Genomic DNA, 458,815 nt, shown 5'->3' with positions numbered 1-458,815 from the left:
GACCGATGCCTGGTCGGCGGGTATTGCTTATGGCGCGCTGCTACATGACATCGGCAAGATCGCCGTCGACCTGCTGGTCGAACGCCAGGATGGCCGTGTTTGGCATCCTTGGCAGGGCGCCCTCGATCAGCCCTACCGTTTTCGCTACCTCAAAGGCCGCGACTACCACCTGCACGGCGCCGCCACCGGTTTGCTCTACACCCAGATTCTCGACCGACCGATCTTGGATTGGCTCAGTGGATTTCCGTCGCTGTGGGGCGGCCTACTGTACGTCCTGGCGGGCCAGTACGAACGTGCCGGCGTGCTCGGTGAGTTGGTCATTCAGGCCGACCGTGCTTCCACTGCACAGAACATCGGTGGTAACCCGAGCAAGGCGCTGCAAGCGCCGATTCATTCGCTGCAACATCACTTGATCAGTGGACTGCGTCACCTGGTTCAGCACGAGCTGAAACTCAATCAGCCGGGTGGCGCGGGATGGCTGACCCAGAACGCCCTATGGCTGGTCAGCAAGACGGTCACCGACAAGCTGCGAGCCTATCTGCTGTCGCAATCAATTGAGGGCATTCCCTCCTCCAACATCGCCGTGTTTGACGAACTGCAATCGCATGGGCTGGTCAAGTCTACTCCGGAAGGAAAAGCTATCTGGACCGCGCTCGTTGCGCAGGGGAACTGGCAACAAAGCTTTACCTTTCTGCGTCTTCAACCGGCGTTGATCTGGGGGAACGAAGACCGGCCTGAGGCTTTTAGCGGAACGGTGAGCGTTGCAGCCGATGATCACTCGACTGACACTCCGGTATCACCAGCGGCGCCCAGAGCAGTCAGTACAGGATCGCGTCAAGGCAGATCGCAATCGCAGCCTGATCCATTAACGATTGAGGATGCTAACTACTTAGGAACGTTGCTGGATATGTTCGAAATGGCAGATCCCGAGGCACATGATGCGCCGTCAGAAAACACACTCGAAATCCCATACCCGCCTGCGGACAACCCGGGTCAGATATTCCTCAATTGGGTAAAGAATGGCATCCAAAGCCACAAGCTGATCATCAATGACAGCAAGGCCAAAGTCCACACGGTGAGTGGCTGCATATTTCTGGTCACGCCTGGTCTCTTCCAACGTTATGCCATGGAATTTCCGGGTATCGCAAAGGGGGCCGATCAAGACATCGAAGAATGGCATTGGGTGCAAAAGCAGTTCGAAAAGCTGAAGATTCACAAAAAGCGAGACAGCGGTTTGAACATCTGGACATGCCAAGTTAATGGCCCGCGGAGGACGGCCAAACTTAAAGGCTACTTACTTGAAGATTGCAAGCTAATCTTCGAATCACCGCCCCCGGAAAACCCTTACCTTATGCTCGAGGCCTAGAGTTTCGTTAACGTGGGTTTGCGATAGACTAGAGGTTTGAACAATAGCGTCATATTGTCCACACCAAGAAGCGTTTGGGTTAGAGGTTCCGTTGGCGCATGGGGATCCACTTACAAGAAGTGGGGATTACACTGAACCAGAATTTCGAGTTCACATGTAATCCCACTTATATATTGGCGACCTCCGCGCCCCAGAGAACTCTGCATTCTCTAGAGGCTGGTAGAACTGAATACTCACAATATTTTTTAACTTAATGTTAACGCCCACTTGTCGTCGGAGTCACTACCTCACCCGAATCGGATAGCCGATCAACCAGAGCCAGCAAGTCTTGGACCGCAGCCGAACCACCCTCCTCCTTCATCACCAAGATAGTGTCAGGCCTCATACTGATCTGCCGAGACAGCAATGCAGTGATCGTGCGTAGGTGATCCGGGTGGGAGGACAAAAAACCTATAGGAATCGTTATGGACTGGTGAGCTAGATGGAAATGAAATAATGCGCAGACCAGACATCCCGGTATGAGTAGCACTTCAAGATTACCCTCCATCAGCGAAAAATTCCCCGCATAGAGTCGCGAAAACTGATCTACATAGGTAGCAAGCCGCCCACGGGGTGCCCCCTGTTCTACTGGTAGGAGCACGCGCAATCCTCCCCGTTGTAGGGAGGCTCTATCGGAGTGAGGCATGAGCGATCTGTCTAGCTTTTGGGCTAGTTGACGGGCTCTACGCGAACGCGCCCAGAGTGTCGATTTAGGCGCGCACCACAAGGCATCCCAGTTTAGTTTCGGCTTTAGCTTTCCAACCCGATCTTCTGGATCCTCGCAGACATCCAAACCCTCTGATTCGGCCAGGTCGGCTCTCTTCAATTCGGACTGAATACGGTCCAGCAATAGCTCAGTGTTACTTTGCAAATGCAATGCACCCAGCAATGGCATCACCCGCTCATCGTCGTAACCACCCAGCTTCGTAAGATGAACTTGCTGCACATAACGCCGCAGGTCAAAAGTATCTTCTGAAACATACCGACCTAGAAGCTTGTCATCAAAGATACGAATGAACTCTCTTAAGCTCTCATTGCTTCCTCTCTCCTGATTGGCGAGCGCATCTGTGATCGACTCGGAGATTTCAAGCCGGCTGCCAAAACTCTTATCATCAATACTTCTTACGACGCTCACCTGCCCATCTAAGTCGAGGTGAAAGGTACAAGACAGAGGAATACTAAAGCGCTCGCCCGGATCAATCGCACTGATCTTGTAGATCTCAGCCTTCTCTTTAGTACATATCTGGCGAAAGTTTTGCTGGAAAGATTGCTCTGCGAATTGAAGTGTGCGTGACTGCTTGTCAAAATTACGCGTAGCAAGTTCGACCTGTGAACGCACACGTCTTATTCTTGAAGGGCGGACTGCTGGGCTGAAGCTGATTAGATCAAATACAACCTCTGCGCTCCAGTCCTGGATCTTGAAAAACCGCGGGAGGTTATCGGAGCTATCCTGGAAACGTGTCAAAGCATAGTTGGTCAGCTCTAGATTTTCTTCATTCCACTTGATTAGTCGCTCGCTCAATAACGCCTGAATGACTGCATCAACCTCTTTGTTTGAAAATCCGAAAAAATCCTGAATCTGAGCCGGACTAAGACTACCGCATACGTACGCAATACGGAGCGCAAACTCAGTGACCACGGGTAGCGCCTCCTCAGCGCTAATCGCGCAGGAAATTCCGAAACTCTGTGCTGGAATGGCAAATGTGATCTCGTCGACAGCAAGCTGCTCTTGGAGTTGACTTTCTTCTACCGTGATCATGACCGCCCTCCGGTGATGCCTGATGTCTCAACAACGGCAAACGCACTACCATCTCGATGCTGTTCGATGTAGGCGAGAACCCGCCCCAAGGGTGCCTCCTGATTCCGCTCGCGCCACATCCTTGCTGCACCGATGATAAACAACCGATCCATCGCGCGTGAAATAGCAACGTTTACGCGCTCAACACTGCTCAGGAAACCTTGGTCGTACAATCTATTGTTACGCGTGGTGGATACAATAATTATTCGATTCTCTTTGCCTTGATAACTGTCGACTGTGTCTATTTTGATCAGCCTGCGGTAACCGGTCGCCCAATCCTGTTCACTTAGGAGCCGCTGGAGCAACTTTTTCTGTTCGGCGTACATGCAAATCACACCGATAGGTTTCTCATCCTCAGAGCTGTCCTGCATCAATTCTTGAATAAAGTTCCCACTGGTGCATATCGAACGCAACAGATCAATTATCTCGCGTGCTTCATAAGAGTTGTCGAAGCCTGGATTCTTCGGACGGTCGTAAGATTCGCGCCCGGCCTCAGAAGTATCTATCCAGGTTACGACTGCGCGGAGGGGTTCAGGCAATTGATCAAACCAAGCTATGGGAGCACCACGACCTGGCGCCAACGGTATAGGGTAGAAGCAAGCCGAGACTAACTCACCAATAGGCGGTGCCATTCGGTATTGTGTGCGCAGGGTCGCACCGACTTGCCGTCCGTAACTGGACTCAAAAGCGCGCTCGAAGTCACTACGGGTCAGCATGGAGCGATCCCGCCATTGCAAGTCTGCTGCAATCCTCTGCACAACTTGCTTGGTATAGTGTGGTGGTAATTGTCGATGATCCCCCACCAGCAAAACTCGCCGTGCAGACTGAATTGCAATAGCCAATTCGCCTGGTGTGGCGCGTGCGGCCTCGTCCACAACGACCCAGTCATATTTGATGTTCGCCACGCCGAATTGTGAACGGCCCATCCCAACACAGGTACCACATACGAGCGTGCGTGTCTTAGCCAGAAACTCCTCGAAATTACCTCGAAGCGTTCCCAAACGATCTACCCACTCTTGAGAAATCGCGATCACCTGATCCAATCGGGAGACTGCGTCAAGCGACGTCACAGCGTGGGCAGCCATTGCAGTGCTCCGAAGGTAATCGATGACCTCAGGTGGCTCTGCAAAACTAGTATAAAAAAACTTCTCTTCTGCCAGAGTTCGAAAACGTTCTCTACGCTGAGATATACGCTGGGTCAGCGATTTGTAAGCATCACCATAGGGATCAGTTTGCGCCCTTTTTGATTCTAACCGGTCGATCTCCCGCATGAGACGTCCGAGATGAAACTCAATGTCAAACCATACAGTCACAAACGGGTTTGGTAGCCCCAGATTGCGGTTAAGCGCAGTGACGCGCTCGCGCATTTCAGCCCGAAATAGGTCTCGGTAGGCCTGCAGAATTGAAGCCGAATGGTGAGGTAGCAACTGTTCCGATACCATGCCCTCCGCCCCGAACCGAACGACATCTAGTGGCATTTCTGTGCGCTGGCATAGTTCGATAACCTTTTCCGCTGCGTTGTTGACCGCTTCGTGAGATTGGCTTGTCAGCAGTATGCTCTGGGCGCCATGTGACATGGCATAGTGAATGAATGACGCGATAAAAGAAGTTTTCCCTGTTCCTGGGGGACCTTGCAACAAGCTCAGAGGGCCTTGTGCCCAAAGCTTAGCGAAAGCCTCACGCTGTTGCAGGTTCAGAGAAAAAATTAATTGACCTTCATCGTCGTAACGGTTGTAGGCGTTAAGTTCTGCATCTGTCGGGGGAGGCTGCAGCTCCAGTGGAGCGGGACAGTTCGCCGGATCGAAATAGTCGATGAGATTCGGAAGAACTGCTTCGCGAGCCAAGATACGCGTGACGGCCTGGCGCCGGCGCCGAAAAGATGACAGGTCTTGCTGGCTGCGTAGCTTGATTCTATCTCCCTCATTCAACTGCATACGAATGCGGGTATTGTCGAGTACAAGTATGGCCTGAGTTGTCTCACGAATATCGACATGCCCCACGCGGACCAATTCACCATGAATCTCCTGCAGCGCTTCTACCTTGTTATCAGGTCCATAGTCTAAGGGCTCACCTTCTTTGGTGTAAGGAATACGAACCTTATCGCGGTGCCGTCCTATATCGCGATCTACCGCTCCTGCGACTTCAACCTCTGGCAGGGTTGCCTCTTCAGCTTCAAGGATGGATCGCCAGAGGTCTTCAGTGCGCAGGCCTTCACTCGTAAGCTCCTCCCCTTTTTCGTCATAAAGGTCGTCGGTAGCCGTTAGGTAATCCAACCCTAAAATCTGGGCGCGAACCAGTTCTATGGCCGCCTTGATATCTGGAATTGCTTGAAGCGCCTTTAAAAGCTCAATTACGTTGTCCGCAGACGCCGGCGCGAACAGGATGTCAGCCTTCAGGGTTGCCACGGCCTGGGAAGCAGTGTGGACAAACTGGCTGTGCGGCATCTCTTGGTTGCGTATATTCACGAAGTCGAGCGTTGTAGGCTTAAGCATAATCTGCAGACGTGCGCGCACACCGGCCACCGATATTACGACGCTCGGCTGACTCTTCGGATCGCGTACACTCTGAGCCAACACCCCAATGTGATATACCCCGTTATCACTTTGGAAAGGTTTGCTGGCGGTAAGTCGACGCAGTTGGACGGCCAATTGCGGTCCGGAATTGGGGCACGGTGGATTTAGCAATAAGTCTAATGCATCGTCGATGCGATCGAGGGCATACACCCGTAGTTCTCGGCTCAGACAGCGCTGAATCTCCAAGCGCACTGGCCCCACATCGTGGTCTTCCCATGCAGGCCAACGGTCAAGCAACTCACCACACATCTTGGCCACTGCGTAACAATCACGCTGATCGAGAGCGATAGACTCATAATCCGCCGGAACGTAAGCAGGGGTGTGGGTCTCAGTTAGGCTGCCCGACACCATGTCGATGGTATCGATAAAGTGCAACGCACTCCCCTCCAGCATAATGTTTCCGGGATGGATATCCCCATGCTGAAGACCCAAGCTGTGTAAATGCAGCGTGGCTTTCACTAGCTGATGGCATAGGTCAAGGACTTGCTGGCCCGACGAGAACGAATCAGTCGCTGTATCCAGTGCTTGTCCATCCACCCATTGCTGTACAAGGAAGGTTCCCGCATCCGAAATACCAAAATCGATCACTTCTGGAAGTGAAGAGCACGGCTGCGTTTTCAATAGTCGCGCTTTTTCCAAAAACGCCTGCAACTGCTGCGTATCTTCGGGGCGCTTTGGATCAGGCTGACGCCCATACCAAACCTTAACAGAGACAGATCGCCCTCCCACGGATGATTTGTAAAGGTGACTATGGCCTTGTTTTAAGTTCTCCAATAGAGGGTAAACAACCATCGGTATCAAATCACTTCGATAGGCTTCGAAGACTCGGAGATCAACACCTCTAGCTGATTGGCTCTCTAACGATAGAGAATTCAACGCGTCAAGCATGGCACGGGCATTCGCGAATCGCTCTGAAGGAATCATCTCCAGTGCCTGCTCGAACCAAGCGGATACATTGGAGTCACATTCGGAAACTTCTGTTGGCTCCCATAGAAAAATCCCATCATCTAGGCGCGGCAAACGAAGAAAAAGGAGATGGTATGCTGCGACTCCGAGCAGATAAACATCTCGTCGGAAAGGGTCGCTAACCTCACCTCGACCAATTTCAGAATCCTCCGGGAGCAATGCCTTACCTGCGCGCAGATTGTCTCGCAGTGGACCGACTGTGCCCGCCTCCGGGAAGTAGGCCGTCAGGAAGCCCGAAATAGAAACCTTTGAAGGTCGCTCAAACCACAGGCTATGGTCGCTGACATCACGGTGAGCAACGCCAGTGTCATGCAGATCAGCAAAGTGCGAGAGCAATACTTTGACAAGCGAAATACGTTCTACGAAGGAAAGATCATGCCCATGCCGATGAACGAACTCATTGAGTCGCAGTTGCCGTGACGGCAATCGATATAACTCGCAAAAGTCAGCATCGATATCGTCCCGCGTCGGATGGGACAGAGGCTGCAGCACCACACCATCGAGCTGCTCGTTTTGCTCATGTATAAAGCCTAGTACTTTATGCTCACGTAGCGCGATACGTGCACGCTCATCTACAGTGTCAGCCACACCCGTCAGCGCTGAAAAGTCCCAACGCCTCAATAATGCCTCATGTCGATGATCATCTTTTTTGACGGATTTGTACTCTTTATACAAGCCATCAGGATGTGGAAAGCTCGCCTCTCCTACGATTTGAAAATTATTGAATGAAAAACCTGAAGGTTTGAAATCTTTACCACGAAAAAATGATGTAAACGTCTGCACATACTGATTCGGAGTGCCGCTTCTCGAGTCCTTGAACTCTTGACGATAACCGCCCGACTTAGCGATGCGCAGAAACTGATCGAGCGTAAGAACAAACGCTTTCTCGTCCTCAGGTATGGCTGAAAAGTCCGCGCTACCGCACATAACCACCCGATAGTCGATATAGACGGATTTGGCGGGATTGGAAAGCCTTGCCTGGATCTTAGAAGAGAGGATCTTCCATTTGTCCGCCAATACTTTAACGGGGGAACGCCCCATGTCCTCACCGCTACGCAACCAGTGATCCTGCATGGGTTCTATCTTGCCGCGCCACTTCTTAAGTTCGACTATGAGAAGGCGGTCATGGGTTAGCAACACCAGATCAATTTCACGATCTCGGTAGGTGGTATCCATCATCATGAATCCGGCGTAGCCGTGCCATTTTTGGCTAAATTCTGATGCGTTGAATGCTTGGCGCATCCGCTCCAGCGCATCCTTTTCAGATGCATGAATACCGTCACTGCTGATGCAATCAATTTTCATCGTTCTGAACGTCCCTCTGCGAGGAGGTAAGCCAGATTGTCAGAAAATTGCAGCGAGCTTCGCGAACGAGTCATAGGTCCCTCTAAAATCAGATCCGAACCAAAAACATAGCATAAAGCCATCCCCGTAAGAGGTACCATCAGCAAGCGCTTGGCCATGAGCGCTCCCACTTTCACGCAAAAGACCCTCCGATCACGTTAGCCTTTGGATCGCGGTAGGAACGGCAGGTACCTGCCGCCCCCCGCACAGATCCGTACGTGCGGAACTACCGCATACGGCTCCTGCCTCGGGTATCTGACGCGAAACGATCCTCAGGGTATGGGTATGCATTCCTTGGGTGGGGTATGTAGTGGTTTGTGAGCAACCCGAAGCGAGACCATTGAAGTCGATTACGCTGGCTGCGACGTTTATGGGCCTGCCGCCAAAGACAGCAGACCGCCGAACGCCCCTTCCCCAAGACGTATCAGGTTTTCAGGCACCGCGTGGTAATTGAAGTAACCCCTTACCACCCGAGTGAGCCATTGTCCTTGAACCCGAACGTCTCTCGATCATCCCCTCAGGTCGATAGTGCTAGAGAGCGTTACGCGGTCCTAGAAGATAAGTCCTGCTACGGTAAAGTCCGTAACGCCACCAATTGAACCGCAGCAATGCTGGCCATGCCCTCTTCGTCTGGACATTCTAGCTACTCATCGCCGCACGGCTTATGATGATGGCAGCTTGGCATTGCCCCGCTTCCCTGTCGGAGCGTTTCGGAGCTACGCAGCTTTTCTAACCACGGATGGATCCTGGCTCCGAGATTCGCGAAATGGTCGTCAGGGCTTACATTCAAGAGAAAAGTACGCTTCCCCCACAATGTCAGTCACTCAATGCTAGGAGCAAAAATTGGCTGAAGAAGCATTATCATTCATCTCCCCAGAAGACGAAGCGGCTGTTCGAGAGGATAGAACTCAAGCTCCCGAGCTGTTCACCCTCGACTCCGGCCAGCTTCCTTTCGAACGAATGGGTGATGCTCATTTTGAGCTTTTGGTCGCTGATGTCTTTCGCGCTGAACTGAAAGCTGGCTCAGAGGACTGGTTCGACACTGTAAGTCGTCTAAATGACGGCGCAGACCAAGGGCGCGACGTAATTTTGTTCAACGATGGCAATCCCGTCGGCGTAATTCAGTGCAAGCGCTTGAAGACAACACTCGAGCTCGAAGCACTGATTTATGAGATCTGTAAATTCTTTTTATATGCTCACATCAGACCTCAAATCTGCTCAGCTCCGGGAACTCCCTTTAGGTATTACGTCGCAGTTGCCGATAGCGTCAGCACCAAGCTTTTTGAGTTTATGCAAGGGACGGGGCAGGCGCGCTTTGATGACTTGCGTGCGACCTTCCAGACAAAATGCGGTACAGTGCGCACCAGATCTGAAACCCTAAAAAAACACCCCCTGCTCAAAGACCTCTCAAAAGATGAGCTGTGCAATATTGTCTGGCAATGGATACCGCAATTACGGACTGCGGTTTTAAAGAAAGATAGTCTTTCAAGCCTCGTGACCAAGTACCAAACAGTAAAGCGTACCTATTTCCAACTAGAATCCGATAGCGCTGCGATTATCGAAAGCATTCGTGACTATCTAGTATCTCAAGGTGGAGCGCTTTCAGGTGCTGACGAGCCGTACCTAAAAAAGATCCGTACAGAGTACATTGATCGGGAGCTGCGTGAGGGCGATCAACTCAATATTGGACTCATCCAGGGTAAGGATTTAATTCCTTTTCTACAGACCATGCTTGCTCCGGAAGTAGGGATATTCGAGCAAAGCTTTGGTAACCGCCCCGTAGTGCTCGCGGGAGGTTCAGCAGGCGCTGTTCCTGGGCAATGGAGCGACATAAACGCCCTTGTAAAAGCCTACCCAAATCCTCTCGTATTCGTAGTCGGATGCGGAGAGGTCACCGGCGCTATGTTGATCGACTGGACTGCAACCGACGGAATGTCGTCCATAGACCCTTCTTGGAAGCCGGCATCCGCACAGAAATTCAGGGCTGGATGGTGCTGGGTAACCGACCCTGCTGAAGGGCTTATCAACTGCTATGTTCTGGTTGAAAACGAACCTAATAATACTGACTTTGATCGAGGTAACATTTCTCTGAGGCTGGCGTTCAAGGATCTTATCGTCTGGCCTACCTTAGGAAATGATTTCACTAATCCACTTCATAATAAAAACTCTCAATTGCGGAGAATTATCGCGAGCCAAGCTGACGATCGACAACGCCGGCAGAATCTGGTCCTCGCCTCTCAGCACATCTCCGACCTCAAGGGGATCGCTAAATCTCTGCCGGATTATTACGCAAGACGGCTGGCTTCTTCGGTTGTAGTTGCGGCTGCCAATAGTGAGCAGTTGCGAAATTGTGCGATGAAGATTCACAGCGCAACCGGGATATTTCCAGCTGCAGACGTAGCACACAGCACCCGTTCGAGCCTACCAGGGATACAGCCCCCAAGCCGTGTCATGCGCAGGAGCACCAGTGGTGGCATGACGCTCACCCTGACGTGGGATGCGAATGGCTCTCTGGAGCGTGTAAAGGGTCATAGACTGCAAAATGGCGTAGTCCAAGATGACTTGGAGCCTAGCGCTCTGGAGTTCCACGAACTCTTCGACCGCCATCCACCGGAAGCTCATTATCTTGACGTGGTAAAAGAAGAATTTCAGCGACTTAACGCTCTCGTGCAAGCAGGAAGCATCAAGGACTCACATGGCCTAGCATATCAAACCAGATATGGAGTGATGCCTGATAACGACTTTACCCTGGAGGATATGGCCTCTTCCGGAAAATATGTAATGAGAGCTGTGAAAGCGCTCAGCTATCTCAAGACGCACAAAGACTCTGTTTGGATTACAGAACCAGGTACGAAAGGCCATCTGCAATTCAGCAACGCTGAAGGTGAGTACAACGTGCTGGCGTGGGCAAATGACGATTTCGGTGTAAGAGATATGGCAAACGACCTCTATCGATGGGCCAGAGGCACTGCCAATCATCCACAACTAGTTGTATTCGCGAACGGAATTGGTCGTGTTGAGGATACCAAACCCGGCGAACCCACCGATGATGACGAAACCAGTCGAGAGCGCTTCGACATATCAACCCCGCCGCAAAGAAAAGACTCCATCACTGATGTTGCAATGGTGAATAAGGTTTACTTCTTCGCTCTCGACGGGATTGAGTTGATGTACGACAAGACTAAGTCCATTCCCGCTGAAGATTTTATGGGCGACATATCTACTCGCAGGAAAACACTAGATGCTCAGTGACCTGATTATGCTCTTGGATGAGCGAGCCATAAAAGCCGGTTTCATATCCCCAGAGAAGGGACTCTTAGAGTTTACAGACGATTCTCACTGGCTAGGCCCTCCGCCAACGACTCAAGTGAAGTATTGGTCGACCCACTTTGCATCGGTTTTACTTATACGCATCGACGGCCCTACGGCACAGGAAGCTTGGAAAGAAACAAAGCATGCTGAAGCGTTTCTTGACGCCGGACTTCTGCGACTGGAGAGGAAGGGAGCAGTGGTGGATGGTTACCTAGTGCTAGCGCTGACTCAATCGAATGAAGAGCTTAAGCAATTCATTATTGAAGTCGAGAAAGACACGAGGTTCGTCAGGAAGCACGTCGTGTACCAGGACGCAGATGGCTGGCAGCGGTGCCAACGCATCACACCGCTTGGTTTGGCAGAGCCTTCTGAACAAGCTGGCTACTCTCAATTCGTCCCTGACAATGACGAAATGACTAATCTTCTGGCATCTCTGGCGACGTCAAAAGGAAAGGAACTCGCACGCATTCATGGAAAGAAGTGGGATTTGAATGAATAACTTACCTATTAAATTTATTTCGGTAGAGATCCAGAATTTTCGAGGCGTGCCGGATATTCTACGAATCCCCCTGAACGCACCACTGACGATTATTCACGCAGCCAACGGCACTGGTAAAAGCACCATATGCTATGCATTAGAATGGCTGCTCACAAATAAAGTAGGCGACCTTCCAACAACCACGGATTTTTCTTGTCAGTGGGGATCAGGGAACACCTCCGTAAGCACCGAATGTGAGATAAATGGTGAGACTTATCAGCTAGAGCGGGTCAATGGTAAAGCCGCTATCAAGAAACATGACGATCGCAGAAAGCGACAGATTAGAGACGCGACCCTACTCGAAATGCTCACGCCAGCATCTGTTTCCGGCAGTAGTACTCAAGCAACGACCAAAGCACGTCGGGACTGGTTGCGCAATTGCAGGTGGTTATACGCAAACTCCTTGGCCCTTCTGGTAGACAACAGTGAATCGTCGCTCCGACAACAGATATTTGCGGATATATTAGGGCTGGGCCATCTTGCTAGCACACTCAGCAATTTGAAGGAATACCGGACTGAGCTCCCCAAGACTCAAGGGTTGGAGACAAAGCTACAGAAGCTTGCTACCGAAATCGAAGCTCTTGAAGAAAGGCTTTCTGAAAGCCGCATCGGGCGGGACCAGGTCGCTCACAAGCTGAACGAGGTGCTAGCTGGACTTCCAGGCACTCAGTTAACAGGAAACCTTCTGGATGATTTCAAAACTGTTCAATTCAAGGTGGCCAACCTACTGCAGACTGCGAAGCGCCAGAAGAACGTGTTAGGTTTGTTGCAAGAGGGATGGGCGGAATACGAGTCCGGTCTTCAGCTGCTAGGAATCAACCGAGATTTGCTCAGAGAAATTACCGAGGCCACAACGACCTTGAACAATGAGCACCGCCAGCTAACTGAGCAGCTCTCTGCCCTCAATGCACGAATGGGCCAAGCCAAGATTAATGTTGACTGGGCAAAAAAAAATACTGAGATTCTGGATCGTTGGGACGCCATTATTACGGATCCGGTCTTCATCCAGCAGTTCCCTCACCCAGATATTTCCTTCGAAAGTTTTCAGAAAAATTTCGTTGAATATGGCTGGGATAAAGACCGGCAACTGCGATGGCGGGATGCCATTGAATACTTGATCAGCAACAAGAACATTCTTTTAGATCTTCTCCAACGAAAAAAAGATCTGTTGCGCAGCCCTGTTGTTCCACCAGCTAATTTCGTCCAGACATCAAAATCTGCAGATGAGGCCAAACAAGCACGAGTTAAAGCTCAAGCCGAATTTGACGCGTTATCGAACGTAATAGATCGTCTAAAAGTTCTAGGACATGAAGCGGTGAGTTCCCTCACAAGTGGTCATTGCCCCCTATGCAGCCATGACTGGAAATCGGCTGAAGCATTGCGCGAGCACCTCACTTACGCTGCTACGACACCAGAGCTGCAGACGGCAAAAACTAAATTGGAAGCTGCTCAGTCGACCGAGCAGCTCTGGAGCTCATCATTACAAACCGCTAGCCTACAGCAGTCTTCAGCTGAAGATTATTCCACCCAACTTAAATCGGTAACCGATAAACTGAAGTCAATTGACGAGAAAACAAGCTATTTAACCACCATGAATAAAGCTGAGTTTTCAACCTCTGACGTCAACAGCTTTGAACACCTACTCAACCGTATCAAAATCGCGATTGATGCAAAAACAATCGCTGAGGCCTTGCCAAAGATTGATGAGTTCTTTCAGCTGCCGTACTCAGCCGACGCAAGAATTGGGGTACTCGCTGCACAACAGGCCCTGATCCATTACACCCAGCACTTCGAGCAACAACTTAAGTCGGGTGATGCGGAGCAACCGCCTCTCGCCCGCTCCATTGCCCAGAAGCTTCAAAATATTCAGGCCAAAACCCAAGAGTCTCACCAGGTCAACGCCAGCATTGAGGCGGTTTCTGAAATAGTGAATCGTTTCCAAAGCCAGTGGAACGAAGTCAACAGCGGTCTCCCAGTCTCCGTGGAGTTGCACTCCGCCACACAAGCTCGCGTGGAAGGAGAACTCGCGAGGGCCGAAGGATATGAAGTTAAGATTAGCGAATGTAAAATTCTTTTGAGTGTCGATGACGACTCTGAGCGATTGATAAACCTTAACAAAGAAAAACAGTTGGTAAAAGAGAAGCTCAATGCAGGCCAAAGCCATATAACGGCCGCAGACAACGCGATCGGTCGATACGGCGACCATGTCCGTGATGCGACCGTTTCGAGCCTATCTCCCCTTCTAGGGCCCGCGACTGAATTATTCTCTCGGATGCACGCCAACGAGGTCTATCATAAGCTAAGTGTCTCTGGGGACGATTTGAACTGGATGGTACTCGCTGAAGGCCACGACACACCGTTGGAGGCTCAAGAAAAACTTAGCCAAGGACAGCGGCAAGACTTGGCGCTCTCTCTCTATCTTGCCAGAGCGAAAAATACCGGCGGCAGTTTCCTGCTAGATGAGCCGATCGCTCACCTGGATGACTTGAACCGCGTGGCTATGCTAGATATTTTCAGGCTCGCGGCGACATCAATGCCGAATATGAATTTGATCCTTACTACCGCAAGCGACAGTCTAGCTCGACACTTGATGCAGAAGTTTTCCAGCGTCTCAGATCAGCAGCTATTGAACACTATCTACCTGGAAGGAAACCCTCGTACAGGCGTGAAAGCGACTGTGAATGGAATTCCGGCTGGTACCGCGGCGTAGGTCTTTCTCGGAAGTTGGAGAGGTCACTGGTCCGGGAGATTGGGCATTTCCGGACACAGAAACCGCATAAGATACCAACCGCTAAAAATGAAAACACATGGCTGGCCAGACAAGCCTAACTCCAGGGATCAAAATGAGCCGAGGCAAAGAGTTCTTTCGAGGAATGACGAAAACCCGGCTCAAGGCGGTGATTCGGGAGGAAATCGCAGCGGTTGATTTCGGACAGGAATTTGAGTCATCCCTCATTGCCGACCTCATACTCCAAAAGCATTACCATTGCGCGGCGCAACGCATCCGCCCTACTAGCTTTCGAAAACTATACAGGGCCGGAGCGGCTTACGATTTCCAAGGCTACTTTCCAGCCTATGGCTGGCACGGGGTATCATGGATGCAGTGTATCGACCCACGTAACGAAATGGCTTGGTTGGATCGCGTGCTCAGGGATGCCGCGCATCCTATAATTTCCAGCTATAGATCGACACACACAATATGCGAACGGTGCGGGAACGCCACCTCAACTGAAGTTGACCACGTGTCTCCCGAGTTTAACGCTATGATCACCCAGATCATTCAGACACTCAGCCCTCCCCAGATCGGGGAGATATTTTCCCGCTTTAACTGGCTGGACAAAGAGCCATTCTCTTTGCCGCTGGGACACGCTGCTTTGCAACTCCTCGATAAAGCTCATCAGACTGCAATCCTCCAAGCCGTATGCAGGCCGTGCCATGTGCTCAACGGGAACGAACGGCGGCGCTGAGCATCTCGGAGACTGGCGATAAAGCCAAACTGACTACCTCATGGATAATTCAGCACTTGGATTTGCTGGCACAGAAGCCCGCATATGACGGTGTCTACGAAACTCGTGGCGATTCAAACTTCAGGTGGGCGATCAGCAAGCGGGCTTGTACTTGCCCGTTCTCTGCGCTGCTCAAGGAACGACAATGCGATCTCCAAGCCGCTTTCGGACAGCTTCTCTCAACTGAACTTTGCCGAGATTATCGAGAATAGAGGCTGAAAGAGGTTCGGAAGCCCTCAACAATTGACGTCCGGGATGGTCCGGTTCAAGCATTTCGAGGATTCGATCGGCTATCGTGCGATCACGCTTTGCCATGGCGTTGGCGCCAACCAGCAGCAGAGCACGTCGCTTGTTCGAGTTGGCGACCCGCTCAAAGAGTTTAAGGGCATTTTCCGCGGAGGCATGGGCGCCGACGAGATGAGCCGCTGACGCGGCAAGGATTGGCGGTGCACTCAGCAAAAACGCGGATGTCAGACTCGCAATAATGCTAGGGTCGACGGATTCGGCGTCGGCTAGGCTATTAATCGCGTCGAGCCGTATCCAACGGGCTTCCGGAATATTGACGAGGTTCAATATTTCCTGCTGGATTCTGGCGCTGCAGCAACGCGCTGCGACGATCAGGGCATTTTGACTAAGCGCACGGTCGAGCGTTGTGGCGGCAAGATCGAGAAGAATATTGCCGATTTCATCGGACAAGGGACCATTCACTGCAAGGGCAAAGACCGCCTCTTGCGCAATATCAAAGCTCTCGGGCTCGTCGTAGTGCGGTTCGGCACTCGACCAAGTGTCATGTATCAGAAACAACAGCGTTTTGAGGTGATCCGGATGCGGCCGTGCTGCAAGCAGGGCGACTAAGGCACGGCGAACGCGACTTCCAGGATCGAATGCCATTGCGAGGATTGTCGGCGGCAAGGGGTCCGGGAATGTCGGCGCCAGATGAAACAGCGCCGTACGACGCGCGTCGGCGCGCTGGTGGCGAAGCGCAGCCTCAACAAGGACGGTATCGCCAATCGCAATCGCCGCCTCGGTCGCACTGACGGCATGCTCTGTACGGCTGGCAATGATCAGCCACTTGGTGATCGCTGGCGAGGCGTCGCCACTACTGGCGATGATGACAGGCACGACAAGGTCGAGCGCATCCGCATCGAGTTGCGAGGCACAAGCCGTCAGGAAAAAAAGCGTCTGACCGTTGATCTTTCGAGCTTTCCGCTTCCTGATCGGGAGCGCTTTGTAGATTTCCTTTAGTTCCCTTGGAAGGGCACGTGTAATCAGACTTATTGTGGCCGCGTGGCTGTCTTTCCCGAGTTGCCGGCCGGCGCGCTGCATGGCAGTTAGCAAGGTGACTTGTCGATCAGGCTGCCCACTATTCACCTGGAATGCGACGACCAGGGAATTTGGTGCGACTTTCAGCGCTGTCAACGCAAGCTCGTCAAGCAGATCCACCTCAGAGGGGACTGAGCTAATCCGCGCCGTAAGCGTAGGCACCAGCGCTTCGCACCAATGCTCTCGCGCTGCCACCCAGACATATGATTCTTCATCCATGCCATTTCCCGCTACGAGAATGGCTTGAAGCTCGCCCTCACCTACCGGTCCCGGCGAGGCTGAGAGCGCCTGCGCCCAGGCACGGACCAATTCCGCTACGCGCGGATGGTTGGCAAGGACCAGCCAGCGACCCTCTGCGCGAAGTTGACGGATGTAGGCATCAATGAAAACACCGGATGTGTAACCGTCGCCTTCATGGTTTGACTGCGCGGCCTCTTCAGCGGCATGGTCACGTTCGCCATCCTCAATTGCACGCCATTCCTCTCGGCCACTCTTGGCGTGTTGACGGTGGACGCTCGCGAGGTCGTCCAACGCAGCCTGCACTATCCTCTCGAATCCTGCTAGGTCACGCACGGCGCCAGCCGCGACGGCGTTAGCGTTAAGCTCGAAGCCGTGGCCGACCATCTCGTGCGCGGCGTCGAGATAGGCGGCGGTCAGGTTGGGTGCGAAGCGATCGAGCCGCTTAGCGAAGTCCGCTCCGTAGTCCCCTCGGTCGAAGCCAAGCTCCTCACGAATAAATCGGGCGGCGACTTTGGCCCCGATGGGGCTCGCGGACACAGTGTCGTACCAGGCATCGTTAAAGATCGGCGGCTGCCAGTTACGGGTGAAGAAAGAAGCCCCCCGCTGTGTACCTTTCAACAGCCATCGCGCCACGCGACTTGGTATCGAGGCATCGCTACCTACCTCGGACGCTAGCTCCAGCAATGGTGCGAACTTGGAGCCTGGGTCCATGAGGCTTTCATCCAGCCAGGCATCGATCGCTTCCTGGCTGTCGGAGTCAATTGCGAAGGTTTGGTCAACGTCCTGTCGGCCAGCGAACGTGCGAGCAGCTTCATAAACTCGTGCTGCCGTTTCCATGCCCCAGTTGCGATTCGTTGACGGCAGCTGAACGAGCGCGGCGATCAGGGTCCCGATCGCAAACTCGCTCTGCCCCCAGTTGCCCCTTGCGAAGGCCTCAAAGCCTTGGCGGACGCTCGGATGAGCGAAGGCGATCGTGCGGGCCGGCTGCCGCAGATGGCGGGCCGCGACCATACGGTCTACGAGGCGATCCAGGCCATCGCCTAGCGCTCGATCAAGTCCACGTAGGGCGCGTTGAAGAGCGTGAAGTTGGCCGCGGTCGAACTGGCCACGCGCCGCCAGCAGCGCCCAAACGATGGCTGAGGTTCCACAAGTGTCGATGGATGATAGTGCTCTGACGACGACACCTTCCACCGCATCGCGCTGCGCCAACTCGAGCAACCGGCGAAAGAAGATATGTTCTTCTTCCCCGGCATCGGGGCCGGTTTGCATATGGGCGAAATACAGCTCTATCTCGAGCGGCGTCCCAAGCTTGTCTAGCACTTGATTGCGAAACGCGTACGCCGTGGTTTGCAGCGCGGCTGGTAGCTGATCCATGCGATTGTCATGAATGTCGCGGAGTTGACCATCCCGATACTGGCCGGCATCCAACTCGACTGACCAGGCGTTGAGACTCACCCCGACCTTGGCGCTCTGCATCATGTCGCTGCGGGACGTGATGACGAACTGGTGATCCGGCGTGGCCTTGGCGAGCAGGCGCGGTAACTGCTCGGTCCATGCTTCGCTGCCCCCGCGAAGGCTAAATTGGCCCCACGGGTCATCGACATAGAAGAGTGTCGATCCATTGTTAACGACCTTACGCGCGCTGCTCGGCGAATCGTCCGCGCCGATGGTAACGACTTCCAACGCACCATCGCGCCGTCGCGCGATATCGCATAGCTTGAGCGCCGCTTGCGTCTTGCCCGTACCTGAAGGGCCCATAATCACGACTGCATTCTTGTCGTTTAGGATTCTGAGCATCTCATCGAAGTTCGCAGGCGCCACGAAATGCTCGAGGCTGGCAGAGCTGGCCAGGAACCCGCCGTGAGTCCTTACCGTCGCGAGAAGATCGTCGCTCGTCCATAGACCAGGCGTGCTGCCTCGGGTCCTCCGCTTGGCTTCGAGACGCAGCTTTGCAATCAAATTTGGCTGCTCGACCTTCGGGACATGCAGCAGGTCCGACATCAGTTCCCGGATATCGGATGCCAGCTGCTTTTCGGTGAGCTTGCCCCAGATCGCGACGCGACCTTCGGGCGAAGCTTTCAATGTGGCATGAAGGCTCGGTGGGAAGTTTACCTTGTCGGATACCTCTTCGAAGCCTTCAACCAGCAGGTTACGCGCGACACCCTTGGTGTCGGCATTGGTCACGAGCAGATAACGGGTGTTCGGATCGTCGAGATGATGCAGTGCTTTTCGGCGTCCACCTTTTTTGTCGGAACCGTGCCTGAGCAGATCCTCGAAATCTTCGACCGACCAGGGCTCGCCGTTGTCCATTTTGACTTGGATAACAAGCTTATATCCGCCAGAGACAGTCGCACTGGGTTGTACGCGTCCTGGCACGTTGGGCTCCAGATCCGCCTCCAGATCTTCCTCGTTTGCCGGTTCCAGCACCAGGCGCGTAGCCGCTTTGGAAATGAGCAGGAGTTGCAGGGCTGCGAGGATCGAGACGTCTAGCTGATAGTCGAAGCCGGCTTGAGCGGCGGCCGCGCCCCGCAGGGGACGCCTTGCTTCCGCGCTATAGGAGAAGGATGTGCCCGACGCGTCGGAGTGCGATTGCTTGATGTCTCGACTATTATTTATCGACATCGTCGAACACCGAGCGCTTTGTCACGACGGGGGTGGAAGGCGGAGCTTCCTCCTTCTTTTGCGTCACGATGTGCGTCCAATCCGCTTCGTCTTCGGAGCTTTCATCATGCTGGCGCTTGCGCTCTTCAAGCGCCTCGACTGAGCTTTTCACGTGATCGCGCGCGTCGTCGATCAAAGCCGTGGCGTCCGCGTCGACACCAATCGTCTCAATGCGATCAAGCACGCCGAGAAGCTTTTTAAAGTGGCTGTCAGGCTCTTCGTCCAAGTCAGCGTCGGCGGCGATCTCATCGATCCTCTCTTCGAGCGACGGCAGCACAGTTGTCCGCAGCGCCAAGCCCACACCGATAAGCCTTAGCGGCGGTATGACCGCTAGCATCTGTGGCTCGTCGAAGAAGGAGACGTCGAGACCGTTGAGCACGGCAGATTCCAGCCTGTCGGCTACGTCAGAGCGCAGATCGTTAGGCAAGACGCTGAGGTGATGAGCACGTGCATAGGTGGCGATCCGGGGATCGTTGCTAGTTAGATCAGATTGCCAGCAGGACCGTCGAAGTAGATTGGGAAATTGCTCGACGGTTTTGGCGAACACGGCCTCGCTCGAACGATAGGAGAGGAAGTGGAACAGCATCCAATTGCGGTGCAATTCGTCGGGCGTGCGGCCAAGTCGTGCGACCAGAGCGTCGTCGAGGGCTGTCTGGATGACAAGCGCATCTCGAATGAGCGGCGAGCCCTCGCACGTGAAGCTGCTAAGAATGGTGTCGATAGTCGCGCCTCGTATGAGCGCCGCCATCATATGGGGCTTCTGGCGCAGAATCTCCGTGAGGGCATCGGAGATCGTCGGATGGGCGAAGGTCCATTTTGATCCGGAAAGCTTCAGGAACGAGCCCTTCAGCTCAGCAAAACAATCCTGAATCTTAGTGAGAGTGTACCCAGTCAGCTCAGCGACCGCCTGTGCGGCCGAAGCGTCATGATCGCTAGGATTGAATCCGGCCTGATGGACATACACGAGGATGAGCGCGGCCTGCAGCTGATCATCTAAGGCGTTGACGGTATCAATCAGATGCTCTGTCGGCTCCTCCATAAAGCGTACGATTGAGCTTTCGCGGGGCGCTAGGCCCTTGGTGAAGTTTGGGTCGCCGAGACGTTCCGCGATCCCTGGGAGAAAATCGCGAACCGCAGCGACAGCGGCTAGATGCGGTTTGATGCTCGATCGCCAGCTCTGGCTCTGCTCACCGAAATTCACATGATTATAGAGAATCTGCGTCTTCTCTTCGAACGTCAACTCGCCGACATCCACCACGGCGCTGCCGTCTGCGAATTGGGCAAGGTTGCGCTGCCCGAGCCGGCGCCGCGCCGCTTCATAGATATGTTTTCTGGAAGTTATAAGAAATCGATTGCCATGTTTGATCGCGGCCCGCAGCTTGGAGAAGGCAGACGTCCAGTCCTGCACATAATCGTCGCGTAGCACATTGGAGCCGAAGGCATCGTCGATCCAGAAGAAGCGCCCCGGATCATTAGGATTCCAACCGGCCTCAAAGTCGCGCGGGCTGGTCAGAGCAAGTACTGTGTTGTTTGGATTTTCCGACGCTATGGTCGACACGATGGCGCCAATCGCCGATTTACCGCTAGAGGGATTACCGAGTAGCAACACTACGCCGTGCTCAGAGATCGCGTTGACCGCATCGCGATGAGCCTGGGTAGGCACATAGGTGCGGAGCTTTGGAATCCAGCTGTCAAGCAACGCCCGGCTCTGCTCGCTGAGCCGCTCATCTACGATCGATGTGAGGTCGCCTAGGCCGTAGACCTGCGGAACGAGGGCCCGGAGGCGCGCGCTGCTCCTGATAACACGGACGATATACTGGCGACCGAGAATGTGCGGCTTACGCACGCCAAGCGCGCGGAGTTTGGCACGCATTGCGGCTGCGACGGGTGCATCTACGCTCATGTTCGTCATGAAGGCGTAGGTCTCTGCTTGACCGGCTTTGACCAGTTCCTCGACATGAGCAATCTCGGCGGTGAGATCACTGAGCTTCAACGCCTTTGCGGCATCGGACGTATGCTTGCATTGCACGGTTCCGATCAACAAGGCGTCGTTTTCTGCAGAAATGAGGAAGACCGCGTCCTGACCGCCGTCTTGAGCTTCGCGGAAGATTTCCACGGGCCGGCCAAGCACGACCTCGCAAATCTGGGAGCATAGATCCTGAAATGCTCGCCAGCCGATGGTGTGAAGCGCTAGATCGCTCCAAGGGCCGTTTGCTCTACGTTCGGGCAGCACAGAAGACTTGATTAACACAGTCTCGCCCTTCATGCAGTAGCTACAACACGTGGAACGCCGACCGGCGCAGGAGGGATCTTCGCGTCTGTGAGGTCGCAATTTGCATCCAAATCAAGACGGTATTTATAGAAGCAGCGCTTTGCCACCTCTCTAGCTGACGGCAGACTATTAGGAGGATCCATGGAAAGACTAGCGCCGTACATCACTAGGAGGCTGGCGGCGCTCATAGAGGCTAGTAGTCGAGTGATTGTCTCAGGCGTCAAGCAAACCCCCGCGGAGAAATATCTCGCCTACCTGATTCAGCTGCGATTTCGTCGATCCAGTTGATCGAATTAGTAGCACTCACCGTTGTTCCTCACTTTGGCTTTCTCAAAGCCCTTCTTCCCTGATCAGTGATCGAAGGAGTCATGCCGCAGTGCGTCACTCCTTGGTCTCCTCAAATCTATCCTGTCCGACCTTGATCGCATAGCCTGACTTCGGACTACTAATCAGCAGGTACCCGCTGCGCGCTCAGAAAATCCGTTGAAGGTCGCCCGATTTGCGGCATGTAAGCTTCAGGCGCAGGGGGCGAAACGCCGACCTCTAGTGCATCTAATAAGTCCGCCCAGTATTGCATCATCCTACGTCTCGGCTCGACGTATTCTGCATGATTGTATGCAGCCCGAATTTGGTTGGCATCAGCGTGTGAAAGCTGCGCCTCAATCCACTCTTCTACAAAGCCAACCTCGTTGAGCGCCGTTGAGATGGTGGCCCTGATGCCATGACCGGTGAGCCTCCCTTTGTAACCCATCCGGCTAATCGCGGTGTTAAGGGTATTTTCACTGATCATTTCCTGCGGTTCGTATCGGTGAACCAGCAGATACCGCGCACCGCGCGTCCTTAACTGCATCAGCCGCTGCACAATTGCAATTGCTTGAGTAGACAGCGGAATCACATAAGGTGGAATCTCATTTCCCTGTGTTCGCACACGACTTCGGAGCTGCTTCACGCCCTCCGGTGGCACCAGCCAGATCCCCTTATCGAGGTCGAATTGGTCTGGCGTCGACGCCCGTAGCTCTCCTGTACGCACGCCCGTCAGAAGCAACAGACGAATACCAAGCCGTGTCTTTTCTGCACACTCATAGTGGGCGACGGTTCTGAGCAATCCTGGAAGTTCATTAACTTGGAGAAAGGGATTATGGCGGACCGGCCGCGGCGTCTCGGCAACGATATCAAGGTCTGCTGCTGGGTTCACATCAATAAGCCCTTCCGCCATAGCAAAACGAAAGATCTGGTTGAGCCAGGTGCGCACCTTTCGAGCAGAGACCAGTGCGCCTCTGCGCTCAATTCGCCTAATGAGCTCCAGCACGTCACCACGAGAAATATCCGCGATCGGAAGATCGCCCAAACACGGCAGCATGTCCTTCTTCAGGTATTTGCTGGCTTGCCCTGCACTGCCCTTCTTACTTTTCGTCAGTTTTTTACTGCGGAACTCATGCCAGCGATCAGAAACCGCTTCAAATGTGTTGCTGGCGGCGTGAGAGGCTTTCTGGCGCTCGGCGCGACGATGTGATCGTGGATCGATATTGTTGGCCACCAGCGCACGTGCAGCCTCTCTCCGCTGGCGAGCCTCCTTGAGACTCACGTCGGGATAGATGCCGAGGGAAATACGCAATTGCTTGTCATGCCAATAGAAACGGAAATGCCAACGCTTCGAACCCGTCGGGGGCACTTGCAGAGATAAGCCATCCCCATCAGCTAACGTATAAGGCTTGCTGGCGGGCTTGGCTTGCTTGATAGCTGTATCTGTCAGAGCCATCAGACACCTCCTTTTGTATCAAGGAGGCGAATACAACCCAGCGGTAGACGGACCAATACAAAAATTGATGCGCAAGGAATCGTAAAAGGCTGTGCCAGCGGTGTACTCAAATGTGTACTTAAAAACCGTGGCTGGGGATGGATTCCAGTGGAATTCAGAAAACGAAAAAAGCGGCTCAAGGCCGCTATTTCCGTGGCTTCCAGGCGTTCAGTGGGCCTTAGTGGAAGCAAATATGGCGCAGCGGACGGGACTCGAACCCGCGACCCCCGGCGTGACAGGCCGGTATTCTAACCGACTGAACTACCGCTGCGCTAAACACATGAAACGAATGGTGGGTGATGACGGGATCGAACCGCCGACATTCTGCTTGTAAGGCAGACGCTCTCCCAGCTGAGCTAATCACCCTTCGCTTCGGTGTGGCGCGCATTCTACGGAGCGACCCAACCTCTGGCAAGCACTTTTTTAAATAATTTTCTCAGGCCTTCCAAAGGCTTAGAGAAAGGTTGGCCTATGGCACGGCGAAGACAATAATGCCCCCCTTTGTATAAAGGAGAGACTCACCCCATGTGGTTCAAAAACCTGCTTATCTATCGCCTGACCCAAGATCTGCCTGTTGATGCCGAGGCGTTGGAAACTGCACTGGCCACCAAACTGGCGCGCCCATGTGCAAGCCAGGAGTTGACCACCTACGGTTTCGTCGCGCCATTCGGCAAAGGCGAAGATGCGCCACTGGTGCACGTCAGCGGTGACTTCCTGCTGGTGTCCGCGCGCAAGGAAGAACGTATTTTGCCAGGCAGCGTCGTGCGTGACGCGGTCAAGGAAAAGGTCGAAGAGATCGAAGCCGAGCAAATGCGCAAGGTCTACAAGAAGGAACGCGATCAGATCAAGGATGAAATCATCCAGGCCTTCCTGCCCCGCGCCTTTATCCGCCGCTCGTCGACCTTCGCCGCCATCGCGCCGAAACAGGGCCTGATCCTGGTCAACTCGGCCAGCCCGAAACGCGCCGAAGACTTGCTGTCGACCCTGCGTGAAGTGATCGGCACCCTGCCGGTGCGTCCGCTGACCGTGAAAATGTCTCCGACCGCGACCATGACCGAGTGGGTCACCACGCAGAAAGCCGCGGACGATTTCTTTGTGCTGGACGAGTGCGAACTGCGCGACACCCACGAAGACGGCGGCATTGTGCGTTGCAAGCGCCAGGACCTGACCAGCGAAGAAATCCAGCTGCACCTGAGCACCGGCAAAGTGGTCACTCAACTGTCCCTGGCCTGGCAGGACAAGCTGTCGTTTGTCCTCGACGACAAGATGGTGGTCAAGCGCCTGAAGTTCGAAGACCTGCTGCAAGACCAGGCGGAACAGGACGGCGGCGACGAAGCCCTGGGCCAACTGGACGCCAGCTTCACCCTGATGATGCTGACCTTCGGCGACTTCCTGCCGGCGCTGGTTGAAGCACTGGGCGGCGAAGAGACTCCGCAGGGGATCTAAAGGCTAGCGATCTCTTCTGTAGGAGCGAGCTTGCTCGCGATGGTGTGTCAGTCGCCCCTCTTTGTCTGACACACCATCGCGAGCAAGCTCGCTCCTACAGGGGTTTTGTAGCGTCACTTAAAACAAGGATCAGGCCATGCGCGCACTGGCTGCATTGAGTCGTTTTGTCGGCAACACCTTCGCCTACTGGGTACTGATTTTCGCTGTCGTGGCGTTCCTGCAACCGGCATGGTTCCTCGGCCTCAAAGGCGCCATCGTGCCACTGCTGGGGCTGGTGATGTTCGGCATGGGCCTGACCCTCAAGCTCGAAGACTTCGCCGAAGTCGCTCGCCATCCCTGGCGCGTGGCCCTGGGCGTGGTTGCCCATTTCGTGATCATGCCGGGCGTGGCGTGGTTGCTCTGCCAGGCGTTCCACTTGCCGCCGGAAATCGCCGTCGGTGTGATTCTGGTCGGCTGCTGCCCAAGCGGCACCTCGTCGAACGTGATGACCTGGCTGGCCCGTGGCGATCTGGCGCTGTCGGTGGCCATCGCAGCCGTCACCACCCTCCTCGCCCCCCTGCTGACGCCGGCGCTGATCTGGTTGCTGGCCTCGGCCTGGTTGCCGGTGTCGTTCATGGAGTTGTTCTGGTCGATCCTGCAAGTGGTGCTGTTGCCGATCGTGCTGGGCGTGGTTGCCCAACGGGTGCTCGGCGACAAGGTTCGCCACGCTGTGGACGTGTTGCCGCTGGTGTCGGTGGTCAGCATCGTGATCATTGTCACGGCAGTGGTGGCCGCCAGCCAGGCGAAGATTGCCGAGTCCGGCCTGCTGATCATGGCCGTGGTCATGCTGCACAACAGCTTTGGCTACCTGCTGGGTTACTTCACCGGGCGCCTGTTCAAGCTGCCTCTGGCCCAGCGCAAGTCCCTGGCCCTGGAAGTCGGCATGCAGAACTCCGGCTTGGGCGCCGCGTTGGCCAGTGCGCACTTCTCGCCGCTGGCGGCAGTGCCCAGTGCATTGTTCAGTGTCTGGCACAACATTTCCGGGGCATTGCTCTCGACGTACTTCCGCCGCATGAGTGAAAAGCAGGATCGGGAAATGACGGCGCAACAGGTCAGCGACTGACTGGAAAACTTGATCCCCGGGTTAATGCTGGGCACTATATTGCCCATCGCGAGGACGACCTCGCGGCTCGATCGAGTCATTAATCAGGGGACGACCCCGTCAGACGATGGAGGTCTTCATGTCCTGGATCATTCTGTTTTTCGCCGGCCTTTTCGAAGTGGGCTGGGCCGTCGGCCTCAAGTACACCGACGGTTTCACCCGCCCGCTCCCCACTGTATTGACCGTTGCGGCCATGGCTATCAGCCTTGGCCTGCTCGGCCTGGCAATGAAGGAATTGCCGCTGGGCACAGCCTATGCGATCTGGACCGGTGTCGGCGCCGTTGGCACAGTGATCGCCGGGATCATTCTGTTTGGCGAGTCGATGGCGCTGGTGCGGCTGGCGAGTGTGGCGTTGATCATTAGCGGGCTCGTTGGGCTCAAGGTCAGCGCTTAGGCCACTACCGCTTTCGCGAGCAAGCCCGCTCCCACATTCGATCGCATTCCAATGTGGGAGCGGGCTTGCTCGCGAAGAGGCCCGAACTGTCGCCGACTATTTAACTGCCCCGCGCAACGTCCCCACCAACTGCTGCAACCTGGCCGGCTCCGCCACCTCAACCGCCGGCCCGGCCACCAACGTCACCCGCGACCACAACCGGCGAAACAGCCCTTTATTCGGATCGCGACTGAAGAAACTCCCCCACAACCCCTGCAAGGCCAACGGAATCACCGGCACCGGTGTCTCCTCGAGAATCCGCGTCAAGCCGCCCTTGAACTCGTTGATCTCGCCATCGGCGGTCAATTTGCCCTCGGGGAAGATGCACACCAGTTCACCGTCCTTCAGATACCGGGCAATGCGCGTGAAAGCTTGTTCATATATCTGGATGTCCTCCTGGCGCCCGGCAATCGGAATCGTCCCCGCGGTACGGAAGATGAAGTTCAGTACCGGCAGGTTGTAGATCTTGTAATACATCACAAAGCGAATCGGCCGACGTACCGCGCCGCCAATCAGCAAGGCATCGACGAACGACACGTGATTGCACACCAGCAGCGCCGCGCCTTCGTCGGGGATCAGGTCCAGATTGCGGTGCTCCACGCGATACATGGAATGGCTGAGCAGCCAGATCATGAAACGCATGGTGAACTCCGGGACAATCCTGAAGATGTAGGCGTTGACACCGATGTTCAGCAACGACACGACCAGGAACAACTGCGGGATCGACAGCTTGGCCACGCTCAGCAGGACGATCGAGACAATCGCCGACACCACCATGAACAGCGCGTTGAGGATGTTGTTGGCAGCAATCACCCGCGCCCGCTCGTTCTCCGCTGTGCGCGACTGGATCAGCGCGTACAGCGGCACAATGTAGAAACCGCCGAAGACGCCCAGGCCGAGGATGTCGAGCAACACCAGCCAGGTGTGGCCGAAACCGAGGATGTCGATCCAGCCATGGCCGGCGGTGCTGTCCGGAATTCCACCGGAATGCCACCACAGCAGCAGACCGAAGACGGTCAGGCCGAACGATCCGAACGGCACCAGGCCAATCTCCACTTTGCGTCCGGAAAGCTTCTCGCACAGCATCGAACCCAATGCGATGCCGACCGAGAACACCGTCAGAATCAGCGTCACCACGGTTTCGTCGCCGTGCATCCATTCCTTGGCATAGGCCGGGATCTGCGTCAGATAGATCGCCCCGACAAACCAGAACCATGAGTTGCCGACAATCGAGCGTGACACCGCCGGTGTTTGCCCCAGGCCCAGTTTCAATGTGGCCCAGGACTGGCTGAAAATGTTCCAGTTCAGGCGCATTTGCGGCGTGGCGGCCGCCGCCCGGGGAATGCTGCGGCTGGCCAGGTAGCCGAGCACGGCAATGCCGATGATCGCCGTGGATACCACCGGTGCGTAATGCGCCGAAGACATCATGATTCCGGCGCCAATGGTGCCGGCGAGGATCGCCAGGAAGGTGCCCATCTCCACCAGGCCGTTGCCACCGACCAGTTCTTCCTCACGCAGGGCCTGCGGCAGGATCGAATACTTCACCGGCCCGAACAGCGCCGAATGGGTGCCCATGGCGAACAGCGCCAGCAGCATCAACGACAGGTGATCGAACAGAAAACCGACGGCGCCGACCGCCATGATGGCAATTTCCCCAAGCTTGATCAGGCGGATCAACGCGTCCTTGGCGAACTTTTCCCCGAATTGCCCGGCCAGGGCCGAGAACAGGAAAAACGGCAGGATAAACAGCAGCGCACACAGGTTGACCCAGACAGAGCGGTCACCCTCGATGGTCAGCTTGTACAAAATCGCCAGGATCAACGACTGCTTGAACACATTGTCGTTGAATGCCCCAAGGGACTGGGTAATGAAGAACGGCAGGAAGCGCCGGGTACGCAACAAGGTGAACTGTGAGGGGTGACTCATCTTCCATGTGTCCCTGATTATGTAGAGAGTGGCCTGGATACTGTAATTGGAGTATCGAAACTCGATCCAGGCCACACCTTACCTAATCTTTGCCGGTTATTTCTTCAAACCGGCAATGCATGGCGAGACAAACAGTTCACCACGCCAGGCGCCCAGCACCGTGCGCTTGCCGACGATCAGCCACATCACCGCCAGCAACGCCACCAGCACACAACCAGACACACTGAAAAACGTCAGGTTCAAGGTACTGGCCAGCTTCAACGTCGCCAGAGAATAGACGCCCAACGGGAAGGTGAAGCCCCACCAGCCCAGATTGAAGGGGATGCCGGCACGCAGGTAGCGCACAGTGATCAACAACGCCATCAGCATCCACCACAGGCCCAAGCCCCACAGGGTGATGCCGGCCACCAGGCCCAGTCCCGCCGCAATCTCACCGACTCCCGGCAAACCGTTGGCCGCGAAAATCAGCGGTGCATCGCCGCCCAGTACCAGCATGCCCAACGCGCCGGTGCCGATCGGGCCAAGGGCCAACCAGCTCGAGGCGGCCATGTTTTCATGGGGCAATTTATGCAGGGCCATGCGCAGCAACAGAATGGTCAGGATGCTGAAGGCCACCGGCAAGGAAAATGCCCAGAGCACGTAGCTGGTCACCAGCACCACCAGTTGTGAGTGAGCGTCGGCCAAATGCGGCGCCAACAGGCCACCGCTGGCGGCCGCCACTTCTGCCGCGACCACCGGCAACAACCAGACGGCGGTCATCTGGTCGATGCTGTGCTCCTGACGCGTGAACATCATGTAGGGAATCAGCACGCCGCAGGCCAGCGACATCGCCACATCCAGCCACCACAGCACTTCGGCGAGGTGAATCACACCGTCGCCCCAGCGCGGCAGTCCGAACACCAGGAAGCCGTTGATGATGGTTGCCAGGCCCATCGGGATGGTGCCGAAGAACATCGAGACCGTAGAGTGGCCGAAGATCCGTCGTGCCTCGTCGAAAAACAGCAGCCAACGCGCGGCGTACAACGCCGTAAACAGCAGGAACAACGCGATATTGAACAGCCACAGGGCTTCGGCAAAGGCGCGCAAGGCGGGCATGGCGACCGGCAATTGCGCCAGTGCCAGCGCCAGCACACCGGTGCCCATGGTGGCCGCGAACCAGTTGGGCGTGAACTGGCGGATCACTTCGCGTGGGTGCTGCAGGTGACTGAACGGTTTGATTCCGGGCTTGATGCTATTGGCGCATGTCATGGCGAACTCCTGTCCTCTCGTGAGGTGGAGTCGATGTTAGATCCGAATAGAATATCTATATAACGGGTAATATCTCTATATATTATCGATATTACTTATATATGGTCAGACACTCCCCTCCGATTCGACCACCAATATCCGAGCCGGCCCTACCGGATGCGCCACATGCTCAGTACCGACCGAGGCATGAAAAATGTCACCGACTTCCAGCAACGCTTCCCGCTCCACCCCGTCTTCGCGATAAAGCATCCGCACCTGGCCATCGAGCACCACGAACACTTCCTCGCCGTCGTTGACGTGCCATTTGTAGGGTTGATCGGTCCAATGCAGCCGCGTGGTGATGCCGTTCATGCTGGCGATGTCCAGCGCGGCCCAGGCACGCTCGCCAGTGAACGATTTGCTGCGGATGATCTTCATGGTCCGATCCTTCGAGTGAGCTGAGAAGAGGCCAAGGCTAACCCGGATACAAGCGCTGGTGGAATGTGGCAAGGCCAGTCCAGACACTGCAAATCCCCCTGCGACACCCCGCCACGCCACGACCTTGGTCGACACTGACTAACGCTGGCGGTCGTGCGAGACTGTCTGTCCGGGCGGGAGGTCCGGGTGTCTTTGTCTGGAGTCCCCATGTCGCTGTCCACCGGGCTGATTGCCGTCGTCGCCCTGGCCTATATGGCCATCATGTTCGCCATCGCCTTCTATGGCGACCGTCGCAGCGCGCCCTTGCCGCCGCGTGTGCGCGCCTGGGTGTACAGCCTGTCGCTGGCGGTCTATTGCACCAGCTGGACGTTCTTCGGCGCCGTGGGCCAGGCCGCCGAACAGCTCTGGTCGTTCCTGCCGATCTACCTCGGGCCGATCCTGTTGCTGGTCGGCGCACCGTGGGTCCTGCAGAAAATGGTGATGATCAGCAAACAGGAGAACATCACCTCGATCGCCGACTTCATCGCCGCGCGCTATGGCAAATCCCAGTCGCTGGCGGTGGTGGTGGCGCTGATTTGCCTGGTCGGCGTGCTGCCCTATATCGCGTTGCAGCTCAAAGGCATTGTGCTCGGCGTGAACCTGCTTATCGGTGCCGGCGCCGACGCCATGGGCACCCGGGCCCAGGACACGGCGCTGATCGTATCGCTGGTGCTGGCGCTGTTCACCATCGTCTTCGGTACCCGCAACCTCGACGCCACGGAGCACCACCGCGGCATGGTGCTGGCCATTGCCTTCGAGTCACTGGTCAAGCTGTTCGCGTTTCTCGCGGTCGGCGCGTTCGTGACCTACGGCCTGTACGACGGTTTCGACGACCTGTTCGACCAGGCCATGCTGGCGCCGCGTCTGGAACAGTACTGGAAGGAAACCATCAACTGGCCGTCGATGGTGGTGCAGACCGGTGTGGCAATGATGGCGATCATTTGCCTGCCGCGGCAGTTCCACGTGACCGTTGTCGAGAACATCGATCCCCAGGATCTGCGCCTGGCCAAGTGGGTATTCCCGGCCTACCTCGCCCTGGCTGCATTGTTTGTCGTGCCGATCGCCCTGGCCGGCCAGATGCTGCTGCCCAGTTCGGTGTTGCCGGACTCGTTCGTCATCAGCCTGCCCTTGGCGCAGGCGCATCCGGCGCTGGCCCTGCTGGCGTTTATCGGTGGCGCATCGGCGGCCACCGGCATGGTGATCGTGGCCAGCGTGGCGCTGTCGACCATGGTATCCAATGACATGCTGTTGCCCTGGCTGCTGCGTCGCAACAACGCCGAGCGCCCGTTCGAAGTGTTCCGCCAGTGGATGCTGTCGGTGCGCCGCGTCAGCATCGTGGTCATTCTGTTGCTGGCCTACGTCAGTTACCGCCTGCTGGGCTCGACCGCCAGCCTGGCGACCATCGGCCAGATCGCCTTCGCCGCCGTGACCCAACTGGCCCCCGCCATGCTCGGTGCACTGTACTGGAAACAGGCCAACCGCCGCGGCGTTTTCGCCGGCCTCGCCGCAGGTACCTTCCTGTGGTTCTACACCCTGATCCTGCCGATTGCCGCCCTCAGCCTCGGCCTTTCCTTGAGCTCATTCCCGGGGCTGGCCTGGTTGCACAGCAATCCACTGAACCTGCCGATCACCCCGCTGACCCAAGGCGTGGTGCTGTCGCTGGCTGGCAACTTCACGCTGTTCGCCTGGGTCTCGGTGCTGTCGCGCACCCGGGTTTCCGAGCACTGGCAGGCAGGCCGCTTCATCGGCCAGGAAATCAGTGCCCGCCCCAGCGCACGCTCGATGCTGGCGGTGCAGATCGACGACCTGCTGCAGCTGGCGGCGCGCTTCGTCGGCGAAGAACGCGCCCGTCAAAGCTTCATCCGCTTTGCCTATCGCCAGGGCAAAGGCTTCAACCCGAGCCAGAACGCTGACGGGGAATGGATCGCCCATACCGAACGCCTGCTGGCCGGTGTGCTGGGTGCCTCTTCGACCCGCGCGGTGGTAAAAGCCGCCATTGAGGGCCGGGAGATGCAATTGGAAGACGTCGTGCGCATCGCCGACGAAGCCTCGGAGGTGCTGCAATTCAACCGCGCCTTGCTGCAAGGCGCCATCGAGAACATCACCCAGGGCATCAGCGTGGTCGACCAGTCGCTGAAACTGGTGGCCTGGAACCGTCGCTACCTGGAGTTGTTCAACTACCCGGACGGCCTGATCAGTGTCGGTCGGCCGATCGCCGACATCATTCGCCACAATGCCGAGCGCGGCCTGTGCGGCCCCGGCGAAGCCGAAGTTCACGTCGCGCGTCGCCTTCACTGGATGCGCCAGGGCCGCGCGCATACCTCCGAGCGCCTGTTCCCCAACGGCCGGGTCATCGAGTTGATCGGCAACCCGATGCCGGGCGGCGGCTTCGTCATGAGTTTCACCGACATCACCGCGTTCCGCGAAGCCGAACAGGCGCTGACCGAAGCCAACGAAGGCCTGGAGCAACGGGTCACCGAACGGACCCACGAACTGTCGCAGCTCAACGTCGCCCTGACCGAAGCCAAGGGCACCGCCGAGGCGGCCAACCAGTCCAAGACCCGCTTTCTCGCGGCCGTCAGCCATGACTTGATGCAACCGTTGAATGCGGCACGCCTGTTCTCCGCCGCCCTCTCCCATCAGCACGATGGACTCTCCGGCGAAGCGCAGAAACTGGTCGGACACCTGGACAGCTCGCTGCGCTCGGCCGAGGACCTGATCAGCGACCTTTTGGACATTTCCCGCCTGGAGAACCGCAAGATCAACCCGAATCGCCAGCCGTTCGCGCTCAACGAACTGTTCGACACCCTCGGTGCAGAGTTCAAGGTGCTGGCGCAGGAACAAGACCTGGAGTTCCGCGTTCGTGGCAGCACGCTGCGAGTCGACAGCGACATCAAGCTGCTGCGGCGAATTTTGCAGAACTTCCTGACCAATGCGTTTCGCTACGGCAAAGGGCCGGTACTACTGGGCGTTCGCCGGCACAAGGAAGCATTGAGTCTGGAAGTCTGGGACCGTGGGCCGGGTATTCCGGAAGATAAACAACAGGTGATTTTCGAAGAGTTCAAGCGCCTCGACAGCCACCAGACACGGGCCGAAAAAGGCCTCGGCCTGGGGCTGGCCATTGCCGACGGGCTATGTCGCGTGCTCGGTCATACCTTGCGCGTGCGCTCCTGGCCGGGACGTGGCAGCGTGTTCAGCGTCAGCGTACCGCTGGCCCGGGCACAAACCGCAGCGCCGGTCAAAGTCGCCGAGCTCAATGGCAAATTGCTCAATGGCGCACAGGTGCTGTGCATCGATAACGAGGACAGCATCCTGATCGGCATGAACAGCTTGCTCAGCCGCTGGGGTTGCCAGGTCTGGACCGCACGCAATCGCGAGGAATGCGCAACACTGCTGGGCGAAGGCATGCGCCCGCAATTGGCGCTGGTGGATTACCACCTCGATCATGGCGAAACCGGAACCGATCTGATGGCCTGGTTGCGCACGCAAATGGGCGAGCCGGTTCCTGGTGTGGTGATCAGCGCCGATGGCCGGCCGGAGACGGTCGACAAGGTGCATGCAGCAGGGCTGGATTACCTGGCCAAACCGGTGAAACCGGCGGCTTTGCGGGCGTTGTTGAGTCGGTATTTGCCGTTGTAACGCAGATTGACTCAAAACCCTGTGGCGAGGGAGCTTGCTCCCGCTGGGCTGCGCAGCAGCCCCAATACCATTCAATGAGTCTCATCAGGTTAAGCGCGCTGCCTGATGGACGACTGCTGCGCAGCCGGACGGGAGCAAGCTCCCTCGCCACAGGGTCCACGCTCGACCGGGGGTTACTCCGGCAATTCGACCAACCCATCGACATCGGTCATCGCCCGCTCCAGCAAATCCGCCGGCAGGCTCTTGCTCGCCCGTGCCCCCAGCAGCTTGAGTTGTTCACTGCGACTGACCAGGTTGCCACGCCCCTCTGTCAGCTTGTTGCGTGCCGAACTGTAAGCCTTGTCCAGTTGCTGCAGGCGATTGCCGACCTCGTCCAGATCCTGAATGAACAGCACGAACTTGTCGTACAGCCACCCGGCCCGCTCGGCGATTTCCCGGGCGTTCTGGCTCTGGCGCTCCTGTTTCCACAGGCTGTCGATGACACGCAGGGTCGCCAACAACGTGGTGGGGCTGACGATCACGATGTTGCGGTCGAATGCCTCCTGAAACAGCGTCGGCTCAGCCTGCAACGCAGCAGAGAACGCCGCCTCGATCGGCACGAAGAGCAACACGAAATCCAGGCTGTGCAAGCCATCGAGGCGCTTGTAATCCTTGCCGGCCAGGCCTTTGACGTGACTGCGCAATGAAAGCACATGCTGCTTGATGGCGATCTGGCCGATGGCCTCGTCCTCAGCCGCCACGTATTGCTGATAGGCCGTCAGGCTGACCTTGGAGTCGACCACCACCTGCTTGTCGCCCGGCAAGTAAATGATCACGTCCGGCTGGAAGCGTTCACCGTCCGGTCCCTTGAGATTGACCTGAGTCTGGTACTCGCGGCCCTTCTCCAGCCCGGCATGCTCGAGCACGCGCTCAAGGATCAGTTCGCCCCAATTGCCTTGGGTCTTCTGCCCTTTCAAGGCGCGGGTCAGGTTGGTGGCTTCGTCGCTCAAGCGCAAATTCAGCTGTTGCAGGCGCTCCAGTTCCTTGGCCAGGGAGAAACGCTCACGAGCTTCGTTCTGATAGCTTTCCTCGACGCGCTTTTCGAAGGACTGGATGCGCTCCTTGAGCGGATCGAGCAACTGTCCCAGGCGCTGCTGGCTGGTTTCGGCAAAACGCTGCTCGCGCTCATCGAAAATCTTCCCCGCCAGCTCGGCAAACTGCGCGCGCAATTCGTCCCGCGAACCTTGCAGGTCGTCAAGGCGTTGCTGATGGCTGTCCTGTTGCTCGCGCAATTCGGCGTTGAGCGACGCGGCCTGAGCATCCAGACGGCGCAGTTCGGCTTCCTTGCCAGCGCGTTCGATATTCCACGCATGGGCGGCGTCCCGGGCGTCGTCGCGCTCGATCTGCAGCAGTTCGACTTCACGACGCAGCGCAGCCAGATCAGCCTGCTTGGCGGAGTTGGCCTGGGTCAGATCAGCGATTTCATCGCGGCTGGATTCGAGTTGTGCATTCAAGCCGTCCTGCGCCAGTTGCGCCATGGCCAGGCGCTCCTGCAGCAGTGCAACGTCTGCCTGCGTGGTGCTGGCCCGACGCTGAAGTTGCCAGGCCAATACCAGCAACGGCAACCCTGCCGCTGCCAGACCCAGCAATACGCTGGTCAAGTCCATTGCCATAGCCACTCCTGCCATTCGGATAAAGCCTGAAGGTTAACCAAGGCGTCCGGTCTTGGACAGCTCAGTCTTCGATCAGCCCCAGTTCCTGTTGAGCGCGGCGATCGCCTGCCCGAGCGGCCTGACGCAGCAGCTCCTGACCGATACGGCGGTCCCGGGCATTCCCGCATTCACGGCACATCAACTGGCCAAGGCGACTTTGCGCAGCCACCACGCCCTCACGGGCCGGTTGCTTGAGCAGACGTCCGGCGATGTGTTTGACGTTAGGGTTTTCGCCCAGGTGCGGACTGTCCAACAGCCACTCTGCCACGCGCATGGAAAAGCGCTTGGTAGGGGCAACAGAGGGTGGTGTGGAGGTAGAGGAAACAGGGGCTGAGCGAAACTTCATAAAGCACTGTGGGGCAGATCGGAAGGCGCGCAACTTTACTCTCTTTTTCTTACAGGTAAAGCTGAAAATGTCCCGGCACGCCCGTCCTAGAGCAAGCGCTCGGGACAATCCACAGAAGCTGTGGATAACTCAGTGGACAACCGTCTCTGAACCCGCTCAAAGCCCTGTGGAATGGGGTTCGCAGTCAAACTGACGATTTTTTCACCAGTAAAAAAAAGCGATGTTTTTCATTGACTTAAATTTTGGTTACAGGCAGCGATTGCGCTTGAACGTGAGATGACAGCGCAGTGACAGACGCTGCAACTAATGTGCACAAGTGCCTTTGCGACGGTTATATCAATGCACTTTTTCGGCGCGTTTTTTTGTCATGCCTGGGGATAAGCCCCGGCAAACCCGGTATTTAGGCAGCTGCGTTACTACCCACATCGATGACCGATGGTCGGATTTTGCTCTGCTACAGGGCGTATCAATTGGCGGCAGCGTCGCTTCATACGCTTATCTACAAGGCAAAACAGCCCGATCGAGCACCCGCTGGGAAATTCTTTTTGCTACCACACTTCCCTTGGCCGGTTCAATCCGTTAGTATCCGCGGCGTTAGTACCAAGCTGAAAGTCAATTCTGGTCGAACAAATCCCCCCGGTCAGCCTTCCCGAAGGAAGCCTCCACCGAACAAGCGGGATCGACCACCTCGATGGTTTCCAGGTAAATCTTGCGCCGACACAACCTTTGAATCGAAAGCGAAGGGTGTTGCTCCGCCTGCCTACTCTGCTCGAACCAACCTGCAAATTGATCAGGATCTTCACCCCGGGCCCAGAACCTTTGCCCTCGATGTGTTGCCTGCCCTCCTAAGTACCTACCTGCCAGCCCAAGCGCGCCAACTTATCAGCGCTTCAAACTGGCTGCTTTGTTCCAGTCGGGTTCTTCGTTCGATCAATGGTGATCGACGTTACTGGAACGTTTTAACGTTGCACGGTTCTTATCCGTGTCATTTGTAGGAACACCCAATAATGTCTACTCAAATCCACACTCAGGATGCCATTCGCACCCTAACCAACGCTTTTGCACCAATGAACTGCCTGATCATGGCCGCCCGCAAAGGCTGCTTCAGCTTCACCCTGGTCAACGAACACGGCATCGCTCGTCACAGCGAACGCCTGTACCCCGATCAATACTCCAGCGCCGAGCCGCTGCAGGCCGTGATCGAGCGTACCCGTCAGGCCCTGGTTGCCTGAAACGCCAGAAAGGCTGAAAAACCCGAAAGCCCTGCCCGAAAAGCAGGGCTTTTTATTGCCCGATGTTTCCCCGCACTCGAACCACGACTAAGCACGATCCGATATAAGGGTTATAACTGGTCGCTGGAAATATTTTAAAAACAGTCCTTTACAGCGCGAATATGACACTACACTTCAACTCAAGCGGCTTGACCCGCTTGCGGCGAGCCTGAACCGATTCACAGCTGCCAAGCCCCCTTCAGGTATCGCCGTCCAATTCATGCTTCGAGGGTTTTATGGGTATCGCTGCCAGCGAACTGTGCCGCTATGTGATTCGTCCGACATTGATCTACCTCGGACGCCATAGCGCTACTGCCGAATCCCTGCTGCTGGGCATTGCCGCCAGCCAGTCAGCCCTTGGTTCCGCCCTGCATGACCGCCGTGGGCACGGCCTGTACCGCATCGCCGAACCCCGCCACCAGGCACTTTGGGACCATTACCTGGCCCTTGATCCGGAGCGTGCAAGCCTGGTCCGCGGCCTGGCCAGCCAGCATGCATTTCTGAGCGGGCCGCACCTCGAGTTGACCGTCAACCTGCGTTACGCCACAGCCATCGCCTGGCTGCTGGTGGAAGAACAGAATACCCCCCTCCCCTCCCCTGATGATCTGTTGGGCATGGCCAGGATCTGGCGCCAGACATTTCACCCCCAGGGGCGTCTGCGTGATTTCACCAGTGCCTGGCAAACCTGTGTTTCACCCCTGAATCAGGTAGCCTGCTGATACTTCTGGATCCAAACATCGCGCAACATGTGGTGATTTTGGTCGGATTGTCCTACAAAACCGCTCTAAATCAAGGCATACAGCCTATGGCGCCGGGACGAAAATGTTGGTAATTTTCGCCCCGGTGATCACCAGGAGTTCTAATAATGAAAAAAGTAATGCTCAAAACCACCCTCAGTCTCGCCGTTGCCATGGCATCCACCCAGCTCTTTGCAAGTGGCTTTGCCCTGAACGAACAAAGCATCAGCGGGATGGGGACAGGTTTTGCCGGGCGATCTTCCTCTGCCGACGACGCATCCACCATTGCTGGCAACCCTGCCGGCATGTCCCGCATCAAGCGCGAACAAGTGACCGGCGGTGTTGCATTCATCGACGCGCACACTGACATCAGTGACGCCAGCTCCCGTCCGAACGGCGGTACCAACAAAGGTGACATGGTCCCTTTCATGGGCGTGCCGATGGGTTACTACGTCAAACCAATCGACGACCACTGGGCATTCGGTATCGGCGTGTACGCACCATTCGGCCTGGTCACCGACTACGAGAACAACTTTGCCGGCCGTTACTTCGGCAGCAAGAGTGAAGTTAGAATCGTCACCCTGCAACCGACTGTCAGCTACGCCTTCAACGACAAGGTCTCCATCGGTTTCGGCCCGACCATCAACCGCATCGACGGCACCCTGGAATCGAATCTGTCGATCACCCAGGCCGCGCCAGACGGCAAGGTCAAGATCGAAGGTGACGACACTGCGCTGGGCTACAACATCGGCGTTCTGGTTCAAGCCACCGACAGCACGCGTGTCGGCCTGACCTACCACTCGAAAGTGAAGTACAAGCTCGAAGGCAACACCAAGGTCAACTACGGCTTGCTGGGCCTGATCGGCCAGAACCCGAATCAGAAGTACGACGCTTCGCTGGACCTGACCACACCTGAATCGGTGGACTTCTCGGTCACTCACCAGCTCGACGACAAGTGGACTCTGTACGCAGGCAGCACCTGGACCCGCTGGAGCCGCCTGAAAGAAATCACCGTTGAAAACACAGGTGTTCCAGCCGTTCTGAATGGCCAGTTCGGTACCATCACCGAAGAACAGAACTGGCACGACACCTGGGCTCACGCCATCGGCGCGTCCTACCAGCTGAACAAGCAGTGGGTACTGCGTACCGGTCTGTCCGTTGACCAGGCACCGACCAACAACGTTGACCGTTCCCCTCGCATCCCGACGGGCGATCGCAAGATTTTCAGCGTGGGCGCCGGCTGGAGCCCGACCGACGACCTGACCATCGACCTGGCGTATTCGTACCTGCGCGAAGAATCGGTCAAGGTCAACAACAGCAACGACCGTGGCCAGAGCTACAACGCCAAGTATGAAAACTACGCGAACGGTTTCGGACTCGGTGCAACCTACCGCTTCTGATGACTCCCGGCGAGCCTGAACCACTCGCCATCGGAATCAAAAAAAGCCCCGCTCTCTTTATAGAGGCGGGGCTTTTCAGTGGGCATCGATCAGGGGGTCGAAGCGAGCGGTGGCGAGGCCAGGGCTTTTTCTACCGCGGCGATGAACTCGGGATCATCCGGCTTGGTCAGGCTGGAGAAACTGGCGATCACCTTGCCCTGGCGATCGACCACATACTTGTAGAAATTCCACTTCGGCGCACTGGTTTGACGGGCGAGGACTTTGAACAAGTGCGTTGCGTCTTCGCCGCGAACCTTCTGCGGCTCAGTCATGGTGAAGGTCACGCCGTAGTTGGCATAGCAGACTTTCGCAGTCTCGGCGCTGTCTTTGGACTCCTGCTTGAAGTCGTTTGACGGCACGCCGAGTATTTCCAGCCCTTGCCCTTTGTAGCGCTGATTGAGTGCCTCAAGGCCCTCGAACTGCGGTGCGAAGCCGCAGAAACTGGCGGTATTGACCACCACCAGCGGCTTGTCGGCGTAACGCTGGCACAGGTCGATGGACTCCTTGGCCCGCAACTTCGGCAGCGAGCCCTGCAGCACCTCCGGACAGTCAGCGGCCCAAGCCGGCCCGGACAACGCCATCAGCAACGCGGGAACAGCACACCAGCGCTTGAGCATCTCGAGCCTCCTTGATAATTCGTCAAAAGCGACGTTACTCGCCCTCGCCGCTCACTAGCAAGCCCCCATGCCCAACTGCATCAGCGCCAGCCCGCCCTGATGCCAGCCCCACCACGACAACGCCAGCACCAAGGCGCAGACGGCGGCTACAGCGATCCGGGGCCAAAGGCTGTTCATGTCGCACTCATCTGTGTTTGCAGGCGCGCCACCGGCCGTTCACGCACCGGCCAGTTGAGGGCAGCGGCCAACAGGCTCAAGAGAATTGCCACTTGCCAGATCAAGTCATAACTCCCGGTTCGGTCATACACCACCCCGCCCAGCCAGCCGCCCAGGAACGAACCGAGCTGGTGAAACAGGAAAACAATCCCGCCGAGCATGGACAGGTTTCGCACACCGAACAAGGTCGCCACCGTACCGTTGGTCAATGGCACCGTCGACAGCCACAGGAAGCCCATGGCCATGCCGAACAGGTAGGCCGTGGTGGTGGTCACCGGTGCCCACAGGAACAACGCAATGACCACCGCCCGCAGCAAATACAACCCCGTAAGCAAACGCGGCTTGGACATGCGCCCGCCGAGCCACCCGGCGGTATAGGTGCCGAAAATGTTGAACAGGCCGATCAGCGCCAGCACCGTGGTGCCAACCGTGGCCGGTAAATGCTGATCCACCAGATAGGCCGGCAAGTGCACACCGATGAACACCACCTGGAATCCGCAGACAAAAAAGCCGAACGCCAGCAGCCAGAATCCGGAATGCGAGCAGGCTTCGCGCAGTGCTTCGCCAAGGGTTTGTTCGTGGCCCAGGACGGGTAATGGCTTGTCCTTGAGCATGCTCACCAGCGGTACGATCAGCGCCACCAGCAAGCCCAGCGCGAGCAACGCTGCGGACCAGCCAAGCCATCCGATCAAACCAAGCGTACCGGGCAACATCGCGAACTGGCCGAACGAGCCGGCAGCACTGGCGATCCCCATGCCCATGCTGCGTTTTTCCGGTGGTACTGCGCGGCCGACCACCCCCAGAATCACCGAGAACGACGTCCCGGACAGCCCGATGCCGATCAGCAGGCCGGCGCTCAGGGACAGGGTCACTGCCGAGTCGGAGAGCCCCATGCAAATCAGCCCGGCCGCGTACAGGACGCCACCGATCAGCACCACTTTCGCCGCGCCGAAGCGATCGGCCAGCGCACCGGTGAATGGCTGGGCGAGGCCCCAGATCAGGTTCTGCAAGGCGATCGCGAAGGCAAAGACTTCACGACCCCAGCCGAACTCGGCACTCATCGGCGCCAGAAACAGCCCGAAGCCATGTCGAACCCCCAGAGACAACGCAAGGATCAGCGCACTCCCCAACAGAACCCAACCGCACGTACGCCACATCGATGTCATTGTTGTTCTCCGGTAGCGGGTATATACCCGCTTATGATCGGAAAAACCGGCGTCACGCCAGTTCGTCCAGCAGCTTCAATAAGGTTTCGCGCTTCTCGGCCCCCAGGCGATCGATCAAGCGCTGCTGTGCGGCCTCCCAGGCCGGCAAGGCAGCCTTGAGACGCTCTGCCCCGGCCTCGGTCAGCAGGACGATGCGGTTACGCATGTCTTCGCCCTCAACCAGTGTCACCAGGCCCTCCCCCTCCAGCACCCGCAAATTGCGTCCCAAGGTGCTGCGATCCAGGCCCATGGCCTCGGCCAGGGTTGAAATGCTCGGCTGATCCAGACGCTGCAGATTGCACAGCAAAGAATACTGCGCAACGTTGATCCCGAAGCCGTCGAGAGCGCCGTCGTAATGCCTGCTGACGCCACGGGCGGCGCGACGCAGGTTGATGCATAAACATTGGGAATCGAGCATGGTGCGTGTATATACCCGTGAGCGTGTTAAATCAAGTTACATGGTTTTTTCAGTGACTGAGCGGCGCCTGGTAGGCCGCCTTCGCGAGCAAGCCCGCTCCCACAGAGATTTTCGGTGTGCCCACTATTTTGCCAACAAAACAGAAACCCTGTGGGAGCGGGCTTGCCCGCGAAGGGGCCAGAACAGGTCACCATCACTGTGCTCAGACTAATGCCAATCCAACCAACACCCCTACCTCCAGCAACTCCAGCATTGCCCCTGCCGTATCGCCAGTCGTTCCACCGAGCCGCCGCAGCATCACCAGCCGCAACCAGACAAACCCGAGAACCGCCAACACCACCGCCAGCACACCACTCAAACCGGCAATCAGCACACAGGCCAGTGCACTGACCGCCAACACCTGCCTGCCCGCCGAGCGCGGAAGATGATCGGCCAATGCCTGCCCCAGGCCACCGGCACGCACATAGGGTGTGGTCAGAAACAAGCCGAGCAAGGCGCTGCGACCGATCAACGGCACGATGATCAATGCCAACGAATCCGGTTGCCCGATCAACGCCAGCAGCGCAGTGAACTTGAGCAACAACACCAGCACCAGCGTCACCACGGCGATCGGCCCGCTGCGCGGGTCTTTCATGATGGTCAGCGTACGCTCGCGGTCGCCAAAACCGCCGAGCCAGGCGTCGGCGCTGTCCGCCAGGCCATCGAGATGCAACCCGCCGCTGAGCAGTACCCAGACGCTCAGCAATAACGCCGCGTGCAACAACGCCGGCGTACCCTGCAACAGCCAGCTCACTGCCCACAGAATCACGCCAAAGAGCAATCCCACCAGCGGATAAAACAACAGCGACCGCCCCAGCTCCCCAGGCTCAGGCATGCCCGGCAGGCGAATCGGCAGGCTGCTGAGAAATTGCAGGGCGATCCAGAATGGCAACATGGTCAGCGCACTTCCTTCAACATACCAGCGGACTCCATCGTCAGCGAAAACAGCGCGCCATGCCCGACCTCAACGTTGAGCAGTTGCTCTCGCGGCAGCCCGCGAGCGTGTGCCAGCAACAGGCGCATCACCCCGCCGTGGCTGATCAGCAGAATGCGCTCACCGGCACAGGTCGCGTGCAAACGCTGCAGCGCTGCCAGCACCCGTGTCGAAAAGTCCGCAACCGGCTCGCCCTGAGGCGGCGTGAACGAGTAAGGATCGGCCCAGAACAAGCCCAGCGCCTGCGCGTCGGTCTCCATCAACGCCGCCGCGCTTTGCCCTTCCCAGGCGCCGAAATGCAACTCTTGCAGGTCTTTATCCCATTGCACTGGCACACCCAGTTGTGCACCGAGTTCCTCGGCAAACCGCGCACAACGCTGCAATGGCGAACTGACCAACCGGTCCCATGGCCCTTGCCCGACCACGGCGGCGCGCATCTGCGCCCAGCCCGTTTCGGTCAACGCATCATCGATGCTGCCGCGCAGGCCACCGCCGAATTCGGTTTCACCGTGACGCAACAGATCCACGCGCAGGGTCATGCCGGACGATCTGCCACGGCGGCTTCGGCGAAGGTCGCCATCTGCCCGTGCAGGTCGCAAGCCAGACGCAACAGCGGCACAGCCAATGCCGCGCCACTGCCTTCACCGAGCCGCAGACCAAGATCAAGCAAGGGTTGCGCATCCAGGGTTTCCAGCACATGACGGTGCCCCGGCTCGGCGCCGCGATGACCGAACAACAGCCACTGACGGCATTCAGGATTCAAGCGCACCGCGACCAGCGCAGCGACACTGCAGATGAAGCCGTCCACCAGCACCGCGACACCTTCTTGAGCACAGGCGAGATAGGCACCGACCAGTGCGGCAATCTCGAAGCCACCAAGGTTGAACAGGGTCTGCAAGGCATCGCCACGCTGCGGGCCATGCAACACCAGGGCACGCTCGATCACCTGGGCTTTGTGGCTGACACCTTCGGCGTTGAGCCCGGTGCCAGGACCGGTCAAGTGGCCCACCGGGCAATCGAGCAAGGCACAGGCCAGGGCGCTGGCAGCGGTGGTGTTGCCAATGCCCATTTCGCCACCGATGAACAACTGCGCACCGCTGGCCATCGCCCGCTGCACGCTGTCACGGCCGGCCTGCAAAGCGAGTTGTCCCTGGGCTTCGGTCATGGCCGGTCCCTGTACGAAATTCGCCGTGCCCGGGCCGACGTTCAGGTGACGCACACCCGGCAGGTTCAGCGACGGCGTCACCGTGCCAAGGTCAACCACCTCGAGGGAAGCGCCCAGTTGCCGCGCCAGTACGCTGATCGCGGCACCACCGCTGACGAAGTTGAGCAGCATCTGCCCGGTCACTTCCTGGGGAAACGCCGACACGCCCTCGGCGACCACGCCATGGTCGCCGGCAAATATCGCGATCCACACCTGCTCCAGACTTGGCTTGACCCGCCCCTGCAAGCCTGCCAGTTGCACCGCCACCGATTCCAGCTGACCAAGGGAGCCGGCCGGTTTGGTCAGTTGCTGTTGCCGCGCCCGGGCCTGTTCGAGCGCTTGGGTATCCACTGGCCTGCACGGGTTCAGCCACCAGGATTGAGTCATAACGCAGTTCCTTTCAGAGTCAGGGGCAGGCCGGCGACGGTCAGGACGACACGCTGACAACGCTCAGCCAGAGCTTGATGCAGCCAACCGGCTTCATCGACATAGCGGCGAGTCAATTCACCCAGCGGCACGACACCCATTCCGGTCTCGTTGCTGACAAAAATGATTTCACCCGGCAACGCTGCCAGGCAGTCCAGCAGGGCATCACGCTCGGCTTGCAAGCGCTCGGCATCGTCGAGCATCAGCAGGTTGGTCAACCACAGGGTCAGGCAATCCACCAGCAGACAGCGGTCGGCACGGGCGCTTTCACGCAGTACCCGGGCCAGTTCCAGGGGTTCTTCAATCAGTGCCCATTCGGCAGGACGACGGGCACGGTGATGAGCCACCCGCTCGCTCATTTCGCCATCCAGTGGCTGGCTGGTGGCGATGTAGGTGACGGTCAGGGCGCTGTCGATGGCGAGTTTTTCAGCCAGGCGACTCTTGCCGGAGCGGGCGCCGCCGAGGATCAGTTGGAGCATGGTTACATCCTTTCAAATGGGCGGTGTGGCCACTTCAGTCTTCGCGAGCAAGCCCGCTCCCACATTAGAACGCGATCAACTGTGGGAGCGGGCTTGCTCGCGAAGAGGCCAGAGCTTTCACCTCAGATTCCACAGAGCTGCCGCAACAGCCCGGTATCCAGATGCTTCTCCACCAGATCCGCCAGCCGCTCGATATCGCGCTCGCGCAAGCCGTGATAATCCACGTCCTGCACCTCCTGCAAACCGGCCCAGCGCAACAGCGCACTGCACGCCGCCGGCGACTCGAACAGCCCGTGCAGGTAGGTGCCGAAAATCTGCCCGTCAGCACTTTGCGCACCATCGCAGCGGCCGTCATCCAGATGCACGGCGGCATTTTCCAGAGCGGGTCCGGTGGTCACGCCGGCATGGATTTCATAGCCTGATACCGGCGCATCTTCCAGCGCCAGGCGACCGCACACATTGCGCAGCTGCTTCTCTTGTTCGAGCCGGGTCTGGAACGCCAGCAGTCCCAAACCGGCACTGGAACCCGGCGCGCCCTCGAGGCCCAGCGGGTCATGCACCTGCTCACCGAGCATCTGCAGGCCGCCACAGATCCCCAGCAGCTTTCCGCCGTAACGCAGATGCCGGGCAATCGCGGTTTCCCAACCATTGGCCCGCAGGTGCGCGAGGTCGCTGCGCACACTTTTCGAGCCAGGAAGAATGATCAGGTCGGCGGTCGGAATCGCCTGGCCGGGGCCAATGAATTGCAGGTCTACCTGCGGATGCAGGCGCAGCGGATCGAAATCGGTGTGATTGCTGATGCGCGGCAGCACCGGCACCACGACTTTCAGCACCCGCTCGGCTTTATCGGTCTGGCGCTGATCGATGCCGTCTTCAGCCTCCAGGTGCAGGTCCATCACGTACGGCAGCACACCCATCACCGGTTTGCCGGTGCGTTCTTCAAGCCAGTCGAGACCGGGTTGCAGCAACGCGATGTCACCGCGAAAACGATTGATGATGAAGCCTTTGACCCGCGCCTGTTCGCTCGGCGACAGCAGTTCGAGGGTACCCACCAGATGGGCGAAAACCCCGCCGCGATTGATATCGGCAATCAGCAGCACCGGACAATCCACCGCTTCGGCGAAGCCCATGTTGGCGATGTCGCCGGCGCGCAAATTGATTTCCGCCGGCGAGCCTGCGCCTTCGACCATCACCAGCGGATACGCCGCGCTCAAGCGCTCGTGGGAGGCCAGTACCGCTTGCATGGCGATGCTTTTGTAGTCGTGATAGGCGACGGCGTTCATGGTCGTGACGGCGCGGCCATGGATGATCACCTGGGCACCGGTGTCACTGTTGGGCTTGAGCAATACCGGATTCATGTCGGTGTGCGGTGCGAGGTGCGCGGCCTGGGCCTGAACCGCCTGGGCACGGCCAATCTCGCCGCCGTCGGCGGTCACCGCACTGTTGAGTGCCATGTTCTGCGGCTTGAACGGCACCACCCTGACGCCCTGACGCGTGGCCCAACGGCACAACGCAGTCACCAGCGTGCTTTTACCGGCATCCGACGTGGTGCCCTGCACCATCAGCGTGGTCATTGGTTTTCCTTGGCGAAATCTTCGAAGGCCTGAGCCAGTCGCACCCAGGCGGCTTCGTCACCGGGCAGGCCGAATCGCAGGCTGCTGTTGTGCGTGAACAACCGCAGGAGAATACCGCGCCGGGCCATGAATTCATGCAGTGCTTCGGCGCGCTCGGTGATCAGCCACTGGAACAACGCACAGCCGCCCTGGGGCTCAAAGCCGTGTTGCTGCAGCAACGACGCCAGGCGCTCGCTGGCCTCTTCGGTGCGCAGCCGTTGCCGCGTTTGCCCCTGCGTATCGCGCAGGCAGGCCTGCCCCACTACCCGGGTTGCTCCGCTCACGGCCCAGGGCCCCACTTGTTCTGCCAGCAACTTGAGCAACTTGCGCTCGGCCAGCACAAACCCCAGGCGCACACCGGCCAGGCCAAAAAACTTGCCGAAGGAGCGCAAGACGATCAGTCCGACCTGATGGGCAAACGGCGCCAGGCTCAGTTGCGGCGTGTTATCCATGAACGCTTCGTCCACCACCAGCCAGCCACCGCGCTGGGCCAGTCGCGTGTGCCAGTCGAGCAGGCGACTGGGGGTGAGGCTCAGACCCGTGGGATTATTCGGATTGACCACCACCAGCACGTCGAAACTGTCGATGAAGAAGTCGACTTCCTGCTCCAGCACTTCGCGCACGATGTAGCCATTGCGACGCCAGGCTTCGGCGTGCTCGGCGTAGCACGGCGACAACACACCCACCTTGCCTGCCCGCCGCAATCGCGGCAGCAGCTGGATCGCCATTTGCGAACCGGCCACCGGCAATGCCTGCAAGGTGCCGTAGTAATCACAGGCGGCCTGTTCCAGACCATCGTCCGCCTCCGGCAAACGGGCCCAGGCCCGCAGCGGAATATCCGGCACCGGGAACGGCCAGGGCGCAAGGCCCGTCGACAGGTCCAGCCAGTCGGCTTCATCTATGCCGTATTCGAGCGCCGCCTTGCGCAATCGTCCACCGTGCTCAAGCATAAAATTCGGCCCCCAGGCAGAGAATCAGCAGCCATAACCATACCCCGCGCTGGACCAGTTGCCAGCCCTGGTCAATGGAGTCGGCGTCCGCCGGCACGCCTTCGCCCAGTTGCGGACGCTGGTGCAGTTCGCCGTGATAAATCGCCGCGCCGCCCAATTCGACGCCAAGGGCCCCTGCCCCTGCCGCCATTACCGGGCCGGCGTTCGGGCTGTCCCAGGTCGGGCCCTGGGTGCGCCAGCATTTCAACGCCAGCCGGGTTTTGCCCAGCAGCGCGTAAGTCAGCGCCACCAGACGCGCAGGAATGTAATTGAGCACGTCGTCGATCTTCGCCGCCGCCCAGCCGAACCGTTCGAAGCGCTCATTGCGATAGCCCCACATCGCATCCAGCGTATTGCTCAGGCGATAGAGCACCACGCCCGGCGCACCGGCCACGGCAAACCAGAACAACGCGGCGAACACCGCGTCGCTACCGTTTTCCAGCACCGACTCGGTGGCGGCACGGGCGACTTCGGTTTTATCCAGGTCACTGGTTTTACGGCTGACCAGATAACTCACACGCTTGCGTGCTTCATCAAGATCATCGCCGCGCAAGGCCTTGGCCACCGGCGTGACGTGTTCACCGAGGCTGCGCATGCCGAGGGCGCAATAGAGCGCGAGAATCTCGACGATCCAGCCAACGTAAGGCGCCCAGGAGAATGCCGTGACCAGCAGCACCAGCGGCAGCACGGCGATCACCCACGCGGTGACGCCATGGCTGCGCCAGCCGCGACCGCCGCCGTTGAAACGTTGTTCGATGCGATCGGCAAAACGGCCGAACGCCACCAGCGGATGCCAGCGTTTGGGTTCACCCAGCAGCGCATCCAGCGCAACCGCGGCGACACTCAACAACGCCACACTCATTGACTCACTCCCCAATAGTTCTCATACAGCAATTCATGCAGCGGACGCGCCTGCGCCCAGCCTTCGAGCACCAGCATCGGCGCCGGGTAGAACGCCTTCACCGGTCCCAGGCACAGCACCGCCAGCGGTTTGGCTCCCGGCGGCAGCCTCAGCAGATCCGCCAGTGCCTGGGGGTCGAACAGCGACACCCAGCCCATACCCAACCCTTCGGCGCGAGACGCGAGCCACAGGTTCTGGATGGCACAGGACAGCGAGGCCATGTCCATTTCCGGCAAGGTGCGGCGACCGAAGATATGCTGCTCGCGGTCGTCCATCAGTGCGGCGACCAGTACCTCGGCGCAATCGTTGATGCCTTCCACCTTGAGTTTCATGAATTCGTCGCTGCGCTCGCCGAGGGCTTCGGCGGTGCGCACGCGCTCCTCTTCCACCAGGGCCTGGATTTGCCCGCGCAAGGCGCGATCACTGATGCGGATGAAGCGCCAGGGCTGCATCAGGCCGACGCTCGGCGCCTGATGTGCGGCTTCGAGCAGGCGCTGGAGCAACTCGGGCTCGACGGTGCCGCCGCTGAAGTGGCGCATGTCGCGGCGTTCGCCGATGGCGCGGTAGACCGCTGCGCGTTCGGCTTCGGTGAATGCGTTGTCGGTCATGGCCTCTTCGCGGGCAAGCCCGCTCCCACATTTAAAGGTGAGCGGCCTGAAGAAATGCATTCCCCTGTGGGAGCGGGCTTGCTCGCGAAGGCGGCTTCAAGGTCCGGCGCAAACAGCGCGGCAATCGCCGAGGGATTCGACGGAAAATAAAAGTGCACGTAGGAGGCCGTCATCCGCCCCTCGCGATAAACCGCCTCCGCGCCGCGCCCGCCGTTAGGGCTCACGCCCCGGGCAATCGGCGCCAGTTCAGTGCTGGTCAGCGAATGGTGATAGGTGTGCCCGCGCAGCGAACCTTCCGGCAACTCCACCGCTTGCAACGCCAGCGCCGCCAGACGCTTTTGCATGACCGCATCACCGGTCAGCAATCCCGCCAGTTCGGCACGAGTGCCCTCGACATCGGTCAGGGAGTCGAGCAGATACAGCATGCCGCCACACTCGGCGAGCAAGGGTTTGCCCGCCCGGTGGTGGGCGCGGATCGCCTCGAGCATCGCCGTGTTTTGCGCCAGCGCGACATGGTGCAGCTCCGGGTAACCGCCCGGCAGATACAGGCTGTCCGCCTCCGGCAATTGGCGGTCGCGGATCGGCGAGAAGAACGACAACTCGGCACCCATCGCCCGCAGCAAATCAAGGCTCGCACCGTAGGTGAACGCAAAGGCTTCATCACGGGCCACAGCAATGCGCACACCGGCCAGCAGCGGTTCGGCGACGATGACATCGGGGGCGGCGAACTCGACTGCCGGTGGCAGCGCGACCTCGCAACTGTTGGCCAGAGCATCGGCTGCCGCATCGAGGCGCAGGTCGAGATCGTTCAGTTCACTGGCTTGAACCAGCCCCAGGTGTCGGCTCGGCAGTTCAATCCCGGTTTCCCGGGACAGCGCGCCGTACCAGCGCAATCCTTCAGTCAGGCTGCCCTCGAGCAATTGCGCGTGGCGCAGCGTGCCGACGCGGTTGGCCAGCACGCCGGCGAACGGCAGGTCCGGCTGATAGCGCGCCAGCCCCAGGGCCAGTGCGCCGAAGGTCTGGGCCATGGCGGTGCCGTCGATCACACCCAGTACCGGCACACCGAAATGCCGCGCCAGATCGGCGCTCGACGGTGTACCGTCGAACAGCCCCATGACGCCTTCGATCAGGATCAGGTCGGCTTCAGCGGCGGCTTCCCACAGCAACCGGCGACTCTCCTGCTCGCCGACCATCCACATGTCCAGTTGATACACCGGCGCACCGCTGGCGCGTTCGAGGATCATCGGATCGAGAAAGTCGGGGCCGCACTTGAACACGCGAACCTTGCGCCCCTGATTGCGATGCAACCGGGCCAGCGCCGCGGTGACGGTGGTCTTGCCCTGGCCGGAGGCCGGCGCGGCAATCAGTACCGCCGGGCAATGACGAGGCTGGTTCACAGCTCGACGCCTTTCTGCGCTTTGATCCCGGCCTGAAAGGCGTGTTTGATCATGCCCATTTCGGTGACCGTGTCGGCCATCTCGATCATTTCCGGCTTGGCGGCACGCCCGGTGACCACCACGTGTTGCATCGGCGGCCGCGCCTGCAAGTCGCTGAGCACCTGATCGAGATCGAGGTAGCCGTGCTTGAGGGCGATGTTCAGCTCATCCAGCACCACCAGGCCGATGGACGGATCGCGCAGCAGTTCCCGGGACACCGCCCACGCCGCTTCGGCGGCAGCGATGTCGCGCTGACGGTCCTGGGTTTCCCAGGTAAACCCTTCGCCCATCACATGAAAACGCACCTGCTCGGGAAAGCGCCGGAAGAACAACTCTTCGCCGGTACTGTTGCGGCCCTTGATGAACTGCACCACGCCGCATTGCATGCCGTGCCCCATGGCGCGGGCGAGCATGCCGAAGGCCGAACTGCTCTTGCCCTTGCCGTTGCCGGTCAGCACCAGCAACAGACCACACTCGTTCGGGGAATTGGCGATGCGCTCGTCGATCACGGCTTTTTTGCGCTGCATGCGCGCCAGGTGGCGTTCGTCACGATCGGGGGTATCAGTCATGGGGGAGCTCTCCGTTGAGACAGGAATAACGGCGGGCAGGCACAGCAATAGAAGGCAACAAGCCTGGCATCGCCCACCGTGATGCCGCTGGATGAATCAGGCCGGTCTCCGGGCTCATGAGTGGCGCGTAGCCAGACTGCGCGCCTTCCCGCATCGAATCGACACAGTGGCATCAGACACAGTTTTCACTCATTTACCGTTGCGGGGGCAGCGCCGGAATGGCGGGTCTTCGACCAACAGAAGAACGCGTTCACCGGCTTCCCTGTTTCACTCTGTCGACCCAAGTCACAGAGCACCTGAAACAAGCCGCGAAGGTTAGAGGGTTGGGGGTGGAGCGTCAATTAAAGCCGGGAGGCCAGCTGCCGAATAACTGTCGTCGATCAAAAAACTGACGTCAATCTTGTGCCTCCTTCCCAGCAGTGATATCAAAGAGCCACAACCTCACAACACAAAAACAAGGGTGAGCCCATGCAAGGCATGATCATCAGCAATCCAAAGCTGGAATTCCTGCGCCCCGTGCTCGAGCGCTGGTTCGAATGCATCGACCGCTACAACGCCGTCCGCGGTGATGGCGACACACCCTACTGGCACGACGAAAAAGCCAATCTCGGAATACTGTCGGCCGCCGCCTGGATGGCCGAGATGGTCACACTGCAACAGACACCCACCCGCAAGCAGACCGAAGAAGGCGAACGCAACAGCCGCGCCGACCTGTTCCTCGCCTCGCCCGAAACCCGCGCCTACATCCAGACCAGCCAGCGCTGGCCACGGGTCAACAGCCTCAATCTGAGCCAGGCCCTGCTCGACATCGCCAGCGATGCGAAGCGCCTGAGCCACGCCAGCGACCTGAAACTCGGCTGCCTGTTCGTCGCCCCGCAAAAAGCCCAGCAAGGCGCGACACCGGAAGAACTCCAGGACATGGTCGACGACCTGCAAAAGGAACACACCTGCGCGGTCGCCTGGTATTTCCCGTATGCCTACCGCAAGTTGCGCAATGAAGCCGGCAACTATCACCCCGGCATTGCGGTGCTGTTCAAGGAAGCACGTGGCTAGGGGTTGAACCATTGGACGACAACGCGTCTCTATGATTAGAACAAGGCATTCATAGGGAACACCCGTATGCGCACGCCCCCGCTCGTTCTCGTTATCGCGATCTGCGGAGGGCTCGCCGGTTGCAGTGAGACCGCCGGCCTGCAAGTCTCCGACGGCACCGGCCCTTCACCCCAACTGCCGCCCCCCAACAAAACCCTGATCCCGACTGTGAACATCGCCCCGGCCATCGGCTGGCCACAGGGCGCCAAACCCGTCGCCGCCGCGGGCACTCAAGTGGCCGCTTTTGCCGAAGACCTGGATCATCCCCGCTGGCTTTATGTACTGCCCAACGGCGACGTACTGGTGGCGGAAACCAACGCGCCACCCAAACCCGAAGACGGCAAAGGCATTCGCGGCTGGGTCATGAAGCAAGTCATGGGACGCGCCGGGGCCAGGGTGCCCAGCGCGAACCGCATCACCTTGCTGCGCGACAAGGACCACGATGGCGTCGCGGAAACCCGCACGGTGTTTCTGCAAAACCTCAACTCGCCCTTCGGCATGACCCTGGTCGGCAAGGACTTGTATGTGGCCGACACTGATCGCCTGCTGCGCTTTCACTATGAAAGTGGCGATACGCAGATCAAGTCGCCACCGGTCAAAGTGGTCGACCTGCCGGGTGGCCCGCTGAACCACCACTGGACCAAAAACGTCATCGCCAGCAAGGACGGTCGCAAGCTCTACGTCACCGTGGGCTCCAACAGCAACGTCGCGGAAAACGGCATGGACAAGGAAGAAGGTCGCGCAGCGATCTGGGAAGTGGACCGTGCCACCGGCCAGCAGCGGATCTTCGCCTCCGGCCTGCGCAACCCCAACGGCATGGCCTGGGAGCCGCGCAGTGGCGCGCTGTGGACCGCGGTCAACGAACGGGATGAAATCGGCAGCGACCTGGTCCCGGACTACATCACCTCGGTCAAGGACGGCGCATTCTATGGCTGGCCTTACAGCTATTACGGCCAGCATGTCGATAGCCGCGTCGAGCCGCAAAACCCCGATCTGGTGGCCAAGGCCATCGCTCCGGACTATGCCGTCGGCCCGCACACGGCATCACTGGGCCTGACCTTCGCTGAAAACAGCAAACTGCCGCCGCCGTTCACCCAAGGGGCCTTCATCGGGCAGCACGGCTCCTGGAACCGTAACCCCCACAGTGGCTACAAAGTGATTTTCGTGCCGTTCAGCGCAGGTAAACCTGCGGGGACACCGATTGAAGTGCTCAGCGGCTTTCTCAACGAAAAGGAAGAAGCCATGGGTCGCCCGGTGGGCGTGGTGATCGACCGGCAGGGCGATCTGCTGGTGGCCGATGATGTGGGGAACAAGGTGTGGCGGGTGTCGGCAGTGAAATAAATACCAACTGCCAACATATTCCCCTGTGGGAGCGGCGGTGCGGCGATCCGACTTGCTCGCGAATGCAGGCTGTCAGTCGACTGATGTTTTGACGGATACACCGCCTTCGCGAGCAAGCCCGCTCCCACAGGGTTCAGGGTTCAGCGCTTGCGACAGAGTGTGAGTCCATCCCCCAACGGCAACAACGACAAGTCCACCCGCACATCGTCCTTCAACGCCAGGTTGAGCGCCTGGATCGCCCGGGTGTCCGCGCTCTCGGGGCTGCTCTCAAGCACGCGCCCGCTCCACAGGGTGTTGTCGAACAGCGCCAGCCCGCCGACCCGCAGCAAACGCAGGGCATGCTCCAGATAACTCGGGTAGTTGGCCTTGTCGGCATCGATGAACACCAGGTCGAACTGCTCGCCCTGACCTTGCCGCTCAAGCTCGCGGAGGGTTTCCAGTGCGGGTGCCAGGCGCAGGTCGATCCGCCCGATGAGTCCCGCTTCCTGCCAGTAGCGTCGTGCGATGGCGTTGTAGTCGCCGGGGATATCACAGCAAATCAGGGAACCGTCAGCCGGCAATGCCGCCGCCATGCACAGCGCGCTGTATCCGGTGAACGTACCGACTTCGAGCAAGCGCCTGGCGCCTGTCAGCTTTACCAGCAAGGCGAGAAACTGTCCCTGCTCCGGCGCCACCTGCCAGCGCGCCATCGGCAGCGCCTGGGTCTCATCGCGCAAGCGCTTGAGCAGTGGTGTTTCGCGCAGGGAAACATCGAGCAGGTATTGGTACAGGGCGTCGTCGAGATTCAGCGTGCGAGCAGTCATGAGCAGCAGCTCCGGACGTTACGGGTTGCGCGCCAGATGTTCAGGCTGCAGAACACGCTTGGCGCTCAGGTAAGCCTTTTGCCAATACGCCTTGGACAGGCTGTCGAGCTTCACGGTGCCGCCAGTGGCCGGCGCGTGGACGAAACGCCCTTCTCCCACGTAGATGCCGGCATGACTGACCTGGGAACCGCCATTGGTAGCGAAGAAAAGCAGGTCACCCGTCTGCAGGCCTTCCTTGCCGACATTCGCCGCTTGCATGGAGATCATCTCGCGAGTCGTGCGTGGCAAGGCAATGCCGGTGACATCGCGGTACACGTACGCGATCAGGCCGCTGCAATCAAATCCGGAATCCGGCGTGTTGCCACCCCAGCGATAAGGCGTACCCACCAGGCCGAGCGCGCGAAACAGCACGTCCTCCGCTTCGGGCGAAAACGCTTGTGGGGAACCAAATACGATGGGCGCGCGAACCACCGGCGCAGGAGGCGGTGTGCGGCTGGCGCAGGCACTGAGCAGTGCTGCGAAGAACATGATTGCGAGGCGGGCCGACGTCGTCATAAGCAGAACATCCTGATCTGGCTGCGGCTTTTTCTGCGGGGAGCGCAGAAAAGAAAACCGCCTGCGTTGGACGCAGGCGGTTTGCCATCATTTGTAGATCAAGATTCTAGCGGCTACACGACAAACTTCAAGTAAGACTTTAAGTTCGCCTTACATAATGTCCGCTTATTTACGTGCAGTGACAATTGGCGACGTGTTAGGTGCCATCGCCAGGGCGCGCTTGGCCTCGATGAAGGTCTTGCTCCAGTAGCTGTCGCCCAGGCTATCGATGCGCACACCACCGCTGCGGCGGCTGCTGGAGTGGATGAACTGGTTGTCGCCCAGGTAGATCCCGGCGTGACTGACGCGACCACGACGACCGTTGGTTGCGAAGAACAGCAGATCGCCCGGCTCAAGCTTGCTGCGCGAGACCAGCGGAGCGTCCACGTTGATCATTTCGCGGGTGGAGCGCGGCAGGTTCATGCCCGCTTCTTCGCGGAACAGGTAGCCGATGAAACCACTGCAATCGAAGCCGGCTTCAGAAGTGCCGCCGAAACGGTAACGGGTACCGATCAGGGACATGCCGCGTTCGAGGATGCTGTCGGCCAGGACCGGAAGCTGGTAGGACTTGCCGCCAGCGAAGTCTGCGAGTTCTTTTTCGGTGGCCTTCTCTTCCTGGTAGAGAGCTTCCTGATAAAGAGCGGAAGACTGGGCAGTGGCCGGGTTTTGAACCTGCTGCTGCTGGACCACTGGAGTGTGGGCAGCGCAACCGAACAACAGGGTGACGAGTGCGAGAGGCACGAGGGGTGCGAAGCGATTTAGCATGGGCACGACCGTGGCTGAAGTTGTAAAGAAGTCGAGACTATGCCCGCTATCGACCTCATTTGCAAATTCAATCAATCTTTTTGTGACTTATTGGTTTCTCGTTTACATCTAAGCGCTTAAGCCCATTTTAAACATGCACGCGGCCTGCAACCTTGTAGGAAAGCGGAATTTCTGGCGCCTGAAATATGCCGAAACGGCTATAAGCCCCGGTTCCAGCGGGTCTACCAGCCGAGGGTTTCTTTCAAAAACGGGATTGTCAGCTTGCGCTGAGCCTGGAGGGAAGCCTGATCGAGACGCTCAAGCAGCTCGAACAACGCGCTCATGCTGCGGGTGCCGCGAGTCAGGATGAAATGCCCGACCTCATCGGTCAGGTGCAGTCCGCGACGGGAGGCGCGCAATTGCAGGGCACGCAATTTGTCCTCGTCGGACAGTGGGCGCATCTGGAAGATCAAGGCCAGGGTCAGGCGCGACTTGAGGTCCGCCAGCTTCACCGGCAACTCGCGCGGGGATGTCGACGCGGCAATCAGCAGGCGCCGGCCGCTGTCGCGCAGGCGATTGAACAGATGGAACAGCGCCTCTTCCCAGTCCGCCTTGCCGGCAACCGCCTGCAGGTCATCGAGACAGACCAGTTCGTACTGCTCAAGGTTATCGAGAATTTCGATACCGCGATCGAGCAGCTCGGCCAGCGGCAGATACACCGCAGGCTCTCCCAATTGCTCGAAGCGCAGGCAGGCAGCCTGCAACAGGTGCGTACGCCCTACCCCGTCCTTGCCCCAAAGGTAGATCAGGCTTTCGGTCCAGCCGGCGTCGGCTTCGCATAGCCGCTCGACATAGCCGAGTGCAGCGGCATTGGCGCCTGGGTAGTAGTTGATAAAGGTGGCGTCATCACGCAGACGCACACCTAGGGGCAGCTGAATCGGTTTCATGCTGACTGAACAGTTCCAAAGGAACCGTTAGTGGCCTCTGTGTAAAGTTTGCGAAGTTTATACCCGTGAAGCGGGCCGCACAATGCGATAGACCACAAGCAAAATCAAAGGTTTGCGTTAACGCATCGGTTTTATGACAGTTTCTTTGGCGGTGCATGTAGCAGTCGCGCTGTGTAATCAGGCTGACCCGGCACGAACCCGGGCAGCCCGCCATCGCCCATCGACACCTTTTACCCCTGCGGTTCGTCGACGCCCCCGTAGATATCGGAATCCTTATACAAATCTTGCACATGGCGCACCAGCACCATGATCACCGCGGCGACCGGCAATGCCAGCAGCACACCGGTAAAGCCAAACAGCTCACCCCCGGCCAGAATCGAGAAAATCACCGCCACCGGGTGCAGACCAATCCGGTCACCGACCAGCAACGGTGTCAGCACCATACCCTCCAGCGCCTGGCCGACCATGAACACCGCGACAATGCCCAGCATCGGGTATAGATCGCCACCGAACTGGAACAGCCCTGCAATCAGCGCCGCACCGATGCCGATGATAAATCCCATGTACGGCACGATCGCTGCCAGACCGGCAATCACGCCAATCAGCAAGCCCAGCTCCAGCCCGACCAGCATCAGGCCTGCTGCATAGATCACCCCCAGGGCCACCATGACCAGCAACTGACCACGAACGAACGCTCCGAGTACTTCATGGCATTCACCCGCCAGCGACATCGCGCGCGCTTCACGATCTCGAGGCAGCAGGCTGCGGACCTTGGCCATCATCAGGTCCCAATCGCGCAACAGATAGAAGCTCACCACCGGGATCAACACCAGATTCGCCAACCAGCCAATCAACGCCAGACCCGAGGCAGTGGCATGACTCAGTACCACGCCGACCACATCGGAGGTCTGACTCATATGCTCGCCGATGGCGGCCTTGAGCCTGTCGAACTTCCAGAAGCCCTCCGACAGGCCGAACTTCGATTGCGCCCAGGGCAACGCCGTGTGCTGCAGCCAGTCGAGCATCTGCGGGGCCAGCTCATACAAACGAAACAGTTGCCGGGCGAGCAACGGCACCAGGACCAACAGCAGCGCGGTGAGGATCAATGTAAACAGGGCAAACACCGCCACTACACCCCAGGTTCGAGACAGCCCCGCCTTCTCCAGTCGATCCACCAGCGGGTCGAACAGATAGGCCAACAGCAGGGCCACCAGGAACGGCGTCAGGATCGGATGCAACAACCAGACAAAAACACAAAGCAGGAGCACCCCGCCGAGCCAGAACCAACGCCGCGTATCGGCCATGAACCACTCCATTGCTTCTATATAAAGAGAGAAAAACTACCAGCGAAACCGCAGTTGCGGAGTCGGGGCTGGCGCAGGCGCCGGGGCGGGCACCGCACCACCGGCGGCCGGCTGAACCGGCACTGCCGGAGTCGGCGCCTGAGCCGCCGGCGCTTCCTGCAACCGTGCCAGCGACAGTTGTGCACGCAACTGCTCGGCGCTGCCATTGACCCGGTAGACGATCCGGTCGCCGTCGACGCTTTGCACGCGCCCGCCAAATGGCTCCAGCAAGCGTCCCAGGGACGCGTAGTGCTCAAGATTCATGCCTTGCACTTCCAGCAATTGCGCGCTCGAAGCACCGGGCTTGGCGACAAACCGCGGCGCCAGCCGCTCATTGACCGCCAGCATCACCGCATCGGCCACGGCGGCCTGATCGGCACCCTGCACGCTGCCTGCCTCTTTTTTATCCCCCAGCCACAATTGCCACTTGGCTTGCCACTGCCCGCCCTCCTCTTTGGCGTGTACCGCGAGCAGGGCGTCGGCGTTGTAGCGTTCCGATGCCGCAAGCAAAGGGCCGGAATCTGCGCCTTCAAGATTCGGCGCGGTCGCGACGATCTGTTCGTTCAGGTCCGCCAATGGCAAGCGCAATGGCAAGCCCCGGTGCTGGGCAGCCCGACGCAACGGTGCCGCGCTGGCCTGGCCGTCGCCCACCAGGCTTGAACCCTCGGTGGAATCGTTGAGCCACCAGCCGAGGATCGACGGCCGATTGGCCCCCCACATGGCCAGGCCTGCGCGGCGCAAGGCCTGCTCGGTGGTACCCGGGTCGAAATCGACTTTCAGGACTTCCGGCGGACCGGCTTCAAAGCCGTATTGGCTGATGATCTGTTGCGGATCTTTACGAATAGCCGCCAGCCCCGGATTTTGAGCGGCCTTGGGGTCGCCGGTCAGGCGCAACACCAAAGTGTCCAATGCACGTTGAGTCGCCTGCTCACGCTCCTCGGGCGACTGGCCATTGACCGGCTCGCGCACCTGATAAAGGCCTTTGACGGTTTCGGCTTGACTGACCAGGCTGACCACTGACAAACAACTCACAAGCAAGAATTTACAAAAACGCATGGAAGATTCCTGACGACAAGAGCGGCTGGAACAGACCGCATGAAGACGATCGAGCAAGGCTGTGACCATTGCCCGATGCAAAACATTCACACGTTCCGGGTAAGTTTTCGCACTGTCATAACGATAGACGGTTAATCGCGACACCTTATACAGCCAGGCAGGATGCCACCGACACCGTGCATCAACGGTTTTTTTTAACGGATATGGCCCTGCTGTCGGCCTGAGGATGGCCGCTGCGGCTCAAGCCTGATAAAATCGCGCGCCTTCGCAGACCGGCAACAGCCGGGCACTTTCGAAATTCGCGTGAGGCAATCGCCTTCGTCGATTTCGGCGGCCCCGCTGGACTCGGTCGTTACCCCTGAATCCCCCCTAAAGGCCTGGATCATGAGCAAGCAACCCTCCCTGAGCTACAAGGACGCCGGTGTAGACATCGACGCCGGTGAAGCATTGGTCGAACGCATCAAGAGCGTCGCCAAGCGCACTGCGCGCCCGGAAGTCATGGGCGGCCTGGGCGGTTTCGGCGCCCTCTGCGAAATCCCGGCCGGCTACAAGCAGCCTGTGCTGGTTTCCGGTACTGACGGCGTCGGCACCAAGCTGCGCCTGGCATTGAACCTGAACAAGCACGACAGCATCGGCATCGACCTGGTTGCCATGTGCGTCAACGACCTGGTGGTGTGCGGCGCAGAACCACTGTTCTTCCTCGACTACTACGCCACCGGCAAACTGAACGTCGACACCGCTGCCCAGGTTGTTACCGGCATCGGCGCTGGCTGCGAACTGTCGGGCTGCTCGCTGGTTGGCGGTGAAACCGCTGAAATGCCGGGCATGTACGAAGGCGAAGACTACGACCTGGCCGGCTTCTGCGTCGGCGTCGTGGAAAAATCCGAAATCATCGACGGCTCCAAGGTTGCTGCCGGCGACGCCCTGCTCGCCCTGCCGTCTTCCGGCCCGCACTCCAACGGCTACTCGCTGATCCGCAAGATCATCGAAGTGTCCGGCGCCGACATCGAAAACACCCAGCTCGACGGCAAACCACTGACCGACCTGCTGATGGCACCGACCCGCATCTACGTGAAGCCGCTGCTCAAGCTGATCAAGGAAACCGGCGCGGTCAAAGCCATGGCCCACATCACCGGTGGCGGCCTGCTGGACAACATCCCGCGCGTCCTGCCAAAAGGCGCGCAGGCTGTGGTTGACGTGGCGAGCTGGACCCGTCCGGCCGTGTTCGACTGGCTGCAAGAGAAAGGCAACGTCGACGAGAACGAAATGCACCGCGTGCTGAACTGCGGCGTGGGCATGGTCATCTGCGTGGCTCAGGAGCACGTTGAAGCCGCCCTGAACGTTCTGCGCGAAGCGGGCGAGCAGCCTTGGGTCATCGGCCAGATCTCCACCGCTGCCGAAGGCGCGGCTCAGGTAGAACTGAAGAACCTCAAGGCTCACTGATGCCTAAGACCTGTGATGTCGTGGTGCTGTTGTCCGGCACCGGCAGTAACTTGCAGGCCCTGATCGACAGCACGCGGACCGGCGACAGCCCGGTCCGCATCGCTGCGGTGATTTCCAACCGCGCCGACGCCTACGGCCTGCAACGCGCCAGCGACGCGGGTATCGACACCCGCACCCTGGATCACAAGGCTTTCGAAGGTCGCGAGGCCTTCGATGCCGCGCTGATCGAACTGATCGACGCCTTCAATCCCAAACTCGTGGTACTGGCCGGATTCATGCGCATTCTCAGCGCGGGTTTCGTACGCCACTATCAGGGTCGCCTGCTCAATATCCATCCCTCGCTGCTACCCAAATACAAAGGGTTACACACTCATCAGCGCGCGCTGGAGGCTGGCGACGCCGAGCACGGCTGCTCCGTGCACTTCGTCACCGAGGAACTCGATGGCGGACCACTGGTCGTACAAGCTGTAATACCGGTAGAGTTACAGGATTCGCCGCAGAGTCTGGCGCAGCGGGTCCATGTTCAGGAACACCTGATCTACCCGATGGCCGTACGCTGGTTTGCCGAAGGTCGTCTGGCCCTCGGCGAGCAAGGTGCTTTACTGGATGGACAGCTACTCGCGGCCAGCGGCCACTTGATTCGAAACTAGGAGATTTTATGCGTCGCGCCCTGCTCTTCGCTTGCGCTCTGCTCGCTATGCCCTTCGCTCAGGCGGCAGAACTTCAACCCTTCTCCGCCAGCTACACCGCCGACTGGAAACAGTTGCCCATGAGCGGCACGGCTGAACGCAGCCTGACCAAGGAAGCAAACGGTGTCTGGAAGCTCAACTTCAAGGCATCGATGATGATTGCCAGCCTGTCCGAAGAAAGCACCCTGACCGTCGACAAGGACACCCTGCTGCCACAGTCCTACCATTTCGAACGGGGTGGCCTGGGCAAAGCCAAGAAGGCTGACCTGGACTTCGACTGGACTGCCAAGAAAGTCACCGGTACCGATCGAGGCGACGCAGTCAATATTGCGCTCAACCGCGGCATGCTCGACAAATCCACCTACCAGCTGGCGCTGCAGCATGACGTGGCCGCCGGCAAGAAAAGCATGAGCTATCAGGTGGTCGATGATGGCGAAGTCGATACCTATGACTTCCGCGTGCTGGGTTCGGAAAAAGTCGAAACCAAGGCTGGCCAGATCGATGCGATCAAGGTCGAACGCGTGCGCGACCCGACGCAAAGCAAGCGCATCACCGTGCTGTGGTTCGCCAAGGATTGGGATTACCTGCTGGTTCGCCTGCAACAGGTCGAGACCGACGGCAAGGAGTACAACATCATGCTCCTGGACGGCAAGGTCAACGGCAAGACTGTCAAAGGCAGCTAATCCGTATCGACACGAAAAGCCCCGCCATCGCGGGGCTTTTTTTTATCAAAAATTCAGACCGAGAAGCGTGCCACCAAGGTATTGAGGTCTACCGACAACCGCGACAACTCCTGACTCGCCGCACTGACCTGGTCCGCTCCGGGCGGGCTCTGTTGCGCCAGTTCTTCGACCTGAGCAACATTGGTGGTGACATCCTCAGCCAGCGACCCGATCGACAGCACTGTCTGGTGCACTTGTTCACGGCCGTGTTGGGCAATGCGGTCGGACTCGCCCGAAGCTTGCGACGTTGCTGCGTGCAAAATACCATCACGGCTACGGTAACGATTCAGCGAAAAGCCCCACCCGTACAAGAAAACCGGAACGCACATCCGGCACCATGCTCTATACCTTCAAGGTCTTTTTGATCGAACAAACATCTGTTGCTTGCGAGGTTTCCCATGACCGTTACCGTCAACACCGTTTCTGCCGAAGGCTTTCGCCACAGCGTACAAATCGATGACCATGAACTCTTCGCCGACGCGCCCGTCACGGCGGGCGGTGAAGGCACTGCGCCGGAACCGCACGATTATTTCGATGCCGCGCTCGGCGCCTGCAAAGCCCTGACCCTCAAGCTCTATGCAAAGAAGAAGGACATCCCGTTGACCGGCGTCGGCGTCGAGGTCAAGCGCGACAACAGCCTGGAACAGAAAGGCCAATACACGCTGCACGTCAAACTGACCCTCAAGGGTGTACTCACCGACGCCCAGCGCGACGAACTGCACCGCGTGGCCGATCGCTGCCCGATCCACAAGCTGATGACCACGTCTGAAGTCAGCATCGAAACGCACTTGTCCGAAGGCGCCTTCAGCCAATAGCGGCAAGGGCTGCGCAAGCGGGTTATGCTCGAACGCATCACCCGCTCAGCCTGGAACGCACCATGAACACTCCGCTCGTGATACGCCCCCGCACCGAAGACGTCGAAGGTCAGCCGATCCTGCGTCCACTGCCATCCGCCAAGTGCCGCAGCGTCGGGCCATTCGTGTTTTTCGATCACATGCTGGAAACCCGTTATCCGCCGGGCAAAGGCATGAATATCCGCCAGCACCCACACATCGGCCTGTCCACCCTGACCTATTTGTTCCAGGGGCAAATCCAGCACAAGGACAGCCTGGGTTCCGATCAGGTTGTTGATACCGGCGATGTCAGCTGGATGACGGCCGGCAGCGCCATTGCCCACGTCGAACGCACGCCCGAGGCACTCAAGGAGAGCGGCTTCACGATGCACGGTTTGCAGATCTGGCTGGCATCGCCCAAGGAAAAAGAACAGGGTCCGGGGCATTACAGCCACCATCCGGCGTCCACCTTGCCAGTCAGCGAAAACCTGGGGGTGAAGATCCGCATGATTGCCGGGTCGGGCTTTTGCCTGGAGTCACCGGTGCCGGTGCTTTCTCCTACGTTGTACGCAGAATTGCACCTGCAAACGGCGACGACATTGCTGATTCCCACCGAGCATGAAGAACGTGCGCTGTATGTGTTGAGCGGCGAGGTGCAACTGGATGGCGAGCTGATAGAACCGTATTCGCTGGTTGTGTTGCCGACCGGGGAAGAAATGACACTTTTCGCTGAAAGCGACAGTCACGCCGTGTTGTTTGGCGGCGCGCCGCTGGACGGGCCACGGCGGATCAACTGGAATTTTGTCGCGAGCGATCCGGCGGCGATTGATGAAGCGCGCCGGCGCTGGGCGGCCGGGGACTGGCCGACGGTGCCGGGGGAAAGTGAGAGGATCGAATTGCCTTAAAGTTTTCGGCGCCAGTTACACCGCCATCGCGGGCAAGCCCGCTCCCACAGTTGATCGTGTCGATCACAAAAATTGCAAACAACGCAAGTTCCTGTGGGAGCGGGCTTGCCCGCGAAGGGGCCGGCACTCACACCGACCCAATCATGGTCAGCCCCTGAACACTTCATCCAGCAAGTTATGCATCGACGTGAACGCGCGGGAAGCCACCTTGGCGTCATACATCATCATCCCCGGCACATTCGCATGCGGATCGGTGAACGAGTGAAACGCACCGCCGTAGCTCAGCAACTGCCAGTCCACACCGGCCGCGTTCATTTCATCTTCGAACGCCGGCAACTGCTCCTTCGGCACCAGTGGATCGGAGGCACCGTGCAGGACCAGGACCTTACCCTTGATGTTTTTCGCGTCGGCAGGATTCGGTGTATCCAGCGTGCCGTGGAAGGATACCGCGGCCTTCACCGGCGCACCGGTACGGGCAAACTCCAGGGCACAGCAACCGCCGAAACAGAAACCGTAGGTCGCCAGCTTCGACGTATCGACTGCCGCCTCGCCCTGGCTCTGCAACTGCTCGAACGCCACCTGCATGCGCTTGCGCAGTAACCCACGGTCATTCTTCAGCGGCATCATTGCCGCCCCGGCCTCGTCATTGTTCGACGGACGAACCGATTGCCCGTAAAGGTCGGCGATCAGCACCACGTAGCCCTTGGCCGCCACGGACCTGGCGATCTCCTCGGCACCGGCGCTGACGCCCATCCAGTTCGGCGCCATCAACAAGCCCGGACGCGGGCCTTTATGGTCGGCATCGAAGGCCAGACGGCTTTCGTAGGCCTGGCCATCAATCTGATAGGCAACGGAACGTACAGTGATTTGGCTCATTTCTGACTCCTGATTGTTGAACACCAGAATGAAAAAACCCGCCGAAGCGGGTTTTTCTACAACACAGTCAAGCCGATAGCTCGACCAACAGTTTGTTCAGACGGCGCACATAGGCCGCCGGATCTTTCAAGCTGTCGCCGGCCGCCAGGGCCGCCTGATCGAAGAGGATGTGCGACAGATCACCGAAGCGCTCGTCGCTCTGCTCGTTGTCGAGCTTCTCGATCAGCGGGTGAGCCGGGTTGAATTCGAAGATCGGCTTCGAATCCGGAACCTTCTGCCCGCTGGCCTCCAGAATCTGGCGCATCTGCAAGCCCAGGTCCTGCTCACCGATGGCCAGGATCGCTGGCGAGTCGGTCAGGCGATGGGACACCCGAACTTGCGCAACGGATTCGCCCAGCGCGGTTTTCAGACGCTCAACCAGACCTTCTTTGGACTTCGCGACTTCTTCCGCAGCCTTCTTGTCCTCTTCCGAGTCCAGGTTGCCGAGGTCCAGGTCACCGCGCGCCACGTCGACGAAGCTCTTGCCGTCGAAGTCGCTGAGGTAGCTCATCAGCCACTCGTCGATGCGGTCGGTCAACAGCAGCACTTCGATGCCTTTCTTGCGGAAGACTTCCAGGTGCGGGCTGTTCTTGACCTGTGCGTAGGTTTCGCCGGTCAGGTAGTAGATCTTGTCCTGACCTTCCTTGGCGCGCGCCAGGTACTCGGCCAGGCCGACAACCTGCTCGCCATCGTCACCATGGGTCGATGCGAAACGCAGCAGACCGGCGATTTTTTCCTTGTTGGCGAAATCTTCTGCCGGGCCTTCCTTCATGACCTGACCGAAGTTTTTCCAGAAGCCCTTGTATTGCTCAGGCTCGTTCTTCGCCAGTTTTTCCAGCATGTCCAGCACGCGCTTGGTCAGCGCCGACTTCATGGAGTCGATGATCGGGTCTTTCTGCAGGATTTCCCGCGACACGTTCAGCGACAGGTCGTTGGAGTCGACCACACCCTTGATGAAGCGCAGGTACAGCGGCAGGAAGGACTCGGCCTGATCCATGACGAACACGCGCTGCACGTACAGCTTCAGGCCTTTTGGCGCTTCACGCTGGTACAGGTCGAACGGAGCACGGGTCGGCACGTACAGCAGCGAGCTGTACTCCAGCTTGCCTTCGACCTTGTTGTGGCTCCAGCTCAGCGGATTTTCGAAATCGTGAGCGATGTGCTTGTAGAACTCCTGGTATTCCTCGTCCTTGATCTCGGTACGCGGACGGGTCCACAGAGCGCTGGCGCGGTTGACGGTTTCCCATTCAACGGCAGGCTTCTCTTCGCCTTCGGCGGCTGCCACTTCTTTGGGCAACTCGATCGGCAAGGCGATGTGGTCGGAGTATTTCTTGATGATGTTGCGCAGGCGCCAGCCATCGGCGAACTCGTCTTCACCGGATTTCAGGTGCAGGACGATGCGAGTGCCGCGCTCGGCCTTGTCGATGGTCGCGACTTCGAAGTCACCTTCGCCCTTGGACGACCAGTGCACGCCTTCGCTGGCAGCGCTGCCGGCACGACGGCTGTACACATCGACCTTGTCGGCGACGATGAAGGCGGAGTAGAAACCGACACCGAACTGGCCGATCAGGTGCGAGTCTTTCTTCTGGTCGCCGGTCAGGTGCTTCATGAAATCGGCGGTGCCGGACTTGGCGATGGTTCCCAGGTGGGTGATCGCATCTTCGCGGCTCATGCCGATACCGTTGTCTTCGAGGGTGACGGTTTTAGCGTCCTTGTCGAAGCTCACGCGGATTTTCAGTTCGGCGCCGCCTTCCAGCAGCTCTGGCTTGGCCAGGGCTTCGAAACGTAATTTGTCGACAGCGTCAGAGGCGTTCGAGATCAATTCGCGAAGGAAAATTTCCTTGTTGGAATACAGCGAATGGATCATGAGATGCAGCAGCTGCTTCACCTCGGTCTGGAAGCCCAGGGTTTCCTTTTGAGTTTCCACACTCATGGTCATCAAACTCCAATCAGATGGCATAAGCCGCGACCTTGAGGGTCAGCGGCGGGTTGTCATCAGAGTTTGGGGCTGAGTTCAGGATTTCAAGGGCTCTTCGAGTTTGAAATGTGCACGGGCCGTGGCGATGGGTTCGGCCTCAGTGCTTTGCCAGGCGGTAATCGCCACGTTGGCAACCCGACGACCCTGGCGGCAAACCTGGCATCGGGCCCAGGTGTCGCGAAACTGCCCGGCTCGCAGGTAATCCAGGGAGAAGTCGATGATCTTCGGCACCCCGGGTGATCCGGTAAACACCAGCAGGTGCAGCGCCGCTGCCAATTCCATGAACCCGGCGATCACACCGCCATGAATCGCCGGCAGCAAAGGGTTGCCGATGTTGTCCTTGTTCGCCGGCAGCTTGAACAGCAGCTCATCGCCCACCCGTGAACATTCGACGCCGATCAGCCGGGCATAGGGAATCAAACCCAGCAGCGAGGCGTAATCGCCCTGCTCATGGGCCTTTTGCAATTGATCCTTCAGCGAATCGCTCATTGCGCACCTCCGGCGACGGCGCTACCAAAGCCCTTGGTGCCTTTAATGTTCTTGCCCATGCGCATGAATGTGCCCATCACATGGGCAATGGGTTGCCCGGGATCATCCTGATAGGCGAAGCCACGGGCAAAAATCACGTCGGTGGTGACCCGGTAGCACTGGGCGAAGCCATAGACGTCCTTGTGCGGTTCGGCGGCGTGCATGTAGTCGATGCGCAGGTCGAGGGTCGGGCAGACTTCGAACTCCGGGAGCACACAGAGCGTCGCCATGCCACAGGCCGTGTCCATCAGCGAGGTCAGTGCCCCGCCATGAATCACACCGGTTTCGGGATTGCCAACGATCTGCGGGCTGTACGGCAGCACAATTGTCAGCCCTTCGCTGCTGGCGCTGTGAACGCTTAGTCCAAGTACCTGACAATGTCGCAGCGCCGACAGAAAGCGCTTTGCTTGCTCAAAAACGGGGTTTTCAGCCATTTGATAAACACTCTTGTTTACGTTCGTGCAATGCGGTGGCAGTCCGGGTAAAAGTTCCGCATTAGAACAAAACTTATATATCTGAAAGAATTAAGGAACTTAACCCTGATGTGTGAGCTCTTAATGCCAGTACATGCTTTTCATCAGGAGAAACACCCCATGCGTAAGACTTTAGCTATTGCCTTGATGTTGACCGCTTCCCTCGGTCTCGCTGCCTGCGATAAAAAATCCGAGGACAAAGCTCAAGATGCTAACCAACATGCTGAGCAAGCCCAGCAAAAAATGAACGAAGCTCAGGATAAAGTGAACGACGCGGCGAAGGAAAACGCCGAAGCCGCCAAAGCTCAGGCTGAATCGAACGCGGAAGCGGCAAAAGAAGCTGCTCCGGCTGCTCCGGCCACTCCAGCCGCTCCGGAAGCGCCTAAGAACTAATCCGGTTTTTAGCGTGACAAAAGAAAACCCGCCAAGTGCGGGTTTTCTTTTGCCTTCAAAAAAATGCTTAGAGCAAAATCGTTCGAAAAGTCGGACTAATCATCAGCAACAGCGAACAGATTAATCCCACCAGCCAGACCAGACTGCGTTGCCAGGCCAGGTCCTTCCAGTAACACACCAGATAAATAACCCGAGTGATCACAAAGATGATCGCGAGCAAATCGATGAGCCAGCCTGCCGTCTGCGTTGTATGCGCCATCAACACACCCACCGCAAACAATATGAAGGCTTCAAAACTATTCTGATGCGCCGCCAGCGCACGGGCACCGAAACCTGTGAGTTGGCCCTGCTGCTGGCGCGGCAGGTGATTGTTGTAACCGCCCTGCTCTTTCATGGCCTTGGTCACAGGCATACGCGCCACGTAAATCAGCACGGCACTGATAAACACACACCAGAACGGAATACTCATCAAGCAGCCTCTTTGTTCACCTCGGGCAATGGCGCCTCTGTAGGGGTATAGACCATCACGTCGAGAACGTCAGAGTGAAACTCGCGACGGTACAACACAAATACCACGCCGGCACTCATCAACATGAACAGCCAGGGACTGACAAACCAGGCCAGCATGGTCATGCCGAAGTAATAGGAACGCAGCCCGAAGTTGAACTGGTTGGCGGCCATGGAGATGACGCGGGCCGCACGTGAAGCGAACGCCTTGCGCTCCTGCTCCGACACAAGACGCTCGCCGACCATTGGCGCCGAACCCACCAGTACTGCCGCAAAGTTGTACTGGCGCATGCACCAGCTGAACGTGAAGAACGCATAGACAAACACCAGCGCCAGGCACAGCAACTTGATTTCCGACATGCCCTGGGACGCCTGTTGCACCATCGGGATATCCGCCAGCAACGATACCGCCCTTTCCGAAGCCCCCAGCACCGTGAGAATACCGGCCAGGATAATCAACGTACTGGAGGCGAAGAACGAAGCGTTGCGTTCCAGGTTGCCGATCACGCTGGCATCGGCGATGCGGTTGTCGCGCAGCAGCATGCGGCGCATCCAGTCTTCACGATAGAGGTGCAGCACACTGGCCAGGCACGCGGTGTCACGGCCTTTCCAGGTGGCATAGCGGGTGTACCCGCCCCAACAGATGACGAACCAGATGGCGGCAAGTATGTGGATCAGGTTGGCTTGGATGAACGACATGCAGGTCCTTGTGATGTGCAAGAGGAGTACCGAATCCCTGTGGGAGCGGGCTTGCTCGCGAAGGCGGCTTATCATTCAACATTGATGTTGACTGACCCACCGTCTTCGCGAGCAAGCCCGCTCCCACATCAGGATTTGCAATGCTTCGACGTTAGCTCAACGCAAAAGACACCGCATCACCCCATAAAAAAATGCCCCGTATCGATTGATACGGGGCATTTCTGTTTTTTTCACAGGCCCGCTTGTGACGGGCCGGTAAAGCTTAAGCCAGCGCTTCTTCGCGCTTGCCCAGCAGACGGTCGCAGACCACGGCAACCACCAGCGTCATCACCGAAGGCACCAGCCAGGCCAGGCCCTGCTCGCTCAGCGGCAGGTGGGCCATTTGCGTCGGCATCCAGTCCGCCAGGCCTGCACCCTTGAGGGCGTCGATCAGGCCGAAGAGGAACGACACCAGCATGACCGGGCCGAGGATACGACCCTGCTCATGCCAGAAGTCCTTGCAGAAGCTCAACGCCACCAGAACGATGCACGGTGGGTAGATCGCGGTGAGCACCGGGATCGAGAACGCAATCAGCTTGGTCAGGCCCAGGTTGGACACCAGCAGCGAGAACACCGCGAGGATGATCACCAGTGTCTTGTAGGACAGCGGCAGCACTCGGCTGAAGTACTCGGCGCAGGCACAGGTCAGGCCGACCGCGGTCACCAGGCACGCCAGGGAAATCAGCACGGCCAGGAAACCACTGCCCAGCGAACCGAAGGTGTGCTGCACGTAAGCGTGCAATACCGCCGCGCCATTGGTCGCGCCAGCGGCCACTTCATGGCTGCCCGAACCGAGACGGAACAGGCTGACGTAAACCAGCGCCAGGCCGACGCCGGCGATCAGGCCGGCGATGATCGCATAACGGGTGATCAGTGCTGGCGACTCGACGCCGCGGGAGCGAATGGCGTTGACGATGACGATGCCGAACACCAGGGCGCCCAAGGTATCCATGGTCAGGTAACCATTGATGAAGCCTTGGGAAAACGGTGCCGCCACGTATTCAGGCGTGGCCTGGCCAATGTCTCCGGCCGGCAGGGCGAATGCTGCAATGCCCAGCACGGCCAGGGCGATGATCTTCAGCGGAGCGAGGAAGCGCCCTACGGTATCCAGCAAACGGCCTGGGTACAGCGAGATGAAGAACACCAGCAGGAAGTAGACCGAGCTGTACAGGAACAACGCCAGCGGGCTCTCGCCGGTCAGCGGCGCCAGGCCCACTTCGAAGGATACCGTCGCGGTACGTGGCGTCGCGAACAGCGGGCCAACAGCGAGGTAGCAGGCCGCTGCCAACAGGCCACCGGCGATTTTACCGATCGGGCTGCTCAAGGCATCCATTGCGCCGCCGACCTTCGCCAGCGCCACAACGGTGATCACCGGCAGCCCAACGGCCGTGACCAGGAAACCCAGCGCCGCCATCCAGACATTAGGCCCGGACTGCAAACCGACGATAGGCGGGAAGATGATGTTGCCAGCCCCGACGAACAGGGCAAACGTCATAAAACCAAGTGCCAGGATGTCCTGGCCTTTCAACACTTTCATTAAGGAAATACCACACTACTGAATCGGAATTTAGAGAGGGATTTCCCTATGGGTGAGGGAAATGCTGTCAGTCCGTATAAGACCGACCCTTTTAGCGCGTTGGTGCCTTGTGGGCCGCGGACGCAAAAATGGCGCGTAGCCTAACGAATTTGGACCAGAAACGCACTGTTAGAGGGCGAACTATCCGATACACGACATTTTCGTGTCGCGTTTATGCATATAAATGGTTGGTGTCTGTAAGTCCGCCTTCGCGGGCAAGCCCGCTCCCACATTGGAACGCGTACAAAATGTGGGAGCGGGCTTGCCCGCGAAGGGGCCAGCAGAGCCAACACAAATGCCGGAAACGACAAAGGCCACCCGAAGGTGGCCTTTGTCTGGTAAAGCGTCAGCCAAGCGCGAGGCTTACTTGACAGCCCAACCAGTCAGCTCGGCCAGGGCCTTGCCGATGTCTGCCAGCGAACGCACGGTTTTAACGCCTGCGTCTTGCAGAGCAGCGAATTTCTCGTCTGCAGTGCCTTTGCCGCCAGAGATGATTGCGCCAGCATGGCCCATGCGCTTGCCCGGAGGAGCAGTCACACCAGCGATGTAGGAAACAACCGGCTTGGTCACGTGTGCCTTGATGTAGGCAGCCGCTTCTTCTTCAGCCGAACCGCCGATCTCACCGATCATCACGATCGCTTCGGTCTTCGGGTCTTCCTGGAACAGCTTCAGGATGTCGATGAAGTTCGAACCCGGGATCGGGTCACCACCGATGCCGACGCAAGTCGACTGACCGAAACCGGCGTCAGTAGTCTGCTTCACAGCTTCGTAGGTCAGGGTGCCGGAACGGGAAACGATACCGACCTTGCCTGGCAAGTGAATGTGACCTGGCATGATGCCGATCTTGCATTCGCCTGGAGTGATCACGCCTGGGCAGTTAGGGCCGATCAGGGTAACACCCAGCTCGTCGCACTTAACTTTAGCGTCCAGCATGTCCAGGGTAGGAATGCCTTCGGTGATGCAGACGATCAGCTTGATGCCGCCGAAAGCAGCTTCCAGGATCGAGTCCTTGCAGAAAGGAGCCGGAACGTAGATCACGCTGGCGGTGGCGCCAGTGGCAGCGACTGCGTCTTTAACGGTGTTGAACACTGGCAGACCCAGGTGCTCGGTGCCGCCTTTGCCTGGAGTTACACCACCAACCATCTTGGTGCCGTACTCGATGGCTTGCTGGGTGTGGAAACTACCTTGCGAACCGGTAATACCCTGGCAGATAACTTTGGTGTCTTTATTGATCAGGACGCTCATTATTTGCCCTCCGCAGCTTTGACAACTTGTTGAGCAGCGTCGGTCAGGCTGGTAGCAGCGATGATGTTCAAACCGCTTTCTGCCAGTACTTTAGCGCCCAGCTCAGCGTTGTTGCCTTCAAGGCGAACAACAACCGGGATTTTCACGCCGACTTCTTTCACCGCGCCGATGATGCCTTCGGCAATCATGTCGCAACGAACGATGCCGCCGAAGATGTTGACCAGTACTGCAGCGACGTTAGTGTCGGACAGGATGATCTTGAACGCTTCGGTAACGCGTTCCTTGGTAGCGCCGCCGCCCACGTCGAGGAAGTTGGCTGGCTTGCCGCCATGCAGGTTGACGATGTCCATGGTACCCATGGCCAGGCCAGCACCGTTGACCATGCAACCGATGTTGCCTTCCAGTGCTACGTAGTTCAGTTCGAACTTGGCAGCGTGCGCTTCGCGCGGATCGTCTTGCGACGGATCGTGGAAAGTCTTCAGCTTAGGCTGACGGTACATGGCGTTGGCGTCGATGTTGATCTTGGCGTCCAGGCAGTGCAGATCGCCGTCAGCCTTGATCACCAGCGGGTTCACTTCCAGCAGGGCCAGATCGTGATCCTGGAACAGTTTGGCCAGACCTACGAAGATCTTGGCGAACTGGGCAACTTGCTTGCCTTCCAGCCCCAGCTGGAAAGCCAGCTCGCGACCCTGGAATGGCTGAGCGCCAACCAGTGGATCGATAGTGGCCTTCAGAATTTTTTCTGGCGTGTCGTGAGCGATTTTCTCGATGTCCACGCCACCTTCGGTGGAAGCCATGAACACGATGCGACGGCTCGAACGGTCAACGACAGCGCCCAGGTACAGCTCTTTAGCGATATCAGTGCACGATTCAACCAGGATCTTGGTGACTGGCTGACCATTGGCGTCAGTCTGGTAAGTCACCAGACGCTTGCCCAGCCACTGCTGTGCGAAGGCTTTGGCGTCTTCTTTGTTGCGAACCAGCTTTACGCCGCCCGCTTTACCGCGACCACCGGCGTGGACCTGGGCTTTGACAACCCACTCGCTGCCGCCGATTTTGTCGCAAGCTTCTGCTGCTGCTTCCGGGGTGTCTACCGCGTAACCGGTGGATACTGGCAGGCCGTACTCAGCGAACAGCTGCTTACCCTGATACTCGTGAAGATTCATGCTTATTACCGTCTTCGTTAGGTACTGCGCATTCGGTGCTGCACTTATTCAAGTGCCGCACCACCTGTGACTGCTGCTTGCATAGCTGAGCTATGCAAGACTGCGTCCAGCGGATATTCCGCGGTGAGTCTTGCATGCAAGGCTCACGACGGGCCAAACCGCCGTGGTTTCTTATTATCTCTTAACGCTTCTTGCGGTTGGCGATGTGGATGGCGCCGCCATTCACTGCCAAAGCAGCTTCGTGCAAGGCTTCAGACAGGGTCGGATGGGAGAAAACCATCATGCCCAGGTCTTCAGCGCTGGTGCCGAATTCCATACCGATCGCGCCCTGCTGAACCAGTTCGGCAGCGCTTGGGCCAATCACGTGGACGCCCAGTACGCGGTCTGTCTTGGCATCTGCGATCACCTTGACGAAACCACCGGTGTCGTTGGCAGCCATGGCACGGCCGGAGGCTGCGAACGGGAAGGTGCCGACGTTAACTTCAACGCCTTCGGCTTTCAAGGCCTGCTCGGTTTTACCCACCCACGCGATTTCCGGGTGAGTATAAATAACCGAAGGGATCAAATCATAGTTCATCTGGGCTTTGTGGCCCTTGATGCGCTCGACAACCATGATGCCTTCTTCGGACGCCTTGTGCGCCAGCATCATGCCGCGAACCACGTCGCCGATGGCGTAAACGCCCGGTACGGTGGTGGCGCAGTGATCGTCAACGTGCACGAAACCACGCTCGTCCAGGGTCACGCCGCAGTCGGCAGCCAACAGATCAGTGGTCACCGGACGGCGACCAACGGCTACGATCAGCTTGTCGAAAGTGATGTTCTGTTCGCCGTTGGCATCGGTGTAGTTCACCACGACTTCGTCGCCGTTCACTTTGGAACCGGTGACGCGAGCGCCCAGCTTGATGTCCAGACCTTGCTTGGTCAGGGTTTTCAGCGCTTCCTTGGAAACAGCGGTGTCAGCTGCCATCAGGAAGGTGTCCAGGGCTTCCAGGACAGTCACTTGTGCACCCAGACGCGACCAGACCGAACCCAGTTCCAGACCGATCACGCCAGCGCCGATCACGCCCAGACGTTTTGGAACGGATTGGAATTCCAGGGCGCCGGTGGAGTCGACGATCACATTCTGGTCAACCGGAGCTGGCGGAATGTCGATCGGACGCGAACCTGGTGCCAGGATGACGTTTTCGGCTTCGATGATTTCTACCGAGCCATCCGGCTTGGTGACTTCGACTTTCTTGCCGGCCAGCAGCTTGCCGTGACCCTGGATGGAGGTCACACCGTTGGCTTTGAACAGGGTCGCAACGCCGGAGGTCAGGCCTTTGACGATGTTGGCTTTACGGCCGACCATCGCTGGCACGTCCATGGTCACGCCAGCGTGATTGATACCGTGGATCGCGAAACCGTCCTGGGCTTCGTGGAATTTCCACGAGCTGTCCAGCAGGGCCTTGGATGGAATGCAGCCGACGTTCAGGCAAGTACCGCCCAGAGCCAGTTTGCCTTCCTTGTCGGTGTACTTCTCGATGCAGGCAGTGGAGAGACCCAACTGCGCGGCCTTGATGGCAGCGACGTAACCGCCAGGGCCCGCACCGATCACTACTACGTCAAATTTCTGCGACATGTAAAAGAATCCTCTTTTAGCTTCAAGCTACAAGCAATAAGCCACAAGCTCGAAGCCCCCACTCGTTCGCCTTGAGCTTGGGGCTTGTCACTTGCAGCTTGTCGCTGTTTTTTAAATATCCAGCAACAGACGAGCCGGATCTTCCAGCAGGTTCTTGATGGTCACCAGGAAGGTCACAGCTTCTTTGCCATCGATCAGGCGGTGATCGTAGGACAGTGCCAGGTACATCATCGGACGGATAACGACCTGACCATTGATGGCCATAGGACGCTGGATGATGTTGTGCATGCCCAGGATAGCGGCTTGTGGCGGGTTGACGATCGGGGTCGACATCATCGAACCGAAAGTACCGCCGTTGGTGATGGTGAACGTACCACCGGTCATTTCGTCCATCGACAGTTTGCCGTCGCGGGCTTTCTTGCCGAAGGTGGCGATGCCGCCTTCGATTTCAGCCAGGCTCATCAGTTCGGCGTTACGCAGAACCGGTACAACCAGGCCGCGATCGCTGGAAACTGCAACGCCGACGTCAGCGTAGCCGTGGTAAACGATGTCACCGCCGTCGATCGAGGCGTTGACAGCCGGGAAGCGCTTCAGTGCTTCGGTAGCCGCTTTCACGAAGAAGGACATGAAGCCCAGGCGCACGCCGTTGTGGGACTTCTCGAACAGGTCCTTGTACTTCGAACGCAGCGCCATGACTTCGGTCATGTCGACTTCGTTGAAAGTGGTCAGCATCGCCATGTTCGACTGGGCTTCAACCAGACGCTTGGCCACGGTGGCACGAACGCGGGTCATCGGCACGCGCTTCTCGATGCGGTCGCCAGCAGCGAACACAGGAGCAGCGGCAGCCGGAGCAGCAGCCTTGGCAGGTGCGGCAGCCGGAGCGGCTTTCTTGGCTTCGACAGCGGCAACCACGTCTTCCTTGGTGACACGGCCATCTTTGCCGGTGCCTTTGACGGAAGCCAGGTTGATGCCGTTTTCTTCGGCCAGCTTGCGAGCGGCTGGAGCGGCGATAGCGTCTTCGTCAGCGCCGGCAGCCGGAGCGGCGGCAGCAGCGGCCGGAGCAGCAGCGGCAGCCGGAGCGGCAGCAGCAGCGCCGCCTTCAACGATGGAGCCCAGGACTTCGTCGGACAGAACGGTGTCGCCTTCGTTCTTGACGATAGCGCCCAGCACGCCGTCAGCGGTAGCCAGCACTTCCAGCACGACTTTGTCGGTTTCGATGTCGACGATCAGTTCGTCGCGCTTGACCGCATCGCCCGGTTGTTTGTGCCAGGTGGCAACGGTGCCATCGGCAACCGATTCCGGGAAAGTGGGGGCTTTGATCTCGATAGCCATTGTCTGTGGTTCCTTAAATTCGGTTTCAGGTGCGCGAAGGCGTTAAACAGTAAAGGCGTCTTGCAGCAGTTTTTCCTGCTGTTCGGCGTGCATCGATGCGTAACCGCATGCTGGTGCAGCAGAAGCCTCACGGCCCGCGTACTCGAGTACGAGAGACTTGTTGAGGTTGCTGATGCTGCGACGCATGTGGTGTTGGCTGCAGTACCACGCACCCTGGTTCATCGGCTCTTCCTGACACCAAACGGCATGCTTGGCGTTGGTATAAGGAGCCAGGACTTCTTTCAAGTCGTCCTCAGGGAATGGGTACAGCTGCTCGATACGCACGATGGCGATGTCGTCACGACCTTCGGCACGGCGTTTTTCCAGCAGGTCGTAGTAGACCTTGCCGCTACACAGAACAACGCGCTCGACCTTTTTCGGGTCTTGGGCATCGATTTCCGGGATGACGGTCTGGAACGAACCTTCGGCCAGATCTTCCAGCGTCGAGATGGCCAGCTTGTGGCGCAGCAGCGACTTCGGAGTCAGGACTACCAATGGTTTGCGCAGCGGGCGAATCACCTGACGGCGCAGCAAGTGGTAGATCTGAGCCGGCGTCGTCGGCATGCACACCTGAATGTTGTGCTCGGCGCACAGCTGCAGGTAACGCTCCAGACGAGCCGAGGAGTGCTCCGGACCCTGACCTTCATAACCGTGCGGCAGCAGCATGGTCAGACCGCACAGACGGCCCCACTTGTGCTCGCCACTGGTGATGAACTGGTCGATTACGACCTGGGCGCCGTTGGCGAAGTCGCCGAACTGGGCTTCCCAGATAACCAGGGCATTCGGCGTGGTGGTCGAGTAACCGTACTCGAACGCCAATACCGCTTCTTCGGACAGGAACGAGTCGTACAGGTCAAAACGCGGCTGACCGTCGTACAGGTTCTGCAGCGGGATGTAGGTGCCCGCGTCTTTCTGGTTGTGCAGGACAGCGTGACGGTGCGAGAACGTACCGCGGCCGATGTCCTGGCCAGTCATGCGAATCGGGTGACCTTCGAACGCCAGGGTCGCGTACGCCATGGTTTCGGCGTAGCCCCAGTTGATCGGCAGGCCACCGGCTTGCATCTTCTGGCGGTCTTCGTAGATCTTGGCAACCTGGCGCTGAACCACGAAGCCTTCCGGGATTTCCAGCAGCTTGGCGGACAGTTCCTGCAAGGTCTTCAGATCGAAGCGAGTGTCGTGACGCGCGGTCCAGGTGTGACCCAGGTACGGACGCCAGTCCACGAACAGTTCCTTGTTCGGTTCTTTGACCAGGCTCTTCACAACGTGCAGACCGTTGTCCAGCGCGTTGCGGTATTCGTCGACTTTCGCCTGAACACGCTCTGCATCCAGCACACCGGCCTGAGTCAGGCGATCGGCATACAGCTCACGGGTGGTGCGCTGCTTGGTGATCTGCTGATACATCAGAGGCTGGGTGCCGCTTGGCTCGTCGGCCTCGTTGTGGCCGCGACGACGGTAGCAGACCAGGTCGATCACCACGTCACGCTTGAACTGCATGCGGTAGTCGATGGCCAGCTGGGTCACGAACAATACGGCTTCCGGATCATCACCATTCACATGGAGGATCGGTGCCTGGATCATTTTCGCAACGTCGGTCGCGTACTCGGTGGAACGCGAGTCCAGCGGGTTGCTGATGGTGAAACCGACCTGGTTGTTGATCACGATGTGCACGGTACCGCCGGTCTTGAAACCGCGGGTCTGCGACATCTGGAAGGTTTCCATGACCACGCCCTGACCTGCGAAAGCAGCGTCACCGTGGATGGAGATCGGCAGAACCTTCTCGCCGGTCGGGTCGTTGCGACGATCCTGACGGGCGCGAACCGAACCTTCGACCACCGGGGAAACGATTTCCAGGTGGGACGGGTTGAACGCCATCGCCAGGTGAACTTCACCGCCGGTGGTCATCACGTTGGACGAGAAGCCCTGGTGGTATTTCACGTCACCGGAGCCGAGCTCGACCTTCTTCTTGCCTTCGAACTCGTCGAACAGCTCGCGCGGGTTCTTGCCGAAGGTATTGACCAGCACGTTCAGACGGCCACGGTGGGCCATGCCGATGACGATTTCCTTGGTGCCGTAGGAACCGGAACGCTGGATCAGCTCGTCGAGCATCGGAATCAGGCTTTCGCCGCCTTCCAGACCGAAACGCTTGGTACCCGGGTATTTGGTGCCCAGGTATTTTTCCAGGCCTTCACCGGCGGTCACGCGCTCGAGCAGGTGGCTCTTGATGTCAGCGGAGTACGTCGGACGGCCGCGCACGCTTTCCAGACGCTGCTGGAACCACTGGCGCTGCTCGGAATCGGTGATATGCGTGAACTCGGCGCCGATGGTGCGGCAATATGTCTGCTGCAACGCTTCGTGAATTTCGCGTAGGCTCGCTTCCTCTTTGCCGATGAACAGGTCGCCGGCACGGAAGGTCGTATCAAGATCGGCATTGGTCAAGCCGTAATGATTGATCGACAGGTCTGCAGGTGCAGGACGCTGCCACAGTCCCAGCGGGTCAAGCTGGGCTGCCTGGTGGCCACGCATACGGTAGGCCTGGATCAATCGCAGCACTTCAACTTGCTTCTTCTCGTGCTCACTGCTCACGCTGCCGGCGGAAACCGGTTGGGCGCGGCGCTGGTTCTTTGCCAGCAAGACGAAATGATCGCGAATTGTGGAGTGCGAAACATCGGTGGCAGAGTTGCCGTCAGCAGGCAACTTCTGGAAGTAGGTGCGCCACTCTTCTGGCACAGCGTTAGGGTCGTGCAGGTAGAGCTCATAAAGCTCTTCCACATAGGCAGCGTTACTACCGGATAGGTAGGCACTGTTCCACATGCGCTGCATCACGCTTTCTTGCATGCTTGGTCACCCTCGGTTAGGGGAACACCACCGGTGTCGACACCGAGCAAACTTGCAGAAGTCCGAATGCAGCGACCAAAACAAGCCACTAGGATCACACTGATAGTCCGGGTACCAGCCCGGATGCCCCTGCTTGTCTCATTTCTTCAAAATAAGAGCCGCAGCCTTTTAAGCTGCTGCTCAGGTTAAAACTACGGCGCCGGTTGAAGCCTGCGCCGCAGCATCTACGGGTACAGCGGGTACAGCAGCTGAATCACACGCCGCTCGAGAGCAACATGTTACGGATGTGACCGATGGCCTTAGTCGGGTTCAGGCCTTTCGGACATACGTTGACGCAGTTCATGATCCCGCGGCAGCGGAATACGCTGAACGGGTCATCCAGCGAAGCCAGACGCTCGGACGTCTTGGTGTCACGGCTGTCTGCCAGGAAGCGGTACGCTTGCAGCAGGGCAGCCGGGCCCAGGAACTTGTCCGGGTTCCACCAGAAGGACGGGCAGGAAGTCGAGCAGCAAGCGCACAGGATGCACTCGTACAGACCGTCCAGCTTTTCACGCTCTTCAGGGGACTGCAGACGCTCGATGGCCGGAGCCGGCGTGTCGTTCTGCAGGTATGGCTTAACCTTCTCGTATTGCTTGTAGAAGATGCTCATATCGACGACCAGGTCACGGATAACCGGCAAACCTGGCAGAGGACGAACGATCAACTTGTTACCTTTTACGACAGCAGACAGCGGCGTGATGCACGCCAGGCCGTTTTTGCCGTTGATGTTCATGCCGTCGGAACCGCAAACACCTTCACGGCAAGAGCGACGATAGGAGAAACCTTCGTCCTGCTCTTTGATCAGGGCCAGCACGTCCAGCACCATCAGGTCTTTACCACCGGTATCGACCTGGAATTCCTGCATGAACGGCGCAGCGTCCTGATCAGGGTTGTAACGATATACACTGACTTGCAACATGGCGGTCACCCTTAATAAGTCCGGACTTTAGGTTCGAAAGTCGGAACAGTCTTCGGCGAGAAGTTCACGGCACGCTTGGTGACGCGCTTGTCACCCGGGAAGTACAGGGTGTGGCACAGCCAGTTTTCGTCGTCACGGTCTTCGAAGTCTTCACGGGCGTGAGCGCCGCGGGACTCTTTGCGAACTTCAGCAGCGATAGCGGTAGCTTCGGCCACTTCCAGCAGGTTTTGCAGTTCCAGCGCTTCGATACGGGCAGTGTTGAACGCCTGCGACTTGTCGTTGATCTTCACGTTGGCGATGCGCTTGCGCAGATCAGCCAGCTGGGCAATACCTTTCTGCATGTATTCGCCGGTACGGAATACACCGAAGTAGTTCTGCATGCAGCTTTGCAGCTCGCGACGCAGGGTAGCCACGTCTTCGCCATCAGTACGGTTGTTCAGTGCGTTCAGGCGCGACAGGGCAGCTTCGATGTCGGCTTCGGTAGCGTCGTCGTATTCGATGCCGTCGGTCAGCGCCTTTTCCAGATGCAGGCCGGCAGCACGGCCGAATACCACCAGGTCGAGCAGCGAGTTGCCGCCCAGACGGTTGGCACCGTGAACCGATACGCAAGCCACTTCGCCTACGGCAAACAGACCAGGGATGATCTGGTCGACGCCTTCGGCGTTCTGGGTGATCGCCTGGCCATGAATGTTGGTGGCAACGCCGCCCATCATGTAGTGGCAGGTCGGAACAACCGGAACCGGAGCAACCACCGGGTCAACGTGTGCGAAAGTCTTCGACAGCTCGCAGATGCCTGGCAGACGGCTGTGCAGCACTTCCTCGCCCAGGTGGTCGAGCTTGAGCATCACGTGGTCGCCATTCGGACCGCAACCGTTGCCGGCGATGATCTCTTTAACCATCGAACGGGCAACAACGTCACGACCGGCAAGGTCTTTGGCGTTCGGAGCATAACGCTCCATGAAACGCTCGCCGTGCTTGTTGATCAGGTATCCACCTTCACCACGGCAGCCTTCTGTAACCAGTACACCGGCGCCGGCGATGCCGGTCGGGTGGAACTGCCACATTTCAATGTCTTGTACCGGTACGCCGGCACGCAGCGCCATGCCAACGCCGTCACCGGTGTTGATCAGGGCGTTGGTGGTCGACGCGTAGATACGGCCCGCACCGCCGGTCGCCAGCACGGTGGCTTTGGCGCGGATGTAGGTGGTTTCACCGGTTTCGATGCAGATCGCGATCACGCCGACGAACTCGCCTTCGCCGTTCTTCACCAGATCGACAGCGTAGTACTCGTTCAGGAACACGGTACCGGCTTTCAGGTTGCCCTGATAAAGGGTGTGCAGCAGCGCGTGACCAGTACGGTCGGAAGCGGCGCAAGTACGGGCAGCCTGCCCGCCTTTACCGTAATCCTTCGACTGGCCGCCGAATGGACGCTGGTAGATACGGCCTTGCTCGGTACGCGAGAACGGCATGCCCATGTGGTCCAGCTCGTAAACGGCAGCCGGGCCTTCCTGACACATGTATTCGATAGCGTCCTGGTCACCGATATAGTCGGAACCCTTGACGGTATCGTACATGTGCCAGCGCCAGTCATCGTTCGGGTCAGCGGACGCGATCGCGCAGGTGATGCCGCCTTGAGCGGATACAGTGTGCGAACGGGTCGGGAACACCTTGGTGATCACGGCAGTCTTGTGACCACCTTGTGCCAGTTGCAGCGCTGCGCGCATGCCGGCACCGCCACCACCAATAATGATGGCGTCGAAAGAAATCGTTGGAATGTTAGCCATGAATCAGATACCCCAGAGAATCTGCACACCCCAGACGAAGTAAGCGAACATCGCAACGCCGCATACCGCCTGGAAAAGGAAACGTACTGCAGTCGCGGACTTGCCCAGCGCCATTGGCGTCAGGTAGTCGGTCGCGATGGTCCACATGCCGACCCAGGCGTGAGCGCCCAGGGCAACGAGGGCCAGCAGACTGAAGATACGCATCCCGTTGTGGGCGAACAGGCCGTGCCATTGGTCGTAGCCAATGCCCGGGTTCGCTGCGAGGTATCCGATCAGGAAGATGAAATAAGCCGCGAGAACGACCGCAGACACACGTTGCGCCATCCAGTCATAAAGACCGGAACGCGAAAGGTTCGTAACGCTGGTTACCATATCCAAACTCCTGCCAGAACGATCAACACCACGGAAACGGCGATGATAATTTTCGAGCCCAGGCGGCCGCCTTCCAGCGTCTCACCGATGCCCATATCCATGATCAAGTGGCGCACACCGGCTACCAGGTGATACAGAAGAGCGGACAGGAGGCCCCATGCTACGAACTTGGCCAGCGGGCTGGTCAAGCATGCCTTCACCTCGGCAAAACCTTCCTCGGAACCCAGGGATTTGCCCAATGCATAAAGCATGAAGCCAAGGCCCAGGAAGAGGATGATGCCGGAAACACGGTGAAGAAACGACGTAACGCCGGTGATGGGGAGTTTGATGGTCCTTAGGTCTAGGTTTACAGGTCGTTGGCTTTTCACGGCTTTTTTTTCACACTGAAGAGCCCCTAACAATCAGGGCAAAGTTGTTGGGGAGTGCACTGGTCAGGTAACCACCACCCAGGGATGCGACCCCCAATAACGCAGGCCCAAAAGCCCCTGGCGGTCGGTGGCCGAGTATAGACAGTTAGGCTACTAATGACAACGCAAAGACCTAACCCAAACAGCTGATTGCGCAACTGACATAAAAGGCGTAAATGGCAGCCAATTTCGAGAAAAAAGTCCGGTTAAAGCCTTCTGGAGCAAGACTTTAGGCAAATTGACATTCGAATTTATCTCACTATAGTGGTGCGGGCCCTGCGTGGGGGGTCTGTCTGATGATTTCAAGCATAAATAGGAGGCCACATGGCTGACAAAAAAGCGCAGTTGATCATCGAGGGCGCAGCCCCCGTCGAGCTGCCCATTTTAACCGGCACCGTTGGTCCCGATGTTATCGATGTTCGGGGCCTGACGGCCACGGGCCGTTTCACCTTTGACCCAGGCTTCATGTCGACCGCCTCGTGCGAGTCGAAGATCACCTATATCGACGGCGACAACGGCATCCTGTTGCACCGCGGCTACCCGATCGAACAGCTGGCTGAAAAGTCGGACTACCTGGAAACCTGCTATCTGCTGCTCAACGGCGAACTGCCGACCGCAGAACAGAAGGCCCAGTTCGTCAGCACCGTGAAAAACCACACCATGGTTCACGAGCAGTTGAAGACCTTCTTCAACGGCTTCCGTCGCGACGCCCACCCGATGGCCGTCATGTGCGGCGTAGTCGGCGCCCTCTCGGCCTTCTACCACGACTCCCTGGACATCAATAACCCGCAGCATCGCGAAATCTCCGCGATCCGCCTGGTTGCCAAGATGCCGACCCTGGCAGCGATGGTTTACAAGTACTCCATGGGCCAACCCATGATGTACCCGCGCAACGACCTGTCGTACGCGGAAAACTTCCTGCACATGATGTTCAACACCCCGTGCGAGATCAAACCGATCAGCCCGGTACTCGCCAAGGCCATGGACCGGATCTTCATCCTCCATGCCGACCACGAGCAGAACGCCTCGACGTCCACCGTGCGCCTGGCGGGCTCCTCGGGCGCCAACCCGTTCGCCTGTATCGCTGCCGGCATCGCCGCACTGTGGGGCCCTGCCCACGGCGGTGCAAACGAAGCCGTACTGACCATGCTCGATGAAATCGGCGATGTTTCGAACATCGACAAGTTCATCGCCAAGGCCAAGGACAAGAACGATCCGTTCAAACTGATGGGCTTCGGTCACCGCGTTTACAAAAACCGCGACCCGCGCGCCACCGTCATGAAGCAGACCTGCGACGAAGTATTGAAGGAACTGGGCATCCAGAACGATCCGCAACTCGAACTGGCCATGCGCCTGGAAGAGATCGCCCTGACCGACCCGTACTTCATCGAGCGCTCGCTGTACCCGAACGTCGACTTCTACTCGGGGATCATCCTCAAGGCGATCGGCATTCCAACCAGCATGTTCACCGTGATCTTCGCCCTGGCGCGGACCGTCGGCTGGATCTCCCACTGGAAGGAAATGCTCTCCAGCCCGTACAAGATCGGCCGTCCGCGCCAGCTGTACACCGGCTACGAGTCGCGTGACATCACCAAGCTGGAAGACCGCAAGTAAGATCTGTCTTGTTGTAGCCTGTTGAGTTGTACCGGGAACGGCCTCTGCTTTTTATATAAAGAGCAGGAGGCCGTTTTTGTTTGTGCGGCTTTTTGATGGTGTACATATCCGTTTCTGCGGTTACGGCCGCTATTGGTTCCGCCCTTACGGCGGGTCACTTGGAAAAACGGAACGCCGCCCGGCCTGTAGGAGCGAGCTTGCTCGCGATGGAGGTCAACGATGATGCGGGAAGCCTGGCACCCCGCGGTGCTCTCAGGTTTTTCGTCGGAACGCCGCCCGGAGCAAGCTCGCTCCTACAGAGCCCGCCGCCATCGGCCATCCATGGCTGGGGGCGGCTAACCCGAGGCAGCCTACCGGCCGGCCTGTTTGCTGGCTTGGATCCGCGAGATTTCGGCCGGCTGACAGGCCGCCATCGCGAGCAAGCTCGCTCCCACAGAAGAGCAAAGGACGATCGGTACACCCCCACGCTCTTCACCACTCATCAGGCCGAGCATTAGCTCGCCTGCAGCTCTTGATCTTGATCCACCCGCCCCCTCGGAAGGCTGAGCGGAGGCGTTCATCAGGGGGCAGGCGCGCAGCGCCGTTCGACGAAGTCGAACACATCGAGAGGAGGTCGTCGCGAAGCAGACCGGAGGCGATGCGCCCTGATGAATACCGGAGCGAAGGAACCCCGAGCCTAGGCGAGGGGCCGTACGTTCGGGGCGAGCGTTTTTTGCTTACTTTTTTAGGCGCTTGTAAAAAAGTGAGTCGCCGTAAGGGCGAAACCATAAGCCGCCGTTACCGCAGCAATGGATATGTACACGATCAGCGAAAGACAGGTCGGCTGGCAGGCCGCCTTCGCGAGCAAGCCCGCTCCCACAGTAAATCGGCACATCCGCAAAATTCAGGTCGATTAACGCACAATAAAAAAGTGCCCCGATCTCTCGACCGGAGCACTTCATAAAACATCGCCAGCTATATCAAAGCATCAAGACTTAGTGCGATACCGCCCCACTCGCCCCAAGACCAGTCTGCGAACGAACAAACTGCGGAAAGAACAGCGCCCGCTCATTGTCAGCCGCAGTCGACTTGTCAGTAACCGAGAAGAACCAGATCCCGACAAAGGCAATCATCATCGAGAACAACGCCGGATACTCATACGGGAAGATAGCCTTCTCGTGATGCAGGATCTGCACCCAGATGGTCGGACCAAGGACCATCAGGCCCACTGCACTGATCAGGCCCATCCAGCCGCCGATCATCGCACCGCGAGTGGTCAGCTTTTTCCAGTACATGGAAAGCAGCAGTACCGGGAAGTTGCAACTCGCCGCGATGGAGAACGCCAGGCCCACCATGAACGCGATGTTCTGGCTTTCGAACAGAATGCCCAGAACGATGGCCAGCACAGCCAAGGCAACGGTGGTGATCTTCGAAATGCGAATCTCATCCTTCTCGTTGGCCTTGCCCTTCTTGATCACACTGGCATACAGGTCGTGGGACACCGCCGAAGCACCCGCCAGGGTCAGGCCGGCGACTACCGCCAGAATGGTCGCGAACGCCACGGCCGAGATGAAGCCCAGGAAGATGCTGCCACCAACGGCATTGGCCAGGTGCACCGCCGCCATGTTGTTACCGCCGAGCAATGCGCCGGCCGCGTCTTTGAAGGCCGGATTGGTGCTGACCAGCAGGATCGCGCCGAAACCGATGATGAAGGTCAGGATGTAGAAGTAGCCAATGAAGCCGGTTGCGTACAGCACACTCTTGCGAGCTTCCTTTGCATCACTCACGGTGAAGAAGCGCATCAGGATGTGCGGCAGACCCGCGGTACCGAACATCAGTGCCAGCCCGAGGGAGAACGCCGAGACCGGATCTTTCACCAGACCGCCCGGGCTCATGATCGCTTCACCTTTAGGGTGAACCTTGATCGCCTCGGAAAACAGCATGTTGAAGTCGAAGTTGACGTGCTTCATCACCATCAGCGCCATGAAGGAAGCGCCGGACAGCAGCAGAACCGCCTTGATGATTTGCACCCAGGTGGTCGCCAGCATGCCGCCGAACAACACATAAAGGCACATCAGCACGCCCACCAGAATCACCGCGACGTGGTAGTCGAGGCCGAACAACAGCTGGATCAGCTTGCCGGCACCGACCATCTGGGCGATCAGGTAGAATGCCACCACCACCAACGAACCGCAGGCGGACAGCGAACGGATCTGGGTTTGCCCGAGGCGGTAGGACGCCACGTCGGCAAAGGTGTACTTGCCCAGGTTACGCAGGCGCTCGGCGATCAGGAACAGAATGATCGGCCAGCCCACCAGGAAACCGATCGAATAGATCAGCCCGTCGTAGCCTGAAGCGAACACCAGTGCGGAAATACCCAGGAAGGAAGCGGCCGACATGTAGTCACCGGCAATCGCCAGTCCGTTCTGGAAACCGGTGATCTTGCCGCCAGCGGCATAGTAGTCGGCTGCCGAATTATTACGCTTGGAAGCCCAGTAGGTGATGCACAGGGTGGCACCGACGAAGGCGACAAACATCACGATTGCCGACACGTTAAGCGGTTGCTTCTGCACGGCACCGGTCAGGGCGTCAGCCGCCCAGGCGCCAGGCGCGAAAGCTGCGATGCTCAATAGAGCCATTAGACGGCGGATCATTGCTGAGCCTCCTTGAGAATCGCATTGTTCAGATCGTCAAATTCGCCATTGGCACGGCGTACGTAGATACCGGTCAGGACGAAGGCCGAGACAATCAGCCCGACACCAATCGGTATGCCCCAGGTAATCGAGGACTCAGGGTTGATTTTCGCCCCCAGCACCTGCGGCCCATAGGCAATCAGAAGAATGAATCCGGAGTAAAGCCCTAGCATGATCGCCGAAAGAATCCAGGCGAATCGTTCCCTCTTGCTAACCAGCTCCTTGAAGCGCGGGCTGTTTTGAATCGAGAGGTAAATGCTGTCGTTCATTGTTTTTATCCTCGCAGCACAGATTGAGTTGGAACGGTATCCACTCTATGCGGCTGCGGGGCAGGTTCCAGACGACCTTAGTCTTAGAACGACATGACGTTTTCGCCAATTATCAGCACACCACAAATCAATGTGGGAACGGGCTTGCTCGCGAAGAGGCCGTATCAGTCACTATCAAAGTTGACTGCCAGACCGCTTTCGCGAGCAAGCCCGCTCCCACAATTTAAAGCGAGGCGACTGTTATTTGGTCCAGTCAGCCACGCGCTCAGGGTGCTTGGCGACCCAATCCTTCGCCGCGGCTTCAGGTTTGGCACCGTCCTGAATCGCCAGCATCACCTGGCCGATTTCATCCTTCGATTCCCACTGGAAGTTCTTCAGGAACTTGGCCACTTCCGGTGCCTTGGCCTCAAGGCCTTTGCTGCCGATGCTGTTCACGGTTTCTGCCGCGCCATACACGCCTTTCGGGTCTTCGAGGAAGCGCAGTTTCCACTTGGCGAACATCCAGTGCGGTACCCAGCCGGTGACGGCGATGGATTCGTTTTTCTTCTCGGCACGGGTCAGCTCGGCAATCATGCCGGCGCCGGAACTGGCCTTGAGTTGATAACCGGTCAGGTCGTAGTCCTTGATTGCCTGGTCGGTCTTGAGCATCACGCCTGAACCGGCGTCGATGCCGACGATGCGATTCTTGAAGGTGTCGTCGGTTTTCAGGTCCTCGATCGACTTGGCCTTGACGTACTCCGGCACGATCAATCCGATTTTTGCGTCCTTGAAGTTCGGGCCGTAATCGACGACCTGATCCTTGTTCTTCGTCCAGTATTCGCCGTGGGTCACCGGCAGCCAGGCCGACAGCATGGCGTCGAGTTTGCCGGTCGCCACACCCTGCCACATGATCCCGGTGGCAACGGCTTGCAGCTTCACGTCATAACCGAGTTTCTGCCTGATCACTTCGGCGGCCACGTTGGTCGTGGCAACGCTGTCCGACCAGCCGTCGACGTAACCGAGCGTCACTTCCTTTCCGGCGGCACTGGCCACGGTAGAGCTGATCGCCAGCACCAAAGCGGCACCTGCGCCCAAGAGTCGTCGCATCTTCATCGTTACTTCCCCGAAAGTGCTGCGCTCGACGGATGCCGAGTCGCTTAAACGTATTGTTATGGTGCACAGCGCCCCCATCACGCCTCACAGCAAACCCGTCCCGACATCAGCGGAGTACTGACGCCTTCGATGATCAACCTGACGCTCATTGCGACCTGCTCTGCCAGCGACCTCAAGGCATCGAGAAACGACATCAGAAAGCCATTAATCCTGACCACGGAAAACGCACCTGCCAAACCGCCCGAACTTTGCATGTCAAAATCATGCAGGCCACCAAGCACGCGGTAAATGCAGGTAACATGCGCCGCTTTGCTCCCACACGGCCTGACCATGTCCGCGACATACCGCTTCCCTCTTGCTGCTTATCTATTCGCTTGCCTGCTCGGGCTGTTCGCCCTTGGCGGCTTCTGGTACGGCCTCGGCAAACCGGTGGTCCTGCCGGACGCGGCCAGCGCCACGCACAAGCTGCAATGCGCGTCCTATACGCCGTTCGACAAGGATCAGTCACCGTTCGACCAACCCTTCAAGCTGCGCCCCGAGCGCATGGACGCCGACCTCGCGTTGCTGGCGACCCGTTTCGAGTGCATCCGCACCTATTCCATGACCGGCCTTGAAGCCCTGCCGGACCTTGCACGCAAGCACGGTCTGAAGTTGATGATTGGCGCCTGGGTCAACAGCAACCCGGTGGACACGGAAAAAGAAGTCGACCTGCTGATCGCTTCGGCCAACGCCAACCCGGATGTGGTGAGCGCAGTGATCGTCGGCAACGAAACCCTGCTGCGCAAGGAAGTCACCGGTGCGCAATTGGCCAAGCTGATCAACAAGGTCAAGAGCCAGGTCAAACAGCCCGTCACCTATGCCGACGTCTGGGAGTTCTGGCTCAAGCACCCTGAAATTGCCCCTGCCGTGGACTTCCTGACCATCCATTTGCTGCCGTACTGGGAGGACGATCCATCGAACATCGACGCCGCCCTGCAACATGTGGCCGAAGTGCGTCAGGTATTCGGCAACAAATTCGCACCCAAGGACGTACTGATCGGCGAAACCGGCTGGCCAAGCGAAGGCCGCCAGCGCGAAACCGCCCTGCCGAGCCGGGTCAATGAAGCCAAATTCATTCGTGGTTTTGTCGCCATGGCCGAGCAGCAAGGCTGGCACTACAACCTGATCGAAGCCTTCGACCAGCCATGGAAGCGCGCCAGTGAAGGCGCGGTCGGCGGCTACTGGGGACTGTTCGATGCCGATCGCCAGGACAAGGGCGTGCTGGCCGGGCCAGTGACAAACGTCCCGTACTGGTCGCAATGGCTGGCGGTGGGCGGCCTGATCTTTATCGGCACCCTGCTAGTTGGCGGCCGGGTTCGCACGACGCGCGCGGCGCTGGTGTTGCCACTGCTCGGCGCATTGGCCGCTTGCTCGATTGGCGCCTGGGGCGACCTGGCACGCGTCACCACTCGCTTCACCAGTGAATGGCTGTGGGTCGGCTTGCTGACCGTGCTGAATCTGCTGGTGCTGACCCACGCTGCACTGGCGCTGAGTCCACGTGACGGGTGGCGCGGGCAGGCTTTCGATTTACTGGAGCGCCGTGCTGGCTGGCTGGTTGCAACGGCAGGTTTCGCGGCGGCGGTGATGATGCTGGAGCTGGCTTTCGATCCGCGTTATCGCAGCTTCCCGAGCGTGGCGTTCATCGTACCGGCGCTAGTCTACCTGTGCCGCCCGGTGAGCGCGCCGCGCCGCGAGATTGCATTATTGACCTTCATCATCGGTGCCAGTATTGCACCGCAGCTGTACCGCGAAGGATTGCAGAACCAGCAGGCCTGGGGCTGGGCTCTGGTGAGTGTGTTGATGGCGGCGGCGTTGTGGCGCTGCTTGCGGGTTCGCAAGGTTTAATTTTCATTAACCTTGCTGCCCTCTTCGCGAGCAAGCCCGCTCCCACAGGGTTCTTCAGCGAACATAAATTTTGTGTTCGCTGAAGAACCCTGTGGGAGCGGGCTTGCTCGCGAAGGCTGACCATCAGGCGCTACGGGAAGCCCTGACCAACCGCAACCCCGCAATCACCACTGCAAACACCGCCAACGTCGTGTTGTACAAGGCCAACGCCGGAAAACCGAGCACCAGCGCCAGCACTGCCAACCACCACCCCGCACGCCCGGACACCACAAAGCCGATCACGGCAACAGCCAAGGCGCCCCAGCCCAGAACCGCGAAGTGAATCATCAGCCCCAGGTTCGAACGCACCTGACATTCCCAACGGCTCGCCTCATCCACGCAAATGCCGACCCACTGCGCATCCTCCATGAAGCCATAACGCGTGCCATAACTGGCGGCCAGCCATACAGGCAGCAAAACAAGCAGCAGGATCACGGGCAGGTGGCGGGACATGAAACACTCCAATTGGCGAAAAACGGCGGCCAGCTTAATCGCCCTTAAGCGTTTCGCAAGCGATAACAACTGTTAACTGGGCATTCAATCGCTGCAAAGTGTATCGTCCAGCTACTATAACTTCGAAATCAGGCCTGTTTGGTGCCGAGGGTTGGCACTTTGGCGCATATCCGGTGGTCATAGCCTGCGAAATTCATTTGACACCTTCTTCTAAGGGATTTAGTCATGCTCCGTTCCTTGCGCTTCGCCGCCCTGTTTGGCGGCCTTATTTTGAGTGCGTCCGCACTGGCGGTCGACATTGACGCCGCCAGTTATGGCTACCCCCTGACCAACCCGTTCGAGGCGACCATCGCGACCACGCCGCCGGACCTGCGTCCGGAGCTTCCCCTGGACGATGACATCGATCAGGCAGTGCGCAGCGTCACCTTGCGTCCGGAACGGGCGTTCGAATTGCCGGACAATTTCTGGGCGGTCAAGAAACTCGACTACCGCATTGCCACGCAGGATCACGCCGCGCCGCTGATTTTCCTGATCGCCGGCACCGGTGCGCGCTATGACAGTACCCTGAACGAATACCTGAAGAAGCTCTATTACAAAGCCGGCTACCACGTGGTGCAGTTGTCATCGCCCACCAGCTATGACTTCATGAGCGCCGCCTCGCGCTTCGCCACGCCGGGCGTTTCCAAGGACGATGCCGAAGATCTGTACCGGGTGATGCAGGCCGTGCGGGCACAGAACCCGAAAGTACCGGTCACCGACTACTACCTGACCGGGTACAGCCTGGGGGCACTGGATGCCGCCTTCGTCGCGCACCTGGACGAAACCCGCCGCAGCTTCAACTTCAAGAAAGTCCTGCTGCTCAACCCGCCGGTCAACCTCTACACCTCGATCACCAACCTCGACAAGCTGGTCCAGACCGAGGTCAAGGGCATCAACAACAGCACCACGTTCTATGAACTGGTTCTGAACAAACTGACCCGCTACTTCCAGCAGAAGGGCTACATCGACCTCAACGATGCCCTGCTCTACGACTTCCAGCAGTCCAAACAGCACCTGACCAACGAACAGATGGCCATGCTGATCGGCACCTCGTTCCGCTTTTCGGCGGCGGACATCGCCTTCACTTCGGACCTGGTCAACCGTCGCGGCCTGATCACCCCGCCCAAGTTCCCGATCACCGAGGGCACCAGCCTCACGCCATTCCTCAAGCGTGCATTGCAATGCGACTTCGACTGCTACATCACCGAACAAGTCATCCCTATGTGGCGCGCCCGCACCGATGGCGGCAGCCTGCTGCAACTGATTGATCAGGTCAGCCTGTATGCGCTGAAGGACTATCTGCACGAAAGCCCGAAAATCGCCGTCATGCACAACGCCGACGACGTGATCCTGGGTCCTGGCGACCTGGGCTTCCTGCGCAAGACCTTCGGTGATCGCCTGACCGTTTACCCGTACGGGGGCCACTGCGGCAACATTAACTACCGCGTCAACAGCGACGCCATGCTGGAGTTCTTCCGTGGCTAAATTTCTCCTGCTTTTCGCAGCGTTACTCTGTGCAGGCGTCGCCCATGCAGACAACAGCAAAGCCAACGCCCCCGTAGTCGTCGACAGTGACGGCTTCAAGGAACCATTGAGCAAACTCAAATTCAACCCGGGCCTGGATCAGCGCGAGTTCGAGCGTTCGACGCTCGGTGCACTGGCCGTCTACGATCCGCTGGAAGAGTGGAACCGTCGCGTCTATCACTTCAACTACCGCTTTGACCAATGGGTGTTCCTGCCGGTGGTCAATGGTTACCGCTACGTCACCCCGAGCTTCCTGCGCACCGGCGTCAGCAACTTCTTCAACAACCTCGGCGACGTGCCGAACCTGTTGAACAGCCTGCTGCAACTCAAGGGCCAGCGCTCGCTGGAAACCACCGGGCGACTGCTGCTCAACACCACCATCGGCATCGCCGGCCTGTGGGACCCGGCCACCGCCATGGGCCTGCCGCGCCAGAGCGAGGACTTCGGCCAGACGCTGGGCTTCTACGGCGTGCCGGGCGGCGCTTACTTCGTGCTGCCGGTCCTCGGTCCGTCGAACCTGCGTGATACCGGCGGCCTGCTGGTGGATTACACGGCCGAGAATGCGATCAACTTCCTCAACGTGGCCGAGGTCAGCTCCAACCATCCGGAAGTCTTGATCCTGCGCGGCATCGACAAGCGCAACCAGACCAGCTTCCGCTATGGCCAGATGAACTCGCCGTTCGAGTACGAGAAAGTGCGTTACGTGTACACCGAAGCACGCAAGTTGCAGATCGCCGAGTAATTCCGGCAGCCGAAAAATACTGTGGGAGCGGGCTTGCTCGCGAATAGGGTGTGTCAGACAACCTTTTTGGTGACTGACACACCCTATTCGCGAGCAAGCCCGCTCCCACATTTGTTAGGTGTAGTCTTCAGCCTTTCAGGGCTTTCCAGATCTTGCTGACGGCCATCACGCCGACCAACACCAGCGCACCCGCCACAATCCCCGCCACACCATTGAGCAACACCGGCACGATAAATCCGCCGCCACCCGCCGCCGCACCGACACTTTCGATCCAGTGATGCACCACCGGCACACCGTGCGTGAGAATCCCGCCGCCCACCAGGAACATCGCCGCGGTGCCGATCACCGACAGGCTCTTCATCATGTAGGGTGCCGCACGCAGAATCCCGCCGCCGATGCTTTTCGCCATCTGCCCGGGTTTCTGGGTCAACCACAGGCCAAGGTCGTCGAGCTTGACGATACCCGCCACCAATCCGTAAACGCCGACCGTCATGACAATGGCAATGCCCGACAGCACGATGATCTGCTGGGTCAACGGAGCACCGGCCACGGTGCCGAGGGTGATGGCGATGATTTCCGCCGAAAGAATGAAGTCGGTGCGGATCGCGCCTTTGATCTTGTCCTTCTCGAACGCCACCAGGTCAGTGGCAGGATCGGCCACCGCCTCGACCAGTTGCGCATGCTCGGCGGCGTCTTCAGCCTTGCTGTGCAGGAACTTGTGGGCGAGTTTTTCAAAGCCTTCGAAGCACAGATAAGCGCCGCCGACCATCAACAACGGCGTGACCAGCCACGGAATGAACGCACTGATCGCCAATGCCGACGGCACCAGGATCAATTTATTGATGAACGAACCCTTGGCGACCGCCCAGACCACCGGGATTTCCCGCTCGGCCCGCACACCGCTGACTTGCTGGGCATTGAGTGCCAGGTCGTCACCGAGTACGCCGGCCGTTTTCTTGGCGGCCATTTGGGTCATGACCGACACGTCGTCCAGCACGGCCGCGATATCGTCGATCAGCAACAGCAAACTGCTTCCTGCCATGAATCGGGTTTCCTTCTGCAATGAATGCGCAGCAGCATAGCGCGACACAAGAGCCTACGGTGCATTCTTGAGCGCCGCGCGAGGCCGGTGATACCATGCGCAACCGCCAGAACAGGCAAGGAATCACCGGGTTTATGAGCACTATCCGCGAGCGCAACAAACAATTGATCCTGCGTGCCGCCAGTGAGGAGTTCGCCGACAAAGGCTTCGCTGCGACCAAAACCAGCGACATCGCGGCCAAGGCGGGATTGCCCAAGCCCAACGTCTACTACTACTTCAAATCCAAGGAAAACCTCTACCGCGAGGTCCTGGAAAGCATCATCGAGCCGATCCTGCAGGCTTCGACACCGTTCAATCCGGACGGCGAACCCGGCGAAGTGCTCAGCGGCTACATTCGCTCGAAAATCCGCATCTCCCGCGACCTGCCTTTCGCCTCAAAGGTGTTCGCCAGCGAAATCATGCACGGCGCGCCCCACCTGAGCAGCGATCTGGTCGAACAGCTCAATGGCCAGGCCAAACACAACATCGAGTGCATCCAGACCTGGATCGACCGCGGACAAATCGCCCCCATCGACCCCAACCACCTGATGTTCAGCATCTGGGCCGCCACCCAGACCTACGCCGACTTCGACTGGCAGATCACCGCCATCACCGGCAAGGCCAGGCTGGATGAAGAAGATTACGAAGCGGCGGCGCAGACGATTATCCGGTTGGTGCTCAAGGGCTGTGAGCCGGAGCGGTAGACCGAGTCGCGACCTTCGCGAGCAAGCCCGCTCCCACAGGGGATTTGCAACACCATAGATCCAATGTGGGAGTGGGCTTGCTCGCGAATGGCGGCAACCCGGTTTTAGATCAAACCCAGATCGCATCCCACAACGGATAATCACCCAGCTTCTGAACCAACCCAGCCCGCAATGGGTTAGCCACAACGTATCGAGCCAGCTTTACCAGATCCTCTTCTTTTCTCAGCGCATGGTCATGAAAACTCTGTTGCCAGAGACTGCCCGATCTGCCAGTTGCACTGTTGATTGCACGAGTACTCAATGACTTCGTCTGGCACATGAGTTGCGCCAGCGATCCTCTATGCAATTGTATTAACCAGTGGAAATGATCGGGCATGACCACCCAGGCCAACGACTCGGCAAATCCCTCACTCTGTGCTTGCCTGAACTGATGCACCACCAACCTGCCCAAGGGGTAATCCCTGAAAACGGGCTCTCGTTTTAGTGTGTTGGCAGTCAGTAGATAGATGCGATTTTGTTCGGTGTAGCGGCCGATGCGCAGGCGGTGTGAAGCTGACAGCTCAGGCATTCCTTTGCCCCTCTAATGGATGAACTCCAGAAAAGGCTAGATCAGCGAAGACAGAATGGCGGTACAGACCTTTAGCTGGATGTGTCTGGGAGATCGCTTTCGCGAGCAAGCCCGCTCCCACAGGGGATTTGCAACACCATAGATCCAATGTGGGAGCGGGCTTGCTCGCGAAAGCGGTAGTTCAGTCAGCGAAAATCAAGCCGCCACCCCCGCATCCGCCACCAACCCCAACGCCTCGATGGCATTGATCGCGCACTGCTCGTCAACATCCGACAGATCGCCGCTGATCCCCACCGCCCCCAGCACGTTCCCCTCCTGATCCCGCACCAGCACACCACCCGGTGCCGGCACGACACTGCCCTGCCCCAGGCTGTTCAACGCGGCGATAAACGCCGGGCGTTGCTGGGCGTCCAGCGCCAGCAGGCGTGAGCCCTTGCCCAGGGCGATGGCGCCCCAGGCTTTGCCGATGGCGACGTGCGGGCGCAGCAGGCTGGCGCCGTCTTCGCGTTGCAGGGTGATCAGATGCCCGCCGGCATCCAGTACCGCGATGGTCAAGGGTGCCGCGGCGATTGCACGCCCGGCGGTGATGGCCTCGTTGACCAGGTTGACTGCGACTTTCAAGGTTAAAGCGCTCATGGTGCCGTCCTCATTTTGTTATAGGGAAAGTCGTGGGGCTGCGCGTTTGTGCCGCAGCCCGATGCAACAAATAGAACACAATGAATTATTTTTTTGTATACAATAATTCTCGAAAGGCGCCACATGCGACGAAAAGCCACAGTGGAACGGGCTTCCGACGAATGAAACAAGCGCTTGAGAAAATGGATTGACCTGCGCCGTCCGCCGTGAATACACTCTGCGCAAAGCCACTTGTATACAATTACAAAACGTAAAGAGGCACAAAACCATGAGCAAAATGAGAGCAATCGAAGCCGCCGTTCTGGTGATGCGCCGTGAAGGGGTCGATACCGCTTTTGGCATCCCGGGTGCCGCCATCAACCCGCTGTACTCCGCCCTGCAAAAGGTCGGCGGCATCGATCACGTACTCGCTCGCCACGTTGAAGGCGCCTCGCACATGGCCGAGGGCTACACCCGCACCAAGGCCGGCAACATCGGCGTGTGCATCGGTACTTCCGGCCCTGCCGGCACCGACATGGTCACCGGGCTCTACAGCGCCTCGGCCGACTCGATTCCAATCCTCTGCATCACCGGCCAGGCACCCCGCGCCCGTATGCACAAGGAAGACTTCCAGGCTGTCGACATCACCAGCATCGTCAAGCCAGTCACCAAGTGGGCGACCACCGTTCTGGAACCAGGCCAGGTGCCTTACGCGTTCCAGAAAGCCTTCTATGAAATGCGCTCCGGCCGTCCAGGCCCGGTGCTGATCGACCTGCCGTTCGACGTTCAAATGGCGGAAATCGAATTCGACATCGACGCTTACCAGCCACTGCCGCTGGCCAAGCCGACCGCTAGCCGGGTTCAGGTCGAGAAGGCCTTGGCCTTGCTGGATCAGGCCGAGCGTCCATTGCTGGTGGCCGGTGGCGGCATCATCAACGCCGACGCCAGCGACCTGCTGGTGGAGTTCGCCGAGCTGACCGGTATTCCGGTGATCCCGACCCTGATGGGCTGGGGCACCATCCCGGACGATCACCCGCTGATGGTGGGCATGGTTGGCTTGCAGACCTCGCACCGCTACGGCAACGCGACCATGCTCAAGTCGGACGTGGTGCTGGGCATCGGTAACCGCTGGGCCAACCGTCACACCGGTTCGGTTGACGTCTACACCGAAGGCCGCAAGTTCATCCACGTCGACATCGAAGGCACGCAGATCGGCCGCGTGTTCACCCCGGACCTGGGCATCGTGTCCGACGCCGCTGCCGCGCTGACCGTGTTCATCGAAGTCGCTCGCGAATGGCAAGCTGCCGGCAAGCTGAAGAACCGCAGCGCCTGGCTGCAAGACTGCCAGCAGCGTAAAGCCAGCCTGCAGCGCAAGACTCACTTCGACAACGTGCCGGTCAAGCCGCAACGCGTTTACGAAGAAATGAACCAGGTGTTCGGCAAGGACACCTGCTACGTCAGCACCATCGGTCTGTCGCAGATTGCCGGCGCGCAATTCCTGCACGTCTACAAGCCGCGCCACTGGATCAACTGCGGTCAGGCAGGCCCTCTGGGCTGGACCATTCCGGCAGCACTGGGCGTGGTCAAGGCTGATCCGAACCGTAAAGTCGTGGCCCTGTCGGGGGACTATGACTTCCAGTTCATGATCGAGGAATTGGCGGTGGGCGCGCAGTTCAAGCTGCCCTACATTCATGTCGTGGTGAACAACTCGTACCTGGGCCTGATCCGCCAGGCGCAACGCGGTTTCGACATGGACTACTGCGTGCAGTTGTCCTTCGACAACCTGAACGCGCCGGAACTCAACGGCTACGGTGTCGACCACGTTGCAGTTGCCGAAGGCCTGGGTTGCAAGGCGCTGCGTGTGTTCGAACCGGCTCAGATCCAGCCTGCCCTGCGCAAGGCTCAGGAACTGATCGAAGAGTTCAAGGTTCCGGTGATCGTCGAGATCATCCTGGAGCGCGTGACCAACATTTCCATGGGCACCGAGATCAACGCCGTCAACGAATTCGAAGACCTGGCGCTGGTCGGCGACGACGCACCAACCGCGATTTCGCTGCTGGACTAACTGCTGACCGCTCTCCCTGTGGGAGCGGGCTTGCTCGCGAAGGCGGTCTGACATTCACCATTGATGTCGACTGACACTCCGCCTTCGCGAGCAAGCCCGCTCCCACAAGGGGCTTCATACATATACAGGAGACCACCATGCCGCGTTTCGCAGCCAACCTGTCCATGCTGTTCACCGAACAGGACTTTCTTGCCCGTTTCGAAGCGGCCGCCAAAGCCGGCTTCAGTGGTGTCGAGTACCTGTTCCCGTACGACTTCAGCTCCGCCGAAATCAAGGCCAAGCTCGACGCCAACGGTCTGACCCAAGTGCTGTTCAACCTACCGGCCGGCGACTGGGCCAAGGGCGAGCGCGGTATCGCGTGCCTGCCGGACCGGGTTGAGGAGTTCCGTGCCGGTGTCGATCTGGCCATCGCCTACGCGCAGGTGCTGGGCAACACCCAGGTCAACTGCCTGGCCGGTATCCGGCCGCAGGGCTTTGACGATGCCACCGTGGAGAAAACCTTCGTCGCCAACCTCAAGTACGCGGCCGACAAGCTGCAAGCGGCGGGCATCAAGCTGGTGATGGAAGCGATCAACACCCGTGACATTCCAGGTTTCTACCTGAACAACACGGCGCAAGCCCTGTCGATTCGCGAGCAGGTCGGCAGCGCCAACCTGTTCCTGCAATACGACATCTACCACATGCAAATCATGGAAGGCGACCTGGCCCGCACCCTGCAATCGCACCTGGGCGAGATCAACCACGTGCAGCTTGCGGACAACCCGGGGCGCAACGAACCAGGCACCGGTGAAATCAACTACCACTTCCTGTTCGAACACCTGGACCGCATCGGGTATCAGGGCTGGGTCGGTTGCGAATACAAGCCGCTGACCACCACCGAAGCGGGCCTGGGCTGGCTCAAAACCCACAACGCGATCTGACACATATCCCTTGTAGGAGCGAGCCTGCTCGCGATGGTCGTCAACGATTACGCGGGCTGTCTGGATGCCCGCGTTGCTTCGGGGTTCATCGCGAGCTGGCTCGCTCCTACAGAAAGCACAAAACAAGAGGATTTTCTCATGGCTAAAATCGGATTTATCGGCACCGGCATCATGGGCCACCCAATGGCGTTGAACCTGCAGAAAGCCGGTCACAGCCTGTTCCTGTCGGCGCACCACGACGCCGCCCCTGCCGACCTGGTCGCCGCTGGCGCCGTTGCTCTGGCGAACCCGAAAGAAGTCGCCCAGGAAGCCGAGTTCATCATCGTCATGGTGCCGGATACCCCGCAGGTCGACGACGTGCTGTTCCGTGCCGACGGTATCGCTGCCGGCGTGGGCAAAGGCAAAGTGGTGATCGACATGAGCTCGATCTCGCCGACCGCCACCAAGGCTTTCGCCGCGAAGATCAACGAAAAAGGCGCGCAATACCTCGACGCCCCGGTCTCCGGTGGTGAAGTCGGCGCCAAGGCGGCGACCCTGAGCATCATGGTCGGCGGCGATGCCGACGCCTTCGAACGCGCCCTGCCGCTGTTCCAGGCCATGGGCAAGAACATCACTCTGGTCGGTGGCAACGGCGACGGTCAAACCGCCAAGGTGGCCAACCAGATCATCGTGGCCCTGAACATCCAGGCCGTGGCCGAAGCCCTGCTGTTCGCTTCGAAAAACGGTGCCGATCCAGCCAAGGTGCGTGAAGCACTGATGGGCGGTTTCGCTTCCTCGAAGATCCTCGAAGTGCACGGCGAGCGCATGATCAAGGGCACCTTCGATCCTGGCTTCCGCATCAGCCTGCACCAGAAGGACCTGAACCTGGCCCTGCAAGGCGCCAAGGAGCTGAACATCAACCTGCCGAATACCGCCAACACCCAGCAAGTGTTCAGCACCTGCGCGGCCATCGGTGGCAGCAACTGGGATCACTCGGCGCTGATCAAGGGTCTGGAACACATGGCGAACTTCTCGATTCGCGACAAGAAGTAAGTCCTGCCCCATCCCCATGTGGGAGCGGGCTTGCTCGCGAAGGCGCCATGTCAGTCAACATCTCTGTTGAATGTGAAGCCGCCTTCGCGAGCAAGCCCGCTCCCACACTGGACCGAGTCGCCCTTCAAATAACAAGAATTCCGGGAGCCCGCCATGTCGGTCGATCCGCAACAATTGCTGCGCGAGCTGTTTGCCACAGCCATCGACGCGGCGCATCCGCAACAAGTCCTCGAAGCCCATCTGCCTGCCGACCGCAGCGGTCGCGTCATTGTCATCGGCGCCGGCAAAGCCGCAGCCGCCATGGCACAGGTGGTCGAGCGCTGCTGGCAGGGTGAAGTGTCAGGCCTGGTGGTGACCCGTTACGGTCACGGCGCACCTTGCGAAAAAATCGAAGTGGTCGAAGCCGCGCACCCGGTACCGGACGCCGCCGGCCTGGCCGTGGCCAAGCGTGTGCTGGAACTGGTCAGCGACCTCAACGAATCCGACCGCGTGATCTTCCTGCTCTCCGGTGGTGGCTCTGCCCTGCTGGCACTGCCGGCCGAAGGCATCACCCTGGCCGACAAGCAGTCGATCAACAAAGCCCTGCTCAAGTCCGGCGCGACCATCGGCGAGATGAACTGCGTGCGCAAGCACCTCTCGGCGATCAAGGGCGGCCGCCTGGGCAAAGCCTGCTGGCCGGCCACTGTCTACACCTATGCGATTTCCGATGTACCGGGCGATCTCGCCACGGTCATCGCTTCCGGCCCTACCGTGGCCGACCCGAGCACCTCGGCCGAAGCCCTGGCGATCCTCAAACGCTACGCCATCGAGGTTCCGGCCTCGGTGCGCACCTGGCTGCAAAGCCCCGAATCGGAAACCGTTAAACCCGGCGACCCGAGCCTGGCACGCAGTCACTTCCAATTGATCGCCCGTCCGCAGCAATCCCTTGAAGCGGCGGCAGTGAAATGCCGTCAGGCCGGGTTCAGCCCGCTGATCCTAGGCGACCTCGAAGGCGAATCCCGCGAGGTGGCGAAGGTCCACGCCGGCATCGCGCGACAGATCGTCCTGCACGGTCAGCCACTGGCGGCGCCCTGCGTGATTCTCTCGGGCGGTGAAACCACCGTCACCGTGCGCGGCAATGGCCGTGGCGGGCGCAACGCCGAGTTCCTGCTGAGCCTGACCGACAGCCTCAAAGGCCTGCCCGGCGTCTACGCACTGGCCGGTGACACCGACGGCATCGACGGCTCGGAAGACAACGCCGGCGCAATCATGACCCCGGACAGCTACGCCCGCGCCGCCGCAAAGGGCCTGAGCGCCAGCGACGAGTTGGACAACAACAACGGTTACGGCTACTTCGAGGCACTCGACGCCCTGATCGTCACCGAGCCGACCCGAACCAACGTCAACGACTTCCGCGCCATTCTGATCCTTGAGAGCACTAAACATGACGCCTGACAAAAAGGTCAAAATCCTCGCTACGCTCGGCCCGGCCATCGACGGCATCGACGCCATCCGTGAGCTGGTGCTGGCCGGGGTCAACATCTTCCGCCTGAACTTCAGCCATGGCGATCACGCGGACCACGCCCAGCGTTTCCAGTGGATTCGTGAAGTCGAGCGCCAACTGAATTATCCATTGGGCATTCTGATGGACCTTCAAGGCCCGAAACTGCGGGTTGGCAAATTCGCCGAAGGCAAGGTGCAACTGGTACGCGGCCAGGCCCTGCGCCTGGACCTCGATGCCACGCCGGGTGATGAGCGCCGGGTCAACCTGCCCCACCCGGAAATCATCGCCGCGCTGGAGCCGGGCATGGACCTGCTGCTGGACGACGGCAAGTTGCGCCTGCGGGTCGTGACCAAGTACGCCGACGCCATCGACACCACCGTGCTCAATGGCGGCGAACTGTCGGACCGCAAAGGCGTGAACGTGCCGCAAGCGGTGCTCGACCTGAGCCCGCTGACCGCCAAGGATCGCCGCGACTTGACCTTCGGTCTGGAGCTGGGCGTGGACTGGGTGGCACTGTCGTTCGTGCAACGTCCGGACGACATCCGCGAAGCCCGCAGCCTGATCGGCGACAAGGCCTTCCTGATGGCCAAGATCGAGAAGCCCTCGGCGGTCGAACAACTGCGCGAAATCGCCGAATTGAGTGATGCGATCATGGTCGCCCGCGGTGACCTGGGCGTGGAAGTGCCGGCCGAAAGCGTGCCGCAGATCCAGAAGAACATCATCAGCACCTGCCGCCAGCTCGGCAAACCGGTGGTGGTGGCCACGCAGATGCTGGAGTCGATGCGCTTCTCGCCGGCGCCCACCCGCGCCGAAGTCACTGACGTTGCCAACGCCGTGGCCGAAGGTGCGGACGCGGTGATGCTGTCGGCGGAAACCGCGTCCGGCGAATACCCACTCGAAGCCGTGCAGATGATGAGCAAGATCATCCGCCAGGTGGAAAACGGTCCGGACTACCAGACTCAACTCGACGTCAGCCGACCGAAAGCCGAAGCCACCGTTTCCGACGCGATCAGCTGCGCCATTCGCCGTATCAGCAACGTGCTGCCAGTGGCGGTGCTGGTCAATTACAGCGAATCCGGCGCGTCGAGCCTGCGTGCGGCGCGGGAGCGGCCGACCGTGCCGATCCTCAACCTGACGCCGAACCTGCAGACCGCCCGTCGCCTGAGCGTGGCGTGGGGTGTGCACTCGGTGGTCAACGATCGCCTGCGCCAGGTCGATGAAGTCTGCTCCACAGCGCTGGAGATCGCCCAGGCCCAAGGCATGGCGCAGCGTGGCGATACCTTATTGATCACCGCCGGTGTGCCCTTTGGACAGCCGGGATCGACTAACTCTCTGCGTATCGAGACATTGATCTAGCGCCTGAACTGGCCTCTTCGCGAGCAAGCCCGCTCCCACATTGAATCTTTGTTCAGTCTTTGATTCTGTGGTGCACACAGATCAACTGTGGGAGCGGGCTTGCTCGCGAAGCAGGCGACACGATTCACTGGAAACACCACAGACTCCATCATGCCTGCCAACCATTTCAACACCCACTGCCCCGACTGGGCCGAAGCCTTGCTCAACGGCTTCAGCCAGATCTTTCTCCAGCGTAATCCGCTGTGCGGCCTGCTGTGTCTGTTGGCCATTTTGTTCACTGCACCCGCCTTGCTGGGCGGCGCCTTGCTCGGCGGTGTTGCCGGGTTGTTCACCGCGCAACGTCGCAACTACGCCAAGGCTGACCGTCAGGCCGGATTGTTCAGCTACAACGGCGTTCTGCTCGGTCTGTTGCTGAGCCTGTACTTCCCCTGGTCGGCGATGATGCCGCCGCTGATTCTGGCCGCCGGCGGCCTGAGCGCGATGCTCACCCAGCAGTGGCTAAAGCGCGTCCGGTTCAGCCAATACCTCCCCGCCTACACCACGCCGTTCGTGGTGCTGAGCTGGGTGCTGCTGTGCTTCGCCACGCCCTCGACAGAGGCGCATTTGATCGAAGTCAGCACCCTGAACATGCTCGCCGCCCCTTTCAAAGGCATCGGTCAGGTGATGTTCCTCGGTCATCCGCTGGCCGGTGCGATGATTGCCGCCGGTTTGCTGATCGCTGATCGCCGCGCCTTCTGCTGGGCGTTGTTGGCGTCTGTCGCGGGCATGGGCTGGAGCCTGCTGCAGCACGACTTCTACACCGCACTGCTGGGTCTCGGCGGCTACAACGCCGTACTCGCCGCCCTCGCCTTCAGCTCGCAGCGTCGCCAACCGTGGCTGCCGCTGGTTGGCATCGGCCTGGCGCTGTTGCTGACGCCGGTGTTTGCCGCCATGGGTCTGCCCACGCTGACCGCGCCTTTCATTCTTGGCTGCTGGCTGATCCGCACGGTTGTTCAGATGCTCGGCAAAGCCCGGGTCGAAAGCGCGCCTTGCGCTACCGGGGAGAATCAACCTAGGCTGCGCTGATCATCGAGTCAGGCGTTATCCATGGACAGCAACAAACACTGGCGTGAAGACCTTTACGTCATGATTTTCCAGACCGACACCCAGGCGGGCCGGCGCTTCGACGGCATCCTGCTGTTGATCATCCTCGCCAGCCTGGTGATCGTGATGCTCGACAGCATCGACAGCATTCACCGCAACTACGCCGATGTACTCGCCTATATCGAGTGGGGCTTCACGGTGATCTTCCTCGGCGAATACATCCTGCGCCTGTACTGCTCGCCCAAACCCCTGCGCTACGCCTTCAGCTTTTACGGACTGGTGGACCTGCTGGCCATCGTGCCCGGCATCCTCGCGCTGTATTACGCCGATGCGCAGTATCTGCTGATTATCCGGATCATCCGCATGCTGCGGATCTTCCGCGTGCTCAAGCTCAGCCCTTATCTCAAGCAAGCCAACTACCTGATGTCGGCGCTGCGCGGCAGCAAGCAGAAAATCGTGGTGTTCCTGGTCAGCGTCTGCACGCTGGTGACGGTATTCGGCACGCTGATGTATGTGATCGAAGGCCCGGAACATGGCTTCACCAGCATTCCCAAAGGCATCTATTGGGCTATCGTGACACTGACCACCGTGGGCTTCGGCGACATCGTGCCGAAGACGCCGCTGGGCCAGGTTGTTTCGTCGCTGGTGATGATCACCGGTTACTCGATCATCGCCGTGCCAACCGGGATTTTCACCGCTGAACTGGCCAACGCCATGCGCGGCGATCAACTTCAACACGACTGCCCGGTGTGCAAGAAAAACAGCCACGAACACGGTGCTGCATTCTGCTCCCGTTGCGGCAATGCACTGTTCAAAAAAACGGAATAAGCAAAGAGCTTTTTAATCTTTAAAGGTCTATGCGAGCACGGTTATAGTCGCTGGCAAAATGCCCCATCTTTTATATAGAACAAGGATTGCGCAGTGAAAAAACTCTTTAGCGCCTCTCTTCTGGCCGCTGGCCTGGCACTGACCAGCGTGGCTCAAGCCGCACCGACGCTGCTCAACGTTTCCTACGACGTGATGCGCGATTTCTACAAGGACTACAACACTGCGTTCCAGAAACACTGGCAAGCCGAGCACAACGAAAACATCACCCTGCAGATGTCCTTTGGCGGCTCCAGTAAACAGGCGCGCTCAGTGATCGACGGCCTGCCGGCGGATGTCATCACCATGAACATGGCCACCGACATCAATGCCCTGGCGGACAACGGCAAACTGGTCCCGGACAACTGGGTCACGCGCCTGCCGAACAACAGCGCGCCGTTCACCTCGGCCACCGTGTTCATCGTGCGCAAGGGCAACCCGAAAGCCCTGAAAGACTGGCCGGACCTGCTCAAGGATGGCGTGCAAGTCATCGTGCCGAACCCGAAGACTTCGGGGAACGGTCGCTACACCTACCTCTCGGCCTGGGGCTACGTGCTGAAAAACGGCGGTGACGAGAACAAGGCCAAAGACTTCGTCGGCAAGCTGTTCAAGCAAGCGCCGGTACTCGATACCGGTGGCCGCGCCGCCACCACCACCTTCATGACCAACCAGATCGGCGACGTGCTGGTGACCTTCGAGAACGAAGCGGAAATGATCGCCCGCGAGTTCGGCCGTGATCAGTTCGAAGTCATCTACCCTAGCGTTTCCGCCGAAGCCGAGCCACCGGTGTCGGTGGTCGACAAAACCGTCGACAAGAAAGGCACCCGCGCTGCCGCCGAGGAATACCTGAAGTACCTGTGGTCGCCGCAAGGCCAGGAGATCGCTGCCGCCAATTACCTGCGCCCGCGTGACCCGGCCGTGCTGGCCAAGTACACCGACCGTTTCCCGAAAGTGGACTTCCTGTCCGTCGAGAAGACCTTCGGTGACTGGCGTACCGTGCAAAAGACCCACTTTAACGATGGCGGGGTTTTCGACCAGATTTATGCGCAATAAACACCTGTAAGAGCGAGCTTGCTCGCGATGGACGTCAACGATAATGCGTTTTTCTGAATAAACGCGTTGACCGTGACTCCATCGCGAGCAGACTCGCTCCTACAGGCAAGGCCATTCGGCGGACGACACACGCGTCCGTCAGTCATTCCGCAATGGAATGATAGCTATCACTCCAATCCCGCTTCCGCCGCTTCAGCCAGCCCGTTAGCCTGCGCGCATTCCTTTCCGTACAGCGAGCCCCGTTATGAACCCAGCGACCCAGGTGCCCCGCGGCACCGCGACAATGACCCGAGGCATGGTGCTGCTGTTCGCCTTCTGCTGCGGGGCCATTGTCGCCAACATCTACTACGCCCAGCCGATCATCGGCCTGATCGCCCCGGACATCGGCCTGAGCAACACCATGGCCAGCCTGATCGTTTCCCTGACCCAGATCGGTTATGCACTGGGGCTGTTTTTCCTGGTGCCGCTGGGGGATCTGCTGGAGAACCGCCGGTTGATGATCATCACCACCCTGGTGGCGATTGCCAGCCTGCTGGGTGCGGCGTTCACCGATCAGCCGAATGTGTTCCTGCTTATTTCGCTGTTGGTGGGGTTCAGCTCGGTATCGGTGCAGATTCTGATTCCACTGGCCGCACACCTGGCGCCGGAAGAAACCCGTGGCCGTGTAGTGGGCGGGATCATGGGCGGTTTGCTGCTCGGCATTCTGCTGGCCCGGCCGGTGTCCAGCGTGGTGGCCGACCACTTCGGCTGGCGCGCGATGTTTGTGATTGCCGCGGTGTTGATGGCGGCCATCAGCATCGTGCTGGCCGTCACCATTCCCAAGCGTGAACCTGATCACAGCGCCTCCTATGGCCAGTTGCTGGGCTCGCTGTGGACGCTGCTGCGCAAGCAACCGGTGCTGCGCCAGCGGGCGTTTTACCAGGGCTGCATGTTTGCCACTTTCAGCCTGTTCTGGACCGCCGTGCCACTGGAATTGGCGCGCAATCACGGCTTGTCGCAAAGCGAGATCGCGATTTTCGCCCTGGTCGGGGCCATCGGCGCCATCGCCGCCCCGATCGCCGGACGCCTGGCCGATGCCGGCCACACCCGCATCGCATCGTTGCTGGCCCTGCTGTTCGCCAGCCTGAGTTTTCTGCCGGCGTTCATCCATCCGGCCTACAGCGTCATCGGCCTGGCCGTGACCGGCGTGGTGTTGGACTTCTGCGTGCAGATGAACATGGTCCTCGGCCAGCGTGCGGTGTACGCCCTCGACGGCAAAAGCCGCAGCCGCCTGAATGCGCTGTACATGACCAGCATCTTCATCGGCGGCGCCTTCGGCTCTTCGGTGGCCAGCGCAGTGTACGAACAGGGCGGCTGGCTGTGGATCGTGATCGTCGGCAGTGCGTTTCCACTGCTGGCGTTATTGCGGTTCCTGAGTGTTTCGCCGAAGGCATCGTTGGCGATGGCTTGAAACCATTGACTTGCGACATCCTCAGGATTTGGCACAAGGACCACCCTCAATGGACCGCCTCGGCGCAATGGAAACCTTCGTCTACGTGGTGGAAACCGGCTCGTTTTCCGCCGCGGCACGACGCCTGAACATCGGCCAGCCGGCCGTGTCGAAAACCATCGCGCAACTCGAATCGCGTCTGGCGGTGCGATTGTTGCTGCGCTCGACTCGCGGCCTGACGCCCACCGAAGCCGGGCTGGCCTTTTTCGAGCGGGCCAAGCGTGCCATCGAAGAAGCCGACGAGGCCGACAACGCCGCACGGGGTTGCGCCAGCGGGCTGAGTGGCAACCTGCGTATCTGCGCGGCGGTCACCTTCGGCCGGCTGCACATCGTTCCGCACCTGGGCCCCTTCCTGGAGCAACACCCGGAGCTGAACATCGACCTGATGCTCGACGATCGCAATGTCAATCTGGTGGAAGAAGGCGTCGATATCGCCCTGCGCATGGGCGCGTTGAGCGACTCGGGCCTGACTGCGCGCAAGATCGCCGAATGCCGGCGCATGGTACTGGGTACACCGGCGTACTTCGAAAAACACGACGCCCCCACCTGCCCCGCCGACCTGTGCAAGCATCAGGCAATCGTCTACACCCTCGGTGACGGCGCCAATTGGCAATTCAGCAAGGCCGGCGAGAAGCAATCGGTGATCGTCAGCGGCCGGATCCGTGTCAACGCCGCCGAAGGCCTGCGTGAAACCGTGCTGGCCCATCAAGGACTGACCATGGCCTCGCAATGGATGTTTGCGCCAGAACTGGCCGACGGTTCGGTCCGGGAAGTGATGAAGGACTGGGCATTGCCGAACCAGGACCTGTGGGCTGTGTTCCCCACCGGGAGAATGGCCAGCGCCAAGGCTCGGGCGTTTGTGGAGTATGTGCAGGGGTTGTTGAAGAACGAGGTTTGAAAGCCAGGCGTTTCGTTTATTGCGATTTTCGATTAATTCGAATAGCCTGCTGAAATCGATTATTCTGAAATTGGAAGCCGTCATGTCGACCGTCATTCATCCGCCAATCAATTTGCCCGCGAAACACGAAATACAGGCCGCGATCGAGGGGCAACGCACCCTGGCTGCCTATCTCGCCACCCGGTTCGAAACTCAGCACATCCAGATATTCGATGAGCAGAACGAAGCGCATAACATCGAACTGCCCACCTCGGCGCTCCGTTTGCTAGTCGATATTCTGGCGGAACTCGCGGCCGGTAACGCAGTGAAAGTAGTCCCGGTTCACGCTGAACTGACTACGCAAGAAGCGGCAGACCTGCTCAATGTCTCACGTCCACACCTGATCAAACTGCTCGAATCCGGCGAACTGTCCTACCACAAAACCGGCAAGCACCGACGTGTGCGTTTTGCCGACTTGATGGACTATAAAAACCGGCGCGACACCGCCAGCGAGCAGGCAATGATGCTTCTCGCCGAGCAGGCACAGGCGTTAAGGACAGGATACGAGTGAGGCACTCTTCATTTACCGCTGTATATGACGCTTGCGTGCTTTACCCCGCGCCCTTGAGAGACTTTCTGATGTGGCTAGCGCTCTCCGGGCTTTTCAGGGCGAAATGGTCAGTGGCAATACACGATGAATGGAAACGCAATCTGCTGAAAAACCGCCCGGATCTCAACGCCACGCAATTGAATCGCACCTGCGAGCTAATGGATCTGGCGATTCCCGACGCCTGCGTGTCGGGGTACGAAGTTTTGATACAAGGACTGACGCTGCCCGACGCGGATGACCGACATGTCCTGGCGGCTGCCATTCGTTGCAACGCCAGCGTCATTGTCACCTTCAACCAGAAAGACTTCCCCCGCACCGCGTTGCAACCTTATGGCATCGAGGCCCAGCACCCCGACGAATTCGTCAATGACCTTTTCGACCTGGATCCGGCAGCAGTGGTCGCCGCGGCACAACGACAGCGCAAGCAACTGAAGGCCCCACCGATGAACACTGACACTTATCTCGATCTATTGTTACGTCAAGGCTTGGTTCAGTCGGTCAAGGCATTGAACAGTTTCCGGGCAATGCTTTGAAAATCACCACGCCTGATCGCTACAACGCACACCCACCAAACCCGACCCTGACATTCGCCGGCAAATCACCACGATGATTTATCAACCACGCATTCAAGGTGTGCCCGACACGGGTCAACACCAGCGGCTTCGGCTGCAACTCGACGATGCACTGCAACGTCAGGCACATGGGGATTGCTCGTCAATACAGGCCAGCAAGTGTTCGACCGTGGACTCCAGCGGCCCGGAGTTGTCGAGCAGGAGCACGGCCGGGTCGTCGGCCAGCAGCCGCTCGCTGAATCGCGCATTGCGCGCCAGACGCTGATCGATCTCGATCAACGATTCTCGCCCGCGCTCCAGCAAGCGATGCCGCAGTACCTCTTGATCCACAGTCAACAACAGCACCAATACGTCTGGATAGCGCTGGCGCGTGTTCTGCAAATGCCCCCGAGAGCCATTGACCAGCACGTCCTGGCCGGCGGCCAGCCAATCGTCGATTTCCCGCGGGATGCCATAGGACAACCCATTGGCGTGCCAGCTCAGGGCAAACGCGCCCTGAGCTTCCATATCGGCAAACTGCTGCGCACTGACACCCAGCGCCGCCTCGCCCACGGCTTCGGCCGAGCGGGTAATGACCCGCCTCACGATACGACAGCCGCGTTCGGCCAACCGCGTTCGCGCGGCATCCAGCAGGCTGTCCTTGCCCGAACCTGAAGGCCCGATGAGATAGATCAACCTGCCCGCCATCAAAACACCCTCTTCATTTGTCGCCACACTTGCTGGACCACCGGCAAACCATCCTGACGGCGCTTGCACCCGATCAGCCCGCTGGCCTGGCGAATGATCCATCACCTGCACCCGTTGCACCAGCAGGTTTTCCACCCGATCACGGTATAGGCCCAGGGTGTTCGACCAGTGCCAGTTAAAAACTGTTACCTATGTGGGTGAGTCATACCCTGCGATCTTTTGATTTTGATTTTTGACCAAGTGTCGAAGAGGCGGACGATCAAGATCAAAAGATCGCAGCCCACCGCAGCTCCTGCCAGTGGGCCAGCGTACAACCCCACCACTCAACAGGCCGAGCGTTAGCTCGCCTGCAGCTTGTGATCTTGATCCACCCGCCCCCTCGGCAGGCTGAGCGCAGGTGTTCATCCGGGGATGGGCGCGCAGCGCCGTTCGACGCAGTCGAACTCATTGCATGTAGGTCGAAGCGAAGCCGACCGGAGGGCAATGCCCCCGGATGAATACCGGAGCGAAGGAACCCCGAGCCTCAGCGAGGGGCCGTACGTTCGGGGCGAGCGTTTTTTGCTTCCTTTTTTAGGCGCTTGTAAAAAAGGGAGTCGCCGTAAGGGCGAAACCATAAGTGGCCGTTACCGCAGCAATGGATATGTACACGGTCAACAAAAGACAGGTCGGCTGTCAGGCCGCCTTCGCGAGCAAGCCCGCTCCCACAGAGTTCAGCAGCGACCTGGAAATCAGGCACAAAAAAGCGACCCGAAGGTCGCCTTAGTGCGTTACTGCCCGAATTGCCGCCCAAGCCCACCCGGAACACCGTGAATGTCAGTTTCCTCCCACGGCCCTTTCGGACTGATCGACCGGCTCCAGCCGTTATCCCAACGGTAATAGGTACGCTGGCGATAAAAGGTATTGGGCTGATCATCAAGCACATAAACCCCAAGCTTCGGATCCCAATGGCTATTGCCCCCCGGTGGTGGCGCAAAGCTGGCGGACGTGCGCGGCAGCGGCTTGGAGGGTTTAACCGGAACAGACGGCTTGCTCGGTACCGGCGACGTCGATGGCGTAGGGCTGGGCTGCGACCGCGGAATCGGCGGCGGAGCCGTTTGCTCCGGTGGTCGCTGGACCGCACAAGCGCTTAACCCCAAAACGACGCTGAGCAGGGCAATACGAGCGATAGCGGTCATGGTAGCGTTTTCCTGTTATTTGTCCGGACTGTCGATGGTCAGTGTTTGCGGCGCGGTGGTGCTGCTGGCCAAAGGCTGGCTGCGACCAATCCACTCGCCGGCGGTCGGTTTGCCGGCACGGGAAATACGCGCAACCAGTTGGACTTCAGGGAAGTTCGACAGTTTCAATTGCGGCATCATCGCGTCGGCATCGCTCAGCTCGACGGTCACCGGCAGGTCGGCCACGGTCATGCGCTTGACCGCCAGCGGGGCCGGCGGACCGGAGACCGCACGGGCGAAGATGAACACGCTGTCGCCAGGCTGGACCTTGGTTTTGAGCTCCGCAGCCAGATCGACGCTGACCTTGAGCAACGCCGCGGTCTTGGCCGCCGGTGCTTGCGCAACCTTGCCACCACTGGCCACCAGTTTCTCCGTGGCCCGGGTGATCCCGCCTTGCAGCGCCTCCCGGGACGGGTCGTTCGGCGGCAACTGCGCCAACAGGCGATTCCAGTAATCGATGGCGTCCTGATAACGCTCGCCTTCAAACGCGGCAATGCCGAGCAAGCCGAGGCTGGTGACTTCTTTCGGATCGGCCTTGAGCGCTTCGTCGGTCAGGGCCTGGACCTTGTCCGACCACTTCTTGCCATCGGCGAAGTACTGCGCCTGGGCCCATTGACCGAGCAGCTCGGGCTGACGACCGGCCAGGTTCACCGTGCGCTCGAACATCTTCGCCGCGTCCGCCGGGCGATCCTGCGCCATGTAGGTACGACCGAGGAAGTACATGCCTTCGGCGGAATCCGGTTGAGCGGCGACCACACGCTCCAGGCGTTGGGTCATCTCTTGCATCGACTTGGGTGCCTGGGAGAATTCGCGGGTCAGTTCGACCTTGTCGCTGGCGCCGTAATGCATGTACAGCCCCAGGCCCAGCACCGGCACCAGAACGGCCGCCAGCAACGGCAGGGGTTTACCCAGTCGCGACACCCGCGGCGCTTCGACGCCTTCGGTATCGGCCAGCAACTCACGGGCGGCTTCGGCACGACCGGCGTCCATTTGCGCCGCATCGAGCACGCCCTCTTCCTGCTGAGTCTGCAACTCAGCCACGCGCTCCTGATAAAGCGCGACGTTCAAGGCGGTACGATCCTCTTCACGCTGGGCACGACGGCTGCGCAAAACCGGGATCAACAGAAAACTCAGGGCAACCAGAAGCAGCAGACCTGCAGCGAGCCAGAAATCAATCATTCTTGGTTTTATCCAACAGTTGGTCGAGGCGCGAGCGCTCCTCGGCAGACAGCGAGCCCGGGGTGCCGGCGCGTTGCACGCGACGACGGCGGACGATCACCGCGATGATCACGACGCCCCCCAGCAACAGGCCGGCGGGGCCGAACCAGAGCAAGGCAGTCTTGGCGTTCAACGCAGGTTTGTAGCGGACGAAGTCACCGTAGCGGTCGACCATGAAGTCGATGATCTGCTGGTTGTCCTTGCCTTCGCCGATCATGCGGAAAATCTCTTTGCGCAGGTCGGCGGCAATCGGCGCGTTGGAATCGGCAATGTCCTGGTTCTGGCACTTGGGGCAACGCAGCTCCTTGGTCAGCTCGCGAAAACGCTCGCGGTCACCTTCCTTGGCAAACTCATAGGTGTCGATGGCCGCGTGAGCCACACCGGCCATACTCAAGCCCAGGACAGCGGCAGCAATCCAGCGCTTCATGGCTTGGCCTCGTCGACCAGCGCCTGGTACTTGCCCGCCAGTTTTTCGCGCCAGACCTGCTCGTCGATCACGCCGACGAACTTGTCACGGATGATGCCCTTGGCGTCGATGAAGAAGGTTTCCGGCGCGCCGTACACGCCGAGGTTCAGGCCCAGCGAGCCTTCGTCGTCACGGATGTCCAGCACATACGGGTTGTGGAAGTCCGTCAGCCACTTCAAGGCATCGGCGTTGACGTCCTTGTAGTTGATGCCGTAGATCACCACGCCCTGCTGGGCCAGCTTGTTCAGCACCGGGTGCTCGACCCGGCAGGAAATGCACCAGGTGCCCCAGACGTTGACCAGCGCCGGCTTGCCCAGAATGTCGGCGCGGGTCAGGGTCTTGTCGCCCTGCACCGACGGCAGGGAAAACTCCGGGAACGGCTTGTTGATCATGGCCGAAGGCAACTCGGCCGGATCCAGGTACAACCCACGGTAGAGAAACACGGCAACCACCAGAAAAATCGCCAGTGGCAACAACATCAACCAACGCTTCATGCAGTGGCTCCCGACATGCCCAGTGCTTCGCGCACGCGGCTTTTGACCTTGACCCGATAACGCCGATCCAGCGCCGCCAGCAAACCACCTGCACCTGTCAGCAAACCACCGAACCAGATCCAGCGCACGAAGGGTTTGACGTGTACGCGCACAGCCCAGGCGCCGTTACCCAGCGGTTCACCGAGGGCGACATAGAGATCGCGGGTGAAACCGGCGTCGATACCCGCTTCGGTCATCACCGAGTTCTGCACGGTGTACAGGCGTTTTTCCGGGTGCAGCACGCTGATTTCCTTGCCGTTGCGGATCACCCGGACGGTGCCCTTGTCGGACGTGAAGTTCGGGCCTTCGAAGTGCTTGGCGCCTTCGAAGATAAAGTGATAACCGGCCAGGTCCATGGACTCGCCCGGCGCCAGGCGCAGGTCACGCTCGGCACTGTTCTGGCTCGACAGCACGACACCCAGCGCACACACGGCAATGCCCAGGTGTGCGATCTGCATGCCCCAGTAGCTGCGGGTCAGGGTGGGCAGGCCTTTGATCAGGCCTTTGTGGCGGGTCTTGTCGACAATGTCACGCGCACCGGCCAACAGCACCCAGGCAGCAAGCATGAAGGTCGCGAGCACGGCCCAGTTGAAGTCGCCGTAAGCGACGCCAGCCACCACGGCCATGGCCGCACTGCCGAGCAATACCGGGGTCAGCATGCTCAGCAGCCATTTCACCGGGGTGTCTTTCCAGCGCACGATCACGCCGACCGCCATCACCACCATCAACAACGCCATCAATGGAATGAACAGCGCGTTGAAGTACGGCGGGCCGACCGACAGCTTGGCGCCGGTCATGGCATCGAGAATCAGTGGGTACAAGGTGCCCAGCAGGATCATCGAGGCGGCCACCACCAGCACCAGGTTGTTGCCCAGCAGCAGGGTTTCCCGGGACCACAGGTTGAAGCCGACCTGGCTCTTGACCACCGGCGCGCGCAGGGCGAACAGCGTCAATGAACCACCGACCACGAACAGCAGGAAAATCAGGATGAACACGCCGCGTTCCGGATCGGAGGCAAAGGCGTGCACCGAGGTCAACACGCCGGAACGCACGAGGAAGGTGCCCAGCAGGCTCAACGAGAACGCAGCGATGGCCAGCAACACGGTCCAGCTCTTGAACACGCCGCGCTTTTCCGTGACCGCCAGCGAGTGAATCAGCGCGGTACCCACCAGCCATGGCATGAAGGAGGCGTTTTCCACCGGGTCCCAGAACCACCAGCCGCCCCAGCCGAGTTCGTAGTACGCCCACCACGAACCGAGGGTGATGCCGATGCCGAGGAACGCCCAGGCCACAATGGTCCAAGGACGCGACCAGCGCGCCCACGCGGCATCCAGGCGACCGCCCATCAACGCGGCGATGGCGAAGGCGAAGGCCACCGAGAATCCGACGTAGCCCATGTACAGCATCGGCGGGTGCACGATCAGGCCGATGTCTTGCAGCAAGGGGTTGAGGTCGGCACCGTCGCTGGGCATTTGCGGCAGGATGCGTTTGAACGGATTGGAGGTCATGATCAGGAACAGCAGGAAACCGGTGCTGATCATGCCCATCACCGCCAGCACGCGGGCCAGCATGACCTGTGGCAACTGCCGGGAGAAAACCGACACCGCAAAGGTCCAGCCACCGAGAATCAAGGCCCACAACAGCAGGGACCCTTCGTGGGCACCCCACACCGCGCTGAACTTGTAGTACCACGGCAAGGCGCTGTTGGAGTTGTTGGCCACATAGGCCACGGAGAAGTCATCGACCATGAAGGCGTAGGTCAGGCAACCGAAGGCAAACAGCAGAAAGCTGAACTGCCCCCAGGCCGCCGGCTGGGCCAGGCTCATCCACAGCCGGTCACCGCGCCAGGCACCGAGCAGCGGGACCACGGCCTGGGCCAGGGCGAAGCACAGGGCCAGGATCATCGCCAGATGACCCAGCTCGGGAATAAAGATGCCGGATGTCATGGATCAACCCTCCTTCGCGGGCGTTGGGGCCGATTGACCGCTGTCTTTCAACGCCTTGGTCACTTCCGGCGGCATGTACTTCTCGTCGTGCTTGGCCAGCACTTCATCGGCCACCACCACGCCATCGGCATTGAGCTTGCCCAGGGCGACGATGCCCTGCCCTTCGCGGAACAGGTCCGGAAGGATGCCGCGATAGGTGATGGTCACGGATTTGTTGAAGTCGGTGACGACGAACTTCACGTCCAGCGAGTCGCCGGAACGTTGCAAGGAACCGGCCTCGACCATGCCACCGGCGCGGATGCGCGTGTCTTGTGGCGCTTCGCCGTTGGCGATCTGGGTGGGTGTGTAAAACAGGTTGATGTTCTGCTGCAGGGCGCTCAGGGCCAGGCCGACGGCAGCGCCGACCCCGACCAGGATCGCGAGAATGATGATAAGACGCTTTTTGCGCAGCGGATTCACTTGCCGTTCTCCCGGCGCAGACGACGCGCCTCTTGTTGCAGATACCGCTTGCGGGCCAGGATCGGCGCCGCCACGTTGAGGGCCAATACCACCAGGCAGATGCCATAGGCTGACCAGACATACAGGCCATGATGACCCATGGCGATGAAGTCGCCGAATGAAGCAAAACTCATCGAGCGACCTCCAGGCTGTTTTCCACTTCGGCCTTGACCCAACTGGCCCGGGCTTCGCGCTTGAGCACTTCAAGTCGCATGCGCAGCAACAGCACCGCACCGAAGAAACAGTAGAAACCCAGCGCCGTCAGCAGCAATGGCAGCCACATCTCGGCAGGCATTGCCGGTTTTTCGGTGAGGGTGAAAGTCGCCCCCTGGTGCAGGGTGTTCCACCACTCCACCGAGTACTTGATGATCGGGATGTTGATCACGCCGACAATCGCCAGCACCGCACAGGCCTTGGCCGCACTGTCACGATTGCTGATCGCGTTGCCCAGCGCAATGAGACCGAAGTACAGGAAAAGCAGGATAAGCATGGACGTCAGGCGTGCATCCCAGACCCACCACGAGCCCCAGGTCGGTTTGCCCCAGATCGCCCCGGTGACCAGCGCAACGGCGGTCATCCAGGCACCGATGGGTGCCGCGCATTGCAGGGCGACGTCGGCCAGTTTCATCTTCCACACGAGGCCGACGATGCCGCACACCGCCAGCATCACGTAGATGGACTGCGCCAGCATGGCGGCCGGAACGTGGATATAGATGATGCGGAAGCTGTTGCCCTGCTGATAGTCCGGCGGCGCAAAGGCCAGGCCCCAGACCACGCCAACGCTGATCAGCAGCAACGCCGCGACGCTCAGCCAGGGCAGCATTTTGCCGCTGATGCCGTAAAACCATTTGGGCGAGCCGAGCTTGTGAAACCACGTCCAGTTCATACTGTTTCCATCACGGTTGCTCTTTACTGTGAAGAGCGAGGGTCTTTACTGGTCGTTTTTTGACCAGACCTCATTATTCGCCGACGCTGATCTTCAGGCCAGCAGCTATTGCAAAAGGTGTCAGGGTTATCGCCAGGGCGGTCAGGCTACCAAGCCACAGGAGATAACCGGTCGCCGGCATTCCCTGCAAGGCAGCCTGCAAGGCGCCACTGCCAAGGATCAACACCGGGATGTACAACGGCAGTATCAGCAGGGCCAGCAACAGGCCACCGCGCTTCAAGCCGACCGTCAGCGCCGCGCCCACCGCACCGAGCAGGCTCAATACCGGTGTACCGAGCAGCAACGAAAGCAGCAACACCGGCAGACAGGCGGCAGGCAAACCGAGCATCAGTGCCAGCAAGGGGGCCAGCAAAACCAGTGCCAGGCCGGAAAAAGCCCAGTGTGCCAGCACTTTGGCCAAAACCAGAAGAGGCAGGGGGTGCGGCGAAAGGACCCACTGTTCAAGGGATCCGTCTTCGAAATCACTGCGGAAAAGCCCGTCCAGCGAGAGCAGGACCGATAAAAGTGCCGCCACCCAGACCAAGCCCGGAGACAAGGTTTGCAACAATTGAGACTCGGGTCCGACGGCCAGCGGGAACAGCGAAACGACGATGGCAAAGAACACCAGCGGATTGGCCAGCTCCGCCGGACGGCGGAACAGCAGACGCGCCTCGCGGGCGACCAACAGGCCGAACACACTCATACGGCCCAGCTCCCCAGATCGATGTCGCGATAACCGGCCGGCATCCGGCTCAGCGTGTGGTGAGTGGTCAACACCACCATGCCGCCGCGCTCGCAGTGGCCGGCCAGGTGTTCTTCGAGTTGCGCCACGCCCTGCTTGTCGAGGGCGGTAAAGGGTTCATCGAGGATCCACAGCGGCGGGCTATCCAGATACAGGCGCGCCAGCGCGACGCGGCGCTGTTGACCGGCAGACAGGGTGTGACAAGGCACATCCTCGAATCCGCGCAGCCCGACCGCCGCCAGCGCCTGCCAGATCGCCTCATGGGTCGCCGGATGATGCAAGGCACACAGCCAGCTCAGGTTCTCTTGTGGTGTCAGCAAATCCTTGATCCCGGCCGCGTGGCCGATCCACAGGAGGTTGCGCGCCAGTTCGCCGCGTTGCTCGTTCAGCGGCTGGCCGTTGAGCAACACCTGACCGGCGGTCGGGTGCATCAGCCCCGAGAGCAGGCGCAACAGGCTGGTCTTGCCACTGCCGTTGGGGCCACTGATTTGCATCATTTCGCCACTGGCCAGTCTCAAATCGAGATTTTCGAAGAGCAGCCGAAGGTCTCGCTCACAGGCAAGGGCAACGGTTTGCAGGACAGGACTGGTCAAGGGTTCACGGGCCTTATACGGTTCAAGTCGGCACTGGCGCGGCCGTTAAAGAGATGCAGCATAGATGCAATGACGTCTTGTTCTAGAGAGCTGCGTCAAACAATTGCAAAGTTTTCGCCATTTTTGGATACAACGGCGCGGCATTATACATGCCAGGCCCTACTCTAAAGAGTGCATTTTCCTCAGGTTGTGACCGCGTATGACAGGCGAAATGAACATCCTCCCGCTGCCGCAGGCCCTCCCGGCGACCTCACGCCCGCAGGTGCTCAGTGGTGAACTGCTCAAGTTGCTGACACCGGTGGAGGGGTTGATCAGCGTCGGTCAAACCGCCCAGGCCGAAGTGTTGTCGCTCAAGCAGGCGGACCAGACTTTCCAGATGCTGCTCAAGGTCACCCTCGACAGCGGCCGCCAGACCACGGTCCAGACCACCAGCAATCAACCGCTGGCCCAGGGCACCACGCTGGTCGTCACCCAGTCCTCGGCCGGCAACCTGGCCGTGACGGTGCAACAGGCCATCGCCTCCAGCGTCGCCACCCTCACCCGCCTCGACACCGCGCAACTGCCGGTCGGCACCCTACTGCAGGGCAAGGTGCTGACCTCGCAAGTGCTGCCGCAAGTGCCCGGCCAGCCCCTGGTGTTTCGCTCAATGGTGAGCCTGCTCAACACCGCACTGAGCGGCAGCACCCTGAACATCGACAGTCCGCAGCCCTTGCGCATCGGCACCTTGTTGAGCGCGCAGGTGCAAGACAGCCAGACATTGAAATTCGTACCCCTGAGCAGCCGCCAGGAACAACTGGCGGTCACCCGGCAACTGGTCGATCAGCAAAGCCGCCAAGGCTCGCTGGATGGCTTGCTCCAGCGCCTGCAGAACCTTGCGCCCTCGGACCAGACCTCCACCGAACTGCGCAGCGCCGCTGCCCGGTTGCTCGCCGGCCTGCCGGATGTCCAGCAACTGAGCACCCCCAAAGGCCTGGCCCTGGCGCTGGCCAGCAGTGGTGCATTCCTCGAAAGCAAACTGCTGAACGGGCAAAACCCGACACTCGCACCGGACATGAAAGGCGACCTGCTCAAACTGGTTGCGCAGTTGAGCCAGGGCTTGCCGGCCAACACCAGCCTCGGCGCGATCATCGCCGCCAACACCCTGGCCCAGGCCATGCCGAATTTTGTCCGCAATGCCTTGGGCATGCTCGGCCAGGTCAGCGCCAAACCGACGCCGGGCGGCTTCCCGCTGCCCGACCGCCTGCTGCAAAGCGCCGAGGGCGAAAACGACCTCGAACACCTGCTACGTCTGGCCGCCGCTGCGGTTTCGCGCCTGCAAAGCCATCAGCTGTCGAGCCTGGAACAAACCGGCGTCACCGCCGACGGACGGCTGATGAGCACCTGGCAGCTGGAAATCCCGATGCGCAACCTGCAGGACATCGTGCCCTTGCAGGTCAAGTTCCAGCGCGAGGACGCCGCCGAGAAAGAACAACCAAAAGAACGTCGCGAACAAGGCGAACCCAAGCAACAGCTGTGGCGAGTCGAACTGGCCTTCGCCATGGAGCCCTTGGGCCCCCTGCAAATCCAGGCGCAACTGATCAAGGGCAGCCTCTCCAGCCAGCTCTGGGCCGAACGGCCGTACACCGCCAGCCTGATCGAAAGCAATCTGGCCGGGCTGCGTGATCGCCTGCTGGCCGCCGGCCTGAACGTCGGCGACCTGGACTGCCACCTCGGCACACCGCCCCAAGGCCCACAAACCCGCCTCGAACAACGCTGGGTCGACGAAACCGCATGAAAAACCCCAACGCCCCACGCCAGGCCATCGCCCTCAAATACGACGGCACCCACGCCCCCACCCTCACCGCCAAGGGCGACGAAGAACTGGCGGAAGAAATCCTGCGGATCGCCCGCGACTGCGAAGTGCCGATCTACGAAAATGCCGAGTTGGTGAGGCTGCTGGCGCGCATGGAACTGGGGGACAGCATTCCACAGGAGCTGTATCTGACGATTGCCGAGATCATTGCGTTTGCGTGGAGCTTGAAGGGGAAGTTTCCAGCGGGACAGGACCCGGATGCGCCGATGGTGGAGAAGGATGTGACAGATCGTGGGGACGACTATTGATCAACACTGAGAAACACTCAACAACGGAGACCAGCACATACCCCCTCGTACCTATTGAATACCATTACTTACTGCTAACAGAAAACCTGCCTGCGTAAAACATCGACACTTCCTCTGAAAGAAAACCATCTAAAGCGGCTCTCGCAAGCACATCTCCCAAACCCGTCTCGAATTTAAAGCCATGCCCGGAGCATGCAGAAACATAAAAAACGCCGGGCAAACTTACTGATCCAAAGCGAAGTACTTCCAACAACGCCCAGGCCAATTACGACGATTTTGTATTTATTTTTCATCTTGCCCTCCACCACCACAAAAACACAGTTTTTTGAGAATTGGTTCGAACACAACTACTAACAGCCCAATGATTACGACTAAAAGAGCCATTACAGTTATTGGAGAAGCAGCTTGCTTGTAAATTATCGTCGCCACAAAAAACTGCGTAAGTGGCAATACAAACTGGGACAAGCCCATAGACATTACAGAAAGCCTTTTAGCTGAAAACGAAAACAGCGCTAACGGAACAATAGATACAACACCACAACTAAAAACAAGAAGCGTGCGCCACAAACCAAAATCATCAGGAATCGCCATGCCGAGATCTGAAAATATAAAAAACAAAGTACAAAAAAAAGAAAGCACAAGAGACTCTAACAACAAGCCACTAAAAACATTCAAAGATGTCATTTTTTTCAGGCACGAATAAAAGCCCCAAGCCAGACCGATACCTAGATAAACTCTTATATCAAGATCATTACTCAACACGAAAAGACTCACCACACTGATCAGCATCATCAACACGGCCACGGCTTTGAACACGGTGACTGGCTCTTTGTAAACAACGATACCCATCGCGATACTTAAAATTGGCGCCACCAGGTAACCGAGACTGCTTTCAAGTACCCGACCATGGACAGATGCCCATATGAACGTCCCCCAGTTGATCGCTATCAGTATGGCTGCAACGGCATGTAAAATTAGTAGCCTAATGTTAAGTTTAGCAAAAAGCGGTCTTAGCTCCCGACCAGCGTACACGACAAGAAACACCGTCAGCAAAGACAAGTAAACCCTATAGCTGAGCAACGCCAACGCACTCAACGACCCAATATACCTCCAAAAAACTGAAGACAACCCCAATAGCACGTTCGCCAATACCCCACTGAGCGCGCCGATAAAAAAATGTCGACCTCTATTTGAAGGCAGCATCCCTCTACCTTTCCCACAAAGTTATTTCAATTATTTCATACGACCATATTATTTTGCCATCCTCGTGCATACTGCAATAGGCTTCACCCTTCCTTGTCCAATTCATTACTTCATCCACCAAAAGGTTTTGTATCCGCGCCCATTCTTCTGCCGCCACCCATATAACCAGCGTCCAGAATATAAATTCTACTCATCCAACCCTTTTCTTTATCGATTACTTTTGAACACCCCTTGCCAACAAAATTTAAAGAATTGTGTTTCCACCTGTCAACGCACAAACGACAAGTCCATTGCCATCAAAACAAACAAGTCGTTAAAACACAGATTAAGATGTAGGAATATTCATACTTCATCCTGTAGGACTTAGTTGGCCGCGACGGTCTATTCAGGACTTCTTAAAGTAGGACTAGGATTCCCTGAAAAGGAAAACTTTTGAATCATTCTGCAACACTCAAAGTGACGTATTTTATCTATCAATCGATTAGTTATCTGGCAAACCGTCCCTACCTTCCCCGCCAAGGGCGACGAAGAACTGGCGGAGGAAATCCTACGGATCGCCTGCAACTGCGAAGTGCCGATCTACGAAAATGCCGAGTTTGTGCGACTGCTGGCGCGCATGGAGCTGGGGGACAGCATTGCGCAGGAGCTGTATCTGACGATTGCCGAGATCATTGCGTTTGCATGGAGCTTGAAGGGGAAATTTCCAGCGGGACAGGACCCGGATGCGCCGATGGTCGAGAAGGAGATCACCGAACGCGGGGATGATTATTGAAGTTTCGAGGACACCTTCGCGGGCAAGCCCGCTCCCACAGGGGGCAGAGGTGGCCCCGGTTTTTGTGAACGACTCCGAACCCTTGTAGGAGCGAGCCTGCTCGCGATGGACTCAAGTGCGACGCGTTTATTCAGAATGCGCGCGTTATCGTTGACGTCCATCGCGAGCAGGCTCGCTCCTACAGGTAACTAGTTCTTGTGCACTTTGCTCATCAACTCCGCCTCAGCCTGGGTCAAGCCGCAGGACTGGGTGAGTTCGTCGACGCTGGCGCCCATCCCGACCAGTCGCGCTGCCTGGGCAAACGACAGGCTGGTCGGGTCGCGCTGTTCCAGCTGCGCCAGTTTGTCCGGCAACGGCGCAACGATCGCCCGCAGTTCATGCAGGTCTTCGCCCATGCGCACGTTGCCGTTCTGGTAGTTGTCAACGCGTTTGCCCAGGTCCTTGATGCGCTGGTCGCGCTGCGCATCGCTCTGGGCCTGTTGCGCGGCGATCTGCTTCTGGGCGCGAATGTACCCCAGGAACATCGCCAGCGTGCCTGCCCAGAACAGGAACAGGACAATGACCGCAACCTCGAGAATCAATCAGATACTCTCCAGTTCCGACCATTCTTCTTCGCTCATCATCTTGTCCAGCTCGACCAGGATGAGCAATTCGTTGTTCTTGTTGCACACGCCTTGAATGAACTTGGCGGACTCTTCGTTACCCACGTTCGGCGCGGTTTCGATTTCCGACTGACGCAGGTAAACCACTTCGGCCACGCTGTCGACCATGATCCCGACCACCTGCTTGTCGGCTTCGATGATGACGATACGGGTGTTGTCGCTGATCTCGGCATTCATCAGGCCGAAGCGCTGACGGGTGTCGATCACGGTGACGACGTTACCGCGCAGGTTGATGATGCCCAGCACGTAGCTCGGGGCACCCGGGACCGGAGCGATTTCGGTGTAGCGCAGGACTTCCTGGACGCGCATCACGTTGATGCCGTAGGTCTCGTTGTCCAGCTTGAAGGTGACCCATTGCAGGATCGGATCTTCGGAACCTTTTGCCGCCGTTGCCTTGTCATTCATACCCTGACCCCTCAAGAAACCGCCCTGGCGGTGTGTGTTCCGTGCAACGCCATCGAGTGACGTCGCCTGTTGTTTATTTAATGTTTGTCGGTTTGTGGTTCGGCGTGCTGCCGGACATGTGCTTTGCCCCGCCACTGGCGATCAACTCCGCCAGGGAGGCCACGTCGAGCAAGGCGCACATGTGCTCAATCACCGTGCCGGCCAGCCATGGCCGCTGACCCCGGTGGCTTCTCCATTTGATTTCATTCGGGTCCAGTCGCAATGAGCGGCTGACCTGATGCACCGCCAGGCCCCATTCATAACCCTGGACCGAAATCACGTATTGCAGGCCCTGTTTGAAGTCGTCGCGGTAACGGTCGGGCATGACCCAACACGCGGTATCGAGCACCTTGAGGTTGCCGGCCTGGCTCGGCAGGATGCCCAGGAACCACTCCGGCTGGCCGAACAACGGCGTCAGCTCGTGACCGGCCAGGGAATAGATCGACCCCAGGCACACCAGCGGCACTGCCAGGGTCAAGCCGGCGACATCGAACAACAGGCATTCGAAAGGCTCGGCGGCCCAGGACGGACGACCCTCGGTGTCCACCGGTGGCGGCGTATTGCTTGGTGGCAGATGCACTTCGACGACGGGCGGTACCAGGGTTTGCGGCACTTCGACAGCGACTGGTTGCGCTTCAACAGGTGGCGGTACCAAGACTTGCAGCAGCGGAGCGATGGTCGAAACGGACGCCATGACCGGCGCCGGGGCTTCGATCACCGGCGCCTTGAACACTGGCGCTACGGATGCCGGCACCGGCGCGGCCGCCGCGGCATCACGGGCCTGCTCTTCGAGCACCGCTGCCTGGAATTCGTCCAGCACCGCTTCGGCGGCGATCTCCTCGACCACTTCCTCCGGGGGCAGCGCCAACTCTTCGGTCACTTCCTGCAGCAGGCTGTCCAGATACGACTGCAACGCCAGTTGCGGGCGCGATGTTGTCTTCAATGGCCGGTTCATCCGCACGCACCTGTAGGAGCGAGCTTGCTCGCGATGAACCTGAGAGCGCAACGGGGTGCCAGGTTTCCCGCGTCATCGTTGACGACCATCGCGAGCAGGCTCGCTCCTACAGGGATCGAGGTCATGTCACGCCACCTGCGCAACAAGTTGCGCTGCCAGCAGATGCTTGAGCAACGCACGGTAAGCGAGAACGCCACGGCTCTTGCCGTCGAACTGCGAAGGCGTCAGCCCGGCACGACTGGCATCGCGCAGGCGCGTGTCCACCGGGATATAGCCTTGCCAGATTTCGTCGGGGAATTTGTCGCGCAGCACGCGCAAGGTTCCGAGGGACGCCTGGGTGCGACGGTCAAACAGGGTCGGCACGATGGTGAAAGGCAGTGCCTGCTTGCGCGAGCGGTTGATCATCGCCAGGGTGTTGACCATGCGCTCCAGACCCTTGACCGCCAGGTGTTCGGTCTGCACCGGGATCACCAGTTGCTGGCTCGCCGCCAAGGCATTGACCATCAGCACGCCGAGCAAGGGCGGGCTGTCGATCACGGCGTAATCGAAGTCCTGCCACAGTTGCGCCAGGCTCTTGGCAATCACCAGGCCCAAACCACTCTGCCCCGGAGACTGGCGCTCGAGGGTGGCCAGCGCGGTGCTGGACGGCAACAGGGAAATGCGTTCGTCGCTGGTCGACAGCAACAGTTGACCCGGCAGGCCTTGTGGCACGTTGCCCTTGTGCAGGAACAGATCGTAGTTGCTGTGTTCCAGGCTGTCGGGGTCGTAGCCGAAGTAGCTGGTCATGGAGCCGTGGGGGTCGAGATCGACCACGACCACGCGCTTGCCCGCCTCGGCCAGCAACCCGGCTAAAGCGATGGAGGAAGTGGTTTTACCGACACCACCCTTTTGATTGGCGACTGCCCAGACTCTCATTCGGATTGTTCCTCCCGGTCGCACGGATCGACCGAGAAATAGCTCAACGTGTTAATGCGGGTGACGGAGAATTGACGGCGTTCTCTCGTACCGGCGACTTGACCGGGGTCGGTGCAGTTTGTGTGCCAGCACGCTTCAATGCGGCATCCGGTTGCGCATGGGCGGTTCCGGTGCCGGTCAGGCTGCGGCGAACATCGAGGTTGCGCGACACCACCAGCACCACGCGACGGTTGCGGGCGCGGCCTTCGGCGGTAGCGTTGTTGGCCACCGGCTGAAACTCGCCGTAGCCCACCGACGCCAGGCGACCGGGATTCACCCCTTGCATCGCCAGCATGCGCACGATGCTGGCCGAGCGCGCCGAGGACAGCTCCCAGTTAGTCGGGTACTGCGCGGTACGGATCGGTTGATCGTCGGTGAAGCCTTCGACATGAATCGGGTTGTCGAAGGGCTTCAGGATCGCTGCGACCTTGTCGATGATGTTGAACGCGATGTCGCTGGGCATGGCATCGCCGCTGCCGAACAACAGGCTGGAATTGAGCTCGATCTCGACCCACAGCTCGTTGCCGCGCACCGTCATCTGGTTGGAGCTGATCAGGTCACCGAACGCCGCGCTGATGTCGTCGGCGATGCTCTTGAGCGGATCGCTGGCGCCGGAGACACCGGCATCGACCTGGTCACTGTCCTTGACCAGCGGCTTGGCCGGGGTCACGGTCTTCGGCCGCTCGTCACCGATGGGGATCGGCTTGAGCGCACGATCGGAATCGGTGAAGACGCCGATCAGGGCTTCGGAAATGACCTTGTACTTGCCTTCGTTGATCGAAGAGATGGAGTACATCACCACGAAAAAGGCGAACAGCAAGGTGATGAAGTCGGCATAGGAAACAAGCCAGCGTTCATGGTTTACATGCTCTTCATGTTGGCGACGACGTGCCATGATCCATGTCTCCCATCAATCCATGAAGCCCTGAAGCTTCAACTCGATGGAACGAGGGTTTTCACCTTCGGCGATCGACAGCAGCCCTTCCAGCAACATTTCGCGATAACGCGATTGGCGCAGCGCGATGGCTTTGAGTTTGGCGGCAATCGGCAGCAGCACCAGGTTGGCACTGGCCACGCCGTAGATGGTGGCGACGAAGGCCACGGCGATGCCGTTACCCAGTTGCGACGGATCACCCAGGTTGCCCATGACGTGAATCAGGCCCATCACCGCACCGATGATGCCGATGGTCGGCGCGTAACCGCCCATGCTTTCGAAGACCTTGGCCGCTTCGATATCGCGGCTTTCCTGGGTGTAGAAATCCACTTCCAGAATGCTGCGGATCGCCTCCGGTTCGGCGCCGTCGACCAGCAGTTGCAGGCCTTTGCGGGCGTAATTGTCAGGCTCGGCGTCGGCGATACCTTCAAGACCCAGCAGGCCTTCCTTGCGGGCAGTCAGGCTCCAGTTCACCACGCGATCGATGCCACCGGCCAGGTCGACGCGAGGCGGGAACAGGATCCAGGCGAGGATCTGCATGGCGCGCTTGAAGGCGCTCATCGGTGATTGCAGCAGCGCCGCGCCAATGGTGCCACCGAGCACGATCAACGCTGCCGGACCGTTGGCCAGGGCGCCCAGATGACCGCCTTCAAGGTAATTGCCGCCGATGATGGCGACAAAGGCCATGATGATGCCGATCAGGCTTAGAACATCCATCAGATGCACGCCTCGACCAGGTGCTTGCCAATGTCGTCGAGGCTGTACACCGCGTCGGCCAGTTCAGCTTTTACAATGGCCATCGGCATGCCGTAGATCACGCAACTGGCTTCGTCCTGCGCCCAGATCGAACTGCCGCCCTGCTTGAGCAGGCGTGCGCCTTCACGGCCATCGGCGCCCATGCCGGTCAGGACCACCGCCAGAACTTTGTCACCGTAGGACTTGGCTGCCGAACCGAAGGTGATGTCCACGCACGGCTTGTAATTGAGGCGCTCGTCACCCGGGAGGATTTTCACCGCGCCGCGACCGTCGATCATCATCTGCTTGCCACCCGGCGCCAGCAGCGCCAGGCCCGGACGCAGGATGTCGCCATCCTCGGCTTCCTTGACGCTGATGCGGCAGAGCTTGTCCAGGCGCTCGGCGAAGGCCTTGGTGAAAGCGGCCGGCATGTGTTGAACCAGCACGATCGGGGCCGGGAAGTTGGCCGGCAATTGGGTCAACACCCGTTGCAGGGCCACCGGGCCGCCGGTGGACGTACCGATGGCCACCAGCTTGTAGTTTTTGCGTTTTGGCGCGGGCGACGCCGTAGCGGGTGCATGCGTACGCACCGGGATCGGTGCCGGCGCCGGACGCGCGGGCGCGCTGCTGGCAAAACTGCCCACGCTGGAAGGCACAGGCGTCGGCGCTGGCGCAGCGACAGGCGCCGGAGCACTGTAGTGACTGACACGACGATTACTGCGCGAGATGCTGAGAATCTTCTCGCACAGCAGTTGCTTGACCTTCTCGGGGTTGCGCGAAATGTCTTCGAAATTCTTCGGCAGGAAGTCCACTGCACCGGCATCCAGCGCATCGAGGGTGACCCGGGCGCCTTCATGGGTCAGTGAGGAGAACATCAGGACCGGGGTCGGGCAGCGCTGCATGATGTGCCGCACGGCCGTGATGCCGTCCATCATCGGCATCTCGTAGTCCATGGTGATCACGTCGGGCTTGAGGGCCAGCGCCTGATCGATCGCCTCTTTGCCGTTGGTCGCCGTGCCGACGACCTGGATATTGGAATCCGCTGAAAGAATTTCCGAGACGCGGCGGCGGAAAAACCCCGAATCGTCCACCACCAGGACTTTGACTGCCATAAACACTCCATTAGATGGAGCGAGGCCAGGCGCCCCGCTCCACCAGAATCAAATACGCCGGGTGGCGTAACGCTTGAGCATGCTCGGAACATCGAGAATCAGCGCGATGCGGCCGTCACCGGTGATGGTGGCGCCGGACATGCCCGGCGTTCCCTGGAGCATTTTGCCCAATGGCTTGATGACCACTTCTTCCTGGCCCACCAGTTGGTCGACGACAAAGCCGATCCGCTGTGTGCCCACCGAAAGGATCACCACATGGCCCTCGCGCTGCTCTTCGTGAGCGGCGGAGCTGACCAGCCAGCGTTTGAGGTAGAACAATGGCAACGCCTTGTCCCGCACGATCACCACTTCCTGGCCGTCCACGACGTTGGTGGTCGACAGGTCGAGGTGGAAGATCTCGTTGACGTTCACCAGCGGGAACGCAAACGCCTGATTGCCGAGCATGACCATCAGCGTCGGCATGATCGCCAGGGTCAGCGGCACCTTGATGACGATCTTCGACCCCTGGCCCTTGGCCGAGTAGATGTTGATCGAACCGTTGAGCTGGGAAATCTTGGTTTTCACCACGTCCATGCCCACGCCGCGACCCGACACGTCGGAGATCTCGGTCTTGGTCGAGAAACCCGGGGCGAAGATCAGGTTGTAGCACTCGGTGTCGCTCAGTCGATCGGCCGCGTCCTTGTCCATCACGCCGCGTTTCACCGCGATGGAACGCAGGACATTCGGGTCCATGCCTTTACCGTCATCGGAGATCGACAGCAGGATGTGATCGCCTTCCTGCTCGGCCGCCAGGATCACCTTGCCGCCACGGGCCTTGCCCGAGGCTTCGCGTTCTTGCGGCGACTCGATGCCGTGGTCGACGGCGTTGCGCACCAAGTGGACCAGCGGGTCGGCCAGGGCCTCGACGAGGTTCTTGTCGAGGTCGGTTTCTTCACCGACCAGCTCCAGGTTGATCTCTTTCTTGAGCTGGCGAGCCAGGTCACGAACCAGACGCGGGAAGCGCCCGAAGACTTTCTTGATCGGTTGCATCCGGGTCTTCATGACCGCGGTTTGCAGGTCGGCGGTGACCACGTCGAGGTTCGATACGGCCTTGGACATGGCTTCGTCGCCACTGTTGAGACCCAGACGGACCAGGCGGTTACGCACCAGCACCAGTTCGCCGACCATGTTCATGATCTCGTCCAGTCGCGCGGTATCGACCCGCACGGTGGTCTCGGCTTCGCTCGCCGGTTTTTCCGCCGGTGGCGCGGCCGGGGCGCGGGCAGCAGCCGGTGCAGCGGCGGCCGGGGCTTGGGCTTTTGGCTCGGGGGCCTTGGCCACAGGTTTGGGCGCCACAGCCTTGGCTGCCGGTGCCGCAACCGCAGCGTTCGAACCGTTGGCCGCCGTCGCGGTGCCGACTTCGCTGAACTTGCCCTTGCCATGCAATTCGTCGAGCAGCGCTTCGAACTCGTGATCGGAAATCAGATCGCTGCCAGCCGCCACCGCGCTTGGGGCAGCAGGTGCAGGCACCGAAGCAATGGCCGACTCCAGTGCCTCGACAGCAAAGTTGCCCTTGCCATGCAACTGGTCGAGCAGTGCTTCAAATTCGTCGTCCGTGATATCGGAACTGTCGCCCGACGCTTTCGGGGCTTCTGGCGCAGCCGGAGCCTGCGTAATCGCATCGACGGCAAACTGGCCTTTACCGTGCAACTGATCGAGCAACGACTCGAACTCGGCATCGGTGATTTCGTCGCTGGCAGCCGCATCGCTTGCAGGTGTCTCGCTTGCAGGTGCCTCTCTGACAGGTGCGTGGGAAACCGCCGGCGCCTCGGCCTGTGCCTTGACGGCATTGAGCGAGTCCAGCAATTGCTCGAATTCGTTATCGGTAATATCGCCTGAATCGGCTTCAGCCACCGGCGCTTCAACCACGGCGGCGACAGGTGCAGCAACCCCTTCGTCAGCCGATTGCGGCTCGGCCAGACGGGCCAGCGCCGCCAGCAGTTCAGGTGTCGCAGCCGTGATCGGGCTGCGCTCGCGGACTTCGCTGAACATGCCGTTCACCGCGTCCAGCGCTTCGAGAACCACGTCCATCAGTTCCGAGTCGACGCGACGCTCACCCTTGCGCAGGATGTCGAACACGTTCTCGGCGATGTGGCAGCACTCCACCAGTTCGTTGAGCTGGAGGAAGCCGGCGCCCCCTTTTACAGTGTGAAAACCGCGAAAAATTGCATTGAGCAAATCCGCATCATCCGGACGGCTTTCCAGCTCGACCAGTTGCTCGGACAGTTGCTCTAGAATCTCGCCGGCCTCAACCAGGAAATCCTGAAGGATCTCTTCATCGGCGCCGAAGCTCATCAGGGGGGTGCTCCTAACAGGTCTAAAAACCCAAAATACCTAAAATTCTAAAATCCCAGGCTGGATAGCAAATCGTCCACATCGTCCTGACCGGACACAACGTCTTCTCTTTTATCGGCATGAATCTGCGGACCTTCACCCTGAGAGAGATGTTTTTGTGGATCTTTTTCTGCAAGCATCGCTTCACGGTCATGCTCGATGCCCGCAAAGCGGTCCACCTGACTGGCCATCAGCACGAGCTTGAGCAGGTTGCTTTCAACTTCGGTGACCAGTTGGGTCACACGCTTGATCACTTGCCCCGTGAGGTCCTGGTAATCCTGGGCGAGCAGGATGTCGTTCAGGTTGCCCGATACCGCGCGATTGTCCGTGCCGCTGCGCGCCAGGAAGCCGTCGACCCGCCGGGCCAGTTCACGAAACTCTTCGGCACCGATTTCACGACGCATGAAGCGCCCCCAGTCCGTGCTCAAGGCCTGGGCTTCGTCCGCCAGGCTGTTGACCAGCGGCGTGGCATTTTCCACCAGATCCATGGTGCGGTTGGCCGCGGCCTCGGTCAGCTTGACCACATAGCCCAGGCGCTCGGTGGCGTCGGTGATCTGCGACACTTCTTCGGCTTGCGGCATGTGCGGGTCAATCTGGAAATTGACGATCGCGCTATGCAGTTCGCGAGTGAGCTTGCCCACTTCCTGATACAGGCCGCGGTCACGGGTCTGGTTGAGCTCATGGATCAATTGCACCGCGTCGCCGAACTTGCCTTTTTCAAGGCTCGCGACCAATTCGACGGCGTGTTTTTTCAGGGTCGATTCAAAGTCGCCCAATGAAGTTTCGTTATTGCCCATAGCTCCCCCGTGGCGCAGTCATCAACCGATGCGTTCGAAAATCTTCTCGATTTTTTCTTTCAACGCCTGGGCCGTGAAGGGCTTGACCACATAGCCGTTAACGCCGGCCTGGGCCGCTTCGATGATCTGCTCACGCTTGGCTTCAGCGGTCACCATCAGCACCGGCAGGTGCTTGAGCTTTTCATCGGCACGCACGTGACGCAGCAGATCGATGCCGGTCATGCCCGGCATGTTCCAGTCCGTTACCAGAAAGTCGATGCTTCCGCTGTTGAGCACCGGAATGGCGGTAGTGCCATCGTCGGCCTCGACGGTGTTGGTGAACCCAAGGTCACGCAGCAGGTTCTTGATGATCCGCCGCATCGTTGAGAAGTCATCAACGATGAGGATTTTCATGTTCTTGTCCAATTCGACCTCCAAGCAGTCTTAAACGCGCCCAGCACCTGGACGCGCCATTTCAATCAATCCGGCAAAGCACTCAATGACTGTCTGGAGCACAACAGATCGGGACCGGCGCAGTTCAACACCACACCCGCCTCTTTCGCAGTGTCCCCACACTGCCTTCAGCGCGCTCGCCACTCCCCCAAACGCCCCCGCAAACGGGCTGCGCACTGGCTGTGTAACTGGCTGACCCGCGATTCGCTGACCCCCAGGACCTCACCGATTTCCTTGAGGTTCAACTCTTCGTCGTAGTACAGCGCCAACACCAGTCGCTCACGCTCCGGCAAATTGGCAATCGCATCCGCCAGCGCAGCCTGGAAGCGTTCATCCTCCAGGTCGCGTGACGGCTCGGTATGAGCACTCGCGCCATCCTCGTGCAGCCCTTCGTGTTCGCCGTCCTGCAACAGATCGTCGAAACTGAATAACCGGCTGCCCAGGGTGTCGTTCAAAATTCCGTAGTAATCGTCGAGACTCAATTGGAGTTCGGCCGCAACTTCGTGATCTTTAGCGTCACGGCCGGTTTTCGCTTCAATCGAGCGAATGGCGTCGCTGACCATGCGCGTATTGCGGTGAACCGAACGTGGCGCCCAGTCCCCCTTGCGCACTTCATCGAGCATGGCGCCGCGGATTCGAATGCCCGCGTACGTCTCGAAACTGGCGCCTTTGCTGGCGTCATATTTGGTCGATACCTCAAGCAGGCCGATCATCCCGGCCTGGATCAGGTCTTCGACCTGGACACTGGCCGGCAAACGCGCCAGCAAGTGGTAGGCAATGCGTTTAACCAGCGGCGCGTAACGCTCGATCAGCTCGTACTGCGCATCCCGAGCCGATTTTTTGTAGAGGTTGTAACCGCTGGCTGTCATAGAACAGGTCCTGCTGTTTGCTGCACGAGACGCTCGACGAAAAACTCCAGGTGCCCGCGCGGGTTGGCAGGCAGCGGCCAGGTATCGACCTTCTGCGCGATGGCCTTGAACGCCAGCGAGCACTTGGAACGCGGGAAGGCCTCGTAGACGGCGCGCTGCTTCTGCACAGCCTTGCGCACGCTTTCGTCGTAGGGCACCGCGCCGACGTATTGTAGGGCGACGTCGAGGAAGCGATCCGTGACCTTGGTCAACTTGGCGAACAGGTTGCGCCCTTCCTGCGGGCTCTGGGCCATGTTGGCCAGGACGCGGAAGCGGTTCATGCCGTAGTCGCGATTGAGCAACTTGATCAAGGCGTAGGCATCGGTAATCGAGGTCGGCTCGTCGCACACCACCAGCAGCACTTCCTGGGCTGCGCGAACGAAGCTGACAACCGACTCACCAATGCCGGCAGCGGTGTCGATCACCAATACGTCGAGGTTGTCGCCGATATCACTGAAGGCCTGGATAAGGCCGGCGTGTTGCGCAGGACTCAGATGCACCATGCTCTGAGTGCCGGATGCGGCGGGAACGATACGGATGCCGCCTGGCCCCTGCAGCAGTACATCGCGCAGTTCGCAGCGGCCCTCGATCACGTCGGCCAGGGTACGTTTGGGTGTCAGTCCCAGCAGAACGTCGACGTTCGCCAGTCCCAGGTCGGCGTCCAGCAGCATGACGCGCCGGCCAAGCTCAGCCAAAGCCAGGGACAAGTTCACTGACACGTTAGTTTTCCCGACGCCACCTTTGCCGCCGGTCACCGCGATCACCTGTACAGGATGCATGCTGCCCATGTTATTTCTTTACCTTGTCTTGCATAGACGGAGGCCACATTACTGGCTGCGCGTTCACAAACGGAACAATGCATGGCAGACCATCGATGTAGGTACAAAAACTATTCATTAAATACCTCAGCCAACCTGCTTGGTCGGACTGTGGTAGATGTCAGCGAACATGTCAGCCATGGCTTCTTCGCTGGGTTCTTCCTGCATTTGCACACTGACGGCGCGACTGACCAACTGATGACGGCGCGGCAGATGGAGATCATCCGGAATCCGCGGGCCATCGGTCAGGTACGCCACTGGCAACTCATGACTGATGGCCAGGCTCAACACCTCGCCCAGGCTTGCCGTTTCATCCAGTTTAGTCAGGATGCAGCCGGCAAGCCCGCAACGCTTGTAACTGTGATAAGCGGCGGTTAGAACCTGTTTCTGGCTGGTGGTTGCCAGGACCAGATAATTTTTTGAGCGGATGCCACGACCGGCCAGGCTTTCGAGCTGCATGCGCAGGGCCGGGTCACTGGCCTGCAGGCCGGCGGTATCGATCAGCACCACGCGCTTGCGCAGCAATGGATCGAGCGCCTGCACCAGGGACTGGCCCGGATCGACGTGGGTCACCGGCACATTGAGAATGCGCCCCAGGGTCTTGAGTTGCTCCTGGGCACCGATGCGGAAGCTGTCCATGCTCACCAGCGCAATGTTCTGCGCGCCGTACTTGAGCACGTAACGGGCAGCCAGCTTCGCCAGGGTGGTGGTCTTGCCCATGCCGGCAGGGCCGACCATGGCGATGACTCCGCCCTCTTCCAGCGGTTCGACGTCCGGGGTAACGATCATGCGCGCCAGGTGCGCCAGCAACATGCGCCAGGCCTGACGAGGCTCCTGGATTTCGGTTATCAGTGCCAGCAGGTCGCGCGACAGCGGGCCGGACAGGCCAATGCGTTGCAGGCGACGCCAGAGGTTGGCCTGATCCGGACGGCTGCCTTGCAGCTGGTTCCAGGCCAGGGACCCGAGTTGTACTTCCATGAGTTCGCGCAGGCTGTTGAGCTCGAAGCGCATCGAGTCAAACGCACGCGGGTCCACGCCACCGGACGCTGGTACAGCAGCCGGTGCGGGGCGACGAGGTTGGTCATACGTAGGTTCGATCAGCGGCTCGGCTGCGGTGAGCGGCAAGCCGGCGAACAACTGGCGGTTGGTCGCATTGTCGCTCTCGCCATCGCCACGCAGGCTCAATTCGGCCTGGGCGGTGACGATCCGCGACTGAGTCTTGCGCAGCTCGTCTTCGAGCTCCATGTTCGGAACACGCGGCGCCAGCGCCGACAACTTGTAATCCAGCGCAGCCGTCAGCTCGACGCCCCCGGCAATCCGGCGGTTGCCGATAATGGCTGCATCAGCGCCCAGCTCATCGCGAACCAGCTTCATGGCCTGACGCATATCGGCGGCGAAAAAACGCTTAACTTGCATAAACCACTACCTCAGCCGTTGGGCCCTACTGTCGCAACGATGGTCACTTGCTTGTTGTCAGGGATTTCCTGGTAAGCCAACACGTGCAAACCCGGGACTGCGAGCCGGCCGAATCGCGAGAGCATCGCGCGAACCGGACCGGCCACCAGCAGAATCACCGGCTGACCTTGCATCTCCTGGCGCTGCGCCGCGTCGATCAGCGAGCGTTGCAGTTTCTCAGCCATGCTTGGCTCCAGCAGAACGCCCTCTTCCGAGCCTTGTCCTGCCTTTTGCAGACTATTGAGCAATATCTGTTCCAACCTTGGCTCCAGCGTGATAACTGGCAGCTGCGACTCAGTGCCTACAATGCTTTGGACGATTGCGCGGGAGACGCCAACCCGCACGGCAGCCACCAGCGCGGCGGTATCTTGACTCTTGGCGGCATTGTTGGCGATGGCCTCGGCAATGCTGCGGATATCGCGAACCGGCACTTGCTCGGCCAACAGCGCTTGCAGCACCTTGAGCAGTTGCGACAGCGAAACCACGCCCGGCACCAGCTCTTCCGCCAGTTTGGGCGAGCTTTTGGCCAGCAATTGCATGAGTTGCTGCACTTCTTCGTGACCGATCAGTTCACTGGAATGCTTGTAGAGTATCTGGTTCAAGTGGGTAGCCACTACTGTACTGGCATCGACCACCGTGTAACCGAGGGATTGCGCCTGGGCACGCTGGCTGATTTCAATCCAGACCGCCTCCAGGCCGAAAGCCGGATCTTTGGCGGTAATGCCGTTGAGCGTGCCGTAGACCTGCCCCGGGTTGATCGCCAGCTCGCGATCCGGGTAAATCTCCGCTTCCGCCAGGATCACCCCCATCAGGGTCAGGCGATAGGCACTTGGCGCCAGGTCGAGGTTGTCGCGGATATGCACGGTCGGCATCAGGAAGCCCAGATCCTGGGACAGCTTCTTGCGCACGCCCTTGATCCGCGCCAGCAGCTGGCCGCCCTGGTTGCGGTCCACCAGCGGAATCAGGCGATAGCCCACTTCCAGGCCGATCATGTCGATGGGCGTCACGTCATCCCAGCCAAGCTCCTTGGTTTCCTGGGCGCGGGCCGGCGACGGCAGCAGCTCCTGCTGGCGCTTGACCTCTTGCAGGGCCTGAACCTTGGCGACGTTCTGCTTTTTCCAGAACAGGTAGGCGCCACCGGCCGCCAGGGCCGCCATGCTCAGGAACGAGAAGTGCGGCATGCCAGGCACCAGGCCCATGACCGCCATCAAACCTGCCGCCACCGCCAGCGCCTTGGGCGAGGCGAACATCTGGCGATTGATCTGTTTGCCCATGTCCTCCGAACCGGACGCACGGGTCACCATGATCGCCGCTGCTGTCGATAACAACAGTGATGGCAATTGCGCCACCAAACCGTCACCGATGGTCAACAGCGCATACACCTTGCCGGCATCGCCGAAGGTCATGCCGTGCTGGAAGATACCGACCGCCATGCCGCCGATCAGGTTGATGAACAGGATCAACAGGCCGGCAATGGCGTCACCACGGACGAATTTGCTGGCACCGTCCATGGAACCGTAGAACTCGGCTTCCTGGGCGACTTCCGAGCGGCGGGCCTTGGCCTGGGCCTGATCGATCAGGCCGGCGTTGAGGTCGGCGTCGATCGCCATTTGCTTGCCGGGCATCGCATCGAGGGTGAACCGCGCGCTGACCTCGGAAATCCGCCCCGCACCCTTGGTCACCACGACGAAGTTGATGATCATCAGGATCGCGAAGACCACGATACCGACCACGTAGTTACCGCCGATCACCACCTCGCCGAACGCCTGGATCACCTTGCCGGCGGCCGCGTGACCGTCCTGGCCGTGGAGCATCACCACCCGCGTGGAGGCCACGTTCAATGCCAGGCGCAACAGCGTCGCCACCAGCAAAATGGTCGGAAACACCGCGAAATCCAGCGGGCGCAAGGCGTAGACGCACACCAGCAGCACGACGATGGACAGGGCAATGTTGAAGGTGAAGAACACGTCGAGCAGGAACGGCGGCACCGGCAACATCATCATCGCCAGCATGACCAGCAACAACAGCGGCACGCCCAGATTGCCCCGACTGAGGTCGGCAATGTTGCTGCGGGCACTGTTGATTAACTGAGAGCGATCCACCGGTTTTCCCCGTTCCTTTAAAGCAAACTTTTGACGCCTGAAGCAGGCGCAGGGCGGCTACTGCAAGAAGCTTTCCAACTTTTGCAAAGGGAGAAATAGAGTGTTTTTTCAGGGGGATATGTACTGCCTGGACTGGCCTCTTCGCGAGCAAGCCCGCTCCCACAGGAGTTCGCCGAACCTGTGGGAGCGGGCTTGCTCCGGGCGGCGTTCCGACGAAGGGGCCATCAGCGACAGCGCTAGACTCAGGAATCGCGGCGCAAATCCGGCGGAATCGGCAGGTCATCCTTGAGCGGATCAGGTCGTTTGCCCTTGCCCGCCCGGTACTGTCGAATCTGATAGACGTAGGCCAGTACCTGCGCGACCGCCAGATAGAGCCCGCCGGGGATTTCCTGCTCCAGTTCGGTGGAGTAATAAATCGAGCGCGCCAGCGCCGGTGACTCCAGCAGCAGGATCTCGTTGGCCGCGGCGATCTCGCGGATCTTCAGGGCCAGGAAGTCGGAGCCCTTGGCCAGCAACACCGGCGCACCGCCCTTCTCCGGGTCGTACTTGAGCGCCACGGCGTAGTGCGTCGGGTTGGTGATGACCACGTCAGCCTCGGGAATGGCGGCCATCATCCGCCGCTGGGACATCTCACGCTGCAGCTGTCGAATCCGCTGCTTGACCTCCGGCCGCCCCTCCTGATCCTTGTGCTCGTCGCGCACTTCCTGCTTGGTCATCTTCAGTTTCTTGATGCTTTCCCACAGCTGTATCGGCACATCCACGGCGGCGATAATGACCAGCCCGCAGGCCATCCACAGCGTGCTCCAGCCAACCACTTGCAGGCTGTGAACGATCGCCCGGTCCAGAGGCTCATGGGCGATGCGTAACAGGTCGTCGATATCCGCCGACAACACCACAAGGGCCACGAACAGCACGATGATGAACTTCGCCAGCGCCTTGAGCAGTTCGGCCACAGCCTTGCCCGAGAACATACGCTTGAGGCCGGCACCAGGGTTCATGCGGCTGAACTTCGGCGCCATGGTGCCGGCGGAGAACAGCCAACCTCCAAGGGAGATCGGCCCGATCAACGCCGCCAGGAGCAAGGTGATCATCACCGGCTGAATCGCCAGCAAGGCAATCTTTCCCGAGTGCAGCAGATAGGTTCCCATCGCGCGCTGATCCAGCACCACGTCGCGCGACAGGGAAAAGTTCAGGCGCATCAGGTCCATCATCTCCTGGGCAAGCGCCCCACCGAAGACCAACAGCGCACCGGCACCGGCGAGCATGATCGCCAGGGTGTTGAGTTCCTTGGAGCGGGCAATCTCACCCTTTTCACGGGCGTCCTTTTTCTTTTTCTCCGTGGGGTCTTCTGTTTTGTCCTGACCGCTTTCGCTCTCAGCCATGACTCAGCGCGCCTTTGCCAGTTCGCGTAAAAACTGCAGGGCCTCCGTGGCCAGCGGTTGATACTGATTAACGATGTCCGCCAGCCCGACCCAGACGATAAACAGCCCGAGCACCAGGGTCAGCGGGAAGCCGATGGAGAAGATGTTCAGCTGCGGTGCGGCGCGGGTCATCACGCCAAACGCGATGTTCACCACCAGCAGCGCGGTGATCGCCGGCAGCACCAGCAACAGCGCCGCGCCGAGCACCCAGCCGAGTTTGCCGGCCAGCTCCCAGAAATGATTGACCATCAAGCCGCTGCCGACGGGCAGCGTAGTGAAGCTTTCGGTGAGCACCTCGAACACCACCAGATGGCCGTTCATGGCCAGGAACATCAGTGTCACCAGCATGGTGAAGAACTGCCCGATCACCGCCACCGACACACCGTTGGCAGGGTCGACCATCGAGGCAAAGCCCATGCCCATCTGGATCGCGACAATCTGCCCCGCCACCACGAAAGCCTGGAAAAACAGCTGCAGGGAGAAGCCCAGTATCGCGCCGACAAGGATCTGCTCGGCAATCAGCAGCAGCCCGCTCAAATCCAGCGCGCTCACTGGCGGCATGGGTGGCAGGTTCGGGGCGATGACCACGGTGATGGCAAGGGCGAAATACAGTCGGATGCGCTTGGGTACCAGGGCGGTGCCGAACACCGGCATGACCATCAGCAAGGCTCCGATGCGGAACAGCGGCAACATGAACGTCGCTACCCAAGTGCTGATCTGGGTATCCGTCAACTGCAGCAGCGATGACATGGCTTAACCGATGACCTGCGGAATACTGCCGTACAACTGCTGGATGTATTCCATGAAGGTCTGCACCAGCCACGGCCCGGCAACGATCAGCGTCACCAGCATCACCAACAGACGCGGCAGGAAACTGAGGGTCTGTTCGTTGATCTGGGTGGCCGCCTGGAACATGGCCACCAACAGCCCCACCAGCAAACTTGGAATCACCAACACGGCCACCATCAACGTGGTCAGCCACAGCGCTTCACGAAAGATGTCGACCGCAACTTCCGGCGTCATGGCGACACACCACCAAAGCTGCTGGCCAGGGTGCCGATGATCAGCGCCCAGCCATCCACCAGCACGAACAACATGATCTTGAACGGCAGGGAAATGATCAGCGGCGAGAGCATCATCATACCCATGGCCATGAGCACACTGGCCACGACCAGGTCGATGATCAGGAACGGAATGAAGATCATGAAGCCGATCTGGAACGCCGTTTTCAGCTCGGAGGTCACAAAGGCCGGCACCAGGATGGTCAACGGCGCCTGATCCGGTGTCGCGATGTCAGTGCGCTTGGACAGGCGCATGAACAACTCCAGATCGCTGGTGCGGGTCTGGGCGAGCATGAAATTCTTGATCGGCACCTGCGCCTTGGCGACCGCATCCTGAGCCGTCAGTTTTTCCGCCAGATAGGGTTGCAAGGCGTCCTGGTTCACCCGGTCGAACACCGGCGCCATGATGAACAGGGTCAGGAACAGTGCCATGCCGGTGAGGATCTGGTTCGACGGCGTCTGCTGCAGACCCAGGGCCTGGCGCAGGATCGAGAAGACAATGATGATCCGGGTGAAGCTGGTCATCAGCATGACAAACGCCGGGATAAAACTCAGCGCGGTCATGATCAACAGGATTTGCAGGCTGACCGAGTATTCCTGCGCACCCTGCGCATTGGTGCCCAGGGTGATGGCCGGGATCGACAGCGGATCGGCGGCGAATGCCAGCGGTGCGGCCAGCATCAGGGTCAGCGTCAAGACGATGCGTAGCGCACCCATTACTTCTTATCCTTCTGATCTTTACCCAGCATCTCCAGCAGGCGCTGCGCAAACTCCGGCGTCGGCTTCTCGGTGCCCGGCACCTGCACCGGCTCCTTGAGGACGTGCAGCGCAGTGATGCTGCCTGGGCTCAGGCCAAGCAGAATCTGCTCGCTGCCGACCTGCACCAGCATCAGGCGGTCGCGCGGCCCCAGCGCGCGGGAGCCGACAATCTCGATCACCTGCCCCTTGCCGGCCGGACCGGCCTGCTGGACCCGACGCAGCAGCCAGGCGAGGAAGAAGATCAACCCCAGCACCAGCAGCAAGCCGAACACCAACTGCGTCAGCTGCCCTGCCACACCACTGCTCACCGCTGGCGCAGCAGCCGTGGTCGCCGTAGCGACCGGCTCGGCCGCCAGCACGCTGAACGGCATGGCCAGCGCGCTCCCCAGCACAACCCCGAGAAACTTTTTCACTCAGCGCAGCTTCTTGATGCGTTCGCTTGGGCTGATCACGTCCGTCAGGCGGATGCCGAACTTCTCGTTGACCACCACCACTTCGCCATGGGCGATGAGCGTGCCGTTGACCAGCACGTCCAGCGGCTCGCCGGCCAGGCGATCCAGCTCGATCACCGAGCCCTGGTTCAGTTGCAGCAGGTTACGGATGTTGATGTCGGTGCTGCCCACCTCCATGGAAATCGACACCGGGATATCGAGGATCACGTCCAGGTTCGGGCCTTCGAGGCTCACCGGATCGTTGTTTTTCGGCACGCTGCCGAACTCTTCCATTGGCAGGCGGTTGGACGCGGAATTGGCGGAATCGGCGGCAAGCAATGCGTCGATGTCGGCCTGCCCGGCATCACCGGTTTCTTCCAGGGCCGCGGCCCACTCATCGGCCAGGGCCTGGTCGTCTTGCGTGTTCATAATGTCAGTGTCCTCGGCGAGCAAAAGTTCAGAATTCGGTTAGTCGCGAATGGGTAAGAGCGCCGGTCAACGGCGCTCGATCGGCTCGATCACTTGCAACGCCAGGTTGCCCTTGTGCGAACCCATCTTGACCTTGAAGGCCGGCACGCCGTTGGCGCGCATGATCATTTCTTCCGGCATGTCGACCGGGATCACATCCCCCGGCTGCATGTGCAGGATGTCGCGCAGGCGCAGTTGACGACGGGCTACCGTCGCACCGATCGGCACGTCGACGTCCAGCACGTCCTGGCGCAGGGCGTTGACCCAGCGCTCGTCCTGATCGTCGAGGTCCGACTGGAAGCCGGCGTCGAGCATCTCGCGCACCGGCTCGATCATCGAGTACGGCATGGTCACGTGCAGGTCGCCGCCACCGCCATCGAGTTCGATGTGGAAGGTCGACACCACAATGGCTTCACTCGGGCCGACGATGTTGGCCATGGCCGGGTTCACTTCGGAGTTGATGTACTCGAAGTTGACTTCCATGATCGCTTGCCAGGCTTCCTTCAGATCGACGAACGCCTGCTCCAGCACCATGCGCACCACACGCAGTTCGGTCGGGGTGAATTCACGCCCTTCGATCTTGGCATGCCGGCCGTCGCCACCGAAGAAGTTGTCCACCAGCTTGAATACCAGCTTGGCGTCGAGGATGAACAGCGCGGTGCCGCGCAGGGGTTTGATCTTGACCAGGTTGAGACTGGTCGGCACGTACAGCGAGTGCACGTATTCGCCGAACTTCATCACCTGCACGCCGCCGACCGCTACGTCTGCCGAACGACGCAGCATGTTGAACATGCTGATGCGGGTATAACGGGCGAAACGCTCGTTGATCATTTCCAGGGTCGGCATGCGTCCACGGACGATGCGATCCTGGCTGGTCAGGTCGTAGCTTTTGACGGCGCCGGGTTCGGCAGCGTTTTCGGTCTGTACCAGACCATCGTCGACGCCATGCAGCAGCGCGTCGATCTCATCCTGGGACAGCAGGTCCTGCACGGCCATGTCGTGTTCCTACTGCAGTACGAAATTAGTGAAAAGCAACTGTTCGATCACCACTTTGCCGAGCTCTTTCTGCGCCACTTCCTGGACGCTGGCGGTGGCCTTCTGCCGCAGCATTTCCTGACCGACCGGCGACGCGAGGGTCGCAAAGTCCTGGCCGGAGAACAGCATGACCAGGTTGTTGCGGATCACCGGCATGTGGACCTTGAGCGCCTCCAGATCCGCCGGGTTGCGCGCGAGCATGGTGATGCTCACCTGCATGTAGCGCTGGCGGCCGTTCTGGTTGAAGTTGGCCACGAAAGCCGGTGCCATCGGCTCGAAAATCGCTGGCTGCTTGCCGACGGGAGCGGCGTCCACCACGGCGGCGGCAGGCTTGTTCTGAGCGCTGTGCATGAAGTACCAGGTCGCGCCCACGGACACACCGATCGCCAGCAGCAGGGCCACCACGATCAGGATGATCAGCTTGAGTTTGCCTTTGGTTGCGGGGTCTTTTACTGCTGCGTCGCTCTTCGCCATGCCAATAATCCGTCACTATTCGGGGTTTCACAGTCGCACGGCAAGGCAAGAGCAAGTGTTATGCCAGAACGGTTGGAGGGATGGGTAGGCGAGTATGCAGCACGGAGAACACCACAAATCACTGTGGGAGCGGGCTTGCTCGCGAAGGCGGTGTATCAGTCAACATTGTTGTTGAAGCTGATGACCTCTTCGCGAGCAAGCCCGCTCCCACAGGGTTTCTGTTTCGGCCGTCAGGCGTAGTAATCGACCGCGCTGGAGCCGATCACACTGGCGGTACTGGCAGCAACTTCAGCGACGCCCGGCGTCAGGTCGTCATCCATGGAGTCGAGGCGGCCGCCGTTGGCACTGGCCCGTCCGGTCTGGCTTTGCCGGGCTTGTTCCTGCCCTTGTTGCGAACCACGGGACTGGTCAGAAACGTTGACATCGACCTGCCCCATGCCCTGCTGCGCAAACATGTCGCGCAAGCGATGGACCTGGCTGTCCAGCGCCTCACGGACGCCCGGATGCGCACTCATGAACGTGACCTGGGTCTGCTGATCGGGAACCATGTTCACCCGAATGTCCAGACGCCCCAGCTCAGCAGGCTGCAACTGGATGTCCGCGGCCTTGAGGTTGGCGCTGGACAGGTACATGACCCGGTTCACCACCTCTTCGGTCCAGCCGCTCTGGTGCATGGCGATTGGCTGGTTCACCGGCAAGGCATTGGCGGTCTTCGGTGTGGCCGCCTGGGTCAGCGCGGCCAGACGGTTGGCGAAATCATCGACACGGGTGTCGCTGCCGGCAGCCTTGAGATCCTTCAGACCGTCATCGATCAAGCCGCTGAAAGCCTTGTCGTCACCATTGCCGGTACTGTCCTTGTCGGCCTGAACATCCAGCATGGTCGCCATGCCGGCGGCAAAGTTTTGCGCCGACGTCAGCTCACCCTCAGCTTGTGTTGGTGCCGCCTTTGGTTGCGCTTGACTGGAAGCCGACACGTGACCGCTCTGCTCCATCGCCAGGCGTAACGCCGGCAGGGCGTCGAGTGGATCGGCCTCGGGATCGAAATCACCGTCAGCGCTGGTCGGCGCCGAAACGCTTGCAGCCGCGATCGCCGCAGCAACCGGCGCTTCAACCGTTGGCTGCACCGCATCGGCTACGTCAGGCGCTTCTGGCGCAGACACCACTGGCTGTATGGCTTGCGGCAATGCGGGATCAAGCGCCGGATCGACCGACGCGGCATCGACGACCTGAGCCGGCTCGGCCTCTGACGCCTCTTCGTCGGCGGTCTTGTCGTCAGCCCGCACCGATTGGTCGGCAGGCAAGGATTTGCCGCCATCGGCAACCACTGGTTCCCCCGCGGCAGACTTGTCGTCGCCAGCGTCCTTCTTCGCGCCGACACCGGAAGTCTTGTCACGATCAGGTTTGAACGAAGCATCGGCCAACGCATTGGGCTTGTTTTGGGCCTGATTGGCGTAGACATGGGCGAAGCTTACGGCCTTGTCCCCGGGGTCTGCGGCCACTGCCGGGGGATTGGCGCAGGCAGCCTGAGTCTTGGCCTGCCTGGCGGCCTGAAGCAGAATATTGGGGGTAACGGGCATGAAACGGTCTCCGCTGCACAGGGCTCGTAAGTACAGTTGGGTTAGATAACTGCAAAGGTCGAGCCAGTTTCACTCGATAGAGACCAAAAGCAGCGCTTGCTCAGATTTTCGCCGGGCAACGCTGTCGCTCAGCTTCGTACAGAGGGCGGATACCGGCGAACTCGCGATCGATTTTGCCGACCAGTTCCAGAACGGCCGCGCTTGGCAAACTGGTGGCCTGTTGCTCGAGCTGGTGGCAGAGCTCGGTCAGCCGCAGGGCCCCCATGTTACTGCTGCTGCCCTTGAAACTATGGGCGGTTTCAACGAGCAGGGTGGCACTGTCAGCCGCTCTCAAGACTTTCAGGCGCTCTTCGGAGTCCGCAAGAAAGATATCCAGCAGATCCGGATAACCCTCTTCCATCACTTCCCGCAACGCACTCAGCACGTTGCGATCCACATGTGTGTCGTCGTCCACTTGCTCACTCCTTGATCAAGAATGCGCGGATTATGCCAGAGCCTCCCAGATAAACTCCACGCGTGCACTTCGACCATTGTCGGTCCAGCAGGCATTACGCCCCAACTGGCGGATCAGGTTGATCCCGCGTCCCGACAGGCGGATGGCGTCCAAAGGCCTTTCCATCACCCGCTCGACATCGAACCCCTCGCCACTGTCTTCGACCTGAATCGTCAGGCAACCGCCATCGTCTGTCGGCGCCACCTGCAAATGGACCCGCACATAGCCTTCCTGCAGCTCGCCGAGCCGGGCATTGCGCTCTTGATAATATCGCGCAAAACCCGATGCATTGCGCTTGAGGCTCGAATCCAGCCCCAGCACGCCATGCTCCAGCGCATTGGAATAGAGCTCCGCCAACACACTGTAAAGCGCACCGCTCTGAGCCCGAAGGCCATGCACCTCAAGCAGCAACTGCAACAGATAGGGCAAGGGGTTGTATCGCTTGAGCGTGGCGGCGCGGAACTCGAAGCTCACCGACCAGTCCAGCGGACACGACTGGCCGCTGTCGGAGTAGACCAATGCCGGTGGCGTGACCTGCTCCGGCTCCAGCAGGCTGATTTCGACCATGCTGACATCGTCGCGCGCTTGACCACCGAAATCGCGCAGCGCCTGCTCGATCTCTTCGAACAGCGCATCCGGCTGACGATTGGCGGCGAACACCTGCTGCAATCGCTGCACGCCAAACAACTGTTCATTGGCGCCGCAGGTGTCGATCACCCCATCGGACAGGAGGAACACCCGATCCCCGAGCGCCATGGGAAACACTTCGGTGCGCTCATCGAAGGATTCCGGGCTCAGCACCCCCAAAGGCAGGTGCCGCGCCGGCAGAGGGGTGCGCTCGCCACTGGTAATGCGATGCAGGTAACCGTCGGGCATTCCACCGTTCCAGACCTCCACCGCACGACGCTGAAAACTCAGGCACAGCATCGTGGCACAGCAGAACATGTCCACCGGCAGGATGCGCTTGAGCTTGGCATTCATTTCACGCAGGGTTTCCGCCAGGCCATAGCCCTTGGCGGTCATCCCGTAGAAGACTTCGGCCAGGGGCATGGCGCCCACGGCCGCCGGCAGACCGTGGCCGGTGAAGTCTCCCAGCAATATGTGCATGTCGCCGGCCGGGGTGAACGCGGCCAGCAACAGGTCGCCGTTGAACAGCGCATAGGGTGATTGCAGATAACGGATATTCGGCGCGGCGTTCAGGCAGCCCGCGTGCGCCACCTTGTCGAAAACCGCCTTGGCCACGCGCTGCTCGTTGAGCAGGTAGTCGTGGTGCCGGGCGATCTGGTCACGCTGCTGCAGAACGGTGTCCTGCAAGCGCCGCAAGCGATCCATCGCCTTGATCTTGGCCGCGAGAATCACCTGGTTATAGGGTTTCGCCAGAAAGTCGTCACCGCCGACCTCCAGACAACGGGCCAGTGCCTCGCTTTCGGACAAGGACGTGAGGAAGATGATCGGCACCAGGGTTTCCCCGGCCAGGGCCTTGATTTGCCGGGCCGCCTCGAAGCCGTCCATGACCGGCATCATCGCATCCATCAACACCAGGTGCGGATGTTGCTGGCGAAACGCGTCGACCGCTTCGGCGCCGTTGGCCGCCGTCAGCACGTCGTGCCCCTGGCGGCGCAGGATGCTCGCCAACAGCAGGCGATCGGCAGCGCTGTCCTCGGCAATCAGGATCGTCAGCGGCTCCAGTGGCTGCATGGCAATCAACTGATGTCGAACAGTTTGTCGAAGTTGGAGATGGCGAGGATTTTGCGCACGTCGGTATTGCTGTTGACCACGCGCACATCGGAGTCGTCGCCACCGGCGTGATCGCGCAGCAAAAGCAGCATGCCCAGGGCCGAGCTGTCGAGGTAAGTGGCGTCCTTCAGGTCGACCACAACCGCCGATAGCTGTTTATCTTCGTAGGACTGACGAAACTCCTGATGCTTGGCGAAATCGAAACGCCCCTTGACCGAGATCGTCAGCTTTCGCCCATCGGGTGAGACTTCTGTAACAACTGGCATGTCATGGCTTCCTTGTCATTTGTAAACCTGCTCGTACAAGGTTTAGCAGCTGGTAGAGGTTGGGGCAAGGCTGGAAATAGCGAAGATCCTGTGGGAGCGTGGCTTGCCCGCGATGAACGATAACGCGGTCCACCCGATTCAATACTGATCCTGCCGCGGCAAGCGCTGGGACAGTTCATCCAGCAATTTCTGTTCGCGCCGGTCTTCGAGCGCCCGTGCCTCATCGGCATAGCGCTGAACCAGCTTGCGCAGGCCTTCGACCCGGGCAAATGCCTGCTGCCAGGTTTCCCGGGCCTTGTTCAGGTTGTTCTGATGCCAGGCCAGGCTTTGCCGCTGCTGGTCGATGGCCGTGCCCAGCTGCGCCAGGAAGCCCTGATAACCCAGCAGCCATTGGCCCGAGACGCCGCCACTGCCACGCACGATCCATTGTTCCTGATAGTCGAGGCGGAAGGCTTCGAGGTCGGCGAGCTTGCTTTGCGCCAGACGAACCTGCCCTTGAAAGTGCCCCAGGCGCTGGACCGCGGTTTTCTCGGCCTTTTCGGCCATTTCCACCACCGGCGCCAGCCTGCCTGCCCGACTCTGGGCCATGACCGCTTACCCGCCCGCCGCGGGCGCGAAGATCGAGGCGAGATACGCTTCGCTTTCACCCAGGCTGATGCTGTCGTTGAGGCCCTGCCGCAGGTATTTGACCAATTGCGGTTGCAGGGAAATCGCCAGGTCGGTCTCGCGATCGCCGCCGGCGACATAGGCGCCGACGCTGATCAGGTCGCGACTCTGTTGATAACGCGACCACAACTGCTTGAAATATTGCGCACGAGCCATGTGCTCCGACGACACCACCGCCGGCATGACCCGGCTGATGGACGCTTCGATATCGATGGCCGGGTAATGCCCCTCCTCGGCCAGGCGCCGGGACAGCACGATGTGCCCGTCGAGCACACCCCGTGCCGAGTCGGCAATCGGGTCCTGCTGGTCGTCGCCTTCGGACAGCACGGTGTAGAACGCGGTGATCGAACCGCCGCCCTTTTCTGCGTTACCGGCCCGTTCCACCAGTTTCGGCAATTTGGCGAACACCGATGGCGGATAGCCCTTGGTCGCCGGTGGCTCGCCGATGGCCAGGGCGATTTCCCGCTGGGCCTGGGCAAAACGGGTCAGGGAATCCATCAGCAACAGGACATTCTTGCCCTTGTCGCGGAAATATTCGGCGATACGCGTGCAGTACATGGCGGCGCGCAATCGCATCAGCGGCGCATCGTCCGCCGGGGACGCCACGACCACTGAACGCTTGAGTCCTTCTTCACCGAGGATGTGCTCGATGAATTCCTTGACCTCACGACCCCGCTCACCGATCAGACCGACGACGATAATGTCGGCCTCGGTAAAGCGCGTCATCATCCCCAGCAACACCGATTTACCGACACCGGTACCGGCGAACAGGCCGAGCCGCTGGCCGCGGCCGACCGTCAACATGCCGTTGATGCAACGGATGCCCACGTCCAGCGGTTCACTGATGGGCTCGCGCTTGAGCGGGTTGATGGTCGGGCCGTCCATCGGCACCCAGTCTTCGGCCTTCATCCCGCCCTTGCCGTCCAGTGCGCGACCGGCACCGTCGAGCACCCTTCCGAGCATGCTCATGCCCATGGGCAGGCGACCGTTGTCCGCCAACGGCACCACTCGGGCGCCGGGTGCGATGCCGGCGACACTGCCGACCGGCATCAGAAAGACTTTGCTGCCAGAGAAGCCCATGACCTCGGCTTCCACCTGCACCGGGTGATAGCTGTCGTCATTGATGACCATGCAGCGGCTGCCCATGGCGGCGCGCAGGCCTTCGGCTTCGAGGGTCAGGCCGACCATGCGCAGCAGACGGCCTTCGAGGATCGGTGCGCCCTCCAGTCCCGTGGCCTCGGCGTAGCTGCCCAGGCGTTTGGCGAAGCTGGTGCGTTCAAGGCGCATCAGGTGCATCCGGCTCTGGCGCGGCAGCAGGCTTGCTGTCGACCGGCAGTTCCAGGCTCAGGTCTGGCGCGGCCGGGTGCAGGGCCTGCTCGTGCAACTGGTCGAACAGCTTGTCCATCACCCGCGCGACGCGGGTTTCCACCGTGGCGTCGATGCGACTGTGCTCTGTTTCGACCCGGCAGCCGCCGGGCAACAACGACTCGTCTTCGACGATGCGCCAGGTTTCTTCATGGCGTTCGCGCAGGGCTTTGACCTGTTCGAAATCCTGCGGATTGATGTACAGCCGCACATTGCCCACGCCCAGCGGCAGGAGCTTGAGCGCTTCGCGCATGACGTGTTCGATCTGTGTCGAGTCGATGGCCAGTTCGCGCTGGATCACCTGTCTGGTGATGTGCTGCACAAGGTCGACCAGGGACTTTTCGATCTGGGTGTCCTGTTCGGCGATGGGCTCGAACAGATGCGTCATCAATTGCTCCAGCGCCCTGATCTTGGCGGTCAGGGCCACTTCGGCCTCCTGGCGGACCTTGAGCGTGGTGCTGTGGAAACCTTCCTTCTCACCCACCGCGAAACCTTCGTTGTAGGCTTCCTGGCGAATGCTTTCGAGTTCTTCGAGGGTCAGTGGCTGGACTTCCTCCAGCGGCACTTCCTCCATTTCCGGCGGCTCGGGTTCAGGCTCAGGTTCCGGCTCGGGTTGCGGTGGGTCGAAACTGGGCAACGCCCAGGTATCGAAGCCACTGACATCCCTGGCCCGGATCAGGTCAGTGGGTGCATCATCATTCTTGACCATGGTGTTAGATCATTTCCTCGCCGCCCTTGCCGCCGAGAACGATTTCTCCGGCTTCGGCCATACGGCGGGCGATGGTGAGGATTTCCTTCTGCGCGGTTTCCACGTCGCTGACGCGCACCGGGCCCTTGGCTTCCAGGTCGTCGCGCAACAGTTCGGCGGCACGTTTGGACATGTTCTTGAAGATCTTCTCCTTGACCCCTTCGTCCGACCCCTTGAGGGCCAGCACCAGCACATCGGAGGACACCTCGCGCAGCAGCGCCTGGATGCCGCGGTCGTCGACATCGGCCAGATTGTTGAACACGAACATGAGGTCTTCGATCTGACCGGACAGGTCTTCGTCGACTTCGCGGATCGAATCCATGAGCTGACCTTCGATCGAGCTGTCGAGGAAGTTCATGATGTCCGCCGCGCGCTTGATGCCACCCAGGGTGGTGCGCGAGGCATTCGAGTTGCCGGAGAACTGCTTCTCGAGAATCTGGTTGAGTTCTTTCAGGGCCGCCGGTTGCACGGTGTTCAGCGAGGACACGCGCAGGATGATGTCCAGTCGCACCTTGTGGTCGAAGTTGCCGAGCACTTCGCCGGCCTGGTCCGGATCGAGGTAGGCCACCACGATCGCCTGGATCTGCGGGTGCTCATAACGGATCACGTCGGCGACGGCGCGCGGCTCCATCCACTTCAGGCTGTCGAGGCCACTGGTGTTGCCACCGAGCAGGATGCGGTCGATCAGGCCGTTGGCCTTGTCTTCGCCCAGGGCCTGGGTGAGCATTTTGCGCACATAGTCGTCGGAACCGACGCCCAGGCTGGTCTGGTCGCCGACGATATCGACGAACTCGCTCATCACCTGCTCGACCTGCTCGCGGTGCACATTACCCATCTGGGCCATGGCCATGCCCACGCGCTGAACCTCTTTGGGGCCCATGTGGCGCAGCACCTGGGCCGCGTCGGTGGAGCCCAGGGACAGCAACAGGATCGCGGCTTTGTCGACCTTGGACAGTTTGGCGGCAACGGCTCGGTTATCACTCATCTGCGTTAATCCACTCTTTCACGACCTGGGCCACACGACCCGGGTCTTCTGCCACCAGACTCTTGATTGCGTTCAACTGAGCGTCATAGCCTTCGCTCGGGCTCGGTAGCAGAATGCTTTGCGGGCCGCCAAGGCTGATGCGGTCGTTGGCCAACTCGCCATCCAGACCACCCATGCCGCCCAACTCAATATCACTGCCGATACCGGCCAGTTGCTTGCCTGTGCCGCCACCGGTGATGTTGTTGAGCACCGGACGCAGGACACCGAACACCAGCACCAGAATGAACAGCACACCCAGCACTTGCTTGACGATGTCCCAGAACCACGGCTGGGAGTAGAACGGAATATCGGCAATCACCTCACCGCGCTCGGCGGAGAACGGCATGTTGATCACGCTGACACTGTCGCCACGACTGGCGTCGAAACCGACGGCGTCCTGCACCAGACGGGTGAAGCGCGCCAATTCATCGGCGGTCCAGGGCGCACGGGTGGTTTCGCCGTTGGCCGGATTGGTCTTGACCTGATCATCGACCACCACCGACACCGACAGGCGATTCAACCGGCCCTGCTGCTGTTTGGTGTGGCTGATGGAACGGTCGAGTTCGAAGTTCCTGGTCGATTGCTGACGCTTGTCCGCCGGGTACGGGGCGAGCATCGGCTGGCCGGTCGCCGGATCCATGATTTGCTGGCCATTGGCATCAACCAGTGGCTGGCCTGGCTGCACCATGCCAGCTGCACCCGGCGTGCCGCCTGTGGTTTGCGGCGCGGAGGCCGGCGATGGCGGCTGGTTGCTCAAGGCACCCGGCACGCCCTGCGGACCATTGCTGGCGGTACGTTGTTCGTTGACCGACTGCTCGCTGCGCAACGCCGGTTGATCCGGGTTGAACTGCTCTGAAGTCGACTCGACCGCACTGAAGTCCACGTCGGCGGACACTTCGGCTTTATAGCGATCGTTGCCCAGCACCGGCTGCAGGATGTTGTGCACGCGCTGGGTGAGCATGCTTTCCATGCGACGGCTGTAGTCGAACTGCTTGCCGGCCATGGTCAGCTCGGAGTTCTCCGCCTGATCCGAGAGCAGGTTGCCCTTCTGGTCGACGACGGTAATCTGCGACTTGCTGAGTTCGGGAACGCTGGTCGCCACCAGGTTGATGATCGCCACGACCTGGCCTGGCTCGAGGGAGCGACCGGAATAGAGTTCAACCAGCACCGAAGCGCTCGGCTTGCGCTCGTCGCGCACGAACACCGAACTCTTCGGGATCGCCAGGTGCACGCGGGCACCCTTGACGTTGTTCAGGCTGGAAATGGTGCGGGCCAGTTCGCCTTCGAGGCCGCGACGATAGCGGGTCGCTTCCATGAACTGGCTGGTGCCCAGCCCCTGTTCCTTGTCGAGGATTTCAAAACCGATGTTGCCGTCGCTGGGAGTGACACCAGCGCCCGCGAGTTTGAGCCGCGCACGGGACAGGTCCTCGGCCTTGACCAGCAAGGCACCGGAATTGGGTTCGACGGTGTACGGAATATCGGCAGAGGCCAGGGTATCCATGACCTGCTTGGCGTCCATGCCGGCAAGGCTGCCGTACAGAGGCCGGTAGTCCGGCTGTTGAGACCACAACACCACGGCAAAACCAATCGCCACGCTCGCCGCCAGACCGACCAACAGGCCCACCTGACGCAACATGGTCATCTCGGAGAGGTTTTCCAGGAAGGACAACCCGAACAGCGGCGGTTTGCCGTCTATTGGAGTGGCCTTGGCCGGAACGTTATCGGCGACTGCTTCTGCCATGACTCAATCTCGTCCTTTAAACCGGCATCTGCATGATGTCTTGGTAGGCCTGAACCAGCTTGTTGCGCACCTGGGTCAACGCCTGGAATGACACACTGGCCTTCTGCGAGGAAATCATCACGTCTGTCAGGTCGACGCCGCTTTTGCCGATTTCGAAAGCGCTGGCCAACTGAGTGGAAGCCTGCTGGGTGTCGTTCACTTTATTGACGGCCTGGCCGAGCATGTCGGAAAAGCTGCTGCCCGACACTTCAGGGACGGCAGTCGCTTTCGGCGCAGACATGGCATCCATTTGCATGGCGCGCATATCCAGCATCAACCGATTGAATTCAATACCTTGGCTCATGGTCTCTCTCTTTGACGACCCGCAATTTTTTGACGCTCACTCGGCGGGTAGTGAGTGTTAGCAACAAGGGTGCCAGCTCCATGGCCACGCCGAACAAAACGCCTTCATCAGCTCGCGATCTTCTGTAGGAGCGAGCTCGCTCGCGATGGACCCAAGAACGACGTGTTTATCCTGAAGCCCCGCGTTATCGTTAACGACCTTCGCGAGCAAGCTCGCTCCTACAGGGCCAAGGCGCAGGCCAGCGGTCAGGTGGCGAACAGATACGCTTCCACATCCATGCCGGCATCGCGCATCTGCGCCAGCTTGTAGCGCAGGGTGCGCGGGCTGATCCCCAGGCGCTCGGCCGCCTCTTTGCGCCGACCGCGTTCGGCGCGCAGGGTATCGATGATCATCTGGAACTCACGGCGACGCAGGTCATCCCCCAGCGCACCGGCCGACTCGGACTCGACCTCGACTGACCGCACCGGCGCCGCAATCGACACAGGCAACGGAGCGCAGGCCACCGGCCCGGCCAGGCAGAAGTCCTGCGGCTGGATCAGACCGCCCTGCTGCAATATCAGCGCGCGCTGAATCGCGTTGTCCAGCTCACGCACGTTACCTGGCCACGGATAACCGATCAGGCACGCCTGAGCCTCGGGTGACAACCTGGCAGCCGAATGCTTCATCTTATTGACGTGCCTGGCCAACAGACGCTCGGCCAACGGCAGAATGTCAGCGGTGCGCTCGCGCAGCGGACGCCAGGCCAGCGGAAACACCGACAGGCGATAATAGAGGTCTTCGCGAAAGCGCCCCGCCGCCACTTCACCCGCCAGGTCGCGGTTGGTGGTCGCCACCACGCGAATATCCAGCGCGATCGGTTTACGCGCCCCCACCCTCTCGACCTCGCGCTCCTGCAGCACGCGCAACAATTTGGCCTGGAGCCCCAGGGGCATTTCGGAAATTTCGTCGAGCAGAAGAGTGCCGCCGTCGGCCTGCTCGAACTTGCCGGCTTGCGCCGCAATGGCGCCGGTAAAGGAACCCTTCTCGTGACCGAACAACGTCGCTTCGAGCATGTTGTCCGGAATCGCGGCGCAGTTGATCGCAATGAACGGCTGACTGGCCCGATGAGAATGCTGATGGATGTAACGCGCCAGCACCTCCTTGCCCGTGCCCGACTCCCCCGAGATCAACACCGTGGAATCACTGCGCGCAACCCGCGCCGCCAGCTCGAGCAACTGCGCGCTGGCCGGCTCGAACGCTACCGGTCCCTCTCCTTCGGCCAGGCCAAGACTGCCCAGGGCATGGCGCGCCACCAGATCAAGCAACGCCTTGGGTTCGAATGGCTTGACCAGGTAGTCCGCCGCCCCCTGGCGCATCGCATCGACCGCACGCTCGACCGCACCGTGAGCGGTCATCAGCAACACCGGCAACTGCGGCTGCCGCGCTCGCAGCAGGCCCAGCAACTGGTGGCCGTCCATGCCTGGCATGTTGACGTCGCTGATCACCAGGCTGAAGGCCTCGCCGCCGACAACCGCCAGTGCCTCTTGCGCCGAACCCACCGCCTTGTAATCGTGCCCCGCGAGCAACAGCGTATCAGCCAGTGCCTCGCGCAACGCGCGGTCGTCCTCGACCAACAGAACCTTGATGCCCATCTCTGTCACTCCGCTCCCTGAGCGTTGCTGAACAGCGGCAGGATCACCTGCGCGCAAGTGCCGCGACCGAGCCGCGAACGCAGCTGCAATTCTCCCTGATGCGCACGGGCCACTGCCTTGACCACGGTCAGGCCAAGACCTGTTCCGGTGGTTTTGGTGGTAAAAAAAGGTTCGCCCAATCGCGCCAGAACCGCGGCATCGATACCTGAGCCGCTGTCACTGACACACAGGCGCAGGGTGTTGCCGCGGGTGTAGAGGTGAATCTTCAGGCGCAATTGACCGGCACCGGCCTGAATGGCGTTTTCGATCAGGTTGAGGATCGCGCCGACCAGGGTGTCGCGATTGCACAGCAACTCCCCCGAATGACTGTCGCACTGCCAGCGGATCGGCAGATCCTGCACGTGGGTCAGTGCGGCCGCCTGCAGCGATTGCATCAGTTGGCCAGGGGTTACGCGGTCGGTCAGCGGCAACTCGCCACGAGCAAACACCAGCATGTCGCGCACCTGATGCTCGAGCTCGTGCAGGCGCTCCTTGAGACGCCCGGCAAAGCGCTGCTGGGTAGCGACCGGCAACGCTTGCTCGGTCAAATGACTGGCGTACAGCAACGCGGCGGACAGCGGCGTGCGTATCTGATGAGCCAGGGAAGCGACCATGCGCCCCAACGACGACAGACGCTCATGCCGAGCCAATTGATCCTGCAGATGGCGGGTTTCAGTCAGGTCATTGAGCAACACCAACTGGCCTGGCTCGGCGTCCAGCGAGCGCGTGGCGATCGACAGACGCCGGCCATCCTTGAGGGAGACCTCATGGCCATCGTCTTCGCGCGGCGCAAAACAGCGGGCAATGACGTGGCGCCACAATTCACCTTCCAGCGGCAGGCCCAGCAACTCGCACGCCGCCGGATTGGCTTCGCGCACGATGCCTTGGGCGTCGATGACGATGACACCGCCAGGTAACAGATCAAGGAGATTTTGCAGACGGTTGGCCAGGCGTTCTTTTTCCGCCAGCTCCTGCATGCGCTGAGCGCTGACCACCGCCAGCTCACCCTTGAGCTCGGTGACCCGGGCTTCAAGCATGCTGTAGGAATCGGTCAACTGACTGGACATCTGATTGAACAGCGCGAATGCCTGCTCAAGGCCCGGACGGCTCGCCTGCTCTACGGACGACGGTTGCCGCGGAGCATCCCCAAAAGCATCTGAGGCAGGAGATATCTGGGCGGATAGGGGCATTGTGCTCTCTCGCTTGGCTGACCGTCAGTGAAACGGAACGTTGCGAGGGACAAAGCAATACCCATGCCTAAAAAAAACTTCTTATAAATGAATGGGTTGAAAAACAGGCGTCAATCATCCGCCTGTTCGTCTCCATCACGACGACTCATGCCGTACTTGCGCATCTTTTCCACCAGCGTGGTACGACGAATACGCAGACGCTCGGCCGCGCGGGCCACGATGCCGTTGGCATCATCCAGCGCCTGCTGAATCAACCCTTGCTCCAGTCCACCGAGGTAGTCCTTCAGGTCCAGGCCCTCCGGCGGCAACATGGCGCTGGCCGTGAAGTCCTGGGTATGGCCATTGATGGCCACGCGCTCTTCCAGATCGGTGCGCAGGCTGTCGACCATTTGCTCGTCTTCATCGTCGACGTAGCGGAATTTCTTCGGCAACTCGACCACACCGATCACGCCATAGGGATGCATGATCGCCATGCGCTCCACCAGGTTGGCCAGTTCGCGGACGTTGCCCGGCCAGCCATGCCGGCACAGCGACATGATCGCCGCCGAGTTGAAACGGATCGAACCGCGCTTCTCGTGCTCCATGCGCGAGATCAGCTCGTTCATCAGCAGCGGAATGTCCTCGACGCGCTCTCGCAGCGGCGCCATCTCGATCGGGAACACATTCAGGCGGTAGTACAGGTCTTCGCGGAAGGTGCCAATCTCGATCATGCTTTCGAGATTCTTGTGGGTCGCGGCAATGATGCGCACGTCGACGCTCTGGGTCTTGTTGCTACCCACGCGCTCGAAGGTGCGCTCCTGCAATACGCGCAGCAGCTTGACCTGCATCGGCAGCGGCATGTCACCGATTTCATCGAGGAACAGGGTGCCGCCATTGGCCAGCTCGAATCGACCGGCACGGCTGGTGATTGCCCCGGTGAAGGCGCCCTTCTCATGACCGAACAATTCGCTTTCCAGCAACTCGGCCGGGATCGCCCCGCAGTTGACCGGCACGAACGGCGCTTCGCGGCGCTTGGAATGGTAATGCAGGTTGCGCGCAACCACTTCCTTGCCGGTGCCGGACTCACCGAGGATCAGCACGCTGGCATCGGTATCGGCGACTTGCTGCATCATCTGGCGGACGTGCTGGATCGCCCGGCTGGTGCCGACAAGACTGCGGAAAAGGTTGGGTTCGCGATGACGACCGCGCTCGCGGGCCTGGTCGTACATCTCGCGATAGACCTGGGCACGGTGCAGCGAGTCGAGCAGCTTGCTGTAGCTGGGCGGCATTTCGAGGGTCGAAAGCACCCGGCGACGCTGGTCTTCCGGCAGGTCAATGGAAGAATTATCGCCCATTAACAAAACCGGAAGGAACTCATCCCAGGTCGAGAGTGTCTTTAGCAAGCCCAGAAGTGCACCAGGAGCATTGACCGTCCCGATCAGGACACAGATTACTTCACGACTTGACGACAAAGAGCCGACAGCCTGCTGCCAGTCATGGCTACCGCAGGGTAAATTTTCTTCGCCGAGAAAATTTAAAATCACCGCCAGGTCGCGGCGGCGGACGCTATCGTCATCAATCAGCAGAATTTTGGTTTCACGCCACATGCAATAGCAACTTCCCTAGTCAACTCAATGCCCAAAATGCTGGGGCAAGCTAAACGCTTGCAGGCCTGATACGCCTGAAGACGACTGAATTCTGGAACCAGCCACTAGTTAAGTCAAAAAACCGTGCACAGTCAAATTTATGGCGCACATGTCTGGATTAACTTGGGGTTAATTATCCAAACAGATGGTAAACCTTTGATGCCTTTTGTGCTTGGTTCATCTGCGACATCTCATCGACTATTGCCTGACGCTCGCCCATCGTTGCCGTCAATAAATCTTTGTACACCGCCAACAACCCTTCCAGATTGCTGCGCACCGCGTCTTCGTCGATCGGCGCTTCACTGAGCACCTCGTCGACGCATTCGCGGCAGGTCGCGTCCAGTTCACCGATCGCCCCCCAGTTACGCTCCGCCAGTGCATCAATGAGCGCTTCGCGGGTTTGTTCAATCCGTTGCAGTGCTTGACTCATGGCGTCATCCTAAAACTAGACGGCTTGTTGATCGGCAATCGCATCCCAACCGCTTTTGACGGTAACCAAAAGCCCCATCACTTCATCGATGATCTGCGGGTCATTCTTCACATTGGCGTTGGTCAAACGCTGAATCATATAGGCGTAGAGACTATCAAGCTGCTGCAGGGACTCATCTTCCTTGGCCCTTTCGGCATCGATGCCCTCGCGCAGCCCGCCGATGATGTCGACAGCCTTGCCGATCATCAGGCCCTTTTGCGCAATGTCGCCACGCCCCAGAGCACCCTTGGCCTGGGCCATACGATCGAGACCGCCTTCCATCAGCATTTGCACCAGACGATGGGGACTCGCCTCGGAAATCTGCGCATGGGAGTTGACCTTCTGATACTGGCGAAGGGCTTTCATCGGATTCATGGTTCTACCTCATTCAACGCTCAAACAGTAATTGGAATCGACACCTAGCTGTTATGTCGACGCCGTCACAGAAAACTTTAGACCCCGAACGCCTAATCCCGACAAACCCCGAGCACCTCGCGACCAGGCTACGCCCTGAATATTAATCATCTTTGCGGTTGTTCATGGCATTGAGCGTGGTCATGACGCTGGAACTGGTGGCGTTGAGCTGGGCAACCAGGGTGTCCATGGCGTTGTATTTGGCAGAAAGGGTGGTGGTGAGCGATTCGATACGCCGATCAAGCGCTTCCTGCTGATCGGTCAAGTCGGTCAATTTATCGTTCAGACTGGTGGTTCGCGAGGCCAGGATACCTGCCGTCCCCGCATAGGCATCAGTTGCCTTGGTCATACGTTTGATCAAGCCATCATCGCCCGTGAAGACCTTGGCGATTTCTCCCGCGTTTTTTGCAACTGCCTTGTCCCACTTGGCACTGTCCAGTTCGAGCAGACCGGTGGTTTGTACGGTATTGATGCCCATTTGCGAGAGCATGGTCATACTGCCGGAGCCGGTACTTTTCACCAGCTCGTTACGTACCGACGTGATCAGTGAACGCATGGAGGCATCCCCTGTCAGCGCAGCCCCTTTGGTGGCATCCCCTACCCCACTCACCTTTGTTTGACTAGTGATAGCCGTGATCAGGGCGTTATACGCAGTGACAAATGACTGTACCGAGGTCTTTAGGGTATCGGTATTGGCGCCAACCGTGATCGTCGACTTGCCCGCGGTAAGCAATTCGAAATTGACTCCACTGATCGCCGATGTAACGGTATTACTGGTCGACTCCAGCGCGATGTCGTCGATGGTGTATTTAGCGTTTTGCGCAGCAGGACCCGCCGTAGCATTGACCGCGAGTGCGGAATCACCACCCAACGTAATGTCGGTCCCGGCACCGGTGGTCGAAGAACTGATCACCATGCGCGCGCCCTTGGCATCGGTGATGATGTTGGCGCTCAAGCCCTTGGAGTTGAGCTGGGTGTTGATGGCGTCCCGCGTCTGTTGCAGGGTCGCCCCGGCAGCAATGCTGACGTTGTAATCAGTGCCCGACTGAGAAATTTTCAGCGTTTGTGATTCGGAGCTGCTGTTGACGGTCGCTGATGCCCCCCCCAAGAAAATATCTGATGAGACCTTGGAGGACGTCGCCAGTTGCGTCACTTCCAACGCATATTTGCCAGCAGAGGCCGTGGCATTCACCGTGGTCTTGACGACCTTTTCATCGGAGGATGTACCCGACAACCCAGTGAAGGCGGATGCCGTGTTTAATTTGGCAATGGCAGAACGGTAGGTATCCAGCGCGTTTTTGATGCTGCCAACGGCGGAAATTTGCGTGGTTGTCGTCGCCTGCTGGGCAGTGATCTGTGTCTGCTTTGGGGCCTTTTCCGCAGCAATCAAAGCTTTGACGATCGACTGTGTATCGACCCCCGAGCCAATACCACTTACCGTTGAACTCGCCATCGCTTCTCTCCTTTTCTAGGCGGTTGCCGCTTTTTTGACGAACCAGACGTCAAGCGCCAACTGCAACAAAACCCGTGCCAGTTTCAAGCCTTGTCATCAAACAACAGGCTGCTCGCATCACTCAAACTCTGCGCCAGCTTCAACGCCGCTTCCGATGGAAGCTGCCGTATCAGTTCGCCACTGTCCGTGGCAATGACCTTGACCACGACCAGACCGGTCGAATCATCGATCGAAAAATTCAGTTGACGCCGTGTGGACTGTACAAAGTCCTGGATATTCTTGACCGCATTTTCCAGCTCGGGCCGCTGAGGTTCTTTGTCCTTCTCGACGCTCAGGGAAGGCGCAACATCCTGGGTCTTGCCGGCAGCAGCAACCGCAGGATAAGACAGGCTCAGCTTTACACTCATGTCCATGGTGATGATCCCTCACAATCAAAAAAACGGAAGAGCACGTTGCCGTGCCCTTCCGTCATTCACCTGGCGCCGGAATTACCCAAGCAGCTTCAGTACCGAGGACGACAGTTGGTTGGCCTGGGACAGGATCGCGGTGGACGCCTGTTGCAGAGTTTGTTGCTTGCTCAGCTCAGCGGTTTCAGACGCGAAGTCAGCGTCCTGCACACGGCTACGGGCCGCGGTGGAGTTTTCCGAGATCGATTGCAGGTTGGCTACGGTGCTGTCGAAACGGTTTTGCACGGCACCCAGTTGCGAGCGCTGGGAGTCCAGTTCCTGCATGGCACCGTCCAGTACCTGAATGGCCTGTTGAGCGCTGGCGCCGTCCAGGATGCTCAGGTTGGCGACGGTGCTTTCCATTGTCACAGCAGCAGTGGTGCCAGCAGCCAGACCCAATGCCTTCAGACCGCTACCGTCGCTACCATCGGCGATGGTGATGTTCTGGTCTGCGAACAGGGACAGACTGCTGGTGCCGTTAGTAGTTACTTTGCTGGCAGTTACACCGGTGCTGGCGGCATTGATGCTGGCTGCGATACTGTCCATATCGGCACCCTTCTTGAACTTGACTTCAACACCGTTCAGGGTCACCGAAGTGTCAGCCTGCAGGCCAGCCTTGGTGGTACCGGCATTCAGACCCAATGCAGACAGTGCGCCAGGACCGGTCAAGCCAGTCCCATTGTCCAACTTGATGTCCTTGCTGTTGGCCGAAGTCAGTACCAGACGACCGTTGTCGTTCTTGGCTGTAACGCCGGTCAGAGCAGTACCCGAGCCAACAGCGCCCGCACCATTGTTGTTGATGTTGTCGACAACAGCGTCCAGGTCATCGCCTGCAGCGAAGTTGAAAATAGTGCCGTTGATATCGATCTCGGCAGCTGCAGCCAGGCCAGTGGTCTGAGGTGCGATTGCTACATTACCTGCCGTCAGACCCAGATCGGCGAGAGCAGTACCGCCAACCTGGAAACCAGCAGCGGAGTTCAATTTCAGTTGACCGGTAGCGCTATCAACCGATGCGCTGACGCCAGTGGTACCACTTTGAGCGTTAACCTTGTCAATAACATTAGAGAGGGTGTCAGTATTTGCCAGAGCAATACTTGTCGAACCCAGGATCAGTGTACCGTTGTTAGCCACTGTGCCATCGCGCAGGTTCGCGGTACCGGTTTTGGACAGCTGCGCACCACCACCTTCTGCAAGACCCAGCGTGGTGCTCAAGGCGTCAGTGGTAGTGGAGTCAATGGTGAAGGCCTGAGTACCATCGAGCTTCAGCGCGCCAGTGGCGCTGTCGATGCTGGCGGTTACGCCAGTGTCAGCGGTTTTCAGATTGATCTTGTTGACAACATCGGTCAGCGTGTCAGTGGCTGCTGTGGTGATAGTGGTAGTGGTAGTACCGACGTTAAGGACCAGGCTATCAGCACCGCCACCAATGGTTGGCTTGTCGAATACGCCTGCACCGGCGATACCCACTGTAGTTGCTGAAGTGCTGCCTGCGTTGTTGGTACCGAACTTGCCGGCTGCACCAGTTACGCCTGCTTGCAGGGTCGCCAGGCCACCAGCCACGCTGGCTTCGTTGTAGCTACCCTTCATGGCAGTCGAGCTAACATCTTTCATACCAAACGAAATGCTTTCGTTGGAGTTCGCGCCCACCTGGAAGGTGCTGCCGGAGAACGAGCCGTCCAGCAGGTTACGACCACCGAAGGTGGTGGTGTTGGCGATACGGGTCAGTTCGCCCGACAGCGCGGTGAATTCCTGCTGCATGGAAGTACGGTCGTCATCGCTGTTCGAACCGTTGGCCGATTGCAAGGCCAGTTCACGCATACGCTGCATGATGTTACCGGAGGTCGCCATGGCGCCTTCAGCGGTTTGCGCGATGGAGATACCGTCGTTAGCGTTCTTGACCGCAACACCCAGGCCTTTGATCTGAGTGGTCAGACGGTTGGAGATCTGCAGGCCGGCTGCGTCGTCTTTGGCGCTGTTGATTTTCAGGCCGGAAGACAGGCGTCCCATCGTGGTGCCCAGAGCATCGGAAGCCTTGTTCAGGTTTTTCTGAACCGAAAGAGAGGTGATGTTGGTATTAACGGTTAACGACATGACGAATTCCTCGTTGGTTGGGTGCTGCGGCTTCCGGCCCTGGCAACCGCCGGGTATGGCCTAGAGAACCTTCGTAATAGTTATCGTCGTGAAAGCAGGTTGCTTGAGGGGTTTTTTGATTTTTTTTACTAGCACCTTGCCACCCCTTGCGTTTCAAGGCCTTAGTTGCACACCCCAGAATGCAAAAACGCCCATGACCTTGCGGCCATGGGCGTTTTTTTGGCGTTATTAAACTGGCGCGTCAGGTGCGATGGATCAGCGCCGAGCCCCAGGACAGGCCTACGCCGAAACCACTGATCGCTACACGTTTCCAGCTGGAGTCGAACATGTGCTTTTCCAGCAGCAACGGAATGCTCGACGACACGGTGTTACCGGTCTCGACCATGTCCTTGATGAACTTCTCCGGCTCGTTTTCAAAGCGGCGCGCCACTGCGTCGACGATGGCCGCACTGCCCTGGTGAATGCAGAAGGCATCGATGTCCTGGGACGTGAGACCTGACTGATTGAGCAATTCATGCAAATGCGCCGGTACCTTGAGCAAGGCGAAGTTGAACACCTGGCGTCCGTTCATGAAGAACACGCCGTCGGTCACCTTCAGATGCGGAGCGCCGGAGCCGTCGGTGCCGAACTTGGCCTTGCCCAGCTGCCAGACTGCATCTTCACCCATCCAGGTGGCGGTGGCGGCATCGCCGAACAGCATGGTGGTGTTGCGGTCTTCCGGGTCGACGATCTTCGAATACGGGTCTGCGGTGATCAGCAGGCCATTCTTCAACCCGGCAGCTTCCATGAAACCCTTGATCGCATAGATGCCGTAGACGTAACCGGAGCAACCCAGGGAGATGTCGAAAGCGGCGACATTGGTCGACAGGCCGAGCTTGTCCTGGACGATGGCCGAGGTGTGCGGCAGGCCCTCTTCGTCGCCGTTCTGGGTGACGACGATCAGCACGTCGATGGATTGACGGTCGAGCTGAGGGTTGTTGGCGAACAACGCATTGGCCGCTTCGACACACAGGTCGGAGGTTTCCTGATCAGCATCCTTGCGCGGCAGGAACGCCGAACCGATTTTCCCGAGGATGAACTCTTCATCCTTCTCGAACTTCGCACCCTGCGCATAGTTATCCAGCCCACTCGCTGGCACGTAGCTGGCAATGCTTTTTATGCCAATCATTGTGGCTTCCCAATACTAGATAGCTGGAGATCACCGCTCGCATGACCGAGCGGTACGACAATACTGGATTTCACCGAGCGAAAAAAATACGGCACAGACGCTCCAGAAACCCTGAAAACACGCCTGGCAAGGGGCGACCCCCTGCCCATCCTTTTTGACACAATACAGTGAAGATGCACTTCATGACTCGCAGGTCACGCATTATGCGTGCCTTGCGCAAAACATCCAGCCACAAACAAGCGATCATCCGCCTGGAGGATGACGAAAAATACACCAGTGAGTGAGTCGAAAAGCAAAATACGGACAGGCGAGGCGCTGCCGGCACCATGGATGCCGGCAATCGAAGGGGATCAAAGCTTGTTGAACAGGCTCAGCTGGGCAATTTTCACAAACGCCAGTTGCGAGGCCTGCAACAGCGATTGCTGGAACGCCAGGTCGATCGATGCCGTTGCGACATCCGTATCACCAATAGCCGACTGAGTACTGGTGTTAGCCAGGCCCATGCTGACGTTTTCGGCGCTCTGGATATCAATGGCGTTCAATCGCGCACCGATTGTCCCGCGAACGATATCGACCTGCTCACTGGCATTGGAAAGGTTACTGATCGCCGAATTCACCGAGTCCTTGAGCTTGATCTGTGCCAGATCATTGCCATCGGCTGGCGTTTCCAAAGCCTGGCGTAGCTGACTCAAAGTGTCCAGGGCGCTTTGCGTTTGGTGGCTGCTGGCCCCCACCACGAACTGATCGTCCGCTTGCGGGGCACCGGTAAAATCAAGCTTCACGCCTGCGAACGTGATCGAGCCACCCGCCATTGCGCCCCCACCGATTGCCTTGCTGTCTGCGCCCATTGGCTGGGCATAGACCTGATAATTGCTGGCATCGGTGAACTTGATCACCACCCCGCTGTTGGGAAACCCGTTGACGTAGTCGGCCTGGGTAGTGACGCCAGACCCGGTGATCTGAGCCGTCGAATCGTTGCCCGGTGAGCGGGATGCATTGAAGCTGTCAGGCTTGGTGCCCAGCGAAAAGATGTGATCCTTGACCTCTTCATCAGGGGTCATTGGCAGCGTGGTAGCGGGATCCACAGGAGCCTTGAGGCGCAACGAGATGTCGAACTCCACCCCTCGCAGGCTGATGGTCGCCCCACCCTCTTTAGTCGAATCGAAGGTGCCATTGCCAGACACCTCGCTGGTGACATCGTTACCGTCCTTGTCCGCGATGGTGTAATGGGTGCTATCTACAAACTTCAGTTCGTAGGGCTCGCCCGCGGCGAACTTCTTGACGTAGGCCGCATTCGACTGCACCAGGCCAGCAGACACGGAAACGGTACCGTCGTTGGGTTTCGACGGATCGAGGACCGCCTGGGTGCGACCCGAGTTCACCGCCGACTCAAGTATGCTTTTACCGGTATCGTTGGTGGCCATAGACAAGGTGTCCGACACCTGCAGGCTCAATTGCGTGTCGTCACCCTGATAGGAATAGGTGCCGTCGTTGTTACGCACATAGGGCGGTATAGAGGTTTTCGAGCCTGCAAACATGTAGTTGCCCGACGAGTCCTTACTGTTGAGCAAACCCAGGACTTGCGCTTCAATCTCGCCAATCTCGCTGCCGATGGATTTTCGATCGGCATCACTGATACCACCATTACCTGCCTGAAGCGCCAACTCACGAGCACGCTGCAACGCAGTGTTGACGCTGTCCAGCACGCTTTCCTGGTTCGTCAGCGAACTCTTGATACTGCCCATATTAGTGCTGTACTGCCCCAGCAGGTCTTTCTGCTGCTGCAACATCAGCAACTGCGCAGCACCCACAGGATCATCACCGGCACTTTGAATACGCACGCCCGAAGTGATCTGCTCCTGAGTCTTCACAATCGAGGAGAAGTTGTTCTGGTACTTGGCCGCACTCGTCTCAAAGTACTGGGCTGTAGAAATTCGCATCGTCGAAGACTCCCTTAAAGACTGTTGATCAGCGTGCTGAACGTTTCTTGCGCGGCCTTGATAATCTGCGACGACGCGGTGTAGTACTGCTGAAACTTGACCAGGTCGGCGGCTTCATCGTCCAGGTTGACCTGGGACACCGACGCGACTTCGGATTTGGCCCGGGACAGAATCGCGCCACTGGCGGTGCTGTCACCCAGGGCCTGGCTGGCCTTGGCGCCCACCTGTTCGACCAGACGGCTGTAGGAGGTGGTCAGGCTCATCCCGGCGTTGCCGCCCGTCACACCCACCGTCGCCTTGGTTTGCAGCGCCAACAGTTGGTTGGCGTTGCTGTTGTCCTTCTTGCCGTCGACGTTGAACGCGACTTCGTACTTGTCATTCTTCGACGGCGAGCCACTGACCGTCGTGTTGAAAGAAAACGACTTGCCCGGGATCGGCGCGCCTGAGGCGTCGAGCATCGGCACATTGATGGTCAGGACATTGCTTTGGCCGGGGACGATGGTGCCCGTGCCGATGCTCTGCCCTTTCGAGTTGAATACTTCATAGGCTTGACTGCCGCCCGCCGCCTCCTTGAAGGCCAGCGTCACCGGCGTGGAATCCTTGATGCCCGCCTGCAGGGTGGCCAGATCGGCACCGCCATAGATATCCAACGGAGTGGACAGCGCCGGAGGGGTCAATGCACCGGTTCCGCCATTGCTCGTGCTGCCGGTCGCAACCAGCGGGCCGGCAAACGCGAGCTTGTTCGAGTCGGTCATCTGGGTGGTGATGGAACTCGCGGCGTTGCGGGTCGGCGTCACCTTGAACGTGTCGCCGGCCTGGAGGGCGCCGCCATTCAGATCAAGCTTGAAACCATCGATTTCGGCTGCCGGCGACAGGTCGAAAGCGCCCATATCCTTGCCGTCGGAACGCTTGACTGTGTACTTGTCGGCAGCGGTAAAGGTGACCGAATAATCGAAGGTAGTCAGCGCACTGGAATTGGTGATCGTGACATTCAGATTGCCCGAGCCGGTACTGTTGTTCGACGACGCCAGGCTGCGCTGGCTGATCGCGGTCGCACTGTTGATGTTGGAAAACAGTGAAGCACCAAACTCGCCATTGGCATCCAGCCCTTGCCCCAACTGACTATTGATCTTGTCGGCCATCACCAGGGCTGTGCGGCCCAGGTCGTTCTGCGCTGGCACCAATACGTCTTCGCGATAACGCAGCAGGCCGCCAATCTTGCCGCCGCTGATGACAGAGGTGATGTCACTGTTTGAAGACGGCGAGTTGACCTGAATATTCAGCTGGCTTTTGTCGATCCCGGTTCGGGCGGTCGAAAGGGTGTTCGATGTGTTGCCCAACACCAGGGTCTGGCCGTTCCCCAGGGAGATGTTGTAACTACCGTTTTGCTCCTGGACCGTGACGCCGACCAGTTCATTGAGTGAGCGAACCGCTTCATTTCGCGCATCGAGCAAGTTGCTCGGGCCACTACCTGTCGAGGTGCTGGCCTGGGAAATCTGCTGGTTCAACGAGGCAATCGAAGACGTCAGTTGGTTGACCTGCCCGGTCAAGGTCGTCAACTGACTGTTGATCCCTTCGTTCTGTTGCGTCATCTGCGACGCCAGGGCGTTGAAGCGATTACTCAGTGTTTGCGCATTGGTCAGCAGCAGTTGCCGGGCGGCCGTGTCGCTCGGTGTACCGGCGGATGTCTGGACCGAGGAGAAGAAGCTGCTCAACACCGCACTGATCCCCGTGGTCTTGTCGGAGAAGAGCTTGTCGAGCGGATTCACCTGATCAAGGTAGGCATTGGCATCGTTGCTCAGCGAGGTGCTGGTTTGCAGTTGGTTATCGAGATAAGCGTTATAGACCCGACGCACATCGGCCAGGGTCGTACCGCTACCGATAAACACGCCACCGCTCAGGTGCGAGGAATTACTGCCCTGAATGGTTTGCTGACGTGAGTAGCCGGCCGTGTTGGCGTTGGCAATGTTGTTGCCGACAGTCGCCAACGACACTTGACTGGCGTTCAGCCCCGACATCCCGATATTGAGCAAACTCATGTTTCAGACCTTATACCTTGTGCCTATAAAGGCGTAGTGGAAACGCCCGCCGCAGCGTAGTTCTGGTAACTCGTCATCTGCTTGGCTATCTGCGAAATCTTGCTCGCGTAGTTCGGGTCGGTTGCGTAACCGGCCTTCTGCAACTCGCGTACAAACTGTTCCGGGTTATCGGCCGACTTCACGACATCTTGATAGCGATTATTGGTCTGCAGCAAAGTCACAAGGTCATGGAAACTGTCCTTGTAGGAGTCGTAGGAACGGAACTCGGCCGTCTCCTTGACCATCTGCCCGTTTCGGAATTCGCTGGTGATCGCTCGCGCCGAATTGCCCTGCCAACTGTTGCCGGCCTTGATGCCGAACAGGTTGTGACTGCTGCTGCCGTCCTGAGCACGCATGACCGACTTGCCCCAGCCGGTTTCCAGGGCCGCCTGGGCCACCAGGTAACGCGGATCGACACCAATGCGGGCCGCTGCTTCCCTGGCCATCGGCAACATGGTGTTGACGAACTGGTCGGCGGAACCGAAGGCTTTCTTCGCTGGCGCCAGAGGAATCTGCGCCATGGCGCGACCGTAGATCTGCATGCCGCCCGAGGAGGATTGCTGCGCAGTCGCCAGCCAGTCACCGTTGTACAGCGGTCCCGTACCGGTGCTTGTCGCGCGCTCAGGCAACGGGGTCTTGTTGATCGTCGTGGCAGCGGGCGTCGCCGAAGGCACCAGCCCGGCCAACAGACGATCAGCCAGCTTCGGCGGCAATGCCAGGCGTCGCTGATTGATCAGCGCCATGTCATTGCGATGACCACCCTCACCCGCCTCTTGCGGCGCATGGACCGAGCGCGAAGCCCACAATGGACGCTGGCCATTGACCCGCGACAGCGGTCCGTTGATTGCCGTTGTGCCGGCCGCCACCGGCGTTTGCACGGCGGCTTTCGCGGTCTCTTGCCTGGCCAGAGACGCGGCGGCGGCCTCACCCGGCGCCAGCGGTTTATTCTTCGACATCTGGCGCATCAGCACGTCAGCCAGGCCGATACCACCGCCCTCGCGGGACATGGAAACGGCCAGTTGCTGGTCGTACATTTCCTGATATTGCTTGGCTGCCGGGGTGTTCATCGGATTGTCCTGGCCCAACGCGTCAGTGGCCGAACGCATGGACTTGAGCATTTCCCCGAGAAACAGCGACTCGAACTCCTGCGCCACCTTGCGCAGGTTGCCGTCGCTGTTCTTGTCGCCGACCTTGAGCTGATTCAGACGATTGAGGTCCGAGTAGGAACCCGAATCGCTGCTGCTGACCAGACCGCTCTTGCGCATATCCACGATGGCCGTCCTCAGATCACGATCAGGTCGGCTTGCAGGGCGCCGGCCTGCTTCAGCGCTTCGAGGATGGCCATCAGGTCACCCGGTGCCGCGCCGACCTGATTCACTGCCCGCACGATCTCGTCGAGGGTGGTGCCAGGGCCGAACTTGAACATCGGCTTGGCTTCCTGCTGGGCATTGACCTTCGAACGCGGCACCACCGCCGTCGTGCCGTTGGACAGAGGGCCGGGCTGACTGACGATCGGGTCTTCGGTGATGGTCACGGTCAGGCTGCCGTGGGTCACGGCGGCCGGAGAAACCTTGACGTTCTGGCCGATCACTATGGTGCCGGTACGGGAGTTGATGATGACTTTCGCCACCGCCTGGCCCGGATCGATCTCGAGGTTTTCCAGGATCGACAGGTAGTCGACCCGCTGGCTTGGATCGAGCGGCGCGGTGACGCGAATCGAACCGCCGTCGATGGCCTGGGCCACGCCGGGGCCGAGCATGTTGTTGATCTTGTCGACGATGCGCTTGGCCGTCGTGAAGTCGGAACGGTTGAGGTTCAGCGTCAGGCTGTTGCCCTGGTTGAAACCGCTCGGCACCGCGCGCTCCACCGATGCACCACCGGGGATGCGCCCGGCCGACGGAACGTTGACGGTGATCTTCGAGCCGTCGCGCCCTTCCGCATCGAAACCGCCGACCACCAGGTTGCCCTGGGCCACCGCATAGACGTTGCCGTCGATCCCCTTGAGTGGCGTCAGCAGCAAAGTGCCGCCGCGCAAGCTCTTGGAGTTGCCGATGGACGAAACAGTGATGTCGACCTGCTGACCCGGCTTGGCGAACGCCGGCAGGTCGGCGCTGATCGACACGGCCGCCACGTTCTTCAGCTGCACGTTGCCCGAACCCGGCGGCACCTTGATGCCGAACTGCGAGAGCATGTTGTTGAAGGTCTGCAGGGTGAACGGGGTCTGCGTCGTCTGGTCGCCGGTGCCGTTAAGTCCGACCACCAGGCCGTAGCCGATCAACTGGTTGGAACGCACGCCGGAAATGCTGGCGATGTCCTTGAGGCGCTCGGCTTGAGCATTGAAGGCTGCCGACAGCATCAGGGCGGCCACCATAAGGTGTTTGAAGTTCAACATGCTCAACTGGAAAGCCACCTAGAAAGGGAACAGCGGGCTGAGGAAGAAACGGTCGAACCAGCCTGGCTGACTCGCATCGGCAAACGAACCGGTACCCGAGTAGGTGATGCGCGCATCGGCGACACGGGTCGACGACACGGTGTTATCGGTCGAGATGTCATCGGCGCGAACCAGGCCGGCGATCCGCACCAGCTCATCGCCGGTGTTAAGCGTCATCCATTTCTCGCCGCGCACCGCGATGATGCCGTTGGGCAACACATCGGCAACGGTCACGGTGATCGAGCCGGTCAGGGTATTGCCCTGCGCCGCCTTGCTGTCGCCCTTGGTCGCGCGGTCACCTTCGTAGCTGGCACTCAGGCTCAGGTCGCCATCGCCGAACGGGTTGTTGGTGGTGGCGCTGCTGCCGAACAGCGAACTCAGGCCGATGTTGGCCTTGCTGTTCTTGCCAATTTGCGAGTTGGCGTTTTTGCTGGCCTGGGTCCTTTCGTTCAGGGTGATGGTGATGACGTCACCAACCCGGAACGCCTTGCGGTCGCTGTAGAGGTTCTGTTCGAAACCGGCCTGATAGATCGAGCCGTTGTTGGCGGCCGCCGGCAACGGCGTGCGCGGCAACACCGGGGCGTAGTAAGGGTCATTGGGTTTGGGCGTCGCAGGCACGCAACCTGCGAGCGCGGCGATCCCACTCAGTGCCAGAACAGATACATAGCGATTCATGACCCTACCTCACGGTGTTGCAGGCAGCCTCAAGGCCGCCACATAGACTTGATTACAGGTTCTGCGTTACGAACGAGAGCATCTGGTCGGCGGTGGAGATCACCTTGGAGTTCATCTCGTAGGCGCGCTGGGTGGTGATCATGTTGACCATCTCCTCAACGGTGCTGACGTTGGACGTTTCCAGGGTGTTCTGCAGCGTGGTGCCGAAACCGTTCAGGCCCGGTGTGCCGACTTGCGGCGCACCACTGGCGGCGGTTTCCAGGAACAGGTTGTTGCCCACTGCCTGCAGGCCGGCCGGGTTGATGAAGTCGGCGGTCTGCAGGTTGCCGATCACCTGGGCAGCCGGGTTGCCGGCAACGGTGATGGACACGGTGCCGTCGCGGCCGACAGTGAAGGTCTGCGCATCGTTCGGAATGACAATCGCCGGCTCCAGGGCAAAGCCGCTGGCGTTGACGATCTGGCCGTTGGAGTCCAGGTGGAAGGTGCCGTCACGGGTGTAGGACGTGGTGCCGTCCGGTTGCAGGATCTGGAAGAAACCGCGACCGTCGATGGCCATGTCCAGTGGCTGCTCGGTGGTTTGCAGGCTGCCGGCGGTGAAGTTCTTCTGGGTGCCGACGATGCGCACACCGGTACCCAGTTGCAGACCCGACGGCAGTTCGCTGTCCTGGGTCGACTGGGCGCCTGGCTGACGCTTGATCTGGTAGAGCAGGTCCTGGAACTCGGCGCGGTCACGTTTGAAACCCGTGGTCGACACGTTCGCCAGGTTGTTGGAAATGGTGGTCAGGTTGGTGTCCTGGGCGGACAGGCCTGTTTTGGCAACCCATAGAGCCGGAAGCATTCGATTCTCCTCGTGCGCCTGTTTTACGGCGCGACGTTCTGGTAATTAGCTGATCTGCAAGACCCGAGCCATGGCCTGGTCATCGTCTTTGGCGGTGTTCATCATCTTGATGTGCAGCTCGAACTGCTTGGACAAGGCCAGTACCGAGGTCATCTCTTCCACGGCATTGACGTTGCTCGACTCGAGGAACCCGGACACCAGCTTGACGCCGGCATCGGCCTGCGCCGGCTGGCCGTCCTTGGTGTGGATCGAACCATCCAGGCCCTTGGTCATGTTCTTCAGGTCCGGGTTGACCAGTTTGATGCGGTCCACTTCAGCCATCACCCGGGGACCTTCGCCCATCGCGCGGATGCTGATGGTGCCGTCCTCGCCGACTTCGATCTGCTGCTCCGGCGGCACGGCAATCGGCCCGCCATTGCCCATGACCGGCATACCGTTGCCGGCACGCAGAACGCCCAGGGCGTCAACATTCAGGCTGCCGGTGCGCACGTAGCTTTCACCACCATCGGGATTCTGTACGGCAATCCAGCCGCCGCCCTGCACGGCAACGTCCAGGTCCCGGCCGGTTTCCACCAGTGAACCCGGGGAGAAATCCGTGGCCGGGCGTTCGGACATGGCAAACGCACGCGCCGGAAAGCTGTCACCGAACACCGGCATCGAACGGGCCTGCTCCAGGTCTTTCTGGAAGCCGTTGGTGGAGATGTTCGCGAGGTTGTTGGCATGCGCCTTTTGCGCCAGTGCATTCTGGCTGGCGCCGGTCATTGCCACATAAAGGTACTTGTCCACACTCTTTCCTCTGCCTGCCGGACGTTTGCCGCCCACTGCTGTGTTGCTGAGCCATAAGCAATTTGCAGACCAACTTGTTTTTGGCGGCGCGAGGCCCGGCAAACAGGGGACTTGAGGAGATCAAAGGGGATTGGTGATTTGTGTCAAAGACGAAAAACCGGCGGTGTCATGCCGGTGGGTGGCAAGTGCCGGCCTCTTGAGTGACTGATCTGTCGCCTTCGCGGGCAAGCCCGCTCCCACAGTGATCTGCGGCGTTCACAAAACCTGTGGGAGCGGGCTTGCTCGCGAAGAGGCCGGCACAAACACAGCAAGCTTGAGTCAGGACTCGTTCTTGCCCACCTCATACTCACGCAACTTGTTGGCAATGGTGGTATGCGAAACCCCCAACCGCTTACCCAGCTGCCGACTGCTCGGATGCTCGGAATACAACCGTTCCAGCACCGCCTTTTCGAAACGCCCGACAATCTCGTCCAGCCCACCCTCCAGCGAAAAATCGCCAAGGGGCTGACGCACGCCATAATCCGGCAGGCGAATATGCTCGGCCTTGACCATGCCGCCGTCGCACAGGGAAACCGCCTGGAACAGCACGTTCTCCAGTTGCCGCACGTTGCCCGGCCAATGGTAGTGGCTGAGCCGCTCCATGGCCGCCGGGGCGAGCTTGGGCAACGGGCAACCGATCTGCCGACTGGCCTGATCAAGGAAGTGCTCCACCAGCGGCGTCAAACCGTCGAGGCATTCGCGCAGCGGCGGGATGTGCAGCGACAACACGTTCAAGCGGTGATAGAGGTCCTGGCGGAATTCGCCGCGCGCGCACAATTCGGACAGGTCGACCTGGGTCGCGCAGATCACTCGCACGTCGAGGTAAACCTCCTCGTCGCTGCCGACACGACGGAAGCAGCCGTCCTGCAAAAAGCGCAGCAATTTCACCTGCAAGCGCGGGCTCATTTCCCCAACGCCATCGAGAAACAGCGTACCGCCCGCCGTCAGTTCCAACAGCCCGAGCTTGCCTTCGGCCCGCGCCCCTTCAAAGGCACCGGGGCCATAACCGAACAATTCCGTCTCGGCCATGGACTCCGGCAGCCCGGCACAATTGAGCGCCATCAACGGCGACTGCCCGCGCGGACTGGCCAGGTGGCAGGCCCGCGCCAGCAACTCTTTGCCGGTACCGGTTTCGCCTTCTATCAATAGCGGCGCATCCAGCGGTGCCATGCGCCGTGCTTCGCGCACCACCGCGGCCATCACTTTCGAGCTCTGGAAGATGCTGTCGAAGCCACGCAATTCCTGCTTGCGCACGTTATAGATGCGCTCTCCCACCCGGTCGGCGCGGTGCAGCGTCAGCACGGCACCGGCCATGGCCTCGCTGTCGTCGTGCTCCGACTGCAACGGCGCGATGTCGGCCAGGAACACGTCACCCTTGACCTTGACCCGCAGCCCGTTGATTCGCGATTTGTTGGCGCGCACCAGTTCCGGCAAATCGAAGTCTTCGGCGTAGCGCGACAGGGGAATACCCGGCACCTCGTCGACCCGTACACCCAGCAACTGCGCCGCTGCCCGGTTGGCCGCGACGATGGAACCGCCCATGTCGATCGACAGCACCGGAAACTCCAGCGCTCCGAGCAGGGCATTGAGCTCCATGTGCCGACGCTCGCTGGGCATCAGCCCTACACGCTTGACACCGAAGACCCCGGCAATCGCTTCGAATTTCGGACGCAAGGCCTGGAACTGAATGTTGATCAGGTTCGGGCAATGCAGGTAGATGGCGTTGCCATGCTCACCGCCCACCTCGCCGCGGGCCACGTTGATCCCGTACTCCACCAGCAGGTTGAGAATGTCGCGCAGGATGCCGATGCGGTTCTGGCAGTGGACTTTGATACGCATGAAAAAGGCCTGAAAAAGCAGTGATTGAGGTTGTGACGCCTGGCGCGCAACCTGTGGGAGCGGGCTTGCTCGCGAAGGCGTCGGCATAGCCAACATTGATGTATCAGACAGACCGCTTTCGCGAGCAAGCCCGCTCCCACAGGGGTATTGCGGTGCGCGCTCGATCGCATTTTTCTTTCGAGGCGCTCAGATAGTCGTCAAGATTATGTGACAGGCAAAGCGTTTTTCAAACCGAGAAATCTCAATATCTGCGCGGCCACGACCACTTCGTAACGAAAACTTTACGAATATCGATGGATTTTCCTACGCGTGACGCCGATCACCTGCTGCAACAGTGCAATCCTTGGGGTATTTCTAGGTCCATAGCAGTACATAACAAGAACGAAATCCCCTAGCAGGAGAGCAGTATGAAGCAGACGCAATACGTGGCTCGCGAGCCCGATGCGCAAGGTTTTATCGACTACCCCGCCGAAGAACACGCGGTGTGGAACACGCTGATCACTCGCCAACTGAAAGTGATCGAAGGGCGTGCGTGCCAGGAGTACCTGGACGGTATCGAAAAACTCGGTCTGCCCCACGACCGCATTCCTCAACTCGGCGAAATCAACAAGGTCCTCGGTGAAACCACCGGCTGGCAGGTTGCCCGGGTTCCCGCACTGATTCCCTTCCAGACCTTTTTCGAATTGCTGGCCAGCAAGCAGTTTCCGGTGGCGACCTTCATTCGTACCCGCGAAGAGCTTGATTACTTGCAGGAGCCGGACATTTTCCACGAGATCTTCGGTCACTGCCCGCTGCTGACCAACCCCTGGTTCGCTGAATTCACCCACACCTACGGCAAGCTCGGCCTCAAGGCGTCCAAGGAAGAACGCGTGTACCTGGCGCGCCTGTACTGGATGACCATCGAGTTCGGCCTGCTCGACACCCCGCAAGGCCAGCGCATCTACGGCGGCGGCATCCTGTCCTCACCGAAAGAGACCGTCTACAGCCTGTCGAACGAGCCTGAACACCAAGCCTTCGACCCGCTGGAATGCATGCGCACGCCTTATCGCATCGACATCCTGCAACCCCTGTATTTCGTTCTGCCGAACCTCAAGCGCCTGTTCGACCTGGCCCACGAAGACATCATGGGTATGGTCAAGCAAGCGATGCAGATGGGTCTGCACACACCGAAATTTCCCCCAAAGGCCGCGTGAACCGCGACTTTTGCTGACAAGTGAGTCTGTCAGTCACCGTCGCTTTGGTTTAGCGTGACGGCACTGTCGACCGATATAAAAACACTCGATTACAGGAAACACACCATGTCCACCTTGAACCAAGCCCATTGCGAAGCCTGCCGCGCCGACGCCCCACAAGTCAGCGACGAAGAACTGCCGATCCTGATCAAGCAGATCCCGGACTGGAACATCGAAGTACGTGACAGCATCATGCAGCTGGAAAAGGTCTTCCTGTTCAAGAACTTCAAACATGCACTGGCCTTCACCAACGCCGTCGGTGAAATCTCCGAGGCTGAAGGCCATCACCCGGGCCTGCTGACCGAGTGGGGCAAAGTGACCGTGACCTGGTGGAGCCACTCGATCAAGGGCCTGCACCGCAACGACTTCATCATGGCCGCGCGCACTGACGAAGTAGCGAAGGACGCCGAGGGGCGCAAGTAATGCACTTCGACGCCATCGGTCGAGTGCCTGGCGACCCGATTCTGGGCCTGATGGAGGCCTACGCGCAGGACCCGAACCCGCGCAAGTTCGATTTGGGCGTGGGTGTCTATAAAGACGCCCAGGGCCTGACGCCGATTCTCGAGTCGGTGAAGCTTGCCGAACAGCGCCTGGTGGACCATCAGTCCACCAAGACCTACATCGGTGGGCACGGCGAGCCGGCGTTTGGCAAGGCGATCAATGAGCTGGTGCTGGGCGCCGATTCGAAGCTGATCAGCGCACAACGCGCCGGCGCCACCCAGACTCCTGGCGGCACCGGGGCCTTGCGCCTGAGCGCTGACTTCATCGCCCAGTGCCTGCCGGGGCGCGGTGTCTGGTTGAGCAACCCGACCTGGCCGATCCACGAAAGCATTTTCGCGGCCGCCAAGGTCAAGGTCAGCCATTACCCCTACGTCGGCAGCGACAACCGACTGGATGTCGATGGCATGCTGGCAGTGCTCAACGAAGCGCCCAAGGGTGACGTGGTGTTGCTGCATGCCTGCTGCCACAACCCGACCGGTTTCGACCTGTCCCAGGATGACTGGCAGCGGGTGCTGGAGGTAGTACGCAAGCGCGAACTGCTGCCACTGATCGACTTCGCGTATCAAGGATTCGGCGATGGCCTGGAGCAGGATGCCTGGTCGACCCGGCTGTTCGCCGCCGAGTTGCCGGAACTGCTGATCACCAGCTCTTGCTCGAAGAACTTCGGCCTGTACCGCGACCGCACCGGCGCGCTGATTGTCTGTGCGAAAAGCGCCGACAAGCTCACCGATATCCGCAGCCAGCTGGCCAACATCGCCCGCAACCTGTGGTCGACACCGCCGGATCACGGTGCGGCCGTGGTCGCGACCATCCTCGGCGACCCGGAGTTGAAAAATCTCTGGGCTGACGAAGTGGAAGGCATGCGCCTGCGTATCGCCCAACTGCGCAGCGGTCTGGTGGAAGCACTGGAGCCTCACGGTTTGCGCGAGCGGTTTGCGCACATTGGCGTGCAACGCGGGATGTTTTCCTACACAGGCCTGTCGCCAGAGCAAGTGAAGAACCTGCGGGATCATCACAGCGTGTACATGGTCAACTCCGGCCGCGCCAACGTGGCGGGGATTGATGCCACGCGCCTGGATCTGCTGGCCGAGGCGATTGCCAAAGTCTGCAAGTAACCCCCCCTGTGGGAGCGGGCTTGCTCGCGAAAGCCGTGTGTCAGACGATGCAAATGTCGACTGACACACCGCTTTCGCGAGCAAGCCCGCTCCCACATTTGCAGTGTGTTGCCCCCTCTAGACCTGTCTTTACAATCCCATCCGTCGAAACAAATGGATATAAAAGTCCGTTTGTCATTTTCAGTGCTGTATCCTGCCCAGGCTTTTTCAAAGCGCGGATCTACCAGATCTATCAACAGACTTAGCGAGGAGCGCAACCATGCACGAGATTCCTAATCTCCCCTTCCCAAGCCTGCACGTACCTGAGCAGACGACCACGCAGCAAGCCGGCGCCCAACAGCCCGAGCCGAAAGAAGCCACTGACCGCCGCCAGGCTGACAGCGAAGACTGAAACACCCGCCGTACAGACCGTGTGGAAAGCGCTACCATGCGCTTTCCACACTGCCTGAAACGAGAACCCTGTCCATGACCGATGAACTCAGCGAAACCTTTGATCAAAAGCAGGCCAGCGTCCTGATTGGCACCGCCGAGAAAATGATCGAGATCTGGAATCGCCTCTCCCCCGAGAAACAAGCCGCCTTGCTCACCCGCTTCGGCACCCAGGAAAATGCGCTGGCCGCCCTGGTCACTACGCAACTGGTTGCTCCCGTCAAAGCTGAATGACACCGCCGGGCAAATAGTTTTACTTTTTCACAACCAACGACCGTCCACACCGCTATCATAAGCAGCCTATCTATCCTGCTTTACCGTGGACCTTTACCCATGCCTGAAAACCAGCGCCCCCTGGCGGTCACGCTGCAAGTCGTTTCCATCGTCCTTTTCACCTTCATCGGCTACCTGAACATCGGCATCCCCCTGGCCGTTTTGCCCGGCTACGTCCACAGCGACCTGGGCTTCGGCGCGGTGATCGCGGGCCTGGTGATCAGCGTGCAATACCTAGCCACCCTGCTCAGCCGCCCCTATGCCGGGAAGATCATCGACAACAAGGGCAGCAAACTGGCGGTGATGTATGGCCTGGCCGGTTGCGGCCTGAGTGGCGTGTTCATGTTGATCTCGGCCTGGACCCAGAGCCTCCCGACCTTGAGCCTGATCAGCCTGTTGATCGGTCGTCTGGTTCTCGGCAGCGCGGAAAGCCTGGTGGGCTCGGGCTCGATTGGCTGGGGCATCGGCCGGGTCGGCGCGGCGAACACGGCCAAGGTCATTTCCTGGAACGGTATCGCCAGCTACGGCGCACTGGCCGTCGGCGCGCCCTTGGGTGTGTTTATCGTGCACCAACTGGGTTTATGGAGCATGGGCGTGAGCATTGTGCTGCTGGCCGTGCTCGGCCTGCTGCTGGCCTGGCCGAAAACCGCCGCGCCGATCGTTGCCGGTGAGCGCCTGCCGTTCATGCATGTGCTCGGGCGTGTCTTCCCCCACGGCTGTGGCCTGGCCCTGGGCTCCATCGGCTTTGGCACCATCGCCACCTTCATTACCCTGTATTACGCCACGCAACACTGGGACAACGCGGTGCTGTGCCTGAGCCTGTTCGGCGCCAGCTTCATCGGCGCGCGCCTGCTGTTCGGCAACCTGATCAACCGTCTCGGCGGCTTTCGCGTCGCCATTGCCTGCCTGTCGGTGGAAACCCTGGGGTTATTGCTGCTGTGGCTGGCACCGGATGCGCACTGGGCACTGGCGGGTGCGGCGCTGAGCGGCTTCGGCTTCTCGCTGGTGTTCCCGGCGCTGGGCGTGGAAGCGGTGAATCTGGTGCCGGCCTCCAGCCGTGGCGCAGCCGTCGGCGCCTATTCGCTGTTCATCGATTTGTCGCTGGGGATCACCGGGCCGCTGGCCGGGGCCATTGCGGCCGGGTTCGGTTTCGCTTCGATCTTCCTGTTTGCCGCCCTCGCCGCATTGAGCGGATTGATACTGAGCCTTTACTTGTACCGGCAGGCACCGAAGCAACGCGAGGCGCGGGAAGCCCGCTAGAAGTCGACCTTGCCGCGCCCGGCCTTGATGTTGCCGCGCTTGCTCTTGGATTCGAGACGACGGGTCTTGGAGCCGAGGGTTGGTTTGGTCGGACGGCGCTTTTTCTCGACTTTGGTGGCGCTCTGGATCAACTCGGTCAGGCGCAACAGCGCATCGGCGCGGTTCTGCTCCTGCGTCCGGTACTGCTGGGCCTTGATGATCAACACACCGTCGCTGGTGATGCGGCTGTCGCGCAACGCCAGCAACCGCTCCTTGTAGAACTCGGGCAAGGACGACGCCGGAATGTCGAAACGCAGGTGCACCGCGCTCGACACCTTGTTGACGTTCTGCCCGCCCGCGCCCTGGGCGCGAATGGCCGTCAACTCGATCTCGGCATCCGGCAGATGCACGTTGTTGGAAATCACCAGCATGGAAAAGCGTCCGTATTCAGAGGGTGCAGGATACCTTGAATAGACTGGGCAGACGCGGTCCTTGTGGGAGCGGGCTTGCTCGCGAAGAGGGAGTGTCAGTCACCATTTACTTAGCTGACACACCGCATTCGCGAGCAAGCCCGCTCCCACCGGGGATTTGTGTGAAGCCTGAAAACAACAAACCCGGCGCATGGCCGGGTTTGTTGTTTTCGCGCGGAGTTACTTCACTGCCGCCTGCAACGCATGTTGTGCACTGCGCTTGTTCTTGATGCCGTAGCAGACCCACATGAACACGAGCCATACCGGAATCGCATACACCGATGTCTGGATCCCCGGAATCAACAGCATCACACCGAGAATGAACACCACGAACGCCAGGCAGATGTAGTTGCCGTACGGGTACCACAGGGCCTTGAACAGCGGCGTCTGTTTGGTTTTGTTCATGTGCTGGCGGAACTTGAAGTGCGAGTAGCTGATCATCGCCCAGTTGATCACCAGGGTGGCCACCACCAGCGACATCAGCAGTTCCAGCGCGCTGTGCGGAATCAGATAGTTCAGCAGCACCGCGATCAGGGTCACGGCGGCCGATGCCAGGATCGAACGCACGGGCACGCCACGTTTGTCGATCTTCGCCAGGCTTTTCGGCGCATCGCCCTGTTCGGCCATGCCCAGCAGCATGCGGCTGTTGCAGTAGGTGCCGCTGTTGTACACCGACAACGCCGCAGTCAGGACCACGAAATTGAGGATGTGCGCCGCGGTGTTGCTGCCCAGCATCGAGAACACTTGCACGAACGGGCTGCCGCTGTAGGAATCACCAGAGGCGTTCAGGGTGGTCAGCAAGCTGTCCCACGGGGTCAACGACAGCAGGATCACCAGGGCACCGATGTAGAAAATCAGGATCCGGTAGATCACCTGGTTGATCGCTTTCGGGATCACGGTTTTCGGCTTGTCGGCTTCTGCAGCGGTGAAGCCGAGCATTTCCAGGCCACCGAAGGAAAACATGATGAAAGCCATGGCCATCACCAGACCGCTGACACCGTTCGGGAAGAAACCACCGTGGGACCACAGGTTGCTCACCGCCGCTTGCGGGCCGCCATTGCCGCTGACCAGCAGGTAGCTGCCCAGGGCAATCATGCCGACGATCGCCACGACCTTGATGATCGCGAACCAGAACTCGGCCTCGCCAAACACTTTGACGTTGGCCAGGTTGATAACGTTGATCAGCACGAAGAAGCCCGCTGCGGAGACCCAGGTCGGGATGTCCGGCGCCCAGTAGTGGATGTACTTGCCGACCGCGGTCAGCTCCGACATGCCCACCAGGATGTACAGAATCCAGCAGTTCCAGCCCGACAGGAAACCGGCAAAGCCGCCCCAGTACTTGTGGGCGAAGTGGCTGAAGGAGCCAGCCACCGGATCTTCGACGATCATTTCGCCCAGTTGGCGCATGATCATGAAAGCAATGAAGCCGCAGATGGCATAGCCGAGGATCATCGACGGGCCGGCGGACTTGAGTACCCCGGCCGAGCCGAGGAACAGACCGGTACCGATCGCGCCACCTAAGGCAATCAATTGAATGTGGCGATTTTTCAGGCCGCGTTTCAGCTCGCCTGATTGCGGGTTTTGTCCACTCATGAAAAGGGTCTCACGCAAGGTTTGATGATGTTCAGTAGACGTTGCTGCTCAAGAAAGGCGTTAAGCGGCACCGATCAAACCCCAGCGCAGGCACCAGGAGTTCAGCGTATTTACAACGGTCATGCGTCACCTGTTTGTTTTTATCTGTGACGAAATCGAACCCGACACGCTCGTGACGCGGCGGAGTGAACAAGGCGGATAGCCTTGAGGGTTGCGCAAATGCGCAGGAGGTCACAGGTAAAACGCGGCGCATTGTACACCTGTAACCCCCTGCTGCCAGACCCGCTGGACAAGCGTGTCTATGGCCGGGATTGCCTGTGTCCGCCCCGGGAGGCCCGGGCGGCTGCAAAAAATGGGTCAGATCCTTGCGGATCATCGACGGGAAAGGCAGGAAAACCGCCTCTCGCAGAGAGATGGAGATGGAATACGGCGTTCATTGCGCCTCCTTTTTGTTATGCACCTGCACGACAGGCATGGCGCGCATAACACCCTGCATGGAGCGGTGAAACAAGCGGGCCAGAGGGCTGGAAGGCGCAAGGAAGGCGTTGATGCGTAAGCGTTTTCTTACGGCATCCCGGGAATGGCGAATTCACGGGGCTAATCGGTGAATTTTGTCAGGTTTTCTTTACAGGCCGTAACATCGGGTTTCCATTCGGGAGAGTGTGGTGTTGCCGCTGACGCCTTCGCGGGCAAGCCCGCTCCCACAGTGGATCGCATTTCTCCAGAACAACCCGGTCTCCTGTGGGAGCGGGCTTGCCCGCGAAGAGGCCCTCAAAAACGACACAGACTTAAAGCCAGCAAAAAAAAACGCCAACCCGAAGGTTGGCGTTTTTAACTTGTCGCTTGCAGCTTGAAGCTTACCGCTGCCTCACTCCGGCTTGCGACGACCAAAGCCCGGACGCTGACCGGAACCGGCCGGTGCGCCACGGCGCTTACCCGATGGCGTGTCACCGTCGACCAGCTTGATCCCCGGACGCTTCGGCGCCGGCTTGGCCGGGCGCTTGGTGTCGGCCGGGCGATCGGCTACCGGCGTACCACGGCCTTCGCCACGCTCGGTACGGCCATTGGCCGGACGTGGCGTACGTGGACCGCGTTCGCCGTCCTGGCGCGCAGCAGGCTTGCGCCCTGGACGCTCGCCTTCGATCTGCGGCTCGCGGCTGGCACGTGGAGCAACAGGAGCGGCAGCCCCCCCAGCGGCTGGACGCAGGGTACGCACACGCTCGGTCTTGGCCATCGGACGCGACGACTTGCGCTGCATACGGTCAAGCTTGTCTTTGCTCTTGGCATTCATCTGCGGCATCGCGACCGGTGTCAGGCCGACCTCGGCACTCAGAATGTCGACTTCGTACTGGCTCATTTCGCGCCAGCGGCCCATCGGCAGGTCGGAGTTGAGGAACACCGGACCGAAACGCACGCGCTTCAGGCGGCTGACCACCAGGCCCTGGGATTCCCACAGGCGACGAACTTCGCGGTTACGACCTTCCATGACCACGCAGTGGTACCAGTGGTTGAAACCTTCACCGCCTGGCGCCTGCTTGATGTCGGTGAACTTGGCCGGGCCATCTTCAAGGACAACACCCGCCTTCAGGCGCTCGATCATCTCGTCGTCGACTTCGCCACGCACACGCACCGCGTATTCACGGTCCATTTCGTAGGAAGGGTGCATCAAGCGGTTGGCCAGCTCACCGTCGGTGGTGAACATCAGCAGACCGGTGGTGTTGATGTCCAGGCGACCGATGTTGATCCAGCGACCCTCTTTAGGGCGCGGCATCTTGTCAAACACGGTCGGACGACCTTCCGGATCGACACGGGTGCAGATTTCGCCGTCGGGTTTGTTGTACATGATCACGCGGCGCACCGATTCGGCGGCCTCTTCACGCTTGATCACCTTGCCATCGATGGTGATGGCGTCGTGCATGTCGACGCGCTGACCAAGGGTGGCGTCTTTGCCGTTGACCTTGATGCGGCCGTGGCTGATCCAGGCTTCCACGTCACGGCGCGAGCCGACGCCGATACGGGCGAGGACTTTCTGCAGTTTTTCGCCTGCTGGGCCGATTGGCTGGTCGTCTTGCTGCTCTTTGATACTCATCTGGGCACCTCCCGGTGTGGTCTGAAATCTGGGTACTTTGGCGAAGGGATCGCCGAAGGGTCGCGAATCATACGCGCATGCGGGCGTTTGCGCATCACAGACTAGCTCATCAAGGCCAGGTTATTGGTTTTTGCGCCGAACGGTGATCCGCAGCCTTGCGGTGAACACATCCCCCTGTGGGAGCGGGCTTGCCCGCGAAGAGGGCGTGTCAGTCGGCATATTTATTGGCTGACCCACCGCATTCGCGGGCAAGCCCGCTCCCACAGGGGTCTTTAGTGATCGTAAAAGCTGCGGTCAATCTTCGAATTGGCGGCGCTCGGCCTCGATGGCTTCGGCCAGGGCCCGGGCTTCGGCCTCTTCGTCGGACAGCTCCGGCTCGGGCTTCGGTTGTTCGAGGGCAGCGACGGCAGCCAGGAGTTTTTCCCGGGCCTCGGCCACGCCGAGGATGTCGTCGTCCTGCTCCGGTTCAATGTCCGGCTCAGGCTCGATCCGGGCAACTTCAGGTTCAGGCTCGATGTCGGGCTGCTCCGAATCAAACTCAGTCACCGCGCCATCACGCAACAGATCATCGAAATCGGTCTTGATCCCCTCCTCCATGCTGTCGAGCTCCAGCAACAGCGTGTGGAAACTGGTTTCTTCCTTCGGTTCTTCCGGTTCCGCGCTGGCGTCGGCCAACTCCTGCAACCCGGCGGGTACGGGGGCGTCGTCGAAATCGAGCACCGGGTCCGGTTCCAGCTCGCGCAGCTCCGCCAAGGGTGGCAAATCGTCGAGGTTTTTCAGGTTGAAGTGATCGAGGAACGCCTTGGTGGTGGCGAACATCGCCGGTTTGCCGGGTACGTCGCGGTAGCCAACGATGCGGATCCACTCGCGCTCCATCAAGGTCTTGACGATGTTGCTGTTGACCGCCACCCCCCGCACGTCTTCGATTTCGCCGCGGGTGATCGGCTGGCGATAGGCGATCAGGGCCATGGTTTCGAGCATGGCGCGGGAGTAACGCTGCGGACGCTCCTCCCACAGACGCCCGACCCACGGCGCAAATTTCTCGCGAATTTGCAGGCGATACCCCGAGGCCACCTCCTTGAGTTCAAACGCGCGGCCATCGCAAGACTTGGCGAGCATCGTCAGGGCCTTCTTGAAGACCGGCGGTTCCGGGCGCTCGCCCTCCTCGAAGAGCTCGAACAGGCTTTCCAGGGATTGCGGCTTTCCCGAGGCCAACAGAAAGGCTTCAAGCAAGGGTGCCAGGTCACGGGGTTCAGTCAGGTTCATGTGTCGACTCGTTATTCGGCTCGGGCTCGCACGTGGATCGCGGCAAATGGCTCATTCTGCACCAGCTCGACCAGGGATTCCTTGACCAGTTCAAGGATCGCCATAAAGGTCACCACCACGCCAAGGCGCCCTTCTTCAGCGGTGAACAGCTCGACAAACGGCACGAAACCGCCGCCCTTGAGGCGCTCCAGCACATCGCTCATGCGCTCCCGGGTAGACAGCGCCTCGCGGCTGACCTGATGGCTTTCGAACATGTCACCACGGCGCAACACTTCGGCCATGGACAACAGCAACTCGGACAGGCGCACGTCCGGCAACAACTTGCGAGCCCGGGCCTCCGGGGCGTCCAGTTTGGGCACCACCACGTCGCGACCGACGCGGCTCAAGCCATCGATGCCTTCGGCGGCGGCCTTGAAACGCTCGTATTCCTGCAAGCGGCGGATCAGTTCGGCGCGCGGGTCGTCCTCTTCGTCTTCGATGGTTTCGGCCCGCGGCAGCAGCATCCGCGACTTGATCTCGGCCAGCATCGCGGCCATCACCAGGTACTCGGCGGCCAGTTCCAGGCGCACCGACTGCATCAACTCGACGTAGCCCATGTACTGGCGGGTGATTTCCGCCACCGGGATGTCGAGGATGTTGATGTTCTGTTTGCGGATCAGGTACAGCAGCAGGTCGAGGGGGCCTTCGAAGGCTTCGAGGAAGACCTCGAGGGCATCCGGCGGGATGTACAGGTCCAGCGGCATTTCCATGACCGCCTGGCCATAGACCATGGCGAAGGGCAGTTCCTGTTGGGCTCCGGCCTGACTGTCGACGGGTTCTACTGCGGACATCTAGGCCTCGACCATGAACGGCGCAGGGTCGCCGCAACCGACGCGGATGACTTCCGGTTCGCCGTCGGCGAGGCTGATCACGGTGGACGCCTTGATCCCGCCGAAACCGCCGTCGATGATCAGGTCGACCTGGTGCTCGAGCAACTGGCGCATCTCGTGCGGGTCGGTCAACGGATCTTCATCGCCGGGCATGATCAGGGTCACGCTCATCAACGGTTCGCCGAGCTGCTCCAGCAGTGCCAGGGCAATCGGGTGGCTCGGCACACGCAGGCCGATGGTGCGTTTCTTCGGGTGCAGCAACAGCCGCGGCACTTCGCGGGTGGCGTTGAGAATGAAGGTATAAGGCCCCGGAAGATGGGCCTTGAGAATGCGGAAAGTGCCGGTGTCGATCTTGGCAAACAGTCCCAGTTGCGACAAATCGCTGCAGATCAGCGCAAAATTGTGCTTTTCATCCAGCTGCCGCAGGCGCCGAACGCGCTCCACAGCTACCTTGTCGCCGATCTGGCAACCAATGGCGTAGGAAGAGTCTGTGGGATATATCACCACCCCGCCCTTGCGAATGATTTCGACCGCCTGTTTGATCAGGCGCGCTTGCGGGTTTTCCGGATGAATCTGGAAAAATTGACTCACATTCTCTACCTGTTCAGACGGCGGCAATAACTGGGTCATGTTTGAATCGACACCATAGCGGTGGCAGATCCTCCGGGAGCGGCCGGTATTCGCCGATCTCCGACCAGCCTCCGGGGCCATGAAAATCACTGCCGGCGCTGACCAGCAGACCGAACTCGCGGGCCAGAATGGCCAGGCTGCCCACTTGTTCGGCAGGCTGGTAACCATTGACCACTTCGATGGCGTGGCCCCCTGCTTGAATATAGTCGGCAATCAGGCGACGTCGCTTGCTTCGAGTGAATTCGTAGTGCCAGGGATGTGCCAGGCTGACCCAGGCCTTGGCCGCGCGCAGGGTTTCGACGGTTTCTTCCAGGGTCGGCCAGTGTTGCTTGACGTCGCCCAGCTTGCCGGCACCCAGCCACTTGCGGAACGCCTCGGCGCGATCCTTGACGAAACCTTCACGCACCATCCAGTCCGCAAAGTGCGGGCGGGCCGGCGCGTTACCGCTGTCGCCCAGCGCCTGCTGGATCTCCCGGGCGCCATCCAGCGCCCCCGGCATGCCTTTGAGCGCCAGTTTGCGGCTGATTTCCTCGGAGCGTAGCCAACGGCCATCATGCAATCTGGCGATGGCCTCGACCAGCGGCGCGGCGTTCACGTCAAAACCGTAGCCCAGCACATGAATGGTCGCGCCGCCCCAGGTGCAGGACAATTCGACGCCATTGACCAGTTGCATCCCCAGTGCGGCAGCCGCGTGCCGCGCCTCGTCGAGCCCTTCAAGGGTGTCGTGATCGGTCAAGGCCAGGACTCGCACGCCTTTCTCGAACGCCCGCGCCACCAGAACCGCAGGCGCCAGGGCGCCATCGGAGGCCGTGCTATGGCAGTGCAAATCAACATTCACAGGGCTTTGTAACCTCAATTCAGCTGGCGCTATCGCGCGCCCATATGTTTGTTATTATGCCGCCACATCCTGCTTCTGGCTGCCACTGTGAAACAATTCATCGATTTCATCCCGCTCCTGCTGTTTTTCATCGTCTTCAAAATCGATCCACGGGTCGTCGACATCGCCGGCCATGAACTCACTGTGGGCGGTATTTACAGCGCCACCGCGATGCTGATCGTCAGTTCCCTGGTGGTCTACGGCACACTGTTCATCAAACAGCGCAAGCTGGAGAAGAGCCAGTGGCTGACCCTGATCGCCTGCCTGGTCTTCGGCAGCCTGACCCTGGCCTTCCACAGCGAGACGTTCCTCAAGTGGAAAGCCCCGGTGGTCAACTGGCTGTTCGCCCTGGCGTTCATCGGCAGCCACTTCGTCGGTGACAGCCTGCTGATCAAACGCATCATGGGCCACGCGCTGACCTTGCCGGAGCCGGTCTGGACACGCCTGAACATCGCCTGGATCGCTTTCTTCCTGTTTTGCGGTGCCGCCAACCTGTTTGTCGCGTTCACCTTCCAGAGCTACTGGGTCGACTTCAAGGTCTTCGGCAGCCTGGGCATGACTTTGCTGTTCCTGATCGGCCAGGGCATTTACCTGTCCCGCCATCTGCACGATGCCGACACCACTACGCCAAAAACCGAGGACTGACATGCTTTACGCAATCATTGCCACAGACGTCGCCAACTCCCTGGAAGCCCGCCTGGCCGCACGGCCCGCGCACCTCGAACGCCTGCAAGTGCTCAAGGGCGAAGGTCGCATCGTATTGGCCGGCCCACACCCGGCCGTCGACAGCAATGATCCGGGCGCAGCGGGTTTCACCGGCAGCCTGATCGTCGCCGAGTTCGATTCCCTGGGCGCCGCCCAGGCCTGGGCCGACGCCGATCCGTACATTGCTGCCGGTGTCTACGCCAACGTTCTGGTCAAGCCGTTCAAGCAAGTCCTGCCGTAACAAATCCCCCACGCGATGAACCTTGTCGGTTCATCGCGTTCTCAATCGCTCATTATTCCTGTTTATCGGCCGACAACTTGCCCAATACCCGTATTGGAATCAGGAGTCGCGATGCGCAAGGGTCCGTTGTGTCTGATGTTGGTCACGTTGTCGATCGTGGCGCCCGCCCACGGTGAAGAATACGCCGAGGGTGGAAACTCGACGCCCCTTTCCTTGAGCGCCGGCAGCCAGATCACCGAGCTGCAGCAACGCTTGAAAGAAAGCGAACGGCAACGGGAAGAACTGAGCAAACAATTGCAAACTGGCGATGGCGAACGCGAAAGCCCGCTGCTGGCCCGGTTGCGCCAGGAGAACCAGCGCTTGAAGCTGCAACTCAAGGAAGCCCAGGCCAGCAGTCCGCTGCCGCGCCTGCTGACCGACCAGCAACAATGGTTTGTCATTGGCGCCGGGGTAGCGCTATTGGCGCTGCTGTGCGGTATCTTCGCCAGTGGAGCAAGTCGAAAACGTCGACAATGGCTAAATTGAGTGAGTCATGAGCGAGCTGTTACTGATTGATGATGACCAGGAGCTGTGTGAGCTCCTGAGCAGTTGGCTGAGCCAGGAAGGGTTTCAGGTACGCGCCTGTCACGACGGCCAGAGCGCGCGCCGTGCGCTGGCCGAAACCGCTCCGGCGGCCGTGGTACTGGATGTGATGTTGCCCGATGGCAGCGGCCTGGAACTGCTCAAGCAGTTGCGCAGCGATCACCCGGATTTGCCGGTGCTGATGCTCTCGGCCCGGGGCGAGCCCCTGGACCGTATTCTCGGCCTGGAACTTGGCGCCGACGATTACCTGGCCAAACCCTGCGACCCGCGAGAGTTGACCGCCCGCCTGCGCGCCGTCCTGCGCCGCAGCCACCCGGCAGCGGTGTCCAGCCAGCTGGAACTGGGCGACCTGTGTTTCAGCCCGGTGCGCGGCGTGGTCAGCATCGACGAGCAGGAGTTCACCCTCACCGTTTCCGAAAGCCGCCTGCTGGAAGCCCTGCTCAAGCAGCCCGGCGAACCCCTGGACAAACAGGAACTGGCGCAGATTGCCCTCGGCCGCAAGCTGACCCTGTACGACCGCAGCCTGGACATGCACGTCAGCAACCTGCGCAAGAAGATCGGTCCACACCCCGATGGCCGTCCGCGCATCGTGGCCCTGCGCAGCCGCGGCTACTACTACAGCCTCTGAAACCATGTGCCCCCTGTAGGAGCGAGCTCGCTCGCGATGGACGTGAACGATGACGCGCACTGTCTGACAAGAAGCGCCGACCTCGAAATCTTCGCGAGCAAGCTCGCTCCTGCAGTCATCTGAAGTTTTGTCAGGTCGGCGGGAAATCGTCTTTACCCAAGCTTTACCCTTCGCTGACCGCCGCTGACCTTGATCTGCGTAATCTGTACTCATCCGGAACGTACCGGGAACGAGACAAGGAGATTCACCATGCGCAAGACTCTTATCGCTCTGATGTTCGCGGCTGCCCTGCCGACCGTTGCCCTGGCCATGCCTGAAGGCACCGGCCCCATGGATGGGCCGATGGACGGTTCGCGCCACGGTGGTCAGATGCATGGCATGCACGGCAAAGGCCCGTACAGTCAACTGGACCTGAGCCGCGAACAGCGCGAGCAGATCCGCAAGATCATGGGCGAGCAGATGCACGAGCGTAAGCAACTGGTTGACAAGTACCTGGAGAAACTCTCGCCAGCCGACCAGAAAGCCATGAAAGATGAAATGGCCGCCAACCACAAGAAAGCCGAAGCTGACGTACGGGCACTGCTGAAACCGGATCAACAGAAGCAATTCGACGAGATCCAGAAGAAACAGGCTGAGCGTCGCGCCGAATGGACCGAGTTCAAGGCGTGGAAAGCGCAACAACCGCAAAAAGCGCAATAATGCGTTAACCCCGGACCCGACGGCTGAACACCGTTGGGTCTGATGCTTTTGACCCAATGTGGGAGCGGGCTTGCTCGCGAAGGCGGTTTGCCAGTTAAAGCATTTGTCGACTGGCACACCGCCTTCGCGAGCAAGCCCGCTCCCACACTGATCTGTGTTTGTTTGAGGATTTCCTGTGCGTTCATTGTTCTGGCGTATCCTGGCCAGCTTCTGGCTGGCCATCGCTCTGGTTGCAGGGCTTTCCATCCTGCTCGGGCACATGCTCAACCAGGACGCCTGGATTCTCAGCCGCCACCCGGGCCTCAACACGCTGGCCGAACAGTGGACGCAAACTTACGAAAGCCAGGGCGAAGACGCCGCCCAGGACATTCTCCAGCAACGCAAACGCCAGTATCACATCGACGTTCAGGTGCTTAACGAAAGCGGCGATCCGGTGGTGCGCGGCACCTTCCCCAGACGTGCGGCGGCCTTTGAGGCGCGCCAGAACAATGATGACCGGCGCCTGCCATGGCGGCGCCTGACCGATGAGTTCACCAGCGAAAAAACCGGTGACACCTTCCTGTTCATCTACCGCATCCCACACCCGGAACTGGACGCCTGGCACCGCGAGAGCCTGCTCTGGCCGCTCAGTGCCCTGGGAATCGCCCTGGTGGTGCTGACCTTGTTCAGCCTGCTGGTGACCTTTTCCATCACTCGCCCGCTCAGCCGTCTGCGCGGAGCGGTGCATGACCTGGGACAAACCACGTATCAACAGAACAGCCTGGTCAAGCTGGCCAACCGTCGCGATGAGTTTGGCGTCCTGGCCAATGACTTCAACCGCATGGGTGCGCGCCTGCAGAGTCTGATTGGCAGTCAGCGGCAACTGCTGCGCGATGTCTCCCACGAACTGCGCTCGCCTCTGGCCCGTCTGCGTATCGCGCTGGCGCTCGCCGAACGGGCCGGCCCACAGGAACGGGAACAGCTATGGCCGCGCCTGACCCGGGAATGCGACCGACTGGAAGCGCTGATCAGCGAAATCCTGGTACTGGCGCGGGTCGACTCCGATAACGCCAGTGCCGAAGAGGTGGACCTGAATGCCTTGCTCAACACCTTGCAGAAGGATGCTCAACTCGGTTCACCCGAGCAGCTCGTACACCTCGAAGCCGAGTCGCAACTGAATCTGAAGGGCTGGCCGACCATGATCGAACGGGCCGTGGACAATTTGCTGCGCAACGCCCAGCGTTTCAATCCGGTGGGTGGCCTGCCGATCGAAATGCAGGCACTGCGTCAGGGCGAGCGGATCGTCGTGACCGTGCGCGATCACGGGCCCGGGGTCAGTGCCGAATATTTGAGCCAGCTCGGTGAGCCGTTCTATCGGGCGCCGGGGCAGACCGCGGCCGGACACGGCCTGGGCCTGGCCATCGCCCGGCGAGCGGCGGAGCGCCATGGCGGCTGCCTGGTACTGGCCAATCACCCTGAAGGCGGGTTCATTGCCAGCCTGGAATTGCCGTTGGTGCCGGGGGCTGTCGTACAGCCCTGAAACCTGTGGGAGCGGGCTTGCTCGCGAAGAGGGAGTGTCAATCGACATCAAAATTGACTGATCCACCGCTTTCGCGAGCAAGCCCGCTCCCACATTTTTGCCCGGAGGTGCTCAGGCCTTGCCCGGCCAGGCGCTGACGAACTCGGCCAGGTCCACCTTCTCGGCCACTCGCGGTTCTTTCTGCGGCGTGCCCAGGTAAAGGAAAGCAATCACCTCTTCCCCTTCCGCCAACCCCAGCCCCTTGGCCACATGCGGCGAGTACGCCAGGTCACCGGTACGCCACACCGCGCCAATGCCCTGCGCATAGGCCGCCAGCAAGATCCCATGGGCCGCACAGCCCGCCGCCAGCAACTGCTCGGACTTCGGATACTTGACGTGATCCTGCAACCGCGCAATCACCACCACCACCAACGGCGCCCGCAGCGGATTATTGCGGGCCTTGTCGATGGCCGCTTCGCTGACTTCGCCGTCCTGCAATTTCGCCGCTTCGACCAGCAGCTCGCCCAATTGCTCACGTGCCGTGCCCTCTACCGTCAGGAAGCGCCAAGGCTGCAAGTGACCGTGATCCGGGGCGCGCATGGCGGCACCGAACAGCACCTCGCGCTGCTCGGCAGTGGGTGCAGGGTCAATCAGTCGCGGAACGGAAACACGGTTGAGCAAAGCGTCGAGAGCCTGCATCGGCCACCTCCTGAAAAATTTGTGCGGCTATTCTAGCTGTAACTGCCGCAGCAGTGCCGGTTTACATGCCCTGCCTCACAGGTAGAATGGCGCCCTTTCCTCTATCAGCCGAGCGGACCTCATGGCGTTGCCGACCTTACGGATCATTGGTTTCATCATCGGCATCTTCCTGATCACGCTGGCGATCTCCATGGTCATCCCCATGGCCACGCTGGTCATTTTCGACCGCACCAGCGATCTGCCGTCGTTCCTCTGGGCCAGCATGATCACCTTTATCGCCGGTTTGGCGCTGGTGATTCCGGGGCGCCCCGAGCACGTACACCTGCGCCCCCGGGACATGTACCTGCTGACCGTCAGCAGTTGGCTGGTGGTGTGTATCTTCGCCGCGCTGCCGTTCCTGCTGACCCAACACATCAGCTACACCGACTCGTTCTTCGAAAGCATGTCCGGGATCACCGCCACTGGCGCAACCGTACTCAGCGGCCTGGACACCATGTCCCCCGGCATCCTGATGTGGCGCTCGTTGCTGCACTGGCTCGGCGGCATCGGCTTCATCGGCATGGCGGTGGCGATTCTGCCGCTGCTGCGCATCGGCGGCATGCGGCTGTTCCAGACCGAATCGTCGGACCGCTCGGAAAAAGTCATGCCCCGCTCGCACATGGTGGCGCGCCTGATCGTGGCGACCTACGTCGGCATTACCATTATCGGCAGCCTGGCGTTCTGGTGGGCGGGGATGAGCCTGTTCGACGCGATCAACCACGCGATGTCGGCGATTTCCACCGGCGGTTTCTCCACCTCCGACCAGTCTTTGGCCAAGTGGCCGGAGCCTGCGGTGCATTGGGTCGCGATCGTCGTCATGATTCTCGGTGCCCTGCCGTTCACCCTGTATGTCGCTACGTTGCGGGGTAACCGTCGGGCGCTGATCAAGGATGAACAGGTTCAAGGCCTGCTCGGCATGCTGCTGGTGACCTGGCTGGTACTCGGCACCTGGTATTGGTGGACGACCCAGCTGCATTGGCTGGAGGCGTTGCGCCATGTGGCGCTGAACGTGACGTCGGTAGTGACCACCACCGGTTTTGCACTGGGGGACTACAGCCTCTGGGGTAATTTCTCGCTGATGCTGTTCTTCTATCTGGGGTTTGTCGGCGGTTGCTCCGGCTCGACCGCGGGCGGTATCAAGATTTTCCGCTTCCAGGTGGCCTATATCCTGCTCAAGGCCAACCTTAACCAGCTGATTCACCCGCGCGCGGTGATCAAGCAGAAGTACAACGGTCACCGCCTCGACGAAGAAATCGTGCGTTCGATCCTGACCTTTTCGTTCTTCTTTGCGATCACCATCTGCGTGATTGCGCTGCTGCTGTCACTGCTCGGCGTGGACTGGATGACCGCCCTCACCGGCGCGGCCAGTACCGTGTCCGGTGTCGGCCCGGGGCTCGGTGAGACCATCGGCCCGGCCGGTAACTTCGCGACCCTGCCGGATGCCGCCAAGTGGATTCTGTCGTTCGGCATGCTGCTCGGCCGACTGGAGATCATCACTGTGTTTGTGCTGTGTATTCCGGCATTTTGGCGTCATTGACCGCTTCAGGTGCCTGCATCAGCCGCATCCGGTACTCGCCGGGTGTGGCATCGAACCAGCGGCGGAAGGCACGGAAGAAGTTGCTCGGATCGGCGAACCCCAGCAAGTAAGCGATTTCCAGCAAGGTCATGTTCGGTTGCGCCAGGTACTGCTCGGCCAGTTCGCGCCGGGTATCGTCCAGCAGCGCCTGAAAACTCGTGCCCTCTTCCTGCAAGCGCCGTTGCAGGGTGCGCTGGGAAAGGTGCAGCGTCTGCGCCACGGTGTCGCGCTTGGGCTCGCCCTGGGGCAACAGGCGGCACAACACCTGCCTTGCCTTGTGCGTCACGCGGCTTTCGGAAAAGCGCGCCAGGTACTCGCCGGCAAAGCGGTCATGCAGCAACGCCATGGCTTCGTTGGCCGTCGGCAGCGGCGCTTCCATGTCCGCACGCTCGAATATCAGCGCATCGTAAGGCGCGTTGAACTCCAGCGGTGCATGGAAGGCTTGTTTATAGGGTTCCGGATTGGCCGGCTCGGCGCCTTGCAGCAACACTTTGCGTGGTTGCAACGTACGCCCGGTCAACCAGCTGCACAGCGCCAGCGCGCAGGCCAGTGAAGCTTCGGCGCTCTGCCGGGTCGGCGGCAGATGGTCGCCATGCACCGTCAGAATCAGCGCATAGCCTTCATCCAGCAGTTGGAAACTCAGGTCGGCACTTTCGGCGATGATCCGCTGATAGCGCACCAGACGCTGAAAGCCTTCGGCCAGTGTCTGGCTGGACATCAAGGCGTAACCGGTCACATGAAACTGCGCCGGTCGCACCACCTTGCCCATGTTCAGGCCGATGGCCGGGTTGCCGGACAGTTCGACCGCGCGTTGCCACAGCCGTGTCATGGAATCTTGCGGGAAGCGCGCATCCGGATCATCCAGTGCCGCGTAGTCGAGCCCCAGCTGCTTGAACAGAACCCGGCAATCCAGGCCGTCCATCTCCAGCGCTTTGACAATCCCCATCGCCCAGCTTGCAGAAGTCGTTCGTTCGCTCATGGCGTTTTCTTACATGGTGAGCCGCATGCGACGGCTATTGACCGAAGGATATTAAAGTGGCGCCTATTGTCACTGCCTGATGCCAATGATCACTCTAGACTCAAATAAGCTACCCGCAGAACAACTTGCAGTCAGAACAATAACCACAGAGATCGCAGTCGTGGAAAACATCAAGCGCTTCAACAGCTTTGCTGAGTTTTACCCTTACTACCTCAGCGAGCACAGCAACAGTACCTGCCGCCGATTACATTTTATCGGCACGACGCTGGTTATCTTGATACTGGCGCTAACCGTTGGTCGCGGAGCCTGGATGCTGTTGTGGGCCCTGCCTGTGGCGGGCTACAGCTTTGCCTGGGTCGGGCATTTCTTCTTCGAGAAGAACCGCCCGGCAACCTTCCAACACCCCTTCTACAGCCTGCTCGGCGATTTTGTCATGTACCGGGACATGGTGCTGGGGCGCGTTCCGTTCTAGAGAACATCCGTCACAAGAGAGTTGCCTATGAATGCCAATGCCCGCTTCACCCACATGAAGGACGGCACGCAGGAAGACTGGGCGATCATCGCCGCGGACTTCAGTGCCTACGCGCGACAATTGCCGACAAGGATCGTGGCGCACCTGAAGTTACTGGAGGGGGATTTTGGCGGGTTCCCGGTGGATCGCCTGACCCACTCCCTGCAAACCGCCACCCGCGCCTTTCGCGATGGTCGCGACGAGGAATACGTGGTCTGCGCCCTGCTCCATGACATCGGCGACACTTTGGGTTCATACAACCACCCGGACATCGCCGCAGCAATCCTCAAGCCGTTCGTCAGCGCCGAGAACCTGTGGATGGTGGAAAAGCACGGGATTTTCCAGGGCTACTACTTCTTTCATCACCTGGGCATGGATCGGCATCTGCGCGAGCAGTTCCAGGACCATCCGCAGTACCAGGCGACCGTAGAGTTCTGTGCCAAATACGATGCGGCGGCGTTTGATCCAGCGTATGACACGCTGCCATTGAGCTTCTTCGAGCCGATGATGGAGCGGTTGTTTGCCAGTCCGAGGAACTCGATCTACAAGACGGCGATGGAAGAGCACGCGCCGGCCTGACAGGACCGCTGCGCGGTCCATTCGCGGGCAAGCCCGCTCCCACAGGGTTATCTGGCGACCACAAGTTTTGTGCTCACCTTCGCCCACTGTGGGAGCGGGCTTGCCCGCGAAGAGGCCAGTACAAACACCAAATGACTGTCAGGCCAACTCGGCAACTTTCGTCGCCTTCATCTGCGCCTCCCGCGCCTGGGCATCCGCCAACCGGTACAGCTCGATCGAACCATCCCAATGCTCGATCAGCGCCGTGCACGACTCTACCCAGTCACCGCAATTGAGATAATCCACCTCGCCTACCTTGCGAATCTCGGCATGGTGAATGTGCCCGCACACCACGCCGTGCAGCTCGCGCTTCACGCATTCATGGGCGATGGCTTCTTCGAAGTCGCTGATGAAGCTGACCGCGGTTTTCACCTTGTGCTTGAGGTAGGCCGACAGCGACCAGTAGCCGTAGCCATATCGCGCGCGCCAATGATTGAGCCAGCGGTTGAGGGTCAGGGTGAATTCGTAGGCCGAATCGCCGAGAAAGGCCAGCCAGCGATGGTACCGGGTGATCACATCGAACTGGTCGCCATGGATCACCAGCAGATGCCGGCCGTCGGCGGTGACGTGCACGGCTTCGTCCACCAACTGGATATTGCCCAGGATCAGCTTCGAATAGCGGCGCAGGAACTCATCGTGGTTGCCGGTGACGTAGATCACCTCGGTGCCACGTTTGCTCATGGTCAGCAGGCGACGGATCACGTTGGTGTGCGCCTGCGGCCAGTACATGCCGCCGCGCAGTTTCCAGCCGTCGATGATATCGCCGACCAGGTAGATTCTGTCCGCGTGATAGCCCTTGAGAAACTGCGACAGGTGTTCAGCCTGGCAATCCCGGGTGCCCAAATGCACGTCGGAAATCCATAGCGTCCGTACGCGTTGCTTACGGGTGGGTTTGGCGAGCTCGGCGCTGGTCATGGGCAACCCTCTGGCAAGTTTTGCCAAGTCTGCCGTGACCCGGTTAATGGTCCATGACAGCGTCAAGTCAGTCCTGTGACAACGCTTGTTGGCCCGCTCGGTGTAGACTGACGCCCTGAACCGGGAGACCCGCGATGAGACCGATCCTCACGCTGCGCCAATACAGCCACGACCTGATCGTCCACAGCCACGACCACGCGCAACTGGTGTTCGGGCTTTCGGGCGCCCTGGATTTCGAGGTTGACGGCCGTGGCAGCCAGGTGGTCCAGCAGAGTTTCGTGGTGGTGCCCTGCGGCGCGCATCACGCGTGTGGCAGCGTCAATGGCAGCCGCTGCCTGGTGCTGGATGTGCCCGGCGAACAATGGGTTTCGCAGTCGTTGGGCGATCACGCCGAGTCCAGCCGACGCTTGCTCGACAACGCCGGCCGCCTGCCCCTGGACGCGGGACAAAGCCAATTGGTCAGCTGGCTGGCGAACAGTCCGGTCGAGGATCCGCTGATCGCACAACAAGGTGCGGTGCTGTTGCTGGCCAGCCTCAACAACGCCACGCCCGACGCTGTCGGCGGTCGGCGCCTGCCCTATGCCGCGCTAAATGCACACATCGACCAGTACGCGGCGTACCCGTTGCAAGTGGCCGACCTGGCCCGGGTGGCCGGCCTCTCCAGTGCCCGTTTGCATGCACGGTTCGTGGCTGAATGCGGGCAGACGCCGATGGACTACATCCGCAGCCGACGTCTGCACATCGCGGTGGGCATGCTGCGCAACTCGGCGTTGCCCATCGGCGAGATTGCCAGCCGCGTCGGCTACAGCTCCCAGAGTGCCTTCGCGGCGGCGGTGCTGCGCGAATTCGGGGCATCGCCCGGAAAACTGCGACGCGAGGCTGGCGACAAAAAACGCTAGTCTGCCGACAGACTTGACGGGCCATTACGCGCTTCAATGAGGCCTCTGTTCGTTTGTCATCAAGGATTGCAATGACTCCCCGTACCGCACTTGGCGCCTTGCATATCGGCGCATTGATGTTCGGCCTGACCGCCGTGTTCGGCAAACTGGCTGCCGCATCACCGGCGATCATCGTGTTCGGCCGTGCCGCTTTTGCCGTGCTCGCGCTAGCGTTTTTTGCACGGTTCGCCAGCCAGACGCGCTGGCACAAACTCGAGGCCGTGGACTGGCGTCGGCTGCTGCTCGGCGGCTTGTTGCTCGCCGGGCACTGGGTGAGTTTCTTCATTGCGGTGAAAGTCGCAGGCGTGGCGATTGCAACGCTCGGCTTCGCCAGTTTCCCGGCCTTTACCGTGATCCTTGAAGGGTTGATCTTCCGCGAGCGCATTCGCGCCAATGAGATTGTGCTGGTGCTGCTGGTGAGTGTCGGGCTGGTGCTGGTCACGCCTGATTTTGACCTGGCCAGCGGCGCCACCACTGGCCTGCTGTGGGCCGTGGGTTCCGGGCTGTTGTTCGCCCTGTTGTCGCTGACCAACCGTGCCGGCTCCGGGCGCGTCCCGCCCGTGCAGGCCGCGCTGTGCCAGAACGTGGTGGTTGCCCTGTGCCTGCTGCCCGTGGCGGCGCCTCAATTGAGCGAAGTACGCGCCCTCGACTGGCTGTGGATCGGCCTGCTCGGTGTGTTCTGTACCGGTGTCGCCCACAGTCTGTTCGTCGCCAGCCTGGCGGTGATCAAGGCACGCACCGCCGCCGTGGTGTTCGCCCTGGAGCCGGTCTACGGCATCACCGTCGCCTGGCTGCTGTTCAACGAAAACCCGACCCTGCGCATGTTGCTGGGAGGTGCCTTGATCATTGTGGCAATCGTGGTGTCCAGCAGGCTCTCAAGCAGTTCGAGCAAGAAAGCCGTTACCGCCGAGGCGGCGTCTCACTGAGTGCGGTCGTTGTGCCCCAGGTCGCGGTCCGGGTCGATCTGGTCGCGGACCCGCTGCTTGAGCACTTTGGCTTCCGGGAAGCCACCGTCCGCCTTGCGCTCCCAGATCTGCACGGCGTCACAGAACACATGAAAGACCCCGCCAGTGCCCGGCACCAGGGAGACTTTGCCCAGGTCGTCACCAAAGGTGCTGAGCAGTTCCTGGGCCAGCCAGGCCGCACGCAGCAGCCACTGGCATTGCGTGCAATAGGTGATGACGATTTCCGGTTTGTGGGCAGTCATGATGGGACGCAACTCCAGAGTTTGACGAGGCCGCTATGATAGCCCGGCCGGTGACTGTCGAGTCGGCTGATCAGGTTGTGCCTCTAACCCGAACGCAGGCTCGATCATGGCCAGAGCCCCCGGCTGCCTGGTCTCGTCCAGGTTGATCACGTCCCAACTCGACGCCATGGACAGCTCCTCCAGGTTGAGCCGGTACTCATCGTCAATGACGGATTCGCCGGGTATCGCCAAACCCGGAGCCGCCACGGCAGCAGCGACCGGGATGGTGTGACGGTTATCGACCCACTCAAGTTCATCATTGGCTGGCACCCCGTCGCGCTGCGCAGTGGGCGATTGCGTGACGGGCGGCCAGATCACTGGCTCGGTAAAAAACTCAGCCGACGGCTCATGCGGCGACGGCAGAGCCTCTGAATCCGTGGCCTGATGCTGCTGGTGCCGACGACGTACAAACCAGCCCAGCGCCAGCAACCCCATCAACGCCGACACACCGGCAATCTGCAACCAGCCAACCCCGGGGGGGTCAGCAATGACGGGGGCCGGTGCCACTGCATCAGAAACCATGGGTTGCGCCTTTACCTTCTTGAGTTCAGCCAGTTGGGTTTGCAGCTCGGCCAACTGCTGTTTCTGGCCGTCGATCAGCTCATCCTGGCTTTGCAGCTTCGCATTGAGTTCATCGACTGTGGATTGAAGCTGGTGGTTTTGCAGGGTGCTGGCAGCCAGTTGTTCGACAGCGGGATCAACCATGGAGACGTCAGTTGCTGGCGTCGTCCTTGCCACGGGTGGCGGCGTTTCGACCGGTTGAACCCTGGGGAATGCAGACGCCGGGGAACGGGAAACCGGTTCATCGGTGGCGGCAACAATGCCTGGCGACCCCGGTGGATCGATCAGCACCGTGTACTCGCGCAATAACCGGGCGTTGGGCTGATTGAGCTGCACAAGGAAATTCAGGAAGGGTTCACTGACCGGTTTGCTGGATGTCACCTGGATCACGCTGCGCTTGCCGCGCAGGACCGGAGTGAATGTCAGATTGTCGAGGAAAAAGACCCGGTCGACCCCGGCACGGCTGAACTCGTCTGCCGATGCCAGGCCCACCGACAGCTCGCCCTCCTCCAGGCCAGCCGCATCCAACAGGGCGATATCGGCACGCAGCGGTTGATTCAGCGCCGAATGCAGGGTGATTTCACCCAGGCCCAGCGCCGGAGCCCATGCCGAGTAAGTGACCGCCGCCCCAGCCAGCAACCCCTGTGAACAACCGCGCAAAACCAACCGCCAACACTTGAGCATGAGCATCCTTGAGATCTACAAAAATTACCCGTACGCGTTCGTACATCCGTTACGAACACGATATCGCCGAGTAGTTCTTATAGTCTGCGCAATGCGGTCTCTCAAAAGCCTGGCAGTCGGTTATGCCTCAGGATTTTTCAAGGTTGCCCAGGATATGGCCGTGAACCCGCATGCACACCTTCAAATCCGCCTCATCGACGCCTTCGAACAGTTCGTGACGCAGTTGCGTGGCAATGGTTTCAATTTGTTCGATCAGGGGAAGCGCCGGGGCGCAGAGCACGATTTTCTTCGCCCGACGGTCTTCCAGCACAGCCTGGCGTTGCACCAGCCCCTGGCTTTCCAGACTGTCGAGCAAACGGGCCAGGGTCGGGCCTTCGACGCCAACGCTTTGTGCCAGCTCCCGCTGGGTCGGAGCTTCTTCGAAACGGGCCAGGTGCAGCAGCACCAGCCAGCGCGCCTGGGACAAGCCCATGCCCGCCAGACGGCGGTCCAGTTCGGCACGCCAGCCACGGGACATCTGGGCCAATTGCATGCCAAAGCGGTGTTGATCGGTTAACGGCATAAAACACTCATGATTAGACTGAAATAAATAAAAACTAATTATTAGTCAGCTAAGCATGAGCCTCGATCCGAGGCAAGGCTTGATCTGTACTGAATCGTTACATCAGCACTACCGATGTCTCAAATCTCGAATTCCGACTGCAAGGCAGCGCGAACACAGTACAAAACCCCTTCCGGTACCCGGCCCGCGAACAGCGCGGCGATCTCGGAAACCGGCGGCAATTCGCCTTCGCCGTCGAGGAAGGCGTCCTGGACTTCACCCATCAGGTCTTCAGGCAGATCCAGCGCCTGCTCCAGCGACAACTGCTGCTTGCCGATCGCTTCGGCCAGCATGGTGTAGACGTTCTTTTCCGAGCACTGCAACTGACCGGCGATCTGCACCGGTGTCATACCCGCCCGCGCCAGCGTGATCAGTTCGTGACGTACGTCGGCCACCGGTTTCGGCGCCTCGACCTGGCCGCCAAGTACTTCGAGGAAGGCCTCGCCGTAACGCTCCAGCTTGCGCGCGCCGACGCCGCTGACAGTGGCCATTTGCGCCAGCGAGGTCGGCTGGCTGCGCAGCATTTCCAGCAAGGTCGAGTCGGGAAAGATGACATACGGCGGCACACCATGTTCTTCGGCGAGCTTGCGCCGCAGGGCGCGCAAGGCTTCCCATTGTTCGCGCTCCTCGCCACGGACCAGTTGGCTCGCCTGGCTTTTGCTGCTTTTCGCCACGGTTTGCGCCTTGAGGTCGCGGCGCAACTCCAGGGTCACCTCGCCTTTGAGCAGCGGCCGGCAACTGTCGCTCAGACGCAGGCCACCGTAGCCTTCGAGGTCGATGTCGGCCAGACCACGGGCCACCAGTTGGCGGAACAACGAGCGCCACTCGCCCTCTGTCATCGCCTTGCCAACACCAAACACCGAAAGATGCTGATGGCCGAAGTTTCGGACCTTTTCGTTGTCCTTGCCCAGCAATACATCCACCAGGTGTCCGACGCCGTAGCGTTGACCGGTGCGGTAGATCGCCGACAGCGCCTGACGCGCCGGCTCGGTGGCATCCCAGGTCTGCACGCCGTCGACGCAGTTGTCGCAATGACCGCAAGGCTGGGGCATGTCCTCGTCGAAGTAGGCCAGCAGCGTTTGCCGACGGCAGCGGGTTTCTTCACACAAGGAAAGCATGGCGTCGAGCTTGTGCTGCTCCAGGCGTTTGTGGCGCTCGTCGCCTTCGGAGTTCTGCAGCATCTGCTTGAGCATCACCACGTCCTGCAGACCGTAGGCCATCCAGGCGTCTGCCGGCAGGCCGTCACGGCCACCACGACCGGTTTCCTGGTAGTAGGCCTCCAGGGATTTCGGCAAATCGAGGTGCGCGACAAAACGCACGTTGGGCTTGTCGATGCCCATGCCGAACGCCACGGTGGCGACCATGATCAGGCCTTCCTCATTGAGGAAGCGCTTCTGATGGTAGGCCCGCAGATCGTTGGGCAGGCCGGCGTGGTACGGCAGCGCCGGAAAGCCCTGTTCGCTGAGGAACGCGGCGACTTCCTCGACTTTCTTGCGCGACAGGCAATACACGATGCCCGCATCGCTGCGGCGCTCGGCGAGGAACGCCAGCAACTGCTTGCGCGGCTGCTCCTTGGGCACGATGCGATAAAAGATGTTCGGTCGGTCGAAGCTCGAGAGGAAGCGCTCGGCGTCTTGCAGGTGCAGCCGGGTGACGATTTCTTCCCGGGTGCGCTTGTCGGCCGTGGCGGTCAGGGCAATGCGCGGCACGTCGGGGAACATTTCCGCCAACTGGCCCAGCTGCAGGTATTCCGGACGGAAGTCGTGGCCCCATTGCGACACGCAGTGGGCTTCGTCAATGGCGAACAGGGAAATGTTCAATCCCTGCAGAAATGACAGCATGCGCGGCTGGACCAGACGCTCCGGCGCCAGATAGAGCATTTTCACTTCACCGCGGCGGATGCGGGCGGCGAGGTCGCGCTGCTGCTCGGCGCTGAGGGTGGAGTTCAACGCGGCGGCGGCCACGCCCAGCTCTTCGAGGGTGGCGACCTGGTCGTCCATCAGGGCGATCAGCGGCGAGACCACCACGGCCAGGCCTTCGCGCAGCAACGCCGGGACCTGGAAACACAATGACTTGCCGCCACCGGTAGGCATCAGGACCAGGGCATCGCCACCGCTGGCCACGCGCTCAATGATTGCACCCTGGCGGCCACGGAAACTGTCGTAGCCGAAGATGTCCTTGAGGACGCGTTGAGCCTGTTCGAGCATAGAAACTCCAAAAATCACCGAAACATCCCTGCAAGGCTGGTTCAGAACCCGCGACGCTGCACCGACAAATCGTAAGTGCGCATTGCATGACGCTTCACATTTCAGCCGTGAAGCCAGCAGGGCATCACAAAACGCGCGAGTATACCCGAGCCCCGTCCGGCAAAGGGCACCGCTGATAAGACACGCAATACAATCTGTGGGAGCGGGCTTGCTCGCGAAAGCGGCTTCAAATTCAACATTTACGTTGGCTGACCCACCGCTTTCGCGAGCAAGCCCGCTCCCACATTTGCCGTGCGGCTGGCCCAAGCGCTCAAGAAGGCCTAGAATTCCCGCATCGAACATTCCCCAAGGTAGTCCTTTAATGTCCTTCGCTGAGCAACTAACCCGCCTGCAAGTCTTCCTCGACGCTGATGAACTGCATGACGAGGCGCTGGACTACGTGGCCGCCCACGGCTACCTCACTGCGCTGTCGATCTGTTCCGAAGTGGTCCCGGACCGTGAATGGATCGACGCACTGTTCGCCGAAGAGCCGCATTACAGTGGCGAAGCCCAGCGCGAAGAGATCGAAGCCACGCTGATCGGCCTCAAGGCCCACATCGCCCGCCAACTGGCCTCCGATGAGGAGTTCGAGTTGCCGTGCGACCTGGACCTGGGCGACGACCCGGACGATTCCGAACTGCGCGGCTGGTGCATCGGTTTCATGGAGGGCGTGTTCCTGCGCGAAGAAGCCTGGTTTGAAACCGCCGAAGACGAAGTCAGCGAAATGCTGCTGCCGATCATGGTCGGTTCGGGCCTGTTCGACGAGCAACCGGAATTCTCCGACATTGCCGCCGACGCCAACCTGATGGACGACATGATCGTGCAGATCCCGGAAGCCCTGACTGCGCTGTACCTGCTGTGCAACGCACCAGACGAAAAACCGGCGATTCTCAAACCCCGTCACCACTAAGGTTTTGCCTATGGACAACCCCATAGGCAACCGCCCCCTGATGTTGCGCTACGTACTGCTGGCCATCGGCTGGCTGAGCGTAGCGTTGGGGGTCATCGGGATTTTCCTGCCGGTATTGCCCACCACCCCCTTCCTGCTGCTGGCGGCCGCCTGCTTTGCCCGCAGTTCGCCGCGTTTCTATCAATGGCTGGTTAAACATCCGCGGCTTGGTCCGTGGATTCGCGATTACCTCGACGGCAACGGCATTCCGCTCAAGAGCAAGGTCTACGCCATCGGCCTGATGTGGGCGAGCATCCTGTTGTCCTGTTATCTGGTGCCGCTGCCTTGGGCACGGGGGTTCATGCTGACCAGTGCGGTGCTCGTGACAATCTACATCCTCAGGCAAAAAACCCTGCGCAAGACTTGAAACCCAAGCGCTCGCATCTGCCCTATTTTGCTTTGCAGGCCGACGACCTGCCCTCCCCCTGCAGAATCTCCACCTAAACTCCACGAACCTACACTCGAGCAGCCAGACATGGCCCGCAGTCTGCGTAGTCCAGGATGGCCAGCGCTCCGACTTCGGCTCGGCGTCTGGTTGCTGCTGGCCGGTTTACTGCTGACCGTTTTCAACGGCGTCCGGGCCGACTGGGATTTTGCGCAGATCCTGCAAACCGTGGAAAAACGCTACGGCCCGCCGGGACCGGCACGCAACCGGATCGAGGCGTGGAGTCAGATGCTGCAAAGTGCACGCGGCGCGCCCGAACGTGAGCAGCTCAACGCGGTGAACCGCTTCTTCAATCAGCAGTTGAATTTCCAGGACGACACGCGCATCTGGCAACAGACCGATTACTGGGCCACGCCCGTCGAAGCCCTGATCAAGGGTGCCGCCGATTGCGAGGACTACGCGCTGGCGAAGTATTTCAGCCTGCGCCGGCTCGGTTTTCCCAGCGAAAAACTACGCATCACCTACGTCAAGGCCCTGAGCCAGAACCAGGCGCACATGGTGCTGACGTTCTACAGCGCCCCCACGGCCGATCCACTGGTGCTGGACAACCTGATCGGCGATATCCGCCCCGCATCCCAACGCAAAGACTTGCTGCCGGTGTACGCCTTCAACGCCGAAGGCCTGTACCTGCCGGGCAAGAACGGCGGCCAACGCAGCAGCGACTCGAAAAAGCTGTCGCGCTGGCAGGACGTGTTGAAAAAGATGCAGAGTGAAGGGTTCGACATCGGCGACGGCTAACCGCCATGGCAAGGAGCGAGATATGACACTGCGTAAACAGCTGTTCCTGGCCATCTGCCTGTTCCTGCTGGTGGCGTTCAGCGGCAGTTTTTTTGCCAGCCTCGAAAGCTCCCGCGAGCAAACGCTCAGTCAGCTGCGCGCTCACGCCCAGGACGCGGCCACCGCGCTGGGGCTGTCGCTGACGACACAGGTCGATGACCCGGCAATGATGGAGCTGATGGTCAGTTCGATTTTCGACAGCGGTTATTTCAGCAGCATTCGCGTGATCAGGCTCAAGGATCAGCAAACTCTGGTGGAGCGCAGCACTCCGACAAAAATCGACGGTGTGCCTGACTGGTTCGTCAACCTGGTCAACCTGCGCCCGGAGGGTGGCGACGCCTTGGTCATGCGCGGCTGGGAACAGCTGGCACGGGTCGAAGTACTGAGCAATCCGCAATTCGCCCTGGCCAAGCTCTGGGACAGCACCCTCGGCAGCCTGATCTGGTTGCTGTTGTGCGGGCTGTTCAGTGCGGTGATTGGAGGATGGATGCTGCGCAGGCAATTCCGCCCACTCGACAGCATGGTCCGACAAGCCGAAGCCATCAGTAAACGCGAGTTTCTCAGCCTGCCCAACTTGCCACGCACACCGGAGCTGAAACGGGTAGTGCTGGCCATGAACCAGATGGTCGAAAAGCTCAAGGCGCTATTTGTCGAAGAAGCTGCGCGCAGCGAAAAATTGCGGGCCGAATCCTATCTGGACAGCCTTACCGGCCTGGCCAACCGGCGCCTGCTCGACGAACAACTGGCCGACCACTTGAGAGTGTGCGAACAGAGCCGCGATGGCCATCTGCTGATGTTGCGGATCAACGACCTGAACGGGCTCAACCAGCGACTGGGCGGCCAACGAACGGACGCACTGATCAGCGCCGCCGGCGAACTGCTCAGGCGCCTGACCCAATTGCCGGAACGTCGCACCTGGCTGGCGGCGCGCAATCGCGGAGGCGAATTCAGCCTGCTGACACCGGGTCTGGACGCCGACAGCGCCGTGCGCCTGGCCGCCGATGTCAGCATCAGCCTGGAGAACCTGCGCCTGACCGGCGCCAGCGATTGCATGCCGGTCGCCCACCTGGGCGTTGTCGCCTATCGCCCCGGAGAGCCGATCGGCAACGTACTGCTGCGCCTTGATCAGGCATTGACTGAATCCCGGCAGCGTCCCGAGCGACCCTGGGTGTATCTGGGCCACCATGACACCGCGCCGAATCACTCCCAGCACGACTGGCGCACCTGGATCGACGACGCCTTGACCGAAGGCAAGATGCAGTTGTACTTCCAGCCCGTCGTGCAATGTGCCGATACCCGCCAGGTGCTGCATCACAAAGTGCTGGCACGCCTGCTCGACCCACAGGGCGAGGCGATTGCCGCCGGGCATTTCCTGCCGTGGATCGAGCGTCTCGGCTGGTCGGCACGCTTCGACCTGGCCATGCTCGAAGCCACGCTGGACGACCTGGTGGTCAACCGCAGGCCCTTGGCATTGAGCCTGTACGGGAGCACCCTGCGCGACCCGGTGCAATGTCGAACAATCCTCGACCTGCTCGACTCTCTTCCCGAACTGGCACCGCTGCTGACCCTGGAAATCGACGAGCGCCAGTTGCCCTCCCCCGAAGAACTGCAGCGTTTGAGCCACAGCCTGCTGAACACCGGTTATCGCATCGGCCTGCAACACTTCGGCGGGCGCTTCAGTCAGATCGGCAACCTCACCCAGTTGGGTTTGGCGTACCTGAAAATCGATGGGGCCTACATTCGCAACATCGACGAGCAGCCTGACAAGCGGCTGTTCATCGACGCGATCTTTCGCGCGACCCACAGCATTGATTTGCCGTTGATTGCCGAGATGGTCGAGACGTCAGGGGAGTTGGCGGCCATCAGAGAGCTGGGTGTTTTCGGCGCGATGGGGCGGTTGATCGGGCCGCCGGAGCCAACCTTGCCTGGCCTCCAAGGCAACTTCGACCATTGACCGAAAACCAACTTACAGCTGTCACTTGTGAGAGTAGGCAGGTTATCTGACGAGGTTTTAAATCACTCCGGCATCCAAAATTCTTCAACACCCGGAGTCATCATGACCACTACCCCCCCGAAAACCTCGGCAATCACGCCAAACACACAGAATGAAACAATAGCGAAAGTAACCTTCGATGAAGTCCGAGACAGCAACGGTCATCTCGTTGGCAATAACAGCGTAACTTTTGACAAAAACCTGAATTTCAAGGGTACGGCCGGCGAAAATACGGAGCTCTGGATTCGCGATGAGGCGGGCACAATTACTGACGTGACCAGCGAAGGTAACATCTGGATCAAAGAGGTCACTCTGCGAGGCTTCCAGCGCTACAGCCTTTACGCTATCGAGAAATTCCCGCCTCAAGATAGATCCTCACAGTACGTTATCGTCCTGGCGACCGAGACGCCAATCATCGACACAGTCATCGGCAAGAATGGCCCGATTAAAGATGGCGATCCCTACGACGGCGACTCGCTCGAATTCTCCGGTTACGCACCTCCCGGTATGGAAGTTGAAGCGTTCAACGGCGACACCACCACGGGCAAGAAAACCATGGTGGATACTGTCGGGCGGTTTCAGCTCACCCTCGACGGGCTTACCGCAGGCGACTACAGCATCAAGATCAGGGCCACCAATGGCAAAGAATCCAGTGCGTTTACCTTCCGCGTCATATTGGATGTGAAACTGAGCCTGGATGACGTCCTCGAGTCCGAAGACGGCCCTTCTGTGCCTGAAGGTTGCACCACCGGCAAGACTCAGTTGATCATCAAGGGGCATGCCATGCTCGGTGAGAGCATTCAGCTACTCAATGGCGGCGCCCCCATAAAAGATGCCGTCGCAACTGCTGATCCCGTCAATGGAGCCTGGAAAATCCTGCTCGATGTGACAGATGGAGACTACAGGCTCGCTGCCAGGGCGGACTATGGCGATGGGGAAATCACCGCCCCGCCCCGCACCTTTACCGTGGAATCCACCATCAAACCGCACAATACCCGTGTGTACGATTCGGACGGCCTGATCCAGGACAACGGTACCACCCCATACAACCATGTCATTGTCAGGGGTGATGCGGCCCAGTCAGCGCAGATCAGGCTGAAGATCAATGGTGTCACCGAGCCGAAGCCGGAACCGACCGACGATACGGGTAAATGGGCCAGATTGGTTACAAGCCTGGAATACGGAACCACTTATCAATTCATCGCGGTGGCAGACTATGGTGACAACTCAGAGTCCACCCCCTGGACGATTACTACCGGGGTACCGAACGTATAAGCAGTCATCGCAAGTGTTAAAGACTCCAGTGGCCAGACAGAGCCCTGGTTAGAAACTATTGAATGAAAAAACCCGCCATCCCTTACACAGCAATGGCGGGTTTTTCCGTTCAGGTTTCAGGTCACACGGTATCCACCTTCAACGAATGATCATTGAGCATGCCGTTGATGATGGTCGCCGTGTCATGCCCGCTCGCGACCACCCCACCCGCTCCCGGCGTGACACCGTATTGGCTGGCGAGGTTGACGCCGGCCAGGTCGATGGTCTGGTTCGGCGCGGCGCCGGCCATGGCGCTGACGTCGATGCTGGTCACCGTCGACGCCCCGCTACCGGTGACGGTGAAGTGCAGGTAGTCGTCCAGCGAAGCCGTGGTGCCGTTTTCCCCTTGCAGCAGTTGCGACAGGTCGAGTTTGTCAGTGCCGGGCGTGAAGTCCGTGATCACGTCATGGCCGCTGTTGTCCTTGAGCCACTGGAAGGTGTCGGCCCCTGCCCCGCCGCTGAGGGTGTTGTTGCCCAGGCCGCCAATCAGCAAGTCATCGCCGCCCCCGCCACTGAGGATGTCGTTGCCCAGGCCGCCGTTGATCACGTTGTTGCTGTTATTGCCGGTCAGGGTGTCGTTGAAGTTGGAGCCGGTGAGGTTTTCGATAGCCATCAGGGTGTCCGTGCCCGCGCCGAGGGTGTTCTGCGCAGCGAGCAGGCTGAGGTCGACCGTGACCCCGGCGGTGGCGTGGGCATAGCTGGCCGTGTCGATGCCCGTACCGCCATCGAGGGTGTCATTGCCCGGGCCGCTGTAGAGCAAGTCATTGCCGGCGTCGCCGTGCAGCTCGTTGTTGCCGGAGCCTGCGGTGAGCACATCGTTGCCGTCGCCGGCATTGATGATGTTGCTGCCCGTGCCCGCCACCAGGATGTCATCTGCGCTGGTGCCGGTGAGGGTGTGGCCTTCCTGATAGCTGATGGTCAGGTTGGCCGAGTCGCTGCCACCATGGTTGTCGTTGGCGGTGTAGGTACCGTGGTAGTCCGTGGTGACTTCGTGCGCACCGGCGTAGTTCACCGTCATGGTCAGTTCGTAGTTTTCTTCCGAATTCTTATTGCTGCCACTGGTGTTGGCGATGTTGGTCACGTGGATCTGATAAGTACCATCCGCGCCGGCGCTGATGGTGCCACCATCGGCGATGCTGACAAACGCCCCACCGTTGAGCGAATACTCCATCGTGATGTGCCCAGGGTCCAGGTTGTGATCGAGGCTGAGCGTCTCTCCCTGTTTCAGTTTGACCGTGATGAGGTCTTCGTTGTTGCCATTGGATTGGTTCGCTGCGCTGAGATAGCCACTGACCACCAGCAACGCCGTCATGGTCGCCGCGTTGGCCGCAAAGGCGTTGCGCACGTTGGCCAGACTCTGGTTGGCGGGGTTGTTGTTTTCGCCGGCGAAGCTGATCGCGCCGGTACCGGTGAAGTCCTCGCCTTTCACGACCCAGCCGGTGTTGAACGAGGTCGGTGTCGCCGATAGTTGGTCGCCATCGGGGTCGGTGTCGTTGGCCAGCAACAGTTCGCCCGGCACCACGATGTTGCTCGACGGCACGTTGGTGATGACGTGGTCATCGGCGGCCACTGGCGGTACGTTCGGTATGACTTTGATCGTCAGGGTGGAGCTGGCCAGATCGCCATCGTTGTCGCTGACGGTGAAGCCGATGTTTTCGGTGATCAACACCGAGGTGGTTTTCTGCGAAATGTAAGCGTATTCACCGGTGTCGAGATTGATCTGCAAGGTACCGCTGTTGTTGGTGGCAATGTTCAGTGTGTTGTCCACGGTGTTGAACGTGCCATGGTTGAGCCCGCCGCTGAAGTTCAGGGAACCCTGATTGGTGTTGCCGCTCGGATCGTAGGTGTACGTGGTGCCGTCCACCGTGATGGTCTTGATGAAGCCGCCATCGGCGCCGAATGCACCGCCCTCGCCCAGCAGCGAGCCGGTCACCGGTGCACCGTTCACCGTGCCGGACAGCACCGAGTTGAGCTGGTTGAGGTCGGTCACCACCACCGAATTGGTGTTGGTGTGGCTGCTGCCGTCATAGGCCAGCGGATCGAGGTTGGCGTTGCTCACACCGCTGCCCAGGCCGATCGCGTAGTTCTTGATGTTGTTGGCATCGAGGAAGGCTTTCAGCGCGGTTTCGTCGGCGGTGCCGATTTCCTGGCCGGTGGTGGGCTTGCCGTCGGAGAAGAAGTAGCCGACGTTTTGCGCACCGGTCAGTTTGCCCGAGGTGTTGAACGCGGTCTGCATGGTCGCCACGGCCGCGTCGTAGTTGGTGCCGCCGTCCGCAGTCAGACCGGCGAGTAGCGTCTTGGCGGTGGCGACATCGACCCACACCGAGGTCCTGTCGGTAGCGCTGCTGCTGAAGGTGACGAGCTGTACTTTTACATCGCCCAGGTCGTCGTATTTATCCAGCAAGGCACTGATGGCCTGCTTGGCCAGGGCCAGGCGCGACAGGCCCGGTACGCCGGAAGCGTCGGCCATACTGCCGGAGACATCAAGCACGATCAGCAGGTTGGAATCGATCTCCACTGCCGCCACCGAGCGATCCGATGCCACTGCCTTGGGCACGTCATCGACAATGTTGACCACGATGGTGCTGATACTGCTGTTGCCCGACGCATCGGTGGCCTTGTAGGTGAAGCTTTCACTCAGGCTGTTCGGACCATCGTTGGCATTCGGTGAGGTTTTTGGCGCCGAGGTCAGGGTGTAGGTGTAGCTGCCGTCGGAGTTGAGCAGGATCTGCCCGTAGGTGCCGGTGGCGCTGCCGACCAGGGTGTAGGTGAGCGCGCCGCTGGCACCCGAGACAGATCCGACCAGGGTCCCGGACGCAGTTTCACCGGTATTGCCCGGATCGCTGCCGGTGACCGTACCGGCGGCCAGGTCCTGGCCGCCCTGGTTCAGGTCGAGGGCTTTTTCATAGACCGTCACGTCGCTATCGGGGTTGGCCTTGATAATGCTGTTGGCCACATCAATGGTGATGGTCGTGGTGCTTTCATCACCATCGGAGTCGCGCACGGTGTAGGTGAACGTATCCGTGGCCCCGGCAACGCCGACCGAATCCGGGTTGCTGTGATACACCGCGTTGCCGTTGGCATCGAGCGTCAGGTAACCGTAGGTGCCGTTGATCGGGTTACCCAGCCCGCCGACGGCCGAGGTCGCGGTATTGCCGCCGGCGCGCACGCCGACCACCGTCGCCGGACCATCGGCGCCGTTGATGTCATTGCCCAGCACACCGATATTGACCGTGCCGCCCTCCGTTACCGATGACGAGTCAGGTTTGGCGCTCGGCAAGTCATCGACGATGTTGACGTTGATCTGCCCGTTCGCGATGTCGCCATCGGTGTCGGTGGCGACGACGTTGATGTTCTCGATGAGGCTGTTGATGCCGTCGGCGGTTGGATGGGCTTCGTTGTCGTTCAGGGTGTAGCTGTAGCTGATCACGCCGGTGGTTGGGTTGTAGCCGGTGATGGTCAGGGTGCTGCCCAACGGCGTGACGGCAGTTTGCGGGAAGCCGGCGGCCACGCCACCGCTGACCACGGTGATGCCGCCCACGGTCAGGGTTTGCAGGCCATCGAGGGCGGTGACCGTGAAGGTGCCGCTCTGGGTCAGGGCCGGTGCGTTGGGGTCGGTGCCGTCAATGAGGTTTTTCTCGTAGACCGTCAGCTCGCCGCCGTACACGTTGAGGCCGTTGAGTGTCACTTGATTGTCGTTGTTGTGGATCTGCAGTACCAGGTTGGCGGTGCTGATGTCACCGTCGGCGTCCGTGAGGGTGTAGGTGAAGGTTTCGGTATCGCTGCCACCGCCGTGCAGGTTTTTGAAGTCCGCACTATTGGGATCGAGCGTGTAGGTGTAGGTGCCGTTGGCATTGAGCACCAGGGTGCCATAGGTACCGGTGAAGGTGCCTGGGGTGACCGGGCCGACGGCGACTTTATCAGCGCCGATCACGTCGTTGCCGAACACATCGCCGCTGAGGCTCGGCACTGCCTCCGAGGCGGTGCCGAGGTTGCTGTCGTTCATCGCTTTGGGCACGTCATCGACAATGTCCACCACGATGGTGCTGGTGACGATATTGCCCAGCGAGTCGGTAGCCTGATAATTGAAGGTCTCGTGCATCACGTTCGGGCCGTCATTGGCGTTCGGTGTGGTGCTCGGCGGGGTCGTCAGGGTGTAGGTGTAGGTGCCGTTGGCGTTGAGCTGAATCTGTCCGTATGCCCCCACGTTGCTGCCGACCAGGGCGTAGGTGATCGCGCCGACGGCGTGAGTGACCGAGCCCACCAGTGTGCCGGAAGCGGTTTCGCCCGTGCTGGTCGGATCGCTGCCGACGACCGTACCGGCGGCCAGGTCCTGGCCGCCCTGGCTCAGGTCGAGGGCTTTTTCGTAGACCGTCACGTCGCTATCGGGATTGGCCTTGATGATGCTGTTGGCCACATCGATGGTGATGGTGGTGGTGCTTTCGTCACCATCGGAATCGCGCACGGTATAGGTGAACACATCCACCGCGCCAGGGGCGCTCACTGCGTTAGGCGTGCTGTGATACACGGCGTTGCCGTTGGCATCGAGGGTCAGGTAACCGTAGGTGCCGTTGATCGGGTTGCCCAGCCCGCCGATGGCCGAGGTTGATGTATCGCTACCCGCGCGCACGCCGACCACAGCGCCAGCAGCAGCCGGACCATCGGCACCGCCGATGTCGTTGTCCAGCACATTGCCGCTGACGGTGCCGCCCTCCTGCACCGAGTCCGCATCAGCTTTGGCGGTCGGCAGGTCGTCGATGATGTTGACGTTGATCTGCCCGTTCGCGATGTCGCCATCGGTGTCGGTGGCGACGACGTTGATGTTCTCGATGAGGCTGTTGATGCCGTCGGCGGTTGGATGGGCTTCGTTGTCGTTCAGGGTGTAGCTGTAGCTCACGACACCGGTCGCCGCGTTGAAGCCGGTGATGGTCAGGGTGCTGCCCAACGGCGTGACGGCAGTTTGCGGGAAGCCGGCGGCCACGCCACCGCTGACCACGGTGATGCCGCCCACGGTCAGGGTTTGCAGGCCATCGAGGGCGGTGACCGTGAAGGTGCCGCTCTGGGTCAGGGCCGGCGCGTTGGGGTCGGTGCCGTCAATGAGGTTTTTCTCGTAGACGGTCAGCTCGCCGCCGTACACGTTGAGGCCATTGAGGACCACCGGATCGTCATTGTTGTGGATTTGCAGTACCAGGTTGGCGGTGCTGCTGTCGCCGTCCGCATCGGTGATGGTGTAGGTGAAGGTTTCCGTGCCGTCGCCACCGCCGTGCAGGGCTTTGAAATCGGCATCGCTGGTGTTCAGCGTGTAGGTGTAGGTGCCGTTGGCGTTGAGTACCAAGGTGCCGTAGGTGCCGGTGAAAGTGCCGGGGGTGATCGGGCCAGTGCCTTCTCCAATGGTTACCCGGTCGGCGCCCTGCACGTCGTTGGTCAGCACGTTGCCGTTCAGGGTCAGTTGGGTTTCCGAGGCGGTGCCATTGCTGTCGTTCATGCCTTTTGGCAGGTCGTCGACGATGTTGACGTCGAGGCTGCCCGTGGCCGTGGTGCCGTTGTCGTCGACCGCGGTCACGGTGAACTGTTCAGGCAGGGTGTTGGCGCCGTTGGCCGTCGGGTGCGCTTCGTTGTCGTTGAGGGTGTAGCTGTAGCTCACGACACCGGTCGCCGCGTTGAAGCCGGTGATGGTCAGCGTGCTGCCCAATGGCGTAGTGATCGATTGTGGGAATCCCGCCGCTACGCCTCCCGTGACCACGGCGATGCCGCCGACGGTCAGGGTGGTGACGCCGTCCAGTGCGGTGACGGTGAACGTGCCGCTCTGGGTCAGGGCTGGTGCGTTGGGGTTGCTGCCGTCACTGAGGTTTTTCTCGTAGACCGTCAGCTCGCCGCCGTACACGTTGAGGCCGTTGAGTGTCACTTGATTGTCGTTGTTGTGGATCTGCAGTACCAGGTTGGCGGTGCCGCTGTCGCCGTCCGCGTCGGTGATGGTGTAGGTGAAGGTGTCTGTGCCGTCGCCACCGCCGTGTAACGCCTCGAAGTCGGCGTCGCTGGTGTTAAGGGTGTAGGTGTAAGTGCCGTTGGCGTTCAGCACCAGGGTGCCGTAGGTGCCGGTGAAAGTGCCGGGGGTGATCGGGCCAGTGCCTTCTCCAATGGTTACCCGGTCGGCGCCCTGCACGTCGTTGGTCAATACGTTGCCGTTCAGCGTCAGCAAGGTTTCCGAGGCGGTGCCATTGCTGTCGTTCACGCCTTTTGGCAGGTCGTCGACGATGTTGACGTCGAGGCTGCCCGTGGCCGTGGTGCCGTTGTTGTCGACCGCGGTCACGGTGAACTGTTCAGGCAGGGTGTTGGCGCCGTTGGCGGTCGGATGCGCTTCGTTGTCGTTGAGGGTGTAGCTGTAGCTCACGACACCGGTGGCGGCGTTGAAGCCGGTGATGGTCAGCGTGCTGCCCAATGGCGTAGTGATCGATTGTGGGAATCCCGCCGCTACGCCTCCCGTGACCACGGCGATGCCGCCGACGGTCAGGGTGGTGACGCCGTCCAGTGCGGTGACGGTGAACGTGCCGCTCTGGGTCAGGGCTGGTGCGTTGGGGTTGCTGCCGTCACTGAGGTTTTTCTCGTAGACCGTCAGCTCGCCGCCGTACACGTTGAGGCCGTTGAGGACCACCGGATCGTCATTGTTGTGGATTTGCAGTACCAGGTTGGCGGTGCTGCTGTCGCCGTCCGCATCGGTGATGGTGTAGGTGAAGGTGTCTGTGCCGTCGCCACCGCCGTGCAGGGCTTTGAAGTCGGCATCACTGGTATTCAGCGTGTAGGTGTAGGTGCCGTTGGCGTTGAGTACCAAGGTGCCGTAGGTGCCGGTGAAAGTGCCGGGGGTGATCGGACCAGCGCCTTCACCGATGGTTACCCGGTCGGCGCCTTGTACGTCGTTGGTCAGCACGTTGCCGTTGAGGGTCAGCAGGGTTTCCGAGGCGGTACCATTGCTGTCGTTCACGCCTTTCGGCAGGTCGTCGACGATGTTGACGTCGAGACTGCCCGTGGCCGTGGTGCCGTTGTCATCGACCAGGGTCACGGCGAACTGCTCAGGCAGGGTGTTGGCGCCGTTGGCCGTTGGGTGCGCTTCGTTGTCGTTGAGGGTGTAGCTGTAGCTCACGACACCGGTCGCCGCGTTAAAGCCGGTGATGGTCAGGGTGCTGCCCAATGGCGTGGTGATCGATTGTGGGAAGCCCGCCGCCACACCCGCGGTGACCACGGCGATGCCGCCGACGGTCAGGCTGGTGACACCGTCCAGTGCAGTAACAGTGAAGGTGCCGTTCTGGGCCAGCGCCACGGCATCCGGAGTACTGCCGTCACTGAGGTTTTTCTCGAAGACGGTGAGTTCGCCGCCCTCGACGTTCAAACCGCCAATCGTCACCGGATCATCGTTGTTGTGGATTTGCAGCACCAGGGTCGCCGTACTGCTGTCGCCATCGGCGTCCGTCAGCGTATAGGTGAAGCTTTCGGTGCCGTCGCCACCGCCGTGCAACGCTTTGAAATCCGCATCGCTGGTGTTCAGGGTGTAGGTGTAAGTGCCGTTGGCGTTAAGTGCCAGGGTGCCGTAGGTGCCGGTGAATGTGCCGGGGGTGATCGGGCCGGCGTTTTCTCCAATGGTTACCCCGTCGGCGCCTTGCACGTCGTTGCTCAATACGTTGCCGTTGAGGGTCAGCAGGGTTTCCGACGCCGTCGAAGCGTTGCTGTCGTTCACGCCTCGAGGCAGGTCATCGACGATATTCACATCCAATGAACCGGTGGTCGTGGTGCCGTTGTCGTCGACCGCGGTCACGGTGAACTGTTCAGGCAGGGTGTTGGCGCCGTTGGCGCTCGGATGCGCTTCGTTGTCGTTGAGGGTGTAGCTGTAGCTCACCACACCGGTCACCGCGTTGAATCCGGTGATGGTCAGCGTGCTGCCCAGCGGGGTAGTGATCGACTGCGGGAAGCCCGCCGCCACACCCGCGGTGACCACGGCGATGCCGCCGACGGTCAGGCTGGTGACACCGTCCAGAGCAGTAACGGTGAAGTTACCGTTCTGGGTCAGCGCCGTGGCATCCGGTGCGCTGCCGTCGCCGAGGTTTTTCTCGAAGACGGTGAGTTCGCCGCCAGTGACGTTCAAACCGCCAATCGTCACCGGATCATCGTTGTTGTGGATTTGCAGCACCAGGGTCGCCGTACTGCTGTCGCCATCGGCGTCCGTCAGCGTATAGGTGAAGCTTTCGGTGCCGTCGCCACCGCCGTGCAGGGCCTTGAAGTCGGCATCGTTGGTGTTGAGGGTGTAGGTGTAGGTGCCGTTGGCATTCAGCACCAGGATGCCGTAGGTACCGGTGAAGGTGCCGGGAGTGATCGGCCCGCTGTTTTCACCGACCGGCACACGGTCAGCGCCTTGCACATCGTTGGTCAATACGTTGCCGTTAAGCGTCAGCAAGGTTTCCGAGGCGGTGCCATTGTTGTCATCGACTGCTTTGGGCACGTCATCGATGATGGTGAGATCCAGCGTACCCGTGGTGCTGTCGCCATTGCTGTCGCTGGCCACCACGGTGACGCGCTCGGTAAGACTATTGGCACCCTCGCCGCTTGCATGGGTTTCGGCACGGTTGAGGGTGTAGCTGTAACTGACCACGCCCGTCGCCGGGTTGTAGCCGGTGAAGGTCAAGGTACTGCCCAAAGGAGTGGTGAACGACTGCGCAAAACCTGCCGCCACACCGCCGCTGATCACGTTGATGCCGCCGATGCTCAGGCTGGTCAGCCCGTCTGGCGCATTGATGGTGAAGGTGCCGCTTCGCGTCAGCGAACCTTCGTTCCTCAACGAACCGTCGGTCAGGTTGGCTTCATTGACAGTCCGATCGCCGTTCTGCCCCGACAGACCTTCGAAGCTGACCGGATTGTTCGGCACCTGCGGCGTCACTGGTGGCACCACAGGGGTATCGGCCGCTACAGTGTTATTGTCCGGATTAGCGTTCAGGCGTTCTTCGGGAAGTTCGGGAATGCCATTGAAACCGGCAGTAGGGAAGCCGATGGTGGGATCGACTCGCCCGCCCACTTCCTCGAGCATGACGAAACTATGGCCGCTGCCCTGGACGCCGCCCGGTACACCGCTAGTCGTAGACGACCCGGCAGCGGTGGCTTCAGCGGTTTGGGTCGGATCGTCGCCCGCCGCAATGGCTTTTTGCAGCTGTTCGACATCCGTCAGTTGCGCCTGGCTCGGCGTCACCGCCTCGGACAAGTCCACATGGGGAATCTGATTGGCGAGCAATTGCGGGGTCATCTGCATGCTGCTGCCGCGCCCGAGGGTCAGTTCCTGGCCATTTTGCAGATGCACCGCTACCGCGCCTTCAGCGCCGGTACTCAGTTGGTCGCCAGCGAACAGCTTGTCCCCTTCGACCAAAGCACGCCGGGTGCCATCGCTCGCAACCGCGAACACCTGACCGATGACCTTACTGACGATTCCGATGAGCGTTGCCATGTGCACTTCCTCCGCCGCCAACCGCCGTCGGCACCTTGATTGTGCGAAGAACGTGCTCATGGCTCGAGCGGGTTGCCTGGTGGATCGTGTTCCGGGTGCCGGTTTACTTGAGTAAGCCGTGTACCCGGCAACGATCTCGCCCAGCCAGTCGCTCACGGCGCTGTTTACGATTTCGGGAAAATCCCTCTGCAATCAATGGCATCGGATCCCTGTTCGCAACAACGTTGCCTGTGAGCGATGCGTAACGATCTCGAAGCACTCAAGTGACAAAAAACCGTCGCCACCAGATCGCTCGCATCCCTCCCCTCCAGCACTTCTCCGCTCTATTTCGATAAGTGGATTGGAACTTTCCTCAAAGCCCGATGAGCCCCCTAGAGCTCGTAAAACAAGGGCTTTCGACTTGAACAATGTGCTGGATTTTGTAGAGCGCATAAGTTTTTTTTTGCATAGCCGTTATGAAAAAAATTTCTTAGCTACGCTCCAGAATGTTCTTAGCTCTTTTGTTAAATACGTGAAACAACTTTACCTACAAATGTCGTCAATAAATTGGCGACTGATAAGCACCATCAGGAATCAGGGAGATGTACCATGCGCCTATTCACCCCCCTCAGCCGCGCGGTTCTTTTGGCCATGGCCTGCTCGTACCAAGCCCAGGCCATGACGCTGACCGAGGCAATCCAGAGCACCATCGCGACGCACCCGGAACTGGCATCGCGGGTGGACAGCCGTCTGTCGGCTGACGAAGACGTGAAGGTCGCGAAAGGGGGCTTTTATCCATCGGTCGATCTGAACGCCGCTTACGGGCGCGGGTACAGCGATAACACCAATACCCGGGCGCTCGGCAATCACCACACCGAAATTCTCAACTACACCCAGTCGGAATTGCGCCTGCGGCAAATGCTTTTTGACGGGTTCAACACCGCCAATGAAGTCGATCGCACCAAAGGCGTGGTCAACTCGCGAGCCTATTACGCTCAGGGTACGGCTCAGGATCTGGCCCTGCGCACCACCGAGGTTTATCTCGAGGTGCTCAAGCACCGCGAACTGGTGACCCTGGCCAAGAACAACCTGCAAGCGCACTTGCGGGTCAACGACCAGATCGGCCTGCGCACCCAGCGCGGCGTGGGTAGCAACGCCGATGCCGACCAGTCCAGCGCTCGCCGGGCACTGGCAGAAAACAACCTCGACACCGCCGAAGTCAATCTGGCTGACGCCGAGTCGAACTTTTACGCCGTTGTCGGGCGTATGCCCGATGAACTCGAAACCCCGCCATCGATTCGCGGCGAAGTCCCTGCCTCCCTGCCCGAAGCCCAGCAGAGCATGGTGGAAAACAACCCTTACCTGAAATCCGCCCAGGCCGACGTGCAATCGGCCGAAAGCCAGTACGAAGTTGCCAAGTCGCCCTTCTACCCACGCCTTGACGCCGAGGCGGCAGTGGGCGCGAACAACAACGTGCAGGGTGACGAAGGCCACGACAACGAGTGGCGGGTCGGCGTGGTGATGAATTACAACCTGTTCCGCGGCGGCAGCGACAAGGCGCGCCTGGCCTCCGACGCGCACAAGATCAACCAGGCCATGGACATCCGCAACAATGCCCTGCGCCAGCTCAACGAGAATATTCACCTGGCCTGGAACGCCATGGTCAATGCCAAGAAACAAACCCCGACCGCCCGTGAATACGCCGACACCAGCAAGCGCGTACGCATTGCTTATCAGGATCAGTTCGGCCTCGGCCAGCGGACCCTGCTTGACCTGCTCGACAGCGAAAACGAACTCTACAACGCCAACCGCCGCTACACCGAAGTGCGCTACACCGAAGAATTTTCGATGTACCGCATCCTGGCGAACATGGGGCAGTTGTTGAGCAAACAACGGGTCGTACTGCCCGCCGACGCGATCGCCCAGACCGAAGTGAAAAACGAAGCTCGTCTGCCTGAAATGAAGTAGTGCATGGGAGGGTTCAATGACCAGCATGGAACCCGGCAACACCGGTGTCGATCCGCGCCTGAGCTTCGATGACCCGCTTCTGGACGGTCTGTTGATCCTCTGCAAACTCCATGGCGCGACGGTCAGTCGCGCCAGCCTCAGTGCCGGGCTCCCCATGGCACACCAACGCCTGAGCCTGGACCTGCTGCCCCGTGCAGCGGCCCGGGCCGGTTTGCAGGCGCGCCTGCTGCGCCGTGACCTCAAGGACATCTCGCCGCTCAACCTGCCCGTGCTGCTGTTGCTCAACAACGGCCGCACGGCCGTCCTGCGTCGTTATGCCGAAGACGGCAAGGTGCTGATCCTGCCCAGCGAAGCCGACGGCGGCGAACAATGGCTCAGCCCTGAAGAGTTGGCCGAACACTACAGTGGCCAGGCGCTGTTTGCCCGGCCACGCCACGAACTCGAAGACTTGCGCTCGCCGCTGGTGCCTCGGGTCCAGGCCTGGTTCCGCGATACGCTGAAGCTGTCGAAATGGCTCTACAGCGACGCGATCCTGGCGAGTTTCCTGATCAACCTGCTGGGTCTGATGGTGCCGCTGTTCGTGATGCAGACCTACGACCGCGTGGTACCGAACCAGGCCACTTCGACCTTGTGGGTGCTGGCGATCGGTTTGCTGATCGGCACCGCTTTCGAACTGGTGCTGCGGGTCGTTCGCGCGCACCTGCTGGATACCGCCGGCAAGAAAACCGACGTGATCCTGTCGGCGACCCTGTTCGAGCGCATCACCGGCATGGCGATGAAAGCGCGGCCGGCGACCATCGGTGGTTTTGCCCAAAGCATTCATGACTTCCAGGGCCTGCGGGAGTTTCTCACCGCCGTGACCCTCACCAGCCTGATCGACCTGCCCTTCTGCCTGCTGATGCTGCTGGTGATCGGCCTGCTCGGTGGCTGGCTGGTGGTGATTCCGGTTCTGGCGTTTCCCATCACCATCCTATTCGCCATGGTGATCCAGGTACGCCTGCGCGACACCGTACAGAAAAGCCTCAGCCTCGGTGCCGAACGCCAGGCGTTGCTGATCGAAACCCTCAGCGGCCTGGAAACCCTCAAGGCCTGCAGCGCCGAAAGCGAACGCCAGCACAAATGGGAAAGCACCCACGGCGCCCTCACCCGCCTCGACAGCCATGCGCGCAACCTCTCGGCCCTGGCCACCAACGGCACGCTGTTCATCCAGCAGCTGTCGGGCATGGCGACCATCGTCGCCGGGGTCTACAGCATCATCGCTGGCAATCTCAGCGTCGGTGCCCTGGTCGCCAGCTACATGCTCGGCAGTCGGGTATTGGCGCCACTGGGACAGATCGCCGGCCTGATCACCCGCTACCAGCAAGCGCAACTGACCATGAAAAGCACCGACGCGCTGATGGGCCTGCCCCAGGAGCGCGACGCCAAACAGCGGCCATTGGAGCGCACGCAACTGCAAGGGGCGCTGGATGTTGTCGGCGTGACCTTCCACTACAACGGCCAGAATACCCCGGCGCTGGCCAACGTCAGTTTCAGCGTGAAACCCGGTGAGCGAATCGGCGTGATCGGTCGCAGCGGCTCGGGAAAAAGCACCCTGGCGCGGCTGGTGATGGGTTTCTACGAACCGGAAGAAGGCCAGCTATTGCTCGACGGCCTGGACTTGCGACAGCTGGACGTCGCCGACCTGCGCCATCAGATCGGTTACGTCGCTCACGACCTGCCGCTGCTGGCCGGCAGCCTGCGCGATAACCTGACCCTCGGCGCGCGCTACATCAGTGACTCACGCATGCTCGAAGTGGCCGAACTCACCGGCGTCACCGAACTGGCCCGGCAACACCCGCAAGGCTTCGACCGGCCCGTGGGCGAGCGCGGACAGTTGCTGTCCGGTGGTCAGCGCCAAGCGGTTTTGCTGGCCCGGGCCTTGTTGCTCGACCCGCCGATCCTGCTGCTCGACGAACCGACCAGCGCCATGGACAACAGCAGCGAAGACGTTCTGCGGCAAAAACTCCACGGCTGGGTCCAGGGCAAAACCGTGCTGCTGGTGACTCACCGCACCTCGATGCTGAGCCTGGTGGATCGGCTGGTGGTGCTGGACAACGGACGGATCGTCGCCGACGGGCCGAAAGAAGCAGTCATCGATGCATTGCGCAAGGGCCGTGTCGGCTCTGCGGCTGTTTAGATACGAATACACAGCCTGTGGCGAGGGAGCTTGCTCCCGCTGGGTTGCGAAGCAGCCCCCTCGTTGTGTCACCTGGATCGCGCCAGCAGTTTTTGCGACGGCTTCGCCGCCGGACGGGAGCAAGCTCCCTCGCCACAGGATTGTGTTCGGCACTATTTCTCTTAACTGACGGGTATCGCCATGTCTGCTCGAACGCCAGATTCAGCGCCCCGAGGCTACTTCAACAGCTTCGGCAAAAGCGCCGAAGTCGAATTCATGCCGGAAACCGCCGGCGCCTCGTTGCAGGACTCGCCGCGCTGGTCGCGGATCACCGTGTGGCTGACCGCTGCACTGCTGATCTGCGCACTGGTCTGGGCCAAGTTCGCCGTCTTGCAGGAAGTGACCATGGGCGAAGGCAAGGCGATTCCGTCGAGCAAGGTCCAGGTGATCCAGAACCTCGAGGGCGGCATCGTCACCGAAATCTTTGTGCGTGAAGGGCAGATGGTGAACAAGGGCGACACCTTGCTGCGCCTGGATGACACGCGCTACCTGTCGAACAAGGGCGAAAGTGAAGCCGATCGCTACGCCTTGACCGCGCAGGTCGAACGGCTCTCGGCCGAAGCCGAAGGCCGGCCGTTCAAGCTGTCAGAAGAAGTGATCGCCAAGGCGCCGCAAGTGGCCGAAGACGAGCGCTCTCTGTACGAGCAGCGGCAACGTCGACTCGCGAGCGAGCAGCGCACACTGTCCGAACAACTTCGGCAAAAAACCCAGGAATTGGCGGAGTTCCGCTCGAAACAGGGTCAATTCAGTTCAAGCCTGGCGCTCCTGCAACAAGAGATGAACATGTCCACGCCGCTGGTGGGCACCGGTGCCGTGTCGCCGGTGGAAATCCTGCGCCTCAAACGCAGCGCCGTGGAGATTCGCGGCTCGCTGAACGCCACCACCCTGGCGATTCCCCGGGCGGAATCGGCGATCAACGAGATCAAAAGCAAGATCGACGAGTCGGAGCAAACCTTCCGTTCGGAAGCGGCCAAAGAGCTGAACGAGAAACGCACCGACCTGTCGAAAATAACGGCATCGAGCATCGCCATCGACGACCGTGTGACCCGCACCACCGTGGTCTCGCCGGTGCACGGCATCATCAAGGTGCTGAAGGTCAACACCATCGGTGGTGTGGTCCAGCCCGGCAGTGACATGGTGGAAATCGTGCCGCTGGAAGACAACCTGCTGATCGAGGCCAAGGTCCGCCCGCAGGACGTTGCATTCCTGCATCCGGGCCAGAAAGCCATGGTCAAGTTCAGTGCCTACGACTACACCATTTACGGCGGCCTGAGCGCCAAGCTGGAGCTGATCGGCGCCGACACCATCACCGACGACAAGGGCAACAGCTTTTATCTGATTCAGGTGCGCACCGACAAAAACCATCTGGGCGGGGATGTGAAACCGCTGCTGATCATCCCGGGGATGGTGGCGACAGTGGACATTATTACCGGGGAGAAAACGGTGCTGGATTACTTGCTTAAACCGGTGTTGAAAGCGCGGACCGAGGCGATGCGGGAGCGGTAGTTTCTGGCTGAGATTTTCTGGTGATTGTTCCGCCGCCTTCGCGAGCAAGCCCGCTCCCACATTCGATCGTATTTCTCCTGGAGGAACCCGGTCGAATGTGGGAGCGGGCTTGCTCGCGATGAGGCCGGCACAAACAGCGATCATTTATCACCATGATTACGCTGGTAAACCTCCTCCCCCATCGCCGCAATCTGCCCCTCGATCAACGCTTCAAACGGCTTTAACAACGACGCGAACGAAGTCGGCGCTTCGAGGGTTTCCAGCGCCTGCACAATCGCCTCCACTGTCGACAACGCCCCCGGTCCCGGTGCCTTGCGCAGCCGGTAACGGGACACACCGCCTTCAGCCAGCGTCACCCTCGGCAATGCCGCCAGCAGCGGATTGAGGTGCAGCATCTTGCGCGCCTTGCGCCAGGTGCCATCCGGGACGACCAGCAACATCGATTCATCAGAGCAGCCATAGGCTTTCATCGGCTGCGCTTCTTCACCCGGAAACAACAACCGCGCCGTATATCCCGGACGGTTCAACAACACCGGCAAATCCTCGAACACCTCGCCCACGATCAACTCGGCATTGCTCAAGCCCAACGCTGCCAACCGCGCTGTATTGAGTGCATGGTTCACTTCGCTCGGATGCTGCAACAACAGCACGCGAGTGCGGCTGTCGAGATTCGGGATCAACGGGCACAGGCAATGAGATTGCGGACGCAGGCAGCGTGGGCATTGGATTCTGGACATCTTTTCAGGCCTGATTCAGTTGGGCTTTAAGCAAATCACGGAACGTCTGGATCAGCGGCTCGCGGCTACGGCCCCGGCGCACGATCATCGAGAACGGCGCCTGATAACCAAAGGTCGCCGGCAGCAACACCCGCAAGTCGCCCTTGTCGGCCCAGGCCTGGGCATAGTGCTCCGGCAGATAGCCGATGTAGGCGCCCGACAGCACCAGAATCAACTGAGCTTCCATACTTTCCACGGTCGCGGCGCTGTGCTTGAAACCGTGACGCGCCAGCTCGGCCTGGCTCCAGTAGCCGCGGCCGACCATGCGCTGCTGGGTGATGACCTGCTCGGGAATGCGCCGCTCGTTGAACAGCGGATGACGCGTGCTGCAATACAACCAGTGTTGTTCACGGTACAGCGGCATATACACCAGACCGCTCATGCGCGTGGAAAACGCACCGATGGCCAGGTCGAGACGGTTGTCTTGCACGCCGAGCTGCAGTTCGTAAGGGCTCATGACCGACAGGTGCAAGTGCACCGCCGGGTGTTCCTGGCTGTAGGCGCCGATGGCTTCGGCGAACGGCAGGGCCTTGTCGCTGACGGTGGAGTCGATCACCCCGAGGTTCAAGGTGCCGCGCAACTCGCCCTTGAGGGCGGCGGCGTACTGCTCGAAGCCTTCGAGTTCCCCCAACAGACGCAGGGTTTCCTGATGGAACAACTCACCCTTGCTGGTCAGGCTGAACCCGCCACGACCGCGATGGCAAAGCACCAGGCCCAGGGCCGCTTCGAGCTGGCTCATGTAGGTGCTGATGGCTGACGTCGAGAGGTTGAGCTCCTGCTGGGCGTTGGCAAAGCCCTGGTGACGCACCACGCTGACGAAGATGCGCAATAGTTTCAGGTCAGGTAAAGCGTTGGCCATGTCGGGCTCCGGTGGAAGGGAACACAAACCCTGTGGGAGCGGGCTTGCTCGCGAAAGCGGTGTATCTATTTACATTGATGGCGACTGATACGACGCCTTCGCGAGCAAGCCCGCTCCCACAATGGTTGCAGTGCTCACCCCTGGATTGCCAGGCATCAGGGGTTCTGCGTATGGCGTGAAGTCTATCGCTGCCACATCAATTAGTTTAGAAAAATCTGAACTAAGTATTTGCCCGTAGCGATTCTTCCCGGCCACTACATTTCGCAGAATCGGTGCCACAAGGTGCGCTCGTACTTCCGTGAACGGCGCAACCACATAAATAAAACAACGACGATGAGGCCCTACCCGTGGACAAGATTCTTCACCAACCACTGGGCGGCAACGAAATGCCGCGCTTCGGCGGCATCGCCACCATGATGCGACTCCCCCACTTGAATACCGCTGCCGGCCTGGACGCTGCCTTCGTAGGCGTGCCGCTGGACATCGGTACTTCCCTGCGCCCTGGCACCCGTTTCGGGCCTCGCGAAATCCGTGCTGAATCGGTGATGATTCGCCCGTACAACATGGCCACTGGCGCTGCGCCGTTCGACTCGCTGTCGGTTGCCGACATCGGCGACATCGCGATCAACACCTTCAACCTGCTGGATGCCGTGCGGATCATCGAGGAGTCCTACGACAACATCCTCGAACACGACGTGATCCCCCTGACCCTGGGCGGCGACCACACCATCACCCTGCCGATCCTGCGTGCCATCCACAAGAAGCACGGCAAGGTCGGCCTGGTGCACATCGACGCTCACGCTGATGTGAACGATCACATGTTCGGCGAGAAAATCGCCCACGGCACCACGTTCCGTCGCGCCGTTGAAGAAGGCCTGATTGACCCGGACCGCGTGGTGCAGATCGGCCTGCGCGCCCAGGGCTACACCGCTGACGACTTCAACTGGAGCCGCAATCAGGGCTTCCGTGTGGTTCAGGCCGAAGAGTGCTGGCACAAATCGCTGGAGCCGTTGATGGCTGAAGTCCGCGAGAAAGTCGGTGGCGGTCCTGTCTACCTGAGCTTCGACATCGACGGTATCGACCCGGCCTGGGCACCAGGCACCGGCACCCCGGAAATCGGCGGTCTGACCACCATTCAGGCGATCGAGATCGTTCGTGGCTGCCAAGGCCTCGACCTGGTCGGTTGCGATCTGGTAGAAGTCTCGCCCGCTTATGACACCACTGGTAATACCTCGCTGCTGGCCGCCAACCTGCTGTACGAAATGCTCTGCGTACTGCCTGGCGTAGTCCACCGCTGAGGATGGTTCATGAACGAACGCGATCAGGTTCTGAAAGCCGCCGCTGATCTGGTGTCCGCTTTTGCCCGTAACGATCGCGAAGCCTACTTCGGCGCTTTCAGCTTTGAAGCCAGCTTCGTCTTCTACACCCTCGAAAAGCCCCTGCTGTCGCGCGACGCCTACCAGGCGATGTGGGACAGCTGGCGCGCCGAGGATGGCTTCGAGGTGCTCTCGTGCACCTCGAGCAACGCTTTCGTCAGCCTGCAGGGTGACGTGGCGATTTTCATCCATGACGTCGCCACCGAGCTGCGCATGCTAGGGGAGCAGCACTTTAGCCAGGAGCGCGAGACGATTGTTTTCAAGAAACAAGCGTCTGGCCAAGAACAACAAGGCCTATGGCTGGCCTGTCACGAACATTTGTCCGCGATGCCGGAAGGGCTGCCACCCCCTTAGCCAACACAGGTGACGCTCACGCACGATGAGCGCGCCTTTATGATCGGAGCTGATCATGAATAACAACAACAAAGACCAAAGCCTTACGCAAATTGAAACCCACGGGGTCGAACAAATCCCGGACAACGAACGCACCGCAGGCCCGACGGACTTGTTCCGGATGATCTTCGGGGGTTCCAACACCTTTGCAACCGCCGTCCTCGGCAGTTTCCCGGTCCTGTTCGGCCTGTCTTTCCAGGCGGGCGTCTGGGCGATTGTGCTGGGCGTGTTGCTGGGTTCGCTGATCCTCGCGCCAATGGGCCTGTTCGGCCCGATCAACGGCACCAACAACGCCGTGTCTTCCGGTGCACACTTCGGCGTGCACGGGCGGATCGTCGGTTCGTTCCTGTCGCTGTTGACCGCCATCGCCTTCTTCTCGCTCTCGGTGTGGAGTTCGGGTGATGCGCTGATCGGTGGGGCCAAACGCCTGATCGGCCTGCCGGAAACCGACCTGACCCTGGGCCTGGCCTACGGTCTGTTCGCGATCCTGGTGCTGACGGTCTGCATCTATGGTTTCCGTTTCCTGCTGTGGGTCAACAAGATCGCCGTATGGAGCGCCAGCCTGTTGTTTCTGCTGGGTGCCTTCGCCTTCGCCGGTCCCTTCGACGTGAACTACGCCGGCACGGTGAACATGGGTCAGCCAGGTTTCTGGGCCGCCTTCATCGGTGCAGCACTGGTGGCCATGAGCAACCCGATTTCCTTCGGTGCGTTCCTCGGCGACTGGTCGCGCTACATTCCGCGTGACACCTCCAAGCGCCGCATCATGGCGGCGGTGGTGATTTCGCAGATCGCAACGTTCATCCCGTTCCTGTTCGGCCTGACCACCGCCACCATCGTAGCGATCAAGGCACCGGACTACATCGCGGCCAACAACTATGTCGGCGGCCTGCTGGCGGTATCGCCGAGCTGGTTCTTCCTGCCGGTGTGCCTGATCGCGGTGATCGGCGGCATGTCCACCGGCACCACTTCGCTGTACGGCACCGGCCTGGACATGTCCAGCGTATTCCCACGGGTACTGTCGCGGGTCAAGGCCACGCTGCTGATCGGTGTGATGTCGATTGCCTTCATCTTCATCGGGCGCTTCGCGGCCAACCTGGTGCAGAGCGTGTCGACTTTCGCCGTGCTGATCATCACCTGCACCACCCCCTGGATGGTGATCATGATCATCGGCCTGCTGGTGCGTCGCGGCTTCTACTGCCCGGATGACCTGCAAGTGTTCACCCGCGGCGAGAAAGGTGGCCGTTACTGGTTCACCCACGGCTGGAACTGGCGTGGCCTGGGTGCCTGGATCCCGAGCGCGGCCGTCGGCCTGTGCTTCGTGAACCTGCCGGGTCAGTTTGTCGGGCCGCTGGGCGAAATGGCCGGTGGTATCGACATCAGCCTGCCCGTGACCTTGGGCCTGGCCTCGCTGGTGTACCTGGCGCTGCTGAGCCTGTTCCCGGAATCGCGCGAAGTGTTCGGCCCGAACGACCCTCGCAGCAAGAGCACGGATTCGCTCGCCAAACCGGCGATGCGTCAAGTCGCCTGATGTAACACAAACCTGTGGGAGCGGGCTTGCTCGCGAAGACGGCGGCACATTCAACACTGATGTGACTGACAGACCGCTTTCGCGAGCAAGCCCGCTCCCACAAAAAGCTGCCCCACAGAAACGCCTTTGTTCCACATAAAAAAGACAATCGGAGACACGCCATAATGGCTTTGGATTTATTCGTTGTACTCATCTACGCCGCCGCGATGTTGCTGCTTGGCTATTACGGCATGCGCAAGGCCAAGACCAACGAAGACTTTTTGGTCGCCGGTCGTAACCTCGGCCCAAGCCTGTACATGGGCACCATGGCTGCCACCGTTCTGGGCGGCGCGTCCACCGTGGGCACCGTGCGTCTGGGCTACGTGCATGGCATCTCCGGCTTCTGGCTGTGCGCCGCGCTGGGTTGCGGGATCGTGGCGCTGAACCTGTTCCTCGCCAAACCGCTGCTGAAACTGAAGATCTACACCGTTACCCAGGTGCTGGAAAAACGCTACAACCCGATGGCCCGCTCCGCGAGCGCGGTGATCATGCTGGCCTACGCGCTGATGATCGGCGTCACCTCGATCCTGGCGATCGGCACCGTTCTGCAAGTGTTGTTCGGCCTGCCGTTCTGGATCTCGGTATTGCTGGGCGGTGGCGTCGTGGTGATCTACTCGGCCATTGGCGGCATGTGGTCCCTGACCCTGACCGATATCGTCCAGTTCGTGATCAAGACCGTGGGCCTGATGTTCATCCTGCTGCCAATCTGCATGTACCGCGTCGGCGGCTGGGATGAGTTGGTCATGAAACTGCCGGCGGCGAGCTTCAGCTTCACCACCATCGGCTGGGACACCATCATCACCTACTTCATGATCTACTTCTTCGGCATCCTGATCGGTCAGGACATCTGGCAACGGGTATTCACCGTCAAGACCGCCAAAGTGGCTCAGGTTGCCGGTACCGCCGCCGGTATCTACTGCATCCTCTACGGTCTGGCCTGCGCCCTGATCGGCATGGCTGCACACGTACTGATCCCGGATCTGGACAACGTCAACAACGCCTTCGCCGCCATCGTCAAACTGTCCCTGCCGGACGGCATCCGTGGCCTGGTGATCGCTGCCGCACTGGCCGCCATGATGTCCACCGCCAGCGCCGGCCTGCTGGCCGCTGCCACCACCCTGACCGAAGACCTGCTGCCGAAACTGCGTGGCGGCAAACAGTCGAGCCTGGGCCTCAACCGCCTGGTCACCATGCTGACCGGTATCGTGGTGCTGGGTATCGCCCTGGTGGTGAACGACGTGATCAGCGCCCTGACCCTGGCCTACAACCTGTTGGTAGGCGGCATGCTGATCCCGCTGATGGGCGCGATCTTCTGGAAACGCGCCACCACCGCCGGCGCCATCGCCAGCATGGGCATGGGCTTCGCCACCGCGCTGCTGTTCATGTTCAAGGACGGTCTGGACGCCAACACCCCGATCTACTACAGCCTCGGTGTAGGCCTGGTGAGCTTCGTGGTGGTGAGCTTGATGTCCCGCCGCACGGCAGCAGTGGCCAGCGCTGCCTAAGCTGAACATAACGACTTGATGCTTTCTTCGACGAGTGTGGCGTCGGTTGCCACACTCGTTTTTTTTCGTCTGAAGGAAAGTGCTTATGAAGATCGTCAGCCGCGATCAGTGGTTCGAAGTCAAACATCTCAGCGACGGCATCCGCTTGATTCACGAGCCGTACATCCGGCCTTTCTACCGCTGCAACCTCTGGCACATCCAGGGCCGTGACAGGGACCTGCTGCTGGACAGCGGCTCGGGCCTGGTCAGCCTGCGCGAGCAACTGCCGTGGATCACCGAGCGGCCGCTGGTGGCCGTGGCCAGCCACTGCCATTTCGATCACATCGCCGGTCATCACGAATTCGCCGAGCGTCTGGTGCATCCGGCCGAGGCGGACATTCTGGCCGCGCCGGATGGCGACAACGACTTGAGCAAAGCCTTTGTCGGCGACGACATGTTCGAGGCGCACCCCGATTGCCCGCTGTGCTACGCCGAATACCGGGTCAAGGCCGCGCCGGCCACGGGTTTTGTCGAAGATGGAGATGTGCTGGACCTGGGCAACCGCGTGTTGCAGGTCGTGCACACGCCGGGACACTCGCCGGGTGGCATCTGCCTGTACGAAGCCGCCACCGAGACCTTGTTCAGCGGCGACATCATCTACGACGGGCCGTTGATCGAAGACGCCTACCATTCCAACCTCGAGGACTACGCACGCAGCCTGCAACGCCTGCATGCGCTGCCGATCCGCACGGTGCATGGCGGGCATTTCGGCAGTTTTTCCGGAGAGCATTTGCGCGGCATGATTGACGAATGGCAACGCTCCCACGGCTAAAGCCTGCTGTACTCAACGGCAGGGAATGCACCGGCAGGGAGAACTGCACCCACTTCCTCGAAGAACGATCATGAAAGAAGCCGCCCTTCGTGCTGTCGTACATCGCTACATCAGCCGCCTGCTGGAAGGCCGGGATGACTTCGACGACAACGCCAGCCTGGCGCAGTTGGGATTGGACAAAAAAGATATCGAAGAGCTGATCTTCCATCTGGAAGATGAACTGGGTGTGACGGCGTTTACCGTGGAAGAAGACCGGATGCTCAAGACCGCCAGGACGGTGAATGATTTGAGCCGATTCTTGCTGGAGATTGGGCGGGACTAACGCTGGTGATCAAACGTACACGAAGTGGCAAGGGAGCTTGCTCCCTTGCCACGGGAAAACCTTTCACCTGTCAGGTGTTATCTGCCATTACCGGCGTCGCTGCTGGCGCCGACGCTGCTCGTCGTCAGTACGAACAGGCACGGGTTGCAGAGGCGGTTCGATCAAGCCGAGCGCCACGCCCAGGTCATGCAGCCAGTTTTGGATTTTCTCTTTCATGGTGCCCCCTTCAGGGTAGTGCCGAGCGGCCAAAATTCTGTAGCCCCTTCGCACTGATAATAGTCCGAAGTCCTACGCAATGCTCGTGCAAAGTCGCAATGATCTGTTACTGAATCCATCACAATCAGCCGGCGTTCAGGCAATTTCACGCGCCTGCACCGGTGCCTGCGGAAAAACCGCCTGTTGCTGCTCGATCCAGGCATTCAGGTTGGCCCCGACCATGCCCTTGCGCCACATCAGCCAGGTGGTCGCACTGGCAAACGGCTCGGCCAACGGGTGCACGGCCACACTCTCGCGGCCCGGCAGGCTGGCGAGCATCGACTCCGACATCAGCGCCACACCGGAACCGGCAATCACACACGCAAGCATTCCCGGATAGGACTCGATCTCCATCGCCCGGCCCATCGCCGCATGGTCATGGGCGAACCAGGCCTCCAGGCGCATGCGATAGGAGCAGCCCTGACGAAAAGTGAACACCGCGCGACCTTCCACATCCAGCGCGCTGCGCACGGGCGGATGATCGGCCTCGCTGATCAGCACCAGACGCTCATCGCACAAGGGCACACCGTCGAGCCCGGCCAGCTCCATAGGGCCATCCACCAGCGCCGCATCGAGTCGACCGGTGAGCAGGCCTTCGAGCAATTCACCGCTGGGGCCGGATTGCACTTGCAGGTTCACCGCCGGATACAGGCGGTGATAGCGCGCCAACAGCCCCGGAAGGTGAATAGCCGCCGTGCTGTACATGGTGCCGAGCACGAAGTCGCCCGCCGGTTGCCCGCCCTGCACGGCCGCGCTGGCTTCGTCGCGCAAGGCAAACAACCTGGCGGTGTAGTCCAGCAGGACTTTTCCCGCAGGCGACAGCTGCAAACGCTGACGCTCGCGCAGGAACAGTTCTACACCCAGTTGCTCTTCCAGCTGTTTGAGCCGGGTCGACAGGTTCGACGGCACTCGATGCAGCCGTTCGGCGGCCCGGGTGATGGACCCTTCCTCCGCTACCGCCTGGAAGATGCGTAATTGGCTGAACTCCACGATATTCTCCAAAAAAGAACAAGTTACTCACTATTATTCATTTTTAAAGAAAGTCAATCAGCCCTAGCCTGACGGTCATCGATCCTCTGAACGGTATCCAGACCATGTCTCCCCTGATTCGCTTATCCGCCAGTTTCGTTGCCCTGATGATGGCCATGGGCATCGGCCGTTTTGCCCTGACGCCGCAATTGCCACACCTGCTCAGCGAAGGTCAGATCGACCTGACCGCCGCCGGGCTGATTGCCGCCGCCAACTACCTCGGTTATTTCATCGGCGCGGTGGACGCCATGTTTTCCCGGCGTCCCGCGCAAGTGCGCCGGCGCTTGCTGGGCGGGTTGTGGCTCTGCGTGTTGCTGACCCTGGCGTCGTTCTGGGCCAACGGGTTCTGGTCGCACCTGCTGCTGCGCTTCGGCACCGGTGTGGCCAGCGCCTGGGTGTTGGTGATGATCACCGCGCTGAGCCAGCCGCTCGCGGCAGCGGCCGGTCGTCCCCGGCTCGGCGCTCTGGTCTTCGCCGGACCGGGCCTGGGGATTTTTCTCACAGGTTTGTTGGCCCTGGGCTCAAATCTGCTGGGCCAGACATCCGCCACCTTGTGGCTGGTGTACGCCGCTGCAGGGCTGGCGATGCTGCTGGGGATTCTGCCGTTCCTGCCGCAAGCGAGCGCAATCGCAACCGCTGAACCCGGCGCCAGCGCACCGGGCACTCAAGGCATCGCTCGCCTGGGCTTGGTCTACGGTTTGTACGGGTTGGGCTACATCATCCCGGCGACCTTTCTGTCGCAAATGGCCAATGCGCAATTCCATGGCCAATGGCAGGCCGACCTGTTCTGGCCGTGCTTCGGTCTTGCGGCGGCTACGGGTGTGGTACTGGTGAGTCTGCGTCGCCAAAAAGCGGGCGCAACGCGGCGCTGGTTGATGGCAACGTTATGGCTGCAAGCTGCGGGCGTGTTTGCCTGCCTGCTGGCCAACGGTCCGGGGCTGGCATTGGGTGTGATCCTGTGTGGCACGCCGTTCCTGGCCTGCATGCAACTGGTGATCCAGCGTTCCCGGGAACTGGCCCCCCATGCCACCCAACGCAATGCCGGCCTGCTGACGGCCTGCTTTGCCGTGGGCCAGCTTAGCGGGCCATTGCTGGCGGCGCTCAGCAGTCATTTCAGTGGCGGCTTGCAGCCGGCACTGGTGGTCGCCGGCTGCGGCTTGCTGGTCGCCGGCGGCCTGTTGCTCGCGCCGGTCAGTGCTGCCCCAGCGCTTTGCGCAAACGACGGCGCAGCCACTGCTCAGCGCTGACAAAGGTGATGCCCGCCAACACCAGCACTGCGCCAAGCACGAAGTTCAGGCTCAGTTCCTCCCCCAGCAGCACGACACCAAAGGTGACGCCGAACAACGGCGTCATGAACGAAAACACCGCGAGGTTCGCCGCCAGGTAACGGCGCAACAACCAGAACCACACCAGGTAACTGAAGAACGACACGACCACGCCCTGAAACAGCACACTGGTGACCGCCACGGTGGTCAGGCTGACATGGGTGATCTGGCCACTGAGCAGAGCGATCAACAGCAAACCGAAAAAACCGACAATCAACTGATAGAACAGCGTCAGGGTCACCGGCGCTTCCGACAGGCGCGAGGCGCGCACCACCACCGTGGTCGCGCCCCAGGCGGCCCCCGCCAGTACCCCCAGGGCATCGCCCATCAACATGCGGTAATCAAGGTTGTCCCAGGACACCCCGCCGGCAAACGCGATGGCAATCCCGATAAAGGCCAGGACGATCCCCAGCCATTGCAGGGGTCGCAAACGCTCACTGGGCAATAACCAGTGCACACCCAACGCCGTGAAGATCGGCGCGGTGTAGAGGAACACCGACATGTGCGCCGCCGTGGTCAGTTGCAGACCTTCGGAAATGAAGAAGAACTCCAGGCCGAACAAGGCTCCGGCCAGCAGACCGCCGCGCCAGGTCGTATTCACCTGGTTCCAGCCGCCCTTCCAGCAGATCAGCAGCCCGACCAGCAACGCCGACATGCCGGAACGTCCGGCCGCCTGCATCACCGGCGCGATATCGGCCGCCGCCCACTTGATCATCACCTGCTGAACGCCCCAGACCAGGCACAATCCGACCATCACTTGCAGGGCAAACCCGTCGGTACTGCGCCGGGTAACGCTCACCGGAACACCTCGAAGACACAATCCATGGCAAAGACTCGGCAGTAAAAGCAAACCCCGGCTGTCGATTATCAACCAGAAGGCCGGAAAATAACCCTGTAGGAGCTGCCAAAGGCTGCGATCCTGATTTCAAGGATCAAAAGATCGCAGCCTTCGGCAGCTCCTACAGGGGCAGAGTGGGATCAGCTAAGTTCGATACGATCGGCATGAATGACAATCTGGCCATTCTTGTACAACGCGCCAATGGCCTTCTTGAAGTTGCCCTTGCTGACACCGAACAGACTGCTGATCAACGCCGGATCGCTCTTGTCGCTCACGGCCAGGGTGCCGTTGTTTTCACGCAACTTGGCGAGGATCTTCGAGTTCAGGCTAGTGGCCGCTTCTTGGCCGACCGGCTGCAGGCTCAGGCTGATCTTGCCATCGGCGCGAACTTCCTTGATGAAACCCTTTTCTTCTTTACCGGCGCGCATGAACTTGAAGATTTCGTTCTTGTGGATCAGGCCCCAATGCTTGTTGTTGATGATGGCCTTGAAGCCCATGTCCGTGGCTTCGGCCACCAGCAAGTCCACTTCCTGGCCAGCCGTGTAGTTGGCCGGGGTCTTGTCCAGATAGCGGTCCAGGCGCGCGGTCGCGGTAATGCGGCGGGTGTGCTTGTCGAGGTAGACGTGTACCACCACATACTCGCCCGCCGTCATCTGACGCTTCTCTTCGGAGAACGGCAGCAACAGGTCCTTGGGCAAGCCCCAGTCCAGGAATACGCCGATGCTGTTGACTTCAACAACTTTCAAACTGGCGAATTCACCCACTTGAACTTTCGGCTTTTCAGTAGTGGCGATGAGTTTGTCATCGCTGTCCAGATATATAAAAACGTTGAGCCAGTCTTCATCTTCGCTAGGAATATCTTTTGGAATATAACGATTTGGCAGAAGGATTTCGCCATCCGCGCCACCGTCCAGATATAAACCGAAGTTAGTGTGTTTAACCACTTGCAAACTGTTGTAACGCCCGACTAAAGCCATGTCCAATACCCTCATTGCGTGGGCGGCATTCTACCCGGTTTTAAGCGCCGCGTTCGGCCCCCGGCCCGGTGGTGCGAGAAAATCCTCTGAAGGCCTTGATTTTCATGGGCTTTCATCGCATGCCTGGCCGCTCGTCAGACCGATCCGGGCATTCAGGCCATGCCCAGACAAGCGTGGCGCAGTATTTTTCAAGGCATGTTCTTAATTAAAACAGCGGCTTAGACGTATATTTCGAATATTGTCCGAGTACTGATTACCCCGACCTCACGAGTATTGCGAGGGGATATTTGCCAAGCAATTATCAGGTAATTCCTGTACGATGCCTGGCCAAGTTAATTTTCTACAGGTTAATGGCCGCCATGCGCGTAAAAGCATCCACCAGCAAAGCAAAGCCAGCTCCAGCCGTTGAAACCAGCGAGTCGATCAACAGCCAGATCGCAGCGTTCCTCAAGTCCGGCGGTGAAATCCAGCAAATTGCCAAAGGCGTCAGCGGCCAGACGTTCGGCCCGTCCAAGCAGATCACCCTGGGCAAAAAGTAAACCCCTCGCGTCACCTGGTCCCAAAGCGCTTTGAGCCTCGAAGCGCTTGGACTGGAACCCTCTTCACTCCCTCCGGCACCCCCATCAAATCCATGGAAATCGACGAACGGCCTTCGCTGCCGATCATTCGCCGGTATCCTTGCACGCGTCTGGATCAAGCGTTTCAGCGGGCTCGCCAGCCTGCACTCGCTGCTCATGGAGTGACGCATGTTCAAACCTTTCTGTTTATCGGCATTGCTCGGCGGTCTGTTGGTTTGCTCCGCAGCACACGCACAAATCTTTCAGCGTGAACTGGGTGCCTTCGACCTCAAGCTCGGCACCACCCCCACCCGCAGCATGGCCCAAGGTCTGGTCAAACCCTCGGCCGTCGGTTCGTTCCACGCAGGCCTGGACCTGAGCCACGACAGCGGTTTCTACGTGGGCCAATGGTCACCCAGCATGGGCATCAGCCCGGGGAAAGACCTCGAGATCGACTCCTACGCGGGCTTTAAACAACCCTTCGACCAAACCCTCGGCTACGAAGTGGGCCTGATCCGCTACAGCTACCCCGAAGTCACCACCCCTGACAGCCAGGAACTGTTCGGCGGCCTGACCTTGCTCGGCAGCCGTTTCGGTATAGCCTTCAGCAATGACCCGGACAAACAGAACAACACGCTGTTCGCTGACTTGAGCGGCAATCAACCGTTCGGTGTCGGTATCAGCCTGAAATACACCACCCACCAATTCAATACGCCAGTGGCGGTGGATGGCGGGTATGTAGGCAGTTTTACCGATTGGTCGCTGAAATTGTCCCGCCCGTTCATGGGCATCGACCTCGACCTGATCTACAGTGACTCCAGCCTGAGCGGCAGCGGTTGCTCGGCCTATGCCGGGCACAACAGCCGATGCGACGGGCTGGTGACGCTCAAGGCCGAACACGCGTTCTATTGATCGGCTGAACTGCCGGCCCTCTCCTGGGTTCACAAGAGAATCAGACCCCGAAGACTGGCTTTCGCAAGGATTCGCCCATGCCCCGCTGGTTCATACATATCGCCGTTGTGTTGACCGTTGCCCTCGCCCTCGGCGCCTGCAGCCGCGTGGGCCTGGCCTACCGCAATCTCGATGTGATCATCCCGTGGACGCTCAGCGACTACCTGGACATGAACGGCGAGCAGAAAAGCTGGCTGGACGAACGCTTGAAGGAACACCTGAGCTGGCACTGCACCACCCAACTGCCCGGCTATCTCGACTGGCTGGACCGCCTGCAAACCATGATCGCGACCAACCAGGTCACCGATGCCGCCTTGCAGGCCCGCGCCCACGAAGCCGAACAGGCAATCGCCGAGACCGCGCGGGAAATCACCCCGTCGGCCATCGAGTTGCTGCAAGGGCTGGATGACAAGCAAGTCGCCGAAATGAACGATGCCTTCGCCAAGGACCGGCGCAAACGCCAGGAGGAATACCTCAAGCCCACCCTCGACCAGCAGATCAAGGAGCGCAGCGCGCGCATGGAGAAGCGCCTGAACGACTGGCTCGGCCCGCTGAACAACACCCAGCAACAGCGGGTCACCACATGGTCCAGGGCCTTGGGTGATCAGAATACGCAGTGGCTGGCCAATCGTGTCCATTGGCAGAAACAGTTCAGCGCGGCCGTTGCGCAACGCCAGAGTCCACAATTCCCACAACGAATCGAGACACTTTTGATCAATCGCGAGAGTTTGTGGACACCCGCCTATCGTAAGGCCTTTGCCAACACCGAGGCCCAGGCACGTTCGCTGTTCGTGGATCTCATGGCTGCAAGCACACCGAGCCAGCGTGAACGATTACTGAAGAAAATCGAGGGTGTAAGAAAGGACTTCAGTGACCTGAAGTGCCTGAAAGCGGCGAAACAAGGCTAAGCCCAGCGTAGATCCAATGTGGGAGCGGGCTTGCTCGCGAAGACGTCGGCACATCCAACATGGATGTGACTGACAGACCGCTTTCGCGAGCAAGTCGAATCGTCGCACCGCCGCTCCCACAAAGGCACAACCGCATCTCAGGCAATCTGCGCCTTCGACGCCACCTCATCAAACGTCATCTCATCCAGCGCATCCTCCTGTTCATCGAGCACCTGCCGCGGGTGATCATTACCGGGAATACTGCTGTCGAGCAGGCTCAACAAACGCGATCCCCGCGCCGTCAAAATGTAATTGGCACCCGTACCCCCTTCGTCTTCCGGTCGCGGCGCGATATAGCCACGCATCAGCAGCAGCTTTTCGTACTCGCCAGCCACCGTTTTCAAGTGATCAAGATTTTCTATCGACTCGCCTTCCGCGGCCTTCTGCGCCGCATGCTGTTCGGCGTAAGGCCGCGGCGTGAAGTTGTGGCCTGCGCTGTTTTGCGCTTCATGCAGCAAGCGCTCGATCAAGTCCCAGTTGTAAGTCGTCATCCTGATTCAACCTCCGGTGTCCGTTCGATGGATGCCCGTGCAATTGAACGGGCCTTACAGGTTGTGACCGGTGCGCCCGGCAGCCGTTCAGACGGCCCTTCGCTGACGACCGACCGGCGGCATGTCGAATTCCACCCAAGCCAAACGACTAGTCTGTGTAGGTCACCTCCCAGCCCCACGCAGGAGAAAACAACATGAACATCCAGAATCACCCCGTCGTGTCGCGGGAAGAATGGCTCGCCGCCCGCAAACAACACCTGATCCACGAGAAAGCCTTCACCAGGGAACGGGACAAACTCAGCGCCGAACGCCGCGCCCTGCCCTGGGTGAAAATCGACAAGGACTACCATTTCCAGGGGCCCAATGGCGAACTGAAACTGGCGGACCTGTTCGGCGGCCGCAGTCAGTTGGTTATCTACCACTTCATGTTCGCCGAGGGCTGGGACGAGGGCTGCCCCGGTTGCTCGTACCTCAGCGATCACATCGACGGCGCCAACCAGCACCTGGCCCACCACGACATTGCAGTGGTGGCGGTTTCCCACGCACCCTTCGCCGAATTCCAGGCCTTCAAGCGGCGCATGGGCTGGAGGTTCGACTGGGTGTCGTCGGCAGGATGCGACTTCAACTACGACTTTGGCGTCTGTGCCCGGGCCGAAGAGGTCGCCGCAGGAAAGGCTACGTACAACTACGAAAAAACCGACGGCGCCGAGGAAGAACTCCCTGGTCTCAGCGTGTTTTATCGCAATGAAGCCGGCGAAATCTTCCACACCTACTCCACCTATGCCCGTGGCCTGGACATGCTGGTTGGCGCCTACAACTACCTCGACCTGACGCCCAAGGGTCGCAACGAGGAGGAAATCATGGAGTGGGTGCGCCACCATGACAAATATGAGGAACAGGCGAAGTCGAGTTGCTGCCATGGTAGTTAGCCCCCCGGACACCGAGGTGCGGCCTTCGCGGGCAAGCCCGCTCCCACAGTTTTCCGTGTTGCTCACAAAACCTGTGGGAGCGGGCTTGCCCGCGAAGGGGCCCTGACAACCCACGAAAATTTCACAGACTGAACTTTCCCCAAGGGCCAGCGCTCAACCGGATAACCCGCCTTGACCGGAACTGAGGCCCGCCCCCATGAAACCACTGCTGAAGAAGCTCACTCTCGCCGCTGCCCTCGCTTGTGCCCTGCCCGCCTGGGCCTGCACGCCCGAGGAAGCCACCGCCAAGCGCGAACAACTGGCCCGGGAAGTGGCCAAGCTCACCGAGCAGAACCCGACCAAGGCCAAAGAGATCAATGACGAGTTGCAAAAAATGGATCTGGGCACTGCCTCGAAAGACTTGCCGGACAAGTGCCAGTTGATCGACCAGCGCTTGAAGGAGTTGGGCTCTGCCGAGAAGAAAACCGAAGGCTGATAGACGCCAGGAATAAAAAAACCCGGACACTGTCCGGGTTTTTCCTGGGTCGCGTACAGCGACTTACTCAGCCGCTGGCGCTTCCGGCTTGCGGCGCTTGAGCGGCGCCATGCCGTCCTTGCTGACCAGGGAGTCGCTCTTTGGTCGGTTGGCGCTCTTGCGCTTGGTCGGGGTCTTGGCGGCAGTTTTCTTCTTGTCACCCTTGGCGTCAGTCTTTTTCTTCTTCACGCCGACAGCCTTGCCCGAGGCCTTGACCTTCTTCGGTCCGCCGTAGGTGCCTTTGACTTCCTTGATGGTGCGGCGCTCGAAGCTCTGCTTGAGGTAGCGCTCGATGCTCGACATCAGGTTCCAGTCGCCGTGGCAGATCAGCGAGATGGCCAGGCCATCGTTACCGGCACGGCCGGTACGACCGATACGGTGCACGTACTCGTCGCCACTGCGCGGCATGTCGAAGTTGATCACCAGGTCCAGGCCGTCAACGTCCAGGCCGCGAGCGGCGACGTCGGTGGCCACGAGGATTTTCACGCCGCCCTGCTTCAGACGGTCGATCGCCAGTTTGCGATCCTTCTGGTCTTTCTCGCCGTGCAGCACGAACGCTTTGTATTCCTGCGCCACCAGGCGGCCGTAGATACGGTCGGCCATGGCCCGGGTGTTGGTGAAGACGATGGCCTTCTGGTACGTCTCGTTGGCCAGCAGCCAGTTGACGATCTGTTCTTTGTGCTGGTTGTGGTCAGCGGTAATGATCTGCTGGCGAGTGGTGTCGTTCAGCTGGCTGACCGCGTTGAGCTGCAGGTGCTCAGGGTTGTTCAGGACCTTGGCGATCATCTCGCGCAGGCCCGAGCCACCGGTGGTGGCGGAGAACAGCATGGTCTGCTGGCGGTTGGTACATTCATCCACCAGACGCTGCACGTCTTCGGCAAAGCCCATGTCGAGCATGCGGTCGGCTTCGTCGAGCACCAGTACTTCGACTTCCTTGAGGTCGAGGTTGCCGGCGTTCAGTTGCTCGATCATCCGGCCCGGCGTACCGATCAGGATGTCCGGCACCTTGCGCAGCATCGCGGCCTGGACCTTGAAGTCTTCGCCGCCGGTGATCAGGCCGGACTTGATGAAGGTGAACTGCGAGAAGCGTTCAACTTCCTTCAGCGTCTGCTGGGCCAGTTCGCGGGTCGGCAGCAGGATCAGGGTCTTGATGCTGACGCGGATTTTCGCCGGTCCGATCAGACGGTTGAGGATGGGCAATACGAATGCGGCGGTTTTGCCGCTACCGGTTTGCGCCGTCACCCGCAGGTCACGCCCTTGGAGCGCCAGCGGAATGGCCGCGGCTTGCACAGGCGTTGGCTCGACAAATTTCAGCTCGGCCACGGCTTTGAGCAGGCGTTCGTGCAGGGCGAATTGGGAAAACACGGGTGCTACCTCGAAGAAATGCAAAAAAACAGCTGCATAGGGTAACGGTTTCGAGCGCTCAGGCCGAGTTTCTTTATGCAAATGGCGGTAAACAGTTGGTTTTTTGTTGCCTTGTTTTTCTCAAAACGCAATACAAAGCGTCTTAAATGCTCTAATCGCCTCTCGCGCCCTACAGAAGAATCGTTTTGACCATGGATATCAAACAGCTCTGGATCAATGTCCTGGACCTTTGGGGTGCCCTCGACCAGCACCCGCTCTTACATTCCAGCCTGGCGCTGCTGCTGTTGCTGGCCATTGCGCTGTTCCTCGGACGGGTGGCGCGCTACCTCATACTGCACGCGGCAAAAATGCTCAGCCGCCAGCCGGCGCTGCATTGGGTCAATGATTTTCTACAGAACAAGGTGTTTCATCGCCTGGCCCAGATCACGCCTTCGCTGGTCATCCAGTTCGGCCTCAATCTGGTGCCGGACCTGAGCAAGACCAGTCTGAATTTCCTCGGCAACGTCGCCCTGTCCTTCACCTTCCTGTTTCTGCTGCTGGCGGTCAGCGCCCTGCTCAATGCCCTGCTGGACATCTACGCCCGCACCGAACACGCCCGCACCCGCTCGATCAAGGGCTATGTGCAACTGGCGAAAATGGTGCTGTACGTGTTTGGCGCGATCATCATCGTCGCGACCTTGATCGACCGCTCGCCGCTGTTGCTGCTCTCGGGCCTGGGTGCCATGTCGGCGGTGATTCTGTTGGTCTACAAGGACACGCTGCTGTCGTTCGTCGCCAGCGTGCAATTGACCAGCAACGACATGCTGCGGGTCGGCGACTGGATCGAAATGCCCCAGGTGGGCGCCGACGGCGATGTGGTGGACATCACCTTGCACACGGTCAAGGTGCAGAACTTCGACAAGACCATCGTCTCGATTCCGACCTGGCGCCTGATGTCCGAGTCGTTCAAGAACTGGCGCGGCATGCAGGCTTCCGGTGGCCGCCGGATCAAGCGCAGCCTGTTCATCGACGCCAGCGGCGTGCGCTTCCTGCGCGACGACGAGGAACAGAAGCTGTCCCAGGTGCACTTGCTGACCGACTACATGACCCGCAAACAGGCGGAACTCAAGGCCTGGAACGAGGCCCAGGGCAACGTCGCGGCCATGTCGGCCAACCGTCGGCGGATGACCAACATCGGCACTTTGCGCGCCTATGCGCTGGCCTACCTGAAGAGTCATCCGGGGATCCAGCCGAACATGACCTGCATGGTCCGCCAGATGCAGACCACAGCCCAGGGCATTCCACTGGAAATCTACTGCTTTACCCGCACCACGGCGTGGGCCGACTACGAGCGGATCCAGGGGGATATTTTCGACTACCTGCTGGCGGTGCTGCCGGAGTTCGGGTTGAACCTGTATCAGCAGCCGAGCGGAACGGATCTACGTGCGGGGCTGCTGCCGGCGATGTTGGGCGCGAGCCACATTCCCGAGCCTGAAAAACACGTCATGTAACACCGCAAATCTTCATCGGCGCTGCCGCAGGCTGCGATTTTCTGATTTCAGGATCAAAAGATCGCAGCCTGCGATAGCCCCTACGCAGGTTGTGCGCCCTTAATGATGCCCAACCGACTGATCCACACCGCCAGCAAAATCACCGAACCGCCGAGCAACAATCGCCCCAGTTCCTCATGCTGGTTCCAGATCAGCAGATTGATCAGCAACCCCACAGGCACATGCAGGTTGTTCATCACCGCCAGGGTCCCGCCATTGACCATGCACGCCCCCTTGTTCCACCAATACAAACCCAGCGCAGTCGAGACCAGACCGAGGAACAGCAACACGCCCCATTGCAAAGGCGCTTCGGGCAGGAAGTCCTGTTTGCCAAACAGCAGGAACGCTGGCAACGCCACCGCCAGTGCGCCAAGGTAGAAGTAGCCAAAGCGTCGGTAATGCGGCAGATCGCTCGGGTGGCGGGCAACCAGGTGTTTGTACAGCACCTGCCCGGCGGCATAGGTGAAGTTGGCCAGTTGCAGCAGCAGGAAACCCATGAAGAAGTCCGGGTTGATCCGGTCAAAGCGAATCACCGCCGCCCCCGCCACCGCCACCAGCGCCGCGACCAGGGCCCAGGGATTGAAGCGACGATTCAGTGCATCTTCGATCAGGGTCACGTGCAGCGGCGTGAGGATGGTGAACAGCAACACCTCCGGCACCGTCAGTACGCGAAAGCTCAGGTACAGGCAGACGTAGGTCACGCCGAACTGCAAGGCGCCGATCAGCAGCATGCCGCGCATGAACGCCGGCTCCACCGAGCGCCAGCGGGTCAGCGGGATGAACACCAGCCCTGCCAGGAGCACACGCACCAGCACCGCAAAGTAACTGTCGACATGACCGGCCAGGTATTCGCCGATCAAACTGAAGGAAAACGCCTGGATTAGCGTGACAAAAAGTAGATAGCCCATGCTCGCCTCGTTTCGAATGGCGGCGACGATAGCGGGTTTTGCTACTGATCGCGAACGCTAAACCAACACAAAAACTGTGGGAGCGGGCTTGCTCGCGAAGAGGGAGTGTCAGTCGACATAAATGTGGGATGACACACCGCTTTCGCGAGCAAGCCCGCTCCCACTAGGGGTGTGTGTCCGCTCAAAAAATCCCGGGCAAAAAAAAGCCCGATCTCGCTAAAGCGTTCAATCGGGCCAGAGCACTCAGGAGCAACAAGTGCGAAGGGAGGTTCGATGCGCGTACAGGCTTGAAGGGGTGCGCCAGGTCACTAGACCATCCAGCGATTATCTGGCGATTAATGGGTCAGGCCACTTGCGCAAGCCTGGCGTTCGCCTGGTTCAGGCCCTTCTCCTGGAAGTCACCGCCCAGGTTCATGCCTTCGGCGTGGATGAACGTCACGTCGTGGATGCCGATGAAGCCCATGACCTGACGCAGGTACGGTTCCTGGTGATCGGCGGTGCTGCCGGCATAGATGCCACCACGAGCCGTCAACACATAGGCGCGCTTGCCGCTGAGCAGGCCCTGGGGACCGGTTTCGGTGTACTTGAAGGTCACGCCGGCACGCAGCACGTGGTCAAGCCAGGCTTTCAGCGTGCTGGGGATCGCAAAGTTGTACATGGGCGCCGCCATGACCAGTACATCGGCGGCGAGCAATTCGTCGGTCAGCTGGTTGGAGCGTTCCAGGGACGCCTGCTCGATGTCGCTGCGCTGCTCGGCGGGTTTCATCCAGCCACCCAGCAGGTTGATATCCAGATGCGGCACCGGATTGACGGCCAGGTCCCGGACAGTGATCTGGTCATTCGGGTGAGCGGCTTTCCACTGACTGATGAACGTTTGGGTCAGTTGACGGGAAACCGAGTCTTGCTGACGGGCACTGCTTTCGATGATCAGAACGCGGGACATGGGATGTAGCCTCCATCTGAGAATGCTGTAGGTCGATGGAGTGAAGGTTAAACAGAGTCATATCGATGAAAAAGCGCAAATAACTGCTATAACCCATCAATAAATTCGTTTATAAGCTCAACATACCCTGTGGGAGCGGGCTTGCTCGCGAATAGGCCGTGTCAGTCGACATCAACGTTGAATGACACACCGCTTTCGCGAGCAAGCCCGCTCCCACAGGAGATTGCTGTCATTTCGGGGTGCAGGTCAGCTCGATGCGCAGCTTGATGATGTTGCGGCTGAATTTGGCGGTGGCATTTTTGTGTTTGCCGGCCGGTACGTCGATCTTGCGGGTACGCGGTGCTTCCGGGCCATTGATGAAGACGGCCTTGCAGCTTGCATCGACGTCGCCGTAGTTGGCCACCTGGATGGAGCCGATATCGTTATCCGTGTCGTAGGTCTGGTAATCGATCTTCATGCCGTTGAGGTCTTTCTTCACATCGATCGGGTAAGCCATCGCCGTCAACGGCAGCAGCGCCAGCAGCACACAACAGATTTTTTTCATTCAGCAGCCTCCAGTAAGGGCTGCCAGCTTAGGACAAGAGGAGCTCAACATGAAAGCGCCCCGCGTGACCCTTGATCAATGGCGAACGCTGCAAGCCGTGGTCGATCACGGTGGTTTCGCCCAGGCCGCCGAGGCGCTGCATCGCTCGCAATCATCGGTCAGCTACACCGTGGCACGCATGCAGGATCAGCTCGGCGTGCCGTTGCTGCGCATCGACGGACGCAAGGCCGTGCTGACCGAAGCCGGTGGCGTGCTGTTGCGCCGCTCCCGGCAACTGGTGAAACAGGCCAGCCAACTCGAAGACCTGGCCCACCACATGGAACAGGGCTGGGAAGCCGAAGTGCGCCTGGTGGTCGATGCCGCTTACCCAAGCGCCCGCCTCGTCCGCGCCTTGACCGCGTTCATGCCGCAAAGCCGTGGCTGCCGGGTGCGCCTGCGTGAGGAAGTGCTGTCGGGCGTGGAGGAAGTCCTGCTCGAAGGCGTGGCCGACCTGGCCATCACGGGCTTCAGTATTCCCGGTTACCTGGGCGCGGAATTGAGCGACGTCGAGTTCGTTGCGGTCGCCCACCCCGAGCACCCCCTGCACCGCCTCAACCGCGAACTGAGCTTCCAGGACCTGGAAAGCCAGATGCAAGTGGTGATCCGCGACTCGGGCCGTCAGCAACCAAGGGACGTCGGCTGGCTCGGGGCCGAGCAACGCTGGACCGTCGGCAGCCTGGCCACCGCCGCGACCTTCGTCAGCAGCGGCCTGGGATTTGCCTGGTTGCCCCGGCACATGATCGAACGGGAACTCAAGGAAGGTACGCTCAAGCTGCTACCGTTGGATCAGGGCGGCAGCCGCAACCCGAGTTTTTACCTGTATTCGAACAAGGACAAACCACTGGGACCTGCCACGCAGATTCTCATCGAACTGCTGCGCACCTTCGACACCGCACCACTGGACGCCCCGTTCGCCGCCCCCGAACAAGCCTGACACGGAGTGTATGCATGGCCTATTTCGAACACGAAGGTTGCAACCTGCACTATGAGGAGTATGGCCACGGCACGCCGCTGCTGCTGGTCCACGGCCTCGGTTCCAGCACCCTGGACTGGGAAAAGCAGATCCCGGCACTGGCCACCCGCTACCGGGTGATCGTCCCGGATGTACGCGGTCACGGCCGTTCGGACAAACCCCGGGAGCGCTACAGCATTGCCGGTTTCAGCGCCGACCTGATCGCACTGATCGAGCACCTCAATCTCGGCCCGACACACTACGTCGGCTTGTCCATGGGCGGCATGATCGGCTTCCAGCTGGGTGTGGACCAGCCGAAACTGCTGAAAAGCCTGTGCATCGTCAACAGTGCGCCTGAGGTCAAATTGCGCAGCCGCGACGATTACTGGCAGTGGTTCAAGCGCTGGAGCCTGATGCACGCACTCAGCCTGCGCACCATCGGCAAGGCATTGGGCAGCAAGTTGTTCCCAAAGCCCGAACAGGCCGACTTGCGACAAAAAATGGCCGAGCGCTGGGCAAAAAACGACAAACATGCTTATCTCGCCAGCTTCAATGCCATTGTTGGCTGGGGGGTCCAGGAACGACTTTCCAAGGTCACCTGTCCAACCCTGATCGTCAGTGCCGACCGTGACTACACACCGGTGGCGCTGAAGGAAAACTACGTAAAACTGCTGCCCGATGCGCGGCTGGTGGTGATCGCCGATTCACGCCACGCCACGCCGCTGGACCAGCCGGAACACTTCAACCAAACGCTGCTGGATTTTCTGACTGCAGTCGACACTACCACTCAGGATCACTGACCCATGCTGAAAAAAATCGCCCTCGCCGCTGGCACCGTCCTGTTTGCCGCCAACCTGATGGCCGCAACGCCCGCCAAGGCGCCGCACGTTTTGCTGGAAACCACCAACGGCCAGATCGAAATCGAACTGGACCCGGTCAAGGCGCCGATCAGTACCAAGAACTTCCTTGAGTACGTCGACAGCGGCTTTTACAACAACACGATTTTCCACCGCGTGATTCCCGGCTTCATGGTTCAGGGCGGCGGGTTCACTCAACAGATGCAGCAAAAAGAAACCAAGGCGCCGATCAAGAACGAACACAACAACGGTTTGGTCAACGTTCGCGGCACCTTGTCCATGGCCCGCACTTCCGTGCCTGATTCGGCCACCAGCCAGTTCTTCATCAACGTCAAGGACAACGACTTCCTTGACCAGGGTGACGGCTACGCCGTGTTCGGCAAAGTGGTCAAAGGCATGGACGTGGTCGACATCATCGTCAATTCGCCAACCACCGTTCGTAGCGGCATGAAGGACGTGCCGGCCGACCCGGTGTTCATCAAGTCGGCCAAGCGCATCGACTGAGACTAAGCTGGACAAGGATGTCCGAGCCGTTGCCGGTGTTTGCCGGCAACGCTCAAACCGTTAAAAGGAGAGCCCGCTCGCGGGCGAACGACCCATGCTTTATCGCCGTTTTGAAAAACTGATCGATGTTTTCCGTGAAGCACCGACGGCGTCCCCGCCGGATCGTGTATTCCCTTTTTATACCTACTACCTCAAGCAGGTCTGGCCGAGCTTCGCCGCCCTGTTGATCGTCGGCCTGATTGGTGCATTGATCGAGGTGGCGCTGTTCAGCTACCTGAGTCGCATCATCGACCTGGCTCAAGGCACGCCGAACGCCAATCTGTTTCGCGAGCACGCCCTCGAACTGACCTGGATGGTGGTGGTGGCGCTGGTGTTGCGCCCCATATTCGTGGGCCTGCATGACCTGTTGGTGCACCAGACCCTGAGCCCCAGCATGACCAGCATGATCCGCTGGCAGAACCACAGTTATGTGCTCAAGCAGAGCCTGAATTTCTTCCAGAACGACTTCGCCGGGCGCATCGCCCAGCGCATCATGCAAACCGGCAACTCACTGCGCGATTCCGCCGTGCAAGCGGTGGATGCGTTGTGGCATGTGCTGATCTACGCCATCAGTTCGCTGGTGCTGTTCGCCGAAGCCGACTGGCGCCTGATGATCCCGCTGCTGACGTGGATCTTCGCCTTCATCGGCGCTCTCTGGTACTTCGTGCCACGGGTCAAGGATCGCTCGGTGGTGGCGTCCGATGCGCGCTCCAAACTCATGGGGCGCATTGTCGACGGCTACACCAACATCACCACCCTGAAGCTGTTCGCCCACACCCACTTCGAGCAGCAATACGCCCGCGAAGCGATCAAGGAACAGACCGAAAAAGCCCAACTGGCCGGCCGCGTGGTCACCAGCATGGACGTGGTCATCACCAGCATGAACGGCTTGCTGATCGTCTGCACCACCGGCCTGGCCCTGTGGCTGTGGACGCAGTCGCTGATCAGCGTCGGGGCCATCGCCCTGGCCACCGGCCTGGTGATCCGCATCGTCAACATGTCCGGCTGGATCATGTGGGTGGTGACCGGCATCTTCGAAAACATCGGCATGGTGCAGGATGGCCTGCAGACCATTTCGCAACCGGTCAGCGTCACTGACCGCGACCAGGCCAAACCCCTGGCAGTGGCCCGTGGCGAAGTGCGCTTCGAGCAGGTGGACTTCCACTACGGCAAGCAGAGCGGGATCATCGGCGGCCTCAACCTGACCATCAAGGCAGGCGAGAAAATCGGCCTGATCGGCCCGTCCGGCGCGGGCAAATCGACCTTGGTCAACCTGCTGCTGCGCCTGTACGACGTCGAAGGCGGACGCATCCTGATCGACGGCCAGAACATCGCCGACGTCAGCCAGGAAAGCCTGCGCGAACGCATCGGCATGATCACCCAGGACACCTCGCTGCTGCACCGCTCGATCCGTGACAACCTGCTGTACGGTAAACCCGACGCCACCGACGCCCAACTCTGGGAAGCGGTGCACAAGGCCCGGGCTGACGGTTTCATTCCTTCACTGTCGGACGCCGAAGGTCGCACCGGTTTCGATGCCCATGTCGGTGAGCGCGGGGTGAAACTTTCCGGCGGCCAGCGTCAGCGCATCGCCATTGCCCGTGTGCTGCTCAAGGACGCGCCGATCCTGATCATGGACGAGGCCACCTCGGCGCTGGATTCGGAAGTCGAATCGGCGATCCAGGAAAGTCTCGAAACCCTGATGCAGGGCAAGACCGTGATCGCCATCGCTCACCGGCTCTCGACCATCGCCCGGATGGACCGGCTGGTGGTGCTGGAAAACGGCAAGATCGCCGAAACCGGAACCCACGCCGAGTTGCTCGCCCATGGCGGCTTGTATGCGCGGCTGTGGCAACACCAGACGGGTGGGTTTGTCGGGATCGATTGATCCCTGGGATGGCCACATAACCTGTAGGAGCGAGCTTGCTCGCGATGGATGAAGGGACGCCGCGCGGTGTCAGGTTTTCAGCGTTATCGTTGACGACCATCGCGAGCAAGCTCGCTCCTACAGGGATTGGCACGACCGATAGCCTCCAAAAAAAACCGCCAGCCCCCCTCAAACACGGGGCCTGGCGGTTTTTTATGCCTGCTGGAATTCTGAAAAAACCGTGCTGTACTCACTGCAACGTTCTGGAGGTGGTTCTGCAGTCCATCGGCTGGAGGCTCAAGGCAGCATAATCTCGAAAGGGCACTCTCTTATGTCTCTGTTAAAACGTTCGGCGACTGAGTTGGTAGGTACGTTCTGGCTGGTATTGGGTGGTTGCGGCAGTGCGGTGTTGGCGGCGGCTTTTCCAGAGGTGGGGATCGGCTTGCTCGGGGTGTCCTTCGCGTTTGGCCTGACCGTACTGACCATGGCCTTCGCCATCGGCCATATTTCCGGCTGTCATCTCAATCCTGCGGTATCCCTCGGCCTGGTGGTGGGTGGGCGGTTTCCGGCCAAGGAGTTGCCGGCCTACATCATTGCCCAGGTCATTGGCGGCGTGATTGCAGCCGCCCTGCTGTACTTCATTGCCAGCGGCAAACCCGGTTTCGAACTGGCGGGAGGTCTTGCATCCAACGGCTACGGCGAACACTCGCCTGGCGGCTATTCAATGGCGGCCGGGTTTGTCTGTGAACTGGTGATGACCGCAATGTTCATCCTGATCATCCTCGGCGCCACCGATAAACGTGCACCGGCAGGACTGGCGCCGATCGCCATCGGCCTGGGGCTGACGCTGATCCACCTGATCTCGATCCCGGTCACCAACACCTCGGTCAACCCGGCGCGCAGCACGGGCCCGGCGCTGATCGTCGGCGGCTGGGCGATTCAACAACTGTGGATGTTCTGGGTCGCCCCCCTGCTCGGCGCAGCGGTCGGCGGCGTGCTGTATCGCTGGCTGGGCAAGGAAGACAACTGACGCGTCTGCGGTGAAGATCAGCCTTGTCGATAAGGCAAGGCTGACTTCGCATCTTCTGCATAAGCCAGCACCCCCAGCCGCTCCTGCTCCAGAAAGTCTTTCACCGCCGCCTTCAACCCCGGATGCCGCAGGTAGTGCCAGGAATGGGTGATGACGGGCTCGAATCCACGAATCAGTTTGTGCTCGCCTTGCGCACCGGCATCGAAACGCTGGAAACCGTTGGCGATGGCGTAGTCCATCCCCTGGTAGAAACAGGTCTCGAAATGCAGCCGATCGAACTCCGCCAGGCATCCCCAGTAACGGCCATAAAAGCTGTCGCCCCCCACCAGACTGAATGCCATCGCCACTGGCCGTGAACCCTGCCTGGCCAGCACCACGCGAATCGACTCCGGCATGCGTTCGGCCAACAGGCTGAAAAACTCCCGCGTCAGATACGGCCTTTGCCGGCGCACCGCGTAGGTATTGGCGTAGCAGGCATAGACGAAATCCCATTGCGCCTGACTCAGCTCCCGCCCCTCCAGCCATTCGAACTCGAAGCCCTGCCCGGCCACCTGTTCGCGCTCCTTGCGCATCTGTTTGCGCTTGCGCGAACTGAGCACGTCGAGGAAGTCCTGGAAATCCCGGTAACCGCGATTCTGCCAGTGATACTGACAGCCAACGCGCTGCAGCCAGCCGGGCTGTTCGCCCAATGCCGCATCGGTGAATGGATCGGTGAAATTGATGTGGGCGCTGGAAAGCCCTTCGAGTTCAAGATAGCCCGGCAGGCTTTTCAACAGTTCGAAACCGTCTTCGACCGTGGCCGCCAACAGCCGCGGCCCGGCGACAGGACTGAATGGCACCGCGCTCAACAGCTTGGGGTAGTAATCGATGCCGGCGCGTTCGCAGGCATCGGCCCAGGCGTGATCGAACACGTACTCGCCGTAGGAATGCCACTTGCGATAACCGGGCAGCGCGGCGATCAGGCGATCACCTTCAACGTGCAGCAGATGCTCGGGCTGCCAGCCGGAATGGGGGCCGACACTGCCGCTGTCTTCCAGTGCACTCAAAAAAGCGTGACGCAGAAAAGGCTGGCTCTCCGGCACCATGGCATCCCAGGTCTGCGGGGCGATTTCTGACAGTTTTTGCAGGCGTTGCAACGGCATCACCATCCTCACTCTTCATGGCGTGAAAGCCCCGCGAGTATCGCCTATCGCTCCACATTGCACACGGGCAAAGCGACGACAGTGCTCTAACTCAACCCTTCACGGCAGCTTTGTATCGTCATGGACATGACATCACATTGCCACTGCTCTGTAATAAACCATCGCGATACTGGCGCCTGTTTTTAGAGCGCGGGGTTATACCCGGCCACAGTTTTCCGCCCCTTACGGTCGGTTGTGCCCCGGATGGCTCTGTCATCCCCTCTCATCTTCGGAGATTGATATGCGTCTTGCTTCCACAAAAACTGCGGCGGCCTTGTGCGGTGGCCTGTTGCTGGCCATGAGTGTTCCGGCCAGTGCCGCAGTCGACGCCAAACTGCTCGACATGCTCAAGGCTAACGGCTCGATCACCAACGCGCAGTACAGCGAACTGCAAGCCGAGCTGGCCAGGGATCAGAAAGAACAGCAGATTGCCCGTCAGGCTCAGCAAGAGACCAACGAGCAAATCGCGGCCACCGCGAAGAAAACCGACACACTGAGTGCTTTCGACCAGAAGCTTGCATGGGCGGCAAAGACCCAGTTCAAGGGCGACGTGCGCTTTCGTCAGGAAAACGTCCACAACGATGGCGTGCCAAACAACAAGGACCAGGATCGTCAGCGCATTCGTGCCCGCCTGGGTGCCTACAGCGAAATCAACCCGCAGGTCGACACCGGCATCCGTATCGCCACCGGCAGCAACGACGACGCACGCTCGACCAACCAGGACCTGAACAACTACTTCGACAAGAAGCAGATCTGGCTGGACCAGGGTTACATCGACTACCACCCGGACGCGATCAAGAACCTGCACCTGGTTGGCGGCAAGATGCCGCAACAATGGGTGAGCATGGGCGACATCATCTGGGATAGCGACATCAACCCGGAAGGTCTGGCCGTCACCTACAAGTACCCGTTGAGCGGCAGCACCGAGCTGTTCGGTAGCGCCGGTCACTACACCCTCAAGGACAACGTCGATGGCGAAGGCGTGCAATTCAAGCACGACCTGCGTCTGTACGCCGGCCAGTTGGGTGCGCGCTTCGCCATCACCGACAGCATGAAAATGACCTTGGGCGGCAGTCTCTATGCCTACGACAACGATGACAGCAGCGCCTGCCCGACCTCGGGTACCGTTACTACGCCATGCGCACTGGCCGTCAACGGCAACAGCCCGGGCGAACAGTTCAAACTGTACGAAGGCTTTGGTCAGCTGGACTTCAGCAACCTGCCGGTACCGCTGTCGATCTACGGTCAGTACGTCAACAACACCGATGCCAGCAACGACCAGGACACTGGCTGGCTGGCCGGTGTGAAGTCCAAGCTTTACGGCTTCAACGTGGACTACAACTACCGCGACGTACAGCGTAACGCTGTGGTGGGTGCCTTCACCGACTCCGACTTCGCCAACGGCTTCACCGGTTCGCGCGGCAGCAAGCTGAAAGTGAGCTACGACCTGGACAAGAACTTTGCCCTGGGCGCGACCTACTACATGGCGACCTCGGACCAGACCAACGCCAACATCAACAAGAAGGATTCGGACATCAACACCCTGCAACTGGATGCCGAAGCCAAGTTCTGATTCAACCCGCCACACGACTCGGGCAAGGAAGCCCGGGCCCCTTTTACAGCCTGGCGTTGATGTATCGGTCCCCATCATCCTCCGATGCATCAACGCGAGACTGTTTTCATATCCCAGACTGCACCCATTCAATTGTGGCGAGCGAGCTTGCTCGCGCTGGACTGCGAAGCGGTCCCGAACTCAGCCACCGCGATTCACCAGACATACCGCATCAACCGATCTTGCGACTACTGCGTAGTCGAACGGGAGCAAGCTCCCTCGCCACAAAAGCCCACGCAAAAAAAGATCGCAGAATCAGCGCTTGCGCAGCAACACGCTACCAATCGAGTAACCGGCGCCGAACGAGCTGAGCACGGCCAGCGAACCGGCGGCCAGATCGTCCTGGTTCTTGTGGAACGAAATCACGGAACCGGCGGAACTGGTGTTGGCGTAGGTGTCGAGAATCACCGGGGCTTCCTGTTCGGTCGCATCGCGGCCCAGCAGTTTCTTGACGATCAGGTGGTTCATGCTGAGGTTGGCCTGGTGCAGCCAGAAGCGCTTCACATCGCTGATGTTGAGCTGGTTCTCTTGCAGATGCTCAGCGATCAGCTCGGCCACCATCGGGCAGACTTCCTTGAACACCTTGCGGCCTTCCTGCACGAACAGTTTGTCCTTGGCGCCGATGCCCTCTTCCGCAGCGCGGTTGAGGAAGCCGAAGTTGTTGCGGATGTTGTTGGAGAACTTGGTCAGCAGCTTGGTGCTGACGATGTCGAACTGATACTTGGACGTCGCCAGGTCGGCACGCTCGATGATCACCGCAGTGGCGGCATCGCCGAAGATGAAGTGGCTGTCGCGGTCACGGAAGTTCAGGTGGCCGGTGCAGACTTCCGGGTTGACCATCAGGACCGCGCGGGCCTGGCCCAGTTGCACGCTGTTGGCGGCAGTCTGGATACCGAAAGTCGCCGAGGAGCACGCCACGTTCATGTCGAAACCGAAACCCTGGATGCCCAGCGCTTCCTGGACTTCGATGGCAATGGCCGGGTAGGCACGTTGCAGGTTGGAGCAGGCGACGATCACGCCGTCGATGTCCGCTGCGGTCTTGCCGGCACGCTGCAGGGCTTGTTCGGCCGCGCCAATGGCCATCTGGCACAGCACCGACCACTCGTCGTTGGAACGCTCCGGCAGGCGCGGGGCCATGCGCTGCGGGTCGAGAATGCCGTCCTTGTCCATGACAAAGCGGCTTTTGATGCCGGAGGCTTTTTCGATGAATGCGGCACTGGACTCGGTCAATGCCTGCACTTCACCGCGTGCGATGGCGTCGGCGTTGTCGGCGTTGAATTGCGCGACGTAAGTATTGAAAGACTGGACCAGCTCTTCATTGGAAATGCTGTTGGCCGGGGTGTACAGGCCGGTGCCACTGATGACGACGTTATGCATGGTCGTGTCTCTAATCTGTTCAGGCAGAAAGTATTGGCACCGTCGTACCAATACACAAAGGGTCTATTCCCGTCCGGGGACGCAAACCTGGCATCGCTTTATTCCGTGACGTGACCTGGCCGAAGGCTCTAGGTCGCGAAACCGGCGTTTATGGTCGCGAAGTTTGCCATAAACCTTGGGTTTTGGCGCCTTTTTGCTGGATGAACCCTTTGCTACAGGCACCACAGCAACCTGTGGGAGCGGGCTTGCCCGCGAATGCGATGGGTCAATGTTGAAACTGACGGCCCCTTCGCGGGCAAGCCCGCTCCCACAGGGTATTGCAGTGGTATCAGGTCTAGGGTTCGACCTGGCTCCACTGCTTGTTCAGGCGCTTGTCGGAGATCGGCACCTTGGTTCCCAGTTGTTGCGCAAACAGCGAAACCCGGTATTCCTCCAGCCACCAGCGATACAACTCCAGCTGCGGATCGCGCTTGCCTTCCTGGGCATGTTTGCTGGCGCGAGTCTGGTATTGCGTCCACAGGCCGCTCAATTCGCCGCTCCAGACCCGGTCGCGCTGCACCTGGGCAGCGATTTTTTCGAAACGCTGCTCAATGGCCTTGAGGTAACGCGGCAACTCCTTGAGCCACTGCATCGGTGTTTCCCGGACAAAACCCGGATAGACCAGGTGGCTGAGTTGCTGCTTGATGTCGTTCAGGGCCACGGCCTGTGCCAGGTCGATCTTGCCCTTGAAGCGTTTTTGCAGGCCATGCCAGAGCTTGAGGATTTCCAGGGTCAGCTTCGCCACACGCTCGGCGTGCTCGGTCCAGGCGCCACGCTTGCGTTCGGCCAGGGACGCCAATCCGGCGCCATCGCGTGGCAGCGGGTCTTCGCCTTCGAGAATGCAACTGTCGAGGCTGGCCAGCAAAATGTCTTCCACCAGCGCATCGACACGCCCCATGTCGCGGTACAGCAGGCCCAGCTCGGTCAGGCCCGGCAACTTGCCGCGCAGGAACTTTGCCGACTCGGCCAGTTGCTGCATCAGCAAGCGTTGCAGGGCACGGCGATGCTGGAACTCGGCCTCGGCCGGGGTCGAGAAACGCCCTTCCTTGACCGTGCCCGCCTCTTCCACCAGTGCCGGATAAACCGTCATCGACAGTCCGGCGATCTTCTGCTGGGTTTTCTCGGCCACGGCGGCGAAGACTTTCGGCTCAACCGGTTGCTGGCTCTTCGCGGTTTGCGGCACCGCCAACGCGGCCTGGCTGGCCTCGGCGAAACGCGCCGTCAGTTCGGCCAGATCGCGCCCCTCACCGAGGAACTTGCCCTGGCCGTCGACGATCTCCAGGTTCATCCGCAGATGGCTTTCGACTTGCTGTGCCGCCTCGGCCCAGGCTTCATCACTGACCCGCGCTCCGGTCATGCGCAGCAACTCACGACCCAGGGCCTGGGGCAGCGAGCCCTCGGCAAAGGTCATGCGCTGCAGGGCGGCCTTGACGAAGTCCGGCACCGGCACGAAGTTTTTGCGCAGGGCCTTGGGCAGGTTGCGCACCAGGGCAATGCACTTGGCTTCGATGACGCCCGGCACCAGCCAGTCCAGGCGCTCCGGCGGCAGCATCGGCAACAGCGGTGCCGGCACGCGCAGGGTCACGCCATCCCGTGGATGGTTCGGTTCGAAGTGGTAGCTGAGAGCCAACTCCAGATCGCCGATGTGCAGCGTATCCGGGTAATGCTGTGCGGTGACCTCGCTGGCTTCACGGGCCAGCACGTCTTCTTCGCGCATGATCAACAGTTGCGGTTCTTTCTGACTGTTGATCCGGTACCAGCTGTCGAAGGTCGCGGTCTGGTGAATCTCCGCCGGCAGGCGCGCGTCGTAGAACGCGTACAGAGTTTCTTCATCCGCCAGGATGTCGCGACGGCGGGCCTTGGCCTCCAGCTCGTCGAGTTGTTCCAGCAACTGCTTGTTGGCGGTCAAACACTTGGCTTTGGACTGAATCTCGCCGCGCACCAGCGCTTCGCGGATAAACAATTCGCGCGAAACCACCGGGTCCACCGGGCCGTAATGCACCGGCCGCCGGCCGACCACGATCAACCCGAACAGGGTGATCTGCTCAAACGCAACCACTTGGCCGCGCTTCTTCTCCCAATGCGGTTCGAAGTGGTTTTTCTTGATCAGGTGCCCGGCGAGCGGTTCGATCCAGTCGGCGTCGATCTTCGCCACCATGCGCGCGTAGAGCTTGGTGGTTTCCACCAGTTCGGCGGTCATCAGCCACTGCGGACGCTTCTTGCCGATGCCCGACGACGGGTGAATCCAGAACCGCCGCTGACGCGCGCCTAGGTAATCGCCCTCTTCGGTTTTCTGGCCGATCTGGCTGAGCAAACCCACCAACACCGCTTTGTGCAGTTTCGGGTAATCCGCCGGCTCTTTATTGAGGCTCAGCTGCATGTCGCGGCAGATCAGGCTCAATTGGCGATGGGAGTCGCGCCATTCGCGCAGGCGCAGGTAATTCAGGAAATTCTTGCGGCACCAGTTGCGCAGCGGGTTGGCGGTCAGCGCCTGGCGTTGCTCTTCGAATCCGCGCCACAGGTTGACGAGCCCTGCGAAGTCCGAGTCGGCGTCTTTCCACTGGGCGTGGGCCTGATCCGCCGCTTGCTGACGCTCCGGCGGGCGCTCGCGCGGGTCCTGGATCGACATGGCGCTGGCGACGATCAGCACTTCCTGCAAGCTGCCGAGCTTCGCCGCCTCCAGCAACATGCGCCCCATGCGCGGGTCCACCGGCAGCCGCGCCAATTGGCGACCGAGCGGGGTCAACTGGCTGTTGCGATCCACTGCCGAGAGTTCCTGCAGCAGGTTGTAACCGTCGCTGATGGCCTTGCCATCCGGCGGCTCGATGAACGGGAACGCGCTGACCTCGCCAAGGCGCAGGTGCAACATCTGCAAAATGACCGCTGCGAGGTTGGTCCGCAGGATTTCCGGATCGGTAAATTCCGGGCGACCGAGGAAATCCTCTTCGCTGTACAGGCGCACGCAAATGCCCGGCTCGACCCGTCCACAACGGCCCTTGCGCTGGTTGGCGCTGGCCTGGGAAACGGCTTCGATCGGCAGGCGCTGGACCTTGGCCCGGTAGCTGTAGCGGCTGATGCGCGCGGTGCCGCTGTCGATCACGTAGCGGATGCCCGGCACCGTCAGCGAGGTTTCCGCGACGTTGGTCGCCAGCACCACGCGACGCCCCGGGTGCGACTGGAAAATCCGCTGCTGCTCGGCCGGCGACAGGCGCGCGTACAACGGCAGGATTTCGGTGTGCTTGAGCTGGGCCTTGCGCAGCATGTCGGCGGCGTCGCGAATCTCGCGTTCACCGGGCAGGAACACCAGCACGTCACCGGGACTGCGACGTTCACTGCGCTCATACGCGGCGATTTCGTCGAGGGTGGCGAGGATCGCCTGATCCACCGTCAGGTCGTCCTCGACGCGGTTACCCTCTTCGTCCTGCTCCAGGGTCAGCGGGCGATACCAGGTGTCCACCGGGAACGTACGGCCGGACACCTCGACAATCGGCGCATCGTCGAAATGCTTGGAGAAACGCTCAAGGTCGATGGTCGCCGAGGTGATGATGACCTTCAGGTCCGGGCGGCGCGGCAGCAGGGTTTTCAGGTAGCCGAGCAGGAAGTCGATGTTGAGGCTGCGTTCGTGGGCTTCGTCGACGATGATCGTGTCGTAGCGTTCCAGATAGCGGTCGTTCTGGGTTTCCGCCAGCAGGATGCCGTCGGTCATCAGTTTGATCAGGGTATTGGAATCGCTCTGGTCCTCGAAGCGCACCTGATAGCCGACCAGTGCGCCCAACGGCGTGCCCAGCTCTTCGGCAACCCGGCTGGCCACGCTGCGCGCGGCGATCCGCCGTGGCTGGGTGTGGCCGATCAAGCCATGCTGGCCGCGACCGATTTCCAGACAGATCTTCGGTAACTGGGTGGTTTTACCCGAGCCGGTCTCGCCCGCGATGATCAGCACCTGATGCTTTTCCAGCGCCTTCTTGATTTCGTCGCGCTTGGCGGCAATCGGTAAACTGTCGTCGTAACGAATCACCGGCAGGCTGGCGCGGCGCGCCAGCACCTGGTCACAGGACGCCTGCATGCGCGCCACCCACTGGCCCAACTTGGCCTCGTCGGGTTTCTTGCGCAGCTCAAGCAACTGCCGCCGCAGCCGGTGGCGGTCGGCGAGCATGGCGTGATCGAGGTTTTTCAGCAGTTTGTCGATGGAGGGCGATTCGTCGGTCATAGAAGCAGCAGCAAGCTGTAAGCCAAAAGCTGCAAGAGTAACAGAGAAGCAGCTGCAAGCTTAAAGCCTCAAGCTATAAGTTGGATGCGGCTTCTCACTTGCAGCTTAAAGCTTGCAGCTTATTGCTGCTTCCTCCGATACGGAAACACGTCTATCACCTTCCCCGCCCGAATCGCCTCCTGCAGGCTCTTCCAGTAATCGGCGTTGTACAACTCGCCATGCAACTGATCGAACAACTTGCGCTGCCCCGAGTCGGCAAACAGGAACGGCGGAAACTCTTCCGGGAACACATCCAGCGGCCCGATCGAGTACCAGGGTTCGGACGCCATCTCGTCTTCCGGCGTGCGCGGTTGTGGAATGTGGCGGAAGTTGGCCTCGGTGAGAAAGCAGATTTCGTCGTAGTCGTAGAACACCACCCGGCCGTGACGGGTGACGCCAAAGTTCTTCAGCAGCATGTCACCGGGAAAGATGTTGGCCGCCGCCAGTTGCTTGATCGCCAGGCCGTAGTCTTCCAGGGCTTCGCGCACCTGCGCTTCGTTGGCGTTTTCCAGGTACAGGTTCAGCGGAGTCATGCGGCGTTCGGTCCAGCAGTGACGGATCAGCACCGTGTCGCCTTCGACCGACACCGTGGACGGCGCGACGTCCAGCAATTCCTCCAGGCACGCCGGGTCGAACTTGCTCAGCGGGAAACGGAAGTCGGCGAATTCCTGGGTATCGGCCATGCGCCCGACCCGGTCGACGCTCTTCACCAGGCGGTACTTTTCGATCACCGTGGCGCGGTCGACGTTTTTCGATGGCGAGAAACGGTCCTTGATGATTTTGAACACGGTGTTGAAACCCGGCAGGGTGAACACGCTCATGACCATGCCGCGCACGCCGGGGGCCATGATGAACTGGTCGTCGGTGTTGGCCAGGTGATTGATCAGCGCCCGGTAGAACTCCGACTTGCCGTGCTTGTAGAAGCCGATCGAGGTGTACAGCTCGGCGATGTGCTTGCCCGGCAGGATGCGCCGCAGGAAGCCGATGAACTCCGCCGGCACCGGCACATCCACCATGAAATACGAGCGGGTGAAGGAGAAAATGATCGAGACGTCCGCTTCGTCGGTGATCAGCGCATCGATCTGGATGCCGCGACCTTCCAGGTGCAGCAAGGGAATTGCCAGCGGCCATTGCTCGTCGGCGGTGTAGATGCGCCCCACCAGGTACGCACCTTTATTGCGGTACAGCACCGAGGAAAACAGCTCGACGCTCAGCTCCGGGTCCTTGCACACCCAGTCCGGCAGGTTCTCGCGCAATTGCGCTTCGAGGCGTTTCAGGTCACCGGACAGGTTGGCGTAATCCTCGCTGAAGCGGTAGTCGGCGAAGATGCTGGCAAGCATCGCCGACAGTTGGCCTTGCGGCTTGTAGGTGCGGGTTTGCGCGGCCCGGGCACGGCGCAGGCTCGGCCGGGTGGTGTGGATGAACATGCAGCCGTCGCTGATCAGGTCATGGCTGAACAGCCCGCAGAAGATCGAGTTGTACCAGGTCTCGGACAATTCATCGTCGAAGCGCAGGTCGATCAGGCTGATGTAGGCACTTTTCACCAGTGGCCAGCAACTGACGTCCAGGGTTTGTGCGTCAAACGCGGTGCGCAGTCGCTCCACCGTTTCACTGACTTTATCTTCGTACAGATTGATCCGCGCCGCCGACGCCGATTGCGTCTCCTGCCACCGGGCCTGTTCGAAGCGAGCTCGGGCACCGTCGGTGATCTGCCGGAAATGCTCGCGGTAATCGTCAAAGCCATCGAGGATCAAGCGGGCGATGTCGGCGGCTGGCCATTGCTGCGGCATGGTGAGACCTCTGCGGGAATTCGGGAGGCTTGAGCTTAGCCAGTGAAGCGGGTGCAGGAGAAGCGTAATTTTCCAGGCGCCGCGTCATCGACACCCTGAAGAGTTCAATGCCCGGTTTTCGGTTGCCATCGATCACGCACTCAGCAACACTTTCGCCCCTTCATCATGGAAGGAACGCGCTGTGAACCCCGTCGATATTTTCCGTTTACTGTCCCTGGCGGCCATTTGGGGTGCGAGTTTTCTGTTCATGCGCATCATCGCCCCGGTGATCGGCTCCCTGCCCACCGCGTTTTTCCGCGTATCGATTGCCGCCGTCGGGTTGCTGGTGATTCTTGGCCTGATGCGCATCAGCTGGGATTTCAAGGGCAAACTCAAGACCGTGATGCTGCTCGGGGTGATCAATTCCGGCATCCCGGCGACCCTGTACTCCGTTGCCGCGCAGGTGCTGCCTGCCGGTTACTCGTCGATTTTCAATGCCACGACCCCCTTGATGGGCGTGCTGATCGGCGGCCTGTTTTTCCATGAAAGGCTCACTGGCGCCAAGCTCGGCGGCGTGTTCCTGGGGTTGTTCGGCGTGGGCGTGCTGACCCGTGCCGGTCCGGTGGCGTTCGACATGTCACTGCTGATGGGGGCCGTCGCCTGCCTGCTCGCCACCACGTGCTACGGATTTGCCGGATTCCTGGCCCGCCGCTGGCTCGATCAGGCCGGCGGTCTCGATAGTCGTTTGTCGGCACTGGGCAGCATGCTTGGCGCGACCTTGTTCCTGTTGCCGCTGTTCGGCTACAGCGTGATCAGCCAGCCACCGGCGAGCTGGGGCGGCTGGAGCGTGTGGCTGTCGTTGCTGGGATTGGGGCTGGGCTGCACGGCGTTTGCCTACATTATTTACTTCCGGCTGCTGAGCTCGATCGGTCCGGTGAAATCGATGACCACGACCTTCCTGATCCCGCTGTTTGGCGTGTTGTGGGGAGCGCTGTTTCTCGATGAACCGCTGTCGATGGCGCATATCTATGGCGGGGTGTTGATTGCGTTGGCGTTGTGGCTGGTGTTGAAACCGGCTGCGGTGAAGCCGGGTTTGGTGGCTGAACGGTAGAATTGTTGCGTCGCGGATGACGCTTTCGCGGGCAAGCCCGCTCCCACAGGGTTCGATGTCGCGTACAAATTTTGTGTACGACATCAAATACTGTGGGAGCGGGCTTGCCCGCGAAGGCGTCCGCTCAGGCACTACAAGGATGAATCACTGACCTCCCCATCCACCAACCGCCGAATCCCCAGCGGATTGCCGTTCTGCAACGCCTCGGGCAGCAGCGCGTCCGGATAATTCTGGAAGCACACCGGCCGCAGGAGGCGATCGATCGCCAGGGTGCCGACCGAAGTGCCCCGCGAGTCGGATGTCGCCGGATACGGCCCGCCATGCACCATGGACTCGCAGACTTCGACCCCGGTCGGATAGCCGTTGAGCAGGATCCGCCCGACCTTTTCTTGCAACAGTTCTGCCAGCCAGCGGTACTCCAGCAGTTCGTCGGCCTCGCCACACCCGGCGTCATCGCATTCAATCGTCGGCGATGCAGGCGTTCATGCATTCGGTACGGGCCGAGCATGCGCTGAGCAAATGACAGGCAAAAGATCGCAGCCTGCGACAGCTCCTACAGGTACGGCTGCGATCTTTTGATTGTCTTGCCCGGCCTACGCTGTTTTACGGAACACAAACACCAGCCCGACGATGATCAACAGCATGCCGAACAGGCTCAACAGCGCCAGGCGGTTGCCGAAGACCAGATAGTCCATCACCGCCGTCACCGCCGGCACCAGGTAAAACAGACTGGTGACGTTCACCAGATTGCCCCGGGCGATCAAGCGGTACAGCAACAGCGTCGCCAGCACCGACACCACCAGCCCCATCCATAGCACCGGCAGGATGAAACCGCTGCTGTGTTCGAAGTGAAACGGCTGGAAAGGTACGAAAATCCCGCACAACAACAGCCCGGCGAGGTACTGCACCGGCAGCGTGCCGAGGGGATTTTCAGTGATGCGTTTCTGCATGATCGAACCGAACGTCATGCTCGCCAGCGCCAGCAGACCGAAAAGCATTCCGGCCAGCGACATCCCGGCCAGGCCGATGCCCTGATAGACCACCATGATCAAACCAGTCAGACCCAGGACCAGACCGAACATCCGGCTCCAGGAACGCTGACGCTCCATCAGCACCACCGTGAGAATCGGCTGCACGCCCATGATGGTCGCCATCACCCCGGGGGTGACTTTCAGGTCCAGGGCCAGCAGATAGAAAATCTGATAGGCCCCCAACAACACCACGCCGGTGGCCATCGCGTACAGCATCGGCTTGCCGCCCTTGGGCAACTTCAGCTTGAACAACGGCACCAGCAACACCAGCCCGCATAGCGCGATGACGAAACGAAACATCAGGAAGGCGAAGGGTGACGCGTGGGCCAGCCCCCATTTGGAGAAGATCGCCCCGCTGCTCCACAGCAGCACGAACAGGCTCGTGGACGCCGCCGCGAGCGCGGATTTTTTCGAAAGGACAAACATGAATACCACCTGTAGTCAGGCAACAAGCCAACTCAGCAAAAGCTGAAATCCAGTAGTTTTTTCAGGCGGGCGCGGGAACAGCAGAAGACAGCTGATCAGCCCGAAATGCCAACGCCTGGCGGTGATACGACTGCGCACACCGGCGTGCTACTGACAGGTGGGGGGTAATGACTGATCTGCCCGGGCTGCAGATTCCCGCACGGCACGACGCCAGCGTTGACCGCTGAATCGACTACCGCGTTGAGGAGGAATGCAGGCATTGGGCTGATCTTTGCTCGAGGGATAAAAAGCGAGTCCGAAACTCACCGTGCGCCGACTATAACCAGCGTTCGACATGGATTGCAACGAGTTGGTCAAAAGGCCGTATCCGGCTTCAACCAAACAACCAATACCCCAACAACGTCAACACCACCGCCGCCAGCACCGGGCGCAGTACACGGTAGGCCTTGGGATTGCGCCGCTTCCATTGCTTGACCACACCACTGAATCTATCGCTGGAGCTCTTGCTCCACTCGTAGGCCTTGTTGATCCCGCCCACACGCTCGTCATCCAGGTTCTGAGGGGCGGTGGCGCGACCCAGCCAGGCGCTGATACAGCGGTTGATGCCGGTCATGAAGCGATTGCTCAACGGACGTTCGATATCGCAGAACAGGATGACCCGGGTCTTTGGCGTTTCATTCTTGACCCAGTGCACGTAGGTCTCGTCGAACATCACGTCTTGACCATCGCGCCAGGCGTAAACCTGACCGTCGACAAAGATGCGGCAATCATCGCAATTGGGGGTGGACAGCCCCAGGTGATAACGCAGGGAGCCGCCAAACGGATCGCGATGCGGGTTGAGGTGGCTGCCGCCCGGCAGCAGCGCAAACATAGCGCCCTTGACGTTGGGAATGCTGCTGACCAATGCCACGGTTCTCGGGCACAAGACTTCGGCAGAAGGCAGCGGTTTGTCATACCACTTGAGATAGAAACGCTTCCAGCCCTTCTTGAAGAACGAGCCAAAACCGGCGTCGTTATTCTTTGCCGCCGCACGAATATAGCCCTCGTCGAACAAGTGCATCGCTTCGTCGCGAATCACCTCCCAGTTGTCCTTGAGCACATCCAGTTCGGGAAACTTGCTGCGATCCAGATACGGTTTGGAAGGCACACCGGAAAACAGGTACATCAATGCGTTATAGGGTGCGAACAGTGCCGAATGGTTAACGAATTGGCGCAAAACCGGGAGACGTGCCTTGCCGCGTAAGTGCACATAGAGGGTGCTGCCGAGAAACAGCAGCAACAACGAGGCTTTCGCGGCAAACGAAAAGGTCATCAACAACTCCTTTGAAGATAAGCGACTTTGCACCACGCCCATTGCCCGGCGTGGTTTGCGGCATGATAAACACTGCCGAACCGGTGAAAAACCTGCACTTTTCAACATTCAATGTTAACGAATGTGCAACAAAGCATTTCTTAACATGTGACACCTGAACGGCGGCTGATGCGAATCCATCATCAACCACCGCCAGCGACGATCCGCCAAAGTTCAGCGCTTACTGCTGGTTCTCCTGTTCGGTAAACAGATCACTGAACAACATGCTCGACAGATAACGTTCACCGGAATCCGGCAGGATCACGACGATGGTCTTGCCCTGCATTTCCGGGGTCTCCGCCAATCTTACGGCCACTGCCATGGCAGCGCCGCAGGAGATCCCGCACAAGATTCCTTCTTCCTGCATCAAGCGCAAGGCCATGGCCTTGGACTCTTCGTCACTGACCAGTTCTACCCGGTCGACGATCGACAAATCGAGGTTCTTCGGCACAAATCCGGCACCAATGCCCTGGATCTTGTGCGGGCTCGGCTTGATTTCTTCACCGGCCAGGGCCTGGGTAATCACCGGCGACACCGCCGGCTCCACCGCCACCGAGAGAATCGGTTTGCCCTGGGTATTCTTGATATACCGTGAAACCCCGGTGATGGTTCCACCGGTTCCGACGCCTGCCACCAGCACGTCGACGGCGCCGTCGGTATCGTTCCAGATTTCCGGGCCGGTGGTTTTTTCGTGGATGGCCGGGTTGGCCGGGTTGTCGAATTGCGCCGGCATGAAGAAGTTCGACGGGTCGCTGGCAACAATTTCACCGGCTTTTTCGATAGCGCCCTTCATGCCTTTGGCCGGTTCGGTCAACACCAGCTCGGCACCCAGTGCCTTGAGTACCTTGCGACGTTCGATGCTCATGGACGCCGGCATGGTCAGCATCAGTTTGTAGCCACGGGCGGCGGCCACGAACGCCAGGCCGATACCGGTATTGCCGGAGGTGGGTTCGACGATGGTCATGCCCGGTTTGAGTTTGCCAGTGCTCTCGGCATCCCAGATCATGTTTGCGCCGATCCGGCACTTGACCGAGTAACCGGGGTTGCGCCCTTCGATCTTGGCCAGAATGGTCACACCACGCGGCGCAATGCGATTGATCTGCACCAGCGGCGTGTTGCCAATGGAGTGGGCGTTGTCAGCGAAAATGCGGCTCATGGCTGGGTCCTTAACGACAGCATTGAAATAGGGCATCAAGGTAAGCCCACTTGCCCGCAGGCGTCCAGTCGGGTCGAACGTCCGCCTGTCAGTGCAGTCAATGGCTTTAGATCGCCAGAGATTTGCCGCCATGAAACGTCGATACAGCTGGCCCCTGTGGACCCTCATCGGCCTCGTTGTACTGCTGATAACGTTGCACATCGCCTTGCCCTATCTGGTGCGCGATTACCTTAATGAGAGGCTGGCGGACATGGGCGACTACCGGGGCCAGATCACCGACGTGGACCTGGCCTTGTGGCGCGGCGCCTACAAGATCAACGGACTGAAAATCGTCAAGGTCGATGGCAAGGTTCCGGTGCCTTTCGTCAATGCGCCATTGATCGACCTCTCGGTGAGTTGGCACTCCCTGTGGCACGACCACGCGGTGGTGGCCGAAGTGCAGTTCATCACGCCCGAGGTCAACTTCGTCGACGGCGCCAACAAGCGAAATTCCCAGACCGGCCAGGGCACCGACTGGCGTGCCCAATTAGGCAAGCTGCTGCCCATTACCCTGAACGAAGTGCGGATCAACGACGGCAAGATCAGTTTTCGCAACTTCAACTCCAAACCACCGGTGAACATGAACGCCACAAAGGTGGATGCCCGTATTTTCAACCTGACCAACGTGGTCGACACCAAAGGCAAACGCGACGCACGCTTTGAAGGCAAAGCCTTGCTGCTGGGGCACGCACCACTGGAAACCTCGGCCACTTTCGATCCGTTGAGCGACTTCGAAGACTTCGAGTTTCGCTTGCGCACCACGGATATCGAACTCAAGCGCCTGAACGACTTCGCCGCGGCCTACGGCAAGTTCGACTTCAATGCCGGCCATGGCGACGTGGTGATCGAAGCCCAGGCCAACAAGGGCCGACTGACCGGCTATATCAAGCCGCTGATGCGCGATGTTGACGTGTTCAACTGGCAGCAGGATGTGGAAAACAAGGACAAAGGGCTGTTCCGTACGATATGGGAAGCCCTCGTCGGTGGAACCGAGACTGTCCTGAAAAACCAGGGCAAAAACCAGTTTGCGACAAAGGTCGAACTCAGCGGCAACGTTCACCAGAAGGATGTCAGCGCGTTCCAGGCTTTTTTGCAGATTTTACGCAATGGTTTCATCCAGGCGTTCAATGCGCGGTATGAACGGCCCAAGCCGGATGCAGGCTAGGTCACTAAGTGACGCCCCATTCAGAGACTGAATAAGCCGTCTGCGTTCACAGTCGACCGGGCAGCGCGTTATAGTCGGCGCTGACCCTTTTTATTGCGCCCCCCGCCCTGCCTCGTTCAGGTCGGCGTTACCGTTCGAGGATTAGCAGATGAAGTTCGAAGGCACCCAGGCCTACGTCGCCACCGATGACCTGAAGCTGGCGGTCAACGCCGCCATCACCCTGGAGCGGCCATTGCTGGTCAAGGGCGAACCGGGCACCGGCAAGACCATGCTCGCCGAGCAACTGGCCGAATCCTTTGGCGCCAAGCTGATCACCTGGCACATCAAATCCACCACCAAGGCTCACCAGGGCCTCTATGAGTACGACGCGGTCAGCCGTCTGCGCGATTCGCAGCTTGGTACGGAAAAGGTCCACGACGTTCGCAACTACCTGAAAAAGGGCAAGCTCTGGGAAGCCTTCGAATCCGACGAGCGGGTCATCCTGTTGATCGACGAAATCGACAAGGCCGACATCGAATTCCCCAACGACCTGCTGCAAGAACTCGACAAGATGGAGTTCTACGTTTACGAGATCGACGAGACCATCAAGGCGAAAAAGCGCCCGATCATCATCATTACCTCCAACAACGAAAAGGAACTGCCGGACGCCTTCCTGCGCCGCTGCTTCTTCCACTACATCGCCTTCCCGGATCGCGTGACGATGCAGCGGATCGTCGACGTGCACTACCCGGACATCAAGAAAGACCTGGTCAGCGAAGCGCTGGACGTGTTCTTCGACGTGCGCAAGGTGCCGGGCCTGAAGAAGAAGCCTTCGACCTCCGAACTGGTGGACTGGCTCAAGCTGCTGATGGCCGACAACATCGGCGAAGCGGTGCTGCGCGAACGCGATCCGACCAAGGCCATCCCGCCACTGGCCGGCGCCCTGGTGAAGAACGAACAGGACGTGCAATTGCTTGAGCGTCTGGCGTTCATGAGCCGTCGCGGCACCCGCTAAGAGGCTGATGCCATGCTGCTCAACCTGTTCAATGAAATGCGCGCAGCCAAGGTGCCGGTCTCGGTACGCGAGCTGCTGGACCTGATCAACGCGCTGAAACAGCGCGTGACCTTCGCCGACATGGACGAGTTCTATTACTTGTCCCGGGCGATCCTGGTGAAGGACGAAAAGCATTTCGACAAGTTCGACCGGGCTTTCGGTGCCTACTTCAATGGCCTGGAAAAGCTCGACGACCATCTTCAGGCGCTGATCCCCGAAGACTGGCTGCGCAAGGAATTCGAACGCTCGCTGACCGACGAAGAACGGGCGGCGATTCAGTCCCTCGGCGGCCTGGACAAGCTGATCGAAGAGTTCAAGAAACGCCTCGAGGAGCAGAAGGAACGTCACGCCGGCGGTAATAAATGGATCGGTACCGGCGGCACCAGCCCGTTCGGTTCCGGTGGTTTCAACCCGGAAGGCATCCGGGTCGGCGATGCCGGCAAGCGCCAGGGCAAGGCCGCCAAGGTCTGGGACCAGCGCGAATACAAGAACCTCGACGATTCGGTGGAACTGGGCACGCGCAACATCAAGGTCGCCCTGCGCCGCCTGCGCAAGTTCGCCCGCCAGGGCGCGGCGGAAGAACTGGACATCGATGGCACCATCGACCACACCGCCAAGGATGCCGGCCTGCTGAACATCCAGATGCGGCCGGAGCGGCGCAACACCGTCAAGCTGTTGCTGCTGTTCGACATCGGCGGTTCGATGGACGCCCATGTGAAGATTTGCGAGGAATTGTTCTCGGCCTGCAAGACCGAGTTCAAGCACCTGGAGTACTTCTACTTCCACAACTTCATTTATGAATCGGTGTGGAAGAACAACATGCGCCGCACCTCCGAGCGCACCTCGACCATGGACCTGCTGCACAAGTACGGCGCCGACTACAAAGTGATCTTCATCGGCGACGCCGCCATGGCGCCCTATGAAATCACCCAGGCGGGCGGCAGTGTCGAGCACTGGAACGAAGAAGCCGGTTACGTGTGGATGCAGCGGTTCAAGGAAAAGTACAAGAAGCTCATCTGGATCAACCCGTATCCGAAGGACACCTGGGGCTATACCTCGTCGACCAATATTGTGCGGGACTTGATCGATGACCAGATGTATCCGTTGACCCTTCGTGGGTTGGAAGAAGGGATGCGGTTTCTTTCCAAGTAGAAATCCGTCGCCTGTGAAGGCCTCTTCGCGAGCAAGCCCGCTCCCACATTGGTTTTGTGCACGACACAGATCAAATGTGGGAGCGGGCTTGCTCCGGGCGGCGATCCGACGAAGCTTTTAGCGGCGTGTGAAGCGCTGCAAATACCCGACATGCTCACGATGAGCGACATCCTGCACCACCGGCTTCAACCGCACCTGCGCCCCCGGCAGGCACTGCGCCAGCCGCGCCAGCGCCAATGGCGTCAACGCCCCCAGACGCGGATATCCACCAATGGTTTGCCGATCATTGAGCAACACAATCGGTTGCCCGTCGGGCGGCACCTGCACGGCACCCAACGGAATGCCCTCGGAAATCATCGGTTTGCCCTGGTACTGCAACGCCGTACCGAGCAGGCGAATACCCATCCGGTCGGCACGGCTGTCGAGGTGCCATAGGCTGTTGAACGCGTCGAACAGGCTCTGCCCGCTGAACTCGCCGATCTGTGCGCCGAGGACCAGGTCCAACGGCGCATCAAGGTTCAGGTCCGGTCGTTGGTCTGCGGTCAATTCGCGCAGCAACATCACCGGGTTGCCCGAATAGCTCAAGCTCGCCCCTTTACCCAGCGCACGGCCCATGCCGTCCAGCCCGCCGAGTTCCTCCCGGACCACCGTCGCGCTGCTGCCCAGCACTTTCGGCGCATCAAACCCACCTGGCGCCGCCAGATAAGCCCGGGCTCCGAGCAACGGCTGAGTGAATTGCAAACGCTGGCCTTTGTGCAGCCTGAAACTGCGCCACGGGGTCAAAGCCTCGCCGTCCACCCGCGCGCCAAGATCCGCCCCGGCCAAGGCCAGCACGCATTCTTCTTCAGCCACCACGGTGAATCCGCCGAGGGTGACTTCGATCACCGGTGCATCCAGTCCGTTGCCCAATAGCCAGTTGGCCCAGGACATCGAACGCCAATCAGCCGCTCCGCCCTGGGTCACGCCCAGATGCCGCACGCCGAATCGACCGGCATCCTGCAACAGGCACAGCGGCGTACTCGCTTCAATCATCAGACGGCTCATGCGTGGGCCTCCAGAGGCGTATCGTCCCCCCCAAGGTTAATGAACTCGGCATGGTCGACCGCTTCGAACCGTACGGTGTCACCGGGTTGCATCAGGCTGTAGCCGTCACGGTTACGGTCGAACAATCTGGCCGGCATGCGGCCGATCAGGTTCCAGCCGCCCGGCGACACCACCGGGTAAGCCGCCGTTTGCCGCTCAGCGATGCCGACACTGCCGGCCGCGACTTTCTTGCGTGGCGTGTTCAGACGCGGCGCAGCGAGCGCTTCTTCCACCAGCCCCATGAAGGCGAAGCCCGGTGCAAAACCCAAGGCGAACACCTGGTATTCACGCTCACTGTGGCGGCGGATCACCTCCTCCACCGCCAACCCGCTGCGCTGCGACAACAGCGTCAATTCCGGTCCGACACTCAAGTCGTACCACACCGGCAACACATGACAGGTACCGCGAGTACGCGCATTGGGCGACAGATCGATCAGTGCCTGGGCAATCAGTTCCCGTGCCTGGCTCGGGCTCAATGCCGTCAGGTCGTAATGCACCATCAATGTGGTGTAGGACGGCACCAGATCGATCAGGTGCCCGGCAAATGCCATGCGCAGACTTTCACTGGCCGCGAGCATCCACGGCATGTTGCTTTCGGCGATTTCATCGAACAGGCGCACCATCAGGCAATCCAGCGCCACCACTTCCACCCGCAGCTTCATGACGCACTCTGCCGGTTCAAGGCTTCGCGGATGCGTTGCACGGCAGCGACCGAACTGGCGTTGTCGCCGTGCACGCAGAGGGTGTTGGCCTGCAAATGCAGGGCGCTGCCGTCGCTGGCGGTGAGCTGATCGCCACGGGCAATGGTCAGCGCCTGCTCGATGATTCGTTCCGGGTCGTGATGCACCGCGCCCGGCAGTTGTCGCGAGACCAGCCTGCCGGCACTGTCGTAAGCGCGATCGGCGAAGGCCTCGAACCACAGCGTCACGCCGTATTCATCGCCCAGTTGTTGGGCAGCGCTGTTGTCGCGGGTCGCCATCAGCATCAATGGCAGCGTGCGGTCGTAGGACGCCACCGCTTGCAAAACGGCGCGCAGCTGCGCCGGATTGGCCATCATGTCGTTGTACATCGCGCCATGGGGTTTGACGTAACTGACCCGGCCACCCTGGGCCCGGCAGATGCCGTCGAGGGCGCCGATCTGGTAATGCAGGATGTCTTGCAGCTCCTGGGTGGCATAGGCCATGGAGCGGCGGCCGAAGCCCACCAGGTCCTGATAGGCCGGATGCGCGCCGATTTGCACACCGTGGCTGAGGGCCAGGCTGACGGTCTTGCGCATGATGCTCGGGTCGCCGGCGTGAAAACCGCAGGCGACGTTGGCGCAATCGATGAAGGGCATGATTTCGGCGTCCAGACCCATGGTCCAGCTGCCGAAACTCTCGCCGATGTCGCAGTTCAATAGCAGGCGGCTCACACTGAACACTCCTGTAGGCTTTATTCTTTTCAGCTGCGGGACCTGTCTATAAGACAGTCCCGCAGATTATCAGTTACTGGGCGTCGAGTTGCTTGCCACGGGTTTCCGGCAGGCTCAGGGCCGCGAGGATCACCACACCGTAGGAAACCGCCGCGAAGGCACCGATGCCCACGCTCAGTGGTACGGTCTGGCTGAGCAGGCCGATCAGCAGCGGAAACAACGCCGCCAGCGCGCGGCCGATGTTGTAGCAAAAACCCTGGCCCGAACCGCGAATGCGCGTGGGGAACAACTCGGTCAGGAATGCGCCCATGCCACTGAAAATCCCCGAGGCGAAAAAGCCCAGCGGAAAGCCCAGCCACAGCATCACGCCGTTGCTGACCGGCATTTGCGTGTACAGCAACACAATGGTGAACGAGCCGACAGCGAACAGGATGAAGTTCTTCTTGCGTCCGAGGATGTCGGTCAAATAGGCGCTGATGACATAACCCACGTAGGAACCGACAATCACCATCGCCAGATAACCGCTGGTATTGAGTACGCTCAAACCGCGTTCGTTTTTCAGGAAAGTCGGTAGCCAGGACGTGATGGCGTAGTAGCCGCCCAATGCACCGGTGGTCAGCAACGAAGCGCGAATCGTGGTGAACAGCATGCCGGGGGCGAAGATCTCGTAGAACTTCGACGGATTGGTCGGCGCCTCCTTGGCTTTGGCTTGACGATAGATTTCCGGATCCTTGACCAGACGGCGGACAAAAATCACAAAAATCGCCGGCACGATGCCAAGGATGAACAGCGCGCGCCAGGCGTCTTCCGGTGGCAATACCGAGAACAGCAGCGCATACAGGATCGCCGTCAGCCCCCAACCCAGCGCCCAGCCGGACTGCACCATACCCACAGCCTTGCCGCGGTCCTTGGCGCGAATCACTTCGCCGATCAGCACGGCGCCGGCCGTCCACTCGCCGCCGAAACCGAAGCCCATCAGGGTCCGTGCAATCAGCAGTTGTTCGTAGTTCTGGGCAAAGCCGCAGAGGAAGGTGAAGAAGGCAAACCACAACACGGTCAGTTGCAGGGTGCGCACACGGCCGATGCGGTCGGAGAGTATCCCTGCGACCCAGCCACCGATGGCCGAAGCGATCAGGGTGCTGGTGTGAATCAGCCCGGCCTGGCCGGTGGTGATGCCCCACATGGCAATCAGGGTCGGCACCACGAAGCTGAGCATCTGGGTGTCCATGCCGTCCAGGCCATAGCCGATCTTGCAGCTCCAGAAGGTGCGGCGTTCCTGCTGATTGATGTTGCGATACCAGTCGAAAGGTCCCGGGCGAGCCGTGGCTTTCGCAATGACGGGGGTGTCGGGCGCACTCATGGCAAATCTCCGCGCTGATTTTATTGGTATTGTTCTGAGCCCCGACGACGCCTATCGTGGGAACCGGATGCGCCGATTTTTGGACGCGCGCCCATGCTGCGTCCAACTAATAAAAACCCGCCTTAGACATAAGAAATCTTTATCCCATGAACCTGAAGTTTCTCGAGACCTTTGTCTGGGTCGCCCGACTCAAGAGTTTCCGCCTGACCGCCGACAAGCTCTTCACCACTCAGGCCTCGATTTCCAGCCGGATTGCCGTGCTTGAAGGCGAGCTCGGGGTGAAGCTGTTTCTGCGTGATTCGCGCGGCGTGAGCCTGACGCCCGAAGGCCTCAAAGTGCTCGATTACGCCGAGCAGATGCTGGACACCATGCAGGCACTCAAGCAGTCGATCGAGACCCGTTCGAGCAAAGCCGGACGGGTGCGCATCGGCGTGATGGACACGGTGATCCATACCTGGCTCAGCCCGTTGGTGGCGCAGATGACCGATCACTACCCGCTGGTGGAAATCGAGCTGGTGGCCGATACCTCGCTCAACCTCTGCGATCAGCTGCAAAAAGGCTTTCTCGATGTGATCCTGCAAACCGACCTGCTGCGTCAGGAAAGCGTGCGCAGCCTGGAACTGGCCAGCCACCCCATGGGCTGGATCGTCGCCAGCAATTCCATTTACAACCGCGAGTACTCGGGCATCGCAGACCTGGCCGGCGAGCGGATCATCACCTATTCGAAAAACTCCCATCCGCACCAGGAAGTGCTGGCCCTGATGCAGGCCAATGGCGTGATGGCGCCACGACTGAACTGCGTGAACTCGGTGTCGGCGATTACCCGGCTGCTGCGCGACGGATTTGGCGTTGGCGCGTTGCCGCCGGTGCTGGTGGCCGAGGAACTGGCGCGCGGCGAATTGACCCTGCTGGACATCGATCAGCGACCACCCGACTTGCAGGTGGTGGTGTCGTGGCGAGTAGGTGTGGAGTGGGTCGAGGAGATTGTGGCGTTGTGTCAGCAGGTGCTGGAGGGATATGCGCGGAAGGTGGGCGAGCACTACATGGTCTTGAGCAAACCCCTGGCCAGGCTCTGAAAAGGAGCTTCCCACATCACAAGAAGCAATTACTATCATTTGCATTAATATTTTGAAAATGTATTCTCTGCGCGCATTCAGCTAAACCACTGTCCAGAAGGAATCGGACTTGATGCGCGCTTTCACGCAAAGACAGCAGCAACGGCTCTCACACTGGAGGGAAGCCCTCGGCAATCCGGCCTTCCAGTCCCGCCGCATCACCCCCGACCATTTGAGCACTGCCCTGACGCCCGCCGCGCAGCGCTGCTTCCACCCCCTGATCCTGCTTACACCTTGCGCCTCATCGAGGGCGTTGCCTGGCTCTGCATCCTGACGCTGGCGGCCACGGCGCTGGCTAACGAATGACTGGGTTTCTCGTCAGCCGGTATCTCTGGGGCATCTGGCAAGGCGCCCTGCTCCCCGTCGCCTACGCCCTGGCCACCATCGGGACCCGCCGGGTGCGCTCATATACCGCCACATCCGGCAGCGAAATCTTGCCTGGCCACACTTTTCACGACTAAAAAAAGACCACCTCATGACCCGAACCAAACTTTCCTTGCTGATTCCGCTGCTTGGCTCCGTCAGCGCCCAGACCTGGGCCGAGGACACCGAACAGCAACCCGGCACGTTGACCATGCAAGCCACCGTCGTTTCCGCGACGCGTAGCGAAGCGACCATTGCCTCGATCCCAGGCTCGGTCCAGGTGATCGACGAACAGCAGATCCGCCAACAGAGTGGCGCCGGGCGTCGGGTCTCCGACATTCTGGGGCAACTGGTTCCCGGCCTGGCGCCGTCCAGCGGCGGGATGAGCAACTTCGGCCAGACCCTGCGCGGGCGCAACATGCTGGTGTTGATCGACGGCGTATCGCAGAACGCCACGCGCGACAACTTCCGCCAACTCAACAGCATTGCGCCGGCCAGCATCGAACGCATTGAGGTGGTGTCCGGCGCCAGCAGCATTTATGGCGCCGGTGCTTCGGGCGGCATCATCAACATCATCACCAAGCGCAACCAGGGTCAGGACCTTGCCTACAGCAGCAAACTGGGCCTGACCACCGGCAACAACCTCAACAGCAAGGGTTTCGCCTACGAGGCCTTTCAGAGTGCGACCGGGCGCAAGGATGCTCTGGACTGGTACCTGTCCGCCGACCTGACCCAGCGCAACGACCAGTACGACGGCAACGGCAATCGCATCCCTCAGGACACCTCCCAGGGCAGCAACATGGACACCGACACCTATGACCTGCAAGGTCGTTTCGGTTACGAACTGGATGCCGATAAAAAACTCAGCCTGTCGCTGCAGGACTACAAGGACCAGCAGGACACCGGCTACACAAAAGACCCGAAAAACCTGCAAGAGGCCGTGGCGGTCAAAGGGCTGAAACTCGACGACCAGCCCTACACCCATAATCAGGCGGCCAATCTCAACTTCACCGACAACGACTTCTACGGCCAGGGCCTGCAACTGGAAAGCTACTGGCGTCGGGCCGACGCGCTGTTCTTCCCGGACCTGTCGCGGGGCAAGGCCGGGATCGCCGACAACAACAGCGTGCAGGATGTGTACGGCCTTCGTGCGGCCATCGACACGCCGTTGCCGGCCATCGGCAGCGCCACGGGCAACCTGGTCTGGGGCGCCGACTATGATCACGAACGCTCCCGTCAACGCGGTGACCAATACACCCTCAAAGGGCTGAACTACACCAAGACCGGCACCACTTACGAGATGGGCCCGGATATCGAAACCACTACCAAGGCGCTGTTCGGGCAGATGTCATGGGACATCGGTGACTGGACCTTGCGTGGCGGTGTGCGCCGCGAATGGATCGAAAGCGAGGTCTCCGACAGCATCGCCTACGGTCAGATCGTCCAGACCGGCGTACGCGCCATCCTGCCCGGTGACACCCTCAAATACGACGCCACGCTCTATAACCTGGGCGCGGTCTATCACCTGAGTGAACATCAGGACGTCTTCGCCAATTTCAGCCAGGGGTTTTCGCTGCCGGACATCCAGCGCTTCTTGCGTGACGTGAGCAGCACCTTCGACATCCAGAGCCTCAACGCCCAGGCCATCAAGGTCGACAGCTACGAGCTGGGCTGGCGCGGTGACTGGGACCAGTGGCAGGCCGACGTGACCGTCTATGAAAACACCTCGGACGTGACCCAGTTCTACGATGCCAATAGCCGTGTATTACGTCTGATCAACCAGAAGGAGCGGGTTCGCGGCATCGAAAACAGCCTGACCTACCGCGCGACCGATCACTGGTCGGTGGGTGGCACCTATGCCTGGGCCAAAGGCGAGACCCAACAGAACGGGAAATGGATCGATCTGCCGGCGACACGCATTTCACCGGCCAAGACCACGCTGTTCGTCGGCTACACCGAAGACGACTACAACTTGCGCCTGCAAGGCATGCACCTGTCCAGCTACGACGCTGCCGCCAAGGACAACAACGGACGCGACATCGAAGGCTATACGCTGGTGGACCTGCTCGGCTCCGTGTACCTGCCGGTCGGTCGCCTAGAAGGCGGGGTGTACAACCTGACCGACCGCACGTACGTCAACCTGTTCGCCCAGGCCAATGCCAGAGCGCCGTACCCCAACGCCGAAGGCCGCACCCTGAGCATGACCTATTCGATTGATTGGTAACCAAGCAGGGAGCCGGCTTGCCGGCTCCCTGACGTTCGACGGTGTTACAACCCGCGCAGATCCCGCTCTTCAATCGGCCGGCTCTGGCGCAGACGCTTGCCGCCCAGCACCACCCAGTCGATCAGCCGGAACAGGCACTCGATCCCGAACGACAGCAGCAAGGCACCACTCATGCCCCAGATCATCGCTTCGGGCGTCAACAGAATCTGGTAGCTGTAGCCGTTCCAGGTTTCCTTGCGAATGTCCGGATCGGCGGCCAGCACCACTTGCAGGAAGCGGATGTACCACGGGCCCTGCATCGCCTGGAATTGCTTGTCCAGAGCCACCTGACGGGTCAGCAGGTTGCTCAGGCTGTCGGCGTCGCTGCGAAAGATCGGGTCCTCGCTGGCGCGGTAATGCGCGACCAGCGCCTGCATGTCACCCTTGAAGAACTGATTGGCGGTGTTCTGGAAGCCGCTCAACCCGGCTTGCGCCTCGATCAGATGGGCTTCGACCCGCTTGGCGTAATCGTTGATGAACCCCGGCACCTGGACACCGATCAGCAGGCCCGCCGCAAACAACACCAGCCGTAGATAACTGAGCAACATGCAAGGAGTCCTTATTCGGTCGTGCCCTGGCTGACGCATTCGCCGCGTCGCCACAGGCTCCATTGACCCGGTTCGTAACGGGTCCAGGTTTCGTTTTCGGTCAAAGGTTCGGTGGCGATGACAGTGACCACATCGTCAGGGGTGGTTTCGGCCTGAAAGTCGACGATCACGTCGACATCTTTCAGGCGCGCCGGGCCAAAGGGGGCGCGACGGGTGATCTGCGCCAGCTTGGTCGAGCAATAGCAGAACAGCCAGTCGCCATCGCTGAGCAGGCAGTTGAACACGCCTTTGCTGCGGTACTCGGCGCAAGCGGCGACCAGGTCCGGCAGCAACGCTTCGACCTCGACCGGTTCGGGGAACGCCGCACGCACACGGTTGAGCAAATCGCAGAACGCCGCTTCGCTGTCGGTATCGCCCACGGGGCGGTAGAAACTGGCCGTTGGCTGAAAATCCGCCAACTGGCCGTTATGGGCGAAACACCAGTTGCGCCCCCACAGCTCGCGGACAAACGGATGGGTGTTGGACAGGCAGACCTTGCCGACGTTGGCCTGGCGGATGTGCCCGATCACCACTTCGCTCTTGATCGGATAGCGCTGCACCAGGTTGGCGACTTCCGACTCGCAACTGGCCGCCGGGTCCTGGAACAGCCGCAGCCCACGGCCTTCATAGAAGGCAATGCCCCAGCCATCGCGATGCGGGCCGGTGCGGCCGCCGCGTTGCATCAGCCCGGTAAAGCTGAACACGATATCGGTCGGGACATTGGCGCTCATGCCCAATAACTCACACATGTTCGGACTCTCGATCAATCGCAGGGGCAAGGTTACAGACGGGGTTCGACTCGCATCCGCTGAGGATTGCTCGGCACGGGCGGACGACCGTAACGATCATCGCCGGCACCGCCAAACGGTTGATCATCCTCAGGCTCTTCGGCGCGGACGGCAGCTTTGGTGGCAGCCTCACGCTCCTTGCGGGCGTTGGCGGCGCGTTCGATGGGGAAACGGATCGCCACCAGCACCAGATAGAGGCCGAATGCGATCATGCCGTACATGAACAGATCGGAAATGGCCCGCCAGGCGTTGTTGCCGACCTTGAACAGCAGGTCGAGCGCGGTAATGGCGACGGCCGGTGCGACTTTGTCCTTCACCGGGTCGATGATGGTCGGGCTGAACAGCAGCACGACCATCGCCAGCCGCAGTGGCTCACGCAGCCAACGCCACATCCAGCGGGTCAAGCGCATCCACACCAACAGGCAGCCCAAAGCGGCGAAGGCGTAGAGGCCCCAAGCGATCAGATAGTCGTTCTCGGTCATGGTGTCCATGGCAAGGCAGGCAAAGAGGCGCTTATGATAACGGCTTTTCGCCCGTCAGGCTGCATCAATGCCTGACAGTTGAGTGCAGCCCATGTGGGAGCGGGCTTGCTCGCGAAGGCGGCTTATCATTCAACAATGATATTGACTGACCCAACGCCTTCGCGAGCAAGCCCGCTCCCACAGGTTGCCAAGCCCCTATTTCGTACACTGCTCGAGAGTCCTTCATGCCCCTATCCGCCAACATTCACGACGCTCCGATTGCCCACAAGGCTGATGGCTCCGATCCGTATGCCTGGCTGCAAGAGCGCGACACCGATGCAGTGCTCGATTATCTGACAGCCGAAAACAGCTATCAGGAGGCGCAAACCGCCGACCAGGCCGGGCTGCGCGAGACCCTGTTCGAGGAGATCAAGGGGCGGATTCTCGAGACCGACCTGTCCCTGCCCTCGCCCTGGGGACCGTATCTGTACTACACCCGCACCACCGCAGGCGATGAGTATGCCCGGCACTACCGCTGCCCCCGTCCGGCCGATGACAGCCTGACCCTCGACGAAAGCCGCGAACAACTGCTGCTGGACCCCAACGAACTGGCCAACGGCGGCTTCTTTTCCCTGGGTGCGTTCAGCATCAGCCCGGACCATCAGCGCCTGGCCTACAGCATCGACTCCAGTGGCGACGAGATTTACACGCTGTTCGTGAAGGAATTATCCGACGGCCGCGTCAGCGAGCTGGAATTCCAGGACTGTGACGGCAGCATGACCTGGGCCAACGACAGCCTGACGCTGTTCTTTGGCGAGCTGGACGACACCCATCGCCCACACAAGCTGTATCGCTATCGACTGGACGGTACGGCGGCCGAAGAAGTGTTCCATGAGCCGGACGGTCGCTTCTTCATGCATTGCTACCGTTCAAGCTCCGAGCAGCAACTGCTGCTGTCCGTGGGCAGCAAGACCACCAGCGAAGTCTGGGTGCTCGATGCCTCCCGGCCCCAGCAGGCGTTTACCTGCATGGCGCCACGGGTCGAGGATCATGAGTACGACGTCGATCACGGCGCACTCGACGGGCAATGGACCTGGTTCATCCGCACCAACCGCGACGGCATCAATTTCGCCTTGTACACGACCGCCGATACCGGCGCCGTGCCCACCGAAGCCGACTGGAAGAACCTGATCCCCCATAGCGACACGGTGATGATCGACGGCATCAGCCTGAACACCGGGGCCATGACCCTCAGCCTGCGGCTTGGCGGTCTGCCGGTCATTGAAGTACACCCACAAGGCCTGGCGCCTTATCGCGTGCAGCTGCCGGATGCGGCCTACAGCCTGCACGTGCAAAACAGCCTGGAGTTCGAAAGCCAGCGGATTCGCCTGCGCTACGAAGCGTTGAACCGTCCGGCGCAAATCCGCCAGCTTGAGCTGGCGACCGGCGAACAGAAAATCCTCAAGCAAACCCCGGTGCTCGGCCCGTTCGACGCCGACGCCTACATCAGCCAGCGCCTGTGGGCCACTGCGCCGGACGGCACGCAAGTGCCCATCAGCCTGGTGATCAAACGGACAGACCTCGGCAAACCGGTGCCGCTGTACCTCTACGGTTATGGCGCCTACGGCGAAAGCCTCGACCCATGGTTTTCCCATGCGCGCCTGAGCCTGCTGGATCGCGGCATGGCGTTTGCCATTGCCCACGTGCGTGGCGGCGGCGAACTGGGGGAAGCCTGGTATCGCGCCGGCAAGCAGGAGCACAAGCACAACACCTTCAGCGACTTTATCGCCTGCGCCGAACACCTGATCGCCCAAGGCTTCACCACTGCACCGCAGTTGGCAATCAGCGGCGGCAGCGCCGGCGGCTTGCTGATCGGCGCGGTGCTCAATCAACGGCCGCAGCTGTTTGGCGCCGCCATCGCCGAAGTGCCGTTCGTCGACGTCCTCAACACCATGCTCGACCCTGATCTGCCATTGACCGTGACGGAATACGACGAATGGGGCAACCCTGAAGAGCCGGACGTTTATGATCGGATCAAGGCCTACGCCCCTTACGAAAACGTCACCGCGCAAGCTTATCCGGCGACCCTGGTGATCGCCGGTTACAACGACAGCCGCGTGCAGTACTGGGAAGCGGCCAAGTGGGTGGCGAAACTGCGCGCGACCAAGACCGACAGCAATCCGCTACTGCTCAAGACCGAACTGGGTGCCGGGCATGGCGGGATGAGCGGTCGATATCAGGGATTGCGTGACGTAGCTCTCGAATATGCATTTTTGTTCAAGGTGTTGGGTATAGCCTGAGGAACCTGAGCCGATGAACCGGTCTTAATTGCGGACACTGGTAGCCGATACAACACCTGTGGGAGCGGGCTTGCTCGCGAAGGCGGTGTGTCAGTCAACCTCTCTGCTGAATGTTGCGCCCCCTTCGCGAGCAAGCCCGCTCCCACAGGGGATTTGCGGTGAATTCAAATTCGAGTCAGCAACACTCACAACAAAGACCGTGACGACATGTCTGAATCAACCTTTCTGAACAACGAAATTCGCGACTGGCTGATGGATTGTGGCCTGTTCAATCAACTGTTGCCGGCGGACTTCGTCGCGGCCTCGGGCTACTTCAGTATCAGCACCATTACCCAGGGCGAGGAGATCTTCCAGGAGGGCGATGCCGGCAGCTTCATGTGCATCATCCATAGCGGCCAGGTGGCGGTGCAGAAAACCACCGCTGACGGGCAACGACTCACCATCGCCACGTTGCGCAGCGGCCGCTCGTTCGGGGAAATGGCCGTGCTCGACGGCGAACGGCGCTCGGCCAGTTGCGTGGCCGCCAGCAACTGCCAGTTACTCAACCTGGGCAAGGATTCGCTGGAAAAGATGCTCAGCGATGCACCGAAAATCGCCGCCAAGATCATCCGTGCCCTCGCCGTCTCCCTGTCCAAACGCCTGCGCATGGCCGACGGTCAATTGCTTTCGCAGCAGGTTTAGCCACCCGGTGATTTGACTTTCGGCGGGTTCGGTTCGATTCCCGGCACGGGCTGGTCCTTGGTTGGCGGGCTGGGCATTTCAATCGGCACCAACGGCGGCCCGCTACTGCCGGGGCCGACTTTCGGCAAGGGCGCCGGGCTGATTTGCGGATAAGGCGTGGGTGTGGCGGTGCCGGGCGAACCGGGTATCGGCGCGGGGCTGACGGGAATAGGTTGCAACTGTTGGGCCTGCGCTGCAGTTATCGAGAGCGCGGCCAGGGCAATGACCGTTAGAATGGTGCGCTTCATCAATGGCTCCGTTGGCCTTGTCGTCATGAACAGGCTACTCCCAACTGCGTCTGTTTGCCCTCTCGAGTTCTGCCAATTTTCTTCAAGTGAGCCCCATGAAACGTTTCGTACTGCTGGACACCACCCCCATTCCTGAAAACGGCGGTGCCCTGTGCCTGTTCGAATATGGCGAGGATTTCGTCATCAAGATCCAGGGTGGCGACGGCGGACAATTGATGAACACGCGCATGCACGGCTCCGAAGATGCCCTGGCCGAGATCCCCTGCCGCAAAGTCGCTGGCCGACCGAATTCACGGGTGCTGATCGGCGGCCTGGGCATGGGATTCACCCTTGCCTCGGCGCTCAAGCACCTGGGCAAGACCGCCGAAGTGGTGGTCGCCGAACTGGTCCCCGGTGTGGTTGAGTGGAACCGCGGGCCGCTGGGCGAAAAGGCCGGCAACCCGCTGCTCGACCCGCGCACGGTGATTCGCATGGAAGACGTGGCCAAGGTCCTGCAAGCCGAACCCCAGGGCTTCGATGCCATCATGCTCGATGTCGACAACGGCCCCGAAGGCCTGACCCAGAAGGCCAACAGCTGGCTGTACTCCGCCGCCGGCCTGAACGCCTGCGCCAGGGCCATGCGCCCCAAAGGCGTGCTGGCGGTCTGGTCAGCCAGCGCCGATCGGCAATTTTCCGACAAACTGAAGAAAGCCGGTTTCAAGGCCGAGGAAGTGCAGGTCTTCGCCCACGGCAACAAGGGCACCCGCCACACCATCTGGATTGCCGAGAAGCTCAAGGGCTAGGCTAAACTTCACCCTATAACCGTCATCAGTCTTTCTACAAAGGTGAACCCATGAGTTCGTCCACCCCGACCAACACCTCCAAGCTGGATCGCATCCTCGCCGACAACCAGCGCGACAAGGAAATGGGCTACCGCGACAAGGCCCTGAAGATGTACCCGCACGTCTGTGGCCGCTGCGCCCGTGAGTTCTCTGGCAAGCGCCTGAGCGAACTGACCGTGCACCACCGCGACCACAACCACGACAACAACCCGCAGGACGGCTCGAACTGGGAGCTGTTGTGCCTGTACTGCCACGATAACGAACACTCGCGCTATACCGACCAGCAGTATTTCGGCGAAGGCTCGCTGAGCACGCCGAAAATCGCCAAGGCTACGCACAACCCGTTTGCGGCGTTGGCGGGGCTGATGAAAAAAGAAGATTGAAAATCTTCAGTGCCTGAGCTGGCCTCTTCGCGGGCAAGCCCGCTCCCACATTGGTTTTGTGTACGACGCAGATCAAATGTGGGAGCGGGCTTGCTCGCGAAGGCGGCCTCAGCTACACCGCCAATCTCCGAACTGACCACTGCCGCCCAATCCCCGTATAATCGCGCTTTTTTCCCGAAAGGCACCCCGCTCGTGGCAGACAAACGGTACAGCTGCATTGGTTTGTATAACCCCAAGTCACCGGAGAACGTCGGTTCGGTGATGCGCGCCGCTGGCTGTTATGGCGTGGCGTCGGTGTTCTACACCGGCAAGCGCTATGAGCGCGCCGCCGACTTCGTCACCGATACCAAGCGCGTGCACTACGACATCCCGCTGATCGGCATCGATGACCTGAAGAAAATCCTGCCGCTCAATTGTGTACCCGTCGCCGTGGAACTGGTTGAGGGTGCCCGCCCTCTGCCGGAATACACCCACCCGGATCGCGCGCTCTACATCTTCGGCCCGGAAGACGGCTCGCTGGATAAGGAGATTCGCGACTGGTGCGAAGACGTGGTCTACATTCCGACCACCGGTTGCATGAACCTGGCCGCCACGGTCAACGTCGTGCTCTACGACCGCATGTCCAAGGGGCTCAATACCCGCTCCGGACCAAAATTCCGCTGATTCGCCGCACATTCGATTGAACGAGCTGCCCGCCCCGGTGGTCAGCTTGACTAACGATCACTGAAGCCTGGAGACAGACCATGAGCGAACTCAAACGCGTCGAGCGTATCGAATCCACCCCCTTCCAGAGCCCTTCCGAACAGAACGTGCAGGGCTGGGAACGCATCGGCTCCCTGGCCGGCGGCGTGGTGATGGTGGGCAAGGGCCTGCGTCGTGGCGGGATCTTCGGCCTGATCCAGGTGGCCATCGGCGGCGTAGCCCTGGCGCGCGGCATTACCGGCCACAGTTCGGCGAAAAGCCTGCTGGAGAAAAGCCGTCAGGACATGAACAACGTGCGGGCGAAAATCCAGCGCGCCGGTGAGGAACTGAGCCAGTTGAAGGCCAATGCCGAGGCGGCGACCAAAACTGCAACCGTGACGGGTAATGATTCCTTGAAGTCGCCGAAAGCCGGGGTTTGATCCGGATCGTTCGGTGAGGCTGATAGACCTGTCGCGAGCAGGCTCGCTCCCACAGGGTTTTGCGTCAGGGTTCGAGGCCGATGGGGAAAAACTCTCCACCACTCCACACGCCTAACCAACGCTGGCCGTCGATCTCTCGGCTCACCGCCAGCTCTACCAGTTGATAGAACACATTGCGATGGATCAAGGCTTCAAGATTGCTGCGCACGTGTACGTAAGGGGCTGGCTCCTGCGTGTCGGGATCGATCACTACGCGCAGCGGATGCCCGGCACCGGCCTCGGTGGTTTCATCGACGTTGGTGGTAAAGCGCAGCACCTGCGCCTCGCCCTCGCCTTCCACGTCCACCGCAATCGCCACGAACGGCGCATCGTCGACTTTGATGCCGACTTTTTCCACCGGGGTAATCAGAAAATAATCATCGCCGTCGCGGCGAATGATGGTGGAGAACAGCTTGACCATCGGCTTGCGCCCGATCGGCGTGCCCAGGTAATACCAGGTGCCGTCCCGGGCGATGCGCATATCGATGTCGCCGCAGAAATCGGGATTCCACAGGTGCACCGGCGGCAAGCCTTTGGTCTTGGGGATTTGCCCCAGCAAATCGTTGGCTTTTTGCGGGCCACTCATGGCGTTCTCCTTGAAGTTACTGGTCGCTGAGCCCCAGCAGGCCGCGCGCATATTGCTCCAGCGGCGGGCCCATCAGGTCTTCGGGTTTTTTATCGTGGAACGTCAGTAAACCGCCACGACTCTTGATGGTCGCAGTATCAATCAAATACTGGGTGCTGGTCTCGATCAACATGATCTGAATCATACCGCTGTCGATCCCGAGGCGATCCAGGGCTTCCTGATCCAGCCATTCGTCCGAGTTGCCGATACGGTCGTCCGACTTGGCAAATCGGGTGTAGAGCAGATAGTGCGCACCGGCGGCACGGGCTTCGCCCATGGCCTGGTCGAGGCCTTCCGGCGTGCGGGCACGGCGTACCATCGGGAAGTATTCGACGAAGCCATCGAACGCGACTTCGGCAATCACGTTGGGCCGTGGATAAACAGCGCTGCCCGGCGGCATGAAAGCGCCCTGGGCAATGTAGACGAACGAATCCGGTTGAATGCGCAGGTTGTTTACGCGGCGGCTGTCACTGTGATCGAGCAACCCCGCATCGCTCATATGGTAACGAGTCCCTTCGGCCATATCGCTGACGTTCATGCAGCCACCAAGTGCCAAAACGGCCAGCAGCAAAACCAGGCTACGCATCCTATCCTCCAGAGGCCGGTGTCGGAAAACCGGCGAATGGCCGTAGGATGCAGCTTTTGCGCCAGCTCAAGTTGATCGTTGCCTGATCAAACGCAATCGCGGGCAAGCCACGCTCCCACAGGGTTTATGCACAACCTTGTGGGAGCGTGGCTTGCCCGCGATGAGGCCCGATCAGCCGCCGATGATCTTCATGACGGTCGCGCCGCCGGAGAACGCCACTTCCTGCTTGTCCCCCAAGGCTTTCACCAGGAGTCTCTGCAAGGCCGGCAGCGCCTGGTGACGCGGTTTGTCCAGCAGGTCGCCGATGTAATGGCGATTGCTCGACGACAGGCAGCCGTGCAGCCACCCGGTGGAAGACAAGCGCAGTCGCGAGCAGGTCCGGCAGAACGGCACACTTTCGTTGGCGATCACGCCGAAGTAACCCTGGCCGGGAATTTCATAACGAACCGCCGTTGCATCGACCGGGGCATCGGCCTGCAGATATTCATAGCGCTCGCCGATCAGGCTCAGCAATTGCTGGAGGCTGACGAACTGCTGCAAAAACGCATTGGAGTCGTTGGCCAGGTGGCCCATGCGCATCAGCTCGATGAAGCGCAGTTCATAACCGCGCTCCAGGCAGTAGTCGAGCAGCGGCATCACTTGATCAAGGTTCTGCCCGCGCAGCGGCACCATGTTGACCTTGATCTTCATGCCGGCCGCACTGGCCTCGCTCATGCCGTTTAGCACGGTGGCCAGGTCGCCACCCCGGGCAATGCCGCGGAACGCACTGGCGTCGAGCGTGTCGAGGGAAACGTTGAGGCGCCGAATGCCGGCGCCCACCAGCAGCGGCAGTTTCTTCGCCAGCAGCTGGCCATTGGTGGTCAGGCTGATGTCTTCCAGGCCCATCTGCCCGACCGCCGTCATGAAGGCTTCGAGTTTCGGACTGACCAGCGGCTCGCCACCGGTAATACGCAGACGCTCGATCCCTGCCGCTTCAATCAGATAAGCCACGCCGCGTGCCATCGCTTCGGCCGACAATTCATCCTGCGCAGCCACCAGCCGCTTGCCGTTGGGCACGCAGTAGGTACAGGCGTAATTGCAGGCAGAGGTCAGACTGATTCGCAAGTTGCGAAAACGCCTGCCTTGACGGTCAACGATCATGGTCACTCCGGCGGAAGAATATCGGGCCACTAAAACTTGACTCAGAAATCAAGTTTTAGCAAGTCCTCTACCTGAGTATATTCCTGCGGTACTGCGCCAAGTAGCGAAATCATGGCGCAATAAGGCAACTGAATGGCTCAGCTACCGGAAGTGTCGGTATCGCGCTTGCGTTTGTTGCCCATGCGCACGCCGATGTCCATCAGGAACTGGAAGAAACCTTCCTGATCTTCCAGCACATTGCTCCAGAACGGCGAGTGATACAGCGCGACGGCACCGTGCACCAGCGCCCAGGACGCGCAGTAGTGGAAGTAAGGTGGCACGTCTTCCAGCTTGCCTTCGCTGATCCGGCCCTTGATCAGCAGGGTCAGGCGTTCGAAGTTCGAGGCACGGATCTTGTGCAGCTCCTCGATCATCTCCGGCACCTGGTTGCCCTTGACCACTTTCTCTTCGAGGCGGTCGAACAGGCGATAGCGTTGTGGATCGCGCATGCGGAATTCGAAGTAGGCCCGGGACAGGGCTTCCTTGTCCTTGTCGACATCGGCCGAATGCAGCAGTGCATTCAAATCGCGCTCGTAGTCGAGCATCAGGCGCAGATAGATTTCCGCCTTGGATTTGAAATGCTTGTAGATCGTGCCTTTGCCGATACCGACGGCATCAGCAATCATCTCGACGGTGACACTGTCTTCACCTTGTTCGAGGAACAGCTTTAGCGCGGTATCGAGAATTTCCTGCTCGCGGCGACGAAACTCACGGACCTTACGAGGTTCTTTATGCATAAGAAAAGGTCTGTCGGGGTCAAAATTCGAAGCCGCGTATTATGCCTAACTTACGCAAAAATGCACGGATCATCCGACCATATCTGCGCTTTCCGGTCATTCCGCGCACGATTGCCGGTTGATGAGAACTCTTCCGAAGCGCACGTATTCCAAATTTGTTTAAAAACCCTGACCAGCAAACTGGACTAGGCGCAATCCTGATCAATACTTGAACTGTCGGCGGGGCATCTCCCCCAAGTGTCACGCCGATATTGGTACCAACGGACCGCGTGCCATTGTTTTACTCCTAATGGTCTTAACCCGGATTCACCCCCCAGAACCCGGGTTTTTTTTGCCTGCGATTTAACCTTTTACGTGTGCCAGCGGGAACAGCCGCTTGAAATTGGCCGTGGTCTGCTCGGCAAACCGCTCGTAGGGTTCACCGCGCAACATTGCCAGAAATTCCGCTACTTCACGCACGTACTGCGGCAGGTTTGGCTTGCCGCGATGGGGAATCGGCGCCAGGTAGGGCGAATCGGTCTCCACCAGCAAGCGGTCGGCCGGCACTTTGCTGGCCACATCGCGCAACGCATCGGCATTGCGAAAAGTGACAATCCCGGACAAGGAAATGTAATAGCCCATGTCCAGCGCAGCCTTCGCCATGTCCCAGTCTTCGGTAAAGCAGTGCAATACGCCCGCCTGGGGCAATGCCGCTTCGCGCAGCAAGTCCAGGGTATCGGTGCGGGCCCCGCGGGTGTGGATGATCACCGGTTTGCCGGTCTGCTGCGCCGCTTGCAGGTGCAGGCGAAAGGATTCCTGCTGCAACTGCGCTGCCTCCGGCTCGTAATGGTAATCGAGGCCGGTTTCGCCGATGGCGACCACACGCGGGTGATTGAGTTCCTGCAACAGCCAGTCCAGCGCCGGCGCGGCACCGGGCTGTACATCCAGAGGGTGCACGCCCACCGAGCAGTCGACGTCGTCATAACGTTCGGCCAGGGCTTTGACGTCGGCCGCGTTGTCCGCGCTGACACCGATACACAGAAAGTGCCCTACCCCGCGCTGCCGGGCGGCATCCAGGGCAGCATCCAGGGAGCTGTCGTGGGCGGCCAGGTCGAGGCGATCGAGGTGACAATGGGAGTCTACGAGCATAAAGGGCTGCAACTTACATCGAATGGATGGGACGGTCCGGGGTACTGATACTCGGATACTGATACTCAGAGTCTAGGCGCAGGCAGTCATCTTTGGGCAGGCAACGACGCCCATTGCACCAGCAAGGCCTCCAGCAGCAAGGCCGGATTGAGGTTGGCCTTGCTCAAGACTTTCTGTCGCTGGGCGAGGATCCAGTCCTGGATATCGAGGACTTTGCCCTGGGCGCTTTTCTGCGCCAGGTATTGCACGACCTTGCGCATGTCGGTCAGGCCGAGGCCGGCTTCGTCCTGGGTCAACTGATAGCGCAGGATCAGGCTCGACCAGTCGCAGAACCAATCGAACAGGCGCAACATCGGAATGTTTTTCCATTCTTCGGCCAGTTGCGTCGGTGACTGCTGTTGCTTGAGGAGTTTCTTCACCCCTTCCACGACTTGCATGCGCTGCTCACGCACGCCCTGGGCCTGGAGATTGACCGCCGCCAGTGGCGAACCGGCGGCCAGCGTCAGCAACTCGACGCGCTCCTCTTCGGAACATTCCGGCAATGCCTGGGCCAGCCACTTCAAGCTCATGGCCTCGCCCGGCAGCGGACAGGCCTGCTGCACACAGCGACTCTTGATGGTGGGCAGCAAGCGGCTCGGCTGATGGCTCACCAGCAATAAAACCGTATCGCCGGACGGTTCTTCAAGGCTCTTGAGCAAGGCGTTGGCGGCGTTGATGTTCATCGACTCGACCGGCTCGATCAACACCACTTTGCGTCCACCCAACTGCGCGGTCTGCACCACGAAACCGACCAGATCGCGAACCTGATCGACCTTGATCGCCTTGTCGGCTTCTTCCGGTTCAAGGATGTAGTTATCCGGGTGGCTGCCAGCCTTGAGCAGCAGACAGGACTTGCATTCGCCGCAGGCCTCCAGCGCCGTCGGGCGCTGGCACAGCAAGCTGGCCATCAGGCGCTCGGCCAGTGCCCGCTTGCCGATCCCGGCCGGGCCATGCAGCAGGTAGGCGTGCGCGTGCTGCGCGCGCCCCGCCAGGTGCTGCCAGAGGTTTTCCTGCCACGGATAGGCCTCAGCCACGGCTCAACTCCAGCAGGCGCGGCAACAAGGCATCCAGCGATTGCTGAACCTGTGCCAAGGGTTGGGCCGCATCGACCAGCACATAACGCGCCGGATCCGCCTTGGCCCGCTTGAGGAACGCATGGCGTACGGCATCGAAAAAAGTCCGGCCTTCGAGTTCGAAGCGATCCAGGCGGCCACGTGCGCTGGCGCGGGCCAGACCCACCTCGACAGGCAGATCGAAAATCAGTGTCAGGTCCGGGCGCAGATCGCCTTGAACGAAGGTTTCCAGAGCCGCGATGCGCTCAAGCGACAAGCCACGGCCGCCGCCCTGGTAGGCGTAAGTCGAATCGGTAAAACGATCACACAGGACCACGGCACCGCGGGCCAGCGCCGGGCGAATCACTTCTGCCAGGTGCTGGGCACGCGCCGCGAACACCAACAGCAACTCGGTATCCGGGTTCATGACTTCGTCGACGGGAGCCAACAACACCTCACGGATACGCTCGGCCAACGGCGTGCCCCCCGGCTCGCGGGTCAGCACCACCTCGATGCCGGCGGCGCGCAAGCGCTCGGCCAGGTATTCTCGATTGGTGCTCTTGCCGGCGCCTTCCGGGCCTTCCAGAGTAATAAACAAGCCAGTCACAGGCAGTCCTTAGTCAGAGTCATTGCGGGCTTTTCGGTGCGTTGGCATCGGGTTCCGGTGCTTCAGGAGCTGGCGCAGGATCTTGCGCCAGCACTGGCGGCAGCGCCTCGAGAGCCGTGTTCGGTGAAGCAGCCGGGATCGGTGCCTGCTCCTGCGAAGCCTTGGCCTCCTGCGTACCGTTTTGCTCAGTCTGGATCGGCGCTGTCTCTGGCGTGGCAGTGGGCGCCGGGCTGGAGCGGTAATCGGCGCGACGCTTGAGCTGGAACTCCTTCACGGCATTGTTGTGGGCATCCAGGTCGTCGGAGAACACGTGAGTGCCATCACCACGCGCCACGAAGTAGAGGCTGTTGCCCTCCACCGGATTGAGCGCCGCATGGATGGCTTCGCGACCGACCATGGAAATCGGCGTCGGCGGCAAGCCCGCATTCATGTAGGTGTTATAGGGCGTCGACTCCTTGAGGTGAGCCCGGGTCAGCTTACCGCTGTAGCGGTCGCCGAGGCCATAGATCACCGTCGGGTCGGTCTGCAGCAGCATGCCCATCGCCATGCGTCGCACAAACACGCCGGCAATCTGCCCACGCTCCTGCGGCACGCCGGTTTCCTTTTCCACCAACGAAGCCATGATCAGCGCCTGGTAGGGTTCGGTGTACGGCACATCGGAAGAGCGCTGCTGCCATTCCTTGGCGAGCACTTCGTCGAGGCGGTCGTAGGCGGTTTTCAGCAGTTCGATATCGGACATGCCGCGCACGTAACGATAGGTGTCAGGGAAGAAACGCCCTTCCGGAAAAATCCCGGTGTGGCCCAGCTTGTCCATGACCTGGCTATCGCTCAAACCGTCGAGGCTATGATCAAGCTTCTCTTCCTTGGCCAGCGCTGCGCGAACCTGGCGGAAATTCCAGCCTTCGACCAGAGTCAGGCTGTACTGAACCATTTCCCCGCGCTTCCACAGGTCGATCAGGCCTTCGACGGTCATGCCCGGCTGCATGCGATACTCACCGCTGTGCAGGGGTTGTTTGCCGAGATTGAAGCGCCAATACACGCGCAGCCAGAAGGCGTCCTTGATGACACCATTGGCTTCGAGTCGGTAGAAGGTGCGGGTCGGCGTGGTGCCCTTGGGCACATCCAGCAATTGTTCCTGGGCAATGTTCAGCGGCTGTACCAGCGCCGAATGAATTTTCCAGGCTGAAGCACCCATCAGCAGCCCTGCCAGAACCACTCCGGTTTCCAGCAGCAGCAAGAGTTTACGTCTCACGTATCAAGCATCCAGTAGCACACGGGCAATGGTTTGGAGTTTACGGGTGAGCGGCCCAACCGGCCAGTGAAGAGCAGCATAGGCACGTACCGGCCAGATACCATACACGCTGTTGCAGACAAAGACTTCGTCAGCCCATTGCAGCTGTTCGAGGGGGATATCGGTGATTTGCGTGGGAATTCCCAGCGACCCGGCCTGAAACAATAGTTCGGCACGCATCACGCCGGCCACGCCGCAGCGCTTGAGGTCAGCCGTGATGAGCACACCGTCACGCACCAGGAACAAATTGCTGAACACGCCTTCGATCACGCGCCCGGCCTGATCGAGCATCAAGCCTTCGGCATGCTCGGTGTCCTGCCATTCGGCACGGGCGAGGACTTGTTCAAGTCGATTCAGGTGCTTGAGGCCGGCCAGTAATGGCTGCCTGGACAATCGGGTGGCGCAAGGAAACAGTCGAACACCCTGCTCGCCATGCGCGGCAGCATAAGCCGCAGGTGGATTGCCTTGCAGAATGCGTCGAGCCTGGGCCGAAGGATCGGGCGCGTAACCGCGCAGACCGTCGCCGCGGGTGAGAATGAGCTTGAGCACCCCGCCACCCAGTAGCGCTGCGTAGGCCAGCAGTTCGCTGCGGATCAATTCCTGATCGGCAGCAAGCGCCAGACGCGAGCAGCCATCCGCCAGACGCGACAGATGCCGCTCCAGCAACACCGGCTTCCCGTTGCGCACAGCGATGGTCTCGAACAGACCATCGCCATAAGCCAGGCCGCGATCCTTCAGCGACAAAGCGTCAGCCGGCTGACCGTCGACCCAGCAGTCCATCAGCCTGCGAACCGGCGGAACACCAGCGAGCCGTTGGTGCCGCCAAAACCGAAGGAGTTGGACACGACCACATCGATATCCATGTTGCGCGCGGTGTGCGGCACGAAATCGAGGTCGCAGCCTTCGTCCGGCTCATCAAGGTTGATGGTCGGCGGCGCTACCTGGCTGTTGATGGCCAGCACGCTGAAGATCGCCTCGACCGCGCCCGCCGCACCCAGCAGGTGGCCGGTCATGGATTTGGTCGAACTGACGGCCAGCTTGTAGGCATGCTCGCCGAACACCGACTTGATCGCATTGACTTCAGCAAGATCGCCTGCGGGAGTCGACGTGCCGTGGGCGTTGATGTACTGCACTTGATCGCCATTGATCTTCGCATCGCGCAGCGCATTGGTGATGCAGCGGGCAGCACCCGCGCCATCGGCAGGTGGCGAAGTCATATGGTAGGCATCGCCGCTGGTGCCGAAGCCAATGAGTTCGGCGTAGATGGTCGCACCACGGGCCTTGGCATGTTCCAGCTCTTCCAGAACCAGCGCACCGGCACCATTGGACAGCACGAAGCCGTCGCGGCCCTTGTCCCATGGACGGCTGGCGCGGGTCGGCTCGTCATTGCGGGTCGACAGCGCGCGCGAGGCACCGAAGCCACCCATGCCCAGACCGCAGGCCGCCATCTCGGCGCCGCCGGCAATCATCACGTCGGCTTCGTCGTACATGATGTTGCGGGCTGCCATGCCAATGCAGTGGGTACCGGTGGTACAGGCCGTGGCGATGGCGTAGTTAGGCCCCTGTGCCCCCAGATGGATGGACAGGAAACCGGAAATCATATTGATGATCGAGCCTGGCACGAAAAACGGGGAAATCCGTCGTGGGCCGGTCTCGTGCAGCGTGCGGGCGGTTTCTTCGATATTGGTCAGACCGCCAATACCCGAGCCCATGGCCACGCCGATGCGTTCGCGGTTGGCGTCGGTGACTTCCAGACCGGCGTTGCGCACCGCCTGAAAACCTGCGGCCAGACCGTATTGAATGAACAGGTCGAGCTTGCGGGCTTCCTTGACCGACAGGTATTCCTCGACATTGAAGTCCTTTACCGAGCCGCCAAAACGGGTGGAATAGGCAGAAAGGTCGGCGTGTTCGATCAGACCAATGCCACTGCGGCCAGCCAGAATGCCCTGCCAGCTGCTCGGCACATCCGTGCCCAGTGGCGACAACATACCCATACCGGTGACTACGACGCGTCTACGCGACACAGCACTCTCCTTTTTTTCAAATGACGACTTTGCATCAGGCCTAAAGAAAAAACCGCACGCCATGATGGCAGTGCGGTTTTTCCATGACAGCGAGCAACGATTACAAACTATTACGCCTGGTGGCTGGTAACGTAGTCGATTGCAGCTTGTACAGTAGTGATCTTCTCGGCTTCTTCGTCAGGGATTTCGGTCTCGAATTCCTCTTCCAGAGCCATCACCAGCTCAACGGTGTCAAGGGAGTCGGCACCCAGGTCTTCAACGAAGGAAGCAGTGTTGACCACTTCTTCTTCTTTAACGCCCAGTTGCTCAGCAACGATTTTCTTGACGCGCTCTTCGATGGTGCTCATACCTTGTTTTCACTCCTAATGGACAAATTCAGGCAGCTGGCCAGTGGGTAAGTGTATAGAAAGGCTTTTCAGCTTTTCAACTGAAAGCTTCACTCCTCGAACCCGGTGACCCTCTGCCTATAAATAGATTGCAGCTTTATAACGGATTTTAGACAGCTCGTATGACATTTTTTTGAAGCAATCCGTCACATTTGAATTACATGTACATCCCGCCGTTCACCGGGATTGTAGCTCCGGTAACGTAAGCCGCACCGTCCGACGCAAGAAAAGCGACCACGGACGCGATCTCTTGAGCCTGCCCCAGACGACCCAGCGGAATCTGCGTCTGCAAGGCTTCACGCTGCGCCTCGGGCAGTTCACGGGTCATATCGGTATCGATGAACCCTGGGGCCACCGAGTTTACCGTAATCGCACGCGAACCGACTTCACGCGCCAATGCACGACTGAAACCTTCCAGACCGGCCTTGGCGGCAGCGTAGTTTACTTGGCCTGCGTTGCCCATGGCACCCACAACCGAACCAATACTGATAATTCGGCCCCAACGGGCTTTGGTCATGCCACGCAAAACGCCCTTGGACAGGCGGAACAGACTGTTCAGATTGGTATCGACAACGTCGTGCCACTCGTCGTCTTTCATGCGCATCATCAGATTATCGCGGGTGATACCGGCATTGTTGACCAGGATCGCCGGCGCACCGAACTGCTCCTGGATGCTCGCCAGGACCGCCGCCACGGACTCGTCACTGGTGACATTGAGTTCCAGGCCGGTGCCCTGAATACCGTTTTCCTTCAGGGTCGCGGCAATACGCTCGGCACCCGACGCGGAAGTCGCGGTACCGACAACGATGGCGCCCTGACGACCCAGTTCCAGGGCGATAGCCTGGCCGATGCCACGGCTTGCACCGGTGACCAGTGCAACTTTACCTTGCAGACTCATGCAAGCTTCTCCTGATTCAGGCCAACGCTGCACGGGCGGCAGCGAAGGCATCTGGGGTATTGAGGTTGGATGTCGATACGCCTTCGGCGCAACGCTTGTTCAGACCGGCCAGCACTTTACCCGGGCCGCACTCGACCAGATTGGTCGCGCCCCTGGCAGCCAGCGCCTGTACGGATTCGACCCAGCGTACGGGCTTGTACAGCTGTTCGAGCAGATCACGCTTGAGGGTTTCCAGATCGGCCGGCACTTCGGCGCTGACGTTCTGGACCACAGGAATCTGTGGCGCCTGCCAATTGATCGCGGCGATCGATTCGGCGAAACGCTCAGCAGCCGGACGCATCAGCTCGCAGTGGGACGGCACGCTGACCGGCAGTGGCATGGCGCGCTTGGCACCACGCGCCTTGCAGCCTTCGATGGCGCGTTCAACCGCAGCCTTGGCACCGGCGATGACCACCTGGCCCGGCGAGTTGAAATTCACCGCGCTGACCACTTCGCCTTGCGCCGCTTCGGCACAGGCTGCCAGTACGTCGGCATCGTCCAGCCCCAGGATGGCAGCCATGCCGCCCTGCCCGGCCGGAACGGCTTCCTGCATCAGTTGGCCACGACGCTCGACGAGTTTCACCGCGTCGCCCAGGCTCAGGCTGCCCGCTGCCACCAGCGCGCTGTATTCACCCAGGCTGTGCCCGGCGACGTAGGCCGGACGCGCACCACCTTCGGCCAACCACAGACGCCACAGGGCGATCGAGGCGGTCAGAATGGCCGGTTGGGTTTTATCGGTTTGATTGAGTTGCTCTTCCGGCCCTTGCTGGGTCAGTGCCCACAGGTCGTAACCCAGTGCATCGGAAGCTTCTTTGAATGTTTCAAGGACAACCGGATGTTGTGCGCCCAACTCGGCCAGCATGCCGAGGGACTGCGAACCCTGTCCCGGGAAGACGAATGCGAGGGAAGCAGACATGTAACAAGCCCCTAATGATCTTGTCGTCGGAGAAATGGCGCCCCGCTTTGGGGACGCAAGAAACTGACAGTTGGATGGCCCATCGAACCAAGCGGTCACATTTAAGCATTGTCCGACGAAAACGCCTAAAGCAACAAATCCTCCAGACGACCGTGCAGGCGCTCGGGAAGGTTTTCCTGAATCTCGATCATGGCGCGCGAAATGGCGCTTTGGAAACCCTGGACCCCGGCAGAACCGTGGCTCTTCACCACAATCCCCTGCAAGCCGAGAAAGCTCGCGCCGTTATGCCGGGCAGGCGCCAGTTCGGCCTGCAGGCGCTTCATCAACGGCAGCGCCAGCGCGCCGACCGCACGTGAGGCCAGGCTCTTCTTGAACAAGGCCTCGATGCGCCCGGCAATCATGGTCGCCAGGCCTTCGCTGGATTTGAGCAGGATGTTGCCGACAAAACCGTCACACACCACCACATCCGCTTCGCCACGATACAAACCGTCGCCCTCGATAAAGCCGATGTAATTGATGCCCCGGGCGCCTTGCAACAAAGTCGCCGCCAGCTTGACCTGCTGATTGCCCTTGATGTCTTCGGTGCCGATGTTCAGCAATGCCACCCGTGGACGGCTGATGCCCAGCGTCTCCGCCGCCACCGACCCCATGACCGCAAACTGCAACAGATGCTCGGCACTGCAATCGACGTTGGCGCCCAGGTCGAGCAATTGGCAGTAACCCTTTTGTGTCGGGATCGCCGCCACCATGGCCGGACGGTCAATGCCCGGCAGGGTCTTGAGCACGAATCGCGACAACGCCATCAGCGCACCGGTATTGCCGGCACTGACACAGGCCTGGACTTTGCCGTCGCGCAGCAGTTCAAGGGCCACGCGCATCGATGAGTCGGGCTTGCCTCGCAAGGCCTGGGCGGGTTTTTCGTCCATGCCAATGACTTCGCTCGCCGGAGCAATCGACAGACGCGCGCGATCCACAGCCGAATGGCCAGCGATCAATTCTTCAAGAAGGGAGGGTTGACCGACGAGGGTCAGGTGCAGCGAGGGTGTAGCGGACAGGCAAGCAAGGCTGGCCTGAACAATGCTGCGGGGACCGAAGTCCCCGCCCATTGCGTCAATCGCGATGACTTGAGCGGACAAGTGATTACTCGTCAGCGCCCTTGTCGATCACTTTACGGCCACGGTATACGCCTTCTGGCGATACGTGGTGACGCAGGTGAACTTCACCGGTGGTTTTTTCTACAGACAAGGTGCTAGCCTCGAGAGCGTCGTGCGAACGGCGCATGTCACGGGCAGAGCGGGATTTTTTGTTCTGCTGAACAGCCATAATTGATTAACTCCTAAACGTTTGGGTCACGCTTTAACTGCGCCAATACACTGAACGGGTTGGACCGCGTTACCTCGTCCTCGCTCGGTTCGGGCTCATCTGCTCCCGCCGGCTGCTGGCATTCTTCCGGATGATGAGCAGGCACAATGGGCAAGGCGAGCAGAAGCTCCTCCTCGATCAGTGACTGCAGATCCAATGGATCTTCGCCCAGTTCCAGCACGTCATAACCTTTCGGCAACGACTGGGTATTCGCACCCTCCTTCACCACAGCGTAACTGCATTCGCTATGGATCGGCAGGGTGACCAGCTCAAGACAACGCTGGCAAACCATTTTGACTTCAGTGTCGATAAAGCTGTGGATGACCACAGATTTACGTTCATCTCGTTCAAAAACGAATTTAGCCTGCACCGTACCGACATTGTCGGAAAGCGGGTCGCAGAGTCTCTCCAAATCGGCCAGCAGCATTTCACCTTGAAGGGTGGTGCCACGATCAGCCAATTTGCGCGGGTCAACGTGAGGTGGAATCGGGTCATTCAACATAGGCGCAGCATTATAGGGATGCACCCGCCCATGTCAAAGGAAATTCAGCCCTGTCCGTCACTTGGAAGCCTCGCTAGAATTCGCACCTGCCTTATGGAGATGCGCATGCTGCCTTTATTACTCGCTTCCGGCTCGGTCTATCGCCGGGAATTGCTGGCCCGCCTGCAACTGCCATTCACTTGCAGTTCGCCGGATATCGACGAAAGCCATCGCCCGGGCGAATCCGCCATCGCGCTGGTCAAGCGCCTTGCCGAAGAGAAAGCGCGCGCCCTGGCCGCCAGCCATACCGCTCATCTGATAATCGGCTCCGACCAGGTCGCCGTGCTGGGAGAGCGGATAATCGGCAAGCCCCACACCTTCGAAAAAGCCCGCGAACAACTGCTGGCCGCCAGCGGCGCCAGCGTGACATTCCTGACCGCCCTGGCCTTGCTCAACAGCCGGACAGGGCACTGCCAGGTCGATTGCGTGCCGTTCACCGTACACATGCGCACACTCGACGCCACCCGCATCGAGCGCTACCTTCACGCCGAGCAACCCTACGATTGCGCAGGCAGCTTCAAGGCCGAAGGCCTGGGTGTCAGCCTGTTTCGCAGCACCGAGGGTCCTGACGCCACCAGCCTGATCGGCCTGCCGCTGATTCGCTTGATCGACATGTTGCTGGCCGAAGGCGTGCAAATACCCTGAAAGCAAAAAATCGCAGCCTTCGGCAGCCCCCACAGTTGATCTGCGTGCAGGAGCTGCCGAAGGCTGCGATCTTTTGACCTTAAAGCCAACTTAACGCAGCGACGGACCGTTAAACCCCATCCACATCGCCAGATGCTCAGCCACGCTGGCGCCGAGTTTTTTCGAGAAGCGATCGAATGTCGACTCCTGAACGGTAAAGTCCACCAGCTCTTTCTCGCCGATCACATCCCTCGCAACCGAACTGGCATTGCCCAGCCCATCGATCAACCCCAGTGGCAGCGCCTGCTCGCCGGACCAGACCAGACCGGAGAACAGCTCCGGATGCTCCTTGTCCTTCAGGCGATCGCCGCGCCCTTGCTTGACGCTGTTGATGAACTGCTTGTGGGTCGTATCGAGCACACCCTGCCAGAAAGCGGTTTCTTCCGGCTTCTGTGGCTGGAACGGATCGAGAAACGACTTGTGTTCGCCCGAGGTGTAAGTGCGACGCTCGACACCCAGCTTCTCCATGGTGCCGACAAAGCCGTATCCGGCCGCCGTCACACCGATGGAGCCGACCAGGCTCGCCTTGTCGGCGTAGATCTGATCCGCCGCGCTGGCGATGTAGTAAGCACCGGAAGCCCCCAGGTCGGAAATGACCGCATACAGCTTGGTGTCCGGATGCAGGCCGCGCAGGCGACGGATCTCGTCATAGACATAACCCGACTGCACCGGACTGCCGCCCGGACTGTTGATACGCAGGATGACGCCCTTGACTTTCTTGTCCTCGAAAGCCGCGCGCAGGCTGCCAACGATATTGTCTGCGCTGGCCGGCTCCTTGTCGGCAATCATGCCTGTCACATCGATCAACGCCGTGTAATTGGCACTGAGGGTAGCGGCCTTTTCCATATCCATCAGCGGCGAAAACAGAGCAACAACGCCGAAAAGATACACAAAAATCAGCGACTTGAAGAATATCCCCCAGCGACGGGACCGACGCTGTTCCTGCACACTGGCCAGCAGCGTCTTCTCCAGCAGCTTCCAGCTCTTGTCGTCACCGCTCTCTGCGCTCGCCTTGGCGGGCGCCTTCCATTCGTCGGTCATGCCGTCCACCCCAAAAACTACCGGTTAAGCCTGCTGACTCAGCCAGGCGTGCAATTCTGAAAAACGGTCGATGGCCAGTCGCGGCTCATACAGCCTCAACGCATCGATCGATTGAGCGCCATAGCTTACGGCCACCGACCCCATGCCGGCGTTGCGTGCCATCTGCAAATCAAAGGACGAATCACCGACCATCAATGCCTGATCCGGGCGAACCTCGCAATGCGCGAGAATCTGCTCGAGCATCAGCGGATGGGGCTTGCTGGCGGTCTCGTCGGCGGCACGAGTGATGTCGAAGTAATCCTCCCAGCCATGGGCCTTCAACACCCGATCCAGCCCGCGACGGGCCTTGCCGGTCGCCACAGCCAGATGATAACCCTCGGCACGAAATGCCTCGAGCGACTCGACCACACCCTCGAACAACGGCGAAGGCACGGCCTCCGACGCAATGTAATGTTCGGCGTAGTGCTCGCGAAACGCGATCAGTTCGGCGTCATCGATCTCGGGGTACAGGGTGCGGATCGCTTCCGGCAAACCCAGGCCGATGATGCCCTTGACGGCAAAATCGTCGCGCTGCTCAAAACCGGAGCGCCGGGAGGCAACATGCATCGCCTCGACAATCCGGCCAATGGAATCGGCCAGCGTGCCGTCCCAATCGAAGATCAGCAGCTTGTAATCAGATGGGCGCACTCAATCGCTCCACAGTCTTGGCCCACATCTCGTCGACCGGGGCCTGCAACTTCAGCTCGCCGCCATCAGGCAACGGCACGGTCAGCATGTAGGCATGCAGGAACAGGCGCTTGCCGCCCAGATCGCGGATTTCCTTGCTGAAACCTTCTTCGCCGTACTTGGTGTCGCCAGCGATGCAATGCCCGGCGTGCAAGGTATGCACGCGGATCTGGTGAGTCCGGCCGGTAATCGGCTTGGCTTCGATCAGGGTGGCAAAGTCGCCGAAACGGCGCAGGACCTTGAACACGGTCACGGACTCCTTGCCCTCCTCCTCGTCGACCTCGACCATGCGCTCGCCGGAGCGCAGATTGCTCTTGCCCAGCGATGCACGGACCTGCTTGATCGAGCTCGCCCAGTTACCGCGGACCAGCGCCATGTAGCGCTTGTCGACACCATCACCGCGCAGCGCAGTGTGCAGGTGACGCAACATGCTGCGCTTCTTGGCGATCATCAACAGGCCGGACGTGTCACGGTCGAGACGGTGAACCAGTTCGAGCTCCTTGCAATCGGGGCGCAACTGACGAAAGGCTTCGATCACCCCGAACGTCAGGCCGCTACCGCCGTGAACAGCAATGCCGGCGGGCTTGTTGATCACGATCAGGGCCTTGTCTTCGAAGACAATCGAGGCTTCGAGCCGCTGCAGCAGGCCTTGTGCCAGTGGCACCGGCTCGTCGCGCTCAGGCACGCGAACCGGCGGCACGCGCACGATATCGCCCGCCTGCAGCTTGTACTCGGGCTTGATCCGACCTTTGTTCACGCGCACTTCGCCCTTGCGCAAAATGCGGTAAATCAAGGTCTTGGGCACGCCTTTGAGCCGGGCGAGAAGGAAATTATCAATACGTTGGCCGGCATATTCCGGCGAGACCTCAAGCAGTTGTACGCCTGGAGTCGGGGGGGTAGTCGTCGTCATGCCGCGGATGATAACAATTTTTTATGGAATTGAAGCACTTAATCATTGCTGCTATAGTCGCGAACGTCGCCAAAAGCGGCCTGGACAGCGGACCAACGGTCAAAAACCGGCCCTGACCAACGCAATTCACCAGGACGCGAGGCCGTCCTACGGGGCTTTCGCTACGTAACGGTGGAGTTTGCAGGTGTAACGAGCGCAGGTGACATGAGGCCTGAATCACGCCACAAAGCAGAGTTTTCCACTCGTTTTGCGAGCCATATTCACGGCCAGTTCACAAAGTGCAGTCAGCTGCGAATGACCCCGAGCGAAGGCATCGGAAACAACGCCTAAATTAGCCATGATGCGTGACCTCCCCTTTCGGAGCTCACGGTAAATGCCAACCCGCTGCGGATTCTGCGCGCGGCAGCACCCGAATTATCAGGGATACGTGTAGGGTGGAGATGCACAACCGCCGGACTGTGTAGCAACAGGCTTTCTCCAGACGCTTCATCTCGTCCACAGCCGCTGGTTGATTCCTCCTCCTGACTGAGTGCTTAAGTAGCCACAGCAAGCAGGACGCGTACGTCGCGATGAAGGCCCACATTGGCCGGACTTCGCTGGACACGGGAAATGGCCAACCACTCCCGACGCACCTGACACCGACCGTGAGAAGTCGTGTGTGCCGAACGCCGTTTCCGGCAGCCCGGAAACCGACGGTACTACATGAAAAGAATGCTGATTAACGCAACTCAACCCGAAGAGTTGCGTGTTGCACTGGTAGATGGCCAGCGCCTCTACGACCTGGACATCGAATCCGGTGCACGCGAGCAGAAGAAGGCCAACATCTATAAAGGCCGGATTACTCGCATCGAACCAAGCCTTGAGGCTGCCTTTGTCGATTTCGGCTCTGAGCGCCACGGCTTCCTGCCCCTCAAAGAAATCTCCCGCGAATACTTCAAGAAAGCCCCGGAAGGTCGCGTCAACATCAAGGACGTCCTGAGCGAAGGCCAGGAAGTCATCGTTCAGGTCGAAAAAGAAGAACGTGGCAACAAGGGCGCCGCCCTGACCACCTTCATCAGCCTGGCCGGTCGTTACCTGGTGCTGATGCCGAACAACCCGCGTGCCGGCGGTATCTCCCGTCGCATTGAAGGCGAAGAGCGCAACGAACTGCGTGAAGCCCTGAACGGCCTGGTTGCCCCGGCCGACATGGGCCTGATCGTGCGCACTGCCGGCCTTGGCCGCAGCAGCGAAGAAATGCAGTGGGACCTCGACTACCTGCTGCAGCTCTGGACCGCCATCAAGGAAGCCTCGCTGGACCGCGCCGCGCCGTTCCTGATCTACCAGGAAAGCAACGTGATCATCCGCGCGATCCGCGACTACCTGCGCCAGGACATCGGCGAAGTGCTGATCGACAGCGTTGAAGCCCAGGACGAAGCCCTGACCTTCATCCGCCAGGTGATGCCGCAGTACGCCAGCAAGATCAAGCTCTACGAAGACAGCGTTCCGCTGTTCAACCGTTTCCAGATCGAAAGCCAGATCGAAACCGCTTTCCAGCGCGTCGTCGAACTGCCTTCCGGCGGTTCCATCGTGATCGATCCGACCGAAGCCCTGGTGTCCATCGACATCAACTCGGCGCGCGCCACCAAAGGCAGCGACATCGAAGAAACCGCGCTGCAGACCAACCTTGAAGCGGCCGAAGAAATCGCCCGTCAGTTGCGCCTGCGCGACATCGGCGGCCTGATCGTCATCGACTTCATCGACATGACCCCTGCCAAGAACCAGCGCGCGGTGGAAGAGAAAGTCCGCGAATGCCTGGAAGCCGACCGCGCTCGCGTGCAAGTCGGTCGCATCTCGCGCTTCGGCCTGCTGGAAATGTCCCGTCAGCGCCTGCGTCCATCCCTGGGCGAAAGCAGCGGCATCGTCTGCCCGCGTTGCAACGGCACCGGCATCATCCGTGACGTTGAATCGCTGTCCCTGGCGATCCTGCGCCTGATCGAAGAAGAAGCCCTGAAAGACCGTACCGCCGAAGTTCGTGCACAAGTGCCGATCCCGGTGGCTGCGTTCCTGCTCAACGAAAAACGCAACTCGATCACCAAGATCGAACTGCGCACCCGCGCCCGCATCGTCATCCTGCCGAACGATCACCTTGAGACGCCGCACTTCGAAGTGCAACGCCTGCGTGATGACAGCCCGGAAGCGGCGACCAACCAGTCCAGCTACGAAATCGCCGCTGCCGCTGCCGAAGTCGAAGAAGTTCAGCCAGCCGCAGCGACCCGCACCCTGGTTCGCCAGGAAGCCGCGGTCAAGACCGCTCCGGCCCGCGCCAACGCTCCGGTTCCGACCGAAGTTGCCGCTCCGGCCCCGGCTCCGGCCGTCGTGCCGGAGCCAAGCCTGTTCAAAGGCTTGGTGAAGTCGCTGGTGAGCCTGTTCGCCACCAAGGAAGAGCCTGTCGCGCCGGTTGTGGTTGAAAAGCCAGCCGCCGAGCGTCCGGCCCGCAACGAAGAGCGTCGCAACGGTCGCCAGCAGAGCCGCAACCGTAACGGTCGCCGCGATGAAGAGCGCAAGCCTCGCGAAGAACGTGCACCGCGTGAAGAGCGCGCTCCGCGTGAAGAGCGTCAGCCACGCGAAGTGCGCGAGCCTCGCGAGTCCCGTGAAGAAACGCCGGCAGTAGCCCGCGAAGAACGCGCACCACGCGCGCCTCGTGAAGAACGTGCGCCGCGCGCTCCGCGTGAAGATCGCAAGCCTCGTGGCGAGCGTGAAGAACGTGTGCGTGAACTGCGCGAGCCTCTGGATGCCGCTCCGGCTGCTCCGGCCGCCGCTGCTACCGCAGAAGAGCGTCCAGCTCGCCAGCCACGTGAAGAGCGTGCTCCACGCCCACCGCGTGAAGAGCGTCAGCCTCGTGCCGAACAAGCTGCCGCCGCCGCTGCCGAAGAAGAACTGACCACCAACGAAGAGCAACTGCAGGAAGAGGGTCAGGAAAACGCCGAAGGCGATCGTCCACGCCGCCGTTCCCGTGGCCAGCGTCGTCGCAGCAACCGTCGCGAGCGTCAGCGTGACGCCAACGGCAACGTGATCGAAGGTTCGGAAGAGTCCGAGTCCGGCGAAAACGCTGAAGCGCCAAGCACTGCCGATCTGGCCGCCGGCCTGGCTGTCACCGCAGCCGTTGCCAGCAGCGTGATCAGCGCTCCAGCCGAAGCTGAAGCCAATGTGCAAGCCGAACGCGCCACTGCCGCGACCCTGGAAGCAGCTCAGGTTGAAGCTCCAGCCGTTGAAGCGACCACACCGGTCGAAGTCACCGCCTCGCCGGAAATCGAAGTGGCGCCAGCGCCAGAAGCTCAGCCTGCCGTTGAAGCGGCTGCCGAGCCGGCTCCAGTGGTTGAAGCACCTGCCGTAGCTGCAGAAGCTGTCGTCGAGACCGTGACTGAAACCGTTCGCGAAGTGCGTGAAGAGCAAACGGCGTTCAACTGGGTGGCCGAGCCAGCCGTCGCTGAAACACCAGCGCCTGCTGCCGAGACCCAAGTGGCCGAAGCCATGGTTTCCGAGCCGGTAGTGGCCGCCGCGGAACCGGCCCCGGCGCCGGAGGTTGAAGCACCTGTCGTTGAAGCTCCTGCTGTTGAAGCTGAGGTCGTTGCCCAAGCGCCTGCGCCGGTCGTCGAAGCCGCGCCTGTCAGCGCCCTGACGCCAAGTGGCCGTGCGCCTAACGACCCACGTGAAGTGCGTCGTCGCAAGCGTGAAGCCGAGCGTCTGCAGAAGGAAGCTGAACTGGCTGCCGCTGCGGCTCCGGTTGAAGCGGTTGAGGCAGCGCCTGCCCCGGCCGCCGAAGTGGTTGCCGAGCCGGCTGAGTCGGTGATCCACGAAGCGCCGCGTTCCGTTCAGGACGCGGTAGAGCAACACGAGCAAGCCCTGGAAAAAGAGCACGAGACCAAACCTCTCGCCTGATTCCATCGGCCACTGAAAAGCCCCGCCTGGTGATTCCAGGCGGGGCTTTTTTATATCCGGACTTCACCGCAATCCCTTGTGGGAGCGGGCTTGCTCGCGAAGGCGGTGGATCATCCAACATCTCAGTTGACTGCCAGGCCGTCTTCGCGAGCAAGCCCGCTCCCACAGGGGGGTCACCTCCAGAACTACTTGAAGACCAACGCCTGCGGCACATCCACATCCCACAACACACCGGGATCATCCACGGCCACTTCGATCACCCGCCCTTGGGCAAACAGCGGTTTCGCGCCACGATCCCCCGATAGCGCCATCAACCCCGCTGCGAAGTCCCGCCCAAACCCGACCGGATGCCCATATTTACCGCCCTGTACCGGAACACTGATACTGTCATTGCCAATACCCGCCACCACCCGCTCGATACTGGACGGCAGGATGAATGGCATATCCCCCAGCACCATCAGCCAGCCATCGAGTTGTTTGCAGGCAGCGACTCCGGCGGCAATGCTGTCGCCCATTCCCGTCGATTCGATCAGCACAATCTCGCAGCCATAGGCCTGAGCCATGCGAATCACCTGTGGGCGGTCAGCAGTGGTCACCAATACGCGTTTGCCCAGCGTCGCCGGCAAGTTGACCAATGTGTGCTCGATGACGGACCGCACCACGCCGTCACGCCCGGTGCAATCGGCCACCAACTTATCCTTTTCAGCACCCGCCACCTGACGAAACCGGCTGCCCTGCCCCGCCGCCAGTAGGACGACGCCAATGGACTCGCTCATACCTTCTCCCGCAAGACTTTCTTCTGTTTCAGTTCGACGCCATTTTTGACTGCGACGATTTCCGCCATGAGCGACAAGGCAATTTCCGCTGGATTATGACTGCCGATGTGCAAGCCGATCGGACCATGCAAACGGTCAATCGCCGGTTGCGACAAACCCAGTTGAGCCAGGTTTTCCCGGCGCTTCTGGCTGTTGACCCGCGACCCCAGTGCTCCAACGTAAAAGGCTTTGGAATCCAGGGCCGTGAGCAACGCCATGTCGTCCAGGCGCGGATCATGGGTCAAGGCCACGATAGCCGTGCGTTCATCGGTCTGGATATTCAATACCGCCTCATCCGGCATGCCCGAGACGAATCGTCCGTGCTGCTCTTCCCAGCCATAGACGAACTCGCTGCGTGGATCGCAAATCAGCACCTCGAAATCCAGCAGGCGGGCCATTTCCGCGACATAGCGCGACAGCTGCCCCGCGCCGATCAACAGCAAGCGCCAACGCGGCCCATAGATCGCCCGCAAGGTCAGACCGTCGAACGTCAAGACGTCAGCTTTAGTGGCCGACCGCAGAAGCACTTCGCCGGTGGCCAGGTTCAGTTCACGGGCAACGATTTCATGGGCCTCGCATCGGGACAGCAGTTGCTCGACCCAATCCCCATCGTCGATGCGCTCCTCGGTCAAGCGCAAGGTGCCGCCACAGGGCAAGCCGAAACGCGCGGCTTCCTCGCGGGTCACGCCGTACGTGATCAGTTGCACCGGCGGCCCGTCCAGTGCGAGACGGCCGTCGTGCAGCCGGGCGATCAAGTCATCCTCGACACACCCGCCGGAAACCGAACCAATCACCACGCCGTCTTCACGCAGGGCCAGCATGGCGCCGGGTGCCCGGGGCGCCGTGCCCCAGGTTTCGACCACGCTGTACAACACCACCCGCTGACCGGCGCGCTGCCATTGCAGCACACTGCGCAGGACGTTCAGGTCGGCGCTGTCCATCAGGCTCCGGCCTGCTGCCAGCCCGACAACTGATAACGAACCGGCAGGTTGCGGATGCGTTTGCCGGTGGCTGCAAAGATCGCATTGCACAGGGCCGGCGCAATCGGTGGCACGCCCGGTTCACCGACACCGCCCAATGGCACCTCACCCGGCGGCGTCACCAGATGCACAGCCACTTCTTTCGGCGCCAGGGACATGCGCGCCACTTCGTACATGTGGAAGTTATCCTGCTGGACCTTGCCGTCCTTGAAGCTGATTTCCCCCAGCACCGCATTACCCAGGCCCATGACGCAGGCGCCCTCGAACTGCGCGCGAATCCGCTCGGGATTGATCTGCGGTCCGCAATCGACGGCGATGTCGGCCTTGTGCACCACCAGTGTGCCGTCGTCTTTGACCTCCACCTCGATCACCGCCGCCACATAGGTCACGAAGCTGTAATGCACCGCCAGGCCCAGGCCGCGGCCCTTGGGCAGCTCACGCCCCCAACCCGCGGCTTTGGCGGCGGTCTCCAGTACTGTGCGCAGACGCGCGGTGTCGATCGGATACCGCTCGGGGGATTCACCGTAGTTCCACTCTTCGCTCAAGGTGCGCGGATCGATCTGGCGGTCCGGGCCGAGCAATCTGATCTGGTACTTCAGCGGATCTTCCCCGGCCTTGTGCGCCAGCTCATCGATAAAACTCTGGATCGCGAAGCCATGGGGAATGTTCGACACCGAGCGATACCAGCCGACGCGGGTATGCACCGTGGCCTCGGGGTTTTCCAGGCGAATGTTGGGGATCGCATACGCCATGTTGGTGAAACCCATGCCCAGTTCGAACGCCGCCTCATGGTTCATGCCTGGCGCAAACAACGCCGTGATGCTCGGCGCGACCGTACGGTGCAACCAGCCGGACGGCAGGCCGTCCTTGTTCAGGCTGGCCTTGAGGTATTCGGCCGATACGGTGTGGAAGTAGGAACAATGAATGTCGTCTTCGCGGGTCCATTGCACCCGCACCGCTTTACCGGGGAATTCCTTGGCGAGGATCGCGGCTTCGATGATGAAGTCGGGCTTGGACTTGCGCCCGAACCCACCGCCCAGCAAGGTCACGTTGAACGTGACCTTTTCGAACGGCAGCCCCAGGCGTTCACCGATCCGCTCCCGGGTGACCTGCGGCGCCTGGCTTGGCCCCCAGGCCTCGCACGCACCGTCCTTGAACCGCGCAATGGCGACCATCGGTTCCATCGGCGACTGTGACAAATGCGGCAAGTAGTAAGAGGCTTCCAGCGTACTGTCGGCGCTGCTCATGGCCTCGTCTATGTTGCCGGTATTGCGCACCACCTTGCCAGGCTTGAGCGAGGCTGCTTCGAGCTCCTTGCGATAGGCGATCGAGTCGTAGCTGGCGTTGGGGCCATCATCCCACTCGATTTTCAGCGCCTCGCGGCCCTTGATCGCCGCCCAGGTATTGCTCGCCACCACGGCGATGCCACCCAGGGGCTGGAACTCCGAAGGCAACGGACGGCTTTCGATCTGCAGCACCTTGACCACGCCGGGGACTTTCATCGCCGCACTGGCGTCGAAACTTTTGACTTTGCCGCCATACACCGTGGGCCGCGCAATGGTCGCGTACAGCATGCCGTCGAAATGCACGTCGGCACCGTACACCGCACGGCCGTTGACGATGTCTTCACCGTCGATGGCCTTGGTGCCTTCCTTGCCGATGTAACGGAATTCCGAAGGCTGCTTGAGCCTCAGGCTGTCACGGGCCGGTACGGCCAAAGCGCTGGCAGCGGCGGCGAGCGCGCCATAATCCAGTTCGCGGCCCGAGGGTTTGTGGATGACTTTATGCAGTTGCGCATGGCACTCGCCCACCGACACTTTCCACTGGTCAGCAGCGGCCTGTTCCAGCATGGCGCGTGCAGCAGCCCCGCAACGACGCATCGGTTCGTACCAGTGGCGCATGCTGCGTGAGCCGTCGGTGTCCTGGTTGCCGAAGCGTGCCTCATCGCCCGGGGCCTGCTGTACCTTGACCCGCGCCCAATCGGCTTCCAGTTCATCAGCCACCACCATGGTCAGGCTGGTGCGCACGCCCTGCCCCATTTCCGAGCGGTTGCAGATCACGGTCACCGTGCCATCGGCGGCGATGCTCACATAGACTTTCGGATCGTCGACCCAGCCGTGGGGCATGCCGTCGGCACCGAACTTCTTGTCTTTTTCTTCGGCAAAGGCGTCTTGCCAGCCCCAGCTCGCCGCCAATACCAGCGCACTGGTGGCACCCACACCTTTGAGAAAGCCGCGGCGACTGAGCTGGCTCAGATTGCTCAGGGTGAAATCATTCGGTAACCGGCTCATGCCTTGGCCTCCTTCAGGTGAGTGGAGGCCTGGCGGATGGCGGTCTTGATGCGGTTGTAGGTGCCGCAGCGGCAGATATTGCCGACCATCGCCTCTTCAATCTGCTCGTCGCTGGGGTTCGGGTGGGTCTTGAGCAGCGCTGTCGCCGACATGATTTGCCCACCCTGGCAGAAACCGCATTGAGCGACCGCCGTGTCGAGCCAGGCTTGCTGGACCACTTTGCCGATCGGGTCGGCGTGCAGGTTGTCGATGGTGCTGACATTCTGACCGACGACGGAACCGATGGGCGTGATGCAACTGCGTGCCGGTGCCCCTTCGATATGAATGGTGCAGGCCCCGCACAGGCCCATGCCGCAGCCGAACTTGGTGCCGTTGTAACCGGCCACGTCGCGGATCGCCCAGAGCAGCGGCATGTCCTCGGTGACGTCGAGTTGATGGTCTTGACCATTGAGTTTCAGGGTAATCATGGGCACGCCCGCACGGATCTTGAGTGATGGGGTCGAGCAATCTGCCGCTGGATCTCGGTGGGTCGCACGCAGATCGACTCAGGCTAATCGGCTCTCTTGTGCGGACGCAAACGGTCTGCACCGGGCCTTTGGTGGAGCAAGAGTGTGCATCGTTAGCTGACTAAGTTAACCGAGCATTAACAAAAAAAAGCCCTGCTGAGACAGGGCTTTTTAGCTGCAAGCTTTAAGCTGCAAGCTTTAAGTAAAAGCAAAACAGCGAAGAGCCTGAATTTAAGGATTGTAGCTTGCCGCTTGAGGCTTGTAGCTCGCGGCTGCCTCATCAATACCGGTTCGGTTCCATTTCCAGGTCGACATAGAATCGTTCTGCAATGTCTTTCTGGATGCGCTGCGCCAGGTTCAGCAATTGCAGGCCCGTTGCACCGCCATAGTTGACCAGCACCAGTGCCTGCAGCTTGTGAACACCTGCGTCGGCATCGCGAAAACCTTTCCAGCCCGCCCGCTCGATCAACCAGCCAGCGGCCAGTTTCATCTGCCCGTCGGGTTGCGCATAGGCCACCAGGTCCGGGTATTCGCCCTTGAGCCGAGCAGCCAGCGCCGCCGATACCAGGGGATTCTTGAAAAAACTGCCGGCATTGCCGAGCACGGCCGGGTCCGGGAGTTTTTCGTTGCGGATGCTGCAAATGGCCCGGCTGACATCGCTGGCAGTCGGATGGTCGATACCTTGTTCGGTCAAGCGCTGACGCACCGGGCCGTACTCCAGGTGCAAATGCGCGGCGCGGTCGAGGGCGAAACGCACACGCAGGATCAACCAGCGCCCCGGTTCCTGCTTGAACAGGCTGTCGCGGTAAGCAAAGTTGCACTGCGCCAGGCTGAAGTCGCGCAGTTCGCCGGTCTGGCGATCGAGGGCGGTCAGGCCGGCGAACACGTCCTTGATCTCGACCCCATAGGCGCCGATATTCTGCATCGGTGCCGCACCCACGGTGCCGGGAATCAGGCTGAGGTTTTCCAGGCCGGACAACCCAAGCGCCAGGGTGTGTTGCACAAAGGGATGCCAAGGCTCCCCCGCCTCGGCCTCGATCACCACTTTGCCGTCGTCATCGCTCAGCACGCGAATCCCGCGAGTGGCCATGCGCAGCACCAGTGAATCGATATCCGCCGTCAGCAGCAGGTTGCTGCCACCGCCGATCACCAGTACCGGGACCTTGTGCTCCAGCCCATAGGCCAGGGCTTCGCGCACATCGGCGTCGCTATGGGCCTCGGCAAACAGCCGGGCCTGGACATCCACGCCAAAGCTGTTGAACGGCTTGAGCGACACCTGCGATTGAATCTGCAAACTCATAACCGTCCCTTCAATTCGATCACCAGCAAATCACTGGCGCGCTCGATCAGGTCCAACACCTGCTCGAAGCCTTGCTCGCCGTCGTAGTACGGGTCCGGCACTTCATCGCTTGGCGACTGGTAACGGCGCAGGAACAGATCCAGCTCGGCCTTGCCCTTGGCGGGCTGCAAGGCCTTGAGGTTGCGCAGGTTGCTGTTGTCCATCGCGAGGATCAGGTCGTAGGTGGCAAAATCGGCGCGGCTGACTTGCCGGGCGCGCTGGGCCGACAAGTCGTAACCGCGCAGCTTTGCCGCGGCCTGGCTGCGCTTGTCCGGCGCCTTGCCGACATGCCAGTCACCGGTGCCGGCGGAAGCGACCTCAACCTGATCGGCCAGCCCCGCTTCGCGCAGTTTGTGCCGCAGCACGCCTTCGGCCGTGGGAGAACGGCAGATGTTGCCCAGGCACACGAACAAAACGCGCATCACGCCTCCAGCAGGCGACGAACGCGCTCGAGGTCTTCAGCGGTATCGACGCCGGCGGGCGGCGCGATCAATGCGTCGGCCACGTGGATCCGCACGCCGTGCCACAGGGCACGCAGCTGTTCCAGGCACTCGGTGTTTTCCAGCCAGCATGGACCCCAGTTGACGAAATCCTGCAGGAAACCGGCGCGGTAGGCATAGATGCCGATATGGCGGCGATACGGCACGCCTTCCGGCAACTGCTCAGGGTTCACGGCAAACGCATCCCGCGCCCAGGGCAAGGTGGAGCGACTGAACGTCAGCGCCAGGCCATTGAGGTCGCTGACGACCTTGACCACGTTGGGATTGAACAGGGTGTCCGCGTCTTCGATCGGCTCGGCCAGGGTGGCCATGCGCGCTTCAGCGTGGGCCGCCAGATTGGCGGCAACCTGATCGATCACGCTCGGCGGGATCAGCGGCTCGTCGCCCTGGACGTTGACGACGATGGCATCGGGCGCCAGGCCCAGTTTCATCGCGACTTCAGCCAGGCGATCGGTGCCGGAATTGTGGTCCTCACGGGTCAGCACCACTTCTGCACCGAAGCCATTGCAGGCCTCGACGATGCGCGCGTCGTCAGTGGCAACCACCACCCGCCCGGCGCTGCTTTTGCTCGCCTGCTCCCAGACGTGCTGGATCATCGGCTTGCCGGCGATCAGCAGCAGCGGCTTGCCTGGCAGGCGGGTGGAGGCATAACGCGATGGAATGACGACGGTAAAGGCTGTGGTCATTTATCCAGACGCTCATCGGTGGTCAGGGTGCGCGCTTCCGACTCGAGCATCACCGGGATGCCGTCGCGAATCGGGTAGGCCAGGCCGGCGCCCTTGCTGATCAGCTCGGTCTTGTCGGCGCTGAGCTTGAGCGGGCCTTTGCAGACCGGGCAAGCGAGGATGTCGAGCAATTTGGTGTCCATGAGCATTCCCTGGAAAAAACGGAGTTAAGGCAACAAACGATCCGGCAGCAGGCGCATCAACTGTGTGTCGAACCAGGCCACGAAGGCCGGCGACGGCACGGCATCGACCGCCAGGTACCACCAGTCGGCGGCGGCAAAGGCACGGCATTTCACCGCGTCTTTTTCCGTCATTACCAACGGCAATGACGGCGTGAAATTCAACGCCTGCACGCTGTATTCAGCGTGGTCGGCAAACGCATGTGGAACAGGCTGCCAGTGTAGCGTTTCGAGGGTCTTGAAGAAACGTTGCGGATTGCCGATACCGGCCACCGCGTGCAGGGCCTGGCCGGCGGGAAAATGATCGAGGGGACGGCGTTCGCCACTGCGCAGATTGACCAGCGCGGTGGGCTGCAATTGAAAGGCAAAGCCATCGTCGCGGTCGGATGCGGCACCGTTGTAGAGCACCGCGTCGACGCTTTGCAGGCGCTCGACCGGCTCACGCAATGGCCCGGCGGGCAGGCAACGGCGGTTGCCCAGGCCGCGGGCGGCGTCGATCAGCACCAGCTCGAGGTCACGGGCCATGCGGTAGTGCTGCATGCCGTCGTCGGACAGGATCAGATCCAGCGGCTCACTGGCCAGCAAGGCTTTGACGGCGCTGCTGCGATTGGGGTCGATCATCAGCGGCACGCCCGTGCGCTGGACAATCAGCAACGGCTCGTCACCGGCGACGTCGGCGCTCTGCCCGGCCTCGACCCGCCACGGCAACTGCGGCGGTTTGGCGCCATAGCCGCGGCTGACCACGCCGACCCGCAGGCCGCTGCGCTGGCAGTGCTCGATCATCCATAGAATCAGTGGCGTCTTGCCGGTGCCTCCCACGGTGATGTTGCCGACCACGATCAGCGGCACCGGTGGCTGGTAGATCTCGCCCTCACCCGCCAGAAAGCGCTTGCGCTTGTTCATGACCACGCGCCGGTACAGCCATTCCAGTGGCTGTAACAGCTTCAGGGCCGGATGACCTGCGTACCACGCGGCGAGCAATCGATCGGACATGGCCATCAGGGCGCGGGAGGCGCCGCCTCGATGGTGGTCATGCGCAAGTGACTGAAGCCGAGTTTGCCGGCGGCATCCATGGCTGTCACCACGGACTGATGCGCAGTCTTGCCGTCAGCACTGATGGACAGCGGCCGGTTGGTGTCGCCGTTGGCTTCTTTTTGCAGTGCGTCCATCAGCGAGGCCAGGTCGCTTTTCGGCAGGATCTGGCTGTTCACCGAGAACACGCCGTCGGCGCTGATGGCGATGTCCAGTGGCTTGCTCTGATCATCGGCCGGCGTGCCGCTGACGGCTTCCGGCAGATCGACGCGCAGTTGGGTCTCACGGGTAAAGGTGGTGGTCACGACAAAAAACAGCAACAGGATGAACACCACGTCGATCAGCGATGCGAGGTTGATGTCCACCGTTTCCCGTGGTTTGCGGCGGAATTTCACGCTTTGCTCCCGGTCAGGTCCACGTCGCGATCGCCCTGCACCACTTCGACCAGCTTGATCGCTTCCTGCTCCATGCCCACCACCAGCTCATCGATCCGGCGTTGCAGGAATCGGTGGAAAAACACTGCGGGGATACCCACCATCAGGCCCGCGGCCGTGGTGATCAGGGCCTTGGAAATACCACCGGCCAGTACCGAAGCGTTGGTGGTCATGCCTGAGCCTGTGAACGCACTGAAAATATCGATCATGCCCAGCACCGTACCCAGCAGGCCCAGCAACGGCGCCATGGCGGCGATGGTGCCGAGGGCGGCGACGTAGCGCTCGAGCTCATGGATGACCCGTTGTGCGGCCTCTTCAATGCATTCCTTCATGATCTCGCGACCATGTTTTGAGTTGGCCAGGCCGGCCGCCAGGATCTCGCCCAATGGGGAGTTGGCGCGCAGTTCCTTGAGTTTTTCCTTGTTGAGCTGTTTGTCCTTGATCCAGACCCAGACCTGCCCGAGCAAGTGCTCCGGGGTCACGCGGCTGGCCCGCAGGGTCCACAGACGCTCGGCAACGATCGCCATGGCCGCGATGGAGCTCAAAATGATCGGCAGCATCATCCAGCCGCCGGATTTGACCAATTCCCACACAGTGACAGCCCCCTCGAAAAAGTGCGCCACTCTAACATAGGGGGTGCAAGCACCGAAGACCGTGATGTCGCATCCGGTCGGGCTTTGATAATGCCAGGTTATGGTTCAAGGGCGGCGGATCGCGCCAGAAACGCCGTTCCTGGCGCATTGACCATGGCGGCTCGAAGCGTCCCAATTGCAGACGAATGGCACCCTGCTCGACGCTGTCGTAGATCGCCATTCCACGTTTTTGATAACGCGCGATGACCGTCGCATGCGGATGGCCAAATGAATTGCCTTGACCGCGGGAGATCAGCGCCCCTTTGGGCTGCAGGACATCCAGCAGGGCCGTGGACGACGAACTGCGACTGCCGTGGTGTGGCGCCTGCAGCCAATCGGTGGGCAAGGCCAACGGACTGTCCAGCAGGGCTCTCTCGGCGGCGGCATCGATGTCGCCACTCAACAGCAACCGTTCGCCATTGGCCTCGATCAACAAGACACAGGAGTTCTGATTGCTGTCACCGGCCAATGGCCAGTGCCAAAGCTGGAAGTCGACTTCATCCCAGGTCCATTGCCGGTCGCTCTCACAACGCCCGGCCTGCAACTCCGCAGGCAAGTCTGACGGTTCACCACTGACCACCTGTTTCACCGGCAAGCCCTTGGCAATCGCCGGGGCACCGCCGGCATGATCGGCATGGGCGTGGCTGATCAGCATCAGGTCGAGGCCCTTCACCCCCAGTTTGCGCAACGCCGGCAGCACGACACGCTCCCCCTGGTCAAGCTCACCGAATCGCGGTCCGGCGTCATACAGCAAGGTGTGATGCCGGGTGCGCACCAGAATAGCCAGCCCCTGCCCCACATCCAACTGCCAGACTTCAGCGATGCCTTCCGGCAGCATTGACCGGGGTGGGAATACCAGCAACAGCAGCAGAGGCCAACCCAACGGACGCAGCGGAACGCCACGCGGCAACAGCAGTAGAAAGGCGCCCAGCGCGCCGAGGCTCCACACTCCCAAAGGAATCGCCTTCGGCACCCACGCGGGTAGCACCTCGGCCAACAACGCCAGGACCCTAAACAACTCACCGATCAAACCGCCCGCCAGCCACAACAGGCCCTCGCCCACGTAAGGCACCGGCAACAGCAATGTCCCGAGCAAGGCCGGTGGCAACACCAGCAGACTGATCCACGGCACCGCCAACAAATTGGCTGCCGGACCGCTAAGGCTGATCGGCAATCCCAATACCAACAGTAACGGGCACAATCCGATTGCAATCAGCCACTGGGCGCGGGTCCAGGTTTGCCACCATCGCCAGGGGCCCAACCGGCCGCCGAAGGTCAATATCAAGACGGCCACGGCCGCGAAAGACAGCCAGAAACCAGGCTGAAGACTCGCCAGCGGCTCCAGCAGCAAAATGCCGCAGAGGGCCAGTAAAAGCGGCCACCACGCACCGAGATGACGAAACCGCAGACGCCACAGCAACACCAGCCCCAGCATCAGGCAGGCTCGTCGCACCGGCACCCCGAATCCGGCCAGCATCCCGTAACCGAGCGCCGCGGCGAATGCCAGGCCACACGCCCAAGGCATCCATGGCAGACGGTTCGGCCATAACCCAAGGCGGGCCAGACCGGCAATCAACAGATACACGACGCCCGCCAGCAAGCCGATGTGCTGCCCGGAAATCACCAACAGATGCACCGTGCCGGTGTCCTGCAATACCTGCCAGTCTTCGCGACTCAGCCCGGCACCGTCCCCGAGCACCAACGCGGTCAACGCGCCGCCTCGACCCTGGGCATCCACCGCTTGCAAACGCTGGCGGATGCCGTCGCGCCAGGCCCATTGGGCTGGCGCAAGGCGTTCGCCCTGCTTGACCGTCCCGGTCGCCCCGATGTGTTGTGCCAGCAACCAGGCCTGGTAGTCGAACGCCTGCGGATTGAGGAGCCCGACCGGGCGCTTCAATTTGACTGCCAGACGCCAGCGCTCCCCACTGTTCACCGGCGGCCCGCCGTACCAGGCCAGGCGCATTTGCCGCGGCAGGCGGGTACGCCGGGACTGGATGTCGGTCAATTCGAAACGCACGACACCGTCGTCATGCCGGGGCAAGCCAGTGACCCGTCCTTCGACCCAGCGGGTTTCTCCGTCCAGCGCCGGCGGCAACCGGTCATCCAGCGCCCACTGCGCATTCGCGCAGGCCCAACTCAAACCGAACAGATAAAACGCCACCGGATACGTCCTGAATGGCAACAACATCAAACCCGCCACCGGCATCGCCAGCCACAACCAGACCGGCGGTAAAGCCGGCAAAAAACGCAAAGTCAGCAGACCCAGCGCCAACGCCATCATCCCTCTGCGCATAAGCCCGTCCTTGAGAGTCCCCTCCAAGGCTTAGCCCGCCGGTCGCGTGGGCGCCGTTATTAATTGTCACAAAGTCTGAATGGGCAGTTCATAGAATCCAGACATACTTGCCACCCTGACCGACCGAGAAGCCTTATGCCCCGGCGCTTATTCAAACGTTACATGCCAGACCCGATGAGCATCAGGGAACACAAATCCTTACGCTTTCTCGGCACGCTGCTGCATGACCCGAACCTGTGGCACCTCAACCGCCACTCCGTGGCCCGCGCCATGGCGGTGGGTTTGTTCGCGGCGTTCCTGCCAATCCCGTTGCAGATGCTGCTGGCGGCAACCCTCGCCATTATCGTGCGCGGCAACATGCCGATCGCCGTGAGCCTGGTCTGGCTGACCAACCCGATCACCATGCCTGCCGTGTTCTTTTGCACCTACCAGACCGGCGCCTGGCTGATGGACGTCCCCACCCGGCAGTTGCCGGACGCACTGACCTGGGAATGGATCAGGGGAGAAATCTCGACCTTGTGGCAACCGTTTCTGTTGGGTTCGGTGGTGACGGGGCTGGCACTCGGCGCGCTGTCCTACTTCATGGTGATGGCGTATTGGCGCTGGTGGGTGGCCAGGCAATGGACGCGGCGCAAGAAGAGCCGGATGTGAAAATGCAAAACGGCCTCCACTGTGGGAGGCCGTTTTTTTTTGCGGTGTCTGGGCTGACGCCTTCGTCGGAACGCCGCCCGGAGCAAGCCCGCTCCCACACTGGATCTATGTAGCACTGAAGATCCCTGTGGGAGCGGGCTTGCTCGCGAAACAGACGACTCGGTATTTCTCAGGTCCGCATCCCGCGCCCGCTGACCAGCAACCGTGCACAGCCGAGATACAGCACCACGGTCGCCACCAGCATGAAGGTAATCGCAATACTGATCCGGATATCCGACACCCCGAGGATGCCGTAACGGAATGCGTTGACCATGTGCAGCACCGGGTTGGCCAGGGAAACGGTCTGCCAGAACGGTGGCAGCAAGGTGATCGAGTAGAAGACCCCGCCCAGGTAGGTCAGTGGCGTCAGCACGAAAGTCGGAATGATCGAAATATCATCGAAGTTGCGCGCAAACACGGCGTTGATGAAGCCCAGCAGCGAGAAGATGGTCGCCGTCAGCACCACCACCAGAATGGTCACGCCCAGGTGATGCACCTGCAAATGGGTGAAGAACAACGACAGCAGGGTCACGATGATCCCCACCATCAAGCCGCGCAGCACGCCGCCCAGGGTGTAGCCGATCAGGATGGTGTGCGGCGACAGTGGCGAGACCATCAGCTCTTCGATGGAACGCTGAAATTTGCTGCCGAAGAAACTCGACACCACGTTGCCGTAGGAGTTGGTGATCACCGACATCATGATCAGCCCCGGCACGATGTACTCCATGTAGGTGAAGCCACCCATGTCGCCGATTTGCCGACCGATCAGGTTACCGAAGATCACGAAGTACAGGACCATGGTGATGGCTGGCGGCAGCAGGGTCTGCGGCCAGATCCGGGTGAAACGCCGGACTTCACGGTAAACGATGGTATTGAGGGCAATGAGGTTGGGGCGCAACTCGGAACTCATACCGCCACCTTCGACAGATTTTTCTCCACCAGGGACACGAACAACTCCTCGAGGCGATTGGTTTTGTTACGCAGGCTCAGCACTTCGATGTTCTGCTGCGCCAGCTGGGTGAACAGCGCGGTGATGCCCATGGACTTTTCCACCTGGACTTCCAGGGTGTGGCTGTCGATCAGCCGGGACGGGTAGCCGAGCAGCTGAGGCGCGGCGGGCAGGTCGCCCTTGAGGTCCAGCAGAAAGGTTTCGACATGCAGTTGGCTGAGCAACTGACGCATGCTGGTGTTCTCGACGATGGTGCCGTGGTCGATGATGCCGATGTTGCGGCACAACTGCTCAGCCTCTTCCAGATAATGGGTGGTGAGGATGATGGTGATGCCTTTCTGGTTCAGCTCGGTGAGGAAGCTCCACATCGAGCGACGCAGCTCGATGTCCACCCCGGCAGTCGGTTCGTCGAGGATCAGCAGGCGCGGTTCATGAACCAGCGCGCGGGCGATCATCAGGCGACGCTTCATGCCGCCGGACAGTGAACGCGACGGCACGTCCTTCTTGTCCCACAGGCCCAGCTGGGTCAGGTACTGTTCGGCGCGTTCCTTGGCGATTTTCGCCGGGATGCCGTAGTAGCCGGCCTGGGTCACGACGATGTCGAAGGTCTTTTCGAACTGGTTGAAGTTGAACTCCTGAGGCACCACGCCAATGGAGCGCTTGAGCTGCGCAGGATTTTTGTCCAGGTCGTGACCGAAGATATTCACCGTGCCGCTGGTCTTGTTCACCAGGGTCGAGAGAATGCCGATGGTCGTGGATTTGCCGGCGCCGTTGGGGCCGAGCAAGGCGAAGAAGTCACCTTCGGCGACGTCCAGATCGATACCACTCAGGGCCTGGAAACCGTTGCCGTAGGTTTTGGTTAGCTGCCGGATGGACAGAGCGGAACTCATATCTGATTTACGCACCAAGAAGGGAAGAAAGGGATAAGTATGGGCGGCGGCGAACATTACAACCGCAACAACTTGGCACAATGGTGCTTGTCGCCGCCTCACAAGTACAGTCAAGCGTGTCGATAGTGAGTATTAAGTCAACGCGGTCATGACCGCCTTTTGATACGCCGGACGCTGTTTCAACCGCGCGTACCAGGCCTGCAGATGCGGTAGTGGCGCACGCTCGATCGGCATCTCGAACCAGGCATAAATGAAACTGCCCAGGGGAATATCACCCATGCCGATCTCGTCTCCGGACAGGTAGGGCTTGTTCGCCAACGCCTGGTCGGCCATCGCCAGCAACGTGTCGCATTCCTTGATCGCCGCCTTGATGGCGGGCCAGTCCTGCTGGTCTGCCGGGGTACGCAGCACACCCCAGAATACGGTACGGAACGGGCCGGCAAAGCTTGAGGTGGTCCAGTCCATCCATTTGTCGGCAGTGGCACGGGCTTGCAGATCCGCGGGGTACCAGGCCGTGTCGGCGGCGTGGCGGGCCATCAGGTAACGCACGATGGCATTGGACTCCCACAACACGAAACCATCGTCCTCGATCACCGGCACCCGACCGTTGGGGTTCATCGCGCGGTACTCGGGCGTATCGACGACACCAAAGGCGCCACCGGCATCGATAGCCTCATAGGCCAGGCCCAGTTCTTCGGCGGCCCACAATGGCTTTCTCACATTCGACGAGTTTTTCCGACCCCAGATCTTCAGCATGACCGCCTCTTTTTCGCTAAGTGGGCAGGCAGCATATGCCGGATCAGGGGCGACTCAAATCACTCTGCATGTCACCCAACAGCGGTTGCAGTTGCTCACCGAACAGGTGCGGATAGCATTTTTCCAGGTGTTCGAAAAAGAACGCTTCAGGGACGTCGGCGAACTGGCCGTGATCGACGAGGTACTCCATCAGCTTCGCACCATCGCGGTTGAAGGGATGAAAAACGCTGTCGTTGATCCCGTCGAACTCCAGCGGCGCCACATTGAACAGCTCGCAGAGTTTGCGGTTGAACGCCGGCGTCGCCTTGACCCAGCGGCCCTGCAAAAAAAACTCGGTGTAGCCGTGCATGGCGAACATGTCGCTCTTGAGCAATTCAAGCAGCCGAGGCGTCGACAAATGATTGCGCACATCCGCCAGGCCGATCCGCGCGGGAATCGCGCAATGCCGCGCTGCACCTGCCAGCAACGTGGCCTTGGGCACGCAGTAACTCTCCCCGGTCGCCAATGCATGACTGCCGCGCAGGGTCTGCGGATCGCGACTGAAGGTGTACGGGTTGTAGCGCACCGCTTCGCGCACGGCGTAATAGAGACTGATCGCCTGCTCAAGCGGATCGCGACTGGCACCACGGTGTTTTTCGGCGAACTCCACCACGGACGGATGGTCACTATCGATGAAGCGGCCGGGACTCAGGTACTCGTGCATGAGAATAATCTCCAGGGGAAGCCCCGAGTCTAACGAGAGCTTCAGCACAGAGATAACGACGTTTCGGCCAAACATGGGCGCTTTGCCGCTCGTTCAATGAGAGTTTTCCCCACGTGCGCGGCCCATCGGGCGCACGAAAATCATCCAGGGTCACCACCTGCCTGTTTTGCGGATGCCGTCTAAGCTCTGAGGGCTGGTTCGCCCTGGTTTCACGGAGGAATAAATATGCTGCTGTTGTGGATACTGGTTCTGCTGGTCGGTATTGCTTATCTGGCCCACCGCCGCATCGCCCCGCTACCCGCCCTGGTCATCGTGGCCGCCTATGTCGTGGCCATGGGCGCTTTCAGCCGCGCGCCGGGCTGGTTGTTGCTGGTTTTCTGGGTATTGATCGCTGCCATCGCCGCGCCCTTGCTGCTGCCCGACCTGCGTCGCAAATGGTTCAGCGCGCCGATGTTCAACTGGTTCCAGAAAACCCTGCCGCCGATGTCGCAAACCGAACGCGATGCCATCGACGCCGGTACGGTGTGGTGGGACGCAGAGCTGTTCAGTGGCCGTCCGGACTGGAGCAAACTGCTGTCCTATCCCAAAGCGCAATTGAACGAAGAAGAACAGGCTTTCATCGACGGGCCGACAGAAACACTCTGCACCATGGTCAATGAGTGGCAGCTCGGTCAAACCATGGACCTGCCGCCCGAAGCCTGGGCGTTCATCAAGGACAACGGTTTTTTCGCCCTGATCATCCCCAAGGAGTTTGGCGGCAAAGGCTTCTCTGCCTATGCCCACTCGCAAGTGGCGATGAAACTGGCGAGCCACAGCGGCGACCTCGCCTCCACCGTGATGGTCCCCAACTCCCTCGGCCCGGCCGAATTGTTGCTGCACTACGGCACCGACGAACAACGCAATCATTACCTGCCACGCCTGGCTCGCGGCGACGACATCCCGTGCTTTGCCCTGACCGGTCCACTGGCCGGCTCCGACGCGGGCGGCATGCCGGACTCCGGGGTGATCTGCAAAGGTGAATGGGAAGGCCAGGAGGTTCTCGGCCTGCGCCTGAACTGGGAAAAGCGTTACATCACCCTCGGCCCGGTGGCTACCCTCCTCGGCCTGGCCTTCAAGGCCTATGACCCGGATCACCTGCTGGGCGACAAGGAAGACCTGGGCATCAGCCTGGCGCTGATTCCGACCGACACCGAAGGCGTCGAGATCGGCCGCCGGCATCTGCCGTTGGGCGCCGCGTTCATGAATGGCCCGAACTCGGGCAAGGACGTGTTCGTCCCGCTGGAGTTCCTCATCGGCGGCCAGGAGATGCTCGGCAAGGGCTGGATGATGCTGATGAATTGCCTGTCGGTGGGGCGTTCGATTTCCCTGCCGGCGGTGGGCACCGGCATGGCCAAGTTCACCAGCCTGGTGACGGGCCAATACGCGCAGGTTCGCGAGCAGTTCAATGTGCCGATTGCTTCGTTCGAAGGCATCCAGGAAGCCATGGCCCGCATTGGCGGCAATGCCTGGATGATGGACGCCGCCCGCATGCTGACCGCCAATGCGGTCGACCTGGGCGAGAAACCGTCGGTGCTGTCGGCGATTCTCAAGTACCACCTGACCGAGCGCGGCCGCGACTGCATCAGCGATGCCATGGATGTGCACGGCGGCAAGGCAATCATCATGGGGCCGAACAATTACCTGGGCCGCAAATGGAACGGCGCGCCGATTTTTATCACGGTGGAAGGCGCGAACATTCTCTCGCGCAACCTGATGATCTTCGGCCAGGGCGCGATCCGCTGCCATCCCTTCGTGCTCAAGGAAATGGCCCTGGCCGGCCGTGAAGACAAGGATCAGGCGCTCAGGGAGTTCGATGATCTGCTGCTCAAGCACATCGGTTTTGCCGTGGGCAACGCCGCCAGTACGCTGGTGCTGAATCTCGGTTTCGGGCACCTCGAACACACCCCGGGCGACAAACTCAGCCAGGGTTACTTCCGCGCTCTCAATCGTCAGGCCGCTGCTTTCGCCCTGCTCGCCGACCTCAGCATGATGTTGCTGGGCGGCGCACTCAAACGCCGGGAACGCCTGTCCGCACGACTGGGTGACGTACTGAGCAACCTTTACCTGGCCTCTGCCGCACTCAAACGCTACCACGATCTCGACACACCGCAGTACATGACGCCGCTGGTGAGCTGGGCCATGGAAGAAAGCCTGGGTCAGGCGGAACGGGCCATGGATGAGCTACTGAACAACTTCCCGAACAAAGTCGTGGCCTGCCTGTTGCGGGTAATCGTGTTCCCGTTCGGTCGCCGGCACAAAGGGCCTTCGGACAAACTCGCTGCCGAAGTCGCCGCCTTGATTGGTCGCGCCAAGGGCGACCCCGCCCTGGAGGAATTGCTCCTGGGTTGCTATCGCCCACAGGCGAGCGACGATCCGGTCGGCGCCTTGCAACACGCCTGCAACCTGTTGAGTGCCGCTCAGCCGCTGCAGAAAAAACTGCATGTGGCACTCAAGAGCGGCCAGGTCAAACCGCTGGCCGGCGAGTCGCTGATCGATGCCGCGCTCGAGGCTGGCGTGTTGCAGCCGGTGGAAGCGCAAACCCTGCGTGAAGCCGAAGCGGCCCGGCGCAAGGTGATCGATGTCGATGACTTTGACCAGGAGGAATTGGCACTGGCCGGGGGAAAAGTCCGCTGATCCCTTCAAGCATGTAAAAACGGGCGCGGGCGCTTTATACTCCCGCGCCCGTTTTGCTCTTGAGGACTTATCTCGTGTCCAACATCGTTGCCGATCATCTCGTTTTACTCGACCACCTGCGCAGCATCCTGGTCGCCGTAGGTGAGGCCGAGCAGGTTCCCGACGAAAGCCATGCCTTGTTCCTCGAGCGCTTCGACGAGCTGCTGGCGTTACTGCCTGTCGACCCGATCGAAAGCCAGTACCTGGGCCAGGACATTCTGTGCCAGGTCATCACTCGCTATCCGCAAATCGCGCACCTCGTGCCGCGCGACCTGTTGTGGTATTTCGCCGGTGACTGCCTGCATTACATGCCCGATGATGAAATCGACCTGTACCAGGCCCTGGAAGAGCGTCGCTTCGAAGCCGAACAGAACGACGAACCTTTCGACTGGAACCAGGAAAAGCAGCTGCTGGCGTTGTCCAACCAGGACAGCAAGCACTGATCTGCAAAAGATCGCAGCCTTCGGCAGCTCCTGCTTTGGATCGCATATTTCCTGTAGGAGCTGCCGAAGGCTGCGATCTTTTTTCTACCTTCAAAACAAGCCGTCACTCTCCGGCAGTTCATACTCCGATGGCGACCAGCCCGGACCATTCGACCGACCCGGTTTGCCCAGCGTCGGCTCCTTCGCCAGACATTCCACCAGGTAATCGATCAACACCCGAAGCTTGGGCGGAAGGTATCGGGTTGGCGAATGCAGCAACCAGGCGCCGCCGTGATAGGACGCCAGAAAGGTCCAGTCCGGCAGCACTTGCACCATCAACCCCTTCTCCAGGGCATGGCGCGCCGTGAAATACGGCAGGCTGCCAATGCCGATGTGCTGCAACACCGCGCCATAACGCACGCCGGTGTGATTGGCGGCATATCGCCCGCGCACACCGACGGTTACCGTCTTGCCGCCTTTCTTGAATTTCCAGCGTGCGTCGCTGGGTGTTTCGCCCAGGTAAATGCAACTGTGATTGAGCAAATCATGGGGATGAGTCGGCGTCCCGTGCTCAGCCAGATACTGTGGAGTGGCGCAGAGCATATGATCGATGGTCAGCAACTGCCGCCCCACCAGCCCCGCAGGCGGCCGGTCGGTGATGCGAATCGCCAGGTCGACATGATCGTCGATCAAATCGACCTGGCGGTCCTCGAGCAACAGTTCCACATCCACCTTGGGATAACGCCGCAAGAACTCCGGCATGTGCGGATGAATCACGATTCGGCCCACCGCTTTCGGCACGCTGATACGCACCCTCCCCTCGGGTTCATCCGTGAACTGACCACTGATTTCCATCACTGACCGCGCGGCATTGACCATTTCCTGGCACCGCTTGAACACCTCCTCGCCACCGTCGCTCAATCGCAACTTGCGCGTGGTTCGTTGCAGCAACCGGGTGGCGAGCGCCTTCTCCAGGCGCGAAATGCTCCGACTGACCGCCGAGGGCGAAGAGCCCAACTGACGAGCTGCCTCGGAGAAACTGCCCGTCTCGACAACCTTGACGAATATCGCCATTTCACCGAGCAGCGGCAGTGGAAGATTTATGCTCACAACGCAACAGTCCTTTGATGTTTGCCCGGATTATCACGTATTTACAGGCTTTCTATAATAGAAACTGATGACCAATACGAGCCTGGAATATGACGCTGCGCCTTTTTTTCCATAGTGATGAGCTCAAGGCCAACGTGGAAGTCCTGGAATGCACCCCCCACGAAAACGAGTTTGCCGTGGTCTTGCGCGCGACCCTGTTCCACCCCCAGGGCGGTGGACAGCCTTGCGACACTGGCTGGATCGGCGAAAGCCAGGTGCTGCGCGTGGTTCAGGATCCCGAGCGGATCATTCATTTTGTCGACCAGCCGGTAAAAACCGGGATGACGCCAATCCGCGTCGACGAACAACGCCGACTGTTCAACACGCGCATGCATTCGGCTGGCCACTTGATCGGCCACTTTGTACAAACCATGGGCTGGATGCCGATCAAGGCGCATCACTGGCCTGGTGAAGGCCGTGTGCAATTCAAGCCGGGCAATGGCGCGCAGGACGTCGAGGCCCAGGTCATTGAGCATGGCATCGGGCAGTGGATCGACCACGACCTGCCGCGCCTGACCTCACTGCGCGAAGGCGCCCGGGAAATCGGCTTCGGTGAACTGCCCGCCTACGGTTGTGGCGGTACCCATGTACGCAGTTTGAAGGATTTGGGTGCGGTCACCATCGCCTCCCTTTCGCAAAAAAAAGGCACGCTGTCGGTCCACTATCACGTGGACTGAGCACTGGGTGTTCGTGGGGGGGTCGTGAAAGACGCCTGATTTTATCGATGCACGCATTGCCCGGAACGCAAAAGGCCCGCCCAGTCAGATTGGCGGGCCTTTTTTTGCTTCAGTACACCTCGTCAACATCCGGCAACCGCACTGCGCTACGACCCTGCCCGCCCGCCTGTCTCCAGCCTTTGCACCAATAGTTTTCCTTTAACTCATGGCACTTTGGCTTGATTGAACTAACGTCAAACAACAAGAAGTCATAACGGCTCGAATTTCCACGTTAGCTTCAGTGATCAGATAGCGGATTGGCAAAAGGAGTTACCTCACCATGATCCTGACAGGCGTTTTCCGGCTCTGTACCTGCATTGCCGATTACTTTCAGGGGAAACCAGGACAGCGGACAGCGCCGTCCATGGCCACGAGTATCGCTCTTGCCAGCAGTCCGGTTCACCGGATCATTGAAAACCGTTTCAGCCAAGGTCGCTCGCTATCCAGCCAGATCAGCGAATTGCGCCCGCTCGTGTGTAGCACGCAAGGAATAACGCCAAGGCCATGGATAAGTGGTCTGGCGCATTGGGGGGATAGCCCGATCCCCGTGAAGTGATCCTAGACAGCGCAGTCTGTCCAAGATTGGCCTATTCAGTGAGGATGTACTTGATGAGCCTTCGTCCCGTGCCCGCTTTCAAGCGAATTTTCCATGGCCTGCTCTGGATGGGCCTCAGCGTAGAAGCGGCTCAGGCCGCGCCGGCCAATTGTCCGCAACTGGACAATTGGCCAACAACGTACGAGGTCGGTCAGGGACTGCAGAATGAACTGCGCAGCCCCGTTCCGGTAACGCAGCTGGCGGTGGGTGATCCGAAAGTTGCCGACGTGCAACCCAGCGGCAGCAACGCGTTCATACTCACGGGCATTGCGCCGGGGACCACCAGCCTGATGGTCTGGACCGCCTGTTCGAAAACACCGCGCCAAGCCATGGTGTTCGTCAAGGGCAGGGCCACGTCGGCGCTGACCAGCGTGCCGTCGGTGCCTTCCGACGACCCGTTGCTGCCAAGCCAGGTGCAGACCGATATCCGCTTCGTTGAAGTCAGCCGGACCAAACTCAAGGAAGCCTCCGCCTCGATTTTCGGCGTCCGCGGCAACTGGCTGTTCGGCGCGCCGAGAACCTTGCCCAGCATTGGCGGCATTGTCACGCCGTCGATACCGGTGAGAAACGACCAGTTCAACCTCACGTTTGCTACCGGCAGTACCCTGGTGGCGCTCAACGCGCTGGAGGGCAGCGGTTTCGCCTACACCCTGGCGCGGCCAAGCCTGGTAGCACTCAGCGGGCAGAGTGCGAGCTTCTTGGCCGGCGGTGAAATACCGATTCCGGTGCCCAGTTCAGGCAGCGACAACATTTTCATCGAGTACAAGGAGTTCGGTATCCGCTTGACCCTGACGCCGACCATCGTCGGGAAAAACCGTATCGCGCTGAAGGTGGCGCCGGAAGTCAGTGAACTGGACTTCACCAACGCCGTGAGCATCGCCGGCACGGTAGTCCCGGCCCTGACCGTTCGCCGTACCGATACCAGCATCTCCCTGGCCGACGGCGAAAGCTTCGTCATCAGCGGCCTGATCAGCTCCCACAACGATTCCCAGGTGAACAAGTTTCCGGGGCTGGGCGATATCCCGGTTCTGGGCGCGTTTTTCCGCGACAACACCATCAACCGTGAAGAGCGCGAGCTGCTGATGATCGTCACTCCGCATCTGGTCCAGCCACTGGCTGCCAATGCACAACTGCCGTCATTGCCTGGTGAGCAGCTGCGCAATTACGACCCGAACTTCTACCGCATGTTCTTCCTGGAAAATGGCGACTTCGACAGTCTCAGCGGGCTCTCGCAATGAACCGAAGCCTGAACCGGACTGACCTCGCGCTCACTCGTAACGGTGACTTTGAACGCTTGCCGGGCCGGCTGTACTGCCATTGGCCAGGCGTTCAAGGGGTTGTAGCCAGAGGACCTTCAATGAAAGCAGTCATTGCAATAACGGCGACATTAATGCTCGCAGGTTGTGCCAGCAATGGCCTGTCTTCGCGACCGGCCAGCTGTGCCAAGCCCGGTTCGGAGCAAGAACTGTCCCTGAACCTGGCCGACAACATGGCCGAAGAAGGCCGTTTATATGCCAGCCTGGCGAATCTGGAAGGATTGCCCGACAACCTGGTCCAGGTTCGCCTGCGCAAGGCCCGGGTGCTGCGCTTGATGGGGCGTAGCGGCGACGCGCAGCCGTTGTACGAAAGCTTGCTCGGCACCTGTCTGGCGGCTGAAGGGGAACATGGCCTGGGCCAGTTGGCCGCTGCCAGAAATGATAACGCCAGCGCAGCCACTCACCTTGAGCGTGCGGTGAAGATGGCCCCCACCGACGACAGAATGCGCAATGACCTGGGGGTCGTCTACCTCAATCAGCGACGGATCCCTGAAGCACGCTTTGAGTTCATGACCGCCATGGAGCTCAAGCAGGCCAACACACTGGCGGCACTCAACATGGTGACGTTGCTGATCTATCAGGATAACTGGAAGGCGGCCGCCGAACTCGTGACCCGCGCCGACTTGAGCCCCAAGCAAGTCGTAGAGGCTCAAACCCGCGCGGAAAAACTCAAGGCCTCCACCAAAAAAGTGGTGGCTACCGATGGGAATCGCAAGACTGAGGTAGCTGATGCCTCTTCCAGTGCGAACAAGTAGAACGTACGAGGAGTCGAGATGAAGACCAAAAGGCTGTTGATCGGGTGCATGGCTTGCCTGTCCACCACTGCCTGGGCCATTGAACCGGGCCCTTCTTCGCCGTATCAACAAGGCACCGAGCAGTGGTTGCAGCTGCAGATTCGCGGTGTGGTTGCCTCCCCTCACCTGCAAACCGCTTCGGCCACAGAACGTGACCTGGCCATGCAGCGCTGGCTCAATAGCTTCAACTTCCCGATTCCGGAGTTTTTTGACCAGGATGCAGCGGGAGAAATGACCATCGGCAACTGAGGCGTGTCGATGGGTGATCAGCCTCTGGCGTAGTCCAGAGTAGCCTGGCTGCAAAGCCGGGCTTGATTTCGTGTGCAGGAAAGCAGTGGCATCTACACATTATCCAATCCTTACCGAATTACCCCCGAAGCTGCCGCAGGCTGCGATCTTCTGAATTTAAGGCCTAGGCAACGAATTGCCTGCCAGAAAAATCAAAAGATCGCAGCCTGCGGGGGATGTGTAGATCAAGTGCAGATCAGGCTCGGGTGGCGAGGCCATCGCGCTCGACAGCCTCCGGCTGTTTTACCTCACCCGAATGCTTTGAGTACCCCGATCAAGGCGGGGCCGATAGCGACCAGAAAGAAGCTCGGCCATAGACAGAAAATCAGTGGAAATATCAGCTTGGTACCGATTTTCGCCCCCATCTCTTCGGCGGCCTGCGTACGCCGGTCACGGAACTCTTCGGCATAGATGCGCAAGGTGTCGGCCACGCTGGTACCAAAACGGATACTCTGCGCCAATAGGTTGACCAGACCTTGTACGTCATCCAGGCCAGTGCGCACAGCCAGTTGCTTGAGCGCCGCGGTACTCGAAATGCCCGCACGGATTTGTGCATTGACCAGGGCCAGTTCTTCGGCCAGTTCGACCTGACTGACCGACATCTCCTCAGCCACCCGTTCGATGGTCGTGGGCAAGGCCAGGCCCGACTCCACGCACACCACCATCAGATCCAGCGCATCCGGGAAGGCGGCACGCAGCCGGCCTTGTCGCTTCTGTTTGCGCTTGGCGACATACAGCGCTGGCACCAACCATCCGATACCGGCCACCAAGACCACCAACAGCAGCCCCATGATCAGCGAAACCTTGGGAATCATCGGCAACAGCAATAAGGCGATACCGATCAATAACAGCGGCAACATCAAGCGTATCGCCCAGTACATCTGCACCGCCGACGAGGAGCGGTATCCCGCATGCATCAACAGGGTCTGGGTGACGGACGTCTGAGCCGATTCAGTCGAAGCAAAGCGCTGGCCGACCCGCTCCAGCAACAGTTGCAGGTTACCCGGAGCTTCCTGGCCGGTCGCGTTGCCTAAATGACCACGCTTGATCAGCGCCAGACGACGCTGCACGGGATCCTGAAGCCCCATCATCAGCAGGATCACGGCAACAACCGCAAGTACCGTACTCAAACCGATCGCGCCAAGGAACAACAGGCGCGCCAACTCCTGGTTCTCCGTGACCCGACTGAACAACCCGAGTAAAAAATCCATGACCTGTACCTCTCGGTAGCGAATACCGCTTAAACCTGAATCCGGATAATTTTGCGAATCCAGAAAATCCCGACCAACATTGCACCAAAAGCCCAAAGTATAAGCTTATGGCCCACAGGATCATTGAGCAGCAACGGCATGTATTTAGGGGTAGTGAACAAAATCACAGCCGCCAGTACAAAGGGAATGGCCACCAGTATCCAGGCCGACATCCGCCCTTCGGCCGACAGGGTTTTGACCTTGCGCTGAAAGCGGAAGCGCCCGCGGATCAGCAGACTCAGACGCTCCAGCACCTCGGTCAGATTACCGCCAGTCTCGCGATGGATAAGGAGCGAGGTCACCAGCATCATCACCGTCATGCTTGGCATCCTCTCCAGCAGACCGAGCATGGCCCGGCGTACATCATTGCCATAGTTGATATCGGAGAAAGTCAAGCCGAACTCATGAGCCACCGGCCCCTTGTGTTCCTCGGCCACCAGACGCAGGGTTTCATTGAATGGGTGCCCGGCGCGAAGAGCGCGGCACATGGCATCCAGCGCATCCGGCAGGCCTTCCTCGAACGCCGCGAAACGCTTGGCGCGGTCGCGAGAGATTTTCAGTATGGGTATCCAGAAGACTGCAAAGCCCACCATCAGCGCCATCCACCAGACTGACGAGACCATCCAGATCAGGATACCCGCCCAGACACCCAGCACCAGCCCGAGCAGCAATACCCGATAGGCCCGGAATTCGTGCCCCGACTGCTCAATCATTTGCGTCAATGTGTCCATAAAGGGCAACTGCTCAAGCCTGGCCTCCAATGGCGACAAACGCGTCAGGTACTTCTGCCTCAATACCGTTTGCATGTTGGGCTGATTGTTGGCTTTCTCCAGTACATGCAAGCGGCCGCGGATGCGCTTGCGCATCTTGCCGGCCTCGCCAAACACTGGTACAGCCACGCTCTGGGACAGGAGGAAGACGGCGATAAACACCATGCCGAGGAACATCAGAATGAATTCACCGGGAATCTGGTTCATGACTGCCGCGCCTCCATCCACTCAGGCCTGAACATCGTCAGCGGCAACTCGATGCCGCGCTTGGCCAGCACATCACGGAAGGCGGGAATCATGCCGCTGGGTCGATAATCACCCAGCACTTCGCCGTTTTCGCCCATACCATGGCGCGCGAAAGAGAAGATTTCGGTCATGGTAATGATCTCGCCTTCCATGCCGTTGATTTCCTGCACGCTGACCAGACGACGCTTGCCGTCCTCCTGGCGTTCCAGCTGGATCACCACATCAATGGCCGAAGCGATCTGTTGGCGCATGGCCTTGATCGGAAAGGTCGCCCCGGTCATCGACACCATGTTCTCGACCCGCCCCAACGCATCGCGCGCGGTGTTGGCGTGGATCGTGGTCAGCGAGCCGTCGTGGCCGGTGTTCATCGCCGTCAGCATGTCCAGTGCCTCGACGCCGCGCACTTCGCCGATCACGATGCGGTCCGGGCGCATCCGCAGGCTGTTGCGCACCAACTCCCGCTGGCTCACCTCGCCGCGCCCCTCGATGTTCGAAGGCCGGGTTTCCAGGCGCACCACGTGGGGCTGTTGCAGTTGCAGTTCGGCCGAATCCTCGATGGTGACGATCCGCTCGTTGTGCGGAATGAAACTGGACAGGACATTGAGCATGGTGGTCTTGCCGCTGCCGGTACCACCGGAAATCAGCACGTTCAAGCGCCCACGCACTATCGCCTTGAGCAGCAGGGCAATGGCCGGGGTCAATGTACCCACCTGGATCAGGCTGTCGGTATTGAGCAGGTCCACCGCAAAACGCCGGATCGACATGCTCGGGCCGTCGATGGCCAGCGGCGGGATAATCGCGTTGACCCGCGAACCGTCCTTGAGCCGGGCGTCCACCAGCGGCGAGGACTCGTCGATACGCCGGCCCAGGCTGGAAACGATGCGGTCAATGATGTTCAGCAAATGCTGGTCATCGCGAAAGCGCACATCGGTGCGTTGCAACTTGCCGAAGCGCTCGACATACACTGAGTCATGCCGGTTGACCAAAATGTCGGACACACTGTGATCGGCCAGCAGCGGTTCCAGAGGCCCCAGACCGAGCACCTCGTCGGTGATCTGCTTGATGATCAACTGGCGGCTGGAAGTACTCACCGGTGCCGAGTGTTCATCGAGCAGACGCTGGCAAATATCGCGAATCTGCCGCGCGGCCTCTGCCTGTTCAAGGGAGTCCAGCAAGGACAGGTCCATGACCTTGAGCAACTGTTGGTAGATCTTTTCTCGCCACTCGGCTTCCACCGGGGTGACCTGGCTTTTGGTTTCGTAAAGAACGTCCGGGATTGCATGCTCCCAAGCCATCAATTCGTCTGCCGGATCCGGCAGATCGTCACCCGGCTGGTTGGCCGGCGACGGGCCGGGTTTACCGGACTGTTTACGCAAGCGGTTACGAAAGTCGCTGATCATGGGTCACCCCCCGAAAAAACGGTTGAAGGCGCGTTTGAACACGCCTTTTTTTCCAGCCATCTGATTGCCGACCAGGTCATCGGCCACGTTGCGCAGGGCAGCGGTGATCGCCGCCTTCGGAGCATGCAGCTCCAACGGCACGCCAGTGTTCTGGCTCTGGCTGACCAGGTTGAAGTCGTTGGGTAATTTCGACAGGTTCGTGCAGCGCAGCGCCTCGCCGATATCCTTGAGGCTGACCGCTGCCGACTTGTCATAGCGGTTGACCACGATCTGCAATTGATCCCCACGCACACCCAGGTCTTCGCGAAGAATCCGCACCAGGGAGCTGGCATCGCGCAGATGGCTGACGCTCTGCTGCACCACCACGTACACCCGATCGACCTGTTCCAGTACGGAGCCGGTGAGGTGGTCGATTTGCCGTGGCAGATCGATCACTACCCAGTCATAACTGGCGCGGGCCAACTGCATCAGGGTGTCAAGTTGCTCAGGCTGGGCATCCTGCGGCAGACACAGCTCTCCGGCACGGCCACCCAGCACATGCAAAGTCGGGCTGAAGTGGCTGCAAAAACCCCGTAGCGCAACACTGTCCATGCCGTCGATCTGATGCAACACCTCCAGATGGCTGTGGGTTTGCGCCACATCCAGGTAATGCGTCACGCTTCCAAATTGCAGGTCCATGTCCAGCAACAGGGTACTGCCACCCTTCATGCTGAGCTGCTGAGCCAGGTTGCAAGCCAGCATGGTGCCGCCCGATCCGCCCTTGGCGCTGATCACGGCGAGCAATTTCCCCTCTGTCCCGCTGCCGGTCCGAACCTCCATAACCAGCCGATTCAAGGCGGCGACCAGTTCCGTCTCGGCGACGGGCTCGGGCAGCACGTCACGGGCGCCGGCCTGCATCGCCAGGCGCATGCCTTCCTGTTCACTCAGCAGTCCGCACACCAGCATCGGCGGACGCTCATGGGCCGGGCGCTGCAACAGTGCCGCCAGCTCCTCGCGCCACAGATGGCTGACGCGCAACAGCAACAGATCGGGCATCCGGTCCAGACCGTAGAGCGGGTCGACATGCCCGTTGCTCACCAGCCGAGTGCTCACCTCCAGGCTGGGCATGCGTTGGCAGACGCCTTGCAGGTCGCGCAACGACGTGGCATCACGGCTGCTGATCAGCAACCGTAGCCCGGCTTTGCCGGTCGAGGTAGAGGCTGGAGTTTCCTTGGTATTCAGCATGGCGTGATCTCCCCGGAATCGGAATGACGCCCGAGGCTTTCACGTGGCAACGTTGCCCTGAATGCAGGCAAGGTGATGGGCACGCCGAACCCGGGAATGAACAGATTGAAAACGAAGTTTTGCAGACTCAACCGGACATAGCGGATGGCACGAAAACCGTTGGCGCTGACAGTGTCAGCGGGGTTTGCCACCAGAGCACCATTGACGTCCAGATAGGTCAGCGTCAGGTGGGTGGTGGCCAGATCGCCGATCAGCTGGCTATTACCTGCATTCCCCGCCGCGTTGAAGATCGCCCGCCGCAACACCACCGGATCGCTGATATTGCACACCGCCGCCAAGCGCGTACCACGACGCACGGCTTCATCCAGCGCATTGACCGTAAAGTACAGGCGGCCCATTTCCACTACGCCGAACAACAGTGTGAACACCAGCAGACCAACGATGGCGAACTCCACCGTATAGGTGCCGCGCATGTGTTTTCTGTTCATCACAGGGCCCTCATCACGGTAGTGGCGACCAGCGGAATGCCCAGTGCAATCTGATTACCAAAAAAACCGGGAAGCGCTCCGGCGCAATTGCCAGCGCCAATCACCGGGCAGAACGTGTAAGTGATGGTGACCCGCACATGGTCGGTGCCCACTGCGGCGACGACCACGTTGCCAGTCGTCAGCCCTGACAACACTGCGGTGCCGGTATTGGCCGGCACGCCATATACCGCAACATTTTTCGTCTGGGTCAGTAGCGTATTGCTCAGAGCGACCGCGCCAAGGGTCGAGTCCCAGGCCTGACTGGCGACGAAACGGTCGGCATCGCGGCTGGCCTGCAGCAGCACGTTGTACTGATAGAACATGCGACCGAACTCGCCGAAGCCCAGCATCAGCAACAGCAACACCGGCAGGACGAGGGTGAATTCCACCATGGCCAGGCCTTGCTGGCACTGCCGATGTTTAAATCCATAAAGTCTCATGACGCCCCCTACGAGTCAGTGCTCGGAGTACCGCTGCCGGTGAGATAGGTTTTGTACAACTGAATGATCTGCGGGCCGGAATCGGTTGACGGCGAGGGGCCGGCTACGTTGTCGCCTTCACACTCCTTCACGAACTGGCCGAAGATCTCAGCTTCCCCGCCGCCGCCATCCATGGGCTGCACCACGAAATAACAGCCAAAACCGAGGACGGGGATCGAGGTTGAACCACTATTTTTTCCTGCGCAGTTGCCCACCACGATTTTCAGCATCCGGCGCTCGAACACCCCATTGCTCTGACAGCCACTGCCCCCCGCCACACACGCGGCAACGCTCGCACGCCAGTCGTTGTAGTCCAGTATCGGGTTGCCGCCTGCCGTGAGATTGCCATTGCTCGAGGTAACGGTTTGCCCCCGGTACTTCGGGCCTGTACCGTCGTCAGTGATGGCGGGATTACTGGACGTGGTCACCAGGTCCGGCGGATAGGCCGAGGCACTGACCGGGCCGTTGTAGATGCCGAAGCGCGTATTCAGGCCTTGAGACGCAGGGCCGACCTTGTTGCCAGGTTCGGTCGTGACGTTGTCTCCCACATTGCGGCAGACCTTGCCGCCTCCGGCCATCTCCTCCCTGACAGCATTGCCGCCCGAGCCAAAATCGAGCAACTGAAAATTGCCTGGACCAATGGGCGACTTATTGCCGGAAGCCGTCTTCAATACATTTAAATCGCCAAACTGGAAGCCCCAGAACATACCGGCGCCCGGGTTGTATTGAGCCGGGTCACCACAGACCATCAAAGGCGCGAGATCGCAGGGGCTAGTAGGGCTGGGACCTGCGGTGGCGATCGCCGCCACCGCCTTGTTCCCCACGACGCCTATTGACTGGGCGAAGTTCCAGAAAAACTCCGTCAGGCCATAACTCGATACCGATACCCGAACGTACTTGGCATCCGTCGGCCCAGGATAAGAGAACGGGCCATAGACGCTGCTTGCCAGTTCCACCACTGCAAATGCACTGGCGTTGCCGCCTATCGCCGTGGCCAATTCGTTGTTGCCTGTGGCATTAGCATTCTGTATCAGCGTATTGAGCGCTGCGGTTTGCGTCGTACTGGCACCGGTGATGCCCCCCCCCACCTGACTCAGGGTTTTGGCGCCACTCAGGGCGGCGGCGTCCACCGCATTCTGCAGACGTGTTTTGTTCAGCATCATATGCCCGCCGTCCAGAGCCAACGCCGCCATCATGGCCATCGCCGCCAACGCGATCACCATCAATGCACTCACCGATCCTTCCTGGCGCCTTGGCGTCGAAGTGAACGGCCGCTGAATACGAAGATTCATCATCAAGCCCTCGATTGCCGATACTGATCCGGATCGGCTCCGCCAATAACGTGGTACCCAGGCAGCTGCGCAAAGTCAGCGAATGTTGACTACTTTGGCTTCAGTCCCGCGGATAACGGTGATACCCGCCCCCTCGCCGCTGCGCTGTACCACGCGCTTTGGCGCCGCGACGGTGGCCACGGCCATGGCCGGCGCAGCAGGTGCTGCTGGTGCAACGGTCGCAGTTTTCTTCTCGAGATTCAGTGGGTTACGCAGCGCCAGTTGCAACTTGCCTTCCGTCTGCGCCGTGACCAGAGCTTCAGCCTCTGCGGCCGTCATCTCCAGCGTCACTGCACGCACCACCACCGGTTGGGTTTTGTCGGTACCTGCAGTCTGGTCCACCGCCAACACCCGTAAATTCTCGAGGATGGTCTTGGACACAGCGTTATTGCCAGCATTCTCCGTGCGTTTGGTCGCCAATACATCGACCCGGTTTCCCGGCAACAGGAATCCACCCACGCCGACCACATCGTCCACACGTACCGATATGGCGCGTTTGTCAGGCGCAATCAAAGAAGCCAGGGTGCTCCCCCCCAGGTGCTCACTCAGACGCGCGCCTCGCACAATGTCGCCCCTGAGAATGTCGAACGTTGCGATCTTGCCCACGGCTTTTTCGCTGGCATCGAAGGCATCGTCCGGGATCGTATCCATGGGCATGCGTACGGTCGTGACCTGCTGGGCCTCGACCATCTGCCCGAATGGAATCTCCACCGTGGCGACCACCACGTTTCGAAGGTGGTCATCCGGGCTGGCATTGAGCCGCGCGCTCAGCCAGGAGTCGGCCATCCATGCAGCCCCAAGGCCCATGACCAGGGAAACGCCTATCAAGGTAAGAGTACGAGAGCTCATGTCAGTATCTCCGTATCAAAGAAAGTCGAGCTGGACGAAGTAGTTGTGCCAGGCCCATTCCAACTCTTTCGGTGACAGTGGTCCGGAACCGCCCATATAACGCTGGCGATCGAGTGCCATGTTCAGGAGATCACGGGGATGGCAAGGCACCAGGGGCATGCCTTCACTTGCATAAAGCCTTTGCAGCACATAACGCACCAGCAGCGGGTCATAGGAAATGCCCAGACGCTCGCTTTCCTGTCGCCAGATCTTTTCGTACTGCTCGGGCTTCAGGTAACCGAACTGCAGCTTGTAGCCAATCCGGCGAAGGAAGGCCTCATCGGCCAGCTCCAGAGGATTGAGGTTGGTGGAAAACACCAGAATCAGATCGAATGGCAGCTCGCAATGCCGACCACCACCCAGGTTAAGGAAATCGCGTTTCTCTTCCATCGGAACGATCCAGCGATTGAACAGCTCGGCAGGTGCCATGCGCTGGCGCCCCATGTCGTCGATGATGAACAGGCCATTGCTGGCCTTGAGCTGCAAGGCGGCCTGGTACTGACGGGTGAAGGGGTCATAGCGAACGTCCAGTTGCTCCATGCTCAACTCACCGCCCGTGATGACGATCGGGCGTTTGCAGCACAGCAGTCGACGGTCGATCCCTTCGTTGAGCATCAGACTGTTCTGCTGAGCGTTGTCATCGAGCCGCTGATGCACCTGCGGGTCATAGATCTCGATCACCGCCTCGTTGATGACGATGGCATGGGGGATCCAGATGGCCTCGGCGAACAGACGGATCAGCCGACTGCTGACATAAGTCTTGCCGGTACCCGCGGGGCCATAAATCATGATTGCGCGCCCGGAGTTCATCGCCACACCCAGTTGATCGAGCATCTCCTCCGTGAGCACAACGCCAGCAAGGGCATGGCGCATATCGTTGGCGTTGATGCGACCATGGTGAATGGTCTGTAGCTTGATCAGGGAGCGGTAGGTACTCACCGGGAACGGTGCCGCACCGATATAGCCACTGCGCGACAGGGCATCACGGGCGGCACTGCGACCACGTTCGGTCAGGCCATAACGCAACATCTGCCCGCCGGTTTGACTCGCCTGGCCGAGCACTTCGACACGGCCATCCTTGCGCAGAAACGCCAGGACCTCTTCAAGTACCGCGCCGGTCAGCGCCAGGCGATCCACCAGCCGCGACATGTCCAGCACCCCGGCATCAAACAAATGCTTGCACACCAACTCACCGAGAAAACTGTCCGTCAGGCCAGTTTCGCGGACAGTGCAGGGCTGAGGAGCCAGGCGTTGCACCGCTCCCCGATCGCTGGGGTAGGCATCACTTTCGACGATGACGTGCATGACTAGCCTCCTGGGCTATGGGCCGATCTGCAGCCAATAGCCACTGGCCAGGGTTCCGAGCAAAATTGCAACGGAGTATGGGAAAGGCTTTCCAGCCACTTCATCTACCGCCGGAGCCAAGTAGGTTCGTGCCCTTAATATCAACCCGTAGCGCGCTAAGGTTTGCAGCAGCTGGCCACGAAAAAGGATGATCAAAAAACCGCACAAACCACCGGCCGCCAGACTGAAAAGCGCCGTCCACAACGCGTCAAGCGGTGTAAAAAAACATCCAACCATGGCCATCAACTTGACGTCCCCGGCGGCCATACCGCCTAGGGCGTACAAGGGTAGAAACACTGCAAAGCCGATCAGCATGGCCAGCGCAGCATTACCAAGCCCCTCAACTCCACTGGCGTAAGCCTGACTGGTCAAACCCAAAACAAGTCCTAAAAGAACCAGCAGGTTGGGGATGCGGTGGCGACGAAGGTCGCTCACCACCGCAATACCTAGCAGCCCTAACAGAACAATTGATGTAAACATCTGCTCAATAGGCATCGCTGCATCTCTCACTAGGAATAGACTTATACGCACGCCCCACCGGGGACCATACAAGTAGCTAGCCTACCGAGCTGGGTGGTAATGGCGGTGCCCAAGGTGGTAAAAGCAGTGACAACCGCCAGGGTTATTAGCCCACCCGCCACCGCGTATTCCACAATGGTCAGACCATCTTCGTCCTTGACGAACTTCACTAGCGAAGCCTTGATCGTTTGCATGATCATTTTGCCCACCTCACTTGAATGTTTTCTGCTGCATCTCTCACAGGGAATAGACTTACACGCACGCCCCACCGGGGACCATACAAGTAGCTAGCCTACCGAGCTGGGTGGTGATAGCGGTGCCCAAGGTGGTAAAAGCAGTGACAACCGCCAGGGTTATTAGTCCACCCGCCACCGCGTATTCCACAATAGTCAGACCATCTTCGTCTTTGATGAACTTCACTACCGAAGCCTTGATTGTTTGCATGATCATTTTGCCCACCTCACTCGAATGTTGTTTTTTCTGAGGCAGTACTTTCTGCGCTGCCTGATGCAACACTAGTCAGGGGCAAGGCATAGGCGTTAGGAGGATTTTGCGCATCGCTAGGACTTTTTTGCGGGGTGGCCAAATACGCAGCTTTGGCCTTTACAGAAGTAACAGAGGGGGTAAACAAGGCATTGAAACGCAAAGGCAATTGCCATTGATTCACAAGCGACAGGCGGTTAAGCCCGGTTTTTTCGAAGACACCCAAGCAAATAATCGCCCGGAGCTGCCTTCCAGATAACCCATAGAGCGAATAGAACTAAAAATCGTCTTTTCTATCAGGATTTAATCTGCAAATTGATGGCACATTGGTAATACTGGCAAAGAGAGTCACTAGAACCTCAAGAGTAGAGACATGACGTCCATTTTGACCAAAAGGCCATCGCTCCTGTGGTTCGATCTGACTCATGATCGGTCCACGAAAGAACTCGTCACGCAGTTCGAGGACGCCTGCGACTGCAAACTGGCAAAAAACTCCGTGCTGCCCGTCAGGGAACAGGCAGACATGATCTGCGTCCATTTTGATCGCCCTGACACGCCGGGTTTGAAGCTATTGCTGGAGATCAAGCGCACCACCCCCAGCATCCCGATCACCATGTTCACCGTGCAGCACTCGGAGGAACTGGCGGTATGGGCCATGCGCTCCAGCGTCTGGGAATACATGGTGCTCCCGCTCTCGACCACCGAGAAGAAGCGTTACCTGGCGGCGGTGCTACAGCTCTGCGAGCTGCGCCGAAATGCCAACGGCCAGGGCAAGTCATCGCAAATCGACCACTCTCCGACCCTGCCGGACAGCATCCGGCGGACCTCAGGACACCAAAAACACCAGGCGCTGAGCAATGTCATGCTGTACATCGAACAGCACTTTCGAGACAGCATCGATCAGAGGGAGTTGGCGCAGCGTTGCGGCATGACGACATTTCGCTTCAGCCGCCTGTTCAAGGAAGCCAATGGACTTGGCTTCACGGATTACATCCTGGACAAGCGCATGAACTTCGCCAAAGATCTGCTCGACAACAGCCAGATGCCGATTACCAGCATCGGCTATGAGGCCGGCTTCAAAGATCCTTCCTATTTCGCCCGTGCCTTCAAGCAGTTCGCAAACTGCACGCCCAGCGAATACCGCCTGGCACGCCAACTCAAAGCGGCCGCAGCTGCGCAACAGGTGCAGGATGAGAAAACCACTGAAGCGCTCGAAAGCCTGGTACAAAGCCTCAGCGGTTGATCCGGTTTTTTAAGCGCAAACAAAAACGCCGCTCAATGAGCGGCGTTTTTGTTAAATATGGAGCGGGAAACGAGACTCGAACTCGCGACCCCGACCTTGGCAAGGTCGTGCTCTACCAACTGAGCTATTCCCGCAAATGGCGTCCCCTAGGGGACTCGAACCCCTGTTACCGCCGTGAAAGGGCGGTGTCCTAGGCCACTAGACGAAGGGGACACGCTGCCCGGAACACATGGTGTGTGTTTCGGTGCCCAGATCCGCATCCGAAGACTTGGTTCTGGTTTCACTCAGCCCTGCCCGAAAGCAACGCTGTTTAAAATTGGAGCGGGAAACGAGACTCGAACTCGCGACCCCGACCTTGGCAAGGTCGTGCTCTACCAACTGAGCTATTCCCGCATTGGCGTCCCCTAGGGGACTCGAACCCCTGTTACCGCCGTGAAAGGGCGGTGTCCTAGGCCACTAGACGAAGGGGACACACGTACAACATTCACTCCCTGCTTCGTTTCGCTGTGTGCTTTACGCTGCAAGTGGCGCGCATTCTATGGATGGATTGAGAGGTCGTCAACCCCCTGATATAAATTTATTTAAATCAATGACTTCGACCTGCTTTTGGACGCCTTTGCGGATTTTCCGCTGCCCGGTGTTTGACGCCTATATTCTGGCACTCGCCAAGACGTTATAGTCCGCCAGTGATGGCAATCTGTATATCGCGTGCCACCATTTATAGAAGCGAGGCTGCGGCCGATATAAGCGCAAGCATGTCCGATCCAACCCTTCATGCGGGCCCAGGCGCTCAAATGCCAAGCCACCAGACTCGCATGCGTACCCTAAAAAGAGGTCTTACCGGTGACGCCACTCATGATCACCCTGCTAGTTGTAGTCGGGATCGCCCTGTTGATCGCCATTGGCTACATGAACCATGTGGTGGAAAACAACAAGCTGGAAAAGGCCCGTACCAAGATCGAGCTCAACGATCGTCTGCGACGCTGCGGTGAAATCACCGAGACTTTCCCCGGCCAGTTGATGACCCCGGCACTCAAACTGCTGTTGACCCGCCTGGAGCTCAATGTCTGCCAGCGCCTGCTCAACCTGGAAAAATCCAGTGCCAACCTCAAGGCACGGATCGCCGAACTGGAGGCCCTTGTCGGCCAGGGTGAATCGATCCCGGTCAACAATCCGCCGGCACCGATCCAGACCGAAGCCAAGGCCAAGGATGTACGTTTCCTGCTTGAAGCCCTGCACGGCCAGATTACCCGCGCGGCACAGGACGGCTTCCTGCCCCCCAGCGAAGCCAAGCGCTGGATTCGTGAAGTGCGCCACATCCTGGTGCTGCTGCACATCGAGTTCTTCAACAACCTCGGCCAGCACTCTCTGCAACAGAACCAGCCCGGGCAGGCTCGCCTGGCATTCGAGCGCGGCGTGCAATACCTGCGCAAGCAACAGGAACCACAGGTCTACGCCGAGCAACTGGAATACCTGGAAAAACTCCTGGCCCGCGCCAATGACCAGGTCATGGATCGCATTGCGCCGGTCGAAGGCGAGGTCAACCAATTGACCGAAGGCCTCAAAGACGTCGAAGCTGACGCGGACTGGAAAAAGAAAGTGATCTACGACTGATCAGCGAAAACAGAAAAGCCACCGCAAGGTGGTTTTTTTTTGCTCTTCTGTAGGAGCGAGCTTGCTCGCGATGGACTTTAACGATGACGCGCAAACTGGATAAACGTGGCGCACTTGAGCCCATCGCCAGCAATCGAGCGTCGACCGGCTGCTCCTACAGTTTCCCGGTATTGCGTGATGATCCTTTTTTTGGCCTGGCCGATGATCATTTCAAAGCCTGAAATGCCCCACCATCCCCTTCAGCTCAACCCCCAGTTGCGCCAACTCGATACTGGAGGCGGCATTGCCCTGCATCGCCAGCGATGATTGATCGGCACTGGCGCGAATACTGGTGACACTGCGGTTGATCTCTTCGGCCACCGAGCTCTGTTCCTCGGCTGCCGCGGCGATCTGCTGGTTCATCTGCTGGATCAACGATACCGCCGCCGCAATACTTCCCAGTGCGCTCTCGGTCTGCAAGGCATCGCTGACCGCCAGCTTCACCAACTCGCCACTGCTCTGGATCTGCTGCACTGACGACTGCGCCGCCGAGCGCAAAGCGCTGACCAGGCGTTCGATTTCCTCGGTCGATTGCTGGGTTCGCCTGGCCAGTGCACGCACTTCATCGGCCACCACCGCAAAGCCCCTGCCCTGCTCACCCGCACGGGCCGCCTCGATCGCCGCGTTCAATGCCAGCAGGTTGGTCTGCTCTGCCACGCTTTTGATCACACTCAAGACCGTGCCGATGTTCTGGATTTCCGCACTCAGGCTTTCAATGCTCGAGCTGGCCGAGTTGGCCGAGTCCGCCAATTGCTCGATCCGCGCCATGCTCTGGCGCACCACCTGCTGACCAGTTTCAACCTTGCCGTCAGCCGTTTGCGCCGCCAGGGCTGCTTCCTCTGCGTTGCGCGCGACATCATGCACCGTGGCCGTCATCTGATTCATCGCGGTGGCGACCTGTTCGGTTTCCTCTTTCTGCGTGCTGACTTCGAGATTGGTCTGTTCCGTCACTGCCGACAGCGATTGGGCGGAAGTGGCCAATTGTTCGATACCCGACTGCAAGCCGCTGACGATATGGCTGAGCCCGGTGCCCATTTGTTGCATGGCCTGCATCAACTGGCCAATTTCGTCACGCCGGGTCACGTCGATGGTCGCACTCAAATCCCCTGAAGCAATCTGCTGCGCCACCTGGATCACACTGCGCAGCGGCGCCACGATCAACCGGGTGATGAACCACGCAGCAACCAGCCCGACCAGCAACGCCAGAGCGGAAGAGCCGAGGATCAGCATCGAGTTCTTTTTCAGTTCGGCCTGCATTGCCTGATCTTCAGCGACATAAGCCTGATCCACCCGCTCAACCACTTGGGCTGCGCGTTGGTGCAACTGTTGATAAACGGTTTTTTCCTGTTCCAGCAGGCCGGTGTACTCGGCGAGCTTGTCACTGAAACCGGCGATATGACCCGTCACCTCATTGAGGACGGTCTGGTAACCCTCGTCCTTGACCGCGGTCTTGAGCTGCTCGGCCTGGGCCAATGCCTGGCTGGCCTGTTCGATCTTGCCCTGCCCGGCGCTGTCGTCGCCTTTGCGGCTTTGATCCAGGCGCACGCGCGCTTCATTCATGGCTTGCAGCATCAAGCGTGAAACCTGGCTGACCTGACCGGCCTGCTCGATGAATTGCGCGCCGTCCTTGCCTTCGGAATCTTTCAGCGTATAAGCGCCGTCATCGGCAAGCCCCGATTGCAATACATCAAGATTATTGGCCACGCTGGACACCGACCAACTGGCCATTTCCAGCGCCAGGTCCTTGGCCTGGGTGAGCGAGACAAACTCGTCGAAGGCCTTGCGATAAGCGCCCAGTGACTGTTCGACATCATTCATCACTGGCACATTGGCCGCCGACGCGGCCTTGAGCTGGCCGGCCAGTGCGATCAAGCCATCGACGCCCTCGTGCAGGGCATCGACGGTTTTCGGATTGCCGTGCAAGGCGTATTCCTGCTCCAGCAACCGGACCTTGAGCAAACCGCTGTTGAGCGATGACATTTGCTTGAGTCCGTCGAAGCGCTGGCTGATGGTTTGCAGGGACCACACGCCAATGCCCGCCACCAGTGCAGTCAATAACAGCACCAGGACAAACCCGACACCCAGTTTTTTCGCCATACCGAGGTTGGCAAAACGTCCTTGCACGGCCGAATTCATTGCACTTAGTCCCCTGCCAAAGTCTGTAGACGCAGATTCGCAACGGGCCAGTGGCAACACAAGGCTCTGGCGCCGGAATAATGGCAAAAAGCTACGCCAGCGTCGCTTTCAGAACGCTCGAGGTCGATCCCGAGCAGTGGCCTGAAAGAACGCACGGGCACGCGGGTCGCAAGCATAGGCCACATTGATACGCTGCCAGTCACTGACCCCACCCGAGGCGTTGAAGGCGCTCTTCGATGACAACACCACACCCAGACGGCGTGCCCGGGCCAGCACCTGATCGTAGTCGGACATTCGTGATCGCGCCCAGACAAACAGGCCTCCCGCCGGCTTGCCGAAGACTTCCCATTCGGCATCCTCGAGCATTTGCAACACCGCCAGCCGGTCGTTGTTCAAGCGTTGGCGCTGACGTTGCACCAGTTTGCCGTAGGCACCATTAGCCAACAGGCACGCCAGCACCGCCTCGCAAAATCGCGAGGCGCCCATGCCAGAGATCATCTTGACCTCGGCCAGACGCGTAATGACTGTGCAATCGGCCACCACGAAACCGACCCGCAAGGAACTGCTGAGGGTCTTTGAATAGCTGCCAACGTAGACCACGCTGTCGTCCAGCGCAGCCAGTCGCGTACCGCAACCGCTGCGCAAATCCGCATAGACGTCGTCCTCGATCACCTGCACGCCAAAGGCCCTGGCCAGTTGCAGCACACGACGCGCCACCCCGAGCGAAAGGCTGCTGCCGGTCGGGTTGTGAAAGAAGCTATTGATGAGCAGCCCTTGAGGCCGGTGCTTGGCCAGCACCGATTCGAGCACGTCCACGTCCGGCCCGCGCGGTGTTCGCGGCACCTCGACCATGTGGATGCCGTGCAGCCTGAGCAGATCGAACAGCAGCGGATAACCGGGGCTCTCCACAACCACACAATCACCGGCCTTGAACAGTGCCCGCACAATCAGGTCGAGTCCCTGACTGGCACCCGCCGTGGTCATGATCCGGTTGTCCTGCACCTGGATGTCCAGCTGCCTGAGGCGCTTGAGTATCTGTTGCCGCAAGGCTGGCAAACCCAGCGGGGTGCTGTAGTTGAACAGACTGGCCGTATCGGTACGACTGACTTGCCGGATTGCGTAAATCAGATCGTCGGTCTCGCGCCAGCTTTCAGGCAGCCCGCCACAGCCCAGCCTCAACTCACCCGACCACGGCCCGTACTCGGGTTCGGCCCCCTCAAACCACGCGGGCTCGTGACTTGCGTACGCGACCAATGCCGGGTCGGCAACTGTATAGCCGGCCCCATGACCTGCCGCCAGCATCCCCTGCGTCACCAGGCGTTCACAGGCCTGAGTGACGCTTGACTGACTGAGCAAATTGATCCGCGCGATCTGTCGCACCGAAGGCAGGCGTGTACCGGGCGATACCCCGCTGGAATGGAGCCAGCAGGTCAGCGCGTCAACAATTTGCTGTACGACGGGCACCAGCGCCTGTCGGTCGATTCTCAACTCCATGAGCAAGCAAACTCCTGTTGATTTTGCGGGAAGCAGTTAATCACAGGAGGATTCGAAGGCATGTGCGACAACGCCGCCAAAACCATTCGATCTAATTATTTGAAACACATTGCCCGGCCCCTTCGAGGAACCAAAAAAACTGTGGGAGCGGGCTTGCTCGCGAAGAGGGCGTGTCAGTCGACATATTTATTGATTGATCCACCGCATTCGCGAGCAAGCCCGCTCCCACAGGTTCCGTGTTTTCTGCATTGTGGAGTGCAGTTTCAGAACGCTGTCACGCCACCGTCCACGGCCAATGAGTGCCCTGTGGTGAAGGCCGCGCCATCGCTGCACAGATACAGCACCGCGCTGGCGATTTCTTCGACCTTGCCGATGCGACCGACCGGATGCATGGCATTGGCGAACTCGGCTTTTTTCGGGTCGGTTTCATAAGCGCGACGGAACATGTCGGTGTCGATCACCGCCGGGCACACGGCGTTGACCCGGATCTTTTTCTTGGCGTACTCAATGGCCGCCGACTTGGTCAGGCCGATCACCGCATGCTTGGAGGCGGCGTAGATGCTCATTTTCGGCGCTGCCCCGAGGCCCGCCACCGATGCCGTATTGACGATCGCGCCCCCCCCTTGCGCCAGCAGCAACGGCAACTGGTATTTCATGCACAGCCAGACGCCTTTGACGTTAACGCCCATGATTGCGTCGAACTCGTCAAGCGAACCGTCGGCCAGCTTGCCTTTTTCGATTTCGATGCCGGCATTGTTGAAGGCATAGTCAAGGCGACCGTAAGTATTGATCACCTCCTCCATCAGATTTTTCACATCGTTTTCCAGGGTAACGTTGCAGCGCACGAAGGTCGCCTCGCCACCGGCCGTACGAATCAGCGCCACCGTGCCCTCGCCGCCCGCCGTGTCCATATCGGCCACTACGACCTTAAGGCCCTCGGCGGCAAATGCCTGGGCGGTCGCGCGGCCAATACCGGCCGCCCCGCCTGTCACCACAACCACCTGGCCGGAAAACGTCATGCTCATTGTTATGTCCTCGAAGAGAATTAAGCGGGGTATCGCGCAGGGCCAGTCTAGCCATGGAGGTGCTGAACGCGGCAGCACTATCAGGACTCCGGTTGGGCGCCCATGAGTTGCAGTGATGGAACTGCCGTACCAACTATCACTGCACTGGATCAACCTGCATTCGCCGCATCAGCCAAACTTGCGGCATCGGCGCTGACCGGCTATCAACAAAGCTTCATTCATCTTGAGTGCCTGTCATGACCTCCCAGACCAATCGCCAATTCCTGCTCGCCAAACGTCCGGTTGGCGCGGCGACCCGCGAGACATTCACCTACCAGCAAGTACCGGTCGGTGAGCCGGCGGAGGGCCAGATCCTGGTCGAAAACCAATACCTGTCCCTGGATCCGGCCATGCGCGGCTGGATGAACGAGGGCAAGTCCTACATCCCGCCGGTCGGGCTCGGCGAAGTCATGCGCGCCTTGGGCGTGGGCAAAGTCATCGCGTCGAACAATCCGGGCTTCGCGGTCGGGGACTACGTTAACGGCGCCCTCGGGGTGCAGGATTTTTTCCTCGGCGAGCCGCGAGGTTTCTACAAGGTCGATCCGAAACTGGCACCGCTGCCACGTTACCTGTCAGCACTGGGCATGACCGGGATGACGGCCTACTTCGCCCTGCTCGACGTCGGCGCGCCGAAGGCCGGTGACACCGTGGTGCTCTCGGGTGCGGCCGGCGCTGTGGGCAGCATTGCCGGGCAGATCGCCAAGATCAAAGGCTGCCGGGTGGTTGGCATCGCCGGCGGCGCGGACAAGTGCAAGTTCCTGATCGATGAACTGGGTTTCGACGGTGCTATCGACTATAAGAGCGAAGACGTCCTCGCCGGCCTCAAGCGCGAGTGCCCGAAAGGTGTCGACGTGTATTTCGATAATGTGGGGGGCGACATTCTCGATGCGGTGTTGAGCCGCCTGAACATGAAGGCGCGGGTGGTGATTTGCGGTGCCATCAGCCAGTACAACAACAAGGAAGCGGTCAAGGGACCGGCCAATTACCTGTCGCTGCTGGTCAACCGCGCGCGCATGGAAGGTTTTGTGGTGATGGACTACGCCGCCCAATACGCCAGCGCCGCCCAGGAAATGGCCGGCTGGATGGCCAAGGGGCAACTCAAGAGCAAGGAAGACATCGTCGAAGGACTGGAGACTTTCCCGGAGACGCTGATGAAATTGTTCAACGGCGAGAATTTCGGGAAGCTGGTGCTGAAGGTTTGACCCGATATTTGAACTAACCCCAAAACCACTGTGGGAGCGGGCTTGCTCGCGAATACGGTGTGTCAGCCGACATATTTATTGACTGATCCACCGCATTCGCGAGCAAGCCCGCTCCCACATTTTGATTTTCGGTGTCGGGTTAAGCCAGTTCAGCCACGACCGAGGCCAACGCCTTCGCCGGATCAGCCGCCTGGCTGATCGGACGGCCGATCACCAGATAGTCGGAACCGGCATCCAGTGCCTGACGTGGCGTCAGGATGCGACGCTGATCGTCCTGGGCACTGCCCGCCGGACGAATCCCCGGGGTCACCAGTTGCAGCGACGGATGTGCCGATTTCAGCGCCTGGGCTTCCAGGGCCGAGCACACCAGGCCGTCCATCCCGGCTTTTTCCGCCAGGGCGGCCAGGCGCAGAACCTGCTCTTGCGGCTCGATGTCCAGACCGATACCTGCCAGATCTTCACGCTCCATGCTGGTCAACACGGTTACGCCGATCAGCAGTGGTTTGGGACCGCTGCGCTGATCCAGCACCTCACGGCACGCGGCCATCATGCGCAGGCCGCCGGAGCAATGCACGTTGACCATCCACACGCCCATTTCCGCAGCGGCCTTGACGGCCATCGCGGTGGTGTTCGGGATGTCGTGGAACTTGAGGTCCAGGAACACTTCGAAACCCTTGTCGCGCAGGGTGCCGACGATTTCCGAAGCACAGCTGGTGAAGAGTTCCTTACCGACTTTGACCCGGCACAGCTTCGGGTCCAACTGATCGGCCAGCTTCAGTGCGGCGTCACGGGTAGGGAAATCCAGGGCGACGATGATAGGAGTCTGGCAGGCGGACATGAGTGGGCTCTCAGGCAAGTCGAAATCGGCGCGCATTGTAGCGGAACCAGCGCCACTGCGGGACCCGATGATCGGTAAATCGTCGAAATGGCTCAGGCAAGACTAGCCCCCGAGGCCATAGGGCGGGCAGTTGACACTGGAAGAACCCCCGTGACTGCAGTTATCCGTCTACCACGTATTTGTAAGCCACACAGCCCCTTTGTGGGAGCGAGCCTGCTCGCGATGAGGCCCTGTACCGCAACAAAAAGCCCACTGACCCTCAGCGGCTCAGTGGGCTACGGATCCTGGACCTTCAGGGCAGGCGATCCTCAACCCGTGCCTGAGTCTTGCTCCAGTCGATCAACAGGCTATAGGCCACCGCCAGCAATGTCGGGCCGATGAACAGGCCGATAAAGCCAAAGGCAATCAATCCGCCAAACACCCCAAGCAGCACAATGACCAGCGGCAGGTTACCGCCACGGCTGATCAGGTACGGCTTGAGCACGTTGTCGACACCGCTGATGACGAATGTGCCCCAGATGCCGAGGAATATGGCCATCCCGTACTCGCCTTTCCAGGCCAGCCACGCGGTCGCCGGAATCCACACCAGCGGCGGTCCCATCGGGATCAGGCTGAGCATGAAGGTGACAATGCCGAGTACCAGCGCACCCGGTACGCCGGCAATCAGGAACCCGATCAGCGCCAGGATCGCCTGGGCCGCCGCTGTGCCAATCACACCGTTCACCACCCGCTGTACCGTGCCCGCTACCAGTTCAATGTAGTAGCCGGCCCGTTGACCGATCAGCCGCTCCAGCAAAGTGTGTACAAACGCCGCCAGACGCGGCCCGTCACGATAGAAAAAGAACACGAAAACCATGCTCAGGGTCAGTTCGAGAATACCGCCGCCGATCTGCGCGCTGCGCGCCAGCAACCAGTTACCCACCTGCCCCAGATAAGGCTTGAGCGCCACCATCATCGCCGCGCCCTGCTCATCGATGCTGTTCCAGATCCCGACCAACCGCTCGCCCACCAAGGGAATCGAACCCAGCCAGACCGGTGCTTCGGGTAACCCCTCGACCTGCGCATCCTTGATGAATGCGGTGGCATCACGCACATGATCGGCAAGGTTGAAACCCAGCCACACCAGCGGTGCCGCGACCAGCAACATCCAGCCCAGTGTCAGCAATGCCGCCGCCAGAGACTCGCGGCCATTGAGCCAACGGGTCAGCAAGCGCATCAGCGGCCAACTGGCAAATGCCAGGACTGCGGCCCAGAACATCGCCGACCAGAACGGTGCCATCACCCAGAAGCTCGCGCCGAACAGCACCACGAGCAGGATCTGCACCAACAGGCGATCGTTATTGATCATCGAAAATCCCGAAAATATCAGTCAGCAAAAGAGTAGACGAACGCAGTATGCACGCTCGCCCGGTACAGCCTACCGCAATAGCTCGATGTGCAGGCCAGAGCCCTCGGCACTGCCGGCTTCCATCCGCGCGGCACGCACGCCCTGGGCAATCAGGGCCTGACGCCAGGCTTCGGCGTTCGCTCCGGAAATACTGACCCGCAAGGTGGTGTCCAGATTCAGTCCGCGGGAAATCAGGCGCAGCCAGGTCTCGTCAGGTGCGCCGCTCAACGTGGAAAAATCCAGTTCGCCGGTGCTCTTGAGTTCACGCAGCAAAGTCGCGGAGGTCGGCAACAACTCACCCAGCGGTGCCGTAGCGTCGAACTGCTCGACATGCAGGTAGGCTTTGCGATTGCCGCGGGTGATGCTGTACAGCGCGACGAGCGTGTTGTCCCGTGGCGCGGCAAGTCGCAGCAGCAAATAGGCTTGTTGATCATCGGCGCCGTACAGCTTGGCGTTGCCGAAGACTTCATTGGCCCAGAGGCTGCTTTCGCCGCAATCGCGCGCCTGGCACCAAAAGAGCAACCCGGCGTCCTGTTTTTGCAAAGCCTCGCGGGCCGCGGTGAACGCCTCGATGGATGAATGCTCCGCTGGCAACTCGTAGGTCACCGAAGTGACGTTGCCGCGGGCACTGACCTGACCGTCGAAACGTAACAGGCCACTGATCTTGCGGATCGAGCCCAAGGGGTAGATCCGCTCCAGTTCGGCGGCAGGGCGATAGTCGACAATCTGGGCGTCGACCATACGCGGCACTATCGGCAGGTCCTGACTGCCCGGAAGATCGGCGGCGAACAACAAGGGACTGAAACTGCACAGCACCAGCAAACTGAATGAACGCATGGATAGACTCATCGGATCAGCATGGCCTGGGCGCCCTTGATGACACTGGCTTCATCGGCGCGTTGCGGTACCTGCAGACCACGCTGCACCGCCGGCCGGGCCTCCAGGGTGGCCATCCAGCGTTGCAACGCCGTCAAGCCCTCCACCGAGACGCCCGACCACTCGTAACCGCGCACCCAGGGAAAGGTGGCGATGTCGGCAATGCTGTATTCGCCGGCGAGGAACTCCACGCGTTGCAAACGCGTGTCGAGCACTTCGTAGAGGCGACGGGTTTCATGCTGATAGCGGTCGATGGCGCCCTGGAGTTTTTCCGGAAAGTAGCGAAAGAACACATTCGCCTGGCCCTGCATCGGGCCGATGCCACCCATCTGGAACATCAGCCACTGCAACACCAGCGAACGTCCCTTCGGGTCGCTCGGCATCAGTTTGCCGGTCTGTTCTGCGAGGTAAATCAGGATGGCGCCGGACTCGAACACGGCGAAATCGCCGTTGGCGCGGTCGACAATCGCCGGAATCCGGCCATTGGGGTTGATCTTGAGGAAGTCCGCAGACTTCTGCTCCTTCTTGTCGAAACTCAAGGCATGCACCCTGTAGGGCAGGCCGAGTTCCTCGAGCACGATAGAGACCTTGTGGCCATTCGGGGTCGCAGCGGTGTAGAGATCTATCATGGTTGTCTCCCTTTTCAACCCGCCAAGCCTCGACAGTTGCCCGGCGCAAGTCAAGGAATGGCGAAAAACCGATTGAAACAGTCTGCGACAAGATCGGCACCGGACTCGTCATTCAGGTGCAAATGGTGGCCGCCTGGCAGTTGTTCCCGGCTAAAGGGTAGACGCTCCAGCAACTCGGGGTGTTTGGCGAGCATGCCGTCGGCAGCGACCACCAGCGTTGCAGGACATGTGACCCGCTGGACGAAGGCCATGGCCTGCTCGGTGGTCAGGCGCAGCGGCGATGGCAGCGTGAGGCGATTGTCGGTGCGCCAGGTATAACCACCCGATACCGGCATCAGACCACGCTGTGCCAGCAGTTCCGCGGCCTCGCGGCTGACCGCCACCAGGCCCTTCATGCGCGCTTCAATGGCACGGTCGAGGGTGTCGTAGACCGGTTTGCGCTTCTCCCGCAGATCCAGTTGCGCCTGCAGGGCCATGCCCATCCGCTCGGCAGCGTTTTCACCTTTGTCTGTAGGAGGAATGATGCCGTCGATCAACGCCAGGTGGGTGACCCGCTCGGGCATCGACCCGGCGATGATCAGCGAAGCGATGGCGCCCATCGAATGGCCCATCAGCGCAAACTTCTTCAGTCCAAGCTGTTCGGCGACTTGCAGCACATCGTGGGCATAGTCCCACATGGCGTAACCGGCGCCCGGCGGGCGATGCCCGGAATGACCGTGACCGGCCATGTCCAGCGCGATGATGCGCAGGCCTTTGAGTTTGGGGGCCAGTCGGGCAAAGCTGTTGGCGTTGTCCAGCCAGCCATGCAGGGCAATGACCGGCAAACCGTCTTCAGGACCGAACAGGTGCGCTGCCAGTTCGATGTGCGGCAGGTTCAGGCGGACTTCTTCGACGGCGTGGCTCATGCGCAATCCTGTTGTTGACGACCGCCCCAGCGATGGAACAGGCCTTTGAGCATTTGCGCGGTATCAAGGGGACGCTCGAGCGGAAACATGTGGCCGCCGGGCATGGTCAACGACTCGCCCAACGGCAGGCGGTCGACCGAACTGGCGTGATGGCGCATCACCACGCGGCTGTTGTGCCCGCGAACCACCGCCAGTGGCACTTGCAACTTGCGGGTACTGCCCGGACTGGTGTGCGGCACGCCGCGATAGATGCTGATTTCCGTGGCCGGGTCGAACCGCAGGCGCAGCTTGTCGCCGACCTGGTGCAAGCCATGTTGCAGGTAGGCATCGAAGCATTCGGGGTCGAAACCGCGAAACAGGGTTTTACCGGCAAAGTATTTCCGGGCGCTTTCCAGGTCGGTGAACTCTTCACGGCGACCCAGGGTACGGCCGGCCGGCGTCAGACGGTCGATGAAACCGAAGCGTTTGGCCGCACGAATGACCCATTGATCGGCTCGGGTCAGCACTGGCGAGTCGAGCATCACCACCCCTCGATACAACTCGGGGCAACGCAAGGCCGCATGCAGGTGCAACACCCCACCGAAGGAGTGACCGACGCCCCACACGGGCTCAGCCTGTTGTTGCAGGTGATGGATCAGCTCATCCACCAGGTTGTACCAGTTGTCGTCCGCCGGGTAACGCGGGTCGTGGGCGTGCTGCTCCAGATGCGTCACCTGAAACTCCGGTGCCAACGCCGCAAACAACTTGCCGTAGGTCCCCGAAGGAAAACCATTGGCGTGGGCGAAAAAGATCTGTTGCGACATACCTGCAAATCCATGAGCGAAAACAGACGTTGATTGTCCGTAAGACCGTGTCCTACAGCAATGACCATAACTACCAGGAATGGTGGCAGGAGCTGCCGCAGGCCGCGATCTTTTGATTTCAAACCGTCAACGTAACGGCGGATTCTCACCCAGCGGCACCACCGCCATGGTCAACCGCGACACACAGCTGGCCTTGCCCTCATCGCTGGTCAGCCGAATGTCCCAGACATGGGTCGTGCGACCGATGTGGATCGGTTTGGCCACCGCCGTCACCCGCCCGCTGCGCAGGCCGCGCAAATGGTTGGCGTTGATTTCCAGGCCCACGCAATAGAACTTGCTGGCATCGATGCACAGGTAGCTGGCCATCGAGCCGACCGATTCGGCCAGCACCACCGACGCGCCGCCATGCAGCAAGCCGTAAGGCTGATGGGTACGGTGATCGACGACCATGCTGGCGGTCAGGGACTCATCGTCAAAAGCCTCGAAACGGATGTCCAGCACTTCGCCGATGGTATTTTTCTGGATCGCGTTCAACTGCTCGATGTTCGGGGTGGTGCGCCACAGACTCATCGCAGGGGTTCCTTGTTGGTTTTGTTGGTGGATCAATCCTGCCACAGCACCGCTTCGCTGCGCTCGCTCCATTCTTCAAAACGCTCACCGTACGCCGCCTCGATCACATTGCGCTTGATCTTCAGCGTCGGGGTGAGAAAACCGTTTTCCACGGCCCAACTGTCCTTGACCACCACCAGGCGCCGCAGCTGTTCATGCTTGTCGAGCGCGCCGTTGACCTCTTCCAGCAGCTTTTCCAGGCTCGAATGCAAACCGGCGCGTGCGGCCCCGCCGGCATCCTGTTGGCCGACCGCCGACAACACGCACAACCCCAACGGTGCACTCAAGCCATCACCCACCACGCACACCTGTTCGATACGCGAATGCACGGCCAGGCGGTTTTCAATCGGTGCTGGCGCCACGTATTTGCCTTTGCTGGTCTTGAAGATTTCCTTCAGGCGCCCGGTCAGGCGCAGATTGCCTTCGGCGTCTTGCTCGCCCTTGTCGCCGGTGCGCAGGAAGCCATCCTCGGTAATGGTGTCGGCGGTTTTTTCCGGTTCCTTGAAATAGCCGAGCATGGTCGCGCCACTGCGTACCATGACCTCCCCCGTCTCGGCGATCCGCACTTCAACTTCCGGGCACGGCTTGCCGATCCAGCCCGGTTTGTTCTGGCCTGGCATGCCGATGTGGGAGTAACCGCAACTCTCGGTCATGCCGTAGACCTCCAGCACGTCCAGTCCCAGTTTGCGGTACCACTGCAACAAGGTCTGCGGCACCGGAGCCGCGCCGGACAACGCGATGCGCAACGCATCCAGACCCAGCCCGACGAGGACTTTATGCCCGACCCGTTTGCCGATGATCGGCAGGCCAAGCAGGAAGTCGAGACGTTTTGCCGGGATATTGCTGTACACGCCCATCTGGAATTTGGTCCAGATACGCGGCACGCCAAACAGTGCGGTCGGGCGTGCACGCTGCAGGTCGGTGAGGAAGGTATCGAGGCTCTCGGCGAAAAATACCGTTTGGCCGGTATAAATGGACGCAAGTTCGACGAACATCCGTTCGGCAACGTGGCACAGCGGCAAGTAGGACAACAACCGGTCCGACTCGTTGAGGCCAAACAACGCAGTGCCGCGTGTGGTGGCGAACCCCAGAGTGCCGAAGCTGTGCATCACGCCTTTTGGCATGCCCGTGGTGCCGGAGGTGTAAATGATGGTCGCCAGTTGATCGGCGGCAGGTTTCGGATCGTCCTGGATCGGCGAGCTGCCTTGCAGGTCGGCCCAACTGAAATCGAACGTACCTGGCGGATGCAGGGGCAGGCTGATGGTCGGCAGGTCGGGGCTGACGCCACGGGACATGCCTGGCCAATCATCGAGCTTGCCGATGAACGCCAGCGCCGCCTCCGAGTGTTCGAGCACCTGGGCAACCGACTCGGCGGTGAGGTTGGGGTACAACGGCACCGACACATGCCCGGCCATCCAGATCGCCAGGTCGGCAATGATCCAGTGCGCACAATTCTTCGAGATCAGGGCGATATGGCTGCCCTGTGGCAGTTCCCGCGCTCGCAGCCAGTGGGCGGCACAGCGTGCCTGATGACCGACATCGGCCCAGGTCAGGGTCTCGACCTGGCCGCCGCCGACAGGCTGGACCAGAAAGCGCTGACGGGGATGACGGGCCTCACGCTCGTAGAAAACGTCCAGCGGCAAACGAAAAGCAGCAGACATGACTCGCTCCTGTGTTTTTGTTCTGGAGCAAGCGTAGTCAACCAAGCAAGTGCTTGGTTGACTATTTCATACAAAACTTTTCGGGTTATGACGTACCTGTGGGAGCGTGGCTTGCCCGCGATGCAGGCTCCGCGGTTTATCAGGCATAACCGAGTCGATGCCTTCGCGGGCAAGCCACGCTCCCACAGAAAAGCGGCGCTAAGGATGCTTGATGCTGTCGAGCGTCATCGACCCGACCAGCAATTCATCTGCCTTGAGCTCGGCCAATCCCGCGGTGCTGACCTTTTCCGGCGGATATCCGGCGCCGTGTTGCAGGTAGCTCAGCAAGTTCCCCACCAGCGGGTTGTGGCTGACCAAAAGGACGTTGCTCACGGAAACAAGTTGCTCGGCGACTTTATCCGGGTCGGTTTCCGGGGTCAGCCAATCCACGGTGCGGATCTCGGGCTCGAAACCCAACGCCTCGCGCACCAATTGTGCCGTCTGCTGCGCGCGTAGATAGGGGCTGGCATAGATCGCCGTCAGCGGCTGGCCCATCAAGCGCGCGGCGCTGCTCAACACCTCCTTACGACCGTGGTCCGTCAACTCCCGCTCCGAATCGTGGGGCCGGGAGCCGTGCGGTACAGCTTCACCATGACGCAATACCCAGAGTTTCATAGCTTGGGTTCCTCATCTCGGGCCGGATGCGGTGCCGGTGCCACGACATGCGGCGCCTCACCTTCCGGTGTACGCGGCGTCGGCCAGTCGGCGAACGGCCAAGGCTTCTGGTCGCTGTGAAAGCTGCCGAAACGACCGATCTGCGCCAGAAACTGGCTCAGGCTGTCGCCGAAGTTCATCAGGCTGGCGCTCGGGGCGCCATAGAACAAACGATAGATCAACTGCACCAGCACGACGGCGCCGAGGATGAACTGCGCGACTTGCCACACCAGCACGAAGACGATCATCCACAACACGCGCAGCAGGATGGATTCATACTTGGCTTCTACTTTTGGATCGTTCATGCGCAACTCCCTGCTTTTCTGGCAAGCGTGATTAATTGAAACCACTGGTGGAAATAAAGTCGACGTCGGTTTTCGGCTCGCCACGCATTAACAGACCGATGACCTGCTCCAGCGTGCGGCCTTCGAACAGGATTGCGTGCAGCCCGGCGACCAGCGGCATGTACACACCAACCTCCTGGGCCTTGGCCTTGAGTACCTTAAGGGTGTTGACCCCTTCGGCGACTTCGCCCAGGCGCGTGACGGCCTCGTCCAGGCTCAGGCCCTGGCCGAGGGCGAAGCCGACCTGATAGTTGCGGCTCTTTGGCGAAGAACAGGTCACGATCAAGTCGCCCACACCGGCCAGGCCCAGGAAGGTCATCGGGTTGGCGCCCTGATTCACCGCGAAGCGGGTCATTTCCGCCAGTGCCCGGGTGATCAGCATGCTCTTGGTGTTTTCCCCCATGCCCAGCGCCACCGCCATGCCGGCGATGATTGCGTAGACGTTTTTCAACGCCCCGCCCAGTTCCACGCCGAAACGGTCGGCGCTGGCATAGACACGAAAAGTGCGGCCGTGCAGCGCGGCCTGAACCTGCTGGCACAGTTCTTCGTCTTCACTGGCGACCACCGTGGCCGTCAGCGCATGTTCGGCAATTTCGCGGGCCAGGTTGGGGCCGGACAGGACACCGATGCGTGCCTGCGGGGCGATCTCTTCGAGGATCTCGCTCATCAACTTGAATGTGTGGGCTTCGATGCCTTTGGTCAGGCTCACCAGCATTTTGCCGGTCAAGCGTTCGGCGTGCGGCACCAGCACCGAGCGCAGCGCGCTGGAGGGCAGTGCGACGAAACACAGCTCGCAGGCGTCCAGAGTGGCTTGCAAGTCGGTGACCGGGGTAACACCGGGCAGAATCTTGATGCCTTTGAGGTAACGCGGGTTTTCGCGATTGACCCGAATGGCCTCGGCCTGTTCGGGGTCACGCATCCACTGAAGGACCTGATGCCCGTTCTCGGCCAGCAGATTAGCCACGGCGGTTCCAAAACTTCCGCCTCCCAGGACCGCAATCGGGCGCTGTTCAGTCATATGCAATCCGTTAATCCATACCAGTGGCGATGTCGGCATTATACGGGGCAGCCCATCGGCGGCCAGCCCCGACATCAAATACCTGCACCCGCAGGAAGAAGACCAATAAAACCGAGGAAAATGCAGACATCGTGAATGGAAAAGTCATTCGGCTCGGTTAACATGCGCGCCATCAATCACTGACAGGGATGTGTTGTGTCTCCGGGTGCTCCTTCACCGCGTTCGCCTCTGGTACTGGCGCTGATTTTCAGCTCGCCGGTGCTGGCCGACGACCTGTTTCTGGACAGCGAACCGCTGCCGCAAGTGCTCACGGCCACGCGCCTGAAGCAGTCGCCCGCTGCCGTGCCGGGCAGCATGACGGTGATCGACAGCGCCCTGATCCACGCCAGCGGTGCCCGCGACATCAGCGAACTGCTGCGCCTGGTGCCGGGGATGATGGTCGGCAACATCAGCGGCAACCAGGCGTCGGTGAACTACCACGGCACCAATGCGACGCAAGCGCGACGCATGCAAGTGCTGATCGACGGGCGCTCGGTGTATCGCGCCGGCCTGGCCACCGTCGACTGGAGCGACATTCCGGTGGCCATGGAAGACATCGAGCGCATCGAAGTCTTTCGCGGGCCCAATACCGTCAGCTACGGCGCCAATGCCCTGATGGCGGTGGTGAACATCATTACCCGGCGGCCGGCCGACAGTCACGGTACGCGCATGAAGGTCACCCGGGGCCAACGCGGCATCAACGACTTTTACGCCAGCCAGGGCCTGGGCTGGGAGGATGGTGACATGCGCCTGTCCCTGTCCGGCCAGCAAGACGACGGCTTCGACACCGACCGAACCGGCGCTGATTACCATGACAGTCGTCGCCTCGATCGCTTCAACCTCGCCGTCAGCCAGAGCCTCGACGAACGGCAAAGCCTTGATTGGCAATTGAATGCCAAGGACGGCACCAACCAGCGGCCCTATACCTACCGGCCGGTGTTTCCGGGAATTACCCGCGCCGGCAACGACTCCGACGTCACCGCCAAGGACTACGCCGGGTCATTGCGCTGGAACCTGGACATCAATCCCGATCACAGCCTTTATATCCAGGGCTCGGCCCAACACTGGGATCGCCAGCAAACCTGGCGCGCCTGCGACGCAGAAATCTCGTTCAGCCCGCAATTGACCGAGCTCTGGCAACTGAACCCGAACTACACCGAACGCCTTGCCCGCAACATCACACGCTTCACCGGCCGTGGTGCCCCGGCTGGCACACCCGCCGAGCAGGCGCTGGCCAACCAGGTACTCGATCAATGGCGCAACGGTGCGAACCAGACCGTTTGCGGTGACATCGACCAGAGCACCCGGGAAACGCGCTACGACCTTGAACTGCAGGACACCCTGAGCCTTGCCGATAACCTGCGGCTGGTCAGCGGGATGAACTATCGTTACGACCGGGCGGATTCCGAGACTTATTTCAACGGCACACTCGATGACAAGACTTGGCGGGTGTTTGGCCAGATCGAGTGGCGTGCCAGCGAACACTGGCTGCTGCAAGGCGGTGCCATGTTCGAAGATGCCCGATTGATCGGCAGCTCACTGACACCCCGCGTGGCGGTCAACTACCTGATCAACCCGCGCCACGGCTTGCGTGCGGTGTACTCCGAGGCCATCCGTTCGCCGGACATGTTCGAGAACAACGTCAACTGGAGTTATCAGGTCACCAACCTCAGGCCTGGTGCCTTTGGCCAGTCCAGCGCCCGTTACTTCGTCAAGACCCGTGGCCCCGGCGACCTCGATCAAGAGCACATGCGCTCCCGGGAGCTGGGCTACAACGGCTACTTCCCCGAAGCGGGGCTGGCACTCGACGTGAAGCTGTTCCACGACGAAATCACCGGCATGATCAGTGAACCGCTGCGCAACAATCAGTACATCGCCAGCAACGCCAACAAGGAGCGTTTTTCGGGAGCCGAAACCCAGCTCGACTGGCGTGTCGGCAGCTTCGATCGGCTGCGACTGACCTTTGCCTACGTCGATGCCGACGCCAGCAATCCGCTGGATGCCAGGCAGACTGCAAGCAACAGTGGTTCGGCCGGATGGCTGCGCGATTGGGGCCAGGGCTGGAACAGTGCGCTTTTCTATTATGGCGACGACGCCCTCAACGGCTACCGCTTCGAACGGGTCGATGCGCGCATCGCCAAACGTATCGCCCTGGGCAAGGCCAGCCTGGAGCTGGCCGGGGTGCTCCAGCAACGCCTGGACCATCAGCCGACCACCTTCATCGATAACCATTATGACCAGCGCCATGTGATGTACTTCAGTGCTGAGCTGGAACTTTAAGATGCCGTATCGCCCGGCCTGGAGAACACCGACCTTGGGCCGGTTACTGGCGATGCTTTGCCTGTTGTTCACCGGCATGCTGGGCAGCCAGGCGAGCAATGCGGCCGAGATTTTGCTCACGGGGGCCGAAGACAGCCCCGGTGTGCGGGCGTTTACCCGGGCCCTGAGCGAGTTGCGATCGAACGACAACGTACGATTCCAGGCGCTGGCCAGTTTGCCGGTACCGGAACAACTGCCGGAAAATATCCGCTTGATTCTCCTCGACCTGCCCAGCCTCGACTGGCGCCTGCAGGACGACCAGGGCCCGGCGACACTGGTGCTGCGCATCAGCCGCCTGCAAGCCCGGCAGCGCTTGAACAGCTCGCTGCCGGCGCGCCTTTGCCTGCTGTGGAGCGATCCACCGCCGGACCGCCAGTTACGCCTGACCCGCACCCTGTTGCCCCAAGCCAAGCGCATCGGCGTGCTCTACGACAACCACAGTGAATTCCTCTTGGATGAACTGCGTCAGGCCGCCCTCCCCCTGGGCCTTGAGGTGGTCACCCAACGCTGGAACAACATTCACGACAGCCGCCCGTTACAGACCTTGCTCAAGAACAGCGACGTGTTGCTGGGACTGGACGACGCCGACCTGTACAACCCGCAAACCGCAAAGAACCTGCTGCTGAGCAGCTACTCGCGGCAAATGGCACTGATCGGCCCCAATGCGAGCTTCGTCAAGGCCGGGAGCCTGGCCAGCACCTACAGCGATCAGAGCGACTGGCTGGCGGTCCTCGACGAATTGCTCGACCGGCCACCGGCCACCTGGCCGCGCTCGCACTATCCCCATCGATTCAAGGTCGCGAGCAATCCCCAGGTGGCGCGCTCCCTGGGTATCGAAGAGATAAACGAAGCGTCTGTCGCCACATTGCTGGCTGAAGGAGAACGCCGTCCATGAACCTGCGCCGTCGCTGGGACATCAACACCCGCACCCAACTCATCAGCCTCGGCCCTGCCCTGCTGCTGACCTTGCTGCTGATCAGCTTCTTCACCTTCGTGCGTATCCAGGATCTGCGTCAGGAAATCTCCCACACCGGCCAGTTGATTGCCAACCAACTGGCCCCCGCCGCCGAGTACGGGGTGATTTCGGGCAACAGCGAAGTACTTGAAACCTTGCTCAAGGCGACGCTGGCCACGCCCAACGTGAGCTTTCTGGAAGTCCAGGACAGCGCCAACCGGGTTCTGGTATACGTCGAACAACCGAACGAACACCACAATCGCGCGCAACAGCTCGAAGTGTTCCAGGCACCCATACGGCTCCAGCGAATCGCTTTGCACAATGACTTTTTCCAGAGCAGCAAAACCGCCACTGCCGCCCCCACCGAGGACTACCTCGGCCGGGTGATCGTCGGGCTGTCCAACGATGCCTTCAGCCGGCGCCAGCAGGAAATCGTGCTCAAGGCTGCCATTCTGGCGCTGTTTGCCCTGCTGTTTACCTTCCTCGTGGCCCGACGCCTGGCGAGCAGCCTGTCGCAACCGATCCGTGATATCGGCAATGCCGTCAAGGCGATCCAGGCCGGCGATTACAAAACACCGCTGCCGATTGTCGATGACACTGAGCTGGGGGCACTGTCGCAACACATCAACAACCTCGCCAGCGGCCTCGAACAGGCCAGCCGCGAACAGCATCAGGCCATGGCGCAGTTGATCCAGACCCGCGAAGAGGCGGAAAAAGCCAACAACGCCAAATCCGACTTCCTCGCCATGATGAGCCATGAACTGCGCACGCCGATGAATGGCGTACTGGGCATGCTGCAGTTGCTGGAAACCACCGACATGACCGAAGAGCAGGTGGAGTACGCGGCGCTGGCCTCGGAGTCCACCGAGCACTTGCTCAAGGTCATCAACGACATCCTGGATTTCTCGCGTATCGAACGTTCGGAGCTGGAACTGGAGCACATCCCCTTCAACCTTGCCGACCTGATAGGCAGTTGCGCCCAGTCGTTCCAGCACAGCGCCGCGCAACGCGGTCTCGACCTGCAACTGATGATCCCCGACGACATGCGCGGCTTGCAGGTCAAGGGCGACCCGACGCGTATCCGGCAGATACTGGTCAACCTGGTCGGCAACGCGCTGAAGTTCACCGAGCAGGGCCGCGTCACCCTGGAGGCGCAATGGCAGTCGCTGGATCACGAACTGCTGTGGTTCACCTGCACCGTGCGAGACAGCGGCATCGGCATCCCGGCCGAAAGCCTGGAATTGATGTTCAACGCTTTCCAGCAGGCCGACAGCTCCATTTCAAGGCGCTACGGCGGCACCGGACTGGGCCTGCCGATTGCCCGCACCCTCGCCGAGCGCATGGGCGGCACCTTGCGCGCGCAGAGCGAGGAAGGCCGCGGCTCGGTGTTCACCCTGGAAATTCCCCTGGCCCTGCACCAGCAGACGCAGCCACTGTTGCTCCCCCGCGCGCAAACCGGCAACAGCGACGGCGAAGGGCGCAATGTGCTGCTGGTCGAAGACAATCCGGTCAACCAGACGGTCATCGAAGCCATGTTGCGCAGCCTGGGTTTCAAGGTCAGTGTCGCCGCCGACGGCGCGCAGGCGGTACGCAGTGCCGAGAGCCTGATTTTCGAAGCGATCCTGATGGACTGCCGCTTGCCGATCATCGATGGCTATGAAGCCACCCGGCAAATCCGCCAGTTACCCGGGTGCACCGACCTGCCGATCATCGCCCTGACCGCCAATGCCTTGCAGGGCGATCGCGAGGCCTGTCTGTCGGCTGGGATGAACGATTACCTGGCCAAGCCATTCAAACGGACTGATCTGCAACAAATTCTGCAACGGTGGGTGCAGTAGTACAGGCCTTTCGACCATCTGTGACTGGCGTGAAAGGCGAAAGTGCGGCAGTCTTAGGCACCTCGACAGGCCCGAAAAGGGGCTTGAATAATAATTTCAGTGCACAAGTGTACATTCATGTCCTTGGTGCTGTGACTTTCACCACAACGCAATAGTCTATGAGTAGGCTGCCGGTTCGAGGCATGAACGCTTCGATCGGCCGGGAAGATTTGCCCCACCTGCCGCATGGGACTATTGAGGAGCTCGCATGACCAAACAAAACGCCTTTACCCGGGAAGACCTGCTGCGCTGCAGTCGCGGTGAGCTGTTCGGCCCAGGTAACGCGCAACTGCCCGCCCCGAACATGCTGATGGTTGATCGCATCACCCTGATCAGCGAAGAAGGTGGCAAGTACGGCAAGGGTGAATTGGTCGCCGAGCTGGATATCAATCCGGACCTGTGGTTCTTCGCCTGCCACTTCGAAGGCGATCCGGTGATGCCGGGCTGCCTGGGCCTCGACGCCATGTGGCAACTGGTCGGCTTCTTCCTGGGCTGGCAAGGCCTGCCGGGCCGTGGCCGTGCGCTGGGTTCGGGCGAAGTGAAATTCTTCGGCCAGGTCCTGCCGACCGCCAAGAAAGTCACCTATAACATTCATATCAAGCGCGTCCTCAAGGGCAAGCTGAACCTGGCCATCGCCGACGGTTCGGTCACTGTCGACGGTCGCGAAATCTACACCGCCGAAGGCCTCCGGGTCGGCGTGTTCACCTCCACTGACAACTTCTAAGGGTTATCCGCATGCGCCGCGTCGTTATCACTGGTCTGGGCATCGTTTCTTGCCTGGGCAATGACAAAGAGACCGTCTCCGCTAACCTGCGTGCAAGCCGCCCTGGCATCCGGTTCAACCCGGAATATGCCGAAATGGGTCTGCGTAGCCAGGTTTCCGGCTCCATCGACCTCAACCTTGAAGAACTGATCGATCGCAAGATCTATCGCTTCGTCGGCCATGCGGCAGCTTATGCCTACCTGGCCATGAAAGACGCCATCACCGACTCGGGCCTGACCGAAGAGCAGGTGTCCAACCCGCGTACCGGCCTGATCGCCGGCTCCGGTGGCGCATCGACCCTGAACCAGATGGAAGCGCTGGACATCCTGCGCGAGAAAGGCGTCAAGCGCGTCGGCCCATACCGCGTCACGCGGACCATGAGCAGCACCGTCTCCGCTTGCCTGGCCACTCCGTTCAAGATCAAGGGCCTGAACTACTCCATCGCTTCTGCCTGCGCCACCAGTGCTCACTGCATCGGTACCGCCATGGAACAGATCCAGATGGGCAAGCAGGACATCGTCTTCGCCGGTGGCGGTGAAGAAGAGCACTGGAGCCAGTCGTTCCTGTTCGACGCCATGGGCGCCCTGTCCAGCAAGCGCAACGACACTCCGGAACAGGCCTCCCGTGCCTACGACGCCGACCGTGACGGTTTCGTCATCGCCGGCGGTGGCGGCATGGTCGTGGTCGAAGAGCTGGAACACGCTCTGGCCCGCGGCGCGAAGATCTACGCGGAAATCGTCGGCTACGGCGCGACCTCCGACGGCTACGACATGGTTGCCCCAAGTGGCGAAGGCGCGATCCGCTGCATGCAGCAGGCGCTGTCCACCGTCGATACCCCGATCGACTACCTGAACACCCACGGCACCTCGACTCCGGTCGGCGACGTCGCGGAAATGAAAGGCGTGCGTGAAGTGTTCGGCGACAAGGCTCCGGCCATCAGCTCCACCAAGAGCCTGTCGGGTCACTCCCTGGGCGCCGCCGGCGTTCACGAAGCGATCTACTGCATGCTGATGATGGAAGGCAACTTCATTGCCGGTTCCGCCAACATCGACGAACTGGACCCTGAAGTGGCCGACCTGCCGGTGCTGACCAAGACCCGCGAAAACGCCACCATCAACACCGTGATGAGCAACAGCTTCGGTTTCGGTGGCACCAATGCCACGCTGGTACTGAAGCGCTGGGAAGGCAAGTAATTTCCCGCTGCTGAGCCGTACATGAAAACGCCCCGACTGGTTCGGGGCGTTTTTTTTTCGTCTGAAAACAGGGCACACCACATCCTTGTGGGAGCGGGCTTGCTCGCGAAAGCGGTGTGTCAGCCGACATCCATGTTGAATGTTAAATCGCTTTCGCGAGCAAGCCCGCTCCCACAGGTTTTGCATTCAGCCTGCAGTTTCATCGTCGCAAACATGAAACCTTTGTCATGAAACTCAATGACCTGCGACCGAATGTCGCGTGGTTAGCGGGCTGCAGGACTGTTTCCGTTTTTGCAAAGAACCGTTACCAAAGTCGGTTATTTACTTAGCAAGCTACCAAACTCTATAACAGAAGCCTGCACACGCCTTGCTGCAGATAACAGAGATTGGAGCTAGCAGATGACTGTCAAAGTAACTGAACGCGACGATTCACATAAATCCCACGAGGGTGTAGCCGCCGGCATCCGGATCTGGGACGTGCACCAACAAGACCTGCTGGTCGGTATGTTCCATTCCGAGGCCGACGCGCAAAACTACAGGGCCGAACTGGAAATGCTCGAGCGCAAACGCGAGCTCGCAACCGGTTGAAAACAGACTCCACCACGGTGCGGCCTGCCCTTTCCAGCTGGACAGGCCGCATCCACATCAGACAACCTCGATCAGCGTCAAATGTAGGTCATCTTCGATTGGCACCGAAGGGACACTTTCAACAATCCAGCCCGATTGAAGCCTGACCACCTCGACCTCGCCATCGCCCATTCCGTCATTGCGGATCGAAAACTGCAGCGAAGACGGATGACGCTTGGCATAGTCGAAACTCATGCCGCAGGCGATCAGGAAATCGATTTTCGCCTCGGTCAGCTCAACCTGAACGTCGCGCTCACCTTCTTTGAGACTGTAGTAATCCAGGCACAAGTTGATTGCAAAAGGGCAGCCATTGACGAGGCTATTGATGAACTTCCCTTCATAACCCCCGAAATAACTGTGTTCAGCCCACACGCTGCCGAGCTTCTTCACCCTGATCTCGATTTCCTCGGAAATCTTGAATAGCCAAAAGTCTCCTAGCGAAGCCAGGTGCTTGCCAAAATCGATACCTGATACATGGCGCTTTGGCCACATCGACATCAAAGGAATATCGCCTTCATATTCTTTATTGGTGATCGCCAGCAAGTAATTAATAACATCGTAATAACTCGACTCACCTTCTCCAACCTTGATGAGGGTCGCACAGCTTCCCGCCAGCAATACAATCTTGCCATAGCGTTCCACTGGCAGTTCGGTCATCAATAAAGCTATGCACGCTGGCACTTTCTCCAGATAGGCAGAGTTCAGCTCATGGAGCTCATCTTCATTGCGGACCTCGCGCCAGGGAATGTTCCAGAAGAACTCAGGCAGGGTAAAGAAAACACAAGCGGTCTCGCCATGATCCTCGCGAGCAGCTTTTGCAGCGATCTTGATTTTTCGGCGTACAAGCTCGGCACGAGCGACAAGTTCATCGTCCAGATAATCGTGAATGGATTGCCCAAGCGGTCGCGCCTGTGAAAGCTGCGACTTGAAAGTGGATTGGCGTAACGAAGCGATACTGACAAACATTTATTCCATCCTTGGATACTAAAGTTCATTCCATTTTCTTTCTCAAGACACAAACACCCTTATAAAAAGACATTATTTCCTGGCAAAAGAAAACCCGAAAGATCGTATCGATACAATCTTTCGGGCTCAATGTATAAATCATGCAAAGTACTAGCAAACATGTAAGCCCGCTAGAACATTGAAGCTGTTACCACATCAGGTCATCCGGGATCTTATAGGCCGCGTACGGATCGTCCTCGGCGATGACCTCTTCAGTCTGCACATTGAGCTGCACGATGCGCTGCGGATCACGCTCCTGAATCTTCAGCGCCGCCTCGCGCGGAATCACTTCGTAGCCGCCAGCGTGATGCACGATGGCCAACGATCCGCTGCTGAGCTTGTTGCGCATCAGGGTGTTGACGCAGATGCGCTTGACCTTCTTGTCGTCGACGAAATTGTAGTAATCCTCGGTCGTCAGTTTCGGCAGGCGCGAGACTTCGATCAGTTGCTTGACCTGCGCGGCACGGGCCTTGGCCTCGGCTTTCTCCTGCTGCTGGCGGTTGAGCTCCTGATCGCGCTTGACCTTCTCGGCCATGGCTTCCTGCGCCGCGCGCTGCTGGGAGTCATCCAGCTCGATCTGGCCTTTGTGGGCCAGTCGCTGTTGTTTCTGCTTGTCTTTGCTGACCTGCTTGGCCTGCTTCTGGTTGACCAGCCCTGCTTTGAGCAACTGGTCGCGAAGGGAAATGCTCATGGTGCTTATTACTCACTTGGGCCACGGCTCAACCGCAGCTGGGCAAATTCTTTTCCTGACGTTTGGCTTCGCCCCACAAGGCGTCCAACTCTTCGAGGGTGCAATCTTCCATGGGACGACGGGTATCGCGCAATGCCTGTTCGATAAAACGAAAGCGTCTTTCAAACTTGCCATTGGCACCACGCAGTGCAGTTTCCGGATCAACCTTGAGATGCCGCGCCAGATTGACCACGGAAAACAGCAGGTCGCCGATCTCGTCGGCCACGGCTTCGGGATCGTTTTCGGACATGGCTTCGAGCACTTCATCGAGCTCTTCACGCACTTTATCGAGCACCGGCAAGGCGTCCGGCCAGTCAAAGCCGACCTGCCCCGCGCGTTTCTGCAATTTTGCCGAACGCGACAGCGCCGGCAATGCAGCGGGGACGTCATCGAGCAACGACAACTGTTCGGGTGCCGAAGATTTCTCCGCGCGCTCTTCGGCCTTGATCTCTTCCCAGCGCTGCTTGACCTGCTCTTCGCTCAGGCGCGGAACATCCAGAGGCGCATACAGGTCACCGGTGGGGAACACGTGGGGATGACGGCGGATCAGTTTGCGGGTGATGCTGTCGACTACGCCGACGAATTCGAAGCGCCCTTCTTCGCGAGCCAACTGGCTGTAATACACCACCTGGAACAACAGATCGCCCAGCTCGCCCTGCAAGTGATCGAAGTCACCGCGTTCGATCGCGTCGGCGACTTCGTACGCTTCCTCAAGGGTGTGCGGGACGATGGTGGCGTAAGTTTGCTTGATGTCCCATGGGCAACCGTACTGCGGGTCGCGCAGGCGGTTCATCAGGTGTAGCAAATCTTCAAGTGAATACATCGATCAATCTCTGCCCGCTCTTTGTAGGAGCGAGCTTGCTCGCGAAGAACCTGAGGACGGCGCGTTTAACCTGATTGCTCGCGTCATCGTTAACGTCCATCGCGAGCAAGCTCGCTCCTACATGTCTTATGGTGTCCGGTTACGCCGCGTTTCAATGATGTTCGGCAACTGGGAAATCCGCCCCAGCAACCGCCCCAACGCATCCAGCCCCGGAATCTCGATGGTCAGGGACATCAGCGCGGTGTTGTCCTCCTTGTTCGAGCGGGTGTTGACCGCCAGCACGTTGATCCGCTCGTTGAGCAGCACTTGCGACACATCACGCAGCAAACCGGAACGGTCGTAGGCGCGGATGACGATGTCCACCGGATAGGTGAGCACCGGTACCGGCCCCCAACTGACCTGGATGATCCGCTCCGGCTCGCGCCCGGCCAGTTGAAGCACCGAAGCGCAGTCCTGGCGGTGAATGCTCACGCCACGCCCCTGGGTGATGTAGCCGACGATGGCATCGCCCGGCAATGGCTGGCAGCAGCCGGCCATCTGGGTCATCAGGTTGCCGACGCCCTGGATCTGAATATCCCCGCGCTTGCCCGGTTTGTAGCCCGTGGCTTTGCGCGGAATCAATTCCAGCTGTTCGTTGCCGCGCTCCGGCTCGACCAGTTGCTGCGCCAGGTTGACCAGTTGCGCCAGACGCAAGTCGCCGGCACCGAGGGCGGCGAACAGGTCTTCGGCGGTTTTCATGTTGGCCTTGTCGGCCAGCTTGTCGAAATCCACCGCCGGCAGACCGAGGCGATTGAGCTCACGCTCAAGCAGGGTTTTACCGGCCGCGACGTTCTGATCACGAGCCTGCAGCTTGAACCAGTGAACGATCTTCGCCCGTGCCCGCGACGTGGTGACGTAACCCAGGTTCGGGTTCAGCCAGTCACGGCTCGGAGTGCCGTGCTTGCTGGTGATGATCTCGACCTGTTCACCGGTTTGCAGGCTGTAGTTGAGCGGCACGATGCGCCCGTTGATCTTGGCGCCACGGCAGTTGTGGCCGATTTCGGTGTGTACGCGGTAAGCGAAGTCCAGCGGCGTCGCCCCTTTGGGCAAGTCGATGGCGTGGCCGTCCGGGGTGAAGATATAGACCCGGTCGGGCTCGATATCGACCCGCAGCTGTTCGGCCAGGCCACCGATGTCGCCCAGCTCTTCGTGCCACTCCAGCACCTGACGCAGCCAGGAGATTTTCTCCTCGTAGTGATTGGAACCGGACTTGACGTCGGTGCCCTTGTAGCGCCAGTGCGCGCACACGCCGAGCTCGGCTTCCTCATGCATCGCATGGGTGCGGATCTGCACTTCCAGCACCTTGCCCTCGGGCCCGATCACCGCCGTGTGCAGCGAGCGATAGCCATTTTCCTTGGGGTTGGCGATGTAGTCGTCGAACTCTTTCGGGATGTGCCGCCACAGGGTGTGGACGATGCCGAGCGCGGTGTAGCAGTCGCGCATTTCCGGCACCAGCACACGAACGGCACGCACGTCGTAGATCTGGCTGAACTCCAGGCCTTTGCGCTGCATTTTGCGCCAGATCGAATAGATGTGTTTGGCCCGGCCGCTGATGTCGGCATCGACGCCGGTGGCCTGCAATTCGTTTTTCAGCTGGCTCATCACGTCGCTGATGAAGCGCTCGCGATCCAGTCGCCGCTCATGGAGCAACTTGGCGATCTGCTTGTACTGGTCCGGCTCCAGGTAACGGAAGGACAAGTCTTCCAGTTCCCACTTGATGTGGCCGATACCCAGGCGATGGGCCAGTGGCGCATAAATGTCGAAGACTTCACGGGCCACGCGGTTGCGCTTTTCGTCATCGGCGGTTTTCACCGCACGGATGGCGCACGTGCGTTCGGCCAGCTTGATCAGGGCGACGCGAACGTCATCGACCATGGCCACCAGCATCTTGCGCAGGTTTTCCACCTGGCCCTGGGTGCCAAGCACCAGGGATTTGCGCGGGCTCAGGCTGTCGCTGATCGCGGCCATGCGCAGCACGCCATCGATGAGTTTGGCCACCACCGGACCGAAGCGCTGGCTGACCGCCGGCAACTTGATCTGGCCTTCGCGTACGCCTCGATACAGGATCGCGGCGACCAAAGAGTCCTGGTCGAGTTTGAGATCGGCGAGGATCTCGGCGATCTCAAGTCCGGTACGGAAAGTCGAGTTACCTTCCGACCACAGATTCTGTGCCGCATTGGCTTGTTGTTCGGCCTCGCGAGCGTACTCGCAGGCTTCCTTCAAGGCTTCGCGATCCAGTGCCAGATCGACACTCACCGCGTGATCGAGCCAAGCCTCGAGATTGATACTGCCGTCAGTGTTGATCGGCTGGTGTGCTCTCACCTGTACCATCTTGCTTACCTTCCCTACGACGCAGATTCAATGCGTCAAATCGCTGACCTTCGTTACCTGTGCGCCCACGTCGGGCTCGGTGCGCGGCTGCACGGGCGGGCCAGTCGGACCAGACGAGCGTCCTAGCTCGCTTCAAATAACGCCATGGCCTCGACATGTGCCGTTTGAGGAAACATATCGAGAATCCCGGCACGTTTTAACCGGTAGCCCTGCTTGATCAATTCGACCGTGTCGCGCGCCAGCGTTGCCGGGTTGCATGACACATACACCAACCGCTCGGCGCCCAGGGTCTTGAGCTTGCGCACAACCTCGAAAGCACCGTCACGCGGTGGGTCCAAGAGTACCGCACAAAAGCCTTCGGCGGCCCATTCGGCGTCCGTCAAAGGCTGGGATAAATCGGCCTGAAAAAACTTCGCGTTATGCAGATTGTTGCTAGCCGCATTCGCCGCCGCCCGATCGACCATCACCTGCACACCCTCCACTGCCACCACTTCGCGAGCAGCCTTGGCCAGCGGCAAGGCAAAGTTGCCCAGGCCGCAGAACAGATCGAGTACGCGCTCATCCGCCCTCGGCTTCAACCAGTCCAGCGCCTGGGCAACCATCGCTTCGTTGACGCCAGCGTTGACCTGGATGAAATCTCCCGGCCGATACGCCAGCTCCAGGTCCCACTGTTCAAGACGATAGCCCAGCGACTGGTCAGCCTCGACCGGTTGCGGTTCACCGTCGCCATGCAGCCACAACTGGGCCTCATGGAACGCGCAGAAATCCTTGAGGATGGTCATGTCACTTTCAGACAACGGTGCCATGTGCCGCAGCAAAACCGCCAGCGTCGAGCCGCTGAACAACTCCACGTGCCCCAGTGCCTGAGGTTTGCTCAAGCGCCGCAGCATTTCCGGCAAGCGGGTCATGATCGGTTGCAAGGGCTGTACCAGCACCGGGCAATCATCGATGCCGATGATGTCCTGGCTGCCGGCGGCACGGAAACCGACTTCGAGTTTTTTCGCCTTCATGTCCCAGCGTACCGCCACGCGGGCGCGACGCCGGTAGGCGAACTCCGCACCGCTCAAAGGTGGCGCCCACTCTTCGGGTTCGACGCCCGCGACCTTCGACAACTGCTCGGCGAGCATGCGCTGTTTCAGGGCAAGTTGTTCGTTATGAGGCAGATGCTGCACGCTGCAACCGCCGCAACGGCCGGCATGGGCGCACGGTGCCGGGCGGCGCGATTCGCTGGCCTTGAACACCCGTTCGGTGCGCGCCTCGACCACTTTGCCGTGGGCGCCGAGCACACGCGCTTCAATCTCCTCACCGGCCAATGCGCCGATGACGAACCAGGTGCGACCTTCGAAAAACGCGATGCCGCGACCGTCATTGGCCAGGCGCTCGATAGTCAGGCGCTGCTTTTTGCCGGTCGGGATTTGCGGGGCCTTGCTGCCACCGGTGGGCTGGAAGCGCAGGCCTCTTTCATGCTTGGCCATCAGTTGGGCGCGTCGAAAATGCCGGTCGACAGGTAACGGTCGCCACGGTCGCAGATGATCGCGACGATCACCGCGTTTTCAACTTCTTTGGACAGGCGCAGCATTGCCGCCACGGCACCGCCCGATGACACGCCACAGAAAATGCCTTCTTCGCGGGCCAGCCGACGGGTCACGTCTTCGGCTTCGCTTTGGGCCATGTCGACGATCCGGTCCACGCGGTCAGCCTGGTAGATCTTCGGCAGGTATTCCTGGGGCCAGCGGCGGATGCCCGGGATCGCCGAGCCTTCCATCGGTTGCAGGCCGATGATCTGCACGTTGTCGTTCTGCTCTTTCAAGTAGCGCGACACGCCCATGATGGTCCCGGTGGTGCCCATGGAACTGACGAAATGGGTGATGGTGCCCTCGGTCTGACGCCAGATTTCCGGGCCGGTGGTGGTGTAGTGCGCTTCGGGATTGTCACCGTTGGCGAACTGATCCAGTACCTTGCCGCGACCTTCGGCTTCCATCTTCTGCGCGAGGTCACGGGCGCCTTCCATGCCCTGTTCCTGGCTGACCAGGATCAGCTCGGCGCCATAGGCGGTCATGGCCGCCTTGCGTTCGGCGCTGGAGTTGTCCGGCATGATCAGAATCATCTTGTAACCCTTGATCGCCGCGGCCATGGCCAGGGCGATCCCGGTGTTGCCCGAGGTCGCTTCGATCAGCGTATCGCCGGCGTGGATCTGCCCGCGCAGTTCGGCGCGGGTGATCATCGACAGCGCCGGACGGTCCTTGACCGAACCCGCCGGGTTGTTCCCTTCGAGCTTGAGCAAAAGGGTATTGCTGGTGGCGCCGGGCAGGCGCTGCAAACGGACCAGCGGAGTGTTGCCGACGCAATCGGCGATGGTTGGGTACTGCAAGGTCATGGCGTATTCGCAATCCAGACTGCGGGGGCGCCTATCATACCGGCAAACCTCGGAAGGCCATATCACGCAAAGTGTGGTGCTTATGGTTTATGGGAATAAGCGGCAAGCTTCGAGCTGCAAGCGGTAAGTGGCGGTGCCACTCGGAGCATGAAAAACAGAGGTTGCAGTGGTGGGAGTGAGGGCCTCTTCGCGGGCAAGCCCGCTCCCACAGGGGCTGGGGTGACTACAGGTTTCGCGGTTCAAACACAGTCAGTGTGGGAGCGGGCTTGCCCGCGAAGGCGTCGGCACTGACGCTACTGACATCCGCCAACAGCCGCATATTCAAACGCAAACCGATCCCGGTGTTCTGCGCCCAAAGCTGTCCGCCCTGACGCTGCACCGCATTCCTGGCAATGCTCAACCCCAATCCAAACCCGCCATCCCCCGGCCGCGAACCGTCGAGGCGTGTGAAGGGCAGGAAGATCCGCTCCAGATCAGCTTCTGCCACACCGCCGCCCTGATCCTCCAGCCACAGATGCCAGTATTGACCCTCGCACTGTCCGCCAAGGTGGACCACACCGCCCTCGGGCGAATGCCGAATCGCATTGCGCAGCATATTTTCCAGCGCTTGAGCCAGGGTGTTGAGATGACCGCGCACCCAGCAGGATGCATCCACCGTGCATTGCAGCCGAGTATCAGGCCATCCGCTTTCATAGCAGGCATTCTCCGTGAGCATCTCCCACAGCGCCTGGATCTGGATCGCTTCGTCGGGCAGGCGGGTGCGTTCGGTGTCCAGCCAGGCCAGCTGCAGCGTGTCTTCCACCAGGCGCTGCATGCCATCGACCTCCCGGCCGATACGTTCGCGCAATAGCTCCAGCCCCTGCTCGCTTTCACTGGCCACCCGCAAGCGGCTCAGGGGCGTGCGCAATTCGTGGGACAGGTCGCGCAGCAGTTGCTGCTGCAAGGCCACGGTACTTTGCAGGCGTTCAGACATGTGATCGAACGCCCTGCCCAGCTCACCCAGTTCATCCGAACGATTGGTGGTCCGGCTCGAGAGCCGTACGCTCAGTTGATCGGCACGCCAGGCATTGGCCTGCTCACGCAAGTGGTTGAGTGGCACCACCAGCAAACGGTAGAGCCCGACGCACAGCAGCAAAGTGAACAGCCCCGGAATCACGCCGTTGGTGATCACCCGCCAGAACACCCGGTATTGTCCAGGCAGAAAGCGTTCGGGCAACTCGATCACCAGGCTGCCGGCGGACGAGTCACCGGGAAACGGTATGCGCATCCACGGCCGGCCTTTCTTGTGGATGGGCCAATCGAGGCCGCGTAAAAAAGTCAGGCGTTCGACTTCCTTGTCCGTCAGCGACTGATTGCTCAAGGACTGCAAATCACCGTCGATGACACCGACCCAGCCTTTTTCCCGCTGATGCATGCTCTGCAGCCAGTCATCGACACCGGCGCTCTGGCGCTGCTGCCATGCCTGCTCGGCTTCGGCAGCGTAGCGCGTCAGGGTGCCGCGGGCCTCATCGGAGAGGAACTGGTTGCGCTGTTCCATGTAACGGCCCCAGGACCAACTCAACCAGATCATCAGCAGACAGAACGCGACCAATAGACAGGCCAGTTTCCAGAACAGCGAATGCCTGCCCGGCAAGTTACATTTCATCGGCGGCGCTCAGGATGTAACCCTTGCCCCAGACGGTGCGCACTTCACATTCGGTGTAGCCAATGGCCTTTAGCTTGCGGCGGATCTGGCTGATGTGCATGTCCAGGCTGCGGTCATGGGCCGCGTAACCGCGCTGCAGCACCTGCTGATAAAGGAAGGCTTTGCTCAAGACTTCGTCGGCGTTGCGGTGCAGTGTCTCCAGCAATCGGTACTCGCTGCGGGTCAGCCCGCCCGCCTGCTCGCCATAAAACACCTCGAAGCTTTCATCGTCGAAACGCAGGCTGTCCATCGAAGGGGCTGGCACTGCGGGGACCGGGCGGCGGTCGAGGGCCACCCGCCGCAGAATGGCTTCGATGCGCACCCGCAACTCCACCATGCTGAAGGGCTTTGGCAGGTAATCGTCGGCCCCCAGGCGAAAGCCGCTGATGCGGTCGGCCTCGGCACCGAGGGCTGACATCAGCAACACCGGGGTGGTATGGCTCTGGCGCAATTGGGTCAGCACCGCCAGACCGTCCAAGCCCGGCAGAAGAATATCCATCAGCACCACGTCGAAAGGTTGCCGCCGGGCCATGTCCAGGCCTTCCTGGCCGTTCTGGCACCAGGTCACCTGGAAGCCGCTGCGGTCCAGATGCTCATGAACGTAGGCGCCGAGCACAAGGTCGTCTTCGATGGACAGGATTCGGGGGAGACCGGCAGTGATGGGAGTCATGACTATCTGCAAACAATTCTCAGTTGAATGATTATTCAAGATTGCCTCGCCAGGGGCAACCCACCGCTTGGCTGTATCGCCAATGACCTGCGCGGGCCGACGAACGGCAGCCGCATTTTTACGAAGATTGCCCGCGAGCAAATCGCTACACTGCGCAAGTGCTGCACGACGGATATATGTGCAGGTCTATGAACAGCGGGATGCAGGAGAGAGGCGTGCTCAAGAAACTGGGAATCAAAGGCCGCGTGCTGTTGCTGACCCTGTTGCCAACCAGCCTGATGGCGTTGGTGCTGGGGGGGTATTTTACCTGGATGCAACAGGCTGACCTGCAAACCCAACTCATGCAGCGCGGCGAAATGATCGCCGAGCAGTTGGCTCCCCTGGCGGCGCCAGCCATGGGCCATCAGGACAACGAACTGCTCGAACGCATCGCCACCCAGGCCCTGGAACAAACTGACGTACGGGCCGTGACCTTCCTGTCTCCCGACCGCACGCTGCTGGCCCACGCCGGCCCGACCATGCTCAACCAGACGCCTTCCGGCAGCGGCATGCAGATGCTGCGCCGCAGTGGCAACGATGCGACCCGCTATCTTCTGCCGGTGTTCGGTAAACACCGCAACCTGGCCGGAGACGTGATTCCCGAGGAAGCCGACCGCCTGCTGGGCTGGGTCGAACTGGAGCTGTCTCATAACAGTATGCTGTTGCGCGGTTACCGCAGCCTGTTCGCCAGCCTGATGCTGATCGCAGCCGGACTGATCGGTGCGGCACTGCTGGCCCTGCGCATGGGTCGTACGATCAACCGGCCACTGAGCCAGATCAAGCAGGCCGTAGCCCAACTCAAGGACGGCCATCTGGAAACCCGCTTGCCGCCCCTCGGCAGCCAGGAGCTGGACGAACTGGCCTCCGGCATCAATCGCATGGCTGGCACCCTGCAAAACGCCCAGGAAGAATTGCAGCACAGCATCGACCAGGCCACCGAAGACGTGCGCCAGAACCTGGAAACCATCGAGATCCAGAACATCGAACTGGACCTGGCGCGCAAGGAAGCCCTGGAAGCGAGCCGGATCAAGTCCGAATTCCTGGCCAACATGAGTCATGAAATCCGCACGCCGCTCAACGGCATTCTCGGTTTCACCCACCTGTTGCAAAAAAGCGAGCTCACCCCACGCCAGCTCGACTACCTGGGAACCATCGAAAAATCCGCCGACAGCCTGCTGGGCATCATCAACGAGATTCTCGACTTCTCGAAAATCGAGGCCGGCAAGCTGGTGCTCGACCATATTCCGTTCAATCTGCGCGACCTGCTGCAAGACACCCTGACCATCCTCGCCCCCGCCGCCCACGCCAAGCAGCTGGAACTGGTGAGCCTGGTGTACCGGGACACGCCGCTGTCCCTGGTCGGCGACCCGCTGCGGCTCAAGCAGATCCTGACGAACCTGGTGAGCAACGCCATCAAGTTCACCCGCGAAGGCACCATCATCGCCCGCGCCATGCTCGAAGAAGAGCACGAAGACAGCGTGCAACTGCGCATCAGCATCCAGGACACCGGCATCGGTCTGTCCAACCAGGACGTGCGCGCCCTGTTCCAGGCCTTCAGCCAGGCCGACAACTCGCTGTCGCGGCAACCTGGCGGCACGGGCCTGGGCCTGGTGATTTCCAAACGCCTGATCGAACAGATGGGCGGCGAGATCGGCGTCGACAGCACCCCCGGGGAAGGCTCGGAATTCTGGATCAGCCTGAGCCTGCCGAAAGCCCGCGACGATGCCGAAGACCTGCCCGCCGCGCCCTTGCTCGGGCGTCGGGTGGCGGTCCTGGAAAACCACGAACTGGCCCGGCAGGCGTTGCAGCATCAATTGGAAGACTGTGGCCTGAGCACCACGCCGTTCAATACCCTGGAAAGCCTGACCAATGGCGTCACCGCCGCCCACCAGACCGATCAGGCGATCGACCTCGCCGTGCTCGGTATCACCAGCAACGACATGCCGCCGGAACGCCTCAACCAGCACATCTGGGACCTCGAGCATCTTGGCTGCAAAGTGCTGGTGCTGTGCCCGACCACAGAACAGACGCTGTTCCACCTTTCCGTGCCCAACCCCCACAGCCAGCTCCAGGCGAAACCGGCCTGTACCCGCAAACTGCGACGCTCCCTGTCTGACCTGGTCAGCCCGCGCCCGATGCGCAGCGAGCCGGGCGAACCGGTGTCCAGCCGTGCACCGAAGGTGCTGTGCGTCGATGACAATCCGGCCAACCTGATGCTGGTGCAGACCCTGCTCGAAGACATGGGCGCCAAGGTGCTCGCGGTGGAAAGCGGTTATGCCGCCGTCAAGGCGGTACAGAACGAGACATTCGATCTGGTATTGATGGACGTGCAGATGCCCGGCATGGACGGTCGCCAGAGCACCGAGGCAATTCGCCAGTGGGAAAGCGAACGGCATTGCACGCCGTTGCCGATCGTGGCCCTCACCGCCCACGCCATGGCCAACGAAAAACGCGCACTGTTGCAAAGTGGCATGGACGACTACCTGACCAAACCGATCAGCGAACGACAACTGGCCCAGGTGGTACTGAAGTGGAGTGGCCTGGCATTGCGCAATCACAGCCCGGAGCGCTCCGGCGACGGGCACGGCGGTGCCCATGACCTGTTGGTGCTCGACCACGAGGAAGGATTGCGCCTGGCCGCGGGCAAGGCTGATCTGGCCGCAGACATGCTGGCGATGCTGCTCGCGTCTCTGGAGGCTGACCGCGAAGCCATCCGCTTGGCTCAGCAGAGCAATGACCACAACGCCCTGATCGAACGGGTCCATCGGCTGCATGGCGCGACGCGTTATTGCGGCGTACCGCAATTGCGTGCGGCCTGCCAACGCAGCGAAACCCTGCTCAAGCAACAGGACCCGAAAGCCAGCGTGGCACTCGATGAACTCGACCGGGCGATCAATCGCCTGGCAGCTCACGCACGAATGAACGCTTGATGCAGCGCAATCGTGGGAATCAAATATCGGCGTAAGCTCACCACCTACTCTGTAGAAGCTGGCAAGCCAGCGCCTACAGGAACGAGGCAAAGAGGAAATCATGCGTACGATTCTTTTCAGCAGCCAGAACTACGACATCGACAGCTTTCTCGCGGTCGGGCAACCGGCCGGCATCGAGCTGCAATTTCAGCCTGCGCGCCTGAGCCTCGACACGGTAGCGCTCGCCCAAGGGTATGAAGCGGTCTGCGCGTTCATCAATGATGACCTCGGTGCGGCAGTGCTCGAGCGCCTGGCCGCTGGAGGCACGCGCCTGATCGCCCTGCGCTCGGCGGGTTACAACCACGTCGACTTGCCAACGGCAAAACGTCTGGGACTGGCCATCGTGCGCGTCCCGGCCTATTCGCCTCACGCCGTGGCCGAACACGCAGTGGCGCTGATCCTCGCACTCAACCGCCGCTTGCCCCGCGCCTGCAACCGCACCCGCGATGGGGATTTCAGACTGCAAGGGCTGACCGGTTTCGACCTGGTGGGCAAGACGGTCGGCGTGGTCGGCACCGGGCAGATCGGCGCCACATTCGCCAGGATCATGAACGGTTTTGGCTGCCGGTTACTGGCCTATGACCCCTACCCCAACCCGCAGGTCGAAGCCTTGGGCGCGCGCTACCTGAGCCTGCCGCAACTGCTGGCCGAATCGAAGATCATCAGCCTGCACTGCCCGCTCAACGAGCAGAGCAAGCACTTGATCAACCGTGAATCACTGGCCCACATGCAGCCGGGCGCGATGCTGATCAATACCGGGCGTGGCGGCCTGGTGGACACCCCGGCGCTGATCGACGCGTTGAAAGACGGTCGCCTCGGCTATCTGGGGCTGGATGTGTATGAGGAGGAGGCGCAACTGTTCTTCGAGGACCGTTCCGACCTGCCGTTGCAAGACGATGTGCTGGCCAGGCTGCTGACCTTTCCTAACGTGATCGTCACCGCGCACCAGGCCTTTCTGACCCACGAAGCGCTGGACGCGATTGCCACCACCACATTGCGCAACATCGCCGCCTGGGTGGCGGGCACGCCGGAAAACCTGGTCACGGGCGACTGAAACGGATCGAAGGTCATCGGCCTGCGCGATGCGGCATGCAAGCCCGTGCTAGCATATCGCGCATATTTGGAGGACCCATGGTCGAACACGATTTCCGCTACAGCCTGATGAACCCGCAACACACCCTCACCGAATGCCGCGCCCTGGTGCCGGGGCGTTATCAGGTCACCGGCAACGGTGGCTCGATTCGCAACAACGACGTGCTGGTCGTGACCCTCAAGGGCGCCAAGGACTTGTCCATGCGCCTGACCGTCGAAACGGTTCGCCACCTGATCAATCCGCCCGGCCAATGGGTCGCGGTGGCCAGCGGTCCGGTGTTCGGCGAACTGGCGATCCATACCTGGCAAGTGAACTGCGACAGCTGCGCCAAAGCGCTGAGCTTCGAGTTCGCCGTCGACGCCAAGCTAGGCAACAAGGCGGAAAAACCTGCCGCCACCGCAAGAATTGCCGAGCTGGGCTGGACTACCGTCGGCGAGAAACACCTGTGCCCGAAATGCCAGGAGCCCGCGTGATGAAACGCCTCGCTCTGAGCGCGATGGCCGGTGCCAGCCTGCTGGGCTGCGCCGCCGAGCCGGTGCAGCTTGAACACAATCGCAGCTACATCCTGGAGTGGATCGGCGAGCGGCCGCTGATGGACTACAGCCACCTGACCATCACGCTCGGTGAAGATGGCCGGGCCTACGGCAATGGCGGCTGCAACCACTGGTTCGCGCCGTACACCCTGGAGGGCGACAAACTGACCTTCGGCAAAATCGGCAGCACCCGCAAACTGTGCGCGCCGGCGCTGATGGAGCAGGAAAAACGCTTCCTGCAGGCCCTGGAAAACGTCCAGCGCTGGGATGTCTCCCCAATCGAGCAGATCCGCTTCTGGCCAGCCGAAGGCAAGCCGCTGCGTTGGTGGCTTGAGGAAGGTTGATCGCCTCCTCTTCTGCATCCTGATGAATGACTGTGGCGAGGGAGCTTGCTCCCGCTGGGCTGCAAAGCAGCCCTAAACCCAGTCACCTCATTTTGTCAGTCTCACTGTGCAGAACAGTTTTGCGACTACTTCGTAGTCGAGCGGGAGCAAGCTCCCTCGCCACAAAAGCCCGCTCACCGCAGTGAAGACATCAGTTTTTAGCCTGCAACGCCTCAAGCTTCGCCATCACCCCCGCCGCCGTCTGTTCACCCATCAACTGCTCACGCACCTTGCCCTTGTCATCGATGATGTACGTCACCGGCAATGCCTCGCTGCGCGGCAATTCGAACAATTCGGCAGGGTCCTGGGCCAACACCGTGAACTTGATCCCCAGTTTCTCGCTCGCGTCCTTCAGTTCCTGACCCTGGACGTTGTCGAAGTTAACCCCGAACACACCGATTTTCTTGTCCTTGAGTTGCTCGGCCAGGGTGTTCAATTCCGGGATTTCGGTACGGCAGGGCCCGCACCATTCTGCCCAGTAGTTGAGCACCAGCCATTTGCCGTCCAGCCGATCGGCGGCGATCTTCTGACCATTCTGGTCGATGCCATAGTCATTCCCGCAGCCCCCCAGCATCAACGCTCCGATGATCGCCAATGCTGCTGCCAGTCGCCTTGTCATGTCGTGTTCCTTGTCAAAAATTGAATGCGCCTGCGACCCATCGCCTCTCACGGTTCTGGATTGCGCGCTGCACAGTTAGAATAGCCGCCACCTTACGCAAGATGCGAACCGCTCATGACCGATCTGACGCTTTATCACAACCCGCGCTGCTCGAAATCCCGCGGTGCGCTCGAACTGCTAGAAGCCCGTGGCCTGACCCCGACCGTGGTGCGTTACCTGGACACTCCGCTGGACACCTCGCAAATCCAGCGCCTGCTGGGCAAGCTGGGGATCAGCGCGCGGCAACTGCTGCGCACCGGCGAGGACGAGTACAAGACTCTCAATCTGGCCGACAGCAGCCTGAGCGAAGCGCAATTGATTAGCGCCATCGCCGCCCACCCGAAACTGATGGAGCGACCGATTCTCGAAGTCGGTGACAAAGCCGTCATCGGTCGCCCACCGGAGCAGATCCTGGAACTGTTGCCATGAGTGCACCGTACATTCTGGTTCTGTACTACAGCCGCAGCGGCTCGACCAACGAAATGGCCCGGCAGATCGCCCGTGGCGTCGAACAGGCCGGGCTTGAGGCCCGCCTGCGCACGGTGCCGGCGATTTCCACCGAGTGCGAAGCCGTTGCGCCGCAGATTCCCGACGAAGGCGCGCTGTATGCCAGCCTCGACGACCTGAAGAACTGCGCCGGCCTGGCACTCGGCAGCCCGACCCGCTTCGGCAATATGGCCGCACCGCTCAAGTACTTCCTCGACGGCACCAGCAACCTGTGGCTGACCGGCGCCCTGGTGGGTAAACCGGCCGGCGTGTTCACCTCCACCGCGAGCCTGCACGGCGGCCAGGAGACGACCCTGCTGTCGATGATGTTGCCGTTGTTGCACCACGGCATGCTGATCACCGGCCTGCCTTACAGCGAATCGGCACTGCTGGAAACCCAGGGCGGCGGCACACCCTACGGCGCCAGCCACCACGCCGGTGCCGATGGCAAAAGCGGCCTGGATAGCCATGAAGTGGCGCTGTGCCGCGCGCTGGGCATGCGCCTGGCCAAGACTGCACAGAAACTGGAGAACTGAAATGGCCAGGAAGCCGAAGATACTCCCTGCCATTGACTGGCTCGAGCCTCGGGTGCGGGCGATGCGTGTCATCAGCCTGCTGTGCTTTTTGGGGCTGGTGGGACTGCTGTGCGTCTACTACCTGCTGATCGCCGACCTGCATGGCGCCCGGCCATGGGTGATTCTGCTGATCGAACTGGTGCCACTGCTGATACTGGCGCCGGGCATGATCATCGGCAGTCCTCGCGGGCATTCATGGATGTGCTTTGTGGTGAACCTGTATTTCATCAAGGGTGCTTTGGCCGCTTATGACCCGAACCGGCAAATCTTCGGTTTGCTGGAGATGGGCGCAAGCCTGGCGGTGTTTTGCTCGGCACTGCTGTATGTGCGCTGGCGTTATCAGTTGAACCGCAAGCTGGCGGGCGAAGGCGGGCCCTCCGCCGCCTGATCTGATGCCTTCGCGAGCAAGCCCACAGGGGAATTTGTGAACGACACAGATCCCATGTGGGAGCGGGCTTGCTCGCGAAGGGGGCGACTCGGTCTTAATGATTCACTGTGTAAGCCAGCATCATCGAAATCTGACTCATCGGCCGCCCGCCACTTTCCGCATGCCACTGGTTGAACACGTCCTGCACCAACGCCAGGTCGCGCAGGCTGCTCGGCACCTTGTCGATGATGTCCTGTGCATTCAAAGCCGCGACCACGTCGTAGCTCGGCACAAAGGTGTCCTTGCCGATCATCCGCAGGAAGCGCGGGGCTGACAGGCCACCCAACTGATGTCCGCGTTTTTTCAGGAAGGTCCAGAGCCCGACGATATCGGTCACCGGCCAGTCGGCGATCAGTTCGCCGAAGCTGCCCTTTTCATGGGCCACGTCCAGTATGAACTGCGCATTGCGCGGCACACTCTTGAGCTTGCCCAGGTGACGGATGATCCGTGTGTCCTGCATCAGCCGCTCAAGGTGCTCGGCGCTCATCAGCACGACTTTTTCCGGGTCGAACCTGAAGAACACCTCTTCGAAGGCTGGCCACTTGGCGTCCACCAGGCTGTGCTTGAGCCCGGCGCGAAATACCCGTAGCGCCATCATCGAGAGGTAGCGATCGTCGCTGATCTTGCGCAGTTGCGCGGGAGTCTTGGGAACGGGCAGATGGGCTTCCAGTTCAGCCGCCGAACCGAAGCGGTTCAGGCAGTATTCATTGAGCCACTTGTAATCGCGCATGCCCTCTCCTGAGGATTGAAACGAAAAACAAATGTGGGAGCGGGCTGGCTCGCGAAGGCGGTGCATCATTCAACATTGACGTCGACTGACACTACGCCTTCGCGAGCAAGCCCGCTCCCACAGCTTTAATCAGAGGTTGACCACGTTGACGAAGCGCGATGCGGCGCTTTCGTCGATCTTGAGGCTGGTGAAGTCAAACAGATTGCGGTCCGCCAGTTGCGACGGGATCACGTTCTGCAGACTGCGGAAAATGCTCTCGGTACGGCCCGGGGTCTTGCGTTCCCAGTCCTGCAGCATGTCCTTGACCACCTGACGCTGCAGGTTTTCCTGGGAACCACAGAGGTTGCACGGAATGATCGGGAATTGCTTGAAGTCCGAGTAGGCCTGGATGTCTTTTTCGTTGCAGTAGGCCAGCGGGCGGATCACCACGTTACGACCATCGTCGGCGCGCAGCTTCGGCGGCATGGCCTTGAGCGAACCGTTGAAGAACATGTTCAGGAAGAACGTTTCGACGATGTCGTCGCGGTGGTGACCCAGGGCCATCTTGGTCGCACCAATTTCATCGGCGAAGGTGTAGAGCGTGCCGCGACGCAGGCGCGAGCACAGCGAGCACGTGGTCTTGCCTTCCGGAATCAGCTCCTTGACCACCGAATAGGTGTCTTTCTCGACGATGTGGTACTCGATCCCCAGTTCTTTCAGGTAGGCCGGCAGCACGTGCTCCGGGAAGCCCGGCTGCTTCTGGTCCATGTTCACGGCCACGATCTCGAACTTGATCGGCGCGACCTTCTGCAAGTGCATCAGCACATCGAGCATGGTGTAGCTGTCCTTGCCACCGGACAGGCAGACCATGACCTTGTCGCCGTCTTCAATCATGTTGAAATCGGCAACCGCCTCACCGGCCTGTCGGCGAAGGCGCTTTTGCAGTTTGTTCTGGTTGACCGTGAGAGTGCCCATGACGCGAAATCCGTGAGGTGTGACGAAAGGCGGGCATTTTACGCAAATTCTTTGCACTTGTGGCGAGGGGGCAACATCTCTAGCTCACTACAGACCCTGCAGCGATTAACAACCGGGTTTACAGCGCAATTTGCTCTAAAGCCCCTACACCCTCTGGGGAAACTCCTCCCTATACTGCGACATAAGGTCGCTTACATATTTCAGACCTGTGACTTGCTTGGCCGCATTGGCCCGTAGGCGCTCCACTGGGGGGCGACGGTAAAGACAAGAGGAGTGACTGGCATGATCCATCACGTAGTGGGGCTCTTCACCCACCCTGACCAAGAATGGAAAGAAATCCGTGGCGACCAGGAGGAAAGCATCAGCCACATGTACCTGACCCATACGCTGATCCTGGCGGCCATCCCCGCCGTGTCTGCCTTCATTGGCACCACACAGGTCGGCTGGGTCATCGGCAATCGGCCTCCCGTGATGTTGACCGTAGAAAGCGCGATATGGATGACGGTCATGTCGTACCTGGCGATGCTCGGGGGTGTAGCGGTAATGGGCGCATTCATTCACTGGATGGCCCGCACCTATGACGCCAACCCAAGCCTGGCCCGCTGCATTGCGTTTGCAACCTACACCGCGACCCCCTTGTTCATCGGCGGCCTCGCGGCCTTGTACCCGCACTTGTGGCTGGGGATGATCGTCGGCACCGCAGCCATCTGCTACACGGTGTACTTGCTGTATGTGGGCTTACCGACGTTCATGAACATTCCATCTGACGAGGGCTTCCTGTTTTCAAGTTCAGTGCTCGCCGTAGGCCTGGTGGTGCTGGTCGCCATCATGGCGTTCACTGTGATTGTCTGGGGACTCGGCGTAGGGCCGGTCTACACCAATTAGCCGCCCATCACCGAAAGTCAGAAATGCCGATCAAGGCCGCCGCGAGGCGGCCTTTTCATTCTTCAGCAAGGAGAAAGTCCACGACCATTCGGCAACCTGGTGATTCGCACGGCCCGAGGGTTGCGGCATACTCGAGCGCTCTGGAGATCCATCAAGCATGCCCGAGCAACTCAATTCCCGCGTCGAAGACTGTTTCCAACTAGCCGAATCCTTTTTCAAACGACCTTTCAAGCGCCCCGTGGTGAGCCTCAAGCTGCGTGGGCAAAAAGCCGGTGTCGCGCATTTGCACGAGAATCTGCTGCGCTTCAACCCGCAGCTGTACCGGGAGAATACCGAGGATTTCCTCAAGCAGACCGTGGCCCATGAAGTCGCGCACCTGATCGCCCACCAACTGTTCGGCGACCGCATCCAGCCCCATGGCGAAGAGTGGCAATTGATCATGCGTGGCGTATACGAACTGCCACCCAACCGCTGCCACACCTATGACGTCAAACGCCGCAGCGTGACCCGTTACATCTACAAATGCCCGTGCGCCGACAGCGACTTCCCGTTCTCGGCCCAGCGCCACAGCCTGGTGCGGCAAGGACGGCGGTATCTGTGCCGGCGGTGTCGCAACACCTTGGTGTTCAGTGGGGAGATGCGGGTCGAGTAGCGAGATTTGCGGTGGCTGTACTGGCCTCTTCGCGAGCAAGCCCGCTCCCACACTCGATCTAAGCCATACCGGAGGTCCCCTGTGGGAGCGGGCTTGCCCGCGAAGAGGCCAGTACAAACACTAAAGAATCACTTTGCTACTCCGCAGCTCTTCAATTCGCTCAACGCTAAACCCCAACTCCCCCAACACCTGATCGGTATGCTGCCCCAGCGCCGCGCCGATATGCTTCGGCTCAGGCAACCCTTGCGAAAATTTCAACGGGCACGCCATCTGCGCCTGGGTTGAGCCATCGCCCCGCGGCACATCGGTCACCAACTCCCGCGCCTGCAACTGCGGATGACACAGCGCCTCTCCCAGGCTCAACACCGGTTCGACGCACGCATCCAGTTCCGCGAACAGCGCACGCAACTCGGCAAAATCATGCTTTTCGAATTCGACCTTCAGCGCGTCTTTCAGCTTTTTCTGATGCGCCGGTTGCGGTGACAGGCCCAGCTCAGCCAGTTCCTCCAGCCCCAACGCCGTGCACAACTGCTTCATGAACACCGGCTCCAGACTGCCCACCGACAGCCAGCGCCCATCCCGGGTGCGGTAATAATCGTAAAAGCTGCCACCATTGAGCACCTGGTTTTCCGGCCCCGGCTCGACACCACAAGCCAGGTATCCGGCACCCGCCAACGCATTCAGGCTGAACGCGCAGTCGGTCATGCTGACATCCAGGTGCTGGCCCTGACCGGTTTGCTGCCGGGCGATGACCGCCGCCAGCAAGCCAATCACCCCGTGCAGCGAACCACCGGCGACATCCGCCACCTGCATGCCCAACGGCAGTGGCCCACTGTCGGTTCGGCCGGTGTAACTCGCCAGCCCGGACAAGGCCAGATAGTTGATATCGTGGCCGGCGCGGTCCTTGTAGGGGCCGGTCTGGCCGTAGCCGGTGATCGACACATAAATCAGTTTTGGGTTGATCGCCTTCAGGGCCTCATACCCCAGCCCCAGTCGCTCCATGACACCGGGGCGGAATTGCTCCAGCACGATGTCGTAGTCCTGCAACAGCTGCTTGATGACATCCAGCGCCTCAGGCTGTTTGAGATCCAAGGCCAGGCTGCGCTTGTTGCGGTTGAGGTAGGCATGACTGGCCGACACCCCTTGATCGTGGGGCGGCAACACCCGCAGCAGATCCATGCGGGTCGGTGATTCGATGCGCAGCACTTCGGCGCCCATGTCCGCCAGTAGCAACGAGGCGAACGGCCCCGGCAGCAGTGTCGAGAAATCCAGAACCTTGAGTGATGCCAATGGACCAAGCATGAACGTTCTCCTCTAACGATGCCTCCAGCCTAGGCAGCCGATCACTTTGCAGCAATCACCTTATGCGCCACGTGCAGTGACCGTTACGCTCAAACGCCAGACATGAAAAAACCCGCCGAAGCGGGTTTTTCATCAGGACAAGGCTTACCTGGCGCTAGCCGGGGCTACCTCTTCGACGTGGCCCAAAACATCGTCTTTAGGCTCGTCGGCAATGCCGCGCCCGCCCGAAGCCAGTTCGGCTTGCAGCACGTCAGTGTCCAGTTCCTTGACCCACTTGGCCACAACGATGGTCGCCACGGCGTTACCGATCAGGTTGGTCAGGGCACGTGCTTCGGACATGAAACGGTCGATACCGAGGATCAGCGCCAGGCCGGCAACCGGCAGGTGGCCGACGGCGGACAGCGTTGCAGCCAGTACGATGAAACCGCTACCGGTCACACCCGCAGCGCCTTTGGAAGACAGCAGCAACACCACCAGCAGGGTGATCTGGTGCGTGATGTCCATGGGCGTATCGGTGGCCTGGGCAATGAACACCGCGGCCATGGTCAGGTAGATCGCAGTACCGTCGAGGTTGAACGAGTAACCGGTCGGGATCACCAGGCCTACTACGGATTTTTGCGCGCCCAGACGCTCCATCTTGATCAGCATGCGTGGCAGCACCGATTCCGAAGAAGAAGTACCGAGCACGATCAGCAGCTCCTCACGGATGTAACGGATCATTTTCAACACGCTGAAACCGTGCATGCGGGCGATGGAGCCCAGCACGATCAGGATGAACAGCAGGCAAGTGATGTAGAAGCACGCCATCAGTTGACCCAGTTGCACCAGCGAACCAACACCGTAGGCACCGATAGTGAACGCCATGGCACCAAAGGCACCGATGGGCGCGAGCTTCATGATCATGTTGATGATGTTGAACATCACGTGGGCGAAGCGATCGATGAAGTCCAGCAGCGGCTTGCCGTAGGCACCCAGGCGATGCAGGGCGAAACCGAAGATCACCGAGAACATCAGCACTTGCAGGATGTCGCCGGTGGCGAAGGCGCCGACGATGGTGCTAGGGATCACGTTCAGCAGGAAGCCGACGACGCTTTGGTCGGCACCGGCCGCCACATAAGCGGCAACCTTGGAGGCATCGAGGGTGGCGACGTCGATATGCATGCCATTACCTGGCTGCACGATGTTGACCACGACCAGACCGACCAGCAAGGCAATGGTCGACACGATTTCGAAGTACAGCAGCGCATAACCACCGGTCTTGCCGACGGACTTCATGTTCTGCATGCCGGCGATGCCGCTGACAACGGTACAGAAGATGATCGGGGCGATGATCATTTTGATCAGCTTGATGAACCCGTCGCCCAGTGGCTTAACGGCCACACCGAGCTGTGGATAGTAGTGACCGAGGGCGATACCGATGACAATTGCAACGATCACCTGGAAATACAGGGATTTGTACAGTGGCTGACGAGTCGTCATTGCAAAGTTCCTCAAGGGTGCCCGGTGACAACATCCATCTGTTGCCCGCAACACCGCAATTGCGAACCCTCCTGCACTGGAGGGATTTGTTTTTTCGAGCTGCGCAACGGCAGGCCTCTGGACGTTGTATCGCAAGGCCCGTGCCACCTTCCGTAAAATCCCTGCATGCCTTTTGATATCAGGGTCGCAGCAAACTCCCTGTCACCGAACGGTTAGATGCATGTGGCGGATTTCCGCCCTTCCACTAAAAGTCGTCCTGCAATTTGGCGGATATCCGCCCTGTTCATGCCCGCAGTGCGCAGCTACCATCCGTCGTTCAACGGTCAGGCCTGCTGCCATGCGCGAACGCACCATCGCCAGTCATTTCGCCCTCGCCGCCCTCGGTGGTGCGCGTCGGCACGGCTACGATTACTCGGGCCTGCTACAACAACTGGGGATCAGCCCCGAGTTGCTTGATGAACCCCGGGCGCGCATCGCTCCAGAGCAATTCACCCAACTGATTCAGGCCTTATGGCTGGCACTGGACGACGAGTACCTGGGGTTCGGGCAAGCCCCGAGCAGACCGGGCAGTTTCGCGATGATGTGCCATGCCGTGATCCACTGCCGCAGCCTGGATAAGGCACTCAATCGCGGCTTATTGTTTTACAGCCTATTCCCCGGGGCTCCACGCTTGACCCTGACTCACGAGGACGAATGGGTCCGCCTGAGCCTGGACGACTCGCAGTTTTGGGACCCGGACCACTTTCTGACCGAAGCTCTGCTGGTGATCTGGCACCGTTTCGGCAGCTGGCTGATCGGCCAGCGCATTCGCCTGGAGCAGGCCAGGTTCAGCTACTCCCGACCGGAACACGGCGCCGAGTACGACCTGCTGTTTTCCTGCCCGCTTGAGTTTTCCAGCCCCCAGAGCAGCCTGTTGTTTCACAGCCGCTACCTGGCCATGCCGCTGTTGCAGGATGAGCGCACCCTCAAGCATTTCCTCGAGCGCTCCCCCGCCGACCTGCTCTCGCGCCCGGATGATGGCGACAGTTTGAGCAGCCGCTTGCGGCGCTTGCTCAGCCGCGACAGTTCACGCTGGCCCGACCTGGAAGCCGTGGCCGCGCACTTGCACATCAGCCCGCAAACCTTGCGCCGGCATTTGCGGGAAGAGGGTTCGAGCTTTCAGGAACTGAAGGACCAGTTGCGCCGGGACATCGCGATTTACCACCTGAGCCGCGCTGACCTGTCGTTGCAACAGATCGCCGAGCAACTGGGGTTTTCCGAACCGTCGGCGTTTCACCGGGCGTTCAAGAAGTGGACCGGGCTGACACCGGGGGCTTATCGGGCGCAGGAACACTGAATTTCAAGGCCGATTTTTTTGCTGTCTTCACTGGCCTCTTCGCGAGCAAGCCCGCTCCCACATTTGGCCCTGTTCCGGCAGAGGGAACGCGGTCGAAGGTGGGAGCGGGCTTGCTCGCGAAGAGGCCAGTAGAAGCACTATCAGACTCCGGTCAAACCACCGGAAAGTGAATCCGGAACGCCGCCCCGCCCATCGGTGAATCCCCCAGGGTCAGCTGGGCGCTGTAGCTCTCGATGATGTCCTTGACCACTGCCAGACCGATGCCCTGCCCCGGATGCTGACGATCCAGCCGCTCGCCGCGCTCGAGAATCCGTGCGCGCTGATCCAGCGGTACGCCGGGGCCGTCGTCCTCGACACACAACTCGGTGCCGCTGAGGGTTTCACGCACGCTGATGCGTATTTCGCCGAGGCACAGGCGATAGGCGTTTTCCAGCAAGTTACCCATCATTTCCAATAAAGCACCCTGCTCGATCGGTACATGGCACGGGTCGGGCAGGTCGAACGCAACGTGCACGCGCTTGTCGCGATAGACCTTGTCCAGCGTGTCGCACAGACTTTTCAGCACCGGGTGCAAGTGCACCTGATGACGTACCAGACCGCTCTTGCGCAGACTGGCGCGCTGCAACTGGTAACTGATCTGCTGGCTCATGCGCTCGATCTGGGTTTGCAGCACCCAGGCCTGATCGCGATCCTCGGGACGCTGGGCCATGTCTTCACTGACGCCCTGCAACACCGCCAGGGGCGTTTTCAGGCTATGGGCCAAGTCGTCGAGGGAATCACGGTAGCGACTGCGCTGCTCACGTTCACTGTGCAGCAAGCGGTTGAGGGAACCGGTCAGGCGCAGCAATTCCCTGGGATGTTCCTCGCTGAGGCTTTCGCGGGTGCCACCTTCGATCTGGTCCAGCTCCTGGCTCAAGCGCCGCAATGCCTGCAAACCCCAAGTCAGGCCGATCCACAACAACGCCAACAGCACCAGCAGAGCCGCACCAAAACCCAGATAGAGGTTTTCCCGCAGGCCCTCGAGGGTTAGTTCGTACTCGCGAACCGGCTGCAACGCCACGATGCTGAAGGCTGCACTTTTGCCGCCAAGCAACTTGACCTCGACGTCATAGACGAAGAACTCCTGGCCGTTGGCTTCGCGGATGCGCGCAAACTCGTTACCACGTCCGTCATAGCGTGGCTTGTAATTGATGCGCTCTTCCCGGGTCGCCTTTGAGCGCCAGACCAGACGCCCTTCACGGTCATAGATATAGCCAAGCAGTCGGCTATCGGTGAGGTTGAAGCGTTCGTCGGGCAATTGCGCCGGCATCTGCAGGCTGTTGTTCTCCACCCGGGCGGCGGAGATCAACGTAGTCACGTCCGATGCCAGACGCTGCTCGATGGAGTCCTGCAACGCCAGGCTGAAGGCACCCTGCATCGCCGGCAGCAACGCCAGCATGAACAACACCGCCAACAGCGTGGCGGCGAGCATCAAGCGAATGCGCAGCGAACGGATCAAGTGCAACGCTCATTGAACAGGTAACCCAGGCCGCGCACGGTATCGATCGGCTTGAATCCGCCCGGTCCCTCCAGTTTTCGGCGCAGACGGCCGACCAGCACCTCGATCACATTCGGATCACGCTCGTCGTCATCCGGGTAGAGCTGTTCCATCAAGCGGTCCTTGGGCACCACTTGCTGATGGTGGCGCATCAGGTATTCGAGAATGCGGTACTCATACGCGGTCAGTGCCAGCGGCTGCTCGTCGAGGGACGCCTGCTTGCGGTTGAGATCCAACAGCAAGGGACCGGCGACTATGGTCGACTGGGTGAAACCGCTGGAGCGGCGCAGCAAGGCATTCAGGCGAGCTTCCAGCTCTTCGAACTGAAACGGCTTGACCACGTAATCGTCGGCGCCGGCGGCCAGGCCTTCAACCTTGTCCTGCCAGTTGCCACGCGCGGTGAGGATCAGGATCGGGAAGACCTTGCCACTTGAACGCAACTGGCGGATCAGGTCGAGCCCGCTCATGCCCGGCAGACCGAGGTCGATCACCGCCAGGTCAAAGTTGAATTGCGCGGTCTGGTACAGCGCCTCCTCGGCGTTGGCCACGGACTCGACCACATGGCCGCTCTCCGTCAGGCGGGTTTGCAGGTGATGACGCAGCAACGCTTCATCTTCGACAACCAGCAGTTTCATAACGCTCTCCCGGGCAAATCAACATCTCCAGAGGCACAACGTCGCACCTCAATGGCTAACAGGGCAACGCCGGATCAGTCACTCGGGCTGATCCGGCGCAGGCCGTTCACGAAACGCTTGTCAGAAAGCGTAGTTGGCGGACAGGTAAGTCTGGGCGCTGCTGGTCAGGTCCAGCGAACCCTGCTTGCTGCCACCGCGCTCACTCATCTCGGTGCTGGCGTTGCTGCGCAGGTAACGGTAACCCAGTTCAACCGAGGTGTTCTGCGAAACCTGTTGCAGCACACCCACCTGGCCACCGACGGCATAGCCAATATTGCTGTCGCGACTGAAGCCTGGCGACTCCTGGGTCATTTTGGTCAGGCCCGCCGTGGCGCCGCCGAACAATTTGGTGCTGCCGCCCACCGGGTAGAACAGATCGTAGCTGCCCAGGAGGTTTTCCTGACGCAGTTTAATGCCGTTGTGCGAGCCCGACACGTTGTCATAAGTGGCGTAGTAACGGCCCTGGCTGTTCTGCTGGCCCAGACGAACACCCCAGGTGGTGTCCTTGCCGATCACACCATCGGCGTTCGGGTGATTGAGGTTGTCGTTCAGGGCGTGGGATTTTTTGATCTTGTCGCTGGTCTGCCCAAGAGTAAGGCTGGCGAAGTTGTCGTCGGAGGCGAAGGCTGCGGTGCTTGCGCTCAGAACCGTGAATGCCAGAAGCAGTTTTTTGAATGCAGTCATTGCGAGTTACCTCATGTTCCGTTGTTTTTTGGGTACGGGGCAAGGTTACGCACCGCGCCCTGAACTCCCCCTGAACGCACTCTGAACCTGAGCTGAACCGCCCTTTCCCGAATGTTTCGACACGTTTCAACAGGAGACCCGACCCTGCGCATGTTCTTCGCTGCCCTTCTGCTGGCCTTGAGCGGGCTCAGCCAGGCTGCCATCCCAGCGCAAGGTTCCAGGCCGGGCTCGAACTACTGAAAAGACAACCGCAGACCGATCCACATAAAATCGCCGCCATCTGCTACTACCCAGTCCCAAGCCAACCCGGCAAAATGCCTGACATGAATTCAACCCCCGCCCTGCCCGTCTGCTGCACCCCCCTCGATGACCACTGGCCGCTGCCGTTGGTGCTGCCCGATACGGTCCTGCTGAGCACTCACTTCGATAGCGCCCGACTGGCCAGCGATGACTTTCAGCGCAGTGCAGTGGAAGTACCGGCGAGCATTCAGCGCTCTGTCGCCAAGCGGCAGGCGGAGTTTCTCGCCGGGCGGGTGTGTGCCCGGGCCGCGTTACAGCGTCTGGAAGGTTTGAGCGTCATTCCGGCCATTGGTGAAGACCGGGCACCGGTCTGGCCTGCTCATATCACGGGTTCGATCACCCATAGCACGGGCCGGGCCGCGGCGATTGTCGCGAACAAAAGCCATTGGCGCGGCCTGGGCATGGACCTGGAAAACCTGCTCAATGTCGAGCGCGCCGAACGCCTGGCCGGGGAAATCCTCAACCCGCCGGAGCTACAGCGCATGGCGCTCGGTCCTCGCGAGCAACGGGCGTTGCTGGTGACCCTGACGTTCTCGGTCAAGGAAAGCCTGTTCAAGGCACTCTATCCGATCGTTCAGCAACGGTTTTATTTCGAACACGCCGAAGTGCTGGAGTGGCGTGAGTCGGGTGAGGTGCGGTTGCGACTGCTCACGGATTTGTCCCGCGAATGGCGCAACGGCACCGAGCTGGATGCTCAGTTCGGGGTCAAGGATGGGCAGTTGTTGAGTCTGGTCAGTATCAAGGCCTGAGAGTTTTCGGTGCTTGGTATGGCCCCTTCGCGGGCAAGCCCGCTCCCACAGTTGACTTGTGTACGACACAAAACCTGTGGGAGCGGGCTTGCTCGCGAAAGCGGTTGAACATTCACCGGAAATCTCAACGCTTCTCCTGATTACGCGGCCAGCTCAGGCTGAAACACGCCCCACCCAGACTCTTGCTCTTGCCGATCAACGCACGCCCGTCGTGCCAATGAATGATGCGCCGCACGATCGACAACCCCAGCCCATGCCCGCCCGACGCACGGGTGCGGCTGTCGTCCAGACGCAGGAACGGCGTGAAGATCTTCTCCCACGCCGACTCCGGCACCCCCGGTCCGTCATCCTCGATATCCACCCGGCAGCGTTGCTGCCCTACCTGATAGCTGATGGTCACCCGTGATTGCGCATGGCGCATGGCATTGCTCACCAGGTTCTGGATCGCCCGGTGCAGATAACGCGGTTCGGCCTCGACCCAGGCATCGTCGTTATCAGCGGCCGACAGGCACAAACCCCGCTGTACCGTGACATCGGCACGCAACGGCGCCAGTTCCTCAATCACCTGGTTGACCAAGGCATCCAGATCGATCCGCTGGAAGTTCAGTGCCGGAGAACCCTGTTCGAGCCGCGCGTAGGTCAGCATCTCGTCCACCAACCGGTCGAGATCCTCGATGTCGTTATCCATGCCCTGGCAGTATTTTTCCAGGGCTTGCGGCGTGGTGGCCGAGCCGATCATCTCCAGGCCAAAGCGCAGGCGCGCCACCGGCGTGCGCAATTCGTGAGACACCGCGCGCACCAGTTCGCGCTGGATCGCCAACAACTGCTGCAAGTGCTCGGCCATGCCGTTGAACGCCGAGGCCAGCCGTCCCACCGAGTCCGCGCCACGCGCCGGCACGCGGGTTTCCAGGCTGCCCTGGGCAATGCGCGTGGCGGCGGCCTCCAGGCCACGCAAACGCCGCTCGAGCTGGCGCACCAACAGATAAACGATCAAACCGATCAGCGTCAGGCCCAGCGCGGCGATCAGCACCAGCCATTGCGGGGGATAAGGATTCATCTGATACAACGGGCCGATTTCCAGGACCCACGGCGTGCCGACCATGCCGGCAAACACCCGGATCGAATCGCCCTCCTTGCCCAGCGCCATCACGGTGTCGCCCTCGGACACCCGGCGGCTCTGGTCTTCGTCCATGTCCGCCTCGTCAACCGTGACCAGCCGCAGGTCGAAGCCAAAGCCCTTGTCCTGCTTCAATTGCGCCAGACGCAGGGGCTGATCGGCAACGGGGGTACGCACCAGCTCATCGGTCAACAGGTAGATGGTCGCCCGGGCCAGTTGCTCGCTGATCTGCTGCACTTCCCCGGTCAGCATCAACTGTTCCTTGTCGCTGACCAGCTTGTAGACCTTCGCCGCGTGCGGGCCGGTCTGCTCCACCAAAGCCTGGCCGCGCAACACACGAGTGCGCTGGGTAAGGTCCAGGTCAGTCTCTGCAAAGGTTTTCAACGCCAGAGGAATGCCCATCAACCGCCCCCACACCAGCAAGGCCCGATGGCGCTCGGTCGGGTTCATCGGTTGCAGGTTGTCGGCCATCAGCGAAAACGTGCCATGGGCCAGGCGCTCGCGGTATTGCTCGCTGCGCACCTGATTGAGCAGGTGCAAGGCCAGCACACCGAGCACCGCCACCAGAATCAGCGCGGCACACATGCCGCCATAGATACGCAGGAAGATCGAGTTCACAGGGTCTGGTCTACGCAAGCCTCGGGAACGAACAGATAGCCTTTGCTGCGCACGGTCTTGATCAGCCGTGGATGCTCCGGGTCATCGCCGATCTTGGGGCGGATGCGCGAGATGCGCACATCGATGGAACGGTCCTGACCGTCATAACCGATACCTCGCAGCGCAGTGAAGATCTCTTCCCGGGAGAGAATGCGCCCGGCATTGGCCACCAACAGCCAGAGCAAGTCGAATTCGGCGCTGGTCAGCTCGATGCCGTTGCCCTGCAACCAGGCTTCGCGCAAGGCGTTGTCGACGATCAGCGGGCCGAACTGCAGACGCCGCTGTTTTTCCGGGGCGACTTCGGGGGTTTCGCTACGGCGCAGCAGGGCCTGGATGCGTGCCAGCAGCAGGCGCGGGCGTACCGGTTTGCAGACATAGTCGTCAGCCCCCAGGTCCAGGCCGAGGATCTGGTCGGTATCATCGGTGCGGGCGGTGAGCATCAGGATCGGGCCGTCATAACGGGCGCGAACCTTGCGGCAGATGCTCAGGCCATCTTCACCGGGGAGCATCAGGTCGAGAATCACCAGGTCCGGTTGCTCCTTGATAATGCGGTTCGCAGCGAGGGCACCATCCCCTTCGATCGACACACGCAGGCCATTGGCTTCCAGGTAGTCGCGGGTCAGTTCGGCCAGTCGCTGGTCGTCCTCCACAATCAATACCTGCCAGGCTTCTTGCTCCACGGGTGACCTCTGCTTGCCAAAACCACTAATAAGGAAGGATCCGCCCGTTTTTTTGTAATGATTCGGGGGGGACAAATATGTATACACGCTGGGCCGAATGTATAAACGCCGCCCGTCGAGAACACAAGCGGGTAAATGCGTTCGGACAACGCGGTTTTTTGTGATAGGGTTCGCGCCCTTAAAAATCCGACCGACCGCTTTCGATCGCAGAAAATCGCTGAAAAAAGGTCCGGTCCAGCAGCGTCGCGGCCTACACGCTGGTTCCCTCTTTCACACACAATTTACGCACAGGTTTATCCACAGGTAGTACGTTGCAATCCCCCCCTAAAACGCATTATCTTGTAGCCCGGCGCAAAAAAAACCCTAGATATGGGGTTTTGCGCGAAAAACCAAACACAAACCAGACACCAATTTCAAGCGCTTTTATTGCCTCTGTCCGGTTGAACCAAACGTATTTTCGAAAGACCAAACCGCGCATGCGGATGGCTACTGTGTTTCGGCCCCGAGTGGTGAAAACGGTACGGGTGTTGCAGTCCCAACTGTCACCTGCAAAGGACCAAGGTTTCAGGCCCAAGGCGTGAGACCAAAGACTTCGGCATGGAAGCGGCGCCCCATAAAGCCCCCTTCCTACTGTCCCGAAGTTGTTATGCCCGGCGCTCGCCGGTTGTAGTGCTTCAGGACGGAACGGTGGGCACCGTGATGGTGCCCAAACAAACATAGAGAATGTGGAGACACTCCCCCATGCAAACCGACACAACTCGCGAGAACCCGCAGGGCACCTTGCCGCAGGCCGCTGATTCGAATTCGGATCTGTCCGCCACCGCGCCTGGCCAACTGCGCGTGATCAAGCGTAACGGCACTGTCGTTCCCTACACCGATGACAAAATCACCGTCGCCATCACCAAAGCGTTTCTCGCAGTTGAAGGCGGCACCGCTGCTGCCTCGTCGCGAATCCACGACACCGTTGCCCGCCTGACCGAACAGGTCACCGCGACCTTCAAGCGTCGCATGCCATCGGGCGGCACCATCCATATCGAAGAAATCCAGGACCAGGTCGAACTGGCCCTGATGCGTGCCGGCGAGCAGAAAGTCGCTCGCGACTACGTGATCTACCGTGATGCCCGTTCCAAGGAACGTGCCGTTCGTACCACCGAAGAGCCGGTACAAGCGCACCCGTCGATCCGCATCACCCGTGCCGACGGCAGCCTGGCGCCGCTGGACATGGGCCGCCTGAACACCATCGTCACCGAAGCGTGCGAAGGCCTGGAGGAAGTCGACGGCGACCTGATCCAGCGCGAAACCCTGAAGAACCTGTACGACGGCGTGGCCCTGACCGACGTCAACACCGCCCTGGTGATGACGGCCCGTACCCTGGTCGAGCGCGAGCCGAACTACTCGTTCGTGACCGCCCGCCTGCTGATGGACACCCTGCGTGCCGAAGGCCTGGGCTTCCTCGGCGTCGCCGAAAGCGCCACCCACCACGAGATGGTCGACCTGTACGCCAAGGCGCTGCCGGCCTACATCGCCAAGGGTATCGAGTACGAGCTGCTGAACCCTGAGCTGGCCTCCTTCGACCTGGAAAAACTGGGCAAGGCGATCAACCACGAGCGCGACCAGCAATTCACCTACCTGGGCCTGCAGACCCTGTACGACCGTTACTTCATCCACAAGGATGGCGTGCGTTTCGAACTGCCGCAGATCTTCTTCATGCGCGTGGCCATGGGCCTGGCGATCGAAGAGAAAGACCGCGAAGCCCGTGCCATCGAGTTCTACAACCTGTTGTCGTCCTTCGACTACATGGCTTCGACCCCGACCCTGTTCAACGCCGGTACCCTGCGTCCACAGCTGTCGAGTTGCTACCTGACCACCGTGCCGGATGACCTGTCGGGCATCTACCACGCGATCCACGACAACGCCATGCTGTCGAAATTCGCGGGCGGCCTGGGCAACGACTGGACGCCGGTTCGTGCGCTCGGTTCGTACATCAAGGGCACCAACGGCAAATCCCAGGGCGTTGTTCCATTCCTCAAAGTAGTCAACGACACCGCCGTTGCCGTTAACCAGGGTGGCAAGCGCAAAGGCGCTGTGTGTGCCTACCTGGAAACCTGGCACATGGACATCGAAGAGTTCATCGAGCTGCGCAAGAACACCGGTGATGACCGTCGTCGTACCCACGACATGAACACCGCCAACTGGATCCCTGACCTGTTCATGAAGCGTGTCTTCGATGACGGCAAGTGGACCCTGTTCTCGCCATCCGAAGTGCCGGACCTGCACGACCTGACCGGCAAGGCCTTCGAAGAGCGCTACGAGTACTACGAAGCCCTGACCGAGTACCCGGGCAAGGTCAAGCTGTTCAAGACCATCCAGGCCAAAGACCTGTGGCGCAAAATGCTGTCCATGCTGTTCGAAACCGGCCACCCGTGGCTGACCTTCAAGGACCCGTGCAACCTGCGCAGCCCGCAGCAGCACGTCGGCGTGGTCCACAGCTCGAACCTGTGCACCGAGATCACCTTGAACACCAACAAGGACGAGATCGCCGTTTGCAACCTGGGCTCGATCAACCTGCCGAACCACATCGTCGACGGCAAGCTGGACACCGCCAAGCTGCAACGCACCGTGAACACTGCCGTGCGCATGCTCGATAACGTGATCGACATCAACTACTACTCGGTGCCGCAAGCGAAGAACTCCAACTTCAAGCACCGTCCGGTCGGCCTGGGCATCATGGGCTTCCAGGACGCCTTGTACCTGCAGCACATCCCTTACGGCTCCGATGCTGCCGTCGAGTTCGCCGACAAGTCGATGGAAGCGGTCAGCTACTACGCGATCCAGGCTTCCTGCGACCTGGCCGACGAGCGCGGCTCGTACGAGACGTTCCAGGGTTCGCTGTGGTCCAAAGGCATCCTGCCGCTGGATTCGCAACAGATCCTGATCGAGGCCCGTGGCCAGAAGTACATCGATGTCGACCTGAACGAAACCCTGGACTGGGCACCGGTTCGCGCCCGTGTACAGAAAGGCATTCGTAACTCCAACATCATGGCCATCGCACCGACCGCGACCATCGCCAACATCACCGGCGTATCGCAGTCGATCGAACCGACCTACCAGAACCTGTATGTGAAATCGAACCTGTCGGGCGAATTCACCGTGATCAACCCGTACCTGGTTCGCGACCTCAAGGCTCGCGGTCTGTGGGACTCGGTCATGATCAACGACCTGAAGTACTACGACGGTTCGGTGCAGCAGATCGAGCGCATCCCGCAGGAACTCAAAGAGCTCTACGCGACCGCCTTCGAAGTGGACACCAAGTGGATCGTCGACGCTGCCAGCCGTCGTCAGAAGTGGATCGACCAGGCTCAGTCGCTGAACCTGTACATCGCCGGCGCCTCGGGCAAGAAGCTGGACGTGACCTACCGCATGGCCTGGTACCGTGGCCTGAAAACCACTTACTACCTCCGTGCCCTGGCCGCGACCAGCACCGAGAAGTCGACCATCAACACCGGCAAGCTGAACGCTGTTTCCAGCGGCGGCAACCACGGTGAAGATTCGGTCCTGGCAGCACCTGCCGGCCCTGCTCCAGTGCCGAAGGCTTGCGCCATCGACGAGCCGGATTGCGAAGCTTGCCAATAAGCTGAGCCGACAAGCGCCGCATGGCGCTGACTAAAAACCCCCGATGAGCCTCTGGTTTATCGGGGGTTTTTCTTTTGCCCATCTGTAGGAGCGAGCTTGCTCGCGATGGTCGTTAACGATAACGGGGTCATCCTGAATACACGCGTCGTTCTCAAGACCATCGCGAGCAAGCTCGCTCCTACGGGTCTTTCTTTCGAGCACTAAAAAGCCCCTCTCTCGAGGGGCTTTTTATGCCACGCGGCCCAGCATCAAGCCATCTGAATGATGGTCTGCATGATGGTGCTCTCGGTAGAAATGGTCTTGGCGTTCGCCTGGTAGTTGCTCTGCCCCTTGATCAGGTCGACCAGTTCGTTGGTCAGGTTGACGTTGGACTCTTCCAGGGAATTGGAAACGATCGAACCCAGGGTGCCAGTCTGCGGCGCATCGTAGCCCGGGATGCCCGAGGTGTAGGTTTCTTTCCAGCTGGAGCCGCCTACCGGCTGCAGGCCTTGCTCGTTGGTGAAGCTGGCCAGGGAAATCTGGCCGATCGGCTTGGTCTGGTTGTTGCTGAAGTTGGCCAGCAGAACACCGCTGCCGTCGATGGTCAGGTTGGTGATCTGGCCAGTGGCATAACCGTTCTGCGATGGAATCGAACGCGCGGTGTCGGCGTTGAACTGGGTGGTGTTGGCCATGGCGATGGTCAAGCCAGCCGGATCGGCTGCTGCGCCGTTGGCTGTCCAGACGCCATTGGTGACACTGCCCGGAGTCCAGTTGGTGATTTTCAGGTCACTGCTGATCACCGAAGTCGGTGGCGTGGTTGGCGGCGTCACGGGTGTGCTGACCGAAGTCAGTTTGCCGGTGGAATCGAACGACATGGTCGAAGCAATCGGAGCGCTAACCTTGGGATCACTGCCATCGGGGTTGCGACCATCGATCAGGGTGTAGGTGTCCCAGGTGTTCGCGCCAGTCTTGACCATGTATTGATCCATGGTGTGCTGGTTACCCTGAGTATCGAAGATCGGGGTACTGAACGACTTGGTAAAGGTCTCGGTCTTGGACGGATCGAACTTGTTGGCCGCAACCGTCTGGTCGATCACCGGCGACGTGGAGTTCAGGTTGATCGTCGACGACACGTTGCTGGTGGACTTCGGCGCCAGGTTGGAGGTGTCGATCCGCAGGTCGGTCAGCACGCCATTGAGGATCTTGCCGCTGGAATCCACACCGTAGCCTTGCAGGCGAGCAGTACCGTCGCTGTTGGTGACGTAGCCGTCCTTATCGGTCTTGAACGCACCGGCACGGGTGTAGGTCAGCGAACCGTTGTTGTTCAGGACAAAGTAACCGTTGCCCTGGATACCCATGTCGAGCACGTTGCCGGTGTTGCTCACGTCACCCTGGGTGAACTGCTGGGAAACATTGGCCAGGCGCACGCCGTTGCCGACGGTATTGCTGCCGGTGCCCAGGCGAGTCGCCGAGTACACGTCTTCGAATTCTGCACGGGACGACTTGAAACCGGTGGTCGCGACGTTGGCGATGTTGTTGCCGGTCACGTCCAGTTGCTTGTTGGCTGCAAAGAGACCGCTAAGGCCGATATTGAAAGACATCATCCACTCCTTTATGCCGGGTTAGTCGGCTTTACATACCAATGGTTTGTACTTTGGACAGGGCAACGCTGCCCAACCCGGCCAGATTGAGCATCAACTCACCGCCGGTCTGGCTGATGGTCACGCTGTTGACAGTCGCGGGCAGGTTGGTGATCAACGCGACGGACTGGCCATCGATCGTGGTCGTGGCGCCGAAGGTGTAGGTGCCCGCAGGTACCGTCTCACCCGCATCGTTCTTGCCGTCCCAGATGAAGCTGGCGTTGCCGGCCTTCTGCGAACCGAGGTCGATGGTGCGCACGGTCTTGCCGGTTGAATCGGTGATCTTCAGGGTGGCGGACGCCACCGAAGACGGCACCACCACCGTGCCGCTGAGGCTCTTGGTGGTATCGACCACAGCCTTGTCGCCCGGGGCGATGACCGAACGGCCGACCAGCGACGACGCCTGCAAGGCCTGGGACGAGTTGTAGTTGCTGGCCAGGCCGCTCACGGTATCGTTGAGCGTGGTGATGCCTTCCAGGCTGCTGAACTGCGCCAGCTGGGCCACGAACGCACCGTTGTCCTGAGGCTCCAGCGGGTTCTGGTTTTTCAACTGGGTCACCAGCAACTGCAGGAACGCATCCTTGCCCAGGGCCTGGTTGCCCGAGGCGCTGCCGGCTGCCGAGGCGAGGCCGTCAGTCGTGGTGTTGGTCTTGATCGAAGAGTTGGCCAGGATGTCGTTGAGGCTCAAACCACTGGTGGAATCGGTAACACTCATCTGAGTCGCCCCTTATCACTGACCGAGAGTCAGGACTTTCTGCATCATGGTTTTGGCAGTGTTCATCATTTCGGCGTTGGTCTGGAACGAACGGCTCGCGGAAATCATGTCGGCCATTTCTTCAACCACGTTGACGTTCGGGTAGTAGACGTAGCCCTTGGCATCGGCGGCCGGATGGTTCGGCTCGTAGCGCGCTTCGAGATTGCTCTGGTCTTCGACCACACCCAGCACCTGCACGCCTTGGCCGGCGGCGTCCTGGCTCTGGAACAGCGAGTCGCTGCCGCCGCTCTGGCCGCCCTGGAACATGGTGGCGAACACCGGGTGACGCGCGCGGTAGGTCTGGTCGATGCTCGACGAGACGGTCTCGGCGTTGGCGATGTTCGAAGCGACGGTGTTCAAACGCGTGGTCTGCGCACTCATGCCGCTACCGGCAATGTTGAAAACACTGGATAGAGACATGGCTTACTCTCCGCGCAGGGCTGATACCAGCCCTTTGAATTTGCTATTGAGCAGGGTGAAGCTGGCCTGGAAATTGACCGCGTTTTGCGCGTAGTTCGATTGTTCCAGCTGAGCGTCCACGGTGTTCTGGTCGATCGACGGTTGCATCGGCGTGCGATACAGCAACGACTCGTCGCCATTGCCCAGGCCTTCAGCTTCGATATGACGGCTGTTGGTCATGTTCAAGGCGAAGGTGCCGCTTTGGGTTTTCTCGTTCTGCTCGGCGAGCACTTTCGAGAAGTCCAGGTCCCGAGCCTTGTAGTTCGGGGTATCGGCGTTGGCGATGTTATTGGCCAGGACTTCGGCACGCTGGGCGCGGAAGCCCAGGGCTTGTTCGTGGATACCGAGCGCTTTATCGAAGCTGATGCTCATGTCGGGAAACCTTCGGGTGACCTGATTTTTCGTAGGATCAACTTAGCAAGCCCCATGCCAATTCAAAAAAGCCCGGAAACCGGGGCTTTGCCGGACATGGCAACGCGGCAATGCCAGAAAAGCGGCAACGGTTTTCCGCCGCCTGCCGCTTTTCTGCCGCTCGGCACCGCTTACGAAGACACCAACTGACCCTGTGGGAGCGGGCTTGCCCGCGAAAGCGGTGTGTCAGGCAAAGTTGATATCGACTGACACGACGCCTTCGCGGGCAAGCCCGCTCCCACAGGGAGTAGGTGGTGCCCGTGAGAAATCAGCAGGCATAAAAAAACGGGAGCCCCTGAGGACTCCCGTTTTTTGCCGACGCCAGCGAAATCACTTCGCCTGGTAAATGATCCCCGGGCTGCACTGGACCATCTGGTAATGATCCGGCAAACCGTTCAACGCTTCGGAAGCACCGAGGAACAGGTAACCACCCGGCTTCAACGTGCTGTGGATGCGCAACAGGATGTCCTTCTTCACCTCGGCGGAGAAGTAGATCAGCACGTTGCGGCAGAACACGATGTCGAATTTGCCGAGGCTCGCGTAACTGTCCAGCAGGTTGAACGAACGGAATTCCACCCGGCTCTTGATCGGCGCCTTGATCGCCCAGCGTCCCGGCCCTTTCGGGTCGAAATAACGCTGCAGACGCTCGGGCGACAGACCGCGACCGATGGCCAGGCTGTCGTACTCGCCGGTCTTGCAGTTGTTCAGCATGGTGCCGGACAGGTCGGTGGCAACGATCTGTACGCCCATCCTCAACTGGCCCATGTTGACCCGTTCGAACTCGTCGATGGACATCGACAGCGAATACGGCTCCTGGCCCGACGAGCACGCCGCCGACCAGATACGCAGGCGCTGGCCGGGGCTGGCCTTGATCGCTTCGGGCAGGACCTTGTTCTTCAAGACTTCAAACGGGTAGGTGTCACGAAACCACAGGGTTTCGTTGGTGGTCATGGCATCCACCACCTGTTCGCGCAAACCGCTGCGCGGCTGGGTCTGCATGCGCTGAACCAGCGCCCCCAAAGACTTGATGCCTTGCTGTTCCATCAGTTTGTTGAGACGGCTGGAGACCAGGTACTGCTTGTTTTCACCGAGCAAAATGCCACAGGCTTTTTCCAGGAATACCCGGAACTGTTCGAAATCCAAATTACCCGTAGACAATGATGCCGCCTCTTAAATCGTGTTGACTGCCAGGGGCGCAGGCCCCTAGCTGATATCTGCTGCTTTGATCCGGTCGACTACCCGGGATGCCAGGTCATCAGGACGGAATTTGGCCAGAAAGTCATCGGCACCGACCTTCTTGACCATCGCCTGATTGAATACCCCCGACAACGAAGTATGCAGGATGATATGAAGCTTTTGCATGCGCGGGTCGTTGCGGATTTCCGCCGTCAGGGTGTACCCGTCCATCTCCGGCATCTCGATGTCGGAGATCATCATCAGGAACTCTTCTTCCGGCTTCTTGCCCTCATCGGCCAGTTTGCGCAGGTAATCCAGCGCTTGCCGACCGTCGTTCAACGCCACCACTTCGACGCCGACCGTTTGCAGGCAACGCGTGACCTGCTTGCGCGCCACCGAGGAATCGTCGACCGTCAGCACGCGCAACGAAAGCGCCTTGTGCTGGGTTTCAACGTCCACCACGCCAACGGAAATCGCTTCCGGCGTCGGAGCCACTTCCGCGAGCACCTTCTCGACATCGATGATTTCGACCAACTGATTGTCGACCCGCGTCACCGCCGTCAGGTAGTGATCGCGCCCGGTGCCCTTGGGTGGCGGATGGATCTCCTCCCAGTTCATGTTGACGATGCGCTCCACCGAGCGCACCAGGAAACCCTGGGTCTTGGTGTTGTACTCCGTGATGATCACGAACGGATTGTTCTTGTCCTTCAACGCACCGGAGCCGGTCGCCATCGCCAGATCAAGGATCGGAATGGTCGCCCCCCGGATGTTCGCCACACCGCACACGACAGGACTGGACTTGGGCATCAACGTCAATTGGGGGCATTGCAGCACCTCCCGAACCTTGAATACGTTGATCCCGTACAGCTGCTGGCCGTCGAGACGGAACAACAACAGCTCAAGGCGATTCTGCCCCACCAGTTGCGTGCGCTGGTTTACCGAATCCATTACACCAGCCATGCCCAGACTCCTACACCAACGCCAAGTGTTGTTGCGACGCGCCTTCATCACTAAACGGCACGGCGCTTGCTTTTTTAATCGTTATGAACACAGAACCGACATTTTTTCGACGCCTGACCACACCCTACCGCAAATTGCTCGGCGTGCTGGCGGCTGTTTGCCTGTTCAACGCTGGCAGCCCTGCCCTTGCTGACGCGGTTACCTTGCCTGACATGCTTATCGGCGTCACTCAGGGCTTTCTTGAATTCACCGTAGAGGACTATCTGGCAACCAGTCAAACGGAAGGTCGCTACGAGATCCAGGTCAACCCGCTCGACCCGCGCATGCACATGCCCATGTGCGACAAGGAATTGACAGCCACGCTGGAGAGTCCCAGGCCGCTGGGACGGGTCACGGTCAAGGTCCGCTGCGAGGGCGCCGCCCCCTGGACTGTCTTCGTACCCGCTCAAGTCCGCCTGTTTCGCGATGTCGTGACCACCGCCCGGCCACTGCGCCGTGCCGCCATTGTCGAGCCTGGGGATGTGGTGCTGCGCGAGCGCGATATCAGCCTGATCAGCCAGGGCTACCTGACCTCCCTCGACCAGGCGATCGGGCAGCGACTGACCCGACCAATGGTCACCGACCAGGTGATTACCCTGGTGCATATCGAACAGGCCGAGGTGATCCGCAAGGGTGATCAGGTGGTGATTACCGCCCGCAGCGGTACGCTCAGCGTGCGCATGCCCGGCGAAGCCCTGTCGAACGGCAGCCTCAGCGAACAGATCAGGGTGAAGAACCTCAACTCCCAGCGGGTCATCAAGGCGCAGGTCATGGCGCCGGGGCAGGTGGAGGTGTCCATGTAAGGCGTTCTGTTCATCGGAATGTGGCGCTTGCCGCGGCTGTTCCCTAGACTGTGCTCCATGCAGGGCAAGCGCTGACGCGCGCGAGGTTCATTGATAAATGAGCCTAAAGTTTTCCAGGGAATGGCCGAAACCATGGCAAGCGTCCAAATTCCCAGAGGTTTTTTATCATGGTCATCGATTTCAGCCGTTTGAACAGCTCCTCGTCCCTTACGGGCAGTACACGTACCAGCGCCAGCAAGGAAAGCGCCGAAACCGGCAAAACCGCGCCGCTGGAATCCGCGGCCGAACAGGCCGGTACCGTCAACAGCGGGGAATCGGTACATCTCAGCAATGAGGCTCAACAGTTGCAGAAGGTCAATGACAAGCTGCGCGATCAGCCTGCCGTCGACAAGGCCCGCGTGGCCGAGTTGAAAGCAGCGATTGCCGATGGCAGCTATAAAGTCGACAGCAACCGTGTAGCCAGCAAACTGCTCAACTTCGAAGCCCAGCGCTAGGCTACCGCCGGCGCCAGGCTTTTGGACGCTTAAAACCCAAGGCCAGCCATGCACGACACCCATTTACTGCAACTGATCACCGACGACTTTGCTCCAGCGCAACAACTGCTGGAATTATTGCAGACCGAATCCCTCGCCTTGCATGGCCGTGACATGCCATTGCTCGAGGGCATCCTGGCGCAGAAACAGGCATTGGTCGTCCTGCTCGAACAGCATGGCCGCAAGCGCAGTGAAATTCTCGCCAGCCTCAACCTGCCGACCAACCGCGGCGGGCTGGAGCAACTGGCCAGCCAGTCGAGCATTGGCGACCAGTTGCTGGCGCAAAGTGACGTGCTGACCGATCTCCTGGCTCAGTGCCAGGCCATCAACGCCAACAACGGCCAGTCGATCCTCACTCAGCAGGCCGCTACGGCCACCCAGCTGAAAATCCTCACCGGTGAAACGCCGGCGCTTTATGATGCCAGCGGAACATTCTCCAAGCTTGCTAAGCCGCGCCCGCTCAGTCAGGCTTAGGCCGCTTGATGTGCCCGCTCTATCCAAGACGCGAAAGATGCTGGCAAAATGCTGGCTAGCCGTAGTCAAATTTTGCCTGGAGATTGATTAACCGTGTCCAATGCCTTATCCGTGGATGATGCTCCGCAGCCACCCAAGGTGCTCTCAACGCCCTTGGAAATCTCCAGCAATCTGCGCCAGCTGCTCGAAAGCCATGACCCGCTGATCATCACGTTCCACGAGCGCAGCCAGCGCTTCCAGAGCTATCTGGTGGACCTGGACCGTGAAAGCAACATGATTGCCCTGGACGAAATGATTCCTCGCGATGGCGAGCGCTACCTGATGGCGGGCGAACCTTTCAGGATCGAAGGCTTCCACGAAGGTGTGCGCATTGCCTGGGAAAGCAACGGCCAATTGAAGATCGACGAATCCGGTGGCAGCCGCTGCTATCGCGGCACCCTGCCCGATGAAGTGGTGTACCACCAGCGCCGCAATGCGTTCCGCGCGGCACTGAAGCTGGCACAACTGGTCAACGTCAATCTCGACGGCGAAAAGCTCAAGACCTCCATCAGCGGCAAGCTGCTGGATATTTCCGCTACCGGCTGCAAACTGCGTTTCGACGGCGACATCACGGGCAGCCTGCAACTGGGTCAGGTGTACGACCGCTTCAACGCCGACCTGCCCTTTGGCAAGATGACGGCGCCAGTCGAGTTGCGTTATCTGCACTTCGAAGAAAAGATCTCCACCACCTTCGCCGGCGTTCGCTTCCACAACATGAGCGGACTGGTACAGCGTCAGGTCGAACGCTTCGTCTACCAGTTGCAACGCGAAGCGCGCCGCTTCGACAAAGACGACATCTGATAGAGCCTCCACAAAAAACGGGCAGTCCCTTGCGGTGACTGCCCGTTTTTTTGTGCCCCGGCTTTAAGGCCTGGCCTCGCTGAAGTTAGGGTCCCGCCCTGTATCAGGGTCTTGCGGCGGCTGATCTGTTTCAGTTTCGGTGACGGTTTCAGGTTCTGGCTCGGTACTCACCGGAGTGTGCATCTGATCCTGCACCACCTGTTCATCAACGCGCGGGTCGAGGCAGGCCACCAGTGGCGAACTCGTCATATTGTCCGGCATGGCCACGTGATGCAGCGGTGCGTCGTCGACCTGATGCAGGTTGGTCACCGCTTTCGGGCGAATCCGCCACACCAGCACCAACGAAAAGAAACTGAAGAACGCATAGAGCATCTGGCTGCCAAACAGTTTCATCAGCACACCTGCCACCAGTGGTCCGATACTCGCACCCACGCCATAGGTGACCAGCAACATCGCCGTCAGGGACACCCGGCGATCACCTTCGACATGGTCATTGGAGAACGCCACCGCCAACGGATACAGGCAGAACTGCACCAGCGAGCAAAGGAACCCGGCGATGAACAACACCTCCAGCGGCACCTGCGGCATGATCGCCAGCGGCAGGGCAGCCAGTGCCAGGCTGAACGCGAAACTGCGGATCAGCACGGCCCGATCGTAGCGGTCGGACAACCAGCCCAACGGCCACTGCACCAGCAGCCCGGCAAAAATGCAGCTACCCATGAACAGACCGACCTGCTCCGTGGACAACCCTTGCTGCGAGGCATACAGCGGCGCCAGACCGTAGAACGAACCGACAATCAGGCCCGCCCCGAGCACCGTACTCAATGATTGCGGGACACGTTTGATAAAGAACCGTGGCTCCATCGGTGCAGGATGCAAGGGTGCAGGGTGAATCCGCCGGGTCAGGGCCACAGGTACCAGACACAGGGCAAAACACAGGGCGACCAGCATCAGCAGCTCCAGTCCCAGCGCCGGGTGCATGACCAGAATCAACTGCCCCAGCACCAGGCCCAGGTACGAAGCAATCATGTAACCGCTGAACACCATGCCACGCTGATTGGCATCGGCCTGCTCATTGAGCCAGCTCTCGATCACCATGTACTGGCACATCATGCCCAGACCCACGATGACCCGCAGGAACAGCCAGGCCGGCAGCCAATCGACCAGGCCATGGCCCAGCACCGCCGCGCCGACGATCCCGGCACAGGCCGAGTAGGCCCGGATATGCCCGACCCGGGCAATCAAGCGGTGACCGATCTTGCCCCCCAGCACCAGGCCGAAATAGTTGGCGGCCATCAACGCACCGACCCACAGGCTGTCGACATGGTCGGCCGCCAGGCGCAGGCCCAGGTAAGTACTCAACAGGCCCGAGCCGATCAACATCATCAGCGAGGCGAAATACAGTGCTCGAAAGGATTTCCAGATTTGGCGCATCGGCGTTCCGAGCGGCTCCTTGCAGTGAGAATCGGCTATCGCTAAACGATAGCCGGATGTCGACAGATCGTCAGGCCTGGGCGGCTAAAACACGTCGTTCCCAGGGCGTAATTTCATCATGGAAACTGCTCAGCTCCAGGGTCTTCGAAGCGATGTAGCCTTCGATGAATTCCGTACCGAACAGTTCCTTGGCCAACTGGCTACGTTTCAGACGCTCAAGTGCCGCATGCAAGGTACACGGTAATGAAAGATTGTCCGGCACTTCGAATTCACCCTGGATCGGCGCGCTTGGTTCCAATGCGTTCTCGATGCCATGCAACCCTGCCGCCAGGCTTGCGGCAATGGCCAGATACGGGTTGGCATCGGCCCCGGGCAAACGGTTCTCGACCCGACGGGCCACCGGCAAACTGGCCGGGATACGCAGGCCGGCCGCCCGGTTGTCGTGGGACCAGCAGGCATTGTTCGGCGAGGCGTAAGGGTGGCACAAGCGCTGATAGGAGTTCACGTTCGGCGCAAACAACGCGGTGAAGTCGGCCATGCACACTTGCTGACCGGCAATGAAATGGCGGAAGGTGGCCGTCTCCTGCCCCGCCTCGTCACTGAACACGTTACGCCCCGAATCGATCTCGACCACGCTCTGGTGAATATGCATCGAACTGCCCGGCGTATGCGCCAACGGCTTGGCCATGCAAACCACGCTCAGGCCGTGCTTGAGGGCCACTTCCTTGAGCAGGTGCTTGAACAGGAACGTCTGGTCGGCCAGCAGCAACGGATCGCCATGCAGCAGGTTGATCTCGAACTGGCTGACGCCCATCTCATGCATGAAGGTATCGCGGGGCAATCCCAAGGCCGCCATGCACGCGTAGACTTCATTGAAGAACGGCCGCAAGCCGTTATTGGAACTGACGCTGAACGCCGACTGACCGTCCTCGCGGCGACCGTCCTGCCCCACCGGTGGCTGGAACGGCTGAGTCGGGTCGGTGTTAGGCGCAAAAACGAAGAACTCAAGCTCGGTCGCCACCACGGGCGCCAGGCCGCGGGCCGCGTAACGGGCAATTACTGCCTTGAGCTGGCCACGGGTCGACAGATTGGAGCTGGTGGTAGTGCCCAGTTCGTCCGCGTCGCAAATGGCGAATGCCCGCGGCGGGTTGCTCCAGGGCAAGCGGTGGATTTGTGCAGGGTCCGGAATCAGCGCCAGGTCGCCATCATCGCTGCCGTAAAAACGCGCCGGCGGATATCCGCCCATGATGCATTGCAGCAGCACACCCCGCGCCAACTGCAAACGTCGACCGTCGAGAAAACCCTCGGAGGTCATCACTTTGCCCCGTGGTACGCCGTTCAAATCCGGCGTGACACATTCAACTTCATCAATGCCCGTCAATCGCTGCGCGAGTGAACTCAGGCCAACGGTCGTCATGACGCAATCCTTGTTATTGTGCGGGCCGCGAACGGCGACCGTACAAAATAGGCTCCGCGTGTTCGGAATTTCAAGCAGCGTCGATAAATATGCTGCCTGTCAGGGCAGGCAAAGACGAAACACCCCGCCGCCCAACGGACCGCCATTGCTGATTTCGGTGTGCCCGCCCACGCCGTTGCGTTGATGCAGTGCAGCAATTCGCCCCGCAAAGTACAGGCCCAGGCCGGTGCTGCCGGTGCTTTGATTGATGCCTTGGGCGTAATCGGCCTGACGCTCGATCATCTGCGCCGGATACCCCTCGCCATCGTCATTGATGGTCAACACCAGTTGCCCGGCTTCGTCACTGACACTGATCAGAACGGCATGCCGTGCAAAACGAATGGCGTTGTTGATGCAGTTGGCCAATACCGACGCGATCAACTCGCGGTCGAAGAAACCCAGCGGGCTCAGCGGGTCCACTTCATAGGTGGCCATGATGCCGCGGCTGGCGAACACCTCTTGATGACACGCCAGTTGCGCTTCGATGAAGTCGTCCAGCTCATGGTAGGCCGGTTGCAACGGCATCTGGTTGACGCCGAGCTTATACAGCCCCAGCAACTGCACCAGCATGCCGTTGAGGTGGGCGAACTCGAAGTCGATCACGCCCTGCTCCGGCGTCTGCTGCGCCGATTCCGGCAATCGCGCCAGCCACTGGCTGTGGGCCTGCATCAGCATGGCCAGCGAGTTCTTCATGTCGTGCACGGTGGAGGCGATCACCGTGGAGAAATCCAGTGCCTGTTCATGTTCGTTCATTGGCCAAACGCCTTGCTTTTGAGCTTTTGGTAACGTGGAAAACGCGCGTCGGAGTCGGGCATCAGGCCGACCATTTTCAGGCAGGTCCGGCATTCCTCCAGCTCCGCCGAAGCAACGCTGGTATCGGTGCCGTGCAACAGCGACTGCGCCAGGTTCAGGGCGATACTGATGTTCTTCGGTTGCATCACCAGGGCTTTGCGAAAGACCTGCCGGGCCTCCACCAGATTGCCGGTCTTGTAGACGCGCACGCCCTGACGGTTGAGTTCAGCGGCGGCGTTGCCGGAATTGAGGATGCTCGGGTCGTCGGTCTGCTTGGCGATGTCCTTCATGACCGCCGGATCGTCGCCGTAGATTTCCACGCAGTTTTTCAGCATCGCGGTGCCGGCCTCGGACTGCCCGAGCATTTTCAGTTGTTTGGCCACCAGCAACGCCGCTTCGGCGCTCATGAATTGCTCCATGCCATCGAGGCGCAACAGGGCCTGCTCGGTGAGCTTGTCGGCCGTTTCCGCATCGTTGATCAGCAGACTGGTGGCCTTCATCAAGCGCGCACGAATTTGCAGGCCAGGGTCGCCGGGGTTGTCCTTGGCCACTGCGCTCAGCGTGGTATTGATTTCCAGCCGGGTGCGGGTATCCAGCCCCCTGTCGCGGCCCTTGCTGATCAAGGCGTGAGCCAGGCCGAGGTTACTTTCAGGGTCCTTGAAACGTGACTGCGCGCCTTGGGCTACCGCCTGACGATAGGCTCTGGAAGCGGTATCGAAGTCCTCGTTGGTCATGGCCAGCTTGCCCAGCAACGCTTGCCGGCGCACCGCCAGCGGCGACAGGCGAATCGCTTCTTCGAGAACGCGCTGCGCCCCCTTGGTGTCCCCTTCGGCGACCAGCACCTCAGCCATGCCGTCATACAGCGACGGCATCATCGGGAACACTTTCAGGGCTTTTTCGTAGATACCTTTGGCCTGCCCGACCTGACCGCGCTTGAACAGCAACTTGCCCAGCCCGGCAAACGCCCATGGCAACGGACGGTCGGCGATGATGCCGTCGTACAGCCGCTCCAGCGCTTCGTTCTGATTGAGGTCGCGCAAGGCATCGGCGCGATAGCGCAGGCACAACGGCGAGTAACGGATGTCTTGCTTGCACAGGGCGATGCAGGCGTTGAGCACCTCCATCGGCTTGCCCCGGTCGAGGGCCAGCAGGATCGGCTTGAGCAAAGTCTTGCGCTGCTCCAGGCGCTCCAGGCGCTGGGCCAGGCTGGAACGGTTGAACGGCTTGGTCAGGTAGGCATCGGGCTCATGCTCCAACGCACTGAGCACCATGGCCTGGCTGGTTTCGGCGGTGACCATCACGAACACCGCTTCATGGCTGATCAACTTTTCCTCCATCAGGTCTTCGAGCACCTGCTGGCCGTTCTTCTTGCCGTCGCCCAGGTGAAAGTCCTGCAGGATGAAGTCGTACTGCTTCTGCGAACACATTTTCAGCGCCTGTTCGCCGGTATCGGCAGTGTCCACTTCCTTGACACCCAGCTCGCGCAGCATCGAGCGAACCGAACTGCGGAAGTCCGAGAAATCATCGACGATCAGAAAACGCTTTTGGTGATACGACAGCATCGAAGATTTCCAGGCAATTTAAGAAGAAGAACCCAAAGGCAAATACACGGACGGACTCAGCTTCGCAGCCCTTGATTTGGCGCGCAGATGATAGCTGGTAGCCCTTGGCCATCAAACAGCTTCTCATCGCCAATCAGCACATGCACCGACCGCCACAGATGAAGAAGCTCGTAACTGCCAGGGTTATCGGCCAGCCATGGCATTCCCTTGAGAACCTCCCCCAACGCTCACTCTGAACAGGTGAAGGCGTTTCTGAAAACGAGACGTCGCGCACAAAAATGTGCTGAAACATGAACACCAGCAATGCTGAACTCCAGCAATTGCCAGTGTCGGGCCAGGCAGATTTCGCCGATAAATTGACCAGCTCGATATTAGCGTTCCTAAGTTATCGCCACTCGTCGATTAATTGACGACCATGATGTGGATCCGACCTTGGCAATTGGCCATCTTTGGCGGGCCTAATACCTTGATTTTCGAGGGTTACTCCCCTTCTCGAGAGCATCGGACAGGCCTGGCCGCACCGGACCTGGATCGAGGACTGACGGACGGGTGGGCCGGTAGCGCTCCGGGTTGACCTAGAATCAGTTGAGAGGCGGGAGGGAGCAAATCATCATGCGTAAACCACTGATAATTACTCGTATTTATCTGCTCTCCCGGGCTTTGGCTGCCTTCTGGAAACGTTCGCGCCGCCTGCCGGTGGAAGCCATCATGGGCTTTTCAAGGGGCTCAGGAAGATGATGACCGACCCAAAAGAGCCCATTGGCGTGATGTTGATCGATTGTCGCCCCCTCGTACTCATGGGCCTTCACGACTTGATCAATGCCAGAAAGCCCCGAATGGAAGTGACAGGACAGGCCACCACCTATACCCAGGCGCTGGATCTTGCCGATCAGTTGCGGCCCGATGTCATTTTTTTCAGTTTCTTTCCGGATGCGCTGAACCCTCTGGACGTCGTCGCAGGCCTCACCCGTAGCACCGAAATGAAAGTGCTACTGCTCAAGGGTCTGTACGAAGTCGTCCCCGCTGCCCAGGCGATAGAGGCTGGCGCTCGCGGCATCGTGTTGGCGGAAGACCCGACGGAATCGATTATCCAGGCCATCCTCAAGGTCCACCATAGCGACTGCGCAATGGATAGAGCCTGGGCCGGCGGCCTTGGCGGCTATGCCGCGAACGGACATATCCCCATGAAATGCAATCTGGAGCGGGCAAAACAGGCGCGGTTGACGTTGCGCGAGAGAGAACTGATTCGCGCCATCGTAGGCGAACCGTCCGCCAAATATGTAAGCATCGCCGGGCGCCTGGGGATCAGCGAGCACACCGTGCACAACCACCTCAGCAACATCTATCAAAAGCTTGACCTGATCAACCGCATCGACTTGCTGATGTATGCGCTCAAGCACGGGCTCAACAACGAAGCACCGTCCGAGTCCGCCTGGGTGGAACTGGATTGAATTTCAGGTCGATACAAGGCGGTCTGCCCTTCACTTTCAGGGGCCTGGCCGTCACTGTTCCACCATCCTTGTAGCTGCCCCGGGACTGAGTGCCCTCGCAAGACTGATGTCGATCTCGGTAAATCCTGCCTCGCCCACCTGCACCGACCCTCCGCGCTCTTCAAGCCTTGTGCTGCCCGGCAGTTCGCAGCGCATGGGATCATGGGGATTTCGCATCAGAACAGCAAAAAGAATGCGAGGGTGGTTTCCTGCGCCACCCTCGCATCCGTTCATGCGCGCAAAGCCTCAGGCGCTGCCAAAAAAGATGTCGGTACTCTGAACATCGACCCCGACCAAGGTGATGGTCGTTGTTTGTCCGCCCGTCTCGGCAACCGTCACGACGCTGTCTGCGCCGGTGTTGTTGATCGATTGAACAACAGCGTTCGGGTCACCGTTGAGCACCAGCTTGTCTTGCACGCCCGAGCCCACATCGAAGCCGCTGACCTGGTACAGGTTCTCATTGACTGACAGGTCAATGTTGAACGCATCCTGCTGACCGATGGTGCCAACCAGCGAGAAGTCAAAGGTAGCGTTGGCCGGGTCGTTGGCGAACAGGTTGGCGGCAAACGTACTCGTCGCCGAGTCCCCATCCTTGTCCGTCAGCGTCGCGCTGAACGCCAGCTGGACATCGCTGGCCAGACTCTCGCTCTGCTGAATGAACTGGATTACCGGGATCTTGACGTCGCCCCGGCCCATCGTCAGCTGGACAGCGTCGATCAGTGTCGTGCCCTCCTTCTGCACGAGGAAAGACACCTGCCCGCCCGCTTCCGGCGTCAGGGTGTTCACCTCGACGAGGCTCGAATTCGTGCCATCGGCGTAGTAGATCCTGTAATACAGGTCCTCGGTCGCCGTGTTGTAGCCCGCCACGGAGTTGTCGATGAAGACCTTCATGCCCGTCAGCAGGCTCTCTGGATTGATGACGAAACTTTCATCGGCGGCGCTGATTGCCGCCAGGTTGTCTCCCTGGAAAACGTTGTTGCCGACGCCGATGCCGGACGTGCTGACGTTCATCGCCGCCGGGTCTATGTACGACGGCAGGGGGTTGGTCTGCAGCGTGGCTTCGGTGGGGTCGGGTGCTCCGAGCCCGATGCCGGTCAGGATGTCCGCGGTCGAAGCAAGCGCCTTCGCGGAAAAGAACACGATCTCCTCGGATGTCGAAGGAATAGCCGGGTTACTCGTCTGAGGAATCAACAATGTGCGCACCGAGTCCGGGCCGCCGGCAGCGAGCGAGCCGTCGGCACTGCTGAGCACGATGGTCGAACTGAAGCCCTGCACCAGATCCAGTGCATAGCGACCATCGGCATAGGCAGTCAACGTGTAGTCGACGGTGGTATTGGCCGTTGCAACGTTGTTGTCGAAATCACCGGTCAAGGTTCCCGCGAACTGGTACGCGCCATTGACATCCGGTGACTGCGCCAGCTCGGTGAGCGTGCCGGTCCCGGTCGTGGTCGTGTTGTCTGGCCTGACGAGGGTGAACTGGTTGTTGACCAACGAGATATCCAGACCGGCCGCACCCAGCCCGTCGGCTCCGGTCGCCATATTCCAGAACCCGGATTGCGCCAGGACGCTACCGGTCCCGATCAGGTTGCCGAAACTGAGTGCCGGCCCGTCGTCCTTGAACACCAGGTTCTGCCCGATGTTCAGCGTCGCCTGGGCGCTGTCGCCGTCCCCGTCGGTCTTGATCGCCGTCAGCGTCACCAGGTTGTCCGCGGTCAACGTCCTCGAATCATCCGGATTGTTTGGGTCGGAATGCACCACGGCGCGCAGTTGGTCGAGCGTGACGCTGCCATCGGCGGCGACACTGACCGTGAATACCAGCAGATTGCTCGTGGCCGTGCGGCCTTCGACCACAGTGCCATTGAGCGACAGGTTCACCGCCTGGCCCGAAGCCGTGTCCGTCAACCCGGAGGCTCCCGCCACCACGCCCAGTGCATAGGTCAGAGTGCCCGCCCCATCGGCGCCAAACGCCGAGTTGAAGTTGGCGGCATAGCTCTGGGTGGCGTCGGTCGTCAGTAGCGTCTCGTCCACTGTCAGCGTCGGCTCCGTGCCGGTGGTGCTGATGCTCGGTCCGTCGTCCTTGAACACCAGGTTCTGCCCGATGTTGAGGGTCGCCTGGGCGCTGTCGCCATCCCCGTCGGTCTTGGTCGCGGTCAGCGTCACCAGGTTGTCCGAAGTCAGGCTCGTCGAATCATCCGGATTGCTTGGGTCGGGATGCACCACGGCGCGCAGTTGGTCAAGCGTGACGCTGCCATCGGCGGCGACACTGACCGTGAATACCAGCAGATTGCTGAGGGCCGTACGCCCTTCGACCACAGTGCCATTGAGCGACAGGTTTACCGCCTGGCCCGAAGCGGTGTCTGTCAGCCCGGAGGCTCCGGCCACCACGCCCAGTGCATAGGTCAGCGTCCCGGCACCATCAGCGCCAAACGCCGAGTTGAAGTTGGCGGCATAGCTCTGGGTGGCGTCAGTCGCCAACAGCGTCTCGTCCACTGTCAGCGTTGGCTCAGTGCCGGTGGTGCTGATGCTCGGTCCATCGTCGTCGAAGATGATCTTGGAACCGATTTCGGCTTTCGAAATAGAGGCCTGGACCAGCGTGAAACCACCGATATCAAAATCGGCGTGCTCATTGCCCTTGGCATTGACGGCCGCCCCGTTCTCGACGAGCACGCGGTTGTGGTCCGACGTCGTGGTGTATTCAATCTGGTAGCCGGCTTTAACGCCGGTGATTGTTGCAACCCCCGCTGCAAAGCTGATGGAGATGGCCGGATCATTCACCGAGCCGTTCGAATTCTCGATCACCTGCCCGGCACTGTTGAAGACGCGAACATTGGTGATGGCAATCGACGTATCACCCACATATCCATTGATGAAATTCGCGCCAGGTTCAGCAGCAGTGCTGAATGCGCTGACCCTTACCACGGCACTCTTGCCGCTTTGCAACTGCACGACATCGAAACTGGCCGACTTCGCATTGAAGACGTCGGTAAAGTCGACGTTGGCTTCAAGATCGGCTTCGTTCTGGTCCAGGTTGGGAATGGTCACATTTTGCCTGGCACCCGTGACGAACGAAAAGCGGATGCCCTCTTGCTCCACAATCATCTGATTGTTGGTGCCGAAGGTGGTCGGCCCCCCCGCCTGGCTGGTATTGATCGTGTCGCCAGTCGTTATATTGAAACCGCTTGACTGGTCTGCCGGGTTCTTGCCGGTGGCGATGATGGTGGGATCGGTGATCCGCAACACACCACCGACATCGACAACGTTCGGGTTCGCCTTGGTGAACATCAGAAAGAGGTTCTGACCTGAGGGCGCGTTGGCCAGGCTGAACTCCATGTCCTGGCTGGCTCCGATGAAAACCTTATCCGTCAGATTGAGCGAATCATCGGCATTCGTCATGACGGGATGTTTGAGCGGTTGGTATTCCACAGTCCAGATCTTGCCGCCCGTGACCGGCGATCCGGTTTCTTCAATGTAGGCAGCGAACACGATCGCGCCGGTTGCGCTGCCCGCTCGGCCCACGACGATGTTGTTGTTCGTATCTGTATAAAGAAGGATGCTGGTGCCATCGAGGGTATCCAGTCCGCTGTCCACGCCATTGAGCGGTGCACCGGAGCTGCCGACGAAGCTGATATCGGTAATGGTTGCTCCGGGGTCAGCGGTGATGGTGAATGCATTGCTGCCCGTGTTGCCCACGGCACCGGTATAGCCACTCAAGGCCGCGCCCGTGGCGGTACCTGCCCCCAGTGCGGCTAAACGGGTAGTGAAGGTCGAAGGCAGGGACGCCACCAGAATGTCGTTGTCGTCAGCGTCCCCCGCAGGGGTTGGCGTGGCAGTGGCGTTCTGTAACCCGGCCGTTTCGTCCAGTGTCACGTCCTCGCCAGTCGCCACAACGCCCAAAACGCTGTCCGTAAACCAAGTTGTCGCCACGGCGTCGTCACCGGTGCCGACGACTCCATCGACGCCTGCAGAGGCTGCGGTGAGCAGAAACGTTGCGCCCGCCGAGTCGTCGGGATTCACGTACCAGGAGGTGGTGACGCTGCCGTTGACCTGGCCGTCGAGATCGCCGGCACCGCCGTCGGTCACGGACCAGGGCTCGTGACCCGCGCCGGTGTTGATATCGAGCACATCGTCGGACGTGCCCCACACGCCATCCGCGCCAGCACCGACGGCATGGTCCACTTCGAGCGTCACAGTACTGCCGGCAGCGAAACCGCTGGCTGTAATGATGGCAGTGCTGCCCGGTGCGTAGTCTTTAAGGTTGGTGGTGACGGTCGGAATGTAGGTAAAAGTCCAGTCGTGGTTGACGGGTGAAGGATGGTCACCGGCGTTACTGGCCAGGTCATTCGTTGGCGATGAGGTTTTCTTGCGCATAGCCATGACTTTCTCCTGAGCGGGGGTCCAGTCATCGGAGATCGACCTTGGACCATTTTCTGATCTACAGGTCTCAACTATGAACAAGCACTACAGGCCGCACATCGGCGGATACTCCCAGACGGAATGGGAGATTCAGACTACGAGGGAGAGGAGAGGGAAAGTCGCGAAGGCAGGGTTGATGGCTTCGATAAACCCTGAGCACCTGTATTTGTCGAGTTTTATCTACAAGTCGTGAAAAGGAGGTGTTGGAACAGGCGGGGAGCTGCAGAATATGGTGTCCCAGGGCAGGTTCGAACTGCCAACCTTCCCCTTAGGAGGGTCAAATAAAGCCCAATGAATAAGGGCTAAGGCCCGCAGCCACAGGCGCTAAGCGTGTGGTTGTGTATTCTAAAACTGGCTGGTACTGTGCTTTCTGCTGGTAGCCTGCTGGTACGGACATGAAAGCCAAGATCACTCAGAAACTCATCAACAGCCTGGCCCCCCAGGAGAAGCACTACCGCGTTTTCGACACTGACCAGCCGGGGCTGTTCATCCGGGTACAGCCGAGCGGACACATGGCCTATATGGTTTCGTGGGCGCGCAACCGGGAGCGATCGCTTGGCCGCGTTGGAAAGCTGACATTGGCCCAGGCCAGAACAGACGCAGCCCGATACCTGGCCGACGCGCATGAACACGGCGAACCCCTGGCAGTCACACAAAACCGCCGCACAGCCAACACCCCTACCCTGCGCGAATTTCTCGACGATACGTATTTGCCGTGGTTCAAGGCTCACCACAAAGGGTATGAAAAAACACTGCACACCCTGGATAACAACTTCTCCGCGATCATGACGCGCCGCCTTACCGAGGTTGCCGGCCGAGATCTGGAGCAGGTGCGAACCTCCTGGCTCAACAGCGGGAACAAGCCGGCGACAGCCAATCGCAAGATGGGCACCATCAGCGGCGTATTCAGCCGAGCCGTGGAGTGGGGTTTTATCAGTGACCACCCACTGGACAAGCTGAAACAACTCAAGGTCGACTCGAAAGGCCAGGTCAGATATTTATCAGCGACTGAAGCAGCCAGCCTGAGAACAGCGATGGACGAGCGCCAAGAGCAAATGCGGGCCGAACGCGACAGCGCGAACAGATGGCGATCAGAGCGTGGCAAAGAGCTGCAGACCGATCTGCGTGCCGTAGCATTCACCGATCACTTAAAGCCTATGATCCTGCTGGCGCTGAATACCGGCGTGCGCCGCGGCGAGCTGTTCAATCTGAAATGGTCAGACGTCAACTTCGCCACCAAAACCATCACTATCGTTGGCGCTACTGCCAAAACTAGTGAAACCCGGCACATCCCGACCAACAAGGAAGCGCTCAGCACCCTTGAAGAATGGAAAAAGCAGGGAGACGGCAGCGGCTACGTCTTTGCCAGCCAGGGCGGCGGGCGGATGGAAGACGTAAAGAGCGCCTGGATGAAGCTGCTCGAGCGAGCCAAGGTAAGCGGTTTCCGCTGGCATGATATGCGCCACGACTTCGCGTCACGGCTCGTTATGGCAGGTGTCCCGCTCAATACTGTTCGCGATCTGCTGGGGCATTCAGATATCAAGATGACCCTTCGCTATGCTCACTTGGCACCTGGTACAAAGGCGGCCGCTGTTGAACTTATCGGATAATCAAACCAAAATTATTTTTTCTGGGTAATGCCCATTATCCAGCGCGTAGTCTACTACGTCATTGATGGTCTTCCAGTTCCGGCGAAGAGCCTGCAAGTCAAGTGGCTGGTTAGACTTGAAATACTCTTTAGTCAACTCAATAAGCAACCCCTCATGACCGATATTTAGAGAAAAATAATTAGTTACATCACCAAAAAGCTGTGGTTGCTCTGAAGCAAAATCAAGTATTGCCATCTCACGCTGGGTAAGCGTTTGCGGGAGTAAAATGGCGGTTCTTATAAGCCTGGTTGGCGCATCAATCGAATAAATGAGTGTCATAAGTTCGAAAAAACACAACTCTTCGAATCGCCCGCTATTCTCCAACGTCATCGTTCCCAGATAACTAACATCAACTGGCGTACGATCAAACAACTCCCCTAGCGCCTTTTCAACTTCGGTCGTCAAAGACCGCTCTTCCATTCGTGCAAGCAACTCCAAGCCAAACTTTAAATTCGGTGAAATCCTCAACGATAAAGTTTCTGCTTTAGCGCGGTTTGGAAGGGCTTTGGCCATTTTGGTCTCAGTCTTTACGTAGGGAGGTGATTCGAGAATGCCACAGCGGCAACAATTGTCAACGCGTCTCTCCATGTGTCGATACGTGTAAGAAAAATGTGGACACGGCAAATTAGGGTCAGTTATGGTGGCCACATCTGGCAATACACCACAGCCAGAAGGAGAGAAACGTGGAACAACAAATTTCGAAATCGGAAGCATCCCTACCGCCAACCCTAGTCGTAGGTCCCGATGAAGCTGCTCGAATGACTGCGCACAGCCGTAGCGGGATTTACAAAGCGATCGCCGCCGGCGAGCTGCGATCCTTCAAGACAGGTAAGCGCCGAATGATATTGGTTCGAGAGCTGGAGCTCTGGATTAATCGAATAGCGTCGGAGAATGCCCGATGAACGTCCGAATCCTCGACCGCGCAGGGATAGTTCTTGGCGTGCTGACGCTAGCTGCGACGGTAAAGCTAATTGATCTGGAAGTGCTCAAGAACTTGGGCGCGGTGCGAGTGGAGGTAGTAGCGATATGAACAAGTCAATTGTAACGGGCGAGTCGACGTTTTCACTCTGTGGGGATGTTGGCAATCATCAAGATGTTTTTGCAGTAAGGCCCGGCGTTCCAACGGTATATGCCCTAGCTACTGCCTCCGACCTACTGTCTGTTTCCGTAAGCACAGTTTACGGGGTGGGAATGGGGGCTGAAGCAATAGAGGGGAATCAGGCGTGGTTACTTCATCACGCTCTGGAGTCGGCAAAGGCAATCATTGATTCAGCGATTGAGGGTTTAGGGGGAATGGTTTGAGCGGCGAATCGAGGAATAAGCCCAAAGCGGTGTTCGAGCACCGCCAGGGCAAAACAACATTGGGTAGCACCAACGTGAGGACTGAATCGTGACATATGTTCATAACGCTGACAATCACTGTACAGAAGCACAGGCCCTGCGCCTTGTGAGCGCCCTTCGCTCCGGCCCGGTAACCACACTTGAGGCCGCCCAGGCGCTCGACATTGTGCACCCGCCCTCAACGATTCGCTGGTTGCGGAATCGAGGATTCTCGATCCGCACCGAGTGGACGTATGCGGCCAGCGGATCCGGCCGCCGGCCTCATCGCATCGGCTGCTATGTCCTGTTGGGCGAGCCCATTGGTGCTGCCGCCCTGGAATCCTGATTTGAACTGCGCTCCGGGGTCTCGTTCGCAAGAACGACACCCCCCGGCCTGCCTGCGAGCTGCGCAATGGCGATTAAAAGTAAAAAGGTATTCAAGGCAAAGACTAAGCCCTTCGCCATGATGCTGTGGACGATGGGGCAATCGGAACAATACCGATCGCTGAGCTTCGTTGCCCGCGCCGTTCTGATGGAAATCCATATGCAATACAACGGCAGCAACAACGGAAACTTAGCGGCTACACGGACGATGGCGAAAGACTGGGGCGTGACTTCCCCAAATATGCTTCAAAAGGCTCTTTCTGATTTGTTGGGTGGTGGGTGGATCGTCCAAACCAGGAGTAGTTACTTTTCTCGACACGGCTCCAGGTGCGCGCTCTATGCGCTCTCTTGGTACGCAATAGATGAGTGCCCGGGAAAGGATCTTGAGGTGTCATGGACAAACGCTCCATTGAAGACCATTCGGGAACTCACAAGTTCGAATTGATCCTGTATTGATTCAATACACGTAGCGGTATCGATTCAATACGCATAGAAAAAAAGCAAGTCCCGTTGTGTGTGGTTTTGTATTGGGATGGCATCACCGTGTATTGAATCGATACCACTAAATCAAATCGACCTGTATCGAATCAATACACCCTTATAGATATCTACCATACCAGCTCTGCTTTTTACGCAAGAACGGAAAACCCTTATAGCAATGCTGGGTGCAGATGCTGCAGGGCGATGGCGCAGTTCTGCTCCATCAATGGTTCCCTCAGTTTTGAGGACACCGCAGTGGGGGGAAGCTGAAGAGATGCATCCAAAACTGGACGCATCTCCAATGCCTGGCTGTGGGGGCGCGGTGGGGAAATCCCACTTTGATCTATCGAGTAACGCTCGCACCGTTACCTGTGCGTTAGCCCCCTGGGTGGCTCAGATGTGAGCTCATCTGCTCACATCAAAAACCCATTCCGCAGGTTGAAGGGAGGTTGAAGCAGGAACACTACAAATCAGATGTAGACCACGGGGTGCAAGGGCTGCACTCCTATTGCGAAACAACCATAGCGGAGGTGAAAGCCAAATTGACCCGCTGTTGACTGGCGTGCAGGCGCATTTCGCTACAGGCCACGGGGTGCAAGGCGTGCAGGTCGATCAGTAATCCACCAGCTGCGAGGACTAGAAAGGTAGACGGAGACTGTCGTTTGTCCGTTCGCGAGCAGACAGGCGTTAGATTTCAATATTCGCGTAATTCGCTACAGGCCACGCCCAGCAAGGCCCGCAGCACTACTCGGCAAATAGTGGTTATGGAGGTTTGAAAGATGAAACGCGACGTAAAACTCATCCGCTCATTCGAGCGATACCTTCGATCAACCGGAGTTCCGCGCTCACTGGCCGTGCAATTCACCGGCCTTGTGCCAGATCACGTAGTCAGAAATCTGCTGCCGTTGAGAGTCCGCGTATGGCTTGCGTTAAGTCAGTGGGCTAGTAGAATCAGCTTGTCGGTGGGGCTCTTGTCCCACGACGCGACAACTTTGAAGTCAATGCCAGCGCGAGGCTGTGCGGTGACAGATGAGGCCAGTTCCGGAGTGAGTCCGGCGGGACGCGAAAGCAAGCAACAGCGCAAGAGTCACGCACCCAGCGTGGACAAGGCGCGTCCCCCATTTCGGAATAAAGGTCATCATCATGATTAACGCTATGAGCAACCACTCCCGCCGTGAGCTGCAAACCAAAAGCGGTGGCGATCAACTCGAGGACCTGATCCTCAAAGAGCTTCAGTCCCGCGACGTTGAAATCAAGAATTTCAGCGAGAACGCAGTCAAAGAAATCACCGCCCTCAAAGATCGCTTGCAGGACCTGGAGCAGAAAGGCCAGCGCCGCGGTAGCAACGCGCCAGCCGGTGGCGCTGACGCGGTCGGTAAGATGGCCGAGGAGTTCACGAAGTCCGGCCAGTTCGCCGCAATGAAGTCTGGCGGCCCGACCACCGGCCGCGTCACCGTTGATAGTGTCAGTATCAAAGCGCTGACCAACGCCGGCCAGGGCGTCACCGGCTCCACCAGCTACTCCGCCGCCGCCCAGCGTCAGCCAGGCCTGCATAACGATCCTCGCCGGGATCTCTCCCTGCTGGACTACCTTCCCTCCCTGCCCGCGACCTCCAGCACCTTCGAGTACATGCAACTCAAGGACTACGTGAACAACGCCACGGAGCAGGAAGAAGAAGGTCAGCAGAAGGCAGAGAGCAACATCGATGCCGAGCTGGAGACTGCGAACATCGCCACTGTCGCCCACTGGACCCGGGCATCCAAACAGGTCCTGGACGATACTCCCGCGCTGGGTCAACAGATCGGTAACTTGCTGGACTATGGCCTGCTGGAAAAACTGGAAGCTCGCTTGATCGCCGGCCCCGGTGGCAAGGGCAAGATCAAAGGCTTGCTCGGTTACGCAGTACCACACACCGTTGTCGGTACCCTATTGCCGGTGGACGCAATTGGCCAGGCAGTGACAGCCATGAAGACCAGCGGCTGGCAAGCCCGCCTGATCATCATGAACCCGAACGACTGGTTCAACATTTCCAGTGAGCGCGATGCCGATGGCCAATACGTCCTGGGCTCTCCACGTGATCCAGCACCGCCAGTTCTGTGGGGCGTGCCGCTGATCACTTCCGGCTCGATGCCGGCGGGCACCGTGCTTCTCCTGGACACCTCGCAGGTGGCTATGCTCGACCGCGAACAGCCGACGCTGATGCTCAGTCGCGAGGACGGCAACAACTTCACCAGCAACATGGTCACCTTGCTGGCAGAGCTTCGCGCTGGTCTGGCTGTGTTCTCCACCGGCGCCGTACGCTCGGTCGATATCACACCTGCCTCTGGCGGCTGATAGCACCTGGTAAAGCCTCGATCCTTATGCAGCAATTGCATTCGGATCGGGGCACTTACCACACCCCGTTGCCCGAGCTTCACACCACCGGTGGAGACATTAATGAATAACCCTGCCTACGACTACACGCGTCCTCAGCGTGCTCCCTTCCCTACTGAACTGGCCACCATGATTGCCCGAAAGGCTTCGATCATGGCGAGTCGACTGGAGGATCAAGCCATACGAACGATGGTGCGCGATGCACAGCGCGCGCTGGATCGGGGCGTTAAGGCAGAGGAAATAGCCCGCGAGATGGAGTTGCCCGGGCAAAAAAGCAAAAACTTTTGAAAAAAACAGAACAAATTAGGCGAAACGATGTGAATCAGCCTCCAGGACAGGGGGCGGGTCCAAAGTCTAGAGCCTTTCGCTTCTAGACCGCGCCCTCAATCGTTTTCTCACACCCGCGAAATTAAAAGTTCAGGTTGCCGGGGCGACAAATGCCGCTAAGCCGGTGGCCAACGAGGTGACACCATGGCCGCACGTTCTTTAGGAACGCTTACGCTTGACCTGATCGCGAAGATAGGGGGATTTACCGGTCCGATTGACCAGGCGGGACGCAGCACAAAAAAATGGCAGCAGGAAACTGAGAAGAACGCGAAAGCAGTAGGTACCGCTGTGGGTGCTGGGGTGGCCGCCGCGGTTGGCGCGCTTTCGGCACTCGCCGTCAGCACTGTCAAAGCTTCTAATGAGATATCCCGGTTTGCAGCGCTCTCGAATACAAGCACTACGGAATTCCAAAAGCTAGCCGCCGGCGGCGACGCGATAGGTATCAGCCAGGAAAAGCTGTCCGACATTTTCAAAGACGTGAACGACAAGGTAGGCGACTTTCTCAACACCGGCGGCGGCGAGCTGAAAGACTTCTTCACTAACATCGCCCCTCTTGTTGGCGTCACAGCCGCCCAGTTTCGAAACTTGTCAGGGCCCGAGGCGCTGGGGCTGTATGTCTCGAGTTTGGAAAAGGCGGGCGCAAGTCAGGCTGATATGACTTTCTATCTCGAATCCGTCGCGAATGACGCAACGCTGCTGTTGCCCCTGCTGCGTAACAACGCGGAAGGTTTCAAGGCATTCGGATCCGCAGCGGAAGCGGCCGGCGCCATTCTTGATGAGAAAACCATTAAGTCGGCACGCGAAATGAGCGCTGCAACCTGGCTTGTTGAGCAATCTGCGTCCGGACTTAAAAACCAGATCAGCGCTGCACTGCTCCCAACGCTGGCCAATTTCGCGACCCAGCTCAACACGACATCGGTTAACGCCGTGCTGGGCAGAAAGGTTTCAGACGACCTGGCTGATAGTTTCAAGGGGCTGGCCAAGTTCGCGATCGGATCTGTAGCAGGCATTCATCTTCTTGGCCAAGGTCTGAAGACGCTTTCTGACTTGGACGACTCATCTATGGGAGAGGCCTCTTACTGGGAGCGCTGGGTGCCGCCTGCAAGGATTTATAGGGCCTTTGAGAACTTTGACAGCATCAAGAAGACCCTCGGCGATGCTGGCGTCAAGATGGATGAAACCTCTCAAGGATACGCAGCGCTAATCGCTTCCTTCGACAAACCTGCCGATCCCAAAGCGATCAATCAGGTACAGGAGCTCGCGGACCTCCTGGAAAAATTAAGGGATCAGGGGAGCAAGCCCGGGACTCTTACAGCGCTCACAAAAGAGCAGACCGATGCAGCGAAGGCTGCAGCTGATGTGGCAGTCGCGATTACCAGGCAAGTCGAGGCGCTGGAGGATCAGGCGTCGACCGTAGGCATGAGCACAGACGCGATCGCTCTCTACACCTTGACTCAAGACGGGGCCAGCGCTGCTGACCTTACCAGGGCCAAAGCCGCCCTCGAAATAATCGATAGCTTCGAGAAACAGAAGAAGGTCACAGACGAGTACACCGACCTCGTTTCATCGCTTCGAACTGAAGAGGAGCAACTGACTGACCAGATGCGCGCACGCCTGGCGGTGCTTGATGCTATGCAGGGGCTGGCGCCTGGCGAGATGAAAGAGACAGCTGCAAGAGTTGCGGCGTCCGCCACGTCAGAGGCTCCCGAGTTTGCCGGGATAGCGCCTGAAGTTGCTGGGGCATTTGGTGAGTTGAACAAAATTGCCGAGTCCGAAGAAAAGCTCGCAGATTGGTACGCATCACAACTCGAAATGATTGATAGGTTTCGTGCGGATCGTGCAGACCTCAACGCTACGTGGGACGCTGAAGAGCTGTCATTGAAAGAACAGCATGAGAAAGCGTTAAGTGAAATTGAGTCAGCTCGCCAACTTGTTCAGCTCACCGCCGGCGAGCAGTATTTTGGCGATATGTCAGGCCTAGCAAAAGCGTTCTTCGGCGAGCAGTCAGGGCTGTATAAGGCAGCCCTTGCGACGGAAAAAGCGTTCGCCATTGCAAAGATATTGTTGAATGCGCCATCGAGCTTCTCGAAGGCTTTTGATGCTGTTGTCGGGATTCCTGTCGTTGGCCCAGTGTTGGCACCGGCAGCTGGCGCTGCCGCAGTAGCGGCGCAGATGGCCCAAGTGGCAGTGGTCAATAATGTGGGTATGGCGCACGATGGCATCGACTCAGTTCCAGAAGACGGTAGTTGGTTCCTGCAAAAAGGTGAGCGGGTGACCACCGCGGAAACCAGCGCCAAACTAGATCGGACACTTGAACGTGTATCAGCGGACGGTGGAACGAGTGGTAAAGTCGAAGTTAACGTGAACGAAGACGCAAGCCGCGCCGGTCAGATGCAACAGCGTACTGGCCCTAGCGGAGAGCAAATCATTGACCTGTTTGTCGCCAACATCAAACAAGGTGGAGAAGCGGCTCAAGCCTTGGAATACGTATATGGAAGTAGGCGGGTAGGACGATGAAAGAAGAGCTCTACATTGCTATTGAGGACGTAAATGGGGATGGGTCCCACTGGAGGGCAACCAACGACCTAGCTGAAGCCGTGGATCTTGAATTCAGAGCAGCTTCCGGTACCAGGATGATGATACGTTTGCCAATCGGCGGATCGGTCGACCTGTACCCAGCAATCGATGACGATGCCAACCTGCTCGTGCATAAGGTCGAAGACCAAAAAGGCCTGCGCCTCGTCTGAGGGGGGCCTCAAAATAAAGGGAAGCCTCACAACATAAGGCTCCGTGCATGATAGGGGGAGCCTTTTTCCTTGAACGCAGCGGAGGCGCACCTACATTGAAGCTAATTACCTTGAAGGCGTGGGCTTCTGCAAATTTCGACCCACCGCCTTCCCTTAACACTGTTCGCCGCTGGGTCAGAGTTGGCCTAATAATGCCGCTGCCTGTAAAGCACGGGAGGCAATATTACATTGAGCCAACCGCAAGTTACGTCGCAGTAAAATCAGAAAAGATTCCGAGAGGGCGCCTGGTGGATCGGGTGCTAATGGCCAGGACCGGCTAACTGAGTGAATCTGCTCGCGCTGGTACCCTGCTGGTAGAAAACTTTGCTCAACAGCGAAATACTGGAGCAAATCCGCTAAATGTTGGTGTCCCAGGGCAGGTTCGAACTGCCAACCTTCCCCTTAGGAGGGGGATGCTCTATCCAATTGAGCTACTGAGACACAAGTCGGCCGCGAAGAAACGCGGTGCGATGGACGGCGTGCATGTTAACGGCCGGGCTGGCTTTTGTCATGTCGTCCGTAGGCTTTTTAAGTGTAGGCAGACGCCTCGGCCGGGCGCGGACTTGTTTACCGTGCAAATTGCATCACTGCAAAAAGCCATCATTGCAAAATGCAATATGGAGCTTTACCAAAAATAACTTAATTCGTTGTTTTTAAAGAATTTAATTGTCGATAAACTCTGGCATGCGAGCTGCTTCTGCTGTTCTCACAGAACAAACGAGGTCCGCGCCATGAAATGCGCCCTTTTACTCTCGAATGCAATCGCACTGGCAGTTTTATCGGGATTTCATTTTTTTCCCGAGAGCAGCGCGACGCAGGTTGCCCAACGCATGCCGCATTACCTGCAGTTGCAGAAGGCTCCGCAACTGGCAGCGATAAGCGACCAGCACGGCTTTGTCAGCCAGGAAAACATCACGGCGCCGAACCCGCCTGCTGAACGTTTGGCATTTTGAATCCCCCACCAGGAGCACCGCATGTCCAGATCAGCCGCGAGCTTTTTCATCCTCGCCTTGTTGAGCGGCATTTTTCATCTGTCATTGACCCAGGACATGGTCGTCACCCTCCCCCTGATCGCCTGCGGTGTATTCACCACTCTGTTCGTGCTTGCATTGATTGCCGGGCGCAAGATCAAGTTTGATCCGGTATTGCGTTGACCTGGCTTGGCAGATTCAGTGTAAGGACCTGCCATCCATCCTGAATTCAGCTCCTCAATACGACCTCCTCTAGTAAATCGGCCATTTGCCACTATTCTGTAAGGGTAAGGAACAGGGATCGAGTCCGCTTATTTCCTCCCGCCAGAGACCTTTTGTCGGTCGGAGAAAACGCAAAGCGAAACGGCCCGGTCAAACTTTTCAAACCAGTGCGCATTTCTGATAATTGGTGCTGGCAGAACGCCTTTATCCAGTTCAATATTTGTCACAGAATTGACGCCAAGGATCTGGCTGGTTTGAGGCATGATGCGCGCCTCTATCAATTCAGGTTGAACATTTGGTCAGAGAGCTTGTCCTATCAGACATCCTGCGGCCAATCCCGAAAACCGCTCCCCTGAACTAACCGGTTAAATATATGCGCCCATTGAAACAGGCAATTTATTCCAGCCGTACGGCTGACAAGTTCGTCGTACGTCTGCCAGACGGAATGCGTGAACGCATTGCCGAGGTGGCTCGCAATCATCATCGCAGCATGAACTCCGAAATCATTGCGCGCCTTGAGCAGAGTCTCATTCAGGAAGGCGCACTGGGAGAAGAGTTGAGCATGCGCCTGGACAGCCCGGAGCTTTCCTTGCACGAAAGGGAGCTGTTGCAGCGCTTCCGCCAACTCTCCCATCGACAGCAGAACGCTCTGGTTTCGCTGATCGCTCATGACGCTGAAATGGCCGCCGACGCGTCCTGATTCAGCCAGAAAGCTCAAGCCAGCCTGATCGCTGGCTTTTTTTTTGGTTATTTCACTGGTTTGAGCGTGGGCACGCCCCCGTGTAGGAGCCCCTTGTGAGAGCTGGCTTGTCGGGTCGCCGCATCGCAGCGATGGTCGTTAACGATTACGCGTGTTAACCGGATAAACGCGGCGCATTTGAGTCCATCGCCAGCAGGCTGGCTCCTACAGTTTCAGCGTGGGCACGGTCCCGTGTGGGAGCTGGCTTGCCTGCGATGGTCGTTAACGATTACGCGTGTTAACCGGATGAACGCGGCGCACTTGAGTCCATCGCCAGCAGGCTGGCTCCTACAGTTTCACCCGGGCACAAAAAACCCGCCAGAAGGCGGGTTTTCAGTGAACAGGACATCAGAGCAGGAAAATTGTCGCCAACCCGAGGAAGATGAAAAAGCCTCCGCTGTCGGTCATGGCCGTAATCATCACACTGGCCCCCATCGCAGGATCACGCCCCATCTTCGCCAGCGTCATCGGAATCAAGACCCCCATCAATGCCGCCAGCAACAGGTTGAGCGTCATCGCGGCGGTCATCACCACGCCGAGCGACCAGCTGCCATACAGCAGATAGGCGACCACACCGATCACCCCGCCCCATATCACACCGTTGATCAAGGCGACTGCCAACTCCTTGCGCATCAGGCGCGAGGTATTGCCGGTGCTCACCTGGTCCAGCGCCATGGCCCGAACAATCATGGTGATGGTCTGGTTGCCCGAGTTACCACCGATGCCAGCCACGATCGGCATCAACGCCGCCAGCGCCACGAGCTTCTCGATCGACCCCTCGAACAAACCGATGACCCGGGAAGCCACGAACGCGGTAATCAGGTTGATCGCCAGCCAGGCCCAGCGGTTACGCAGGGACTTCCAGACCGACGCAAAAATATCTTCTTCTTCTCGCAGACCCGCCATGTTGAGAACTTCGCTTTCGCTCTCTTCACGGATCAGGTCGACCATTTCATCGATGGTCAGACGACCGATCAGCTTGCCATTCTTGTCGACCACGGGCGCAGAGATCAAATCGTAACGCTCGAACGCCTGGGCGGCATCGTAGGCGTCTTCGTCCGGGTGAAAACTCACCGGATCGCTGGCCATCACCTCGGAAACCTGTTTGTCCGGATCGTTGACCAGCAAACGCTTGATCGGCAACACGCCCTTGAGGACGCCGTCGTAATCGACCACGAACAGCTTGTCGGTGTGGCCCGGCAGCTCTTTCAGACGACGCAGATAACGCAAGACCACTTCAAGGCTGACATCCTCGCGGATGGTCACCATCTCGAAGTCCATCAGCGCACCGACCTGCTCCTCGTCGTAGGACAGTGCCGAACGCACACGCTCGCGTTGTTGCTGGTCGAGGGTCTCCATGAGCTCATGGACGACGTCTCGCGGCAGCTCGGAGGCCAGGTCAGCGAGTTCGTCGGCATCCATGTCCTTGGCGGCCGCCAGGAGCTCGTGATCGTCCATGTCGGCGATCAGCGATTCACGGACCGAATCGGATACTTCAAGGAGGATGTCGCCGTCGCGATCAGCCTTGACCAGTTGCCAGAGCGTCAGACGATCGTCCAGCGGCAAGGCTTCAAGGATATAGGCGACGTCGGCGGAGTGCAGGTCATCGAGCTTGCGTTGCAACTCGACGAGGTTCTGCCGGTGGACCAGGTTCTCGACCCGGTCATGATGCGGGCCTTCCTGGCGGTGAGTCAGGTCTTCTACCACTCGCTGGCGCTGCAGCAACTCAACCACCTGAGCCAGGCGATCCTGCAAGCTTTCCTGCGTTTTCTTTACTTCAACTTCGGACATAGGCGAACTCCACTCCCAGCAGCGGGGCACGCCGGAAGGATCAATCAGTCAATTCATGATTGGTAAAACGGGGTACTGAGTAACTACTGGGTAAGTCCATGGAGGTATTCCACAAGCCCCGGCGGGGCTGACGGGCGCAATGATACACCGCCTGACGGTTTTAAACGTTAAAAAATCTTGGCTGAAACAAGCGCTTGCACAACAAACCTGAGCATCGTCCTGACCAGTGAAAGTGCGACGACGTATTCTGAAAAGAAAACACACGCCACTTCGAAAATTGTAGTCGCTTGCCTTGAAAAGGAATGTCACGCAGGACGCCCGGGAGCACGCAGAGGCGATCTTCAACCGGCAAGAGCCAGCAAGACGTCAGGCACGCGTGGCGTTCGACGGGAAGGGATGCAAGAAGGGAAAAGCCAAATCCCGGACGGCAAAAAGCCCGCATAAAATGCGGGCTTTTTGTTGTATGGTGCACTCGACAGGATTCGAACCTGTGACCGCTCGGTTCGTAGCCGAGTACTCTATCCAGCTGAGCTACGAGTGCAATTTGTGTTTTTAGACCAGATCACAACTGGTTGAAGCCAAGTCATTCACATTACTGCAGATGACTCTTAAATGGTGCACTCGACAGGATTCGAACCTGTGACCGCTCGGTTCGTAGCCGAGTACTCTATCCAGCTGAGCTACGAGTGCATTTGTTGCCGCGCATTATAGGCCGTCTAATCTCTATGTCAAACACTTTTTCTAGTAATTTCAACAACTTACCGAAAAAGCCAGATTACAACGTACTAAGCAAATAATGGCGGAGAACGGGGGATTCGAACCCCCGACACCCTTTTGAGGTGTACTCCCTTAGCAGGGGAGCGCCTTCGGCCACTCGGCCAGCTCTCCGCAACACGGGGCGTATATTAACCAGCTTCTTCCCCGTTTGCAAACATAAAAAACGATAAAAATTAATGGCTTGGTTCTTCGTCCTTCTCTTTCTTGATACGCAGGTAAATTTCTTCCCGGTGAACAGCTACCTCTTTGGGGGCATTAACACCGATGCGCACTTGATTTCCTTTGACGCCGAGTACGGTCACGGTGATTTCGCCATCACCGATAATCAGGCTTTCTGCACACCGACGAGTCAGAATCAGCATACCTTTCTCCTCACGCATTTCATTTCAGGGACAACAGTCTGCAAAAAAAAGGCACTCGACCCACAACCGGAGCGGTCGCAGCCCTACATGCCTGAGTATTGACTAGCGCGAGCAAAAGAACAGGCTCGAGGGTCACGCCATTCAAAAAAACAAAAGGCGCGGTCAGACCGCGCCTTTTGGCAAACGCATCACTCGCCCTGGCGGGCCGGTGCGTCCAGTTCGAAAGCCGTGTGCAGAGCGCGCACAGCCAGCTCCAGGTACTTCTCTTCGATCACTACGGAGACTTTGATTTCCGAGGTCGAGATCATCTGGATGTTGATGCTTTCCTTGGCCAGGGATTCGAACATGCGGCTGGCCACGCCTGCGTGAGAGCGCATGCCGACGCCGACGATCGAGACCTTGGCGATCTTGGTGTCGCCCACGACTTCACGGGCACCCAGCTCGCCAGCGGTTTTTTCCAGCACGGCTTGCGCCGCCTGGTAGTCGTTACGGTGCACGGTGAAGGTGAAGTCGGTGGTGTTATCGTGCGCGACGTTCTGCACGATCATGTCGACTTCGATGTTCGCGGCACTGATCGGGCCGAGAATCTTGAAGGCAACGCCCGGGATGTCTGGCACGCCACGGATGGTCAGCTTGGCTTCATCGCGGTTGAAAGCGATACCGGAAATGATCGGCTGTTCCATGGTTTCCTCTTCATCAATAGTAATGAGGGTGCCCGGACCCTCCTTGAAGCTGTGCAGTACGCGCAGCGGAACGTTGTACTTGCCGGCGAACTCGACCGCGCGGATCTGCAACACCTTGGAACCGAGGCTGGCCATTTCCAGCATCTCTTCGAAGGTGATCTTGTCCAGGCGCTGGGCCACGGACACCACACGCGGGTCGGTGGTGTAGACGCCGTCGACGTCGGTGTAGATCTGGCATTCGTCAGCCTTCAGGGCCGCCGCCAGCGCCACGCCAGTGGTGTCGGAACCGCCACGACCGAGGGTGGTGATGTTGCCGTGCTCGTCGACGCCCTGGAAACCGGCGACAACCACCACACGACCTGCCTTCAGGTCACCGCGAATCTTCTGGTCATCAATCTGCAAGATACGCGCTTTATTGTGCGCGCTATCCGTCAGAATCCGCACCTGGTTGCCGGTGTACGACACCGCCGGCACGCCGCGCTTGATCAGCGCCATGGCCAACAGGGCAATCGTCACCTGCTCACCGGTGGAGACGATCACGTCCAGCTCGCGCGGAACCGGTTGGCCGTCGCCACTGATTTGCTTGGCCAGATCGATCAGACGGTTGGTTTCGCCGCTCATTGCAGACAGCACAACCACCAGGTCATCGCCGGCATCGCGGAATTTCTTAACCTTGTCGGCGACCTGCTCGATTCTCTCGACAGTGCCGACCGAGGTGCCTCCAAATTTCTGTACGATCAAAGCCATTTCAAAGCCGCCTCTGCCCATGAAGGGCGCCCAAATAATCACTCAAACAGCGTTGCGGCCCGCCACTAGACTACGAGCCGCAAACACTGCCTTATAGACCCTGCTCTACAAACGGAACGGTCAGCGCCAGTGCTGCATCCAGTGCGCCAGCGTCGGTACCGCCGCCTTGCGCCATGTCTGGACGACCACCGCCCTTCCCGCCCACTGCCGCAGCGGCTTGCTTCATCAAATCACCGGCTTTGAGTTGGCCAGTCAGGTCTTTGGTTACGCCTGCAACCAGAACGACCTTTTCCTCATGGACACTGCCGAGCAGGATCACTGCGCGGCCGAGTTTGTTTTTCAGTTGATCGACCAGCGCCAGCAGCGCCTTGCCATCCTGACCGTCCAGACGCACGGCCAGCACTTTCACACCCTTGACGTCCTGCGCCTGGGCCGACAGATCGTCGCCCGCGGCACTGGCAGCCTTGGCTTGCAACTGCTCGAGTTGCTTCTCCAGCAGGCGGTTGCGCTCCAGCACAGCCGACAGCTTGTCGATCAGGTTGTCGCGGCTGCCCTTGACCAGGCTCGCCGCTTCCTTGAGTTGTTCTTCCGCCGCGTTCAAGTAAGCCAGTGCCGCAGCACCTGTGACGGCTTCAATACGACGCACACCCGATGCCACACCGCCTTCGCTGATGATTTTCAGCAGGCCGATGTCGCCGGTACGGTTGGCGTGGATACCGCCGCACAGCTCGACGGAGAAATCGCCCATGCTCAGTACGCGCACGCTATCGCCGTACTTCTCGCCGAAGAGCGCCATGGCGCCTTTCTGCTTGGCGGTTTCGATATCGGTTTCTTCGGTTTCAACCTCGGAATTCTTGCGAATCTCGGCGTTGACGATCTCTTCCAGCGCTTTCAGTTGCTCAGGCTTGATCGCTTCAAAGTGGCTGAAGTCAAAGCGCAGTCGCTGACTGTCGACCAACGAACCTTTCTGCTGGACGTGGTCGCCCAGTACCTGGCGCAATGCGGCGTGCAGCAAGTGAGTCGCCGAGTGGTTCAGCGAAGTCGCGTGACGCACTTCGGCGTCGACATGAGTCTCCACCGGAGTACCTACGATCAGGCTGCCCGAGTCCAGCACGCCGTGGTGCAGGAACGCACCACCGGTCTTGGTGGTGTCGCGCACGTCGAAACGCGCAGCACCGGCCTGCAGGAAACCGCAATCACCGATCTGGCCACCGGACTCCGCATAGAACGGCGTCTGATCGAGGACGATCACACCCTCTTCGCCTTCGCTCAGTACGTCAACCGATTGCCCGTCTTTATAGAGAGCAACAATTTTGGCGGAACCGCTGTGAGCGGTGTAACCGGTGAACTCGGTGTCCACATCGACCTTGACCAGGCTGTTGTAGTCCATGCCGAAGGAGCTGGCGGAACGGGCACGGACGCGCTGGGCTTCCATTTCACGCTCGAAACCTTCTTCGTCGATGGTCAGGCTGCGCTCGCGAGCGATGTCGCCGGTCAGGTCCATCGGGAAACCGTAGGTGTCGTAGAGTTTGAACACCACGTCGCCCGGCACCACGTCGCCTTTGAGTTCAGCCAGATCCTGCTCGAGGATCTTCAGGCCCTGCTCCAGGGTCTTGGCGAATTGTTCTTCTTCGGCCTTCAGCACGCGCTCGATGTGCGCCTGCTGGGATTTCAGCTCAGGGAAGGCCTCGCCCATCTCGGCGACCAGGGCCGCGACGATCTGGTAGAAGAAGCTGCCCTTGGCGCCCAGCTTGTTACCGTGACGGCAGGCGCGACGGATGATCCGGCGCAGCACGTAGCCGCGGCCTTCGTTGGACGGCAGCACGCCGTCGGCGATCAGAAAACCGCAGGAACGGATGTGGTCAGCCACGACTTTCAGCGAAGCCTGGGCGTCGTTGGTGCAGCCGATGGCTTTGGCCGACGCGCTCAGCAGGCTCTGGAACAGGTCGATTTCATAGTTCGAGTGAACGTGCTGCAGCACGGCACTGATCCGCTCCAGGCCCATGCCGGTGTCCACCGACGGCGCTGGCAGCGGGTGCAACACGCCATCGGCGGTGCGGTTGAACTGCATGAACACGTTGTTCCAGATTTCGATGTAACGGTCGCCATCTTCTTCCGGCGAGCCCGGTGGGCCGCCCCAGATGTCGGCGCCGTGATCGTAGAAAATCTCGGTGCAAGGACCGCACGGGCCGGTATCGCCCATGGTCCAGAAGTTGTCGGAAGCGTACGGCGCGCCCTTGTTGTCGCCGATGCGCACCATGCGCTCGGCCGGAACGCCGATTTCCTTGGTCCAGATGTCGTACGCCTCGTCATCGCTGGCGTAGACGGTGACCCAGAGCTTTTCCTTCGGCAGGTTCAGCCACTTGTCGGAAGTCAGGAAGTTCCAGGCGTAGCTGATGGCATCACGCTTGAAATAATCGCCGAAGCTGAAGTTACCCAGCATTTCGAAGAAGGTGTGGTGACGAGCGGTATAACCGACGTTTTCCAGGTCGTTGTGCTTGCCGCCGGCGCGCACGCATTTCTGGCTGCTGACCGCGCGGGTGTACGCGCGCTTTTCCTGGCCCAGGAAGCAGTCCTTGAACTGGTTCATCCCCGCGTTGGTGAACAGCAGGGTTGGGTCGTTGCCCGGAATCAAAGAGCTGGAGGCTACACGGGTGTGGCCTTGCTCTTCGAAGAAGCGAAGGAAGGCTTCACGGATTTCTGCGCTTTTCATTAGGTTCTTCCACGGAGGCTGCGGCCAAAGGCCTGTTCGAAACGTCAACAGACGAAGCGACGGCAAAGGGCCGCATTATATCGGCCCTGCGCGCGGGGTACAGCGTGTTTATACGATAGAAACGGTCAATTGGAGCGCTAACGCTATCACTTGCGCGAAAAGTCGACGAATGTCGCGACGACTTGCTCGATTTGCCCACGGCTGACGTCCATGTGCGTGACCATGCGCAGACGCGCGGCCGCACTGAGCCTGATCCCGCGCTCGGCGGCAAAGGCCTTGAGCGCTTCGGCCTGGTCGCCCATCTGCACATATACCATATTGGTCTGCACCGGCTCGACCTCGAAGCCCGCCGCACGAAGGCCTTCGGCCAGCAACTGCGCGTTGGCATGGTCGTCGGCCAGGCGCTGAACGTTGTGATCCAGCGCATACAGGCCCGCCGCCGCCAGAATACCGGCCTGACGCATGCCGCCACCGACCATCTTGCGCAGGCGTCGGGCCTTGCCGATCAGCTCGACCGAGCCGCACAACACCGAACCGACCGGGGCGCCCAGCCCTTTGGACAGGCACACCGAGACCGAATCGAAATACCGGGTGATTTCCCGGGCATCCACACCCAGCTTCACTGCCGCGTTGTACAGGCGTGCGCCGTCCAGGTGCAGCTGCAAACCCTGCTCGCGGGTAAAGCTGCGCACCCGGGCCAGGTATTCCAGCGGCAGGACCTTGCCCTGCATGGTGTTTTCCAGCGCCAGCAAGCGGGTGCGGGCGAAGTGGAAGTCGTCCGGTTTGATCGCCGCCGCGACCTGTGCCAGGTCCAGCGAGCCATCGGCCTGCACCTCCAGCGGCTGCGGCTGGATCGAGCCGAGCACCGCTGCGCCGCCACCTTCGTACTTATAGGTGTGGGCCTGCTGGCCGACGATGTACTCGTCACCACGCTCGCAGTGGGCCATCAACCCCAGCAGATTGCTCATGGTCCCGGTCGGCACGAACAGCGCCGTGGCAAACCCCAGGCGCCTGGCCAGTTCGGCCTCCAGACGATTGACCGTCGGATCTTCGCCATACACGTCGTCGCCGGTGACGGCTTTGGCCATCGCGTCCAGCATGCCGGCGCAGGGTTGGGTGACGGTGTCGCTGCGAAGATCGATAACGCTCATGAATCTGGCCTCGGTAAGCAGGGGAAATCCCTTTCAGGAAAGAATTACTGCGGGCATGGCGACGATTAATCAACCCTTGAATGAGTAAAAGACGAATTGCGTCCATGTGGGAGCGGGCTTGCTCGCGAAGGCGGACTGACAGTCGACATTTGCGCTGGATGTTCAACCGTCTTCGCGAGCAAGCCCGCTCCCACAGGCTCCACACCTTGACTGACCGGTATTGGCCATGCGCATACCGCAAATATGTGATAAAAACGCTGCGCCGCCAAACATTCCTGCGGCAAAAAACGTTCTCAGGGCGGGGTGCAACTCCCCACCGGCGGTAATTGCGCGCAATGCGCATAGCCCGCGAGCGCTTGATGACAGCACGGCTTCGGCGGTGCCTGACAGCAAGGTCAGCAGACCCGGTGTGATCCCGGGGCCGACGGTCATAGTCCGGATGAAGAGAGAACGGGATTGACACCAAAGGGCCGTGCGCCAGCATTCGTGCGAGCGGGCGTACCCTCAGATCCCCTTCGATTCATAACGCCCTGTTTTTCACACAAACAGGAGTCAGAACATGCAACCCACCGCAATTGACAGCAAAAGCAAACACCATCACGGCGAGCGCGTTGCGTTCATCCAGGCCTGCTGGCACAAGGAAATCGTCGATCAGAGCCGTAAAGGTTTCCTCGCCGAAATGATTGCCCAGGGTTATCAGGAATCCGACATCGACTTTTTCGAAGTCGGCGGCGCCTTCGAAATGCCCCTGCACGCCAAGTTGCTGGCCAAGACCGGTCGTTATGCCGGCATCGTCGCGGCCGCCCTGGTGGTGGACGGCGGGATCTACCGTCACGAGTTCGTCGCCCAGTCGGTGGTCAGCGGCCTGATGCAGGTTCAACTGGAAACCGAAGTGCCGGTGTTCTCGGTGTCCCTGACCCCGCACCACTTCCATGCCGGCGAAGAGCACCAGAAGTTCTTCTTCGAGCATTTCGTGCATAAAGGCCAGGAAGCGGCGAAGACCTGTGCAGATACGTTGCACAAGATCCGTAGCCTGCGTCGTAGCGAGCCACGTGCAGTAGCTGTCTAACACCGCAATCCCCTGTAGGAGCGAGCTTGCTCGCGATGGTCTTCAACGATAACGCTGGGTATCTGGTACCCCGCGGCGTTCTCAAGTCCATCGCGAGCAAGCTCGCTCCTACAGGGGTTATCAGATCAGGCCAGGTTTTCGTCGGTGGTCGGCACGACCAGGATGCCGGCACGCAGGCCATTCTTCACCCGGGGGTTCGGGAAGATGATCCGGGCGCCCTCCTCCTCGATGATCCAGCGGGTATTGGCGATGTCTTCCGCCAGCAGGTAACCCACTTCCAGCTCCGAGAAATTCTCGACGTCCGCCGGCAAGTTCAGGCGGAAACTGTCGCTGTGCTTGATGATTTCCCGTGCCACGCTGTACAGCTGCAAACCGTCCAATGCCGCTTCAGTCGGTTCAGGCTCGGTGCCTTCGATGATCTGCTTGAGGCGCGCCTCCAGCAGCGAGACGTTGACCCCGGCGTTCTGCCCGAACGGCCGCGCCTTGCCCAACTCCAGGGTGAAGGCCTCGGCACCGAGCTTGTCGTAGGTGTAGGCGCTGAACACGATGGACGGTTTGTTCTGCAGCAACACCGCTTCCATACCGGCGGCACGCAGGCGCGCCAGCTCCTGACGCGAATGCTGGCGGTCTTCTTTCCACGGGTACAAGGCGAACTGCTCGATTTTCGAGCCACGAATCGCCGTGTGCAGGTCGTAGTGCAAGCGCTGACGGTCCGGCAGGCTGAAGAAGCTGGCCGCCAAACGCTCCAGCTCACAGGCACGCAGGGCTTCGGAACCGCTGCTTTGTTCGTGACGGCCGTTGAACAGCCGATTGACGTCCTGCTCGACAAAACGCTCGCCTTTGCGAATCGCTTCGGGGTTGCCGAACAGGAACAGAATACGTGCGCGCGGCTTCAGATCGCCGCGGGCAATGTCGTGCAACAGACGATCGAGCAACTCGATCGGCGCTGTTTCGTTGCCGTGGATCCCCGCCGACAGCAGCAGGTCCAGGCCATTGTCACGCGCTTCAGGTGGCCGGACTTCCAGCGCACCTTCGCTCAACCAGCGCATGCGCACGCCTTCGACAGTCAGTTGAGTCTTCTCCGCCGGTTCGCGGCCGGCGAGGGTCAGTTCAAGCAGTTTGCCGAGGGCGAGCATAGAGCGGTTTCCTTAGTGATCGTGGTTGCAGTCCGGGCCGTGAACATGGTCCTCATCGTCGGTGAGGTCAGCCGGTTCCATCTCCAGTTGCAGACTTACCAGATTAGTCGCCAATGGGCGCAGCAGCAGGTTGGCGTATTCGGCATCGCCTTCTTCGACGTCCACGCCGATCAGCAACTGGCCACGGCCGTCCTGCTGGATCCACAGCTCTTTGCCTTGCCACAGGACCGCGACGCGGGTGCAGGACGTCTCCAGTTGCGTGCCGTCGGTGTCTTCAAGGATCAGCTGCAGGGTATCGCTCATGTGTTTACGCTCTCGTTTGAGATGAAGCGACGCGCTGCCATCCGGGGCAGCGCGTCGTCGATCAATTGATCTGGAATGGATAAACCGCGCCCAGTTTAAGGATTTGCGTCAATTCATCCAGTGCCGTCCGGCACTCAAGCAGCAATTGCGGGTCCGCCAGATCGTTTTCGGTCATGCGGTCGCGGTAGTGCTTCTCGACCCATTCGGTCAGTGTGCCGTACAACGGTGCCGTCATGATAACCCCTGGGTTGACGGCCGCCAGTTCGGTTTCGTTGAGTGCGACGCGCAACCGCAGGCAAGCCGGGCCACCGCCGTTCTGCATGCTCTGTTTGAGATCGAAGACTTTCACTTCGCGGATCAGCCCGCCGGAGCTGGTCAAACCCTGCAGGTATTGCCAGACACGCTCGTTGCCACGGCATTCTTCCGGCACGATCAACAGCATGGAGCCGTCAGGACGCGACAGCAGCTGGCTATTGAACAGGTAGGAACGAACGGCATCTTCCACACTTACTGCGGAACGCGGTACGCAGATCGACTGAAATTTCCCACCGGCCTTGGCGAGTTTGCTCTGCAATTCAGCGAGCATCTTCTCGGTCTCGAGGAACGCGTCCTCGTGATAGAACAGCACTTCGCCGTTGCCGACCGCGATCACGTCATTGTGGAACACGCCCTGATCGATCACCGACGGGTTCTGCTGGGCGTAGACCACGCCGTCATCGCTCAAGCCGTGCAGACGGGCAACCGCCTGGGACGCTTCGAGGGTCTGGCGCGCCGGGTACTTCTGCGGAGCCGGGTAGCGGGTGTCGAAGGCGCTGCGGCCGAACACGAAGAACTCGACGCCGGCTTCGCCGTACTCACGGCAGAAACGCGTGTGGTTGGCCGCACCTTCGTCACCGAACTGCGCCACGGCCGGCAAGGCGGCATGGTGGGCGAAGTGTTTCTGGTCAGCGAACATCGCACCCAGCACGCGGCTGGTGGTCGGGTGTTCGATACTGCGGTGATATTTGCAGTTGAGGTTGGCAGCGGTGAAATGCACACGGCCGTCAGCGGTGTCGGCGCTCGGGCTGACGGTGGCGGCGTTGGCCACCCACATGCTCGAGGCCGAGCAACTGGCCACCAGCAGCGGCATCGCGTCTTTGGCAGCGCGCTCGATCACTTGAGCGTCGGTGCCGCCAAAGCCCAGGCGACGCAGTGCGGCCACATCCGGGCGCTCCTGCGGTGCCAGCACGCCTTGCTGGAACCCCATTTCCATCAGCGCTTTCATCTTCGCCAGGCCTTGCAGCGCCGCTTCCTTGGGGTTGGAAGACTGCTGGCTGTTGCTCTGGGACGCGACGTTGCCGTAGGACAGGCCGCCGTAGTTATGGGTCGGCCCCACTAGACCGTCAAAATTGACTTCATAGGATTTCATCAGCGAGGCTCCACGAGAATCTGTTGTTATAGGCATCGAGTAACAAATGAATAAGACCGAGGCGCGGCCTTCGCGGGCAAGCCCGCTCCCACAGGTTCGGTGGTGTTCACACATCTTGTGTTCCACTCAACCATTGTGGGAGCGGGCTTGCCCGCGAATGGGCGCTACGCCATTTTCACGCCTGGCGTCAGAGCCGCAGGCATCACCAGGCTCGGTGTTTCCAGCGAGGCCACCGGGTACGCGCAGTAATCCGCTGCGTAGTAGGCGCTGGCGCGATGGTTGCCCGAGGCGCCGACGCCGCCGAATGGCGCGCTGCTCGCGGCACCGGTCAGTTGCTTGTTCCAGTTGACGATACCGGCACGGCTTTCCAGCCAGAATTGCTGGTAACGCGCTTCGGAGTCCGACAGCAGACCCGCGGCCAGACCGTAGGCGGTGTCGTTGGCTTCAGCGATCGCCGCTTCAAAATCAGCGTAGCGGATCACTTGCAGCAACGGGCCGAACAGCTCTTCGTCAGGACGATCGGCGACGGCGGTCACATCCAGGATGCCCGGGGTCAGCAAGGCCGACCGGGCCTGAGGCTGAGTCATTTCCAGCAGCGCCACGGCGCCATTGGCCAGCAGGTGTTCCTGCGCATCCATCAGTGCTTTTGCAGCGCCAAGGGAAACCACCGAGCCCATGAACGGCGCTGGTTGCTGATCGAAGGCACCGACTTCGATGGTCGCACTGACCGCCACCAGGCGTGCCAGCAACGTGTCACCCCAGGCGCCTTGCGGCACCAGCAGGCGGCGGGCGCAGGTACAACGCTGGCCGGCGGAGATGAACGCCGACTGGATGATGGTGTACACCGCGGCATCGAGGTCGGCGACCTGATCGACCACCAGCGGGTTGTTACCGCCCATTTCCAGCGCGAGGATCTTGTCCGGACGACCGGCGAATTGCTGGTGCAGATGGTTGCCGGTACGGCTGGACCCGGTGAAGAACAGACCGTCGATGCCCGGGTTCGCCGCCAGGGCGATACCGGTTTCGCGAGCGCCTTGCAGCAGGTTCAACACGCCCGCCGGCAGACCGGCCTCGATCCAGCACTTGACCGTCAACTCGGCCACTTTCGGTGTCAGTTCGCTGGGCTTGAACAGCACGCTGTTACCCGCCAGCAGTGCCGGCACGATGTGGCCGTTCGGCAAGTGGCCCGGGAAGTTGTAAGGACCAAACACCGCGACTACACCGTGAGGCTTGTGGCGCAGCACAGCGGTGGCGTCGCCCAGCGGGCCGCTCTTCTCGCCGGTACGTTCGCGGTAGCTCTGCACCGAGATGGCAATCTTGTTGACCATGCTGGTCACTTCAGTCGCGGCTTCCCACAAAGGCTTGCCGGTTTCTTCGCCGATGGTGCGGGCCAGTTCGTCCGCATGATTCTTCAGCGCAGCAGCAAAGGCTTCCAGCACCGAGATACGCTCTTCCAGGGTACGCCGCGCCCAGCCCGGGAACGCCTGACGCGCCGCCTGCACAGCCGACTCGACCTGAGCGGCGGTGGCACCGACGCCGGCCCACAGCACCTGCTGGGTCACCGGGTTCAGCGACTCGAAGGCTTCGCCCTGACCTGCCAGCCATTCACCTGCGATGTAAAGCGACTTCATTATTTCGACTCCCGAGCTGCGGACAACGCCACGGCGCGCACTTGATCGCCAGCGTTGAGTTGAAGACGTTTGGCGGTCTGCGGATCGACCACCAGGGTGCCGGCGGCCAGACGTGCCGGCGCAGCAGTGATGCGGCAGTCTTCGCGCTTGCGGTTGTGAATGATGAATGGCGTGGCGTCGTCACCCGGCGTGCCGACGGCCAGCACCAGCGCCTGGCTGTCGCGTACCGCACGGATCTTGCCGGTTTCGCATTCGATGGCCGGGCCTGCGTCGAAAATGTCGACGTAGCCCTGGTAGCTGAAACCTTCGCTCTTGAGCATGGCCAGCGCTGGCTCGGTGTCCGGGTGAACCTGACCGATCACGTTGCGCGCATCCGGCGACAGGAAGCAGGTGTACAACGGGAATTTCGGCATCAGTTCGGCGATGAACGCCTTGTTGCCCACGCCGGTCAGGTAATCGGCCTGGCTGAATTCCATCTTGAAGAAGTGGCGCCCCAGGCTTTCCCAGAACGGCGAACGCCCGGCTTCGTCGGAAACACCGCGCATTTCGGCAATGATCTTGTTGCCGAACAGTTGCGGGAATTCGGCGATGAACAGCATCCGCGCCTTGGACAGCATGCGGCCGTTGAGGCCGCTGCGGTAATCGGCGTGCAGGAACAGCGAGCACAGCTCGGAATTGCCGGTCAGGTCGTTGGCCAGGAACAGCGTCGGGATTTCGCGATAGATGTTCAGCTCTTGGGAAGCGCTAACGGTCAGACCGACCCGAAAGTTGTACCAGGGCTCACGCAGGCCGACGGCGCCGGCAATGGCGGAAATCCCCACCACGCGTCCGTCGTCGTCTTCGAGCACGAACAGGTAGTCCGCGTCGCCCCGCCCGGCTTCGCCGCGAAAGGTCTTCTCGGCCCAGCCGACCCGATGGGCCAGACGCTCTTCGTTGGCCGGCAAGGTGGTCAGGCCGGTGCCGGTGCTGCGGGCCAGGTCGATCAGAGCGGGTAAATCGCTGCTGCGTACGGGACGAACGATCATGCTATCTCCTCAAACGGGCCGCTTGCGCCACCCGTGAAACTCGCTGCTTTACTAAGCATTCACTCTTTATAGGCATAGCAGCAGGTGTTAAACCGCCACCAGGCGCACGCTGGCACCTTCACCAACGCCCAGGGCTTCGGCCGCTTCCAGGTCCAGGGTCACCGGTTTACCCGGCGCGTAGTCAAGCTCGAGCATGACTGCGCGGTAGTCCTGCAACTGGGCGTTGGCCACCAGGTACTGACGACCGACACCTTTGACCGGCTCGCCGATCTTCACCGGCACCACGCGGCTCTGGGCGATCGAACGGATCCCCGAGACGCGGGCATGCAGGGTCGGGCCGCCGTCGAAAATGTCGATGTAGTGATCGGTCTCGAAACCTTCGCGCATCAGGATGTCGAAGGTGATCTGCGCCCGCGGGTGCACCTGGCCCATCGCTTCTTGCGCGGAGTCCGGCAGCAGGGGCACGTAGATCGGGTAATGCGGCATCAGTTCGGCGAGGAACGTACGGCTCTTGAGGCCGCACAGACGCTCGGCTTCAGCGTAGTTGAGGTCGAAAAAGTTGCGCCCGATGGCATCCCAGAATGGCGAGTCGCCGTTTTCATCGCTGTAACCGACGATCTCGGTCACCACGGAATCGGCAAAACGCTCCGGATGGCTGGCCACGAACAGCAAGCGGCCACGGGAGTTGAGTTCCGACCACGGCGAACCCACCAGATCGCGCTGCACGTAGAAACTGGTCAGCAAGCTGTTGCCGGTCAGGTCGTGGCACTGGGAGAGCACGTGGATCTTGTTGTGAATCTTCAGCTCGCGTGAAGCGTGCACGAAGGTTTCGTTGCGAAAGCTGTAGAACGGCTCGGAGTAACCGGCCGACGCGACAATGGCCGAGCAACCGACCAGCTTGCCGGTGGCACTGTCTTCGAGGACGAAGAAATAGCTTTCCTCACCGTTGAAGCTCACTTCGGCGGCGAACGAGGCTTCGCTTGCCGCGATCTTGTCGCTCAGGCGCTCAACGTCATCCGGCAAGGAAGTGACACCAATCGGACTGTCCGCAGCCAGACGCTGTACCTCGCCCAGATCAGCCATTTGCGCGGGGCGCATCACCAGCATGGTGTCACTCCTTAATCTCAGAACTTACAGAAGAAAAATCCCGGGCCTACACAGAGATCAGTGTGGGAGCGGGCTTGCTCGCGAAAGCGGTGGGTCAGACAGTAAAAATGTTGACTGATACACCGCTTTCGCGAGCAAGCCCGCTCCCACATTTGATCGTGCCCGGCATCAAAATTGGGTTCGACGCCTGAACGGTCAGGCGTCGAAGGGTCTATCAGGCTTGCGTCAGTTTTGCCGCGGCGCGTTCGAAGCGGTCCAGGCCGGCATCGATATCGGCGTCTTCCACCACCAGGCTTGGCGCGAAACGCACCACGTCCGGGCCGGCTTGCAGGACCATCAGGCCTTCTTTTTCAGCGGCGTTGAAGATGTCCTTGGCCTTGCCTTTCCACGCATCGCTCAACACGCAGCCGATCAACAGGCCCATGCCACGGACCTTGGTGAACAGGCCGTATTTTTCGCCGATCTGCTCAAGGCGTGCCTTGAACTTGTCGTGCTTGGCGTTGACGCCGGCCAGCACCTCAGGGGTGTTGATCACGTCGATAACAGCTTCCGCGACCGCACACGCCAGCGGGTTACCGCCGTAGGTGGTGCCGTGGGTGCCGACGACCAGGTGCTTGGCCAGGTCTTCAGTGGTCAGCATGGCGGCGATCGGGAAACCACCGCCCAGGCTCTTGGCGCTGGTCAGGATGTCCGGAGTCACGCCGTAATGCTGGTAGGCGAACAGGTGGCCGGTGCGGCCCATGCCGGTTTGCACTTCGTCGAAGATCAGCAATGCGTTGTGCGCGGTGCACAGTTCGCGGGCACCTTGCAGGTATTCGAGTTCGGCCGGGATGACACCGCTTTCGCCCTGGATCGGCTCCAGCACCACCGCGCAAGTCTTGTCGGAAATGGCGGCTTTCAGCGCGGCCAGATCGTTGTACGGCACGTGGGTGATGCCGGTGATCTTCGGACCGAAGCCATCGGAGTACTTCGACTGGCCACCGACGTTCACGGTGAACAGGGTACGGCCGTGGAAGCTGTTGAGCGCGGCGATGATCTCGTACTTCTCGCTGCCGAAACGGTCGAAACCGACACGACGGGCCAGCTTGAAGGCGGCCTCGTTGGCTTCGGCGCCGGAGTTGCAGAAGAAGGCGCGGTCGGCAAAGGTGGCGTCGACCAGCTTATGGGCCAGGCGCAGGGCCGGCTCATTGGTGAACACGTTGGACACGTGCCACAGCTTGTTCGCCTGCTCGGTCAAGGCACCGACCAGCGCCGGATGAGCATGACCCAATACGTTAACGGCAATCCCGCCGGCGAAGTCGATCAGCTCGCGACCGGACTGGTCCCAGACGCGGGAACCGGCGCCACGCACAGGAATGAATGCGGCAGGCGCATAGTTGGGAACCATTACCTGATCGAAATCGGCGCGTTGTACCGCAGCGTGCTCAACGGACATCGGAGTCTCCTGAAGAGAAAACACTCGCCTGAAACTGGCGAGCGATGGGGGGATTGTAAGGACAGTTTTCAGCCCGGCCTTGCCGCCAAGCGACAACTTCTTATAGCGCAAACCCCGGATTTTCCCGGGTTTACGGCAATGCGACATATAGGGTCGCAAAGGCGCAGTTTAACTGGCGGCGGACGTTTGCGGCAGGTCGCTGTGTCGTAACCCATGCCGATTCCATGAATGCGGTAGATATGTACCGCGCGTCGACTTCGATTACGGGTTTTCCTGACGGTCTATCAACCGCAAGGGTGGACCTATCCCCATGAGTACCGAAAATCCCGACATCCCTGAGACTTTCAGGCCCGACGCGCATTACCAGCACCTGATGAACGTCATTCCACCCTGGCTTCGCCAAACCACGCCAAAACGGCGTGAAGCGCTGCGCAACATCAAGCCGGTGTTGCCCACCCCTATCAGGAATGCATCTAAAGATCAGCACGCCGAACTCGGTCGACTCATTACCCGGCAGACGACGAGCCAGAACCGGGTCGATCAGGCCCTGGCGAATCTGCTGGACCCTGCAGCCTTCGCCGAACCCATGCTCAAGGGCGCACTCAAGACACGATTCGGCCTGGAAGCGGACGTCAGTAAAATCTTTCTGCGCCTTTACATTCCCGCGCACATCCCCTGGTTGCGCCTGAAGTCCGGAGCAGCGCGCACCTGGACCGTGTCGTTGCTGGACGCCGCGCTGCACAACTTCGAAAGCGCCGAAACCGAAGCCGACGCCTTTGAGCCCGCCTCGACTTACATCACTGCGCCCTCTTCCACCGGGCACTTCAGCGCCCTGCCACAGATTCTGGCGACGATGCCCATCACGGCGTTCACCCAGCTATGCCGCGAGCTCGACATTGGCGAGCGCTATAAAAGTTACCTGGCCGACAACCTTGGCATCAGCAACCCGGTGGCCGCGGCGATCCTGCAACCGAAAATTCGCGAAAGCCAAAAAACCGCACTGACCGTCGCCCTGCAGATGGCGCAGATGCAAAACCTGCTGACCAGCGACGTTCATCAGCCGCTCCTTCGCCTGCTCTCCGATGCACACGGCCAATCCTGGCGATGCCATGACCTGACGATCATGAATGCCCGCCTGACCGGCATCGTGCTGTTCGCCCCGGGACTGGAGCGCGCCCGCGAAGCGGTCCGGGTAGTGGCCTACATTCCTGACGACCCTGAACATCCCATCAAGCAATACCCCTCATCGGCGGCATTCGCCGAGGAACTGAGCCAGCGCCTGCGGGCGCCCGACTATCAACAGTTTTTCAGTCGATTTATCAATCATGAAGACCGCGGTTACTTCTTCGCCGAGCTGAACAACCGCCTCGATCCCATCACCTGGCAACCGGTCCCACCCGGCGATCCACGGCCGACCTGGAGAGAAACCCCCAACCAGCGCCCCGACCTGCAAATGGCAGCAACGCCGATCAGAGGCGACCTGTGGGTTCATCTCTATCAACGCAAACTCGACAAGATTCTCAATGACGCGCGCGTGATCGCAGTGTCGACGGCCACGGTCGACCGCAAGGCCCGATGGGCGTTATGGGACTCCTTCACGGAAATCGCCTCGGCGCTGCTGAACATCGCAGCCTTCATTGCGTTGCCGTTCGTCCCGTTCCTTGGCGAGCTGATGCTGGCTTACACGGCCTATCAGCTGCTGGATGACACCTTCGAAGGTGTTGTCGAATGGGCAGAAGGCCTGACCAACGAAGCCTTCGAGCATTTCATGGGGATGGTTGAATCTGCAGTGCAACTGGGCACTTTCGCGGCAGGTGGCATGATCGCCGTCAGCGAATTTCGCGCGGTCCTGCCCCGGGAAGTCGTGCAATTCATCGACCGCTTCAACGCCGTGAAACGCCCCAATGGCGAAACCCGCTATTGGCAGCCCGACCTGACGCCTTACGAACATACCGTCGCGATCCCCAACGACGCGCAACCCGACTCGATGGGACTGCACGCCCATCAAGGCAAAACCCTGCTGACACTGGACAACCGCCGTTACTCCGTGACCGAGGATCCGTTGACGGGGCGCCATCGTATCCAGCACCCCACGCGTCCCGAAGCTTACCAGCCCACCCTGAGGCACAACGGAAAAGGCGCCTGGCACACCGAACTCGAGCAGCCACTGACCTGGGACCAGGCCACCCTGCTGCGGCGTATCGGTCCGGACATGCAGCGTTTTTCCGAGCGCGAGCGCGAGCGCATCCTCAGCATCAGCGGCTGTCACGAAAACGCCTTGCGCAAGATGCATGTCGACGCCGAACAGGTACCGCCGCTGCTGGCCGACACCCTCAAACGCTTCAAGATTGATCAGGACCTGCAGATCTTCATTGATCAAATCGGCAGCAATCGTGCGGACGATTACCTGAAGGCTGATCCGCTGATGCAACTGGAACTGCTCTGCGACTACGGTAACTGGCCAGCGGACAAGGGGCTGCGACTGGTCGATGCAACAGGAGAAACCCTCTGGGAGCGCGGCATGGGCAACCAGGTCGTGGTGCAGATCAACCTAGCGCAACTGGACGATGGCGACCTGATCAACACCCTGTTGCAACACCTCGGCAACACCGACGCGCGCTCAGTGCGCCGCTACCTGACAACGCTTGCCGCCGACAAACGGGAAACCCTCTTCAGCCAGCGCTACCGCAAAATCGAACAAGGTGCGCGCCCCTTGGTCCAGCGTATTATCGACAGCGAACCCGGTTTGCCAACCAGCCTCGCCGAAGCACTGCTCGACAGCGCCAGTGCCGCCGAACGCGAGCAACTGGAGCGTGGAACATTGTCCAAACGCCTCACGGAACTGGCACAGGAGGCCGGCCTGCAGGTGCGCGTCACTCGCGCTTATGAAGGGCTCTACCTGTACTCGACGCGCAACCATCTCGACACCGATCGCCTGGCGTTGCACACCCTGGAACGCTTGCCTGGCTGGTCGGGACAACTGCGCCTGGAAATCCGCCAATACACCCACAATGGGCCGCTGATCGACAGTATTGGCGAGCCGGACGCGCCCTTGCGCAAGGTGCTGGTGTTGACCGATGAAGGGGCGTATCAGGCCTACGACGACGCCGGCGAACAGCTCAGTAGCACTGACACCCTTTATTCCAGCCTGTTACAGGCGCTGCCCGACAGCGAGCGAATCGCCCTGAACATCAACATCGGCGAGGGCGAAAGGCTCAAGCGGCTGATTCGCACCCACGCCGTCACTCGTGAAGCACTGCGTGCGCTGCTGGCGCAACAGCCGAATCTCAAGCCTGCCTACGATCCGGCGGTGATGCGCTTGCTGGGCGGGGGCGATGGTTATCGCTGGATGCCGGCCAACACCCCTTCATTACAAAGCCACATCTATCGGCTGTTTCCCCATCTGAGCCCAGAGGAACTGCAAGCCTTTGCCGCACGATTGCAAAGCAATCCCGGCGGACCGCGCGCAGAACTCCAGCGCCTGTTTTATCAACACGCGCAATTGATTGAGCAATTGAGCACCTGGTGCGACGAGATCCCGTTGTATGTTCCGGGCACGCAAATCCGCTTGAGCATCGAGCAGCTCGCCAGCCAACGGTATGCACGCCGACAAATGATAGCCAGATTGCTCGACTGCTGGCGGCGTCAGGCCACCTACGACAGCGCCCATGGCGTACCGGTTTCCTTTGAATTTTCCCAGCCGGTTGTTGGCGAGCTGCCAAAGTTGAACGTCGATTTCCCTCAGGTGCGCAGCGTGACGCTTGAAGGTCATCGTGCTACCCGTGGTGTGAATGATTTTTTGAAGGGGTTTTCCAGCCTCAACCGCCTGGCGCTACGCAACTTCGAACTGGGGCAGTTGCCGGACGCCATTGCCCAATGGCCCCAACTCGACACACTCATCCTCAGCGACTGCGCCGTGACCCTCACAGAGCAGAGTCGCGCCACCCTGTCTGCCCTGAACCAATTGACTGCGCTCGACCTGTACAAAAACCCGCTCGGTGTGTGCCCTTCCCTGGAAAACATGCCGAAGCTGAACTACGTCGATCTTTCCAGTACCGGAATTACCCGCATTCCCGAGGGCCTGGTGAATCACCCGAGCATTCGAACCGCCATTTTGAATGACAACCAGATCACCGAATTGCCCACCGCCCTCTTCGATCTGCCCGGCGACCTCAGCGAGGGATTTGATTTTGGCAACAACCCTCTGTCCCCGACCACCCGGGAACACATCAAGCGTCACTATCAGCGAACCGAAAAGGACTTTGGAGCCCATGCCGAACAGGTCGATATCGATCGCGTCAAAGCCCTCTACCCAAGTCTGGACAACGAAGAGGCCAGCGACTTCGTCTATCGCTTACCCGGCACCCTCGCAGAGGGTCGAGCTGACCTGACCCGTCGCGAGCTCGAACTCACCCGGCTCGGTACCGAGCTGAGCCGGTGGACAGCCAATGTGCCCGACACCCATTCCGTTACTGGCGTCCCGCTGACGGCCGAGGAGATTTTTGCCGAGCACGTAAAAAGAGACGAATTCAAACAAAACCTGGAACGCTGCTGGCGCCAGATCCCCATCGAACACATTGCCGTGGGTGAGTACGGATTCGTCTCACACCTGCCAATCATGGGTGACCTGCCGACGCTGTCAGCCGACTTCAGTCATGTGCCCGAAATGTACCTGACGACCACCCATGGCATTGCACCTGGACTTGGCCGGTTCCTGGACAGTTTTACCAACCTGGACACCCTGACCATACGGGGATACCAACTGGGCAACCTTCCCGAAGCCATCTTCAGAATGGGCAGGTTATCGGTGCTGAGCTTGGCGGAGTGTGGCATTACGCTGACTCCGGAAACCGTAGAGGCCCTGGCGGGCATGGAGCACCTTGACTACTTGAGCCTGCGGGACAATCCACTCGGTCCAGGCCCTGACCTTAGCCACATGACAGAAATATCTTCACTGGACTTGAGCCATACGGGTATCACTGAAATCCCCAAGGGAGTGCTGAGCATCACGACCTGGACCGACGTTGACCTGAGCTTTAACGCCATTACCGAGATGCCGCCCGAACTCATGGAGGTCGACCCAGGTGTCGGCGAAAGCTTTGACTTCAGCGGCAACCCGTTCAATGCGCAAAGCTTGCAACGCATCGCTGCGTACTTTCGCGCAACCGAGAATGATCTGGGTATCGACGAGATAGCCGACATGCCGGTGCCGGAGGACGGGGCGCCCGACACCGACATTGAAGACTGAGTAACGGCTACCCGCGTTCCGGCGGCACCGATGACAATTCGAACGGGCTGCTGCTGCGCCGCTGGTTGCGATCTTCCCGCGGCGTGGCGCCGAAGAAGTTGCGATAGGCGCTGGAGAAATGCGGCCCCGAGGAGAAGCCACAGGACAGGCCGATCTGGATGATCGACTTGCTGGTTTGCATCAACATCTGCCGGGCCTTGTTCAGGCGCAATTCCAGGTAGTACTGGCTCGGCACACGGTTGAGGTATTGCTTGAAGATCCGCTCCAGCTGCCGACGGGACACGCACACATGCTGGGCGATTTCGTCGGTGGTCAGCGGCTCTTCGATGTTGGCCTCCATCAGCAAAACGGCTTGCGTGAGCTTCGGATGGCTGGAGCCGAGGCGGTTCTGTAACGGGATACGCTGGCGCTCGCCGCCCTCGCGGATGCGCTCGACCACCAGCTCTTCGGATACGGCACCCGCTAGCTCCGCACCATGGTCGCGGGCCAACACCGCCAGCAGCAAGTCGAGCACCGACATGCCGCCGCACGCGGTCAGGCGATCGCGATCCCAGTCAAACAGGTGACTGGTGGCGATGACCTTGGGGAAACGTTCGGCGAAATCATCCTGCCAGCGCCAATGCACCGCCGCGCGATAACCATCGAGCAAACCGAGTTGCGCCAACGGGTACACACCGGCCGACAGACCTCCGATCACGCAACCGGAGCGCACCAGTTGCTTGAGCGCACTGCTGAGCGCCGGCGCCAGTGCGGTCGGTGGCTCGTCAGCGAGCAGGAACAGTTTCTGGAAGTTTTCCAGCTTGCCGGTCCATGCCTCACCCGGCAATTGCCAGGCGCTGTCGGCCGCGGCGTCTGTAATGGCTTCGGCCTGCAGGAACGACAGCTCGTAAACCACGTCCGGATGCACACGCTGGGCAACACGCAAGGCCTCCTCAGCCAGCGCAAGCGTCAGTGCTTTAGTGCTGGGCCAAATCAGGAAACCAATTCGATGGGCAGTCATGGCGGGCAATCCGAAACGAAGAACAGTGATGAAGGCATGGGCCAATGCTAGCCCGTAAATAAGCGCAAATCTCAAAACCGCCCCGGATCAAATGTGGGAGCGGGCTTGCTCGCGAAGGCGGTGTGTCTGTGGCAGAGAAGCAAACTGACCCACCGTTTTCACGAGCAAGCCCGCTCCCACAAGGGATCGGGGCCGGCCTCCAGGTTGCGAAGCATGCACTATCCCGGGGCACAACGGGAGTTCGGCTTACTTCAGGCTGCCCGAGAGGAATTGCTGCAGACGCTCCGATTGCGGGTTCACCAGCACTTCGCGCGGGTTGCCGCTTTCTTCGACCACACCTTTGTGCAGGAACACCAGCTGGTTCGACACTTCACGGGCGAAGCCCATTTCGTGGGTCACCACCACCATGGTCCGGCCTTCCTGGGCCAGGGCCTGCATGACTTTCAACACGTCGCCCACCAGCTCCGGGTCGAGGGCCGAGGTCGGCTCGTCGAACAGCATCACCTCAGGTTCCATCGCCAGTGCACGGGCAATCGCCACGCGCTGCTGCTCGCCGCCGGACATGTGGCCCGGGTAAGCGTCTTTGCGATGGGCCACGCCGACCTTGTTCAGGTAGTGTTCGGCCTTTTCCCGAGCTTCAGCCTTGGACACGCCGAGCACGTGCACCGGCGCTTCCATGATGTTTTCCAGCGCGGTCATGTGCGACCACAGGTTGAAATGCTGGAACACCATCGACAGGCGCGAACGCATGCGTTGCAGCTGTTTCGGGTCGGCGGCTTTCAACGCGCCGTCCTTGTTCGCCACCAGCTTCAACTCTTCGTTGTTGAGCAGGATCTTGCCCGCGTGCGGCTGCTCCAGCAGGTTGATGCAGCGCAGGAAGGTACTTTTGCCGGAGCCACTGGAGCCGATGATGCTGATCACATCGCCGGCTGCCGCTTTCAGGGACACGCCCTTGAGCACTTCGTGACTGCCATAGCGTTTATGCAGGTCTTGGACTTCAAGTTTGTACATGCGGTCGGTTCTCACAAAAACAGTCAGTCAGTCGTTGAGCAAGCGCCCGTGACGCAGCGCTTCGCGCCCCGCCACCTTGGCCAGCCAGAAACCGGGTTGGGCATAACGCAGCCGTTCAATGGCAAACAGCACCCCGGACGTACCAGCACACACCGTGCTGACCCGATCCGCCAACGGATCGATCACTTCAAAAATCTCGTCGCCTGCTTCAACCCATTCACCGGGCTTACGCAGGAACGTCACCACACCGGGGTGCGGCGCGAACAACAATTCAGTGCCTTCGAATGGCAGGCCTTCGCAAGGGTCTTGCGCAGGTTTGGGCCATTCACCGCCGATCAGGCCTTGCTCGGCGAGGAACGCCAGAATGCCTTCGGCATGGGCGCAAGCCTCGGCGCGACCGGTATCGGCCTGACCACCCAATTCAATGGTAGTCGCCAGGCAGGCCAGCGGAATTTGCGCCTGCGGGAACAGACGCGACAGGCGCAACCACGGCAACGAACAGGCTTCGTCGAACGAACTGCCGCCGGAATCTTCCGCCAGCAAACCGACCCGCACATTCAGGTGCGCAGCCAGCGAACGCCACTGCGGCCAGTGCTGCGGCAAGGCGTACATGTGCAGCGCCGCTTCGGCGTCGCAATGCAGGTCCAGCACCACATCGGCGGTGCAGGCGTGGCTGAGCAGAACGCGCTGCATGCCTTGCAACTGGCTGCTCGCCTCTGGCAAAGCGGCCAGATGATCGACCATCGCCTGACGGATCAGGCGAATGTTGGCGTGTGGATCGTCACCCAGGCTTTCTGCCAAGGCAGCCGCCACAGGTGCGCTCAACTCGACGAAATCGCGGTTGAAGTTCTTGCCGCTGCCCGCCTCGAAACGCCCTTGATGATTGCCCTGAAGCAGTTGACCCAGACCCAGTGGATTAGCCACCGGCACCAGCTCGACCACACCGTTGAGCAAGCCCTGGGCTTCGAGTTCGGCCAGACGCTTTTTCAGCTCGAACGCCGTGCGCATGCCCGGCAGCTCATCGGCATGCAGGCTGGCCTGGATATAGGCCTTGCGCTCGCCATTACCGAAGCGGAACACCGAAATCCGGCGCTCGCTGCCCAGGTGGCTCCACGGCAAAGCGTGATCGATGCGTTCCATATCAGTGCTTCCGCGGGGCCAGGTAGCCCAGCCAGCGGCGCTCGGCCATCTTGAACAGCTTCACCAGGATGAAGGTCAGGCACAGGTAGAACACGCCGGCGGTGATGTACGCCTCGAACGGCAGGTAGAACTGGGCGTTGACCGTGCGCGCGGCACCGGTGATGTCGATCAGGGTCACGATGGACGCCAGACTGGTGGTCTGCAGCATCATGATCACTTCGTTGCTGTACTGCGGCAGTGCCCGGCGCAGGGCCGACGGCAGCAGGATGCGCTTGTACATCTTGAACCGCGACATGCCCATGGCCTTGGCCGCTTCGATCTCGCCGTTCGGCGTGGCGCGCAGGCTGCCGGCGATGATCTCGGCGGTGTAGGCGCTGGTATTGATCGCGAATGCCAGGCAGGCACAGAAGGTTGCGCTGGACAGCCACGGCCAGAGGAAGCTCTCACGCACCGCTTCGAACTGCGCCAACCCGTAGTAGATCAGAAACAGCTGCACCAGCATCGGCGTGCCGCGGATCACGTAGGTATAGAGCCAGGCGGACATGTTGACCACCGAGTTCTTCGAGACGCGCATCAGGCCCAGCGGCAATGCGCACAACAAGCCGAAGAACAGCGACAGCGCGAGCAGTTTTAGGGTGGTCACCAGGCCGCCGAAATACAGCGGCAAGGCCTCCCAAATGACGTTGTAGTCGAAGATCATAGATCAGCCGCCCTTACGCCTACCGAGTAGCGCTTCTCAAGGTGACGCAATGCCAGCAACGACACACTGGTGATCACCAGGTACATCGCCGCCACTGCGAGGAAGAAGGTGAAAGGCTCGCGGGTGGCATCGGCCGCCTGCTTGGCCTTGAACATCATGTCCTGCAGGCCCACCACCGAAATCAGCGCGGTCGCCTTGGTCAATACCAGCCAGTTGTTGGTGAAGCCCGGAATCGCCAGGCGAATCATCTGTGGCACCAACACCCGGAAGAACACCTGGAAACTGCTCATGCCGTACGCCATGCCGGCTTCGGCCTGACCCTTGGGGATCGCCATGAACGCACCCCGGAAGGTTTCCGACAGGTACGCGCCGAAGATGAAGCCCAGGGTGCCGATACCGGCAGCCAACGGATTCAGGTCGATGTACTCGTCAAAGCCGAGCAGCGGTGCGACGCGGTTGAGCAGGTCCTGGCCGCCGTAGAAAATCAGCAGGATCAGCACCAGGTCGGGAATACCGCGGATCACCGTGGAATACAGGTCGCCCAGCCAGGCCAGCCAGCGCACCGGCGACAGACGCAGTGCCACGCCGATCAGGCCCAGAACGATGGCCATGGCCATGGACGACAAGGCGAGCTGAAGCGTCAGCCAAGCGCCATCGAGGATGACAGCCCCGTAGCCTTTCAACATGATTCAGGTCCTCGAAAGTTGGGATGAAAAAATGGCGCAAACCTCAGCGATCCTGCTGCTTGCGCCATTTCGGACTTGTCGCCGGGGCGTATTACTTGCCGTAGATATCGAAGGCGAAGTACTTGTCCTGGATTTGCTTGTACTTGCCGTTCTCGCGAATGGCGGCGATGGCGGCGTTGAGCTTGTCCAGCTCAGCCTTGTCGCCCTTGCGCACCGCGATGCCTACACCGTCGCCGAAGTATTTGACGTCGGTGAACGCTGGGCCGACGAAGGCGAAACCTTTACCGGCGTCGGTTTTCAGGAAACCGTCATCCAGAAGCGTAGCGTCTGCCACGGTGCCGTCGAGGCGGCCGGCGGCCACATCGAGGTAAATTTCGTTCTGCGAGCCGTATGGCTTGATCTCGGCACCCAGCGGGGCCAGGACTTCGCGGGCGAAACGCTCGTGGATCGAACCACGCTGTACGCCGATGTTCTTGCCCTTGAGCTCGGTCAGGCCTTCGCTGACCTGGGTACCGGCCTTCATGACCAGGCGAGCCGGGGTGTTGTAGTACTTGTTGGTGAAGTCCACGGACTTCTTGCGATCTTCAGTGATCGACATGGACGACAGGATCGCGTCGATCTTGCGCACTTTCAGTGCCGGGATCAGGCCGTCGAACTCTTGCTCGACCCACACGCACTTGACCTTCATCTCTTCGCACAAGGCGTTGCCGATGTCGTAGTCGAAACCAACGATGCTGCCGTCCGGTGCTTTGGAAGCGAACGGAGGGTAAGCCGCTTCGATACCAATTTTCAGAGGCTTTTCATCGGCGAAGGATGGCAGCGACAGCACGGACAGTGCCAGGGCGCCAAGCAGCACGAGTTTCTTCATCTTGGGACTCCATCGGTAAAGGGCAAAAACGGCAGAGTGAGCGACAGCCCAATATGCGAATGAGTGGAACCGGAAAGCAGTGCTGCGTCCTACATTGCGTGTGCGAAATTTCAACACGGGCAACGACGAGCGAGTGATCGGCATTCTAACGACAGGCCCGAGGCCGATATTTCTTCAATGCGACAACTAATTACAGAAGCACCGAGAAAGTCGTTTTAGCACGTTGACAGCCCTGCAAAATCATGCAAGAGCAAAAGACATTGAACCGATCTATATTGCAAATTGCGGGCCTATTATTGGCAAACCCTTCTAATCCGGCAAGCGCAGCGTGGGGTCTTATTTTTTATCCGTGGTTTTTAGCCCCTGCTATGGGGCTGGGCGTTTCCCAATGCCCCGCATTGGCGCGATGCGGTTACACATTCAGTAACCTGAAAGATCTCGGGTAACAGCAGGAAAACGCCGACAGAGAAACCCGATAATTATTGGCTGATGTTGCTGTATTGCCTGACAAACCGCCTTCGCGAGCAAGCCCGCTCCCACATTTGATCTCGAGCGGACACAGAATTTGTGTCCGCACAGATTTAATGTGGGAGCGGGCTTGCTCGCGAAGAGGCCAGCAAATTCGACACAAATACTTCAGGCACAAAAAAGCCCCACCAGGCTCAACACCTGACGGGGCTCAATGACTCAAGATCGCCGCTTACGCAACATTCATCGTCTTGTGCGTATCAATCAAATGCTGCACCACACTCGGATCCGCCAGGGTGGAAATATCCCCCAACCCATCATATTCAGCGGTAGCAATCTTGCGCAGAATCCGCCGCATGATCTTGCCCGAACGGGTTTTCGGCAGCCCCGGTGCCCACTGGATCACATCCGGCGAGGCAATCGGCCCGATCTCCTTGCGCACCCAGTTTTTCAGTTCCAGACGCAGTTGCTCGTTCGGCTCCTCGCCGTTTTTCAGGGTGACGTAGACATAAATGCCTTGTCCCTTGATGTCGTGCGGCACACCGACCACCGCCGCCTCGGCGACTTTCGGGTGCGCGACCATCGCGCTTTCGATCTCGGCGGTGCCCATGCGGTGGCCGGAGACGTTGAGCACGTCGTCCACCCGGCCGGTGATCCAGTAGTAGCCATCGGCATCGCGACGGGCGCCGTCACCGGTGAAGTACATGCCGCGGAAGGTCTTGAAGTAGGTGTCGACGAAGCGGTCGTGGTCGCCATACAGCGTACGCGCCTGACCTGGCCACGAATCGAGAATCACCAGGTTGCCCTCGGCCTCGCCTTCGATGATGTTGCCCAGGTTGTCCACCAGGGCCGGCACCACGCCAAAGAACGGACGCGCCGCCGAGCCTGGCTTGAGGGCATGGGCGCCCGGCAGCGGGCTCATCATGTTGCCGCCGGTTTCGGTCTGCCACCAGGTGTCGACGATCGGGCAACGGGACTTGCCGACGTTCTTGTAGTACCAGTCCCAGGCTTCCG

Annotated in this window: 415 protein-coding genes, 10 tRNA genes, 7 pseudogenes and 2 riboswitches (1 of these 434 cut by a window edge); of the genes and pseudogenes, 151 read left to right on the top strand and 281 right to left on the bottom strand. The window is 59.9% G+C overall.

The features are described from left to right. Positions 1–1,366, top strand: the 3' portion of a protein-coding gene (gene mobH, locus BSF40_RS02200; protein ID WP_095963934.1) for a MobH family relaxase. It extends 362 nt beyond the left edge of the window; only the last 1,366 of its 1,728 coding nucleotides appear in the window; its start codon lies off the left edge, out of view; the stop codon is at positions 1,364–1,366. A gap of 256 nt (positions 1,367–1,622) precedes the next feature. Here mobH and BSF40_RS02195 read toward each other — a convergent pair whose 3' ends face one another. After that, entirely contained in the window at positions 1,623–3,164 is a 1,542-nt protein-coding gene (locus BSF40_RS02195; RefSeq protein WP_095963933.1) for a hypothetical protein, read from the bottom strand. Next, positions 3,161–8,047, bottom strand: coding sequence for an AAA domain-containing protein (locus tag BSF40_RS02190; RefSeq protein ID WP_095963932.1), 4,887 nt, complete (start codon positions 8,045–8,047; stop codon positions 3,161–3,163). The genes BSF40_RS02195 and BSF40_RS02190 overlap by 4 nt, the downstream gene beginning before the upstream one ends. A gap of 882 nt (positions 8,048–8,929) precedes the next feature. Here BSF40_RS02190 and BSF40_RS02180 point away from each other — a divergent pair. From BSF40_RS02180 to BSF40_RS02165, 4 genes are all read left to right on the top strand, one after another. Next, positions 8,930–11,338, top strand: a complete 2,409-nt coding sequence (locus tag BSF40_RS02180) for an ABC-three component system protein (RefSeq protein WP_095963931.1) — start codon at positions 8,930–8,932, stop codon at positions 11,336–11,338. After that, positions 11,328–11,897 carry a hypothetical protein gene (locus tag BSF40_RS02175; protein ID WP_095963930.1) on the top strand — a complete coding sequence of 190 codons (570 nt, stop codon included), beginning with the start codon at positions 11,328–11,330 and terminating at the stop codon, positions 11,895–11,897. The genes BSF40_RS02180 and BSF40_RS02175 overlap by 11 nt, the downstream gene beginning before the upstream one ends. Then, a complete protein-coding gene (locus BSF40_RS02170) occupies positions 11,890–14,646 on the top strand; it encodes an AAA family ATPase (RefSeq protein ID WP_095963929.1) in 2,757 nt (918 codons plus the stop codon). The genes BSF40_RS02175 and BSF40_RS02170 overlap by 8 nt, the downstream gene beginning before the upstream one ends. Positions 14,647–14,743: 97 nt before the next feature. After that, complete coding sequence (locus tag BSF40_RS02165; RefSeq protein ID WP_095963928.1) at positions 14,744–15,403, top strand: hypothetical protein; 660 nt, start codon at positions 14,744–14,746, stop codon at positions 15,401–15,403. A gap of 171 nt (positions 15,404–15,574) precedes the next feature. Here BSF40_RS02165 and BSF40_RS02160 read toward each other — a convergent pair whose 3' ends face one another. The 5 genes from BSF40_RS02160 to BSF40_RS02135 form a co-directional block, all read right to left on the bottom strand. Beyond that, positions 15,575–19,627, bottom strand: coding sequence for a hypothetical protein (locus tag BSF40_RS02160; protein WP_256589405.1), 4,053 nt, complete (start codon positions 19,625–19,627; stop codon positions 15,575–15,577). Next, a complete protein-coding gene (locus tag BSF40_RS02155) occupies positions 19,614–21,932 on the bottom strand; it encodes a hypothetical protein (protein WP_201799153.1) in 2,319 nt (772 codons plus the stop codon). Before BSF40_RS02155 ends, BSF40_RS02160 begins: the two co-directional genes overlap by 14 nt. A gap of 451 nt (positions 21,933–22,383) precedes the next feature. Next, complete coding sequence (locus tag BSF40_RS02145) at positions 22,384–23,697, bottom strand: integrase arm-type DNA-binding domain-containing protein (RefSeq protein ID WP_095963927.1); 1,314 nt, start codon at positions 23,695–23,697, stop codon at positions 22,384–22,386. A gap of 233 nt (positions 23,698–23,930) precedes the next feature. Next, a tRNA-Asp gene (locus tag BSF40_RS02140) sits at positions 23,931–24,007 on the bottom strand. A gap of 19 nt (positions 24,008–24,026) precedes the next feature. After that, positions 24,027–24,102 (bottom strand) — tRNA-Val (locus tag BSF40_RS02135). A 159-nt stretch (positions 24,103–24,261) separates the two neighbouring features. On the opposite strand from BSF40_RS02135, the gene rdgC reads away from it, so the two are divergent. From rdgC to sugE, 3 genes are all read left to right on the top strand, one after another. Next, positions 24,262–25,182, top strand: a complete 921-nt coding sequence (gene rdgC, locus BSF40_RS02130; protein ID WP_007969735.1) for a recombination-associated protein RdgC — start codon at positions 24,262–24,264, stop codon at positions 25,180–25,182. A 136-nt stretch (positions 25,183–25,318) separates the two neighbouring features. Next, the gene (locus BSF40_RS02125) at positions 25,319–26,284 is read left to right on the top strand and encodes a bile acid:sodium symporter family protein (protein WP_095963926.1); all 966 of its coding nucleotides are present in this window, start codon (positions 25,319–25,321) and stop codon (positions 26,282–26,284) included. 118 nt (positions 26,285–26,402) lie between these two features. Next, complete coding sequence (gene sugE, locus BSF40_RS02120; RefSeq protein ID WP_007977599.1) at positions 26,403–26,717, top strand: quaternary ammonium compound efflux SMR transporter SugE; 315 nt, start codon at positions 26,403–26,405, stop codon at positions 26,715–26,717. A gap of 96 nt (positions 26,718–26,813) precedes the next feature. Here the strand turns inward: sugE and BSF40_RS02115 are convergent, their stop codons facing one another. The 3 genes from BSF40_RS02115 to BSF40_RS02105 form a co-directional block, all read right to left on the bottom strand. Next, complete coding sequence (locus BSF40_RS02115) at positions 26,814–28,682, bottom strand: MFS transporter (RefSeq protein WP_095963925.1); 1,869 nt, start codon at positions 28,680–28,682, stop codon at positions 26,814–26,816. A gap of 96 nt (positions 28,683–28,778) precedes the next feature. Beyond that, entirely contained in the window at positions 28,779–29,930 is a 1,152-nt protein-coding gene (locus BSF40_RS02110) for a TDT family transporter (protein ID WP_015096147.1), read from the bottom strand. 105 nt (positions 29,931–30,035) lie between these two features. After that, entirely contained in the window at positions 30,036–30,347 is a 312-nt protein-coding gene (locus tag BSF40_RS02105) for a cupin domain-containing protein (RefSeq protein ID WP_095963924.1), read from the bottom strand. 207 nt (positions 30,348–30,554) lie between these two features. Here BSF40_RS02105 and BSF40_RS02100 point away from each other — a divergent pair, with 207 nt between their 5' ends. Continuing rightward, entirely contained in the window at positions 30,555–34,025 is a 3,471-nt protein-coding gene (locus tag BSF40_RS02100; protein ID WP_095963923.1) for a PAS domain-containing hybrid sensor histidine kinase/response regulator, read from the top strand. Between the two features lie 173 nt (positions 34,026–34,198). Here the strand turns inward: BSF40_RS02100 and rmuC are convergent, their stop codons facing one another. Both rmuC and BSF40_RS02090 read right to left on the bottom strand, forming a co-directional pair. Continuing rightward, positions 34,199–35,563 carry a DNA recombination protein RmuC gene (rmuC, locus tag BSF40_RS02095; RefSeq protein WP_172435666.1) on the bottom strand — a complete coding sequence of 455 codons (1,365 nt, stop codon included), beginning with the start codon at positions 35,561–35,563 and terminating at the stop codon, positions 34,199–34,201. A gap of 175 nt (positions 35,564–35,738) precedes the next feature. Continuing rightward, positions 35,739–36,062 carry a hypothetical protein gene (locus tag BSF40_RS02090; protein WP_095963921.1) on the bottom strand — a complete coding sequence of 108 codons (324 nt, stop codon included), beginning with the start codon at positions 36,060–36,062 and terminating at the stop codon, positions 35,739–35,741. A 1,007-nt stretch (positions 36,063–37,069) separates the two neighbouring features. Here BSF40_RS02090 and BSF40_RS02080 point away from each other — a divergent pair. The 3 genes from BSF40_RS02080 to BSF40_RS02070 all read left to right on the top strand — a co-directional run bounded on the left by BSF40_RS02080 (position 37,070) and on the right by BSF40_RS02070 (position 39,470). Beyond that, entirely contained in the window at positions 37,070–37,294 is a 225-nt protein-coding gene (locus BSF40_RS02080) for a hypothetical protein (protein WP_007898912.1), read from the top strand. 275 nt (positions 37,295–37,569) lie between these two features. Continuing rightward, positions 37,570–38,052, top strand: coding sequence for a hypothetical protein (locus BSF40_RS02075; protein ID WP_007977587.1), 483 nt, complete (start codon positions 37,570–37,572; stop codon positions 38,050–38,052). 146 nt (positions 38,053–38,198) lie between these two features. Next, entirely contained in the window at positions 38,199–39,470 is a 1,272-nt protein-coding gene (locus BSF40_RS02070) for an OmpP1/FadL family transporter (RefSeq protein ID WP_095963919.1), read from the top strand. Between the two features lie 89 nt (positions 39,471–39,559). Here BSF40_RS02070 and BSF40_RS02065 read toward each other — a convergent pair whose 3' ends face one another. The 14 genes from BSF40_RS02065 to cobO form a co-directional block, all read right to left on the bottom strand. Then, a complete protein-coding gene (locus BSF40_RS02065) occupies positions 39,560–40,126 on the bottom strand; it encodes a glutathione peroxidase (protein ID WP_015096154.1) in 567 nt (188 codons plus the stop codon). Positions 40,127–40,180: 54 nt separating this feature from the next. Next, positions 40,181–40,303 carry a DUF4175 domain-containing protein gene (locus BSF40_RS32915; protein WP_141249693.1) on the bottom strand — a complete coding sequence of 41 codons (123 nt, stop codon included), beginning with the start codon at positions 40,301–40,303 and terminating at the stop codon, positions 40,181–40,183. Further along, the gene (locus tag BSF40_RS02060; protein ID WP_015096156.1) at positions 40,300–41,508 is read right to left on the bottom strand and encodes an MFS transporter; all 1,209 of its coding nucleotides are present in this window, start codon (positions 41,506–41,508) and stop codon (positions 40,300–40,302) included. The genes BSF40_RS32915 and BSF40_RS02060 overlap by 4 nt, the downstream gene beginning before the upstream one ends. 52 nt (positions 41,509–41,560) lie before the next feature. Further along, positions 41,561–41,965 (bottom strand): MarR family winged helix-turn-helix transcriptional regulator, encoded by a 405-nt coding sequence (locus BSF40_RS02055; protein ID WP_095963918.1) that lies wholly within the window; start codon positions 41,963–41,965, stop codon positions 41,561–41,563. A 202-nt stretch (positions 41,966–42,167) separates the two neighbouring features. Next, entirely contained in the window at positions 42,168–42,899 is a 732-nt protein-coding gene (locus tag BSF40_RS02050) for an adenosylcobinamide-GDP ribazoletransferase (protein ID WP_095963917.1), read from the bottom strand. Positions 42,900–42,901: 2 nt separating this feature from the next. Beyond that, complete coding sequence (gene cobC / locus BSF40_RS02045; protein ID WP_095963916.1) at positions 42,902–43,477, bottom strand: alpha-ribazole phosphatase family protein; 576 nt, start codon at positions 43,475–43,477, stop codon at positions 42,902–42,904. Next, positions 43,474–44,529: a nicotinate-nucleotide--dimethylbenzimidazole phosphoribosyltransferase gene (gene cobT / locus BSF40_RS02040; protein ID WP_095963915.1), complete on the bottom strand. Its 1,056-nt coding sequence runs from the start codon at positions 44,527–44,529 to the stop codon at positions 43,474–43,476. The genes cobC and cobT overlap by 4 nt, the downstream gene beginning before the upstream one ends. Further along, on the bottom strand, positions 44,526–45,047 hold the full coding sequence (gene cobU / locus BSF40_RS02035) for a bifunctional adenosylcobinamide kinase/adenosylcobinamide-phosphate guanylyltransferase (protein WP_095963914.1): 522 nt from the start codon (positions 45,045–45,047) through the stop codon (positions 44,526–44,528). The genes cobT and cobU overlap by 4 nt, the downstream gene beginning before the upstream one ends. Before the next feature lie 122 nt (positions 45,048–45,169). After that, positions 45,170–46,621, bottom strand: a complete 1,452-nt coding sequence (locus tag BSF40_RS02030) for a cobyric acid synthase (RefSeq protein WP_095963913.1) — start codon at positions 46,619–46,621, stop codon at positions 45,170–45,172. Beyond that, a complete protein-coding gene (cobD, locus tag BSF40_RS02025; protein WP_095963912.1) occupies positions 46,618–47,610 on the bottom strand; it encodes a threonine-phosphate decarboxylase CobD in 993 nt (330 codons plus the stop codon). Before cobD ends, BSF40_RS02030 begins: the two co-directional genes overlap by 4 nt. Beyond that, complete coding sequence (gene cbiB / locus BSF40_RS02020) at positions 47,603–48,511, bottom strand: adenosylcobinamide-phosphate synthase CbiB (protein ID WP_007977557.1); 909 nt, start codon at positions 48,509–48,511, stop codon at positions 47,603–47,605. Before cbiB ends, cobD begins: the two co-directional genes overlap by 8 nt. Continuing rightward, positions 48,508–49,158 (bottom strand): 5,6-dimethylbenzimidazole synthase, encoded by a 651-nt coding sequence (gene bluB, locus BSF40_RS02015; RefSeq protein ID WP_095963911.1) that lies wholly within the window; start codon positions 49,156–49,158, stop codon positions 48,508–48,510. Before bluB ends, cbiB begins: the two co-directional genes overlap by 4 nt. After that, positions 49,155–50,555 carry a cobyrinate a,c-diamide synthase gene (locus BSF40_RS02010; protein ID WP_095963910.1) on the bottom strand — a complete coding sequence of 467 codons (1,401 nt, stop codon included), beginning with the start codon at positions 50,553–50,555 and terminating at the stop codon, positions 49,155–49,157. The genes bluB and BSF40_RS02010 overlap by 4 nt, the downstream gene beginning before the upstream one ends. Beyond that, positions 50,552–51,163 (bottom strand): cob(I)yrinic acid a,c-diamide adenosyltransferase, encoded by a 612-nt coding sequence (cobO, locus tag BSF40_RS02005; RefSeq protein WP_007984541.1) that lies wholly within the window; start codon positions 51,161–51,163, stop codon positions 50,552–50,554. The genes BSF40_RS02010 and cobO overlap by 4 nt, the downstream gene beginning before the upstream one ends. An 81-nt stretch (positions 51,164–51,244) precedes the next feature. Further along, positions 51,245–51,478, bottom strand: a riboswitch (cobalamin riboswitch). Between the two features lie 153 nt (positions 51,479–51,631). Between cobO and BSF40_RS02000 the strand changes: the two genes are divergently transcribed. Both BSF40_RS02000 and BSF40_RS01995 read left to right on the top strand, forming a co-directional pair. Continuing rightward, positions 51,632–52,216 (top strand): hypothetical protein, encoded by a 585-nt coding sequence (locus BSF40_RS02000; RefSeq protein WP_095963909.1) that lies wholly within the window; start codon positions 51,632–51,634, stop codon positions 52,214–52,216. A 66-nt stretch (positions 52,217–52,282) separates the two neighbouring features. Next, positions 52,283–53,596 carry a sorbosone dehydrogenase family protein gene (locus BSF40_RS01995; RefSeq protein WP_095963908.1) on the top strand — a complete coding sequence of 438 codons (1,314 nt, stop codon included), beginning with the start codon at positions 52,283–52,285 and terminating at the stop codon, positions 53,594–53,596. A 140-nt stretch (positions 53,597–53,736) separates the two neighbouring features. Here BSF40_RS01995 and BSF40_RS01990 read toward each other — a convergent pair whose 3' ends face one another. The 6 genes from BSF40_RS01990 to BSF40_RS01965 all read right to left on the bottom strand — a co-directional run bounded on the left by BSF40_RS01990 (position 53,737) and on the right by BSF40_RS01965 (position 59,083). Further along, the gene (locus BSF40_RS01990; protein WP_095963907.1) at positions 53,737–54,399 is read right to left on the bottom strand and encodes an O-methyltransferase; all 663 of its coding nucleotides are present in this window, start codon (positions 54,397–54,399) and stop codon (positions 53,737–53,739) included. A gap of 18 nt (positions 54,400–54,417) precedes the next feature. Next, positions 54,418–54,954 (bottom strand): C40 family peptidase, encoded by a 537-nt coding sequence (locus tag BSF40_RS01985; protein ID WP_046037633.1) that lies wholly within the window; start codon positions 54,952–54,954, stop codon positions 54,418–54,420. Positions 54,955–55,119: 165 nt separating this feature from the next. After that, positions 55,120–55,758: a C40 family peptidase gene (locus BSF40_RS01980; RefSeq protein ID WP_095963906.1), complete on the bottom strand. Its 639-nt coding sequence runs from the start codon at positions 55,756–55,758 to the stop codon at positions 55,120–55,122. 221 nt (positions 55,759–55,979) lie between these two features. After that, positions 55,980–56,684 (bottom strand): DnaA regulatory inactivator Hda, encoded by a 705-nt coding sequence (gene hda, locus BSF40_RS01975; protein WP_007898944.1) that lies wholly within the window; start codon positions 56,682–56,684, stop codon positions 55,980–55,982. A 230-nt stretch (positions 56,685–56,914) separates the two neighbouring features. After that, positions 56,915–57,988, bottom strand: coding sequence for an AI-2E family transporter (locus BSF40_RS01970; RefSeq protein ID WP_095963905.1), 1,074 nt, complete (start codon positions 57,986–57,988; stop codon positions 56,915–56,917). 36 nt (positions 57,989–58,024) lie between these two features. Beyond that, positions 58,025–59,083 (bottom strand): DUF2066 domain-containing protein, encoded by a 1,059-nt coding sequence (locus tag BSF40_RS01965; RefSeq protein ID WP_095963904.1) that lies wholly within the window; start codon positions 59,081–59,083, stop codon positions 58,025–58,027. Between the two features lie 384 nt (positions 59,084–59,467). On the opposite strand from BSF40_RS01965, the gene purM reads away from it, so the two are divergent. Genes purM through BSF40_RS01950 form a run of 3 tightly spaced genes read left to right on the top strand, consistent with a single transcriptional unit; the run spans position 59,468 to position 61,898 of the window. Continuing rightward, positions 59,468–60,526, top strand: coding sequence for a phosphoribosylformylglycinamidine cyclo-ligase (gene purM, locus BSF40_RS01960; RefSeq protein WP_007977543.1), 1,059 nt, complete (start codon positions 59,468–59,470; stop codon positions 60,524–60,526). Further along, the gene (purN, locus tag BSF40_RS01955; RefSeq protein ID WP_095963903.1) at positions 60,526–61,176 is read left to right on the top strand and encodes a phosphoribosylglycinamide formyltransferase; all 651 of its coding nucleotides are present in this window, start codon (positions 60,526–60,528) and stop codon (positions 61,174–61,176) included. The genes purM and purN overlap by 1 nt, the downstream gene beginning before the upstream one ends. An 8-nt stretch (positions 61,177–61,184) precedes the next feature. Continuing rightward, positions 61,185–61,898 (top strand): DUF3108 domain-containing protein, encoded by a 714-nt coding sequence (locus BSF40_RS01950; protein ID WP_095963902.1) that lies wholly within the window; start codon positions 61,185–61,187, stop codon positions 61,896–61,898. A gap of 53 nt (positions 61,899–61,951) precedes the next feature. Here the strand turns inward: BSF40_RS01950 and BSF40_RS01945 are convergent. Continuing rightward, positions 61,952–62,188: pseudogene (locus tag BSF40_RS01945) on the bottom strand (methyl-accepting chemotaxis protein); the annotation flags it as partial. Positions 62,189–62,335: 147 nt separating this feature from the next. Between BSF40_RS01945 and BSF40_RS01940 the strand changes: the two are divergent. Together BSF40_RS01940 and BSF40_RS01935 are read left to right on the top strand one after the other, a co-directional pair. Beyond that, entirely contained in the window at positions 62,336–62,752 is a 417-nt protein-coding gene (locus BSF40_RS01940; RefSeq protein ID WP_095963900.1) for an OsmC family protein, read from the top strand. Between the two features lie 62 nt (positions 62,753–62,814). Next, on the top strand, positions 62,815–63,675 hold the full coding sequence (locus BSF40_RS01935; RefSeq protein WP_095963899.1) for a pirin family protein: 861 nt from the start codon (positions 62,815–62,817) through the stop codon (positions 63,673–63,675). A gap of 147 nt (positions 63,676–63,822) precedes the next feature. Here the strand turns inward: BSF40_RS01935 and BSF40_RS01930 are convergent, their stop codons facing one another. The 4 genes from BSF40_RS01930 to BSF40_RS01915 all read right to left on the bottom strand — a co-directional run bounded on the left by BSF40_RS01930 (position 63,823) and on the right by BSF40_RS01915 (position 67,530). Next, complete coding sequence (locus BSF40_RS01930) at positions 63,823–64,551, bottom strand: dienelactone hydrolase family protein (protein ID WP_095963898.1); 729 nt, start codon at positions 64,549–64,551, stop codon at positions 63,823–63,825. Between the two features lie 67 nt (positions 64,552–64,618). Continuing rightward, on the bottom strand, positions 64,619–66,523 hold the full coding sequence (htpG, locus tag BSF40_RS01925) for a molecular chaperone HtpG (RefSeq protein WP_095964057.1): 1,905 nt from the start codon (positions 66,521–66,523) through the stop codon (positions 64,619–64,621). Positions 66,524–66,604: 81 nt separating this feature from the next. Further along, complete coding sequence (locus tag BSF40_RS01920) at positions 66,605–67,057, bottom strand: PaaI family thioesterase (RefSeq protein ID WP_095963897.1); 453 nt, start codon at positions 67,055–67,057, stop codon at positions 66,605–66,607. After that, a complete protein-coding gene (locus BSF40_RS01915; RefSeq protein ID WP_095963896.1) occupies positions 67,054–67,530 on the bottom strand; it encodes a PaaI family thioesterase in 477 nt (158 codons plus the stop codon). Before BSF40_RS01915 ends, BSF40_RS01920 begins: the two co-directional genes overlap by 4 nt. A 159-nt stretch (positions 67,531–67,689) precedes the next feature. Here BSF40_RS01915 and BSF40_RS01910 point away from each other — a divergent pair, with 159 nt between their 5' ends. Further along, a complete protein-coding gene (locus BSF40_RS01910) occupies positions 67,690–67,962 on the top strand; it encodes a hypothetical protein (RefSeq protein WP_095964056.1) in 273 nt (90 codons plus the stop codon). Positions 67,963–68,029: 67 nt separating this feature from the next. On the opposite strand, the gene BSF40_RS01905 is transcribed toward BSF40_RS01910, so the two are convergent. The 12 genes from BSF40_RS01905 to sdhC form a co-directional block, all read right to left on the bottom strand. Then, complete coding sequence (locus tag BSF40_RS01905) at positions 68,030–68,431, bottom strand: MAPEG family protein (protein WP_095963895.1); 402 nt, start codon at positions 68,429–68,431, stop codon at positions 68,030–68,032. Further along, positions 68,431–69,168 (bottom strand): DUF599 domain-containing protein, encoded by a 738-nt coding sequence (locus tag BSF40_RS01900; protein WP_095963894.1) that lies wholly within the window; start codon positions 69,166–69,168, stop codon positions 68,431–68,433. Before BSF40_RS01900 ends, BSF40_RS01905 begins: the two co-directional genes overlap by 1 nt. Positions 69,169–69,430: 262 nt before the next feature. Next, the gene (gene brnQ, locus BSF40_RS01895) at positions 69,431–70,744 is read right to left on the bottom strand and encodes a branched-chain amino acid transport system II carrier protein (RefSeq protein ID WP_095963893.1); all 1,314 of its coding nucleotides are present in this window, start codon (positions 70,742–70,744) and stop codon (positions 69,431–69,433) included. A 402-nt stretch (positions 70,745–71,146) separates the two neighbouring features. Further along, positions 71,147–72,028, bottom strand: coding sequence for a succinate--CoA ligase subunit alpha (gene sucD, locus BSF40_RS01890; protein ID WP_003223019.1), 882 nt, complete (start codon positions 72,026–72,028; stop codon positions 71,147–71,149). After that, a complete protein-coding gene (sucC, locus tag BSF40_RS01885) occupies positions 72,028–73,194 on the bottom strand; it encodes an ADP-forming succinate--CoA ligase subunit beta (RefSeq protein WP_003223015.1) in 1,167 nt (388 codons plus the stop codon). The genes sucD and sucC overlap by 1 nt, the downstream gene beginning before the upstream one ends. A 181-nt stretch (positions 73,195–73,375) precedes the next feature. After that, positions 73,376–74,812, bottom strand: a complete 1,437-nt coding sequence (gene lpdA, locus BSF40_RS01880) for a dihydrolipoyl dehydrogenase (RefSeq protein WP_008017863.1) — start codon at positions 74,810–74,812, stop codon at positions 73,376–73,378. A gap of 111 nt (positions 74,813–74,923) precedes the next feature. Then, positions 74,924–76,144, bottom strand: coding sequence for a 2-oxoglutarate dehydrogenase complex dihydrolipoyllysine-residue succinyltransferase (gene odhB / locus BSF40_RS01875; protein ID WP_007977514.1), 1,221 nt, complete (start codon positions 76,142–76,144; stop codon positions 74,924–74,926). A gap of 42 nt (positions 76,145–76,186) precedes the next feature. Continuing rightward, complete coding sequence (locus tag BSF40_RS01870) at positions 76,187–79,018, bottom strand: 2-oxoglutarate dehydrogenase E1 component (RefSeq protein WP_095963892.1); 2,832 nt, start codon at positions 79,016–79,018, stop codon at positions 76,187–76,189. Between the two features lie 253 nt (positions 79,019–79,271). Next, on the bottom strand, positions 79,272–79,976 hold the full coding sequence (locus BSF40_RS01865; protein WP_003223007.1) for a succinate dehydrogenase iron-sulfur subunit: 705 nt from the start codon (positions 79,974–79,976) through the stop codon (positions 79,272–79,274). Between the two features lie 11 nt (positions 79,977–79,987). Then, positions 79,988–81,760 carry a succinate dehydrogenase flavoprotein subunit gene (gene sdhA / locus BSF40_RS01860; RefSeq protein ID WP_095963891.1) on the bottom strand — a complete coding sequence of 591 codons (1,773 nt, stop codon included), beginning with the start codon at positions 81,758–81,760 and terminating at the stop codon, positions 79,988–79,990. 3 nt (positions 81,761–81,763) lie between these two features. Further along, positions 81,764–82,132: a succinate dehydrogenase, hydrophobic membrane anchor protein gene (sdhD, locus tag BSF40_RS01855; RefSeq protein WP_007977503.1), complete on the bottom strand. Its 369-nt coding sequence runs from the start codon at positions 82,130–82,132 to the stop codon at positions 81,764–81,766. After that, positions 82,126–82,500: a succinate dehydrogenase, cytochrome b556 subunit gene (gene sdhC / locus BSF40_RS01850; protein ID WP_015096190.1), complete on the bottom strand. Its 375-nt coding sequence runs from the start codon at positions 82,498–82,500 to the stop codon at positions 82,126–82,128. The genes sdhD and sdhC overlap by 7 nt, the downstream gene beginning before the upstream one ends. Before the next feature lie 363 nt (positions 82,501–82,863). Between sdhC and gltA the strand changes: the two genes are divergently transcribed. After that, positions 82,864–84,153 carry a citrate synthase gene (gltA, locus tag BSF40_RS01845; protein ID WP_007977501.1) on the top strand — a complete coding sequence of 430 codons (1,290 nt, stop codon included), beginning with the start codon at positions 82,864–82,866 and terminating at the stop codon, positions 84,151–84,153. 974 nt (positions 84,154–85,127) lie between these two features. Here gltA and BSF40_RS01835 read toward each other — a convergent pair. The 3 genes from BSF40_RS01835 to BSF40_RS01825 form a co-directional block, all read right to left on the bottom strand. Continuing rightward, on the bottom strand, positions 85,128–86,786 hold the full coding sequence (locus BSF40_RS01835; protein ID WP_095963890.1) for a cation acetate symporter: 1,659 nt from the start codon (positions 86,784–86,786) through the stop codon (positions 85,128–85,130). Then, a complete protein-coding gene (locus tag BSF40_RS01830; protein WP_007971395.1) occupies positions 86,783–87,094 on the bottom strand; it encodes a DUF485 domain-containing protein in 312 nt (103 codons plus the stop codon). The genes BSF40_RS01835 and BSF40_RS01830 overlap by 4 nt, the downstream gene beginning before the upstream one ends. Before the next feature lie 240 nt (positions 87,095–87,334). Then, positions 87,335–88,186, bottom strand: a complete 852-nt coding sequence (locus BSF40_RS01825; RefSeq protein WP_095963889.1) for a glycine betaine ABC transporter substrate-binding protein — start codon at positions 88,184–88,186, stop codon at positions 87,335–87,337. A gap of 288 nt (positions 88,187–88,474) precedes the next feature. On the opposite strand from BSF40_RS01825, the gene BSF40_RS01815 reads away from it, so the two are divergent. Continuing rightward, complete coding sequence (locus tag BSF40_RS01815) at positions 88,475–90,070, top strand: beta (1-6) glucans synthase (protein WP_095963888.1); 1,596 nt, start codon at positions 88,475–88,477, stop codon at positions 90,068–90,070. A 123-nt stretch (positions 90,071–90,193) separates the two neighbouring features. On the opposite strand, the gene BSF40_RS01810 is transcribed toward BSF40_RS01815, so the two are convergent. After that, on the bottom strand, positions 90,194–90,562 hold the full coding sequence (locus tag BSF40_RS01810; protein WP_095963887.1) for a hypothetical protein: 369 nt from the start codon (positions 90,560–90,562) through the stop codon (positions 90,194–90,196). A gap of 225 nt (positions 90,563–90,787) precedes the next feature. On the opposite strand from BSF40_RS01810, the gene BSF40_RS01805 reads away from it, so the two are divergent. Next, positions 90,788–92,086, top strand: a complete 1,299-nt coding sequence (locus BSF40_RS01805; protein ID WP_095963886.1) for a serine/threonine protein kinase — start codon at positions 90,788–90,790, stop codon at positions 92,084–92,086. Continuing rightward, on the top strand, positions 92,079–92,867 hold the full coding sequence (locus tag BSF40_RS01800) for a VacJ family lipoprotein (protein ID WP_095963885.1): 789 nt from the start codon (positions 92,079–92,081) through the stop codon (positions 92,865–92,867). Before BSF40_RS01805 ends, BSF40_RS01800 begins: the two co-directional genes overlap by 8 nt. Positions 92,868–92,994: 127 nt before the next feature. Here BSF40_RS01800 and BSF40_RS01795 read toward each other — a convergent pair whose 3' ends face one another. Next, complete coding sequence (locus BSF40_RS01795; protein WP_095963884.1) at positions 92,995–93,909, bottom strand: DUF808 domain-containing protein; 915 nt, start codon at positions 93,907–93,909, stop codon at positions 92,995–92,997. A 134-nt stretch (positions 93,910–94,043) separates the two neighbouring features. On the opposite strand from BSF40_RS01795, the gene BSF40_RS01790 reads away from it, so the two are divergent. Continuing rightward, positions 94,044–94,652: a TetR/AcrR family transcriptional regulator gene (locus BSF40_RS01790; RefSeq protein ID WP_015096199.1), complete on the top strand. Its 609-nt coding sequence runs from the start codon at positions 94,044–94,046 to the stop codon at positions 94,650–94,652. Between the two features lie 109 nt (positions 94,653–94,761). On the opposite strand, the gene BSF40_RS01785 is transcribed toward BSF40_RS01790, so the two are convergent. Beyond that, on the bottom strand, positions 94,762–95,220 hold the full coding sequence (locus tag BSF40_RS01785) for a transposase (protein WP_095963883.1): 459 nt from the start codon (positions 95,218–95,220) through the stop codon (positions 94,762–94,764). A gap of 195 nt (positions 95,221–95,415) precedes the next feature. Then, positions 95,416–95,856 carry a heme-binding protein gene (locus BSF40_RS01780; RefSeq protein ID WP_095963882.1) on the bottom strand — a complete coding sequence of 147 codons (441 nt, stop codon included), beginning with the start codon at positions 95,854–95,856 and terminating at the stop codon, positions 95,416–95,418. 268 nt (positions 95,857–96,124) lie between these two features. Here BSF40_RS01780 and gcl point away from each other — a divergent pair, with 268 nt between their 5' ends. From gcl to BSF40_RS01715, 12 genes are all read left to right on the top strand, one after another. Then, positions 96,125–97,900: a glyoxylate carboligase gene (gene gcl / locus BSF40_RS01775; RefSeq protein ID WP_008020595.1), complete on the top strand. Its 1,776-nt coding sequence runs from the start codon at positions 96,125–96,127 to the stop codon at positions 97,898–97,900. A gap of 137 nt (positions 97,901–98,037) precedes the next feature. Continuing rightward, positions 98,038–98,820, top strand: a complete 783-nt coding sequence (gene hyi / locus BSF40_RS01765; protein WP_095963880.1) for a hydroxypyruvate isomerase — start codon at positions 98,038–98,040, stop codon at positions 98,818–98,820. 138 nt (positions 98,821–98,958) lie between these two features. After that, positions 98,959–99,852, top strand: a complete 894-nt coding sequence (locus BSF40_RS01760; protein ID WP_095963879.1) for a 2-hydroxy-3-oxopropionate reductase — start codon at positions 98,959–98,961, stop codon at positions 99,850–99,852. A 153-nt stretch (positions 99,853–100,005) separates the two neighbouring features. Next, the gene (locus BSF40_RS01755) at positions 100,006–101,286 is read left to right on the top strand and encodes a glycerate kinase (protein WP_007971416.1); all 1,281 of its coding nucleotides are present in this window, start codon (positions 100,006–100,008) and stop codon (positions 101,284–101,286) included. Beyond that, on the top strand, positions 101,276–102,691 hold the full coding sequence (gene pyk / locus BSF40_RS01750) for a pyruvate kinase (protein WP_015096206.1): 1,416 nt from the start codon (positions 101,276–101,278) through the stop codon (positions 102,689–102,691). The genes BSF40_RS01755 and pyk overlap by 11 nt, the downstream gene beginning before the upstream one ends. 150 nt (positions 102,692–102,841) lie before the next feature. Next, the gene (locus tag BSF40_RS01745; RefSeq protein ID WP_095963878.1) at positions 102,842–103,756 is read left to right on the top strand and encodes an urea transporter; all 915 of its coding nucleotides are present in this window, start codon (positions 102,842–102,844) and stop codon (positions 103,754–103,756) included. Between the two features lie 21 nt (positions 103,757–103,777). Further along, a complete protein-coding gene (locus tag BSF40_RS01740; RefSeq protein WP_095963877.1) occupies positions 103,778–104,602 on the top strand; it encodes an ion transporter in 825 nt (274 codons plus the stop codon). A 93-nt stretch (positions 104,603–104,695) separates the two neighbouring features. Beyond that, complete coding sequence (locus BSF40_RS01735) at positions 104,696–105,691, top strand: sulfate ABC transporter substrate-binding protein (protein WP_095963876.1); 996 nt, start codon at positions 104,696–104,698, stop codon at positions 105,689–105,691. Positions 105,692–105,935: 244 nt separating this feature from the next. Beyond that, a complete protein-coding gene (locus BSF40_RS01730; RefSeq protein ID WP_095963875.1) occupies positions 105,936–107,141 on the top strand; it encodes an MFS transporter in 1,206 nt (401 codons plus the stop codon). A 49-nt stretch (positions 107,142–107,190) separates the two neighbouring features. Then, positions 107,191–108,078, top strand: coding sequence for a LysR family transcriptional regulator (locus tag BSF40_RS01725; RefSeq protein ID WP_095963874.1), 888 nt, complete (start codon positions 107,191–107,193; stop codon positions 108,076–108,078). A gap of 82 nt (positions 108,079–108,160) precedes the next feature. Continuing rightward, positions 108,161–108,628, top strand: a complete 468-nt coding sequence (locus tag BSF40_RS01720; RefSeq protein ID WP_095964055.1) for a helix-turn-helix domain-containing protein — start codon at positions 108,161–108,163, stop codon at positions 108,626–108,628. After that, positions 108,625–109,200 carry a PIN domain-containing protein gene (locus BSF40_RS01715; RefSeq protein WP_095963873.1) on the top strand — a complete coding sequence of 192 codons (576 nt, stop codon included), beginning with the start codon at positions 108,625–108,627 and terminating at the stop codon, positions 109,198–109,200. Before BSF40_RS01720 ends, BSF40_RS01715 begins: the two co-directional genes overlap by 4 nt. 159 nt (positions 109,201–109,359) lie before the next feature. On the opposite strand, the gene phnN is transcribed toward BSF40_RS01715, so the two are convergent. From phnN to ccmA, 11 genes are all read right to left on the bottom strand, one after another. After that, positions 109,360–109,926, bottom strand: coding sequence for a phosphonate metabolism protein/1,5-bisphosphokinase (PRPP-forming) PhnN (gene phnN, locus BSF40_RS01710; protein WP_095963872.1), 567 nt, complete (start codon positions 109,924–109,926; stop codon positions 109,360–109,362). 767 nt (positions 109,927–110,693) lie between these two features. Beyond that, complete coding sequence (locus BSF40_RS01700; RefSeq protein ID WP_007980770.1) at positions 110,694–111,101, bottom strand: hypothetical protein; 408 nt, start codon at positions 111,099–111,101, stop codon at positions 110,694–110,696. A gap of 15 nt (positions 111,102–111,116) precedes the next feature. Then, entirely contained in the window at positions 111,117–112,319 is a 1,203-nt protein-coding gene (gene ccmI, locus BSF40_RS01695; RefSeq protein WP_095963871.1) for a c-type cytochrome biogenesis protein CcmI, read from the bottom strand. Beyond that, positions 112,312–112,785, bottom strand: a complete 474-nt coding sequence (locus BSF40_RS01690; protein WP_095963870.1) for a cytochrome c-type biogenesis protein — start codon at positions 112,783–112,785, stop codon at positions 112,312–112,314. Before BSF40_RS01690 ends, ccmI begins: the two co-directional genes overlap by 8 nt. Next, positions 112,782–113,318, bottom strand: coding sequence for a DsbE family thiol:disulfide interchange protein (locus BSF40_RS01685; protein ID WP_095963869.1), 537 nt, complete (start codon positions 113,316–113,318; stop codon positions 112,782–112,784). The genes BSF40_RS01690 and BSF40_RS01685 overlap by 4 nt, the downstream gene beginning before the upstream one ends. Further along, a complete protein-coding gene (locus tag BSF40_RS01680) occupies positions 113,315–115,303 on the bottom strand; it encodes a heme lyase CcmF/NrfE family subunit (protein WP_095963868.1) in 1,989 nt (662 codons plus the stop codon). The genes BSF40_RS01685 and BSF40_RS01680 overlap by 4 nt, the downstream gene beginning before the upstream one ends. A gap of 3 nt (positions 115,304–115,306) precedes the next feature. Next, entirely contained in the window at positions 115,307–115,762 is a 456-nt protein-coding gene (ccmE, locus tag BSF40_RS01675; RefSeq protein ID WP_008052305.1) for a cytochrome c maturation protein CcmE, read from the bottom strand. After that, a complete protein-coding gene (gene ccmD, locus BSF40_RS01670) occupies positions 115,759–115,935 on the bottom strand; it encodes a heme exporter protein CcmD (RefSeq protein ID WP_057398391.1) in 177 nt (58 codons plus the stop codon). The genes ccmE and ccmD overlap by 4 nt, the downstream gene beginning before the upstream one ends. Next, positions 115,932–116,687, bottom strand: coding sequence for a heme ABC transporter permease (locus tag BSF40_RS01665; protein ID WP_007980756.1), 756 nt, complete (start codon positions 116,685–116,687; stop codon positions 115,932–115,934). Before BSF40_RS01665 ends, ccmD begins: the two co-directional genes overlap by 4 nt. Before the next feature lie 73 nt (positions 116,688–116,760). Then, positions 116,761–117,429, bottom strand: coding sequence for a heme exporter protein CcmB (gene ccmB, locus BSF40_RS01660; RefSeq protein ID WP_007983326.1), 669 nt, complete (start codon positions 117,427–117,429; stop codon positions 116,761–116,763). Next, positions 117,426–118,061 (bottom strand): cytochrome c biogenesis heme-transporting ATPase CcmA, encoded by a 636-nt coding sequence (gene ccmA, locus BSF40_RS01655; RefSeq protein ID WP_095963867.1) that lies wholly within the window; start codon positions 118,059–118,061, stop codon positions 117,426–117,428. The genes ccmB and ccmA overlap by 4 nt, the downstream gene beginning before the upstream one ends. A 199-nt stretch (positions 118,062–118,260) precedes the next feature. Between ccmA and BSF40_RS01650 the strand changes: the two genes are divergently transcribed. Beyond that, the gene (locus BSF40_RS01650; RefSeq protein WP_095963866.1) at positions 118,261–119,835 is read left to right on the top strand and encodes a flagellar hook-length control protein FliK; all 1,575 of its coding nucleotides are present in this window, start codon (positions 118,261–118,263) and stop codon (positions 119,833–119,835) included. Further along, the gene (locus BSF40_RS01645; protein WP_095963865.1) at positions 119,832–120,161 is read left to right on the top strand and encodes an EscU/YscU/HrcU family type III secretion system export apparatus switch protein; all 330 of its coding nucleotides are present in this window, start codon (positions 119,832–119,834) and stop codon (positions 120,159–120,161) included. The genes BSF40_RS01650 and BSF40_RS01645 overlap by 4 nt, the downstream gene beginning before the upstream one ends. Before the next feature lie 282 nt (positions 120,162–120,443). On the opposite strand, the gene BSF40_RS01635 is transcribed toward BSF40_RS01645, so the two are convergent. Further along, the gene (locus BSF40_RS01635) at positions 120,444–121,364 is read right to left on the bottom strand and encodes an EamA family transporter (protein WP_095963864.1); all 921 of its coding nucleotides are present in this window, start codon (positions 121,362–121,364) and stop codon (positions 120,444–120,446) included. A gap of 463 nt (positions 121,365–121,827) precedes the next feature. Between BSF40_RS01635 and BSF40_RS01630 the strand changes: the two genes are divergently transcribed. After that, positions 121,828–122,136, top strand: a complete 309-nt coding sequence (locus tag BSF40_RS01630; protein WP_095963863.1) for an EscU/YscU/HrcU family type III secretion system export apparatus switch protein — start codon at positions 121,828–121,830, stop codon at positions 122,134–122,136. A gap of 188 nt (positions 122,137–122,324) precedes the next feature. Here the strand turns inward: BSF40_RS01630 and BSF40_RS01620 are convergent, their stop codons facing one another. From BSF40_RS01620 to BSF40_RS01380, 49 genes are all read right to left on the bottom strand, one after another. Continuing rightward, positions 122,325–122,717 carry a DUF2802 domain-containing protein gene (locus BSF40_RS01620; protein ID WP_095963862.1) on the bottom strand — a complete coding sequence of 131 codons (393 nt, stop codon included), beginning with the start codon at positions 122,715–122,717 and terminating at the stop codon, positions 122,325–122,327. Beyond that, positions 122,718–123,203: a chemotaxis protein CheW gene (locus BSF40_RS01615; RefSeq protein ID WP_007980742.1), complete on the bottom strand. Its 486-nt coding sequence runs from the start codon at positions 123,201–123,203 to the stop codon at positions 122,718–122,720. Positions 123,204–123,276: 73 nt separating this feature from the next. Continuing rightward, positions 123,277–124,197: a CheW domain-containing protein gene (locus BSF40_RS01610; protein ID WP_095964054.1), complete on the bottom strand. Its 921-nt coding sequence runs from the start codon at positions 124,195–124,197 to the stop codon at positions 123,277–123,279. A 126-nt stretch (positions 124,198–124,323) separates the two neighbouring features. Beyond that, a complete protein-coding gene (locus tag BSF40_RS01605) occupies positions 124,324–125,112 on the bottom strand; it encodes a ParA family protein (protein ID WP_007980740.1) in 789 nt (262 codons plus the stop codon). 43 nt (positions 125,113–125,155) lie between these two features. Further along, positions 125,156–126,046: a flagellar motor protein MotD gene (gene motD, locus BSF40_RS01600; RefSeq protein ID WP_007980739.1), complete on the bottom strand. Its 891-nt coding sequence runs from the start codon at positions 126,044–126,046 to the stop codon at positions 125,156–125,158. 15 nt (positions 126,047–126,061) lie between these two features. Next, positions 126,062–126,802, bottom strand: a complete 741-nt coding sequence (locus tag BSF40_RS01595) for a flagellar motor protein (RefSeq protein WP_007980738.1) — start codon at positions 126,800–126,802, stop codon at positions 126,062–126,064. Continuing rightward, positions 126,802–127,932 carry a chemotaxis response regulator protein-glutamate methylesterase gene (locus BSF40_RS01590; RefSeq protein ID WP_095963861.1) on the bottom strand — a complete coding sequence of 377 codons (1,131 nt, stop codon included), beginning with the start codon at positions 127,930–127,932 and terminating at the stop codon, positions 126,802–126,804. Before BSF40_RS01590 ends, BSF40_RS01595 begins: the two co-directional genes overlap by 1 nt. Before the next feature lie 48 nt (positions 127,933–127,980). After that, complete coding sequence (locus tag BSF40_RS01585; RefSeq protein ID WP_095963860.1) at positions 127,981–130,266, bottom strand: chemotaxis protein CheA; 2,286 nt, start codon at positions 130,264–130,266, stop codon at positions 127,981–127,983. A 47-nt stretch (positions 130,267–130,313) separates the two neighbouring features. Next, positions 130,314–131,102, bottom strand: coding sequence for a protein phosphatase CheZ (locus BSF40_RS01580; protein ID WP_095963859.1), 789 nt, complete (start codon positions 131,100–131,102; stop codon positions 130,314–130,316). 21 nt (positions 131,103–131,123) lie between these two features. Continuing rightward, positions 131,124–131,495: a chemotaxis response regulator CheY gene (locus tag BSF40_RS01575; protein ID WP_003183998.1), complete on the bottom strand. Its 372-nt coding sequence runs from the start codon at positions 131,493–131,495 to the stop codon at positions 131,124–131,126. 167 nt (positions 131,496–131,662) lie between these two features. Beyond that, on the bottom strand, positions 131,663–132,403 hold the full coding sequence (fliA, locus tag BSF40_RS01570; RefSeq protein WP_007975362.1) for an RNA polymerase sigma factor FliA: 741 nt from the start codon (positions 132,401–132,403) through the stop codon (positions 131,663–131,665). Next, complete coding sequence (gene fleN, locus BSF40_RS01565) at positions 132,400–133,230, bottom strand: flagellar synthesis regulator FleN (protein ID WP_007975361.1); 831 nt, start codon at positions 133,228–133,230, stop codon at positions 132,400–132,402. Before fleN ends, fliA begins: the two co-directional genes overlap by 4 nt. Positions 133,231–133,347: 117 nt before the next feature. Beyond that, on the bottom strand, positions 133,348–134,676 hold the full coding sequence (gene flhF, locus BSF40_RS01560; RefSeq protein ID WP_095963858.1) for a flagellar biosynthesis protein FlhF: 1,329 nt from the start codon (positions 134,674–134,676) through the stop codon (positions 133,348–133,350). Positions 134,677–134,687: 11 nt separating this feature from the next. Then, positions 134,688–136,817 (bottom strand): flagellar biosynthesis protein FlhA, encoded by a 2,130-nt coding sequence (gene flhA / locus BSF40_RS01555; RefSeq protein ID WP_015096235.1) that lies wholly within the window; start codon positions 136,815–136,817, stop codon positions 134,688–134,690. Between the two features lie 242 nt (positions 136,818–137,059). Continuing rightward, a complete protein-coding gene (flhB, locus tag BSF40_RS01550; RefSeq protein WP_095963857.1) occupies positions 137,060–138,199 on the bottom strand; it encodes a flagellar biosynthesis protein FlhB in 1,140 nt (379 codons plus the stop codon). Between the two features lie 3 nt (positions 138,200–138,202). Further along, positions 138,203–138,988: a flagellar biosynthetic protein FliR gene (fliR, locus tag BSF40_RS01545; RefSeq protein WP_095963856.1), complete on the bottom strand. Its 786-nt coding sequence runs from the start codon at positions 138,986–138,988 to the stop codon at positions 138,203–138,205. Between the two features lie 3 nt (positions 138,989–138,991). Beyond that, positions 138,992–139,261 carry a flagellar biosynthesis protein FliQ gene (gene fliQ / locus BSF40_RS01540; protein ID WP_007975354.1) on the bottom strand — a complete coding sequence of 90 codons (270 nt, stop codon included), beginning with the start codon at positions 139,259–139,261 and terminating at the stop codon, positions 138,992–138,994. Further along, positions 139,258–140,016, bottom strand: a complete 759-nt coding sequence (gene fliP / locus BSF40_RS01535) for a flagellar type III secretion system pore protein FliP (RefSeq protein WP_008052881.1) — start codon at positions 140,014–140,016, stop codon at positions 139,258–139,260. Before fliP ends, fliQ begins: the two co-directional genes overlap by 4 nt. Then, positions 140,016–140,471, bottom strand: coding sequence for a flagellar biosynthetic protein FliO (gene fliO / locus BSF40_RS01530; RefSeq protein WP_095963855.1), 456 nt, complete (start codon positions 140,469–140,471; stop codon positions 140,016–140,018). Before fliO ends, fliP begins: the two co-directional genes overlap by 1 nt. Then, positions 140,472–140,918 carry a flagellar motor switch protein FliN gene (gene fliN, locus BSF40_RS01525; protein ID WP_095963854.1) on the bottom strand — a complete coding sequence of 149 codons (447 nt, stop codon included), beginning with the start codon at positions 140,916–140,918 and terminating at the stop codon, positions 140,472–140,474. 66 nt (positions 140,919–140,984) lie between these two features. Then, on the bottom strand, positions 140,985–141,953 hold the full coding sequence (gene fliM / locus BSF40_RS01520; RefSeq protein WP_008052878.1) for a flagellar motor switch protein FliM: 969 nt from the start codon (positions 141,951–141,953) through the stop codon (positions 140,985–140,987). A gap of 9 nt (positions 141,954–141,962) precedes the next feature. After that, positions 141,963–142,466, bottom strand: a complete 504-nt coding sequence (fliL, locus tag BSF40_RS01515) for a flagellar basal body-associated protein FliL (protein WP_095963853.1) — start codon at positions 142,464–142,466, stop codon at positions 141,963–141,965. A gap of 230 nt (positions 142,467–142,696) precedes the next feature. Next, positions 142,697–144,043, bottom strand: a complete 1,347-nt coding sequence (locus tag BSF40_RS01510) for a flagellar hook-length control protein FliK (RefSeq protein WP_095963852.1) — start codon at positions 144,041–144,043, stop codon at positions 142,697–142,699. 100 nt (positions 144,044–144,143) lie between these two features. Then, the gene (locus tag BSF40_RS01505) at positions 144,144–144,443 is read right to left on the bottom strand and encodes an Hpt domain-containing protein (protein WP_095964053.1); all 300 of its coding nucleotides are present in this window, start codon (positions 144,441–144,443) and stop codon (positions 144,144–144,146) included. Positions 144,444–144,527: 84 nt separating this feature from the next. Continuing rightward, complete coding sequence (locus BSF40_RS01500; protein WP_095963851.1) at positions 144,528–146,234, bottom strand: fused response regulator/phosphatase; 1,707 nt, start codon at positions 146,232–146,234, stop codon at positions 144,528–144,530. A gap of 5 nt (positions 146,235–146,239) precedes the next feature. After that, on the bottom strand, positions 146,240–146,539 hold the full coding sequence (locus BSF40_RS01495; RefSeq protein WP_095963850.1) for an STAS domain-containing protein: 300 nt from the start codon (positions 146,537–146,539) through the stop codon (positions 146,240–146,242). Positions 146,540–146,677: 138 nt separating this feature from the next. Continuing rightward, positions 146,678–147,127: a flagellar export protein FliJ gene (gene fliJ, locus BSF40_RS01490; RefSeq protein WP_015096248.1), complete on the bottom strand. Its 450-nt coding sequence runs from the start codon at positions 147,125–147,127 to the stop codon at positions 146,678–146,680. A 6-nt stretch (positions 147,128–147,133) separates the two neighbouring features. Beyond that, positions 147,134–148,492: a flagellar protein export ATPase FliI gene (gene fliI / locus BSF40_RS01485; protein WP_095963849.1), complete on the bottom strand. Its 1,359-nt coding sequence runs from the start codon at positions 148,490–148,492 to the stop codon at positions 147,134–147,136. Further along, on the bottom strand, positions 148,482–149,279 hold the full coding sequence (fliH, locus tag BSF40_RS01480; protein WP_095963848.1) for a flagellar assembly protein FliH: 798 nt from the start codon (positions 149,277–149,279) through the stop codon (positions 148,482–148,484). The genes fliI and fliH overlap by 11 nt, the downstream gene beginning before the upstream one ends. A gap of 4 nt (positions 149,280–149,283) precedes the next feature. Continuing rightward, a complete protein-coding gene (fliG, locus tag BSF40_RS01475; RefSeq protein WP_095963847.1) occupies positions 149,284–150,303 on the bottom strand; it encodes a flagellar motor switch protein FliG in 1,020 nt (339 codons plus the stop codon). Then, entirely contained in the window at positions 150,296–152,083 is a 1,788-nt protein-coding gene (fliF, locus tag BSF40_RS01470; RefSeq protein WP_095963846.1) for a flagellar basal-body MS-ring/collar protein FliF, read from the bottom strand. The genes fliG and fliF overlap by 8 nt, the downstream gene beginning before the upstream one ends. A 16-nt stretch (positions 152,084–152,099) precedes the next feature. Next, the gene (gene fliE / locus BSF40_RS01465) at positions 152,100–152,426 is read right to left on the bottom strand and encodes a flagellar hook-basal body complex protein FliE (protein WP_007975335.1); all 327 of its coding nucleotides are present in this window, start codon (positions 152,424–152,426) and stop codon (positions 152,100–152,102) included. Positions 152,427–152,671: 245 nt separating this feature from the next. After that, on the bottom strand, positions 152,672–154,057 hold the full coding sequence (gene fleR / locus BSF40_RS01460; protein WP_095963845.1) for a sigma-54-dependent response regulator transcription factor FleR: 1,386 nt from the start codon (positions 154,055–154,057) through the stop codon (positions 152,672–152,674). A gap of 5 nt (positions 154,058–154,062) precedes the next feature. Continuing rightward, positions 154,063–155,268: a PAS domain-containing sensor histidine kinase gene (locus BSF40_RS01455; protein ID WP_371918056.1), complete on the bottom strand. Its 1,206-nt coding sequence runs from the start codon at positions 155,266–155,268 to the stop codon at positions 154,063–154,065. Between the two features lie 128 nt (positions 155,269–155,396). Further along, on the bottom strand, positions 155,397–156,872 hold the full coding sequence (locus tag BSF40_RS01450) for a sigma-54 dependent transcriptional regulator (RefSeq protein ID WP_095963843.1): 1,476 nt from the start codon (positions 156,870–156,872) through the stop codon (positions 155,397–155,399). Between the two features lie 172 nt (positions 156,873–157,044). Next, the gene (gene fliT / locus BSF40_RS01445; RefSeq protein WP_095963842.1) at positions 157,045–157,341 is read right to left on the bottom strand and encodes a flagellar protein FliT; all 297 of its coding nucleotides are present in this window, start codon (positions 157,339–157,341) and stop codon (positions 157,045–157,047) included. Between the two features lie 15 nt (positions 157,342–157,356). Continuing rightward, positions 157,357–157,755 carry a flagellar export chaperone FliS gene (gene fliS, locus BSF40_RS01440; protein WP_095963841.1) on the bottom strand — a complete coding sequence of 133 codons (399 nt, stop codon included), beginning with the start codon at positions 157,753–157,755 and terminating at the stop codon, positions 157,357–157,359. Positions 157,756–157,897: 142 nt separating this feature from the next. Beyond that, the gene (fliD, locus tag BSF40_RS01435) at positions 157,898–159,247 is read right to left on the bottom strand and encodes a flagellar filament capping protein FliD (protein ID WP_095963840.1); all 1,350 of its coding nucleotides are present in this window, start codon (positions 159,245–159,247) and stop codon (positions 157,898–157,900) included. 83 nt (positions 159,248–159,330) lie between these two features. Further along, entirely contained in the window at positions 159,331–159,660 is a 330-nt protein-coding gene (locus BSF40_RS01430) for a flagellar protein FlaG (protein WP_095963839.1), read from the bottom strand. Positions 159,661–159,735: 75 nt separating this feature from the next. Then, entirely contained in the window at positions 159,736–161,781 is a 2,046-nt protein-coding gene (locus tag BSF40_RS01425) for a flagellin hook IN motif-containing protein (RefSeq protein ID WP_095963838.1), read from the bottom strand. A gap of 241 nt (positions 161,782–162,022) precedes the next feature. Continuing rightward, positions 162,023–162,949, bottom strand: a complete 927-nt coding sequence (locus tag BSF40_RS01420) for a ketoacyl-ACP synthase III (protein WP_095963837.1) — start codon at positions 162,947–162,949, stop codon at positions 162,023–162,025. Between the two features lie 350 nt (positions 162,950–163,299). Further along, the gene (locus tag BSF40_RS01415; protein ID WP_095963836.1) at positions 163,300–164,889 is read right to left on the bottom strand and encodes a flagellar hook-associated protein 3; all 1,590 of its coding nucleotides are present in this window, start codon (positions 164,887–164,889) and stop codon (positions 163,300–163,302) included. A gap of 14 nt (positions 164,890–164,903) precedes the next feature. Next, positions 164,904–166,928: a flagellar hook-associated protein FlgK gene (gene flgK / locus BSF40_RS01410; protein ID WP_095963835.1), complete on the bottom strand. Its 2,025-nt coding sequence runs from the start codon at positions 166,926–166,928 to the stop codon at positions 164,904–164,906. Between the two features lie 23 nt (positions 166,929–166,951). Then, positions 166,952–168,238 carry a flagellar assembly peptidoglycan hydrolase FlgJ gene (gene flgJ / locus BSF40_RS01405; RefSeq protein WP_095963834.1) on the bottom strand — a complete coding sequence of 429 codons (1,287 nt, stop codon included), beginning with the start codon at positions 168,236–168,238 and terminating at the stop codon, positions 166,952–166,954. An 11-nt stretch (positions 168,239–168,249) separates the two neighbouring features. Further along, complete coding sequence (locus BSF40_RS01400) at positions 168,250–169,359, bottom strand: flagellar basal body P-ring protein FlgI (protein ID WP_095963833.1); 1,110 nt, start codon at positions 169,357–169,359, stop codon at positions 168,250–168,252. Between the two features lie 18 nt (positions 169,360–169,377). After that, positions 169,378–170,073, bottom strand: coding sequence for a flagellar basal body L-ring protein FlgH (gene flgH / locus BSF40_RS01395; RefSeq protein ID WP_015096281.1), 696 nt, complete (start codon positions 170,071–170,073; stop codon positions 169,378–169,380). A 52-nt stretch (positions 170,074–170,125) separates the two neighbouring features. Further along, positions 170,126–170,911 carry a flagellar basal-body rod protein FlgG gene (gene flgG, locus BSF40_RS01390; RefSeq protein WP_007975316.1) on the bottom strand — a complete coding sequence of 262 codons (786 nt, stop codon included), beginning with the start codon at positions 170,909–170,911 and terminating at the stop codon, positions 170,126–170,128. A gap of 45 nt (positions 170,912–170,956) precedes the next feature. Continuing rightward, a complete protein-coding gene (locus tag BSF40_RS01385) occupies positions 170,957–171,697 on the bottom strand; it encodes a flagellar basal body rod protein FlgF (protein ID WP_007975314.1) in 741 nt (246 codons plus the stop codon). Positions 171,698–172,015: 318 nt separating this feature from the next. Further along, on the bottom strand, positions 172,016–173,575 hold the full coding sequence (locus BSF40_RS01380) for a sigma-54-dependent transcriptional regulator (RefSeq protein ID WP_095963832.1): 1,560 nt from the start codon (positions 173,573–173,575) through the stop codon (positions 172,016–172,018). 407 nt (positions 173,576–173,982) lie between these two features. On the opposite strand from BSF40_RS01380, the gene phhA reads away from it, so the two are divergent. The 6 genes from phhA (at position 173,983) to BSF40_RS01355 (ending at position 178,385) form a co-directional block, all read left to right on the top strand. Beyond that, on the top strand, positions 173,983–174,768 hold the full coding sequence (phhA, locus tag BSF40_RS01375; RefSeq protein WP_095963831.1) for a phenylalanine 4-monooxygenase: 786 nt from the start codon (positions 173,983–173,985) through the stop codon (positions 174,766–174,768). A gap of 105 nt (positions 174,769–174,873) precedes the next feature. Beyond that, complete coding sequence (locus BSF40_RS01370; protein ID WP_007975310.1) at positions 174,874–175,230, top strand: 4a-hydroxytetrahydrobiopterin dehydratase; 357 nt, start codon at positions 174,874–174,876, stop codon at positions 175,228–175,230. Further along, a complete protein-coding gene (locus tag BSF40_RS01365; protein WP_095963830.1) occupies positions 175,230–176,423 on the top strand; it encodes an amino acid aminotransferase in 1,194 nt (397 codons plus the stop codon). The genes BSF40_RS01370 and BSF40_RS01365 overlap by 1 nt, the downstream gene beginning before the upstream one ends. A gap of 259 nt (positions 176,424–176,682) precedes the next feature. Then, entirely contained in the window at positions 176,683–176,814 is a 132-nt protein-coding gene (locus BSF40_RS32905; protein ID WP_015096286.1) for a hypothetical protein, read from the top strand. Between the two features lie 74 nt (positions 176,815–176,888). Beyond that, a complete protein-coding gene (locus BSF40_RS01360; RefSeq protein WP_095963829.1) occupies positions 176,889–177,086 on the top strand; it encodes a hypothetical protein in 198 nt (65 codons plus the stop codon). A 99-nt stretch (positions 177,087–177,185) separates the two neighbouring features. After that, positions 177,186–178,385, top strand: a complete 1,200-nt coding sequence (locus BSF40_RS01355; protein ID WP_095963828.1) for an MFS transporter — start codon at positions 177,186–177,188, stop codon at positions 178,383–178,385. Here the strand turns inward: BSF40_RS01355 and arfB are convergent. The 7 genes from arfB to BSF40_RS01315 form a co-directional block, all read right to left on the bottom strand. Beyond that, positions 178,382–178,795: an alternative ribosome rescue aminoacyl-tRNA hydrolase ArfB gene (gene arfB, locus BSF40_RS01350; protein WP_007984117.1), complete on the bottom strand. Its 414-nt coding sequence runs from the start codon at positions 178,793–178,795 to the stop codon at positions 178,382–178,384. The two genes, BSF40_RS01355 and arfB, sit on opposite strands and share 4 nt — an antisense overlap. Positions 178,796–179,014: 219 nt before the next feature. Further along, entirely contained in the window at positions 179,015–180,427 is a 1,413-nt protein-coding gene (locus BSF40_RS01345; protein ID WP_095963827.1) for an amino acid permease, read from the bottom strand. A gap of 868 nt (positions 180,428–181,295) precedes the next feature. Further along, on the bottom strand, positions 181,296–182,516 hold the full coding sequence (gene rluB, locus BSF40_RS01335; protein WP_095963825.1) for a 23S rRNA pseudouridine(2605) synthase RluB: 1,221 nt from the start codon (positions 182,514–182,516) through the stop codon (positions 181,296–181,298). 294 nt (positions 182,517–182,810) lie between these two features. After that, positions 182,811–183,782, bottom strand: a complete 972-nt coding sequence (scpB, locus tag BSF40_RS01330; protein WP_095963824.1) for an SMC-Scp complex subunit ScpB — start codon at positions 183,780–183,782, stop codon at positions 182,811–182,813. A gap of 11 nt (positions 183,783–183,793) precedes the next feature. Then, on the bottom strand, positions 183,794–184,552 hold the full coding sequence (locus BSF40_RS01325; protein WP_172435665.1) for a ScpA family protein: 759 nt from the start codon (positions 184,550–184,552) through the stop codon (positions 183,794–183,796). Positions 184,553–184,612: 60 nt separating this feature from the next. Then, on the bottom strand, positions 184,613–185,242 hold the full coding sequence (locus tag BSF40_RS01320) for an L-threonylcarbamoyladenylate synthase (RefSeq protein WP_041475076.1): 630 nt from the start codon (positions 185,240–185,242) through the stop codon (positions 184,613–184,615). A 13-nt stretch (positions 185,243–185,255) separates the two neighbouring features. Next, on the bottom strand, positions 185,256–186,119 hold the full coding sequence (locus tag BSF40_RS01315; protein WP_015096293.1) for a PHP domain-containing protein: 864 nt from the start codon (positions 186,117–186,119) through the stop codon (positions 185,256–185,258). Positions 186,120–186,206: 87 nt separating this feature from the next. Between BSF40_RS01315 and BSF40_RS01310 the strand changes: the two genes are divergently transcribed. From BSF40_RS01310 to BSF40_RS01285, 6 genes are all read left to right on the top strand, one after another. After that, positions 186,207–186,803, top strand: a complete 597-nt coding sequence (locus BSF40_RS01310; protein ID WP_095963823.1) for a septation protein A — start codon at positions 186,207–186,209, stop codon at positions 186,801–186,803. A 1-nt stretch (position 186,804) separates the two neighbouring features. Beyond that, positions 186,805–187,104, top strand: coding sequence for a YciI family protein (locus BSF40_RS01305; RefSeq protein ID WP_007975297.1), 300 nt, complete (start codon positions 186,805–186,807; stop codon positions 187,102–187,104). A 111-nt stretch (positions 187,105–187,215) separates the two neighbouring features. Beyond that, complete coding sequence (locus tag BSF40_RS01300; protein ID WP_095963822.1) at positions 187,216–187,629, top strand: translation initiation factor 2; 414 nt, start codon at positions 187,216–187,218, stop codon at positions 187,627–187,629. Between the two features lie 7 nt (positions 187,630–187,636). Continuing rightward, positions 187,637–188,314: a response regulator transcription factor gene (locus BSF40_RS01295; protein WP_007975295.1), complete on the top strand. Its 678-nt coding sequence runs from the start codon at positions 187,637–187,639 to the stop codon at positions 188,312–188,314. 249 nt (positions 188,315–188,563) lie between these two features. Next, positions 188,564–189,013 (top strand): Spy/CpxP family protein refolding chaperone, encoded by a 450-nt coding sequence (locus tag BSF40_RS01290; protein ID WP_095963821.1) that lies wholly within the window; start codon positions 188,564–188,566, stop codon positions 189,011–189,013. Positions 189,014–189,188: 175 nt separating this feature from the next. Then, complete coding sequence (locus BSF40_RS01285) at positions 189,189–190,532, top strand: HAMP domain-containing sensor histidine kinase (RefSeq protein ID WP_095963820.1); 1,344 nt, start codon at positions 189,189–189,191, stop codon at positions 190,530–190,532. Between the two features lie 111 nt (positions 190,533–190,643). Here the strand turns inward: BSF40_RS01285 and BSF40_RS01280 are convergent, their stop codons facing one another. After that, positions 190,644–191,210: an NAD(P)H nitroreductase gene (locus BSF40_RS01280; protein WP_095963819.1), complete on the bottom strand. Its 567-nt coding sequence runs from the start codon at positions 191,208–191,210 to the stop codon at positions 190,644–190,646. A gap of 121 nt (positions 191,211–191,331) precedes the next feature. Between BSF40_RS01280 and BSF40_RS01275 the strand changes: the two genes are divergently transcribed. Then, positions 191,332–192,786, top strand: coding sequence for a TrkH family potassium uptake protein (locus BSF40_RS01275; RefSeq protein WP_095963818.1), 1,455 nt, complete (start codon positions 191,332–191,334; stop codon positions 192,784–192,786). On the opposite strand, the gene BSF40_RS01270 is transcribed toward BSF40_RS01275, so the two are convergent. Beyond that, the gene (locus tag BSF40_RS01270; protein WP_095963817.1) at positions 192,743–193,804 is read right to left on the bottom strand and encodes an AraC family transcriptional regulator; all 1,062 of its coding nucleotides are present in this window, start codon (positions 193,802–193,804) and stop codon (positions 192,743–192,745) included. The genes BSF40_RS01275 and BSF40_RS01270 overlap by 44 nt on opposite strands. 160 nt (positions 193,805–193,964) lie before the next feature. On the opposite strand from BSF40_RS01270, the gene BSF40_RS01265 reads away from it, so the two are divergent. Together BSF40_RS01265 and BSF40_RS01260 are read left to right on the top strand one after the other, a co-directional pair. After that, complete coding sequence (locus BSF40_RS01265) at positions 193,965–194,276, top strand: DUF962 domain-containing protein (protein ID WP_007975287.1); 312 nt, start codon at positions 193,965–193,967, stop codon at positions 194,274–194,276. 27 nt (positions 194,277–194,303) lie between these two features. Next, positions 194,304–194,894 (top strand): HD domain-containing protein, encoded by a 591-nt coding sequence (locus BSF40_RS01260; RefSeq protein ID WP_095963816.1) that lies wholly within the window; start codon positions 194,304–194,306, stop codon positions 194,892–194,894. A 138-nt stretch (positions 194,895–195,032) separates the two neighbouring features. Here BSF40_RS01260 and BSF40_RS01255 read toward each other — a convergent pair whose 3' ends face one another. After that, entirely contained in the window at positions 195,033–195,848 is an 816-nt protein-coding gene (locus BSF40_RS01255) for a UDP-2,3-diacylglucosamine diphosphatase (RefSeq protein ID WP_095963815.1), read from the bottom strand. A gap of 134 nt (positions 195,849–195,982) precedes the next feature. Here BSF40_RS01255 and BSF40_RS01250 point away from each other — a divergent pair, with 134 nt between their 5' ends. After that, positions 195,983–196,747 carry an AraC family transcriptional regulator gene (locus BSF40_RS01250; RefSeq protein WP_095963814.1) on the top strand — a complete coding sequence of 255 codons (765 nt, stop codon included), beginning with the start codon at positions 195,983–195,985 and terminating at the stop codon, positions 196,745–196,747. Positions 196,748–196,818: 71 nt separating this feature from the next. Further along, the gene (locus BSF40_RS01245) at positions 196,819–197,712 is read left to right on the top strand and encodes a DMT family transporter (RefSeq protein ID WP_095963813.1); all 894 of its coding nucleotides are present in this window, start codon (positions 196,819–196,821) and stop codon (positions 197,710–197,712) included. Here BSF40_RS01245 and BSF40_RS01240 read toward each other — a convergent pair. From BSF40_RS01240 to recQ, 4 genes are all read right to left on the bottom strand, one after another. After that, positions 197,706–197,993 carry a SelT/SelW/SelH family protein gene (locus BSF40_RS01240; RefSeq protein ID WP_095963812.1) on the bottom strand — a complete coding sequence of 96 codons (288 nt, stop codon included), beginning with the start codon at positions 197,991–197,993 and terminating at the stop codon, positions 197,706–197,708. The two genes, BSF40_RS01245 and BSF40_RS01240, sit on opposite strands and share 7 nt — an antisense overlap. Positions 197,994–198,026: 33 nt before the next feature. After that, positions 198,027–199,277 (bottom strand): FimV family protein, encoded by a 1,251-nt coding sequence (locus BSF40_RS01235; RefSeq protein ID WP_095963811.1) that lies wholly within the window; start codon positions 199,275–199,277, stop codon positions 198,027–198,029. Between the two features lie 127 nt (positions 199,278–199,404). Continuing rightward, the gene (locus BSF40_RS01230; RefSeq protein WP_007975279.1) at positions 199,405–199,839 is read right to left on the bottom strand and encodes a MarR family transcriptional regulator; all 435 of its coding nucleotides are present in this window, start codon (positions 199,837–199,839) and stop codon (positions 199,405–199,407) included. Positions 199,840–199,958: 119 nt separating this feature from the next. Next, on the bottom strand, positions 199,959–202,085 hold the full coding sequence (gene recQ, locus BSF40_RS01225) for a DNA helicase RecQ (RefSeq protein WP_095963810.1): 2,127 nt from the start codon (positions 202,083–202,085) through the stop codon (positions 199,959–199,961). 361 nt (positions 202,086–202,446) lie between these two features. Here recQ and BSF40_RS01220 point away from each other — a divergent pair, with 361 nt between their 5' ends. From BSF40_RS01220 to BSF40_RS01200, 5 genes are all read left to right on the top strand, one after another. Next, a complete protein-coding gene (locus tag BSF40_RS01220; protein ID WP_007975277.1) occupies positions 202,447–203,034 on the top strand; it encodes a YecA family protein in 588 nt (195 codons plus the stop codon). A gap of 10 nt (positions 203,035–203,044) precedes the next feature. Then, entirely contained in the window at positions 203,045–203,440 is a 396-nt protein-coding gene (locus BSF40_RS01215) for a YbaN family protein (protein ID WP_015096310.1), read from the top strand. Between the two features lie 108 nt (positions 203,441–203,548). Beyond that, positions 203,549–204,256: a cysteine protease LapG gene (gene lapG, locus BSF40_RS01210; protein WP_095963809.1), complete on the top strand. Its 708-nt coding sequence runs from the start codon at positions 203,549–203,551 to the stop codon at positions 204,254–204,256. 22 nt (positions 204,257–204,278) lie between these two features. After that, positions 204,279–206,249 (top strand): cyclic di-GMP receptor LapD, encoded by a 1,971-nt coding sequence (gene lapD, locus BSF40_RS01205; protein ID WP_095963808.1) that lies wholly within the window; start codon positions 204,279–204,281, stop codon positions 206,247–206,249. Between the two features lie 102 nt (positions 206,250–206,351). Then, positions 206,352–207,563, top strand: coding sequence for a carboxypeptidase regulatory-like domain-containing protein (locus BSF40_RS01200; RefSeq protein WP_095963807.1), 1,212 nt, complete (start codon positions 206,352–206,354; stop codon positions 207,561–207,563). A gap of 121 nt (positions 207,564–207,684) precedes the next feature. Here BSF40_RS01200 and BSF40_RS01195 read toward each other — a convergent pair whose 3' ends face one another. Next, positions 207,685–217,083, bottom strand: a complete 9,399-nt coding sequence (locus BSF40_RS01195) for a retention module-containing protein (protein ID WP_095963806.1) — start codon at positions 217,081–217,083, stop codon at positions 207,685–207,687. 588 nt (positions 217,084–217,671) lie between these two features. On the opposite strand from BSF40_RS01195, the gene BSF40_RS01190 reads away from it, so the two are divergent. The 3 genes from BSF40_RS01190 to BSF40_RS01180 all read left to right on the top strand — a co-directional run bounded on the left by BSF40_RS01190 (position 217,672) and on the right by BSF40_RS01180 (position 222,751). Then, on the top strand, positions 217,672–219,030 hold the full coding sequence (locus BSF40_RS01190; protein WP_095963805.1) for a TolC family outer membrane protein: 1,359 nt from the start codon (positions 217,672–217,674) through the stop codon (positions 219,028–219,030). 16 nt (positions 219,031–219,046) lie between these two features. Further along, positions 219,047–221,206 carry a type I secretion system permease/ATPase gene (locus tag BSF40_RS01185; RefSeq protein ID WP_095963804.1) on the top strand — a complete coding sequence of 720 codons (2,160 nt, stop codon included), beginning with the start codon at positions 219,047–219,049 and terminating at the stop codon, positions 221,204–221,206. Positions 221,207–221,386: 180 nt separating this feature from the next. Beyond that, the gene (locus BSF40_RS01180) at positions 221,387–222,751 is read left to right on the top strand and encodes an HlyD family type I secretion periplasmic adaptor subunit (RefSeq protein WP_095963803.1); all 1,365 of its coding nucleotides are present in this window, start codon (positions 221,387–221,389) and stop codon (positions 222,749–222,751) included. A 140-nt stretch (positions 222,752–222,891) separates the two neighbouring features. On the opposite strand, the gene BSF40_RS01175 is transcribed toward BSF40_RS01180, so the two are convergent. Both BSF40_RS01175 and BSF40_RS01170 read right to left on the bottom strand, forming a co-directional pair. Further along, entirely contained in the window at positions 222,892–223,488 is a 597-nt protein-coding gene (locus tag BSF40_RS01175) for a tRNA-uridine aminocarboxypropyltransferase (RefSeq protein WP_095963802.1), read from the bottom strand. Between the two features lie 4 nt (positions 223,489–223,492). After that, positions 223,493–224,386 (bottom strand): LysR family transcriptional regulator, encoded by an 894-nt coding sequence (locus tag BSF40_RS01170; protein WP_007972518.1) that lies wholly within the window; start codon positions 224,384–224,386, stop codon positions 223,493–223,495. A gap of 347 nt (positions 224,387–224,733) precedes the next feature. On the opposite strand from BSF40_RS01170, the gene speB reads away from it, so the two are divergent. The 6 genes from speB to BSF40_RS01140 all read left to right on the top strand — a co-directional run bounded on the left by speB (position 224,734) and on the right by BSF40_RS01140 (position 230,360). Then, positions 224,734–225,684: an agmatinase gene (speB, locus tag BSF40_RS01165; protein WP_007972517.1), complete on the top strand. Its 951-nt coding sequence runs from the start codon at positions 224,734–224,736 to the stop codon at positions 225,682–225,684. Positions 225,685–225,693: 9 nt separating this feature from the next. Then, entirely contained in the window at positions 225,694–226,116 is a 423-nt protein-coding gene (locus BSF40_RS01160; protein WP_095963801.1) for a nuclear transport factor 2 family protein, read from the top strand. 55 nt (positions 226,117–226,171) lie between these two features. Further along, on the top strand, positions 226,172–227,683 hold the full coding sequence (locus BSF40_RS01155) for a cytosine permease (RefSeq protein WP_095963800.1): 1,512 nt from the start codon (positions 226,172–226,174) through the stop codon (positions 227,681–227,683). 164 nt (positions 227,684–227,847) lie between these two features. Beyond that, positions 227,848–229,227, top strand: a complete 1,380-nt coding sequence (locus BSF40_RS01150) for a sodium:solute symporter (protein ID WP_095963799.1) — start codon at positions 227,848–227,850, stop codon at positions 229,225–229,227. Positions 229,228–229,312: 85 nt separating this feature from the next. After that, on the top strand, positions 229,313–230,038 hold the full coding sequence (locus tag BSF40_RS01145; protein ID WP_095963798.1) for an MBL fold metallo-hydrolase: 726 nt from the start codon (positions 229,313–229,315) through the stop codon (positions 230,036–230,038). Positions 230,039–230,108: 70 nt separating this feature from the next. Then, the gene (locus tag BSF40_RS01140) at positions 230,109–230,360 is read left to right on the top strand and encodes a phosphopantetheine-binding protein (RefSeq protein WP_095963797.1); all 252 of its coding nucleotides are present in this window, start codon (positions 230,109–230,111) and stop codon (positions 230,358–230,360) included. An 87-nt stretch (positions 230,361–230,447) separates the two neighbouring features. On the opposite strand, the gene BSF40_RS32900 is transcribed toward BSF40_RS01140, so the two are convergent. Further along, positions 230,448–230,576: a PA1414 family protein gene (locus tag BSF40_RS32900; protein WP_007972508.1), complete on the bottom strand. Its 129-nt coding sequence runs from the start codon at positions 230,574–230,576 to the stop codon at positions 230,448–230,450. 135 nt (positions 230,577–230,711) lie between these two features. Continuing rightward, positions 230,712–231,605: a LysR family transcriptional regulator gene (locus tag BSF40_RS01135; RefSeq protein ID WP_095963796.1), complete on the bottom strand. Its 894-nt coding sequence runs from the start codon at positions 231,603–231,605 to the stop codon at positions 230,712–230,714. 104 nt (positions 231,606–231,709) lie between these two features. Between BSF40_RS01135 and BSF40_RS01130 the strand changes: the two genes are divergently transcribed. Next, positions 231,710–232,891 carry an MFS transporter gene (locus tag BSF40_RS01130; RefSeq protein WP_095963795.1) on the top strand — a complete coding sequence of 394 codons (1,182 nt, stop codon included), beginning with the start codon at positions 231,710–231,712 and terminating at the stop codon, positions 232,889–232,891. On the opposite strand, the gene BSF40_RS01125 is transcribed toward BSF40_RS01130, so the two are convergent. Both BSF40_RS01125 and BSF40_RS01120 read right to left on the bottom strand, forming a co-directional pair. Continuing rightward, positions 232,836–233,768, bottom strand: coding sequence for a DMT family transporter (locus tag BSF40_RS01125; RefSeq protein WP_095963794.1), 933 nt, complete (start codon positions 233,766–233,768; stop codon positions 232,836–232,838). The two genes, BSF40_RS01130 and BSF40_RS01125, sit on opposite strands and share 56 nt — an antisense overlap. A 179-nt stretch (positions 233,769–233,947) precedes the next feature. Further along, positions 233,948–234,784 (bottom strand): S1 RNA-binding domain-containing protein, encoded by an 837-nt coding sequence (locus BSF40_RS01120; protein WP_095963793.1) that lies wholly within the window; start codon positions 234,782–234,784, stop codon positions 233,948–233,950. A gap of 350 nt (positions 234,785–235,134) precedes the next feature. Here BSF40_RS01120 and BSF40_RS01115 point away from each other — a divergent pair, with 350 nt between their 5' ends. The 3 genes from BSF40_RS01115 (at position 235,135) to BSF40_RS01105 (ending at position 237,200) form a co-directional block, all read left to right on the top strand. Further along, the gene (locus tag BSF40_RS01115) at positions 235,135–235,323 is read left to right on the top strand and encodes a hypothetical protein (protein WP_015096330.1); all 189 of its coding nucleotides are present in this window, start codon (positions 235,135–235,137) and stop codon (positions 235,321–235,323) included. A gap of 207 nt (positions 235,324–235,530) precedes the next feature. Continuing rightward, positions 235,531–236,253 (top strand): TorF family putative porin, encoded by a 723-nt coding sequence (locus tag BSF40_RS01110; RefSeq protein ID WP_095963792.1) that lies wholly within the window; start codon positions 235,531–235,533, stop codon positions 236,251–236,253. A gap of 77 nt (positions 236,254–236,330) precedes the next feature. After that, positions 236,331–237,200 carry a DUF6279 family lipoprotein gene (locus BSF40_RS01105; protein WP_095963791.1) on the top strand — a complete coding sequence of 290 codons (870 nt, stop codon included), beginning with the start codon at positions 236,331–236,333 and terminating at the stop codon, positions 237,198–237,200. A gap of 137 nt (positions 237,201–237,337) precedes the next feature. On the opposite strand, the gene BSF40_RS01100 is transcribed toward BSF40_RS01105, so the two are convergent. Continuing rightward, entirely contained in the window at positions 237,338–237,730 is a 393-nt protein-coding gene (locus BSF40_RS01100; protein WP_095963790.1) for a transcriptional regulator, read from the bottom strand. A 194-nt stretch (positions 237,731–237,924) separates the two neighbouring features. On the opposite strand from BSF40_RS01100, the gene BSF40_RS01095 reads away from it, so the two are divergent. Together BSF40_RS01095 and BSF40_RS01090 are read left to right on the top strand one after the other, a co-directional pair. Next, positions 237,925–238,659, top strand: a complete 735-nt coding sequence (locus BSF40_RS01095) for a thioredoxin family protein (RefSeq protein WP_095963789.1) — start codon at positions 237,925–237,927, stop codon at positions 238,657–238,659. A 196-nt stretch (positions 238,660–238,855) separates the two neighbouring features. Next, positions 238,856–239,134: a hypothetical protein gene (locus BSF40_RS01090; protein WP_095963788.1), complete on the top strand. Its 279-nt coding sequence runs from the start codon at positions 238,856–238,858 to the stop codon at positions 239,132–239,134. A 63-nt stretch (positions 239,135–239,197) separates the two neighbouring features. Here BSF40_RS01090 and BSF40_RS01085 read toward each other — a convergent pair whose 3' ends face one another. Further along, positions 239,198–240,538, bottom strand: a complete 1,341-nt coding sequence (locus tag BSF40_RS01085) for a DEAD/DEAH box helicase (RefSeq protein ID WP_007972492.1) — start codon at positions 240,536–240,538, stop codon at positions 239,198–239,200. Between the two features lie 191 nt (positions 240,539–240,729). Here BSF40_RS01085 and BSF40_RS01080 point away from each other — a divergent pair, with 191 nt between their 5' ends. Beyond that, positions 240,730–242,028, top strand: coding sequence for a mechanosensitive ion channel family protein (locus BSF40_RS01080; protein ID WP_095963787.1), 1,299 nt, complete (start codon positions 240,730–240,732; stop codon positions 242,026–242,028). Between the two features lie 80 nt (positions 242,029–242,108). On the opposite strand, the gene BSF40_RS01075 is transcribed toward BSF40_RS01080, so the two are convergent. From BSF40_RS01075 to BSF40_RS01065, 3 genes are all read right to left on the bottom strand, one after another. Continuing rightward, positions 242,109–242,975, bottom strand: coding sequence for a carboxylate/amino acid/amine transporter (locus BSF40_RS01075; protein ID WP_095963786.1), 867 nt, complete (start codon positions 242,973–242,975; stop codon positions 242,109–242,111). Positions 242,976–243,318: 343 nt separating this feature from the next. Beyond that, the gene (locus BSF40_RS01070) at positions 243,319–243,918 is read right to left on the bottom strand and encodes an FMN-dependent NADH-azoreductase (protein ID WP_015096339.1); all 600 of its coding nucleotides are present in this window, start codon (positions 243,916–243,918) and stop codon (positions 243,319–243,321) included. A gap of 229 nt (positions 243,919–244,147) precedes the next feature. Further along, on the bottom strand, positions 244,148–244,462 hold the full coding sequence (locus tag BSF40_RS01065; RefSeq protein WP_095963785.1) for a 3-phosphoglycerate kinase: 315 nt from the start codon (positions 244,460–244,462) through the stop codon (positions 244,148–244,150). 49 nt (positions 244,463–244,511) lie between these two features. Between BSF40_RS01065 and BSF40_RS01060 the strand changes: the two genes are divergently transcribed. The 5 genes from BSF40_RS01060 to aqpZ all read left to right on the top strand — a co-directional run bounded on the left by BSF40_RS01060 (position 244,512) and on the right by aqpZ (position 249,750). Then, the gene (locus tag BSF40_RS01060) at positions 244,512–245,435 is read left to right on the top strand and encodes a LysR family transcriptional regulator (protein ID WP_008018223.1); all 924 of its coding nucleotides are present in this window, start codon (positions 244,512–244,514) and stop codon (positions 245,433–245,435) included. A gap of 14 nt (positions 245,436–245,449) precedes the next feature. After that, a complete protein-coding gene (locus tag BSF40_RS01055; RefSeq protein WP_095963784.1) occupies positions 245,450–246,253 on the top strand; it encodes an alpha/beta fold hydrolase in 804 nt (267 codons plus the stop codon). Positions 246,254–246,256: 3 nt separating this feature from the next. Continuing rightward, positions 246,257–246,814 (top strand): peptidylprolyl isomerase, encoded by a 558-nt coding sequence (locus BSF40_RS01050; RefSeq protein WP_095963783.1) that lies wholly within the window; start codon positions 246,257–246,259, stop codon positions 246,812–246,814. A gap of 94 nt (positions 246,815–246,908) precedes the next feature. After that, a complete protein-coding gene (locus BSF40_RS01045) occupies positions 246,909–248,741 on the top strand; it encodes an ABC transporter ATP-binding protein (protein ID WP_095963782.1) in 1,833 nt (610 codons plus the stop codon). Positions 248,742–249,051: 310 nt separating this feature from the next. After that, positions 249,052–249,750 (top strand): aquaporin Z, encoded by a 699-nt coding sequence (gene aqpZ / locus BSF40_RS01040; protein ID WP_095963781.1) that lies wholly within the window; start codon positions 249,052–249,054, stop codon positions 249,748–249,750. Positions 249,751–249,767: 17 nt separating this feature from the next. Here the strand turns inward: aqpZ and BSF40_RS01035 are convergent, their stop codons facing one another. Continuing rightward, positions 249,768–250,892, bottom strand: coding sequence for a GNAT family N-acetyltransferase (locus BSF40_RS01035; protein ID WP_095964052.1), 1,125 nt, complete (start codon positions 250,890–250,892; stop codon positions 249,768–249,770). Positions 250,893–251,172: 280 nt separating this feature from the next. Between BSF40_RS01035 and BSF40_RS01030 the strand changes: the two genes are divergently transcribed. After that, entirely contained in the window at positions 251,173–252,504 is a 1,332-nt protein-coding gene (locus BSF40_RS01030; RefSeq protein ID WP_095963780.1) for a putative porin, read from the top strand. A gap of 294 nt (positions 252,505–252,798) precedes the next feature. Here the strand turns inward: BSF40_RS01030 and BSF40_RS01025 are convergent, their stop codons facing one another. From BSF40_RS01025 to aceK, 3 genes are all read right to left on the bottom strand, one after another. Next, a complete protein-coding gene (locus tag BSF40_RS01025; protein WP_095963779.1) occupies positions 252,799–253,920 on the bottom strand; it encodes a beta-ketoacyl-ACP synthase III in 1,122 nt (373 codons plus the stop codon). 334 nt (positions 253,921–254,254) lie between these two features. Then, complete coding sequence (hrpA, locus tag BSF40_RS01020; protein ID WP_095963778.1) at positions 254,255–258,166, bottom strand: ATP-dependent RNA helicase HrpA; 3,912 nt, start codon at positions 258,164–258,166, stop codon at positions 254,255–254,257. 119 nt (positions 258,167–258,285) lie between these two features. Then, positions 258,286–259,995 (bottom strand): bifunctional isocitrate dehydrogenase kinase/phosphatase, encoded by a 1,710-nt coding sequence (gene aceK, locus BSF40_RS01015; protein ID WP_095963777.1) that lies wholly within the window; start codon positions 259,993–259,995, stop codon positions 258,286–258,288. Positions 259,996–260,176: 181 nt separating this feature from the next. Here aceK and BSF40_RS01010 point away from each other — a divergent pair, with 181 nt between their 5' ends. Next, positions 260,177–261,085 (top strand): DMT family transporter, encoded by a 909-nt coding sequence (locus BSF40_RS01010; protein WP_095963776.1) that lies wholly within the window; start codon positions 260,177–260,179, stop codon positions 261,083–261,085. A 131-nt stretch (positions 261,086–261,216) separates the two neighbouring features. On the opposite strand, the pseudogene BSF40_RS01005 reads toward BSF40_RS01010, so the two are convergent. The 4 genes and pseudogenes from BSF40_RS01005 to cysK all read right to left on the bottom strand — a co-directional run. Then, positions 261,217–261,525, bottom strand: a pseudogene (locus BSF40_RS01005) (aldehyde dehydrogenase (NADP(+))); the annotation flags it as partial. A 153-nt stretch (positions 261,526–261,678) separates the two neighbouring features. Next, on the bottom strand, positions 261,679–262,542 hold the full coding sequence (locus tag BSF40_RS01000; protein WP_095963775.1) for a DMT family transporter: 864 nt from the start codon (positions 262,540–262,542) through the stop codon (positions 261,679–261,681). A 373-nt stretch (positions 262,543–262,915) separates the two neighbouring features. After that, positions 262,916–263,854, bottom strand: coding sequence for an aspartyl/asparaginyl beta-hydroxylase domain-containing protein (locus BSF40_RS00995; protein ID WP_095963774.1), 939 nt, complete (start codon positions 263,852–263,854; stop codon positions 262,916–262,918). Positions 263,855–264,074: 220 nt separating this feature from the next. Next, positions 264,075–265,049, bottom strand: coding sequence for a cysteine synthase A (cysK, locus tag BSF40_RS00990; RefSeq protein ID WP_095963773.1), 975 nt, complete (start codon positions 265,047–265,049; stop codon positions 264,075–264,077). Positions 265,050–265,179: 130 nt separating this feature from the next. On the opposite strand from cysK, the gene BSF40_RS00985 reads away from it, so the two are divergent. The 3 genes from BSF40_RS00985 to BSF40_RS00975 all read left to right on the top strand — a co-directional run bounded on the left by BSF40_RS00985 (position 265,180) and on the right by BSF40_RS00975 (position 268,438). Beyond that, positions 265,180–266,253, top strand: coding sequence for a DUF748 domain-containing protein (locus BSF40_RS00985; protein WP_095963772.1), 1,074 nt, complete (start codon positions 265,180–265,182; stop codon positions 266,251–266,253). Positions 266,254–266,401: 148 nt separating this feature from the next. Then, positions 266,402–267,247 (top strand): MoxR family ATPase, encoded by an 846-nt coding sequence (locus BSF40_RS00980; protein WP_095963771.1) that lies wholly within the window; start codon positions 266,402–266,404, stop codon positions 267,245–267,247. Positions 267,248–267,259: 12 nt separating this feature from the next. Beyond that, a complete protein-coding gene (locus BSF40_RS00975) occupies positions 267,260–268,438 on the top strand; it encodes a VWA domain-containing protein (RefSeq protein ID WP_056855987.1) in 1,179 nt (392 codons plus the stop codon). A gap of 117 nt (positions 268,439–268,555) precedes the next feature. Here BSF40_RS00975 and BSF40_RS00970 read toward each other — a convergent pair whose 3' ends face one another. The 4 genes from BSF40_RS00970 to BSF40_RS00955 form a co-directional block, all read right to left on the bottom strand. After that, entirely contained in the window at positions 268,556–269,482 is a 927-nt protein-coding gene (locus BSF40_RS00970; protein ID WP_095963770.1) for a biotin-dependent carboxyltransferase family protein, read from the bottom strand. After that, entirely contained in the window at positions 269,479–270,183 is a 705-nt protein-coding gene (locus tag BSF40_RS00965) for an allophanate hydrolase subunit 1 (RefSeq protein WP_095963769.1), read from the bottom strand. Before BSF40_RS00965 ends, BSF40_RS00970 begins: the two co-directional genes overlap by 4 nt. Beyond that, positions 270,180–270,932 carry a 5-oxoprolinase subunit PxpA gene (locus tag BSF40_RS00960; protein ID WP_095963768.1) on the bottom strand — a complete coding sequence of 251 codons (753 nt, stop codon included), beginning with the start codon at positions 270,930–270,932 and terminating at the stop codon, positions 270,180–270,182. The genes BSF40_RS00965 and BSF40_RS00960 overlap by 4 nt, the downstream gene beginning before the upstream one ends. Before the next feature lie 73 nt (positions 270,933–271,005). Next, positions 271,006–272,292, bottom strand: coding sequence for an MFS transporter (locus BSF40_RS00955; RefSeq protein WP_015096365.1), 1,287 nt, complete (start codon positions 272,290–272,292; stop codon positions 271,006–271,008). Positions 272,293–272,438: 146 nt separating this feature from the next. Between BSF40_RS00955 and BSF40_RS00950 the strand changes: the two genes are divergently transcribed. The 3 genes and pseudogenes from BSF40_RS00950 (at position 272,439) to BSF40_RS00935 (ending at position 275,994) form a co-directional block, all read left to right on the top strand. Continuing rightward, positions 272,439–273,368, top strand: coding sequence for a LysR family transcriptional regulator (locus BSF40_RS00950; RefSeq protein ID WP_095963767.1), 930 nt, complete (start codon positions 272,439–272,441; stop codon positions 273,366–273,368). Between the two features lie 261 nt (positions 273,369–273,629). After that, positions 273,630–273,868 (top strand): annotated as a pseudogene (locus tag BSF40_RS00940) (hypothetical protein); the annotation flags it as partial. Positions 273,869–273,882: 14 nt separating this feature from the next. Continuing rightward, the gene (locus BSF40_RS00935) at positions 273,883–275,994 is read left to right on the top strand and encodes a TonB-dependent receptor (RefSeq protein WP_095963765.1); all 2,112 of its coding nucleotides are present in this window, start codon (positions 273,883–273,885) and stop codon (positions 275,992–275,994) included. A gap of 44 nt (positions 275,995–276,038) precedes the next feature. Here the strand turns inward: BSF40_RS00935 and BSF40_RS00930 are convergent, their stop codons facing one another. From BSF40_RS00930 to BSF40_RS00920, 3 genes are read right to left on the bottom strand one after another with little or no spacing between them, the layout of a single operon-like run. Next, on the bottom strand, positions 276,039–276,581 hold the full coding sequence (locus BSF40_RS00930; protein WP_015096367.1) for a DUF2937 family protein: 543 nt from the start codon (positions 276,579–276,581) through the stop codon (positions 276,039–276,041). An 11-nt stretch (positions 276,582–276,592) separates the two neighbouring features. After that, positions 276,593–277,369: a class II glutamine amidotransferase gene (locus tag BSF40_RS00925; RefSeq protein ID WP_015096368.1), complete on the bottom strand. Its 777-nt coding sequence runs from the start codon at positions 277,367–277,369 to the stop codon at positions 276,593–276,595. A gap of 32 nt (positions 277,370–277,401) precedes the next feature. Beyond that, complete coding sequence (locus BSF40_RS00920; RefSeq protein ID WP_007972419.1) at positions 277,402–277,899, bottom strand: hypothetical protein; 498 nt, start codon at positions 277,897–277,899, stop codon at positions 277,402–277,404. Positions 277,900–278,114: 215 nt separating this feature from the next. Between BSF40_RS00920 and BSF40_RS00910 the strand changes: the two genes are divergently transcribed. Then, positions 278,115–280,169, top strand: a complete 2,055-nt coding sequence (locus BSF40_RS00910) for a S9 family peptidase (protein WP_095963764.1) — start codon at positions 278,115–278,117, stop codon at positions 280,167–280,169. A gap of 207 nt (positions 280,170–280,376) precedes the next feature. Then, positions 280,377–280,850, top strand: coding sequence for a cyclic nucleotide-binding domain-containing protein (locus BSF40_RS00900; RefSeq protein ID WP_095963762.1), 474 nt, complete (start codon positions 280,377–280,379; stop codon positions 280,848–280,850). Here the strand turns inward: BSF40_RS00900 and BSF40_RS00895 are convergent. After that, positions 280,847–281,137: a hypothetical protein gene (locus BSF40_RS00895; RefSeq protein WP_007972415.1), complete on the bottom strand. Its 291-nt coding sequence runs from the start codon at positions 281,135–281,137 to the stop codon at positions 280,847–280,849. The two genes, BSF40_RS00900 and BSF40_RS00895, sit on opposite strands and share 4 nt — an antisense overlap. Before the next feature lie 95 nt (positions 281,138–281,232). On the opposite strand from BSF40_RS00895, the gene BSF40_RS00890 reads away from it, so the two are divergent. The 4 genes from BSF40_RS00890 (at position 281,233) to BSF40_RS00875 (ending at position 283,462) form a co-directional block, all read left to right on the top strand. Further along, complete coding sequence (locus tag BSF40_RS00890; RefSeq protein ID WP_007972413.1) at positions 281,233–281,919, top strand: spermidine synthase; 687 nt, start codon at positions 281,233–281,235, stop codon at positions 281,917–281,919. A 50-nt stretch (positions 281,920–281,969) separates the two neighbouring features. Next, positions 281,970–282,341 carry a YajD family HNH nuclease gene (locus BSF40_RS00885; RefSeq protein ID WP_007944009.1) on the top strand — a complete coding sequence of 124 codons (372 nt, stop codon included), beginning with the start codon at positions 281,970–281,972 and terminating at the stop codon, positions 282,339–282,341. 192 nt (positions 282,342–282,533) lie between these two features. Then, positions 282,534–283,004 (top strand): RNA methyltransferase, encoded by a 471-nt coding sequence (locus tag BSF40_RS00880; protein ID WP_007993783.1) that lies wholly within the window; start codon positions 282,534–282,536, stop codon positions 283,002–283,004. Between the two features lie 80 nt (positions 283,005–283,084). Then, positions 283,085–283,462 (top strand): DUF2892 domain-containing protein, encoded by a 378-nt coding sequence (locus tag BSF40_RS00875; RefSeq protein WP_015096372.1) that lies wholly within the window; start codon positions 283,085–283,087, stop codon positions 283,460–283,462. Between the two features lie 64 nt (positions 283,463–283,526). Here BSF40_RS00875 and BSF40_RS00870 read toward each other — a convergent pair whose 3' ends face one another. From BSF40_RS00870 to BSF40_RS00795, 16 genes are all read right to left on the bottom strand, one after another. After that, entirely contained in the window at positions 283,527–284,087 is a 561-nt protein-coding gene (locus tag BSF40_RS00870; protein WP_015096373.1) for a DUF1285 domain-containing protein, read from the bottom strand. Positions 284,088–284,103: 16 nt separating this feature from the next. After that, a complete protein-coding gene (locus tag BSF40_RS00865) occupies positions 284,104–284,712 on the bottom strand; it encodes a DUF4823 domain-containing protein (protein WP_015096374.1) in 609 nt (202 codons plus the stop codon). A 171-nt stretch (positions 284,713–284,883) separates the two neighbouring features. Further along, positions 284,884–285,852 carry a GTP 3',8-cyclase MoaA gene (locus BSF40_RS00860; RefSeq protein ID WP_095963761.1) on the bottom strand — a complete coding sequence of 323 codons (969 nt, stop codon included), beginning with the start codon at positions 285,850–285,852 and terminating at the stop codon, positions 284,884–284,886. Positions 285,853–285,989: 137 nt separating this feature from the next. After that, the gene (locus tag BSF40_RS00855) at positions 285,990–286,628 is read right to left on the bottom strand and encodes a TetR/AcrR family transcriptional regulator (RefSeq protein WP_007977040.1); all 639 of its coding nucleotides are present in this window, start codon (positions 286,626–286,628) and stop codon (positions 285,990–285,992) included. 342 nt (positions 286,629–286,970) lie between these two features. Continuing rightward, positions 286,971–287,756 (bottom strand): TatD family hydrolase, encoded by a 786-nt coding sequence (locus tag BSF40_RS00850; RefSeq protein WP_095963760.1) that lies wholly within the window; start codon positions 287,754–287,756, stop codon positions 286,971–286,973. 86 nt (positions 287,757–287,842) lie between these two features. Beyond that, positions 287,843–288,829, bottom strand: a complete 987-nt coding sequence (locus BSF40_RS00845; protein ID WP_095963759.1) for a DNA polymerase III subunit delta' — start codon at positions 288,827–288,829, stop codon at positions 287,843–287,845. Then, positions 288,822–289,454: a dTMP kinase gene (tmk, locus tag BSF40_RS00840; RefSeq protein ID WP_015096378.1), complete on the bottom strand. Its 633-nt coding sequence runs from the start codon at positions 289,452–289,454 to the stop codon at positions 288,822–288,824. Before tmk ends, BSF40_RS00845 begins: the two co-directional genes overlap by 8 nt. Before the next feature lie 19 nt (positions 289,455–289,473). Then, a complete protein-coding gene (gene mltG / locus BSF40_RS00835) occupies positions 289,474–290,706 on the bottom strand; it encodes an endolytic transglycosylase MltG (RefSeq protein WP_095963758.1) in 1,233 nt (410 codons plus the stop codon). Between the two features lie 3 nt (positions 290,707–290,709). After that, positions 290,710–291,525, bottom strand: a complete 816-nt coding sequence (pabC, locus tag BSF40_RS00830; protein ID WP_095963757.1) for an aminodeoxychorismate lyase — start codon at positions 291,523–291,525, stop codon at positions 290,710–290,712. Beyond that, positions 291,525–292,769: a beta-ketoacyl-ACP synthase II gene (fabF, locus tag BSF40_RS00825; protein ID WP_095056620.1), complete on the bottom strand. Its 1,245-nt coding sequence runs from the start codon at positions 292,767–292,769 to the stop codon at positions 291,525–291,527. The genes pabC and fabF overlap by 1 nt, the downstream gene beginning before the upstream one ends. A 110-nt stretch (positions 292,770–292,879) precedes the next feature. Then, positions 292,880–293,116 carry an acyl carrier protein gene (acpP, locus tag BSF40_RS00820; RefSeq protein ID WP_003175607.1) on the bottom strand — a complete coding sequence of 79 codons (237 nt, stop codon included), beginning with the start codon at positions 293,114–293,116 and terminating at the stop codon, positions 292,880–292,882. Between the two features lie 196 nt (positions 293,117–293,312). Further along, entirely contained in the window at positions 293,313–294,053 is a 741-nt protein-coding gene (gene fabG / locus BSF40_RS00815; protein WP_007977052.1) for a 3-oxoacyl-ACP reductase FabG, read from the bottom strand. A gap of 16 nt (positions 294,054–294,069) precedes the next feature. After that, positions 294,070–295,008: an ACP S-malonyltransferase gene (gene fabD / locus BSF40_RS00810; protein WP_007977053.1), complete on the bottom strand. Its 939-nt coding sequence runs from the start codon at positions 295,006–295,008 to the stop codon at positions 294,070–294,072. A 125-nt stretch (positions 295,009–295,133) separates the two neighbouring features. Beyond that, positions 295,134–296,144 (bottom strand): phosphate acyltransferase PlsX, encoded by a 1,011-nt coding sequence (plsX, locus tag BSF40_RS00805; protein WP_083884590.1) that lies wholly within the window; start codon positions 296,142–296,144, stop codon positions 295,134–295,136. 4 nt (positions 296,145–296,148) lie between these two features. Beyond that, positions 296,149–296,331 (bottom strand): 50S ribosomal protein L32, encoded by a 183-nt coding sequence (rpmF, locus tag BSF40_RS00800; protein WP_003179396.1) that lies wholly within the window; start codon positions 296,329–296,331, stop codon positions 296,149–296,151. Between the two features lie 13 nt (positions 296,332–296,344). Continuing rightward, a complete protein-coding gene (locus BSF40_RS00795) occupies positions 296,345–296,872 on the bottom strand; it encodes a YceD family protein (protein WP_007942001.1) in 528 nt (175 codons plus the stop codon). Positions 296,873–296,977: 105 nt separating this feature from the next. Here BSF40_RS00795 and BSF40_RS00790 point away from each other — a divergent pair, with 105 nt between their 5' ends. Next, positions 296,978–297,556, top strand: a complete 579-nt coding sequence (locus BSF40_RS00790; RefSeq protein ID WP_095963756.1) for a nucleoside triphosphate pyrophosphatase — start codon at positions 296,978–296,980, stop codon at positions 297,554–297,556. A gap of 90 nt (positions 297,557–297,646) precedes the next feature. Here BSF40_RS00790 and BSF40_RS00785 read toward each other — a convergent pair whose 3' ends face one another. From BSF40_RS00785 to rluC, 3 genes are read right to left on the bottom strand one after another with little or no spacing between them, the layout of a single operon-like run. After that, positions 297,647–298,636 carry a S49 family peptidase gene (locus BSF40_RS00785; RefSeq protein ID WP_095963755.1) on the bottom strand — a complete coding sequence of 330 codons (990 nt, stop codon included), beginning with the start codon at positions 298,634–298,636 and terminating at the stop codon, positions 297,647–297,649. 24 nt (positions 298,637–298,660) lie between these two features. After that, entirely contained in the window at positions 298,661–299,323 is a 663-nt protein-coding gene (locus BSF40_RS00780) for an HAD-IA family hydrolase (protein ID WP_095963754.1), read from the bottom strand. Then, positions 299,310–300,272: a 23S rRNA pseudouridine(955/2504/2580) synthase RluC gene (rluC, locus tag BSF40_RS00775; RefSeq protein ID WP_095963753.1), complete on the bottom strand. Its 963-nt coding sequence runs from the start codon at positions 300,270–300,272 to the stop codon at positions 299,310–299,312. Before rluC ends, BSF40_RS00780 begins: the two co-directional genes overlap by 14 nt. Positions 300,273–300,974: 702 nt before the next feature. Between rluC and rne the strand changes: the two genes are divergently transcribed. Beyond that, entirely contained in the window at positions 300,975–304,190 is a 3,216-nt protein-coding gene (rne, locus tag BSF40_RS00765) for a ribonuclease E (RefSeq protein WP_095963752.1), read from the top strand. A 185-nt stretch (positions 304,191–304,375) separates the two neighbouring features. On the opposite strand, the gene BSF40_RS00760 is transcribed toward rne, so the two are convergent. From BSF40_RS00760 to BSF40_RS00705, 12 genes and pseudogenes are all read right to left on the bottom strand, one after another. Beyond that, positions 304,376–304,966, bottom strand: a complete 591-nt coding sequence (locus BSF40_RS00760) for an NTP transferase domain-containing protein (protein ID WP_095963751.1) — start codon at positions 304,964–304,966, stop codon at positions 304,376–304,378. Continuing rightward, entirely contained in the window at positions 304,963–305,946 is a 984-nt protein-coding gene (locus BSF40_RS00755; protein ID WP_095963750.1) for an XdhC family protein, read from the bottom strand. Before BSF40_RS00755 ends, BSF40_RS00760 begins: the two co-directional genes overlap by 4 nt. After that, positions 305,946–308,276, bottom strand: coding sequence for a xanthine dehydrogenase family protein molybdopterin-binding subunit (locus BSF40_RS00750; RefSeq protein WP_095963749.1), 2,331 nt, complete (start codon positions 308,274–308,276; stop codon positions 305,946–305,948). The genes BSF40_RS00755 and BSF40_RS00750 overlap by 1 nt, the downstream gene beginning before the upstream one ends. Continuing rightward, on the bottom strand, positions 308,273–308,743 hold the full coding sequence (locus BSF40_RS00745; RefSeq protein WP_015096391.1) for a (2Fe-2S)-binding protein: 471 nt from the start codon (positions 308,741–308,743) through the stop codon (positions 308,273–308,275). The genes BSF40_RS00750 and BSF40_RS00745 overlap by 4 nt, the downstream gene beginning before the upstream one ends. Before the next feature lie 319 nt (positions 308,744–309,062). Beyond that, positions 309,063–310,082 (bottom strand): UDP-N-acetylmuramate dehydrogenase, encoded by a 1,020-nt coding sequence (gene murB / locus BSF40_RS00740; RefSeq protein ID WP_095963748.1) that lies wholly within the window; start codon positions 310,080–310,082, stop codon positions 309,063–309,065. Further along, on the bottom strand, positions 310,079–310,543 hold the full coding sequence (locus BSF40_RS00735; protein WP_095963747.1) for a low molecular weight protein-tyrosine-phosphatase: 465 nt from the start codon (positions 310,541–310,543) through the stop codon (positions 310,079–310,081). Before BSF40_RS00735 ends, murB begins: the two co-directional genes overlap by 4 nt. After that, on the bottom strand, positions 310,543–311,307 hold the full coding sequence (gene kdsB / locus BSF40_RS00730) for a 3-deoxy-manno-octulosonate cytidylyltransferase (RefSeq protein WP_015096394.1): 765 nt from the start codon (positions 311,305–311,307) through the stop codon (positions 310,543–310,545). Before kdsB ends, BSF40_RS00735 begins: the two co-directional genes overlap by 1 nt. After that, positions 311,304–311,489, bottom strand: a complete 186-nt coding sequence (locus BSF40_RS00725; RefSeq protein WP_003179363.1) for a Trm112 family protein — start codon at positions 311,487–311,489, stop codon at positions 311,304–311,306. The genes kdsB and BSF40_RS00725 overlap by 4 nt, the downstream gene beginning before the upstream one ends. A gap of 24 nt (positions 311,490–311,513) precedes the next feature. Then, the gene (gene lpxK / locus BSF40_RS00720; protein ID WP_095963746.1) at positions 311,514–312,524 is read right to left on the bottom strand and encodes a tetraacyldisaccharide 4'-kinase; all 1,011 of its coding nucleotides are present in this window, start codon (positions 312,522–312,524) and stop codon (positions 311,514–311,516) included. Further along, positions 312,524–312,952: a biopolymer transporter ExbD gene (locus tag BSF40_RS00715; RefSeq protein ID WP_095963745.1), complete on the bottom strand. Its 429-nt coding sequence runs from the start codon at positions 312,950–312,952 to the stop codon at positions 312,524–312,526. The genes lpxK and BSF40_RS00715 overlap by 1 nt, the downstream gene beginning before the upstream one ends. Further along, positions 312,949–313,584 carry a MotA/TolQ/ExbB proton channel family protein gene (locus BSF40_RS00710; RefSeq protein WP_015096396.1) on the bottom strand — a complete coding sequence of 212 codons (636 nt, stop codon included), beginning with the start codon at positions 313,582–313,584 and terminating at the stop codon, positions 312,949–312,951. Before BSF40_RS00710 ends, BSF40_RS00715 begins: the two co-directional genes overlap by 4 nt. Before the next feature lie 106 nt (positions 313,585–313,690). Next, positions 313,691–315,916: pseudogene (locus BSF40_RS00705) on the bottom strand (DNA internalization-related competence protein ComEC/Rec2); the annotation flags it as partial. Between the two features lie 135 nt (positions 315,917–316,051). Between BSF40_RS00705 and BSF40_RS00700 the strand changes: the two are divergent. After that, on the top strand, positions 316,052–316,567 hold the full coding sequence (locus BSF40_RS00700; RefSeq protein WP_095963744.1) for a DUF2062 domain-containing protein: 516 nt from the start codon (positions 316,052–316,054) through the stop codon (positions 316,565–316,567). Between the two features lie 169 nt (positions 316,568–316,736). Here the strand turns inward: BSF40_RS00700 and BSF40_RS00695 are convergent, their stop codons facing one another. From BSF40_RS00695 to BSF40_RS00680, 4 genes are all read right to left on the bottom strand, one after another. Continuing rightward, a complete protein-coding gene (locus BSF40_RS00695) occupies positions 316,737–317,516 on the bottom strand; it encodes an ABC transporter permease (RefSeq protein WP_015096399.1) in 780 nt (259 codons plus the stop codon). Further along, on the bottom strand, positions 317,513–318,445 hold the full coding sequence (locus BSF40_RS00690) for an ABC transporter ATP-binding protein (RefSeq protein WP_095963743.1): 933 nt from the start codon (positions 318,443–318,445) through the stop codon (positions 317,513–317,515). Before BSF40_RS00690 ends, BSF40_RS00695 begins: the two co-directional genes overlap by 4 nt. 132 nt (positions 318,446–318,577) lie before the next feature. Further along, positions 318,578–319,201 carry a glutathione S-transferase family protein gene (locus BSF40_RS00685; RefSeq protein WP_095963742.1) on the bottom strand — a complete coding sequence of 208 codons (624 nt, stop codon included), beginning with the start codon at positions 319,199–319,201 and terminating at the stop codon, positions 318,578–318,580. 43 nt (positions 319,202–319,244) lie between these two features. After that, positions 319,245–319,904, bottom strand: a complete 660-nt coding sequence (locus BSF40_RS00680; protein ID WP_095963741.1) for a transglutaminase family protein — start codon at positions 319,902–319,904, stop codon at positions 319,245–319,247. Between the two features lie 225 nt (positions 319,905–320,129). Here BSF40_RS00680 and BSF40_RS00675 point away from each other — a divergent pair, with 225 nt between their 5' ends. Together BSF40_RS00675 and BSF40_RS00670 are read left to right on the top strand one after the other, a co-directional pair. Continuing rightward, positions 320,130–322,577, top strand: a complete 2,448-nt coding sequence (locus BSF40_RS00675) for an acyl-CoA dehydrogenase (protein WP_095963740.1) — start codon at positions 320,130–320,132, stop codon at positions 322,575–322,577. Between the two features lie 74 nt (positions 322,578–322,651). Beyond that, positions 322,652–323,059, top strand: a complete 408-nt coding sequence (locus BSF40_RS00670) for a PA2817 family protein (protein WP_007972361.1) — start codon at positions 322,652–322,654, stop codon at positions 323,057–323,059. A gap of 90 nt (positions 323,060–323,149) precedes the next feature. On the opposite strand, the gene BSF40_RS00665 is transcribed toward BSF40_RS00670, so the two are convergent. Beyond that, positions 323,150–324,148: a LysR family transcriptional regulator gene (locus tag BSF40_RS00665; protein ID WP_095963739.1), complete on the bottom strand. Its 999-nt coding sequence runs from the start codon at positions 324,146–324,148 to the stop codon at positions 323,150–323,152. Between the two features lie 89 nt (positions 324,149–324,237). On the opposite strand from BSF40_RS00665, the gene BSF40_RS00660 reads away from it, so the two are divergent. The 4 genes from BSF40_RS00660 (at position 324,238) to BSF40_RS00640 (ending at position 327,857) form a co-directional block, all read left to right on the top strand. Beyond that, a complete protein-coding gene (locus tag BSF40_RS00660) occupies positions 324,238–324,864 on the top strand; it encodes a hypothetical protein (RefSeq protein ID WP_095963738.1) in 627 nt (208 codons plus the stop codon). A gap of 648 nt (positions 324,865–325,512) precedes the next feature. Next, positions 325,513–326,736: a type II and III secretion system protein family protein gene (locus BSF40_RS00650; protein WP_095963736.1), complete on the top strand. Its 1,224-nt coding sequence runs from the start codon at positions 325,513–325,515 to the stop codon at positions 326,734–326,736. A 119-nt stretch (positions 326,737–326,855) separates the two neighbouring features. Continuing rightward, entirely contained in the window at positions 326,856–327,569 is a 714-nt protein-coding gene (locus tag BSF40_RS00645; RefSeq protein ID WP_095963735.1) for a tetratricopeptide repeat protein, read from the top strand. Positions 327,570–327,587: 18 nt separating this feature from the next. Beyond that, positions 327,588–327,857: a DUF3613 domain-containing protein gene (locus BSF40_RS00640; RefSeq protein WP_095963734.1), complete on the top strand. Its 270-nt coding sequence runs from the start codon at positions 327,588–327,590 to the stop codon at positions 327,855–327,857. A 287-nt stretch (positions 327,858–328,144) separates the two neighbouring features. Here BSF40_RS00640 and BSF40_RS00635 read toward each other — a convergent pair whose 3' ends face one another. The 13 genes from BSF40_RS00635 to BSF40_RS31370 all read right to left on the bottom strand — a co-directional run bounded on the left by BSF40_RS00635 (position 328,145) and on the right by BSF40_RS31370 (position 338,583). Beyond that, positions 328,145–329,107, bottom strand: a complete 963-nt coding sequence (locus BSF40_RS00635) for a type II secretion system F family protein (RefSeq protein WP_095963733.1) — start codon at positions 329,105–329,107, stop codon at positions 328,145–328,147. Between the two features lie 29 nt (positions 329,108–329,136). After that, entirely contained in the window at positions 329,137–330,123 is a 987-nt protein-coding gene (locus tag BSF40_RS00630) for a type II secretion system F family protein (protein ID WP_095963732.1), read from the bottom strand. Then, positions 330,120–331,562, bottom strand: coding sequence for a CpaF family protein (locus BSF40_RS00625; RefSeq protein WP_095963731.1), 1,443 nt, complete (start codon positions 331,560–331,562; stop codon positions 330,120–330,122). Before BSF40_RS00625 ends, BSF40_RS00630 begins: the two co-directional genes overlap by 4 nt. Positions 331,563–331,565: 3 nt before the next feature. Then, entirely contained in the window at positions 331,566–332,786 is a 1,221-nt protein-coding gene (locus tag BSF40_RS00620; protein WP_095963730.1) for an AAA family ATPase, read from the bottom strand. Next, the gene (locus tag BSF40_RS00615; protein ID WP_095963729.1) at positions 332,780–333,274 is read right to left on the bottom strand and encodes a TadE/TadG family type IV pilus assembly protein; all 495 of its coding nucleotides are present in this window, start codon (positions 333,272–333,274) and stop codon (positions 332,780–332,782) included. The genes BSF40_RS00620 and BSF40_RS00615 overlap by 7 nt, the downstream gene beginning before the upstream one ends. Beyond that, a complete protein-coding gene (locus BSF40_RS00610; RefSeq protein ID WP_095963728.1) occupies positions 333,274–333,753 on the bottom strand; it encodes a TadE/TadG family type IV pilus assembly protein in 480 nt (159 codons plus the stop codon). The genes BSF40_RS00615 and BSF40_RS00610 overlap by 1 nt, the downstream gene beginning before the upstream one ends. An 8-nt stretch (positions 333,754–333,761) precedes the next feature. Then, positions 333,762–335,087, bottom strand: a complete 1,326-nt coding sequence (locus BSF40_RS00605) for a Tad domain-containing protein (protein WP_095963727.1) — start codon at positions 335,085–335,087, stop codon at positions 333,762–333,764. Between the two features lie 72 nt (positions 335,088–335,159). After that, complete coding sequence (cpaB, locus tag BSF40_RS00600; RefSeq protein ID WP_095963726.1) at positions 335,160–335,972, bottom strand: Flp pilus assembly protein CpaB; 813 nt, start codon at positions 335,970–335,972, stop codon at positions 335,160–335,162. A gap of 15 nt (positions 335,973–335,987) precedes the next feature. Then, positions 335,988–337,316: an AAA family ATPase gene (locus BSF40_RS00595; RefSeq protein ID WP_095963725.1), complete on the bottom strand. Its 1,329-nt coding sequence runs from the start codon at positions 337,314–337,316 to the stop codon at positions 335,988–335,990. Between the two features lie 15 nt (positions 337,317–337,331). Then, a complete protein-coding gene (locus BSF40_RS00590; RefSeq protein WP_095963724.1) occupies positions 337,332–337,850 on the bottom strand; it encodes a prepilin peptidase in 519 nt (172 codons plus the stop codon). 26 nt (positions 337,851–337,876) lie between these two features. After that, positions 337,877–338,068 (bottom strand): Flp family type IVb pilin, encoded by a 192-nt coding sequence (locus BSF40_RS00585; RefSeq protein ID WP_371918055.1) that lies wholly within the window; start codon positions 338,066–338,068, stop codon positions 337,877–337,879. Between the two features lie 58 nt (positions 338,069–338,126). Further along, positions 338,127–338,324 (bottom strand): Flp family type IVb pilin, encoded by a 198-nt coding sequence (locus BSF40_RS00580; protein WP_095963722.1) that lies wholly within the window; start codon positions 338,322–338,324, stop codon positions 338,127–338,129. A 10-nt stretch (positions 338,325–338,334) separates the two neighbouring features. Further along, a complete protein-coding gene (locus BSF40_RS31370) occupies positions 338,335–338,583 on the bottom strand; it encodes a hypothetical protein (RefSeq protein WP_141249686.1) in 249 nt (82 codons plus the stop codon). Between the two features lie 147 nt (positions 338,584–338,730). Between BSF40_RS31370 and BSF40_RS00575 the strand changes: the two genes are divergently transcribed. Next, the gene (locus tag BSF40_RS00575) at positions 338,731–339,600 is read left to right on the top strand and encodes a DNA-binding response regulator (protein WP_095963721.1); all 870 of its coding nucleotides are present in this window, start codon (positions 338,731–338,733) and stop codon (positions 339,598–339,600) included. A gap of 58 nt (positions 339,601–339,658) precedes the next feature. Here the strand turns inward: BSF40_RS00575 and BSF40_RS00570 are convergent. The 4 genes from BSF40_RS00570 to BSF40_RS00555 all read right to left on the bottom strand — a co-directional run bounded on the left by BSF40_RS00570 (position 339,659) and on the right by BSF40_RS00555 (position 340,071). Continuing rightward, positions 339,659–339,734 (bottom strand) — tRNA-Gly (locus BSF40_RS00570). A gap of 3 nt (positions 339,735–339,737) precedes the next feature. Continuing rightward, positions 339,738–339,813: transfer RNA gene (locus tag BSF40_RS00565), tRNA-Glu, on the bottom strand. A 104-nt stretch (positions 339,814–339,917) separates the two neighbouring features. Next, a tRNA-Gly gene (locus BSF40_RS00560) sits at positions 339,918–339,993 on the bottom strand. Positions 339,994–339,995: 2 nt separating this feature from the next. Continuing rightward, positions 339,996–340,071 (bottom strand) — tRNA-Glu (locus BSF40_RS00555). Positions 340,072–340,455: 384 nt separating this feature from the next. On the opposite strand from BSF40_RS00555, the gene BSF40_RS00550 reads away from it, so the two are divergent. Together BSF40_RS00550 and BSF40_RS32655 are read left to right on the top strand one after the other, a co-directional pair. Continuing rightward, positions 340,456–341,214, top strand: a complete 759-nt coding sequence (locus BSF40_RS00550; protein ID WP_172435660.1) for a hypothetical protein — start codon at positions 340,456–340,458, stop codon at positions 341,212–341,214. Between the two features lie 83 nt (positions 341,215–341,297). Further along, complete coding sequence (locus BSF40_RS32655) at positions 341,298–341,435, top strand: hypothetical protein (RefSeq protein ID WP_158247843.1); 138 nt, start codon at positions 341,298–341,300, stop codon at positions 341,433–341,435. Here BSF40_RS32655 and BSF40_RS33415 read toward each other — a convergent pair. The 4 genes and pseudogenes from BSF40_RS33415 to BSF40_RS00535 all read right to left on the bottom strand — a co-directional run bounded on the left by BSF40_RS33415 (position 341,425) and on the right by BSF40_RS00535 (position 345,908). Next, complete coding sequence (locus BSF40_RS33415; RefSeq protein WP_371918054.1) at positions 341,425–342,288, bottom strand: methyl-accepting chemotaxis protein; 864 nt, start codon at positions 342,286–342,288, stop codon at positions 341,425–341,427. The genes BSF40_RS32655 and BSF40_RS33415 overlap by 11 nt on opposite strands. Next, positions 342,286–342,483, bottom strand: a pseudogene (locus BSF40_RS33410) (HAMP domain-containing protein); the annotation flags it as partial. The gene BSF40_RS33415 and the pseudogene BSF40_RS33410, both read right to left, overlap by 3 nt. 1,014 nt (positions 342,484–343,497) lie before the next feature. After that, the gene (locus tag BSF40_RS00540) at positions 343,498–344,883 is read right to left on the bottom strand and encodes a PLP-dependent aminotransferase family protein (RefSeq protein ID WP_095963718.1); all 1,386 of its coding nucleotides are present in this window, start codon (positions 344,881–344,883) and stop codon (positions 343,498–343,500) included. A gap of 263 nt (positions 344,884–345,146) precedes the next feature. Next, on the bottom strand, positions 345,147–345,908 hold the full coding sequence (locus BSF40_RS00535; RefSeq protein ID WP_095963717.1) for an SDR family oxidoreductase: 762 nt from the start codon (positions 345,906–345,908) through the stop codon (positions 345,147–345,149). A gap of 236 nt (positions 345,909–346,144) precedes the next feature. Here BSF40_RS00535 and BSF40_RS00530 point away from each other — a divergent pair, with 236 nt between their 5' ends. Further along, entirely contained in the window at positions 346,145–347,149 is a 1,005-nt protein-coding gene (locus BSF40_RS00530) for an NADP-dependent oxidoreductase (RefSeq protein ID WP_095963716.1), read from the top strand. A 139-nt stretch (positions 347,150–347,288) separates the two neighbouring features. Here BSF40_RS00530 and pyrF read toward each other — a convergent pair whose 3' ends face one another. From pyrF to BSF40_RS00475, 11 genes are all read right to left on the bottom strand, one after another. Continuing rightward, positions 347,289–347,987 (bottom strand): orotidine-5'-phosphate decarboxylase, encoded by a 699-nt coding sequence (gene pyrF, locus BSF40_RS00525; protein WP_007974578.1) that lies wholly within the window; start codon positions 347,985–347,987, stop codon positions 347,289–347,291. A gap of 292 nt (positions 347,988–348,279) precedes the next feature. Further along, positions 348,280–349,335, bottom strand: a complete 1,056-nt coding sequence (locus BSF40_RS00520) for an AI-2E family transporter (RefSeq protein ID WP_095963715.1) — start codon at positions 349,333–349,335, stop codon at positions 348,280–348,282. A 69-nt stretch (positions 349,336–349,404) separates the two neighbouring features. Further along, positions 349,405–350,211, bottom strand: coding sequence for a DUF4892 domain-containing protein (locus BSF40_RS00515; RefSeq protein ID WP_095963714.1), 807 nt, complete (start codon positions 350,209–350,211; stop codon positions 349,405–349,407). 8 nt (positions 350,212–350,219) lie between these two features. After that, complete coding sequence (locus tag BSF40_RS00510) at positions 350,220–350,879, bottom strand: glutathione S-transferase family protein (RefSeq protein ID WP_095963713.1); 660 nt, start codon at positions 350,877–350,879, stop codon at positions 350,220–350,222. A 50-nt stretch (positions 350,880–350,929) separates the two neighbouring features. Further along, positions 350,930–351,784 carry an alpha/beta hydrolase gene (locus tag BSF40_RS00505; RefSeq protein ID WP_095963712.1) on the bottom strand — a complete coding sequence of 285 codons (855 nt, stop codon included), beginning with the start codon at positions 351,782–351,784 and terminating at the stop codon, positions 350,930–350,932. Next, positions 351,781–352,587, bottom strand: a complete 807-nt coding sequence (locus BSF40_RS00500) for an alpha/beta fold hydrolase (RefSeq protein WP_095963711.1) — start codon at positions 352,585–352,587, stop codon at positions 351,781–351,783. Before BSF40_RS00500 ends, BSF40_RS00505 begins: the two co-directional genes overlap by 4 nt. A gap of 126 nt (positions 352,588–352,713) precedes the next feature. After that, complete coding sequence (locus BSF40_RS00495; RefSeq protein ID WP_095963710.1) at positions 352,714–353,157, bottom strand: hotdog fold thioesterase; 444 nt, start codon at positions 353,155–353,157, stop codon at positions 352,714–352,716. A 32-nt stretch (positions 353,158–353,189) separates the two neighbouring features. Then, on the bottom strand, positions 353,190–354,857 hold the full coding sequence (locus tag BSF40_RS00490) for an AMP-binding protein (protein WP_095963709.1): 1,668 nt from the start codon (positions 354,855–354,857) through the stop codon (positions 353,190–353,192). A 198-nt stretch (positions 354,858–355,055) separates the two neighbouring features. Further along, positions 355,056–355,511: a phosphohistidine phosphatase SixA gene (gene sixA / locus BSF40_RS00485; protein ID WP_095963708.1), complete on the bottom strand. Its 456-nt coding sequence runs from the start codon at positions 355,509–355,511 to the stop codon at positions 355,056–355,058. Continuing rightward, a complete protein-coding gene (locus BSF40_RS00480; RefSeq protein ID WP_007974561.1) occupies positions 355,508–355,855 on the bottom strand; it encodes a DUF4389 domain-containing protein in 348 nt (115 codons plus the stop codon). The genes sixA and BSF40_RS00480 overlap by 4 nt, the downstream gene beginning before the upstream one ends. Before the next feature lie 31 nt (positions 355,856–355,886). Next, complete coding sequence (locus BSF40_RS00475) at positions 355,887–356,912, bottom strand: NAD(P)H-dependent glycerol-3-phosphate dehydrogenase (RefSeq protein WP_095963707.1); 1,026 nt, start codon at positions 356,910–356,912, stop codon at positions 355,887–355,889. Positions 356,913–357,107: 195 nt separating this feature from the next. On the opposite strand from BSF40_RS00475, the gene BSF40_RS00470 reads away from it, so the two are divergent. The 6 genes from BSF40_RS00470 to BSF40_RS00445 all read left to right on the top strand — a co-directional run bounded on the left by BSF40_RS00470 (position 357,108) and on the right by BSF40_RS00445 (position 364,646). Then, positions 357,108–359,231, top strand: coding sequence for a TonB-dependent siderophore receptor (locus tag BSF40_RS00470; protein WP_095963706.1), 2,124 nt, complete (start codon positions 357,108–357,110; stop codon positions 359,229–359,231). A 1-nt stretch (position 359,232) separates the two neighbouring features. Continuing rightward, complete coding sequence (locus BSF40_RS00465) at positions 359,233–360,165, top strand: ABC transporter substrate-binding protein (RefSeq protein WP_095963705.1); 933 nt, start codon at positions 359,233–359,235, stop codon at positions 360,163–360,165. Beyond that, positions 360,162–362,063 carry an ATP-binding protein gene (locus tag BSF40_RS00460; RefSeq protein ID WP_015096437.1) on the top strand — a complete coding sequence of 634 codons (1,902 nt, stop codon included), beginning with the start codon at positions 360,162–360,164 and terminating at the stop codon, positions 362,061–362,063. Before BSF40_RS00465 ends, BSF40_RS00460 begins: the two co-directional genes overlap by 4 nt. 247 nt (positions 362,064–362,310) lie before the next feature. Then, a complete protein-coding gene (fabA, locus tag BSF40_RS00455) occupies positions 362,311–362,826 on the top strand; it encodes a 3-hydroxyacyl-[acyl-carrier-protein] dehydratase FabA (RefSeq protein WP_003227150.1) in 516 nt (171 codons plus the stop codon). An 11-nt stretch (positions 362,827–362,837) separates the two neighbouring features. After that, positions 362,838–364,058 carry a beta-ketoacyl-ACP synthase I gene (fabB, locus tag BSF40_RS00450; protein ID WP_015096439.1) on the top strand — a complete coding sequence of 407 codons (1,221 nt, stop codon included), beginning with the start codon at positions 362,838–362,840 and terminating at the stop codon, positions 364,056–364,058. A gap of 399 nt (positions 364,059–364,457) precedes the next feature. Continuing rightward, positions 364,458–364,646 (top strand): hypothetical protein, encoded by a 189-nt coding sequence (locus BSF40_RS00445; RefSeq protein WP_007974549.1) that lies wholly within the window; start codon positions 364,458–364,460, stop codon positions 364,644–364,646. A gap of 57 nt (positions 364,647–364,703) precedes the next feature. Here BSF40_RS00445 and BSF40_RS00440 read toward each other — a convergent pair whose 3' ends face one another. The 8 genes from BSF40_RS00440 to BSF40_RS00405 all read right to left on the bottom strand — a co-directional run bounded on the left by BSF40_RS00440 (position 364,704) and on the right by BSF40_RS00405 (position 374,344). Continuing rightward, on the bottom strand, positions 364,704–365,651 hold the full coding sequence (locus BSF40_RS00440; RefSeq protein ID WP_095963704.1) for a hypothetical protein: 948 nt from the start codon (positions 365,649–365,651) through the stop codon (positions 364,704–364,706). Positions 365,652–365,838: 187 nt separating this feature from the next. Then, on the bottom strand, positions 365,839–366,381 hold the full coding sequence (locus tag BSF40_RS00435) for a DUF2058 domain-containing protein (protein ID WP_015096441.1): 543 nt from the start codon (positions 366,379–366,381) through the stop codon (positions 365,839–365,841). Between the two features lie 28 nt (positions 366,382–366,409). Beyond that, positions 366,410–367,243, bottom strand: a complete 834-nt coding sequence (mazG, locus tag BSF40_RS00430; RefSeq protein WP_095963703.1) for a nucleoside triphosphate pyrophosphohydrolase — start codon at positions 367,241–367,243, stop codon at positions 366,410–366,412. Positions 367,244–367,369: 126 nt separating this feature from the next. Then, a complete protein-coding gene (gene relA / locus BSF40_RS00425; RefSeq protein WP_015096442.1) occupies positions 367,370–369,613 on the bottom strand; it encodes a GTP diphosphokinase in 2,244 nt (747 codons plus the stop codon). Positions 369,614–369,735: 122 nt separating this feature from the next. Continuing rightward, positions 369,736–371,088: a 23S rRNA (uracil(1939)-C(5))-methyltransferase RlmD gene (gene rlmD / locus BSF40_RS00420; RefSeq protein WP_095963702.1), complete on the bottom strand. Its 1,353-nt coding sequence runs from the start codon at positions 371,086–371,088 to the stop codon at positions 369,736–369,738. After that, entirely contained in the window at positions 371,088–371,990 is a 903-nt protein-coding gene (gene cysM, locus BSF40_RS00415; protein ID WP_015096444.1) for a cysteine synthase CysM, read from the bottom strand. The genes rlmD and cysM overlap by 1 nt, the downstream gene beginning before the upstream one ends. Before the next feature lie 223 nt (positions 371,991–372,213). Beyond that, positions 372,214–373,635 carry a sensor histidine kinase gene (locus tag BSF40_RS00410; RefSeq protein ID WP_095963701.1) on the bottom strand — a complete coding sequence of 474 codons (1,422 nt, stop codon included), beginning with the start codon at positions 373,633–373,635 and terminating at the stop codon, positions 372,214–372,216. Next, positions 373,625–374,344, bottom strand: a complete 720-nt coding sequence (locus tag BSF40_RS00405) for a response regulator transcription factor (RefSeq protein WP_095963700.1) — start codon at positions 374,342–374,344, stop codon at positions 373,625–373,627. The genes BSF40_RS00410 and BSF40_RS00405 overlap by 11 nt, the downstream gene beginning before the upstream one ends. A 215-nt stretch (positions 374,345–374,559) precedes the next feature. Between BSF40_RS00405 and BSF40_RS00400 the strand changes: the two genes are divergently transcribed. The 4 genes from BSF40_RS00400 to BSF40_RS00385 all read left to right on the top strand — a co-directional run bounded on the left by BSF40_RS00400 (position 374,560) and on the right by BSF40_RS00385 (position 379,322). Next, complete coding sequence (locus tag BSF40_RS00400) at positions 374,560–377,313, top strand: response regulator (RefSeq protein ID WP_095963699.1); 2,754 nt, start codon at positions 374,560–374,562, stop codon at positions 377,311–377,313. Positions 377,314–377,413: 100 nt separating this feature from the next. Continuing rightward, positions 377,414–378,406 carry a 2-hydroxyacid dehydrogenase gene (locus BSF40_RS00395; protein ID WP_095963698.1) on the top strand — a complete coding sequence of 331 codons (993 nt, stop codon included), beginning with the start codon at positions 377,414–377,416 and terminating at the stop codon, positions 378,404–378,406. Positions 378,407–378,483: 77 nt separating this feature from the next. Then, positions 378,484–378,918: a hypothetical protein gene (locus tag BSF40_RS00390; RefSeq protein WP_015096451.1), complete on the top strand. Its 435-nt coding sequence runs from the start codon at positions 378,484–378,486 to the stop codon at positions 378,916–378,918. After that, positions 378,918–379,322, top strand: a complete 405-nt coding sequence (locus tag BSF40_RS00385; protein ID WP_095963697.1) for an META domain-containing protein — start codon at positions 378,918–378,920, stop codon at positions 379,320–379,322. Before BSF40_RS00390 ends, BSF40_RS00385 begins: the two co-directional genes overlap by 1 nt. Before the next feature lie 190 nt (positions 379,323–379,512). Here BSF40_RS00385 and BSF40_RS00380 read toward each other — a convergent pair whose 3' ends face one another. Next, positions 379,513–379,980 (bottom strand): TlpA disulfide reductase family protein, encoded by a 468-nt coding sequence (locus BSF40_RS00380; RefSeq protein ID WP_095963696.1) that lies wholly within the window; start codon positions 379,978–379,980, stop codon positions 379,513–379,515. A 114-nt stretch (positions 379,981–380,094) separates the two neighbouring features. On the opposite strand from BSF40_RS00380, the gene arsC reads away from it, so the two are divergent. From arsC to BSF40_RS00365, 3 genes are read left to right on the top strand one after another with little or no spacing between them, the layout of a single operon-like run. After that, positions 380,095–380,448: an arsenate reductase (glutaredoxin) gene (gene arsC / locus BSF40_RS00375; protein WP_095963695.1), complete on the top strand. Its 354-nt coding sequence runs from the start codon at positions 380,095–380,097 to the stop codon at positions 380,446–380,448. Beyond that, positions 380,445–381,041 carry an NAD(P)H:quinone oxidoreductase gene (gene wrbA, locus BSF40_RS00370; RefSeq protein WP_095963694.1) on the top strand — a complete coding sequence of 199 codons (597 nt, stop codon included), beginning with the start codon at positions 380,445–380,447 and terminating at the stop codon, positions 381,039–381,041. The genes arsC and wrbA overlap by 4 nt, the downstream gene beginning before the upstream one ends. Before the next feature lies 1 nt (position 381,042). Further along, positions 381,043–381,468, top strand: a complete 426-nt coding sequence (locus BSF40_RS00365) for a DUF2069 domain-containing protein (RefSeq protein ID WP_095963693.1) — start codon at positions 381,043–381,045, stop codon at positions 381,466–381,468. Between the two features lie 94 nt (positions 381,469–381,562). Here the strand turns inward: BSF40_RS00365 and BSF40_RS00360 are convergent, their stop codons facing one another. Together BSF40_RS00360 and ttcA are read right to left on the bottom strand one after the other, a co-directional pair. After that, positions 381,563–382,237 carry a DNA-3-methyladenine glycosylase I gene (locus BSF40_RS00360; RefSeq protein ID WP_095963692.1) on the bottom strand — a complete coding sequence of 225 codons (675 nt, stop codon included), beginning with the start codon at positions 382,235–382,237 and terminating at the stop codon, positions 381,563–381,565. A 129-nt stretch (positions 382,238–382,366) separates the two neighbouring features. Further along, a complete protein-coding gene (gene ttcA, locus BSF40_RS00350) occupies positions 382,367–383,191 on the bottom strand; it encodes a tRNA 2-thiocytidine(32) synthetase TtcA (protein ID WP_095963691.1) in 825 nt (274 codons plus the stop codon). Between the two features lie 282 nt (positions 383,192–383,473). Between ttcA and BSF40_RS00345 the strand changes: the two genes are divergently transcribed. Together BSF40_RS00345 and BSF40_RS00340 are read left to right on the top strand one after the other, a co-directional pair. Further along, entirely contained in the window at positions 383,474–384,076 is a 603-nt protein-coding gene (locus tag BSF40_RS00345; RefSeq protein ID WP_015096459.1) for a Yip1 family protein, read from the top strand. Positions 384,077–384,233: 157 nt separating this feature from the next. Then, a complete protein-coding gene (locus BSF40_RS00340; protein WP_007980095.1) occupies positions 384,234–384,728 on the top strand; it encodes a SprT family zinc-dependent metalloprotease in 495 nt (164 codons plus the stop codon). A gap of 120 nt (positions 384,729–384,848) precedes the next feature. Here the strand turns inward: BSF40_RS00340 and BSF40_RS00335 are convergent, their stop codons facing one another. Both BSF40_RS00335 and BSF40_RS00330 read right to left on the bottom strand, forming a co-directional pair. After that, complete coding sequence (locus BSF40_RS00335; RefSeq protein ID WP_095963690.1) at positions 384,849–386,030, bottom strand: CaiB/BaiF CoA-transferase family protein; 1,182 nt, start codon at positions 386,028–386,030, stop codon at positions 384,849–384,851. Positions 386,031–386,174: 144 nt separating this feature from the next. Next, entirely contained in the window at positions 386,175–387,509 is a 1,335-nt protein-coding gene (locus BSF40_RS00330; protein ID WP_095963689.1) for a dicarboxylate/amino acid:cation symporter, read from the bottom strand. A 337-nt stretch (positions 387,510–387,846) separates the two neighbouring features. Here BSF40_RS00330 and BSF40_RS00325 point away from each other — a divergent pair, with 337 nt between their 5' ends. After that, on the top strand, positions 387,847–388,845 hold the full coding sequence (locus BSF40_RS00325; RefSeq protein ID WP_095963688.1) for an AraC family transcriptional regulator: 999 nt from the start codon (positions 387,847–387,849) through the stop codon (positions 388,843–388,845). Between the two features lie 151 nt (positions 388,846–388,996). On the opposite strand, the gene BSF40_RS00320 is transcribed toward BSF40_RS00325, so the two are convergent. The 3 genes from BSF40_RS00320 to BSF40_RS00310 all read right to left on the bottom strand — a co-directional run bounded on the left by BSF40_RS00320 (position 388,997) and on the right by BSF40_RS00310 (position 391,740). After that, a complete protein-coding gene (locus BSF40_RS00320; protein ID WP_095963687.1) occupies positions 388,997–390,343 on the bottom strand; it encodes an ATP-binding protein in 1,347 nt (448 codons plus the stop codon). Then, on the bottom strand, positions 390,340–391,017 hold the full coding sequence (locus tag BSF40_RS00315; RefSeq protein WP_095963686.1) for a response regulator transcription factor: 678 nt from the start codon (positions 391,015–391,017) through the stop codon (positions 390,340–390,342). The genes BSF40_RS00320 and BSF40_RS00315 overlap by 4 nt, the downstream gene beginning before the upstream one ends. Before the next feature lie 120 nt (positions 391,018–391,137). Continuing rightward, positions 391,138–391,740: a hypothetical protein gene (locus BSF40_RS00310; RefSeq protein ID WP_095963685.1), complete on the bottom strand. Its 603-nt coding sequence runs from the start codon at positions 391,738–391,740 to the stop codon at positions 391,138–391,140. A 209-nt stretch (positions 391,741–391,949) separates the two neighbouring features. On the opposite strand from BSF40_RS00310, the pseudogene BSF40_RS32890 reads away from it, so the two are divergent. Both BSF40_RS32890 and BSF40_RS00305 read left to right on the top strand, forming a co-directional pair. Continuing rightward, positions 391,950–392,027: pseudogene (locus BSF40_RS32890) on the top strand (hypothetical protein); the annotation flags it as partial. Positions 392,028–392,063: 36 nt separating this feature from the next. After that, positions 392,064–392,789: a 4'-phosphopantetheinyl transferase gene (locus BSF40_RS00305; protein WP_218195145.1), complete on the top strand. Its 726-nt coding sequence runs from the start codon at positions 392,064–392,066 to the stop codon at positions 392,787–392,789. A gap of 124 nt (positions 392,790–392,913) precedes the next feature. Here the strand turns inward: BSF40_RS00305 and BSF40_RS00300 are convergent, their stop codons facing one another. Together BSF40_RS00300 and BSF40_RS00295 are read right to left on the bottom strand one after the other, a co-directional pair. Beyond that, positions 392,914–394,524 carry an ATP-binding protein gene (locus BSF40_RS00300; protein ID WP_095963683.1) on the bottom strand — a complete coding sequence of 537 codons (1,611 nt, stop codon included), beginning with the start codon at positions 394,522–394,524 and terminating at the stop codon, positions 392,914–392,916. Continuing rightward, complete coding sequence (locus tag BSF40_RS00295; protein ID WP_007980115.1) at positions 394,521–395,243, bottom strand: response regulator; 723 nt, start codon at positions 395,241–395,243, stop codon at positions 394,521–394,523. The genes BSF40_RS00300 and BSF40_RS00295 overlap by 4 nt, the downstream gene beginning before the upstream one ends. A gap of 741 nt (positions 395,244–395,984) precedes the next feature. Here BSF40_RS00295 and BSF40_RS00290 point away from each other — a divergent pair. Beyond that, positions 395,985–398,876 (top strand): ribonucleoside-diphosphate reductase subunit alpha, encoded by a 2,892-nt coding sequence (locus BSF40_RS00290; RefSeq protein ID WP_007980117.1) that lies wholly within the window; start codon positions 395,985–395,987, stop codon positions 398,874–398,876. Between the two features lie 248 nt (positions 398,877–399,124). Here BSF40_RS00290 and flgE read toward each other — a convergent pair whose 3' ends face one another. From flgE to flgB, 4 genes are read right to left on the bottom strand one after another with little or no spacing between them, the layout of a single operon-like run. Continuing rightward, positions 399,125–400,456, bottom strand: a complete 1,332-nt coding sequence (gene flgE / locus BSF40_RS00285; RefSeq protein WP_095963682.1) for a flagellar hook protein FlgE — start codon at positions 400,454–400,456, stop codon at positions 399,125–399,127. Positions 400,457–400,487: 31 nt separating this feature from the next. After that, positions 400,488–401,210, bottom strand: coding sequence for a flagellar hook assembly protein FlgD (gene flgD, locus BSF40_RS00280; protein ID WP_095963681.1), 723 nt, complete (start codon positions 401,208–401,210; stop codon positions 400,488–400,490). A gap of 15 nt (positions 401,211–401,225) precedes the next feature. After that, positions 401,226–401,669 carry a flagellar basal body rod protein FlgC gene (gene flgC, locus BSF40_RS00275; RefSeq protein WP_007980123.1) on the bottom strand — a complete coding sequence of 148 codons (444 nt, stop codon included), beginning with the start codon at positions 401,667–401,669 and terminating at the stop codon, positions 401,226–401,228. 3 nt (positions 401,670–401,672) lie between these two features. Next, entirely contained in the window at positions 401,673–402,080 is a 408-nt protein-coding gene (gene flgB / locus BSF40_RS00270; protein WP_095963680.1) for a flagellar basal body rod protein FlgB, read from the bottom strand. Between the two features lie 54 nt (positions 402,081–402,134). Between flgB and BSF40_RS32885 the strand changes: the two genes are divergently transcribed. Continuing rightward, entirely contained in the window at positions 402,135–402,269 is a 135-nt protein-coding gene (locus BSF40_RS32885; RefSeq protein WP_256358753.1) for a hypothetical protein, read from the top strand. Positions 402,270–402,449: 180 nt separating this feature from the next. Here BSF40_RS32885 and cheR read toward each other — a convergent pair whose 3' ends face one another. Both cheR and BSF40_RS00260 read right to left on the bottom strand, forming a co-directional pair. Next, entirely contained in the window at positions 402,450–403,277 is an 828-nt protein-coding gene (gene cheR / locus BSF40_RS00265) for a protein-glutamate O-methyltransferase CheR (protein WP_095963679.1), read from the bottom strand. A gap of 45 nt (positions 403,278–403,322) precedes the next feature. Further along, on the bottom strand, positions 403,323–404,255 hold the full coding sequence (locus BSF40_RS00260; RefSeq protein ID WP_056853153.1) for a chemotaxis protein CheV: 933 nt from the start codon (positions 404,253–404,255) through the stop codon (positions 403,323–403,325). Positions 404,256–404,338: 83 nt separating this feature from the next. On the opposite strand from BSF40_RS00260, the gene flgA reads away from it, so the two are divergent. The 4 genes from flgA to BSF40_RS00240 all read left to right on the top strand — a co-directional run bounded on the left by flgA (position 404,339) and on the right by BSF40_RS00240 (position 406,944). Beyond that, a complete protein-coding gene (gene flgA, locus BSF40_RS00255; protein ID WP_095963678.1) occupies positions 404,339–405,097 on the top strand; it encodes a flagellar basal body P-ring formation chaperone FlgA in 759 nt (252 codons plus the stop codon). Positions 405,098–405,264: 167 nt separating this feature from the next. Next, positions 405,265–405,591 carry a flagellar biosynthesis anti-sigma factor FlgM gene (gene flgM / locus BSF40_RS00250; RefSeq protein WP_095963677.1) on the top strand — a complete coding sequence of 109 codons (327 nt, stop codon included), beginning with the start codon at positions 405,265–405,267 and terminating at the stop codon, positions 405,589–405,591. 48 nt (positions 405,592–405,639) lie between these two features. Beyond that, on the top strand, positions 405,640–406,104 hold the full coding sequence (locus tag BSF40_RS00245; RefSeq protein ID WP_095963676.1) for a flagella synthesis protein FlgN: 465 nt from the start codon (positions 405,640–405,642) through the stop codon (positions 406,102–406,104). Between the two features lie 93 nt (positions 406,105–406,197). After that, positions 406,198–406,944 carry a flagellar brake protein gene (locus BSF40_RS00240; protein ID WP_095963675.1) on the top strand — a complete coding sequence of 249 codons (747 nt, stop codon included), beginning with the start codon at positions 406,198–406,200 and terminating at the stop codon, positions 406,942–406,944. Between the two features lie 63 nt (positions 406,945–407,007). Here BSF40_RS00240 and BSF40_RS00235 read toward each other — a convergent pair whose 3' ends face one another. The 4 genes from BSF40_RS00235 to BSF40_RS00220 all read right to left on the bottom strand — a co-directional run bounded on the left by BSF40_RS00235 (position 407,008) and on the right by BSF40_RS00220 (position 412,188). After that, on the bottom strand, positions 407,008–408,378 hold the full coding sequence (locus tag BSF40_RS00235) for an MFS transporter (RefSeq protein WP_095963674.1): 1,371 nt from the start codon (positions 408,376–408,378) through the stop codon (positions 407,008–407,010). 70 nt (positions 408,379–408,448) lie between these two features. Continuing rightward, positions 408,449–409,693 (bottom strand): glutamine synthetase family protein, encoded by a 1,245-nt coding sequence (locus BSF40_RS00230; RefSeq protein ID WP_172435664.1) that lies wholly within the window; start codon positions 409,691–409,693, stop codon positions 408,449–408,451. Between the two features lie 201 nt (positions 409,694–409,894). After that, entirely contained in the window at positions 409,895–410,587 is a 693-nt protein-coding gene (locus BSF40_RS00225) for a sensor histidine kinase KdpD (protein WP_095963672.1), read from the bottom strand. Beyond that, positions 410,584–412,188 carry a tetratricopeptide repeat-containing response regulator gene (locus tag BSF40_RS00220; RefSeq protein WP_095963671.1) on the bottom strand — a complete coding sequence of 535 codons (1,605 nt, stop codon included), beginning with the start codon at positions 412,186–412,188 and terminating at the stop codon, positions 410,584–410,586. Before BSF40_RS00220 ends, BSF40_RS00225 begins: the two co-directional genes overlap by 4 nt. Positions 412,189–412,800: 612 nt before the next feature. Between BSF40_RS00220 and BSF40_RS32880 the strand changes: the two genes are divergently transcribed. After that, complete coding sequence (locus BSF40_RS32880; protein WP_256589392.1) at positions 412,801–412,926, top strand: hypothetical protein; 126 nt, start codon at positions 412,801–412,803, stop codon at positions 412,924–412,926. After that, entirely contained in the window at positions 412,923–413,639 is a 717-nt protein-coding gene (locus tag BSF40_RS00215) for a response regulator transcription factor (protein WP_371918045.1), read from the top strand. Before BSF40_RS32880 ends, BSF40_RS00215 begins: the two co-directional genes overlap by 4 nt. Positions 413,640–413,924: 285 nt before the next feature. On the opposite strand, the gene BSF40_RS00210 is transcribed toward BSF40_RS00215, so the two are convergent. Further along, positions 413,925–418,052 (bottom strand): DUF5801 repeats-in-toxin domain-containing protein, encoded by a 4,128-nt coding sequence (locus tag BSF40_RS00210; RefSeq protein ID WP_095963669.1) that lies wholly within the window; start codon positions 418,050–418,052, stop codon positions 413,925–413,927. Positions 418,053–418,486: 434 nt separating this feature from the next. Here BSF40_RS00210 and BSF40_RS00205 point away from each other — a divergent pair, with 434 nt between their 5' ends. Continuing rightward, a complete protein-coding gene (locus tag BSF40_RS00205; protein WP_095963668.1) occupies positions 418,487–419,701 on the top strand; it encodes a site-specific integrase in 1,215 nt (404 codons plus the stop codon). On the opposite strand, the gene BSF40_RS00200 is transcribed toward BSF40_RS00205, so the two are convergent. Continuing rightward, complete coding sequence (locus tag BSF40_RS00200) at positions 419,702–420,253, bottom strand: hypothetical protein (RefSeq protein WP_095963667.1); 552 nt, start codon at positions 420,251–420,253, stop codon at positions 419,702–419,704. Between the two features lie 170 nt (positions 420,254–420,423). Between BSF40_RS00200 and BSF40_RS00195 the strand changes: the two genes are divergently transcribed. The 9 genes from BSF40_RS00195 (at position 420,424) to BSF40_RS00155 (ending at position 427,691) form a co-directional block, all read left to right on the top strand. Beyond that, positions 420,424–420,642, top strand: coding sequence for a helix-turn-helix domain-containing protein (locus tag BSF40_RS00195; protein WP_256589391.1), 219 nt, complete (start codon positions 420,424–420,426; stop codon positions 420,640–420,642). A 124-nt stretch (positions 420,643–420,766) separates the two neighbouring features. Beyond that, complete coding sequence (locus BSF40_RS00190; protein WP_095963665.1) at positions 420,767–421,042, top strand: DUF3077 domain-containing protein; 276 nt, start codon at positions 420,767–420,769, stop codon at positions 421,040–421,042. Positions 421,043–421,130: 88 nt separating this feature from the next. Next, complete coding sequence (locus BSF40_RS00185; RefSeq protein ID WP_095963664.1) at positions 421,131–421,406, top strand: helix-turn-helix domain-containing protein; 276 nt, start codon at positions 421,131–421,133, stop codon at positions 421,404–421,406. A gap of 66 nt (positions 421,407–421,472) precedes the next feature. Further along, complete coding sequence (locus BSF40_RS00180; protein WP_095963663.1) at positions 421,473–421,889, top strand: hypothetical protein; 417 nt, start codon at positions 421,473–421,475, stop codon at positions 421,887–421,889. Between the two features lie 1,178 nt (positions 421,890–423,067). Further along, a complete protein-coding gene (locus BSF40_RS00175; RefSeq protein WP_095963662.1) occupies positions 423,068–424,258 on the top strand; it encodes a phage major capsid protein in 1,191 nt (396 codons plus the stop codon). 102 nt (positions 424,259–424,360) lie between these two features. Then, positions 424,361–424,585, top strand: a complete 225-nt coding sequence (locus BSF40_RS00170; RefSeq protein WP_095963661.1) for a hypothetical protein — start codon at positions 424,361–424,363, stop codon at positions 424,583–424,585. A 183-nt stretch (positions 424,586–424,768) separates the two neighbouring features. Then, positions 424,769–427,141, top strand: a complete 2,373-nt coding sequence (locus BSF40_RS00165; RefSeq protein ID WP_095963660.1) for a phage tail tape measure protein — start codon at positions 424,769–424,771, stop codon at positions 427,139–427,141. Then, complete coding sequence (locus BSF40_RS00160) at positions 427,138–427,371, top strand: hypothetical protein (RefSeq protein ID WP_095963659.1); 234 nt, start codon at positions 427,138–427,140, stop codon at positions 427,369–427,371. The genes BSF40_RS00165 and BSF40_RS00160 overlap by 4 nt, the downstream gene beginning before the upstream one ends. Before the next feature lie 47 nt (positions 427,372–427,418). Then, positions 427,419–427,691, top strand: a complete 273-nt coding sequence (locus BSF40_RS00155) for an excisionase (RefSeq protein WP_256589390.1) — start codon at positions 427,419–427,421, stop codon at positions 427,689–427,691. An 83-nt stretch (positions 427,692–427,774) separates the two neighbouring features. Here BSF40_RS00155 and BSF40_RS00150 read toward each other — a convergent pair. After that, positions 427,775–427,851 (bottom strand) — tRNA-Arg (locus tag BSF40_RS00150). A gap of 290 nt (positions 427,852–428,141) precedes the next feature. On the opposite strand from BSF40_RS00150, the gene BSF40_RS00140 reads away from it, so the two are divergent. Next, positions 428,142–428,363, top strand: a complete 222-nt coding sequence (locus BSF40_RS00140; protein WP_095963657.1) for a hypothetical protein — start codon at positions 428,142–428,144, stop codon at positions 428,361–428,363. 21 nt (positions 428,364–428,384) lie between these two features. Further along, positions 428,385–428,564 (top strand): PA3371 family protein, encoded by a 180-nt coding sequence (locus BSF40_RS00135; RefSeq protein WP_095963656.1) that lies wholly within the window; start codon positions 428,385–428,387, stop codon positions 428,562–428,564. Between the two features lie 128 nt (positions 428,565–428,692). On the opposite strand, the gene BSF40_RS32650 is transcribed toward BSF40_RS00135, so the two are convergent. Then, complete coding sequence (locus BSF40_RS32650) at positions 428,693–428,866, bottom strand: hypothetical protein (RefSeq protein ID WP_172435659.1); 174 nt, start codon at positions 428,864–428,866, stop codon at positions 428,693–428,695. A 110-nt stretch (positions 428,867–428,976) separates the two neighbouring features. Between BSF40_RS32650 and BSF40_RS00130 the strand changes: the two genes are divergently transcribed. Then, a complete protein-coding gene (locus tag BSF40_RS00130) occupies positions 428,977–429,303 on the top strand; it encodes an Arc family DNA-binding protein (protein WP_003178899.1) in 327 nt (108 codons plus the stop codon). A 387-nt stretch (positions 429,304–429,690) separates the two neighbouring features. On the opposite strand, the gene mgtE is transcribed toward BSF40_RS00130, so the two are convergent. From mgtE to ltaE, 8 genes are all read right to left on the bottom strand, one after another. Then, positions 429,691–431,133, bottom strand: coding sequence for a magnesium transporter (mgtE, locus tag BSF40_RS00120; protein WP_007971042.1), 1,443 nt, complete (start codon positions 431,131–431,133; stop codon positions 429,691–429,693). A 464-nt stretch (positions 431,134–431,597) separates the two neighbouring features. Continuing rightward, positions 431,598–431,674, bottom strand: a tRNA-Arg gene (locus tag BSF40_RS00115). A gap of 72 nt (positions 431,675–431,746) precedes the next feature. Next, positions 431,747–431,823, bottom strand: a tRNA-Arg gene (locus BSF40_RS00110). Positions 431,824–431,930: 107 nt separating this feature from the next. Next, positions 431,931–432,021 (bottom strand) — tRNA-Ser (locus BSF40_RS00105). Positions 432,022–432,083: 62 nt separating this feature from the next. Continuing rightward, positions 432,084–432,272 (bottom strand): carbon storage regulator CsrA, encoded by a 189-nt coding sequence (csrA, locus tag BSF40_RS00100; protein ID WP_002554426.1) that lies wholly within the window; start codon positions 432,270–432,272, stop codon positions 432,084–432,086. A gap of 188 nt (positions 432,273–432,460) precedes the next feature. After that, positions 432,461–433,702 (bottom strand): aspartate kinase, encoded by a 1,242-nt coding sequence (locus tag BSF40_RS00095; protein WP_007971040.1) that lies wholly within the window; start codon positions 433,700–433,702, stop codon positions 432,461–432,463. A gap of 91 nt (positions 433,703–433,793) precedes the next feature. Continuing rightward, positions 433,794–436,415: an alanine--tRNA ligase gene (gene alaS / locus BSF40_RS00090; RefSeq protein WP_095963655.1), complete on the bottom strand. Its 2,622-nt coding sequence runs from the start codon at positions 436,413–436,415 to the stop codon at positions 433,794–433,796. Positions 436,416–436,561: 146 nt separating this feature from the next. Continuing rightward, positions 436,562–437,566 carry a low-specificity L-threonine aldolase gene (ltaE, locus tag BSF40_RS00085; RefSeq protein WP_095963654.1) on the bottom strand — a complete coding sequence of 335 codons (1,005 nt, stop codon included), beginning with the start codon at positions 437,564–437,566 and terminating at the stop codon, positions 436,562–436,564. A gap of 285 nt (positions 437,567–437,851) precedes the next feature. Further along, positions 437,852–438,022, top strand: a riboswitch (FMN riboswitch). Positions 438,023–438,125: 103 nt separating this feature from the next. Between ltaE and BSF40_RS00080 the strand changes: the two genes are divergently transcribed. After that, positions 438,126–438,635: a 6,7-dimethyl-8-ribityllumazine synthase gene (locus BSF40_RS00080; RefSeq protein WP_015096496.1), complete on the top strand. Its 510-nt coding sequence runs from the start codon at positions 438,126–438,128 to the stop codon at positions 438,633–438,635. Between the two features lie 125 nt (positions 438,636–438,760). Here BSF40_RS00080 and astE read toward each other — a convergent pair whose 3' ends face one another. The 7 genes from astE to BSF40_RS00045 form a co-directional block, all read right to left on the bottom strand. Further along, positions 438,761–439,771, bottom strand: coding sequence for a succinylglutamate desuccinylase (gene astE / locus BSF40_RS00075; protein WP_095963653.1), 1,011 nt, complete (start codon positions 439,769–439,771; stop codon positions 438,761–438,763). A gap of 12 nt (positions 439,772–439,783) precedes the next feature. Then, positions 439,784–440,074: a hypothetical protein gene (locus BSF40_RS00070; protein ID WP_007971029.1), complete on the bottom strand. Its 291-nt coding sequence runs from the start codon at positions 440,072–440,074 to the stop codon at positions 439,784–439,786. Between the two features lie 61 nt (positions 440,075–440,135). Next, positions 440,136–441,482 (bottom strand): N-succinylarginine dihydrolase, encoded by a 1,347-nt coding sequence (gene astB, locus BSF40_RS00065; RefSeq protein WP_015096499.1) that lies wholly within the window; start codon positions 441,480–441,482, stop codon positions 440,136–440,138. Between the two features lie 164 nt (positions 441,483–441,646). Then, entirely contained in the window at positions 441,647–443,116 is a 1,470-nt protein-coding gene (astD, locus tag BSF40_RS00060) for a succinylglutamate-semialdehyde dehydrogenase (protein ID WP_172435662.1), read from the bottom strand. Further along, entirely contained in the window at positions 443,113–444,138 is a 1,026-nt protein-coding gene (gene astA, locus BSF40_RS00055; protein WP_008049558.1) for an arginine N-succinyltransferase, read from the bottom strand. Before astA ends, astD begins: the two co-directional genes overlap by 4 nt. A gap of 87 nt (positions 444,139–444,225) precedes the next feature. After that, on the bottom strand, positions 444,226–445,245 hold the full coding sequence (gene aruF, locus BSF40_RS00050; RefSeq protein WP_007971023.1) for an arginine/ornithine succinyltransferase subunit alpha: 1,020 nt from the start codon (positions 445,243–445,245) through the stop codon (positions 444,226–444,228). Between the two features lie 214 nt (positions 445,246–445,459). Continuing rightward, the gene (locus BSF40_RS00045; RefSeq protein ID WP_095963651.1) at positions 445,460–446,680 is read right to left on the bottom strand and encodes an aspartate aminotransferase family protein; all 1,221 of its coding nucleotides are present in this window, start codon (positions 446,678–446,680) and stop codon (positions 445,460–445,462) included. 310 nt (positions 446,681–446,990) lie between these two features. On the opposite strand from BSF40_RS00045, the gene BSF40_RS00040 reads away from it, so the two are divergent. Next, positions 446,991–451,928 carry a dermonecrotic toxin domain-containing protein gene (locus tag BSF40_RS00040; protein WP_095963650.1) on the top strand — a complete coding sequence of 1,646 codons (4,938 nt, stop codon included), beginning with the start codon at positions 446,991–446,993 and terminating at the stop codon, positions 451,926–451,928. 7 nt (positions 451,929–451,935) lie between these two features. Here the strand turns inward: BSF40_RS00040 and argR are convergent, their stop codons facing one another. The 7 genes and pseudogenes from argR to BSF40_RS00005 form a co-directional block, all read right to left on the bottom strand. Continuing rightward, entirely contained in the window at positions 451,936–452,928 is a 993-nt protein-coding gene (gene argR / locus BSF40_RS00035) for a transcriptional regulator ArgR (protein ID WP_007971017.1), read from the bottom strand. Positions 452,929–453,174: 246 nt separating this feature from the next. Beyond that, entirely contained in the window at positions 453,175–453,939 is a 765-nt protein-coding gene (locus BSF40_RS00030) for an ABC transporter ATP-binding protein (protein WP_007971015.1), read from the bottom strand. 27 nt (positions 453,940–453,966) lie between these two features. Further along, the gene (locus tag BSF40_RS00025) at positions 453,967–455,079 is read right to left on the bottom strand and encodes a M14 family metallopeptidase (RefSeq protein ID WP_095963649.1); all 1,113 of its coding nucleotides are present in this window, start codon (positions 455,077–455,079) and stop codon (positions 453,967–453,969) included. Between the two features lies 1 nt (position 455,080). Next, positions 455,081–455,779 carry an ABC transporter permease gene (locus tag BSF40_RS00020; RefSeq protein ID WP_007971009.1) on the bottom strand — a complete coding sequence of 233 codons (699 nt, stop codon included), beginning with the start codon at positions 455,777–455,779 and terminating at the stop codon, positions 455,081–455,083. Next, entirely contained in the window at positions 455,776–456,465 is a 690-nt protein-coding gene (locus tag BSF40_RS00015) for an ABC transporter permease (RefSeq protein WP_015096506.1), read from the bottom strand. The genes BSF40_RS00020 and BSF40_RS00015 overlap by 4 nt, the downstream gene beginning before the upstream one ends. Positions 456,466–456,556: 91 nt before the next feature. Beyond that, positions 456,557–457,333 carry an ABC transporter substrate-binding protein gene (locus BSF40_RS00010; RefSeq protein WP_008049550.1) on the bottom strand — a complete coding sequence of 259 codons (777 nt, stop codon included), beginning with the start codon at positions 457,331–457,333 and terminating at the stop codon, positions 456,557–456,559. 700 nt (positions 457,334–458,033) lie between these two features. Further along, a pseudogene (locus tag BSF40_RS00005) lies at positions 458,034–458,815 on the bottom strand (AMP-binding protein); the annotation flags it as partial.

The sequence above is a fragment of the Pseudomonas sp. ACN5 genome (assembly GCF_002303975.1).
Classification (GTDB): Bacteria; Pseudomonadota; Gammaproteobacteria; order Pseudomonadales; family Pseudomonadaceae; genus Aquipseudomonas; species Aquipseudomonas laurylsulfatiphila.
This window is presented reverse-complemented; position numbering and strand designations above follow the sequence as displayed.

What these genes read in the sequence shown, in the direction of transcription:
- BSF40_RS01645 (WP_095963865.1), top strand. Translation starts at nt 119,832, where the DNA reads ATGAAAAACCCCAACGCCCCACGCCAGGCCATCGCCCTCAAATACGAC.
- BSF40_RS02065 (WP_015096154.1), bottom strand. Translation starts at nt 40,126, where the DNA reads ATGCTCAAGCGCTGGTGTGCTGTTCCCGCGTTGCTGATGGCGTTGTCC.
- BSF40_RS01835 (WP_095963890.1), bottom strand. Translation starts at nt 86,786, where the DNA reads ATGATCCGCCGTCTAATGGCTCTATTGAGCATCGCAGCTTTCGCGCCT.
- fliN (WP_095963854.1), bottom strand. Translation starts at nt 140,918, where the DNA reads ATGAACACGCAAGACGACCAGGCCCTGGCCGATGAGTGGGCCGCGGCC.
- BSF40_RS01965 (WP_095963904.1), bottom strand. Translation starts at nt 59,083, where the DNA reads ATGCGTTTTTGTAAATTCTTGCTTGTGAGTTGTTTGTCAGTGGTCAGC.
- BSF40_RS02070 (WP_095963919.1), top strand. Translation starts at nt 38,199, where the DNA reads ATGAAAAAAGTAATGCTCAAAACCACCCTCAGTCTCGCCGTTGCCATG.
- BSF40_RS02060 (WP_015096156.1), bottom strand. Translation starts at nt 41,508, where the DNA reads ATGACATCGATGTGGCGTACGTGCGGTTGGGTTCTGTTGGGGAGTGCG.
- BSF40_RS00745 (WP_015096391.1), bottom strand. Translation starts at nt 308,743, where the DNA reads ATGATTACCCTGAAACTCAATGGTCAAGACCATCAACTCGACGTCACC.
- BSF40_RS32655 (WP_158247843.1), top strand. Translation starts at nt 341,298, where the DNA reads ATGACGCGCAAACTGGATAAACGTGGCGCACTTGAGCCCATCGCCAGC.
- BSF40_RS00635 (WP_095963733.1), bottom strand. Translation starts at nt 329,107, where the DNA reads ATGGATTTTTTACTCGGGTTGTTCAGTCGGGTCACGGAGAACCAGGAG.
- BSF40_RS00700 (WP_095963744.1), top strand. Translation starts at nt 316,052, where the DNA reads ATGCCCCGGCGCTTATTCAAACGTTACATGCCAGACCCGATGAGCATC.
- BSF40_RS01050 (WP_095963783.1), top strand. Translation starts at nt 246,257, where the DNA reads ATGCTGAAAAAAATCGCCCTCGCCGCTGGCACCGTCCTGTTTGCCGCC.
- fliT (WP_095963842.1), bottom strand. Translation starts at nt 157,341, where the DNA reads ATGAGTCAAGCACTGCAACGGATTGAACAAACCCGCGAAGCGCTCATT.
- BSF40_RS01055 (WP_095963784.1), top strand. Translation starts at nt 245,450, where the DNA reads ATGGCCTATTTCGAACACGAAGGTTGCAACCTGCACTATGAGGAGTAT.
- csrA (WP_002554426.1), bottom strand. Translation starts at nt 432,272, where the DNA reads ATGCTGATTCTGACTCGTCGGTGTGCAGAAAGCCTGATTATCGGTGAT.
- BSF40_RS00585 (WP_371918055.1), bottom strand. Translation starts at nt 338,068, where the DNA reads ATGCAAACGATCAAGGCTTCGCTAGTGAAGTTCGTCAAGGACGAAGAT.
- sixA (WP_095963708.1), bottom strand. Translation starts at nt 355,511, where the DNA reads ATGAAACTCTGGGTATTGCGTCATGGTGAAGCTGTACCGCACGGCTCC.
- BSF40_RS00615 (WP_095963729.1), bottom strand. Translation starts at nt 333,274, where the DNA reads ATGAACAGAAAACACATGCGCGGCACCTATACGGTGGAGTTCGCCATC.
- purN (WP_095963903.1), top strand. Translation starts at nt 60,526, where the DNA reads ATGCCTAAGACCTGTGATGTCGTGGTGCTGTTGTCCGGCACCGGCAGT.
- BSF40_RS00325 (WP_095963688.1), top strand. Translation starts at nt 387,847, where the DNA reads ATGCGCGAACGCACCATCGCCAGTCATTTCGCCCTCGCCGCCCTCGGT.
- BSF40_RS01250 (WP_095963814.1), top strand. Translation starts at nt 195,983, where the DNA reads ATGAGACCGATCCTCACGCTGCGCCAATACAGCCACGACCTGATCGTC.
- BSF40_RS01230 (WP_007975279.1), bottom strand. Translation starts at nt 199,839, where the DNA reads ATGCCGTTAACCGATCAACACCGCTTTGGCATGCAATTGGCCCAGATG.
- BSF40_RS00335 (WP_095963690.1), bottom strand. Translation starts at nt 386,030, where the DNA reads ATGCTTGGTCCATTGGCATCACTCAAGGTTCTGGATTTCTCGACACTG.
- BSF40_RS00435 (WP_015096441.1), bottom strand. Translation starts at nt 366,381, where the DNA reads ATGAGCATTTCCCTTCGCGACCAGTTGCTCAAAGCAGGGCTGGTCAAC.
- BSF40_RS01650 (WP_095963866.1), top strand. Translation starts at nt 118,261, where the DNA reads ATGACAGGCGAAATGAACATCCTCCCGCTGCCGCAGGCCCTCCCGGCG.
- BSF40_RS00875 (WP_015096372.1), top strand. Translation starts at nt 283,085, where the DNA reads ATGAGCGAACTCAAACGCGTCGAGCGTATCGAATCCACCCCCTTCCAG.
- BSF40_RS01580 (WP_095963859.1), bottom strand. Translation starts at nt 131,102, where the DNA reads ATGGGCAATAACGAAACTTCATTGGGCGACTTTGAATCGACCCTGAAA.
- BSF40_RS01275 (WP_095963818.1), top strand. Translation starts at nt 191,332, where the DNA reads ATGGCGTTGCCGACCTTACGGATCATTGGTTTCATCATCGGCATCTTC.
- fliA (WP_007975362.1), bottom strand. Translation starts at nt 132,403, where the DNA reads ATGACAGCCAGCGGTTACAACCTCTACAAAAAATCGGCTCGGGATGCG.
- BSF40_RS00235 (WP_095963674.1), bottom strand. Translation starts at nt 408,378, where the DNA reads ATGCGCCAAATCTGGAAATCCTTTCGAGCACTGTATTTCGCCTCGCTG.
- fliM (WP_008052878.1), bottom strand. Translation starts at nt 141,953, where the DNA reads ATGGCCGTGCAGGACCTGCTGTCCCAGGATGAGATCGACGCGCTGCTG.
- BSF40_RS01080 (WP_095963787.1), top strand. Translation starts at nt 240,730, where the DNA reads ATGGATATCAAACAGCTCTGGATCAATGTCCTGGACCTTTGGGGTGCC.
- cobD (WP_095963912.1), bottom strand. Translation starts at nt 47,610, where the DNA reads ATGCTTGAGCACGGTGGACGATTGCGCAAGGCGGCGCTCGAATACGGC.
- astA (WP_008049558.1), bottom strand. Translation starts at nt 444,138, where the DNA reads ATGATCGTTCGTCCCGTACGCAGCAGCGATTTACCCGCTCTGATCGAC.
- BSF40_RS01400 (WP_095963833.1), bottom strand. Translation starts at nt 169,359, where the DNA reads ATGTTGAACTTCAAACACCTTATGGTGGCCGCCCTGATGCTGTCGGCA.
- BSF40_RS01745 (WP_095963878.1), top strand. Translation starts at nt 102,842, where the DNA reads ATGCCTGCCAACCATTTCAACACCCACTGCCCCGACTGGGCCGAAGCC.
- BSF40_RS01700 (WP_007980770.1), bottom strand. Translation starts at nt 111,101, where the DNA reads ATGACCGCTATCGCTCGTATTGCCCTGCTCAGCGTCGTTTTGGGGTTA.
- aruF (WP_007971023.1), bottom strand. Translation starts at nt 445,245, where the DNA reads ATGCTGGTGATGCGCCCCGCGCAAATGGCTGATCTGGGCGAGGTACAG.
- BSF40_RS01790 (WP_015096199.1), top strand. Translation starts at nt 94,044, where the DNA reads ATGAGCACTATCCGCGAGCGCAACAAACAATTGATCCTGCGTGCCGCC.
- BSF40_RS01035 (WP_095964052.1), bottom strand. Translation starts at nt 250,892, where the DNA reads ATGCCGTTGCAACGCCTGCAAAAACTGTCAGAAATCGCCCCGCAGACC.
- BSF40_RS00025 (WP_095963649.1), bottom strand. Translation starts at nt 455,079, where the DNA reads ATGGAACGCATCGATCACGCTTTGCCGTGGAGCCACCTGGGCAGCGAG.
- BSF40_RS00245 (WP_095963676.1), top strand. Translation starts at nt 405,640, where the DNA reads ATGCACGACACCCATTTACTGCAACTGATCACCGACGACTTTGCTCCA.
- BSF40_RS01900 (WP_095963894.1), bottom strand. Translation starts at nt 69,168, where the DNA reads ATGTCGTTCATCCAAGCCAACCTGATCCACATACTTGCCGCCATCTGG.
- relA (WP_015096442.1), bottom strand. Translation starts at nt 369,613, where the DNA reads ATGGTACAGGTGAGAGCACACCAGCCGATCAACACTGACGGCAGTATC.
- BSF40_RS01920 (WP_095963897.1), bottom strand. Translation starts at nt 67,057, where the DNA reads ATGAGCGATTCGCTGAAGGATCAATTGCAAAAGGCCCATGAGCAGGGC.
- phhA (WP_095963831.1), top strand. Translation starts at nt 173,983, where the DNA reads ATGAAGCAGACGCAATACGTGGCTCGCGAGCCCGATGCGCAAGGTTTT.
- fliJ (WP_015096248.1), bottom strand. Translation starts at nt 147,127, where the DNA reads ATGGCCCAGAGTCGGGCAGGCAGGCTGGCGCCGGTGGTGGAAATGGCC.
- flgB (WP_095963680.1), bottom strand. Translation starts at nt 402,080, where the DNA reads ATGAGCATCAGCTTCGATAAAGCGCTCGGTATCCACGAACAAGCCCTG.
- BSF40_RS00985 (WP_095963772.1), top strand. Translation starts at nt 265,180, where the DNA reads ATGAAACGTCGATACAGCTGGCCCCTGTGGACCCTCATCGGCCTCGTT.
- BSF40_RS00510 (WP_095963713.1), bottom strand. Translation starts at nt 350,879, where the DNA reads ATGATAGATCTCTACACCGCTGCGACCCCGAATGGCCACAAGGTCTCT.
- fabG (WP_007977052.1), bottom strand. Translation starts at nt 294,053, where the DNA reads ATGAGTCTGCAAGGTAAAGTTGCACTGGTCACCGGTGCAAGCCGTGGC.
- BSF40_RS00175 (WP_095963662.1), top strand. Translation starts at nt 423,068, where the DNA reads ATGATTAACGCTATGAGCAACCACTCCCGCCGTGAGCTGCAAACCAAA.
- BSF40_RS00170 (WP_095963661.1), top strand. Translation starts at nt 424,361, where the DNA reads ATGAATAACCCTGCCTACGACTACACGCGTCCTCAGCGTGCTCCCTTC.
- BSF40_RS00645 (WP_095963735.1), top strand. Translation starts at nt 326,856, where the DNA reads ATGAAAGCAGTCATTGCAATAACGGCGACATTAATGCTCGCAGGTTGT.
- BSF40_RS01615 (WP_007980742.1), bottom strand. Translation starts at nt 123,203, where the DNA reads ATGAATGACAAGGCAACGGCGGCAAAAGGTTCCGAAGATCCGATCCTG.
- BSF40_RS01070 (WP_015096339.1), bottom strand. Translation starts at nt 243,918, where the DNA reads ATGTCCCGCGTTCTGATCATCGAAAGCAGTGCCCGTCAGCAAGACTCG.
- BSF40_RS01685 (WP_095963869.1), bottom strand. Translation starts at nt 113,318, where the DNA reads ATGAAGCGTTGGTTGATGTTGTTGCCACTGGCGATTTTTCTGGTGGTT.
- BSF40_RS00500 (WP_095963711.1), bottom strand. Translation starts at nt 352,587, where the DNA reads ATGTCGCAACAGATCTTTTTCGCCCACGCCAATGGTTTTCCTTCGGGG.
- murB (WP_095963748.1), bottom strand. Translation starts at nt 310,082, where the DNA reads ATGAGTTTGCAGATTCAATCGCAGGTGTCGCTCAAGCCGTTCAACAGC.
- cbiB (WP_007977557.1), bottom strand. Translation starts at nt 48,511, where the DNA reads ATGAGTGTGGCGTTGTTGAGTGTCGCCGCGGTTGCGCTGGATGCGCTG.
- BSF40_RS02195 (WP_095963933.1), bottom strand. Translation starts at nt 3,164, where the DNA reads ATGATCACGGTAGAAGAAAGTCAACTCCAAGAGCAGCTTGCTGTCGAC.
- BSF40_RS01780 (WP_095963882.1), bottom strand. Translation starts at nt 95,856, where the DNA reads ATGAGCGCTTTAACCTTGAAAGTCGCAGTCAACCTGGTCAACGAGGCC.
- kdsB (WP_015096394.1), bottom strand. Translation starts at nt 311,307, where the DNA reads ATGACCACAGCCTTTACCGTCGTCATTCCATCGCGTTATGCCTCCACC.
- fabD (WP_007977053.1), bottom strand. Translation starts at nt 295,008, where the DNA reads ATGTCTGCTTCCCTCGCATTCGTCTTCCCGGGACAGGGTTCGCAGTCC.
- BSF40_RS01760 (WP_095963879.1), top strand. Translation starts at nt 98,959, where the DNA reads ATGGCTAAAATCGGATTTATCGGCACCGGCATCATGGGCCACCCAATG.
- BSF40_RS01325 (WP_172435665.1), bottom strand. Translation starts at nt 184,552, where the DNA reads ATGGTCTATGGCCAGGCGGTCATGGAAATGCCGCTGGACCTGTACATC.
- BSF40_RS00480 (WP_007974561.1), bottom strand. Translation starts at nt 355,855, where the DNA reads ATGAACGATCCAAAAGTAGAAGCCAAGTATGAATCCATCCTGCTGCGC.
- BSF40_RS00135 (WP_095963656.1), top strand. Translation starts at nt 428,385, where the DNA reads ATGTCCAGATCAGCCGCGAGCTTTTTCATCCTCGCCTTGTTGAGCGGC.
- wrbA (WP_095963694.1), top strand. Translation starts at nt 380,445, where the DNA reads ATGAGTGCACCGTACATTCTGGTTCTGTACTACAGCCGCAGCGGCTCG.
- BSF40_RS01245 (WP_095963813.1), top strand. Translation starts at nt 196,819, where the DNA reads ATGACTCCCCGTACCGCACTTGGCGCCTTGCATATCGGCGCATTGATG.
- rluC (WP_095963753.1), bottom strand. Translation starts at nt 300,272, where the DNA reads ATGACGACGACTACCCCCCCGACTCCAGGCGTACAACTGCTTGAGGTC.
- BSF40_RS00675 (WP_095963740.1), top strand. Translation starts at nt 320,130, where the DNA reads ATGCTGCTGTTGTGGATACTGGTTCTGCTGGTCGGTATTGCTTATCTG.
- BSF40_RS32650 (WP_172435659.1), bottom strand. Translation starts at nt 428,866, where the DNA reads ATGCCTCAAACCAGCCAGATCCTTGGCGTCAATTCTGTGACAAATATT.
- BSF40_RS01785 (WP_095963883.1), bottom strand. Translation starts at nt 95,220, where the DNA reads ATGCCTGAGCTGTCAGCTTCACACCGCCTGCGCATCGGCCGCTACACC.
- fliF (WP_095963846.1), bottom strand. Translation starts at nt 152,083, where the DNA reads ATGGCAGAAGCAGTCGCCGATAACGTTCCGGCCAAGGCCACTCCAATA.
- gcl (WP_008020595.1), top strand. Translation starts at nt 96,125, where the DNA reads ATGAGCAAAATGAGAGCAATCGAAGCCGCCGTTCTGGTGATGCGCCGT.
- BSF40_RS01345 (WP_095963827.1), bottom strand. Translation starts at nt 180,427, where the DNA reads ATGAGTGGACAAAACCCGCAATCAGGCGAGCTGAAACGCGGCCTGAAA.
- BSF40_RS02170 (WP_095963929.1), top strand. Translation starts at nt 11,890, where the DNA reads ATGAATAACTTACCTATTAAATTTATTTCGGTAGAGATCCAGAATTTT.
- fliQ (WP_007975354.1), bottom strand. Translation starts at nt 139,261, where the DNA reads ATGACGCCGGAAGTTGCGGTCGACATCTTTCGTGAAGCGCTGTGGCTG.
- BSF40_RS00345 (WP_015096459.1), top strand. Translation starts at nt 383,474, where the DNA reads ATGATCCATCACGTAGTGGGGCTCTTCACCCACCCTGACCAAGAATGG.
- lpxK (WP_095963746.1), bottom strand. Translation starts at nt 312,524, where the DNA reads ATGGCCATGTCCGATCGATTGCTCGCCGCGTGGTACGCAGGTCATCCG.
- BSF40_RS01195 (WP_095963806.1), bottom strand. Translation starts at nt 217,083, where the DNA reads ATGGCAACGCTCATCGGAATCGTCAGTAAGGTCATCGGTCAGGTGTTC.
- BSF40_RS01220 (WP_007975277.1), top strand. Translation starts at nt 202,447, where the DNA reads ATGTCCTTCGCTGAGCAACTAACCCGCCTGCAAGTCTTCCTCGACGCT.
- BSF40_RS01190 (WP_095963805.1), top strand. Translation starts at nt 217,672, where the DNA reads ATGCGCCTATTCACCCCCCTCAGCCGCGCGGTTCTTTTGGCCATGGCC.
- BSF40_RS01150 (WP_095963799.1), top strand. Translation starts at nt 227,848, where the DNA reads ATGGCTTTGGATTTATTCGTTGTACTCATCTACGCCGCCGCGATGTTG.
- BSF40_RS01730 (WP_095963875.1), top strand. Translation starts at nt 105,936, where the DNA reads ATGAACCCAGCGACCCAGGTGCCCCGCGGCACCGCGACAATGACCCGA.
- BSF40_RS00610 (WP_095963728.1), bottom strand. Translation starts at nt 333,753, where the DNA reads ATGAGACTTTATGGATTTAAACATCGGCAGTGCCAGCAAGGCCTGGCC.
- BSF40_RS02190 (WP_095963932.1), bottom strand. Translation starts at nt 8,047, where the DNA reads ATGAAAATTGATTGCATCAGCAGTGACGGTATTCATGCATCTGAAAAG.
- BSF40_RS00605 (WP_095963727.1), bottom strand. Translation starts at nt 335,087, where the DNA reads ATGATGAATCTTCGTATTCAGCGGCCGTTCACTTCGACGCCAAGGCGC.
- BSF40_RS01815 (WP_095963888.1), top strand. Translation starts at nt 88,475, where the DNA reads ATGCAGGTAACATGCGCCGCTTTGCTCCCACACGGCCTGACCATGTCC.
- BSF40_RS00955 (WP_015096365.1), bottom strand. Translation starts at nt 272,292, where the DNA reads ATGAGTGCGCCCGACACCCCCGTCATTGCGAAAGCCACGGCTCGCCCG.
- BSF40_RS01160 (WP_095963801.1), top strand. Translation starts at nt 225,694, where the DNA reads ATGAACGAACGCGATCAGGTTCTGAAAGCCGCCGCTGATCTGGTGTCC.
- BSF40_RS00620 (WP_095963730.1), bottom strand. Translation starts at nt 332,786, where the DNA reads ATGCTGAATACCAAGGAAACTCCAGCCTCTACCTCGACCGGCAAAGCC.
- odhB (WP_007977514.1), bottom strand. Translation starts at nt 76,144, where the DNA reads ATGGCTATCGAGATCAAAGCCCCCACTTTCCCGGAATCGGTTGCCGAT.
- BSF40_RS00040 (WP_095963650.1), top strand. Translation starts at nt 446,991, where the DNA reads ATGAGTACCGAAAATCCCGACATCCCTGAGACTTTCAGGCCCGACGCG.
- BSF40_RS02145 (WP_095963927.1), bottom strand. Translation starts at nt 23,697, where the DNA reads ATGGCTCTGACAGATACAGCTATCAAGCAAGCCAAGCCCGCCAGCAAG.
- BSF40_RS01605 (WP_007980740.1), bottom strand. Translation starts at nt 125,112, where the DNA reads ATGAGAGTCTGGGCAGTCGCCAATCAAAAGGGTGGTGTCGGTAAAACC.
- BSF40_RS01665 (WP_007980756.1), bottom strand. Translation starts at nt 116,687, where the DNA reads ATGAACTGGACGTGGTTTCACAAGCTCGGCTCGCCCAAATGGTTTTAC.
- BSF40_RS00225 (WP_095963672.1), bottom strand. Translation starts at nt 410,587, where the DNA reads ATGAACGAACATGAACAGGCACTGGATTTCTCCACGGTGATCGCCTCC.
- BSF40_RS00755 (WP_095963750.1), bottom strand. Translation starts at nt 305,946, where the DNA reads ATGGACAGCGCCGACCTGAACGTCCTGCGCAGTGTGCTGCAATGGCAG.
- purM (WP_007977543.1), top strand. Translation starts at nt 59,468, where the DNA reads ATGAGCAAGCAACCCTCCCTGAGCTACAAGGACGCCGGTGTAGACATC.
- BSF40_RS00690 (WP_095963743.1), bottom strand. Translation starts at nt 318,445, where the DNA reads ATGAGTTCCGCTCTGTCCATCCGGCAGCTAACCAAAACCTACGGCAAC.
- cobT (WP_095963915.1), bottom strand. Translation starts at nt 44,529, where the DNA reads ATGACTCAATCCTGGTGGCTGAACCCGTGCAGGCCAGTGGATACCCAA.
- BSF40_RS00340 (WP_007980095.1), top strand. Translation starts at nt 384,234, where the DNA reads ATGCCCGAGCAACTCAATTCCCGCGTCGAAGACTGTTTCCAACTAGCC.
- bluB (WP_095963911.1), bottom strand. Translation starts at nt 49,158, where the DNA reads ATGACCGACAACGCATTCACCGAAGCCGAACGCGCAGCGGTCTACCGC.
- BSF40_RS01680 (WP_095963868.1), bottom strand. Translation starts at nt 115,303, where the DNA reads ATGACATCCGGCATCTTTATTCCCGAGCTGGGTCATCTGGCGATGATC.
- cobC (WP_095963916.1), bottom strand. Translation starts at nt 43,477, where the DNA reads ATGACCCTGCGCGTGGATCTGTTGCGTCACGGTGAAACCGAATTCGGC.
- BSF40_RS01255 (WP_095963815.1), bottom strand. Translation starts at nt 195,848, where the DNA reads ATGACCAGCGCCGAGCTCGCCAAACCCACCCGTAAGCAACGCGTACGG.
- ccmD (WP_057398391.1), bottom strand. Translation starts at nt 115,935, where the DNA reads ATGAGTTTTGCTTCATTCGGCGACTTCATCGCCATGGGTCATCATGGC.
- BSF40_RS00365 (WP_095963693.1), top strand. Translation starts at nt 381,043, where the DNA reads ATGGCCAGGAAGCCGAAGATACTCCCTGCCATTGACTGGCTCGAGCCT.
- BSF40_RS00155 (WP_256589390.1), top strand. Translation starts at nt 427,419, where the DNA reads ATGATAGGGGGAGCCTTTTTCCTTGAACGCAGCGGAGGCGCACCTACA.
- BSF40_RS32900 (WP_007972508.1), bottom strand. Translation starts at nt 230,576, where the DNA reads ATGAAAGAGAAAATCCAAAACTGGCTGCATGACCTGGGCGTGGCGCTC.
- BSF40_RS02105 (WP_095963924.1), bottom strand. Translation starts at nt 30,347, where the DNA reads ATGAAGATCATCCGCAGCAAATCGTTCACTGGCGAGCGTGCCTGGGCC.
- BSF40_RS02080 (WP_007898912.1), top strand. Translation starts at nt 37,070, where the DNA reads ATGTCTACTCAAATCCACACTCAGGATGCCATTCGCACCCTAACCAAC.
- BSF40_RS00200 (WP_095963667.1), bottom strand. Translation starts at nt 420,253, where the DNA reads ATGGCCAAAGCCCTTCCAAACCGCGCTAAAGCAGAAACTTTATCGTTG.
- motD (WP_007980739.1), bottom strand. Translation starts at nt 126,046, where the DNA reads ATGGCACGTCGTCGCCAACATGAAGAGCATGTAAACCATGAACGCTGG.
- BSF40_RS00160 (WP_095963659.1), top strand. Translation starts at nt 427,138, where the DNA reads ATGAAAGAAGAGCTCTACATTGCTATTGAGGACGTAAATGGGGATGGG.
- BSF40_RS02160 (WP_256589405.1), bottom strand. Translation starts at nt 19,627, where the DNA reads ATGTCGATAAATAATAGTCGAGACATCAAGCAATCGCACTCCGACGCG.
- BSF40_RS01355 (WP_095963828.1), top strand. Translation starts at nt 177,186, where the DNA reads ATGCCTGAAAACCAGCGCCCCCTGGCGGTCACGCTGCAAGTCGTTTCC.
- BSF40_RS00080 (WP_015096496.1), top strand. Translation starts at nt 438,126, where the DNA reads ATGCAACCCACCGCAATTGACAGCAAAAGCAAACACCATCACGGCGAG.
- rluB (WP_095963825.1), bottom strand. Translation starts at nt 182,516, where the DNA reads ATGAGTATCAAAGAGCAGCAAGACGACCAGCCAATCGGCCCAGCAGGC.
- BSF40_RS01240 (WP_095963812.1), bottom strand. Translation starts at nt 197,993, where the DNA reads ATGACTGCCCACAAACCGGAAATCGTCATCACCTATTGCACGCAATGC.
- BSF40_RS01140 (WP_095963797.1), top strand. Translation starts at nt 230,109, where the DNA reads ATGAAAGAAGCCGCCCTTCGTGCTGTCGTACATCGCTACATCAGCCGC.
- cobO (WP_007984541.1), bottom strand. Translation starts at nt 51,163, where the DNA reads ATGACTGATACCCCCGATCGTGACGAACGCCACCTGGCGCGCATGCAG.
- BSF40_RS00735 (WP_095963747.1), bottom strand. Translation starts at nt 310,543, where the DNA reads ATGCGCGTTTTGTTCGTGTGCCTGGGCAACATCTGCCGTTCTCCCACG.
- BSF40_RS00540 (WP_095963718.1), bottom strand. Translation starts at nt 344,883, where the DNA reads ATGGAGTTGAGAATCGACCGACAGGCGCTGGTGCCCGTCGTACAGCAA.
- BSF40_RS00650 (WP_095963736.1), top strand. Translation starts at nt 325,513, where the DNA reads ATGAGCCTTCGTCCCGTGCCCGCTTTCAAGCGAATTTTCCATGGCCTG.
- BSF40_RS01000 (WP_095963775.1), bottom strand. Translation starts at nt 262,542, where the DNA reads ATGTTTGTCCTTTCGAAAAAATCCGCGCTCGCGGCGGCGTCCACGAGC.
- ltaE (WP_095963654.1), bottom strand. Translation starts at nt 437,566, where the DNA reads ATGAGCGTTATCGATCTTCGCAGCGACACCGTCACCCAACCCTGCGCC.
- fliL (WP_095963853.1), bottom strand. Translation starts at nt 142,466, where the DNA reads ATGGCGAAGAGCGACGCAGCAGTAAAAGACCCCGCAACCAAAGGCAAA.
- rlmD (WP_095963702.1), bottom strand. Translation starts at nt 371,088, where the DNA reads ATGGCCAAGCATGAAAGAGGCCTGCGCTTCCAGCCCACCGGTGGCAGC.
- BSF40_RS00495 (WP_095963710.1), bottom strand. Translation starts at nt 353,157, where the DNA reads ATGAGTCTGTGGCGCACCACCCCGAACATCGAGCAGTTGAACGCGATC.
- BSF40_RS01505 (WP_095964053.1), bottom strand. Translation starts at nt 144,443, where the DNA reads ATGGAAGAGGGTTATCCGGATCTGCTGGATATCTTTCTTGCGGACTCC.
- BSF40_RS00260 (WP_056853153.1), bottom strand. Translation starts at nt 404,255, where the DNA reads ATGGCTGGTGTAATGGATTCGGTAAACCAGCGCACGCAACTGGTGGGG.
- BSF40_RS01155 (WP_095963800.1), top strand. Translation starts at nt 226,172, where the DNA reads ATGAATAACAACAACAAAGACCAAAGCCTTACGCAAATTGAAACCCAC.
- BSF40_RS01370 (WP_007975310.1), top strand. Translation starts at nt 174,874, where the DNA reads ATGTCCACCTTGAACCAAGCCCATTGCGAAGCCTGCCGCGCCGACGCC.
- fabA (WP_003227150.1), top strand. Translation starts at nt 362,311, where the DNA reads ATGACCAAACAAAACGCCTTTACCCGGGAAGACCTGCTGCGCTGCAGT.
- BSF40_RS00520 (WP_095963715.1), bottom strand. Translation starts at nt 349,335, where the DNA reads ATGATCAATAACGATCGCCTGTTGGTGCAGATCCTGCTCGTGGTGCTG.
- BSF40_RS00205 (WP_095963668.1), top strand. Translation starts at nt 418,487, where the DNA reads ATGAAAGCCAAGATCACTCAGAAACTCATCAACAGCCTGGCCCCCCAG.
- BSF40_RS02115 (WP_095963925.1), bottom strand. Translation starts at nt 28,682, where the DNA reads ATGAGTCACCCCTCACAGTTCACCTTGTTGCGTACCCGGCGCTTCCTG.
- BSF40_RS01575 (WP_003183998.1), bottom strand. Translation starts at nt 131,495, where the DNA reads ATGAAAATCCTCATCGTTGATGACTTCTCAACGATGCGGCGGATCATC.
- BSF40_RS02090 (WP_095963921.1), bottom strand. Translation starts at nt 36,062, where the DNA reads ATGAAGTTTCGCTCAGCCCCTGTTTCCTCTACCTCCACACCACCCTCT.
- fliD (WP_095963840.1), bottom strand. Translation starts at nt 159,247, where the DNA reads ATGGCGAGTTCAACGGTAAGTGGTATTGGCTCGGGGGTCGATACACAG.
- BSF40_RS00475 (WP_095963707.1), bottom strand. Translation starts at nt 356,912, where the DNA reads ATGACTGAACAGCGCCCGATTGCGGTCCTGGGAGGCGGAAGTTTTGGA.
- BSF40_RS00310 (WP_095963685.1), bottom strand. Translation starts at nt 391,740, where the DNA reads ATGACTGCATTCAAAAAACTGCTTCTGGCATTCACGGTTCTGAGCGCA.
- sucC (WP_003223015.1), bottom strand. Translation starts at nt 73,194, where the DNA reads ATGAATCTTCACGAGTATCAGGGTAAGCAGCTGTTCGCTGAGTACGGC.
- BSF40_RS00130 (WP_003178899.1), top strand. Translation starts at nt 428,977, where the DNA reads ATGCGCCCATTGAAACAGGCAATTTATTCCAGCCGTACGGCTGACAAG.
- BSF40_RS33415 (WP_371918054.1), bottom strand. Translation starts at nt 342,288, where the DNA reads ATGGGCACCGGGCTCAGCCATATCGTCAGCGGCTTGCAGTCGGGTATC.
- lapD (WP_095963808.1), top strand. Translation starts at nt 204,279, where the DNA reads ATGACACTGCGTAAACAGCTGTTCCTGGCCATCTGCCTGTTCCTGCTG.
- BSF40_RS01865 (WP_003223007.1), bottom strand. Translation starts at nt 79,976, where the DNA reads ATGTTGCAAGTCAGTGTATATCGTTACAACCCTGATCAGGACGCTGCG.
- BSF40_RS00045 (WP_095963651.1), bottom strand. Translation starts at nt 446,680, where the DNA reads ATGTCCGTTGAGCACGCTGCGGTACAACGCGCCGATTTCGATCAGGTA.
- BSF40_RS01290 (WP_095963821.1), top strand. Translation starts at nt 188,564, where the DNA reads ATGCGCAAGACTCTTATCGCTCTGATGTTCGCGGCTGCCCTGCCGACC.
- BSF40_RS00970 (WP_095963770.1), bottom strand. Translation starts at nt 269,482, where the DNA reads ATGAGCCGTCTGATGATTGAAGCGAGTACGCCGCTGTGCCTGTTGCAG.
- flgC (WP_007980123.1), bottom strand. Translation starts at nt 401,669, where the DNA reads ATGTCTCTATCCAGTGTTTTCAACATTGCCGGTAGCGGCATGAGTGCG.
- rdgC (WP_007969735.1), top strand. Translation starts at nt 24,262, where the DNA reads ATGTGGTTCAAAAACCTGCTTATCTATCGCCTGACCCAAGATCTGCCT.
- BSF40_RS02175 (WP_095963930.1), top strand. Translation starts at nt 11,328, where the DNA reads ATGCTCAGTGACCTGATTATGCTCTTGGATGAGCGAGCCATAAAAGCC.
- recQ (WP_095963810.1), bottom strand. Translation starts at nt 202,085, where the DNA reads ATGCTCGAACAGGCTCAACGCGTCCTCAAGGACATCTTCGGCTACGAC.
- flgG (WP_007975316.1), bottom strand. Translation starts at nt 170,911, where the DNA reads ATGCTTCCGGCTCTATGGGTTGCCAAAACAGGCCTGTCCGCCCAGGAC.
- BSF40_RS01175 (WP_095963802.1), bottom strand. Translation starts at nt 223,488, where the DNA reads ATGTCCAGAATCCAATGCCCACGCTGCCTGCGTCCGCAATCTCATTGC.
- BSF40_RS00640 (WP_095963734.1), top strand. Translation starts at nt 327,588, where the DNA reads ATGAAGACCAAAAGGCTGTTGATCGGGTGCATGGCTTGCCTGTCCACC.
- BSF40_RS01260 (WP_095963816.1), top strand. Translation starts at nt 194,304, where the DNA reads ATGAATGCCAATGCCCGCTTCACCCACATGAAGGACGGCACGCAGGAA.
- BSF40_RS32915 (WP_141249693.1), bottom strand. Translation starts at nt 40,303, where the DNA reads ATGAACAGCCTTTGGCCCCGGATCGCTGTAGCCGCCGTCTGCGCCTTG.
- mgtE (WP_007971042.1), bottom strand. Translation starts at nt 431,133, where the DNA reads ATGTCCGAAGTTGAAGTAAAGAAAACGCAGGAAAGCTTGCAGGATCGC.
- BSF40_RS01495 (WP_095963850.1), bottom strand. Translation starts at nt 146,539, where the DNA reads ATGCCAGTTGTTACAGAAGTCTCACCCGATGGGCGAAAGCTGACGATC.
- BSF40_RS01635 (WP_095963864.1), bottom strand. Translation starts at nt 121,364, where the DNA reads ATGCTGCCTTCAAATAGAGGTCGACATTTTTTTATCGGCGCGCTCAGT.
- BSF40_RS00385 (WP_095963697.1), top strand. Translation starts at nt 378,918, where the DNA reads ATGAAACGCCTCGCTCTGAGCGCGATGGCCGGTGCCAGCCTGCTGGGC.
- BSF40_RS00220 (WP_095963671.1), bottom strand. Translation starts at nt 412,188, where the DNA reads ATGCTGTCGTATCACCAAAAGCGTTTTCTGATCGTCGATGATTTCTCG.
- brnQ (WP_095963893.1), bottom strand. Translation starts at nt 70,744, where the DNA reads ATGAAAGTGTTGAAAGGCCAGGACATCCTGGCACTTGGTTTTATGACG.
- BSF40_RS00660 (WP_095963738.1), top strand. Translation starts at nt 324,238, where the DNA reads ATGACGCTGCGCCTTTTTTTCCATAGTGATGAGCTCAAGGCCAACGTG.
- BSF40_RS01590 (WP_095963861.1), bottom strand. Translation starts at nt 127,932, where the DNA reads ATGGCAGTCAAAGTCCTGGTGGTGGACGATTCGGGGTTTTTCCGCCGC.
- BSF40_RS02100 (WP_095963923.1), top strand. Translation starts at nt 30,555, where the DNA reads ATGTCGCTGTCCACCGGGCTGATTGCCGTCGTCGCCCTGGCCTATATG.
- BSF40_RS01450 (WP_095963843.1), bottom strand. Translation starts at nt 156,872, where the DNA reads ATGTGGCGTGAAACCAAAATTCTGCTGATTGATGACGATAGCGTCCGC.
- BSF40_RS00890 (WP_007972413.1), top strand. Translation starts at nt 281,233, where the DNA reads ATGAAACGTTTCGTACTGCTGGACACCACCCCCATTCCTGAAAACGGC.
- BSF40_RS01905 (WP_095963895.1), bottom strand. Translation starts at nt 68,431, where the DNA reads ATGAGTATTCCGTTCTGGTGTGTGTTTATCAGTGCCGTGCTGATTTAC.
- BSF40_RS00535 (WP_095963717.1), bottom strand. Translation starts at nt 345,908, where the DNA reads ATGAGCATGACGTTTTCCGGCCAGGTGGTTGTGGTGACAGGCGGGGCG.
- flhF (WP_095963858.1), bottom strand. Translation starts at nt 134,676, where the DNA reads ATGCAAGTTAAGCGTTTTTTCGCCGCCGATATGCGTCAGGCCATGAAG.
- sdhA (WP_095963891.1), bottom strand. Translation starts at nt 81,760, where the DNA reads ATGGCTAACATTCCAACGATTTCTTTCGACGCCATCATTATTGGTGGT.
- BSF40_RS00925 (WP_015096368.1), bottom strand. Translation starts at nt 277,369, where the DNA reads ATGTGTGAGTTATTGGGCATGAGCGCCAATGTCCCGACCGATATCGTG.
- BSF40_RS01810 (WP_095963887.1), bottom strand. Translation starts at nt 90,562, where the DNA reads ATGTCCCGCCACCTGCCCGTGATCCTGCTGCTTGTTTTGCTGCCTGTA.
- BSF40_RS01970 (WP_095963905.1), bottom strand. Translation starts at nt 57,988, where the DNA reads ATGGCCGATACGCGGCGTTGGTTCTGGCTCGGCGGGGTGCTCCTGCTT.
- BSF40_RS32885 (WP_256358753.1), top strand. Translation starts at nt 402,135, where the DNA reads ATGCCAATTCAAAAAAGCCCGGAAACCGGGGCTTTGCCGGACATGGCA.
- BSF40_RS00210 (WP_095963669.1), bottom strand. Translation starts at nt 418,052, where the DNA reads ATGGCTATGCGCAAGAAAACCTCATCGCCAACGAATGACCTGGCCAGT.
- BSF40_RS00030 (WP_007971015.1), bottom strand. Translation starts at nt 453,939, where the DNA reads ATGTACAAACTTGAAGTCCAAGACCTGCATAAACGCTATGGCAGTCAC.
- BSF40_RS01690 (WP_095963870.1), bottom strand. Translation starts at nt 112,785, where the DNA reads ATGAAGCGCTGGATTGCTGCCGCTGTCCTGGGCTTGAGTATGGCCGGT.
- astB (WP_015096499.1), bottom strand. Translation starts at nt 441,482, where the DNA reads ATGAAATCCTATGAAGTCAATTTTGACGGTCTAGTGGGGCCGACCCAT.
- cysK (WP_095963773.1), bottom strand. Translation starts at nt 265,049, where the DNA reads ATGAGCCGCATTTTCGCTGACAACGCCCACTCCATTGGCAACACGCCG.
- flgM (WP_095963677.1), top strand. Translation starts at nt 405,265, where the DNA reads ATGGTCATCGATTTCAGCCGTTTGAACAGCTCCTCGTCCCTTACGGGC.
- BSF40_RS00900 (WP_095963762.1), top strand. Translation starts at nt 280,377, where the DNA reads ATGTCTGAATCAACCTTTCTGAACAACGAAATTCGCGACTGGCTGATG.
- BSF40_RS01130 (WP_095963795.1), top strand. Translation starts at nt 231,710, where the DNA reads ATGTCTCCCCTGATTCGCTTATCCGCCAGTTTCGTTGCCCTGATGATG.
- rne (WP_095963752.1), top strand. Translation starts at nt 300,975, where the DNA reads ATGAAAAGAATGCTGATTAACGCAACTCAACCCGAAGAGTTGCGTGTT.
- fleR (WP_095963845.1), bottom strand. Translation starts at nt 154,057, where the DNA reads ATGGGCATCAAGGTTCTGTTGGTCGAGGACGACCGCGCGTTGCGCGAG.
- BSF40_RS00850 (WP_095963760.1), bottom strand. Translation starts at nt 287,756, where the DNA reads ATGCTCGTAGACTCCCATTGTCACCTCGATCGCCTCGACCTGGCCGCC.
- BSF40_RS01940 (WP_095963900.1), top strand. Translation starts at nt 62,336, where the DNA reads ATGACCGTTACCGTCAACACCGTTTCTGCCGAAGGCTTTCGCCACAGC.
- flhB (WP_095963857.1), bottom strand. Translation starts at nt 138,199, where the DNA reads ATGGCTGAGAGCGAAAGCGGTCAGGACAAAACAGAAGACCCCACGGAG.
- BSF40_RS00795 (WP_007942001.1), bottom strand. Translation starts at nt 296,872, where the DNA reads ATGTTGAATGACCCGATTCCACCTCACGTTGACCCGCGCAAATTGGCT.
- hda (WP_007898944.1), bottom strand. Translation starts at nt 56,684, where the DNA reads ATGAAACCGATTCAGCTGCCCCTAGGTGTGCGTCTGCGTGATGACGCC.
- BSF40_RS00010 (WP_008049550.1), bottom strand. Translation starts at nt 457,333, where the DNA reads ATGAAGAAACTCGTGCTGCTTGGCGCCCTGGCACTGTCCGTGCTGTCG.
- BSF40_RS01045 (WP_095963782.1), top strand. Translation starts at nt 246,909, where the DNA reads ATGCTTTATCGCCGTTTTGAAAAACTGATCGATGTTTTCCGTGAAGCA.
- fliS (WP_095963841.1), bottom strand. Translation starts at nt 157,755, where the DNA reads ATGAATCCGATGAAAGCCCTTCGCCAGTATCAGAAGGTCAACTCCCAT.
- BSF40_RS01585 (WP_095963860.1), bottom strand. Translation starts at nt 130,266, where the DNA reads ATGAGCTTCGGCGCCGATGAAGAGATCCTTCAGGATTTCCTGGTTGAG.
- BSF40_RS00760 (WP_095963751.1), bottom strand. Translation starts at nt 304,966, where the DNA reads ATGAGCGAGTCCATTGGCGTCGTCCTACTGGCGGCGGGGCAGGGCAGC.
- lpdA (WP_008017863.1), bottom strand. Translation starts at nt 74,812, where the DNA reads ATGTCGCAGAAATTTGACGTAGTAGTGATCGGTGCGGGCCCTGGCGGT.
- htpG (WP_095964057.1), bottom strand. Translation starts at nt 66,523, where the DNA reads ATGAGTGTGGAAACTCAAAAGGAAACCCTGGGCTTCCAGACCGAGGTG.
- BSF40_RS01910 (WP_095964056.1), top strand. Translation starts at nt 67,690, where the DNA reads ATGCGTAAGACTTTAGCTATTGCCTTGATGTTGACCGCTTCCCTCGGT.
- aqpZ (WP_095963781.1), top strand. Translation starts at nt 249,052, where the DNA reads ATGTCTCTGTTAAAACGTTCGGCGACTGAGTTGGTAGGTACGTTCTGG.
- BSF40_RS02055 (WP_095963918.1), bottom strand. Translation starts at nt 41,965, where the DNA reads ATGCTCGATTCCCAATGTTTATGCATCAACCTGCGTCGCGCCGCCCGT.
- BSF40_RS01270 (WP_095963817.1), bottom strand. Translation starts at nt 193,804, where the DNA reads ATGAGCGAACGAACGACTTCTGCAAGCTGGGCGATGGGGATTGTCAAA.
- fleN (WP_007975361.1), bottom strand. Translation starts at nt 133,230, where the DNA reads ATGGGCAGCATGCATCCTGTACAGGTGATCGCGGTGACCGGCGGCAAA.
- BSF40_RS01510 (WP_095963852.1), bottom strand. Translation starts at nt 144,043, where the DNA reads ATGCCCGTTACCCCCAATATTCTGCTTCAGGCCGCCAGGCAGGCCAAG.
- BSF40_RS00995 (WP_095963774.1), bottom strand. Translation starts at nt 263,854, where the DNA reads ATGACCTTTTCGTTTGCCGCGAAAGCCTCGTTGTTGCTGCTGTTTCTC.
- BSF40_RS00390 (WP_015096451.1), top strand. Translation starts at nt 378,484, where the DNA reads ATGGTCGAACACGATTTCCGCTACAGCCTGATGAACCCGCAACACACC.
- phnN (WP_095963872.1), bottom strand. Translation starts at nt 109,926, where the DNA reads ATGGCGGGCAGGTTGATCTATCTCATCGGGCCTTCAGGTTCGGGCAAG.
- BSF40_RS00460 (WP_015096437.1), top strand. Translation starts at nt 360,162, where the DNA reads ATGAACCTGCGCCGTCGCTGGGACATCAACACCCGCACCCAACTCATC.
- BSF40_RS01300 (WP_095963822.1), top strand. Translation starts at nt 187,216, where the DNA reads ATGCGCAAGGGTCCGTTGTGTCTGATGTTGGTCACGTTGTCGATCGTG.
- BSF40_RS00935 (WP_095963765.1), top strand. Translation starts at nt 273,883, where the DNA reads ATGACCCGAACCAAACTTTCCTTGCTGATTCCGCTGCTTGGCTCCGTC.
- BSF40_RS00870 (WP_015096373.1), bottom strand. Translation starts at nt 284,087, where the DNA reads ATGAGTGGCCCGCAAAAAGCCAACGATTTGCTGGGGCAAATCCCCAAG.
- BSF40_RS01795 (WP_095963884.1), bottom strand. Translation starts at nt 93,909, where the DNA reads ATGGCAGGAAGCAGTTTGCTGTTGCTGATCGACGATATCGCGGCCGTG.
- BSF40_RS01915 (WP_095963896.1), bottom strand. Translation starts at nt 67,530, where the DNA reads ATGGCTGAAAACCCCGTTTTTGAGCAAGCAAAGCGCTTTCTGTCGGCG.
- flgD (WP_095963681.1), bottom strand. Translation starts at nt 401,210, where the DNA reads ATGAGTGTTACCGATTCCACCAGTGGTTTGAGCCTCAACGACATCCTG.
- sugE (WP_007977599.1), top strand. Translation starts at nt 26,403, where the DNA reads ATGTCCTGGATCATTCTGTTTTTCGCCGGCCTTTTCGAAGTGGGCTGG.
- BSF40_RS00165 (WP_095963660.1), top strand. Translation starts at nt 424,769, where the DNA reads ATGGCCGCACGTTCTTTAGGAACGCTTACGCTTGACCTGATCGCGAAG.
- BSF40_RS01215 (WP_015096310.1), top strand. Translation starts at nt 203,045, where the DNA reads ATGGACAACCCCATAGGCAACCGCCCCCTGATGTTGCGCTACGTACTG.
- fliE (WP_007975335.1), bottom strand. Translation starts at nt 152,426, where the DNA reads ATGAGCCAAGGTATTGAATTCAATCGGTTGATGCTGGATATGCGCGCC.
- BSF40_RS00395 (WP_095963698.1), top strand. Translation starts at nt 377,414, where the DNA reads ATGCGTACGATTCTTTTCAGCAGCCAGAACTACGACATCGACAGCTTT.
- BSF40_RS00505 (WP_095963712.1), bottom strand. Translation starts at nt 351,784, where the DNA reads ATGAGCCACGCCGTCGAAGAAGTCCGCCTGAACCTGCCGCACATCGAA.
- BSF40_RS00895 (WP_007972415.1), bottom strand. Translation starts at nt 281,137, where the DNA reads ATGAAGCGCACCATTCTAACGGTCATTGCCCTGGCCGCGCTCTCGATA.
- BSF40_RS00965 (WP_095963769.1), bottom strand. Translation starts at nt 270,183, where the DNA reads ATGAAGCTGCGGGTGGAAGTGGTGGCGCTGGATTGCCTGATGGTGCGC.
- BSF40_RS01805 (WP_095963886.1), top strand. Translation starts at nt 90,788, where the DNA reads ATGCTCCGTTCCTTGCGCTTCGCCGCCCTGTTTGGCGGCCTTATTTTG.
- BSF40_RS01365 (WP_095963830.1), top strand. Translation starts at nt 175,230, where the DNA reads ATGCACTTCGACGCCATCGGTCGAGTGCCTGGCGACCCGATTCTGGGC.
- BSF40_RS01105 (WP_095963791.1), top strand. Translation starts at nt 236,331, where the DNA reads ATGCCCCGCTGGTTCATACATATCGCCGTTGTGTTGACCGTTGCCCTC.
- BSF40_RS00575 (WP_095963721.1), top strand. Translation starts at nt 338,731, where the DNA reads ATGACGTCCATTTTGACCAAAAGGCCATCGCTCCTGTGGTTCGATCTG.
- BSF40_RS02050 (WP_095963917.1), bottom strand. Translation starts at nt 42,899, where the DNA reads ATGTTGCCATTCTGGATCGCCCTGCAATTTCTCAGCAGCCTGCCGATT.
- fabB (WP_015096439.1), top strand. Translation starts at nt 362,838, where the DNA reads ATGCGCCGCGTCGTTATCACTGGTCTGGGCATCGTTTCTTGCCTGGGC.
- BSF40_RS02155 (WP_201799153.1), bottom strand. Translation starts at nt 21,932, where the DNA reads ATGAAGGGCGAGACTGTGTTAATCAAGTCTTCTGTGCTGCCCGAACGT.
- BSF40_RS02125 (WP_095963926.1), top strand. Translation starts at nt 25,319, where the DNA reads ATGCGCGCACTGGCTGCATTGAGTCGTTTTGTCGGCAACACCTTCGCC.
- BSF40_RS00630 (WP_095963732.1), bottom strand. Translation starts at nt 330,123, where the DNA reads ATGAACCAGATTCCCGGTGAATTCATTCTGATGTTCCTCGGCATGGTG.
- BSF40_RS01995 (WP_095963908.1), top strand. Translation starts at nt 52,283, where the DNA reads ATGCGCACGCCCCCGCTCGTTCTCGTTATCGCGATCTGCGGAGGGCTC.
- BSF40_RS01870 (WP_095963892.1), bottom strand. Translation starts at nt 79,018, where the DNA reads ATGCAAGAAAGCGTGATGCAGCGCATGTGGAACAGTGCCTACCTATCC.
- BSF40_RS00380 (WP_095963696.1), bottom strand. Translation starts at nt 379,980, where the DNA reads ATGACAAGGCGACTGGCAGCAGCATTGGCGATCATCGGAGCGTTGATG.
- BSF40_RS01280 (WP_095963819.1), bottom strand. Translation starts at nt 191,210, where the DNA reads ATGCAGGCTCTCGACGCTTTGCTCAACCGTGTTTCCGTTCCGCGACTG.
- BSF40_RS00680 (WP_095963741.1), bottom strand. Translation starts at nt 319,904, where the DNA reads ATGCACGAGTACCTGAGTCCCGGCCGCTTCATCGATAGTGACCATCCG.
- BSF40_RS00855 (WP_007977040.1), bottom strand. Translation starts at nt 286,628, where the DNA reads ATGCATAAAGAACCTCGTAAGGTCCGTGAGTTTCGTCGCCGCGAGCAG.
- BSF40_RS00405 (WP_095963700.1), bottom strand. Translation starts at nt 374,344, where the DNA reads ATGACTCCCATCACTGCCGGTCTCCCCCGAATCCTGTCCATCGAAGAC.
- BSF40_RS00625 (WP_095963731.1), bottom strand. Translation starts at nt 331,562, where the DNA reads ATGATCAGCGACTTTCGTAACCGCTTGCGTAAACAGTCCGGTAAACCC.
- BSF40_RS01170 (WP_007972518.1), bottom strand. Translation starts at nt 224,386, where the DNA reads ATGGCCAACGCTTTACCTGACCTGAAACTATTGCGCATCTTCGTCAGC.
- BSF40_RS01935 (WP_095963899.1), top strand. Translation starts at nt 62,815, where the DNA reads ATGAACACTCCGCTCGTGATACGCCCCCGCACCGAAGACGTCGAAGGT.
- BSF40_RS32880 (WP_256589392.1), top strand. Translation starts at nt 412,801, where the DNA reads ATGCGTAAACCACTGATAATTACTCGTATTTATCTGCTCTCCCGGGCT.
- BSF40_RS00695 (WP_015096399.1), bottom strand. Translation starts at nt 317,516, where the DNA reads ATGAGTTCCGAGTTGCGCCCCAACCTCATTGCCCTCAATACCATCGTT.
- BSF40_RS00530 (WP_095963716.1), top strand. Translation starts at nt 346,145, where the DNA reads ATGACCTCCCAGACCAATCGCCAATTCCTGCTCGCCAAACGTCCGGTT.
- BSF40_RS00490 (WP_095963709.1), bottom strand. Translation starts at nt 354,857, where the DNA reads ATGTCTGCTGCTTTTCGTTTGCCGCTGGACGTTTTCTACGAGCGTGAG.
- arfB (WP_007984117.1), bottom strand. Translation starts at nt 178,795, where the DNA reads ATGCTGGTGATTTCCAACAACGTGCATCTGCCGGATGCCGAGATCGAG.
- BSF40_RS00910 (WP_095963764.1), top strand. Translation starts at nt 278,115, where the DNA reads ATGCCCCTATCCGCCAACATTCACGACGCTCCGATTGCCCACAAGGCT.
- BSF40_RS01115 (WP_015096330.1), top strand. Translation starts at nt 235,135, where the DNA reads ATGGCCGCCATGCGCGTAAAAGCATCCACCAGCAAAGCAAAGCCAGCT.
- BSF40_RS00725 (WP_003179363.1), bottom strand. Translation starts at nt 311,489, where the DNA reads ATGGACACCAAATTGCTCGACATCCTCGCTTGCCCGGTCTGCAAAGGC.
- BSF40_RS01825 (WP_095963889.1), bottom strand. Translation starts at nt 88,186, where the DNA reads ATGAAGATGCGACGACTCTTGGGCGCAGGTGCCGCTTTGGTGCTGGCG.
- cysM (WP_015096444.1), bottom strand. Translation starts at nt 371,990, where the DNA reads ATGACCTTGCAGTACCCAACCATCGCCGATTGCGTCGGCAACACTCCG.
- BSF40_RS01065 (WP_095963785.1), bottom strand. Translation starts at nt 244,462, where the DNA reads ATGAAAAAAATCTGTTGTGTGCTGCTGGCGCTGCTGCCGTTGACGGCG.
- flgH (WP_015096281.1), bottom strand. Translation starts at nt 170,073, where the DNA reads ATGAATCGCTATGTATCTGTTCTGGCACTGAGTGGGATCGCCGCGCTC.
- sucD (WP_003223019.1), bottom strand. Translation starts at nt 72,028, where the DNA reads ATGAGCGTCCTGATCAATAAAGACACCAAAGTTATCTGCCAGGGTATT.
- argR (WP_007971017.1), bottom strand. Translation starts at nt 452,928, where the DNA reads ATGACTGCCCATCGAATTGGTTTCCTGATTTGGCCCAGCACTAAAGCA.
- BSF40_RS01595 (WP_007980738.1), bottom strand. Translation starts at nt 126,802, where the DNA reads ATGGATGTTCTAAGCCTGATCGGCATCATCATGGCCTTTGTCGCCATC.
- BSF40_RS00590 (WP_095963724.1), bottom strand. Translation starts at nt 337,850, where the DNA reads ATGCCTATTGAGCAGATGTTTACATCAATTGTTCTGTTAGGGCTGCTA.
- acpP (WP_003175607.1), bottom strand. Translation starts at nt 293,116, where the DNA reads ATGAGCACCATCGAAGAGCGCGTCAAGAAAATCGTTGCTGAGCAACTG.
- ccmB (WP_007983326.1), bottom strand. Translation starts at nt 117,429, where the DNA reads ATGAGTGTGTTCGGCCTGTTGGTCGCCCGCGAGGCGCGTCTGCTGTTC.
- BSF40_RS02110 (WP_015096147.1), bottom strand. Translation starts at nt 29,930, where the DNA reads ATGACATGCGCCAATAGCATCAAGCCCGGAATCAAACCGTTCAGTCAC.
- gltA (WP_007977501.1), top strand. Translation starts at nt 82,864, where the DNA reads ATGGCTGACAAAAAAGCGCAGTTGATCATCGAGGGCGCAGCCCCCGTC.
- BSF40_RS01420 (WP_095963837.1), bottom strand. Translation starts at nt 162,949, where the DNA reads ATGATTGGCATAAAAAGCATTGCCAGCTACGTGCCAGCGAGTGGGCTG.
- BSF40_RS01110 (WP_095963792.1), top strand. Translation starts at nt 235,531, where the DNA reads ATGTTCAAACCTTTCTGTTTATCGGCATTGCTCGGCGGTCTGTTGGTT.
- BSF40_RS01100 (WP_095963790.1), bottom strand. Translation starts at nt 237,730, where the DNA reads ATGACGACTTACAACTGGGACTTGATCGAGCGCTTGCTGCATGAAGCG.
- cpaB (WP_095963726.1), bottom strand. Translation starts at nt 335,972, where the DNA reads ATGAGCTCTCGTACTCTTACCTTGATAGGCGTTTCCCTGGTCATGGGC.
- pyrF (WP_007974578.1), bottom strand. Translation starts at nt 347,987, where the DNA reads ATGTCCGCCTGCCAGACTCCTATCATCGTCGCCCTGGATTTCCCTACC.
- fliP (WP_008052881.1), bottom strand. Translation starts at nt 140,016, where the DNA reads ATGGGTGCGCTACGCATCGTCTTGACGCTGACCCTGATGCTGGCCGCA.
- BSF40_RS01200 (WP_095963807.1), top strand. Translation starts at nt 206,352, where the DNA reads ATGACCACTACCCCCCCGAAAACCTCGGCAATCACGCCAAACACACAG.
- BSF40_RS01095 (WP_095963789.1), top strand. Translation starts at nt 237,925, where the DNA reads ATGAACATCCAGAATCACCCCGTCGTGTCGCGGGAAGAATGGCTCGCC.
- BSF40_RS00550 (WP_172435660.1), top strand. Translation starts at nt 340,456, where the DNA reads ATGATCACCCTGCTAGTTGTAGTCGGGATCGCCCTGTTGATCGCCATT.
- BSF40_RS02075 (WP_007977587.1), top strand. Translation starts at nt 37,570, where the DNA reads ATGGGTATCGCTGCCAGCGAACTGTGCCGCTATGTGATTCGTCCGACA.
- BSF40_RS00290 (WP_007980117.1), top strand. Translation starts at nt 395,985, where the DNA reads ATGCAAACCGACACAACTCGCGAGAACCCGCAGGGCACCTTGCCGCAG.
- BSF40_RS00070 (WP_007971029.1), bottom strand. Translation starts at nt 440,074, where the DNA reads ATGAGCGATACCCTGCAGCTGATCCTTGAAGACACCGACGGCACGCAA.
- ttcA (WP_095963691.1), bottom strand. Translation starts at nt 383,191, where the DNA reads ATGGGCACTCTCACGGTCAACCAGAACAAACTGCAAAAGCGCCTTCGC.
- BSF40_RS00305 (WP_218195145.1), top strand. Translation starts at nt 392,064, where the DNA reads ATGAATTCAACCCCCGCCCTGCCCGTCTGCTGCACCCCCCTCGATGAC.
- BSF40_RS01425 (WP_095963838.1), bottom strand. Translation starts at nt 161,781, where the DNA reads ATGTCGTTAACCGTTAATACCAACATCACCTCTCTTTCGGTTCAGAAA.
- hyi (WP_095963880.1), top strand. Translation starts at nt 98,038, where the DNA reads ATGCCGCGTTTCGCAGCCAACCTGTCCATGCTGTTCACCGAACAGGAC.
- fliI (WP_095963849.1), bottom strand. Translation starts at nt 148,492, where the DNA reads ATGCGCCTTGAACGCACCAGCTTCGCCAAACGCCTGGGCAGCTACGCC.
- BSF40_RS01990 (WP_095963907.1), bottom strand. Translation starts at nt 54,399, where the DNA reads ATGACTGCTCGCACGCTGAATCTCGACGACGCCCTGTACCAATACCTG.
- ccmI (WP_095963871.1), bottom strand. Translation starts at nt 112,319, where the DNA reads ATGATTGATTTCTGGCTCGCTGCAGGTCTGCTGCTTCTGGTTGCCCTG.
- BSF40_RS00230 (WP_172435664.1), bottom strand. Translation starts at nt 409,693, where the DNA reads ATGACCTCCGAGGGTTTTCTCGACGGTCGACGTTTGCAGTTGGCGCGG.
- BSF40_RS00685 (WP_095963742.1), bottom strand. Translation starts at nt 319,201, where the DNA reads ATGCTGAAGATCTGGGGTCGGAAAAACTCGTCGAATGTGAGAAAGCCA.
- BSF40_RS01075 (WP_095963786.1), bottom strand. Translation starts at nt 242,975, where the DNA reads ATGGGCTATCTACTTTTTGTCACGCTAATCCAGGCGTTTTCCTTCAGT.
- fliR (WP_095963856.1), bottom strand. Translation starts at nt 138,988, where the DNA reads ATGTCATCGCTGCTGCAGTTGACGGATACCCAGATCAGCACTTGGGTA.
- cobU (WP_095963914.1), bottom strand. Translation starts at nt 45,047, where the DNA reads ATGCTCCAACTGATCCTCGGCGGCGCCCGCTCCGGCAAGAGTCGCCTG.
- astE (WP_095963653.1), bottom strand. Translation starts at nt 439,771, where the DNA reads ATGCTCGCCCTCGGCAAACTGCTTGAACTGACCCTCGCCGGCCGCGAA.
- rpmF (WP_003179396.1), bottom strand. Translation starts at nt 296,331, where the DNA reads ATGGCTGTTCAGCAGAACAAAAAATCCCGCTCTGCCCGTGACATGCGC.
- sdhD (WP_007977503.1), bottom strand. Translation starts at nt 82,132, where the DNA reads ATGGTAACCAGCGTTACGAACCTTTCGCGTTCCGGTCTTTATGACTGG.
- BSF40_RS00950 (WP_095963767.1), top strand. Translation starts at nt 272,439, where the DNA reads ATGAACCTGAAGTTTCTCGAGACCTTTGTCTGGGTCGCCCGACTCAAG.
- BSF40_RS00190 (WP_095963665.1), top strand. Translation starts at nt 420,767, where the DNA reads ATGAACAAGTCAATTGTAACGGGCGAGTCGACGTTTTCACTCTGTGGG.
- flgE (WP_095963682.1), bottom strand. Translation starts at nt 400,456, where the DNA reads ATGTCTTTCAATATCGGCCTTAGCGGTCTCTTTGCAGCCAACAAGCAA.
- scpB (WP_095963824.1), bottom strand. Translation starts at nt 183,782, where the DNA reads ATGAACCTGACTGAACCCCGTGACCTGGCACCCTTGCTTGAAGCCTTT.
- BSF40_RS01720 (WP_095964055.1), top strand. Translation starts at nt 108,161, where the DNA reads ATGTCGACCGTCATTCATCCGCCAATCAATTTGCCCGCGAAACACGAA.
- BSF40_RS32905 (WP_015096286.1), top strand. Translation starts at nt 176,683, where the DNA reads ATGCACGAGATTCCTAATCTCCCCTTCCCAAGCCTGCACGTACCTGAG.
- BSF40_RS00465 (WP_095963705.1), top strand. Translation starts at nt 359,233, where the DNA reads ATGCCGTATCGCCCGGCCTGGAGAACACCGACCTTGGGCCGGTTACTG.
- BSF40_RS00440 (WP_095963704.1), bottom strand. Translation starts at nt 365,651, where the DNA reads ATGTTTGTCAGTATCGCTTCGTTACGCCAATCCACTTTCAAGTCGCAG.
- BSF40_RS00095 (WP_007971040.1), bottom strand. Translation starts at nt 433,702, where the DNA reads ATGGCTTTGATCGTACAGAAATTTGGAGGCACCTCGGTCGGCACTGTC.
- BSF40_RS00215 (WP_371918045.1), top strand. Translation starts at nt 412,923, where the DNA reads ATGATGACCGACCCAAAAGAGCCCATTGGCGTGATGTTGATCGATTGT.
- BSF40_RS02000 (WP_095963909.1), top strand. Translation starts at nt 51,632, where the DNA reads ATGCAAGGCATGATCATCAGCAATCCAAAGCTGGAATTCCTGCGCCCC.
- BSF40_RS00360 (WP_095963692.1), bottom strand. Translation starts at nt 382,237, where the DNA reads ATGCGCGATTACAAGTGGCTCAATGAATACTGCCTGAACCGCTTCGGT.
- BSF40_RS00445 (WP_007974549.1), top strand. Translation starts at nt 364,458, where the DNA reads ATGACTGTCAAAGTAACTGAACGCGACGATTCACATAAATCCCACGAG.
- BSF40_RS00885 (WP_007944009.1), top strand. Translation starts at nt 281,970, where the DNA reads ATGAGTTCGTCCACCCCGACCAACACCTCCAAGCTGGATCGCATCCTC.
- BSF40_RS00515 (WP_095963714.1), bottom strand. Translation starts at nt 350,211, where the DNA reads ATGCGTTCATTCAGTTTGCTGGTGCTGTGCAGTTTCAGTCCCTTGTTG.
- BSF40_RS01180 (WP_095963803.1), top strand. Translation starts at nt 221,387, where the DNA reads ATGTCTGCTCGAACGCCAGATTCAGCGCCCCGAGGCTACTTCAACAGC.
- pabC (WP_095963757.1), bottom strand. Translation starts at nt 291,525, where the DNA reads ATGGACTGCTGGGTCGACGGTCAGCCGGCTGACGCTTTGTCGCTGAAG.
- BSF40_RS01725 (WP_095963874.1), top strand. Translation starts at nt 107,191, where the DNA reads ATGGACCGCCTCGGCGCAATGGAAACCTTCGTCTACGTGGTGGAAACC.
- fliH (WP_095963848.1), bottom strand. Translation starts at nt 149,279, where the DNA reads ATGGTCAAGAATGATGATGCACCCACTGACCTGATCCGGGCCAGGGAT.
- BSF40_RS01090 (WP_095963788.1), top strand. Translation starts at nt 238,856, where the DNA reads ATGAAACCACTGCTGAAGAAGCTCACTCTCGCCGCTGCCCTCGCTTGT.
- fliG (WP_095963847.1), bottom strand. Translation starts at nt 150,303, where the DNA reads ATGAGTGATAACCGAGCCGTTGCCGCCAAACTGTCCAAGGTCGACAAA.
- aceK (WP_095963777.1), bottom strand. Translation starts at nt 259,995, where the DNA reads ATGCCGCAGCAATGGCCAGCCGCCGACATCGCCCGCTTGATCCTCGAT.
- BSF40_RS01185 (WP_095963804.1), top strand. Translation starts at nt 219,047, where the DNA reads ATGACCAGCATGGAACCCGGCAACACCGGTGTCGATCCGCGCCTGAGC.
- arsC (WP_095963695.1), top strand. Translation starts at nt 380,095, where the DNA reads ATGACCGATCTGACGCTTTATCACAACCCGCGCTGCTCGAAATCCCGC.
- BSF40_RS00930 (WP_015096367.1), bottom strand. Translation starts at nt 276,581, where the DNA reads ATGTTGCTCAGTTATCTACGGCTGGTGTTGTTTGCGGCGGGCCTGCTG.
- BSF40_RS00315 (WP_095963686.1), bottom strand. Translation starts at nt 391,017, where the DNA reads ATGAAACTGCTGGTTGTCGAAGATGAAGCGTTGCTGCGTCATCACCTG.
- BSF40_RS02165 (WP_095963928.1), top strand. Translation starts at nt 14,744, where the DNA reads ATGGCTGGCCAGACAAGCCTAACTCCAGGGATCAAAATGAGCCGAGGC.
- BSF40_RS01755 (WP_007971416.1), top strand. Translation starts at nt 100,006, where the DNA reads ATGTCGGTCGATCCGCAACAATTGCTGCGCGAGCTGTTTGCCACAGCC.
- flgA (WP_095963678.1), top strand. Translation starts at nt 404,339, where the DNA reads ATGAACACAGAACCGACATTTTTTCGACGCCTGACCACACCCTACCGC.
- BSF40_RS01360 (WP_095963829.1), top strand. Translation starts at nt 176,889, where the DNA reads ATGACCGATGAACTCAGCGAAACCTTTGATCAAAAGCAGGCCAGCGTC.
- BSF40_RS01415 (WP_095963836.1), bottom strand. Translation starts at nt 164,889, where the DNA reads ATGCGAATTTCTACAGCCCAGTACTTTGAGACGAGTGCGGCCAAGTAC.
- BSF40_RS00865 (WP_015096374.1), bottom strand. Translation starts at nt 284,712, where the DNA reads ATGCGTAGCCTGGTTTTGCTGCTGGCCGTTTTGGCACTTGGTGGCTGC.
- BSF40_RS00860 (WP_095963761.1), bottom strand. Translation starts at nt 285,852, where the DNA reads ATGATCGTTGACCGTCAAGGCAGGCGTTTTCGCAACTTGCGAATCAGT.
- BSF40_RS00015 (WP_015096506.1), bottom strand. Translation starts at nt 456,465, where the DNA reads ATGTTGAAAGGCTACGGGGCTGTCATCCTCGATGGCGCTTGGCTGACG.
- flgK (WP_095963835.1), bottom strand. Translation starts at nt 166,928, where the DNA reads ATGAGTTTGCTCAATATCGGGATGTCGGGGCTGAACGCCAGTCAAGTG.
- alaS (WP_095963655.1), bottom strand. Translation starts at nt 436,415, where the DNA reads ATGAAAAGCGCAGAAATCCGTGAAGCCTTCCTTCGCTTCTTCGAAGAG.
- BSF40_RS00975 (WP_056855987.1), top strand. Translation starts at nt 267,260, where the DNA reads ATGCTGCTCAACCTGTTCAATGAAATGCGCGCAGCCAAGGTGCCGGTC.
- BSF40_RS01380 (WP_095963832.1), bottom strand. Translation starts at nt 173,575, where the DNA reads ATGCGTATCAAAGTCCACTGCCAGAACCGCATCGGCATCCTGCGCGAC.
- BSF40_RS01295 (WP_007975295.1), top strand. Translation starts at nt 187,637, where the DNA reads ATGAGCGAGCTGTTACTGATTGATGATGACCAGGAGCTGTGTGAGCTC.
- BSF40_RS00580 (WP_095963722.1), bottom strand. Translation starts at nt 338,324, where the DNA reads ATGATCATGCAAACAATCAAGGCTTCGGTAGTGAAGTTCATCAAAGAC.
- BSF40_RS00790 (WP_095963756.1), top strand. Translation starts at nt 296,978, where the DNA reads ATGCTGCCTTTATTACTCGCTTCCGGCTCGGTCTATCGCCGGGAATTG.
- BSF40_RS01030 (WP_095963780.1), top strand. Translation starts at nt 251,173, where the DNA reads ATGCGTCTTGCTTCCACAAAAACTGCGGCGGCCTTGTGCGGTGGCCTG.
- pyk (WP_015096206.1), top strand. Translation starts at nt 101,276, where the DNA reads ATGACGCCTGACAAAAAGGTCAAAATCCTCGCTACGCTCGGCCCGGCC.
- BSF40_RS01235 (WP_095963811.1), bottom strand. Translation starts at nt 199,277, where the DNA reads ATGCTCAAGTGTTGGCGGTTGGTTTTGCGCGGTTGTTCACAGGGGTTG.
- BSF40_RS01145 (WP_095963798.1), top strand. Translation starts at nt 229,313, where the DNA reads ATGAAGATCGTCAGCCGCGATCAGTGGTTCGAAGTCAAACATCTCAGC.
- BSF40_RS00020 (WP_007971009.1), bottom strand. Translation starts at nt 455,779, where the DNA reads ATGATCTTCGACTACAACGTCATTTGGGAGGCCTTGCCGCTGTATTTC.
- BSF40_RS01985 (WP_046037633.1), bottom strand. Translation starts at nt 54,954, where the DNA reads ATGACGACGTCGGCCCGCCTCGCAATCATGTTCTTCGCAGCACTGCTC.
- BSF40_RS00785 (WP_095963755.1), bottom strand. Translation starts at nt 298,636, where the DNA reads ATGACCGACGAATGGAAGGCGCCCGCCAAGGCGAGCGCAGAGAGCGGT.
- BSF40_RS00180 (WP_095963663.1), top strand. Translation starts at nt 421,473, where the DNA reads ATGGCGATTAAAAGTAAAAAGGTATTCAAGGCAAAGACTAAGCCCTTC.
- BSF40_RS00330 (WP_095963689.1), bottom strand. Translation starts at nt 387,509, where the DNA reads ATGACGACTCGTCAGCCACTGTACAAATCCCTGTATTTCCAGGTGATC.
- BSF40_RS00140 (WP_095963657.1), top strand. Translation starts at nt 428,142, where the DNA reads ATGAAATGCGCCCTTTTACTCTCGAATGCAATCGCACTGGCAGTTTTA.
- BSF40_RS01610 (WP_095964054.1), bottom strand. Translation starts at nt 124,197, where the DNA reads ATGAACCGGCCATTGAAGACAACATCGCGCCCGCAACTGGCGTTGCAG.
- BSF40_RS00595 (WP_095963725.1), bottom strand. Translation starts at nt 337,316, where the DNA reads ATGCACGTCATCGTCGAAAGTGATGCCTACCCCAGCGATCGGGGAGCG.
- BSF40_RS01120 (WP_095963793.1), bottom strand. Translation starts at nt 234,784, where the DNA reads ATGGCTTTAGTCGGGCGTTACAACAGTTTGCAAGTGGTTAAACACACT.
- mazG (WP_095963703.1), bottom strand. Translation starts at nt 367,243, where the DNA reads ATGTATTCACTTGAAGATTTGCTACACCTGATGAACCGCCTGCGCGAC.
- BSF40_RS01025 (WP_095963779.1), bottom strand. Translation starts at nt 253,920, where the DNA reads ATGCATAACGTCGTCATCAGTGGCACCGGCCTGTACACCCCGGCCAAC.
- BSF40_RS01830 (WP_007971395.1), bottom strand. Translation starts at nt 87,094, where the DNA reads ATGAACGACAGCATTTACCTCTCGATTCAAAACAGCCCGCGCTTCAAG.
- lapG (WP_095963809.1), top strand. Translation starts at nt 203,549, where the DNA reads ATGGCCCGCAGTCTGCGTAGTCCAGGATGGCCAGCGCTCCGACTTCGG.
- BSF40_RS01980 (WP_095963906.1), bottom strand. Translation starts at nt 55,758, where the DNA reads ATGCTAAATCGCTTCGCACCCCTCGTGCCTCTCGCACTCGTCACCCTG.
- BSF40_RS01930 (WP_095963898.1), bottom strand. Translation starts at nt 64,551, where the DNA reads ATGAGCCAAATCACTGTACGTTCCGTTGCCTATCAGATTGATGGCCAG.
- BSF40_RS01305 (WP_007975297.1), top strand. Translation starts at nt 186,805, where the DNA reads ATGCTTTACGCAATCATTGCCACAGACGTCGCCAACTCCCTGGAAGCC.
- BSF40_RS00920 (WP_007972419.1), bottom strand. Translation starts at nt 277,899, where the DNA reads ATGGACACCATGACCGAGAACGACTATCTGATCGCTTGGGGCCTCTAC.
- hrpA (WP_095963778.1), bottom strand. Translation starts at nt 258,166, where the DNA reads ATGACCGACGAATCGCCCTCCATCGACAAACTGCTGAAAAACCTCGAT.
- BSF40_RS00410 (WP_095963701.1), bottom strand. Translation starts at nt 373,635, where the DNA reads ATGAAATGTAACTTGCCGGGCAGGCATTCGCTGTTCTGGAAACTGGCC.
- BSF40_RS01060 (WP_008018223.1), top strand. Translation starts at nt 244,512, where the DNA reads ATGAAAGCGCCCCGCGTGACCCTTGATCAATGGCGAACGCTGCAAGCC.
- BSF40_RS01950 (WP_095963902.1), top strand. Translation starts at nt 61,185, where the DNA reads ATGCGTCGCGCCCTGCTCTTCGCTTGCGCTCTGCTCGCTATGCCCTTC.
- BSF40_RS00980 (WP_095963771.1), top strand. Translation starts at nt 266,402, where the DNA reads ATGAAGTTCGAAGGCACCCAGGCCTACGTCGCCACCGATGACCTGAAG.
- BSF40_RS00750 (WP_095963749.1), bottom strand. Translation starts at nt 308,276, where the DNA reads ATGAGCCGGTTACCGAATGATTTCACCCTGAGCAATCTGAGCCAGCTC.
- BSF40_RS01500 (WP_095963851.1), bottom strand. Translation starts at nt 146,234, where the DNA reads ATGCAGCCACTGGAGCCGCTGACGATCCTGATTGCCGAGGACAGCGCT.
- BSF40_RS02030 (WP_095963913.1), bottom strand. Translation starts at nt 46,621, where the DNA reads ATGACCACGCTGATGGTGCAGGGCACCACGTCGGATGCCGGTAAAAGC.
- BSF40_RS01740 (WP_095963877.1), top strand. Translation starts at nt 103,778, where the DNA reads ATGGACAGCAACAAACACTGGCGTGAAGACCTTTACGTCATGATTTTC.
- BSF40_RS01430 (WP_095963839.1), bottom strand. Translation starts at nt 159,660, where the DNA reads ATGGACATGAGTGTAAAGCTGAGCCTGTCTTATCCTGCGGTTGCTGCT.